A 461,373-nucleotide genomic window follows, 5' to 3' on the forward strand; every position below is an offset into this window, starting at 1 on the left:
CGGTTCGCCCTTTCCGGTGCCATGGATGGCACGGTGCGCTGGTGGGACCTGGTCGAGGGGACCGGCCTGCGCACCTTCACCGGCAGCGACGGCGTGCCGTTCTTCTGCGTCGCCCTGTCCGGAGACGGACGGAACGCCCTCGCCGGCGACGCGCAGGGCGCGCTGTGGTGGTGGGACCTCACCACCGGCCAGTGCCTGCGGAAGCTGAGCGGGCACGAGGGCGGGGTCGACTGCGTGGTCGGGCTGTCCGACGGCCACGCCCTGTCGGCGGGTGAAGACGGCACCGTGCGGCAGTGGGACCTCACCACGGGCGAGCAGGTGCGCACGTTCACCGGGCACCGCGGCGCCGTGTACGTGCTCACCCCGCTGCCCGGCGGCACCCGGTTCCTCTCGGCCGGGCACGACGGCGCGGTGCGGTTGTGGGAGCTGGCCACCGGCCGTTGCCTGCGCGTGCTCAGCTATCCCCACCGGGTGCTCGACGTGCTCACCACGACGATCTTCGCGGTCGCCGCCACCCCGGACGGGCGCACCGCGATCGTCGGCAACAAGGAAGGCGAGCTGACCTGGTGGGACCTGAGTACGGGACGCTGCGTGTGGACCGTCGACGTCGGCGGCACGCTCAACTCGCTGATGGTCGCCGCCGACGGCCGGACCGCGCTGTCCGGCGGGTTCGACCAGACCGTGCGCTGGTGGGACCTCGCGCCCGGCCGCCCGGCGCCGTGGAGCTACAGCCGTCCACGGTCCACAGTGGACCTCAGCACGCAGGCCGAGCGGTTCCACGGCCGGATCGGCGCCGCGCGGGCGTTGCTGGACCGGGGTGACGCGCCCGACGCGGCGCAGGAGCTGCGGGCGGCACGGGCGGTCGTCGGGTTCGAGAACGACGCGGAGCTGGGCTCGTTGTGGCGCCGGGCCGGCCACAGTGGACGGCGCACCGCCATCATCGGCAGCCGCCGGACCCGCCGTCTGGAGACGCCCGCCCATCTCACCAAGGCGGTGGGCATCACCGCCAATGGCCGGCGCGCGTTGAGCTCGACCGCGGACACTCTGCTCCGCTGGTGGGACCTGACCACCGGCGACTGCCTGCACACCCTCGACGCCGGCGACGGCTTCGCGTTCACCGCCGCGGTCACCCCCGACGGCCGGCACGCGGTCTCCGTCGGTGACCGGAAGGTGCACTGGTGGGATCTCAACAGCGGCAAACGCCGGGCCGCGCTGCCGCTCGGCACCGATGGGGGAATGACCTTCGCGGTGGCCATCACGCCCGACGGCCGCCGCGCCGTTTCCGCGGGCACGGACCGGGTCCTGCGCTGGTGGGACCTGGCCGGCGGCCGCTGCCTGCGCACCCTGGCCGGCCACGAAGCCCACCTCAACACCGTAGCCGTCACCGCCGATGGCCGCCGCGCACTGTCCGGCAGCGCCGACCACACCCTCCGGTACTGGGATCTGACCACCGGGGAGTGCCTCCGTACGTCCACTCCGGATAGTGGCGGCGTGAGCGCGGTCGCGGTGACCCCGGACGGCCGGCACGCCGTGTCCGGCAGCACCACCGGCGCGGTCTTCGCCTGGGACCTGGCCAGCGGCGAGGGGCGGGAACTGCCGGGGCGGCACGCCGCCCAGCTCAACTCGGTCGCGATCACCGCGGACGGCCGCCACGCGCTGTCCGGCGGCGAGGACACGACGATGCGCTGGTGGGACCTGGCCGAGGGCCGCTGCCTGCACCAGGTGAAGGAGACCTACGTCGCGTCAGCCGCGATGACCCCGAGCGGCCACCACGTGCTCTCCGGCATGTCGGACGGTTCGGTGCTGCTCTGGGAAGTCGACTGGGACTACGAGTTCTGAGCGCCGCGTCGTCGAATCGCCGACGGCGGTAGGTTGGGATCATGGGACAAGAAGAGGCCTCCGTGCCCAGTGAGCTGCCCAGCAACTGGGGCCGCTGGGGCGAGGATGACGAACGCGGCACACTCAACCTGATCACCGACGAGGTCCGCGCGCGGGCCGCCGCGGAGGTCCGAACCGGACAGTCCGTGTCATTGGCGCAGCCGATCGAACCGGTGACGCTGCTCGGCCGCCCGTTCTCGCCGGAGACGACCGACGGCTCGCCGGTCTTCCAGATGCTCTCGCACACCGGCACCGCGCAGGTGTCCGCCGATCTGATGCTGGTGACCAACCACCACCCGCGCTCCACGCACCTGGACGCGTTGTCGCACCAGACTTTCGAGGGCAAGGCCTACCCGGGCCGCCCGATGGCGGAGTGCGTGACCCCGGTCGGCGTGCGGTTCGGCTCCACGGCCGGCTTCGCGTCCGGCATCGTCACCCGCGGCGTCCTGCTGGACCTCGCCGTCGACGGCCCGCTGCCCACCGACCACGTCGTGTCCCCGCAAGACCTGGAAGCAGCCGAAGAGCGCGAAGGCGTCCACCTTGAATCCGGCGACGCCCTGGTCATCCGCGGCGGCCGGCTGCTCCGGCTCAACCAGCCGATTCCGGGCCTGTCGGTGGACAGCGTCCGCTGGATGCACGCTCGCGGTGTCTCCCTGTACGTCGGCGACATCGGCGACGCGCACCCACCGCAGGTCCCGGGCGCGCCGTCCCCGCTGCACACGGTTGCCTTGGCGCGCATGGGCATGCCGCTGCTCGACGCGGCGCAGGTGGAGGACCTCGCTGTGCTTTGCGCCGAACTCGGCCGGTACAGCTTCCTGCTCAGCGTCGCCCCGCCGCGCATCCTCGGGCTGACCGGCGTGCCAGTGAACCCGATCGCCATCTTCTGACCCGGCTTTGTTCTATGCGCCCGATTCAGGCCTGATCGCGGCGTACAGGAACATATCGACCCGTTGGCCGTTGATCTCCTGATGGCTTCGCAGCAGGCCTTCACGTTCGTACCCCGCGTGCTCCGCGGCGCGCTGGGACGCGACGTTCCAGGGCTCGATGTACAGCTCGATCCGGTGGAGCTCCGGAAGAGACCAGGCGAACCGCGTCAACGCCGTGAGCGCCTGGCCCGCCACCCCTCGCGCGCGGCTGCGGGGCGCCACGGCGTACCCCGCGGTCGCGCGCCCCGCCGCGGTGGGCGCGAGGTGCAGCCCTGCCGTCCCGAGCGCCGCATCGGTCTCGCGATGCGCCACACACCAGGAATACCCGGCGCCGGTGTCGAGCCGGGCGGCCTGTCGCTCCATAAAGGACAGAGCGTCCTCCTGGTCGGCGTGGCTCGGCAGCGAGCCGATTGTCGGCACGTACGAATCGGTCGCGAGATCCCGGAGCATGTCGACGTCACGCTCCGCGAAGCCCCGGAGCCGCACGTCCCCGAACGATGGGCCAGGTGAGGGCAGGACCAACGGAAGCGACTCCATACCACCGGTCATTTCCGAGCGGCGCCGGCCAGAACCGTGGATTCGTTGGCGGACTTGAAGTCCACCTTCACCTCGTGGTCGCCGGCTTGTTCGGGGTGCCAGTCCACGGTCCAGGTCACGCCGGGGTCAACGAGCTTGAAGTCGCCGAAGAGCTGGGCGACTTCTTCCCGGTCGCGGTAGATGACGGGGCTGGACGAGGCGTCGTAGGCCGCCTTCAGTTCGGTCAGCAGTTTCTTGATCTCCGGGGGGACGCCGTCCTCGGTGCCGTGGGACAGGGCCAGGTACGAGCCGGGCGCGAGCAGATCGCGGTAGCGCGCGACGAGGCTCGGCCCGAGGTCTTCGTCGCTGCCCGAATCGGGGGACGGCGGCTGCTGGAAGTGCAGGACCGCGATCAGCAGCAACGCGACCGGTTGGTCCAGGTCGATGATCCCGGTGTCCCGGATCTGCGCCCACAGCCCGTCCGGATCACGCATGTCGCCCTGGATCACGGTGTGCCGCTCAGGATCGCCGTGCTCCCGGAGCAGGCTGCGCGAATGCGCGACGGCCACCGGTTCGTGGTCGATGTAGACGACCCGGACCTCGCCCGGTGCGAGGTGTTCGGCCACCTCGTGCGCGTGGCCCATGGTGGGCACACCGGAGCCGATGTCGACGAACTGCCGGACGCCTTGCTTGACCAGGTACCGCACGACGCGGTGCAGGAACATCCGGTTCGCCCGGCAGATGGGCCGGATGATGGGGTACCGGCTGAGGTATCGGTCGGCGAACTGGCGGTCGATCTCCCAATTCGTGGTGCCGCCGAGGTAGTAGTCGTACATACGGGCGGCGCTGGGATGACTGAGATCGATGCCCGGCGGGGGAAAGCGGTTCTCGTCGAGCCCGGTCACAGTGCAACTCCTTCTTGTTGGGCGGGGTTCAGAGTAGTCGTTTGCATCAGGGGACAGCCGTTGCCATTCGGGCGGCGTTGATTTCCCGTTCGGCGTGCTCGAGCAGTTCCCGGGATTCCTCCCGGCTCAGTGCCGCGCTGCTCAGCGACGCCCAGCGGTCGAGGTACGACGCCTGGAAGTTGTCGTCCTCCGACCGCTGGATTCCCTGGGGCGTCTCGCCGTAGGCGAAATCCTTGGCACCGTTGGTGAACCGGAAAACGGTCAGGTCCAGCGGCAGGTACGGCAATTCGCCGAACGGCACGAACCGGATCGTCACGCCGGGATGTTTCGCGATCAGGTTCAGCATGTGCTTGACCTGGTCGAGCACGACGTACGGGCCGAGCTTCCGGGTGCGGGTGAGTTGCACCAGCGCGCTTTCGCTGAGCAGGAATTCGTACTCCCGGTCCGGATAGCGCTCGAAAACGCGGGCGCGTTGCCCGCGTTCGTAAACCGCGTCGTCGATATTGCTGCGGCCGGCCGTGCTGAACAAAGTGAGCATGTAGCTTTCGCATTGCAGCTGGCCGCTGATCCGCTCACCGGTCCAGCTCCGCACGACGGCCGCTTCCTGCTCGGCGCCGAGGATGTCGCGGAACCACGCGGGGGTGGCGACGAACCGGCGTCCGGACCAGACGCCGGCCACGCTCGCCGTCGTGTTGAGCCCCCGCATGACCGCCGCGTCGGCGTCGGTGATCTTCAGCGCCGCGATGAACTTCTCCAGCTGGTCCGGCTGCATGCCGAGGTGCGCGTGCTCGAGCTTGCTGATGTTGGCCTGCGTGTAGCCCACCAGCTTGCCGAACTCGGCTTGGGTCAGGCCCAGCTTCTTGCGTGCCGCGGAGATCATCGTGCCCAGCTCTCGCTGCTGGGCCGCGACGGAGGGCAAGGTCACCGGATTGTGCCGTCCAATCAGGGGATTCAGGACTCCCCATAGTAAGACACGGAGGCACACAGGTGCAGCGTTACCCGGTCGCGGGTCGCCATTTCCGGCCCCGGACGGGTCGGGTCAATCGGCCATCAGCGTCGACAATGCGGCAACAAGCCCGACGCAGGGTCAGCAGTCGAACTGCCCGGCGCGAACGGACGTGACAAAAGCCGCCCATTCTTCGGGCGTGAAGAGCAGTACCGGTGATTCGCCGAGCTTGGAGTCCCGGACCGCGACCAGTCCGGGCCGGCCCAGATTGACCTCGACGCAGTTGCCGGAGTTGTCCCCGCAGGGAATCGGCCGCTGCCACGCGGTGTCGTCCAGTGAGAGCGCCGCGGTCTTCGGGTCGTAGCTTTCCATGATCGCCCCTCGTCAAGATGTTCGCGGGTAATTGGATTATTCCGTCCATCCAGAGTCGTGCTGGAATATTCCACGCGCAAGAGGCGAGCGGTGATCTTGGGCTGGTGGGTGACATGTTCACCCATTCGGCCCGGTATGGGTGCTTTTCGGTAATCGGCGGTGGTCAGAGGCCTGCGGTGACGTTGCCGCAGGCCTCTGACCGGGGACTTACCGGGCCGGGGTGGCCGGGGTCCGGTGGACGCCGGCGGGCGGCCGGTCGCACTTGACGACGCTGATGCTGCCGTCCGGGTTCTTCCGGATTTCGATGCAGCCGGGCTTGCCCTGGGGGTCACCGGGCTGCGCCGTGCCGGACGGGCCGGGCGCCCCGGTGTCGGCGAACGCGGGCGCGGCGCTGAAGGCGATGCCGCCGATGGCGGCCAGACCGGCGATACCGACGGCGATGCGTCGGCGGGTGTCAGCAGACATGCTTGCTCCTTGACGGTGAGTGCTGATGGAACGCCGTCAGTCAACGGGAAACCCCGTTTCCAAAAGGTTTCCACCGCCTTGCCCCGCCCTGGCGGCAGTGGAGATCTTTTCGAAACCCCGTGGCCGCTAGGCTGGCCGGGCCGACCGGAACGGGGTTGTCATGCGCGTATTGGTGGTCGAGGACCAGACCATGCTGGCCGACCTGGTGGCCACCGGCCTGCGCCGGGAGACGATGGCGGTGGACGTCGCCTACGACGGGACCGCCGCCCAGTACCGGCTCGGGGTGCACGACTACGACGTGGTGGTGCTGGACCGCGACCTGCCCGGCGTGCCCGGCGATGAGATCTGCCGCGAGCTGATCGGCTCCGGCTCCCGGACCAAGGTGCTGATGCTCACCGCCGCCGGCTCGCTGGACGACCGGGTGGACGGCCTGGGCCTGGGCGCCGACGACTACCTCGCCAAGCCGTTCGAGTTCCCCGAACTGGTGGCCAGGGTGCGGGCTTTGGCCCGTCGCGTCACTCGGGCCTCACCGCCGGTCCTGCGACAGTCCACTGTGGAACTTGACACGGCGGCCCGCCAAGTGACCCGGAACGGCAGGCCGATTGCCTTGGCCCCCAAGGAGTTCGCCGTGCTGGAAGTGCTCATGACGGAGGCCGGGGCCTTCGTCAGCGCCGAGGAGCTGCTGGTCCGGGCGTGGGACGAGCACGCCGACCCGTTCACGAACGCGGTGCGGGTGACCATGTCCAAGCTGCGGGCGAAGCTCGGCGACCCACCGGTGATCGAGACCGGTTCCGGGGCCGGCTACCGCATCGCGCCATGACGCTTCCGGTCCGTGCCCGGCTGGGGCTGTTGTGCGGGACGCTGATGGTGGTGTCTTCGGTGGTGCTGCTGGCCGCGGTCTACCTGCTGCTCAGCGCCAATCTGCCCAGCCGGTTCGACGCCGTCGCGGTGCGGCTGCGCCCCGACGGGGCCGCTGAGGTGGCCGCGGTCGGCGGCCGGGCCGAGCCGTTCCTGTCCGCGGCGCTCGGGCAGTACGTGCTGTGGTCGGTGCTTTCGCTGGTGCTGCTGGGAGTGGCCGCGGTCGCGGTCGGGTGGTGGGTGTCCGGGCGGGCGCTGCGGCCGTTGCGCCGCATGACGGCGACCGCGCGGCGGCTGTCCTCGCAGAACCTGCGCGAGCGGATCGCGCTGACCGGCCCGAAAGACGAGCTGACCGACTTGGCGGCCACCATCGACGAGATGCTCGACCGGCTCGAGGCGGCTTTCACCAGCCAGCGCCGGTTCATCGCCAACGCCTCTCACGAGCTGCGCACCCCGCTCGCGGTGCAGCGGACGGCGTTGCAGGTCGGCCTGGCCGATCCCATCTCGAAGGAGGTGGCGCTGATCCGGGACCGGCTCCTGGCCGACAACCGCCGCAGCGAGCGGCTGATTGAGGGCCTGCTGCTCCTGGCCCGCAGCGATCAGGGTCTGCTGGCCCCGGAACCGGTCCGCCTGGACGAAGTGGTCGAGGACGTGCTGACCCGGCAACGCCCCGGCCCGGACCCGACCTTCGAGACCGAACTCCACCCGGCCCCGATCCGCGGCGACGCCCTGCTGCTGACCCACCTGGTGGGCAACCTGATCACCAACGCGGTGCGCTACAACACCGAGGGCGGCACGGTCTGGGTCCGCACCACCCCCGGCGGACTGCTGGAAGTGCGGAACACCGGCCTGCTGGTGGCCCCGGAAACAGTGGCACAACTGACCGAGCCCTTCCGCCGCGGCGCCGGCCGCACCCATTCCGCCGCCGACGGCTGCGGCCTCGGACTGTCCATCGTGGACTCTGTGACTAGCGCCCACCACGGCACCCTGACCCTGGCTGCCCGGCCCGAGGGTGGCCTGTGTGTCCGTGTCGCCCTGCCTGTGGCGGGCGGTTGATCGCGCAGACTCAGGTCGCATCGCGCCGCCGGATGACGGCGACGGCCCTGGTTTCGATCACGCCGGTGCCCGCGGTGCCCCGAGGGTGGTCTGTGTGTCCGGTTCACCCTTCCCGTGGCGGATGGTTGATTGCGGGCGTGCTCACTTCGCGTTCCGTCGCCGGACGATGGCGCCCGCACCGGTGCCAAAGACACTCGTGCCCGCGCCCCGAGGGCGGGCTGTGCGTTCGCGTCGTCCTTCCCGTGGCGGCCGGCTGATCGCGGGCGTGCTCATCTCGCGTTCCGTCGCCCGGCGATGATGAGTGGCGGCCTCGGTGTCGTAGACGTCGGTGCCGGTAGCGAGGCAGCGGGTGGCCTGGTGTCCGCGTCGCCCTGCCTGCGGTGGACGGTTGATCGCGCGCAGACTCACTTCGCGTTCCGCCGCCGGGCGACGGTGGCCACGATGAGCGCGGCGGCCCCGGTGCCGAAGACGCCGGTGCCCGCGGCCACACAACGGGTGGCCAGCGCCAGCCCGCCGAGTCCGGCGCACAGGATCTCGCCGGTGATGAAGGCCGCTCGTAGCGTCCAGCCCCAATCGCTGAAGATCGCTCCGAGCAGGTCCGGCCATGACGGGGCCGTCGCCTTGCGGTGGCGGGCTCGGCCGCTTGTGGCTGGGATCCAGCGGACTTGCCGGTAGACCACGAGCCGGTCTTCGCGGGCGGTCGGCGATGACTCGGCTGCGCCGGTCGGCCGGATGGAGCGACGAGACGGGTGTCGCCCGTTTTCCCCTGGCTGGTTGCAGTTGGCTACGTATACCATGGCCTCGTTGCCATCCTTATCGATTTTGGTGAGTCGGAAAGTGTTGTGCAGCGTCGGCGCGGCTCCCTCTGGCCAGGGAGTCGCGCTTTTTTCGCATTCCGCAGGGCGTTTTGCCGTGCGCGTTTCACTCGGGCCGGTCTGAGCAGGGAAATGCATGGTGGCGGATGGTGGAGCAGTCCGCCGTTACTGGCGTTCGAACCTGTCAGTGCCTCCCAAGGTGGGCTGCCGGTGGCCGGCGTTCAGGTGGGTATGCGCTGCTCGCGAGCAGCGTCGTTGAGTTCGGCCCCCCGGCTCGCTCATGCCGCTGCACGTGCATCTGTCCGTGCAGTGTATCCCCGTGATCAGGTCGGGGAAACAGAGAGTGGGGGTCTCGGTACAGCCCGAAAGGCCGTCGTGGCGTCGGAAATCGACCCGGTCGGCGGGCGCTCGCGCAGTTGTTGACCATCGGTAAAATTGCCTCGTACCTGCACGCGATCGCGCACCGTGAGCACCGTTGTCGCACATTGTTTCCGGATGTTGACACGTGCGGCATTCGGGTGTTTTCGAATATTCCGCGGAGTGTCGAGCTGGTGTCGAATATTCCAGTCCGCAAGTACCGGTTCTGACGCGGCGAACGTTCCTTGGTGCGCCGTCCGTGGCGATCACTGTCTGTATCACTCGAATGGGTTATGCAGGTACCGTGACGACCTCGCTGTTCGGCTACGCCCCGTGCATTCAAGGCGTGTTTGCGGCCTTCGTGACGGCCGCGACGGGGCTGGGCTGCGCGATCGCCGGTTCGGCAGCTCACGCAGATAGACGTGCATATTCCAATGGTCGCGCTGGTCTGGGGGTGTGCGGCGGCGCCGTGATAGACCGTCGGCAGTCGGAAATACGGCGGGATCGCGCGGTGGCTCCGCGGGGTAGCGAAGAGTAGTCGACGAGGTCACTCGAACCGCTGGGCGACTCCGGAACACCGCTCGGCGCGACACTCCCAGTAGGACGTGAGGTGACCGTGAGTCTTCGCCAGTATGAGATCAACAGCGGTGGAATCAGCAGAGCCGGGGGAGGGAGAACACCGGAGAAATGGGGCGGGGCCCCTTGCGCGAACAGGGGGCCCCGCGGTGTCCGTTAACCAGCCCGTGAAGACAAGGAACAGGACCTGGTGACTGTACAGCTGGACAGACCCCGTGAACCAGGGATCGGCGCGCCCCAACGGGTCGATGTCGCCGAATGCTTCGTCGTCGAGGACCCGCGCCCGCGCGTCGCGACCCCGGAAGAGATGATCGCCGCGGCGGCGAAGGTGCTCGCCGGCCGCGGCCATGGCCGGCACCGCAAGCCCGACACCCGCGACGGCCTGCTGTGCCGGGTGGCCGCCCGGCTCTCGCGCTGGGCCGCCGCACTCCGCGTCGCCCTGCTGCTCGCCGCCGGCGCCTGCGCGATGGCCGCAGTGGTGACGACGACCAACCCCCGGATCGCCGCGTCCCTCGGCACGTTCGTCGCCTTCGCGAGTGTGGTCGGCGTGTGCGCGGTCTGGCCCCGTCGCACCCGCCTGCCCCGGCGCTAACGGCCGGACTTCCGGTACCGCCGCGGCAGCGGCACAGGCTCACGACAGAACGGCGGCCCGGCCGGAAGCCCGGCGCGAACCGGGAAGCTTCCAGCCGGGCCTGGGACCCGCCCACTGCCGCAGTACCGCTCTGGCAGTACCGCTAAGGCGGAGCCGTCACTGCGGTATCGCTGCCGCAGAAGTGCTGCCGCAGGACCGCTACTGCAGAGCCGCTATTGCAGGACCGCTACCGCGAAGCCGCTGCGGCGGAACTGCTGCGCCGGAGCCGCTACCGCAGCGGCTCTGCGGCAGAACCGCTACTGCAGAGCCGGTGCTGCTGAACTGCTGCGGCAGGACCGCTGCCGCGGAGCCGCTACCGCAGCGGCCCTGCAGCAGAACTGCTACCGCGGAACCGCGACGGCGGAGGCGCTGCGGCAGGACCGCGACGGCAGGACCGCGGCGGCGGAGCCACTACCGCAGAACCGTCACCTCAGCCGCCGCCGTCCGGTCAGGTAAAGGGCCAGCCCGGCGATCAGCAGCAGCCCCGCCAGCGACAGCGGCCAGGACACGTCCACACCGGTGTTCGGCAGCCGCTGCGGAGGCTCGCCGGGGCCCATCGCAGGGCCGGGGCCGGGCGTCGGCGGCTCGGCCGGGAAGACCGGGACGCTGACGCTCGCCTCGCCGCCCGGGACTGGCTTGCCGTCGGGGCCGGTGCCGGTGGTGGTGGCGACGTTGCGGACCCGGCCCGCCGCCACGTCCGCCGCGGTGACGGTGTGCGGCGCGACCGTGCAGACCATCGCCTGGCCCGGCGCGAGCACGGTGCCCGGGCAGGTCACCGGGCCGGCCGCCGGGTCGTCCACCGTGATCTCGCGGACGGTGGCCTCACCGGTGTTCGTGACGGTGATCGTCCAAGTGATCCGGTCCCCGGCGCCGATGCGCCCGTCGCCGTTCAGATCGGCCGGGTGGGCCGACTTCATGATCGCGAGCGCGCCCGACGCGGTGGAGCGCACCGTGGCGCTGGCGGGCTTCGAGTCCACCGGGGCGCCTTCCGGCGGAGTTCCGGACGCCACCGCGGTGTTGTCGATCGACCCGGCGTCCACATCGGACTGGGTCACGCGGTACGTCGCGGTGCAGGTGACGTGCTGCCCGGGCGCCAGCGAGGCCGTCGGGCAGACCGGCGCCGGGGCTGCGCCGCTGCCGGTGAACCGGGTTTCGCGGACCGTCACCGAGCTGAGCGTGACGTTGCCGGTGTTGGTGACCACAAAGGAATACGTGACGTCCTGGCCGGCGGCGGAGACGGTCTCCGGCGACGCCGTCTTGGTCAGCGTCAACGCGGCGTCCGGCGGAGTCGGCACGACCACTGTGGACGGATCCGAGGTCGGCGGCTCCCCTTTGGGCGGGTTTCCGGTGGCGACGGCCGTGTTCGTCACGCGCCCGGAGTCCACATCGGACTGGGTGAGTACGTACGTCGCCGTGCAGACCGCCTGCGCGCCCGGCGCCAGGCTGGCCACCGTCGCCCTGCCGCCCGGGCAGGACAGCGGCGAGAGCTGCCCGGTGCCGGAGAACGCCGTCTCCCGCACGGTCACGTCGGTGAGCGTCTGGTTGCCCGTGTTGGTCACCACGAACGAATAGGTGACAGTCTGCCCCGCGTGGAAGTGCCCCTCGTCGGCCGGGTCCGCCGACTTCACCAGCGAAAGCCCCGGTTTGGCCGGCACGGTCACCTTCGCCTGCGACGGGCCCGAGGTGACCGGGTCGCCCTGGGGCGGGGTGCCGGTCGCCTCGGCGGTGTTGGTCACCGAGCCGGCGTCCGCGTCGGCCTGGGTCAGGGTGTACGTGGCGGTGCAGGTGACGGACTGGCCGGGCGCCAGCGTGCGCGACGGGCACCCGATGACCGACATCGTCCCGGTGCCGGTGAACGCGGTTTCCCGCACGGCCACCGAAGTCAGCGTGCGGTTGCCGGTGTTGGTCACCACGAATCGGTAGGCGACGACATGCCCGGAACCGTCCACTGTGGTCGGTTCGACCGACTTGGCCAGCGTCAGCGCTGCCCCGCCGCCGGCCGTGACGACCGCGGTCGCGGGCGGGGTGGTGACTGGTGGCAGGTCCCCGGGCGGGGTGCCGGTCGCGGTCGCGCTGTTGGTGATCCGGCCGGCGTCGAGGTCGGCCTGGGTCACGGTGTAGTCTGCGGTGCAGGTGACGGTCTGGCCGGGCTCCAGCGTCGGCACCACCACGCCGCCCGCCGGGCAGGAGATCGCCGACAGGGTCCCGCTGCCGCTGAAGTCCCCTTCGGACACGGTCACGTCGGTCAGCGTCACGTTGCCGGCGTTGGTCACGGTGAACGAGTAGCGGACCGGCGCGCCCGCACTGTCCACAGTGGTCGGCGAGGCGGATTTGGCCAGCGTGAGCGCGGCGGAACGGGCGGCGGTCACCTTCGCCGACGAAGGCGCCGAAGTGGTCGGCTCGGTCGCGCGCGGCGCGGTGCCGTGCGCGACGGCGGTGTTCTCGATCGAGCCCGCGTTGATGTCCGCCTGCGTCACCGGGTAGATCGCCAGGCAGGTCTGGGAAGCGCCCGGCGCGAGCACCGCGTTCGGGCAGTTGATCTCGGGGGCCGGCCCGGAGCCGGTGAACTGCGTCTCGCTCACCCCGACGCCGCGAAGCGTCACGTCACCGGTGTTGGTCACCACGAACCGGTAGGTCACGGACTGGCCGGCCCGCTGGACGGTGGTCGGGTCGGCGGTCTTGGCCAGCGTGATCGCCGGGTGCGCGGGCGTCGGGATGGACACACTGGACGGGTTCGAGGTGGTCGGGTCGGACGAGCCGGGCTGCTTGCCGTGCGCCGTGGCGGTGTTGTCCAGCCGGCTCGAGTCGACGTCGTCCTGCGTCAGCACGTACGTCGCCGTGCACGTGGTGCTGGCACCGGGCGCGAGCGTGGTGGCCGGGCAGAGCGTCGGGGTCATGGCGCCGCTGCCGGAGAACGCGGTCTCGTCGACCCCGATCTCGTTCAGCGGCACGTTGCCGGTGTTGGTGACCAGGAACGAGTAGGTGATCCGCTGTCCGACGGTGTAGGCGTCCGGGTTGTCGGGGGAGGCGGACTTCTTCAGGCTCAGCGCCGGTTTCGGCGTCTGGGTGGGGGTGCGGGTGGACGACGGGTTCGAGGTCACCCGGGTGCTCACGCCCGGCGGCAGCCCGGACGCGGTGGCGGTGTTGACCGCGGCGCCGTTCGCCTGGTCCGCCACGGTGATCACGTACGGCCGCTGGGCGGTGCAGGTCTGCGATTCACCCGGGGCGAGCGACGGCCGGGGGCAGGTGACCGCGCCGGCCTTGGCGTCGGCCACAGTGATGTCGTTCAGGGCCAGCGCGCCGGTGTTGGTGACGGTGAAGGTGTACCCGATCGTGTCACCGGCGTCGGTGATCCCGTTGCCGTTCACGTCCACCGGAGCGGCGGCGTGTTTCTCCAGCTTCAGCGTGGCCGCCTTGGCGGTGTTGGTGACCGTGCAGGAGACGAAGTCGCCGATGCCGACGTGCACCTGGGTCGAGCCGCCCGCGTCGCCGGTGGGCAGCTGGCTGTCCGCGGTGCCGTTGCGGGTGCAGGCCCAGGCTCTGTCGTAATTGGACTCCAGCCCCGAGGTGGCCTTCTCGTTCATGGTGTAGTCGGCGCCGCGGGCCCCGGCCAGCACGGTGACCTCGCCGGTGGTCGCCGAGGCGCCGCCCTTGGTGTCGGCCGAGCCGAGCACGGCCCCGCCCGCGGCCGTGACCGAGACGCCGAACGAGTCGCCGGCGAAGCCGTTCACGACCTTTTTGGACAGCTGGAGGCTCGAGACCAGCACACCGAACCCGACCGCCTGACGCCCGCCGCCCACCATGCGCTGGGTGAACGAGGTCGGGTCCTCGGCGGACAGGATCGCGGTGCCCGTTTTGTTGGCGTTGGTGCGGCCGGCACAGCGGACGGTCGTGGTGCCGACGCCGGTGTAGCCGCCGCCGCACGCGTTGCCGATGCCCGGACCGGAGCTGTCCGCGGTCAGCGACTCGATCGGGGAGGACGAGGTCCACTCGATCGATTCGCTCGGGTCGGTCGACTCGGCGTCCGCGCCGACCAGGCCGTATCCCTTGACCACGGCGCCGGTCGAGTCGGTGGCGACGATGCCGGTCAGCGCCGCGACGGTGGTCGTCCCGTTGGCCGTCTGGTACAGCGCCGGCTTGCCCGGCACGCCGGTGTAGTGCCCGGAGTTGCCCAGATAGGCGGCGGAATACGTGGGCAGCGAGTTCGGCGCGACCGGCCCGCCGGACACCTTGAGCGTGACCGCGAGCCGGTAACCGCCGGGCAGCGCGAACGTCAGCCGCTGGCCGGCCGCCGACGTGGCCTCCGAGGCGCTGTAGCCGGACAGGTCGAACCAGCACAGCGTCCGCGCGTAGGTGCCGGTGCCCGCCGTGGCGAATCCGCAGCTCTGCGTCCCGGCCGCGGCCGCGGGGGACGCCGCGCCAGGCACCGCCACGCCGAGCGCGAGCAGCACGATCGCCAGCAGCGCGAGCACCACCCGCCGGGGCTTTCCGGCACCGAACCTGACACCACTCATGGACCGTGGACCTCCCGACTCGGCTGACGCTCCACGATCATCGTGCGCGAGGGTGGCCGTCCCGGCATCCGAAGAGGTGATCAATCAGTCCATAGTGGCCGGTCACGCGCGGAAGTCCGCACGCACCGCGCGGTGGTCGCTGCCGTTGGCCGGGAGCACCGCGTCGCCGGTCGTGGTGAGCCCGCGGGCCAGCACGTGGTCGGGGCGGGTGAGCGGGAAGACGGCCGGCCAGGTGAACCCGAACCCGGTCTTGACCTCGGGGACCGCGGCCGCCAGCGCGTCGAACCGGCGGTCGGTGGACGCGGTGTTGAGGTCGCCGAGCACCAGGATCCGCGGCGAACGGTCGGCCTGGAGCAGCCCGGCCAGCTCGTCCAGCGCCCGGTCGCGGGCCGCGGTCTCGCCGAGCCGGATGGAGGCGAGGTGCGCCACGTAGACCGTCACCGGCCCGGACGGCAGCCGGACTTGCGTCCGCAGCGCCCGGGCCCAGCCCTGCGCCAGGTCCAGCCGTTCCACCGCGCTGACCGGGTATCGGCTCCACAGCCCGACGGTGCCGACGAACGCCTGGTACGGATGCGTCGGGCGCAGCGCCGCGTCGAGAGAGGGGCCGGTGCGCCCGGTCCGCTCCTGGACCGCGACGAGGTCGGCGTCCGTGGCGGCCAATGCCTTGGCCGCCGTCCCGGCTTCGGTGTTGCCCGCGCCGATGTTCTGCGTCACCACGCGGAGTCCGCTCGGCCCGTCGGCGTTGGCAGGCAGCATCGGCGGCACGAAAAGCGCGGCCCACGCGAGTACGGGCGCCAGCAAGGCGATCTGCGCGGGCCGCGAACGCAGGGCGAAGGCCAGCCCGCCGAGCGGCAGCACCGCGAGGCCGAGCCAGGGCAGGAAACTGTCCACGAGGGTGCCCGCGCCCGCGACGTCGGGCACCAGCCGGTGGCCGAGCAGCAGCGCCGCGAGGGCGACCGCGAACGCTGCGGGCAGCACGGTGCGGAGGCGTCGGCGGAAGACCATGCGACCACAGTGGACTCCGTTGATGAGAGGTTTCTGAAACCGCCTCGGCTACCCTGGGCCGGGTCATGGACGAACCTCCCGCCGCCCCGCTGGTCCTCGTCGCCGACGACGAGCCCGCGGTGCGGGCGGCCGTCGCCGACGCCCTCGAAGTGCACTCCTACCGCGTGATCACGGCCGTGGACGGGCCCGGCGCCCTGCACGCGGTGGCCGAGCACGAGCCGGACCTGGTCGTGCTCGACGTGCTGATGCCCGGGCTCGACGGCCTCGGCGTCTGCCGGGCGTTGCGCGCCGCGGGCCGCCGGGTGCCGATCCTGGTGCTGACCGCCCGCGCCGCCGCCGAAGACCGGGTCAGCGGCCTGGACGCGGGCGCCGACGATTACGTCGTGAAGCCGTACCACCTCGGGGAGCTGCTGGCCCGCGTGCGCGCCCTGCTGCGGCGCAGCGGTGCCGAACCCGGGGCCGAACCGGCCGACGCGCCGCCGCGGATCGCGGACCTGGTGCTGGACCCGGCGTCACGGCAGGGGCGCCGCGGCGAGCGGACCATCCAGTTCACCGAGACCGAGTTCGCGTTGTTCGAGCTGCTGCTGCGCAACCGCGGCCTGGTGCTGACCCGCGAGGTGATCACCGAACGCGTGTGGGGCTACGACTTCGGCCCGGCCAGCAACCCGGTCGAGGTCTACATCCGTTACCTGCGGCGGAAACTCGAGGCCGAGGGCGAGCCGCGGCTGGTGCACACCGTGCGCGGCGTGGGTTATCAGCTGAGGGAACCGTGAACCTGCGCACCCGGCTGGCCGTGCTGGCCGCGCTGTCGGTCGCGGTCGCGGTGGCCGCGATGGCGTTCGCCGCGTACTTCTTCTTCGACCGCGAGCTCGGCCGCCAGCTCGACGTCAGCCTGACCCGCGAGGCGAACCGGATCCAGCTGCAGATCAAGCAGGGCGATTGGTACCAGCCGGACGACCTCAGCTGCGAGTGGCTGGCGGCGCCGGCCTGCGCGCAGCTCGTCACGCCCGAGCCGGCCGGCCGCACGCTGTTCCCGGTCACGCCGGAGGCCCGTGCGGTCGCCGCGGGCAGCCGGGCGGAATTCACCGGAGACGTGCTGTCCGGCGGCCTGGCCCTGCGGGTGAAAACCGTGCCGGTGCGCCCCGGCGAGGCCCTGCAGGTCGCCGTGCGCTCGGACCAGGTGACGCAGAGCCTCGACCGGATCCGGCGGGTGCTGCTGCTGGCCGGCGCGGGCGGGGTGGTGCTGGCGTGTGCCTTCGGTTACCTGGTGGCGCGGGCCGGGCTGCGCCCGCTGGCCCGGATCACCGCCGCCAGCCGGCACATTGCCCGGACGCGCGACCCGGCGCACCGGATCCCCGTGCGCGGCCGGGACGAGCTGGCCGAGCTGACCCGGCACTTCAACACCATGCTGGCCGCGCTGGAGGAGTCCCTGGCGGCCCAGCGGCAGCTCGTCGCCGACGCCTCACACGAGCTGAGGACGCCGTTGACCGCCCTGCGCTCGGACATCGACCTGCTCGCCCTCGACGGCCGGCTCGGTGACGAGCGGCGAAGGCAGGTGCTGCGCCGGATCGGCGACCAGTTCGAGGAGCTGACCCAGCTGGTCAACGACCTGATCGAGCTGGCCCGCGGCGACGAACCGCCGCCGGAGGCCGAGGACGTCGCCCTGGAGCAGGTCGTGGGGGAGCGGGTCGAGCTGGCCCGGCGGCACTGGCCGGAGATCACCTTCACCGCGCGGCTGGCGCCGGTCCTGGTCGCCGGCAGCGCGGAACGGCTCGCCCGCGCGGTGGCGAACCTGCTGGACAACGCGGCGAAGTTCGCCCCGTCGGGCAGCACCGTGACCGTGGACCTCGCCGACGGACGGCTGAGCGTCCGCGACGAAGGCCCCGGGATCGCCGAGGCGGACCGGCCACGGGTGTTCGACCGGTTCTACCGCTCGCCCACGGCCCGTGACGTGCCCGGCTCCGGGCTCGGGCTGGCGATCGTCGCCCAGGTCGTGCGGGCGCACCGGGCCCGGATCGAGGTCGGGTCGCCGCCGGGCGGGGGAGCCGAGTTCACCGTGTGGTTCCCGTCGGCCGGCTGATCTCATCTGCCGCTCATCTCCGCCGTCCACGGTGGACGTCCATGAGCGTACGAACGAAAACGGCCGTCGCGGTGGCGGTGGGCTTGATCTTGACGACTGCGGCCCCGGCGGACGCTGGGACGCGCCTCGGCCACGGCGCGCTGGCGATCCCCGTCTCGGGTGGCGTCGCACTGCTGGACCCCGCCACCCTGCGGGTCGACGCGCGGACCGCCGCCGGGCCGCTGGTGCTCTCCGAAGGGGCCCAGGAACCGCTGGGGTCACCGGGTCCGGTATCTGTCCACAATGGAACCTACAGCTGGTCCTATCCGGACCGGGGGCTGACCGTTTCGGCCTCGGCGCGCGACGGCCGTCTGGTCGTCGACCTGCACGCGAGCGCCGACGGCGACCTGAGCTGGCCCGTCACCGGCACGGACCGCGCCGCGAGCGCCGTGCAGTTCCCCCGTGGGGAAGGGCTTTCCGTGCCGGTCGCCGACCCGTGGTGGAACGGTCAGCTCGGCGGCACCGACCCGGTGCGCCTGCAGGACCTCAGCATGCCGTTCTGGGGTTACACCCTCGGCAAGGTCGGCGCCGGGTACGTGGTGCCGACCGACCTCGGCACGAGCCTGCGCTTCGTCTCCACTGCGGGCCGCCTGCACACGGCCACGTCTCACCACTTCGCCGCCGCCGATGGCACGGACGGCTACACCGTGGCGTTCAGCATTACGGACGGCTCCCCGGTCGCACCCGCGCTGGACTACCGGCGGTGGCTGGTGAGCCACGGGCAGCTCGGCAGCCTGGACCGGAAGATCAAGGCGAATCCGGCCGTGGGCAAGCTGATCGGCGCGTTCCACGCCTATCTCTGGGGTGACGGCCGCAGCGCCGACGCCGTGCGGCAGATGCAGCAGCTCGGCCTCGGCCGGATGTGGCTGGGCTACGACTCCGACGACAGCCCGATGCCCGCCGACGCCGTCCGCGCCGCCAAGGACGCCGGCTACCTGGTGGGCCCCTACGACAGCTGGGACAACGCGCAGGACCCGGCGACCGCCGACACCCCGGCCGCGCGCTGGCCGTCGCCGGTCTGGCCGCAGGCCTGCGTCGAAAACGCCCAAGGGAAGCCGGAAACCGGGTTCGGCGGCCGTGGCTGTTACGTCAGCTCCCAGGCCCTCGCCGGCGCCGAACCCGCGCACCACTACCTCGCCGGCCGCGTCGCCGCGACGGCCGCGAACGGGGCGGACAGCTACTTCCTCGACGTCGACGCCACCGGCGAGCTGTTCCGCGATTACAGCGCCGACCACTCGATGACCGAGGCGCAGGACCGGGCGAACCGCTTGTCCCGCATGGCGAAGCTGAGCGGGCAGTTCGTGCTGGGCTCGGAAAGCGCCGGCGCCTGGGCGAACCAGGTGCTGGCCTTCAGCCATGGCTCCAGCACCCCGGTCGCGGACGGGCTGTGGGCCGCGGAGCGCGACAAGGACGCTTGGGGCACCTACTGGCCGCCCGCGCGTCCCGGCTTCTTCTTCAAGCCGGCCACGATCTCCGCCGATCTCGCGAAGGCGATGTTCGACCCGCGCTACCGCGTGCCCCTGTACGAGACGGTGCTGCACGATTCGGTGATCAGCCTCGACCGCTGGGAGCTGCCGCTGGACAAGCTGCCCGCGCAGCGCGCCACCCGGATCCTGCTCGCGATGCTCTACAACACCCCGCTCAACCTCGCGCTGGACCGTCAGGCGCTGACTGAGGAAGGTTCGGAATTGGCTTCACTGCAACGTTTCTTCGCCGGTATCCAGGCGGCGGCGGGCACGAAGGCGATGACGGGCTTCCGCACGCTGTCCGGTGACGGGCGCGTGCAGCAGACCACCTTCGGCGAGCACGCGCTGGTCGTCACGGCGAACTTCGGCAGCACCGCGTTCGACGGCCTGCCCGGCGGTTGTGTTTCGGCTGAGCAGCCCGGTCAGCCCGCGCAACGGCTGTGTCCTGCTTGATCAGCCGTGCTTCCGTGGCGGGGCTTGGGGAGCTTCGAGCTGGGCGAGCCAGGTGGTGAGCACCTGCTCCAGCTGCCCGGCGTCGCCCGGGGCGAGGTCGTCGACGAGGCGGCGCTCGTTGTGCATGTGGGCGGTGAAGGCGGTGTCGATCAGCTCGCGGCCGGCTGGGGTCAGCGCGACCACCCGGCCGCGCCCGTCGGCGGTGCTGGGGCGGCGGGTGACCAGGCCGGCGCGTTCGAGCCGGTCGATCCGCTTCGTCATGGCGCCGGTGGTGACCATGGTGAACGCGGCCAGCTCGCCGGGCGCGCGCTCGAACGGGTCCCCGGCGCGGCGGAGCGCGGCCAGCACGTCGAACTCGCCTTCGCTGAGCCCGTAACGGCTGTACACGACGCAGAGCTGGGCGGTCAGCAGTGAGGCGACGCGGTGCAGCCGGCCGATCACCCCCTGCGGGCTGACGTCGAGGTCGGGGCGTTCGCGTGCCCATTCGGCCTGGATGCGGGCGACGTGGTCGAGCAGCGGTTCGGTCACCCGCCCCATGGTAGCTTCCCGGGAAGGTATTGTAGCTTCCATGGAAGCTACCTTGCGGTGGAGCCTGGTCACCGCCGTCGCGCCGATCGCCTGGGGCACCAACTACTTCGTCACCCACGAGCTCCTGCCGCCCGGGCTGCCGCTGTATGGCGCGGTCCTGCGGGCACTGCCGGCCGGACTGCTCCTGCTCGCGGTGCGCCGGCGGCGGCCGCACGGGTCGTGGTGGTGGAAGTCGCTGGTGCTGGGCGCGTTGAACACCAGCGCGTTCTTCACGCTCATCTACGTTTCCGCGCAGGCGCTCCCGACCAGCCTGGCGTCCATGATCATGGCCACCTCCCCGGTGGTGCTGATGCTGCTGGCCTGGCTGCTGGTGGCCGAGCGGCCGACGGTGCTCGCGCTGGCCGGGGCGGTGATCGGCATCGCCGGGGCCTGCCTGATGCTGCTGACCGCGGCGGTGCGGGTCGACGCGCTCGGCGTCGCCGCGTCGGTGGGCGCGATGACGCTGTCCTCGGTCGGGTACATCCTGGCGAAACGGTGGTCGGGCGAGGTGGACGTGATCGCGTCGACCTCCTGGCAGCTCATCGCGGGCAGCCTGCTGCTGATCCCGCCGGCGGTCGTGGTGGAGGGCGCGCCGCCGGCGCTGACCGGGGACATGCTGCTCGGGTTCGGCTACGTCACCGTGGTGGCCACCGCGCTCGCGTTCGCCGCCTGGTTCACCGGGCTGAAGCACCTGCCCGCCGCGTCCGTCGGCCTGATCGGGCTGCTCAATCCCGTCACCGGGGTGCTGCTGGGCACGCTGCTGGCCGGTGACACGCTGACCGGGCAACAGCTCGGCGGCATCGCGCTGGTGCTGGCCGGGCTGGTGCTCGGACAGCCGGTCATCAGCCGCTTTCGCCGTCGCGCCGCCGGTTCCCGTCCGGCCGTCCTGAGTGGACGGTCTGAGCGAGCGCGTCCTCCAGCGCCGCCCGCGCGCCCCGCAGGGCCAGCCGCAGCTGATCCGGCTTGCGGCGGATCTGGGCCAGCAGGAGGCCGCCCTGGATCGCGGCCATGGTGAGGTCGGCCGGCCTGGCCAACGCTTTGCGCTCGGTCGGCCGGCTCCGCGCCGCCGGCGTCGAGCTGCTGGCCGGCACCGACGCGGCCCACCTCGGCGCCCCGGGCCTGGCCCACGGCGCCAGCCTGCACGACGAGCTGCGCCTGCTGGAGGCCGGCGGGCTGACCCCGCTCGAGGCCCTCGCCTCGCCGGCCCGCGGACCGCTTCGGCCTCACCGACCGCGGCTGGATCGAGCCCGGCGCCGCGGCGGACTTGGTGCTGGTGGACGGTGACCCGACTACGCGGCTTTCCGCGACGTTGAATACCCGTGCGGTGTGGCGGCGGGGGCGTCGGCTGGCTTCTTAGCTGCGGGTTCAGGCCTGTCGTTCGACTTCGGGCCGGACTTCGGTCATCAGGGCGTCGATTTTCGTTGCGGGCCAGCCGAAACCCCATTCCTTGCCGTCGTGTTTGGGGTAGAGGGTGACCAGGCCGAAGGTGGTGGGCGTCAGCCAATAGCAGACGCTGGCCTCGACGGCGAGCGGGCCGCCCTGGGCCACGGTTTCCTGGCAGACGGCGGACCCGCCGTGGGCTCCGGCGGTGCCGGGCACGCCGGTCACGGTGAGCCGGTCGCCGGTGCCGTCGACGCGGGTTTGCGGTGCGGCGCCGTAAATCGCGAGCATCTTGTGCGGGTCGAAGCCCCGGCCGTTGACGCCGAGCACGACGAGCCAGGCGTCGTCGGCGCTGTCGTCGTAGAGGGCGTGGACCGGGGTGCCGGACACGCCCGCGTCGGAGGTCGCTTGGGTGAGGGCTTTGGTCATCTGCGCGGCTGCGGCGCTGGTCGGGTTCGGCACGATCGGGTCGCCGTGCACGGTGGCGGGCGGGGCGAGCACGTACGTCGGGGTGGCGGCGGCCTGCTCGGTGATGGGTCGGCCTGGCGTGGTTCCCGGTCCGCATGCGACGAGGGCAGCGGTGGTGAGTAGGGCAACGACGGCGAGCGCGGGGCGCGACAGGTGAATTCCGGACACGGCGGTCATTCTGCGGCGCGGACCGGCGCGGTCGGTATCAAGCAGGACTGATGGAGGTGTTCAGCATTGCTGTAGGGAAGACTGGCCGCGTGGATCCACGAAGACTGGTCGTGCTCGCCGCCGTCGCCGATGAGGGCGGGGTCGGCCCGGCCGCCCGCGCGCTGGGGCACACGCCGAGTGCGGTGTCGCAGCAGCTCAGCCGCCTGGAGCGGGAGGCGGGCGTGCCGCTCGTGGACCGCTCCGGCCCGCACGCGTCGCTCACCGAGGCCGGTCACCTCCTCGCCGAACACGGCCGCCGAGTCGACCGGGTACTCGCCGACGCAGCGGGCGCCCTGGGCGCCTGGACCGGCGCGGCTGCGGGCCGGGTGGTGCTGGGCGTGCCCCCGAGCGCGATCGCGGCGGTGGTCGGGTCTGCGCTGCCCGAGCTGGCCGAGCGGTACCCGGAGGTCGAGCCGGTGGTGGTGGAGGTCGACGCCGCCGAGGGCGTCGCTCCTTTGCGGTCCGGCCGAGTAGACGCCCTCCTGCTGGGCGACGACCGCGACACCGCGACCGTCCTGCCACCGCGAACGGTCGCCACGGTGCTGGTTGAGGACGAGTACCGGGTGGTGGTGCCTGCAGGCTGGACGTCGGCGACCGGACTGGACCATCGGCGGCCGATCACCGGCCCGGCTGCGGCGGCGAGGCTGGACCGGCGACAGCCGATCACCGACCCGGCCGCAGCGGTAGGGCCGGACCATCAGCCGGGGACGCCCGACCCGGTGGCAGACCTGGACCATCAGCCGTGGATCGTCGGGCCGGTCGAGTCAGCGCACGGCCGCGCGTTCGCCCGGTTCATCTCGGCGCATGGCCTCACGCCCGCGCGCACCCACGTGGCAGCCCAGCCGTGGACCACCCGGGCGATGCTTGCGGCGGGTCTCGGCGCGGCGGTGCTGCCGCAGTTCACCGCGGTTCGCACGCCGGGGGTGGTGGTGTGCGAGTTCGACGTGCCGGGCTCCTTCGTGCTGCGGATGGTGCGGCGCCAGGGCCGTCCGGGTCCGGTGCCCGCGGTGGAAGCGGCGGTGGCCGCCGTCCGCGCCGCGGTCCTGCACGCAGCCGAGGATTACGCCGATTCCGGCACCGCCCCACGCGATCCCGTGGTCACCCGGCTGCGGGATCCGAGTGAGCGGTGAGTGTTCAGCCGCTCAAAGCCTGAGTCCCGAGCACAGTGATCAACGCCAGCCGCTCAGCGTCCTCGGTGCCCGGTTCCGCCGTGTAGACCATGATCCGCAGGTCGTTGCCCACCACGGCCAGGACGTCGCAGTCGAGTTTCAGGGGGCCGACCTCCGGGTGGAGGATCGTCTTCAGGCCGGCTTCCTGCGAGGCCGACGCGCCGGAATCCCACAGCTCCGCGAACTGCGCACTGGTGGCCCGCAGCTCCGTGACCATCCGCCGTAGCTGCGGGTCGGCCGGGTAGCGTTCGGCGGTGGCGCGCAGGTCGGCGACCAGGCCGGTGCGGAACTGGGCCAGCGATTCCGGGGTGTGCTGGGCCCGCGAGCCCGGGCCGGCGAACTGCCGCCACACGGAGTTGCGCTCGAAACCCCGCCAGCCCGACGGGTCACCCATCAGCGCGGCGTACGGCGGGTTGGCCAGCAGCAGCGTCCACGTCGCGTCGAAGACCGCGACCGGTGTGCCGGTCAGCCGGTCCAGCAGCCGGTGGACGCTCGGGTTGATGAACGTCGGCACCGTCTCCGGGCCCGGCGGGTTCAGCCCGGCCAGCCGGAACAGGTGGGCGCGCTCGATCGCGGACAGCCGCAGCGCACGGGCCAGCGCTTCGACCACCTGCGCCGAAGGACTGGTAGCCCGGCCCTGCTCCAGCCGGGTCACATAGTCGACGGAGATTCCGGCCAGCTGGGCCAATTCCTCCCGGCGCAGCCCGCTCGCCCGCCGGCGCCCGCCGACGGGCAGCCCGGCCGCCTCGGGCGTGACGCGGTCACGCCAGCGTCGCACCGCCTGCCCGAACTCCGCCGTCGCCATACCGCCAGTGTGCCCGCCCGGCCGCGGCGCTGCCTGGTACCGGCAGTCCTAGGAAGACCGGACGAGCGGGGCCACACCGTCTACATCGGACCGCGCGGCGTCGAGCGTGAGAAGCGGGCCGCTAGCCGGGCGACTACCCGGCGCGCCAGTACGCGCTGCCGTCGTCGCTGCGCCGGAGTAGGCCTTCGTCCACGAGGTGACGGCGGAGCGTCGCGTGGTCGTCGTGGATCGCGGAGAGCCGGTCCCGGACGTTTCGCTCGGTGTAGCGCCGTCCGGGTGCGAATTCCTCGGCCAGGCGCTCGAAAACGGCTTGACGGAGCTGTCCCGGCCGCGGCATCGCGACGAGCCGGCCGCGGCTGAACAGACCCTCGACCGGGTCGGCCGACGGCTTGGCCAGCGCGTCCCGGAAAGCCTCCGGGACGGCGCGATAATGTTCCTGTGCAAGGGAAACGAGCCCGGCGGCCATCAGGCGACGCGCGAGTTTCGTGGTGCGCGCGTCGCCGGATGCCGGCAGCCCGTCGGGCGCCGCGCAGATGCGGCCGAACAGCCGCAGCCGCGCGGGATCGGCCAGCGCGGAGACCAATGCTTCCGGTGAGGGCATGGTCGGCACGGTACCGGCGTCGCCGCGGCGGGCGCACCGGGTTTAGAAGCTCGTGAGTGTTCATGCCGGTTAGAACCGTCATGGCCACTCACGAGCCCTCAGCGCCAGCTTAGCTCCGGGGCCACGTGGGTGAGGATGCTCTCCAGCACGTGCGCGTTGTAGTCGACGCCGAGCTGGTTCGGCACGGTCAGCAGCAGCGTGTCCGCGGCCTGGATGGCCTCGTCCTCCTTGAGCTGCCGCACCAGTTCGTCCGGCTCGGCGGCGTACGAGCGGCCGAAGATCGCCCGGGTCGTCTCGTCGATCATGCCGATCTGGTCCCGGGAGTTGCGGTCGCGGCCGAAGTACGCGCGGTCCACGTCGTTGGTCAGCGCGAAGATGCTGCGGCTGACCGAAACCCGCGGCTCACGCGTGTGACCCGCCTCGCGCCACGCCTCCCGGTAGGCCTCGATCTGCTTGCGCTGCTGGACATGCAGCGGCTCACCGCTCTCGTCGGTCTTGAGCGTGGAGCTCTGCAGGTTCATGCCCAGCTTCGCGGCCCAGACGCCGGTGCTGTTCGAGCTCGAGCCCCACCAGATGCGCTCGCGCAGCCCCTCGGAATGCGGCTCGACGCGCAGCAGCCCGGGCGGGTTGGCGAACATCGGCCGCGGGTTCGGCTGTGCGAAGCCCTCGCCCTCGATCACCTCGAGGAACTCCTCGGTGTGCCGTCGGGCCATGTCCGCCTCGGTCTCGCCGTCGCGGGGCACAAAACCGAAGTAGCGCCAGCCGTCGATGACCTGCTCGGGGGAGCCACGGCTGACGCCGAGCTGCAGCCGCCCGTCGGAGATGAGGTCGGCGGCGCCGGCGTCCTCGGCCATGTACAGCGGGTTCTCGTAGCGCATGTCGATCACGCCCGTGCCGATCTCGATCCTCGACGTGCGGGCGCCGATCGCCGAAAGCAGCGGGAACGGGCTCGCCGCCTGGCGCGCGTAGTGGTGCACGCGGAAGTACGCGCCGTCCGCGCCCAGCTCCTCGGCCGCCACCGCCAGGTCGATGGACTGGTGCAGGAAGTCGGCGGCGGACCGCGTCTCGGAGTGCGGGCTCGCCGACCAGTGGCCGAACGAGAGGAATCCAATCTTCTTCACGCACTCCTCAGCGTCCGGCGAGCGCGTTTGATTCCCGGGATCCAGCGACAGCATAGATCAGACGTATCACCACGAAAAGCAGGGACCGATTCAGAAGGAGCCAGAAATCAGGCGAGAACTTTCCGCCCTTGTGGGGCAATACATCCGATGAGTACGCTCCCGCCGGGAACGACTGGCGCTGGTGCCTCACGCCGGGCAGCACCGCTCGTGCCGGTCACGATCACGGCTTGGGCCCGCCACGGCGGCCCGGAACGGAGCTGGACGCGAACGAGATCAACCGGCGTGCGGTGCTGGGGATCATGGCGGGGGCCGGGGCGGCGATGGCCCTGCCGGGGACCGCCTCCGCGGGAACCCGGCCAGCGGGGACCTGGCCCGGCGGAGGCGGCTGGCTGGGGAGCGAGGGCGACCTGGGCGACCGCGGCTGGGCCGATTTCCTGGCCGGCGCCGACCTGCGCTGGCGGCGGCTGCCGAAGGCCTGGGACGAAGGGCCGTTCCTCGGCAACGGCTTCCTCGGCACCGGGGTCTACGCCGAGCCGGGTGCGAACGCGATCCGCTTCACCGTCCAGCACACGCAGGTGCAGGACCACCGTCCGGAATTCGGCTCGCTGTTCGGCCTGGCCCGGCTGCCGATCGGGTACTTCACGCTGGAGCCCGCCGGCGCGATCACCGGCGTCGACTGGCGGCTGGACCTGTGGAACGCCGAGCTGACCGGCACGATCGTCACCACCGCGGGCAGTCTGGCCCTGCGCGCCGCGGTGCCCAGCGAGCGGTCCGTGCTCGCGGTCGAGGTGCGCCCGACCGAGGGAGAGCGGAAGTTCCGCTGGGTCTTCCACCCGAGCGAGGCGGTCAGCCCGCGGACCGCGCCGCAGCTCCACAAGCCGCCGCCCGCCGGGTACGCCGCGAACCCGCCGGCGAGCCTCGAAACCAGCGGCCCGGACCAGCTCGCCGTGCAGCCGCTGCTGGTCGGCGGCGAGCACGTCACCGCCTGGCGCGAAGTCACAGCCGGGACGAGGCGGACGCTCTACACCGCCGTGGCCTGGTCGCACCCGCGCCGGACCGCGGCGCCCGAGGCCCTGCGCACGGTCCGCGCCGCCGCCCGCCCGCTGGACTGGCTCGTCGCCGACCACCGGAGCTGGTGGCACCGCTACTACCGGCAGAGCTTCGGCGTCCATTCCGGACACCCGGCTGCAATCGTTCTACTGGATCCAGCTGTACAAGGTCGCGTCCGCCACCCGCCAGCACGCCCCGGTGATGGCGACCACCGGGCCGTGGCTCGAGCCGACCCCGTGGCCCGCGGTCTGGTGGAACCTCAACGTGCAGCTGGAGTACTGGCTCATCCACGGCTCCAACCACCTCGAGCTGGACGCGGTCACGCCGACCCTGGGCCGGTACCGGCAGCGGCTGCGCGATCAGCTCGCCGAGGACCACCGGGCGGACTCGTACGGCATCCCGCGCACCACGGACATGACCCTGCTCAACGGCACCAGTGACGGCAACAGCGGCTACGCCGTGGGGATCCCGGGCCAGGAGACGCCGACGCCCGAGGTCGGCAACCTCGCGTTCGCGCTGAACAACGTGTGGCTCAGCTACCGGCACACGATGGACGAGGCGATCCTGCGCGACGTGCTGTTCCCCTTGCTGCGCGGGGCGATCAACTACTACCTGCAGTTCCTCGCCCCCGGCCCGGACGGCCGGCTGCACCTGCCGAAGACCTTCTCGCCCGAGTACGGCGAGCTGGCCCCGGACTGCAACTACGACCTCGCGCTGATCCGGTGGGGCTGCACGACCCTGCTGGACTCCGCCCGGCTGCTGCGGATCGACGACCCGCTCGCGCCGAAGTGGCGCACCGTGCTGGCCTCGCTCGCCCCGTACCCCGTGGACGAGAACGGTTACATGATCGGCGCGGGAGTGCCGTTCGCGAAGTCGCACCGGCATTACTCGCACCTGTTGCAGGTCTACCCGCTCTACCAGGTGAACTGGGAGCAGCCGGAGCACCGAGCGCTGATCGAGAAGTCGCTGGCGCACTGGATCGGGTTCGAGGGCGCGCTGGAGGGCTACAGCTTCACGGGCGCCGCTTCGATCTCCGCGCAGATGCTGCGTGGCAACGACTCCGCGGACTACCTGGGCCAGCTGCTGGCTCGCTTCGTCCGGCCGAACACGATGTACAAGGAGTCCGGCCCGGTCATCGAAACGCCGTTGTCCGCGGCGCAGTCGATGCACGACATGCTCTGCCAGAGCTGGGGCGGGGTGGTGCGGCTCTTCCCGGCGGTGCCGTCTTCGTGGCCGGACATCGCGATGCGGGATTTCCGGGCCCAGGGCGCGTTCCTGATCAGCGCCTCACGCCAGGACGGCCGCACCCGCTGGCTCCGGGTACGCAGCGAAGCCGGCGCGCCCTGCGTGCTGCGGCCGGGAATCGAGGGCGAGCTGACCGTCCGCGATGCGCGGGGCCGGGAGCGGGACTGGCGCCGGCAGGCGAACGGGGACATCGAGGTGCGGCTGGGACGGGGCGAGGAGGCGTTCGTGTACCGGAAAGGGGACCGGCCGGACTTCGAACTCGGCCCGGTCGACTCGGCGGGTCCTGCCGAGCCGTGGGGCTTGCCGGTGTAAGGGGGTGCCGTTCGCTCGTCACTGTGGGTGGACATGGGGGCAGGTAAAGCGGTCAGAAAGGGTGAAGATCGGGCCGGTTCTTCGCCATGCCGCGCCGGCACCGTGTCCACTGGTACCTGACGGCGCGCCCGCGCCGGGCCGGGAGGGGAAATCGGATGCGGACGAGCGGCCGAGCCCACCGGACCGGGCCCGGTAAACGGCAGTAATGTGGACGGGCGGCGAGGCCGGCGGCGGCACGGGTATTACGGGCAGCAATGCTTGACCGTGCCGCTCCGGCATGGGTTTGAATGGGCCTGGGCGGCACGCCGGGGCCGCGGTACGAAGTCCTGGAGGGGAGCCATGGCGTGGAGCACTCGCGAGGTCGCGGACCTCGCCGGTGCCAGCGTGCGCGCGGTGCGGCATTACCACGAGATCGGCTTGCTCAAGGAGCCGGAGCGCGGCGCCAACGGCTACAAGCACTACGGCACGTCCCACCTGCTCCGCGTGCTGCGGATCAAGCGGCTGACCACGCTCGGGTTCTCCCTGCCCCAGATCGCCGCCATGGGCGAGGCCGACGAGCACTTCGAAGAGGCGCTGCGCTCGCTCGACGAGGAGCTGGCCGCCACCGTCGAGCGGCTGCGGCGCACCCGCGTCGAGCTGGAGCTGATCCTGAGCCAGGGCGCGCCGACCGAGCTGACCACCGCGCGTGACCTGGCGTCGGCGGCGGCCTGGGCGGACCTGTCCGACGCCGGCCGCGCCTTCTTCGTGGTCCTGAGCCGGGTGCTGGGTCCCAACGGCCTGCGGGCCTACGAGAAGATCCTCAGCCGGTGGCACGACGACCCGGCGATGGCGGAGCTCGACCGCCTGCCCGCCGACGCCGACGAGGACACCCGGCGCCGGCTCGCCGAGCGGCTGGCACCGGCCATCGGCGCGCTGGCCGCCGGCTGCCCGGAGCTGAAGGACGCGACGGCGGACGCGCCCCGCGGCCCGCAGTTCGCCGCCGACATGATGGACGCGGCGATCAAGGATCTTTTCAACCCGGCCCAGATCGATGTCATGGCCCGGGCGGGCGATCTCCTCGGCACGCGGGGAGGGCCCGGGCAGTCATGAGTGACGAGAAGGAAGAGAAAGCGATGGCGGACGAGACACCCCGGCTGATGGAAGCGCAGAAGACGACCGCGCCGGTCCAGGGGGAGCGGGTCGAGGCGTTTCAGCCGATGCTGTCCGGCAAGAAGATGATGGACATGGCCCGCACCGGCAGCTTCGCGGTCGACGACACGACCGGCGAGAAGATGATCAAGGCGCTCGAGGCCGTCGTGGACACGCTGCAGCAGCGCTGGAGCGCGCTGCAGAAGGTGGGCGAGACGCCCGCGATGTCGTCCACCGCCACCGGCCAGTGGGTGGCCCAGCACATGAGCGCCACGGCGAACGACGCGCAGGGCCTGCTCACGCAGCTGCAGGCGGCCCGGGACGAGTTCCCGACCTACATCGAGGCGATCAAGCTGGCCAAGAAGAACTACGCCGATCGCGAGTCCGGCACGAAGAGCACGCTCACCCACCTCCCCACCGCCGGCGACGAGAGCTGAGGGAACGTCCCGTGTCATCTGCCACCGACAAAGACGACAAGACGGCGTCGGTCTCCGACCCGAAGTCGCCGGACTACGACCCGCACAGCCCGTACTACGAGCAGACGATGGACTCGTCCTCGAAGTACTACGTGGGCCCGATCACCGACAACACGAGCTCCGGCGACGACCTGCGCAACGTCTCGACGCTCCAGGTCGACCTGATGGGCACCTGGCTCGGCCCCGCGCTGTCCCCGGAGGTCAAGAACCAGCTGATCCAGGACATCTACGAGAAGAACCTGGAGGACAGCAAGAAGGGGCTGGCCGACGGGCTGAAGATGCGTGACCCGGGCACCCCGCCGACCACCGACTGGGGCAACGCCACGCACGAGCAGATGCAGCAGGCGATCACGACCAGCGCGGACCCGGCCACCGTCGCCGAGTCCTCGGAGGAGTGGGTCAGCGTCGGCAACGACCTGACCGGGCACCAGAAGAGCCTCGGCGACGCGATCAGCGCCAGTACCTCCGACTGGCAGGGCGGCGGCGGCGACGCGGCGCGCGAGCACCTCGCGAACGTCGGCAAGTGGCTCGGCGAGACCGCGCAGGGCTCGGTCCTGTCCGGGCGGCAGCAGGAGATCCACTCGCAGGCGCTCAACCAGACGCAGATCGCGATGAAGGCCAACCCGCCGGTCGAGTTCAACGTGGCGCAGTCCATGGCGCAGCTGCAGCAGGTCAAGGACCCGGTGGCGTACGGCGCCACGGCGGGCCTGATCGTCAACAAGTACCGCGAGCAGCAGGCCGCGCGCGAGCAGGCCGCGCAGACCATGACGCAGTACGACAAGACCATCGCCGGCGCTGTCAGCACGCCGCACTTCCCGGCGCCGCCGAAGCTGGCCAGCGGCAGCGCGAGCCCCGCGTCGGTCTCGCCGAGGCTGCAGGGCAGCCCGCGCCTCGGCCCGGACGGCAAACCGGTGGGCCCGAACGGCGGACCGCTCGGTCCGGACGGCAAGCCGATCCTCGGCCCGAACGGGATTCCGGTGGGCCCGAACGGCCAGCCGATGGGCCCGGACGGCAAGCCGCTGCTGGGCCCGAACGGCCAGCCCCTCGGTCCGAACGGTCAGCCGCTGGGACCCAATGGCCAGCCTCTTGGCCCGAATGGCCAGCCGCTGGGTCCGAACGGTCAGCCTCTCGGTCCGAACGGTCTCCCGCTGGGTCCGAACGGTCAGCCTCTCGGCCCGAACGGCCAGCCGCTGGGACCGAACGGACTCCCGCTGGGCCCGAATGGCCAGCCCCTCGGCCCCGACGGCAAGCCGCTGGGACCGGGTGGCGTGCCGCAGCTGAACCTGCCGAACCCGGGCGACAGCACGCACGCTCAGGGGTACAACCCGCCGAAGATCCCCGACCTCAACCTCCCGCCGGGCGGCGGGCCGGGGCCGGGCTCGCCGGGCGGCAGCATCCCGGGCGGCGGCAACCCGCCGTCGTTCAACCCCCCGTCGCTGAACATGCCGCCGCTCAACCTCCCCAAGGACGACAAGGGCAAAGAGGGCACGCAGATCCAGGGGTACAACCCGCCGTCGATCCCGGACGTCAACCTGCCCCCGGGCGGCGGGCCGAACGGGATCAACCCCGGCGGCATCCCGAAGATCCCGGATGTCAACCTCCCGCCGGGCGGCGGCCCCAGCTTCACCCCGCCCAGCATCCCGGGCGGCATCTCGCTCGGCGGCCCGGGCGGCGGCTCGGGCAGTGGCGGCGGCAAGATCCCGTCGATCGGCCTCGGCGGCGGCGTCAACGGTGAAAGCATCAGCAGCCGTCTCGGCGGCGGCGGTGCCGGTGGCATCGGCGGGCTCGGCGGCGGCAAGGGCGGCTCGCTCGGCGGGCCGGGCAGCGCGACCGGAGCCGGCAGCCTGACCCCGGAGGAGCTGGCCGCGCGCGGCGGCGCCGCCGGGGCCGGCGGCAAAGGCGCGGCTGGATCGCCCGGGATGGGCGGCATGGGCGCCGGCGGCAAGGGCGGCAAGGGCCCGGAGGACAAGGAGCACAAGATCGCTGACTTCGTGGAGTCGGACGATCCGTTGTTCTTCTCCCCGGACGAGGTGGTGGCGCCGCCGGTGATCGGCGACTGGAAGAACACGGACTGGAAGTGAGCGGTTGATGACGAGCGCTTTTCAGGTAGAGCCGGACGATCTGGTCGCGCACGCCAGCCATCTGGACGGGCTCGTCGACCGTCTGCACACGGCAGTGCAGGCGGCGGACACCGCCTTGTCGACGGATGCGTACGGATTGCTGTGCGCGTTCCTGCCGCTGATCGTCAACCCGACCGGTGAGAAGGCGAAAGAGGCGGTGAGTTCGGCGGGCGACGGTGTGAAGACGACGGCGGACAATGTCCGCACTGCTGCCAAGACTTACCGTGAGGGTGACGAGGCGGAGGCGGAGCCGTTCAAGAAGCAGGCCGGTGCGGAGGTCGACGCGAAGCAGCTGCGGGTCGGCACCGTCGAACGGAACAACGCCTGAGCTGATAGACGCTTTAGTGGTGGCGCCGGGGTTTCCGACCCCGGCGCCACTGGCGTTTCCGGCCTCGCCCGGCCTGTCGTGAGCATCGCTAGATATAGTGATAGGCTCTAACTAGGCGGTGTCGCCGGGCGAAGGGTGGACTTGATGACCGGGACGACCCCGCGGGAGCGCTACCGGGCGCAGGTGCGCGCGGAGATCAAGCAGCACGCGTGGGAGCAGCTGGCCACGACGGGCGTCGCCGCGCTGTCCCTGAACGCGATCGCCAAGCAGCTGGGAATGAGCGGCCCCGCGCTGTACCGCTACTACGCCAGCCGCGACGACCTGCTCACCGACCTCATCCGGGACGCCTACCGCAGCCTCGCCGACACGATCCAGGCGGCGGGCGCGGCCGGCGCGGACCTGGCCGGGCTGGCCAACGCCTTCCGTGACTGGGCGCTGGCCGATCCCCACCGGTATTTCCTGATCTACGGCACACCCGTGCCCGGCTACCACGCGCCGGACGACACCGCGCAGATCTCGAGGGAGATCATGGCGGTGCTGATCGACGTCAGCGCCGCGCAGCTGACTTCGAGCGGCCCATCCACCCCGTTCGAAGCCGAACTGGACCGCCACCGCGACTGGGCCGGCGAGAGCCCGGCCCCGTCCGCGGCACTGAGCCGGGCGCTGAGCTTCTGGACGCGCGTCCACGGCGTCCTGTCCCTCGAACTGGCCGGCCAATTCACCGGCATGGACTTCGACCCGGCCCTGCTGTTCGCCGACGAGGTAGAACGCTTGCTGTCCCGCTGAATTCCCGCTGCCGCCCGTCATCGCCCCCGCGGCGGTTCGAGCACCGACCAATGCTCGACGAACCGCCCGTCGCGCACCCGCACGAAGTCCATCACCCGGAACTCGACCTCGAGCCCGGACGGCGGCGCGCCCAGCCACGGCCCGACGTGGCGCCCCCGGTAGATCTTGTGGGTGGCGACAACACCACCGGTTTCGACGCAGTGCAGGATCTCGACCTTCAGCCCCGCAAACGCCGCATGCAGCGCCCGCACGACCTCGACCACCCCATCCCGCCCGTCCGACCGGCCCTCTTTCGCCGACCGATTGCGGAAATCGGCGTCGACGAACTCCTCGATCAGCTCTACTCGGCCGCCCTCATGCACCTGCTCGACAAACGCCCGCATCAACGTGACGTCCGCGGATTCCGTAGCCATGTGGTGAATCTTCTCAGCCGGCGCGGGTGCCGGAGAAGGGGAACGTTCCGCTGCCGGCGACGGTGACCGAGCCGGTGAAGACGTCGGCGTTGATGGTGCCCTCGACGGTGAGGTCGAAGGGGAACGGGTCGGCCAGGCTGGCGGTGAAGGTCAGGTGGTTGGCCTCCACAGTGCCGGTGGTGATGGGGACGGTGATCTCCAGCTGGTCGTCCACAATGGAGCCGGCGATGGTTTCACCGGTGGTGTCCAGGGTGAGGAGCAGGTCCTTGCTGCCCGCGGGGTGGGTGAAGGTGATGTTCCACGCGCCGTCCGGGCCGGTTTTGCCGCTGCTGACACGGAGGGTGGGCGGCTGGGACGCGGCTGCGGACTGGTCCAGCGGCGCACCCGCAGTCACAGTCGGGACCGCGGACTGGCCGAGTGCGGGCAGGCCGGCTTTCACTTCCACGCCAACGGAATTCAGGACACCCGCCATCATCCGGTAGTACCCGATCAGGAACAGCAACTCCAGGATTTCCGCGTCGTCGCGGGTCGCCGCTAAGTCGGCCCACGTCTGGTCGGAGACGAAGACGTTCTGGCAGACCTCGTCGACGGCACGTAGGACCGCGTCTTCGAGCGGAGGCCAGGGGGCGGTGGCGTCGGAGAGGGCGTCGATTTCGGCTGGGGTGGCGCCGGCGCCCAAGGCCGCGGGGACGTGGTTCGCCCATTCGAAGGGCGCTTCGCAGCGCAGTGCGACTCGGAGGATCGCTAGCTCGCGGATGCGCGCGTCCAGTTTTCCCTTGCCCAGCAGGAATCCGCCGAGCTGGGAGGAGGCGTCCATCAGGGCCGGGTGGTGCGCCAGCACCTGGATGATCGTGTCGGCACCGATTTTGGCCAGCTGCCGGTGTTCCTTGTCCAATTCGTCGAGGGGGAGCGGGAGGATGCGGGGAGTGGTGGCGTGCGGCATGGCGGGTTCCTCAACGGGTCGGCCGGGTTTGCCGGATGTGGTCGAGCGCGGCGCGGGCGGCCGCGGCGTCTTCGAGGTTGAGCTGCGGATGGGAGTGGATGTCGATCAGGGCGCGCGCGAGCAGCTCGTCGCCCTCGGGGCTGAACACGTCGACGCCCATGGCCCGCGAGACGTGCTCGTGCAGCACGGTGATGGACAGCGCCATCGCGGTGCCCACGGCCGCCCGGACCTTCGGGTCGACGTCCGGCGGGTCAGAGCGTTCGCGGTCGGTGTCGACCAGCCACTGCCGGCCGAGTTCGACCATCTCGTCGAACAGCGGCGCGGCCCCGCCCTCGGTCAGGGCACGCGCGAGGTAACCCTGGTACGGGCCCACCGCGGCCCTCGCCGCGGCGACGTAGTTGACGTCCTCGGGCGTCCGGTCGGCCAGGACCCGGTCGTTGAGCCGGCGGAGCACCTTGGCCAGGTGCGCGTCGCAGGCGTCCCGCAATCCTTGTTTGGAGCCGAAATGATGGCGCACCAAGCCGGAGGACACCCCCGCGGTCTCGGCGATGCCGCGGATCGTGGCGCCGTCGAATCCGTGCTCGCCGAAGTGGGCCATCGCGGCGTCCCTGATCCGGGCCCGCGCGGTCAGGTCCCCACGGTCGGGCTCCGCACTATCCATGCGTACGGCTTACTGCACTCATGGACGGGATACTACACGCCTGTGTAGTCGTGGGCTGCCGGCGAAAACCGCAAGCGCGGATCAGAGGCAGGGCGGCCGGTAGCCGTCGATGCGCAGGCCGCGGAATTCCAGCTGGTTCGGGGTCTTGCCGACGAAAACCAGGCCGCGGGCCTCGGTCAGGGCCGAGGCGAACGAGTACGGCGGGGTGCCCAGCTCGGGCAGCGAAGTCCAGGCGTCCGGCGAAAAACTGAAGAACTTCGTGACGGGCTTCCCGCCGGTCTTGGGCACGAGGGTGAGCCATTTGTCGCCGCCGCTCCAGTGCGAGGCGGGGCGCAGCTGGACGTACAGGTCGTCCGCCGCGCTGTAGGTCAGCCAGAACCCGTGTGACCGGGTGAGGTCTTCCTGGGCCTCGAACCGGTTGCCGAGCCAGACGACGGCGACGTGCCATTCCGCGTTGAGAAAGCTCACCTTGGCCGCATACCGGTGGCCCGCCGGCACAAGCAGGCTCCCGGTGGCCGGGACGGTGGTGCCCTCGCCGCTGGCCAGCCACTGCTGCAGCCGGTCGATCGACGGGGTCGCGCACTCGTCGCGGGGTGGCCGCGGACCGGCCGCGCCGGCGACCGCCGCCGGTCCGACCAGGGAAAACGCCAGCACGGAGGCCAACGTCACGAGCGTCTTGGTGATGGCGACCGGCCGTGCGCGCATGCCTGGAAACTAGCATCCCGCCGGTGGCCGTCCAAGGTCCCGCGGCCGCGGGCGTGTGGCCGGGGTCACGGAATGCCTGTCGATCTTCCGCGCTACACACGAAGTAGGAATCGTTCGCACCCAAGGGAGTTCCATGTCCGCCACCACCACGCCGGAAGAGACGCCGACCGTGCCGGTCGTGCCCGCACGGGACGACTTCGACTTCCCGCTCACCGACGGGGCCGCCTGCCGCATCGACGACCCCGACTGCGAAGCCTGCCAGTGAGCCGAAGCGGGTCGCGGTGAGCCGCGACCCGCTTCCGGGACTGTCCATGGGGGACGGTTCAGGCGGCTCGGCGGCGGACGGTGCGTTCCAGGATGCCCAGCGTGGACTTGAGGGCGGACTCGGGTACCACCGGGAAAACGAGGCGCCCCTTCCACTCCGGGGCGATCTCGGACCAGTCGTAATAGGACGTGACGAGGGTGCCGCCGTCCGCGGGCTCCAGCCGGTAACCGTAGACGTGGCGGAGGTGCGGCCCCTTCCCGGCCTCGACGGTCCAGGCGATCTCCTTGTCCGGCGCGAACTCGGTGATGAGCACCTCGACGTCGTACTTGCCGAGCGGCCGGTCGCCGAGCGCCTCCCGGTCCATGTGCACCACGAACCGGTCGCCGGCCTGGCGGACCGGGTCGCCGTCGGCGTCGAGCAGCATGCCCGACGCGTCGATGTCCACGTGGCCCTTCGGGTCGGACAGGACCGCGAAGACGGCTTCGGCAGGTGCGGGGATGAGGCGGGAGACCTCGATCCGCTCCGTCCTTTTCGGACCGTCGCCCGGGTTTTCCGCGGTGGCGATCAGGATCGCGCGGCCGAGGATGTGGGAGGACATGGTGAAGCCGAGGAACGCCGGGGTGGCGTCGGCCGGGACCCCGAGGGTCTCGACGTCCAGGGCGTGCACCACGAAGAAGTACCGGTGCGGGCCGTGGCCGGCGGGCGGGGCGGCGCCGAGGTAATGGGTGACGCGGGCGTCGTTGGGCAGCGCGAACGCGCCCTCGGGCAGGCTCGCGCCCTCGGCCAGTTCGGTGACAGTGGCCGGAATGTCCGCGACCGCCCAGTGCCAGAACCCGGAGCCGGTGGGGGCGTCCGGGTCGTAGACGGTGACTGCGTAGCTCTTCGTGCCTTCCGGGGCGCCGCTCCAGGAGAGCTGCGGGGAGACGTCTTTGCCTTCCGACAGCGGCAAAGTGGCGCCGTTGGTGATGGTGGTACTGGTGACGGTGAAGGTGGCCGCTTCGGGGAGGCGGGCCAAGGGGTTGCTGGCGCTCATGAGATCGATTCTAGCCGCGGGATCGGATGGTTCCGGCCGCTCAGCCGGAGTTGTCCACAGGGGTGGTCGATTGTGGATAAACGGGCTCGCGGGGACGGTTTTCGCGCCGCCGCCGACTGTGGGTGCGAGAGACTTCTGGGGTGACCGAAGCTTGGTCAGGTTGGCAGGCGGGGGCGGGGCGGGCCCGTGACGCCGACGCTGCGGCCGAGTTGCTGGTTCGGCACCTGACCGAGACTGCGGCCGGGCCGGCCCGGCCCGGCTTCGCGAAGAAGACCTGAGCTCGGGGCCGTTTTCCCTTATACCGCCTCAGAACCAGTGCAAGCAGTGTGGAGAACGCTCGCTACGGAACAGTGCGTCGGCGAGGGCGTCAGCACCCGGGTAGTGGGCCTGGATGTGCCCGGCCCGCACCAGGGTGCTCGGGGCGGTGCCACCGAGGTAGATCGAGCCCAGGTCGCGCACGTCGAGGGACAGGTCGGGGGCACGGTCGGTCGGGGTGCACTCCGCGTGGCCGTCGCGGGTGGTCAGCTGGTAGCGGTGGTGCTCGCCGAGGAACGGGTCGTCGATGTCGAGGACCAGGGTGCCGTCGGTGGGCCAGCGGCGGGTGGTCAGGGCGCGCGGGATGTCGAGTAGCCGTACCCAGAGCCAGTCGCCGTCGTCGCCTACCTCGGCGGCGCGGAAGTCCGCCAGTTGCCAGCGCAGCGGGTTTTCCGGCGGGAGGTTCTTGAACACGATCCGGGTGACCAGGTCGTGCCCGAGCAGGAACCGGGCCAGGGCGGTGAAAACGGCGTCGTCGGTGGTGATGGTCTCGTCGACGGTCAAGGTGCCGGAATCGCCGAGCGAGTAGCTGGCGTAACCGTCCGGGTCGCCGCCGGCGTCACGGTGGACGGCGATGTAGCGCGGCGCCGGCGTGATCGGCGGCTGCCCCGCGCCCAACGCCCACCAACGGCGCGGCCGGGACAGCGCGCCGGGCTGGACGCGGCGGTAGCGGTCGTAGACCTCCTCCAGGATCTCGCCGCACTCGGCCCGTCGCAGCAATTCGATCGAACCGCCGGGCGTCGAATCAGCCCGGGGGACAGCGAAATCGGCTCGGTTGCGCGGCACCGTCAGCCGGTGCGTGTAGGTCGCCGGGCCGTAGCCGAACCGGCCGTAGATCGCGGCGTCGGTGCACAGCAGCACCGCGAGGAAGTCCCCTCGCGCGCGCAGTTCGGCGAACTGATGCCGCATCATCGCGCTGAGCACGCCCTGGCGCCGGTGCGTCGGCAGGACGCCGACGGCGGTCACCCCGGCGGCCGGGGCGAGCACGTTGCCGGGCAGGGTCAGCTCGAACGAGTGCGCGGCGGCGGTGCCGATGGGCCGTCCGTCGTCGGCCGTGGCGAGCAGGGCACGGTCCATCTCGAGTGCCGACCACCAGAGCCCGCCGCCGTCGACCGGGGTTTCCGGGAAGCGGCCGAACGCGGCGTGGAGGGTGCCGATGTAGACGTCGAGGTCCGCGTCGGTGGTGGAACGGATCTTCATGGCTGCGCCGGCTCCCCGCGATACCGGCACCACGGCTCGTGGTGCCCCGCCACAGTCCAGCGTCCGGCCGCGGCCGGATCAACCGAATTACCGCCGGTCAGCGGCGAAGGGCGTGTTGCAGCGCTTCGAGCACCTCGCGGGCCGCGGTCGGGCCGGTGTTGAGGTAGAAGACGTCGTCGTCCACCGGGATCGCGGTCTTGGCGGCGACGGCGCCCAGCGTGGGCCACAGCGGCGCCGAGGTCAGGGCCGCCGCCTTCGCCGGGCCGCCCTGCACGCCGTAGAAGATCCAGTCGCCGTCCGCGCGGTCGAGCTCCTCGTTGCTGATGTCCTGCGAGGTCTGGCCGAACTGCTGATCGGACGGCCGGGCCAGGCCGGCGTCCTCGGCGATCGAGCCGGTGAACGACGGCACGCCGAAGATCCGCAGCCGGTCGGCGTTCCGGCGCAGGAACGAGACGGTGGGCTCGGGGTGCAGGGATGCGCCGAGCGCCGCGGCGTCCGCGTGGTAACTGTCCAGAATGTGTTGCGCCTGCTGGGTTTTGCCGAGCGCGTCGGCCAGCAGCAGGAAGTCCTGCTTCCAGTACAGGCCGGTGCCCTGCGTCGCCACGGCCGGCGCGATGGCGCTGAGCGAGGCGTACAGCGCGGCGGCGTTCTTGCCCGCGGTGTTCATCACGACCAGGTCCGGCTTGAGGTTGCCGATGGTCTCCAGGTCCGGGGCGGTGCGGCTGCCCACGTCCGCGACCTTCGCGGCCTGGGGGTAGGCGGCGAGCAGGTAACGGGGGACCAGCTCGGCGCCGTCGCCGCGGGTCGTGCCGACCGGCACCACGCCCAGGGTGAGCAGGGCGTCGGCCTGGCCGGTGGAGATCACGACCACGCGCTTCGGCGCCGCAGGCAGGGTCGTGCTGCCGGAGAAGTGCTTGACCGTGCGGGGAAAGACGCCGTCCGCGGCGCCGCTGCCCATGCCCGCCGGCATCGTCCGCGGGGCGGTCCACGCCCGGGCCGCCCCGGCCGCCGGCGCCGCGTCCGGGCTGCCGCTCGAGCAGCCGGCCAGCAGCAGGACAACGGCCGCCAGCACCGCCGGGACGACCTTCAGGACCGGGCCATGGTTCACGCGCATGGACTAGAGGGTAGCCTTACCTAACGTGAATCCTGAACGGTTGCCCGGCTCGATCAGGTCACACTCGTGATCACCCTCGACACGGCCCTGCGCCGGCGGACGGCCGTGCGCGCGGCCGGTCTGGGGGCGGGTGTGCTGGTGCTCGCGCTGCTGCTGTCGCTGAGCCTGGCCGTCGGCACCCGGGGCATCCCGCTCGGCTCGGTCTGGACCGCGCTGCTGAATCCCGGCGACGGCAGCCGCGAGTCGATCATCGTGTGGCAGCTGCGGATGCCGCGGACGCTCCTGGGGATTGTCGTCGGGGCCGCGCTGGCCATCGCCGGCGTGGTGATGCAGGCGGTTTCGCGCAATCCGCTGGCCGAGCCGGGAATCCTCGGCGTCAACGCCGGTGCGGCGCTCTCGGTCGTGCTGGCGATCTCGGTGCTGGGCGTCTCGGACGCGGGGGACTACGTGTGGTTCGCCCTCGGCGGCGCGGTGCTGGCCACCGCGCTGGTCTACGGCCTCGGCGTGCGGACGGCCGGGCCCGGCGACGGCGCCCAGAGCCGCGTCCGGCTGGTGCTGGCCGGCGCCGCGCTGACGGCCTGTTTCGGCGCGGTCACCGGGACCGTGACGATGTTCGACACGAACACCTTCGACTCCTATCGGTTCTGGGTGGTCGGCTCGCTGGCGAACCGCGACACCGCGGTGCTCGGCCACGTGCTGCCGTTTATCGTCGCCGGCGCGCTCGTGGCGCTGGCGCTCGGTCCGCGGCTCAACGCGCTCGCGCTGGGCGAGGACGTCGGCATCAGCCTGGGAGTGCGCCCGGGACGGGTGCGGCTCGGCGGGCTGGTGGCGATCACGCTGCTCGGCGGGGCGGCAACTGCGGCGGCAGGCCCGATCTCGTTCGTCGGGCTGCTGGTGCCGCACGCGCTGCGGCTGGTGCTCGGCCACGACGTGCGCTGGCTGCTGGCCTATTCCGTGGTGGCGGGCCCGATCCTGGTGCTGGCCGCGGACATCGCCGGCCGCGTGGTCGCGCGGCCCGGCGAGCTGGAAGTGGGGATCGTGACGGCGTTCGCCGGCGCTCCGGTGCTGCTCTGGCTGGTCACCCGGCGCGCGGGACGGTCGGCATGACGACGCGCGCGGTGACGTTGCCCGGCGGGATCGTGCTGCGGGTGCGCCCGCGCGCGGCCGTGGTCATCGGGCTGCTGGCCGTGGTCGCCGTCGCGGTGTCCGGGTACGCCGTGCTCACCGGCAGCTATCGCCTTTCGCCCGGCGACGCACTGGGCACGTTCGTCGGCGGCGGCACCGCGACCGACCGGTTTTTTGTGCTGCAGCAGCGGTTGCCGCGGGCGGTGGCCGCGCTGCTGGTCGGCGCCGGGCTCGGCTGCGCGGGCTCGCTGTTCCAGAGCGTTTCGCGCAATCCGCTCGGCAGCCCGGACGTCATCGGCTTCACCACCGGCTCGGCGACCGGGGCCCTGCTGTCGCTGCTCGTTCTCGGCCCGGCGCCGGGCTCGGGCACCGGCGTCGGTGTGGGCGCGCTGATCGGCGGCCTCGTCACGGCTGGGGCGGTGTACGCGATCAGCTCCGTCCGCGGGGCCGGCGGACGGCAGCAGCTGGTGCTGGTCGGCATCGCGGTCGGCGCGATGCTCGCGTCGGTCAACGACTACCTGCTCACCCGCGCCGACCTCGACGCCGCCGAGACCGCGAAGTCCTGGCTCTTCGGCAGCCTCAACGCCATCTCCTGGCCACAGGTCGTCCCGGCCGGGGTCGCGCTGGCGGTGCTGCTGCCGTTCGCCGTCCCGCTCGGCCGGCCGTTGCGGCTGCTGGAAATGGGCGACGACTTCGCGACGGCGCTCGGCGTCCGGACCGCCCGTGTGCGGTGGCAGGCGCTGCTCGTCGGCGTCCTGCTGACCGGCGCGGCGGTCGCGGTGGCGGGGCCGGTCGGGTTCCTCGCGCTCGCCGCGCCCCAGCTGGCACGGCCGCTGCTGCGTTCCTCCGAAGCCGCGCCCCTGACCTCCGCGGTCACGGGCGCGGCCCTGCTCGCCGCCGCCGACCTGGGGGCGCAACGCCTGCTCACGCCGTTCCAGATCCCGGTCGGCCTGGTCACCGGCGCGCTGGGCGGGGCCTACCTGGCCTGGCTGCTCGCCACCGGCCGGTCGCGCTGATCACTGCCGGGATAGCGGGATTTCGGCGTCGACGCGGGACAGCTTCGCCGGATTGCGGACGTAGTACATGCCGCTGATCCGGCCGTCCTCGATCCGGATCGCCAGCACGCCGTCGACCGCGCCGTCCAGGCTCAGCACCAGGGCCGGGCTGCCGTTGACCACCGCGGGGGCGACGCCGAGCGTGGCCCCGAACCTGCCGACTCCGCCGTTGATGTAGCGGGCCACCTTGTCGGAGCCGGCGATCGGCCTCAGCGCGGCCTGCTTGACGCCGCCGCCGTCGCTGACCAGGACCACGTCGGGGGCGAGCAGGTCGAGCAGGCCTTGCAGGTCGTTGGTTTCGAGCGCGCGCTGGAACGATTCCAGCGCCGCCCGGGTCTCGCCCGCCGTGACCACCGCGCGAGGACGGCGGGCATCCACGTGCCGGCGGGCGCGCAGCGCGATCTGCCGGACGGCCGCCGGGCTTTTGCCGACGGCTTCGGCGATCTCGTCGTAGCCGATCGCGAAGACCTCACGCAGCACGAAAACGGCGCGCTCGGTCGGCGAAAGGGTCTCCAGCACCAGCATGAGCGCCATCGACACGCTCTCGGCGAGTTCGACGTCCTCGGCCACGTCCGGCGTGGTGAGCAGCGGCTCGGGCAGCCACGGGCCGACGTACGACTCCTTGCGGCGCTTGAGGGTCCGCAGGCGGTTCAGCGCCTGCCGGGTGGTGATCCGGACCAGGTACGCCCGCGGCTCCCGAACGGTGCCGAGGTCGACCTCGGCCCACCGCAACCAGGTCTCCTGGAGCACGTCTTCGGCGTCGGCCGCCGAGCCGAGCATCTCGTAGGCGACGGTGAAGAGCAGGTTGCGGTGGGCGAGGAACGCTTCGGTCGCCGGGTCGGTGCCGTTCATCGGGACGATTATGCCGCCGGCTCGGTGCGCTTGGGCGGTTTGACCGCAGTTTCCTTGGCCTGCACCGCTTTCCGGCGCTCGTTGTCCTTGGACCAGGTCCAGCTCGCCGAACCGGGCTTCGCCGCCTCGCGGGCCAGCTGCTTGACCGTGCCCGAGCAGACGATCTCCTTGAGCTTCGCGCCGAGGCGGCCGCCGATGTGGAACGCCGTCGCGACGTCGTTGCGGTGGGAGAACTGGAAGAGGCCGCCCTGGCGGCCCAGGCTGAGGCATTGCCCGACGAAGCCCAGCTCGATCGGCGTGGCCGGCTCGCCGGCGATCCGGTGGAGCACCGTGTCGGCGGCGTGCCCGCCGAGCGGCCCCGCGGCCTGGCAGCTCATCCGGAACGGCCGGTCCGACGGGCCCGCCGAGTCCCCGGCCGCGACGACGCGGGGGTCGTCCACGCTGGTCAGCGTCTCGTCTGTGCGCAGGCGGCCGAGCGCGTCGGTGCTCAGCCCGCTGCTCGCGGCCAGGTCCGGCACCCCGAACCCGGCGGTCCAGACGGTCACCTCGCTCGGGATCTCCCGGCCGCCACTGAGTTCGACGGTCTCGCGCGTCACCGCCGTGACCTTCGAGCCGGGCCCGTCCAGCACGGTCACGCCGAGCTTGGCCAGCCGCTTGGCCACCGCCTGGCGGCCGCGGGGATGCAGGTACGGGCCGAGCGACCCGCCGCAGGCCAGCGTCACGCTGTGGCCGGCCTCCGCCAGTTCGGCGGCGGTCTCGATGCCGCTCGGTCCGGCGCCGACCACCGTCACCGGGGCGCCGGCCGGCGCGGCGTCGAGGGCGGCGCGCAACCGCTTCGCCTGCTCCAGATGGCCGAGCGGGTAAGCGAATTCGGCCGCGCCCGGCACGTCGGGGACTTCGCTGCGGCTGCCCACCGCGTAGATCAGATAGTCGTAGCCGAGCGTGTCGCCGTTCGCCAGCCGCACGACGCGCGCGCCCGCGTCGATCCGCGTCACGGTGCCGACCACCAGCCGGATCCGCTCGGCCAGCACCTCCCGGTACCCGACCACCGCGTCGTCAGACCCGCCGGCCAGCTGGTGCAGCCGGATCCGCTCGACGAAGTCCGGCCGCGCGTTGACCAGCGTGACGGCCACATCGGCCCGCTGGGTCAGGCGGTTGGCTGCCGTCACGCCGGCATACCCGCCGCCGATCACGACAACCTTGGTCTCCTCGCTCATGGCGTCTCCTCAAGTTCAGGGGTTCGGCCATAGGACACCGTGGCGCCGCGGTTTGTGACAGCGCGGTTCTGCGACCGCGCATGACGCGCGTCACGCCGTCAGCGGGAGAGCTTCAGATCGACGAACCGGGGCCGGTTGTGGTCGATGCCGGCGTAGCGGTCCGACAGCTGTTCGCTGCTGGTGTTGGAGGACAGCACCAGCTCGCCGGGCCGGCTGATCTCGGGGTGCGCCGCGACGTTGTAGGTGTAGCGCCCGTTCCCGGTGCCCGGCGTCCGATGTGGACAGTACTGCGGAGTTGTGCGTGAACGGCGCCGACGGCGGCAGGCTGTCGCCCGGCGTCGGCCGCCGCCGGGACGGCGCCCGAAGTCCTGTCAGCGCTGGGTGAGCGCGGTGTCGGCCCGCGCGCCGGCGATCCTGAGTGGACGGTCGGCAGCCACGCGGTGACGGCGGCGCACACCGCCGGCAGGGGAGTCCGGCGCGTGGTCGGCATCCTTTCCAGGCGCCGCTTTTCGGCGGCACTGCTTTTCCGGAGCGCAGCCCGGTGACAACGTTGGCAACGCGATTCAGTCTTGATCCGCGTGAGCGGCGCTGTCAACGGACCGGACCGGCCAGAAACCGCGGCGATCCGTTGCCGGGCACCAAGACCGGGGCTGTTCACGGACGACGGCCGGTCGCCCGTGAACAGCCCGGATCGTCAGGCCAGCGGCTCGAGCGCCTTCGCCAGCGGCTCCAGCACGGCCGGCGTGTGCGGCGGGGGCAGGTACACGATCGCGAGGTCGAGGCCCGCTTCGCCGAGCGCCTCCACTTCGGCGGCGACCTTGGCGTAGTCCTGGTCCGGGCCGAGGCGCACGTGCGAGGACAGGGTGATCTCGGCCGGGTCGCGGCCGATGTCCGCGCAGTGGCGGTGCAGCACCTCGCGCTTGTGCGCGAACTCTTCCGGCGTGCCGCCGACGAAGTTCCAGTGCTGGGCGTACTTCGCGGCCGTGCGCAGGGTGCGCTTCTCGCCGCTGCCGCCGATGCAGAACGGCGGGTGCGGCGTCTGCACGCCCTTCGGCTCGCAGCGGGCGTCGGTCAGCTGGTAGTGCCGGCCCTGGAAGGTGGTGGTCTCCTGGGTCAGCAGGCCGAGCAGGACCTCGCAGCCCTCCTCGAACCGGTCGCTGCGGTCCTTGATCGAGCCCAGCTCCATGCCGTACGCGCCGGACTCCTCTTCGTTCCAGCCGGCGCCGATGCCGATCTCCAGCCGGCCGCCGGAGACGATGTCCAGCGTGGCGGCCATGTTCGCGAGCAGCGCGGGGTGGCGGTAGTGCATGCCGCTCACCAGCGTGCCCAGCCGCAGCCGCTTGGTGGCCTGCGCCAGCGCGGTGAGCGTCACCCAGCCTTCCATGCACGGCCCGGTCGAGTCGGAGAAGATCGGGTAGAAGTGGTCGAAGGTCCAGCCGGATTCGAACAGTTCGATCTCGTCGGCGGCCTGCCACACGGCGAGCATGTCGGCCCAGACGGTGTCCTGGGGTGAGGTCTTGATGGCGAATCGCATGCTGGTGATCGTAAACCTGGAGTTCCTCCAGCGTCGGCCTTCAGCTCGTGACGGCGTCGTAGGCGACCCGCAGTTCCGCCGGCCCGCGCAGCAGCATGTTCGCCCGGTACGGCGGCGGGTCGGCGACCAGGCGCGGGCCGGTCAGCCGGGTGGCGATCGCGCTCAGCGCGGCCTGGCCCTCCATCCGGGCCAGCGCGGCGCCGAAGCAGTAGTGCACGCCGCCGCCGAACGCGAGGTGCGCGTTGCCCGGCCGCTCCGGCCAGAACCGGTCCGGGTCGGCGAACCGCCGCGGGTCGCGGTTGGCCGCGCCGAGCAGGAAGACCACGCGGGAGCCGGCGGGCACGACCTCGCCCGCGATGAGGACGTCAGCGGTGGCCCTTCGGCTGGTCTGCTGCACCGGCGGGTCGAAGCGCAGCGCCTCCTCGACGACGGCGGGGGCCAGGTCCGGGTCGGCGCGCAGCCGGTCGAGCACGTCGGGGTTGCGGAGCAGGGCGAGCGTGCCGTTGGTGATGAGGTTGACGGTCGTCTCGTGGCCGGCGATGAGCAGCAGGCCGAGCGTGGTGGCGAGTTCCAGGGTGTTCATCCGGGACGCCGGGTCGCCGTCGGTGAGCAGCCCGGACACCAGGTCGGTGCCCGGCCGGTCGCGGCGCCGCGCGATCATCGGCATCAGGTACTCGCGCCAGTCCGCGCGGGTCACCTGCAGGTCCGCGATCTCTTGCGCGGTCAGGGTTTCCACCGGGTCGAGCGCGCGGGTGAGCCGTGCGGCGAACGAGTGGAACACCGGCTCCTCCTCCGCCGGTACGCCGAGGAGCTCGCAGATGACGCCGACCGGCAGGGGATAGGCCACGGCGTTGACGATGTCGAGTTCGCCGGGCCCGGTGCCGGCGTGCCGGTCGAGCAGCCGGGCCACGATCGCCTCGATCTGCGGGCCCATGCCCATCACCCGCGGCATGAACTGGTGCATCGTTTGGTCTCGCAACGTGTTGTGGTGCGGCGGGTCCACCACGAGGAACGGGCCGCGGAACGGCCTCCCGTCCGAGCCCAGCGGCCCTTCGATGTCGACGCCGTCCTCCGCGGACAGCCGGGGATCGCGCAGCAGCGCGCTGATGTCGGCGTGCCGGGAGACCAGCCAGCTGTTCTCGTCGAGCCGCTGGATCGGCTCCCGGGCCAGCTCGGCGAAGTGCGGATACGGGTCGTGCCGGTTGGCCTGGTCGGCAGCCGGCTGTACACGGCCGCCGCGGGGTAGGACTGGGTGCTGGTCATGACTGTCCTCCGTGGACTGCAGTGAGATCGGGGCCGCTGAGTTCGGTGCTGCCGAAGCCCGCGCCGAGAACGGCGGTGGCGGGCGAGTCGGTCGCGTTGACGGCGGGCGGGAACGGCGCCCGTTCGGTGATGAGGGCGGCGTAACCGTCCATGACCCGCGGCGAGTCGACCGCGACCGCGCCGACGGTGACCCCGCCCCGGCCGTACGCGGCGGCGAACGGGCCTTGCTCGAACGAGCCCTGCGTGAGCACGACCTGGTCGGCCAGCTGCGGCAGGCCGGCGGACTTGATGTTCAGGCCGAACTGGTCGGACCAGAACGCGGGCAGCGCGGCGGCCGTCCGCCGGTGCCGGTGGGTGAGGTTGTGCGCGGCGACCTCGGCCTGCTCGACGGCGTTGCCCCAGTGTTGCAGTGCCTGGGGTTCCGCGTCGAAATGCGGGTGCCGCCAGCGGGCGACGTCACCCGCGACATAGACGTCCGGCACCACGGCGCCGTCGACGTCCAGGGCTCGCCCGGCGGCGTCGCACTCGACCCCGCGTGGGTCGGCGACGAGCCCGCTCCCGGCCAGCCACTCGGTGTTGCCAACCGAGCCCAGAGCGACCACCGCGAGGTCCACGTCGAGTTCGTCCCCGTCGGAGAGCCACGCCCGCCGCAGCCGGCCTTCGGCGTCGCCGTGCAGCGCGGTGACGGTCGTACGGGTGCGCAGGTCGATCCCGTGCGCCCGCTGCCGCGCCCCGATCGCCGCCCCGACGACTTCGCCGAGGGCGCCGGCCATCGGCGCTCCGCCGCGAAGCACGACGGTGACCGGAAGTCCCAGGTCACGGCAGCTCGAAGCGACTTCGGAACCGGTGAAACCGCCCCCGATGACCAGAACCCGGCGCGGTCCCGCGGCGAGGCCGGCGCGGATCCGGTCGGCGTCGTCGCGTCCGCGCAGCAGGTGCACGCCGCGCAACGCAGCCTCCTCGGGGACGGGCCACGGGCGCGATCGCGAACCGGTCGCGATGACCAGCCCGTCGAACCCGACGTCGCGGCCGTCGGCCAGCCGCACCGCGCGGGCATCGAGGTCCAGCCCGGTCGCGGCGACGCCGAGCAGCCAGCGCGCGTCCAGGTCCCGGGTGCTCGGCAGGGCCAGCCGGTCGGTGCCGGACCGCCCGGCCAGCACCGCCTTGGACAGCGGAGGACGGTCGTAGGGCTCGTGTGGCTCGTCGCCGATCAGCACGAGTTCGCCGGTGAACCCGTTGGCCCGTAAGGAATCCGCCGTGCGCAGGCCCGCGAGCGAGGCGCCGGTGATGACGATCCGGCGCGGCGTCATCGTGTCTCCCCGACAACGGCACTGGCACCAGTAACGGCGGCTTCGGGAACAGCCGGCCCGCCGAGCGTGATCGCCTGCACCGGGCAGGCCAGCGCGGCCCGGTGCACGGCCCGGTCGGACCCCGCGTCCGGCTGATGGTCGTACTCCAGCGACTCGGCACCCCGGAACCGGAAGACCTCCGGCGCCGCGAACACACACTGCCCGTAGCTCTGGCAGCGGTTCAGGTCCACGACCACACGCATGACAACTCCTTCTCGGCACAGTCCTTCTCGGCACTGCGTAACGGGTTCGGCAGGAACCGTCGCCGACGTTACGGTCGCCGGGCCCGGGCGTCGTGAGGCCGGAGTTGTAGTCCGGGTGGAGACCTGTCTCCACCCGGCGGTGCCCGGTGCCCGGGATGGAAGACTCGGGCCGGTGGACACGCCAGAGGATCGGAAGACCATGACCACGAGCGGGCCGCGTTCCGGGGACTTCCGGGATCAGCTGGTCCAGCCGCTCCTCGTGCTCGGTGTGACCGCGGTGGGCGCGGTCCAGTGGTCCGCCGCCGACACCGTGTTCCCGCCGCTGGCGCTCACGCTGTTCGTGCTCACCGCGCTGGCCGGGATCGGCACGCTGTTCCCGTGGACGCGACTGGGCCCGCGGACGCAGATCGCCGCGATCAGCGGGTACATGGCGCTCGGCGCGTTGCTGCTGCCGCTGGCGCACCAGACGCAGGCCGCCGGCATCTTCCCGTTCATCGCGGCATCCGCGGCGGGCGTGAAGCTCGCTTCCCGGAAGGCGGCCGTCGGGATCGCCGTCGGCGGTGCTCTGCTCGCGACCGCGGCGAGCGTGGCTGTCGGGCAGCTGGTGCCGGACGCGCCGCAGTGGCCGTGGTGGGCGCCGCTGACCGTCGCCCTGCCCGTGTACATGGGCATTTCCTTCCGGGACCGGCAGAACGTGCTGCTCAGCGCGCGCCGCGCGGCCGAGGCGGCCGAGCGCGCCGCCGAGTCGGAGGCCCGTGAGGCCGCGCTGCTCGAACGCGCCCGCATCGGCCGCGAGGTCCACGACGTGCTCGGCCATTCGCTGTCCGGGATCGCGCTGCAGCTGGACCTGGCCGACGCGTTGCGAAGCAGTGGCCGCGACGAGGAGTCGGTCGCGGCCGTCCGCCGGGCCCGCGCCCTCGCGGTGGACAGCATCGGCGAAACCCGGCGCGCCGTGCAGGCGTTGCGGGAGGACACCCTGCCGCTCCCGGATGTGCTCCGCCGGCTGGCCGAGCGCAACGCGGTCGGCTTCACGATCACCGGCGAGCCCGTTTCCCCCAGTGCCGAGGCGACGCACGCGGTCTTCCGGGTGGCGCAGGAAGCACTGACCAACGCGGCGAAACACGCCCCGGGTGCGACACGCGCGATGAGCCTGTCGTGTACCGCTGACCGGATCATCCTGACTGTCCACAACGGACCCGCCGGCGAGATTCGCGGCGGCGGGACGGCGGCCGCCCCCGGCGTCGGCCTCGTCGGCATGCGCGAGCGCGCCACCCAGCTCGGCGCCACCCTGCACACCGGCCCGGCGCCCGACGGCGGCTGGACCGTGGAGCTGAGCCTGCCGAGGCGCTCCGTGTAGCGCAGGTCACAGGCGAAATCCTCGGTGTGCCATTCGGACATCCGGGTGAATATCGCCCGCGAATCTGGATCTTGATCACCCGTCGGTGGCCATTCACAGCTTACGTACAACTTGCGCCAACGTTTCTCACACACTCGCCCGCCATACCTATCGGAGTGGCTCCGCCCCGGATCCCGAGGTCCGTTCTCCCGTAGGTGGTCGAAATTGCCTGGTGTGATCTCTGCCCGACAAAGTGAGCACGTCCCCGAACCGCGCGACGAGGCCGAGCTCGGTGACCAGCAGCGTCATCCGACGGTCGACGTCGTGATCCCGGTGTACAACGAGGAGCGGTCGCTGCCCGGCTGCATCCGGGTGCTGCACGACTACCTCAGCAACGGGTTCCCGTTCGAGTGGACCATCACCGTGGTCGACAACGCGAGCACCGACGGCACCGAGCGCGTCGCCAACCAGCTCGCCGAGACCACGGACAACGTGCGTGTGCTCCGTCTGGAGCGCAAGGGCCGCGGGCTGGCCCTGCGCACCGCGTGGGGGTTCAGCGACGCCGACATCGTGGTCTACATGGACGTCGACCTGTCCACCGGCCTCGACGCGCTGCTGCCGCTCGTGGCGCCGCTGAGCAACGGGCACTCCGACATCGCCATCGGGTCCCGGCTGGCGCCCGGCGCGCGCACCGTCCGCGGGCCCAAGCGCGAGGTGATCTCCCGCTGTTACAACGCGTTGATCCGGCTTTCCCATGGCGCCCGGTTCTCCGACGCGCAGTGCGGGTTCAAGGCGGCGCGGGCCGAGGTGATCCGCCCGCTGCTGCAGCGCATCGAGGACGACTCCTGGTTCTTCGACACCGAGCTGCTGCTGCTGGCCGAGCACAACGGCCTGCGGGTGCACGAGGTCCCGGTCGACTGGGTCGAGGACACCGACACCCGGGTGCACGTGGCCTCGACCGCGATGGACGACATCCGCGGGCTGGTCCGGGTGGCCCGCAACAAGGCCAGCGGATCGGCCAAGGTCGACGACCTGCCGCGCCGGCCCGAGCCCGCGCCGATCCACCCGGACGCGGTGGTGGCGCAGCGCCGGGAGACCGGGCTGCTGTGGCAGGTGCTCTGCTTCGGCCTGATCGGCGCGGCGTCCACGGTCGCGACCCTGTTGCTGTACGCCGGATTCCGCACCTGGTGGCCGTACTGGGTGGCGAACTTCGTCGCGCTGACCATCACCACCCTGCTCAACACCGAGGCCAACCGCAGGCTCACGTTCATCGGGCGAAAACGCCCGAGCGGGCGCGTGCACCTGCAAGGGCTGGTGGTGTTCGCGCTCTACTACGCGTTCACCTCCGGCGCGCTGTTCCTCCTGGACGCGCTGGAGCCGCGGCACACCGCCGCGCTCGAACTCGTGGTGCTGCTGGCGGCCTCCCTGGTCGGCACGGCCGGCCGGTTCGTCCTGCTGCGCATCTGGGTGTTCCGCCACGACAAGTCACCGGCCGCCCCGGCCGGTGAGAAGAACCTCGAAGAAAAGGTGGCCGCATGACGGCCACGGCCGTCCAGCCCCGGGCCCTGTCCACGCCGCGCATCGGCTGGCAGCCACTGGCCCTCGGCGCGATCGTGCTGCTCTCGATCGTGCTCTACAGCTGGGGAATCGCCGCCGAAGGCTGGTCGAACACGTTCTACTCGGCCGCGGTCAAGTCGATGTCGGAGAACGCGACGAACTTCCTGTTCGGCTCGTTCGACCCGGCCGGCGTGGTCACCGTCGACAAGCCGCCGATGGCGTTCTGGCCGCAGGTGGTCTCGAGCTGGATCTTCGGCTACCACGGCTGGGCGCTGCTGCTGCCGGAGATCATCGAGGGCGCCGCGGCGGTCTTCCTGCTGCACCGCACGGTCCGCCGGTGGGCGGGGGAGAACGTCGCGCTGCTGGCGGCACTGATCCTCGCGATCACGCCGGTCACCGTCGCGATCGACCGCAGCGTCAACCCGGACGCGGCGTTGACGCTGCTGTGCGTCGCCGCCGCGTACGCGCTGACCCGCTCGGTGGAGTCCGGGATCAGCTCCCGCAGCGCGACGAAATGGTTGCTGCAGGCCGCTTTCTGGGTCGGCTGCGGGTTCGTCACCAAGATGCTGGCCGGCTGGATGATCATCCCGGCGCTGGTGCTCGCGTACCTGGTCGGGCGCAACGCCTCCTGGGGCCGCCGGCTGCTCGACCTGCTCGGGGCCGCCGTGGTCCTGCTGGTCTCCTCGCTGTGGTGGGTCGCGCTCACGGCGTGGTGGCCGGGGCAGAAGCCGTACATCGGCGGCAGCACGGACGGCTCCGCGTGGGACCTGATCGTCGGCTACAACGGCCTGGGGCGCGTCTTCGGCGAAGGCTCCGGACCGGGCAGCGGGGCCGGGCGTGGTGGCGCCGCCGGCGGTGACCTGGCCGCGGGCGGATTCCCCGGCGCGGGCGGTCCTCCCGGTGGCGGCGGTCCCGGTGGCGGCGGCCCTGGCGGGGCGGCGTTCGGCGGTCAGTCCGGGTTGTTCCGGATGTTCGGTGAGTCCGCGGGCGGCCAGATCAGCTGGTTGCTGCCGCTTTGCCTGCTTGTGCTGGTCGTGGTCGCCGTACTCGGGTTCCGGGCCTGGCGGGCGAAGGCGCCGGCGCAGCACACCGTCCGCGCGGGCTGGGTGCTCTGGGGCTCCTGGCTGGTGATCATCGCGCTGGTGTTCAGCTTCCAGAGCGGCATCTTCCACCCGTACTACACGACTCAGCTCGCTCCCGCGGTCGCCGCGCTGGCGGCGGGCGGGCTCGCGCTGCTGTGGCGCTACCGCGAATCCCGGGTCGCCTGGACGCTGCTGCCGCTGGGCATCGCGCTCACCGCGGTCTGGGCGTGGGTGGTGATCTCGCGGGACACCTCGTGGAACGGCTGGCTGCGGTACGCCGTGGTGATCGCGGCGCTGCTCGCGATCGGCGGCCTGGTCCTCGTCCGGTTCTCCGGCGCCCTGCCCGCGGCCGGCGTGCGGGCGGTCGGCGTGGTCGGGCTGGTGGCCGTGCTGCTCACGCCGCTGGTCTGGTCCGGCGCCACCGCGTTCGCCGGTGGCGGCGGCGGGATGGGCGCGACGATCCCGATGGCCGGGCCCAGCAGCGCCGGGTTCGGCGGGTTCGGCGGCGGGCGCCCTGGTGCCGGTGGCCGGGGTGGTTTCGGTGGTTTCGGCGGTCCTGGCGCCACCGGTGCGCCCGGGGCTCCTGGCGCGACCGGTGCTCCCGGCGCGGCCGGTTCGGCCGAGGCCGAGATCGCCGAGATGATGCGCGGCCGGCGCGGGAACGAGGACGGCTCCCTGACCGCCGAGGAGCAGAAGATCCTGGACTACGCGGTGAAGAACGCCCACAACGCGCAGATCGTGATGGCGGTCGAGGGCGGCTCGATGGCCTCGTCCGGCTACATCATCAACAGCGACGCCACCGTCATCGGAATGGGTGGTTTCTCCGGCACCGACAACGCCCCCAGCGTCGACCTGCTGAAGAGCTGGAAGGCCACCGGGAAGCTGGGCTTCGTCCTGGAATCCGACACGGGGCGCGGCGGTGGCGGCGGCGGTTTCGGCCGGGGCGGCGCGTCCACGGAGCGGACCACGTGGGTCAAGGCGAACTGCCAGGCGGTCCCGGCGAGCGCGTACGGCGGCACCGAAACCCAGACCCTGTACGACTGCGTCAGCTCATGATCGCGGCCGAGCGGCACACCGGAACGGGGCTCAAGCTGTCACGATGAATGGTTTCCCTGCTTCGCGGCCGGCCACGGTCCTGGTCGTCGACGACGAGGTCGACATCCTGGACCTGCTCACGGCCGCGCTGGAGCTGAGCGGGTTCACCGTGTTCTCCGCGGCCACCGGGGCCGAGGCGCTGGAGCTGACCGCCCGGGTGGCGCCGGACATCCTGGTGCTGGACGTGATGCTGCCGGTCTACGACGGGTTCACCGTCGCCCAGCTGCTGCGGGCCGAGGGCAACGAGGTGCCGGTGCTGTTCCTGTCCGCGCGGGACGCGCTCGAGGACCGGCTCGCCGGGCTCGGCGCGGGCGGGGACGACTACGTGAGCAAGCCGTTCAGCTTCGACGAGGTGGTGATGCGGATCCGGGCCATCCTGCGCCGGACCGCCTCGCCCGGCGACGGCGAGCTGCTGCGTTACGCCGAACTCGAACTGGACGAGGCCGCCCACGAGGCCCGGCGCGGCGGGCGGACGATCCCGTTGTCCCCCACCGAGTTCAAGCTGCTGCGCTACCTGCTGGTGAACTCGGGCAGCGTGGTCAGCAAGTCGCAGATCTTCGACCGGGTGTGGAACTCGGACTTCGTCGGCGAGACGCGGGTGATCGACTCCTACATCAGCTACCTGCGCCGGAAGATCGACTCGGTGGGCCCGCCGCTGATCCACACGATCCGCGGCGTCGGCTACAGCCTCCGGCTGCCCAGGGCCACCGACGAGCGGCCGTCGTCTTGAGCGGCACCGGTGTTGTCGGTAGCGCCGGGAAACGCCGTCGTCCCTGGACGTTGCGCGCGCGGCTCACGCTGGCGTTGCTGGTGCTGCTGGCCACCGGGCTGACCGCGTTCGGCTTCGTCAGCGTGACGACGCTGCAGAGCTCGCTGGTCGACAACGTCGACGATCAGCTGAACGGCGTCGTCACCATGATGTCCGACCCGGATCGGCCGCCGCCGCGGCCGCCGGCGCAGATCAACGTCCGCGACCGGCTGCCGACCGACTACCGCGTGCTGTTCTACGACAGCACCGGCCGGCTCACCGAGCGCGTCGGCCAGGCGAAGGGGGAGACCCTGATGCCGGTCGTGCCGCCGATGGACGTCGCTTCGGTGCACGCCCGCGGCACCGCGGCGTTCACCGTCGGCGACGAGAACGGCGACACGACCTGGCGGGTCCGGACCGCGGTCCAGGCGCCGACGCCCGCGCAGCCGGTGAGCGGCACGGTGGCGGTCGCGGAGTCGCTGGACTCGGGCATCGCCACCGCGAACCGGCTGAAGACGATCGAGGTCGTGTTCGGTTTTGTGCTCGTGGTGCTGCTCGGGGTGATCGCGACCTGGCTGATCCGGCTCGGGCTCCGGCCGCTGACCCGGATCGAGCACACGGCGCAGGCGATCGCGGGCGGCGACTTCGACCGCCGGGTGCCGGACCTGGACCCGCGGACCGAGGCCGGCCGGCTGGGCTCGGCGTTCAACGTGATGCTCGGCGAGGTCGCATCGGCGCTCAAGAAGCGTGAACAGTCGGAGGACCGGCTGCGCCGCTTCGTCGCCGACGCCTCGCACGAGCTGCGCACCCCACTGACGTCGATCCGCGGCTTCGCCGAGCTGTACCGCAAGAGCGGCGAATCGTCCGAAGTGGACGTCGGCCGGATCATGAGCCGGATCGAGAACGGCGCGATCCAGATGGGGCTGCTGGTGGACGACCTGCTGCTGCTGGCGCGGCTGGACCAGGAGCGCGTGCTCGACCTGACCGAGGTGGACCTGTCCGCGCTGGCCTCGGACGTCGTGCACGACGCGCGGGCCCGCGAACCCGCGCGGACGATCGGCTTCGCCGGCCCCGCCGAACCGGTCCGCGTGCTCGGCGACATCCACCGCCTGCGCCAGGTCGCGGCGAACCTCGTCACCAACGCGCTGGTGCACACCCCGCCGGAAGCCGAGATCACCGTCTCGGTGTGGCCGGCGGCGGACACCAGTTCGTGGCCGGTCGTCGTCGGCACCGGCGACCCGCCGCCCGCCGGACGGGATTGCGCGGTGCTCGAGGTGCGCGACAACGGCCCAGGGGTGGCGCCGGACAACGCTTCCCGCATTTTCGACCGGTTCTACCGCGCCGGCCACGCCCGGGCCAAAGCCGGCGGCTCCGGCCTGGGCCTCGCGATCGCGGCGGCCATCATCGGTGCCCACGGCGGTTCCGTCGTGCTGCTGACCACCCCGGGCGGCGGCGCGACTTTCCGCGTCGTGCTCGGTACCGCCTGACCTGCTCCCCGAAATCCCCGAGACAAGGAGTCCCTTGATCGACAACGACGTGGCGGCGCGGCCGAAACCCCGGCGCGCCCTCCTGATCGCCGTGGCCGCTGTTGTCGTGCTGGGCGGGCTCGCCGTGCGCACGGCGTTCTTCTCCTACGCCTCGGGCGACTACCGGGCGTTTGTCAGCCAGTGGTACGAGTTCATCAAGCAGAACGGGGGGTTCAGCGCCCTCAAGTACAACTTCGCCAACTACAACACGCCGTACCTGTATCTGCTGGCGATCCTGACGCACATCCCGGTGCCCACGCTGTACGGCGTCAAGGCGATCTCGGTGCTGTTCGATTTGGTGCTGGCGTTTTTCACCTACCGCATCGTCGCGCTGCGGTACCCGGGCACCTGGTGGCCGCTGCTGGCCGGCGCGATCGTGCTGTACCTGCCGACGGTGGTGCTGAACAGCGCGGCCTGGGCACAGGTGGACTCGGCCTACTCGGCGTTCGGCGTGGGCGGCGTTTATTTCGTGCTCCGCAAGCGTCCGTGGCTGGCGTGTGTGTTCTTCGGCCTGGCGTTCGCCTTCAAGCTGCAGGCGGTGTTCTTCTTCCCGGCGCTGCTGCTGTTCGTGCTGCGCAAGCGGGTGCCGTGGCCGGCGCTGCTGCTGATCCCGGCGGTCTACCTGGTCCTGGACGTGCCGGCCCTGATCGTCGGCGCGAACTTCGGCGACCTGCTGAAGATCTACCTGAGCCAGTCCGACACCTATGACCAGCTGACCTTGAACGCGCCGAACGTCTACCAGTACTTCGGCTCGGTCACCAGCTCGTCGGCGCTGCGGCTCGGCGGGATCGTGGTCACCGGCCTGATCCTGCTGGCGCTGATGATCCCGGTGGTGGTCCGCAAGTCCGAGCTGACGCCGGCCCGCATCGTCCTGGTGAGCGCCATCTCGGTCACCCTGGTGCCGTACTTCCTGCCCGCCATGCACGAACGCTACTTCTACCCGGCCGACGCCTTGAGCGTGATCGCCGCCTTCTACCTGCCTAGGCGGCTGTGGGCGTTCCCGATTCTGGAGCAGTTCGCTTCGGGATTTGCTTATGCGCCTTACCTTTTGAACTCCCGCCAGGGCGGGCCTGGTGGTGGTTTTCCCGGCGGCCCTGGCGGACGGCGTGGTTCCGGCTTCCCAGGCTTCCCCGGGGGCACTGGCGGCCGCCGTGGCTCCTTCCCCGGCGGCACTGGCGCGGGCGGCACCCGTCCGGGCGGCACCGGTGCGGTGGGCACCGGTCCGGGTGGTACCGGCGCGGGCGGCACCACGGAACCGCCCGGTGTGAACGACCCGGGCCACCTCCTCCAGCGCAACACCGGCGCTCCCCAGTCCGGCCAGTCCGGCCAGCAGTTCCGCCCACCCGGCGGCGCCAACGGCGGCATGACCACGGGCACCGTCCTGGTCGACTTCTGGATCCTGTCGACGGCGATGCTGGCCGGGCTGGTCCTGGCGGTGTGGGCCGCGGTCCAGGACTTCCGCCGGGACCCTTCGGTGGCCTCGGAAGCTGCGCCGGGACCCGTGACCGACCCGGAACCTCCGGTGGCGGCGGAAGCCGCGCCGGAACCCCCGACCGACCTGGCGTCCCAGACCGCCCAGGAAGCCACGGCCGAGCGAGAATCTGCGGCCGAGCCGGAACTTGCGGCGGAACCCGCGCCGGAACGGCCGGAAGGTTCACCCGAGTAACCTTGGTCCGGGGCGATGTCGTCTGGCGGTCGGCCACTGTGCATCCAGTGTCGGCTGCCGGCGACCCGGGCGATGGCATCATCGCCGATCCGCGACAACGCATGACCCGGGCACCATCGGTCGCACGATCCACATGGGACACATGCCGGCTTGGCGCACTCGACACACCATCACGCGGCCTGAGCGCTGGGTGGGGCGTGGGCGGTGTTGTGGAGGGGTCTTCGTTGCGGGTCGAGCCAGGCGGGCGGGATCCATTCGACGATTCCGTTGCGGAGTCGGATGTCCCAGCCTCCGTGGTGAACGACGTGATGGTCGGTTTCACACATCAACGCCAGATTCCCGATATCGGTCCGGCCGCCAGGGCCACCGCGGAGATTGGTCCAGAACTCGATGTGATGCGGGGTCGTCCACTTTGGCCCCTTCGTGCACCACGGTGCGGTGCAGCCCTTATCTCGCACAGCCAACGCTCGTCGCTGGGCGGGGGTGGCGGTGCGGACCGCGCGGCCCAGATCCAGCACCTCACCGGCACCGTTGAGAACAGCCGGCAGGACCTTCGCATCGCAGCACAGGCGGCGTAGCTGGGACACGGTCATCGGGGTGTGACCGTCGGGGATGACAGTTCCGGCGCGGCGTTCGAGATCGTCCAAGCTGACGGTGATGGTGGCGACGGCTCGTTCACCGGCCTTCACCGGCACATCAGGAGCACGGGCGGCGAGATCCAGCACGGCGGCGATAGCGTCGCCCTGGCGCTGGGAGCGGGTGCGGGGGTCGGGGTTGCCGAACGGGTCAGCAGGGGCGGGTTTGGCCAGGACGGTGAAGAGCTGTTCGGTCAGGTCCGCCATTTCGGCGTCGAGTTCACCGCTGTACCTCATGCGGCCATCCCGGGTGCGGGTGTAGCGGAACTCGCGGCGGGGGCGGGCCAGGTCTTGTTCGCGTTTGTCGGGGTCGACGCCATCGAAGTCCCAATAGGACTGGATCCGCTGGGCTACTTTCCGGACGGTGAAGGGCGGGGCCTGGCGGGCCAACGCCACCAGGGCGATCTCAGTGTCGGCCAGGTCATCGGAGGTGACCGAGTCGGGGGCTTGGGTGAGGGCGTGTGTGATCTCGGCGGCGTGTTCGCGGTTGAGGTCACCGGCGGTGAGGGCGGTCCGTAGCGCTGGTAGCGCTGTGGTTGCTTGGGTGACGCGGGCTCGGGCTTCCTTTTGTGAGACCCGTAAGGCCCGCACGAGCATGACCGCGGTGCTGCGGAAACCCTTGTCCACAGCCACACCGCGGTGGTCGACCTCGCCGACCACCTCCAGCATCCGCGCGTACCCGCGGCACAACGTCTGCTCTGCGGCGAAAAGTTCAGTTGTCAGCTCCTCGCCGGAAAGCTGCCACACCGGCACCTGCTCCGTTCTTTCCATAACAAGACGGTAGCTCGAACGTCTGTTCGATGCATCACTCGAACAGGTACAAGTGCCGACTCGCTGCCGCAAGCAGAAACCCTTCAACGGCAGTAGAACACCGGAAATACCGACGTGGGACCGGATCTCAAGCCGTCAGGTACAACACGGCGTAACAAGCGAGCCAGTGCTCGACCATGTAGTCGCCGCCGCTGACGTGGGCCAGTTCCGGTTCGGCGTGTCGCTCGGCGGCGGAGCGCATCAGGGAAGCTCTGGGGTCGTCGGGTGGGAGCTGGGCGGCCAGGCGCAGCCAGCACCACGCCCGGCTGAGGTTGAGGCCTCGCAGGTGGGCGAGCTGGCCGTCGGTGTCGTCCGAGGCGGTGGCTGGGGTGAACAAGGTGGCGGGCCGGGCGGTGGCGAGGTCGGGCAGGAAGCGGGCGAACCACCTTGGGAACTCTTGTGGGGCCAGCAAACCGGCCTGGAGTTCGGCTTCGGTGAGGGCGGGGGAGAGGAAGTCCGCGCCGGAGGGTTCCCAGGCGGCCGGGTAGTTCGAGTCGGTGCTGAACCAGCGGTGCGCCGCGTTTTCGATCGCTGACAGCAGTGCGCTGTTGTCAGAGTCGGCGCCAGCAAGAGTCCGTGCGTAAGGCAGTGCCCGAGACAGTCCGAAAGCGCTGTTGTCATGCACACCGCTGCGAACCGGGTAGGTCTGCTTCGGCAGCCAGCGCAGAAACGCCTCGGAGACCGCTGCGGACAGCGGGGCGAGGTTCGCCGACCACTGGTGTGCGTCGGGGTCGTCCCAGGTCATGATTTCGTGATGCAGGGTGAGGGCCCAGCCCCAGCCGTAGGGGCGGGTCCTCGGTGGTCTGGTCCGGAACGTCTCCGCCTCGGTGGCCAGCGCCGAGGCGGTGAGGTGCCGGCGCAGAACGGCCCGGATGTCGTCGGCGGGGATCGCGGCCGGCACGGTGCGCAGCAGCCGGATCAGCAGCCAGTGCATCTGCACGCAGGAATGCCAGTCCAGGCAACCGTAGAAGGCCGGGTGCAGATCGGTGGGACGGTTCGGGAAATCGCCGGGGAACCGCATGGTGCTGCGGATGTCGTTGGGGAACTCCTGCTGGACGGTGCGCAGCGCGACCGCGCTGAACTCGCCGGCTCGGGAGAGTAACTGGGCCGCGCGCCGGGATGTCATATACCGACCTCCTTGTCGCCGGGAAGACCCAGGCTGGCCCGCGCCACGCCAGGCGCCCGTCGGCAACGAGGCCGGCCGGCGACGGACAAGCGACTGCCGAGCGGCCGGCGATGAGGTCGGCCGGTGAAGCTGGTGATGGTGGAGAAGTCGCGCCCGGCCCGTCCTGGGTATTGAACTCGGTGCGCAGGACGGCAGCGCGGGTCCGGGTCGGGCGCAGGGGTAGCCAGACGAGCAATGCGGCACCGCCGCGATCTTGACGAACTGCTCGACGAACAACACTTTCGACGAGCACAGCTGCACTTTCCTGGCCTGAGTTCCGGTGACAGCAGCAGCGCCGTCAGGAGTGGTGGCCGGCGCGCCAGTGACGCCCGCGCCGCGGCGTGCGCCAGTGCCGTCCTCGCCACGGCCGCGCCGGGCCGTGAGCGGCGATGAAGCCCGGGTGGTGCGCGGCGAAGTGACCGGCGGTGATCGCCATCAGCACGGGGTACCGGACCTGCCCGCGCAGCAGCTCGGTGTCGCGCGGACGGCCCTCCTCGTGGAAGCCGAGCCGGGCGTGCAGGGCCAGCGAGGCGAAATTGCGGCCGTGCACGCTGACCTCGCACTCGCGGTAGCCGCGCTGTTCGAACATGAACGCGAGCAGGGTGGTGATGGCGTCGCCCGCGTAGCCGCAGCGGCGGTGCTGCGCGCCGATCCCGATGCCGTAGCTGAAGCGGCCCGAAGCGGGGTCGGCCTGGAGCCAGATCGAGCCGACCAGGGTGCCGTGCAGGGTCTCGATCGCCAGGTGACGGTCGTCGCCGGAGCCGGCCACGTCGGCGCGGTGGGTGGCCCAGTGCCGGTAGCCGCCCGGCGTGTCCGAGGAGCCGGCCGGATCCCGGTCGAACCCGATCAGGCCGCGACGGTCCCCGGGGCGGATGTCGCGCAACCGCACCGTCCGGCCGGGCCGGCTTTCGACCCGCACCGGGGCCGTCCGCGGGCGGGGAGCGTCGATGATCATCGGCAGTCATGGTACCGGGGGTCCCCGCGGCCCCGGACAGGCGCCGGGCGGTCACTGTCCGACGGGTCGAGGTGACTCAGTTGTCGACGTACTTGCCCAGCGCCGCGCGGTAAGCGGCGAAGTCCGGCTCGGTGTGGATGCTGTCGGCGCCGCTCTTGGTCAGCGTCAATGACGGGCAGCTGGGCTCGGTGCTGCCGAGCAGCTGCGTGGAGCCGATTTCCGCACCGGTCTTGGCCTCGTACAGGGTGACGTCGTAGGTGCCCTGGTAGAGCTTCAGCGTGTCCGAAGTGAACTTGCAGTCGGTCAGGTACTGGCCGTCGCCGGGCGCGTCGAGGCAGGCGATGACCTGGACCTGGCGCGGGTTGAGCCGGGTGTCGTCCCACTGAGGCGGGACGTCGGCGCCCATCGACGCGAGGTCCAGCGAGTCCGAGTCGCTGGTGGTGAACACCCCGATCGGGTGCGGGCCGGGGCCGGTGTACGCGTCGTTCTCCGGGAAGTACTTGCGCACGCCCGCGCAGCCGTCCTCCAGGTCGGACACCCGGGAAACGGCCGCATTGCTGGCCTTCGGCGCGAACAGCACCCAGTAGCCGCCGTAGCCGACCGCCGCCACCACGGCCACGGCGATCAGCCGCACCGCCAGCTTGCGGTTCCGGTTGGACAGCGGCCCCGGCTCCGACCCGGCCGCGGCGGTCCGCGCGGGCACCTTCCGGGCCCGGACCGCGACGGAGATCAAGAACACCAGCGGCCCGGCCGCCACCAGGGCGAACAAGATCCCGATCGGCACGTTGCCGTTCTGGAAGGCGAGCACCGAGAACACCACGGCGAGCGCGGTGAGGACAACGAACAGCCGGGCCATGAAACGCCTTCCGGATCCACCTGTGTCAGCGGAAGCGGACGCTAGCCGGGGGCGATGACATCCTGATGACACGCGCCCGGCGGCGGCGCGGTGCTGGCGCGGACCACCAGCTCCGTCGGCACCATCACCGGCTCGCCGCCCTGCTCGCCGGCGGTGATCTCCGAGAGCAGGGCCGTCACGGCGTGGCGGCCGACCGCTTCGAACGACTGGCGGATCGTCGTGAGCGGGGGCCAGAAGCAGGCCGACTCGTCCATGTCGTCGAACCCGACCACGCTCACCTCGCCCGGCACGCTCCGGCCGGCCTCGTGCAGCGCGCGCAGCACGCCCAGCGCCATCTGGTCGTTCGCCGCGAACACCGCGGTCACGGACGGGTCGGCGGCGAGCCGCTTTCCGGCCTGGTAGCCCGATTCCGGGGACCAGTCGCCGGTCAGCGGCGGCGGCACCGCGCGGCCGGCCTGGTCCAGGGTGGACTGCCAGGCCCTGCGGCGGCGCTCGGCGGCGTAGGACTGGGGCGGGCCCGCGATGTGCCACACCGTGTCGTGGCCGAGGTCGAGCAGGTGCCGGGTGGCCGCGGCCGCGCCGTGGGCCTGGTCGGTGTCGACCACCGGGTAGTCGTGGCGGGCGCTGGAGTCGATCACCACCACCGGGAGCCCGTGCGGCAGCTCGATCTCGCTCTCGTCGAGCTGGTGCTGCTCGATCAGGATCACCACGCCGTCGACGGCCTGCTCGTTGAGCTTGCTGAACGCGCCGGTGACCTCGCCCTGGGTCGGCCGCGTCACCGGCAGCAGGATGATCGAGAAGCCCTCGGCGACGACCGCGGCCGCGATGGCGTCCAGCGTGCGGCTGTTCCCGAACGTCGGCAGGGCCGAGATGATCACGCCGATGCTGTGGAAGCGGCCGTTGCGCAGGGCGCGGGCGGCGCTGTTGGGCCGGTAGCCGACGCGGCGCATCGCGGTGAGCACCCGCTCGCGCGTGGCCTCGTCCACATTGGACCGTCCGTTCGCGACCCGCGAGACCGTCTGGCCCGAGACGCCCGCCTCCTTGGCGACGTCGGCCATCGACGGGCCCCGGCCGCCGCCGCGCGCCGCGGCGCCGGAGGGGGTGGACGGGGTCGGGCTCGGTCGCGGCACCGGTGGCTCCTCGGGCTTGCTGGACATGTTTACGTCAACAGGCTACTCTCCGACTCCTCGATGTTAACGTAAACATCCGGTGGGTCACCTGATCCGGCCGCCAGTACGGAGGGACGATGACGTCCATAACGGCCCCGCCCGCCCGGACCGCGAAGCGCGCCAGGCCGTCGGCGCGCCGCACGCGGAGGCAGTGGCGCGGGTGGCTCTTCGTCGCCCCGTTCATGATCGTCTTCGCGCTGACGTTCCTGGCGCCGATCGGCTACGCGCTGGGCCTGAGCCTCTTCCGTGACCAGGCGTTTTTCGGCGGCACGACGTTCGTCGGCCTCGACAACTACGCGCAGGTGCTCGGCGACGCCAAGTTCTGGGAGTCGTTCCTGAGGGTGCTGGTGTTCCTCGCGGTGCAGGTGCCGGTGATGCTGCTGCTCGCGCTGGTCGCCGCGCTGGCGATCGACAGCGCGCGGCTGCACGCGGCCGGGTTCTTCCGGATCGTGGTCTTCCTGCCCTACGCCGTGCCCGCCGTGGTGGCCACGCTGATGTGGGGCTTCATCTACGGCGACCGGTTCGGCCTGGCAGCGGACCTGAACCACCTGCTCGGGCGCGACGTGGTGGAGCCGTTGTCGAGCGGCTGGATGCTCGCGTCGATCGGCAACATCGTCACCTGGGAGTTCGTCGGCTACAACATGCTGATCTTCTACTCCGCGCTGAAGGTGATCCCGCACGAGCTGTTCGAGGCGGCGGCGATCGACGGCGCGGGCCCGCTGCGCACCATCGGGAGCATCAAGCTCCCGGCACTGCGGGGCGCGATCGTGATCGCCACGATCTTCTCGATCATCGGCAGCTTCCAGCTGTTCAACGAGCCGAACATCCTGTACACGCTCAAGCCCAACGTGATCGGCACCTTCTACACGCCGAACATGTACGCCTACAACCTTTCCTTCGGCGGCCAGCAGTACAACTACTCCGCCACGGTCGCGATCGTGATGGGCGCGATCACCGCCGTCATCGCCTACGCCGTGCAGCTGCGCGGCGCCCGGAAGGGGATGTGATGGACCGGCCGGTTTCGTTCTCGCGGCCGCGCAAGTCGCGGGTGCTCACCACGGTGATGGCGGTGTACCTGGTGTACACGCTGATCCCGCTGGTGTGGCTGATCATCAACGCGACCAAGACCCAGTCCGCGCTGTTCACCACGTCCGGCCTGGCGTTCGGCGGCCCGTTCGCGCTGTTCGGCAACATCGCCCAGACGTTCACCTACGACAACGGGATCTTCCTGCGCTGGCTGGGGAACACGCTGTTGTACGTGGTCGTCGGCGCCGGCGGGGCGACGCTGCTGGCCACCGCGGCGGGCTACGGGCTGGCCAAGTACCGTTTTCCCGGCCGCAAGGCGGTTTTCGCGGTGGTGCTCGGGGCGGTCGCCGTGCCCGGCACCGCGCTCGCCGTGCCGACCTTCCTGCTGTTCAGCAAGCTCGGGCTGACCGACACCCCGCTGGCCATCATCATCCCGTCGCTGATCAGCCCGTTCGGCCTCTACCTGATCTGGGTGTACGCCGCCGAAGCGGTGCCCGACGAGCTGCTGGAAGCGGCGCGGATCGACGGCGCGGGGGAGATCCGGATCTTCCTCACCGTGACGGTGCGCCAGCTGGTGCCCGGGATCGTCACCGTCGCGCTGTTCACCATGGTGTCCACCTGGAACAACTACTTCCTGCCGCTGATCATGCTCAGCGACCCGAAGTGGTACCCGCTGACCGTCGGGCTGAGCCAGTGGAGCGCGCAGGCGAACGGCGCCGGCGCCAAGCCGATCTACAACCTGGTGCTCACCGGCTCGGTGCTCACCATCGTCCCGCTGGTGATCGCCTTCCTGCTGATGCAGCGGTTCTGGCAGTCGGGGCTCAGCGCGGGCAGCGTCAAACAGTAGCCGTGTCGATAGAGATCCGCCGCCACAATGTCGTGAAAGGACACTCGATGTCACGAATCCGCACCCGCGCCAAGGTGTTCGCCGCCGTGGTGCTGGCCGCCGCGCTGGCGGCCGGCTGCTCCTCCGGCGGTTCGTCCGGGCCGGCCGGCGCGACCGGCACCCAGGACTCCGTCGACGCCGCACTGAAAGCCGGCGGCACGATCACCTACTGGAGCTGGACGCCCTCGGCCAAGGACCAGGTCGCCGCGTTCGAGAAGGAGTACCCGAACGTCCACGTGAACTACGTGAACGCGGGCACGAACAAGGACGAGTACACCAAGCTGCAGAACGCGATCAAGGCCGGCACCGGCGGGCTGGACGTGGTTCAGCTCGAGTACTACGCGCTGCCGCAGTTCGCGCTCACCCAGTCGCTGGTCGACCTCGGCCAGTACGGCTTCGGCGGGTTCGAAAAGGACTACACCGCCTCGACCTGGGCCAGCGTGAAGAGCGGCAACGGGCTGTACGGCCTGCCCCAGGACTCCGGGCCGATGGCGTTGTTCTACAACAAGGAAGTCTTCACGAAATACGGCATCGCCGTGCCGAAGACCTGGGACGAATACGTCGCGGCGGCGAAGAAGCTGCACGCCGCCGACCCGGCCAAGTACCTGCTCTCCGACACCGGTGACCCCGGGGCCGTCAGCAGCATGATCTGGCAGGCCGGCGGGCATCCGTACACCACCGACGGCAAGAACGTGAAGATCAACCTGGCCGACGCGGGCAGCAAGAAGTGGACCGCGGTGTGGAACCAGCTGATCGAAGGCAAGCTGATCGCCCCGATCAAGGAGTGGACCGACGACTGGTTCCGCGCGCTCGGCGACGGCACCATCGCGTCCCTGCCCACCGGCGCCTGGATGCCCGGCAACTTCGAGTCCTCGATCCCCGGCGGCGCCTGGAAGTGGGCGGTGGCGCCGATGCCGACCTACGACGGCGGGCAGCCGGTCACCGCGGAGAACGGCGGCAGCACCCAGTCCGTGCTCAAGCAGAGCGCCAACCCGGCGCTGGCCGCGGCGTTCGTGCGCTGGCTCAACCACGGCAACGGCATCAAGGGGTTCATCGCCAGCGGCGGCTTCCCGGCCACCACGGCCGACCTGAACTCGCCCGCGTTCCTCGACCAGTCCGTGCCGTACTTCGGCGGGCAGAAGATCAACCAGGTGCTCGTCGGGGCGTCGAAGAACGTCGCGAAAGGCTGGAGTTACCTGCCGTATCAGGCGTACGCCAACAGCATCTTCAGCGACACCGTCGGCAAGGCCTACCTGAACGGCACCGCGCTCGACCCGGCGCTGGGCGCGTGGCAGCAGGCGCTGGTCGACTACGGCAACCAGCAGGGCTTCACCGTGAACGCGGGCTGAGGCGGTGCTCGTCCAGATCGAGGCCGGCGTCGGCGACGTCGTCGGCCCGGTCCCGCGCCGGCTGTTCGGCTCGTTCGTCGAGCACCTGGGGCGCGCGGTGTACACCGGGATCCACGAACCCGGACACTCCACTTCGGACAGTCGTGGGTTCCGCGGCGACGTGCTGGAGCTGGTGCGCGAGCTGGGGCCGACCGTGGTCCGTTATCCCGGCGGCAACTTCGTGTCCGCGCATCGGTGGGAGGACGGTGTCGGGCAGCGTCGGGTCCGGCTCGACCCGGCGTGGCACAGCGTCGAGTCCAACCGGTTCGGGCTGCACGAGTTCGCCGCGTGGGCCGAGGCTGCCGGCGTCGAGGTGATGTATGCGGTCAACCTGGGCACCCGCGGGATCCAGGAGGCCGCCGACGTGCTCGAGTACTGCAACCACCCCGGCGGCACGGAGCTGAGCGAGCGGCGGCGCGCGAACGGCGCCGACCGCCCGTTCGGCTTCCGGTTGTGGTGCCTGGGCAACGAGATGGACGGGCCGTGGCAGGTCGGGCACAAGACCGCGGACGAGTACGGCCGCCTCGCCGCGGAGACCGCTCGGGTGCTGCGGATGATCGACCCGGACGTCGAGCTGATTGTCGCGGGCAGCTCGAACGCCGAGATGCCGACGTTCGGCTCCTGGGAGCGCACGGTGCTGCGGCACACTGCCGCGCTCGTCGACCACATTTCGCTGCACGCTTATTACCAGGAGCTCGACGACGACACCGGGAGCTACCTCGCGAGCGCGGTCGCGCTGGACGCCTACATCCGCGACTGCGCGGGCATCATCGACAAGACCGTGGCCGAGCTCGGGCTGGACCGCCGGATCGGGATCAGCGTCGACGAGTGGAACGTCTGGGACCAGCGCCGCTGGAACGAGACCGACCAGCCACGGCTCGTCGCGGGCGGCTGGCGGGAGCACCCGCGGCTGCTGGAGGACACCTACACCGTCACCGACGCGGTGGTGGTCGGCTCGCTGCTGAGTTCCTTGCTGCGCAACGTCGATCGCGTCAGCATGGCCAATCAGGCCCAGCTGGTGAACGCGATCGCGCCGATCCGCACCGAGCCCGGTGGCCCAGCCTGGCGGCAGGCCACGTTCCACCCGTTCCGGCTGGTCGCCGGGCTGGCCCGCGGGGTGAGCCTGCGGCTGGCCGTGACCGGCGGGCGGGTCCGGACCGCGCAGCACGGCGAGGTCGACGTCGTCGACGCGGCCGCCACACTCGACGAATCCGGCCACGGCGCGGTGTTCCTCACCAACCGCGATCCGTTGTCGCCCACCGAAATCCGGCTCCGGCTGCAGGGCGAGCGCTTCGCCGTGCACGACGCCGAGACGCTCACCGTGCCCGAGGGCGGGACGCGGCACACCGTCAACACCGCCGAGTCCGAGCCCGTCCGGCCGGTGGCGCTGCCCGGCCCGGCCGCGACGGCCGACGCGAGAGGAACCGTCATCACCGCGACCCTGCCGCCCCTGTCCTGGACCGTGCTCCGGCTGCGCCCCGAGGCGGGCCCGCATGCCTGAGTTCAGCATCGGCGAGTCCGACTTCCTGCTCGACGGCCGCCCGTTCCGCATCCTGTCCGGGGGCCTGCACTACTTCCGCGTGCACCCCGGCCAGTGGGCCGACCGGATCGACAAGGCCCGGCGGATGGGGCTCAACACCATCGAGACGTACGTGCCGTGGAACGCCCACGCGCCCGAGCCCGGCACGTTCGACCTCTCCGGCGGCCTCGACCTCGGGCGGTTCCTGCAGCTGATCGCCGACGCCGGGATGTACGCGATCGTCCGGCCCGGCCCGTACATCTGCGCGGAGTGGGACAACGGCGGCCTGCCGGCGTGGCTGTTCCGCGATCCGGAGGTCGGTGTCCGCCGGTTCGAGCCGCGCTACCTCGCGGCGGTGCGCGAGTACCTGGCTCAGGCGCTGCGGGTGGTCGTGCCGCACCAGGTCGACCGCGGCGGGCCGGTGCTGCTGGTCCAGGTCGAGAACGAGTACGGCGCGTTCGGCAGCGACTCGCGGTACCTCAAGGCGCTGGCCGAATACACGCGTGAAGCGGGCATCACCGTGCCACTGACCACAGTGGACCAGCCGGTGCCGGGGATGCTGGCGGCGGGCGGGCTCGACGGGCTGCACCGGACCGCGTCGTTCGGCTCCGGCGCCGAATCGCGGCTGGCGATCCTGCGCGCCCACCAGCCGACCGGGCCGCTGATGTGCGGCGAGTTCTGGAACGGCTGGTTCGACCACTGGGGCGCCCACCACCACACCACGTCCGCCGGGGAGGCGGCGGCCGAGCTGGACGCCCTGCTGGCCGCCGGCGCGTCGGTGAACCTGTACATGTTCCACGGCGGCACCAACTTCGGCCTGACCAGCGGCGCCAACGACAAGGGCGTCTACCAGCCGCTGGTCACGTCGTATGACTACGACGCGCCGCTGGACGAGGCCGGCCACCCGACGCCGAAGTACCACGCGTTCCGGGAGGTGATCGCGCGTTACCACCCGGTGCCCGGGCCCGTCCCACCCCCGGCCGGGCCCGCGCCTGCCCTGACCGCGGCGCTGCGCGACCCCGTCCGGCTGCTCGACGACCCGGACCGCTGGGGCACCTGGCAGGCGCACCACGACCTGCCGGTGTTCGACGACCTCAGTCCGATGCCGCGGCTGGCGCTGCTGCGCACCCGGGTCGACGGCGACCGGACCGGGGTGCTGACCTTCGGCGAAGTCCGTGACCGGGCCACGGTGTTCTTCGACGGCGCGCCGGTCGGCACGCTGCTGCGTGAGCACCACGACCGCGCCCTGGCGCTCCCGGCGGCGCGCGGCGAGCTGCTTGTGCTGGTCGAGGACCAGGGCCGGGTCGACTACGGCCCGCGGATCGGCGAGGCGAAAGGCATCGTCGGCGGCGCGTCGGTGCATGGCGAACCGCTGACCGGGTGGGAGGTGCTGCCGATCGACTTGGACGCGGTGCCCGGGCTGCGTCCTGCGGCCGGCTCGGCCGTTCGACCCGGCGAGCCGGTGGCCGGGCCGGTGCTGCTGCGGGCCGAGGTCGACGTCGACGAGCCCGCCGACCTGTTCCTGGACACGGGGGAGTGGGGCAAGGGCCTGGTGTGGCTCAACGGTTTCCTGCTCGGCCGGTACTGGCGGCGCGGGCCGCAGCGGACGTTGTACGTGCCGGGCCCGGTCGTGCGCGCGGGCGCGAACGAACTCGTGGTGCTGGAGCTGGACGTGCTGCTCGACCCGGTGGCCCGGTTCGTCCCGGGACCGTTGCTGGGGCACACCGAGGCCTGAGGGAGCCCTTCGGGCAGATCGCCGGGATCGCTTCGGAATTCCGGTAGCCTGGCAGCCTCAGTCAACGCGTGTGAAGGTGGTTTCGATGCTGGACTACGGCCTCGACCTGTCCGGTGTGGAGCGTGATCTCGCGCTGCCCGACCTGGTGGCCGAAGGGGCCGAGCTGGACGTGCTGGTGGCTGCCCAGGCCGACTGGTCCGTGCCCACGCCCGCCGCGGGCTGGACCATCGCCCACCAGATCGCGCACCTCGCCGCGGCCGACGCGAATGTCCTGATCGCCATCCGTACTCCGGAGGCGTTCGACCTCGTGCTGAAGCAGGCGGAGGCCGCGGGTCCCGCGCGGGCCGACATCGAGGCCGCCGAGGGCGCTGCCAAACCGCGAGCGGAACTGCTCGAAGAATGGCGCTCCGGCCGCGCCGAGGTGGCGGCGGCGCTCCGTGACCTCCCGCTGGACCACGGGTTTCCGTGGTACGGCTCGCAGTTGACGGCAGCGCTCATGGTCCCGTTGCGGCTGATGGAAACGTGGGCGCACGGCCAGGACGTCTTCGACGCGGTGGGGGCCACCCGGCGTCCGACCAGCCGGCTCCAGCACGTGGCCGCGCTGGGCGTGCTCGGCCGGGAATTGTCGTTCTACGCGGCGCAATTGCCGCTTCCGGCGGAGCCGTTCCGGGTCGAGCTGACCGGTCCCGGCGGCCAGAACTGGGCCTGGGGGCCGGAAGACGCCGCCCAGCGGGTCCAGGGCAGTGCCCTCGACTTCTGCCTTCGGGCCGCCCAGCGCCGCCCCCTGGCCGCGACCGACCTGACGGCGGTCGGCGAGGACGCGCAGACCTGGCTGGAAAACGCCCGGATCTTCCTCTGAGGCCGGTTCGCCGATTTCATCGGAGTTTCATCACGCCTCGCTAGCGTCCCCCTGCAACGCTGTATCACCCAACTGAACAGGGGGACGAATGTTCGTGACTGCCAAGAGGATCCTGGCCCTGGCGGCGGCGGTGCCGCTGATGGCCGGCCTCGCTGGTGCGGCGAACGCGGCGCCGGCGCAGACGCCGGCCGAGATCCTGCAGGCCGGGGCCCAGGCCGGGCTGAAGGACGGGTATCCCGCCGTGATCGGGATGGTCCGCGACGGCGACAACACCCAGTACATCCAGGCCGGTGCCGCCGACCGGGTCAAGGGCACGCCGGCCGACCCGAAGATGAAGTTCCGGATCGGCAGCAACACCAAGGCGTTCACCGCCACCGTGCTGTTGCAGCTGGAGGCCGAGCACAAGCTTTCGCTCGACGACACCGTGGACCACTGGCTGCCCGGCGCGGTGAACGCGAACGGCAACGACGGCACCAAGATCACCCTCCGGCAGCTGCTCACCCACACCTCGGGGATCCCGGACTACGCGGCCAACACCCAGTTCGACCTGAACTATGTGGGCAATCTCAACCCCAGCCTGCAGTGGGCGCCGCAGACCCTGGTCAACCTCGGCACGGCGAGCAAGCCCGTCGCCGCGCCGGGGGCGAAGTACTCGTACTCCAACACCAACTACGTGCTGGCCGGCATGGTGATCAAGGCGGTCACCGGCAACGACCCGGCGGTCGAGATCCAGCACCGGATCATCGAACCGCTCGGCCTGCACGACACCACGTTCCCGACCTCGGACCCGGCCATGCCGGCGAACTCGCTGAACGGCTACTTCATCGCGCTCGGCGTGTACCGGGACGTCACGGCGTCGCAGGTGCAGGCGTTCGGCTCGGCCGGTGCCATCGTGTCCACTTTGGACGACCTGGCCACCTTCGAGCGGGCCCTGATGACCGGCAAGCTGCTCCAGCCGGCGCAGGAGCAGGAGCTGAAGACCACCGTGCCGATGGACGCCACCTCCGGCAACGGCTACGGCCTGGGCATCGGCCACGCTCAGACCCCGTGCGGTCCGGTGTGGACCCACACCGGCGCCGTGCTCGGCTACCTGAGCCAGTGGATCACCAGCGACGACGGCAGCAAGCAGATGGTGTACGCGGTCAACGAGTTCCACATGATCGAGGGCACCCCCGGTCAGAAGGATGTCGGGACCGCGGCGCTGAACGCGTACTGCGCGTTGTAAGGCGGGTTGGCGGTTCGTGCGGTGGTCTTGACGGCCACCGTGCGAACCGTCAAGTGGTGCATGCTGGCGGTATGGACTCTCTTCACATCCGCCCGGCCCAGGACCACGAATTCGGTGCGGTGGCCGGACTCCGGTGGCGGTGGGTCATGGAGAACGGCGCGACCCCGGCCGTCACGCAGGACGAGTTCGTGCGGGATTTCCAGGACTGGGCGCGCGCCCACGCGCCGTCTCACCGCTGCCTCGTCATGGCCCGCGGCGAGACCGTGATCGGGATGGCGTGGCTGGCGATCACCGCACGGGTGCCGACGTCGCGGAGCCTCGAGCGCCGGTCGGGTGATGTGCAGTGTGTGTATGTCGTGCCGGACGAGCGCAGCGCGGGTGCGGGCGGGCAGCTCATCGACGCGGTGCTGGAGCTGGCCCGCACGCTGGGCCTGGAGCGCGTGACGGTCCATTCGAGCGTGCGGGCCACTTCGGCGTACGCGCGCCAGGGCTTCGCGGTGTCCCCGCAACTCCTGCAGGCCGACCTCCGGAGTTGAACGCCGGCGCGCACACTGGGCCCATGCAGGAGACCGCAGATCTCGAGAGCGCGGCCGCAGTCTTCGCCGGGGTGCGGGCGCGGCTGTTCGGCATCGGGTACCGGATGACGGGCAGTGCGGTGGACGCCGAGGACCTGGTGCAGGAGACCTGGCTGCGCTGGCAGAACTGCGACCGGGCCGCCGTCGCCGATCCGGGTGCGTACCTCGCGACGGCGATCACGCGGCTGGCGATCAACGCCGGGCAGAGCGCCCGCGCGCGGCACGAGGCCTACGTCGGGCCGTGGCTGCCCGAGCCGGTTGATACTTCCGCGGACCCGCAGCTCGGCGCGGAACGGGGCGCGGCGCTGGAGTTCGCCGTGCTGCTCCTGCTGGAGAAGCTCTCGCCGACCGAGCGGGCGGCGTACGTGCTGCGGGAGGCCTTCGACTACCCGTACCCCCAGATCGCCGAGATCGTGCGGACCACCGAGGCCTCCGCGCGCCAGCTGGTCAGCCGCGGTCGCAAGCGGCTGGCGGCCGAGCGGCGGGCGCCGGTGAGTGCGCCCGAGCAGCGGCGGCTGCTGTCCGCGTTCGTGGCCGCCGCGCGGGCCGGGGACCTTTCGGCGCTGGAAGAGCTGTTCGCGGCGGACGTCGTGAGCTACTCCGACGGTGGCGGCGTCGTGCGCGCTTCGCGGATTCCCGTCCACGGCGCGCAGACGGTGGCGAAGTACCTGCGGGCGTTCGCGAGCCGGTTCTGGGCCGGCGTCGACGTCTCGTGGGTGGAGGCGAACGGCGGGCCCGGCGCGCTGCTCCGCCGCGACGGCGAGGCCATCGCCATGGTCACCGTCACCGCCTCGGCCGACGGGATCGAGCAGCTGCTCTGGGTGATGAACCCCGCCAAACTCGCCGCGATCACCAGGCCCTGAACGCGAATTTCCCCGCGGTTGTCACAGATCGCCGTGCTGTCCGGTCTCAGCTGGTAGCCGCCGCATCGGCGGGGGCATTCACCGAAGGGGTTCAGCATGAAGATCGTCGTCATCGGCGGTACCGGCCTGATCGGCTCGCAGGTGGTCCGGACGCTGACCGGGCACGGCCACGAGGCCGTGGCGGCGTCACCGGGGTCGGGCGTGAACACGATCACCGGGGAAGGCCTCAAGGAGGTGCTGCAGGACGCGCAGGTGGTCGTCGACGTGTCGAACTCACCGTCGTTCGCCGACGAAGACGTGCTGGCGTTCTTCCGCACTGCCACCGGAAACCTGGTCGAGGCGGCCGGGGCGGCGGGCGTCGGGCACTACGTCGCGCTGTCGGTGGTCGGGAGCGACCGGCTGCCCGAGGCCGGTTACCTGCGGGCGAAGGTGGTGCAGGAAGACCTGATCAAGCAGTCCGGCATCCCGTTTTCGCTGGTGCGCGCCACGCAGTTCTTCGAGTTCGTCGGCGGGATCGCCGACTCGGCCACCCAGGGCACCACGGTCCGGCTCCCCGCCGCGGGCGTGCAGCCGATCGCGGCCGCGGACGTCGCCGCGGTGGTCGCGCGGACCGCGGCCGGCGAGCCCCTCGGCGGCACGGCCGAGATCGCCGGCCCGGACGTGCTCACCATGGACGAATGGGTCCGCACCGGCCTGGCCTTCCGCGGCGACCCCCGCGAGGTCGTGACCGACGACGAGGCCCGCTACTTCGGCGCCAAACCAGGCAAGGACGGCCTGCTGCCCGGCCCGGGTGTCGAGCTGGCGGAGACCCGGTTCGTGGACTGGCTCCCGGCCAACTGACGCTCGTCCGCGCAACAGGATGCGGGTGTTGATCGTGCACAGGCGGCGACTTCCTTGGCCGTGACGGCTTTGCCGACGATCAAGCCCGCAGCTCACGCGGGCTCGTGCGGTCCGGGCGCTGCCCGGTGGCGGGCAGTTCGCGGACTGCGCGGGCGGCCCGCGCGGGCGCCGCGGTTTCGTGGTGGCGTCGCAATCTGTGGGGTGGCGCTGCCCCGCGCGGTGGCCGCGGTTTCGTGGTGGCGCCGCAACTCGTGGGGTGGCGCAGCCCGCGCGGTCGCCCCGGTTCGCGGTGGCGCCGCAACCTGTGGGGCGGCGCCGCCCCGCGCGGTCGCCCCGGCCTCGGGGTGGTGCCGCAACCGGTGGTGCGCCTGCGTCCTCGGCCGTCGGCATCGGCGTTTCGAGATCAGGCGGAATAGTCCTCGAGGGTGATGGCGCATGCGGCGTCGGCGCGGTCGGCCTCGCTGACGGGGCGGCCTGCGGCGGCGTCGCGCGCCATCTGCTGGTTCCGGCCGACGTAGCCCTGCATCACCTGCTGGTAGCGAGCGAACGCGGCTGCGTGGTCGGCGGGGTCCTTCGCGAGTTCACCGGCGAGCACGTACGCACCGACCAGCGCCATGCTCGTGCCCTGACCAGCTCGGGGCGAAGCGCAGTACGCCGCGTCGCCGACGAGGGCGATCCGGCCGGCCGACCAGCGGTCGAGGCGGACTTGGCTGGTGGAGTCGAAGAAGAAGTCCGGCGCCTCCCACATACGGTCCAGCAGCCGGGGCGTTTCCCACCCGACCCCGGCGAAGTGCTCGGCGAGAATGTCCTTCTGCTGCTTGACATCGTGGTAGTCGAAGTCGAGCTCCGGAGAGGCGAACCGCAGCATCGCCCGGGCCTCGGTGTTGTGCCGGGCGCTGTAGACGCCGACCAGCCCGTTTTCGGGGGCGTGGAACGTCTGCCAGCGGTCGAGGCCGAGGAAGTTGTCCACCGTGAAGATCGTCATGTAGCTGCCCAGGAACCGGACGAAATCCGCCTCCGGGCCGAACACCAGCCGCCGCACGCCGGAGTGCAGGCCGTCCGCGCCGAGCACCAGGTCGAAGCGGCGCGGCGGACTGCGCCGGAAGGTGCCTTCGACGTCGTTTCCGTGCTGGGTAAGGGAAGTGATGACGTCGCCGAACAGGCACTCGGGGTCGGCGGCGTCGGACAGCAGGGTGGTCAGGTCGTCGCGCATGATCTCGACGTCGTCGTTGTCGATCAGGCCGCCGGTGAGCGTGGCCTCGGTGGACCGGGAGAGTTCCTTGCCCTGGCTGTCCACAAACGACATTCCGCGCAGATCGGTCTTGGCCGCCCGGATCGGCTCCAGCAGCCCCATCCGCTCGACGACCTGGAGCGCGGCACCGCGGACGTCGATGGCCTGCCCGCCGCCGCGCGGGCCGGGGGAGCGCTCGACGATGGTCGGCTGGAAACCCCGGTGCCGCAACCAATAGGCCAGCGTCAGGCCGGTCACACTGGCTCCGGAAATCAGTACACTCGGCACGGACCTCTCCTCTGTCAGGGGGACGCTTCCAGCTTCGCCGCGGTGGATCATGGCCGCCATGCACGAATCGGCACGGAATAGTTCCGCTCCGGGCAATGCCTCCGCCGTGAAGCACGGCGTGCTTCACTCGGGTCATGGCTGAGTCGTATGGGGTGCAGGGGCCGGACAAAGTGACCTATTACGCCCAGGTGGCGGCCTCCGACGCGGGCCGGGGGTACAAGCGTCAAGTGCTGGAAGCGCTGGATCTGCGGCCCGGGCAGACGGTGCTGGACGTGGGGTGCGGCCCGGGTACCGACCTGCCCGGCATGGCCGACGCCGTGACCGCGTCCGGCGTGGTGATCGGGGTGGATCTCGAGCCGTCGATGGTCGGGCAGGCGCGCCGCCGGGTGGCGGACCGGCCGTGGGTCGAGGTACGCGAGGGCGACGCGCACGCGTTGCCGGTGCCCCCGCAGAGCGTCGATCGCGCCCGCGCCGACCGGATGGTCCAGCACGTCGCCGATCCGGCGGCGGTGTTCGCCGAATTCCGGCGGGTGCTGCGGCCCGGCGGTGTGGCGTGTGTGGCGGAGCCGGACTGGGACAGCCTGGTGGTCGACCCGGGCGACCTCGAAACCAACCGGGCGTTCAACCGCTTTGTCTGCGCCACGATGGTCCGCAACGCCACCGTCGGTCGGCAGGCGGCGAGGCTGGCGCAGCAGGCCGGCCTGGAAGTGCTCGACGTGATCACGTCCGCGCCGGTGTTCCGCGACTTCGCCCTGGCCGACCGGATCCTGGGACTGAGCCGCAACACCGAACGGGCCATTCGGGCAGACCAGCTGGACCGGGAAACCGGCACGCGCTGGCTGGCCGAGATCGCCGCGGGCCCGTTCCTGGCCAGCACTTTGGTGTTCCTGACGGTGGTCCGCCGCCCGGCCTAGCGCGGGCGGCTTCGTCACGCCCGAAGTTGCACCGGACGGCCGCGAAGATCATCATCGCCGAGGTGGGCCCAGCCCCGATTCCCGCCGAGAAGCCCAGAGGCCCAGAAGCCCAGAAGCCGAGAAAGGACCGATCCGTGAAGCTGCCTCGCCTGACGTTCCTGCTGCCGCTGGTCGCCCTGGCCACGCTGGTCCCGGCGCCCGCCGCGTCCGCCGTGATCGGCGGGTCGGTCAGCACCCGGGGGCCGTGGGCGGTGCGGATGCTGGTGGACGGCAAGGGGGAGTGCACCGGGACCGCGCTCAGCCGGGAGTGGATCATCGGCGCCTCGCACTGCTTTTTCGAGCAGGCCCAGGACATCGCGGACGCCCGGATCGAGTTCCGGGTGGGCAGCCTGGACCAGCGCCGGGGCACGGCGGTCCACCCGGTGCCCGGCAGCCGGCAGGGCAGCCCGGTCGCCGACATGATGCTGATCAAGGTGCCGCCGATGACCGTCACGCCGGCGAAGCTGCCCGGCGCCGAGCCGGTGCGGCCCGGTCAGACCGTCCGGCAGTACGGCTGGGGCGCCACCTGCCAGGGTGACGAGAACTCCTGCCAGTCGGACGTGCTGAAGCAGTCGGACCTGCGGGTCACCAAGTCCGAGGACCCGCGGTGCGAGGGCTTCGGCGGCGGCACGGACTTCTGCCTCACCAGCATTTCCGGGATCCCGGCGGGCGGCGACTCCGGCGGCCCGATCATGGGCACCGGCGCCGCGGCGGACACGCTGGTCGGCGTGTTCGACACCTCCGACCGCGAGAGCGTGGCGGGCGCGGGCGAGGTTTCCCAGCAGCTGGCCTGGATCCGGAAGGTCATCGGCAGCTGAGCCGAAAGGGTCCCCGGAAACACCTCCCCGGGGACCCCAGCGGGCTACTTGGTCATGAACTCGTCCAGGCGCAGCGGGCGGCCGACGATCCGGACGTCGCCGACCCAGCCGTGGAAGACCTGGTCGACGGCGCCGTCGTAGGAGTGGCCGCCGAGCATCCAGGCCAGCCCGAGCGAGGCGATCCCGACCGAGTCGGTGGACGGGTTGTCCGCGACCGGCGAGCTTTCCACGTACATCCGGGTGTGGTGCCCGTCGTTCACCACGGCCAGGTGCCACCAGGTGTCCTCGGGCAGGCCGTGACCCCAGTTGGTGGTCGGGGAGCTCTGGTTCAGCGGATAGCAGTTGAACTGCGGCTCACGGCCGTTGTTGGAGATGCACAGCTGCGCCACCGGCTCCTTCGGGTCGGTGTTGCGGCCGTGCTTGCCGGCGGCCCCGGCCGCGCCCCAGCGGCTGAGCAGCGCCATGAAGCCGTTGTTGTTCGCGTCCCAGTCCAGCGGGATCTTGATGAACGCTTCGATGGTGTAGCCGCGCTGGAACGTCTCGGCGTTCAGCGGCGCCCGCGCGCCGGTGGTCAGGTACGCGCCGTGCAGCGGGTTCCGGCCGCCGGCGAACCGGAGGCTGGCGTGGCCCGGCTGGTCGGGGTGGTGCTCGGTGGACCAGGTGAGCGCGTCGGCGGCGCTGCCGGCCACGGTGGCCAGGCTCAGGTCGTTGCCGTGCCCGGAGAGGTCGCGCACCGGCTGGCCCGCGGTGACCTGGCTGCCGTCGCCGCCGCCGTTGTCGAATCGCCAGTACGCCAGGGTGCCCGGCACCAGCATCTTGTTCGCCGGCCGCGCGGGGCGGACCGGCACCGGCAGGAAGCCGGCGAACCGCTGGTCGAAGTCGAACGGGATGGAGAAGTAGTCGACCGGCGTGGTGAGGCGCGATTCCAACACCGCCATGCGGTTCCGCTCGGCCGGGGGCTGGGCCAGGATCCACGGCGAGATCGTCTCGACGTCGATCGTGTTGCGCTCCAGGTCGAAGTGGTACAGCCGCAGCATGCCGCCGCCGCCGAAGTAACGGTTCTGGTAGTTCGTGATGTGCAGGTGGACGTCGTGGCCCGCCGCGTTCTTCTTGACCACGCGCCCGGACGGCCAGTAGTGCCCGTTCAGCGTCAGGAAGACCTGGTCGTTGTCCTTGATCAGCCGCTCCCAGACCTGCTGCCCGTAGTCGGTGATCACCGCGTTGTTCTCGGGGTCGCCGGACTCGTACGGGTAGACGTTGTCGTCGTAGGTCGAGCCGACGATCTCGTGCGCGGTGAGGATCACCGGCATCTTCGGGTGGGCCTTGACCACCTGGTCGGCCCACGCGAAGCCGGCCTCCGAGGTTCGCCAGTCCATCGCCAGCAGCAGCCAGTCGCGGCCCGCGGCGCGGAAGGTGTGCGCGGTGTTGTACCCGCTCGCGTCCGCGCCGAGGAACGACTTCGACCGCCGGAACCGCTGCGGCCCCATGGTCTGGAGGTACGGCGTGGAGCCGCGGGTGTCGTCGCCGGACACGTCGTGGTTGCCGGCCAGCACGCTGTACGCGACGTTGTGCGAGTCCATCACCTCGAACGCCTTGCCGACCGCCTGGAACGACGTCGGGTCGGCGTCCTGCGTCAGGTCGCCGAGGTGCGCCATGAAGACGATGTTGTTGTCCGGGTTCCCGCTCTGGTTGATCACGTAGCGGAACGACGCCTCCTGCGGCTCCGGGGCCAGGCTGTTCTGGCTGCCCCAGTACAGGTATTGGGTGTCCGGCATGACGGCGAGGGTGAACTGGAGGCTCTCGGCGTCCGGGCTCCACCGGCCGATCCCGCCGGGCCGTCTGCCCGCGGCATCGGCAGCATCGACAGCAGTGTCGGCGGACGCGGGTGACGCGCCGAGCGCGCCCAGCGCCGTGGCCCCGACCCCGGCCAGTCCCGCGTTGCGGAGGAAGGACCGGCGGCTCGGCCCTTCCGGGGTGGGAGAGGAGTCGCCGCTGCCTTGGCTCACACGCATGATGGGTTCCGTCCAGGGGTGCCGGGGAGGATGCTGAGTCGCCCCGACGCTAAGCATGAACGGCCACCACGAGGCCAACGGAAGATGACGGCCATGGGTCGGCTGCCTTACCAGGACCGCCGGCGCCGCAGGTTGTCCAGTCCATGTCCTGCGGCGCCGCCGGATCACCCCCTCAGCCGCTACGGATGCGGGCGCTCCGTGTCCATCCGGTCACTGTCCATATCGGACACGGCGTGGCTCCCGATCTCAGGAGCGGCCCGGCCGTCCGGCCAGCCCGGTGGCCGCGGCCAGCGCTGCCAGGCAGGCGGTCGCGATGAAGAGGTTGGCGTCCAGCCCGAGCACCTTCGGAGACTGCGCCTTGAACTCCTCGTCGACCAGGGTGGTGCCCGGGAACAGGGTGGCGCCGTACATGCCGAGCCACGGGGTGGACACGATCGCGGCCGCGGTCCGCAGATTGCGGTCCGGGTCGCCCTTCTTGGACGCCAGCAGCGCCAGCCCGGCGCCGCCGAGCAGCTGGGTCATCACGATGTACTGGGCGTCGTGGAATTTGGCGTGCCCGGGCCAGCGGGGGTTCCGCAGGTGCTGGCGCGCTGTTTTCGGCACGAGGAAGTCCGCCGTGAACGCGCCCGCGGCCGTGGTCGCGCCGACCAGTCCGACCAGGAATCGGGCTGCTGACTTTCGTGCTCCGCGTGGCTTCATGGTCCCCAGCAGAACATCTCCAGTTTGGTCGAGGTCAAGGGCCGGCTCACGCGGGCGGGCGGCGGCCGGACCAGGAGGCGGCGCGTTCGAGCTGGCCGGCCAGCCGGATCAGCAGGTCCTCCCGGTTCTGGGCGGCGACGAACTGCAGGCCGATGGGCAGGCCGTCGGCATTCCAGTGCAGCGGCAGGGAAATCGCCGGCTGGCCGGTGATGTTGAACGGGGCGGTGAAGCCGCCGAGCAGGCTGATCCCGGCGGCCAGCTGCTCCGGCGGGGCGGCCTCGGGGGCCAGCTCGCCGAGCTTGCCGGGCGGGGCGGGCAGGGTCGGGGTCAGCATGATGTCCAGCTCGTCCTCCCACAGGGCGGCCACGCCGCGGGCCCAGCGCTGGGAGGCGGTGATCGCGTTCAGGTACTGGACGGCGGTGACCTGCCGGCCGGCTTCGCAGAGCATCGCGTTCATCGGCTCCAGCACCGACGGGGGCAGCTCCTCGCCCAGGCGCTGCGACCAGCTGTCCAGCTCCCACGCGACCGCCGCGGCGAGCACCGGCGGCATGGCGTCGAACAGGCCGGGGGCGTCCAGCGCGGGGGCCGCGGCCGGGGCGACGTGGTGGCCGAGCGATTCGAGCAGGCGGGCGGTGTTCTCGACCGCGGTGACGCAGTCCGGGTGGGCCGTCTCGCCGAGGCTCGGCACCGCGGTCCGGAACCCGATGCGCAGCGGCTTCGGATCGGTTTCGGCTTCGAGACGGAAGGGACGGGCCGGCGGCGGCGCGCTGTACGGGTCTCCGGCCGCCGCCCCGGCGGTGGCGTCGAGCACCGCCGCGGTGTCCCGCACCGACCGGGTCAGCACGTGCTCATGCGTGACCGAACCCCAGTAGTCGCCGTACTGCGGCCCGAGGCTGTTCCGCCCGCGGCTGGGCTTGAGCCCGACCACCCCGCAGGCACTCGCCGGGACGCGGATCGAGCCCGCCATGTCGTTGCCGTGAGCCACCGAGACCAGCCCCGCGGCCACGGCGGCGGCCGAGCCTCCGCTGGAACCGCCGGGCGAACGCGTCCGGTCCCACGGGTTGTGCGTCGCGCCGCGGGACAGCGGCTCGGTGGTCAGGCTCGTCGCCAGCTCGGGGGTGTTCGTCCGGCCGCAGAACACGAATCCCGCGGCACGCAGGCGGGTGGCCAGATGCGAGTTCTCCGTCGCCCGCCAGTCGCGCTCGCGCAGCAGGCGCATGCCGCCGTGCACCGGATCACCGGCCCAGTGGGCGAGGAAGTCCTTCAGCAGCATCGGAACTCCCCGGAACGGCCCCTCGGCAGTCGAAGCCGCCTCGCTGCGCGCCTGCTCGAAACGCGTGCTGACGACGGCGTTCAGGTCGCCGTTGTGCTCTTCGATCCGGGCTATCGCCCCGTCGAGGAGTTCCAGCGGGGTGACTTGGCCCTGGCGGACGAGATCGGCCTGGGCCGTGGCGTCCAGCCACCTGAGTTCAGCAAGGCTCATGGGTGACACCTTTCCTCAGAAATAGCTTCCGGCCCACGACGGCCTGCGGGTGGCGAACAGCGTGTCGGCGTCGGGCAGGGCGCCGGGCTGGCCGTGCTGCCGATCAAGTCCGTGCGGTGAGGACTTTCTCACCAGCTCAGAATCCGCAACGGCCGGGCGTCGGGGACGCGGTCCCGCAGCACCAGAACCCCGAGTGGCACAAGGACCAGGGCCAGGGCGCCGTATTCGAAGAGGTCCGGAAGGCGCGCCGCCTTGAGGACGCCGCCCCACAGCGTGCCCGACCAGAGCAGGATCAGGCAGCGGCCGGTGCCGAAGGTGCCCGACCGGAACGCGCCGATGGCCAGCAGCAGCATCCCGAGGTACTGACAGGCGGACGCCACGACGCCGACGCGCCAAGGGCCGTAGGAAATGCTCGCGTAGTTGCCCAAGACGAACTCGGTGACCCGGTCGAGGCCCTGTGCCGCGGCGAGCTGGAAGGCGGCCTGATCGACCCCGGCGTGGTAGAGCCGGGCGAACAGACCCAGGATGACCAGCGTGCCACCCCAGCAGGCGAGCGCCGGCGCCCGCGGCGCGACGATGCGGGCGAGGGTGGCGAAGGCCGGGCACAGCAGCAGCGCCCCGGCGGCGAAGCAGGCGTACCCGGCCGTCACCAGCGTGGGATTCTCCAGGTACGCCGCCAGCTGCGACGGCGCGGCGAACGGCTGCCTGGAGAACTCCGCCAGCTGCTCAGCGGAGAACGCGCCCGAATGCAGCCCGAGATACCGCAACAGCAGCCCCGTCCACCACAGCAGGGGACCGGCCACCAGCGCGGCGCCCCCGATCACCCGGCCCGGGAACCAGGCGTTCCGGTGGACCGGTGCGGGTGCCCGCCACCGGCGGACGAGGAGCAGCGGATTCGTTCGGCTCATGGCCGAAACCCTGGATCACCGGGCGCCCGCGGCACATCTGCCGATGGACAGCGCCGGGGTTCACTTTGGTCAGGGCCTCAGGGCTGCAAAGGCGTTCGCCGGGCCTTGACCGTGCGGCGGCTGATCCGCCACCCGGCCTCGGATCGTTCCAGCTGATCGTCGAAGGTGACGCTGCGCGCGGTCCCGTCGGCACCGATGCCGATCCCTTTCGAGAGACTGTGCACGACGCCGTCGCCGATCTCGTCCAGCACGATGTTGGTGACGTGGTGGGCCACCGGATTCCGGTCGCCGAGCCCCAGCACCCATGCCCGCATCGCCGGCAGACCGACGACTTCGCCGCCGCCGAAATCGCGCACGTCGTACACGACGTCGGCGGTGAAGACCTCGTCCAGGCCGTCGAGCAAGCCGCTGTCGATCAGGAAGCCGTGCCGGTTGATGACGCGGGTTATCGCCTCGCGGTCCTCAGCGTTCACCGGATCACCTTACCGAGCACTCAGCGCAGGTTGCGCTTGAGCACCTTGCCGGTGGACGTCATCGGGAACTCCTCGCGGAACTCGACCAGCCGCGGGTACTTGTAACCCGCCATGTTCTCCTTGCACCAGGCGACCAGCTCCGCCTCCGTCAGCTCGGCGCCGGGGCGGCGGATGACAAACGCCTTGACCTCCTCGCCGTGGCTCGGGTGCGCGACGCCGACCACGGCGACCAGGCTGACCGCCGGGTGCGTCATGATCACTTCCTCGAGTTCGCGCGGGTACACGTTGAAGCCGCCGCGCACGATCATGTCCTTCGCGCGGTCGACGATGAAGTAGTAGCCGTCGGCGTCGCGGGTGGCGATGTCGCCGGTGCGGAACCAGCCGTCGTGGATCGCTTCGGCAGTGGCCTCGGGGCGGCCGAGGTAGCCCTTCATCACGTTGTGGCCGCGGATGGCGATCTCGCCGGCCTCGCCGTCGGGGACCTGCTCGCCGTCCTTGCCGACCAGCCGCAGCTCGACGCCCCAGACGGGCTGGCCGATCGAGCCGGGCTTGGCCACCCGGCCGGGGTGGTTGAAGGTGGCGACCGGACTGGTCTCGGAAAGGCCGTAGCCCTCCCGGATCTGCACGCCGTAGATCTTGTGCACCTGCTCGAGGATCTCCACCGGCAGGGCGGCCCCGCCGGAGACGGCGATCCGCAGCGAGCCCGCGATGGCCTCGAGGTCGGCCTCGCCCGGGTCCGCGGCGACCAGGCCCCAGTACATCGTCGGGACCCCGGCGAAGAACGTCACCTGCTCGCGCTCCATCAGCTCCAGCGCGGCCTTCGGCTCGAACCGCGGCAGCAGGACCATCGTCGCGGCGGCGCCGAACCCGGCGTTGAGCTGCACGCTCTGGCCGAACGAGTGGAACAGCGGCAGGGTCACCAGGTGCACGTCGTGCTCGGCGGTGCCGAAGACCCGCTGGCAGGTCAGCGCGTTGAGCACCATGTTCGCGTGGGTCAGCTCGGCGCCCTTCGGGGTGCCGGTGGTGCCGCTGGTGTACAGCACGACGGCGGTGTCGCCCGGCTCGGTCGCCACCGTCTCGAACTCCGAGGGCTGCCCGGTCAGCGTGTCCATAAAGGACTCATCGATCAGGAAGAACTGCTCGCACGACGGCGTCGCCTCGAATCCGGCGCGGCCCTCCTCGCCGAGCGGCAGGCCGGGGCCGCCCGCGAAGCAGAAGAACGCCTTCGCCCCGGAATCACGCAGGTGGTAGGCGATCTCGCGCGACTTGAGCAGCACGTTGAACGGCACCACGGCGGCGCCGGCCTTGAGGATGCCGTAGTAGGCGATCGGGAACGCCGGGATGTTGACCGACGCGAGCGCGACCTTGTCCCCGCGGCCGATCCCGTTGGCGCGCAACAGGTTCGCCACCTGATTGGCCGCCGAATTCACTTCCTGGTAGGTGAGCCGGGACTCCCCGGCGACCAGCGCGTCGCGGCCCGGCCGGGTGGCGGCGCTCTCTTCGAGCATCATGGCGAGGTTCAGCATCGGAGTGTCTCCTTCAGGACAGGAAGCGGTGGATGAGCGGGACGAGCTCGCCGGCGTGGGTGAGCAGCGCGAGGTGGCCGCCACCGGGGACGATGTGGACGGTGCCGTGCCGCAGCAGGCGGGCCATCAGCCGCGCGTTGGCGGTGGGGATGATCGGGTCGTCGTCGCCGGCCAGCAGCAGCACCGGCTGGCGCAGGCAGTGCAGGTAGTGCGCGCTGGTCCAGCCGGTCCCGGCGACGATCTGCCAGTAGTAGCCCAGCGGGTCCGGCGCCCGGGTGGACGCGGCGAAGTGCGCGGCCAGCTCGGGGTCGTCGCCGAACCCGCCGCCGTAGAGCCGGGCGGCGGTCTCCCGCATCCGGCCCGGCCCGAAGTACCGCAGCGGGCTGGTCAGGGTGAGCAGCACCGACGGCTTGGCCGGCACCATCACCATGCCCATGCTGGTCGCGCAGAGCACGACCCGGCGGCACCGGCGCGGGTACTGGTGGGCGAACTCCTGGGCCAGCGCGCCGCCCCAGGAGATGCCGAGCACGTCGACCTCGTCGTAGCCCAGCCCGGTGACCAGGTCGGCCAGCATCCGGGCCAGCTGCGGCATCCGGCGGGGCAGCCGGGTGACCGGGGAGCCGCCGGTGCCCGGCATGTCGAACCGGATCACCGGCACCCGGCGTCCGGGCTGCGCGGCCAGCCGCTCGACGAACGGCTCGAGCAGCTCCAGGTTGGCGCCGATCCCGTTGCACAGCAGCAAGGGCGTGCCTTCGCCGGGCCGGTGGTCGATGTGCAGGCCGATCCCGTTGGCCCGGACCGTGGTGGTCATGCGCGCACGTAACTGCCGGGCGACGCCTCGAGCGGCGCGTGCTCCACACTGCCCACAGCGGACGGTGCGGCGACCTTTTCCCCGGAGCGCTCGCCCAGCCACTCCATCCAGCGCGGCCACCAGCTGGCGGCCACCTTGGTCGCCCCGGCCTTCCACTCCTGCGCCGATTCGGCGTTGTCGGAGTTGGTGTAGTAGCTCGACTTCGGGTTGCCCGGCGGGTTGAGGATGCTCTGGATGTGGCCGGAGCTGCTGAGCACGAACTCGACCTTGCCGCCGAGCCGCCGCGACGAGCGGTAGCAGGCCTCCCACGGCGTGATGTGGTCGGTGGTCCCGGCCATCACGAACGCGTCCGCGGTGACCTTGCCCAGGTCCAGCGGCGTGCCGTCGACGACCACCTCGCCCGGGTGGGCCAGCGCGTTGTCGCGGTAGATGTCGATCAGCTGGCCGTGGAAAGCGGCGGGCAGCCGGGTGGTGTCGTTGTTCCAGTACAGGATGTCGAACGCCGGCGGGCGCTTGCCCAGCAGGTAGTTGTTCACCCAGTAGCTCCAGATCAGGTCGTTGGGGCGCAGCAGGTTGAACACCCGCGCCAGCTCTCGCCCGTCCAGGACGCCTTGCACGTGCGAGTGGCGCTTGGCCGCGGCGAGGGTCTCCTCGCTGGCGAACACGCCCAGCAGGGTCTTGTCGTCGGCCATGTCGAACACGCTCACGAACAGGGTCAGCGCGTTGATCACCGGCTTGCCCCGCGCGGCGAGGTAGGCGGCCAGCGAGACCGAGCTGATCCCGCCGGAGCAGGCGCCGGCCAGGTTCAAATCCGGGCTGCCGGTGATCTCGCGGACCGCGTCGATCGCCTCTTCCATGGCGGTCAGGTAGGTGGCCAGCTCCCAGCCGCGGTGCTCGGCGGTCGGGTTGCGCCAGCTGACCATGAAGACTCCGAAGCCGTGGTCCAGCGCGTAACGCACCAGGCTCTTCTCCGGCGACAGGTCGAAGACGTAGAACTTGTTGATCTGCGGCGGCGCGATCAGCAGCGGCCGGGCGTGCACCTGCTCGGTGCGCGGGGCGTACTGGATCAGCTCCAGCACCTCGTTGCGGAACACCACGGAGCCCTCGGTGGTGGCCAGGTTCCCGCCGACGGTGAACTTCTCGGTGTCGACCTGGCTGGGGAAGCCGCCGTTGTGCCGTACGTCGCCGGCGAAGTGGCGCGCGCCCTCCACGGCGCTCTCGCCGCCGGTGGTGATGAACTGCTTGACCGCCGCCGGGTTCAGCGGCAGATTGCTCGGGGCCAGCGCGTCGAGCGCCAGCGACAGCACGAACCTCGCCCGCTCACGGTCCACATCGGACAGTTCAGTGCTGCCGAGCCAGGCGTCCAGCTCGGCGTCGGCGGCGAGGTAGACGCCGAGCAGCCGGCGGTAGAGGAAGTTCTGCGCCCAGGCGGAGTCGGTGAAACGGCGGTCACGGGCGCCGGGCGCCAGCTCGCCGCGACCGCGGGCGGCGGCGACCGCGGTCCTGGCCAGGTGGCGCAGGCTCGCCGTGGTGTTGCGGGGGTGCTTGACGGCCTCGCCGACCACCGTGCGCAGCGAGTCGAGCAGGTCCTTGCGGCGGAAGCCGACGATCGGGTTCGGGCCGCCGATGGCGTCGGCGGCGATCTCGGGAGTGGACATGGGAGTTCTCCTTCCAGCAGGGTTTCGGGGTGGCTCAGACAAAAGCGGACAGGCCGGTGATGGCCCGGCCGACGATGAGGGTGTTCATCTCGCGCGTGCCCTCGTAGGAGTGGATGGCCTCGGCGTCGGCGACGAACCGGCCGACGTCGTACTCCAGCAGGATCCCGTTGCCGCCCATCAGCTCGCGGGCCATGCCGACGGTCTCGCGCATCTTGGTGGTGCAGAAGGCTTTCGCCAGTGAAGCCTGTTCCTCGGTCATCTTCTCCGCGTCCTGCAGGCGGGAGAGCTGGGCGACCAGGCAGAGCGACGCGGTGATGTTGCCGAGCATCTTCACCAGCAGGTCCTGCACGAGCTGGAAGTCGCCGATCGGGCGGCCGAACTGCTCGCGCTGCTTGGCGTAGGCCAGCGCGCGCTGGTAGGCGCCGATCGAGCAGCCGACGGCCTGCCAGGCCACCGAGGTCCGGGTCATCCGCAGCACGGCGGCGGTGTCGGCGAACGTGTTCGCGCCCGGCAGGCGGCTCGCTTCGGGGACGCGGCAGCCCTCGAGCCGGATGTGCGCGTTCTGCACGGTGCGGAGCGCGATCTTGCCCTCGATCTTGGTCGGGGTGAACCCGGGCGCTCCCTTTTCGACGAGGAAGCCCTTGACCTGGCCGTCCTCGACGTCCTTGGCCCAGATCACCACGACGTCGGCGAAGGTCGCGTTGCCGATCCACTTCTTCTCGCCGTCCAGGACCCACTCGTCGCCTTCGCGGCGGGCAGTGGTCTTGAGGCCGCGCGAGGCGGCGGAGCCGACGTCCGGCTCGGTCAGCCCGAACGCGCCGATCTTCTCGAACCGGTGCATCGGCGGCAGCCACGCCTGCTTCTGCTCTTCGGAACCGCACAGGTAGATCGAGCCCATCGCGAGGCCGGTGTGCACCCCGAAGAACGTCGCGAACGACGGGTCGGTGCGGGCCAGCGCCAGGGTGACGAAACCGTCGAGCAGGCTGGTCCGGCCGGGCAGGCCGTAGCCGGTGTAGGACAGCCCGCCGACGTCGAGCTTGCCCAGCGGGCCGAGCAGGTGGTGCGGGAACCGCTCCCGGGCCCAGTGCCAGTTCGCCACCGGCGCGACCTCGGCGTCGAGGAATTCGTCCAGCCGGGCGAGCAGTGCGAGGTCCGGCTCCGGCAGATCGTCGGCCAGTGCGTAGAAGTCCGTGGTGTCCATGTGGATGACGGTAGGTTCGGGCGCTGGCCGGGGGCCCTGTCCAAAGTTAGGCTTCGAGGTTATGCAGGTGGTGGCGACGAAGCTGCTCATCCCGCCGACCCGGCCGGGCGCCGTGCCGCGGCCCCGGCTGCTGCGCCTGCTCGCCGCCGCCGCGGCGCACCCGGTCACGCTGGTCGTCGCGCCCGCCGGGTTCGGCAAGAGCACCCTGGTCAGCACCTGGCTGCGGGAGGTCCCGGGGCGGACCGCGTGGCTCTCGCTCGACGAGGACGACGACGTGCCCGGCCGCTTCCTCGACTACCTGGTCACCGCGCTGGGCACCGGCCGCACGCTGCTGGACTCCGGCACCGCGTCGACCCCGGCGGTGATGACCGAGCTGGTCAACGAGCTGGTCGGCGAAGACCGCGTGCTGGTGCTCGACGACGTCCACGTGCTGGCCGAGCCGGAGATCCTGGACGCGCTGACGTTCCTGGTCGAGCACTGCCCGCCGGGCCTGCACCTGGTGCTGCTCGGCCGGACCGAGCCCGACCTGCCGCTGGCGCGGTGGCGCGGGCGCGGCCTGCTGGCCGAGATCGGCGCGGCGCAGCTGCGGTTCTCGCCGGAGGAGGCGGCCGGGCTGCTCGGCGCGGTCACCGGGCGCGAGGTCGACGCGGGCACCGTCGACGAGCTGAACCGCCGCGCCGAGGGCTGGGCCGCGGCGCTCCAGATGCTCGGGATCGGCCTGCGCGACGGGGCCGCCGCGGCGCCGTCGGTGCGGTTCCGGCCGGGCAACCGGTACGTGCTCGACTACCTCGCCGAGGAGGTCTTGGCCGGCCAGCCCGCCGACGTCCGGGATTTCCTGTTCCGCACGAGCGTCCTGGAAACGCTGACCCCGTCCTTGTGCGACGCGGTCACCGGGCGGTCCGACAGCGAGCGGGTGATCCGCGACCTCGAACACGCCAACCTCTTCCTGACCCCCCTCGACGACGCGGGGGAGTGGCACCGCTACCACGGCCTGTTCGCCGATTACCTGCGCGGCGAACTGGACCCGGCGACGGCACGCGAGTGTCACAGCCGGGCCGCGCGGTGGTTCGCCGCGCACGGCATGCCCGCCGAGACGATCCGGCACGCCGTGCCCGGGGACGAGCTGGAACTGGCGGTCGCGACCGTCCGCGAGCATGCCGAGGACCAGGTCCGCCGCGGTGAGCTGGCCACGCTGCTGTCCTGGTTGAACCGGCTGCCCGAGGAGCAGGTGCGGGCGCACGCCGACCTGGCCGGTTTCAAGGGCTGGCTGCTCTACCTCGCCGGGCGCGCCGACGAGGCCGAGACGTACGCGGCGATCGCGGACGCGGGCATGGGGCCGGACGCCCCGGCCGTCGACCGGGCGATGCTGCGGACGTTCCAGGCCTACCTGGCGCTGACCCACGGCCGTCCCGCGGACGCCGCCACCCTCGCGACCGCCGCGCTCGATTTGCTGGGCGACAGCTCCTCTTTCTTCCGCGCCGCCGCGATGGGTGTGCTCGGCCAGGCGCGCCGGCTGACCGGCGACCGGCGCGGCGGGATCGAGGTGCTGCGCGAGGCCGTGCGGCTGGGGGAGCGCAGTGGAAACCCGTTGAGCGCACTGGAAGCCACCGGGTATCTCGCGCCGCTGCTGTACGTGCAGGGCCGGCTGCGCGAGGCCGTGGTGCTCTGCCGCGGCGCTCTGCTGGGACACGCGGACGCGCCGATGGCGGGGCTGGCCGAGGTACCGCTCGGCACCCTGCTCTACGAACGCGACGAGCTGCTCGAGGCACGCAAGCATCTCGTCGACGGAATCGCGCGGTGCGAACAACTCGGCACGACGTCGTACACCCTGCTCGGCCTGCGGACGCTGGCGCGGCTGCACCACGCGTCCGGCCGGCCCGACGAGGGGTTCGAGGCCCTGCTGGCCGCGCGTCGTCAGGCGGACGCCGCCGAGGACTACCGCCGCGCCCGGCTGGTGGTGGCGACGATCGCGGAGCTGCACCTGCGCTCGGGCAGCCTGGCCGCGGCCGAGCAGGCGCTGGAAGAAATCACCGGCGATCAACCGTCCTCTTCGGACTATGAACAGCTGACCCGGGCCCGGTTGCTGATCGCCCGCGGCGCCCCGGACCGCGCGCTGGACGTGCTCGGCCCGATCGAGGACCGGGCCCGCTCCGAAGGCCGGGACGGCAGCCTCGTGGCGATTCTCGCCGTCACCACGCTGGCGCGGCACGCGCTGGGACTCCCGTCGCGGGATCTGCTGGCGCGCGCGGTGGAAATCGCCGCGCCGGACGGTTACCGCCGGACCTTCCTCGACGAGGGCGCCCCGTTGGTGCCGCTGCTGAAGGACATCCGCGCGACCGCCCCCGCGTTTGTCGCCGACCTGCTTTCGCGCTCCCGCGGGGCCCCGGCGCCGGCCGCCCGCGGATCCGCGCTGCGGACCGTCGAGGGTGTCGGCGTGGTCGAGACGCTCACCGAAACCCAGCGGCGGATCCTCGGGCTGATCGCCACCGGCATGTCGAACCAGCAGGTGGCGGACAAGCTGTTCATCACCGTCGGCACCACGAAATGGCACCTCAACCAGATCTTCGGTCGGCTGCAGGCCCGCAACCGCACCGAAGCGGTGGCGCGGGCCCGCGAACTCAACCTGCTGTGACCGGGTGCGCGCGCAGCACGAGATCGGCCAGGTCGCCGGGCGCGGTCTCGCTGGTGTCGACGGTCAGGTCGTAGGGCCGGCCGTGCTCGTGCACCGTGCGGAGATGGCCGCGGGCCAGTCCGGCTTCGGTTTTCCTTGTGGATTCCCGTTTTTCCAGGACATCGAGCGGGCACAACACGCCGACGAGGGTGACGCGCAGGCCCGCCAAGGCGTCCGACCACACCGGCATCAGGTCGGGGGTCAGCAGCATCTCGTCGATCACCAGGTGATCACCGCCCCGGGCGAACGCGGCGGCCGCCCGGCAGCCCGACTCCAGCATCCGCCGGCCGACCTCGCCGTAGCGGATGACGGTGACCGGGCGCCCGTCGTCGTCCGGCCCGGGTCGGTCGTACCAGAAGCCGTGCCGGCTCAGCGGGCCGTCGCGCCCGCCGCCCCAGTTCGCCGGGACGAGGTCGAAGAGGGTGTCGATTCCCCAGTAGACAAAGGGAATCCCGCTGTGGTCCTGAATGGCGCGCGCCAGCGAGGTCTTGCCGGCGCTGGAGGTCCCGTTGAGCAGGATCACGCTGCCCGGTGGCTGGTGGCTCAGCACCCGGAAACCCTAGCCGACCCGGTATCGTGCTGATCCAGGTCAGATCGTGCGGCCCGGGTGTGGCGAGGAGGTGGGCGCGCTGTCCTTGACCGAGGACGTGTACGAACAGCTCAAGGCCCAGATCGTGCGGCTCGAGCTGGCGCCGGGGGCGGTGGTCAACGAAGGCGACCTCGCCACCGGGTTCGGGGTGTCCAAGACCCCGGTCCGCGAGGCGCTGGGCCTGCTGGCGCGGACCGGCTGGATCCGCGTGCTGCCCCGCCGGGGCTACCTGGTCCGCCCGGTCGAACTCGGCGACGTGCTGGAGCTGTTCGCGATCCGGCGTTTGGTCGAGCCCGCCCTGGCGCGCACGGCGGCCGAGACCGCTTCGCCGGAAGCGGTCGCGGACCTGGCCAAGCTGGTGGACAAGGAGTCCGGGTTGGACTTCGGCCGCGCGCTGGACGCGGCGAAGTCGTTCCACTTGAGCCTGGCCGAGATCGCCGGGAATCAGCGGCTGTCCTCGATTCTCGAGACGCTGGTGGAGGAGGTGCAGCGGCTGCACTACCTTCAGCCCGTTCACGTGTTGTCGCCCGAAGAACTCCGCGCGCATCGCCGGATCGCCGACGCGATTGGCGCGGGCGACGGCGAGGCCGCGGCTGAGCTGATGCTGGAGCATTTGGACGAAGCGGCGCAGCGGCTGACCAACGGCTTCGGCGCCTGAGTCGGGGCGGTCAGAGCCGGGGAGCCACCAGCAGCCGGGCAGCCCGTTCGCCCATTCGCAGGTGCGCGGCGGGGTCGGGGTGCAGGCCGTCGGGCAGGGCCGCGGCCTCGTCCGGGCCGAGCAGCTCGCGCCCGTCGAGGTAGTGCAGCGCCGGGTCTTCGCGAAGGTCGACGATTTTGGCGAGCAGCGTGCGGACGCCGCTGAGCGTCAGCGCTCCCGTGCCCGCGGAGCCGAGCACGCGTTTGCGTCCGGTCTCCGGGTCGAGCGTGACGGGCCCGGAAGTTGTTTCCAGCTCGGCAAAGGACGTCGGCGAGACGAGCACGATCGGCGTGCGCGGGTGGCCTTCGCGGATCGTGTCCAGGAAGCCGTGTACGGCCGGGACGAAGGTGCGCTCGCGCATCGACGCCTCGCCGACGAGGTTGATCCCGGCCTTGAGCGTGACCAGGTCGGCCGGCGCGTCCCGGATCGCGCGGGCGACTTCCGGGTCGAGCATCGCGCTGCCGGCGAAGCCGAGGTTGGTCAGCGCCGCGCCGGTCGCCAGCGCGGCGACGGCCGGCCAGACCAGGGTCGGAGCGGGCGCCTCCAGACCGTGGCTGATCGACGAGCCGTAGTGCACCCAGGCCGCACCTGGCGGCGGAGTCGGCAGGAGGAGCGGCGCATCGGCGTCGAGCGTGCGCAGCTCGACCGTCGCGCTGTGTGGCAGCCAGATCTCGACGTCCTTCTCGCCGGCCGGCAGATCGTCGAACCGCACGGTCTCGGCGGGGCCGGGAACCAGGCGGGATTCGGCGAGGTGCAGGACGTCCCCCGCCTTGGCCGGCACGCGGGCGAGCACCGTCCCGCCGACGGCGAGGTCGAACGACGCGGGCAGCAGGCCTTCGGGCAGCACCGGCACGGTGACGTGCACCCCCAGCGCCAGCGAGCGCGCGGACGTGCGCAGGCGCAGGCGGACCCCGGCCGTCTGCGAGACGACCAGGTCCATCAAGCCGTCGCTCAAGCGCGGCCGGGTCCAGGCCGGCAGGCGGCGGGGCCGGACCCCGCGCGGAGTTCGTTCCAGGTCGAGCGCGCCGAGGATCGTGACGCGGTCGTCGGGCAGGGCGAGGCGGTGGGTCATGTCTCTCCTCGTGGGGCGGGATCGTCGGTGGCGTCAGCCGACCAGCAGGACGATTTTTCCGCGTACCGCACCGGTTTCGCCGGCCCGGTGGGCTTCCGCGATGGCGTTCAGCGGGAACGTCTTCCCGACCGGGATCGAGAACTGCCCGGCCTCGATCAGGCCGCCGATCTGGCCGAGGGTGTAGAGGGCGCGGCCGCTGTCGCCCCGGCTGAACCGCACGCCGTGCTCCTGCGCGCCGGCGAAATCGGCGACCGTGACGACGTGCTGCGGGCTGCCCGCGAGCTGGACGAGTTCGGCCAGGACGCCGCTCCCGGCGATGTCGAGCGCCCGGTCGACGCCACCGGCCGACAGTGCGCCGACCCGCTCCGCCATGCCGTCCCCGTAAGCCACGGGTTCGGCGCCGAGCGAGCGGAGCATCTCGTGCGAGCCGGGGCTGCCCGTCCCGATCACGCGCGCGCCCCGGGCCACCGCGAGCTGGACGGCGGCCCGGCCGATGACTCCGGAGGCGCCGTTGACGAGCAGCGTCTCGCCACTCTGGACGCCGAGCTGGTCGAGTGCCCGCGCGGCCGTCTCGATGGCGACCGGAAGTGCCGCAGCCGCAGCGAAATCGAGCGACGCCGGGATGGGCGCGTAGTGGGCCAGCACCGCCAGCTCGGCCTGCGCGGCGGCGTCGGCGCAGAACCCGAAGACGCGGTCTCCGATGGCGACGTCGGTGACACCTTCGCCGAGCTCGTCGACGATGCCCGCCACCTCGTACCCCAGCGTCTGCGGGAGTTCCTGGTCCATCAGGCCCTGGCGTTTCTTCCAGTCGCTCGCGTTGACGCCGGCGGCGCGCACGGCGATCCGGACCTCGCCGGGACCGGGACGCGGGTCCGGCCGGTCCACGAGCTCGACCACCTCCGGCCCGCCGAACCGGCTGAACTGGGCTGCCTTCATGAGTCGTCCTGTCTTCGAGGCGGTGTACGAACACTGTTCTATACACGAATACCGTTCGTGTCAAGTCGAGGTGCTTGACTCTCAAGTGGCTTGAGCTCCGATAGTGGCGAGGTGAACGACCTCTACTCCATCGGCGACGTCGCCGACCGCACCGGGCTGAGCGTCAGCGCGATCAGGTTCTACGCCGACGAGGTTCCGGAGTAGCCCAGGTCTCGTGAGTGTTCATGACGGTTCTAACCGGCATAAACACTCACGAGGTGTCCTAACCGTGCTGGGCGACGGGGCCGGAATTGGCGTCGAGTGCGTCGAGGACCGCGTCGCCGTTCGCCCTCGCCCACTCGGTCAGCACGTGGATCGGCTCGATCAGCGTCGCGCCGAGCGGGGTGAGTTCGTACTCGACGCGGTGCGGCACTTCGGCGTACGCGTGGCGGCGGACGAGCCCGTGCACCTCCAGTCGCCGGAGCGTCTGGGTGAGCATTTTGCGGGAGATGCCGCCGATCAGGTCGATCAGGTCGCCGTGGCGCACCGGGCCTTTGCTGAGGCCGGAGAGCACGACCACCGTCCACTTGTCGGCGATCAGGTCGACCGCGAGCCGGGCCGGGCAGTCGGCGAGGAAGAGGTCGCCGGGGCCGTAGTCGCTCATGGCAACCAAGGTACTCGCGGGTGCCTATCGGAAATCTAGCCTGGGTTTTGTTCCCTTCAGGCAGGAGAGTCATGCGAGTCATCACCCAGCAGCAGCTCGGCGGTCCCGAGGTGCTCACCATTGTGGACGCATCCGAGCCCCGGCCGCTGCCGACCGAGGTCCTGGTGCGGGTCAAGGCGATCGGGCTGAACCCGTTGGAGGCGCGGCTGCGGGCCGGCGAGTTCCCGATGCTGGGGCAGCCGCCGTTCGTGCTCGGCTGGGATGTGAGCGGCGTGGTCGCAGACTCGCCGCAGACCTGGCGGTTCCGGCCCGGCGAGGAGGTGTTCGGCATGCCGCTGTTTCCCCGGGTGGCCAACGCGTATGCCGAGTTCGTGGCCGCTCCGGCCCTGCATTTGGCGCGCAAGCCAGCGTCGCTCTCGCACGTCGAGGCCGCGGCGTTGCCGATTGTCGGGCTGACGGCGTGGCAGGGCCTGGTCGACCTCGCCGGCGTGACCGCGGGCGACCGCGTCCTGGTCCACGGCGGTGGCGGCGGGGTCGGCCACGTCGCGATCCAGATCGCGAAAGCGTTGGGAGCGCACGTGATCACGACGGCCAGCGGTGGTAAGCGGGAGTTCGTCGAGGCCTTCGGCGCCGACGAGGTGATCGACTACACGAAGGTCGATTTCGCCGAGGTGGTCCGCGACGTCGACGTCGTGCTCGACACCCTGGGCGGCGACACCGTCGAGCGGTCTCTGGGTGTGCTCCGCCCGGGCGGGCATCTGGTGACCGCGGTCGCCGAGGAGGATTCCGAACTGGCCGCCAAGTTCGAGGCCGCGGGCCTGCACTTCAGCGGCATCGCGGTCGACCCGGATCCGGTTGCCTTGCAGGGGCTCGTCGACCTTGTCGAACGGGGGAAGCTGCGGGTCCACGTGCAGGAGACGTTCCCGTTCGAGCGCATCGCCGACGCACACCGCGTGCTCGACGGCGGTCACCTTCAGGGGAAGCTCGTGCTCACCGTGTGATCGGCGACTGGCCAAGAAGTTGCGACTAGGCGATCGTGCCGTCGGCCTGGGTGCGCTGGGCATGAAGATCGGCAAGGCGACGCGGGATTCGGCCGCCGCGATCAGCTCCAGCAGCCAGCGGCGCAGGCCTGGGTCCCGCTGCTCGGATTCGAACTGGTCGATCAACGCGCCGACGTGCTCGGCGGCCATGGCGAAGCCCAACGAGACCGGCTCAAGGCATCGAACCGCTGACCGCGGGCAGTTGCACCCCCTCACGGAAATACGGGCACTCGTCCGGCGCGCCGTGGTGGCGGCAGGTGAGCAGGTAGGTCAGGTAGGACCGGGCGGTTTCGAGCCGCCGGGTTTCTGCCTCGATCGCTTCGATGCGGGCGGAGACCGTGTCACGCCAGCCGCGGTCGGTGTCGCGCACGCCCAGGGCTGCGGCGATGTCGTCGAGGCTCAGGTTGCCGGTTTCGCGCCAGACCTTCAGCAACGCGATCCGGTAGAGCTGGTCGCGGTCGTAGCAGCGGCGGCCGGACCGGCGGTGCGGGCTGAGCAGGCCGCGGCGCTCCCAGTAGTGCAGCGTCGAGATGGGCAGCCGGAAACCGGCCGCCACCTCGCTGATCGGGAGGAGATCCATGTCCGCCATTGGACCCCACCCCGAGCCGGATTGGCAAGCTTAGGCTAACCAAACAATCAGCTCAGCACGTCGAGCAGCTCGGTCACCGGCAGCCCGGGGGAGCGGTGGCCGCGGCGGCCGGTCATGGTGCGGCCGGCGACCAGTGCGTTCAGCACGGCCTCCTCCACGGCGGGCGCCACGGCCGCGTAGAACGCGTCCATCCGGTTCCACGGCACGAAGCGGAGCTGCTCGTAGCCGGGGGCGCCCTCGGGCGGGCCGATCGTCAGCGCGCCGGCGTTCGCGGTGGAGAAGGCCAGGAAGATGTCGCCGGAGAAGTGCGAGCCGGTGGTCCCGGTGCGGGCCAGGCCGAGCGGCACACGACGGGCCAGCGCGGTGCACTGTCCGGGCAGCAGCGGGGCATCGGTGGCGACGACGACGATCACCGAACCGGCCCCGGGCGGCGTCCGCCAGTCGGTCTGCTCCATCGGGTTGTCGGCGCTCAGCCGGTCGCCCACTGGCACCCCGCAGACGGTCAGCTCGCGCCGGGAGCCGAAGTTCGCCTGCACGAAAACCCCGACGGTGTAAGCACCTTCGCCGTAGGAGACCACGCGCGACGCCGTGCCGCTGCCGCCCTTGAAGGCGTAGCAGTTCATCCCGGTACCGCCGCCGACGGAGCCCTCCTCGACCGGGCCCGGCCGCGCCGCGTCGATGGCGGCGATCGCGTGCTCGGCGCGCACGTGCGGGCCGTTGATGTCGTTGAGGTAGCCGTCCCAGGTCTCGGCGACGACCGGCAGCAGCCACTGGTCCGCGAGCCGCGGCCGCTCCCGCAGCGCCCAGTCCACGACGCCGCGGTGCACCGGCCCGATCGCGTGTGTGTTGGTGATCAGCACCGGCAGCCGCAGCGCGCCGGTCTCGGTCAGCCAGCTCGTGCCGGTCATCTCGCCGTTGCCGTTGAGCGAATACCAGCCCGCCGCGCACGGCACGTCGGCCTCCCCGGCCGGCCGGGGCAGGATCGCGGTGACGCCGGTGCGGACGTCAGTGCCCTCGATCAGCGTGGTGTAGCCGACGGCGACGCCCGGCACGTCGGTGATCGTGTTGAGCGGGCCGGTCCGGCCGGTCAACGGCAGGCCGAGCGCACGCGCGCGCATGTCAGGCTCCTTCCGGCTGGGGCAGTTTGTCGAGGGCGCACCCGGTGGAATCGGTGGCATAGGCCAATAACAGCTGCTCTGCCACTGCCGCGGTGAAGGTCGGCACGGCCTGGGTGAGGTGCAGGCCGAGGCCGTCCTCCAGCGCCACCAGGGTGCGGGCGATCGTGGTGGCGTCCCGGGTCAGCGTGAACGCCCCGCTTGCCGCGCCGGCCGCCAGCACGGCGGAGTACAGCGCGACCTGACGTTCGTAGAGCTGGATGTGCTGGGCGGCGTAGGCCGCGTCGATGCGGGCGTACGCGCCGAGTTCGTAGATCAGGAAACAGAGTTCGTCCTCGCGCCCGGTCGGCAGCCCGGCCCGGATGAGGCCGGCGAGCCGGCGCCGGGGATCGGGCTCGGCCGCGGCCGTCTCCTCCCGGTTCGAGCAGAACCGCTCCACCGCGGCGCGCTGCACCTCGTACAGCAGCTCGGTGAGGTTCGGGAAGTAGTAGAGCAGCGAACCGGTCGAGATGTCCGCCCGGTCCGCGATGTCCCGCAGGCGCAGGCCGATCACCCCGTGCTCGAGGATCGCCTCCCGGGCAGCGACGAGGAGTTCGGCCCGCCGCTCGGCGGCCCTGCTCGGACGTGGCATGACCTCGATTCTTCACATGACGGTCAAAGAACACAAGACCTACCCATATGCCTATTGACAGCAACCCCGGCGTGGTTCTTTGATGCCTCTTCAAATAACTGCTCCGCAGAGGAGACGGCGACATGGCTTCAGACCCGACCGGTTCTCCGCCAGTGCTGCGCCGCGGCCTCCGCGTCCTCGGCACGCTGCTCATCACGCTGTCCGCGACCACGCCCGCGTCCTCGGTGTTCATCATTTCCCCCGGGGTGGTGGCGCAGGCCGGCAGCGGCGCCTTCTGGAGCTTCCTGCTGGCCGGCGTGGTCGGCGTCTTCATGGCGTTCGTCTACGCCGAACTCGCGTCCGCATACCCGCTCAGCGGCGGCGAGTACGCGATCGTCGGCCGCACGCTGGGCAAGCTGCCCGGTTTTGTCACCCTCGGGCTGCTGGTGATCACCCAGGTGCTGATCATCGCGGTGATCGCGCTCGGCGTCGGCACCTACCTGTCGGTGGTGTTCCCGAGCCTGGACGGCCCGGTGGTCGCCGCGGTGACCACGGTCGTGGCGACCGGGCTGGCCGTGTTCGACATCAAGCTGAACGCCTGGGTCACCGGGGTCTTCCTGGCCATCGAGATGGCCGCGCTGGTGGTGCTCACCGTGCTCGGCGTCGCCCACCCGGCCCGGCCGTTCACCGACCTGCTGCTGCATCCGGTGGCGGCCGGTTCGGGCGGGACGTTGATGCCGGCCGGCTTCGGGCTCATCGGCGCGGCGACGGCGGTGGCGATCTTCTCCTACAACGGATACGGCTCGGCGGTGTACTTCGGCGAGGAGACGCAGGACGCCCACCGCGGCATCGCGCGTGCCGTGCTGTGGGCGCTCGGCATCACCGTGATCGCCGAGCTGGCCCCGGTGACCGCCGTCCTGCTGGGGGCGCCGTCGCTGAACGAGCTGTTCGCGGCGCCGAACATGATGTCCTACTTCCTCACGTCCGTCGGCGGGCCCGGGCTGAACACCGCGATCAGCCTCGCCGTGGCGCTGGCGATCCTCAACGCGGTGCTGGCGATCATCCTGATCACCGCCCGGATGGTGTTCAGCACCGGCCGGGACGCGGCCTGGCCGGGCGCGGTCAGCCGGGCGCTGGCCACCGTCCACCCGCGCTTCGCCACGCCGTGGGTCGCGACGGTCGCGGTCGGGCTCGTCGGCACGGCGCTGTGCTTCGCCGACGAGCAGTTCCTGGTCGTCACCACGGCGACCACGATCGTCGTCGTGTACGTCCTGCTGTGCCTGGCCGCGGTGAACGGCCGGCGCAACGGCTCGACCGCGCACGCCCGTTACCGCATGCCCCTCTTCCCGGTGGCCCCGGTCCTGGCGCTGATCGCCCTCGGCTACGTGGTGTACGAGAACGCGACGGACCCGAAGGTCGGCCGCCCGAGCCTGTACGTCACGGTCGGCATCGCCGCCGTCGCCGGCGCTTATTACCTGCTTGTCCTGCGCCGTCGCGGCAGCTGGGAATTGCGCGGCGCCGACGACGAGTGAAACGTACGCCGGATTACGTACGGCCACTGCCGCTCTGTGACGGACGACCGCACCATCCTCGCTGCGAGATCCTGCCTTCGAGCGAGTGGAGGGCGGGGAAATGCGGAGACCGGCGGCCTGGCTGTTATCGATCGTCGCGATCGTTTTCGCGGTGGTGCTCGTGTATCCGTACGCGGGCCTCGACCCGGCCAGCAGCCGGATCGACGTACGCAACAACCTGCAGTACGCCGTACTGGTGACGCACATTTTCACCGCGACGGTGGCGCTGGTGCTCGGCCCGTTGCAGTTCCTGCCGAAAATACGGGCGCGAAAGCGGATTCACCGGACGCTCGGCCGCGTTTACCTCTTCGCCGGGGTACTGCCTTCGGCGGTGGCGACGATCCCGGTCGCGATGTGGTCCGGGCAGCTGCTCACGCAGATCGGCCTGAGCGTCGCTGCCGTTTTGTGGCTGATCACCGGCGTCCTCGCCTATCGGGCGGCCCGGCGGCGTGACTTCACCGCCCACCGGGCCTGGATGATGCGCAATTACGCTCTGACGTTCCTCGCCGTCACCTCGCGCATTCTCGTTCCCATGATCCTGCTGGCGCAGATTCCCTTCAACGGCGCGGACCCGGCTGCGATCGGTTCGCTGGCTTCGTCGTTGATTCCGGTCGGCCAGACCGCGGGCTGGATCCTCAACCTGATGGTCGTCGAATTCCTGCTCCGCCGCCGGCCCGCGCGCCGGGACCGGCTGGCCGGATCGAGCGTCAGCTGAAGATCTTCGAAACGGCGGTGAAGGCTTCCTCGTCGAGGTCGTTTTCGAGGGCTTCGTGCACGGCCTGCCACTGGGTGGCGGTGCTGGGCGAGATGACCGGCGCGGTGACCACCGGATGGGCCCGCAGCCAGGCCAGCGCCAGCCCGGCCACGCTGATTCCCTTGTCCCGCGCGAGATCCCGGAGCCGGGCGACCCGGACCAGGTTGTCCGCGGAGTACATGCCGGCGTAGTACTTCTCACCGGCCACCGCGATGCGGCTGCCCGCGGCCGGCTGGGCGCCGTCGAGGTAACGCTCGGAAAGCACGCCGCCGGCGAGCGGGGAAAAGGCCATGTACCCGAGGCCCTCGGCTTTGACCAGGGGCAGCAGTTCCGGCTCGTCCCGCCGGTCGAGCAGGTTGAAGCCGTTCTGAATCCACTCGGGACGCGGCAGCCCGGCGTTCGCCGCCGTGGCCAGGAGGGATTCGAGCAGGCGCGCGTCGACATTGCAGACGCCGTACGCCCTGATCTGGCCGGCTTCCTGCGCGGCCGCGAAGGCGGTGAGGGTTTCCTCGAGCGGGGTGGTCGGGTCCGGTGCGTGCGACAGGTAGAGGTCGACCCGGCCCAGCCGTTCGATGCTCTGCGCCAATTGCCGTTCGATGTGCGGGCCGGACAGATTGATGCCCTGGGGGGTACCGCCCACTTTGGTCTCGACCAGCACGTCTTCGGGCTGTTGCCCGGCCAGCCAGCGCCCGACCGTGCGCTCGCTTTCGCCGCCGCCGTAACTGTCCGCGGTGTCGACCACGCGGATGCCCAGCGCGTGGGCTTCGCTCAGACGGCCGAACCCCTGCTCGGCGTCGAGGCCCAGGCCACGGGTCTCCGGCGAGCCGCCGATGCCGCCGATCGACCCCGCGCCGTAGACGAACGCGGTGATCTCGATTCCGGTCCTGCCCAGTAACCGCTGCTCCATGAGCCGAACCCTACTCAAAGATCATCGGAGGCGGCTCGTGCTCGTGCCCGAAATACCCGGCCGGGGGCCGCCGCGGCGCCGGAGAGAGGAGTCACCTCCGGGCGCGCGGCGGGCAGGTGCCCTCGATTTATTCCTTACGCCTTTTTTGCGCCACTGCGCTTGCGCGTGGCCTTGGCCGGAGCCTGGTTGCGCTCGTCGAAAGCGGCGATGACCGTGGCCGGGATGCGGCCGCGCTCGGAGACGTCCCAGCCGTTCGCCAGCGCCCACGCGCGAATCTCCCGCGACCGCTCGCGGTCGGCGGAAGTGGTGGTCGTGGTGCCGGCGACCGAGCGGATCTTGCGGCCGCCGGTCCGGCGGGAAGCGGCGATGTAACGGGCCAGCTCCTCACGCAGCCCGGTCGCGTTGTCATCGGACAAGTCGATTTCGTACTGGATGCCGTCGATGCCGAACGGGACCGTCTGGCTGGCCTCGCCACCGTCGATGTCATCGACCATCTGGACCAGAACTTTTTGCGCCATGGGGGTGATTCCTCCTCGGAAGACTTTACCTGTGCAGATCCCTGCGGATTCTTATCACACTATACATTGATCCACAGTGGAGCGGTAAGTGAGGCTCCGGTGCCGGGAATTGCTCCTCGGCGTAGCGGAACCGGCCGAACTCCGCGGAGACGTTCAGGAAGTTTCCGGCGGAGGGCCGGTTGGCTTTTTGCAGTCTTTTGCCTCTTCCCCGAGCAGTTGCCCGATGCTCACGCCGCCCGGCCGGGTCTCGCGCGGATCTGCTGCCCCGTAACGACTCCGGTGGTACTGGCGCCGCGCCGCCCCGATCGGCTAGGGTCGGCGGCATGACCACCGGGACGGCCTCGAGCCACGCACGGATTGGTGACCCGGTGCCCTTCTGAGCGCCGCGCGGGCGCCGCCTCCGTCGTGTTGATCGGTAAACCATCAACCACGACCGGAGGAAATCATGCCCAGCAAGACCTTGTTCATTCCTGCCCCGGACGGCCGGGCCGACGCGTTCGCCGCTTTCCCGGACCGCGGGCGGCACCCAGGGGTGCTGCTGTACTCGGACGCTTTCGGCGTGCGGCCCGAACTCGAGGCGCGCGCCCGTGAACTGGCCGGGCACGGGTATTACGTGCTCGTCCCGAATCTGTACTACCGCCACGGCCCGGCCCCGGTGGTCGAGCTGCCCGAGCACATCGGGGAGGAAGTCCGGCCGGCGATCATCGGCCGGCTGATGCCCTTCATCGAGGCGCACTCCGTCGACCGGATCCAGCGCGACGCCGCCGCGTACCTCGATTTCCTCGCCGCCCAGCCCGAAGTCAGCGCCGGCCCGGCGGCCGTGATCGGGTACTGCATCGGTGCCGCCCTGGCGATGCGCACCGGGGCGGCCCATCCCGGCCGGGTCGCCGCGGTCGCCGGATTCCACCCCGGCTTCGTGGTCACCGGCGCGCCCGACAGCCCGCACCGGCTCCTTTCCCGGCTCACCGCCGAGGTCCACCTCGGCCTCGCGGAAGGCGACCTGACACCCGAGGCGATCCGGGAACTCGACCAGGCCCTGGAAAGCGCGGGCGTCCGGCACAGCACCGAGATCTACCCCGGCACCGTGCACGGCTTCACCATGTCGGACACCGCGGCCTTCAGCCCGTCCGGGGTGCGGCGCCACTGGGACCGTCTGCTCTCGCTGCTGGACCGCACGCTGGATTCATCCGCTGTGAACGCGAAGTGAATATTGCGAATCCGGTGCGCTCGCACCGGCGGTGAACTCGGCCGTTGCAGTTCCTACCTCGGCCGCGGGCCGCTGTGAACGCTCACAACGCCGCGCCGCGGCCGGGTCCGGCTGTTGCCCGGCCGCGGCGGCGGCGCACACAGTGGTCCGCGGCTGGGCGACTCATCCCGGTCTCCAGCCCGAACTCCCTTTCCCCACATCCCTGTCTAGGAGATTCGATGGACTACCGATCCACTCGACGGGCGGTCCGGGCCGTCGTGGCGACCGGGGCGACCGCCCTCGCGTTGGCCCTGCTGCCCGCTACCGCGTTCGCGCAGTCCGGCGGCGACACGAACCGGCCCAACGGACTGGAGAAGACCGGCACCCACACGCAGGTCCGGACGATCACCCCGCTCGGTGCCGCCGCCCATGCGGTCCCGGCGTCGAAGCAGCTGGACTACAGCCAGCAGGTCCAGCAGAACGACGAGTGGTGCTGGGCCGCGGACGGCTCCAGCATCGAGCAGTCGCAGGGCGGCAGCGCCTCCCAGGAGGAGTTCTGCGCGGCGGGCAAGGGGGCCCAGGTCGGGAACTGCCCGAACGAGGCGGCGCAGATCTCCGAGATCGTGCAAGGGTTCCAGGGCACCGGGTTCTCCGCGCAGGACGCGGGCGGGCCGATCAGCTACAACTCGATCGAGCAGCAGGTCGACGGCGGGATCCTGAACCTGACCGGCATCTACTGGACCTCCGGCGGCGGCCACGCCGAGGTGATCTACGGCTACGACAGCTCGAACCAGTCCATCATGCTCGGCGACCCGTGGCCGTCCTACCAGCGGTACCAGACCTGGGACTACAGCCAGTACCAGCGCAACGCCCAGTTCACCTGGAACGACACCGTCGTCAACATCCGGAAGGGCTGATCCGCGGTCATGGGTGAGATCTGCCGGAAGTTCATCTGCAGTCTTGCGGCTCTCGCGGCTTTGGCGGCCGTGGCCCTGGTCCCGGGCACGGCGTCGGCCGGAGAGTGGGTCAGCCCGCCCTCGGCCGCTGACCTGGCGGCCGCCGTCAAGGCCGCCGATCAGCCGCGCGCGGTTAGTTTCGCGAGATCGAACTTCCGGCAGGTCGGCCACGCCGAGCCCGCGCGGATCACGCTCGCCGGGAAGGGGATTCCGGTCTACACCCTCAATCCCGGCTTCGTCGCGGGCACGGCCGGCGCCCCGGCAGGGGTGCTGGGGGCCATCGCGGTGACGGCCACCGCGGACTCCGGCGCGAAGGCCACCCTCCGGGCGAGCCGGGACAGCGCGGCGCCGGGCGGCTGGGTCGTGGCGAATGTGTTGTCCGGCAACGACGAGGAGGCGCTGAGCGCCAAGCTCCAGCCCGGTTCGGTGCTGCTCAACGAACCCCAGATCAACGGCTGGTACGACCTGAGCCCGGCCGGCGTCGTGCTGCTGCAGGCGAGCCTGCCGCAGTCGCCGGTGGGCCGGTTCGTCCCGCTGCCGGACTATCAGCGCGCGGTGCACGACCGGTACGCGGACAAGCTGCCGGGCTCGGATTACCAGCACCGGGGCGGAATCGGCTTCACGCAGACGGCCGTTCACACCGACACCGGCTCGTCGGTGCCGATCGTGGCCGGGCTGGTGGTGCTGGCCGCCGCCGCGCTGGTCGTCGTGGCGGTGGTGCTGCGTCGCAGGCGCCGTACGAAAAGCTAGTCCCAGATCAGGTCGACGCCCGCGATGCCGACGCCGAGGTCTTCGAAGTAGGCGCTCACGGTGTTGCCCGGCCCGCAGAACAACGGTTCGCTGACCAGCGGGTCGAGGTCTTCGCGGGGCCGGATCGTCTTGAGGCACCGGGCGGGCAGTTTGGCCGCGTCGAAGCGCAGCCGGAGCAGGTAGGCCGACATCGGGGCCCGGACGATCCGGTGGAAACAGCTCGACCGGACCGACGCGTCCAGCCGCAGGGTGAAGGCGAAGGTGTGCGTCTCGCCCTCGGCCAGTCCGCGGTCGAAGAGCAGCTCGAAGACCATGCCCGACGATGGGACGCTGCGGCGCACCCGGCCCATCCGGCAGCCGTCCACCGCGACGACCGAGGTCGCCGTGACGTCGGTGCCGTCCTCGTCCTGGTGGGTGACCAGGAAGCTGTCCGCGCCGGAGCGCCGGGCCCGGACCACCATGGTCGAGGTGATCTCCTCGGTCTGGCCCTGCGCGGTCAGGGTCAGCACGTCGACGACGGTGACCACGTCGAGGTCCGCGTTCTCCTCGGCGCGGGGCAGGCCGCTCAGCTCTTCCAGCAGGGCGCAGGTCTCGGTCCAGCTCTGCTGCAACTCCGGCAACGACGGCCGGCGGTCGTTTTCCCCCGGCGACCGGTGGGGGCCGATCAGCACGACCAGACTGTCGGAAGGCAAGCCCAGCACCGATTCCAGCGCACGCACCACGTCGAGCGAGCGGGTGGCCGAGGGGTGCCGGAGCCCGCGCTGCCAGTAGCTCAGCGTCGACTCGGCCACCGACACCCCGCGCATGGCCAGGTGCGCGCGCAAGCGGGACAGCGAAAGCCCGCGATGGCCGACGGCCTCGGAAAGCGCTCGATGAAACGGCCCGAATCGCACCGCGGCCGGCACCGCCCTCGGCCGGACCGCGCTGTCCTGGGCGTAGTGCTGCTGGTGCATCTGGCATCCCCTACTCTCGCCGAGCAGAAGCACAGCATGAGTAGTTCACCGTCCGGCGGCAACCGCCCATGGTCGAAAACCGGACTTTTCGGCCAGAAGCCGGCGTCAGGACACGGCCAGCTGACGATGGTGGTGGTGGTGCGGGGCCTGCGCCTCGTCGAGCAGGGCGAGGGCGAAATCGGCGTAGGAGATGCGGGCCGCGACGTCCCCGTGCTCGCGGACGTCGTAGCGCCCGGTCCGCTCGCCGTCGTGGTCGAAGTCGCCGGCCGGGCTGACCCAAACCCAGTCCAGCGCGCCGCCTTCGGCCCGCAGCACCTCGAGACCGGCGGCGTGGGCCAGGCAGAACGGCCGGAACTCGTTGAGAAGCGTGTCCAGCAGCCGGATCCCGTCGGGCCCGGGCAGCAGCGCCGACAGCCCGACCGTGATCAGCCTGTCCACTCCGGCCTGTCGCAAGCCGGTGACGAGGGCGTGCGCGGCGGCGGTGAAAAACGCGTCCGGGTCGGTGCCCTCGCCGTACACAGCGGTGGCGTTGATCGCGGCATCGTGCCCGGCGGCGAGGGCGGCGACGTCCGTCTCCTTGGTGACATCGCCGGCGGCAATCCGCACACCGTCGTCGGGCAAGCCGCCGTAGCGCGACGGGTCGCGCACCACTGCCGTGACCTCGTGCCCGCGCCGGCGCGCTTCGGCGACGGCCTGCCGGCCGGCCCGGCCGCCCGCCCCGAAAATGACGATCCTGCTCATCTGGGGAATACCTCCTGGTGAGTCGATGCTCGGAAAGGTATCCGGAAGGGCGGTTACCTCCTGGATACCGAGACCGCGTACCGGCCGTGAGGCAGGAGATCACCGTGACGCATCGGCAGCCGCTGCCACCCGATCTGTTCGACGAGCTGTGCCCGTCCTCGCTGGTGCCGTTCCGCTTCGGCGACAAGTGGGCCGCGCTGGTCATCCACTGCCTGGCGGACGGGCCGCGCCGATTCTCGGAGATCCAGGTGCCGTTGCGCCGGGTCACCCCGAAGGTGCTCACCCAGTCGCTGCGCGGACTGGAGCGCACCGGGCTCGTGTCCCGCACCGCGCACGCCGATCCGAAACTGGGGGTGCACTACGCCCTGACACCGCTCGGCCGCAGCGTGCTGGAGCCGCTGGCGGCCGCCTATGCCTGGGCGGCGGAGCACTGGGACGAGCTGCTTGATGCGCAGGAGCGGCAGTCTTGGGGCGGAACCGGCGTGTCCTAAGAGGACAGGAGTGCGGGTCTTTTCGATACCGGGCGGGTTCTGTCCGCTATTGCTCGTAACGTGGCCGGTGTCCCGGGGAGGACGGGTCAGCCGCCCTCCCGTGCCGAAAGGAAATCCGCCGTGCAGTTCGTCTCCGTGCGTGTCATCAGCAGCGACGTGACCCGCCTCGCCGACTTCTACGAGCAGGCGACCGGTCTCGAGGCCCGGCGGCCGGCCGAGCAGTTCGCCGAATTCACCGGTGCTTCAGGCAAACTGGCGATCGGCGGTACCCAGACTCTGTCCGGAGTGGACTGCACTGCGATCCTGGAGTTCCTCGTCGACGACGTCGACCGGGAGTACCGGCGGTTGATGGGCCTCGCTGTCGTCCCCGAGATCGTGCAGGAGCCGACCACCATGCCGTGGGGGAACCGGTCCCTGCTGTTCCGCGATCCCGACGGTCACCTGGTGAACTTCTTCGCCCCGATCACCGAAGACGCCCGCGCGAGGCTCACCGGCTGACGGGGCTCTAAGCGACTCGCGATTCGGACTGCACGGCGCTGCAGACGCTCGCCGCGTCGTCGGTGGCCGGCGGGGTGCTCAGGAAAGCTTCGATCCGACCTTGCTCATCGTCGTCGCGTGTTCCTGGTCGGCTTTCTCGTAGCTGGCGGCGGCCTGCTCGACGGTCGGGGCGATCGACTGCAGCGCGGACTGCGAAAGCTGCAACGTCACCAGGCCCGGCGCGGACACCGCCAGCACGATCGGCACGAACAGCGGCCCGCAGATCAGCCCGTACGCCTGGACCCCCATGGTGACCTGCTCGGCGGCCGACAACGCCTGCCCCAGGCTCCCCGCGACCCGCTGCACCGCGGCCGCGTGCTTGCGCAATTCCTCGGGCTGGACCTCGAAACCCGAGCCCCCCGCTGCTGCCGTCATCACGTCCCCCTCGTCAGCCTCGGATCATGATCGAACCGCCGTCGAAACCGCCGTCCTCGTCGTCGTCATCCGGCCGGTGCCGTGGTGGCCGGGGCGGTGACGGCGGCGGCGGGGCTGGTGCTTTCGGCGGCGGTGGTGCTGGTGCTTCCGGTGGGGCGTCGGCGATTCCGCCGATGTCGCGCACGCGCTGCTCGGCCGGCTGCTCGGGCTCCGGCTCCGGCTCGGGGAACTTCGCGCGGTAGCGGCCGACGATGGTGTCCATCGTGGGCTGGTCGTCGCCGATGGTCTCGGCCATCACCTCGCCGAGCCGTTCCGGCAGGCGGGCCTGGGCGCGGCGCAGGGTGCTCAGCACGGCGGCCGCCACTTTCGCCCCGGTCGATTCGCGGACGGCGTCGGTGATGCGCAGGTCGGTGACATTCCCGGCGGAATCCACCGTCACGGAAATCATCCCATCCGAGGATGATTCGGACACGGAGACCCGACTGGTGGCGGCCTGCATCGCTTGGTAGCGCTCGGCTTTCGCCTTGGCGGCCGCGACCCACTCGTCGATCTGCGCCGCGGCACCCCCACCGGGCAACGACTCCGTCATTCCCACCGTCCCTGGCTTCCGGCGACCCTTTGCCCTCGGTCCAGAAAAGCACCCGGCCCGGCGCCGCCGCGGCCGAACACCGGATTTCACTCGAACAGCCCAGCACCGGCTGGCATAGTTCCGATTGTGCCACGGGACGACCTGCCGGACTGGCTGCCTGCCTGGTGTCTGGACCAGCTGGGCGGCGAACCCGCGGACGTGCTGTTCCGCGTGCACCGGCTGTCGACGGTCTTCGGCCTCCGGCTGGCGGGCGGCCAGGAGGTCGTGGTCAAGGCACGCGCCGGCGACGGCCGGGCCGCCTCGTGTGTCGCGGCGCAGGGCTGGCTGGCCGAACGCGGGTTTCCGTGCCCACGGCCGTTGACGCCGGTGGTCGCGGTCGGCTCCCTGGCCGTGCACGCCGATGAGTTACGGTCCGGTGGCGAGGTGTTACCAGGGGACTCCCCGGCGGTGGCCGCCTGCTACGCCGGGGTTTTCGCCCGGCTGATGGCCGGACTGGCTGACTTCGACGTCGCGCCACCGCTGCCTCATCCCCGCTGGATCCGGTGGGACCACGCGGATCCCGGGGTGTGGCCGTCGATCGGCTTCCTGGACGAACGGGACCAGGGCGCCGTGCCGGCGTACGTCGTGGACACGGCCGCCCGGGTCCGCGGGCGGATGCTGGCCGCGCGCCTGCCGAGCGTGCTGGGACACGCGGACTTCGAGGCGCAGAACCTCCGCTGGCACGGCCGGGAGGTCTGGGCGGTGCACGATTGGGACAGCCTGGCGTGGCAGCCGGAGGCGGCGTTGGTGGGAGCGGCGAGCGGGACGTTCGCGAACGCCGGACCGCCCACACTGGCGCCGATCGACAGTTCTGAGGCGTTCCTTCTGTCCTATGAGGACGCTCGGGGCCGACGGTTCACGGCCGTGGAGCTGGAGGTCGCGTGGGCGGCCAGCCTGTGGGTCGCGGCGCACAACGCCCGATGGGAAGCCCTGCACGGAGCCCACCCGGCGACCGGCGATGCGCTCAAAGCGCAAGTGGCTGAACGGCTTCGCCGAGCGAACTGCTGAGATAGTCCGACACCGCCGAGAAATCGCCCGCGTCGGAGATCAGTGCGATGTATCCGTCAGGGCGGATCAGTACGAGGGTATGTTCGCCCGCGCCGTAGGCATCGGCCAGGTGGCCTTCGGTGTCGGCCACGTCGTCAGGTCCGGTCGGCTGCTCGACGATCCGGAACGTCCGGAGACCGGACGGCAGGGTCTCGATCGCCGGTGTGGCACCGAAATCCAGTAACGTGAAGTGCTCGCCGCGCGTCAGGTCGAACAGGCGACGCTCACCGTCCACAGTGGTCAACTTGGGCGCGTCGGGGGCGCGGTCACCGGCACGGAGCTGGGCGGTTTCGTCGCGGTCGTCGTGTGACAGGGTGGAGTCGCGATAGCCGATGTCGAGTTGCAGGGTGCTCGTGTCGCGGCGGGTGGGGATGCCTTTCTCCTCGATGGTCTGCTTGAGGCGTGCGTTCGAGAGGGCGAGCACGCCCGCCGCCACCGGTCGCCGCTCGGCGCCGTAGGTGTCAAGCAGCGTTGGCGACGCGCCGTGCACTACCGCCGCCAGCTTCCAGCCGAGGTTGTGCGCGTCCTGGATGCCGGTGTTCATGCCCTGCCCGCCGGCGGGGGAGTGGATGTGCGCGGCGTCGCCGGCCAGGAACACGCGGCCCTCGCGGTAGCGGTCGGCGAGGCGGATGTTGGCGCGCCACAACGAAAGCCACACCGGCTCGTGGAGGCGGAGGTCGGTACGGCCGGTGCGCAGGTCCAGGATCGCCTGCAGGTTCGCGAGGCCGAGGCCGGGATCCTGGCCGGGCTCGATGACGGCCTGGTACTGGAAGACGTCGGTGGAAGGCAGCGGGCAGAGGCTGAAGAAGCCCTCGTCATGCCGCCACATGTGCCAGGCGTCGCGATCGAGGCCGTCGACCGCGACATCGGCGACGATCATCCGCACCTCTTCGCGGGTCTCGCCCTCGAACGCGATCCCGGTCTGCTTGCGGACCACGCTATGCCCGCCGTCGCAGCCGACCAGCCAGCGCGCGGTGATCTTTTCGGCCACGCCGTCCTTGACGACCACGGCCGACACCGACTCGTCCGACTGCTCGAAGCTTTCCAGCGTCGTGCCGAATTCCAGGCGCGCCGCCGAGTTCCGCCAACCGCAGCCGCAGTGCCTCCTCGATCCGCCATTCGGGGGTGAGAAGACTTGCGGGGTAAGGGATGTCGGGGCGATCACGCAGTGGCTGGGCGGCGTCCAGGGTCTCCTGGCCGTCCGGCGTGATCGAGTGGAGCGGCATGGAGATCCGGCCGTTCGCCAGCACCCGGTCGACGAGGCCGAGGTCGTCGAACACCTCGAGGGTGCGCGGCTGGATGCCCTTGCCGCGCGAGCCGGGCTGCGGGCCGGGGGCGGCCTCGACCAGGCGGAAGGAGACGCCGCTGCGGGCGAGTTCGCAGGCCAGCGTCAGCCCGGTCGGGCCGGCGCCGATGATCAGCACCTCTGGTGACGGCTGCTTCGGGCTTTTCCTCTCGGTCATCGTCCCCTCGTTCCGATTCAAGAAAGTGATTCCTTTCTATCGAGGCTAGGCGCGCTTGCTAAGAAAGGCAAGTCTCTCTATCGTGGGATGGGTGGCCACCGAACCAGTCCGACGGCGCCGGCACGGCGAGCAGCTCGAGGCCGAACTGCTCGCCGCGGGATGGGATGAGCTGGCCGAGACCGGTTACGCCCGCCTGACGATGGAGTCCGTCGCCGCGCGCGCCCGCACCGGGAGCGCGGTGCTGTACCGCCGCTGGGCCAACAAAGACGAGCTGGTGCTCGCCGCGATCCAGCACCACCGGGACCGCAATCCGATCGCCACGCCCGACACCGGCAGCCTGCACGGCGACCTGATCGCCTACCTGACGGCGGTGAGCGAAGCGCTCGCCGGCTTCTTCGCCATCGCCGCGGCCGCCGTCTTCTCAGGGCTGCTGGCCGAGACCGGCCTCACTCTCGGGCAGGCTCGCGACCAGGTGATGGACGCCCCGTCGCTCCCGGACGTCCGGGTCCTCTACCAGCGCGCCCACGACCGCGGGGAGATCGACCTCGGGCCTATTCCGCAGTCCGTGCTCGCCCTGCCGTTCGACCTGGTGCGGCACGACCTGCTGATGGACCTCAAGCCGCTCAAGCGCGCCCGCATCCGCTCGATCGTCGACGAGCTGTTCTGGCCGGTCCTGCAGAACTACCAGACAGTGAAGTACCAAACTGTTGAGGCGGCAGGCGAACCGAAAACCGCGCGCAGCCTCGAACTGTTCCGCTCGATCCTGGCGACCCAGCGCAAGGCCGCCGAGGAGCAGGCCCGCGCCCGCGACCTCACCTTCGAACAGGCCATGGTGCTCGGCTTCCTGGAACGGCAGCCGGGCGCCATCCAGCGCGACATCGCGGCGATGAGCCACACGACCGCGTCCAACGTCTCGCTCCTGCTCAAAGGACTCGAGCGCCGCGGACTCGTCGAGCGCCGCACCGAAAACGGAAACGAGCGCAGCAAACGGGTTTATGCCACCTCGTCGGGCCTTCAGCTCATCGCCGGATTCGAAGCCGCCCTGACCGAGGTCGACAAAGCGGTTTTCGCCCCGCTGACCGCAGCCGAGCAGGCCGACCTCGAAGTACTGCTCGGCAAGGTCAACGCGCAACCCCCGCCGGCCGGTGAGAGCTGATCCGTTCCCGAGCGGCACGGAACGGAGGCTTTTCGGGCAGTCCCGGTGATCATCGGCGGCGGGGCGGCATGTCGTTCTGCAATCCTGGCCAGAACATGATCATCGTGGCTCGGGAGAGGGATTTTCGCCGCTATGCCTGAGAATCTGACCCAACGGCTGGCCGAGCACGCCCGTGCCGAGGGATGGGACGAGCACGTCGCCTTCCTGGCCGACGACCGGGCCTGGACGTTCGCCGAGGTCTTCGCCGGGGCGGCGCGGGTGGCGGGCGGCTACCGGGCCGCGGGGCTGAGCCAGGGCGACCGCGTCCTGCTCGCCCTGCCCGACAGCATCGAGCTGGTCTGGTGCCTGCTCGGAGCCTGGCAGGCCGGCCTGGCCGCGGTGCCGGTGAACGTCCAGATGAGCCGCGAAGACCTGACCCGGGACGTGGCCACAGCCGAGCCCGCGCTGGCCGTGGTCGACCCGGAGACCGCGGGCTGGCTCGACGACGCCGCGCTGGTGCCGACCGCCCGGGCGGAGGAACTGGCCGCGGCCGCACCGGATCCGGGGTTCGACGGGGACGGGGCGACCCCGGCGCTGGCCATGTTCACCTCCGGCACCACGGGCGCGCCGAAGCTGTGTTTCTTCCGCCACCGCGATCTCGGCGGTGGCGGCGGGCGCGGGCCGGTCCTCGCCGAGCCGGGAGTGGTCGGGCTTTCGGTGTCCCGGCTGTATTTCTTCGGCGGTTTGGGCGTTTCCCTGTTCGGCGCGCTGCAAGGCGGGCGCACGTCCGTGCTCTCGCGGCCGCGGGCGACCCCGGCCGCGGCGCTCGGGTTCATCCGCCGCTACCAGGTCAAGACTTTGTTCGCGCAGCCCAGTTTCCTGGCGCGGCTGCTGCTCGAGCCCGGTCACGCCGAGGTGCTCGCGTCGCTGACGCAGGTGACGTGTGCCGGGGAGGTGCTTTCGGCGCGGCTGCGCGAACAGCTCGTGCCGATCCTCGGCGACCGGCTGCTCAATGTGTACGGCGCCACCGAGATCGGCGGGATCGCCGCGGGACGGCCCGCGGCGTACGACACGCCGTCGGCAGTCGGGCCGGCCTGGGACGGGCGGGCGGTGCGGATCGTCGACGCCGAGGGGCGGGCGCTGCCCCAGGGCGAGCGCGGCGAGCTGCACATCCACGTCCCGTTCGCCACCCGCGGCGTGGCCAGGGGCAGCCTCGAGCCGGACCAGCTGACCGACACCTGGTGGCCGACCGGGGACCTGGCCTCGATCGACGCGGACGAGGTCATTCACGTCCACGGCCGGCTCGACGACGTCGAGGTGATCGGCGGGCAGAACGTGGTCCCGTCCGAGGTCGAGCGGTTGCTGGAGAGCCACCCGCGGGTACTCGAAGCGGCCGTCAGCGCCGTGCGCCGCCCGAGCGGGGAGACCAGCCTGCGCGCCTACGCGGTCGCCGTCTCCGGGGCCGGCGACCTCGACGAGCTGGGCGCCGAGCTGATCGAGCTGGCCCGGACCCGCCTGTCCTGGTACAAGGTCCCGCACGACGTGGCGTGGCTGGACGCGTTGCCCCGCAACGGGAACAGCAAGGTGCTGCGCCGGCAGCTCCGGGCGGAGGGCAACCAGTACGTCTAGCGCCCGGCCGCACCAGAGGAGTTATGCCGAGAAGGTCTTCTTCGCCGGCTGAGTCGACAGCGCGTCCTGGTTGAAGGTGACGGCCACCCCGCGCCCACGCAGCCGCGAGCCGCGCTGGTCGATCTTCCAGCCGTCCACCCGGACCCCGATTTCGTCCGCCCGCGGTGGATTGCCCAGCCGGACGGTGGCGGTGCCCGCCTCGCCGCCCGCCAGGTTCAGGTAATTGTCGCTGAACGTCGCGGGCAGGATGCGTTCGCCGGTGCGGGTGTTGTACACCTGGAGGTGCACCATCAGCGCCAAAGCATGGCCGACGTTCTCGACCGCCACCGCCAGTTCGAGGCCGTCCCGTCCGTGCTGCGCGGTGGCCGTGACCGACACCGCGGCCGGGGGCATGTCGTCCAGGCTGGTGAATCCCTTGGCCTGGGCCGGGTTCTCGGTCCAGTAGAAGTTGCGGACCAGCTCCGTGCCGTGCGGATCCGTGAACGAGAGCCGGGCGAACGCGACGTCGCCGGGCGCGGTGTTCAGCTGTGCGGCGACGTTGCCGATCACCGTGTGGCCGGACGCGCCCGCTCCGTTGACGCGTAAGGAAGTGCTGGCGAAAGCCGCCCCGTCGAGGCCGTACAGCGTCACGGCGACGGTGCCCTGCAGCGCCGCCCGGGTGTGGTTGGCCACGACCACGTCGAACGTCTTGCTGTCGAGGATCACGTTGACCCGCCGGCACGCGTGCTGGACCGCGTAGAACGACGAATGCGCTTCCAGATCATGGCTGTACATCTGCCAGACGAAGCTGGGCTGCGCGGGATTGGTCATCCACATGATCACGCCGGTGCGGGGGTACGGCTTGCCTGGCGCGGTGCTGGTCATGCTTGCGGCGTGTGACTCGAAGATCGACTTGATGCACTCGTAGTTCATCAGCTGGGACTTGCGCGCGAAGTCGGCCAGGTTCTGCACATCGCCGTACCGCTGGGCGGTCAGCTTGAGATAGCCGGCGCCGCCGCCGTTGCCCCCGTTGCCGTTCACGTCCCGGTCGGCCCAGAAGTCGTCCGGGTGCTCCCACGAAGACTCGGGCAGCATCTTCCGGACGAATTCCAGCGTCGGGATCGAGTACGAGCCGACCTCGTTGTGGAACGGCGGCCAGTGCGTGCCGTCGTTGGTGGTGAAGTGGGTGGCCGGGGTGACCCAGTGGTACGGCCCGCCCGAGGTGTAGCCGTTGATGGGGTCCTTGCCGGTGTCGCCGGCGGAGCTGGTCAGCACCGCGCGCTGCGGGTCCAGCTCGGCGACCAGCGCGTCCAGGCCGTCGATGATCGGCTGCGGCGGCGGGCCTTCGTTTCCGCCGCACCAGAGCAGGATCGACGGGTGGTTGCGGAACCGCAGGATGCAGTCGCGGATGTCGTCCAGGTCGCGGGCGACGTTCGCCGGCCCGGGGCCTTCGGTCGAGCTGAAGAAGTCCTGCCAGACCAGGATGCCGTTTTCGTCGCAGGCCTGGTAGAAGTCCTCGCTGCTGCTCTGGCCGTTCCAGTTCCGGATCAGGTTGAGATTGGCGTCGCGGTGCATCCGCACCTGCTCGCGCAGCCGTTCGGGCGCGTTCCGCTTGAGCGCCTCGTCCAGGCCCCAGTTGCCACCCATCACCAGGATCGGCTGGTTGTTCACGGTGATCGCCAGGCCGTTCACCGCGTTGCCGGACGGGTCCGTGAACGGCTTGCGGTACTCGATCCGCCGGACGCCGAAGTCCACCGCGCGCTCGTCGCTGACCTGCCCGCCGGACTCGACGCCGATCGTGAGCCGGTAGCGGTTCGGGTCGCCGTAACCGTTGGGCCACCACAGTTTCGGCCGGTTCAGCCGCAGGGCGGGGAGGTCCTTCGAGGTCAGCGTGACCGAGGACGCCCCGGCCGGCACCGTGACGGTCTTGGTGAACGCGCGGCCGTCGAGGGCGCCTCTGACCACAATGGACTTGCGCGTCGCGCTGTCGAGCGTGAGGTCGACCGTGACGTCGGCCGTGCCCAGATCCGCGGACAGCACCGGGTCGACGCGCACGTCGGCCAGCCGGACCGGGCCGGTGGTGGACCAGGTCACCGGCTGCCAGATGCCGAGGTCCCGGTCGGGGATGGTGGGGAGCCAGTCCCAGCCGGCCGTGCAGAAGAACGTCGGCCCGTTCTCGAGCGTGATCCCGGTCGGGCCGCCGTTGCGCCCGCCGCGCGTCACGCCGCTGGTGTAACTCGGCTTCAGCGGGCCTTCGGCGTAGTCCAGCTTGCCGATCCGCACCGCCAGATAAGCGGTGCCGCCCTTCGCGACGAGGTCCGTCACATCGAAGACACCGCGTTTGAACGCGCCCTCGATGGTGCCGATTTCCTTGCCGTTGAGCCAGATGGTGGCCAGGTAGTTGATGCCCGCGAACTCCAGCCAGAAGCGCTGGCCGGGAATCAGCCGGGGGACCGGAAACGAGACTCGGTACCAGTAGTCCGTGTCCTTCAGGGTGTCCGGCACGGTGTCGGTGACGATGTGGCCGTACAGCGGGTCGGGGTACTCGCCGCCGGCGATCATGCTGGTGAGCGGCGTGCCCGGTACGACGGCCGGCTTCAGCCCGGCGACAGCTTGCGCGCCGGCCAGCTGGTTCCCGGACAACGTCGTGCCCTCGGCCGCCGTGTAGGTCCAGCCGTGCGTGATCTCGTGGCCGTCGGTGTGCAGCGCCTGACTGCCCGCCGGCGTGCCTTGGGCGTTCGCGGTGCCGGACAGGGCGAAGACGCCGAGAGCGCCGCCACCGGCGATGGCGATCCCGCTGGAGAGGAAACGCCTGCGGTTCAACTGGGTCACGTCGCTCCCGATGACATCGTTGTCAGCCTGCCTGTGAGATCAATGATCGGCGGGGCCGGATCCCTTTGTCAAGGGACCTCGGGCGGAACGAGCCACAGTTATGTCCATTGAGGACGGAGGGCCGAGCGTGAGCCGCCTCCCCGCGGGAAGACGGCCCACGCCAGGAGTCAGCCTCGGGCCGAGGCCAGCGCGGCCGGGTTGCCGGCCGGCGGCATCAGCTTCGGGTACTCCTTCTGGAAGTTCGCGATCATCGTGGCGGACGGGACGATCCGGTTCGGGTTGCCCTGGCTCGTCGCCTGCTTCTCGCCCCACGCGCCCGCGGCCTTGCGCTGGTCGGGGGTGCCATGGCTGTGGAAGCAGTCACCGATGGAGGCGTCGAGGTAGGTGACCTCCTGCTGGGCGCGGGCGTCCCAGGCGTCGCCCTTGGCGTGGGCGACGAAGTAGCCGCCGTACGCGTCCGGGCCCATCTCGGACGACTCGTTGCGCGGGTAGTTGTCGTGCGCGAAGTCGACCTGGTGGCCGTATTCGTGGCCGACCACGGACTCGACCGAGACGTCGTCGAAGCCGAGGGTGTTGACCACGTCGAGCAGGCCGTCACCGAGCGCCACGCGCTTGCCGCCGAGGCTTTCGGCCGGGGCGGAGAACGCGTTCAGGGTGAGCAGCGGGTTGCGGCCGCCCTGCAGTGCCGGGACTTCGTAGAGCACCTTGGTGGCGAGCGCGGCGGCGGCCTGCACCCGCGCCGGCGCGAGGCCGAGGCTGAAGGTCTGGGCCATCTTCGCCTGGCTGCCCAGGTCGGTGCCCTTCCAGGCGACCAGCTGGACGTTCCAGCTCTCGATGTCCCAGAACCCGCGCAGCTTGTTGATCGTCGCGGTGGCGCGCGGGGTGTACTGGCCGTCGGTGCCGAAGACCTGCGGCGTCTTGTCGTTCGCGACGCCCTGGGTGTACAGCGAGCTGAGCCCGGAAAGCACGCCCATGGCCTCGTTCTCGAGCGGGGTCAGCTTCGCCGCGAGATTGTTCGCGTACGTCAGCAGCGCGCCCTCGGTGCAGCCCGGGATCGGCCCCTGCGCGGCGCGGCTCTGGCGGCCGACCTGCGGGATCGGCGACTCGATCAGCGGGTCGACGTTCTTCAGCGCGCTCGCGGGCAGCCCGGAGTACAGGTCGTTGACGTCCTGGGTCAGCTGCGCGATGTCCTGCTCGACGGTCGAGGGCGTGTCCGCGGACGCCGGCACGGCCAGCGCCAGCCCGAGCGCCGCGACCGTGCCCGCCGCCGCGAGCGTTCTGCCGAGGAATCTGGTCCGGTTGTGCAAGGTGGTTCCCCTCATTCCGAGTCCGGTTCAAGATCACGAAGAACCGCCACATTAGGGCGGCGCCCGGGCCGGAAACCGGGGCCGGGACAAGAACCCCGGGATGGCTCACGTCTTTCGGAGGGTTCTCACCGTGCGGGCATCGGCCGAAAGTACTAGGTGCGCGGTGAATCGGGTCTGACGTGCGCGTCCAGCTTTTTTCGCGACGCCCGGCAAGCCGCGCGGACCACCCCGGCCGTCGAGGTCATCGACGGTGCCGACACTGCGTGGATCCACGCCCCGGCGCCGCGCTACCGTCCGTGCCCGCTGGTGCTGCGCCTGGTCCGCCGGCCCGACGGCGACGTCCCGTCGTCTGTCCAAAGCGGACCGGACCACCGCCGTCAAGGCCTCCTTACCCGCGCTGGACGCCGGTAAGGAGGCCTTGGCGGACTTCAGGCCGTCGTTGTCGTGACCGACACCGGTGCACCCACGCCGACCCCGGTCACTGCCGCGATGGTGAAGGTGTAGCTGGTACCGGACTTGAGTCCGGCGACCACGCGGGTCATGCCCTTCGCGGTCGGCTGGCCCACCAACGCGTCGCGGCCGGTGACCGGGATCGTGCGGCCGTCGGAGACCGTGATCTGGTAGCCGATCACCGGGGTGTCGCCCGTGGCCGTGGGCGGGGTCCAGTGCAGGCTCACGGCATCAGCGGTCGGGAGGGCCTTCGCGCCGGTCGGGGCGTCGGCGGTGCGGGTGCCCGGCGAACCCACGGTCACCGCGGCCGACGGCAGTGACGACAGGCCCGTGCCCAGCGCGCTGCGGGCGGCCACTGTCACGGTGTACGCCGTGCCGTCGGTCAGCCCGGGCACCTCCGCGTAGCCGGTCCGCTGGAACTGCGCGGCCGGGATGGTGGCGGTGACCTGGTGCCCGCCGCCGGTCGCGGTGAGCACGTACTCCGTCAGCGGGGAGCCGTTCTCCGCGACTGTCGGATTCCAAGTGGCGTAAAGCTTTCCGGCCACGGCGAAGGTGCCCACGCGCGAGGGAGCCTCGGGCGCCGACCGGCCGTCGACCGGGCGGTGCAGCACCCAGAGGTACCCCGGTTCGACGCCGGCCGCGGCGACGATCGCCGACGGCGCCGCGGACGGGCTGGTCAGCAGGTGGTTGCCGGTGGTCACCACGCCCTTGTTGTTGCCGTCGCGATCACCCTGCTCCCAGTAGTTGCCCTGGATCAGGGTGGGGTCGTTGTTGCCGAGGCCGTCGCGGTAGTCCACGTGCGTGCTGGCGACATTGGCGTACGCGGCGTGGTAAAGCACGTTGCCGGACACCGTTTCGTAGGTGTTGCCGTTGTCGGTGTACACGGACTTGCCCAGGCCCCACTGGTCGTGGATCACGTTGCCGGTGACCTTCTCGCCGTCGGCGAGCGAGGTGCCGGTGATGCCCTGGGTGTAGATGCCGCCGCCGTCGTCCAGCGACAGCATGTAGTCGTGGATCAGGTTGTCCGAGACCACGTTGTCGTGCGAGATGTTGGGCGTCGCCGGCTTCTTGATCTTGTCCGGCCAGCCGCCCCAGCCGACCGAGATCCCGGAGTAGGCCACGTGGTCGATCTCGTTGTGGGAGATGGTGTCGTGCTGGCTGTAGCCGTTCACGATCGGCACGCCGCCGTGGAACTCGCGCGGCAGCCCGTAGAGGTGGTTGTCCACGACCTGCACGCCGCTGGTCACGTCGCCGCCGTCGGGCTGCTCTACCCCGCCGACCTCGACGCCGTTGCCGGAGATGTCGGTGAACACGTCACCGGCCACCGTGGTGTCCTTGGCGCCGTCACCGAGTTCGAGGCCCGCGGCCCCGAGGTGGGTGAACACGTCGCCGCTGAACTCGAGCCGCTGGCCGTGGGCGATGGAAACGTTGCCCGGCTCCTTCGTCCAGTCGGCGTACGGGCAGGTCCCGCCGGCCACGAACTGGCACAGGCCCTGGGTGGCGTAACCCTTCGGGCCGGTGATCGTGTAGCCGGCCTGGATCTCGGAGAAGCCCTCGGGTGACGACGGCGTCAGCCAGGTGGCGTAGGAGAACTGGATGCCGCGGAAGGCGACGTCGTGGATCGGCGCGGCGGCGGTGCCCTGGCCGTCGACGAGCTTCTCCAGCGCGGGCATCTCGACGTCAGCGTGGCGAAGGTCTTCGCCCGGGCGCGGCTGGTAGTAGACCGTGTGGGCGCCGCGGTCGAGGTACCACTCGCCGGGGGAGTCGAGGAGCTCGAACGCGTTGTCCACATAGGACGGCTGACGGCCGTTGGTCAGGTCGCCGGGGCCGACCATGTTCACCGTGCGCCCGGGGATGTCCGGGAAGACGACCCGCCGGGTGGAGTTGTCCCAGCACGGCTGCGCCATCGTCACCGTGGTCCCGGAGACCGAGCCGATCGGGCAGCGCGGCTCGGTCCACTGGCCCAGCCCGGCCCGCTCCACGTTCCACAGTGCTTCACCGGCGGTGTAGACCATTTCGATGTCGCCCGGGTTCCGCCAGTGGGCGAGCGTGTCGGCGGACGCCGTGTAGCCGGTCGAGGTGGCCTTGAGCGAGACCGGAAGCGGGCCTTGGGCGCGCTGTTCCCGCACGCCGTTGACGTACAGCTGCCGGGTGTTGTCCAAACCGGCCGGTGCGGGGGCCGAGTAGAGGCCGGGGCGGCCCGGGACCGGGCGCCATCCGGTGACCTGGCGGCCGCCGCTGAGCACGGTCTGGCCCGAGCCCTGCCAGATGATCCGATGCCCGTTCGCGCCGGAGTCGCGCGCGTCGAGCGTCAGGGGCTTGGTGAGGCGGAAAACGCCGGGGGCCAGGTGCACGGTGAGGTCGGTGGTCAACCGGGGGGCGCGTTGGCGGACCAGCTCCTGCGCCCGTTCGACGGTGCGGACCGGCCGCGCCTGCGTGCCCGGCGCGCTGTCGGAACCGTGCGGCGTCACGTAGACGTCCTGGCGGGATCCGCCTTGCTGGTACGCGGCGGCGCTGCCGGTCCCCAGCAACGCCGTCGCCAGGAACACCGCGCCGCCGAGCGCGAGGGCTCGCCGGTGTCCGGTCCGTCTGGATGGTGTGGGCATACCGACCTCCGTGTGATCCCCAGTGATCGCCGGTCGACTCCGCGCGAGCCGGGCAGGGGTAAACATAGGATCTATTGCCGGAGTTGTCGATAGCAAGGAAGGATTCCTTACTTAGTTGTTCAGCGGGCTGAACAGGGGATATTCGTCCCGGCAACCGGGAATTCGGTGGTCGCATCGGTTAAGTAGCCCTGTCGTCTGCGTGGATTCCTTGTCTGGTCGGAGTATTCATCCGATGACTCGTTGACGGCCGGTGAGCCGCGAGCGTACAAAGGCAACGGTTTCCACCGGTGCGGCAGTGGGGCCGCCCGGGGTGGTGAGAGGGCGGTCCGGCATGACCAGAGCACGCGGGAAGAGATACCTGGGAGCCGCGTTCACGGCATTGGCGGCGTTGGCCGCCGCGGTGCCGGCGACAGCGGCGGCGGCGCCATCGCCGGAGGGCCATTCGGTGGTGGCCGCGACGCCCCCGATGGGGTGGAGCAGCTGGAGTTCCTTGCGCGGCAACATCAACGAGCAGGTGATCGAGGCGCAGGCGAAGGCGATGCACGACTCGCTGGCCCGCTACGGCTACCGTTACCTCAACATCGACGCGGGCTGGTCGGACCACGTCGACGCCTATGGCCGTAACGCGGAGAACGCCACCAAGTTCCCGCACGGCATCGCGGCAGTGGCCCGATACGTGCACGGGCTCGGCCTCAAGTTCGGCATCTACCTGGTGCCGGGCATCCCGGCAGCGGCCGTCAAGGCCAACTCGGCGATCAAGGGAACTCCTTACCACGTCAGCGATATCCTCGTCCCGGGCGCGAAGGGCAACACCGCGGACGACGGCTCCGCGCTGATCGACTTCGCCAAGCCCGGCGCGGACGCGTACGTGCGCTCGCAGGCCGAGCTGCTCGCGTCGTGGGGCGTCGACTACATCAAGATGGACTTCGTCGGCCCCGGCGGCGGCCGCGTCCCGGCCGACAATCGCGGCGACATCCAGCACTGGCAGGCGGCACTGCGCGCGACCGGGCGGCCGATCCACCTGGAGCTGTCCAACTCGCTGAGCTTCCCGGACGCCGACACCTGGCAGCGGTACAGCAACGGCTGGCGGATCGAGGGCGACATCGAGTGTTACAGCCACTGCGTCGGCCTCACCAACTGGGACGTGCGGGTGAAGCAGCGGTTCGCCGACGTGCCGAAGTGGATTCCGTTCGCCGGCCCCGGCCACTGGAACGACCTCGATTCGATCGAGGTCGGCAACGGCGACGCCGACGGTATTTCCCCGGATGAGCGTCAGAGCATGATCACGCTGTGGGCCGCCTCGGCAGCACCGCTCCTGCTTGGCACCGACCTGACCAAGCTCGAGCCAGCGGACCTGGCGCTGCTGACCAACCGCGAGGTGCTGGCGGTGGACCAGGCGGGCCGCCCCGCCCACCCCCTGTCCCAGGCGACGCCACAGCAGGTCTGGGTGAGCAAGGACGCCCACGGCGGCTACACCGTCGCGCTGTTCAACCTCGGCGCGGCTCCTGCGACGGTCACGGCGAACTTCGGCGACCTGGGGTTCCACGGGGCGGCGGCGGTGCGGGATTTGTGGAGTCATCGTGATCTCGGGGTTGTGCGCACTGCGTTCAGTGCCTCGCTGGCCCCGCATGCTTCGCGGCTCTTGCACATCCAGCCACGGGGCTGACGTGACATCGGGCCGTCCGAAGTGGACGGCCCGATGCACGGCCTGGCCGGGGCGAACCGAACGATCAGCCGCCGGTCAGTGCGATCCGCAGGATCTTGTTGTCCAGCTTGCCGGGTGTCCCGCTCTTGTCCCCGTTGGTGGTGGTCAGCCAGAGACTCCCGTCGGGAGCCGCGACGATCGTCCGTAGCCGCCCGTACGCGCCGGTGAAGTACGTCTTCGCCGACGGCAGCGAGTCACCGGAGATGGGCATTCGCTGCACCTCCTGGCCGGTCAGCTCGGACATGAACAGCACGTCGCCGACGATGGCCAGGCCGCTGGGGGAGTGTTTGGCGGTCGGCGAGAACGTTCGTTTGGGCGCGATGAAACCCGGGTTGTCGCAGCTGCCCGAGGTGCCCTCGCAGGCGGGCCAGCCGTAGTTGCCGCCCTTGACGATCAGGTTGACCTCGTCCTGCTTCGAGTCGCCCAGCTCGGACTCCCACAGCCGGCCCTTCGAGTCCCACGCCAGCCCCTGGACGTTGCGGTGCCCGTAGCTCCAGAAATACTTGCCGGACTGGGGATTGTCCGCGGGCACGCTGCCGTCCGGGTTCAGCCGGAGGATCTTTCCGTTGAGGGAGTTCAGGTTCTGCGCGTTGTCGCCGTTCTGGGCGTCGCCGGTGGTGGCGTAGAGCTTGCCGTCCGGGCCGAACGCCAGCCGCCCGCCGTTGTGGTAGCGGTTGCGGGCGATCCCGGTGAGCAGGACCTGCTCGCCGCTGATCTTGTCGTTGACGTACTGGAAGCGCACGATCCGGTTGTCCGACGAGCTGGTGTGGAACACGTACAGCCAGTGGTCGGTGGCGAAGTCCTTCGACACGGCCAGGCCGAGCAGGCCGCCCTCGCCGCCGGTCGTGTCGACGCCGGGCACCTTGCCGACCACGGTCTGCTTGCCCGCCGGGGTGATCCGGACCAGCCGGAAGGTGTCCCGCTCGGAGACCAGGGCCGAGCCGTCGGGCAGGAAGGCCAGCCCCCACGGGACGTCGGAGTCGGTGGTGATCTGGGTGACCTCGCCGGGGTTCGTGCCACCGCCGCCGTTGCCGCCGGCGGTCTTCGCGGTCACGGCCTTGCTGGGATCGGAGGCGTTGCCGGCCGCGTCCTTCGCCCGCACGGTGAAGGTGTACGCGGTCGCCGGGGCCAGGCCGTCGATAGTGCCCGAGGTGCCCGCGAAGGTGCCGGCCTTGGTGGTGCCGTTGTAGACGTCGTAGCCGACCACGCCGACGTTGTCCGTGGACGCGCTCCACGCCAGCGAAACGGTGTTGGCCGTGACGGCGGTCGTGTGCGGGTCGGCCGGCGCGGTCGGCGGCTCGGTGTCGCTGGACGCGGCGGTCTTGACCGGCAGCTCGGCCGACGGCGGGGAAATGCCGCCGGCACCGTCCTCGGCGAAGATGGTGAAGTAGTACTGGGTGTTCGGCGTCAGCCCGGTTGCCTGGTACGACAAGGTCTTCCCGTCCACGGTGCCGATCTGCGAACCGTGCTGGAACACGTTGTACTTGGTGACGGCGCCGCCGCTGCCCGCGGCCGCGGCGTCCCAGGCCAGCGACACCGCGGTGTCGGTGACCGCGGTGGTGCGCAGGTTGGCCGGCGCGGCCGGGGTCGTCCCCGTGGTCAGGTGGCCGGAGACCTGGAACTCCCACAGCGAGTAGCCGTACGACGTGCCGCGGGCGGTGCCGTAGAAGCGGACGTAACGGCCGGTCGCGCCGGTGGTGGTCGCCGTTTCGGTGCCGCCCTTGCCGTTCTTGGTGGAGTACACGGTGTTCCAGGTGGTGTTGTCCGCCGAAACCTGGATTTCGTACGACTTCGCGTACGCGGCCTCCCAGCTCAGCACCACCTGGCTGATCTGAGCGGTCGCGCCGAGGTCGACGCTGAGCCACTGCGGGTCGGCGCCCTCCTTGCTGGCCCAGCGGGTGGTGGTCTTGCCGTCGACCGCGTCACCCGCGGCGTAGGCGGAGCTCTCCGTGGACGAGGCGGTGGCGGGTTTTCCCTTCGACAGCAGGGTATCGGCGGCGGGCTGGGCCAGCGACGGCGGCGCGATCAGCGCCATCACCATGACCAGTGCCGCGGCGCCGCTGTAGGCCGCGCACCATCGTTTGAAGCGGGTCACTGCTTCCTCCCAGACGACTCGGGGTTCGGGCGTGGGCATGGGGACGGCGGACCCAAGTAAAGAAACTTTCCTAATAGCGAGGGTGATTACAGCACCGGCCACGGTGGGGTGTCAATCGGCCTTCCCCGTCAGCGGAAGCGCTTTCTCACGCGGTTGCTCCTGAACGCCGAAACGCCCCTCGTCCAGGTGCGGACGAGGGGCGTTTCGGCGCGAATATCGGTCAGCTGGGGATCTGGCCGCAGTTGTCCGGCGCGGTCTTCCCGGCGAACCGGCCGTCCAGCCAGCTCAGTGCCAGCGGGAACCAGGCGGCGGCGGTGCCCACGTGCGAAAGCAGGTCGTACTGGTTGTACTGCACCGCGGTCCCGTCGGCGCAGAACTGCCGGGCCAGCGCCCGCACGTCCGCGGTGACCATGACCCCGTCACCGGCGCCGATGCCGGGCTTTTTCCCCGGAGTGCCTTCGAGGACGCCGTTCGCGCCCTGGCCGATGAGCATCGGCACGGTGGGGGAGGCGGCGCCCAGCATGGTGATCTTCTTGATCGTGTCGACGAACACCGGGATGCTCTCCGGGCTGGAGGCGTATTGGGGTTTGACGAGTTTCTGCCAGGTCAGCCCCGAGCTCTGCGGCAGCGCGTCGATGATCGAGGAGTGCTGGAGTTTGTCGTACAGCGCCAAGCCCTGGCTGTTGAGGTACGGCGTGAGGTCGATGTCGTACGCGCGCCCGGCGCCGATCACGGCCATGATGAGCGCGCCGGCCCAGACCGGGGTCCCGCTGACGTAGTCGAGGTTCTTGCGCGGGTTGGCCAGCACCCCGCCCTCGGCCGCGCCGACCAGGTTGCGGTTGACGTCCGGGGCGTAGGACGGGGCCAGCTGCGCGGCCCAGCCGGTGGCGATGGCGCCGCCGGAGTAGCCGATCGCGCCGACTTTCGTGTCCTGGGTGAGCCCGGTGGCCGGCGACCGGTCCGCGGCCCGGATCGAGTCGAGCGTGTTCATCCCGTACTCCGGCCCGGCGGCGAAGTCCGCGGTCTGGCCCTCGGTGTCGGGGAACAACACGGTGTAGCCCTGCGTCAGCCACGGCACGAGGAAAACGCTCTCGAAGTTGGCGATCAGCCCGGGGATCCGGACGTCGCCGGCGATGGCGCGCGACGGCCCGTCTTCCGGGTTCAGCGAGTCGTAGAACGATTGGTAGCTCACGGCTTTGGGCGTGGCCGGGGCGACGGGCGGCTTCACCACCGAGGTGACGTTCGCGGTCGGCTGGCCGAGCGGGCCGGTGGAGCGGTAGAGCAGCTGCACGACTTGCAGCGGCAGCGGGATCCCGATGACGTGGTACGGCACGGTGCGCGTCTTGAGCACTGTGCCCGGCGCGAACGAGGACAACGGGGCACTGCCCGAATAGGAGTAGAACGGATCGCTCCCGGCCGTCGCCGCGCTCGCCGCCGGGTTTCCGGCCAGTGAGGCCAGGATCAGCGTGATCACGGCAGCCAGGACGCTGCGCCGTTGGATGACACCGCGCGGTTTGACCTTCATCGGGTTCCCCCAGAGAGAGACGTCGTCGTCACCTACTGGCGAGTAGCATGCACCGGGACCCGGGGGATATCAAGTGCGGGACCTCCATGATCGGTCAAGCCCGTCAAGACGGCCCGGCGGTTTAGGGTGACCGATATGGACACTCAGGACCCGGCGGAACGCGGCCAGGAAGTACTCGGCTGGGTCATGGCCAGCGCCGGGTTTCCGGACGACGTCGTGGTGCGCCCACAGGTCCGCGCGGACGGCCGGGTGTGGCTGAGCTGGCTCGGCGGCGCCACCGCCGACGCGGTCGCCACGACGCTGCTTACCCTGCGGGAGCCGGATTTCCCGGTCGAACCGGTGCCCAGCGCGCAGTCCTGGCAGGCCCGGCTGCGGGTCGGCGGCGTCCTGGTCGTACTGGACGCCCCGGATCGGGCCCGCGAGTAGCGGCGGCCCGGCCGCGGCTTGTGGTAATCATGGCGCTGGGGATTCTCCCCGGCGCCAGTGAAAGGACCGTCGATGACCCAGCTCGGCCATTCCGGAATCGATGTCTTCCCGCTGGCGCTCGGCGGGAACACGTTCGGCTGGACCAGCGACGAGGCGACCTCGCACCGGGTGCTGGACGCGTTCACGGCGGGCGGCGGCAACTTCATCGACACCGCGGACGGGTATTCCGCTTTTGTGCCGGGCAATTCCGGTGGCGAGTCGGAGGCGATCATCGCTTCGTGGCTGGCCGCCCGCAAGAACCGCGATTCCGTGGTGATCGGCACCAAGGTGAGCACGCACCCGCAGTTCAAGGGGCTGGCCCCGGCCAACGTCGCGGCGGCGCTCGACGCCTCGCTCAAGCGGCTGGGCACCGATTACGTCGATGTGTACTACGCGCATTTCGACGACCCCAAGACCCCGCTCGCCGAAACCGCCGAGGCGTTCAACACGCAGCTCAAGGCCGGCAAGATCCGCGCGGTGGGCCTGTCGAACTACACCGGCGCCCGGATCACCGAATGGCTTCAGGTCTGCCGTCGTGAGGGATTCGAGCTGCCGGCCGTTGTCCAGCCGCACTACAACCTCGTGGCGCGCCGGCCGTACGAGCGTGAGATCGCGCCCGTCCTCGTCGAAGCGGGCATCGGCTCGGTGCCGTACCTCGCGCTGGCCAGCGGGTTCCTGGTCGGCAGCTACCGCAAGATCGGCCTGTCCAGCAAGGTCAAGCCGTACCTCTCGGTGGTCGGCGGGCTGCTGACCGGCAAGCACCGCACGAAAAAGCAGGAATTCGGCCGGGGCCCGCGCGAGATCCTCGCCTCGCGGTATTTCAGCGCGGCCGGGCTCGCGGTGGTCGACGCGGTCGAGCAGATCGCGTCCGCCCGCGGCGTGGACATGGCCGCGGTGGCGATCGCCTGGCTGCGCGGCCGGCCGGAGGTGACCGCGCCACTGGCGAGCGCCCGCACGGTCGAACAGCTCCCGGCCCTGCTGGCCGGCGCGGAACTGGTCCTCACCGCGGCGGAAACCGCCGTGCTGGACGAGGTTTCCGCCCGCGTCGGCTAGGGCTCAGCCGCCGATCCGGACCAGCGGCAGGTACACCTCGTCGACGATCTCGATGATGACCTCCTCGTCGATCGGCGCGCCGTAGAGCAGGAACTGGTTGCGGATCAGGTCGGTGGCCACCATGGCGCGCCGGGAGCCGAGGATCGCCGGGTCGACCTCGCCGCGTTCGACGGCGCGCGCCAGCACCACGCTGATCGCGGTGGGGCCCGCGGTGTGGATCCGCTCCCGCACCAGCCGGGCGAACTCCTCGTCGCGGGTCAGCTCGGCGAGCAGGCCGCGCAGGATGCCGCCGAGCGGGCTGTCCATCTTCGCCGCGATCTGCCGCAGCAGGGCGAGCACGTCCGCGCGGAGCTCCCCGTTGTCGGGCGCCTCCAGCTTGGTGATGCCGTGCGCCTTGCAGGCGTCGATGACCAGTTCGGCGCGGCTGGGCCACCGGCGGTAGAGCGCGGCCTTGCTGGTGCGGGCCCGGGTGGCGATCCGGTCCATGGTCAACGAGGGGTAACCGGCCTCGGTGAGTTCGTCGAGCGCCGCCTTCAGGATGGCGTGCTCCAGCTCCTCGCCGCGCCGCCGTGGCCCTTTGCGGTGGTCGACCGGCGAATCGAGGGTCTCGACGTTCTGTGACAGATCGACTCCTGAGAGTTTACTGAGAGTTCGGTGCGTTCTCTGGAGCGTACCCTAGTCCAGGGTTAGAGTACTGACAGTTCTTTAATCGCCCAGCTCTTCGCTGGCTGGAGACTCGAGGGGATCGATGACCGAGACTGCTCTGACACCGCGGACCGAAGACGCCCCGGCCTTTCCGGACGACCGCACCTGCCCTTACCAGCTGCCCCAGGGTTATCTCCGGCTGCGCGACGAGGAAGGCGCGCTGCGCAAGATCAAGCTCTTCGACGGCCGCGAGGCGTGGGTGGTGACCAAGCACGGACCCGCGCGCAAGCTGCTGGGCGATCCCCGCTTGTCCTCGGATCGCACCCGCGAGGACTTCCCGGCGGCTTCGCCACGGTTCAAGGGGTTCCGCGCGGCACCGAAGGCGTTCATCAGCATGGACCCGCCGGAGCACGGGCCGCGGCGGCGGATGGTGCTCGGCGACTTCACCGTGAAGCACGTCAAGGGGATGCGCGGGGACATCGAGCGGATCGTCCACGGCTTCATCGACGACCTGCTCGCGGCCGGGCCGAACGCCGACCTGGTCAGCCGGTTCGCCCTGGCCGTCCCGTCGATGGTGATCTGCCAGATGCTCGGCGTGCCCTACGCCGACCACGAGTTCTTCCAGGACGCCAGCCGGCGGCTCGTGCAGTCGACGGACGCCGAGGGGCTCATCGCCGCGCGCAAGGACCTCGCCGGCTACCTGGACGGGCTGATCACCCGGCTGCAGGCCGAGCCGGGGCCGGGCCTGCTCGGCAGTCTGGTGTCCGGGCAGCTGGCGCGCGGGGAGATCGACCGCCAGGAGCTGGTCGCGTCCGCGCTCCTGCTCCTCGTCGCCGGGCACGAGACCACGGCGTCCATGACCTCGCTGAGCGTGATCACCCTGCTGGACCACCCGGACCAGCTGGCCGCCCTGCGCGCCGACCCGAGTCTGGTGCCGGGCGCGGTCGAGGAGTTGTTGCGCTACCTGGCCATCGCCGACCTCGCGGGCAGCCGCATCGCCACCGCCGACATCGAGGTCGACGGACAGCTCATCCGGGCCGGCGAGGGGGTCATCGTGCCCAACTCCATCGCCAACCGCGACGGCTCGGTCTTCGAGGACCCGGACAAGTTCGACATCCACCGCAAGGCCCGGCACCACATCGCGTTCGGCTACGGCGTGCACCAGTGCCTCGGCCAGAACCTGGCCCGGCTGGAACTGGAAGTGATCATCACCGCGCTGTTCGACCGGATCCCGACGCTGCGCCTCGCCGTTCCGGTGGAGGACCTGAAATTGCGGCCGGGCACGACGATCCAGGGGGTCAACGAGCTGCCCGTCACCTGGTGACCACTCAGCCCTGGCGGGTGGGGCGGATGGTGATGTCGCCGATCTCCACGTCGTCGGGCTGCTCGATGGCGAAGGCGATGGCGCGCGCGACGGCGTCGGGGCTGATTCCGAGCGCTGCCATGGTCTTCTGGGCCTGCTCGCGCTCCGTGGCGTCGCCGAGGTAGTCGACGAGTTCGGTGCGGACGAATCCGGGGGAGACCGACGTGGTGCGGAGGGCGCCGTCGGTGGACTCCTGGCGCAGGGCTTCGAGCAGGGTGCGCACGGCGTTCTTGGTGCCCGCGTACACGGCTTGGGTCGGGACGATCTTGAGGCCGGACGTCGAGACGGTGGTGACGAAGTGCCCGTGGCCTTGCTCGCGGAACACGGGCAGGGCGGCGGCGATGCCGTGGAGGACGCCGCGCAGGTTGATGTCGATCATCGTGTCCCAGGCCTCGACGTCGAGGTCGGCCATGGGCGCGATCCGGGCGACGCCGGCGTTGGCCACCAGGACGTCGAGGCGTCCGAACCGTTCGACGGCCAGCGCCACCAGCTGCTCCAGATCGGCGCGCCGGGTGACGTCGGCGGCCAGCATCTCGGCGCGGCCGCCGTGGTCCCGGATCTGCGCCACGAGTGAGTCGAGCCGGTCGGTCCGGCGGGCGCCCAGCACGACGGCCGCGCCCCGGCCGGCCAGCTCGAGGGCGGTGGCCGCGCCGATCCCGCTGCTGGCGCCGGTGATGGCGACGACTTTGCTGTCCAGTGTGCTCATCGCTAGCTCTCCTGTTCTAAACTGACAAGTGTCCGCTTGCCGTTTCCACGGTACCGGACACTTGTCCGTTTGGCTACGCAGGAGGGGAGGCGGCGTGGTGACGAGCCGTGAGCGCAGGTCGGACGCGGTCGCCAACCGGGACCGGATCGTGGAGGCCGCGCGGGCGGAACTGAGCGAGTCCAACGGCGCGGCGGCCGAGCTGAAACTGCACCGGGTCGCCAAATCGGCGGGGGTCGGCCAGGGCACGCTCTACCGCCACTTCCCGACCCGCGAGCACCTGCTGGCCGAGGTGTACCGCTACGAGCTGACCCAGCTCGTCGACGCCGTACCGCCGCTGCTCGCGGAGTTCCCCCCGCTCCGGGCGCTGACCGGCTGGTTCGACCGGCTGGTCGAATACGCGCGCGTGAAACGCGGCGTCATGGCGGCGATCGAGGCCTCGGCCTGGCACGACCTGTACTCCGACCACCATCACCGTCTCGACGAAGCGCTCGAAACGATGCTCGACCGCGGAAAGGACGCCGGCGAGGTGCGTGCGGACGTCGATGCCACAGACGTCATCCTGCTGCTGGGCGCGTTGTCGCGGATTCCTGAGGCGGAGTGGGATGCGCGGGCGCAGACCGTGGTGGCGGTGATTGTGGATGGTCTGCGCCCGCGTTGAGTCTCCTCAGTGGGAGAGTTCGTTGTCGATGAAGGCGAACATTTCGTCGTCGGATGCGGTGGCTGTGTCCAACGCCGTGGTGTCGGCTTCGTCCAGTGTGGACATCACGCGCTGGAGCCTCGACTTCAGCTCGGCTCGTCCGGCTTCGTCGGCGGTGCCGAGGGTTTCGTCGAGCGCCGCCAGCAGGGTTTCCAGCGACAGCGACAGCGGTGCCGAGGTTTCGGGCGTCAGCGCCGCGGCCAGTGAGCCGGCCAGGGCGGCCGGGGTCGGGTAGTCGAACGCGACGGTTGTCGGCAGGCGCAGGCCGAAGACCGAGCCCAGCTCGTTGCGCAGTTCCACCGCGGTCAGCGAGTCCAGGCCCAGGTCCAGCAGGCCCGTCTCGGCGCCGATCCGGGTGGCGTCCTGGTGGCCGAGCACCTTCGCGACGATCGAGCGGACCTTGTCGAGCACCAGCGGCAGCCGTTCGGGCTCGGCGGCCGCGGCGACCGACTCGGCGAACGACGGGCCGCCGGCTGCCTGCGCGCGTTTCGCCGGAGCCTTGACCAGGCCGGCGAACATCGGCGGCAACGTCCCGGAGCCGGCCTTTTCCCGCAGCAGCGCGGAATCCACCGGCGCGGGCACCACCACCGGATGCCCGCCGGTGAGCGCGGCGTCGAGCAGCTTCAGGCCGTGGCCGGGCTCGATGGCGGTCAGGCCCAGCGAGCCCAGCCGCGCGAGGTCGGCCGCCGAGAGCGCGTCGCCCATGCCGTCGCCGTCCCACAGGCCCCACGCCAGGGAGACCGCGGGCAAGCCGAGGCCGGCGCGGTGCCGGGCCAGCTCGTCGAGGAACGTGTTCGCGGCCGCGTAATTGGCCTGGCCGCCGGTGCCCAGCACCCCCGCCACCGAGGAGAACAGCGCGAACACCCGCAGGCCGAGATCCCGGGTGAGTTCGTGCAGATGCCAGGCGGCGTCGACCTTCGCGCGGGTCACGCGGTCGAACCGCTCCGGGGTGAGTGCGCCGATCGTGCCGTCGTCGAGCACGCCCGCGACGTGCAGGACGCCGAGCAGCGGCCGTTCCGCGGGCACACCGTCGAGCAGCGCGCGCACGGCGTCCCGATCGGCTGCGTCACAGGCCTTCCACGTGGCTTCGGCCCCGAGCTCGGTCAGCTCTCGCACCAGCTCGACGGCCGCCGGGGAGTCCGGGCCGCGCCGGCCGGTGAGCAGCAGGTGCCGGGCGCCGTGTGCGGTGATCAGGTGCCGGGCGGTCAACCGGCCGAGCGCGCCACCCGCGCCGGTGATCAGCACGGTGCCCGCGGACAGGTCGAGTTCGCCTTGGGGCACGCGCAGGCGGGTCAGCCTCGGCGTGGCTGCCGCGCCCTCGCGCAGCCTCGCCTGGAAGACCTGTGCGTCGAGCAATCCGGGCAACGCCCGCAACGACTCGGTGGTGCCGTCCAGGTCGACCAGACCGAAGTTGCCCGGGTTTTCCGTTTCCGCACTGCGGATCAGGCCCCACAGCGCCGAACCGGCCAGGTCACCGCCGGTCAGCACGACCAGCCGTCCGGTGCCGGGACCGGCCGCGAGCCACGTCTGCGCCGCGGCCAGCAACGCGTGTGTCCCGGCCCGGGTCGCGTCGACGACATCGGATTCCGCCGGCGCCGCAACGTAAAGCAGGTCCCCGGACCGGCTCGGCTCGGTGGCCAGTGCCTCGGTGACGTCCACGTGCGTGGCCACTTCCCAGCCGATGGCGGTGGCCGCCGCGGCGAAGACCGCCGCCCCGGGGCCGACGGCCACAAGCGGCGCCGCCGGTGACTCGGGCAGCGGCTGTGGCACCCAGTCCAGGCCGAGCAGGCCCGGGACCGAAGCGTTCATCGCGGCGGCGTCCGGCTCCCGCACGGTGAGCGCGTCGATCACCGCGACCGGCGAGCCGCCGCGGTCGGCCAGGTGCAGCTGGAACGTGTCCGTCCCGGTCGGCCGCAGGCGCACGCGCATCGAGGTCGCGCCCTCGGCGAAGACCCGGATTCCCGACCAGGAGAACGGAAGCCGGACGGTCCCGGCCTCGGTGGCCGCCCGGGCCAGCGGGTGCAGCGCCGAGTCCAGCAGCGCGGGGTGCAGCACAAAACCGTCGGCCGCGGCGGGGGCCTCCTCGGGGACCGCGACCTCGGCGAGCAGGTCGTCGCCGTCGGCCCACAACGCGGTGAGCCCCTGGAACGCGGGGCCGTAACCGTAGCCGTGGTCGGCGAGCCCGGCGTACATCCCGTCGAGGTCCACGGCGGTCGCGGTCGGCGGCGGCCACTCGGTGAGGGACTCCGCCGGGAGGTCGTCCTCGCCCAGCGCCCCGGTCAGGTGCCGGGTCCACCCGGTCTCGCCGCTCACCGGGTCCGGCTGTCCGGAGTGGACGGTGACGGCGCGCGAGCCGTGCTCGTCGGGCCCGGCCACGGTCAGCCGGATCGGGACGCCGCCGGTTTCCGGCAGCAGCAACGGAGCCGACAGGATCAGCTCGGTCACCGATGCCGCGCCCAGCCGGGCCGCGGCCCACGCCGCGAGATCGGCCATCGCCGCGCCCGGCACCAGCACCGAGCCGCCGACCGCGTGATCCGCCAGCCACGGGTACTTCTCGAGTGAAAGCTCCCCGGTGAAGACCGTGCCGCCGTCGTCCGGCAGCTCCAGCGCCGCGCCCAGCAGCGGATGGTCGACGGTGCCCAGGCCCAGCCCGGCCGCGTCGGCCGGCACCACCTGGCTGTCGATCCAGAAGCGCTCGCGCTGGAACGCGTAGGTCGGCAGCTCCGCCCCGGCCCCGCGGCCGAGGAACCCGGCCCAGCCGACCTCCGCGCCACGCAGGTGCGCCGACACGACGGCCGTGGTCGCGGTGACCGGTTCCGGCCGGTCGCGGCGCAGCAGCGCGGCGGCGTGCACCACGGCGTCGTCCGGCAGGCAGCCGGCGACCGCGCCGGTCAGCACCGCGTCCGGCCCCAGCTCCAGGAACCGGGTGACGCCCTGGTCGTGCAGCGCCCGGACGGCGTCCAGCAGCCGCACCGGACGGCGGACGTGCCGCACCCAGTGCGCCGGGCCGGCCAGTTCCGCGTCCGAGGCCGCGGCTCCGGTCAGCGTGGACACCAGCGGGATGCGGGCCGGGTGGAAGGTCAGGCCGGACACCACCGCCTCGAACTCGGCGAGCATCGGGTCCATCAACGGCGAGTGGAACGCGTGGCTCACGCGCAGCCGCTTGGTCTTGCGGCCCCGTTCGGCGAGCAACGCGGCGAGGGCGGTGACAACGTCCTCGGCTCCGGAAAGGACAGTCGAGTCCGGACCGTTCAGCGCGCCGATGCCGGCCGTGTCCTCGTGCCCGGCCAGCAGTTCCAGCACCTCGTCCTCGGTGGCCGCGACGGACACCATCGCCCCGCCTTCGGGCAGCGCCTGCATCAGCCGGCCGCGTGCGCAGACGAGCGTCGCGGCGTCCGCCAGCGAGAGCACGCCCGACACGTGGGCCGCGGCGATCTCGCCGATGGAGTGGCCCGCCAGCAGGTCCGGGCGCAACCCCGCGTGTTCGAGCATCCGGAACAGCGCCACCTCGACGGCGAACAGCGCCGGCTGCGCGAACTCGGTGCGGGACAAGGTTTCCGCGCCGTCGGGGTCGGCGATGAGCGCCCGCAGCGAACGGCCCAGCGCCGGGTCGATAGCCGCGCACACCTCCTCGAACGCGGCGGCGTACTCCGGGCTCGCCGCGGCGAGTTCCAGCCCCATGCCGGGACGCTGGCTGCCCTGCCCGGTGAACAGGAACGCGGTCCGCCCGGCCAGCGCGGTGACTCCCGCAGTGCTCCCGTCGGCGATTTCGGCGAGCCCGGCCAGCAGCTCCGGCGTGCCGGTCCCGACCACCGCGGCGCGGTGCTCGAACCGCGACCGGCCGACGGCGAGGGTGGCAGCCACCGAGAGGGGATCAGCGTCCACTGTGGTCAGATGCGCGTGCAAGCGGGCGGCCTGTGCCCGCAGCGCCTCCGGGGTCCGGCCGGACACGATCCAGGGCAGCGCCGGGGGAGCCGGGGCGACGGCCGGTTCCGCGGCCGGCACCGGCTCCTCCAGGATGACGTGGGCGTTGGTGCCGCTGATGCCGTACGAGGACACCGCCGCGCGTCGCGGCCGGTCCACCTCCGGCCAGGACTCGGCGCCGGCCAGCAGCCGGATCGAGCCCGCCGACCAGTCGACGTGCCGGCTCGGCTCACCCAGGTGCAGCGAGCGCGGCAGCACGCCGTGCCGCATCGCCAGCACCATCTTGGCCACGCCCGCGACGCCGGCGGCGGCCTGGGTGTGGCCGAGGTTCGACTTCACCGAGCCCAGCAGCAGCGGCCGGTCCGCGGAGTGGTCCCGGCCGTAGGTGGCGACCAGGGCCTGCGCCTCGATCGGGTCGCCGAGCCGGGTCCCGGTGCCGTGCGCCTCGACCGCGTCCACGTCGGCGCCGGTCAGCCGGGCACTCGCCAGCGCCTGGCGGACCACGCGCTCCTGGGCGAGGCCGTTGGGCGCGGTGAGGCCGTTCGACGCGCCGTCCTGGTTGATCGCCGAGCCGCGGACCACCGCCAGCACCCGGTGACCGTTGCGGCGGGCGTCGGAAAGCCGTTCGACGAGCAGCATGCCCGCGCCCTCGCCCCAGCCGGTGCCGTCCGCCGAGTCGGCGAACGCCTTGCAGCGGCCGTCCGGCGACATCGCGCGCTGGCGGCTGAACTCCAGCAGTGTCGCCGGGGTCGCCATCACGGTCACGCCGCCGGCCAGCGCGAGATCGCACTCGCGGTTACGGAGTGCTTGCGCCGCAAGGTGAAGCGCGACCAGCGACGAGGAGCACGCGGTGTCGACCGTGACCGCGGGCCCCTCCAGGCCCATGGTGTAGGAGACGCGGCCGGACGCCACACTGCCGGTGCTGCCGGAAACGAGATAGCCCTCGTAGTTCGGCGCCGCGCCGCGGCCCTGGAGCCGGCCGCCGTAGTCGTCGTACATCACGCCCGCGAAGACGCCGGTGCGCGAGCCGCGCAGCTTCTCCGGGTCGATCGCGGCGTGCTCGACCGCCTCCCACGCCGTCTCCAGCAGCAGGCGCTGCTGCGGGTCCGTGGTCAGCGCCTCCCGCGGGCTCATCCCGAAGAACGCCGGGTCGAACTCGCCCGCCTGGTGCAGGAATCCGCCGCGGTTGGCGATCGACGTGCCCGGCACGTCCGACTCCGGCTGGTACAGGTCCTGCGGCCAGCCGCGGTCGGACGGCAGCTCGGAGGTGGCGTCGACCTCTTCGGTGACCAGCCGCCACAGGTCTTCCGGCGACGAGACGCCGGGGTAGCGCAGGCCCATGCCGACGATGGCGATCAGGTGGTCGTCGGTGTCCGAAGTGGACTTGGCCGCCGAGGAGGCCACGTCCTCGCTCGCGCCGAGAACTTCGTCCAGGACGAACTTGGCGAGCGAGCGCACCGTGGGGTGATTGAAGGTGACGGTGGTCGGCAGCCGGGTCCCGGTGGCCGCGCCGAGCCGGTTGCGCAGGTCGACCGAGGTCAGCGAGTCGAAGCCCAGCTCGCGGAAGGCGCGGTCCTCCTCGACCGGGCCGGAGCCCGCGTAGCCGAGGACTTCGGCGGCGTGCCCGCGGACCAGCTCCAGCACCGCGGCCGCGCGCTGGCCGGCGGGCAGGCCCCGCAGCCGGGCGGCGAACTGCGCGCCGGGCGCGGCCTGGGTCCGGCGGCGCGGCTTGGCCAGCGACCGCAGCACCGCGGGCAGCTCCGGGCCGTCGGTGAGCTTGGCCCGGTCGACGCGCGCGGTGACCAGCGCCGGCGCGGGGTGCGCCAGCGCGGCGTCGAGCATGGCCAGGCCCTCTTCGGCGGAGATCGCGGCGACGCCGGTGCGGGCCAGCCGGACACGGTCGGCGTGGTCGAGCGTGCCACCCATGCCGCCGGTGCCGCTGTCGGTGTCCCACAGGCCCCACGCCAACGCGGTCGCGGGGAGCCCGGCGGCGTGCCGGTGGTGGGCGAGGGCGTCCAGGAAGGCGTTCGCCGCGGCGTAACCGGCCTGGCCGGCGGTGCCGACCGTGCCGGCGATCGAGGAGAACAACACGAACGCGCTGAGGTGGAGGCCCGCGGTGGCCTCGTGCAGATGCCAGGCGCCGACGGCCTTGGGGCGGAAGACGGCCTCGTTGCGTTCCCGGGTGAGCGCGGGGAACGCCCCGTCGTCGAGGATCCCGGCAGTGTGCACGACCGCGGTCAGCGGCCGGTCGGCCGGGATGCTCGCGAGCAGTTCGTCCAGCGCGGTCCGGTCGGCGGCGTCGCAGGCCGCCACCCGGACGTCGGCGCCCAGCTCGGCGAGTTCGGCGATGACCTCCTCACCGCGGCCGGACCGGTTGGTGAGCACCAGGTTCCGGGCCCCGTGGCGGGTGACCAGGTGCCGGGCGACGAGCCGGCCGAGCGAGCCGGTGCCGCCGGTGACCAGCACCGTGCCGCCGGTCCAGTCCGGAGTGGACGGATCCGGTGCCGGGGCGGCGGTGGCCAGCCTCGGCACGGTGACCACGTCGCCGCGCACGGCCGCTTGTGGCTCGCCGGAGGCGATGGCGCGCTGGAAGGCGTCGGCCGAAGCGTCTTCGGCGCGGGCGATCAGCGTGATCCGGTCCGGGTTCTCGGTCTGCGCGGACCGGATCAAGCCCCAGACCGCGGCCGTGGCGAGGTCGGTGGTCTCCGGCGTGACCACGACCAGCCGGGACGTCGTGAACCGCTCGTCGGCCAGCCAGTCCTGCACCAGCGCCAAGGCCGCCGCGATGGCCTTCTTGGCGTGCGGGACGGCCAGCGGCGCCACGATCACGGCCGGAGCGTCACCGTCCACTGTGGTCAGTTCGGGGAACTCCGGCCAGCCGGCCGGCAGCTCGCCGAGCAGCGCGACCGAGCCGGTGAGGTCGGCGGCCGGGGCGGTGATCGGCGACCAGCGCACCTCGAGCAATGATTGAGCGGGCGTCCGCAACGCTTCCGCGGCGGTCGGACGCAGGGTCATCGCCCGGATCTGCGCCACCTCGGCGCCGCTCTGGTCGGTCACCGTCAAAGAGACCTGGTCCGGTTCGCCGGTCGGCCGGGCGCACACGCGGATCGCGGTCGCTCCGCCGGACAGGTGAACGTCGCTGAAAGCGAAGGGCACCAACGGTTTCGCCGGATCCGGCGAGCCGAGCACGACCACGTGCAGGGCGGCGTCCAGCAGCGCGGGGTGGATGGTGAACGCTCCCGGGTCGACGCCTTCGGGGAGCCGCGCCTCGGCGTAGAGGTCGTCGCCGTCGCGCCACGCCTCGACGACGCCCTGGAACGCCGGGCCGTAGTCGTAGCCGAGTTCGGCCAGCGTCGGGTAGAAGTCGGACAGCCGGGTCGCCCCGGAAGGCGGCCAGGAGAACGGCGGGGCCGCGGGCGTGGGCTCGGCGTTCAGCGAACCGCTCGCGTGGAGGGTCCATTCGGCGTCCGGCTCGGTCGCCGGCCGGGAGTGCACCTCGATCTCGCGACGGCCGTCCTGCTCACCGGAGATCGAGACCTGGAGCCGGAACGCGCCGGTTTCCGGCAGCACCAGCGGTGCCCGCAGCGTCAGCTCCTCGACCACCGGAGTGCCCAGCTGCGCTCCGGTGAAGGCGGCCAGCTCCACCCAGGCCATGCCGGGCACGAGCACGGCCCCGGCCACGGTGTGGTCGGCCAGGAACGGCGCGGACCCCCGCGACAGCAGGCCGGTGAAAACCGCGCCGCCCGCGGCGGCCAGCCGCACGTCCGCGCCCAGCAGCGGATGCGCGGCCGGGTCGAGCCCGAGCGCGGCCGATCCGGTGGACGCGACCGGGGCCAGCCAGTACGTCGTCTCCTCGAACGGGTAAGTCGGCAGCGCGACCGGCGGGGCCTCGGGGAGCACCGCCGAGAAGTCGACTTCGGCGCCGGCCGCGTGGGCCGCGCTCAGCGCCCGGATCCAGTCCGCGGTTTCGGTTTCCGGGCCACGGACCAAGGCGATCGCGGTCGTGTCGAGGGTCTCGGCCACCGCCGGAGTCACGGCCGCCGAAGGGCCGATCTCGACGAACACCGAGGCCCCGGCTTCGGCAAGGGCGCGCACACCGTCGGCGAAGCGCACGGTCGAGCGGATCTGCCGGGCCCAGTAGGCCGGGGAAGTCAGGTCGCCCGGGGCGCCGGTCACCGAGGAGATCACCGGGATCCGCGGCTCCCGCCAGTCCACTTCGGACGCGACCCGCTCGAACTCGGCGAGCACGCCGTCCATGTGCGCGGAGTGGAACGCGTGGCTGACGCGCAGCCGTTTGGTCCGTCGGCCTTGCCCGGCGAGCAGCTGCGCCACCGCTTCGGCCCGCTCCGGGTCGCCCGCGAGCACCGCCGAGGCCGGGCCGTTGAGCGCCGCGATGTCCACGCCGCCACCGAGTCCGGCGATGGCCGCGGACAGCTCCGCCTCGGTCGCTTCGACCGCGATCATCGCGCCGCCCTCGGGCGCGGCCTGCATCAGCCGGCCGCGGGCCACCGCGAGCTTCGCCGCGTCCTCCAGCGACAGCATCCTGGCCACGTGCGCGGCCGCGAGCTCGCCGATGGAGTGGCCGAGCAGCAGGTCCGGGACCAGGCCCGCGGAACCGGCCAGCCGGTACAACGCCACCTCGACGGCGAACAGCGCGGGCTGCGTGAACTCGGTGCGGTCCAGCTCGGAGCTGTCCTCGGCGAGGATGATCGGCAGCAGCGGGCGGCCCAGGTGCTCGTCGACCGCGGCGCAGACCTGGTGCAGCGCCTCGGCGAACACCGGCTCGCGCGCGGCGAGGTCCCGGCCCATGCCCGCGCGCTGGCTGCCCTGCCCGCTGAACAGGAAGGCGACCTTGCCGCCGGTCGCCGTCCCGGTGACGACGTCGGACGAGGCCTGTCCTTCGGCCAGCGCGGTCAGCCCGGCGGTGAACTCCTCGGCGGTGGTGCCGAGCACGACGGCGCGCTGGTCGAAGCGGGTCCGGCCAGTAGCCAGCGTCCGCCCGACGGCCACCGGGTCAAGCGCAGCGGCCGGGCGCAGGCGCGCGGCCTGCTCGGCGAGCGCCTCCGGGGTGCGCGCGGACAGCACCCACGGCACGACGGCGGGAACCGGTTGGGAGGGAAAGGTTTCCGACGGTGTCGGCGCCTCGAGGATCACATGCGCGTTGGTGCCGCTGATGCCGAACGACGACACCGCCGCGCGCCGGGCCCGGTCGCCGGCCGGCCAGGGCCGGGCCTCGGCCGCCAGCTCGACCGCGCCCGCCGACCAGTCGATCTTGCTGCTCGGAGTCTCGGCGTGCAGGGTCTTCGGCACCACGCCGTAACGCATGGCCTGCACCATCTTGATCACCCCGCCGACCCCGGCGGCGGCCTGGGTGTGGCCGAGGTTGGACTTCAGCGAACCCAGCAGCAGCGGCGTTTCCCGGTCCTGGCCGTACGTGGCGAGCAGGGCCTGCGCCTCGATCGGGTCGCCGAGCGTGGTGCCCGTGCCGTGCGCCTCGACCACGTCCACTTCGGACCCGGCCAGGCCCGCGGCGGCCAGCGCGTCGGTGATCACCCGGGCCTGCGAAGGCCCGTTCGGCGCGGTCAGCCCATTGCTCGCGCCGTCGGAGTTGACCGCGGATCCCTTGACCACGGCCAGGATCCGGTGGCCGTGGCGGATCGCGTCGGACCGCCGTTCAAGCAGCACCAGCCCGGCGCCCTCGGCCCAGCCGGTCCCGTCGGCGGCATCGGAGAACGACTTGCAGCGGCCGTCGGGGGAGAGCCCGCCCTGCCGGCTGAACTCACGGAAGATGTGCGAAGTGGCCAGCACGGTCACGCCGCCGGCGAGCGCGAGATCGCTCTCGCCGTCCTGCAGCGACCGCGCCGCGAGGTGCAGCGCCACCAGCGAAGACGAGCAAGCGGTGTCGACGGTGATCGCCGGGCCTTCCAGCCCGAGCGCGTAGGCGATCCGCCCGGACACCACCCCGGCGGTGTTGCCCGCCAACAGGAATCCCTCGAAACCGGCGGGCGCGGGGTCGAGCCGCGCGCCGTAGTCGTGGTACATCACGCCGGTGAACACCCCGGTCCGCGATTGCCCGAGGCTGCGCGGGTCGATCCCGGCGTGCTCGAAGGTCTCCCACGCGGTGGTGAGCATGAGCCGCTGCTGCGGATCGGTGGCCAGCGCCTCGCGCGGGCTCATGCCGAAGAATCCGGCGTCGAACGCGCCGGCGTCGGGCAGGAATCCGCCGTGGCGGGTATAGGAGGTGCCGATGTGCTCGGGATCGGGGTCGTACAGCGCGTCGAGGTCCCAGCCGCGCCCGGTGGGGAACTCGGAGATCGCGTCGGTCCCGTCGGCCACCAGCTGCCACAGGCTTTCCGGGCCGCGCACGCCGCCGGGATAACGGCAGCCCATGCCGACGATGACGATCTCGTCGTCGTCCCGCCGTGAGACGCGCGCGGTGGCCGAGGGCGGGCCGCCGGCCAGCCACGCCGCGACGGCGGCCGGCGTGGGGTGGTCGAAAACGAGCGTGGCCGGGACCCGGCGGCCGGTCACGGCGGCCAGCTGCTCGCCGAACTCGACGCCGGCCAGCGAGTCGAAGCCCAGCTCGCGGAAGGTCGACGCCGGGTCGGCGGCGGGCTTGCCCAGCACCGTGGCCACCGCAGACAGCACCACGGTGAGGGGATCCCGTTCGGCCGGCCGGGTGACGGTTCCGGTGGGCAGGTCCACCGCCGGGGCCGGGGTCAGCACGGCCGTCCAGTCGACGGCGGCACCGTGGGCGTGGGCGGTCGCGACGGAGGTGAGCAGCCGCGTGGTGCCCTGATCGCGGCGAAGGGTGGGGATCACCGCGGCGTCCTCGCGCCCGCCGAGCAGCTGCTGCGCGCCGACGGTCAGCACCGGGTGCGGGCTGACCTCGAGGAACAGCCGAAACCCGGCGTCGAGGGCGGCGGTGAACGCGGCGTCGAACCGGATCGGGGAGCGTTCGTTGCGGAACCAGTACCCGGCGTCGAGCCGGTCGCCGGCCACCGAAGTTCCGGTGACCGTGGAGAAAAACGGCACTTCGGCGGCGTGCGGCGCGATGTCCGCGAGATCGGCCAGCAGGCGCTCACGGATCGGTTCCACGTGCGCGCTGTGCGAGGCGTAGTCGATGTTCACGGCCCGGGCGCGCACGTCTTGGGCGGCGTAACTCTCCCGCAGTTCGGTGAGCAGCGCCGACGGACCGGCGACGACGGTGGCGGAAGGGCCGTTGTACGCGGCGATGGTGAGTCCGGGATGCTCGGCCAGGTCCCGTTCCACGGTCTCCGGCGGCAACGGCACGGACAGCATTCCGGTGTCGCCCGCGACCGTGGCCAGCGCCTGTGCCCGCAGGGTCACCACGCGGGCGGCGTCGGCGAGCGACAGGGCACCGGCGAGGTGCGCGGCGGCGATTTCACCCTGCGAGGCACCGATCACCGCGCCGGGGCGCAGTCCGGCCGACTCCCAGAACCGGGCGAGCGAGACCATCACCGCGAACAGGACCGGCTGCACCACAGCGACCCCGTCCAGCTCGGGCACGCCGTCGGCTCCGCGCAGCACGTCGATCACCGACCACCCGGTGTGCTCGGCGAGCGCGGCGTCGCAGGACTCCATCGCCGCGGCGAAGGCCGGCGTCGAATCCAGCAGTTCCACGCCCATGCCGGCCCACTGCGATCCCTGTCCCGGGAACACCAGCACGGGCTGGGCCGCGGGGAGCGCGTTCGCGCGCACGACCGAGGGGGAGGCCTCACCGGCGACCAGCGCGTCGAGACCGGCCACCAGCTCGGCCCGGTCGCGGCCCACCACGACGGCCCGGTGCGCGAGATGCGTCCGCGCGCCGAGCGACGCCGCGATGGACTCCGCGGCGAGGCCTGGCTGCGCGAGCACGTGCGCGCGCAAGGCTTCGGCCAGCCCGGTCAGCGCCTCCGCGGAATCGGCCGACATCGGCCAGGCGACCGGCTCGCCCGCACCTGTAACCCGGTCGGTGTCGTTTGCCACCATCGCCGTGCTTCACCACCTGTAGTCCACGCCGAGGGCGCGCCCGTTCGAGGGCACGCCGAAGGCCGTCCGGAAAAGGGAAAACCACTGAGCCACAAAACCGCTGTGTCAGAAGACCGCTGTGCCATCGTGTTCGCGCCGGGTAAAGGTCCGCTTCACACCGGCTAAAGTCAGCGCGCCCCGGCCGCCGCGGTGAGCGGGGCGGTCACCGCGGCCAGCACGCGGGCGCGAGCCACCGGGCCGGCGAGGAAGAAATGCCCGCCGGGCACCACTTCCGCGGTGAATCCCGCGGAAGTGTGCGCGCCCCAGGCCTCGATCGAAGTGCTGTCCAACAACGGGTCTTCGGCGCCGGCAAAGGCGTGCAGCGGCACCGGCATCGGGACGCCCGGCCCGGCCTGGAAACTGGTGCACAGCGCCAGATCCGCGCGGATCAGCGCGAGCGCGGGCCCGGCCCACCGCGGGTAGCGCCGGACCACGTCCGACATCCCGCCCAGGCCGATCAGCAGGTCGAGCAGATCGTCGTCGGACATCGACGGCACGGCCTCCAGCGGCGGCGGCGCCGCGGGATCGCCGAACGCGCCGGTCACCAGCGCCTCCGGCAGCCGCGCGCCGCGGGAGAGCCGGTGGCGGGTCAGCGCGAACGCGACGAGCGCGCCCATGCTGTGCCCGTAGAACACGTGCGGCGCTTCGAGCCAGGGCGACAGCTCCGCGTCGAGGTCGGCGACCAGCGCCGCCATGTCGTCGGGGTATTCGTCGTGCAGCCGCCGTTCGCGGCCGGGCAGCTGCACCGGGTGCACCGAGACCGCCCGGCCCGCCTCGCGCTGCCAGCCCGTGAACACCGACGCGGTGCCGCCGGCGTGGTGGAAGCAGAACACCCGGGGCGCGGTGCCCGGCGCGGGCGGCGGGTCGACGGCGAGCGGCGATGTCACGGCGCCAGGGGAATCGGCTGCGGTCATCGGGCCGTCGCCACGCCGTAGAGGTCCCGCAGCGAGCCGGCCACCAGCGCGTCCGGCAGCGACACCTCGTGCCCGGTGTACTGCTCCAGCCGGGTCAGCACGCTCAGCAGGTGCAGCGAGTTCCACTCCGGCAGCTGGTCGAGGTGGACGTCGAGGTCGTCGGCCGTCCACGCCATGCCCAGCTCGGTGTTGAGCAGGCCGATGAAGTCGTCGATCGTGGTCACTGCTTCGGCTCCTCGAAGTCGGCGGTCAGCTCGATGTGCTCCGGCACGGCGGCGATGTCGGCCAGGTCGTGCCGGAAGGCGGCACTGGTCTCGTCCTCGGCGACGACGGTGAACCCGTTCCTGGGATAGAACTTCGCCACCTTTTCGTTCTTGGCCGTCCGCCGGTAGGACGCGCGGACCTCCCGCGCGCCGGTCGCTTTCGCGTGCGCCAGCACGGTGCTCAGCGCGGCCTGCTCGATCCCGCGGGAGAACACCCGGCAGCTGAGCAGGAAGTTGTCGATCTCCACCGCGTCTCCGGCGCGGTGCCCCAGCACGGCGCCGACCAGCCCGTTGTCGCCGAACCGGTCCGAGGCGTGCACGGCGAGCAGCAGCGCGTTCGCGTCGCCGGCCAGCTCGTGCACGCGGTCCGGCTGGAGCCGTTGGGTGGTCAGGTTGAACTGGTTGGTGCGCAAGGTGAGCTGGGAGACGCGCGCCAGCTCGGCGGCGGTGGGCGGGGCGAGCCGGATCCGCACGCCGAGTTCGGCGAGGTAGTCGCGGACCGAGTCGAACGATTCGAGGAAGTCCTTGCGCACCAGCTCTTCGCGGTAGCGCATGGGTCGGTGCCGGTCGTCGGCGGTCAGCTCGCGGGCGTCGAACCAGCCGTCGGCCAGCAGCGCGCCGAGGTGCCGGGCCGGCTCCGCGTCGACCTCGACCACCGCCACCTGGGGCAGTTTTTCGCGCACCAGACCGCATTCGTACGCGCTGTCGTCGACGAAGACCACGCTGTCGACGCCGAGACCGAGATCGGTGGCGAGCCCGGTGAGACGGAGGTGCTTGGGCTGCCAGTCGGCCGAGACCCGCACGAAATCCTCCTCGCGCAACACCATTCCGGGGTGTTCGCGCAGTGCCTCGCCGACCGGGCCGGGGTCGTTCTTGCTGACCGCGGCCAGCAGCACCCCCTGTCCGCCGAGCTGCTTGGCGACCCGCTGGAACGCGGCGAACGCCTCGCCCCGGTGCCCGTCACCGATCTCGATGCCCTCGATGCCGTCGTCACCGAGGATCCCGCCCCAGAGCGTGTTGTCCAGGTCCAGCGCGAGCACCTTCTTGGTGCGGCCGGTGAGCACCCGCGCCAGGTGCGCCACCCGGTGGGCGTACCGGGCCAGCAGCTCCGCCGAAAGGTGCGCCTTGGCGTACACGCTCATCCGCGCGTCCGACAGCGGCACGCCCTCGGCCAGCACGGGGTCCAGGTCGAGCACCACGACGGCCGGGTGGTCGTCGGCCAGCCGCAGCAGCGCCGCGTTAGCCTCCCGCCACACCGCGCCCAGCCGGGCCCGCGAGCGCAGGTCGATCAGCTGGTCGGCGAACTGCGCGGGCAGCGGGATGGTGTTGTACACCAGCACTCCGCGACCGGCCGCGGAGAAGGTGCGGGCGAGCCCGTCGAGGAGGGCCAGCTTGGCCTTGAGCACCGCCTCGACGTCTTCGACCCGCCACGGCGTCGGCACTTCGTCGAACACCAGCCACGGGTCGAGCACGCACAACGCGAGGTCGGGCTCGGCCTGGTACAGCTCGCTCTCGGGGTCGGACAGGGCGAACAGGTAGCTGTCGAAGTCGGTCATGGTGGCCTTGAGCAGCAGGCCGTGCCGGGCGAGTTCCCCGGTGAGCGGGGCACGGACGGCGTCCAGCGTCGAATGCCCGGTCACCGCGACGCGCACCACCGGTGTGTCCGGGTGCGCGGCCAGGACGCGCTCGGGCGCGACCCGCTGCAGCAGCGTGCCGGCCTGGCGGACTTCGGCCGGGCCGGCGGTGCCGAGCCGGGGGGCCAGCTCCGGGTGGCGGTCGGGCAGGTCGCCGTCGGCCAGCCGCTGGCGCAGCCAGTCGACCGCCGACGCGGGCGCGCTCGTCGAATCCATGCTGCCGATGCTGACGAGTCCCGCTGAACTCACGCTTAGGAGCCGCTTAAAACGGGGCGGGGGAGGGGCTTCCCGGCGGGCGCCGGCTGTGCTGAAAACGATTTCAGCGTGGCCGGCGTGGCCTGCGTCACGCCGCGCCCGCCGGCCGCCGTGCGTTCGCCGCGAGAGGAATCCCTTGCCTGGCAACAGGTTCGCGGCCGGCCGATTGACGGTACCGACTTGCCCCAACGGAAGTTTGTTGGCAATTGAGCACCCGTGGTCCTAGACTCACCGGAAGTAGCGATTCGCCGGCGCTGGGGTGGTGGCCGGCACGTGACCATTGGGGGGTCCGTGGATCGGGGGCGTCATCCGCGGCTGGTGGACACATTCGAGCGGAGCCGGGTTTTCGCGGCACTTTACCGGCTCGGCGGTGGCTTCGTCGAGATCGCGGCCGAGCCCGGAATGGGGAAATCGCGGATCATCGTCGATGTGGACCGGGCGGCGCGCGAGATGGGGCTGCCGGTCCGGTGCCTGCGCTTCAACCCGGCGAAACAGGCTTTTCGTGTCGCCCGCGTGCTTTCCCGCGCCGATTCGGCCAATCAGCTGTGGGCGGCGGCGACCGGCTGCGCCGCGGTGCCCGAGGAGGCCCCGGCCGGCGGCCCGTCGTCCGGCGGCAAGCGGGTGCTGCTGATCGACGACGCGCACTACGCGGACCAGCACACCCTGGATTTGCTCGAGGGACTGGCCGACGAGCAGGACGACCCGCGTGACGGCGACGTGCTCGTGGTGCTCACCCACCGGCCCCGGCAGAGCCCGCGCCAGCTGCGCACCCTGCTCGCCCTCGGGGTGGAAAACGAGAAGGTGGAACGGATCGAGCTGCCGCCGTTCACCCTGGCGCAGGCCGCCGACCTGGTCGGGCTGAGCAGCGACGACGACTGGCTGGACACGCTGCACCGCGAGAGCGCCGGGGTGCCGCTGTACCTGCTCGCGCTGGCGTACACCTATCTGGCCCGGTCCACCACCGAGCCCGATCCGTTCGGCGCGCAGATCCCGCGCCAGGTGGCCGCGCTGATCTCCGGCGAGCTGGCCACGCTCGGCCCCGCCGAAGCCACCCTGCTGCGCGCGGGCGCGGTGCTGGGCGACCGGTTCGAACTCGACGCCGCCACCGACGTGGCCGGGCTGGCGCACGACGAGGCGCTGGCGTCGGTCACCGAGCTGGTCCGCCGCGATGTGCTGCGCGAGACCGAGCGCCAGACGGTTTTCGCCTTCCGGCACCGGTTGCTGCGCCAGGTCGTGTACGTGGATCTGGACGTGGACGCGCGGGCCCAGGTGCACCGCGCCGCGCTCGAAGTGCTGGAGGAGCAGGACGCCGGGGTGGTGCAGCGCGCGGTCCACCTGGAGCGGCTGGCGCACCGCCGTCGTCCGGAAGACGTGCAGGTGCTGGTCGCCGCCGCGCGTGAGCTGATGGCGGGCGAACCCGACACGGCCGCGCGGTTCCTGGAGGCCGCGCTGCGCGGGCGGAACCAGCCGGCCCGGCGCGGCGAGCTGATCCTGTTGCTGGCCAAGGCACTTGCCGGCACGCGGCCGGCCGAAGCGCGGGACGTGCTGGTGCCGTTGCTCGGCGAGCGCGCCGGGACCACGGTCGCCACCCGGGCCCAGGCGGTCGCGCTGTGCGCCACGCTCGACGCGCTGTCCGGCCGGGCCACCGAGGCCGACGGGATGATCGCGTCCGAACTCGCCGAGCTGCCCGAGGACCCGCCGGCCGCGGTCGCCGAGCTGCTGCTCGCGCGCGGGCTGATCGCGTTGACCTTCGGGCACTCCGTCGCGGCCGCCGACGTGGACACCGCGTTCCGGCTGGCGCGGCGGCACGGCAGCGGCGCGTCGCTGGCGGTGGCATTGGTGTTGCGGGCCTACCGCGGCGCGGTCGAATGCACCGGTGCCGACGCCGAGGGCGTCGCCGACCACACGCTGTACGACCCGCCCGCGGCGGCGCTCGACCGGACCGCCGACGCCGACCCCGGCGCGCTGGTCCTGCTCGGCTGGTCCGAGCTGCTGGTCAGCCGGCCGGGCCCGGCCGAGCGGCACCTGCGCCGGGCGGCCGCGGTGGTCGACAGCCGCGGCCCGCGACCGTTGGCGCCCTTGGTGAACATCTGCCTCAGCGTGCTGTTGCAGCGCCGCGGCATGTACGCCGAAGGCAGCGAGGCCGCGGCGACCGCGCACCGGATCGCGGTGGAGCTGGACGCCGCGCCGCTCGCCGAGATCGCCAAGGCGCTGGAGCTGCAGTGCGGCGCGCACCAGGAGGGCGGCACGGCCGTCGGCGCGATCTCCACACTGCCGATGGGCCGCGGCTGGCTGGGCGTCAACGCGGCGACTTTCCTGGCCTCGGCCGGGGAGCTGGACAGCGACCTGCGGCGCTCGGTCGCGCTGATCATCCACAACGGCGGCGGCCGGGACCTGCCGGACCTGCCCGCGATCCTGCGGCCGCGCTGTTACGAGGTGCTGACCCTGGAAGCGCTGGTGCACAACGAGCCGCACTCGGTCGCCGAGGACTGGGCCGACCGCGCCCACCAGGCCGCCGCGGCGCTCGACCTGGCCTGCCAGCGGGCGTACGCGCTGCTCGCCCGCGCTCACCTGACCCGGGCACAGGGCGACCCCGAGGCCGCCGCGGAGCTGTACCGCCGGGCCGGCGGGCTGTTCGGGTCCGCGGCGATGATCGGCGCGCAGGCCCGCGCGTTCAGCCACGCCGCCGAGTGCGCCCGCGAGGCGGGACAGGTGGACTACGCGCGTTCGCTGCTGGTGCTGGCCAAGGCGATGGCCCGGCAATGCGGCGCCGGCAAGGTGTACCTGCGGCTGGACGCGCAGCTGCGGGACCTCGACGCGCCGTCGGCCGATGAGGAAACCGCGGGGGAGACCACGCTGGGCGCCCTGACCGACCGGGAGCGGGAGATCGCCGGGATCGCCGGGCAGGGCAAGCGCACCAAGGAGATCGCCGCGCAGCTTTCGCTGAGCCCGCGCACGGTCGACGTCCACCTCGGGCGCATCTATCGCAAGCTGAACATCGAGTCCCGGGCCGAGCTGGCCAGGATCGTGGCCGAAGCGTCCTGACCACGGGCGGGCCTTTCCGCAGTGTCGCGGACTTCCCTCGCACACCGGCTGCGGCCGGTCTTTTTGCTGCCCGTTTACACCCGGTTCATTCGCCGTCCGGGGACACTACCAGGAAAAGCGCGTCTATAGTCGAAGTTTCGCGGATCCAGTGGTGTTGTTTACATTTCGGGAATGTGGTTGCATCATGTTCGGTACCGCCGCGTACCCGGTTACGTACCCCTTGATTACGTAATTTTGCAGATGTGGCCGCCGAAGCGCCTCTGAAAGACTCTTCCCTGTTCGGGTCCGCCGGGGGACACCTCGCGGACTTTCTGGGGTATGGGGTAGGAGGTCAGAAATCTGATGCGATTCGAGCTCCTGGGTCCTCTTCGGGTGGTCGAGGTGAACAACGGCGTTCCCACCGCATTGACCGTGTTGCCGAGGAAGGTCGCGAATCTGCTCGCGGTGCTGCTCGTGCGCGCCAACCAGGTGGTCTCCGCGGACCAGCTGATCACGGAGCTGTGGGGGGAACACCCGCCACGGCGCGCGATGGCCACGCTGCACGTCTACGTCTCCCAGCTGCGCCGCTACCTGGCGGTCGGCGGGGTCAATCCGATCACCACCCAGGGGCGCAGCTACTGCCTCACCGTCGATCCCGGCGGCTGCGACATCGACGAGTTCCGCACGCTGACCCGGGCCGGGCGCACGCACCTGCAGGCGGGCCGGTACGCCGAAGCCTCCGCCGCGTTGAGCCAGGCCCGCGCACTGTGGCGCGGCCCGGCGCTCGCCGAGGCGGGCAGCGGCCCGATCCTCACCGGGTTCACCGTCTGGCTGGAGGAGCTGCGCCAGGAAGGCCAGGAGATGCTGATCGAGGCCGGGCTGGCGATGGGCTGCGAGCGGGAGCTGGTCAGCTCGCTGTACGCGATGATCGCGGAGAACCCGCTGCACGAGGTCTACTACCGGCAGCTCATGACGGCGCTGTACCGCTGTGACCGGCGGGCCGAGGCGCTGACCGTCTACCGCAAGGCCCGCGCCCGGATCACCGACGACCTCGGGCTCGAGCCCGGCCGGCCGCTCCAGCTGCTGCACCAGGAGATCCTGGCCGCCGACATCGACCTGCGCGCCCGGCCCATCGCGGTCTGAAGCGCCGCACCACTTTTCCGTCTCCGCCGCCCGGCCGGCTGCTGCCGCCGGGCGGTGCCCGCACGTCCTCTGGAGGGAATCCCATGGCCGCCACCGAAAGCCCGCCGCTGGCCCACATCGTCTCCACCGGGTCGGCGCTGCCCGGCGAACCCATCGACAACGCGACGCTGGGCGAACGGCTCGGCATGGACCGGCTGTGGGAGCAGTGGGTCGCCACGTTCGTCGGCACGCTCGGCCGGCACCTGTCGTTCGACCTCGACACCGGCAAGCCGCTGGGCACCCTGGCCGACCTCGGCGAGCAGGCCGGGCGGGCCGCGCTCGAGTCCGGCGGCATCGCCCCGGGCGAGATCGACGCGGTGGTGTTCGGCACCGCCACGCCGGACATGCTGATGCCCGCCACGGTGAACATCATCGCGGACCGGCTGGGCATCGACGGCGTGCCGACCTACCAGCTGCAGTCCGGCTGCACCGGCGCGGTCCAGGCTCTTTCGCTCGGCGCCAAGCTGGCCGCCGACCCGGGCACCCGGCGGGTGCTCGTGCTGGCCGGCGACAGCTGCACCAAGCATTTCGACCTGGGCATGGACTTCCGCGCGCTGCCGCCGACCCAGCTGATCAACTGCGTGCTGTTCGGCGACGGCGCGGGCGCGGTGGTGCTGTCCGCGGAGCCCGAGCCGGACTCGATCGCCATCCGCCGCATCCTCACCCGGCTGGTCGGCGGCGGCCGCCCGCCGGGCCACGAGCTGGACTGGTTCGGCCCGGCCGACCGGGAGGACTCGCGCCCGGCCGTGGCCGAGGACTTCAAGGCGGTGGAGGAGTCGGTGCCCGCGCTGGCCGGGGAGATCGTCACCGAGCTGCTCGAAGACGTGGACTGGGCGGCCGGCGAGGTCGACTTCCTGCTGCCGCCGCAGCTGTCCGGCCGGATGACCGAGCGCATCGTCGCCGGCCTCGGCCTGCCCGGCGCGGAGGAGGTGTCCTGCGTCGACGAGGTCGGCAACTGCGGGAACGCGTTGCCGCTGCTGCAACTGGACCGGCTGCGGGACCGGATCGCCCCCGGTGACCGCGCGCTGGCCGTGGCGGTCGAATCCAGCAAGTGGCTCAAGGGCGGCCTGGCTTTGGAGGCAGTGTGAACAACCCCGAGATCACCCCGGTCGCGGCGCAGCGCCGGCACACGCTGTTCTTCCTGCGCGAGTTCCGGTCCATCTCCCCGGTCTTCCTGGACACCGAGGTCGACGCGCGGGCGCTGCTGGCCCACCGCGCTTCGGCGGCGCAGGACGGGCGGCGGTATTCGATCGTCAGCTACCTGCTGCAGGTCGGCGGCCGGGTGCTGGCCGCGCACCCGGAGGCCAACGCGGCGATGACCGGCGGCCTCTGGCCCAAGGTGGCCCGATTTCCTTCCGTGGCCGGGAAACTGGCGCTCGACCGCCGGATCGGCGGCAAGCGCGTGGTGCTGGCCGCGGTGCTGCCCGGGCTCGAGCACGCCGGGCTGGACGCCATCCAGAATCAGGTGGAGCACTACCGCGACGGTGACCCGGACACCATGCCGGAATTCGCCGGGGCGCGGAAGCTGCACAGCCTGCCGGCGCTGATCGGGCGCGTGGCGTACCGGAAGGTGGTCCGGCCGCTGGCCGGGCGGGCCCGGGTGCTCGGCACGTTCTCGGTGACCTCGCTGGGCCACCGCCCGGTCGACGGGTTCCACTCGGTCGGCGGCACCACCATCACCCTCGGCGTGGGCCGCATCGCCGAGCGCGCGGTCGTGGTCGACGGCGAGGTCGCCGTGGTGCCGACGTTCCGGCTCAGCCTGGCGTTCGACCACCGGGTGATCGACGGGGCCGAGGCCGCCGACGTGCTGGCCGACCTCGTCGAGGGCCTCACTCACTACGGCAAGGACGAGCCCGTGGCCGCGAAGGCGCGCGCGATCGAGGAGACCGCAGTCCGATGACCAACGACATCGCCGAGCTGCGCCAGTTCATCGGCGTGCACGCGGCGAACCAGAACATCGAGCCGGCCGTGCTGGAGCGGGTGCTCGCCGGGATCGGCAACGACCTCGAAGGCGACCCGGCTTCCTGGGCCGTGCAGTGGACCCGTGAAGCGCAGGAAGCGAGTGCCCGCGGGGAACTCACCGCTGCCGGGGCGATGGCCGCGCTGGCCCGGTTCCCGTTTGCCGACGGCCCGGCGCGGGCTGCCGCCGCCCGGGTGGGCATCGACGCGTTCACGCAGTGGGCCGCGTCGGGCCCGTTGCAGGACCTGCGGCTCGAGTCCGATCAGGGCACGGTCCGGCTGTGGACCGCCGGTCTGTCCACTTCGGACCCACGGCCGCTGGTGGTGCTGCTGGGCGGGATCGTCGCGACCAAGGAGCAGTACGCGCCGGTGCTGCTGCAGCTTGATCAGCTGGGGCTGGCGGGCGTGGTCGCGGAGCTGCCCGGCGTCGGCGAGAACACCTGGCGGTACGACCAGGACAGCTGGCAGCTGTTCCCGGCCGTGCTGGACGCTCTTGCCGACCGGGCGCAGGTGGACCGGACGCACGTGGTGGCGCTGAGCTTCAGCGGCCACCTCGCGTTGCGGGCCGCCGCGCACGACGACCGCATCCGCGGCGTGGTCACCGCGGGCGCGCCGATCCGCGAGTTCTTCCAGGCCCTGCGGGAAGGCGGTGGCGCGGCGATTCCGCGGATCACGCGGGACACCCTCGCCCATCTCCTGGGCTGCGCGCCCGGCGAGCTGGCCGGGCGCACCGACGGCTGGGAGTTGTCCGACGAGGAGCTGTCCGCGCCGGCGATCCCGGTGCGCTACATCGTCAGCTCCCGGGACGAGATCGTGCCGCCCGCGGAGGCGGAAGTGCTTCGCGCGCAAGTGAAAGACCTCGAACTGCTGACCCACGACGACGTGCACGGCTCGCCGGCGCACGTCGCCGCGTCGCGCACCTGGTGTGTGCTTTCGGTGCTGCGCCTGCTCGGCGGGTACGAGCCCGTGGTGGCGCGGCTGGAGCAGACGCTGGCCGGGCTTTAGCGCGATCGAAGTCAGTCCTTGGCGCGGCCGGGGAAGGTAGGAAGGCCGCACATTCGCGCCGTCGCCATCGCTCGGCGGAGAGAGGACCCAGCCGGATGACCAGTTCAGCTCCTGGCAGTTCAGGGCCGAGCAGCACCGAAGACAAGCTCCGCGAGTACCTGCGCAAGGTCACCGCCGACCTGCAGACCACCCGGCGCCGGCTGCGCGAGGCCGAGTCCGCGGCCCGCGAGCCGATCGCCGTGGTCGGCGCGGCCTGCCGGTACCCGGGCGGGGTGACCGGCCCGGCGGCGTTGTGGGACCTGGTCGACGGCGGTGTGGACGCGGTCTCCGGCTTCCCGGCGGACCGCGGCTGGCACGCGCTCTACGACCCGGACCCGGACCGGGCCGGGCACTCGGTCACCCGCTCCGGCGGGTTCCTCTACGACGCGGCCGGGTTCGACGCCGGGTTCTTCGGCATCGCGCCGCGTGAGGCGCTGGCGATGGACCCGCAGCAGCGGCTGCTGCTCGAGGTCACCTGGGAGAGCCTGGAATCCGCCCGGATCGACCCGGTCTCCCTGCGGGGCAGCGACACCGGGGTGTTCGCCGGGGTGATGTACCACGACTACGCCTCCCGGTTCGCCACCGTCCCGGACGGCTTCGAGGGACATCTGGCCAACGGCAGCCTGGGCAGCATCGCTTCGGGCCGGGTGTCCTACACCTTCGGCTTCCAGGGGCCGACGCTGACTTTGGACACCGCGTGCTCGTCTTCGCTGGTGGCGATCCACCTGGCGGCGCGGGCGCTGCGGGCGGGGGAGTGCTCGCTCGCACTCGCCGGTGGGGCCACGGTGATGTCGTCGCCGCAGACCTTCATCGAGTTCAGCCGCCAGCGCGGGCTGTCACCGGACGGCCGCTGCAAGGCGTACGCCGAGAGCGCGGACGGCACCGGCTGGGGCGAGGGCGTCGGCGTTCTGGCGCTGCGCAAGCTTTCCGACGCCGTGCGCGACGGGAACCCGGTGCTGGCCGTCATTTCCGGCACCGCGGTGAACTCGGACGGGGCGAGCAGCCGGCTCACCGCGCCCAACGGCGTCGCGCAGCAGCGGGTGATCCGGGCCGCGCTGCTGGACGCGGGCATCGGCCCGGACGCGGTCGACGCCGTCGAGGGGCACGGCACCGGCACGCCGCTGGGCGACCCGATCGAAATCTCCGCGCTGCAAGCGGTTTACGGCCGTGAGCGGGCCGGCGACGACCCGTTGTTCGTGGGCTCGCTCAAGGCCAACATCGGGCACACGCAGGCGGCGGCCGGCGTCGGCGGGGTGATCAAGATGGTCGAGGCGATCCGCCACGGCCGGCTGCCGCGCAGCCTGCACGCCGACGAGCTGTCCACCAAGGTCGACTGGGCCGGCGGCGGCGTGGAAATCCTTACCGCGGAACGGGAGTGGCCGGAGCGGTCCGGCACGCGCCGGGCCGCCGTCTCCGCCTTCGGGATCAGCGGGACCAACGCGCACGTGATCGTGGAGGCGCCGCCGGTCGCCGAGACCCCGGCGGTCGAAGAGCCGGCGCCGTCGGGGCCGGTGCCGCTGGTGCTGTCTGCCCGCAGTGGCAACGCGTTGCGGGCCCAGGCCGCCCGCTTGGCGGAGGTCGACGCGCGTCCGGTGGACCTGGCCCATTCCGTGCTGGCCACGCGCAGCGCCCACCCGCTGCGGACGGTGGTCGTCGGTTCGACGCAGGCGGAGCTGGCGGCCGGGCTGACCGCCGTCGCCGAGGGGAACTTCGCCGCGGAGCCGGTCGAGATCGACCCGGCCGCCCCGGCGCCGGCCACGGCGTTCGTCTTCCCCGGGCAAGGTTCGCAGTGGCTCGGCATGGCCGACGAACTGCTCGCGACGGCCCCGGTTTTCGCCGAGCGGATGGCCGAATGCGCGCAGGCGCTGGCGCCGCACACCGGCTGGGACCTGCTCGACGCGCTCGCGGCCGAGCCCGGCGCGCCCTCGCTCGACCGGGTCGACGTCCTGCAGCCCGCGCTGTTCGCGGTGATGGTTTCGCTGGCAGCGTTGTGGCGGGCCCACGGGGTGGAGCCCAGCGCGGTCATCGGGCACTCGCAGGGCGAGATCGCCGCGGCGGTGGTCGCCGGCGCGCTGTCGCTGGCCGACGGCGCCAAGGTCGTGGCCTTGCGCAGCGCCGCCATCACGGAGATCAGCGGCCTCGGCGGCATGGTCTCGATCGCGGCGGCCCGCGCGGACGTCGAGGCTCGGATCTCCGGGTGGGACGGCCGGATCGGCATCGCCGCGGTCAACGGCCCCGGCTCGATCGTCGTCTCCGGTGACGCCGACGCCCTCGACGAACTCCTTGCCACTGCTGAGGAGTCGCAGTGGTTCGACGCGCGCCGGGTGCCGGTGGACTACGCGTCGCACTCGGCCCACGTGACCCGGATCGAACAGCGGCTGCCGGTCGACCTGGCCGGGATCAGCCCGCGCGCGGCCGAGGTGCCGGTCTATTCGACGGTCACCGGCGACGTCCTGGACACCACCGAGATGACCCCGGCGTACTGGTACCGCAACCTCCGCCAGACTGTCCTTTTCGAACAGTCGGCCACCGCGGCCTTGCGCGACGGGCACACGTTGTTCATCGAGTGCAGCCCGCACCCGGTGCTGGCGGCCGGGCTCGGCGACACCATCGAGCAGGCCGGCGCCCCGGCCGCGTTCGTCGGCACCCTGCGCCGCGAGGAGGGCGGCTGGTCTCGCCTGCTGACCTCGTTCGGCGCCGCGTACACGCGGGGCGCGCCGGTGGACTGGGCCCCGCTCACCGCGCACCCGGCCGCGACCGCGATCTCCTTGCCCACCTACGCGTTCGACCATTCCGACTACTGGCTGCTCGATTCCGCCCGCTCCGCAGGGGAGCCGTCGGGACTGGGGCTCGACCGCGCCGCCCACCCGCTGCTCGGCGCGGTCACCACGGTGGCCGGCGGCGACCAGACCGTGTTCACCGGCCGGATCTCCACCGAGGAGCAGCCGTGGCTGGCCGGGCACCAGGTCGGTTCGAGCGTGCTGCTGCCCGCGACGGCGTTCGTCGAACTCGCGTGGCACGCCGCCGCGGCGGCCGGGTTCCCCCGGCTGTCCGACGTGACCTTCCACAAGCCGTTGGTGCTGAACGAAGTCCCGGTCCGGATTCAGGTGATTGTGGACAGTGCCACCCGCCTGCTGGAGATCCATTCCAGCACGCCGGACGGCGACGGCTGGAGCTCGTGGACCCGGCACGTCACCGCGATGCCCGCCGAATCCGGGCCGCCGCCCGCGTACTCCGGCGCTTGGCCGCCCGCGGGTGAGGAGATCGAGCTGGACGCCCGCTACGACCAGCTGGCCGAGGCGGGATACCACTACACCGGGGCGTTCCGTGGCCTGCGCAAGGCCTGGCGGTCCGGCGACACCCACTACGCCGAGGTCGAGCTGGCCGAGGACGGCTTCACCCTGCACCCGGCGTTGCTGGACGCCGCGCTGCACCCGCTGGCCATCGCCACCGCGGAGACCGCCGGGACCACCGTCGCGCTGCCGTTCGCGGTCGGCGCAGTGGAGATCTTTGCCGCGGGCGCGACGACGGTCCGGGTGGTGATCGAGCCGGTCGACGGCGGGCACACCGTGCGGCTGTTCGACCCGCAGGGCGCTCCGGTGGCTGAGCTGGAAACGCTCGCGACCCGGCCGATGTCGTTGCGGGAGCTGACCAACGGCGCCGACGACACTGCGGATGCCCTGCACCTGCTGCGGTGGCACCCGGTCGACACCACCGGACTGACCGGCGAGCCGCTGGATCTGCCCGCGGAAGGCGTCCAGGCCATCGGGAAGACCGGGAACGCGATCGTCCGCTTCGAGGCGGACGGCTCGTCCGCGCCGTCCGCGACGGAAGCCGCGCATCGCGCGCTGAACCTGGTGCGGGAGTGGCTGACCGGCGACGACGCGAACCTCACGATCGTCACCTCGGCCGCGGTGTCCGCGCGGCCCGGCGAGACTCCCGCCCTCGCGGCGGCGGCCGCGGACGGCTTCCTGCGCTCGGCGCAGGCCGAGCACCCGGACCGGTTCCGGCTGATCGACGTGGACGGCGACCCGCGTTCGCTCGACGTGCTGCCGGCCGCGCTCGCGGTCGCCGACGCGCCGCGGCTGGCGATCCGGGAGGGCATCGTGCTGCGGCCCGCGCTGACGCCGGTCGCCACCGACGCCGACGTGCTCACCCCGCCGGACGGCCCGTGGCTGCTGGGCCTGACCGGGCACGGCTCGCTCGACCAGCTCACCCTGGCGCCCGCGCCGCACGTGGACGAGGAACTGGCGGCGGGCCAGGTGAAGGTCGCCGTCCGCGCGGTCGGGCTGAACTTCCGCGACGTGATCATCAGCCTCGGCATGTACCCGGGCGACGCGTCGGTCGGCGCGGAGGCGGCCGGCGTGGTCGTCGCGACCGGGCCGGACGTGCCGGACCTGAAGATCGGCGACCGCGTGCTCGGCCTGTTCGAACGCGGCGCCACCGGCCCGTTCGCGGTCACCGACCGCCGGCTGCTCACCACCTTCCCGGACGACTGGTCGTTCCCGGACGCGGCGACGGTGTGCGTGGCGTACCTGACCGCGTACTACGGCCTGGCCGAGCTGGGCGGCGCGCGGGCGGGCGAGTCGCTGCTGCTGCACGCGGCCACCGGCGGCGTCGGTCTGGCCACGCTGCAACTCGCCGAGCACTGGGGCCTCACCGTGTACGCCACCGCCAGCCCGGCCAAGTGGCCGCTGCTGCGGGAGCGCGGCGTGCCCGAGGAGCGGATCGCCAGCTCACGCGACCTCGAATTCGAGGACAAGTTCCGCGCCGCGACCGGCGGGCGCGGGGTCGACCTGGTGCTGAACTCGCTGACCGAGGAGTTCGTCGACGCCTCGCTGCGGCTGACCGCGCCCGGCGGCCGGTTCCTGGAGATGGGCAAGCAGGACATCCGCGACCCGGAGAAGGTGGCCGCCGAGCACGGGGACGTCACCTACATCGCTTACGACGTCCGGGATCCGAGCCACGACCGGACCCGGGAGATGCTGGCCGGGCTGCTGCCGCTGTTCCGCGACGGCACTCTCGGCCCGCTGCCGGTGACGGCGTGGACCGCCCCCCGCGCGCCGGAAGCCTTGCGGTACCTGAGCCAGGCCCGGCATGTCGGCAAGATGGTCCTCACGCTGCCCGCCCCGCTGGACCCGGACGGCACCGTGTTGATCACCGGCGGCACGGGCGCACTCGGCGCGCTGACCGCCGAGCACCTGGTCCGCGAGCACGGCGCCCGCCGGCTGGTGCTGACCAGCCGCCGTGGCCCGGACTCCGCCGGGGCCGCGGACCTGACCGCCCGGCTGACCGAGCTCGGCGCGCAGGTCTCGGTCGTCGCTTGTGACGCGGCCGATCGCGCGGACCTGGCGAAGGTCGTGGACGGCCTGACGCATCCGCTCACCGCGGTTGTGCACGCGGCGGGCGTGATCGACGACGGGACCGTCCTGTCGTTGACGCCCGAACGCCTGGATGCCGTGCTGCGGCCCAAGATCGACGCCGCGTGGCACCTGCACGAGCTGACCCTCGACCACGAGCCGGCGGCCTTCGTGCTGTTCTCGTCCGCGGCCGCGGTGATGGGCAACCCGGGCCAGGCGGCTTATGCCGCGGCGAACGCCTACCTCGACGCATTGGCCGAGCACCGGCAGGCGCAGGGGCTGCCCGCGGTGTCCGTCGCGTGGGGGCTGTGGTCCCGCGCCAGCGCGATGACCGGCCACCTGGCGGACGCGGACCGGGACCGGCTGGCCCGCGCCGGGTTCGGCGCGGTGTCCGACGCGCTCGGGCTGCGCCTGCTGGACCGCTCGCTGACCGCCGGGCCCGCGGTGGTCGTGGCGGTGCCGGTCGACCGGGCGGCGGTGGCCCGTTCCGGCTCCGCCCACCCGCTGCTGCGGACGACGGGCCCGCGCCCGGTCCGGCTGGCCGCCGCGGCCGCCGCGCAGACCGCGGAGTCGTTCACCGGACGGCTCGCCGGTCTGTCCACAGTGGAACGTGAGCGGTACCTGCTGGACCTGGTCCGCACGACCGCGGCCGCGGTGCTCGGGCACAGCGGGGCCGATCCGGTCGAGCACACCAGGTCGTTCAAGCAGCTGGGCTTCGACTCGCTGTCCGCGGTCGAGTTCCGCAACCGGCTCAAGGCCGCCACCGGCCTGCCGCTGGGCGCGACCCTGGTGTTCGACCACCCGACGCCGGCCGAGCTGGCCGGGTACCTGGGCAGCCGGATCGAACCGGCGCGCTCGGCCCCGGAGGTGCTGCCCGAGCTGGAACGGCTGCGTGACGCCGTGGCCGGGGTGCCCGAGGCCGAGCGCGAGGCGGTCGGCCGGGTCCTGCGTGAACTGCTGGGCGCGGTGGAGGCCTCCGCCTACGCCGAGGCCGGCGACGACGAGCTGTTCGCCGCGCTGGACGAGGAATTCGGCGATTGAGGCGTCCGCGCCACTGAAACCACCCACAGACTGCGAAGGTGTGATGACCGTGACCGACCGGCAGGGCAGCGCCGGCTCGACCGAGGACCGGCTCCGCGATTACCTGCGCCGGGCCACCGCCGACCTGAAGTCCGCGCGGCACCGGCTGCGCGAGCACGAGGCGCGGGCGAACGAGCCGATCGCGGTGATCGGCATCGGCTGCCGGTTCCCCGGCGGGGTCAGCGCGCCCGAGGACCTGTGGGAGCTGGTGCGGACCGGGACCGACGCGATCACCCCGTTCCCCGGCGACCGCGGCTGGGACCTGGCCGGGCTGCCGTCCGACAGCGGGCTGGGCGCCGAGGAGGCGCGCAGCGGCGGGTTCCTGACCGGGGCGGGCGGGTTCGACCCGGCGTTCTTCGAGATGAGCCCCCGCGAGGCGATCGCCGCCGACCCGCAGCAGCGGTTGCTGCTGGAAACCGCCTGGGAGGCCATCGAACGCGCCGGGATCGACGCGGCCACGCTGCGGGGCAGCGACACCGGGGTGTTCGCCGGCGTGATCGGCCAGGACTACAGCGCGGGCAACGAAGATCCCGGCGTCGAGGGCTACCGGATGACCGGCACGCAGAACAGCGTCGCGTCCGGGCGGGTGGCCTTCCAGCTCGGGTTCCGCGGCCCGGCCATCACACTCGACACCGCCTGCTCGTCCTCGCTCGTGGCGACGCACCTCGCCGTGCAGTCGCTGCGGCAGGGGGAGTGCTCGCTGGCGCTGGCCGGCGGGGCCACGGTGATCGCCACCCCCGAGGTGTTCGTCGAGTTCTCCCGGCAGGGCGGGCTGTCCCCGGACGGGCGGTGCCGGTCGTTCTCCGGCGACGCCAACGGGACCGGCCTCGGTGAGGGCGCCGGACTGCTGCTGCTCGAACGGCTCTCCGAAGCCCGCACCAACGGCCACCCGGTGCTCGCCGTGATCCGGGGCAGCGCGGTCAACCAGGACGGCGCGAGCAACGGGCTGACTGCCCCGAGCGGCCCGGCGCAGGCCCGGGTCATCGCCTCGGCACTGGCCGCCGCCGGGCTCCGCGCCGAAGACGTGGACACCGTCGAGGCGCACGGCACGGGCACCGTGCTCGGCGACCCGATCGAAGCCCGGGCGCTGCTGGAGGTCTACGGCCGGTCCCGGCCCGCCGACCGTCCATTGTGGCTTGGCTCGGTCAAGTCCAACATCGGGCACACGCAGGCCGCGGCCGGGGCGGCCGGGCTGATCAAGATGATCATGGCGTTGCGGGCCGGGCAACTGCCGCCGACCCTGCACGTGGGGGAGCCCAGCGCCGAGGTCGACTGGGCCGAAGGCGCGGTGCGGCTGCTCACCGATGCGACGCCGTGGCCGGAGACCGACCGCCCGCGTCGCGCGGCGGTGTCGTCGTTCGGGATCAGCGGGACCAACGCGCACGTGATCGTCGAGCAGGCCGACGAGGCGTTCGAGCCCGCCGACACCCCGGTGACGCTGCCCGCGGTGCCGCTCGTGCTGTCCGCCCGGTCCGCGGACGCGCTGCGGGACCAGGCCCGGCGCCTGGACACCGTGCTGCGCGCGGACCCGGCGCCGCGCCCGCTGGACGTGGCCTATTCGGTGGCTGCGGGCCGGTCGTTGTTCGAGCACCGCGCGGGTGTGGTCGCCGCCGACCGCGACGGCCTGCTCACCGCGCTGGCCGAGATCGCCGACGGCCGGGTCGCGCCGAGCACCGTCACCGGCGGACTGGCCTTCCTGTTCGCCGGGCAGGGCAGCCAGCGCCCGGGCATGGGCCGGGAGCTGCACGCGGCGTTCCCGGTGTTCGCCGAGGCTTTGGACGAGATCACCGACAGCTTCGACCCGCTGCTGCCCGCGCCGTTGCGGCCGGTGATGTGGGCCGAGCCGGGCACCCCGGACGCGGATCGGCTCAACCAGACCGAATTCACCCAGCCCGCGCTGTTCGCCGTGGAGGTCGCGCTCCACCGCCAGCTGCACGCCTGGGGCCTGCGCCCGGACGCGCTGCTCGGCCACTCCATCGGCGAGCTGGCCGCCGCGCACGCCGCGGGGGTGCTGTCGCTGGCCGACGCGGTGGTGCTGGTCGGCGCCCGCGGCCGGCTGATGGCGGCCGCCCCGGCCGGCGGGGCGATGGCGGCGATCCGCGCGGGCGAGGACGAGGTCCGCGAGACGCTGGGGGACTACCGGGACCGGGCCGAGATCGCCGCGGTCAACGGTCCACAAGCGACAGTGGTGTCCGGCGACCGGGACGCGGTCGAGGAGCTGGCCGCGCACTGGACCGCGGCCGGGCGCAAGGTGACCCGGCTGCGCGTCAGCCACGCGTTCCACTCCCCGCACATGGCCGGGGCGCTCGAGGAGTTCACCGCGGTCGCGGCCGGGCTGACCTTCCGCGAGCCGTCGGTGCCGGTGGTCTCCAACCTGACCGGCCGGCTGCTGACCGCCGACGAGGCCCGGTCCCCGGAGTACTGGGCGCGGCACATCCGCCAGGCGGTCCGGTTCGCCGACGGCGTGCGCACGCTCGCCGGGCTCGGGATCCGCACGGCCGTGGAGATCGGGCCGGACGGCGCGTTGAGCGCGCTGGGCCGGGAAAGCACGGACGAGGTGGTGTTCGCCTCCGCGGCGAAGGAGAAGCGCGACGCGGCGGAGACCCTGCTCGGCGCGGTGGTGACAGCGCAGCTGCGGACCGCTTCGCCGGACCGGGTCTCGGTGTTCGACTGGACCGGCGCCGCGCGGACCAGCCTGCCGACGTACCCGTTCCAGCGGAGCGACCTGTGGCTCACCCCGGCCGCGCCGCCGACCGGGGAAGCCGGTGCGAGCGCGGACTTCTGGGCGGCCGTGGAGGCCGACGACGTCACGGCCCTGGGCGACACACTGGAACTGCCCGAATCCGGCCGGGCCGCGCTGGGCGAACTCGTCCCCGCGCTGGCGAAGTGGCGGCGCGGGCAGGCCGAACGGGCCGCCGCGGCCGAACTGCGGCTGCACGTCCGCTGGTCCGCCGTGCCGACCGGCGACACGATGCCCGGCGGCACCTGGCTGGTCGTCGACGGTCCGGCCGACCTGGTCGCCGCGCTCGGCGAAGGCGGTGCCGACGTGCGCTCGGTGACGGCGGAAACCCTTACCGGCCACCAAGATGACGAGATCGCGGGGGTGGTGATCGCCGTCGCGGACGAAGAGCCGATCACCACCACCCTCACCGCGCTCACCGCGGCCGCCGGGATCGAAGCCCCGGTCTGGGTCGTCACCCGGGACGCCGTCGCCGCGGTGCCGAGCGACAGCCGTCGCGCCACGCGGCCGGGGCAGGCCGCGGTGTGGGGACTCCTGCGCACGATTTCGCTGGAGCGCCCGGGACGCCGCGGCGGCCTGCTGGACCTGCCCGCCACCCTGGACCGGCGGACGTCCGCGCGGCTGCGCGCCGTGCTCGGTGAGCCCGGGGCCGAAGACCAGTACGCGGTCCGGCAGGCGGGCGCGTTCGTGCCGCGGCTGGTCCGGGCCGAGGACCGCGGCGGGGCGTGGCGCACCAGCGGCACGGCGCTGATCACCGGCGGCACCGGCGCGCTGGGCGGGCACGTCGCCCGGCTGCTCGTCGAACGCGGCGCGACCCGGCTCGTCCTGCTCAGCCGGCGTGGCCCGGCCGCGGACGGCGACGAGGCCTTGCGTGCCGAGCTGACCGGGCTCGGGGCCGAGGTGGAGATCCTCGCCTGTGACGTGACCGATGCCGGGGAGCTGGCTTCGGTCGTCGCGTCGGCGAAGGACCCGAAGGCGCCGTACCGCACTGTGGTGCACACCGCGGGCGCGTTGTGGCTCGGCGAAACGGACTCGATCACGCCGGCTGAGGTGGCGGACGTGCTCGGCGCCAAGGTCGAGGGCGCCAAGGCCCTCGACGTGATCTTCGCCGACACCGATCTTGACGCTTTTGTGCTGTACTCCTCGGTTTCCGGGACCTGGGGCGCGGGCGGGCAGGCCCTGTACGCCGCCGCGAACGCCGCGCTCGACGCGGTCGCCGCCACCCGGCGGGGCCGGAAGCAGAAGGCCGTTTCCGTCGCGTGGGGCCGGTGGGCCGGCGAAGGCATGGTCGACGCGGAGGCCGCCGAGTACCTGCGCAAGCGCGGCCTGCGCGGGCTGGACCCGGAACGGGCCGTCGTCGCGCTGGCCGACGTGCTGGCCGGCGACGCCACCACCGCGGTGATCGCGGACATCGACTGGCCGGTGTTCGTCAAGGCGATCACCTCGGCCCGTCCGACGCGCTTCTTCGACGGCGTGCTCGCGCCGGCGGAACCGGCCCCGGCGGCCGGACTCGCCGCGCTCACCGGACACACCGGACTGGCCGGAATCCCGGCCCGGCAACGGGAACACGCGCTCCGGGAGCTGGTCCGCGACCAGGTCGCCGCGGTGCTCGGGCACCGGGACCCGGCCGCGCTGGACCCGGCCCGCCCGTTCACCGAGCTGGGCATCGACTCGCTGACCGCGGTCGAGTTCCGGGACCGGATCGTCGCGGCCACCGGCCTGACGCTGCCCACGACGGTGGTGTTCGACCAGCCGACCCCGGACGCGCTCGCCACCCACCTGCTCGGCCTGCTCGGCGAAGACACCGCGGAGGAGGGCCCGCAGGTCGGCGCCGAAACCGACGACGACCCGATTGCGGTCGTTTCGATGAGCTGCCGGTTCCCCGGCGGCGTGCAGACTCCGGAAGACCTGTGGCGGTTGGTCGTCGAGGGCACCGACGCCGTCGGCGAGTTCCCGGCCGACCGCGGCTGGGACCCGGAGGCGCTCTACGACCCCGATCCGGAGGCGGCGGGCAAGTCCACCGTGCGCACCGGCGGGTTCCTGCACGACGCGACGAACTTCGACGCGGCGTTCTTCGGCATCTCGCCGCGGGAGGCGCTGTCGATGGACCCGCAGCAGCGGGTGCTGCTCCAGATCGCCTGGGAGCTGTTCGAACGCGCCGGGCTGCGGGCCGGCGACGTACGCGGGACCTCGACCGGGGTGTTCGTCGGGACCAACGGCCAGGAGTACTCGTCGCTGCTGATGGCGGACGCCGGTTCCGCGGCCACCGAAGGCTTTGTGGTCACCGGCACCGCGAGCAGTGTCCTTTCCGGACGGCTCGCCTACACCTTCGGCCTGCAGGGCCCGGCGGTCAGCGTGGACACCGCTTGCTCGTCCTCGCTGGTGTCGATGCACCTGGCCGCCAAGGCCCTGCGCGCCGGCGAGTGCACGCTGGCGCTCGCCGGCGGGGTCACGGTGCTGTCCAAGCCCAGCCTGTTCGTCGAGTTCAGCCGGCAGCGGGCACTCGCCCCGGACGGGCGCTGCAAGGCGTTCGCCGACGCCGCCGACGGCACCGGCTGGGGCGAGGGCGCCGGGCTCGTCCTGCTGGAACGCCTGTCCGACGCGCGCCGCAACGGCCACCCCGTGCTGGCCGTCCTGCGTGGCCACGGCCTGAACCAGGACGGCGCCAGCAACGGCCTGTCCGCGCCGAACGGGGCCGCGCAGGAGCGGCTGATCCGCGAGACCCTGGCCGGCGCCGGGCTCACCACCGCGGACGTGGATCTGCTGGAGGCGCACGGCACCGGCACCCGCCTCGGCGACCCGATCGAGGCCAGTGCGCTGCTGGCGACCTACGGCCAGGGGCGGCCCGCCGACCGTCCACTGTGGCTCGGCTCGGTGAAGTCCAACATCGGCCACACCCAGGCCGCCGCGGGCGTCGCCGGGGTGATCAAGGCAGTGGAGGCGCTGCGGCACGGACTGCTGCCCGCGACCCTGCACGTGGACGCGCCCAGCGGCAAGGTGGACTGGACCGGCGGCGGCGTCGCGCTGGTGACCGAAACCGCGCCCTGGCCCGAGGTGGACCGGCCGCGGCGCGCGGCGGTGTCTTCGTTCGGGATCAGCGGGACGAACGCACACGTGATCCTGGAACAGGCCGAAGCCCCTGAGATGTCCACAGTGGACGAGCAGCGGCAGGTTCTCCCGTTCGTGCTCTCCGCCCGGTCCGAGGACGCGCTGCGCGAACTCACCACCCGGCTCTCGCTGGAAGACAACCACGACGTCGCCGCGGTGGCTCGGACGCTGGCCCGGCACCGGGACACCTTCGAGCACCGGACCGTGGTCCTCGCCGAGGACGCCGAGGGCCTGCGCGCGGCACTGCGGGAGACGGGCGAGCCACCCGCCGACACCGTGGTCAGCGGGCGGGTCGTGCGCGGCGCGGACGGGCCGGTCGCGTTCGTCTTCCCCGGCCAGGGCTCGCAGTGGGCCGGGATGGCGGCGGAGCTGTTCGACAGCAGCGACACGTTCGCCGACGCGTTCACCGAATGCGCCGAGGCGCTGGCCGAGCACGTCGACTGGTCGCCGCTCGCGGTGCTGCGGGCCGAGCCGGGCGCGCCGGGGCTCGACCGGGTCGACGTGGTGCAGCCGATGCTGTTCGCGGTGATGGTCTCGCTGGCGCGGCTGTGGCAGTCGTACGGGGTGCACCCGGACGCGGTGATCGGGCACTCGCAGGGGGAGATCGCGGCCGCCTGCGTGGCGGGCGCCCTGACCCTGCAGGACGCCGCGCTGGTCGTGGCCCGGCGCAGCATCGCGATCGGCGAGCTGGCCGGGATGGGCGGCATGGTTTCGATGGTCGCGACGACCGCCGAGGCGACCGCCCGGATCGAACGCTGGGACGGCCGGATCGACATCGCCGCGGTCAACGGGCCGACCGCGACCGTCGTCGCGGGCGAGCCGGGCGCGCTGGACGAGCTGATGGCCGAATGCGCCGAGGCCGGGGTGACCGCCCGCCGTATCCCGGTGGACTACGCCTCGCACACCCGGCAGGTCGAGCGGCTGCGGGAGCGGCTGGCCCGCGACCTGGCCGGCATCCGGCCCCAGCCGACGACGGTGCTCATCCAGTCCACCGTGACCGGCTCCGCCATCGATCCCTCCACAATGGACGCCGAGTACTGGTACACCAACCTGCGCCAGACCGTGCGCCTGCAGGAGGCGGTGAGCGGGCTGGCCGCGCAGGGCTACCGGGTGTTCCTGGAGCCGAGCCCGCACCCGACGTTGCGGCTGGCGGTCGAGGAGACCGTGGAAGCGGCGACGGGCGGGGCGGGCTCCGTGGTCGCCGGCACGCTGGTCCGCGAACGGGGCGGGCGGCGGCGCTGGCTGGCGGCGGTGGCCGAGCTGGCCACGGCCGGGGTGCCGGTCGACTGGACGCCGGCGCTGACCCCGGGCCCGATGGCGCAGCTGCCGACGTACCCGTTCCAGGGCCGGTACTTCTGGCCCGAGCCGGCGCGCGGCACCGCGGACCCCACGGCGCTGGGGCTGGTGGCGGCCGGGCACCCGGTGCTCGGCGCCGGGATGGAGCTGCCCGACGGCAGCACGGTGTTCACCGGGCGGATCTCGGTCGCGGCCGATCCGTGGGTCGCCGACCACGCGGTGTTCGGCAGCACGCTGGTGCCCGCCACCGCGCTGGCCGACCTGGCCCTGCACGTCGCGCAGGTGCTGCGGACCGAGTCCGGCCTGGCCGAACTCGCCGTGGTCGCCCCGCTGGTGCTGCCGCGGGACGGGGGAGCCGAGCTGCGCGTCACGGTCGAGGCGCCGGACGCGGACGGACGGCGCGCGGTGCTGGTGCACTCGCGCACCAGCACGCCGGAGTGGACGCAGAACGCCACCGCCGCGCTGGTCCCCGAGGTGCCGCCGGTGACCGAGACCCTCGAGGACTGGCCCCCGGCCGGCGCGGAGCCGATCGCCGTGGACGGGCTTTACGCGGACCTGGCGGCGCAGGGCTATCAGTACGGTCCCGCGTTGCGTGGCCTGCGAGCCGCGTGGCGCTCCGGGGAAACCCGGTACGTCGAGGTGGAACCCTTGGTGGCCAACGGTTATCACGTCCATCCGGCCACTGTGGACGCTGCTCTGCACGCGATCGGCCTCCTCCCGGCCGTCGACCTGCCCGCCGGGCACATCCGGCTGCCGTTCGCCTGGTCCGGGGTGCGCCGGTATGGCGCGGGTGATCCGGCCGCGGGAGCCCTGCGAGCCCGGATCGAACCGCGGGGCGACGACGAGCTGGCGGTGGTGCTGGCCGACAGCACCGGCCGGGTGCTGCTGAGCATCGACTCGCTCTCGCTGCGCGCGGTGCCCTCGGACGTCCTCGCCGCCGCGGCGGTGGTCGACGACGCGTTGTTCGTGCCCCGCTGGATTCCTGCGGTTGCCCTGGCCTCCGGTACAGCGGATCCGGCAGGATGGCCGGACGAGATGGCCGTGCTCGCCGGTCCGGCCGAGCGCCTGGCCGCCGAGCTGATCGCGGCGGGCGGCGGCGTCTGCGTCGTCCCGGATTTCCTTGCCGTGACGGGGGAAACGGTGCTCGCCGTGCTCCCGGCGTCCGGCACCGACGCCGAGGCCGCGGAGGCCGCCGCGAACGCCGCGCTGAGCCTGGTGCACCGCTGGCGGGAAGACGCCCCGGAAGCCCGGCTCGTCGTGGTCACCACCGGGGCGACCGCCGCGGTGCCCGACCCGGCGGCGGCCACCGCTTGGGGACTGCTGCGCACGGCGCAAAGCGAGCACCCGGACCGGATCGTGCTGCTCGACCTCGCGGACGAAACCGCCGCGCAGGACGGGGCGATGGTGCTGGCCGCGTTGCGCACCGGCCATCCGCAGCTGTCGGTGACCCCGGCGGAGGTCTTCGTGCCGAGGCTGGTGCCGCTGAGCGCGCCGGCCGGCCAGGGCTGGGGCGCGGGCGAGGGCACCGCGGTCGTCACCGGCGGTTCGGGCACGCTCGCCCGGACCATCGCCCGGCACCTGGTGACCCGGCACGGCGTCCGCGAGCTGCTGTTGCTCAGCCGTCGAGGCGGCGACGCCCCCGGAGCCACGGAATTCGCCGAGGAACTGGCCGGGCTCGGCGCGAGCGTCGAGACGGTGGCGTGTGAGGTCGGGGACCGGGACTCGGTGGCCGCGGCGCTCGCCGGTCGTCCGATCAGCCTGGTGGTGCACGCCGCCGGGGTGCTGGACGACGGCCTGGTCGACACGTTCACCCCCGAGCGGCTGGCCGCGGTGCTGCGGCCGAAGGTGCTCGGCGCCTGGCACCTGCACGAGCTGGCGCCCGACGCGCAACTGGTGCTGTTTTCCGCCGCTGCCGGGACATTCGGCAGCGGCGGGCAGGCCGGCTACGCGGCGGCGAACGCCTACCTCGACGCCCTGGCCCGGCACCGTCACGCGCTCGGCCTGCCGGGTGCCGCACTGGCCTGGGGCCTCTGGGCGACGGCCAGCGGCATGACCGGCGAGCTGGGCGCGGACGACCTCGCCCGGCTGGCCGCCGCGGGCATCCAGCCGATCACCGACGCGCTCGGCCGCGACCTGTTCGACGCGGCGCTGGCCGCCGGCGAGCCGGTCACCGTGCCGATCCGGCTGGACCTCGCGGGCCTGCGGGCCCGCGGCGGCAGCCCGCACCCGCTGCTGGCCGGCCTCACCGCGCCCGCCGGGCCGGTGGCGGCGCGGCCGGCCGGTCTGGCGGCGCGGCTCGCGTCGGCCGAACCGCAGGAGCGGGCGGCGATCGTCACGGCCTTCGCCCGCGACCACGTCGCCGCGGTGCTGGGTCCTGGCGAGGCGTCGGCGGTCCCGCTGGACCAGCCGTTCACCGAACTCGGGTTCACCTCGCTGAGCGCGGTGGAGCTGCGCAACCGGCTCGCCCGCGCCGCGGACGTCCGGCTGGCGACCACGGTGGTGTTCGACTACCCGACGGTGTCCGCGCTCGCGGCGCACCTGCTGGAACTGGTGTCCCTCGCCTCGGCCGGGCCCGCCGCCCCGGCCGCCGACCCGCTGGCCGAAGTGGACCGGCTGGAACGGGTCCTGCAAGCGTCCACAGTGGACAACGCCACCCGGGAGCGGCTGGCCGGCCGGCTGCACCGGCTGATCGGCCGGCTGACCCCGGCCGGGGAGCCGGATGGCGGCGCCGAAGAGCCCGACCTGCTCGAAGGCGACGCCGACGCGTTGCTCCGATTCATCGACAGCATCGACAGCGCAGTCGACGGCTGAGCCGAACCCGTCCCGTCATCGGTGGAGGAGATCCCATGCCCAGCGAGCAGGAGCTGGTGGAGTACCTGCGGAAGGTCACGATCGACCTGCAGGCGACCAAGCGCAGGCTGCGCGCGGCCGAAGCGGCGAGCCGGGAGCCGATCGCGGTGATCGGCACCGCCTGCCGGTACCCCGGCGGCGCCGATTCGGCGGCCGCGCTGTGGCGGCTGGTCACCGAGGGGGTGGACGCGATCTCCGGCTTCCCGGGCGACCGGGGCTGGGCGCTGGACACCCTGGTCGACCCCGATCCGGCCAGCACCGGGCATTCGGTGACCGGGTCCGGCGGGTTCCTGGCCGAGGCCGCGGGCTTCGACGCCGGGTTCTTCGGGATCGCGCCGCGTGAGGCGCTGGCGATGGACCCGCAGCAGCGGCTGCTGCTCGAGGTCGGCTGGGAGGGCATCGAAGACGCCGGGCTCGACGCGAACGCCTTGCGGGGCAGCGACACCGGTGTGTTCGTCGGCCTGATGTACAGCGATTACGGCACCCGGCTCGGGTCCGCGCCGCCGGAGCTGGAGGCGTTCCTCGGCCAGGGCAGCTCGCCGAGCGTGGCGTCCGGCCGGATCGCTTACACCTTCGGCTTCCACGGGCCCGCGATCACCGTCGACACGGCGTGCTCGTCTTCGCTGGTTTCGCTGCACCTGGCGATGAAGTCGCTGCGCGCGGGGGAGTGCTCGCTGGCGCTGGCCGGCGGGGCGACGGTGATGTCGAATCCGGGGCCGTTCATCGAGTTCAGCCGCCAGCGAGGGCTCTCGCCGGACGGCCGGTGCCGCTCGTACGCCGACGACGCCGACGGCACCGGGTTCGGCGAGGGCGTCGGTCTCGTGGTGCTCAAGCGGCTGTCCGACGCGCGCCGTGACGGCGACCGGGTGCTGGCCGTGCTCGCCGGGTCCGCGGTCAACCAGGACGGGCAGTCCAACGGCCTCACCGCGCCGAACGGCCTGGCCCAGCAACGCGTCATCCGCGCCGCGCTCGACGACGCGGGCCTCGGCCCGGAGGCCGTCGACGTGGTCGAGGGCCACGGGACCGGCACCACGCTGGGCGACCCGATCGAGATCACCGCGCTGCAGGCCGTGTACGGCCAGGGCCGCGCCGGGGGAGACGAGGTGCTGCTCGGCTCGCTCAAGTCGAACCTCGGCCACACCCAGGCCGCCGCCGGGGTCGGCGGGGTGATCAAGATGGTCGAGGCATTGCGGCACCAGCTTGTGCCGGCTTCGCTGCACGCCGGCACCCCGTCTTCGCGCGTCGACTGGGAAGGCGGCGGCGTGCGGCTCGCCACCTCGGCGACGCCGTGGCCGGAGCGCGGGCAGGTCCGCCGTGGCGCGGTCTCCTCGTTCGGCATCAGCGGGACCAACGCGCACCTGATCATCGAGTCGGCCCCGGCGGTGGAACCGGCCGAGCCGGCGCCGTCCCCGGCCGAGGGCCCGGTGCCGTGGGTGTTCTCCGCCCGGTCCGCCGGGGCGCTGCGGGCGCAGGCCGCCCGGCTGGCCGAACTCGCCGCGGACCCGGCCGTGGACCCGTGGGCGGCCGGCCGCGCGCTGGCCACCACGCGGGCCGGCCACCCGGTGCGCGCCGTGGTGATCGGCGCCGACCGCAACGACCTGCGGCACGGCCTCAGCTCGATCGCGGCCGGCCGGACCGCCCGCGGGACCGCGACCGGATCGGCCGAAACCTCTGGCGCGCTGGGCTTCCTGTTCACCGGACAGGGCAGCCAGCGCGACGCGATGGGCGCCGAGCTGCATGCCCCGGGCGGCGTGTTCGGCGGCATCTACGCCGAGACCTTCGCCCGGGTCACCGCCGTGGTCGACCCGGCGCTGCCGAAGCCGCTCACCGAAGTGGTCTATGGCGGCCAGGGCGGGCTGATCGACCACACCGTCTACGCCCAGACCGCGTTGTTCGCCTTGCAGGTGTCGCTGGTCGAGGTCTGCCGTTCGCTGGGGGTTGTGCCCGCGCACGTCTGCGGGCACTCGGTGGGGGAGATCGCGGCGGCGGTCACCGCGGGGGTGCTGGACCTCGAGGACGGGGCGCGCCTGGTGGCCGCGCGGGCCACGCTGATGGGCGCGCTGCCGCCCGGCGGCTCGATGATCTCGGCCGCCACCACGGAGGCCGACGTGCTGGCCGCGCTCGGCGAAATCGATCCCGCGCTGACCGGTTCGGTCGGCGTCGCCGCGGTGAACGCGCCCAAGGCGCTGACGTTGTCGGGCACCGAGGAGGGCGTGGCCGCGGTGGAAGCGGTGCTGCGCGGCCGCGGCGTCAAATGCGTGCGGCTGCGGGTGAGCCACGCGTTCCACTCCTCGCTGATGGAGCCGATGCTCGACGAGTTCGAACGAGTCCTGAGCGGACTGACGTTCCGGGAGACGCGGATCCCGTTCTACTCCACGCTGACCGGCGCGCCCGCCGGCGAGGAGCTGCGGGACCCCGGGTACTGGGTGCGCCAGGTGCGTTCGCCGGTCCGCTTCGCCGACGCGGTGCAGGCCATGCACGACGGCGGGGCGAACCTGCTGCTCGAAGCCGGGCCGGACGGCGTGCTCAGCGCGCTGGCCCAGACCACGCTGGCCGACCAGGACGTGACGGCGGTGCCCCTGCTGCGGCGCAAGCGCCACGCGGAGGTTTCGCTGATGACGGCGCTGGCCCAGGCTTCCGTGCACGGCGTCGACGTCGAGTGGTCCCGGCTCTTCGGGGACACCCCGGCCGCGCACGTCGAGCTGCCGAAGTATCCGTTCCAGCACAACGACTACTGGCTCACCGGACCGGCGGCCGGCGGACGCGGCGACGCGGCGTTCTGGTCCGCTGTGGACGATGCCGACGTCGAAGCCCTCGCCGCGCGGCTGACGCTGACGCCGGAGCAGCGGGACGCGCTCACCATGGTCCTGCCCGCGCTGGCCACCTGGCGCGCCCCCGAACCCGAGCCGATGGCCGTCGCCGAGGTGAGCGACGAATCCGACGAGCTGCTCCGGCTGCTCGCCGAGGCCGACCCCGAAGGGCAGGTCCAGTTGCTGCTGGACCTGGCGCGCAGCCAGGCCGCGGAGGTGCTCGGGCACAGCTCGATGGACGCGGTCGACGCGCGCACCCCGTTCACCGACGCGGGTTTCACCTCGTTCACCGCGCTGGAGCTGCGCAACCGGCTCTGCGCGTCGACCGGGCTGCTGCTGCCCGCGGTGGTCGTGTTCGAGAACCCGACCCCGCACGACCTGGTCCGGTATTTGCACGCCGAGCTGACCAAGGGCCTCGCGCCCCGGTGAAGCGAACAACGATGTCCGCAGTCCTTTGCACAGTGAGGTGAGAGTAGTGGTACAGGCCCTTCCGGACCCGAGTGTCCTGATCGTCGGCGGCGGGCCGACCGGCTTGATGTTGGCCTGCGAGCTCGGGCTGGTCGGGATCCCGACCGTGCTGGTCGACAAGAGTCCCGGCCCGCGGCCGGCCGCCCCGGGCATCGCGATCAACATCGGCACCGCCGAGCTGCTGGCCCAGCGCGACTGGCTCGACCCGATCCGGGCGGTCGGCACGGTGCTGCCCGCGGCGCACTTCGCGCTGGTCGGCCTCGACCCGACGGTGCGCGCGGCGGAGCGGGAAAACGCCTACCTGGTACCGCAGAGCGCGGTCGAACGGGTGCTGGCGGAGCGCGCCGTCTCGCTGGGCGCGGTCCTGCGCCGCGGCACCGAGCTGGTCGACCTGACCCAGGACGCGGACGGGGTGACGGCGCGGCTGCGCGGCCCGGACGGCGCGTACGACCTGCGGGCGCGCTACCTGGTCGGCGCCGACGGACCGGACGGCCCGGTCGGCCCGCTGGCCGGGATCGGTGCCACCGAAACGGAAATCCCGTCGTACGGCCTCGTCGGCGACCTGCGCGCGGACTTCGCCAAGCTGCCGGCGGAGCTGTTCGGCGTCCACCGGCACCCCGGCAACGGCGGCTTCTACACCGGCGCCCCGGCGGGCAACGGCCTGCTGCGTTTCATGACGGCCGAGTTCGGCGCCCGCGCGGACGCCTCGGGCCCGCTGGAGACCGCGGAGCTGGTCGCGGGCCTGCGCCGGGTCACCGGCGCCGAGCTGCCGTCGGCCGCCGAAGTGGTGTGGGCACAGCGATACCGGCAGCGCACCAGGCTCGCCGAGCGTTACCGCGAGGGCCGGGTCTTCCTCGCGGGCGACGCGGCGCACGTGTTCCCCGCACTCGGCGGCGCCCGGATCAACACCGGCGTCGAGGACGCGGTGAACCTGGGCTGGAAGCTGTCCGCGGTGCTGCGCGGCACCCTGCCGGAGACCATTTTGGACACTTACCAGCAGGAGCGGCAGCCGGTCGCGGTGGCCGCGGCGGACAGCACCGCGGCGCAGCTGGCGCTCGGCGCGCCCGCTCCCGGCGTGGCGCAGCTGCGGGAGCTGTTCGCCACGCTGGTCGGGCTGCCTCAGGTGAACGACTACCTGGTGGACCTGGTCACCGGCCTGGACGCCCGGTACCCGGAGCCGGACGGCACCGACCCGGACAGCGTCGTCGGCACCCTGCTCAGCCCGGCCCGCCTGAAAACCCTCGGCGGCGGCGAGGTGGCGGAAGCGCTGCGCCAAGGCCGCGGCGCCCTGACGTACACCGAACCGGAATGGCTCGACGCCGTCGGCGCCACGGACGCCGTCTGCGGGCTGGCACTGGTCCAGGTGTCCGATCTGGACTCCCCGGGCACCCGCCTGCTCATCCGCCCCGACGGCCGCGTCGCGGCGGTCGACCCGGACGGCACAGAACCCTACCGAGTCGGCGACGCCTTGCGTTCCTGTTTCGGCAACAGCTGCTGCTGACCCGCACCAAAGACTCGTGAGTGGCTATGACGGTTCTAACCGTCACAGCCACTCACGAGTCTTTTTTCCGGGGGCGGGTCAGGAAGCTGAACTGGACGGCTCCGTGGCGGGAGCCGCCTCCTCCACGGCAGCAGCGGCCGGAGCCGATGTCTTGAGGATCACCAGCGTGATCAGCAGCGCCAGCACGGCGAACACGGTGCTGGCGATGAACCCGTGCCGCATGCCGAGCGCGATGGCGTCGTGGCTGATCTCCACTGCCGACTGGGAGTCCGCGGTGCTCGCGTAGATCGCGGACAGGACGGCGATGCCCAGGGCCGAGCCGGTCATCATGGTGGTCTGGAGCACGCCCGAGGCGGCGCCGGCGTCGGACGGGTCCACAGTGGACATGATGGCCATGTTGATCGGCACGATGATCAGGCCCAGGGCCAGGCCGACCAGCAGCATCGGGCCGAAGATGCCGCCGAAGTAGGTGGTCGACGCGGTGATCGTGACGAGCCAGCCGGCGCCGGCGGCCAGCAGGACCAGGCCGGCGGCCGCGGTGGGCTTGCCGCCGTAACGGCCGAGGACCTTGATGGCGGTGCGCGAGGTGATCAGCAGGCCGATCGCCATCGGCAGGAAGGCCAAGCCTGCCTGCAGCGGCGTGAAGCCGAGCACCAGCTGCAGGAACTGGATGATCAGGAACTGGAAGCTCATCGTCACCATCGGCACCAGCAGCATGTTCGTGAACCCGGCCGCGCGGGCCCGGTTGGCGAACAGGCCCAGCGGCATGATCGGCTGCGCGGCCCGGCGCTCGATGACCACGAAAGCCGCCAGCAGCACCACGCCGGCTGCCAGGATCACCAGCGTGACCGGGTCGCCCCAGCCGTGGTCGGCGGTGCGCACCAGCGCGAAAACCACGGCCAGCACGCCGATCGCGGACGTCAGCGCGCCGGCCAGGTCGAACCGGCCGCTGTGGCGTGGCGACTCGGCCACGTGCTTCGGCGCCAGCACCAGCACGAGCAGTCCGATCGGCACGTTGATCAGCAGCACCCAGCGCCAGTCGGCCAGCGTGGTGATGATCCCGCCGAGGATCAGCCCCAGTGTCATCGCAGAGGCGGTCACCGACGAGTACACGCTCAGCGCCTTGCCCTGCCGGTCACCGGTGAAGTTGGTGGTGAGCAGGGCCAGCGTGCTCGGCCCGGCGAGCGCCGCGCCCGCGCCCTGCAGCGCGCGGGCGGCGATCAGCCACGCGGGGTTCTGCGCGACCCCGGCCAGCAGCGAAGCCGCGGTGAACACCGCGACGCCGATCAGGAACGCCCGGCGGCGGCCGAGGATGTCCCCGGCGCGCCCGCCCAGCAGGAGCAGGCCGCCGAAGGCGAGCAGGAACGAGTTGGTCACCCAGGACAGTCCGCTCGGGCTGAACCCGAGGCCGTGGCCGATCATCGGCAGCGCGACGTTCATGATGGTGCTGTCGAGCATCAGCATGAGCTCGCAGGAGACGATGATCGCCAGGGTGAGCCCGGTGACGCGGGCGGGACTCACCCCCGCTCCCTGCCCGGCGGGCGGCTGCGGCGAACTCGACATGGATTCTCCTCGGGTACGGTGGGGCTGAACGCGGCCGGGAAGGGCAGCGCTCCGGCAAAGGCAGTGCGGCGAACGGTTACGGCGGGTATGCGGCCCGCCGGGACGGCGTGGTCGAGCGGTGTAGTGAACGGCACCGTACACTATACAAGCCGGTCGCGGCGTGGGCAATGGTGACCCCGTGGACGCACCCGGTGGAACGCGGAGGAGAGACCATGACGGAGGCGGCCGCGCCACGGAAGACCCGGCGCCGGGGCGAAGACCTCGTGCACGCCGTCTACACCGCGACCGTGGAGCAGCTCTGCTCGGTGGGCTACGCCCGGCTGAGCATGGAGGGCATCGCCGCGGCGGCGGGCACCGGCAAGGCGGCCCTGTACCGGCGGTGGAGCACCCTGGACGAGCTGGTCCGCGACACCCTGGGCGACATGCTGCCGCCGCCGCCGGAAGTGGCCGAGGACGCCACCCTGCGCGCGGGCATGATCGAGCTGGTGTCCTATCTGAACGCCGCGCTGTTCGACTCCAAGCGCGCCGCGTTCCAGGCGGTCGCCGCCCACAGCGGCGACGACACCTCGATGCTGCGCGAGCTGTTCCGCGAGCGCGTGCTCGACCCGTGCCAGGAACGCTTGCTGGAACTCATGAAGCGCTGCGGCGCCGACCGAGGCTCCCGTAACGGACGGATCGCCTCGGTGGCCCCGGCGATGGTGATGTACGACTGCACGCTGGGCCGCCCGATGCTCACGGCGGCCGAACTGGAGTCCATAGTGGACGACGTGCTGCTGCCGCTGGTCGCCACCGCTTAGCGTCTTCTGGCCCGGCCTGGTCCGAAGCGCCCCAATGTGGCGTTCGGTGCGTCCAGCGCACCGAACGCCACATTGGGTGCGCTCAACGCAACCAACGCCGCATTGGGGCGCAAGCCCCGCCGCTCGGTGGATCCCCGCTCAGCGGGCGAGGATCTCGTACGCGTGCACCCGCGCCTCGTGGTCGGCGATCGGGGCGACGGCCATCACCTCGTCGGCGCCGGTGCGGTCCACCAGGTTCGCCAGCTGGGCCTTGACCGTCTCCGGGGAGCCGATCAGCTGACCGGCGAAGGACGACTGCACGATCTGCAGGTCCGCGCCGGAAAGCGGGCGGCGGGCGGCGTCGTCGGGCAACGGGAACAGGGCGAACGGGTTGCTGCGCCCGGAAACCAGCGCGTGCGCGAGCGAACCCGACTGGTGCGCGGCCGCTTCATCGGTGTCCGCGGCGACCAGGAACGCGGTGACGATCACGTACGGCTCGGGGAAGGCCTCGCTCGGCCGGAAGTTCTCGCGGTACGCGCGGGTGGCGGCCTCGGCGGCGTCGGGCCGCAGGTGGTTGGCGTAGGCGTACGGCATGCCGCGCCCGGCGGCCAGCAGGCCGCTGGACGGGCTCGACCCGAGCATCCACACCGGCGGCCGGGCCGGGATCTCCGGCACCGCGCGGATCTCCATCCCCGGCCCGCGCGGGCTCTTCCCGCCGTCCAGGTAGTACTCGAGTTCCTTGACCTGCTCGGGAAAGTCCTGCGCGGACAACGGGTCCGACGAGCGGCGCAGCGCGCCCGCGGTGAGCGGGTCGGTGCCCGGCGCACGGCCGACGCCCAGGTCGATCCGGCCCGGGTGGAACACCTCCAGCGTGGCGAACTGCTCGGCCACGACCAGCGGCGGGTGGTTGGGCAGCATCACCCCGCCCGAGCCGACCCGGATCCGCTCGGTGGCCGCGGCCACCCGCCCGATCAGCACCGTCGGCGCGGACGAGGCGAGGCCCGGGGTGTTGTGGTGCTCGGCGACCCAGTACCGGTGGTAGCCCAGCTTTTCGGCCGCCAAAGCCAGCTCGAGGCCGTTGCGGATGGAGGTCTGCGCGGGGATGCCCTCGAAGACCGGGTGCGTGTCCAGCACGCTCAGGACGGGAGAAGCGGACATGGTTGTGGTTTCCCAATCTCGTTCGTACAACAGGGTTTTCCGGGAGCACACCGCCGGGACCACCAGTGCCGCGCCCGGGGAGCCGAATGCCGTTCGTCCCGGGCGCGGGGAAACCGTCCGCCGCCCATTATCGGGTACGGACGGGAACTTGTCACCAGGTGATCGGCAGGCTGAAGATCCCCTGCGGCCCGGCGGGCCCCTTCGGCCGGATTTCGTCGGCGGGCACGGCGAGCCGGACGGTCTCGGGCAGCCGGGCCGCCAGCGCGCGGAACACGATGTCCAGCTCGGCCCGCGCCAGGTTGCCGCCCACGCACTGGTGCGCGCCGAAGCCGAAGCCGGTGTGCGCCCGCGGGGCGCGCCGCACGTCGAACCGGTCGGGCCCGGGGAACGCGTCGGAGTCGCGGTTGATCGCGGAGTTGGCCAGCAGCACCGGCTCGCCCGCCCGGATCAGCACGCCCTCGACCTCGACGTCGGCGGTGGCCACCCGCGGGATGGTCTCGGCGACCGACAGGTAGCGCATCAGCTCCTCGACCGCGCCCGGCACCAGGTCGGGCTCGGCGCGCAGCGCGGCGAACTCCGCCGGGTTCTCCAGCAGCGTCAGCAGGCCGAGCAGGATGACGTTGGCGGTGGTCTCGTGCCCGGCCATCAGCATCAGCGTGCACATCTGCACCATGGTCGGCCGGTCGATCCGGCCCTCGGCGAACGGGCCGCCGATCAGGTCGTCGATCAGGCCCTCGCCCGGGTCGTCCAGCTTGCGGCCGATCAGCTCGTCGAGGAAGCGCTGCAGGCTGCCCAGCGCCGCGCCGGCCTCTTCGGCGGAACTGCGCAGCACGAGCTTGCGCGTCTCGGTTTCGAAGAATTCGTGGTCGTCGTAGGGAATGCCGAGCAGCCCGCAGATCGCGATGGACGGCACGGACACCGCGAAGTCCACCAGGTCGGCCGGCTTCGGCCCGGCGAGCAGCTCCGTCAGCCGCTCGTCGACGATCCGGTCGAGCGTCTCGCGCAGGCCGTTGATCCGCCGCGCGGTGAACGCCGGGATCACCATCCGCCGGTAGCGCGGGTGCTCAGGCGCGTCCATCCCGATCATCACGGTCTGCTTCTGGATCACCCCGCGCACCGGACTCAGCACCGGGAACGCCGGATTACCCCAGTCCGAGCTGATCCGCGCGTCGGTGAGCAGCGCGCGGGCCAGCGCGTGCGAGGTCACCACCCACGCTTCGCGCCCGTCGAGCAGCGCGACCTTGGTGAGCGGGCCGTCCGCCCGCAGCTGGGCGTATCCCGGCGGGGGCTGGAAGGGGCACGTGCGCTGCATCGGGAACTCGGGCAGTCCGGTCTCCCGCGGCGGTGCCGGGTTCAGGCTGGTCATGGTCCGCACTCTAAGAACGGAAACCGGCGCGCGGAATCGGTCCTTGGCGCGGCTTTAGCGGATCTTTGGCGCTGCTTCGGAGAATGGAGCCCGACCCCGCGAAACCCTGAAATGCCCGTTGTGGAGGACGCCAGGTGCCCACGGACCTCCGGTTCGCCGCGAGTCTCTTGCTCACCCCGCCGGCCGAGTGGGCGTCCGCGACCAAGACCGCGCTCGACGCGGGCTACGACACCGTCGTGACCAGCGACCACCCCGGCATGGGCTCGCCGTTCCAGACCCTCGCGGTCGCGGCCGGCGCGGGCGCGGCCACCGGGACCTACCTCGTCGACCCGTCGCGATGGCCGCCCGAGCTGCTGGCCCGAGAGGTCGACACCGCGATCACCCTCAGCGGCGGCCGGTTCGAGCTGGGGCTGGGCGTGCCGCAGCCGTCCGGTCCGCAGGCCGGTCCCGCGGCGGTGGCCGCCGCGCTGGACGCCGTCGAGGCGCGCATCGAACCCGAACGCCGGCCGCGGGTGCTGCTCGCGGTGTTCTCCGACGAGGACATCCCGCTGGCCGCGGAACGGGCCGACGTCGTGTCGATTGTCGGCGCGGACATCGTGGCCGGCGGCGGGCTGCACCTGCACAGCCGGGCCCGGATCGCCGAGCAGATCGGCCGGGTGCGGGAGCTGGCCGGGCGGCCCATGGAGGTCGACCTCGGCGTCAAGCAGCTGGTGGTCACGGACGACCGGGCGGCGGCCGCGGCCGGCTTGCGCCCGCAGGCCGCGCCGTCGCTCACCGAGAAGGAGCTGCTGGACCTGCCGCACGCGCTTTTCGGCTCGGTGGAAGAGATCGCCGGGCAGATCCGGGCCGACGCGCGTGACCTCGGCTTCGGCCGGCTTTCCATGCACCAGGCCATGGTCGCCGGCTTCACCCCGGTCATCTCCGCCCTGCGCGGCCGATGAGCCCCCACTCCCGCCGGAGCTTCCTCGCGCTGTCCGGCGCCACCCTGCTGGGGCTGGCCGGCTGCGGCGGGGTGCAGCGGCTGAACACCTCGGGCCCGCCCCGGAAAGGCGGCACGCTCCGGTTCGCCGTCGCCACCCAGGCCGACTCCTGGGACCCGCACGTGGCCGCCACCGACATCACCGCGGTGCTGCTCCGCCCGGTCTTCGACTCCCTGGTCTCCTACGGCGCCGACGGCACCTTCCGGCCCTGGCTGGCCACCGGCTGGACGGTGAGCCCGGATGGGCTGGCCTACACCTTCCGGCTTCGCGGGGACGTGACGTTCTCCGACGGCGAGCCGTTCAATGCCGCCGCTGTGCGGGACAACCTCGCGCACATCCTCGACCCGGCCACGAAATCCGGCTTCCCGCTGGCGTTGCTCGGCCCGCTCGCGAAGGTCGACGTCACCGGCGAGCACACCGTGGTGCTCCGGATGAGCGAGCCGTACTCCTCGCTGCTGTACGCGCTGAGCACCACCTACCTGGGCTTCATCTCCCCGCGGTCGCTGCGTGAGCACGGGAAGGAGCTGGCGTCGGGCCGGTTCCTCGCCGGCACCGGGCCGTTCACGCTGGAATCGGTGGTGCCCAACCAGGAGGCGGTGTTCCGGCGCCGCCCGGGCTACCGCTGGCCGGCGCCGGGCAGCCCCAACCCGGGTGAGTCCTATGTGGATGGCTACCGGGTGTCGTTCCTGCCGGAGGACCAGACCCGGGTCGGCGCGGTCGGCTCGGGCCAGGTCGACGTGGCCGACGAGATGCCCTCGGCCCGGCTGTCCACGCTGCGCAAGCAGGCCGGCATGCGGATCGAGCAGAACCCGGTCCCGGGCTCGCCGTACAGTTATTACCTCAACGTCTCCCGGCCGCCGTTCAACGATCCGGCGGTGCGGCGCGCGGTGCAGGCCTCGATCGATCTGGACGCCATCGTCAAGGGCGTGTTCCGCGGCGAGTACCAGCGCGCCTGGTCGGTGCTGACCCCGAAGACCCCGGGCTACGCCGCCGATCTGGCCGGAACCTGGGGCTATTCCCCGGAAACGGCCGCGCGGCTGCTCGACGGCGCCGGGTACTCCCAGCGTGACGGCGACGGCTACCGCGTCCGCGGCGGGGTGCGGCTGCGGGCCGAGTTCCCGTTCGCCGCCGATTACAGCACCGCGGACCGGCGCACGTTCGATGTGGCGTTGCAGGATTCCCTGCGCAAGGCCGGCATCGAGGTGGTGCTGACCGCGGTCGACAGCGCGGAGTTCGCCAGCCGGGTGATCGCGGGGGAGTACGACGTGAAGTCGGTCGCCTGGGCCTCGGCCGATCCGGCGGTGCTGCGGGAGCTGTTCCACTCCAAGCGATTCCTGGCCGAAGGCGGCAGCAATCAGGGACGGGTGCGGGATCCGCAGCTCGACGCGTGGCTGGACGCCGCCCGCGCCACCCTCGACCCGCACGAGCAAAGCCGGCTGTACGGCCAGGTCCAGCACCGGGTGATCGAGCAGGCGTACGCCATCCCGGCGTACACCGCGCCCCGGTCGCTGGCGCTCGCGGAACGCGTCCGCGGGGTGCGGTACGAGGTTTCCGGCACCCCCGCGCTCGCCGAGCTGTGGCTGGCCGACTCGTGAGCCGGGGATTCGCGCGCCACGTCGTGAGCAGGCTGGCCTCGGGGGTGTTCGTGCTCTGGGGCGCGGCGACGCTGTGCTTCCTGGTGCTTTCGCTGCGCGGCGACACGGTGTCCGCGATCCTGGGCGCCGGCCCTCCGCCGACGCCCGAGCTGCGGGCCAGGATCGTCGCCGAGTATGGTCTGGACGATCCACTGTGGACCCGGTACCTGCACTGGCTCCGCTCGCTGCTCTCGGGTGACCTCGGCTGGTCCTACCAGCGCGACGAGCCGGTGACGCACCTGCTGGCGTCCCAGGTCGGCCCGACGCTCCAGCTCGCGGTCACCGCGGCGGTGCTGGGCGCCGGGATCGCCGTGCTGGTAACGGCTTTCCTGACCGGACGGGGCCGCGCGGCCGACACCGTACTCACCGGGCTCAGCGTGCTTTCGGTCTCGGTGCCGACGTTCTGGGTCGGCGCGCTGCTGCTCGGGGTGTTCTCCTTCGCCCTGCCGCTGTTCCCCGCGATCGGCGACACCGGCCCGGCCGGACTCGTGCTGCCCTCGCTCACCCTGGCGTTCCCGATCGCCGGGGCGCTGACCCAGGTGATGGCGCAGGAGGTGCGCACCGCGGAGTCGATGCCGTTCGCGCTGACCGTGCGGGCGCGGGGGGCGACCGACCGGCGGCTGCGGCTGAACCACACCCTGCGCCACTCCCTGCTGCCCGCGCTGACCCTGACCGGGTGGATCCTCGGCATGCTGATCGGCGGCGCGGTGCTGATCGAGAACGTGTTCGCGCGCCCGGGCCTCGGCCGCGTGCTGGTCGCCGCGGCGGCGGGGCGCGACCTGCCGGTGGTGACCGCGGTCGTGCTGCTCTCAGCGACCGCGTTCGTGGCGATCAACCTGGTGGTCGACCTGGTGCTGCCGGTTGTCGACCCGCGCCTGCGAGCGGAGGCGGACCGGTGACGGCCGTCCCCCTCGCGACGCGCGCGAAGTCCGTGAACCTGCCGGTCGCCGTCTGCCTGGCCATCCTCGGCGTGCTGGTGCTGGTCGTGCTGTTCCCGGGGATGTTCACCGCGCAATCGCCTTCGGCGACGGACTTCTTGCACACCTTCGAAGGCCCGAGCTTTTCGCACGTCTTCGGCACCGACCAGCTCGGCCGCGACGTCTACGCGCGGGTGGTTTACGGGGCCGGCGCGTCGCTGAAGATCGCGATGAGCGCGACGGTGATCGGCGTGCTGGGCGGACTGGTGATCGGGGCGCTCGCGGTGGCGGGCGGGCGGTTCGCGGCCGGCCCGCTGATGCGGCTGGTCGACGTCCTGCTCGCGTTCCCGGAGATCGTGCTGGCGCTGCTGGTGGTCGCGGTGATCGGCGGCGACGCGGGCGGGGTCGCGATCGCGATCGGCATGGCCGCGGTGCCGAACTACGCGCGGCTGGTGTACTCCCAGGCCCGGCTGGTCGTGCTCGCCGAGTACGTGGAGGCGGCGCGGGTGGTGGGCGCGCGCCGTTCGGTCGCGCTGGTCCGGCACGTGGTGCCCAACATCGCCGGCCCGCTCGTGGTGCTGGCCACCCTGGGCACCGGGACGACGATCATCTCCGCGGCCGGGCTGAGCCTGCTCGGCCTCGGGCCGGCGCCGCCCGCCCCGGAGTGGGGCCTGATGATCGCCGACGGCAAGGACTTCCTCGGCATCGCGTGGTGGCTGACCGTGTTCCCCGGGCTGAGCGTGGTGCTCGTGGTCGTCACCTGCACGGTGCTGGGCCGGACACTGAGGGTGCGGGCGCAACGATGACTGCTGACACCGGGTACCTGGCCGAGGTGACGGGACTGAGCGTCCGGTTCGACGGCCACCACGAGCCTGCCGTCGACGGCGTCGACCTCGCGGTGGCGGCGGGGGAGTGCGTCGCGCTGGTCGGCGAGTCGGGCTCGGGCAAGAGCGTCACCGCCCGCACCCTGCTCGGCCTCGCCGGGAAGAACGCGCGCGTGCGGGCCGAACGGCTGGAGGTGGAAGGCCGTGACGCGCTCGCCTTCGACGAGGCGGACTGGCGGAAGGTCCGCGGCTCGCGGATCGGCATGGTCTCGCAGGACGCGCTGAGCAGCCTCGACCCGTTGCGCCGGGTGCGGTCCGAGGTCGCCGAGCCGCTGGTGGTACACCAGCCGGGGCAGACCGCCGCGGCGCGGTCCCGGACCGTGCTGGACCTGTTGGGGCAGGCCGGAATCGACGATCCGGCGGCGCGGGCGGAGCAGTACCCGCACGAGCTCTCCGGCGGGCTGCGCCAGCGCGCGCTGATCGCCTCGGCGCTCGCCGCCGGCCCGCGGCTGCTGATCGCCGACGAGCCCACGACCGCGCTCGACGTCGTGGTGCAGGAGCGGATCCTCGAGCTGCTCGGCCACTACCGGGACCAGGGCTGGGGAGTGCTGCTGATCAGCCACGACCTCGCGGTGGTGGCCCGGCTGGCCGACCGCGTGCTGGTGATGCGCGCGGGCCGGCTCGTCGAGTCCGGGCCGGTCGGCCAGGTGCTGGGACGGCCGGAGCACCCGTACACCCGGCAGCTGATCGAGGCGATCCCGAAGGGACAGCCGCGCCCCGCGCCCGAGCCGGCGGCCCCGGTGCTCACCGCGACCGGGCTGGGGAAGACCTACCGCGGGGGCCGGGTGGCGCTGCACGACGTGTCGTTCCGCCTCGGCGCGGGTGAGGCACTGGGCGTGGTGGGCGAATCCGGCTCCGGCAAGAGCACCTTGGCGCGGGTGGCGCTGGGGCTGATCCGGCCGGACTCCGGTACGGTGCTGCTCGACGGGCGGGCCTGGTCGGCCGAGCCGGAACGGCGGCGAAGGGCGCGGCGGCGCGGAATCCAGTTCGTCCAGCAGAACCCGACGGCCGCGTTCGATCCACGATGGACAGTGGGCCGGATCGTCGGCGAGGCGGTGGCCGCGCCGCGGTCCGCCCGCCGCGCCCGGGTCGGCGAACTGCTCGACCAGGTCGGGCTGAGCCCCGAGCTGGCGGCCCGGCGCGCGCACCAGCTTTCCGGCGGCCAGCGGCAGCGCGTGGCGATCGCCCGGGCACTGGCCACCGAGCCGCGGGTCCTGGTCTGCGACGAGCCCGTTTCGGCGCTGGACGTCTCGGTCCAGGCCCAGGTGCTGGAGCTGCTCGCCCGGCTGCGCGCGGAAACCGGCGTGGCGCTGCTGTTCATCACGCACGACCTCGGCGTGGTCGCCGACGTCTGCGAGCGCGTGATGATCATGCGGGCCGGCGAGGTGGTCGAGGCCGGGCCGACCGCGTCGGTGTTCGCCGAGCCCGCGCACGCCTACACGCGGGAACTGCTCGACACGATTCCGCGGCTCTCGGTGGCGCAATCCGCGGCGCGGGAACCGTAGCCGTTACGCGGGAAACAGGTTTCCGGGGTCGTAGCGGGCTTTGGCGTCGAACAGGGGCTGGTAGGTCTCGCCGAGGTGATTTCTCCAGTCGGCGCCGGTGAAGGGGAGGGCGCCGATGGGGTACCGGGTGCCGCCGAGATCGAGGGCGGTGGCGTACCAGCGCGCGTTGCTCTCGACCATTTCGCGGGCGATTTCGAGCGATCCGGCGGTGCGGAGCGCGGCGACGAGGAAAATGGTGTCCCCGCCCGGAATGCGGAACAGGCGGGTGTTCAGCACGGCGGACGGGACGGGGTAGACCAGGATGAGCCCGGACGCGCCGAGGTCCGCCTGGGTCAGGCCGGACATGATGCCGTCGACGAAGGTGTCCGTGGCGCGGTCGGGCAGGAACAGGTCGACCCACGGGTGCGGTGCCTGCCAGTCGCCGATGCTTTCGAGGTAGGTGACGGTGTCGTCGAGCCGGGTGGCGAACTCCCGGTAGCCGAGGTCTTCGATCGTGTCCCGGCCGGCGTCGTAGCCGATTCGCTCGACCAGAGTGCGGTCGTCGGGTTCGGCCGCGGTGTAGTAGACGGCGGCGTCGAGCAGGTACAGCCAGCCTTCGGGGCCCGGGAGGATCTCGCCCTGGAGGAAGTCGAAGCGGCCGTCGGCGAGGAGTTCCCGTTGGCGCGTCAGCAATTCGGCGGCAGTGGGGTAGTAGGCCTTGACCCGCCGGACGCGGCCGGGCGCGGGGATGAGCGGGAGGGTGGCGCGCACGATCACCCCGCACCGGCCGAAGCCGGCGAGCACCGCGTGGAAGAGGTCCGGCGATTCGGTGGGGGAGCAGGTGCGCAGGACGCCGTCGCCGGTGACGACGTCGAGGGAGAGCACGTTGTCGGTCTGGACGCCGTAGCGGTGGCTGGTGCCGCCGATGCCGCCGGCCGAAAGCGTGCCGCCGACGGACGTGCCCAGGTAGTCGGTGAGCACGCGCGGGGTGAGGCCGTGTTCCAGGGTCTTGGCCAGCAGCGCGTCCCAGGTGATGCCCGCGTCCACGACCACGTGGTCTTTTTCGATGCGGTGGACGGTGGCGAGGTCGCCGAGGTCGAGGACGAGGCCGTCGCGGACCTGGGCCTGCCCGTAGCTGGTATGGCCGCGTCCTCGTGCCACCACGGGGATTCCGTGCTCCGCGGCCACACTGAGCACCGCGCTGATGTCCTCGACTGAGCCGGCGCGGAGCACGGCGGCCGGGACATGGGAGACGATCCCGCCGAAGTCCGCCGCGGCGTAGGCCGTCTCGGCGAGTCCGGTGTGGAGGGTGCCGTCGAGGTCGAGCCCGGCGAACCGGCTTCCGGTCATGCGCTGCCCCCTGCGTCGTGTCGGCCGAGGGCCCAGGATGCCATGGCGGCAGTCCTTATGGGGCAGGAAGTCCGGGACCGCGCAACCTGGCCGGGCCGGTCGCGTCCACCCGGTATGAGCGAGATGTCACGGGCCCTGATGCGCCCGCGCGCGGTGTTGACCGTCCTCGGTGTCGCCCTGGCGGTCACCGTCGCCCCGGCCGCCGCGGCGAGAGCCGCCGACGGGCAGGTCGTGACCACGATCGCCGCGGGGGACCGGGCGGCGGCCCTGTCCTACTGGACGCCGGAGCGGATCAAGCAGCAGGGCGAGTTCGACGGGCTGCCCCCGGCCGAGAAGATCGGCAAGCTGTGGCCGGGCCCGGTGCCCGCGGGCGTCGGGCGGCTGTTCTTCACCGCGGTGCCCGGTGGCGACGAGTCCTGCACGGCGACCGTGGTGCCCAGCCCCAGCCAGGACGTGTTGTTCACCGCGGGCCACTGCCTCGACGGCGGCACCGACCGCAACGACCAGCCGATCACGATGACGAACATGGTGTTCGTGCCCGGCTACGACCACGGCAAGCAGCCGCACGGGATGTTCGCGGCCCGCGCGTTCGGCTGGTCGGACACCTACCAGGGGCCCTCCAGCGCGCTCGACGACGACGGGGTGATCGCCGTGGACCCGGTCGGCGGCAAGCACGTCGCCGAGGTCGTGGGCACCCAGGACATCTCGTTCGACAAGGTGACTGGGCCGGTGGACACGACCATGCTCGGCTACCCGGTGTCCCAGCTGGCCCACGGCGAGGCGCTGGTCTCGTGCACCCGGCCGGCCACGCTGGAGACCAACTCGGCCGCCGCCGACTGGACGACCGACTGCGACCTCGCGGGCGGGTCGAGCGGCGGCCCGTGGCTGCGGAACTTCGACCCCGCGACCGGCAAGGGCACCATCTACGCGGTCACCAGCCGGGGCTCGATGGACGTCGACGGCGTCACCGAGAACCTGTCCGGCGCGGAACTGAGCGACGCCGTGCGCGCGCTCTACCAGCGCGCCGGCGCGCTCTGAGCCGGGCCCGGCGGGAAGGCCGTCGAGCGGGTGCCACCCCCAGTGAATGGGCACCCGCCCGACGACACCGCCGCTGATCCGCAGGCGAACGGCGGGAGGAAGCGCCTGCAATCGTTTCGGCTCGGCCGGGCTCGCCGGCCGGACCCGGTGAACGTTATCGACGGCCGCTTACAGTTGCCTGACAGTGCGGCACCCGGGGCGGGTTTCAGCCCGGCAAGTCCTGCGGGTCCCGGGAGTCCGCCGAGCCCCCGGAGTCCGCGGAGTCCGCGGAGGTCCCAGAGTCCGCGGAGGCCGCAGAGGCCACGGAGTCCCCAGAGCCCGCAGAGTTCGCAGGGCCCGGCTGGTCCCGGCGCTCGCGGAACCGGTCCCGCAGCAACGCCCGGTGCGAGTCCTCCAGCTGGCCGGCGATCTCGTCCGCGGCCTTGAAGTGCGCTTCGGCCTCGGCGTCCTGCCCCAGCTCCAGCTCGATTTCGGCCAGGCTGTAGGTGATCCGGGCGGTGTCCAGCCCGTTGCCCATCTCCTGGCACAGCACGAGCGCGCGCAGGTAGGAGTCCTTGGCCTCGCGGGGGTTCGCCGCGCTGCGGTACGCGTCGCCGAGGCCCTGGAGGCACCGCGCCTCCTGGTAGTGGTCCCCGTGCTCCCGGTGCAGGACCAGGGTCCGGTGGTACATCTCGATCGCCTCGTCGTGCTCGCCCATCGCGCTGGCCACGGTGGCGAGGCTGGCCAGCGAAAACGCGTACAGCCAGGGGTTCCCGTTCTCTTCGCCGAGCGCCAGCGCCTGTTCGAAGTAGGTCCGGGCGAGCTCGTACCGGCCGGCCCGCCGGGAGCCCTCGCCGAGGTTGGCGGTGGACACGCCCACCACCCAGACGTCCCCCAGCTCGGTGCCGAGCGCGAGCGCACGCCGGTGGTACTCGGCGGCCCGATCCAACTGGTATGCCTCCAGATAAGCCGTGCCCAGGTTGCACAGGGTCGGTGCCTCCACCGCCGGGCCCATCGCCCTGGCCGAGCCCAGTGCGCGCTGGTGCGTGGTGATCCAGTCGCCGGTGTAGCCGCGCACCTGGAAGAACCCCCACAGTGCGGCCGGCAGCTGGGACGCCAGGTCGTGCACCTCGTGCCGCGCGCAGTGGTCGGCGACGGCGATCAGCGTGACCCGCTCCGTCTCGCACCAGTCCAGCGCCTGCCGGTAACTGCCGAAGGTCACCGGTTCGATCCCGGGCTCCTGCCGCACCGGCACCGCCTTTCGCGGCCGTGACGGTGGCAGGAGGCGCAGGACGGCATTGCGTGCGGTGCTGAGGTACCAGCCGGCCAGGCGGGTGAGCGCCCGGTCCGGTTCGGTGTCCGCGGGCTCCAGCTCGGCCTGCTCCCGCGCGTAATCGCGCAGCAGATCGTGCAGCCGGTACCGGCGGTCCGCGACCTCCTCCAGCAGGTGCACGCTGACCAGCGACTCCAGCAGGTCCAGCGCCTCGCCCACGCTCACCCCGGCCAGCGCCGCCGCGGCCGGGACGCCGGTGTGCCCGCCGGGGAACAGTCCCAGCAGCCGGAACATCCGGCGCGAAGCCGGGCCCAGCATGGAGTACGACCACGAGAAGACCGTGCGGACCGAGCTGGTCGCGTCCTCCGGCAACGTGAGCGTGGACAGGGCGCTCTGCCGGCTCCCGATCTCGTCGACCAGGTCGGCGAGGGTGCCGTGCCGGCGCAGGGTCAGCCGTTCCGCGGCGACGCGCAGCGCCAGCGGGATCCGGCAGCACAGTCCGATCAGTGTGTCCAGCGGCTCGCCGGAAACGTCCGAGCGGGCCGGCCCGCTGATCCGGCGGACCAGCGCGGCCGCGTCGTCCGAGCCCAGCTCGCCGAGGGTGAGCCGGACCGCGCCCTCCCGCGCCACCAGTCCGGACAGGCGCTTGCGGCTCGTCACGATGACCGCGCACGAGGAGGATCCCGGCAGCAGCGGGCGAACCTGCTCGGCGTCGGCCGCGTTGTCCAGCACGACGATCATGCGGCGGTCGGCCAGCGCCGTCCGGTACAGCGCCGCCCGCTCCTCCAGGCCGCGGGGGATCTCCTGCGGGCTGATGTGCAGGGCCCGGAGCAGCTGGTCGAGCGCCTCGAAGGGGTCGGTCGGGGCACCGGTCGCGTCGAACCCGTGCAGGTTGACGTACAGGTCGCCGTCCTCGAAGCGGCCGCGGGCCCGGTGCGCCCAGCGGACCGCGAGCGCGGTCTTGCCCATGCCCGCCCCGCCGTCGACCACAAACGCCATCGGGCCGCCGCCGTCCGCCGCGGCCAGTGCGTCGAGCCGGTCCAGTTCCCGTTCCCGCCCGACGAAGTTCACCACGTCGGCCGGCAGCTGGCGCGGCACGGCACGGGTGATCACGGCCGCCCCGGGATCGGCGGTCGAGACGTCCAGCAGCGCCGCGTCGTTGTCCAGGATGCGCCGGTAGAGCCCGCACAGCTCCGGCCCGGGCTCGATGCCGAGCTGGTCGACCAGCGTGCGGCGCGCCTCGTGGAAGGCGTCCAGCGCCTCGGATTGCCGGCCGGTGCGGTAAAGCGCGAGCATCAGGTGCTCCCACAGCCGTTCCCGGAACGGGTGCCGCGTGACCAGCCCCCGCAGCTCCTCGGCGACGGCGCCGGCCTGCCCGATCATCAGCCGCGCCCGCGCCAGGTCCTCGGTGGCGGACAGGCGCAGGTCGTCGAGCGGCGCTCGCAGCGATTCGACGAACCAGCCCGACATCCCGCTGGCCGCGGTGCTGCCCCGCCACAGGTCCAGCGCGCGTTCCAGGGTGACCACGGCCTCGGCGCCACGGCCGTTTTCCAGCGAGGCCCGGCCTTCGGCGACCAGGCCGCGGAAGACCGAAGCGTCGAGTTCGCCGTCCAGGACCCGGATCGAATAACCCATGGTGTCGGTGACGATCCGGTCGTAGCCGGCCGGATCGACGGAAACCGACAGCATCTGCCGCAACCGGCTGATCGTGGTGTGCACGGCGGCGTTCTCCGCGGCCGGCGGGTGCTCGCCCCACGCCGCCTCGACCAGTTCCCCGATGGAGACCGGGGAGTTGGCGCGGGACAGCAGGGTCAGCAGCAGGACCGCCTGCCGGGACGGCCGCGGGGAAATTCCCCCGAGTGTGCCGCGCACCTGCAGGGAACCGAGCAGCCCGAACTCCAAGCCGAGCTCCTTCCCCACTTCCGCGCATTCCGAAGCCGACTTTACCGTCGTCGGTGGACCGTGTGCCGTAACCGTTTCGAAACGGGGTGAACCGGTGGTGGTGGCCTGCTAGGCTCGCCCGCGTCACCGGCAGATTCAGGGGAGAAACCATGCATGAAGCAGACAGCTGGTTCAATCTGGACGTGCGAATCGACGAGCCGACGCGGCGGCGGCCGAGTTTCAGCGGCGGTTCACTCACCACTGATTTGACTATCTTCGATCTGACCATTCCGGCGGCCGTGCCGCCGCCGGCCGACGAAGCCGGCCGCCAGCGCCGCTGACGGACATGACAGTGGTTCCGTCGGCGTCCGCTCCCGTTGCGGCCGCCGGCGGACCTCTGCCCCCGCTTTCCTATCGGCCCGCGGGATTTTTCCTGCTTCGCGCCCCGGTACTGCCCGCGGACACCGCCCGCCGGCTGCTCTCCGGCGAGGGCGAAGACGCGCGATTGTGGGACCAGGTGGGCGACCCACTGGTCCGGTCCGCGCTCACCGTCGCCTCCGCCGACCTCGTGGACGCGCTCGACCGCAACGCCCGCGGCGAGGTCGCCGCGACCCGGCAGCGCCGGCTCCGGTCCGGGCTGCTGCGTTATCTGACCCGGATGTCCACCCGGGCTACGCCATTCGGCCTCTTCGCAGCTGTCTCCTGGGGTGAATTCGGTGCGCAGTGCGCGGCCGTGATCGACGGTCCGCCCAGGCGGCACACCAGGGCGGACCTCGGCTGGCTGCTGGACGTCGTCGAGGCCGTCGAAGCGGACCCGGCCGTGCTGCCGTTCCTGCGCCTGACCGCGAATCCGCTCGCCTACCCGGTGGGGGAGCGGCTGGTGCTGCGGCCCGCGGACGTCTACGGGAAGGACGATCTGCGCGGCGTTTCCCTGCGCGCCACCGAAGTGGTCCGATACCTGCTCGACGAGGCCGTCACGCCGGTGCCGTACCGGGAACTCCTCGAGCGGGTCGACGCCGAATTCCCCGGTGTGCCGGGCAATCGCGTCGAGGCATTGGTCGGACGGCTGCACGAGCTGCGCTTCCTCATCACGGACCTGCGCCCGCCGCTGAACCAGCCCCGACCGGAGCAGCACGTCCTCGACGTCCTCGCCCGGGTGCCCCCGGCCCGCGCGGCCCACCAGGCGCTGCAGCGGGTGAGCACGCTGATGGCCCGGTGTGACGAGAAACCGCTTTCGCCACCGGTGTCAATGCGGGAGCCGATGCGGGAATTGCTTTCGGCGCAACGGGAACTGCTCCCGGACAGGACCGGCCGCACCTGCCAGGTCGACGCCGCGCTGAGTGTCGACGGCGCCACCGTGCCCGCGCAAGTGGCGCTCGAGGTGGCCGACGCGGTGGCCTGGCTCGGCCGGGCGATCGGGCCGGCGCCGCGGTTCCCGCACCTGACGGACTACCGGATGGCCTTCACCGAGCGGTACGGCCCGGAGGGGCTGGTCCCGCTGGCCGACCTGCTGAGCCCCGAGCACGGCCTGGGCAGCCCGTCGGGCTATCTCAATCCCGGTGGGGCGCAGATGTTCGCGGCCGCGATCCCGCCCGTGCCCGCGCGGGACCGGCCGTACGCGGTGCCGCTGTTCGCCGAGGCCCTGCGTACCGGTCAACGGGAAATCGATGTGGCGGACCCGGTTTTCGCCGCGCTGATGCCCGAGCGGCCCAGTGACGACCGCCGTCCGCCGGCGCCCGGGCTGGACGTCACGGTGCAGATCGCGGCCGCTTCCCCGGACGCGATCCTGCGCGGCGAGTGGAGCGCGGTGCTGCCGGCGGGCTCGTTCGCCCTCTCCGGCCGCATGGTGGGCCGGTTCGTCCACCTGCTGCCCGGGCCGGCCGAGGACCAGGTGCGTGAACACCTCCTGGCCCAGGACGCCACCGCCGAGCCCGGCGTCGTGCACGCGGAGCTGAGTTACCTGCCGGTGCAGGGCCGGGCCGCGAACGTCACGGTGCACCCGCTGATGCGGAGCCACGAGATCCCGGTCAACGTCACGCCCTCGGTCCCGGCGGACCGGGTGATCCCGTTGCGGGACATCGTGATCGGCCTCGACGGCGACCGGTTCGCGGTGTACTCCGCCCGGCTCGGCCGCCGGATCCGGATCCACCAGGGGCACATGCTCAACCCGCAGGCCGCCCCGGACGTGTGCCGGTTCCTGCTGGAAAGCGCGCAGGACGGGGAGTGGGCCCCGGCCGGCTTCGACTGGGGGAGCCTGGAGACGGCGCCGTTCCTGCCGCGGGTCCGGCGCGGCCGGATCGTGCTGCGGCTCGCTCAGTGGAACATCGAGGTTTCCGCTACGTTCGGCCGGGAAGCGCTGGAAAGCGACGAGGCGCTGGCCGCCGCGGTGCGCACCTGGCGTTCGCGCTGGCAGGTCCCGCGGTGGGTGTACGTGACCGACCAGGACCGCCGGCTGCTGCTCGACCTGGACCACGAACCGTCCATAATGGAGCTTCGGACCGAGCTGGCCCGCGCGGCGGAGCGCGGCCTCACTTGGCTGCCGGTGCAGGAGATGTACCCGGGCTTCGACGAGCTGTGGGTTTCCGGGGCAGGCGGCCGACGGCACGTCAGCGAGGTGGTGATCCCGCTGAGCACGCAGTCGGCGCCCCGGCCGGCCGCGCCCGTGGTCCCGCAGGCGGCGCTGATTGCGTGCCGGCGTCCGCGGCGGCATTTCCCGGGCGGGGAGTGGCTGTCGCTGAAGCTGTACACGGCCGAGGCGGCGATGGACCCGGTGCTCGGCCGGATGTGGTCCAAACCACCGGTCTGCCCGGGCGAGCAGTGGTTCTACCTGCGGTACGCCGATCCCGCGCCGCATCTGCGCATCCGGGTGCGCGCCGGGCTGGACGACGCGGCCGCGCTGTTCGCCGGCTGGACGGCGTGGGCCCGCGAACTCGTCGGCGAAGGGCTGGCCGCGGACTTCGTGATCGGCACCTATTCACCGGAGCTGATCCGCTACGGCGGCCCGGACACCATGGCTGCCGTCGAGCGGGTGTTCTGCGCGAGCAGCGCGGCCACCGCGCGGTTCCTCGCCGAGCCCGGCCCGGACGAGCTGCCCCGGCTGGTCGTGGCCGGTTACCTGCTCGACAACGTGTACCGGAACTGGGGCCTTGACCTCGACCAGCGCCTGGCCCGCGCGACCGCGGTTCCCCGGCCCGGCACGGAGAACGACCCGGCGCGGCCGCACCGTCGCCTGCTCGCCGACCTGCTCGCCCCCGAGGCCCGGCCCGGCTCACCGGCCGAAAAGGTGCGGGCGGAACTGGCCGAAGTGTTTGACGCTCAGGCGGCTTCGCTCGCGGAAGCCGGGGCGCTGGTGAGAGCGGCGGCGGGCACTTTGACCACGGCGGAGCACACCGTCGTCGGCGGCGTCGCGCACATGCAAGTCAACCGTTTGCTGGGCACCGACCGCGAACTCGAACTCGCGGCCCACCGGCTGTGGTGGCACGCGCTGCGGACGGTCCGGAGCCGGACTATCTAGGGCCCTCGGTGCCATCGGCGGCGCGTTATTCGCGGCCGGGGTATTTGGGGTCCACTGTGGACGACAATTCCGCGGGCCCGGCACGGTTGGCATACCAAAAAGACGGCCGCTGCCGGTCGGGGAAAGGCAGCGGGTGCCTTCCGTCCCCGTGCTGCGGCCGTACGGGTGAGTTTGCCGCGCGGACGGCCGTGGCTCACTCGGCCAAGCGGGTGAACTGTGGCTCGCCAGGTGGCGCCGGCGGGCTGGGCGGAATACCCGCGACAGTGGCCAAAAGCTCCGATAACGCCGCTTTTCGCACCGTGCGTGACCCTTCTTGCGGCAAAAGACGGAAACTCCGCCCGGCTTTCACACGGATGTATCAGCCGGGCGGTTTGGGCCTCTCTTACCCGGGGGGAAAATTCCCTCCGGCTGGCTGAGGGCGAACAGTATGATCCGTTCGTCTGCTCCCCGGGAGGCTGGGACATGGAGACGGTAGTGGCCGGGCGGGTGGATCCGCCCCAGGACAGTCCGCTCCGCGCGGTGCCTCGCGGGCCGGCGTCGAGTACCCCGCTGGTCGGCCGGGAGACCGAGTTCGCCGTGCTGGCCGAGGCGATCGCGGCCGCGGAATCGGGCCGCGGCGGCGGGGTGCTGGTGTGCGGGCAGCCCGGGATCGGCAAGTCGCGGCTGGCCGCGGAGGCGGTCGAGCTGGCGCGGGGCAAGGGGTTCACCATCGTCGAGGGGCGGGCCGACCCCTTGCTGTCCGGGCTGGCGTACGCGCCGATCGTGCAGGCGTTCCGTGATCACCTGAGTGGGCCGTCCAGCGCCGGGACCCCGGATCTCGGCGTGCTGTTCCCCGGGCTGCGGCCGGAGGCGCCGGCCACGGGGGACCCGGCCTTGCAGCGCACCCGGATGTACGAGTCCGTGCTGGCGGCGACCCGGCGGCTCGCGGCCGAGCACCCGGTCCTGCTGTTCCTCGACGACGTGCACTGCGCGGACCGGGGGACGATCGAGCTGCTTTATTACATCGGCCGCAATGCCGGGGACCTGCCGGTGGTGGTGGTCGCGTGCTTCCGCTCGGGTGTGGCCAACGAGGCGATCACCGCGATGACGGCGGCGGCCCGCCGCGATCCGTCCGGCCGGCTGCTGGAGCTGGCCCCGCTGACCGACCGCGCGGTGACCGAACTGGTCGGGCACCTGCTCGACGCGCCGCCCTCGCCCGCGCTGCTGCGGGTGGTGACCTCGCGGGCGTCCGGGATCGCGCTGTTCGCGGTGGCGCTGACCCGGCACCTGGCCACCGGGCGCACGTCCGGCCCGTTGCCCGCGGTGATCCGGGATGTGGTGCTGGAACAGGTGAACCTGCTCGGCGAGACCGAGCGCCGGCTGCTCGAAGTGGTCGCGGTGGCCGGGGTGCACGGCCGCGCGCCGGTGCTGGGCACGGTCGCGGGGCTGGACTCGCCGGTGCTGCACGCGGCTTTGCGCCGCCTGGTCGGCACTCGGCTGGTCGTCGAGCATCGGTCCGGGGCCGAGCCGCATTACCAGATCGCGCACCCGCTGTACGCCGAAGCGGTTTACGGGGAACTCGGCGTCGCCGAACGACGCTCGCTGCACGTCGCCGTCGGAGTCGCGCTGGATGCCAGTGGCGGCGGGAGCACGGTGGCCTCCGCGCCGCATTACGCGGCCGGCGGCGACAGCGTTCCTGCGGCCCGCGCGGTCGAAGTGTTCAGCGACGCCGGGCGGCGGGCGTTGACCGTGGGCGATCTCGACGAGGCCGGTGACTACCTCACCGCGGCCCTGCGCCGGGCCCGGGGTGCGCGTCCCGAGGCGGTGCCGGCGTTGCTCGTCGACCTCGCGCGGGTGGAGCAGGGGCGGGGCCGGCTCGGCGAGGCCGCCGCGCTGCTGGACGCCGCGGTCACGCTTGGCGAGCGCCGGGGCCAGGACGCCGAGCGGCTGCGCGCGTGGCGGCACCTGCAGGCGCTGCTGGAGGCCGAACGCGGGAACGTGCCGGCCGCGGTCGGGCTCGCCCGGGCCAGCGGGCGGCGGCCGGACACCGCCCGCCGGCGCCACGTCGGCCACGCTGGCCGACGGCGAGCCGGACGGCGCCCGGGTCCTGCAGCTCGAGCCCGGTTCTGTGCTGGTCTTCGAGGAGCTGGTCGGTGCCAAGAGCGGCTTGCCCGCCGACGCCGACCACACCCACCGGCAGGCGGTCCGGCTGACGTCGGTCACCAAGACCACCGACGAGCTGTACCACCAGCCGCTGCTGGAAGTGGCCTGGGACCGGGTGGACGCGCTGACCTTTCCCTTGTGTGTCAACGCCCGTGGCGGCGCGGACTGCATCGACTTCGAGGTCGGCGTGGCCCGCGGCAACGTGGTTCTGGTCGAGCACGGCGCGCGGATCGACTGGTGCGGCGGAGCGCCGGAAAGTCACGCCGTGCCGCCGCCCGAAGCGACGGAGCCGGGCTGCCCGGACCCGCCGGACTTCGGCTGTCCCGACGAGTCCGTGCCCGGGCAACGACCGGGTTACCCGCCGTTGCCGGTGCGGTTCTCCCCGGAGCTGACGCATCAGCCGGTCACGCAGAGCGCGCCGTTCCCCTCACCCGTGGACATCGCGGCCGCCCAGGCGCGGTGGCTGATCGGCTTGCCCGAGCGCGTGCGCGCCCGGCTGACCGCGTTGTGGCACAGCTGCTCGGGCCACGAACTGTCCGATGAGGACATTGCTTTTGTGACGGCGCTGTTCGGCGCCCGGCTGGTCGCCAGGCTCGAACTGAGGGAGCATCCCCGCCGGGCGCTGCGGTACCTGCTCGCGCGGTTCGACGACCTGCTCGAGACCAAACTGGAACGGCTGCGGCAGCTGATCCACCGTGCCCGCGCGGGATACGTGCTCACCGAGGCGAACGAGGGCTGGGAGATCGGCCAGAGCTGGGGCGCCGCGGAAGGCGCCGCGCTGGACGAGAACAGTGCGGCGTTCCGCGGCCCGGCGGGCCCGGCCACTCAGCCGGACCCGCGCGCCGCGCTGCCCGCGGTCACCGTGACCGACCGGAACGGCGAAACCTGGCTGCCGCAACGAGATCTGCTGGACAGCGGGCCGGCCGACCGGGTGTTCGTCGGTGAGCTCAACGACACCGGCGCGGTGGCGCTGCGCTTCGGCGATGGCCGTAACGGCGCGAAGTTCCCTCTGGACGGCACTCTTACGGCTTCCTTGCGGGTCGGCACCGGTCTGGCGGGCAACGTCGGCCGCGAGGCGGTGAACCGGATCGTCTTCTGCCGGGTTTCGGCAGGCGGCATCCGCGAGGTCCGCAATCCGCTGCCCGCCACCGGCGGGGTTGGTCCCGAGCCGGTGTCCGAGGTCCGGCTGCGGGCGCCGCAGGAGGTCCGGCACCGTCTGCTGCGCGCGGTCACCGCGGACGACTACGCGACGCTGGCCGGGCAGAACCCCGCCGTGCAACGGGCCGCGGCCGATCTGCGCTGGACCGGCAGCTGGTACGAGGCCCAGGTCGCGCTCGACCCGCTCGGCGCGGAGGTCGCGCCGGACTGGCTGCTCGACGAGGTCCGCTCCGGGCTGTACCCGTACCGGCGGATCGGCCACGACTTGGCGGTGTCGACCGCGACGATGGTGCCGCTCGACCTGGCCGTGCACGTGGAGGTGCTGAGCGAGTACCTGACCGGGCACGTCCAGGCAGCGCTGCGCCGGGTGCTCGGCCGGTTCTTCGCCCCGGACAACCTCACCTTCGGCACCCCGGTCCGGGTCAGCCAGGTGGTCGCCGCCATCGCGGCGGTGCCCGGCGTCCGCCACGCCGAGGTGACCCGGCTGGGCCGGCTGTTCGGCCCGCCCGGCACCGCGCTCGGCACCGGCGTGCTGCCGATCGGGCCGCTGGAAGTGGCGCAGCTCGACGACGATCCGAGCCGGCCCGAGAACGGGCGGCTGACCCTCGACCTGGTTGGTGGGCGATGAGCTGTTCGTGCGGCTGCGGCGGGGGCCCCGCCGAGACGACCCCCGCTTCGACTTACAACCGGCCGGGCCTGCCCGCGCTGTCCGCCCGGATCGGCACGTTCAGCCAGTTCCGGGAGACGATGCTGGCCCGGATCGCGAGCCGGCCCGCGCTGGCCGAGCTGACCACGCGGGAGCCGGACGACCCGGCGATCGCGCTGCTGGACTGCTGGGCCGTCGTCGGCGACGTGCTGACCTTCTACCAGGAGCGGCTCGCGAACGAGGGCTACCTGCGCACCGCGATCGAGCCGGAATCCTTGATACACCTGGGAAAGCTGGTCGGCTACACCCCGCGGCCCGCGCTCGCCGCCACGACCCACCTCGCGTTCAGCCTCGACCCGGGTGCGAAGGCGGTGATCCCGGCCGGTTCGGGCGCCAAGAGCGTGCCGGGGCAGAACCAGCTGCCGCAGACCTTCGAGACCACCGACGAGCTGGTGGCCCGCGAGGAGTGGAACACCCTGCAGGTCGCCACGACCGCGCCGGTGGACCTCGACGCCTTCCACGCCCAGCAGATGCGTGAGCTGGGCGTCGAAGGCACGACGGCCAACCTCAAGACCGGCGACCGGCTGCTGCTGCTCTTCGGCACGGCGTCCCCGGTGGTCCGGACCGTCGAGCAGGCGGCCGCGGACTTCGCGGCCGGCCGGACCACGGTCACCCTCACCGTCCCGGACGGCGGTCTCGATGAGCTGAACCAGGCGATTTCCGACCTGCTCATGGCGATCACCAAGGTGGTGCCGCCGCCCGACCCGCAGTCCTGGGACCCGAAGCCGCCGATCTCGCCGTGGACCGCGGCGACGATCGAGGCGCTGACCACGGCCCGGGCCTACCTCACCAGCCTCGGCACTTCGCCGGACGTGGCCGACGTGCCGTATGACCTGATCCGCACCGTCACGGCGCTGAACACGGGGCTGCCCGAGCAGGCGGCCCTCGCGCGGGCGCACGCGGGCTGCACGGTGCAGGACTGGTTCGAGCAGCACGTCCAGCCGGTCGCCGACGCGAACACGGCGTTGCTGAAGCTCTGCCTGGAGGCCCTGCGCGAGACCGACCCCGAGGCGGACTATCTGAACCGGCTGGCCCAGGGCCTGGTCTGCCCGAATTCGCCGCAGCTGCTGGCCATGGACGGCGCCGATGGCGGCTGTTCCAACTGCGGTGAGGATTGCGGCCGGGCCGCCGCGCTGGTCGCGCTCACCCCGGTGCTGCCGTGGCTGCGCCGGGAGCCGTCGCGGCCGCCGCGGCACGCGATCGAGCTTCAGTCCACGGTGGACGACCTGTTCCGCGCCGACTCCGACACGCATCCAAAGCTGCTCGTCGCGGCCGACCCCCGGCTGGCGCCGAACCTGCGCCAGGCCTGGGCGAACCAGCGGATCGCGCCGCCGCCCGAGCTGTCCGGCCTGCAGGTGTTCCGGACCCGGGCGCTGACCACCGCCCGGCCGGCGGGGGCGCCGGCGGACCCGGACGGCAGCGTCACCGTCTACCTGGACAACGTGTACGACGGCATCGCCCGCGGCAGCTGGGTGGTGCTGGAATCCGCCGCGACCGCGGGGAACCCGGCGGTCCAGCTCGTCGTGACGGTGCTGGCGGCCGCCCAGACGAGCGTGGACGTGACCGTGCCGAACCCGCCCGGCGCGGCGAGGACCGTCGGCACCCGGCAGGTCACCGTGCTGACCCTGCGGACGAGCGAGCCCGCGCCCGCGGCGGGCGCCGTCGTCTGGGCCCAGGGCGAAGCGCTCACCGCGCTCGGCGACCCGATCACCGGCGACGTCTTCGGCGACGAGATCGAGCTGGGCCGGCTCTACGACGGCCTGCGCCCGGGCCGGTGGCTGATGGTGTCCGGCGAGCGCACCGACGTCCCGCACACCAGCGGCGTCCTCGCGACCGAGCTGACCATGGTGGCCGGCATCCGCCAGCGGGTCGAGCCGTCCCGCCCGGGCGCGAGCGTGCGGACGTTCCTGGCCCTGGCCACCACTCTGTCCTATCGGTACAGCCGGGCCACGGTCACGTTGTACGGCAACGTGGTCGCGGCCGATCAGGGCGAGACCCGCGCCGAGGTGCTCGGCAGCGGCGACCCGGGGACGGCCGGCCAGACCTTCCCGTTGCGGCAGGTCACGGCGGACAACCCGTTGACCTTCCAGCCTTCGGCCAATCCGACCGGCGCGGACAGCACGCTCACCACCCGCGTTTCCGGCGTGCGCTGGCACGAGACGGACGGGCTCATTCTTTCGGGCCCGACCGATCACGACTACGAGGACGGCGTCGGCACCGACGGCTCCCGTTCAGTCCGGTTCGGCGACGGGGTGCACGGCTCCCGCGTGCCGGCCGGGGTGGAGAACGTCACCGCGAACTACCGGATCGGCGCCGGGCACAGCGGCAACGTGGACGCGGGCCAGATCACCCAGCTGTCCGCCCGAGCGCTCGGCGTCCGGTCGGTGACCAATCCGATCGCGTCCGGCGGGGGAGCCGATGGCGACGGGCCGGCGGACGCGCGCGGGACCATCCCGCTGCGGATGCTGGCCCTCGACCGGCTGCTGTCGGTCCGCGACTACGAGGACTTCACCCGCGCGCGGGCCGGGATCGGCAAGGCCGCGGCGGTGAAGCTGTCCGACGGCGGGCAGCGGGTCGTGCACGTGACCATCGCGGCGACCGGCGACGCACGGATCGACCCGTCGTCCGGCCTGTTCACCACGCTGGAATCCGCGCTGGCCGCGTACGGCGACCCCGGCGTCGGCATCCGGGTCGCGGTCCGGGCCCAGGTGCTGCTGGTGCTGCGGGCCGGGATCAAGGTGCTGCCCGACTACTCGTGGGACCTGGTGGAGCCCGCCGTCCGCGCGGCGCTGCTGGCCCGGTTTTCCTTTGCCGGGCGTAATCTCGGCGAACCGGCGTACCTCAGCGAGGTGTTCGCCGCGATCCAGGCCGTGCCGGGGGTGGACTACGCCGACGTCGACATGTTCGACGGGATCCCCGGCGACGTCACGCCGATCGACCTGGCCACGATCGTCGACGGGCTCATCGAGGCGAAACCGTGTGTGCCCGCGGCCGGCGCGCGGTTCGACGAGGTCTTCGACGAGGTGGCCTTCGTCAACGGCTACGGCTGGGACACGCTTTCCACGATCGCGCTGCGGCACGGGCTGACCCTGGACGAGCTGGCCCGGCTCAACCCGCGGCTGGAGCCGGGCGCGCTGCGCCGGGGTGACCGGCTTACCGTGTTCCGCGGCCTCCGCCCCGCCCAGCTCGCCGTCCTGCCGGACAGCGTGCCGGAAGCATTGACTCTGGTGAGGATCCCATGACCCATAACGCCGACCGGCTCTACGAGCTGCTGCCCTCGGTCTACCGCCGGCGCGACGAGGAGAACGCGGGCCCGCTCAAGGCGCTGCTCGGGGTGATCACCGAGCAGGCCGACCTGATCGGCGCCGACCTCGACGCGCGGTACGAGGACTGGTTCGTCGAAACCTGCGAGGACTGGGTCGCGCCGTACCTCGGTGACCTGGTCGGGTACCGGATCCTGCCCGGCGCGGACGAGACCCTGGCCACGGGATCCGAAGCGGCCCAACGGTTGCTGGCCGCGCTGGCCTCCCGCCGCGACGTCGCGCACACCGTCGGCAACCGGCGCCGGAAGGGCACGCTGGCCCTGCTGGAGCAGCTCGCGGCGGACGTCGCGGACTGGCCGGCCCGCGCCGTCGAATACCGGCAGCTGCTCGGGGTCACGCAGGCGGTCCGGCTGCACGGCCGCGACCCGCGGGCCGACCGGCGGCGGCTGACCCGCGGCCGGCTCACCGACCTGCGCCGCGCCGACGCGCTCGACCGGCTCGGCGGGCCGTTCGACGAGCTGGCCCACACCGCCGAGGTCCGGAGCATCACCTCGCCGCGCGGCACCGGCCGGTACGACATCCCGGAAATCGGGCTGCACGTCTGGCGGCTCAAGCCCTATTCGATCACCGACGCGCCCGCGTACTGCGAGGACCGGGCCCGCACCCACTTCACGTTCAGCGTTCTGGGCAACAACACCCCGCTGATCACCAAGCCGGAGCGGGAGCCCTCGCCGGCGCACATCGCGGACGAGACGAACGTGCCCGCGTTCATCCGGCGGCACGCTTTTGCCGAGCGGACCGCGGCTTATTACGGGCCGGGCAAGAGCCTGTCGATCCACCTCGGGGACGGGAAACCGGTGCCGCTGGGCGCGATCGTGCCTGCGGACCTGTCCGGCTGGCGCTACCGGCCGGGCCGCGGCCAGGTGGCGGTGGACCCGGTGCTCGGCCGGATCTCCTTCCCGGCCCGCGAAGCTCCGGACGACGGGGTGTGGGTTTCCTGCCACTACGGGTTTTCCGCGGATATGGGCGGCGGCGAGTACCCGAGGCCGGTGGACCCGGCGTCGCCGAAGAAGGTCTACTACGTCGGGCCCGGCCACCATCGGCTGATCACCGAGGCGGTCGAGGAATGGCGTCACGACAAGGAAACCGACGCTGGACTGCGTGAGGGGGTCATCGAGATCACCGACAGCGGGGCGTATCAGGAGCAGCTCGAAATCCCGCTGGACCGCGGTGACCGGCTGACCCTGCGCGCGGCGCAGGGCACGCGGCCGGTGCTGCGGCTGCTGGACTGGTCGAGCAACCGTCCGGACGCGTTGCGGCTCCACGGAACCGGTCAGGGCGCGGCGACCGATCCGTTGCCGCGGGTGGTGTTCGACGGGCTGCTGATCACCGGGCGGAGCGTGCGGGTGGACGGGCCGGTCGGGCAGTTCGTGGTGCGGCACTGCACGCTGGTGCCGGGCTGGGACCTCGACGAGGACTGCTGCCCGTGCCACGAGGAGGAGGCCGGGATCGAGCTGGTGGACACCCCGGTCTGCCTGGAGGTGGAGCACAGCATCCTCGGCACGATCCTGGTCAACGCCGAGGAGGCACACCACGAGCCCAACCGGATCTGGCTGTCGGACAGCATTCTCGACGCCGCCGGAGCGGGCCTCGCCGCCGTGTGCGGGCCCGACGACACCCCGGCGTACGCGGAGTTCAACGCCCGGCGCACGACCGTGTTCGGCTCGGTGCTCGCGCACGCGGCCGGGCTGATCGAGAACTCCATTGTGGACGGTGTGGTGCGGATCGCCCGTCGGCAGAACGGATGTGTGCGCTTCTGCTGGCTGCCGGAGGGCTCGCGCACACCGCCCCGGTTCCATTGCGAGCCGGAGCATTCCGGCGATCCGGCCCGCGTGGTGCCGCGGTTCACCTCGGCTCGCTACGGCACGCCGGGTTACGCGCAGCTCGCGTTGAGCTGTCCCGGCGAGATCCGCCGCGGCGCCGACGACAGCTCCGAAATGGGCGCCTTCCACGACTTGTTCCAGCCGCAGCGCGAGGACGACCTCCGGCTGCGCCTCGACGAGTACACCCCGGCCGGCAGCGACGCCGGCATCCTGTTCGCCACCTAGGAGACCGCCATGCAAGCCGACTTCTCGCGTCGCACGTTCGACCCGCTGAAACACTTCTCCGCGGTCCTGTCGCAGCAGGGCCGCGTCCAGCTCGACGCCGACGCCAACGAGCAGGGCGCGATCCTGCTGCACCAGCTGCGCACCGTGGTGGCCGACCTGGTCGGCCCGGCCGCGGCGGTGGCCGGCCCGCCCGCCGGGTTCGAGGTTGACCCGGTCCTGGACAGCCGCACGAACAAGGTGCTGGACCTGACGATCGCCCCCGGCCGGTTCTACGTCGACGGGCGCTTGGTCGAGAACCACCGGCGGGGCATGACGTATTGGAACCAGCCCGACGGCCACCTGGACCCGGAACCGATGCGCTGCCGGAGACCGGTCCGTTCGTGGTGTACCTGCGGGTGTGGGAGCGGCTGATCACGGCCCTACAGGACCCGGCGATCCGCGAGGTCGCGCTCGGCGATCCCGGTCCGGACACCGCGGCCCGGGCGAAGACCGTCTGGCAGGTGGCCTGGTGCGCCGGGGAAAGCACGGGTGACTTCCAGGACTTCCTGCAGTCGGTGGACCCGGCGCGCGGCCGGCTCGCCGCCCGCGCGAAGCGGCCGGACGACGCGGACGAGGACGTCTGCCGGCTGCCACCGGAGGCGCGGTTCCGCGGTCCGGAGAACCAGCTGTACCGGGTGGAGGTGCACACCGGCGGGCTGGCCTGGCAGGACCTCTCGGACGTGCCGAACCGGTCGCGTCGCGCGGAGTTCGTGCCCGCGCTGCCCGGGGCCACGTTCAAGTGGTCGAGGGAGAACGCGTCGGTGGTGTTCCCGGTCGTGTCCGTCTCGGGCGCGACGGTCACCCTCGCGACGCTAGGCCGCGACGGCAAACTGGACCTGGACGTCGGCGACCACGTCGAACTGGTCGACGACGCCACCGCCAGCCGCGTCGCGGACGACGTCCCGGCGCTTCAGCGCCCGAACCCGTCTCCGAAACTGCTGACCGTCGTGGGGATCGACCCGGCCGATCGGGTGGTGACCTTGGACTCCGATGTGGACGATCGCTGCGGGCCGGGTACGGACCCGGAGCTGCATCCGCTGCTGCGTCGTTGGGACCACCGTGCGTCGGCCACTTACGAGAGCGGTGGCCGGGACGTCGCGGCGGACCGGGCGTTGCCGCTGGTGGAGGACACTTGGATCGATCTGGAGGATGGGGTCCAGGTGTTCTTCACGGCTCCGCCGCGCCCGTCGGCGTCGTCGGCGGCGTCGTCGGCCGACTCTGGCGGCAGCTATCGCCGCGGCGACTACTGGCAGATCCCCGCCCGCACGATTACCGGTGATGTGGAATGGCCGCAGGACGCTGGTGGCCCGCATGCGGTGGTGCCGCATGGGGTCGGTTACCACTATGCGGTGCTGGGGATCATCGGCGCGGATGGCCAGGTGACCGACCGTCCGATCTCGTTCGAGCCACTCTTCCCCGACCCAGCGAATCGGGGTGTTGCGGGGGGTGAGTCTGCGGCTGGTGGTTCTGCCGCTGCCGGTGGTTCGTCCGCGTCAGGGAATTCGCCTGCGGGATCTCCGGCTGGTGGATCGGCTACTGCCGGTGGTTCGGCTGCGCCGGGGGCATCTCCGGCTGGCGGCTCGACCGGGCATGCAGGACCCCTGACTGGCGGCTCGGCCGTGCCCCACGGTGCGTCTGCGGGACCTGCGGCTGGTGGTTCTGCCGTGCCTCACGGTGCGTCCGCTGGATCTGCGGCGTCGGCCGTGCCGGGCGATGGGGCCATGGGAGCTTCGGTGCCTGGCGGAACCGCCGCGTCGGGGACGTTGTTCACGGGACCTCTGGCTGCCGGTGGATCGGCTGGGTCTGAGGGTGCGTCCATGGGCTCTTCGCCGGGCGGGTCGGCCATGCCCGTGCAGACGTTCGCCGCCGCCCCTGCGGCTATGCGAAGTGCGGCCGTGACCGAGGGGCCACCGGTGCCGCAGATGGCGTTCTCGAGGCCAATCTCGCCGCTGCGGCAATCGAATCCGCAGCCGTCCGTCAGCGTTCAGGTGCTGGACAACCCTCCGGAACCGCAACCTGTTGTCCCCACTGCTGGGCAAGACGGGCCTTCGACGCCGCGCCCGGCCACACCCAGTCCAGTCCCACGTCAGAACGGCTCGCCCGCGCAGCCTGCCGGCTCCGATTCCGTTCCAGGGCAGGAGGATTTGATGCCATCCCGACCGACCGCTCCCACCGCCCCGGTGGACGCAGCTCCGCAGACCACGCCTGCTACCGCTCCGACTGACGGCGCTCCGCAGAGCACGCCTGCCGCCGTCCCGGCCGGCTCGGCTCCGCAGTCCGAGCTGGCCACCGATTCGACCGTCCCTGCGGCGCCGGCTGCTCCGACCACTGCCCCGCCGGTCACGGGAGCACCGGCGGGGCCGCTCGGCAACCAGCTGACCTCCTGGCTGCGCACCGTGGTCCCCGGACTCTGGGCGACCTTGGTGGCCTGGCTGGTGTCCTTCGGCTTGCCCGCTTCGATGACCGGTTGGCTGGGCGGCCTGGGCAACCAGGTGATGGTCCCGATCGTGCTGGCCATCGTGTACGCGCTCCTGCGCCGCCTCGAACCGATCATGCCGCCATGGCTGACCCGGCTGCTGATCGGCTCCAACCGGCCGCCCAGCTACGCGAGCAGCCAGACAGCATGAACGGGAGTCCGGCTCAAGGACTCGTGAGTGTCTATGCCGGTTCCAACCGTCATGAACACTCACGAGCTTTTACCCCGGCGGAGGCTGATCGGTGGCACTGTCGAGCCTCGGAGTGTCAGTGCGTCGATCGTCTCCGGGTGGTAGGGGAGTGTTGCCAGGCGGGCGACCATTGTCTCTTCGGGACTGTCCACGTCGGTCCCGAAGAAGAAAGCCCACTCGTGCTCGTCGGAACCGAAATAGACCGGCGACCCGAACGTCTCGGTGAACCGGCCCCAGCACTTCACCAACGTCGAGTTGCGCCACAGCGTCGGACAACCGCCCTGGTAAGCGACCACCCCGCCGGGCGCGAGCAAGCCCTGACACAGGCACAGGAATTCCTTGCCGTACAAGCGGTTGTGCTGCGCGTCCGTGCCGTCCTGCTCGTCCGGGAGATCGACCAGGACGATGTCGTACTTGTCCTGACACTCGCGGACGAACTGCCAGCCGTCGGCATAGTGCATGCGGATCCGGCCGTCGCCGCGTTCTGCGTTGGACAGGTCGGCGGGGGAGTAGCCGTACGGGAGGTGCTCGGCGCAGAGCCGGACGGCTTGGCTGTCGATGTCGACGTGGTCGACGACCGAAGCGCCCGCCGCCACCGCGATCTGGCACACCACGCCCTCACTAGAACCGACCACCAGCACCCGGTCCACGCGCGCGGCCAGCAGCAGCGCGGGCACCAGCAGGGCCTCGTGGTAGACGAGCTGGCTCAGCTCGGTGCTCTGGCGCTCGTTGTCGCAGAACAGGGAGATGCCCTGCGCGGTCTTGCCGATCACCAGGTGCTGGTAATCGGTGCGGATGTCGGCGAGTACGTCCGAGATCTGCCAGACGCGGGTCAGGCCGGCGCCGGCCGGCTCCTCGATGGTCAACCGTCTTCCTGTCCTCTGTGGATGGTCTGGGTCACGGCCGCGCCCGCGCCGAGCAGCTCCTGCAGCAGGTGCACGGCCAGCTCCGGGTCCGCGCGGCGGCCGCAGGTGAACACGTCGACGAACACCGAACCGCGCTCGGGGTAGGAGTGGATCGACGCGTGCGACTCGGACAGCAGCGCGAGCACGGTGATGCCCTGCGGCTCGAACCGCTTGAACGTCAGCTCGCAGACGGTCGCCCCGGCCTTCTCCAATGCGCGTTGTAGGCTGTCGCACAGGAAACCGGCGTCGTCGAGCAGCTCGGGCGCGACCCCCGAGAACTCCGCGAGCACGTGCCGGCCGGCGAACTCGCCGACTTCGCTCGGTTCGCCGCCGATGAAGTACGTCCGCAACGGGGGAAAGCCGTTGAACGACACCGAAGAGTAGCTCTGCGTGTACGCGCCGGTGTCCAGGATGTCCACGTAGTCGCCGGCCCGCAACGCCAGCGGCAGCCGGTACGGGGTGTGCTGGTACAGCACGTCGTCGCCGTCGCAGGTGGGGCCGGCGATCACGACCGGGCCGTCCGGGGTGCCGTCGTGGGCGGTCTCGAAGCGGTACGCGATGGCCTCGTTCTCCGTCTCGGCCATCCCGCCGTACCGCCCGATGTCCAGGTACACCCAGCGTTTCTCGTCCGCCGAGGACTTGCGGGACACCAGCACGACCTCGCTGCGGATCAGCCCGGCGCCGGCGACCACCGCCCGTCCCGGCTCGAACGCCAGCTCCGGCGCGACGGGGAAATGCCGCCCGACCGACGCGCGGATGGCGGCCGCGTACTCGGCGAGCGGTGGCGGCTCGGTCGCGTAACGGCCGGGCAGCCCGCCGCCGATGTTCAAGCCGCGCAACGAAACGCCCCGTGAAGCGACCGCGCGGGTGACCGCGGCGGCAGCGGCGATGCCGGCGTCCCATGCCTGCGGGTCGAGGTGCTGGGAGCCGACGTGAAACGCGACGCCTTCCGCGTCCAGCCCCAGGGCGGCGGCGCGCGTGAGCAGGTCGATCGCCATTTCCTTGCTACAGCCGAACTTCTGGCCGAACGGCGTCTGCGAACCGGGGCTGTCCACCAGAATCCGGCACGACACCGTCGACCCGGGCGCGTGCTCGGCGATGTTCTCGAGGTCCGGGAGGCTGTCGAAGGTGAACCGGCGAACCCCGGCCCGGTGGGCGAACGCGATGTCCCGCGCCTTCTTCACCGTGTTGCCGTACGAGATCAGCTCCGGCCGGACGCCCTGGGCCAGGCAGAGTTCGATCTCCTCGCGCCCGGCCACGTCGAAGCCCGCCCCCGCGCGAGCGAGCAGCCGGACGACCTCCGGCGCCGGGTTTGCCTTCACCGCGTAGTACATCCGCGCCTCGGACAGCGTTTCCCGAAGGCGCGCATGGCTTTCCCGCACCACGTCGAGGTCGACGACGAGGCACGGCGTCGGGGGACTGCGGTCGTCCAGGAACGCACGGCACCGTAACGATGCCTGCGGCAATGCTTCGATCACGCGATCCAGCGTAGCTCCAGGGCCCGACACTCCCAGGCTGCCCGTTCCCGAGGCCCGCGCGGCGGTAGCGGATGACGCTTTCCCTGCACTCAGCGCAGCGGAAGCGTCATCCGCTGCGATTACCGTGCTATTCGCCGGGAGGGCAGCGGCCGCACTTGGCGCAGCGAACGCCACCTTTCCTGCACTGAGTGCAGCGGAAGCGTCATCCGCTGCGGTCAGCCGCCGCCCGGCCACCCGGACGGAGATTCGGCCGGACACGGCTAACCTCGGGCCGGTGATCGTATGGCTCAACGGCACCCACGGCGCCGGCAAGACCACGACCAGCGCCCTGGTGCAGCAGCTGATCCCGGACGCACGGGTGTTCGACGCCGAGAAGGTCGGCGAGACCCTGATGGACATCACCCCGGGCCTGCCCGCGACCGGCAACTTCCAGCACTGGCCGCCGTGGCGCCCGCTGGTGGTCGAGACCGCACGCCGCGTGCTCGACTACACCGGCGGCACCCTGGTGATGCCCATGACGGTCCTGGTCGAGCCGTACTGGCGCGAGATCAGCGCGGGCCTCGCCGGCCATGGCATCCCGGTCCGGCACTTCGTCCTCCACGCCGACCAGGACACCCTTCGCCGGCGCATCGCGGGGGCCAGCCCCGTGCCGTCGCCGTTCCGGCTGCAGTACCTCGAGCCGTACGCCGCGGCGGCCCGCACGTGGCTGCATCGCGAGGCCGAGGTCGTCGACACCTCGCGCCTCACGCCCGCGCAGGCCGCCCGGCAGATCGCCGACTCCGTCACGCCACGATGAACCCGACGGCTCGTTGCCGGCTCGGCGTGGCGGATGACGCTCTCCCTGCACTCAGCGCAGGGGAAGCGTCATCCGCTGCATGCAGCAGATGACGCGTTGACGGTGAGCCGTCCGTCGTGGACTTCCGTGACCTGGTCAGCCGCGGTCAAGTGAGCGCGATCGTGAGTGACCAGCACCGTAGCGGTGGCTTGCTGGTGGGTGAGCCGGGTGATGAGGTCGATCACGGCGGCGCCGCGCTGGTGGTCCAGAGCGCTGGTGGGCTCGTCGACCAGCAGGACGGTGGGCACGTTCATCAGGGCGCGGGCGATGCTGACACGCTGGCGCTGCCCGCCGGAGAGCTGGTGCGGGCGGCGGCCGGACTGGGCGGCGAGGCCGACGGCGTCGAGCAGGTCCATCGCGCGGCCGCGGGCCTTGGCGGCGGAACGGCCGTCGATCCGGGCCATCACCTGGAGCTGTTCGGCGGCGGTCAGGGAGGGCAGCAGGTTGGGCTGCTGGAAGACGAGGCCGATCTTGTGCCGGCGCAGGTCGGTCAGCTCGGCGCGGCTCAGGCCGGCGGTGGGGGTGCCGTCGATGGTGACGGTGCCGGCGTCGGGTGTGATGAGGGTGGCGGCGACGGCCAGCAGGCTCGACTTGCCGGAGCCGGACGGGCCCGCCACGACGGTCAGGCTGCCGCGGGGAACGTCCAGGGTGACCTGGTCCAGGGCGGTCAGGCGGGTGTCGCCGTCGGGATAGGTGAGGGTGACGTCGGTCAGGTTCAGGCTCATCGGGCGCTCCCCAGTGCGGTCAGCGGGTCGACCGCGGTGATGCGGCGGACGGACAGGGCGGCCCCGAGCACACCGAGCAGGATCATCACGGCGGCCGGGAACAGGATGGTGGCGGGGGTCAGCGCGAACGGCACAGCCGAGCCCGAGACGACGGCGCCCAGTGCGGCGGCCAGGCCGGAGCCGACGAGCGTGCCGCCGGCGAGCAGGACGAAGGCTTGGCCCAGGGCGTCCTTCAGCAGCCCGGCGGTGGTCGCGCCCAGCGCCTTGAGAACGGCGATGTCGCCGCTGCGCTGGATGGTCCAGACGGTGAAGAAAGCACCGATCACCAACGCCGAGATGGCGAACAGGAAGCCGCGCATCAGTTGCAGGGAGCCGTTTTCCGAGGTGTAGGAGCCGATCGCGGACAGCGAGTCGTCCTTGCTGACGGTCCGGGTGCCTGCGATCCGGTCGACGGCGGCCAGGTCGGCGCCGGCGGTGGTCAGCGCGAGCACGGTCGCGGCGGGGCGGTCGGCGGCGCTCGGGGGAGCGGTCCGCTGCCAGACATCGAGGCTGGTCCAGATCACCGGGGTGTGGCTGAACGAGGCGCCTCCCGAGACCGCGGCCACGCTCAGTCGCTGCCCGGCCACGGTGACGGTGCCTCCGGTCGTGACGCCGAGGTCGTCGGCCGCCGTGGTGGACAGCACCACCGACGGCCCGGTGAGCCGGCCGCTGTCCGGGGCGAGCGCGGAGCCGGGCCGGACGCCGAACGCCGAGACGGCGGCGCTGCGTTCACCGGCGACGGCCTTGGTGGTGGTGATGCCCAGCGGTTCGGCGCTGCGGACCCCGGGCGCGTCGGCCCATTGCTGCCACTGCTTCGAGGTGAGCGTGGAGTTGGCGTACGAAAGGCTCTGGCCGCCGCTGGGCGCGGCGAAGACGATCTCGTCGGCGGGCAGGCCGGTGATGGCGGAGATGTTCTGCCGGCCCAGCCCGGCGGTCAGCCCGGACAGCAGGCCGACCAGCAGGGTGATCAGCACGACAACGGTGCCCATCAGGGCGAAGCGCCCTTTGGCGAACTTCAGGTCTCTCCAGGCGAGGAACACGGATTCTCTTTCTGACGGCGGGGATCGAGTGCCTTCAACGGTCCCCGCGAGTCCCCTGTGGACGCATCTGGCCGGGGACCGCACTTCGCGCACCGGAAGGAGGCTCGCCGGTTCTACCTTTTGATGGAGGCGGCCCGCGGCCCGGCTCCGTAACCTGGGCTTACTGTGAACGCCGCCGCCCCCTCGCTGACCCCGACCAGCCGCACCCTGTCCTGGTGCCTGCACCTGCTGTTCGCGGGCCTGCTCGTGCTGGCCGGCGCCCGGGCGGTGGCCGACCGCCTGCCGCAGGCCGGAGCGGTCGTGGCCGTGGCGGCGGCGTGCGGGCTGGTGTACGCGGCTGGGCCGCTGCTGCCGCGCGTCCGCACTTCCCGCCGTGCCGCCGCCGGGTGGCTGGCCGTGGTGGGCGTCGTGTGGCTGGCGTTGCTGGTGCTGACCGCCGACGGGGTGTGGGTCGCCTTCCCGCTGTACTTCCTGGAGCTGCACCTGCTTTCGCGCCGGGCCGGGCTGTTCGCGGTGGCCGTGACGGCGCTCGCCGCGGTGGGCGCCTTCGCGGCGCACCGGGGTTTCAGCCCGGCCATCGTGATCGGCCCGGCGCTGGGTGCCGCGGTGGCGGTCGCGGTGGTGTGGGGCTACCAGGCGCTGTACCGGGAAAGCGATCACCGCCGCCGGCTGATCGAGGAGCTGACCGCGACCCGCGCCGACCTGGCCGAGGCCCAGCACGAAGCCGGCGTGCTGGCCGAACGCGAGCGGCTGGCCCGCGAGATCCACGACACCCTGGCCCAGGGGCTGTCCAGCATTCAGCTGCTGCTGCGTGCCGCCGCGCGTGACCTGCCCTCGGCGAACGCCGCCCGTTACGTCGAGCAGGCCCGCCAGGCCGCGGCGGACAACCTCGCCGAAGCCCGCCGTTTCGTCGCCGCCCTCACCCCGCCCGCCCTGGACGACACGACACTCGCCGGCGCGCTGGAACGCATGTGCGCCACCACCAGCGCCCGCCACCCGATCACGGCGCGCTTCCACCTGACCGGTGACGTCGTCCCGCTGCCGACCGCGCACGAGGTCGCCTTGCTGCGTATCGCGCAGGCCGCGCTGGCGAACACTGTCCGGCATGCCCAGGCCACCACCGCGGAGGTGACACTGAGCTACCTTGGCGACGGGGTTTCGCTGGACGTCGTCGACGACGGCATCGGGTTCGACCCCGCCCGGCTGGTTGCCCCGGATGCCGGGAGCGGCTTCGGGCTGGCCGCGATGCGGACCCGGACGCAGGCGCTCGGCGGCACGGTCACCATCGAATCCGGCACCGGTCACGGCACCGCGCTGGCGGCCCGGTTGCCGCTTCTCACGACCGCCGGACCCGAGGCCCGCCCATGACCGCCGCCCCGATCCGCCTCCTGCTGGCCGACGATCACCCCGTCGTCCGCGCCGGGCTCCGGGCCGTGCTGGAAACCGAGCCCGACCTCGTGGTCGTCGCCGAGGCGGCGACCGCGCAAGAGGCGGTGGCCCGCGCGGCCGAGGGCGACATCGACGTCGTCCTGATGGACCTGCAGTTCGGCGCGGGCATGAACGGCGCCGAGGCCACCGCCGCGATCACCGCCCGGCCCGGTGGCCCGCGGGTCCTGGTCGTCACCACCTACGACACCGACGCCGACACCCTGCCCGCCATCGAGGCCGGCGCCACCGGGTACCTGCTCAAGGACGCCCTGCCCGAGGACCTCGCCGCCGCGGCGCGCACCGCGGCCGCCGGGCGGACGACGCTGGCGCCCAGCGTCGCCGATCGCCTGATGAACCGGTTGCGGACGCCGGGCGCCGCGTTGACCCGGCGGGAGATCGAAGTGCTCACGCTGGTCGCCGACGGGCTGTCCAACCACGCCCTCGCCCGTCGGCTGCACCTGACCGAGGGCACCGTCAAATCCCATTTGGCCCGGGTGTACAGCAAACTCGGCGTCGATTCACGCACCGCCGCCGTCGCGGCCGCGACCCAGCTCGGCCTGATCCGCCGCTGAAGCGGGTTCGTCCGGCTGGATGGATCTGCCGCCCCGGATTCGTCCCGCGCTACGAACGGACGGCTCACGAAACCTCCTAGTGTCGCCGGAAGCGAGGTGACACGAGGCGAGGAGACGGAGCAATGCGGACACTCTTGCGCGGCGGCCGCGTCATCGATCCGGCGACGGGATTCGACGGGATCGCCGACGTCCTGGTGGCCGACGGGGTGATCACCGAACCCGGCCCGGCCGACTCCGAGATCGACGTGTCCGGGCTGATCGTCGGGCCCGGGTTCATCGACCTGCACAGCCACGTGCACACCATCGCCGGCCAGCGGCTGCAGGCGATGGACGGGGTGACCACGGCGCTCGACCTGGAAGCCGGGCTGATGCCGATCGAGCGGGCGTACGCCGAGGCCGCCGCGGCGGGACGCCCGCTGCACTACGGCTTTTCCGCCTCCTGGGGCAGTGCCCGGGCCCAGGTGCTGGCCGGGATCGAGCCCGACGCGAACATCGGCAGCGGCCTCGCCGTGCTCGGGAACACCGCCTGGCAACGGTCCTCGTCACCGGCCGAGCTGGCCGCCTGGCTGTCCCTTGTGGACGGTGAGCTGGCCGCGGGCGCGCTGGGCATCGGGGTGCTGCTCGGTTACGCGCCGGCCACCGACCCGGCCGAGTTCCTGGCCGTGGCCCGGCTGGCCAAGGCGGCCGGCGTGCCCACGTACACCCACGTGCGCGAGCTGGTCGAGGTCGATCCGGCCACTCCCGCGGACGGGTCCGGGGAGATCGCGATCGTCGCGGCCGAGACCGGCGCCGCGATGCACCACTGCCACGTCAACAGCACCTCCGGCCGGCACGTCGACCGGGTGCTCGCCGCGCTGGAGGCCGGGCGCTCCGCCGGGTCCCGGGTGACGGTCGAGGCGTACCCGTACGGCGCGGGCAGCACCGCGATCGGCGCGGCTTTCCTTTCGCCCGAGCGGTTGAAGATGAAGGGCCTGCGCCCGTCGAACGTGCTGATGCTGGAGACGGGGGAGCGGTTCTCCGACGAGGCCCGCCTGCTCCAGGTCCGCGCCGAGGACCCGGGCGCGCCGTGCATCCTGGAGTTCCTCGACGAGCAGGACCCGGCCGACCGCGCGCTGCTGCATCGCGCGCTCGCCTTCCCCGATTCGATCGTCGCCAGCGACGCGATGCCCGTGTACTGGAAGGACGGGGTCAACGAGTCGGCCGAATGGCCGCTGCCGCCGGGCGGCACGACCCATCCGCGCACCGCCGGGACGTACGCCAAGACGCTGCGCCTGATGGTGCGCGAGAGCGGGGCGTGGACCTGGCTGGAGGCGTTCCGGCGCTGCTCCTACCTGCCGGCGCGAGTGCTCGACGACGTCGCTCCCGCCGCGCGGGCGAAGGGCCGGCTCGGTGTGGGAGCGGACGCCGACATCGTCGTCCTCGACCCCGAAGCGATCACGGACGCGGCCACCTACTTCGATTCGACGCGGCCCTCGGTCGGCGTCCGGCACCTGTTCGTTTCGGGTGTCCCGGTGGTCAGCGACGGGGAATTGCGCACCGACGCCTTCCCCGGCCGCCCGCTGCGGGGCGAGCCGCGATGACCGCGCCCGACCTGCGTGCCCTGCTCGCGGACATCAAAACCCTGGTGTGCTGCGAATCCCCGTCGTCCGATCACGCGGCCGTGGCCCGCAGCGCCGAGGTGCTGGCCGGGGTGGGCCGGGCGCTGCTGGGCGCGGAGCCCGAGCGGATCGTCCTGGACGGGTGCACGCACCTGCGCTGGCGGTTCGGCGACGGCCCGCCGCGGGTGCTGATCCTGGGCCACCACGACACGGTGTGGCCGCTGGGATCGCTGGCCGCCCACCCGTTTTCGGTGATTGACGGTGTCCTTCGCGGCCCCGGTTGCTTCGATATGAAGGCCGGCGTCGTGATGGCGCTGCACGCCGCCGCGGCCCTGCCCGACCGCAATGGACTGTCCATTTTGGTCACCGGCGACGAGGAGCTCGGCTCGCCCTCGTCCCGCGGGCTGATCGAAGAAGAGGCACGGGGCTGCGGCGCGGCGTTTGTGCTCGAAGCCTCGGCCGACGGCGGCGCACTGAAAACCGGCCGCAAAGGCGTTTCCCACTACCGGATCGAGGTGACCGGCCGGGCCGCGCACGCCGGGCTCGAGCCGGAGCGGGGGATCAACGCCGGGATCGAGGTCTCGCACCAGGTGCTCGCCGTGGCGGCGCTCGCCGATCCCGAGCTGGGCACGAGCGTGGTGCCCACGGTCATCTCGGCGGGCACGACGGTGAACACCGTGCCCGCGACGGCCGGAGTGCAGGTCGACGTGCGGGTGCCGGACGAATCCGAGCAGCTGCGCGTCGACCGCGAGATGCGGGAACTGCGCCCGGTGCTGGAAAACGCGCGGGTGCAGGTCCACGGCGGCATCAATCGGCCGCCGCTGGAGACCTCGTCCTCGGCGGGATTGTTCCGGCTGGCCCGGGAACTGGCGGCGGACCTCGGGCTCGGCGAGCTGAGCGCGGCTTCGGTCGGCGGTGCCTCGGACGGCAATTACACGGCCGGAATGGGTGTGCCGACGCTCGACGGACTCGGCGCCGTCGGCGGTGGCGCGCACGCCGACCACGAACACGTGCTGGTCGCGGAATTGCCGCGCCGCACCGAACTGCTCACCGCGCTCGTCGAAAACGTGCTCGCGAAACGCGGGCCGAAGTGACTCTGGCGGGGGAGCCGGGAAAGGGGATCGTCCCGTGACGAATCTGACGACGAATGCGGAAAGCCAGCCCGCCCCGGCGGCGCGCGACGAAGCGGTCGCGGTCGCGCGGGCGGCGGCCGGGGCCGCGGGCGTCGAAATCCGTGAGTTGACCGAGGTCGCGGAGCTGGCCGCGGCCGGCGACCTGTTCGAGTCGATCTGGCGGTCCGCGCCCGGGGCCCGGCCGCTGACCACGGAACTGCTGCGGGCGATGTCCAGCGCCGGGAACTACGTGGCCGGCGCGTTCGGGCACGGTGAACTGCTCGGCGCCTGTTTCGGCTTTTTCGGGCACCCCGGGAAAGGCGGCCTGCACAGCCACATCGCCGGGGTGACCGCGTCCGGCGCCGGCCGGGGGATCGGGCAGGCGCTGAAACTGCACCAGCGCGCCTGGGCGCTGGCGCAGGACGTCTCGGTGATCACCTGGACGTTCGACCCGCTGGTGCGCCGCAACGCCTACTTCAACCTCGGCAAGCTCGGCGCGCTCCCGCTGCGGTACCTGCCCGACTTCTACGGGCCGATGGCCGACCGCATCAACGGCTCGGGCGAGACCGACCGGCTGATGGTGGGCTGGGACCTGACCAGCCCGGCCGTGCGGGCCGCGTCGCTCGGCGAACCGGTGCGGGCCGATGCGCGCGCCTGGCGGGAGCGGGGCGCCTCGACGGCCCTCTCGGCCGGTGCCGACGGCGGGCCGGTCATGGGATCGGCGAGTTCGCCGACAGTGCTCGTCGCCGTCCCGTCCGACATAGAACGCCTTCGCCACCAAGATCCCGGTCGCGCCGCCGCGTGGCGCTCGGCGCTGCGCGAGGTGCTCGGCGGCCTGATGGCGGACGGCGCCCGGGTCACCGGTTTCGATCGGTCCGGCTGGTACGTGCTCTCCAAGGAGGATTCGTGAAACTCAGTGGTGTGGAACTGCGCCGGGTACGGATGCCGCTGGTGGCCCCGTTCCGGACCTCGTTCGGTACCCAGACCGAGCGGGAGCTGCTGCTCCTGCGCGCGGTGACGCCGAGCGGCGAGGGCTGGGGCGAGTGCGTCACGATGGCCGGCCCGCTCTACTCGTCGGAGTACAACGACGGCGCCGAGCACGTGCTGGTGAACCACCTCATCCCGGCGCTGCTGCACTCCGGCGACGTCACCGCGAACAAGGTGGCGCCGAGCCTGGCGAAGTTCAAGGGGCACCGGATGGCGAAGGGGGCGCTGGAGATGGCGGTCCTGGACGCCGAGCTCCGCGCCGCCGACCGCTCGTTCGCCGCCGAGCTGGGGTCCACTCGCGACTCGGTGCCCTGCGGCGTCTCGGTCGGGATCATGGACTCGATCCCGCAGCTGCTCGACGTCGTCGCCGGTTACCTCGACGAGGGCTACCTGCGGATCAAGCTGAAGATCGAGCCCGGCTGGGACATCGAGCCGGTGCGCGCGGTGCGCGAGCGCTTCGGTGACGACGTGCTGCTGCAGGTCGACGCGAACACCGCGTACACGCTGGGCGACGCGCCGTTGCTGGCCCGGCTCGACCCGTTCGGCCTGCTCCTGATCGAGCAGCCGCTGGAGGAGGAGGACGTGCTCGGCCACGCGGAGCTGGCCCGGCGCATCCGGACGCCGGTCTGCCTCGACGAGACGATCGTCTCGGCCCGGGCCGCCGCCGACGCCATCAAGCTCGGGGCCTGCCAGATCGTGAACATCAAGCCGGGCCGCGTCGGCGGTTACCTCGAGGCCCGCCGGGTGCACGACGTCTGCGCGGCGCACGGGGTGCCGGTGTGGTGCGGCGGGATGATCGAGACCGGGCTGGGCCGCGCGGCCAACGTCGCGCTCGCCTCGCTGCCCGGGTTCACCCTGCCCGGCGACACCTCGGGCTCGGACCGGTTCTACCGCACCGACATCACCGAGCCGTTCGTGCTGGACGCCGGGCACCTGCCCGTGCCGGCCGGGCCGGGGCTCGGGGTGGCACCGATCCCGGACCGGCTCGAGGAGGTCACCACGGCCAAGCGCTGGATCGCTTCGTAGCTGCCGACGAATTCCGGGGCGAATTTGGTCGCCCCGGACTATTCGGCTGGGGGCGATGGAGGGCTAGCTTCGGGTGATGGTGACACCGGGCCCCTCTCACACCACCCTCGGGCGTGTCCTGGACGACCTCGGGGAAGTGCTCCTGGAGCCGGTCGCGGTCGCCCGGCTCACCCGCCGGCAGCTCGGCGGGGTGGTGATCCACGATCCGCACGACGACGCCGAGTTCCCGCGGCACGCCGTGGTGCTCGGCGTCGGGGTGCGGGAGCCGGACGAGGTCGTCCGGCTGATGCACGAGGCCGGCCGGCGGGGCGCGGCGGCGCTGGTCGTCCGGTCCCCGGTCGTCGCGTCGCCGGCGCTGCGGCAGGCCGCGGACTCGTCCGGCGTCGCGCTGCTCGGGCTCGCGTCCGGCGCGTCCTGGACCCAGCTCGCCGCGATGCTGCGGACGCTCCTGTCCGAAGGCGACATCGGCGACGTATCGCCGCAGACGCTCGGTGGGCTGCCCTCGGGCGACCTGTTCGCGCTCGCCAACGCGGTGGCCTCGCTGCTGGACGCGCCGGTGACGATCGAGGACCGCAACTCGCGGGTCCTCGCGTTCTCCGGCCGCCAGGACGAGGCGGACTCCTCCCGCGCCGAGACCATCCTGGGCCGTCAGGTGCCCGAGCGGTTCACCCGCGACCTCGAACACGACGGCGTCTTCGAGCGGCTGTATCGGGACCGCGCTCCGGTGTACGTCGACCCGCTGCGCTACGAGCACGAAGGGATCAACGTGCCCCGCGTGGCCGTCGCCGTCTGGGCGGGTGACGAGGTGCTGGGGTCGATCTGGGCGGCGGTGCACGAGCCGTTGAGCGAGGAGCGGACGCAGGCGCTCGTCGACGCGGCCAAACTCGTCGCGCTCCACCTGCTCCGGCTGCGGGCGGGCGCGGACGTGGAACGGCGGCTGCGCGCGGACCTGGTGAGCACCGCGCTCGAAGGCGGCGCCGGGGCCCCGGAGGCCATCGCCCGCCTCGGCTTGCTGGGCCAGCCCTCGGTGGTGCTCGCCATGGGGCTGCTCGGCGCGCCGGACTCCGACGACGGCCTGCGCCTGGCCGCGGAACGCCAGCGGGTCGCCGACGCGCTGGCCATGCACCTGAGCGCGGTCCAGCCGCGGGCGGCCGTCGCCTTGATCGGCGATGTCGCGTACGGGATCGTCCCGATGCCCGGCCGCCCCGCCGACTGCCCGGGGCGCGCGGTGCGGGTCGCGTCGACGTTCCTGGAGCGCACCGGCCGGCGGGCCGCCGCGGCGATCGGCATCGGCCGGATCGCGCTCGACGGCTCGGGCCTGCGCGCCTCGCGGGACGGCGCGGACCGGGCGTTGCGCGTGCTGCTCACCGGCAGCGGCGCCAAGCGGGTGATCACCGCCGAGGACGCCCACGTCGACGCGTTGATGCTGGAGCTGGCCGATCTCGCCGCGGCCCGCGGGGACGGCGCGACCGGCCCGCTCGCGCGGCTGCTGGACTACGACGCGCGGCACCAGTCCCAGCTCGTGCACACCCTGCGGTGCTGGCTGGACGCGTTCGGGGACATCACCGCCGCGTCCGCTGCCGCCTTCGTCCACCCGAGCACCTTCCGGTACCGGCTGCGGCGGCTCGCGGAGGTCGGCGAGATCGACCTCGGCGACCCCGGGGACCGGTTCGCCGCCATGCTCCAGCTGCGGCTGCTGCCGCCCGGGCCGGCGGCGACCGGGCCGTCCGACGCCCGGGCGGAAACCACCGCGGGCTGAAAGACTGCTGCGGAATTCGTCGCCCCGGCCCGAAACGGCCTCGGATGTTCGTGTGAACGCACGAACTCCGGGCGGAAAGCGCTGATCAGAATGAGGGACCGGCGCGCTGGCCCGTGCCGCTCTCCTTCTCTCACGCTCCCGTGGAGGCGCCATGACGGCAGTGGCCGACGAAGACACCTGGACCGCGCGGCGGGTCAACCGGACGGCGCTGATCACCATGGTGGTGATGGTGTTCGCCTGGTCGGTCGACTACATCGACCGGTTCTCGATCGGCATGGCGCTGCCGCTGATCGGCCGGGAGTTCGGCCTCGGCAAGACCGAGCAGGGCTGGCTGGTGACGGTGTTCGCCCTGGTCTACATGGTCTGCCAGATCCCGGCCGGGTTCCTGGCCGACCGGTTCGGCGCCCGCGGGCCGATGCTGGTCACACTGGTGCTCTGGTCGGCGTTCACCGCGCTGACCGGGATGGCCGGCACGTTCGGCATGCTGCTGGTGGTGCGCGGGCTTTTCGGCGTGTGCCAAGGGCTTTTCCCGGCGGCCTCGTTCAAGGCGGTCGCGGAGCGCACGACTCCGGCCAACCGCGCGACCAGCGCCGGGGTGATGCTGTCCGCCAGCGGGATCGGCAGCGGGGTGGCGCCGCTGATCGTCGGCCCGCTGCTGATGGCGGTCGGCTGGCGGCACACGTTCTTCTGGATGGCGGGCGCCGGGGTGGTCATCGGCGTCGCGGTCTGGGCGATCCTGCCCAAGGCGCTGCCGGAACGGCTCAGCAGCCTGTCCCGCACGGCGTCGAAGGACCCGGAGGTCTCGCGCAAGCAGCTGCTGAAGTCGCCGGTGGTCTGGAAGTTCACGTTGTTGTTCTGCACCACCAACATGCTCAGCTACGGCCTGATCACCTGGGTGCCGAGCTACCTGGTGGAGGCGCGCGGCCTGTCGCTGACCCAGACCGGCGTGGCGGCCGCGATCCCGATGCTGGTCAGCATCGGCACCACCATCCTCGGCGGCTGGCTGTTCGACCGGTACTTCCACGACCACGGCCGCTGGTACCTCGGCTCGGTCGCGCTGGTGACCGTGGTCCTGCTGGTGCTGATGGTGAACGCGGGCAGCACGGTGGAGTTCACCGTCTACGAGACGCTGGCCGTCGGGGTGTTCGGCCTGGCCACGATGGGCGTTTTCGGCCTGCCGCTGCGAGTGCTCCCCACGGCCCTGACCGGGATCGGCATGGGCGTGATGAACTTCGGCGGCCAGGTGGCCGGCGCGGTCGCCCCGCTCGCGATGGGCTGGCTGGCCGACACCTTCTCGTACACCGCCGCGTTCGGCTTCCTGATCGGCAGCACGCTGCTCACCGTGGTGTTCGCCTTCTGGGTGCCGCAGACGCCCGCGCAGTTCGCCTTCGCCGGCGCCAAGCCGGCGGGAGTGGCATGAGGACTGCCGCCGAAACGATCGCCACGATCAACCGCCGCGCCAAGGAGGTGGGCGTCCGGGTCCGGCTCCACGCGGCCGAGATCGGCGGCCCGCGCCGGATCGGCATCGGCGAGGACGAACCGGTGGTCACGGCCTCGGTGTTCAAGGTCCCGGTCGCGCTGGAGCTGGCCCGGCAGGCCGCCGAGGGCGCCTTCGACCTGGCCGGCCGGGTCACCGTCGCGCCGGGACACCCCACCCCCAGCCCGTACGGCCTGGCGACCTTCCGGCACGAGGTGGTGCTGTCCTGGCACGATCTCGCGACCTTGATGATCGGCATCAGCGACAACGTCGCCACCGACCTGATCCTCGCCGAAGTGGGCAAGGAAGCGGTGAACGCGTCCTTGCGGCGCCTCGGCTTCGAGGACACCGCCGTCCCGCAGGACTGCCGGGAGGTGCTGGACAGCATCGGCGAGGACCTCGGACTGTCCTATGAGGACGATGAGGGGCTGCTGGCCGGACTGCCGTACGAGCAGGTGTCCGCGTTGCGCGCACTGCGGCCGGAGCACACCTGCCGGACGACGGCCGCCGAGATCACCCGGCTGCTCGGGCTGATCTGGCGCGACGAGGCGGCGCCGCCCGCCGCCTGCGCCGAGGTCCGGCGCTGGCTGGGACTCCAGGTGTGGCCGCACCGGCTGCGGGCCGGCTTCCCGGACGACGGGGTCCGCGTGAGCGGCAAAACCGGCACCCTGCCGTCGGTGCGCAATGAGGTGGGCGTGGTCGAGTACCCGGACGGACGTCGTTACGCCGTCGGGGTTTTCACGCGGGCCGAGGACACTCGCTCGAAAGCGCCGGAGCGGGACGCCTTCATCGGCTTCGCCGCGGCCGAGGCCGTCGGCTGGCTGAGGACCGCCGCGCCCGCCTGATTCGTCGGCCCGGACGAATTTTCCCGGCGCTCTCCTCGGTTCCGACGAACAAGTGACGCCGGTCACCGACCTAGCATTCCGGGGATGCCGGACCACCCTTCCCGGCCCTGCCGTTTCCCGGACACCCCTTCCCGGACACCGACGATGAGGTGCACATGTCGAAACTTTCGGAAATCGACGCCTGGCTCGAGGACAACCTGGCCGCGCTGCTGGCCGAGCACCGGGTGCCCGGGGCGGCGATCGCGGTCCTGGCCGGCGGGGAGGTGATCGACCACGCGGCGGGCCTGCTGAACACCGGCACCGGCGTCGAGTCCACAGTGGACTCTGTGTTCCAGATCGGCTCGATCACCAAGCTCTGGACCACCACGCTGGCCATGCAGCTCGTCGACGAGGGCCGGCTCGAGCTCGACCGGCCGGTCCGGGACTACCTGCCGGAGTTCGCGCTCGCCGACCAGGCCGCCGCGGCACGGATCACCGTCCGGCAGCTGACCTGCCACACCGCCGGGTTCGAGGGCGACATCTTCACCGACACGGGCACGGGCGACGACTGCGTGGCGAAGCTCGTGGCGACGCTCTCCGAAGTGCCGCAGCTGTTCGCGCCGGGGGAGATGTTCTCCTACAACAACGCCGGCTACTGCGTGCTCGGCCGGGTGATCGAAGTGCTGCGCGGCAAGTCCTACGACGAATGCGTGCGCGACCACCTCTTCGTCCCGCTGGGCCTGACCCACGCGGCCGCCGGCCCGTACGACGCGATCCGGTACCGCGCCGCGATCGGCCACGTGCAGCCGACGCCGGAGGAGGCGCCACAGCCCGCGCCGGTCTGGGCGCTGGCCCGGTCCAACGCCCCGGCCGGCTCCACGCTCGCCATGCGCCCGCGGGACCTGCTGACCTTCGTCCGGATGCACCTCAACGGCGGCCGCGCCGACGACGGCACCCAGGTGCTGACGCCGGAGTCCGTGGCCGCGATGCGGGAGCAGCAGGTCGTGCTGCCCGACCTCGGCATGCTGGGCGACGCCTGGGGCCTCGGCTGGATGCTCTTCGACTGGCCCGGCGGCCCCGTGATCGGCCACGACGGCGGCACCATCGGCCAGTCCGCGTTCCTGCGGGTGGTCCCGGGTCCCGACGTCGCGGTCGCCCTGCTGACCAACGGCGGCTCGCCGACGCAGGTGTACCTGGAAGTCTTCCGGAAGGTGCTGGACGAGCTGGCCGGCGTGCGGATGCCGGCGCTGCCGCAGCCGAACCCCGCCGAGACCCCGGCCGACGGCACGCGTTACGTCGGCGAGTACTCCTCGGCGGTGGCGGACACCGTGGTCAGCCAGGACACCGACGGGCGGCTGTGGATCGAGCACACGCCCAAGGGGATCATGGCCGAGGCCGGCGGCGGCACGCCGGACAAGACCGAGCTGCTGGGCTGGAAGGGCGACACGCTGGTCGCCACCCACCAGCAGCTCCCGGGGGTGTACCTGGCGCACGCCTTCGTCGGTGACGACGGCGACGGGCGCGCGCTGTACCTCCACACCGGCCGGGCCGACCGCCGGGTCAGCCGATGAGCGCGATCGCCGACGAGATCGAAGCGGTTTTCGCGGACGCTGGGGCGCAAGGTTTCGTGCACGCGCGGGAAGTCGGCGTGCCGGACGGGCCCGAGGTCGCGGTCGGCGCGGACGACCCGGTGGTCCTCGCTTCGGTGTTCAAGATCCCGGTCGCGGTTGCCTACGCCCGGGAGGTCGTCGCCGGCCGGCTCGACGAGACCGAGCGCACCCGGGTGACCGCGCGGTACCGGATCGGCGGCATCGGCACCGCGGGCAGCGCCGACGACGTCGAGATGAGCTGGCGGGACCTGGCGCGCTTCATGCTGATCATGAGCGACAACGCGGCGACCGACGTGATTTTCCACCGGGTCGGCCAGGCGGCGGTGGACCGCGTGCTCAGCGATCTCGGGCTGGCCCGGACCCGGCTGATCGGCTGCTGCGAGGACTTGTTCGCCTCCGTCGCCGATGATCTCGGAGTTTCCGGCGAGGTCGACGAGATCCTCGCCGCGGCCACCCCGGAGCAGCTGTGGAAGCTCTCGGCGCTCGACCCGGAGCGCACCACGTCGTCGACCCCGCGTGAGATCACCACGCTGCTCGACGCCGTCTGGACCGACCGGGCGGGCGATCCGGCCGCGTGCGAGAAGGTGCGCGCGATCATGGCGCAGCAGATCTGGCCGCACCGGATCTCGTCCGGGTTCGGCTCCGGCGTGACGATCGCGGCGAAAACCGGGACCCTGCCGGCGATCCGCAACGAGGCGGGCGTGCTGACCCATGTGGACGGCCGCCGGTTCGCCGTCGCCGTGTTCACCCGCGCCGAATCACTCGAAGACCGCCTGCCCGCGGTCGACCGGTCCATCGGCCAAGCCGCGCGCCTGGCCGTCGACCACCTTCGCGCGCTGCCCGTGCACCCGTAGGAGGATCCATGAGAACAGCTCGGCTCACCGTCGCGATGGCGGGTGTGGTGGTTCTGGCCGTGAGCGCCTGCGGGACGGCCGGCTCGTCCGGGCCGGACCGGACCGCGAACCAGAAACTGGCCGACGGCAAGACGTTCACCCTCGCGCTGCCTTCGGACCCGGGGTCGCTGGACCCGGCCATGACCGTCCTTTCGGTCACCCGCCAGCTCGACCAGTTCCTCTACGACGGACTGGTCACGATCGACACCACCGGCAAGCCGGTCGCGGGCCTCGCGCAGAAGTGGGAGGCCACCACGACCACGGCGTCCTTCACCCTGCGCCGCGGCGTCACCTGCGCCGACGGCACCCCGCTGACCGCGCGCGACGTGGCCGCGAACATCAACTTCGTGGGCGACCCGGCGAACAAGTCACCGATCGCGGGGGTCACGGTCAAGCCGGGCACGAAGGCGGTCGGCGACGACGGTGCCGGGACGGTCACGGTCACCAGCGGTTCGCCGGACTCGTTCCTGCTCCGCAACGTCGGCAGTGTGCCGATCGTCTGCGCCAAGGGGCTGGCCGACCGGTCCACCCTGGCCAAGGGGCAGCAGGGCACCGGCATGTTCACCGTCACCGAAATCGTGCCGAACGACCACTACACGCTCACCCGGCGCAAGGACTACACCTGGGGTCCCGGCCAGTGGCCGGCCAGCCAGCCCGGGCTGCCCGACAAGGTGGTCGCCCGGGTCATCCAGAACATGACCACCACCTCGAACCTGTTGCTGTCCGGGGAAGTCAACGCCGGTTCGATCACCGGGCAGGACATCCGGCGGCTGAGCGCGCAGCGGCTGTTCCACGCCGACACCACCAACATGATCGGCGAGCTGTTCTTCAACCAGGCGCCCGGCCGGCCCGGCGTCGACCCGGCCGTGCGCCGGGCCTTGGTGCAGGCGCTCGACCTCGGCCAGATCGCCAAGGTGCTGAACAGCGGCGCCGGCGTGCCCGTCAAGGGCCTGGTCACCGGGGAGCCGCTGGCCTGCCCCGGCGATTCGGTCAGCGGGAAGCTGCCCGGCTTCGACGCGGCCGCCGCCAAGACCGCGCTCGACGCCGCGGGCTGGCGGCCCGGCGCGGACGGCGTGCGGGTCAAGGACGGCAAGCGGCTCGCGCTCACCGCCGCCTACGGCACGCAGATCGGCCCGACCATGGCCCCGGCCGCCGAGCTGGTCCAGCAGTCCTTGAAGGGCATCGGCGCCGACGTCACGCTCAAGGCGGTCGACAGCCCCGGGCTGAGCCGGCTGCTGTTCGACACCGGGGACTGGGACCTTTCGCTGGCCCCGCTGGGGCTCACGCTGCCCAGCCAGCTGGTGCCGTTCGTGACCGGCCCGCTGCCCCCGGGAGGCACCAACTTCGCGCACGTCCAGAACGCGCAGTACGAATCCCTCGTCGCCAAGGCGGCTTCGGCAGCCGGGGACGCCGGCTGCCCGAGCTGGCTGTCGGCCGAATCCGCGCTCTTCGCTCAACTGGACGTGGTGCCGTTCGCGAACACGGTGGTGCCGACCTTCGGTGCCAACGCGCGGTTCGCGATGAACCAGGGCGCCATCCAGCCCTCGACGATCCGGATGTACTCCTGATGACCGAAACTGCCGTCGCCACGGCGGTTTCCGGGCCGCGGGCCGGGCCCTGGCTGTCGTTCGGGCTGCGCCGCCTGGGCCGGTTCGCCGTCTCGGTGTGGGTGCTGGTCACCATGGCGTTCCTGATGATCCAGCTGATCCCGGGCGACCCGGTCCGCGCGGCGCTCGGCCTGACCGCCCCGGTCGAGCTGGTGAACGCGCGCCGCGCCGCGCTCGGCCTCGACCACCCGTTGTGGATGCAGTACCTCGATTACCTCGGCGGGCTGGTGCGGGGCGACTTCGGCACGTCGATGCTGAGCGGGGTGCCGGTGGCGCAGGTGATCGGCGACCGGCTGCCCGCGACGCTGGAACTGGCGGTGCCCGCGTTCGTGGTGGTCGTCGTCGTGGCGATCCCGCTCGGGCTGCTGTTCGCGATGCTGACCCGCGGCGGCCGGCGCCGCGGCAGCGAATTGGCGTTCACCTCGACCACGGTGCTGTTCGCCGCCATCCCGGAGTTCCTGGTCGCGGTGGCGCTGGTGGCGTTTTTCGCGGTCCGGCTCGGCTGGTTCCCGGTGGCCGGGAGCGAGGGGACGGGCTCGCTGGTGCTGCCGGTGATCGCGCTCGCGCTCGGCCCGGCGTCGGTCCTCTCGCGCATCGTGCGGGTGGAGACGCTTTCCGTGCTGGGCAACGACTTCATCCGCACCGCCCGGGCGAAGCGGCTGCCCGCCCGGCTGATCTACGCGCGGCACGCGCTGCCGAACGCGCTGACCGCGACGCTGACCCTCGGCGGGATGATGCTGACCGGGATGGTCGCGGGCACCGTGCTGGTGGAGAACGTGTTCGCCTGGCCGGGGCTCGGCTCGACGATCGCGCAGTCGATCCTGCAGAAGGACTACCCGCTGGTGCAGGGCATCGTGCTGATCTACGGCGTCGGCGTGCTGCTGGTGAACCTGCTGGTCGACGTGCTGCTGGCCGTGCTCGACCCGCGTTCGACGATCCGGGAGGGCTGATGAACCGGCGCGCGACGGTGCCAGCCGTCACCGATCCGACGGCCATCCTCGGCGAAACGGGTGGCGGCGAGCAGGCCCCGCGTCCGCCTGCTTCCGGCCGGATCGGCAACTGGCTCGCGGCCCTGCGCACCCCGCTGGGCGCGTTTTCGGCCGCCCTGCTGGTTTTGGTGCTCGTGCTCGCGGTGCTGGCCCCGGTCCTGTGGTCCGGCGACGCGTCCGCGGTGGACACGAACGCGATCAGCCAGGGCCCGTCGGCGGCGCACTGGGCCGGCACCGACGAACTCGGCCGCGACATCCTCTACCGCGTCCTCGTGGCGACGCGGCTGTCGATCGTGCTGGCCCTGCTCGCGATGGTGCTCGGCGTGGTGGCCGGGCTGGTGCTCGGCACGCTGCCCTCGGTGCTGCCCCGCCCGCTCGGCCGGCTGTTGATCGCCGCGGTGAACATCGCGGTCGCGTTCCCGGGGCTGCTGCTGGTGTTGTTCTTCTCGGTCATCTTCGGGGTGGGCACGCGGGGCGCGGTGCTGGCGGTCGGTTTCGCGCTGGCGCCGGCGTTCGCGCGGCTGGCGCAGACGATGGCCGCTTCGGTCGCCGGCCGTGATTTCGTGGCCGCCGCGCGGGTCGCCGGGGCCGGCCGGATCCGGTTGCTGTTCCGGCATATCCTGCCCAACATCGCGGAGCCGCTGGTGGTCAACGCCACCATCGGCGCCGGGAGCGCGCTGCTCGCGTTCTCCGGGCTGTCGTTCCTCGGGATCGGCGTGCAGGCGCCCGACTACGACTGGGGCCGGCTGCTCGGCGAGGGGCTCAACGGGATCTACCTCAACCCGGTGGCGGCGCTCGCGCCCGGCGTCGCCGTGGTGCTGGCCGGCCTCGCGTTCAACCTGGCCGGCGAGACGGTCGCCGGGGTGGTCGGCGTGCGGACCCGCGCCCGTCGGCTCAGGCCGGCGCCGGTGGTCGTGCGGCGCGAGGACACCCCGGCGGAGCACGAAGACGCCGTGCTGGTGGTGGAAAACCTGCAGGTCGCGTTCCCCGGCCCGGCCGGGTGGACGGTGCCGGTGCGGGGCGTGAGCTTCAGCGTCGGCGCGGGTGAGGCGGTCGGCGTCGTCGGGGAGTCCGGTTCGGGCAAGAGCCTGACGGGGCTCGCGGTGGCCCGGCTGATCGAGGCCCCCGGCGTGGTCACGGCGGACCGGCTGGAGTTCGCCGGCCGCCCGGTGCTGACGACGCCGGAGCGCGAGCTGCGCGGACTGCTCGGCACGTCGCTGGCCATGGTGTTCCAGGACCCGATGACCTCGTTCAACCCGGCCCGGCGGATCGGCCGTCAGCTCGCGGAGGTTTCCGAACAGCACCAAGGGCTTTCGCGCGCCGACGCGTTCGCCCGGGCCGTCGACCGGTTGCGCGCGGTGCGGATCCCGGCGGCGCGGCGGCGGGCCCGGCAGTACCCGCACGAGTTCTCCGGCGGGATGCGCCAGCGCGCGATGATCGGCATGGGCCTGATGGGCGACCCGCGGCTGATCATCGCCGACGAGCCCACCACGGCCCTGGACGTCACCGTGCAGCGGCAGCTGCTGCGCCTCCTGGCGCGGACCCGGGCCGAACGGGGCACCGCGATCGTGCTGATCAGCCACGACATCGCGGTCGTTTCCCAGACCTGCGAACGGATCCTGGTCATGTACGGCGGACGGGTGGTGGAAGACCTGCCGTCCGGCACCGGCGTGACCCCGCGCCATCCGTACACCCGCGCCCTGCTGGCCACGACGCTGGACCTCGAGACCGACACCGCCGAGGCGCTCCCGGTGATCCCCGGTCGCCCACCGGAACCGGGTCGCATGCCGTCGGGCTGTGCGTTCGCTGCTCGCTGCCCTGCGGTGAGTGAGCGGTGTCGTACTGAGGACCCGGTGTTGGAGCGGGTGAGCCCGGCGCATCGGGTGGCTTGCTGGTATCCGGATGGCTCGCCGGTTTCCCCGCCGGTGAAGCAAACCGTGACCGCCGGAGGTGCGGAATGACCGAGCTCGTCTTCGACGCCGTGAGCGTGCGGTACGGCGGCCGGCGCGGCCTGACCGCGGTCGACCAGACCAGCCTCACCGTCCCGTCCGGACAGGTCGTCGGCCTGGTCGGGGAATCGGGCTCGGGGAAGTCGACGCTCGCTCGCGCGGCGGTCGGGCTGGCCCCGGTCAGTTCAGGCCAGGTGCGGCTCGGCGGGGTGGACGTGCGGCGGCTGCCGCGGCGGCGGCCGTTGCAGATGGTGTTCCAGGATCCGTATTCCTCTTTGGACCCGCGGATGAGCGTCGGCGAGTCGATTGCCGAGGCGATCGGCCGGGACGTGCTGACCGGCCGGGCCGCGCGGCGGGCCGAGGTGGCGCGGCTGCTGGAACTGGTCAACCTCGACCCGGACCGGGCCGGGCAGCGGCCCGGGCAGCTCTCCGGCGGGCAGCGTCAGCGCGTGGCCCTGGCCCGGGCGCTGGCGGGGCGGCCGGAGGTGCTGATCGCGGACGAGATCACCTCCGCCCTCGACGTCTCGGTGCAGGGCGCGGTGCTCAACCTGGTGCGGTCCGTGCAGCGGCAGCTCGGCCTGTCGATGCTGTTCATCTCGCACAACCTCGCCGTGGTGCGCTACGTCAGCGACCTGGTCGCCGTGATGTACCTGGGCCGTATCGTCGAGGCCGGGCCCGCGGAGCAGGTGCTCACCGAGCCGCGGCATCCCTACACCCGCGATCTGCTCGCCGCGGCGCCGTCGGCCCACCGGTCCCTGTTCGACGTCGGCGCGGACGAGCCGGGCGAGATCGCCGACGCGGAGCCCGCCGACCCGCACCACCCGCCCGGCGGCTGCCGTTACCACACCCGTTGCCCGGTCGGCCCGCTCGTGCGGGACGACCGCCAGCTCTGCCTCCGGGCGGACCCGGCCGAGGACGCGGCCCACCGGCCGCACTCCGCGGCCTGCCACTTCAGCGAGGATCAGTCCCACCCGACCGCGATCTCCCGAGGAGCCAGCGCATGACCCGACGTCTGGGCATCGAAGACCTGTACGACCTCGCCGTCCCCAGCCAGCCCGCGTTGTCGCCGGACGGCAGCCGGATCGTCTACGTGCTGCGGACCGCCGACCGCGAGGGCGACCGGAACACCGACACACTGTGGGAGGTCGGCTCCCGCTCCGGCGAGGCCCGGCAGCTCACGCGGGGGACCGCGGACGCGGCGCCGGCCTGGGCGCCGGACGGCACCCGGATCGCCTTCCTGCGCGCCGAAGACGCGCCGCCGCAGGTGTGGCTCCTGCCGGCCGCCGGCGGCGAGGCCGAGCCGGTCACGAAGCTCCCGCTCGGCGCGGGCGCCCCGGTGTGGAGCCCGGACGGGAGCAAGATCGCGTTCGCGGCGGCGGTCGACCTGACCGCCGAGGACGGCGCGCCCGCGACGGAGGCCCCGGTGGTGGCCGACCGGCTGGACTTCAAGGCCGACGGGGCCGGGCTGCTCAAGACCGTGCGCAAGCACCTGCACGTCCTGGACGTCGAAACCGGTGAGGTCCGTCAGGTCACCTTCGGCGACTGGCACGCGGGCGACCCCGCCTGGTCGCCCGACGGCACCCAGCTGGCGTTCTCCGCGGCCCGGGACCACGACTCCGACCTCACTTTCCGTTCGGGGGCTTACGTTCTCGACGTGACCGCGCGGATCGCCGAGCCGCGGCTGGTCGGTTCCGGTGAGGGGATGGCCGGCCCGGTCGGCTGGACCGCGGACGGCGAGGCGCTGCTGGTCGTCGGCCGGACCGACACCGCGGTCGGCCACCTCGGGCTGCTACGGGTGCCACTGGACGGCGGCGAAGCGGTCGACCTGGCCGCTTCCCTCGACCGCAACGTGATGTCCGGCGGCCCCGGCTACCCGGGCGCGCTCCCGCAGCTGGCCGGTGACACCGTGGTGTTCGCCATCCGTGACCGTGGCTGCACTCATCTGTACAAAGTGGACCTTACCGGTGGCGCTCCGCGTGCGGTGTTGACGGGCGACGGTCACGTGGTGTCCGGAATGGACATCGCGGGCGGCACGATCGCCGCTGTGCTGGCCACGGACACGTCGTTCGGCGAGGTCGTGGTGCTTGACCCGGAGGGCGGCCCGGTCGACGTGCGCACCAGCCACGGCGCGGCACTGTCCGAAGTGGACCTATTCGTCCGCGAGGAGCGGGAATTCACCATCGGCGACGGCACGGTCGTGTCCGGCTGGCTGGTGCGCGACCCCGAGCGGACCGGTTCGCTGCCGTTGCTGCTCGACATCCACGGCGGCCCGCACAACGCCTGGAACGGCGCGGCCGACTCCGCGCACCTGTACCACCAGGTGCTGGCGGCGCGCGGCTGGGCGGTGCTGATCCTCAACCCGAGGGGCAGCGACGGCTACGGCGAGGCGTTCTACACCGCCGCGGTCGGCTCCTGGGGCGTGGCCGACGCCGCCGACTTCCTCGAGCCGCTCGACCAGCTGGTGGCCGAGGGCCTGGCCGATCCGGACCGGCTCGCCGTCACGGGGTACAGCTACGGCGGGTTCATGACCTGCTACCTGACCAGCCGGGACGACCGGTTCGCCGCCGCCGTCGCCGGTGGGGTGGTCAGCGACCTGACGAGCATGGCGGGCACCTCGGACGCCGGGCACTACCTCGGTGTCCAGGAGGTGGGCACGCACCCGTGGGAGCACGAGTACGCGCAGTTCTCGCCGTTGACCGAGGTTTCGAAGGTGCGGACGCCGACGCTGATCGTGCACGGCGGGGCCGACGAGCGCTGCCCGGTCGGGCAGGCCGAGCAGTGGTTCACCGCCCTGCGCGAGCGCGGCGTGCCGTCCCGGCTGGTGCTGTACCCCGGCGGCGCGCACCTGTTCATCCTCGACGGCCCGCCCTCGCACCGCGCCGACTACAACCGGCGCGTCGTCGAGTGGGTGGAGCAGTACGCGCCCGCGGCGGACGGCGTTTCGCGGGTGCCGATCGAGGCCGCGCACTGGCGCCGCCGCCTGGCGGAGCTGTCGCGCAAGTACCGCGTTCCCGGTGCGGTGCTGGGGATTCTGCGGGTCGGCACCGGCGAGGAGGTGCACGCGAGCCACGGGGTGCTGAACAAGGCGACCGGCGTCGAGGTCACCGAGGACTCGCTGTTCCAGATCGGCTCGATCTCCAAGTTGTGGACCTCGACCGTGGTGCTGCGGCTGGTCGACGAGGGGCTGCTGGAGCTGGACGCGCCGATCGCCGACGTGCTGCCGGAGCTGCGGCTGGGCGACCCGGACGTGGCCAAGCAGGTGACCATGCGGCACCTGCTGACCCACACCAGCGGGATCGACGGCGACGTCTTCACCGACACCGGCCGCGGTGACGACTGCGTCGAGCGTTACGTCGAGCTGCTCGGCGAGACCGCGCAGAACCACCCGCTCGGTGCGACTTTCTCGTACTGCAACGCGGGTTTCGTGCTGATGGGCCGGGTGGTCGAGAAGCTCACCGGGCTGAGCTGGGACGCCGCGATGCGGGCGAAGCTGTTCGCCCCGCTCGGGCTGACGCACACCGTCACGCTCCCGGAGGAGGCCCTGCTGTTCCGGGCGGCCGTCGGGCACGCCGCAGTGGGCGACGCCGAGCCGGAGCCGGTGCCGACCTGGCAGCTGCCGCGGTCGATGGGCCCGGCCGGGCTGATCTCGGCCCGGGCCGCGGACGTGCTCGCGTTCGCGCGCCTGCACCTGTCCGGCGGCCTGACCGTGGACGGCGACCGGATCCTCACGGCGGAATCCGCCGCCGCGATGACCGAGAAGCAGGTCGACCTGCCCGACCGCCACACGATCGGCGACTCGTGGGGCCTCGGCTGGATCCGCGACGACTGGAACGGCCGCCGGATCATCGGCCACGACGGCAACACGATCGGCCAGTCGGCGTTCCTGCGGCTGCTGCCGGACCAGGGACTCGCGGTCACCCTGCTCACCAACGGCGGCAACGCGCACGACCTGTATGTGGAGCTGTACCGGGAGATCTTCGCCGAACTGGCGGGGGTGACCATGCCGTCGCCGCTCTCGCCGCCGTCGGTCCCGGTCACTGTCGACGCGACGCGTCACCTCGGTGTTTACGAACGGGCCGGCTCGGTGACCGAGGTGCTGGCAGGGGAGAGCGGGCTGCGGCTGAGGAACACGGTTACCGGGCCCTTGGCGGAGCTGATGCCGGAGAAGACCCAGGAATTCGACCTGGTGCCGGTTACGGACACACTGTTTGTCTTTCGCTCGCCGGGTGCGGCGAACTGGACGCCGGTCGTGTTCTACACCTTGCCGACTGGTGAGCCGTACGTGCATTACGGCGTCCGGGCGACGCCGAAGGTGTCCTGACTGTCACCGGGCGCTGCGCAGGTCGTCGATGCGCGGCGCCCGGCTGCGAGGTGAGTCCAAACTGGACATCCGGACATCACCGAGTTGTTCCTGGACAAAGGTTTCGGCGCGGGAGACCGCCTCCTTGAGAGCCGCGTCCACACGGCCGAAAGCCAGCCAGGCGATCTCGCCCGCCTCCGGGTCGTACTCCCACAGCCCGGCGATCCGGCCCCGGTCGACGATGACCGGGCAAGGCGGGTCGGGCTCGTCGGCGAGGGTGCGGCTCTTGCTGCCGGGGGAGGGCCGACCCGCGTCCGACGGGTCGAGGAGACGGCTCAGCTCACGGTGCAGCAGGTGGATTCCGTCGATTCCGGCGACCAGCGCGTACGCGGGTTCGCGCGGTACGGTGAAGTCCTCGAAGGCGTCGGCCAGGTCGGGTGGCAGCAGTAGCCCGGTTTCGCCGACCGCGAGCAGGCCGAGGGGCTTGACCGCCTTCTTCGCGGCCGCCGCGGTCAGCCCGGAGAACCATCGGAAGTGCTTCAGCGAAGCCGGCGCCGCCCAGTCGAAGTACCGTTTCGCGAGTTCCGTGCGCGCCGTGTCCGGATCGGGCCCGCCGTGGGCGAGCGGCGACGGCGACCAGAGGACGTAGCCGAACCGCTGCTCGTCGAGCCGGCCGTGCACCGGGACCCGGCGGATTTGGCCCCGGGCCTGGAGGAGGCCGAGGGCGAGCGGGAGAGTGGTCGTCTGTCCGCGTTTACGGCCCTCGTCGCCGAGATGGCGGACGGCGTCGCCCACGGCGGTCTTGAGCGCGGCGACGTCGAGTGGCGCGGCTCCGAGTGAGGCCAGGACGGCGTCGTTCAAGCGGTCGATTTCCCCGGTCGTCACGCCGAGGTGCTTGACCGCCGCCGCCAGTTCGCCTTCCGGCGCCCCGGATCCCACGGCCAGCCCGAGCGCGAAGTCCGCTTTCGGCAGGACGTACGTGCAGCCGCGGGCCGACGGCAGTTCGTGCACCTCCTGGTCCGCGACCGCCCGGTCGACCGTTTCACGGTCGAGACCGGCGCGGGCGAAGAAGCCAAGATGCGGGTTCGAGCCGCCGACCGAACGGGCCCAGCCGGTACGGGTCAGCACCTCCGCGGGGCCGGTCAGCGAGCCGTCCAGGGCCTGGCGGCGGAACCACCACGCGCGCAGCTTCTCGAGCGGGACTTCGGCAGCCATGGCGGCATTATGGCTCCCGGTGCGCCCGACCCGCCGGATGTGGTCGGATGGCGGGGACGAGGAGGTGCGGACGATGAGCGACGAGGCAGGCGAGGCCCGGCTGCTGGTGATCGACGACGAGCCGTTCCTGCGGGACGCGGTCGCCGCCTCGCTGCGGTTCCTCGGCTTCGACGTGACCACCGGGGAGACCGGCGCCCAGGCGCTCAGCCTGATCCGGGACCGGCCGTTCGACCTGGTGGTGCTGGACGTCATGCTGCCGGACACCGACGGTTTCGAGGTCGTCCGCCGGCTGCGCCGGGACGGGCACCGGGTGCCGGTGATCTTCCTGACCGCCAAGGACACCCAGGCCGACAAGGTCACCGGGCTGACCCTCGGCGGCGACGACTACCTGACCAAGCCGTTCGGGCTGGAGGAGCTGGCCGCGCGCATCCGCTCGGTGCTGCGCCGCTCGCGCCCGCCCGAGACCGGGCCGCTGCTCACGTTCGCCGACCTGGAGCTGGACCAGGACACCTACGAGGTGCGCCGCGCCGGCCACCAGCTGGACCTCTCGCCGACGGAGTTCCGGCTGCTGCGCTACCTGATGCTCAACCCGGGCCGGGTGCTGACCCGCGCCCAGCTGCTGGACCACGTGTGGGACTACGACTTCGGCGGCACCAGCACGGTGGTGTCCACCTATATCGCGTACCTGCGGCGCAAGCTGGCGCAGTTCGGCACCGACCTGATCCACACGCAGCGCGGCGTCGGCTACAGCCTGCGGACGCCCCGCCCCGGCGACGCGGCGGCGACTGATGAGTCTTAAGCGGCTGGTGCGCGGCCGGCTTCGGCTGCGAGTGCTCGTCCCGGTGGTGTCGGTGACGCTGGTGGCGCTGGTCGCGTTCGACGTCGCCGCGGTCACCGCGCTGCGCAGCTACCTGATGTCCCAGACCGACACCTCGCTGGCCACCGCCGCGCAGGCCGTGCGGCCCCAGCTCGACCAGCTGCCGCCCGGGCCGGAGCTGCCGCCCGGCGCGGACGTGATGCACCACCCGGACGCGATCGGCCGGTGGATCGACACCCACCACTTCCTGGTGGGGATGTACAGCATGCTCTACATCCCGCTGATCAACGGCGTCCCGGACTTCCGCGGCGCGGTCGCCAACGAGGACGGCCCGCCGACCCCGGTCGTCGACGACCACGCGCCCAACGTGCCGGTGAACCTGTCCGACCTGGTCGTGAACGAGCGGACGCAGGACACCGTTTCGGCCCTCGGCGACCCGCTGCGTTCGATCGCCCTGCGCGGACCGAACGGGACTCTGGTGATCAGCACCAGCCTGCTCGACGCGGACCGGATCGTCGACCGGATGCGGCTGATCGTGGCCCTGGGTTCGGCCGCCGCCGTGTTGCTCATCGGCCTGGCCGTGTTCTGGTTGCTGCGGCGCGGGTTTCGCCCGATCGAAACGATGGCCGCGCAGGCCGACCGGATCACCGCCGGCGACCTCACCGACCGTGTCACCCCGCAGGACCCGAGCGGCGAGGTGGGCCGGCTCGGCGCGGCGCTGAACGGGATGCTGGCGCGCATCGAGGCGTCGGTGCAGGAGCGGGAGGCCGGGCAGGAGCTGATGCGCCGGTTCTTCGCCGACGCCAGCCACGAGCTGCGCACCCCGCTGGCCTCCCTGCGCGCGAACGCCGAGCTGTACCAGCAGGGCGCCCTGCCCGAACGCGCCCAGGTCGACGAGGTGATGGGCCGCATCGCGCTGGAGTCCCGGCGGATGAGCGGCCTGGTGGACGACATGCTCCGGCTGGCCCGCCTGGACCAGCACCCGGACCAGCAGCGCGAGCCGGTGGACCTGAGCGAGCTGGTGACCGCCCGCGTCGAGGAGGCGCGGGTGGCCGCGCCCGGGCACGAGTGGCACACCGAGATCGCCGACGGCGTGGTCGTGACCGGTGACGAGGAACTGCTGCGCCGCTCGGTGGACAACCTGCTGGCGAACGTCCGCGCCCACACGCCGGACGGCACCTCGGCCACGGTCGCGCTGCGCGACCACGGCGACAGCGAACACGGCGAGACGGTCGAGATCGAGGTCGCCGACAACGGCCCCGGCGTGCCGCCTGAACACCTGCCGCGCATCTTCGATCGGTTCTACCGCGCGGACACCGCCGCGCGCAGCCGGGGCTCCGGCCTCGGCCTGGCCATCGTGACCCAGATCGCCACCGTCCACAATGGATCGGTGACGGCGGGGGCGAACGAGCCGCACGGGCTGTGGGTGCGGCTGAGCCTGCCGGTGGCACTCACACGGGATTCACACGATTCTCGCGCGGAGTTCTGAAGTCCGGTCGACAGGCTGGCGCTGTGTCCGCACCAGCGCCGACTGCCCCGGCGGTATCCGCTCCCGAAGCGAAAGCCGCGCTGAGACCCAGGCTGGACCCCGTACTCCTCGTCCCCGCCCTGGTCACCCTGCTGAGCGCGGTCTGGGACCTGGCCACGCCCTCCTACTACGGCGACGAAGCGGCCACCCTCGACGCGGACGCGCGCTCGATCCCGGCGCTGCTGCGCCTGCTGACCAACGTCGACGCCGTGCACGGCGCCTACTACCTGCTCATGTGGCCGATCGTGCACACGTTCGGGATCGGCGAGGTCGTGGTGCGGCTGCCGTCGGCGCTGGCCATGGCGGCCGCGGCGGCGGGAGTCGCCGCGCTGGGGCGGCGGCTGCATTCGCCGCGCGCCGGGCTGCTCGCCGGGCTCGTGTTCGCGGTCTTACCGCAGGTCAGCCGGTACGGGCAGGAGGGCCGCTCGTACGCGTTGGTGCTCGCCTTCGCGGTGCTCGCGAGCTACCTGCTGGTGCGCGCGACCGACGAGTCACGGCGCCGATTCTGGCTCCGTTACGGCGGCGCGGTCGCCATGCTGGGTGTGCTCAACGTGTTCGGCCTGCTGCTGCTCGCCGGGCACGCGGTTTTCCTGCTGGCCCGCCACCGCCCGTTGCTGCGCCGCTGGCTGATCACGGCCGGGCTCGGCTGCCTGCCCGCGCTGCCGGTGGTCGGGCTGGCCTGGCGGGAGCGCGACCAGCTCGGCTGGCTGAGCGCTCCGGGCGCGTCCGCCCCGGGTGACCTCGCCCTGTGGCTGGCGGGGTCGATCGGCTCGCTGGTGCTGGTGAGTCTCCTGATCGGGCTCGGGCTGCGGTCGCGGGCCGGCTCGGCGACGGCCTGGCTCACGCTGACTTGGCTGATCGTGCCGCCGGCGCTGCTGCTGTCCGCAGCCGCGGTCGCCCTGCCGGTGTACGTGCCGCGTTACGTCGCCTACTGCCTGCCCGCGCTGGCGCTGCCGGTCGGGGTCGGGCTGGCCGGGATCACCTTCGCGCCGCGGGTGATCGCGCTCGTGCTCATCGCCGTCCTCGGCCTGCCGACCCAGTTCGCGCAACGCCAGCCGGACGGCCACGGCGACAACGCCCGCGCCGTCGCGGCCGTGCTCACCCAGCACGAGCAGCCCGGCGACGGCGTGCTGTACCACTGCCTGAACTGCCACTATCCGGACATGCCCAGGGAATTCGCCTTCGCCTACCCGGCCGCCTTCGCCCCGCTCGACGACCTCGCCCTGGCCGAGTCGCCCAGCGCGTCGGGCACCCTGCGCGGCACGACGACCGACCAGGCCACGCTCGATCGCCGGATCGAAGGCGCGCGCCGGGTGTGGCTGATCGAGACGGGCGGCAAGAATCTGCCCGGCCCGCTGGCCGGCCGCGGCCTGCACCTGGCCGCGGTCTACCCGGCGGACAACGTCACCGTCGCCCTCTACGAGCACTGAACGCCGCGGCCCGAAACAACCCCAATGTGGCGTTGGTTGCTCCAGCCCTGCCCCACCACCACCCTCAACGGAGGCGCTCCGCGCCCAGCCCTGATTCCACGCAACCAACGCCACATTGGGGCGGATGCGACCGGGTCAGAGAGTGAATTCGGTGCCGTCCAACGGCAATTCGGCCCCGGCGTCGAGGATCGCCTTGTGTTCCGGGCCGGACGGGTCGAGGGCGGGGTTGGTGTTGTTGAGGTGGGTGTACGCCCAGCGTGGGCCTGGTTCGGCGATGGCCGGCAGCGTGGTGGTGATCGGGAGGTGCCCCATCGACCGTTGCGCGGCCTGATCCGGATGCGCGGTGGCCTGGGCGAACTCGGCGGGGCTGTGGAAGGTGCCGTCGAGCAGCACGAGGGTGGCGTCCTGGGTGAAGGCGTCGAAGCCGAGCGGCCAGGTGCGCAGGCACGGCGCGTAGACGAGGGTGCCGCCGGTCGCCGGGTCGCGGATGCGGTAGGCGATGACCCAGGGGCCGGGATGGGCGGAGCTCCGGGCGTACTTCGGCTGTTTGCGGCTGACCGGGAGAACACTGACTTCGAGCCCGTCGAGCGTGATCTCGTTGGCGGGCAACCAGTTCCAGGTGCGGTAGCCGTTGATGATCGTCCGGGCGGGGAAGTGGTCGGTCAGCGCGTGCAGCGCGGCTTCGGGCGCGTGCACGGTGAGGTCGTCCGCTTCCCGGAGCATGAGCAGGCCGAGGGTGTGGTCGAGTTCGGCGTCGGTGAGCAGGACGCTGCGCAACGGCGTGTCCCGCGGCCCGGGGCCGGCGCGCAAGACGGGGGTGGCCAGGATTTGCGCGCGGATGTCGGGGGAGGCGTTCAGCAGGTGCCAGGCGTGCCCGTCCGCGCTGAAGGCGACGCTGTCCTGGGTCCGGGCCGGGGCCGTCGAGGTGCAATGGCGGCAGGCGCAGTTCCATTGCGGGAAGCCGCCGCCGGCCGCGGTGCCGAGCAGGATCACCTTCATCGGACGGGACCCCGCATGAGAAGTTCCGGCGCCGCCGGGGCGTCGAGGATGAGGTCGACGAGCCCGCGCTGAGGCGAGCGGGAGCAGACCGGGTCGGTGCTCGCCGCGTCGCCGGTGAGCTGGAACGCCTGGCATCGGCAGCCGCCGAAGTCGGTGCCGCGACGGTCGCAGCTGCGGCAGGTTTCGCTCATCCAATCCTCGCCACGGTAAGCGTTGAACGACGAGGAGCGGTACCAGATGTCGGCCAGCGGGGTGTCGCGGACGTTTTCGAGGTCGAGAGTGGTGATGGCGGTGGCCGCGGGGCACGGCAGCACGGTGCCGTCGGGGGAGATGGTCAGCTGACGCGCGCCCCAGCCGTGCATGCAGGGCTTCGGGAACGGCTCGTAGTAGTCGGCGACGACGTAGATCACCTCCATCGTGCCGCGAAGCCGTTCGATCGCCGCGCGCACCACGGGCTCGGCCGCGTTGAGCTGTTCGCGCGTGGGCATCAGGGCTTCGCGGTTGCGCAGCGCCCAGCCGTAGTACTGGGTGTTGGCCAGTTCGAGCCGGTCCGCGCCGAGGGCTTCGGCCAGCTCGATGATGCCGGCGAGTTCGTCGTGATTGTGCCGGTGCAGCACCACGTTCACGGTCAGCGGCAGCCCGGCCGCCTTCACCAGCGCGGCCGCGGCCAGCTTCCGGTCGAACGCCTTCGCCCCGGCCAGCCGGTTCGCCCGGTCGCGGGTCGCGGCCTGGGCCGACAGCTGCACGTGCGCCAGCCCGCGCGCGGCCAGCTCGGCGAGGCGCGCCTCGGTCAGCCCGAGCCCGGAGGTGACCAGGTTGACGTAACAGCCGAGGCCGTTCGCGTGCCCGACCAGCTGCGGCAGATCCGGCCGGGCGAGCGGTTCGCCGCCGGACAGGTGGACTTGCAGCACGCCGAGCGCCCGCGCCTGCGAAAGCGCGTCCAGCCACTCCGCTGTGGACATCTCCTCGTCCCGGGCCGTCAACTCCAACGGATTCGAGCAGTACGCGCAGTGCAACGGGCACCGGTGCGTCAATTCGGCCAGCAATCCCAAGGGAGCCGTCACGCCCATGCCACTACCCGCCTCTGTCCGAACCGGCCCAAGATGTTTACGACGTCCGCCTCGCGTACGCCGAGGAAGCGCTTTCCCAGCTTCGCCACGATCTCCGCGACCGGGCTGGTGCCGTCGCACAGTTCCAGCACCGCGGTCGCGGTCGCGTTCGGCACCAGCACGCCTTCGGGGAACAGCAGCACGTGGATACCGCGTACTTCGTCGAAAGTCAGCCGCACGCCGGTGCGCAGGCGCGGCACGGACGCGGCGGTGAGGGTGTCCACCTGTCACTCCTTCGCCGCGGCGCGCTCGATGGCGTCCAGCATCGACCACAGGACGTCGCATTTGAACGACAGCGCGGAAACCGCTTTCTCCTGCTGCTCCCGGGTCACGCAGTGGCGCACGACGAGGTCCAACGTGTCCTGGCCCTCGCCGGAGACCTTGTCGATCCGGTTGGTGAAGTAGGCCAGGTCGTCGCGGGCGATCCACGGGTAACCGGCCAGCACGTCCGTCACCCGGCGCTGCATCAGGTGCCCGGCGAACATCTCGGTGAGCCCGGAGGCGATCGCCTCCACCCACGGCTTGGTGCGGGCGAAGGCGACGTACGCGTCCACGGCGAACCGCACGCCCGGGGCGACGTGCCGCTCGTCGACGACCTCCTCGCGGGTGAGCCCGACCGCGGCGCACAAACGCAGCCAACGCTCGATGCCGCCTTCCCCTTCGGCGGACCCGTCGTGATAGACGATCCGGTCGAGCCACTGCCGCCGGACCTCCGGCACCGGGCAGTTGCTGATGATGGCCGCGTCCTTTTGCGGCAGCAGGCACTGGTAGTACCAGCGGTTGGCGGCCCACAGTTTCAGCTCGTGCTCGGTCAGCTCACCCGCGTGCATCCGCTGGTGGAACGGATGGGTCCCCCAATAGCGATGCGAAAGACCGCGTAACGCGGCGGTGAACTCCGCCGGGCTCATCGTCGGGTGCATCGCCGGGTACATCGCAGTCGGGTGCACAGTGGACATTCACGGCCTCCGGTTCTCGCTGAGCGGTACGGTTTCCCGGGGGGAACGGGGCCGCGGCTCGCCGGGCCCCGTTCCGGCGGGTCACTCCATCCGCGCCGCGTAGGCGGTGACCTCCATCGGGGTCTCGTACTCGACGAAGTCGGGCGCGGTCCACTGCTCGACGGGCTCGTTCATGCGGGAACCTCACTAACCTTGCCGGTGATGCACCATTCAGCGGGGCATTCGATCCCGGGTCGAACCGGGCCACCTTAAAAGCCCGCGGCCGCCGTTCGCCAGCCTTCGGCGGGGATTTCCCGCCGAGTTCGTAAAGATTCCTTCCGATGGCGGATCAGGGGGGCGCTCTCTGGATCGTTACACCGGGCGTCAGAGCTGCCGGGGAAAGTATCTAATATATGAGACAAGACATCCGATCACTCTTGACGGCCTGTTCCACGGGGGAGTAGACCTCTCGGTGGAGGGCGAACCACTCTCCCAGCGGCCCGCTCCCGGCGCGGGCGCCCCTGATCCGGCCGGGATGCCGACGGACGGCGGATCGGCATCCCGGCCGCCTTTTCTCGTTCACCCACCAGGAAAGGACAACCCTATGCCCGAATTTCCCGGGGCCGTGTCCCGGCGAGCGGTACTGGCCGGGGCGGCGGGGGCGGTGGGCGCCCTCGCCCTGCCCGGCGCCGCGGCCTGGGCGGCCAGCGGGTCGGCGGCCGCGCCGAAGGACTGGTCGCGCGCGGTCATCGACTCCACGATGAAGCGCTACACCCCGGCGTCGATCGGCGGCTGGAGTTATCCGCTCGGCCTGTACTTCTACGGGCAGTACCTGTGCTACCAGCGCACCCGGGAGCGCAAGTACCTCGACTACATCATCGCCTGGTACGACCGCTTCATCACCGAGGACGGCATCTCCAACAGCTTCACCAGCCTGGACTCGATGCGCGCGTGCCAGCTGCTCCCGCTGCTGTACACCGAAACCGGCCGCGCCAAGTACCAGAAGGCGGCCGGCCAGCTGCGCAAGCGCTTCGAAAGCTACCCTCGCACGAGCGACGGCGGCATGTGGCACGCGCTCAGCCGCGAGCACCAACTGTGGGGCGACGGCGTCTACATGGCACAGCCGTTCCTCGCGCTGTACGGCAAGGTCTTCCACGATCCGCAGTACAGCTTCGAGGAGTCGGCGAAGAACCTGGACGTCTACTTCTCCCACCTGAAGGAGCCGGCGAAGGGCCTGATCTACCACGCCTACGACGAGAGCGGCACCCAGCCGTGGGCCACCGGGCCGGGCAAGCACTCGTCCTACCACTGGGCGCGGGCGATCGGCTGGTTCGGCATGGCCGCGATCGACATCCTCGAGGTGCTGCCGGCCGGGCACCCGCGCCGCGCCGACCTGATCGGCATCGTCCGCTTCCTGGCCGAGGGCTACCAGCGTTACCAGGACCAGGCCACCGGCCGCTGGTACCAGGTCGTGGACCGCGGCGGGGACAGCAAGAACTGGCTGGAGACCTCGGCGTCGTCGATGTACGCCTTCACGCTTTCCCGGGGGGTCCAGCGCGGTTACCTGCCCGCGTCCTACGGCGCGGTCGCCCAGCGTGGCTACGCGGGGGTGCTGCAGAAGGTCTCGGTCGGCTCGGACGGGCTCACCGTGCTCGCCGACATCTGCGAGGGCACCAACGTCGGCGACCTCGATTTCTACTACGGCCGCAAACGGCTCACCAACGACTTCCACGGCCTCGGTGCGTTCCTCATCATGAACGAGCAGTTCACCACTTGAGCTACTGCACTGAAGCGGGCCCCTTCCCACCACGGGAAGGGGCCCGCTTCTCTGTGCGGGGTCAGCAGGTGGCGGACGAGTCCGTCGCGTTCACCCGGAGGTCGCCGCCGGTGCTGGTCTTGCCCGAGAGGCAGTAGCCCTGCACCGACTGGAAGCCGACGTCGAACGGGCTCTTCGCGCCTTTTTGGACGGTCAGGTCCCGGAACGTGATGTCCGAGCTGTGGTTGACGATCGCGGCCGGGCGGCCGTCGTCCTTGCCGAACTTCAGGGAGCTGCCGGCGAACGTGATGCCGTCGGCGTAGCGCAGGTACCAGCCGTACGACGGGCGGGTGCCGATGCTGTTCGGGTTGTAGTCGGTGGCTTTGTTGCCCGGCACGTCGGTGGACATGGTGCCGTTGCCGCCGGGGACGGTGAGGTTGACGTCCGTGAAGGTCACGTTGTGCACCTCGTGGGTGGCGTCGGCACCCCAGAGGGTCGGGGAGAACGAGCCGCTGCCGGTGTAGCTGCCGGTGACGTGGTCGAAGGTGATGCCACTGATCGAGCCGACGCCCGGGTTTCCGCCACAGCGTTTCCGGCTGCCGATTTTCATCATCACCGGGGAATAGGTGCCGGACATGGCGATGTTCCGGTAATGCACGTCGGAGATCTTCGCCCCGTCCATCGAGACGATGCCGATGCCGGATTTGTGCGCGCCGGTGATGGTGATGCCGTCGAAGGAATAGCCGGTGAAATCACCACAGGTTTCGGAACCGAACATCAGCGCGTTGCAGCAATTGGCCTGGAGCTGACCGCCGGTCACTTTGACGTTGCCGTTCGGCAGCTTCCTGCCCAGCGCATAATCGCTCTTGAACACGAGCGCGTCGTCGTTGGAGCTGATGTGCGGGTTGGTGATGGTGACGCCGGTGGTGCTGATGATGTTCCAGCCGTCGCGGTCGCCCGAGGTCGCGATGGTGAGATTGTCCGAGGTCACGCCGGTGCAGCCGTTGATCAGCGCGGCGAAGTGCCCGCCCCGCTTGAGGGTGATGCCGGACAGCGTGAGCCCGGAGCAGCGGGTGAGCGAGATGATCTTGTCGGCCTGCCCGGACTTCGGGTTGCCGGTGATGAGGTGCCCGCCGCCGTCGATGGTGCCGGAGCCGGTGAACCCGATGCCGGTGAGGCCGTCGCCGGAGAACATGGCGTCGTGGAAGTGGCTGTGGCCGTAGTCCTGGTACTGGTCGTACGGGTTGGCTTCGGCCTGGTCGTAGGAGTTCCCGCTGGCGCCGGTGATGGTCGAGCCGGCGTCCAGCTGGATCGTCACGTGGCTCTTGAGGTGCACTGTGTGCGCGGATTTGTAGGTGCCGGAGGGGACCTCCACGATGCCGCCGCCCGCTGCGGACGCGGCGGTGACGGCCTTGTCGAAGGCCGCGGAATCGTCGGTCGAGCCGTTGCCCTTGGCCCCGTAGTCACGCACGTTGAAGGTGGCACCCGGCGCGCTTTCCTGGGCTGGGGTCATAGCACCTGGTGCCGCGGCCGAGGCAGTCGCCCCGGTAACCGCGAGCCCCGCTACCGCGAGTGTGATCAGCCCGCCGCGCAGCAATCCTCCACGCAGCAGTCGTCTGCCCGCCAGTGCGCGCAGGCCGGTTTTCGTCGATATCTTCGAAGCATTCACTGAGACCGCCTTGTCCGTCAAAAATATCGGGATTGTCGGACGGCGGTAGGCTCAGATTACGGGAGTCACCAGAGCTTGTCCAGGGTGATCGGCAAATCGCGAATGCGCTTTCCCGCCGCGTTGTAGACGGCATTGGTTACTGCCGCGCCGACCCCGGTGATGCCGATCTCGCCGACGCCGTGCGCGCCCATCGGGGCGTGCGGGTCGGGAAGCTCGCTCCACAGGACTTCGATTTCCGGGACGTCCGCGTGGACCGGCACGTGGTACTCGGACAGGCTCGGGTTCATGATCCGGCCGGTGCGCTCGTCGAACTGCGTCCGCTCGGTCAGCGCGAGCCCGAGGCCCATGATCATGCCGCCGCGGAACTGGCTCGCGGCGGTCTTGGCGTTCAGGATCCGGCCGCAGTCGAACGAGCCGAGGAGCCGGCTGACCCGGGGCTCGCCTGTGACGGCGTTGACCCGTGCTTCGCAGAACACCGCGCCGTACGAGTGCATGGACCAGTGCGCGAGCTCGAGCGACGGTGCGCCGGTCGCCTCCGCTGCGACCTGGGGGATCCCGGCCTTGTCCAAAATGGACGCGTAGCTCTCGGACCGGCTCGGTTCGTCGAGGCGGCAGAGCCCGCCGTCGAAGCTGCCGACCTCGTCGGGTGTCAATCCCGCGAGCGGGGAGTCGTGGCCTACCAGTTTGAGCAGTTCGGCCGCCAGCTCGCGCTGGGCAGCGCCGATGGACGCGCCGATCACGGCCGTCTGCTGGGCCCCACCGGCCATAATGGACCCGGGCAGCCGCGAATCGCCGTAGCGGACCCGGACCTGGTCCAGGCCGAGGCCGAGCCGTTCGGCGGCGACCATCGCGGTGGTGGTCTCGGTGCCCATGCCCATCTCGTGCGCGGCCACGTCGACGGTCGCGTGACCGTCCGCGGTCAGGGTGATCCGCGCCGACCCGCCCGGCAGCCGGACGTACGGGTGACACGCGGCGGCCACCCCGAGGCCGAGCAGCCATTCGCCCTCGCGCCGCGTGCCCGGCCGCGGGTTTCGCCGGTCCCACCCGAATCGCTCGGCCCCGGCGTGGAAGGCCTCCACCAGGTGCCGGGACGAGAAGGGCACGCCGGAGGTCGGATTTCGCTCCGGTTCGTTCCGGATGCGGAGTTCGATCGGGTCCAGTTCGAGGCGCTCGGCCAGCTCGTCGACCGCGCACTCGAGCGCGAACGAGCCGACGGCCGCACCGGGCGCCCGCATGAAAGTGGGCGCGAGCATGTCCAGGTGGGCCGCCTCGACCGCCAGCTTGAAACTCCCGGCGGCGTAGAGGTGCCGCGTCGAGGCGATGAAACCCTCGGGAACGGGGCTGTGGTGGGTCATGGCGATGACTCCGGTGTGGACGATGGCGTCGAACCCACCGTCCGGCTGAGCGCCGATCGCCACGCGCTGCTCGGTGTTCGCGCGCCCGCCCACCAAGCGGTAGACCCCCTCACGGGACAGGGAGAGCCGGACCGGCCGTCCGGAAAGCTTCGCCGCCGCAGCCGCGAGGATGTGGTGCGACCACACGCATTTGGCCCCGAACCCGCCGCCGACGTGGGGCGAGCTGACGTGCACCTGCTCCGGCCGCAGCCCGAACGCGTGCGCGAGCGACCAGGCGGTGTGGACGACCGCCTGACTGGCGTCGTGGACGATCAGCTCGTCGCCGTCCCAGGTGAGGGTGACCGCGTGCGGCTCGATCGCGTTGTGGTTCTGGAGCGGCGTGCGGTAGGTCTCGTCAACCTGGACGGGCGCGGCCGCGAGCGCCGCCTCGGCGTCCCCGATCTCGGTCGTGAGTGGCTGTCCATAGTGGAACGCGGGAGAGAGGCCGGCGGCCTTGGCCTGCTCGAAGGAGGTGACCGACGGTTCGGTCGCGTAAGCGGCGCGGATCAGGGAAGCGGCGTGGTCGGCCTGCTCCGGGGTCTCGGCGAGGACCAGGGCGATGGGCTGGCCGTTCCAGTGGATCCGGTTGTCCTGCATGACTGGCAGGGTGTCCCCGGCCACGGCCTTGCCCTCGGTGTACCACTCGGGCAGCGGCGTGATCTTCGGCGCGTTGCGGTGGGTCATCACCAGGACCACGCCGGGCGCCGCCTCGGCCGCGGCGGTGTCGAGTTCCGTGACGCGCCCCTTGGCAATGGTGCCAAAGGTCAATGCGGCGTAGACCATGCCGGGGAACCGGAAATCGGCCGCGAAGGTGGCCTCACCGCGTACTTTCAGCGGTCCGTCCACTCGGGACACCGCGTTGCCGAGCAGCCGAGACCGATGCTGGATCAACGGGTCCGGTGTGCTTTCCGGTCCCCAGCTGTCGGGGGCCAGCCCCAGTGCCGTCATCGGGGGTCTCCCAGGAGCCCGGTCAGGACAGCCGTGATGGTCCGCCGGGCGAGTTCGATCTTGAAAGCGTTGTCCCGCAGCGGAACCGCGTCCGCCAGTTCCGCCTCGGCAGCCGTGTGGAACTGCCTCGCCGTGGCCGGACCACCGCGGAGCGCGGCTTCGGCCGTCCAGGCGCGCCAGGGTTTGGGGGCCACCCCGCCGAGGGCGATCCGCACGTCGCTCACCACCCCGCCTTCCACTCGGAGCGCCGCCGCGACCGAGACGAGCGCGAACGCGTAACTGGACCGGTCGCGGACCTTCCGGTAGGTCGAGGCCGCGGTGAGAGCGGGCACCTCGACGGCGGTGATGAGTTCGCCGGGCCTCAGCACGGTGTCCTTTTCGGGCTGGTTGCCCGGAAGGCGGTGCAGTTCGGTGAGCGGGAGCGTCCGTTCGCCGTCCGCGCTCCGGAGGTGCACCTTCGCGTCGAAGGCCGCCAGTGCGACGCACAGGTCCGAGGGATGGGTGGCGGCGCAGTCCGGCGAGGCGCCGAGGATGGCGTGCATCCGGTTGAAGCCGCCGATGGCGTCGCAGCCCTGTCCTGGTTGGCGCTTGTTGCAGCGGGAGCCGCTCTCGTCGTAGAAGTAGGAGCAGCGGGTGCGCTGCAGGATGTTGCCCCCGACGGTCGCCATGTTGCGGATCTGCGCCGACGCCCCGGCCACGATCGCCCGGCTCAGCGCGGGGAATCGGGTCCGTACCACACGATGCTCGGCGACGGCGGTGTTGCGCGCCGCCGCGCCGATCAGCAGCCCGCCGTCCGCGGTCTCCTCGATCGTGCCGGACAGGCCGGTCACGTCGACCAGCGCCGCCGGGCGTTCGATCGTCTCCCGCATGAGGTCGACGAGGTTGGTGCCGCCGCCGAGGTAACGCGCGTTTCCCTCACCGGCCAGCCGAATCGCGTCGTCAGCGTGGGCGGCCCGGGTGTACGTGAAGGGGTTCACGAAGACTCCTGCGCGTAGGTCGCCGCGATGGCGCCGATGATGCCGTTGTGCGAGCCGCAGCGGCACAGGTTGCCGCTCATCCGCTCGCGGATCTCGTCGGCGGTGAGCACGACCTTTCCGTCCGTGACGTCGGCAGTGACGTGCGAGGGCACCCCGCGTTCCGCCTCCGCCACCATGCCGATTGCCGAGCAGAGCTGGCCGGAAGTGCAGTAGCCGCACTGAAAGCCGTCGTGCTCGATGAACGCCCGTTGGAGCGGGTGGAGCCGGTCGCCGTCGGCAAGGCCCTCGACCGTGGTGATCCGGCGCCCGTCGTACTGCGCCGCGAGCGCGAGGCAGGAGAGGATGCGCACGCCGTCGGCCAGCACCGTGCAGGCGCCGCAGCCACCCTGGTTGCAGCCCTTCTTGGTGCCGGTCAGCGCCAGACGCTCGCGGAGGAAGTCCAGCAGCGAGACGCGCGGGTCGGGCGGGAGCTCGGTCGCGACACCATTGATCAGGACGGACACGGCCGGCTCCTTCACCGCACGTTGACGGATAACCTATCCGACAAAACTGTAGCAAGTGGCGGATAGGCTGTCCACCACGACGTGGGCCGCGGGTCCGAAGCGGACGCCGGGCGAGGGGATCGACGGCACGGCGGCGCGCGCTCGGCCGGTCCATTGTGGACGGTTTGTTGTCGGCATGCTGAAGTCTTCCGCTGTTCGAGTGTGGCCTTGGCTCCATGGCCTGACGCCGGCGATTGGCGACCAGCGCACCGCTCTGCTAACGTGACTACGAACCAGTATATATGGATACGTACACGAGGAGCCGTCATGGGCAAGCAGGTGCTGGCCGACGTCCGGGTGTTCGACGGAAGCCGCCTCACGGAACCGGTCGACGTCGTGGTCGAGGGCGGGGTTATCGGCAGCATCGGAGGCGGGCAGGCGCACGACGCCGAGGTCGTCGACGGAGCAGGCGCGACACTGCTCCCCGGGCTGATCGACGCGCACACCCACGCCGACGAAGCAGCGCTCCGGCAGGCGCTGACGTTCGGCGTCACCATCGAATTCGACCTGGCTTCCATGCCCGACACCATGATCCCGCTCCGCGCCGAGGTCGCGACCGCGGCCGACCTCGCCGACGTGCGCAGCTCCTCGTTCGGGCTCACCACGCCCCACGGGCACCCGCACCAGCTCCGCGGCGGGCAGAACGACCCGGACTGGCCGACGGTCACCGAGCCCGGCGAGGCCCAGGCGTTCGTCGACGGCCGCATCGCCGAGGGCGCGGACTACATCAAGGTCCTGATCGAGGACGGCCACACCCTGGGCACCTCCCTGCCCGCCCTCGCCCCGGACCTGGTCGACGCGGTCGTCCGCGCCGGCCACGAGCGCGGGAAGATGGTGCTCGCGCACGCGCTGACCGTCGCCGCCACCGAGATCGCGCTGGACGCCGGGGCCGACGGCCTCACGCACCTGTTCGTGGACCAGCCGCACACGCCCCAGCTGATCGAGCGCATCGCCGACTCCGGGATGTTCGTCATCCCGACGCTGAGCACGCTGGCGTCGATCACCGGCCGGAGCGACGGGGCGGACCTCGCCGCCGACGCCCGCGTCCGTCCGAAGCTGTCGCCGGAATGGCTCGACAACCTCTCGCGGAGCTGGGCTTTCCAGCAGCCGGAGCAGTTCCGCTACGCGCTGGACACGGTGGCCGCGCTGCACGCTGCGGGTGTCGACGTGCTCGCCGGCACCGACGCGTCCCACCTTGGCGCCTACGGGATGGCGCACGGCGCGAGCCTGCACGGCGAGCTGCGCCTGCTCGTCCTGGCCGGATTCACCCCGGCGGCCGCCCTCAACGCGGCGACCTCGGTGCCCGCGGCCCGGTTCGGGCTGGCCGACCGGGGCAGAATCCGTCCCGGCGCCCGAGCGGACCTCATCCTGGTCGACGGCGACCCGACGGCGAACATCGGCGCCACGCTGTCCTTGCGGGCAGTCTGGCGAGGTGGCGTCCGCCTGGACCTGGCCGCTGTCACCCCCGCCTGAACCCGCCGAAAGGAGCCGGATCATGGTTGACCACACCGAGTTCGCGGACGGTCTCGTCGACGTGCACGCGCACTTCACCACCGATCACTACATCGAGGCCGCCAGCGCGGCCGGGCATCGCGAGCCGGACGGCATGCCCGCGGACTACTGGCCCCGGTGGAACGCGGGGGAGCACCTCGACCTGATGGACCGCGCCGGCATCGCGACCGCGGTGCTGTCGATCTCCTCGCCCGGGGTGCATTTCGGCGACGCCGCGGCGGCCCGCGACCTGGCCCGCGAGGTCAACGACGCAGGCGCGGAGATCGTGCGGGCAAACCCCGGCCGGTTCGGCCTGTTCGCCAGCCTGCCGGCGCCGGACACCGACGGCGCGCTGGCCGAGGCCGCCCGCGCGCTCGACGAACTCGGCGCCGCGGGCGTGATCCTGATGTCCAACAGCCGCGGCGCCTACCTTGGCGACGACCGGCTGGCCCCGCTGCTGGCCGAGCTGAACCGCCGCCGCGCCGTGCTGTTCCTGCACCCCACCTCGACCGAGGGGCACGAGCACGTCGACTGCGGGCGCCCGCGGCCGATGCTCGAGTTCCTCTTCGACACCGCGCGCACCATCGTCGACTTCGTGCTTTCCGGTGCCGCGCAGCGCTTTCCCGACCTCCGGGTGATCGTTCCGCACATGGGCGGCGTGCTGCCCCTGCTCGCCGACCGGGTCGAGCTGATCAGCGCGGTCACCGGAGCCGGCACCGGCGGCGTGAGCGTGTTCGAGAGCCTCAAGCGCCTGTACTACGACCTCGCCGGGGCGCCGAATGCCACGCAGCTGGCCGCGCTGCGTTCCATCGCGGCGCCCGAGCGCCTGCTCTACGGCAGCGACTACGCCTGGACCCCGCGCGACGTCGTCCTCGGCACCCTCGCACAGCTCGACGCCCTGGAGCCGGAGGACTGGCGGACGCAGACCACGAACAACGCCCGGACGCTCCTGACCTCGTAAAATATTCTATAAACGGGGTGTATAGACCCGAGGTGTACACCCCGTGTAGTCTGCTCCGCATGTCCATTGCGAACACGTTGCTCGGCTTGCTGGAGAGCGGGCCGAAGTACGGCTACGACCTCAAGCGGCTCTACGACGAGAGCTTCCGCCAAGACCGCCCCCTGCACTACGGGCAGGTGTACTCGACGCTGTCGCGGCTGCTGCGCAACGGGCTCGTCGAGGAGAAGGGGATCGAGCCGGGGGACGGCCCGGACCGGAAGCGGTACGCCATCACCGACGCCGGCGTGACCAACGTCGCGGAGTGGCTCGGCACCCCGGAGAACCCGTCGCTGTACCTGCAGAACACCTTGTACACCAAGGTCGTCCTCGCGCTGCTGTCCGGGCGGAGCGCCACCGAGGTGCTGGACGCGCAGCGTGCCGAGCACCTGCGCGCGATGCGGCGGCTGACCACCCGCAAGACCGACGGTGACCTCGCTGACCAGCTCATCTGCGACCACGCCCTGTTCCACCTCGAAGCGGACCTGCGCTGGCTGGAGCTCACCGCGGCCCGGCTGGACGAGCTGGCGGGACAGCTGAAGCCGTGAACACCACCACCGATCAGGGGAATCTCATGGAACCGACCGGGGGCGCGCTGCTCAGCGCCGTCGATCTGCGCAAATCGTTCGGACCCACCCAGGCGCTCGACGGCGCCGGGATGGACCTGTACGCCGGTGAGGTCGTCGCCGTGATGGGCCCGTCGGGCTCGGGGAAGTCGACGCTGCTGCACTGCCTGGCCGGGATCGTCCAGCCGGACGGCGGCGAGGTCCGCTACGCAGGCCGGGTGCTCTCGTCGATGCTGGACCGCGAGCGCAGTGCCTTGCGGCGCACCGATTTCGGCTTCGTCTTCCAGTTCGGGCAGCTCGTGCCCGAGCTGACCTGCCTGGAGAACGTCGCGCTACCGATGCGGCTCGACGGCGTGCGGCGCGGGCCGGCCGAGAAGCTCGCCCGCGAATGGCTGGACCGGCTGGAGGTCGGCGACATCGCGGACAAGCGGCCGGGCGAGGTGTCCGGCGGCCAGGGCCAGCGGGCCGCCGTCGCGCGGGCGCTGGTGACCGAGCCGCGGGTGGTGTTCGCGGACGAGCCGACCGGCGCGCTCGACTCGCTCAACGGCGAGCGCGTGATGCGGCTCCTGGTCGCCGCGGCCAAGGAGACCGGCGCGGCCGTGCTGCTGGTCACCCACGAGGCGCGGGTGGCCGCCTACTCCGACCGCGAAATCGTGGTGCGGGACGGGAAATCGCGGCAGGTCGGGTTTGCCGCCGAATCGGTCCGGGTGCCGCGATGAGCGCTACGACCCGGCGCCGGGGGCGGTTCGCCGCCTGGACCGGCGACCTGGCCCTGGGGATCCGGCTGGCCGTCGGGGGCGGCCGGACCTCGGGGACCGCGATCGCCCGGCTGGTCCTCGGCACGATCGGCGTCGGGGTCGCGGTCACCGTGCTGCTGTTCGCGGCCTCGGCCAACCACGCGATCGCCCAGCGCGACAGCCGCCAGCTCGCCAATGTGGCGTCCGGCGCCCCGGTGGCCGGGGTGACGCCGTTGTCCCTGCGCGACGACCAGACGTACTTCCGGGGCCAGTACATCTCGGTCCGCTACGTCCACGCGAACGGTCCCACGTCGCCGCTGCCGCCGGGCCTGGCGCGGGTTCCCGCGCCCGGCGAGACGATCCTTTCCCCGGCGCTCGCCGAACTGCTGCAGTCGGACGCCGGAACGCTGCTGCGGCCGAGGTTCCCAGGGCCGGTGACCGGCACCCTCGGCCGGCCGGGCCTGGCCAATCCGGACGACCTGCGCGCGTACGTCGGCACCGACGCTTCGCTGCTGGGCAAGCAGGTCTACTCCTTCGGCGCGCCCAGCGGGTCGGACGGGCTCGACCCCGGATTGCTGGCCCTGCTGATCATCGGCATCGTCTCGCTGCTGGCGCCGGTGTTCGTGTTCGTGGCGACGTCCGCGCGCATCGCCGGGGCCGAGCGGGACCGGCGGCTCGCCGCGCTCCGGCTGGTCGGTTCGGACCTGCCGCAGGTACGCCGCATCGCCGCGGCCGAATCTCTGGTCACCGCGGCGGCCGGGCTGCTGCTCGGCGCCGGGGCGTTCCTCGCCCTGCGGCAGCTGGCGCCGTCGGTGCAGGTGCGCCAGGGCGGCCTGTTCGTCGAGGACGTCGCGCCGCCGTGGCCGCTGGTGGTCTTGATCCTGCTGGCGGTGCCCGCGCTGTCGGTGCTCAGCACGCTGGCCGCGTTGCGGGGCACGGCGATCGAGCCGCTGGGCGTCGTCCGGCGCACCAAGCCGATCAAGCGGCGGCTGTGGTGGCGGCTGATCCCGATCCTCGCCGGCGTGGCCGTGCTCTGCACGCTGACGGTGCGCGACAGCTCCAGGCTGACGACCATCGCCGTCGTCGGCGGGGTGGCTTGCCTGCTCGTCGGCGTCCCCGCGCTGCTGCCGTGGCTGCTGGAGCGCGCGGTCGCGCGCCTGTCCGGCGGACGGCCGCCGTTCCAGCTCGCGGTCCGCCGGCTGCAGCTGGACAGCGGCACCCCGGCCCGGGTGGTCGCCGGGCTCGCGGTGGTGCTCGCCGGGGCGATCGCGCTGCAGTCGTTGCTGGCCGGGCAGGCCCACGCGTTCGACCCCGGCCCGCTGCCGCAGCGCGACGACACGCAGATGTCGGTGGACACCGACCCCTCGACGAGTGCGGCGGTGACGGCCGCGCTGGCGAAGCTGCCGGGCGTGAGTCCCTTGAACCTGGCGCAATCGGTGGAGTTGCAGGGGCCGGACCCGACGAAGTCGTACGGGGTCCAGGTGGCCGACTGCGCCACCTGGCGGGAGCTGGCCGCGCTGCAGGACTGCCGGGACGGCGCCGTCTACCAGGACCGGCAGGCCACGGATTCCGTCCACTCCGGACAGTCCTATGCGGTCAGCTACTACGAGCAGTCCCGGCGCCCGCTCGGCACCTGGACGGTGCCGGAGCTGATCCCGGTGACCGTGCCGGACAACGCCCGGCACGCCGGCGCGTCCGAGGTGATGGTCACCCCGGGCGCGGTGGCCGGGCTCGACCTGAGCCAGGTCTGGGCGACCGGCAACGTCAAGGCCGACTCGTCCGATCCGGACTACGCCGAGGCCGCCCGCAACGCGCTCGCGCCGTTCGCCTGGCACGCCTCGCTGTACGTGCCGGACCCGGTCGAGCTGAGCAGCAGCCAGCGCGCGTACCTGGCGATCCGGGCCGGGCTGCTCGCGGCTTCGGTGTTCACGCTGCTGCTGGCCGGGGTCAGCCTGCTGGTGCTCGGCCTCGAACAGCTGCGGGAACGGCGGCGCACCATCGCCATGCTCGCCGCGACCGGGGTCCCGGTGCGGGTGCTGGCCCGGTCGGTGGTGTGGCAGAACGCGATCCCGCTGCTGCTCGGCATCGTGACCGCGGTGGTGGCCGGGATCGGCGTGGGGGCGCTCGGCGCGCGCCTGACCCGCGCGACCGTGACCGTCGACTGGCTGGCGGTCGGGGTGCTGAGCGCGGCCGCGGCGGTCCTGGTGCTGCTGGTGACCATGGTGACGCTCCCGTCACTGCGCGGCGCGGCCCGGCTCGCTTCGATGCGGACCGAGTAGCGCCCGGGGAAGCTGGTACGGCGCGGGGGCCGTACCAGCTTCCTTGTGCCCGGGGTCAGCGGTGGGTGGCCGTCCAGGTCGCTTCGGCCGCGGCGACGTCGGTGACCAGGTTGCCGAGGGCGAGGTTCGCGTCGTTGAGGTGATACCCGTAATCGGCGTCGGGCCAGATGGGGGCGGTCCGGCGCTTGTCCCGGGAGCCGGCGGACTTCGTCACCTCGAGCCAGGCCGAGCCCTTCGCGCCGGTCTTGCAGCGGGCGGAGTAGAGCCCCGGGTACGTGACCCACGGGGTGCTGACCGCGTTCGCCCGGGTGGCGAGGAAAAACGGTTCGAGGGCGGCCTTTCCGCCATGCTGCGCCGCCGGGTTGACGCAGGCGACCTGAACGCCGGTGGTGGCGGTCTGCCCGGATTGCAGGGCGACGCCCCGGCCCGGGCGGCCGAACAGGGCCGAAGCCGGTGGTGTGCCGGGGAAGCTGGAATAGGCGATCACGCAGCCGGCCTGGCCGGTGCGGGTGCAGACCGGCAGGTGCCGGAAGCTGCCCCCGGTGGCCGACTTCGGCTTGACCTCCACGTCCGCGCCGAGGACGACGGCGAGGGCGACGCGATCACGCAGCTTCGCGTCGTGCTCGACGACCCCGGACAGCAGCTTGATCAGCATCGCCGCGCCCTGGGAGTGGCCGAGGAACACGATCGGCCGGCCGTGGTTGTAGTGCTCGAGGTAGTCCTCGAAGCCGGCCTTCAGACTGGCGTACGCGGTGCTGATCGACTCGGCGGGCAGGTTCAGGTCCGGGTACGCGGCGATCGTCGCGCGCGTGGTCTGCCGGTACATCGGCGCCCAGACCTTGCAGACCTGGGAGAACCGCGACGCCTGGAACCGGGCCGCGCCGATCTCGGCCGGCTGGATCCGGAGGTCGGCGTTCATCGACGGCTCGCCGCTGACCGTCGGGTACACGTAAAAGCAGTCGAACGGCGAGGCGGCCGCGGGCTTGGCGGCCACGAGGGTTTTGGCGCCGTTCGCCGCCACCGCGGTCGCGTCGAGCCCCATCACGCAGGGGTCGTGCGGCTGGCCGGGGTGGCACAGCCAGACGGTTCCGGGCTCGTCGGAGCCCTGGGCACGAGGAGCGGCGGCGGCCGTGACGCCGATCGCGGTGACCAGCAGCGCGCCGACCAGTGTCAGCGCGCGCGCCAGCCCGCTGCGGTACCAGCCTCTCACCGAGCGGTTCATGAAATCCTCTTCGTACCTCGTGCGGCCGGCACCAGCGGCCGCCCTGTTGGGCACGACGCTTCGCCTGCCGCCGGTGATCCGTCAAGACGGAAGCGACGTCAGTCACCACTCTGTGTCCGGAAGTGCCCGGCCAGGCCCCGTTTTCGGGCAGGAAGCCTGCCCGGACACCCGGATGTTCGGGGAAAACCGGACACCCGATTTAGGCCATCTGAGTGCTTCGCGCCGCTTTCGGCCGGCCGCCGGGAACCCGGTGGTTTGCTCGTGACGTCCGAGGGGGCGGGTGTGAAGGGCGGTCGGCCGGGAGCGGCGCGTCGCCCCGCACACCGTGAACGGCGACGAGATCAGCCACGCCGCCATCGCGGACGGCAGCCGCGTCCGGGCGGCCGGCCAGGCGAACGTCGCGGGCAGCTCCGGCGGTTACTTCGGGCTCGACATCGACAATCACAGCGGGCACTACTTCCATGGCGTGGCGCACAACGGGGACGCGGTGGTCCAGGAGGGCGTGGACGCGTTCGGCCGCTACGGTGTGCCGGACATCTGGGAAAGGAGCACCGTCGGTGGAGGCTGACGAACTCGGCGCGCTCCGGTTCGAGGACCCGGCGGCCCGGCGGACCGGCTTGCTGGCGCTGCGGCCCCTGGACCACGCCGACACGAACTGGTGGCTCGGCGTGGTCCAGCACGTGACGCTCCGGGCGACCGGCCCCGACACGCCCGACGAGGAGCGGCGCGCGTGGGCAGAGCTGGCCGTGACGACGCTGGAAACCGCGCTCGAAACCGGTGGGCTGGACGAGCGCGAGGTGGCGACCCGGGAGGCCGGGCTGTCCCTCGCGCTGCCCGCCGGTCACCGCCCGGAGAGCCTCCGGCCGGACCGGGTGGCCCGGCGCTGCCTCGACCTGGCCGGGCTCACCCCGGCCGAGGCCGCCGCGACGACCTGGTCGCTGCGGGCCGAGGACGTCCCGGTGATGCGGAAGCTGCGCCGCGTCCGCATCATGGTGGTCCCCGCGCTCGCCCTGTCGTCGCAGATCGAGGACGAAGAACTCCGCCGCGAACTCGACGAGTGGCAGGCGGTCGTGCCCACCCTGCCGTGACGGAGACTCCAGCGGTCTACTGCCGCGCGGCCGGATCAGATGATCTGCGGTTTGAACGCCGGGGTCCGGGCCGGGTCGTCCACGACCAGGATCGCGATGACCATGAAGGCGAGCGCGGCGCCGATGGCGAGCGCGGCCTGCCCGACTGGACCCGCAATGGCACGCTCGCCGAGTGCGTCGCGGGAGTCCCAGCAGCCTCGCGCCGCTGCCCGCGGACCTGGACTTCACCGCCGCCGGCACCGCGCCGGCCAAAGCGCGCTGATCCACGGCGCCGCGGGCGGCGTGGGTTCGATCGCGGCGCAACTCGCCGGCGAGAGCGGAGCCCGGGTGATCGGCACCGGCCGGGTCCGCGCGGCTTTCCGTCGTAGAGTCCACCGAGGACAAACGACCCTCACTGCTGAGCGAGCAATTCCAGCTGCACCAGCGGCAAATCCCTATCAGCCACAAGACGGTACGCCAGACACGAAGCCGTCGAGCCCAGCAGGAACGGCCGAGTCTGCCCACCCCAGCGGAACTCCTCCGCGGGCCGAGAGTCGAGCGGCCGCCACTCGCCGTCGTCGCCGCGGCCGTCCAGACGCCACGCGAAGGTGCCGGGCGAGGCGACGGTCACGGTGTACAGCGTGGTGGCCTCGGCCGCATCAAAGGTGTAGCCGATCTCGTCACCGGGACCGAGCCGGGTGGTCGTCTCACCGAGGTCGTCGAAGGCCGGGTGGGTCCCGGGACGGGTCAGGTCCAGCCGGATCCGGGGGGCTTCACCGGCAGGCGTCATTGAGGACGGAATGCTTGCGGCAGCCCAATTCGTCGGCTCCGGCGAGAGCGTGACGACGATCTCGGCCCCGTCGCTGAGGAGTCGGCGCGGGACCGAGATCTCGTGCCACGGCTCGCCGTCGATCGCGACACCCGCGATGTAGTCCCAAGCCGGGTCGCCAACTGTGCGGACGGTCAGCGTCGCCCCACCAGGGAGCCCAACGTCCGCGCGCGCGAACAACGGCGTGGTCAGGACGAACTCGTCGCTCGCGGGCACCAGCGGGTACAGGCCCAGCGCGGCGAAGAGGTACCAGGCCGACATCTCGCCGTTGTCCTCGTCGCCGGGATAACCCTGGCCGATCTCCGAGCCGAGGAACAGCCGGCGCAGCGCCTCCCGCACGATCCGCTGCGTTTTGTGGTGCGCGCCGGTGAACGCGTACATGAACGGGATGTGGTGCGCGGGCTGGTTGGACAGGCCGAGCATGCCCATCCGCACGTCCCGGGCCTCGGCCATCTCGTGGATGGTGATGGCGTAACTGCCCTTGAACTCCGCGCGGCCGGTTTCGGGCGTGGCGAAGAACTCGTCGAGCGCCCGCTCCAGCGCGTCCGGGCCGCCGTACAGGGTGGTCAGGCCGGCGCCATCGTGCGGCACGGTGAACGCCGTGCCCCACCCGTTGGTCTCGGTGTAGTCGTCGCCCCACACTCGCGGGTCGTAGTCGTCCGCGACGGGGACCCGCCAGCCGCCGTCCGGGTTGCGGCCTTGGAAGAACCCGATTCGACGGTCGAACACCGTGGCGTAGCGCGCGGCCCGGGCGGTGTAGTACTCGGCGTCGGCGGCCAGTTCCGCTTGGCGGGGATGGTCGGCGGGGAGCCGGGAAGCCAGCAGCTGGGCCATTTTCGCGATCCCGCAGTCGTTGATGGCCGCGTCGATCGTCCACGACATGCCCTCGGACACCGTGGTGTCGGTGAACCCGCGGAACGTCTGCGAACGCACGCCTTTACGCCCGACGAGCGGGGTCGGCGCGACCACGGTGGCGTTGCGCAGCGCGGAATCGTAGGCGTCCAGCGGGTCCAGGCCGGGCAGCCCGGCGGCCAGCGCGCCGGCGAAGATGACGTCGGTGGTGGTGCCGGTCATGTTGTCGATCGGGCCGGGCGCACTCCACCGGCTGGTCCAGCCGCCGTCGCGGTAGTGCTGGAGGAAACCGTCGAGCAGCGGCCCGGCGTCCTCGGGCCGCAGCAGCGCGAGCGCCGGCCAGACGGTCCGGTAGGTGTCCCAGAACCCGTGGTTGGCGGTCAGCCGCCCGGACTCGATCCGGCAGCCGGTTTCCGTTGCGGTGTGGGACTTTGCCAACGGCGGGAACGGGCTGGCATAACGCGGCCCTTCCTGGGCTTCGTTGGGATAGAGGAAAAGCCGGTACAGATTGGAGTACAGAGTGGTCAGCTGATCCTCGGAGGCACCCTCGACCCGGACCTGCCCGAGCCGCTCCGCCCACGCCTCGTGTGCCAGCGCGGCGACGGTGTCGAAGTCATCTGTGGACAGGTTCGCCTCGGCCTGCGCGATGCCCAGGAACGAGGTTCCGACGCGGACCGTGACCGTGCGGTCCGGCCCGAGGTCGAGGTGGACGGACCCGCGCGGGCCGTCGGCGTGCGCCGCGAGCACCGGACGGTCGATAGTGGCGTGCACGAACATCCGCGGGCTGTCGTCGGTCCCGTCCGTGAACGCGCGCACCACCGCGCCGGCCGGTCCCGGCTCGGGCAGGGTGAGGCCGCCGGTCCCGTCCGCCTGGTCGAAGATCAGCGAGCCGCGCTCCTCCGGGAAGCGGAAACGCAGGACGAGGGAGAACCGGGCCGCGGTGAGCTCGGCGTGGATGCCGCCGTCGAGTGTCACGGCGTACCGGTGCGGCCGGTCCGACTCGCTCGCGCGGTCGAACCCCAGCGCCCGCGCCGACCGGTCCAGCGCCGGGGCCGCCCCGAGCGCGGGGAACACCTGGAAGACGCCGCGGTCGCGGATCCACGGGCTGGGGATGTGCGACGTGGCGAACGCCTGCAGCGCGGGACGCCCGTCGTCACGGTTGTGCGAGGCGTACGTGTAGGTCCACTCGACCGAAGCCGCGTCGGTCATCGGCGCGCCGAACACCGCGCCGTGCGGCACCGCGACCAGCGGCACGGTGTTGCCACGAGAGTACTCGAACGTCGAGTGGCTGCCGCGGGTCGTGCGGACCCGGTCGACCAGATCGAACGGTGGCGCGGGGGCCGGGCGCACGGCGACCGCGTTCACGTAGCCGGTCAGCTCGCCCGAGTCCCCGGGCGGGGCCGCGATCCGCACCTCGGCGCGGACGACCCGGCGCCCGGCGGCCGCGGCGAGGCTCACCCGTTTGAACGTCCACTGGTCGGCCGCAACGGTTTTCGACGCGTACTGCGCCTGCGGATCGTGCTGGACCCCATGCTGGTCGGACACCGCCAGATCGCTCAGCCGGGTCCCGTCGCCGAACACGAGGTCGACGATCACCGCGGTCGCCCCATAACTGTCGCGGATGTCCTCCCGCGAGCGGTCCAGCACCGGGAAGACCGCGTACTCGAGCACGTCCGTCGCCTCGACAAGCGAGTGCTCCAGCGGCAGTTCGGCGACGAAAACCGACTCGGCCCCGGTGATCCGGTACTCCCAGACGGGGGAGGGGTCGAGCCCCTGGCCGGAACGTCCGGCCGGGGCGTGTGCGGGTCCAGCGGCAGTGGTGAGCGTGAAGCGGTTCATGCCGGGCGCACATCCAGGTGAACGTCGGAGTATTTACCGGCCAGCACATCCGCCACCGCGATCGGCTGCCCGAGGGCCGCGGAGACGTAGACCGACCGCACGAAAGCCAGTGACCGCAAGGCATCCGGCACCGTGACGCCGGGTTCGGCGCCGGTGGTGACGGCCCGCGCGATGTCGTCGTACTGGCGCCGGTGGCCCAGCACGAAGTCGTCGTCGCGACGCGGTCCGGCGGGGGTGTCGTCGAAGCCGACTTCGACCTCGGCCTGGTTCCCGGTGAGGGCACCGCCGGTCACACTGCCCGCACCGCCCGGACCACCGGTCGTCGCGCCCGAGCGGGTGTGGAAGTACTCGAGCCGGTCGTTGTCGATCACCGCGGACCCCTCGGTGCCGTGCACCTGGATCCGCGTGGTCAGCCCCGGGTACGCGGCGGTGGTGGCGAACAAGACGGCGATGGCCCCGGACTTGAACCGCACGGTCGCGGCCACGGCGTCCTCGACCTCCACCCGCTCGTGGGCGAGCAGTCCGGCCGTGGCCTGGACCTCGATGGGGCGGCCGAGGAACCACAGCAGCAGGTCGGCGGTGTGCACGCCCTGGTTCATCAGCGCGCCGCCGCCGTCGAGTGACCAGGTGCCGCGCCAGGCGCCGCCGTCGTAGTAGCTCTGGTCACGCCACCAGGCGACCGACGCGACCGCGGAGGTCAGCTTGCCGAACCGGCCGTCGTGGGCGGCCCGCGCCACCGCGACGCTCGCGGGATCGAACCGGTGCTGGCTGATCACGCTGATCATCCGGCCCGTGGCTGCCGCTTGTTCCGCCAGCGCCGCGAATTCCGCGGCCCGCCCGACGCTGACGTCCAGCGGCTTCTCGATCACCACATGCGTCCCGGCCTCGATCGCCGCCCGCGCGAGGTCGAGGTGGGTGCCGCTGGGCGTGCAGATCACCACCAGATCGGGATCCTGGTCCCACAACGCCTCCGCCAGTTCGGCATAGGCCACTGTGGACGGATGCTCGGCGATCAGCCGCGCGGCGTTCTCCGTCACCGGGTCAACGGCGGCAACCAAAGTGAACGCAGCATGCTCGCCGATGACGCGGGCGTGGTTGCGGCCGATGACCCCGCAGCCGACGAGGGCGACCCGGATCGACTCGGTCATGCCAGCCCCACCCCGAGCTGGTCGGTGATCCCGCGCAGCGCCCGGGCCGCGCGGCCGAACGCGGCCGGCCCGGAGAACCCGCCCGTGGCGTGGGCCGCGGACAGGTGCGGTTCGAGCGAGATGAAGCCCTCGTAGCCGTCGTCCCGCAGCGCGGTCAGGGTCTCCACCACCTCGCCGTCACCCTCACCCGCGGCGACGACCCGGCCGTCCGCCGCGAGCGCGTCCTTGATCTGCAGGTAGTCCAGGTACGGCCGCAGCCGGGCGTAGGCGTCGGTGAACGGGCGGGCCCCGACCTGCACGAAGTTCGCGGCGTCCCACGCCACCCGCAGGTGGTCCGAGCCGACCGACTCGATCAGGTCCACGACCCGGTCCGGGGTGTCGCCGTAGATGTCCTTCTCGTTTTCGTGCAGCAGCACGATGTCCTCGCGCTCGGCCAGGTCGGCCATCGCGCGCAACCGCACCAGCACCTCGTCCCGCATCCCGGCCGGATCGCGTCCCTCCTGATAGAAGGAGAACATCCGGATGTACCGGGTCGAGAAGAACCGCGCCAGCTCGATCGCGGTGCCCAGCCGGGTCACCTCGGCCTCGACCGGGAGCTCGAGCGAGACCTTGCCCAAGGGAGAGGCCAGGGCGGAGACCCCGAACCCGCGTTCGTCGAGCAGCTTCCGCAACGCGGCCCGCCGCTGGTCGTCGAAGGCGAGCACGCCGGTTCCCCAGGCGCCGCGCAGTTCCAGGTGCCGGGCGCCGAGCGCCTCCAGCACCGAAAGCTGCACCACCGGGTCCGCGTCGATCTCGTCGCCGAAGCCGGACAACAGCCACGCGGTCATTTGGTTCCTCCTGCGGTCAGGCCACCGGCCGGGTAGCGCTGGAAAACGAGCACCGACAGCGCCACCGCGGCTGGACGGCGAGGTCATCACGGAGCTGGACAACACGTCGTGCCATCCTTGCAGGACCGAGAAGATCGCCGCGACCATGATCCCCGGCACTGGCCTCGGTGGCCGGGCCGGTCAGTCCAGCGAGTGCTCCTTGAGCCACGTCGCCGCGCGGCGCGCCGAAGCGCGGGACAGCCACGCTTCCTGAACCACTTCCGCCAGCTCCTGCCGGCTCAGCTCCCCGACCCGGGCGGCGCGCAGCAGCACGGACGGGTGCCCGTTGAAGTGCGGGGTGGTGAAGAACGGCGACCCCTCGTCCTGGACCATCGCCTGCTTGTCCGCCTCGGACCCGACCCAGAAGACGATCACGTCCGGGTAGCGCTCGCCGGTGTCCGGGTCGACCGCGTCCGGCCGCGGGTTGCGGAAGAAGACGAACGACTTCCCGCCGACCTGGTAGACCGGGTTGTCCCCGCTGCCGCGCTCGACCGTGGTGTGCGGCATGGCCAGCGCGAGTTCGTGGACGTCCTCGACCTTGGCGCGGCGGCTCTTCCTGTCCGGCATCAGCCCAGCGTAGGCAGGTCCGGGCGCTTCCACACCCAGGAAGAATGGTGAACTCCATCCAACGTTGCACTGCGTCCATGATTTTCGTACAGTGAGGGAGTGGCGCACGAAGAGGTCCTCGGCTTGCGGGAGCGCAAGAAGCTCGAGTCCTGGCGGTCCATCCGGGCGGCCGGGCTGCGGCTGATCGAGGAGCGCGGGTACGAAGCGGTGAGCGTCGACGAGATCGCCGCGGCCGCGAATGTCTCGCGCAGCACGTTGTTCAACTATTTCGCGTCCAAGGAAGCCATCGTCTTCGACCCGGACCCGCAGCAGGTCCAGATCTGGCGCTCCCTGATGTACGACCGCCCGGCTGACGAGCCGCTGTGGTCGTCGTTGCGGGAGGTCTTCCTCGGCTACGTCGCCACGTTCTCCGATCGGATCGTGGTGCAGAAACGGCTCAAGGCGGCGTCTCCGGCCCTGGCCGGGTCGGCCCGCGACCACAGTGAACGGTTCATCGCCGACCTGCGCGAGTGGGTCGCGTCCCGCACCCCGGCCGGGCAGGAGACCAGGAGCACGCTGCTGCTCAACGTCGCCGCGGCGGTGATGACCACGGCCTACACGATGTGGTCGCCCGACGACGGCTTCGACCGTCTCGTCGAACTCGCCCGGGACAACTTCGCCCAGACCACCCACGGATTGGGCCCGGCCCGGGACTGAGCCCGGCGGACCCCCTTTTTCACCGAGCAGCACCGCGGTTCCGCCGCGGTGCGGAAGGAACACGTCCATGAGCAAGACCTGGTTCATCACCGGCGCCTCGCGCGGCTTCGGCCGCAGCTGGACCGAGGCGGCCCTGCGCCGTGGCGACAAGGTGGCCGCGACCGCCCGTGACCTCGGCACCCTGAAAGACCTCGCCGACGAATTCGGCGACGCGATCCTGCCGATCGCGCTCGACGTGACCGACCACGCCGCGGCCGTCGCCGCGGTCGGCCAGGCACACGCCCACTTCGGCCGCCTCGACGTGGTGGTGAACAACGCCGGCTACGGGCACTTCGGGTTCCTGGAAGAGGTGACCGAGGACGAGGCCCGCGCCCAGCTCGAGACGAACGTGTTCGGCGCGCTCTGGGTCACCCAGGCGGCGATCCCGCTGATGCGGGAGCAGGGTTCCGGCCACTTCCTGCAGATCTCCAGCATCGGCGGCGTGGGCGCGTTCCCCGGCCTCGGGCTGTACCACGCGTCGAAGTGGGCGCTCGAAGGGTTTTCCGAAGCCCTGTCGTACGAAGTCGCGCCCTTCGGCATCAAGGTCACGCTGATCGAGCCGGGCGGCTACGCCACCGACTGGTCCGGCTCCTCGTCTGTCCATTCCGAACCCAATCCGGTGTACCAGGCCGTCCGCGACGCCATGGCCGCGCGCCGTCAGGGAAACCAGTCGCCCGGGCCGGACGCCACCACCGAGGCCGTGCTGAAGGTCGTCGACGCCGAGAACCCGCCGCTGCGCCTGCTGCTGTCCGGCGGGGCCTACGACATCGCGCAGGGCCTGTACCAGCAGCGGGTGAAAACGTGGCAGGAGTGGGAAACCACGTCTCGCTCCGCCCAGTCCTGAAACCGCGGTCAAGGGAGGACACCATGCCGGAAAGCACAACGTTTCCGCCGAAGCGGCACCGGTTCGGCGGGCAGGCGGAGTACGAGCGCCTGCGGGAGCGGGGGACCATCACCAAGGTGCCCACGATCGACGGCGGGGTCACCTGGTGGGCCACCGGCCGCGGTGATGTCAAGGCGATCCTGGCCGATCCCCGGTTCAGCTCCAACCGGCGCAACCCGGGATTTCCGTTGATGCTGCGCGATCCCGAGGTGCGTGAGCAGAACCGGAACCAGCCGCCGATGATGATCAGCATGGACGGCGCCGAGCACGCGGCGGCGCGGCGGGCGGTGATCGGGGAGTTCACCGTGAAGCGGCTGGCCGGGCTGCGGCCGAGGGTCCAGGAGATCGTGGACCGCTTCGTCGACGAGATGCTGGCCACCGAATCGCGGACGGCCGACCTGGTGGCGGCGTTGTCGCTGCCGGTGCCGTCGCTGGTGATCTGCGAGGTGCTCGGCGTGCCGTACGCCGATCACGACTTCTTCCAGGAGCGCAGTGCGAAGGTGCTCAGCCGCACCATTTCGGCCGCCGAGCGGCAAGGGGCCGTGGACGACCTGCGCGGCTACTTCGACCGGCTGCTGACGCTCAAGGAGACCGAGCCCGGCGACGACCTGCTCAGCCGGCAGATCGAGAAGCAGCGGGCGGAAGGCGCCCTCGACCACGAGTACATGATCGGCGTCGCCCTGCTGCTGCTGATCGCCGGGCACGAGACGACCGCGAACATGATCTCCGTGAGCGTGGTCGGTCTGCTGGAGAACCCGGCGCAGCTGGCCGCGATCCGGGCCGACCCGGCCAAGATCCCGATGGCCGTCGAGGAGTCCCTGCGGTACTTCTCGATCGCGGACCCCATTCCGCGGGTGGCCACCGAGGACGTCGAGGTCGGCGGGGTGACCATCAAGGCGGGCGACGGCATCATCGCCTCCGGTTACGCCGCCAACTTCGATCCCGGCGCGGTCGCCGATCCGGCCTCGCTTGATGTCGGGCGGGGCAATCGTTCCCACGTGGCCTTCGGTTACGGGCCGCACCAGTGCCTCGGCCAGAACCTGGCCCGGCAGGAGCTGGAGATCGTCTTCGGCACGCTGTTCCGCCGGATTCCCGGGCTGAAGCTGGGCATCCCGGTCGAGGAGATCCCGTTCAAGGTGGACGGCGCGGTCTACGGCATCCACGAGCTGCCGGTCTCCTGGTGACCGGAAGCCGGCCGGTGGGCATTGCGTCCCATCGGCCGGCTTTCGTTGGTGGGCAAGCTCTTCTTGCTGTCAATGTCGATCGACATTGACATTTCAGGGCCGGTGGGACCAGGATGAGGTTCTCCGGACTTGAGATGAGGGTCGTACCCATGAACGGGATCACTGCACGCCGGATCGTGCTGGCCGCGCGCCCATCCGGCTGGCCGGCGCTGGACGACTTCCGGCTGGAGCCGTTCACGCTGCCGCCCATCCCGGCGGGTGGTCTTTTGCTGCGGGCGCGGTATCTCTCGATTGATCCGTACATGCGGATGCGGATGGACGAGCACAGCGCGTACGCGGGTTCGGTCGGTCTCGGCGAGACGATGCACGGCCAGGCGGTGGCCGAGGTCTTGCGGTCCGAACACCCGGATTATGCCGAGGGGGACACGGTTCTCGCCCCGACCGGCTGGGCCACGCACGCGGTCTCCGATGGCACGGGCCTGCGCAAACTGGACCCGGTGCCGGAGCCGGTGACCGCGAGCCTGGGCGTGCTCGGCATGCCCGGATTCACCGCGTACAGCGGCCTGATGGTGATCGGCGCGCCGAAGCCTGGCGAGACCGTGGTAGTGGCCTCCGCGAGCGGGCCGGTCGGCTCGGTGGTCGGCCAGCTCGCGAAGATGGCCGGGTGCCGGGCGGTGGGAATCGCCGGTGGCCCGGAGAAATGCCGTTACGTGCTGGAAGATCTGGGCTTCGACGCAGCGGTGGACCACCGCGCGCCGGACTTCGCCGAACGGCTGGCCGCCGCGTGCCCGGGCGGCGTCGACGTGTATTTCGAGAACGTCGGCGGGCCGGTGTGGCAGGCGGTGCTGCCGTTGTTCACCAAGTTCGCGCGGGTGCCGTTGTGTGGCTTGATCGCGCAGTACAACGAGTCCGGGCGGGCGGACGGTGATTTGGCGGAGACGATGCGCGTGGTGCTGACCAAGAACATGACGTTGCGCGGGTTTTTCAACTCCGAGTTCGTCGAGGAGCATTTCGCGGAGTTTCTGCGGGTGGTGTCCGGCGGGATCGCGGACGGGCGGATCAGGTACCGGGAGGACGTCACCGAGGGTTTGGCGCAGGCTCCTGAGGCTTTCCTGCGGATGTTGCGCGGCCAGAACCTCGGCAAGGTCCTGATCAAGCTGGACGAGTGAGACGGGGCCGGGGAATCCGGCTGGCTCAGCTCAGGGCGTCGGCGCGGTAGAAGACGTCCGGCCCGACCGAATTCCCGAGCCGGCGGCCCATTTCCGCCGAGATGGCGAGGACGGCGCCGAGCGGCCGGTGATGGAGGGCGATGTTCTCGATCAGGCCGGAACCGTTGAGCGTGAGGACGGTGACGCCGTCGAACCGCCGGCCCAGGGCTTCCAGCTCCCATTCGAGATAGGCGCGATCCGCGGTGGCCGACTCGTGGGTGAAGGTCAGCTTGTCGGTGATGCCGCCCGCCGCGCGCAGACAGGTCCAGACCTGCTCCCGCCCGTCGACCGGGGTGGCGAAAACGGATCCTTCCAACCGCACCCGCGGCGTCACCACCATGCCGAATTGCGCGCCGGAACGGTCGGCCAGCGCCGCCCGCCACACTGCCGCGCCGTCGTTCGCGGTCATGCCTTGGCCGAGTCGATGCGGTGGTGCAGGTCGGTACGGGCGCTGTCGAGGATCTCGTCGGACAGGGCCGGGTCGGCGTCGGCGACCGCGCGGGACAGGATCAGGGCGCCGACCATTTCGCTGAACAGGGCGATGGCCCGCGCGCGCCGCTGGTCCTCGTCCAGGTCCGCGGCGTCGACTGTCTGGGTGAGACGGTCGAGGCTGTCCCCGAGGCCTTCGGCGTAGAGGTTGCGGGCGGCCGGGTCCAGCCGCCGGGCGTCACCGGCGAAGCTCGCGTTGGGACAGCCCGACTCGATGTTGGCCCGGTGCTCGGACGAGAGATACCAGTCGACGCGCTCGGCCAGCGGATCGGCGCCGCGGGCCTGGGCGGCCGCGATGGCGCGCTCGAGATTGCCGGTCCCGTCCGCCATTGCCTTGGCCAGCACGGAATCAACGAGCGCGTCCTTGGAGGCGAAGTGGTTGTAGAAGCCGCCGCGGGTCAGCCCGGCCGCGCCCATCAGCTCGTTCAGGCCGACCGCGTCGACGCCGCGCTCACGGAACAGCCCGTCCGCCGCGGCGACGATCGCGTCCTTGTTCGCTGCTGTCTGCTGCTTCGTGATGCCCATCGACCCTCCAGAACCTGTGTCTCAGATCGAGCGTAGCGGGCAGGGCCGAAGATCTCAATGTCGGTCGACCTTGACGTCGGCGCGCCGGCCGGAGTAGAACAATGTCGAGCGACATTGTGATCGCGGCACCAGTGGGAGTGACGATCATGGGCAAGTTGCAGGGAAAAGTAGCGGTGATCACCGGCGGCACGGCCGGGATCGGGCTCGCGGTGGCGAAGCTTTTTGTCGCCGAAGGCGCCTATGTGTTCATCACGGGCCGCCGGGAGAAGGAACTCGACGACGCGGTGAAGGAGATCGGCGACAACGTCACCGGCGTTCAGGGCGACGTCGCCAACCTGGTCGACCTCGACCGCCTCTACCGGGCCGTCGAGGCGAACGGGCGGATCGACATCGTCCTGGCCAACGCGGGCCTCGGCGAATTCGTGCCACTGGACGAAATCACCGAAGAGCACTTCGAAAAGATCTTCAACATCAACGTGAAGGGCGCGCTCTTCACCGTGCAGAAGGCGCTGCCGCTGCTGAACGACGGCGGGTCCATCATCCTGATCGGCTCCGTCGCCGGCTCCAAGGGAACCCAGGGATTCACCGTCTACGGCGCGAGCAAGGCGGCCGTCCGGAACTTCGTCCGGGGCTGGACGGTCGAGCTGAAGGACCGCCGGATCCGGTCCAACGTCCTGAGTCCAGGGCCGGTCGTGACGCCGCTGACGGATTCGCAGCCGCCCGAAACCATCGCGCGGATCGCGTCGACCATTCCGGTGGGCCGCATGGGCGAGCCCGAGGAAGTGGCGAAGGCGGCGCTTTTCCTGGCTTCCGAAGACTCGAGTTTCGTCACGGGCATCGAGCTGTTCGTCGACGGCGGCCGGGCGCAGATATGACCACCACGGAAGGTGAGACAATGGACAACATCGGTCTGGAAATCGAATCGGGAGTCGCCACGGTCACCCTCCGGCGGCCGCCGGACAACCGCTTCCACAAGCCCATGGTCGACGAATTCGACAGCGCCCTCGACGAGGTCGTCAGCCGCAAGGCCCGCGCGCTGGTGCTGGCCGGCGACGGGCCGGATTTCTGCCACGGCGGCGACATCGTGCCCTGGGAGACGCTGGAGCCGGGGGAGTGGGCGGCCCAGCTGGAACGGTTCGCCTACGTGTTCAACCGGCTCGAGCACCTGCCCATCCCGGTGATCGCCGCGGTCCAGGGCCTGTGCAATGGCGGCGCGTTCGAACTCGTCCTGCGCGCCGACCTCATTTTCGCGGCGAAGTCCGCGCGATTCAGCCATTCCGAGCAGACGCTGGGCCTGGTCACGGCGCTCGGCGGGGTTTACCGCTCGGCGGAGCGAGTGGGGCCGCTGCTGGCCTACGAATGGTCGCTGACCTCCGAGGAGGTCCCCGCCGAAGTCATGCTTCGGCACGGCGGCGTGAATCGGGTGGTCGAAGATGCGGACCTGCTCCCGGAAGCCCTGGCCTTCGCGGAAAAACTCGCCCACGGCCCGACTCTGGCCCACGCAGCGCACAAGATTCTGGTGCGCACGTCGGCGATCAGTGGCGTCGCGGCGGCCGACAATATCGTCGCGGACGTGTACCTGCCGCTGCTGAAATCGGACGACTGGAAAAAGGGACTCAAGAACGGGATCGCCGCCTATCGGGCGGGCAAGCCGCGTCCGCTGATCGACTTCGAAGGACGCTGACTCGCCATGGACATCTCCTGCCAATTCGCGACCTCGTTGAAGTCGCCCGAGCACATCGCGTTGGCGGAGGCGCTGGGCTATCGCCGGGCGTGGCTGTTCGACACGCCCGCGCAGAGCCCGGACGTCTGGGCGATGCTCGCGCTCGCCGTCCAGGAGACCGGGCGGATCGGGCTGGGCCCCGGCGTTCTCGTGCCCAGCCTGCGGCACCCGATGGTCAACGCGTCGGGCGCGGCGATGCTGGCGGCGCTCGCTCCGGGCCGGGTCGCGGTCGCGTTCGGGACGGGATTCAACGGGGCCCGCGCGCTCGGCGCCCGGCCAGCGAGCTGGGCGTACCTCTCGCGGTACGTCCAGGCGTTCCGCGGGCTGCTGCGGGGCGAAACCGTGGAGTGGGACGGCAGTCCACTGAGGATGCTGCACCCCGATGGATACGCGCCGCCCCGTCCGGTCGACATCCCGGTGCTGATCTCGGCGCTCGGCCCCAAGGGGCTGGCCGTCGCGAGTGAACTGGCCGATGGCTTGCTCACCGTGAACAACGAGACCGAGCATTCGCACGAGTTCTCTTGGGCCGCTCTCGGCGTCCACGGCACCGTGCTCGCGGACGAGGAGCCGCTGGACTCGCCGCGGGTGCGCGCCGCGGCCGGTGCCGGGCACGCGCTGGCGTACCACGTGACGCACGAATTCGGCGGTGACGTCACCCAGCTTCCCGGCGGTGACCAGTGGCTGAAGGTGATCACGGCCGAGCCCGAACGGGAACGCCACCTGGCCGTCCACGACCAGCACCTGATCGGGCTCAACGAGGCGGACGAGGCCGCGTGGGCCGCCGGCGGCTGGCGGGCGGTGCCCTCGACGACGGTGACCGGGTCGCCTTCGCAGATCGCCGAACAGCTTGCCCGTTACGCCGAGCAGGGCGTCACCGAGATCATTTACCAACCCGCCGGACCGGATATCGCCGGCGAGCTGGAGCGCTTTTACGCCGTCGCCCAACGAGGGTCTTGATCCAGCGGGAGAATTCATGAACCAGTCAGCGTCGACCGGTAATGGGGAACAACCGACCATTGTTTTCATCCACGGTTTTCTCGACGACGGGCATACCTGGGACGAGGTGGCAGGGGGGCTGCCTTGGCCGAGCGCGCAGGTGGAACTCGGCGAGGTACCGTCGCCCAATCTGGATGCTTTCGCCGACCAGGTCACCGCTTTGGTGGACGACGAGGTGACCGGTGACGTCGTTCTCGTCGGCCAGAGCATGGGCTGCCAGGTGGCGGAGCTGGTGAGCGTGCGCCGTCCGGAACGCGTGGTGGGGCTGGCCTTGCTGGCTCCGGTGCCGCTCGGGGGAATGAGCCTGCCCGCCGAGATGACGGCCGCGCTCCGCAGTTGCGGGGGACAGCCGGAAGTGCAACGCGGGATCCGGACGCAGCTCTCGGCGAACCTGCCCGAGGACAAGATGGCGAGGCTGCTCGATTCGGGCCTGCGGCTCACCCCCGCCCACGTGACCGCGACGTTCGAAGCCTGGAGCGGCGGGCATCCGGAGGGCTCAGCGCCGACCCGGGCCGTCGCGCCGGTCGAGATTGTTGTGGGCGGCAGCGATCCGGTCATTCGCGGTGAGCTGCTCGACAATCTGATCATGGCTCGTTTCCCCGGGGCCACTTTGGTGACGATTCCGTCCAGCGGGCATTGGCCCCAGGTCGAGCAGCCGGAGCGGGTCGTGGACACGCTTTCGCGGTTTGTCGGCTCCCTTCCGATAAGGAGTACGTGATGAGCCTGAGTGACCAACGCGGGCCGTTCGAGGTATCGCGTGAGCGCGACGTGATCATGGTGACGCGCGATGGAAAACGGCTTGTTTCGGACATTTATCGGCCGTCCGGTGTCGAATCCGCACCGGTTCTCCTGCGGCGTACTCCGTACGGCAACCGGAACAACGACCTTGCCGACAAGTTCACCGAAGCCGATTTCTACGCCTCGCACGGCTACCTCACGGTTGTGCAGAACACGCGGGGCCGCTTCGGTTCGGAAGGCGTCTGGTACCCGTTCGTCTACGAGGCGAACGACGGGTACGACGCGGTCGAGTGGGCCGCGCGGCTGCCCGGCTCGAACGGCCGAGTCGGGACTTTCGGCCAGTCTTACGGGGCGCTGGTGCAATACCTGGCGGCCGCTCAGCGTCCGGAGCACCTCGTTACGTGTATTCCCGTTTCGGCTCCGCTGGCCGCTTTCGAGAACTATTGGTATCAGCGGGGCGCGCTCGAATTGAACTGGACGTTGAGCTATTTCCTGAACATGGCGCTCGGTGCGTTGAATAAAAGCGGGGCAGCGGCGCGACTCGAAGCGCTGCGAGCCGACCCCTCGATGCGGTTCTCGCCGCTGAAGGACGAAGCGTTGCGGCACCTGCCGCTGTCCGACTGGATCGAGACTTTCGGTGACACCGCGCCGTTCCTGAAGGACGTGCTGCACCACTCGGCCGACGGCGCCTACTGGTGGGCCGTCGACCTGCGCCGCCAGCTGCACAACATCGACGTGCCGATGCTCCATCTGGGCTCGTGGTACGACATCGCGAACTGGGACACGCCGCAGTACTTCCACGGGCTGCGTTCGCAGGCGATGTCCGCACGTGCGCGCGAGAACCAGGCGATGATCATGGGCCCGTGGGCGCACCTGCTGCCGTACAGCCAGCCGACCTCGAAGGGCACGGGTGACATCGACTTCGGCCCGGAGGCCGCGACGTCGCTGCTGGCTGTGCAACTCGCGTGGTTCGAGCACTACCTCAAGGGTGACGGGCAGGATCTCCCGCGGGCGCCGGTCCGTATTTTCGTGATGGGCGAGAATCGCTGGCGTGACGAGGCGCAGTGGCCGCCGGAGTGGACGAGGTTCACCGCGCTGTATCTGCACAGCGGGGGATCGGCCAACACCGCGGCCGGCGACGGGACGCTGACCGCGGCCGCGCCGGGCCCGGAAGAGCCCGACCACTACCGCTACGACCCAGACAATCCCGTTCCGACGGCCGGTGGGCGCTACGTGGGCGGCGGCGTCGAGGACCAGGCGAAGAACCAGGCGCGGTCTGATGTCCTGGTCTACACCGCCCCGCCGCAGGGTTCGGCCCTCGAGATCACCGGCCCGGTCGAGCTGTACCTGCACGCCGCCACCGACGGCGTCGACACGGATTTCGTCGCCGTCCTGTGCGACGTTCACCCTGATGGTTTTGTGCAGAACCTGACGGAGGGCATCGTGCGCGGCCGCTTCCGCGACTCCTTCGACGATCCGCAGCCGATGCGTCCGGGCGTGGCTTATGAGCTGCGGGTGCCGCTGGGCAACGTCAGCCACGTGGTCGCCGCGGGCCATCGGCTCCGCCTGCAGGTCACCTCAAGCAACTTCCCCCGCTGGGACCGCAATCCGAACACCGGCGACCCGCTCGACCTGGCGACGCGGATCCGGATCGCCGAACAGTCGGTCTTCCACGACGAGCTGCGGCCGTCTCGCGTCGTTTTGCCCGTTGTGCCGACTTGAGCCGGCGCGCGAAGCGAAGGCCGCCAGCTGCCAGGCCGGGGAATTGACGGGAACGGCAGCATGGTTAGCAGGTAACGGACCCCGTGTGCTCACCGGTGCTTGTGCCCCGGTCCGCCGCGGAGTAAAATTTGTCCAGACCAATCCGCCAACTGGTCAGTTCTCGACCGTTCGGTTTTCACCGGGCCGGTGGCGGGATGACGTCTGCCGCCGGGCCGGCGCGTCGCATCCCCGCTTCCATGACTGTGAGGTTGGCATGACGTACTTCCGCCGCGTTTCCGTGCTGTCCGGGCTCGTCCTGGCCGGTGCGCTGATCACCGCCCCGCTGGCCACGGCCGGCACCGAGCCGGCCCGGATCGTGCAGCCGCTGGACTGCACGCAGCAGAGCATCCTGGCCGGTAACCACCTGAGCGACGTGCAGATCGCCCAGTACGCGCGCAATGCGAACCTGCACGGCAACGGCCTGGTCATCTCCATCGCGGTCGCACTGGCCGAAAGCCAGGGCTGGACCCAGGCCGTGCTGATCAACACCGACTGCAGCCACGACCGCGGCGTCTGGCAGATCAGCAACCGCTGGCACCCCGAGGTGTCCGACGGTCAGGCGTTCGACCCCGCCGGCTGCGCGCAGGCCGCGTACAACATCTCCTCGGGCGGCAGCAACTGGCAGCCGTGGACGACCTACCTCAACGGCGCCTACCAGCAGTACATGTCCCGCGCGCAGACCGCCGCCAACCAGGTCGGCGGCTGAGCGCAGAACCCGTTGCGGATCCCGGCGTGGGCAGCGAACCACGCCGGGATCGCGACGTTCCGAGGTGTCCGAACGGGCGGTTCAGGCCGCGAACGCCCGGAGGAACGTGTCGGCCGCGTGGTCCGCGACTTCGTCGACCTCGGCGGCCGGCAGCGGGCGGGTGCCCAGGCGCGAGCGCCGTTCCAGGGGGCCGGTGAGCAACGCGAGGAACTGCTCGGCGGCCTGCGCCGGATCGCAGTGGCGAAGGTGCCCGGCGACGACGAGCCGGGCCAGGCGATCCGCGAGCGCGTCGCCAAGCCGTCCCGCCGTGACCGCGTGGACGTCGGTGAGCAGCTCCGGGAACCGGCCCAGCTGGACGTGGGTCAGGCCGCGCAGGGCGCGGGACTGCTCGTCGCAGCACCGGCGGGCCAGGGCGCGGGCCGCCCGGCCGAGGGTTCGGCGCGGGTCGCCGTCCGCCGTGATCCCTTCGACGATCGCGAGATTCGCCGCTGCCACCTGCTCCGCGGCGGCCGCCAGCGCGGCCCGGAAGAGCGTTCCCTTGTCCTGGAAGTGGTTGTAGACGGTGGGTTTGGCGACCCCGGCCTCGGCGGCGATCTCCTGCACGCCGGCCAGGTCGTAACCGAGCCGGGCGAAGACGGCGAAGGCGGCGGTGAGGATCGCCTCGCGCTTGTCGATCCGGCCGCGGGCCCCGGTCGCGTTGGTCACCGGGGCAGTTTACAACGGACTCATGAGTTCGCTAAATTGAACTCACGCGTTCATTCTGGAGGAAAACCATGATCGTCAACCTGCTGCGGTTCAGCTTCCGCGAAGACGTCGGATCGGCCGATCGCGAAGCCGTGCTGGCCGCCATGCGACGCACGGCCGGCGTGGCATCGGCCGCCTTCGGCACGGTCGGCCGGGACCTCGGCGATCCGGCCGAGGGCTACACCCACGCGTACTGCGTCGGCATCGAAGACCTCGAGGCCCTGGAGCGGTACCTGCACGACCCGGTGCACCTGGCCGGCGACCACGAGATCCTGCCGCGCCTGGCCCGGCTGTCGGCGGTGCGGTTCACCGACGACGGCGACCCCGCGATCGGGACGGAGATCGCCGCGCTGCACCAGGCGAAACTGGCGCGGTACCCGGAGTGGGCGAGCATGCTCGACGCCATCCCGCAAGCCGACGTCCACGCCTGAACGCCGCACCCGGGCCGAAGCGCGTCCGCGGCCGAGCACTGTCCGATGTGGACGCGAGTGCGCCGCCTGAGTGGTAAGTAACCAACCGGAGCCCGGGACGGTCGAAGAGATTCGTCCGCCCGGTCCGGTTTGCGGGCAACCGTCCGCCTCCTTCGCGCGTGTCGGTATCGGATCGGCCGCAGGGGGCGGCCGCCGGCACACAGGGGGGTGAGCCCTTTGGGCTCAACAAGATCGGCCCGGCCCGCGAGAGCGGGCGTCCTCGCCGTCACCGCGGCCTTGCTCACGACCGGGACCGCGCTGCTCGCGGCGCCGGCCCAGGCGAGCATCATCACGTCGATCCAGTCGACGTCGTGGTCCTACACCGACTCGGCCCAGCCGAAGAAGAGCTTCGTCAACCCGGCCGGCGACGCGCCGATCGGCGCGAAAGTCACGGCCGACCACAAGAAGCACGTGTCGAAGTCCTACTTCACCTTCGACCTGTCCGGGCTGCGCGGCGCCAAGGTGATTTCCGCGGAGCTGTCCGGAAAGGAGACCGCGGTCGCCGACTGCTCGGCGCCGCGCGGCACCGAGCTGTGGGTGACGGCCCCGCCGAAGAAGACGCCGACCTGGGAGGAGCAGCCCAAGGAGCTGAGCAAGCTGCCCGGCCCCGGCAGCCTCGACGCCTGCCCGTCGGACTACCTCGGCTGGGACGCCGCACCCACCCTGCAGCAGGCGATCGACGCCGGCCGCACCTCGCTGACCATGGTCCTGCGCCTGCCGGACGACCAGCAGTACAACCCGCGTTTCGGCCGCACCTACCGGCCGCTGCTGTACGTCAGCATGCAGAAGAACGTGCCTCCGGCAACGCCCACCGCGCTGAAGACCGGGACGCACGCCTGCGCCGAAGCCCCGGTCGTGAGCCACGGTGAGTCCACGATGTCGGCGACCGTCAGCGACCCGGACGACCAGAGCTTCTCGGCCGAGTTCGCCTGGTGGCCGGTCGATCACCCGGACCAGCGGGCCACCGGCACGCGCGGCGTCTACAGCACCACCACGTCCTTCGACCCCGATGCGCAGCTTGCGGACGGCGTCACCTACGCCTGGCAGGTCCGCGCGTACGACCCGCTGGCCAGCAGCGCGTGGAGCGAGACCTGCCGGTTCACCACCGACTTCACCGCACCGGCCACGGCACCGGTGATCACCTCGGCCGACTATGGCTACGAGGGGCCGGGCAAGGGCGGCACCGGAATCCCCGGCGACTTCAAGCTCGACGCCGGCGGGGACACCCAGATCACCGGCTTCGAGTGGAACGTCGGCGACCGGGAGAGCGCCTACGTCGCGGCCGACCGCCCCGGCGGCCAGGCCACGGTCCGGTTCGCCCCGCCCACCGGCGGGCCGATGAGCATGTACGCGGCCGGGGTGGACACCGCCGGGAACCGCGGACCGGAAGGCGAATACCGGTTCTTCGTGCCCGACAACGGTCCTTCGATGGCCTGCACGCCGGCGCAGGCGTTCCTCGGCGAGACGCGGCAGTGCAAGTTCAGCCCGCACGGCGACAACGGCGCCACCGAGTACCTCTACCGGATCGACGGCGGGCCCGAGACCACCCTGCCCGCCGGCCCGGACGGCACCGCCACGATCACGGTCACGCCGACGGACGCCGCGAAGCGCTACGACGTCACTGTGCGGGCACGGATGGCCAACGGGAACCTGTCCAGCACCAGCTTCAACGAGATCCCGATCGACCGCGGCCTGCCCGTGGTCGACGTGCCCGACGGCGTCATGACCGCGCACCCCGCCGTCTTCACCCTGCACGCCACGCTGCCGAATTCGGTGTCCTTCACCTACGACTGGGACTACGGCGACCCGGTGACGATCCCCGTGGGACCGGACGGCACGGCCCAGGTCACCATCGTCCCGGCGCAGGTGGGCCAGCACTGGCTGGACGTCCACACGACGACCGCGGCCGGACTGGTGTCGGGGACGAGCGGGGTCAACGTCGTGGCCGACACGAACGGGCCGACGATCGCGAGCGTGGAGTTCCCGAAGTGGTCGGTCGGGAACTACGTCACCACGCCGGGCACGTTCACCGTCTCCTCGCCGATCCCGGGCGCGGTGAGCTACACCTACCGCTACCGCGACGGGGACCCGGTCACCGTGCCGGCCGGCCCGGACGGGACGGCAAGTGTGGTCCTGACCCCGCTCACCGTCGACTCGCAGTACCTGAACGCCACCACCACGTTCGCCGACGGCACGGTGTCGGAAGCCGGGTACTACTCGTTCTCGCCCCGCTCGGCGGCCCCGCCGCTGTCCTGTGACGCGGGTGCGAGCGGTAACGCCCAGCCCGGCCAGGTGATCCACTGCACGGCCACCCCGGTGCAGCCCGGCCTGGCCTCCTACGGGTACATCGTGGGTGAATACGGCGGGCCCGGTACCGAGGTGACCGTCCAGCCGGCAGCCGACGGCACGGGGACGTTCGAGTTCACGGTGCCGGCGGACCGGACGCAGTACACGCTTTGGGTCCGGCTGTGGAGCGCCAACGCCGCCGGGCAGCGCACGGACCTCACGTACACCAGTTTCTGGATCCCCGCGGGGACTTCGGTCAGCCGCAGCACCGCGGCGATCTGACGCTCGTCAGCCGGACGGCCGCCGCGGTGGCCGTCCGGCTGACGATTTCCTTGTCAGGCCAGCAGTTCCTGCAGTTCGAGGACCGCGCGGGACAGCTCGTCGGCGAAGCGGTGCATCTCCGCCGAAACGTGTTTCGGGGTGCTGAGGTAGATGTTCCAGCGGTCCGGCAGCAGCACGTACGCCACGCCGATGCACTGCGGGCTGGTCGAGCCGAAGCCGAAGTACTGGATGCTGACCGAGGGCGCGGAGCTGGTGCTCAGGTAGTCGTCGCGCGACTTCAGCCAGCCCGGCGAGGAGTACAGCGCCGGCGTTTCGGTGTCACCACGGCGTTTCCCGATCAGCTGCAGCTCCCACAGGTGCTGTTCCGGCGCGTCCCCGGCCTGGCACTCCTTGGCGCGGGCGACGTGCTTCGCGGCGGCTGCGCGGAAAGCCTCACGCTTCTCGTCGGGGGAGGCCTGCTCGTCGGTCATGAGGTCGGCGAAGCGCACGACCTCGGGCGTCACCACCCGCATCGCCTCGGTGCGGCCGTTCTGGAACTGCCGGGTGGCGATCGATTCGTACGTCGCGCCGGTCAGGCCCTTCGCCCGGCGGTGGGCCAACTGGTACGCCATTTGCGCGAACGCGTCCGGCGACATCTTCAGTTCTTTCGCCCGGTTCGCACCGAAGTCGAAGGACAACGTCTGCGTCGCCGTCGCATCGGCGTACGCCTTGAAGGCCGCCCCGGCCGCTTGCGCGTCTTCGCGGAGGGCGTCGGTCAGCTTGAACTCGACGACCTCGTGCCCGGGAACGCCGGAAGCCGGCTCCCGCTCGGCCCGTGAACCGTTCAGCACGGCGTCGGTGAAGCCGAGGATGGTGGTGCCGTCGAGTTCGCAGTGCTCGACGTTGATCCCCGCGGTGCCGTCCGCGAACACGATGAACGACACGGCCTTGTCGAACCAGCGGTTGCCGCTGTCCCCGTGCAGCAGCCGGTCCCCGGCTTCGAGCGCGGTCGACGGCGTGAAGTCGTCCAGGCACAGGCAGAACAGCGCGGTCTCGATGGTTTCCAGCGCTGCGCCGTTCCCCGCTTCGAGCAGGGCCGCGCGCGAAGCCGCCCACTCCGCGCGGGCCATCGTGGTGAAGTGCCCGGCGGCGACGTCGGTGACGTTGTCGTCCTTGAGAATCGCGCGCAGGCCGTCGGCGAGCTGCCCGGGGGAGTACGGGCGGCCGTCCTCGTCGAGCACGTCCAGCCGGTACGGGGTGTTCTGGTGGAACACCACGATGTGCCGCTCGCGCGATGGTCCCTCCCAGCCCTCGCGGTACGGGGTGCGCACGGTGTCCAGCTCGACGCCGGGGATCCGCGTTGCCGAGAACAGGAACTTGTGCTGCACCATGGACTGCGGCGCGCCCCGCACGAGCACCGGCGGCACCAGCTCGTCGTCCACGCGCAGCTTGTAGTCGACGGCGGAAGCGGCCAGCTCGGCCGCGCGCTCCACCTGGCCCAGCGGGGACTCCCGGAACAGGAAGAAGAAGTTGGCGTTGAGCGCGATCCGGTCGCGGCGGCCGAGATAGCGGTACGGCCAGAAGGTGTCGAGCCAGCTGCGCACGCCGGGGGACCGGTCGTACTCCTCCAGCGCCGCCTGCAGTCCGTGCGCCGGGCTGTCCGGCGCGAGGAACTCCGCGACCGCGGCTTCGGTCTCGGTCAGCTCCTGCGCGGTCAGCAGCGGCGCGCACCACTCGAGGAAGCGGCGGCCGCTGGCCTCCAGCGTGGGCACGGGGACCCGGGGGAGCCGGTCGTCGTTGCCGAAGGTGCGGGTGGACCATTCCGGACTGCTCACGGTTTTCCTTGTCTGTCGGTGCCTGTCGGAGCCACCAGGGCCGGGAGCGCCCCAATGTGGCGTTGGTTGCGTGGAATCAGGGCTGGGCGCGGAGCGCCTCCGTTGAGGGTGGTGGTGGGGCAGGGCTGGAGCACCCAATGTGGCGTTCGGTGCGCTGGACGCACCGAACGCCACATTGGGGCGCAAGCCGGCCGGGGCACCGGACGCTAATCCAGCAGCTCGTCGCCCCGGTCGGTGCGCCCGCCGAGGTGGGCGGGCAGGACCCGGCCGAACAGCTGCCGGGTCCGTTCCGCGCTGCCGACGACCCCTGGGCGCTCGCTGTAGGCGAAGATAGCGGAGTGGCGCGCGACGGCGCCTTCCACCGTGCTGATCCGGTGCAAGGCGAAGCGTCCTTTGAACAGCTGCAGATCGCCCGGCCGGAGCTTTAGGTGGCGCACCGGGTAAGTGCCGTCTTCGCGGATCACCGCGCGGACCGCCGGGAAGTTCTCGTCGGCCGCGGACCGGATGTTCGGGCAGTACTCGAAGGTCCCGCCCTCGGCGGCGGCCTGGGTGAGCAGGCTGACCGTGTGGGTGTTGGTGTCGAAGTGCCACGGGTGCGCGCGGCCGGGCGCGATGACGTTGAGCGTCAGCCCGGACAGCGGGTCGGCGAGCTCGTGCAGCCGCGGCCGGCCGAAGCAGTCGGCGACGAACCGCTGGAACAGCGGGCTGGTGTAGAGCCGGCTGATCAGCGACGAGGCCGGGACGTGGTCCCGCGCCACGAAGGCGTTGCCGCGCTCCATGATCGTCCGGCCCGGGTGGTCTTCGGGCAGCGGCTCGTCGATCGCGGTGTTGTAGGCGTTGACCTTCTCGATCTTCGTGTACGCGTGGGGTTCGAGCGCGGCGCACTCGGCGCGCAGCACCTCGTGCAGCTCGGGCCGGATGAAGTGCTCCAGCACGCTGCAGCCGGCTTCGGCCAGCTCCGCCCGGGTGCGCCCGACGGTCTCGCGCCAGGCCGGGCTGTCCGGCTCGGTGAGCGGGTAGCGGCCGGTGTCGACCATTTCCAGCGCGGCCACGGAGGTGCTCATCGAAGTCCTCTCGGCAGGTGAAGCCTCGGTGCTTGCCCTGGACGTGAGGAAAAGAGGTAGCACAGATCCCGGCCGCTCAACCGTCGGTTTGTGAGCAAGGACTCGTGAGTGCTTATGACGCGGTTCTAACCGTCATAAACACTCACGAGCTTTTTGCTCAGGCGGCGTGGCGGTGCGGCGCCAGGCTGGGCGCCTCGCGGTAGAACCCGGCGATCATCGCGTCCGTGCTGGGCGGGTTGAACGGCTGGCCGAGCGTGCGCATGATCGAGTTCTCGCTGGGCCGGTACATCCCGGTCTGGCAGTAGCGGGAGCCCTCGTAGGCCCCGACGGTCCCGCCGTCCGGTGAAGGCTGGCCGAGGTACTGGTACCACTTCGCCTGCTGGGCGCGCATCTGGTCCTCGGTCAGCGAGGTCGCGTTCGGCTCGGCCGGCTCGCTCGGGTCGCAGTCGCCGTAGTCGTATTCATCGGCCAGCCCGCCGATGGAATGGCCCAGCTCGTGCTGGACGATCTGGCTCGAGGCGCCGTTGCCGCCCGAGGAGGTGGCGACCTCGCCGCCGGAGCCGCCGTACTTGGTGCTGTTGGCCAGTACCAGGATCTGGTCCACGTCCGGCGCGGCCGCTGCGTACTGCTTCGCCTTGGTTTCGTCGACGCAGAGCAGCCGTTCGGTGTTGCCGCACCAGAAGTACGAGCCCATCGCGGTGTTGCGCTGGATGCCCTGGTCCGGATCGTTGCTGACGCCCGAATCCTGGGACACGACATTGACCTGCCAGATGTTGAACTGCTTGCGGTAGCTCTTGTACGGCTCGATCGAGAACAGCGCGTCGATGCTGGACTTGACGTTCTCGGAGTAGGTGGACATCTCGTCGGCGGTGTAGCCGTCGCCGACCACGACGAGGTCGAAAGTGGTGTCGCTGGGGCCGTTCTGCTCGATCGGGACCACGTCGGCCGGGCGGGCGATCCGGGCGGCGGCGCGGTCCGAGGCGGGCCGGGTCACCGTGACCCGGTGGATGCTGCCGCCGGGTTCGAAGACCTCCATCGACGTGGTGAAGCCGGAAGCCGCCGTGACGGCGGGGGCGAAACCGAGTGCCAGCGCGCCGCTCAGCGCGACCGCGAGACAGGCTCGTCGCATGGGGGACTCCTTGCGGGGACGTGGGGGAGCCCTTCCACGATCCCGACTTTCGGCGGCTTCCGGGACATCCCAAGCGGCCATAAGGTCGGGGTTATGGAGGTCGAGCTACGGCACCTGCGGCTCCTGTGCGCGGTGGCCGAAGCGGGCAGCATTTCCCGCGCCGCGGCCGGAATCGGCAGCAGCCAGCCGGCCTTGACCGCCTCGGTGCAGCGAATCGAGCGCGTTTTCGGCGGAAAGCTGTTCGTCCGCAGCCTCCGCGGGGTGGTGCCGACCGAATTCGGCGAATGCGTGCTTTCCCGCGCGCGGACCGTGCTGTCCGCGGCGGACACGATGCACCGGGACGCGTCGCGGTGGCTGGTGGACGGCGCCGAGCGGCCGGTCGCGCTCGGCGGCATCGGCTCCTCCCTGGTGGTCGAGCTGGCCGACCGGATCGGGCACCCCTCGCACGGCCCGGCGGTCTCGGTGACCACGGAGTTCTCGCCCCGGCGGCTGCTCGACCGGCTGGCCGCCGGGGAACTCGACGCCGCGGTGGTGGCCGACTACCCCGGCCACGAACTGCGCCCGGCGCCGGAGGTTTCGCTGCGGCCGCTGGGCGTCCAGCCGGTGTTCGTCGCGCTCGCTGCCGATCATCCGGCGGCCGCCGACGCGGAGATCGACCTGGCCCGGCTCGACGGCGAACGGTGGGTGCTCGGCCCCTCGGACGGCGCCGGCTGGCCGGAATGCTTCGAGGAAGCCTGTGCGTCAGCCGGATTCCGGCCGCAGGTCGCGCACCGCAGCACTGAACTCCGGGCCCTGCAACGGCTGATCGCGGCCGGCCGGGCGATCTCGCCGTGCCAGGTCACCTTCCCCGTCACCCCGGAGATCGCGATCCGGCCGCTCGCCGGGGATCCACTGTGGATGCGGTACCTGATCGCGTGGCGGGCCGGCGGCGTCTTCGGCGGCGACCCGGGCGCGCTGATCGAGGCGGCCGACGCCGCGTACCGGTTCGAGACCGACAGCAGCCCCAGCCACCGGGAGTGGCGGCGCTCCCGGGTGGAGCGCGTCGCGCGCTGAGGACAACCCGCGCATCGCCGGGCAAGCCCATGGCCGGCGAGTAAAGCAAGTGATTGACTTAACAGGGGTTCCCGGCCATGCTGGGCGGCAGCAGACATTCACCGACAAGGAGTTCGTGATGGCGCAGAGCAACACCGGCCAGTTGCCCCGGTTCCCGTTCATCTCGGACGCTGCGCTGGAGCCGCCCGCCGAGTGGGCCGAGCTGCGCGCCGAGCGCCCGGTGACGCCGGTGACGCTCGCCAGCGGCGACGAGGCCGCGCTGCTCACCCGCTACGACGACGTCAAGAGCCTGCTGTCCGACCCGCGGTTCACCCGGCCGGGCCCCGGCGACAACGCGGCGCGGGTCGCCGACACCGAGTCGGGCGGGGTGTTCAACAGTGAGATGGCCTCGGTGATGCCCCAGTTCGGCGCGCCGCACCTGAAGTGGCGGCGGCGGGTCGGCAAGTGGTTCACCGCCAAGCGGATGAACGCGCTGCGCCCCGGCATGGCGGCGATGGCCGAGCAGCTGATCGACGAGCTGGTGGCCAAGGGCGCGCCCGGCGACCTCAAGTCCGGCGTCGCCTTCCCGCTGCCGGTCTGGGTCATCTGCGACATGCTCGGCGTGCCGGACACCGATCGCGACCGGTTCGCCCACTGGTCGGACGTGATGCTCAGCATGACGCGCTACACCCAGGCGGAGTTCGACGCGGCGCAGCAGGAGTTCGGCCGGTACATGGGCGGGCACATCGCGGCGAAGCGGGCGGATCCGGGCGAGGACATCCTCAGCGCGCTGATCGTCGACACCGGCAACGACGGCGAGCTGTGGTCCGACGCGCTGCTGTCCGCCACCGGCATCGGCCTGCTGATCGCCGGGCACGAGACCACCGCCAACATGATCGCCAAGATGGTCGCGATGCTGCTCGCGGACCGGAGCCGGTGGGAGCGGCTGCTGGCCGACCCGTCGCTGGTGCGCACGGCGGTCGAGGAGTCGCTGCGCGCGGACGCCAACGCCGGCGTCGGCATGATGCGGTACCTCAGCGAGGACTTCGAGGTCGGCGGAACCGTGCTGCCGGCCGGGACCAGCGCGATGTGCAGCATGGCCGCGGCCAACCGCGACGAGCGCGCGTTCACGGATCCGTCCGGAATGGACCTGGGCCGCAGCCCGAACCCGCACCTCGCGTTCGGCGCCGGCGCCCACGCCTGCCTCGGGCAGCCGCTGGCCCGCACCGAGCTGCAAGTGGTCCTGGAGGTGCTGCTGCGCAAGCTGCCCGCGCTGGAACTCGCCGTCCCGGCGGCCGAGCTGCGGCGGATCGAAGGGCTGGCCGTGGGCGGGCTGCGAGAGTTGCCGGTGCGCTGGTGACGGCCTCGGTGTCCGTTGTGGACGGTTGGTACTGAGCTTCTACTGCTCCGGGTCGAGCCGCAGGGTGGAAGCCGTGGCCGTGTCGGACACCATGGAGCCCGCGCCCTGGCCGTACTTGGCGCGGTACGCGGCGTCGACGTCGGCGGTGACCGGCGCGTCGCCGATGTCCTCGATGGTGACGTCGGCTTCCATTCCCGGCACGCGGACGCGGGCCCGCCGTGCGCGCAGGGCCTGGCCGTACCAGCCGGTGTCCCGCCGGTGCCAGGTCCGCACGTAGACCTGCTCCCCGGCCACGACCACCCAGATCGGCACCCATTTCCGCAACTCGCCGTCGGCGCGCCGGACGGCGATCTCCAGCTCCCTGGCCGCCTCCGTCAGGCGGAGGTCTTCAGTGGACCATCGGGCAGTCATGGGCAAGGCCTCCCCGGTTTCCGTCACCCTGGCTCCTGGACTGTACTGCCGGCGGCCAGGTGGTCAGGAACCCTTCACCCGGTCCGGTCAGACCGCCTGGGCCGTCGGCAGGATGGTGATCTCGGTGAGGTTGACGTGGCGGGGGACCGAGGCGATGAACGCGATGGTCTCCGCGACGTCGGCCGGGCTGAGGACCTCGATGTCGCGGATCAGGTCGGCCATCAGGCGGCTGGCGTCGGGGTCGGTGACGTGGTCGGGCAGCTCGGTGTCGACCATGCCGGGCTCGATCGCCGAGACCCGCACCATCTTCCGGCCCAGCTCGACGCGGGCGAGCCGCGAGAAGTGGCTCAGGTAGGCCTTGGTTCCGGAGTAGACGGAGAACTTCTCCAGGATGCGCGTGGCCGCGATGGAGGACGTGGTGACGAGGTCGGCGGGCCCGCCTTCGGCCGCGGCGGCGATCAGCTGGGGGACGAACGCGCCGAGCACGTTCATCACGCCGGTCACGTTCAGGTCGATCTGGCGCTGCCACTCGTCGACCTTCAGGTCTTCGATCGGCGAGATCAGCTGCACACCGGCGTTGTTCACCACGAGGTCGGCCCGCCCGAGCCGCCGCTCGACCTCCTGCGCCGCGGCAACCACGGCCTCGCGATCGGTGACGTCCAGCGGCAGGGCCAGCGCGGTGCCGCCGGCTTCGGTGATGCGCTCGGCCAGCGCGTCGAGGCTGTCCTTCCGCCGAGCAGCGACGGCGACCTTGGCGCCCAGCTCGGCGAGCCGCTCGGCAGTGGCCGCGCCGATGCCGCTGCTGGCCCCGGTGACAACGGCGACGCGACCGGCGAGCGGGGTGGTGGTGATGACCTTCGACATAGGGTGCTCCCTGTTTCCCGTGGTGGGCTTGCTGTGCCTTCGAGAAAACCAGCCCAGCCAGGAGAAAAGGGGGTCGAAAAGGGGCATGTCTATCGGGGGACAACATGGTCCCCCCACGGCTCAGAAGACGACCACGACCTTGCCCCGGATGTGCTGGTTCGTGAAGTCGGTCAGCGCTTGACGGGCGTCGGAAAAGGCATACTCCGCACCGATTTCGACGCGCAGAGCGCCGGTCGCGGCCAGGCTCGCGAGGTCGCCGAGGCGGCCGGTGGGGGTGGTGGTGCCGGTGTAGCGGGCGGTGACGTCGCGCTCGAAGGAGGGCGGGCCGCCGAGCGGGGAGACCGCCAGGCCGCTGGACCGCCTGCCCGCCGACCTCAAGGCGGACGAGCGGGTGCTCCCGGTCGCGCTGGACGTGACCGACACCGCCGCCATCGGCCCGGCCGTCGCCGCGGTGGTGGCGCGGTTCGGCGGAATCGACGTGCTGGTCAACAACGCCGGGCGCGGTTTGCTCGGCGCGCTGGAAGAGGTCAGCGACGCCGAGGCGCGGTCGCTGTTCGACCTCAACGTGTTCGGCCTGATCAACGTGACCCGCGCGGTGCTGCCGCACATGCGTGCGGCCGGTGGCGGCAAGATCGTCAACATCGGTTCGCGCTCCGGCTTCGAAGGCGAGCCCGGCGTGAGCATGTACAGCGCGTCGAAGTTCGCGGTCGCCGGTATCAGCGAGGCGCTTTCGGTGGAACTCGAGCCGTTCGGGATCCAGAGCATGGTCGTCGAGCCCGGGGTGTTCCGCACCGATTTCCTCGACCAGAGCTCGCTTTCACTGCCGGCCGGCCGCATCGCCGCGTACGACGGCACCCCGGCGCACTCCACATTGGACTGGGTCGGCGACGCCAACCACACCCAGCTGGGCGACCCGGTGAAGGGCGCGGCGCTGATCCACGAGGTGACGAGCGAGGACAAGCTGCCCAGCCACCTGCTGCTCGGCGGCGACGCGATCGACCGTTGGCAGGTGAAGGTGGAGCACCTGGCCGACGACGTGGAGCCGTGGCGCGAGAAGTCGGTCGCCACCGCGCACCAGGACTGAGCGCCTTCGCTCGCTGAGAAGAACCGCGGAAACTCTCAAGGAGCTCATCGTATAACGATGTTATGTGAGTCTTCGATCCTGGGAGGAACATCATGAGCACTTCTCGAGCACGCCTCGGAGCCCTCGCGCTCGTCACGATTTCGTTGCTGGCCTGCGGTTCCGCTGTGGCGACGGCGGATACCGCGCCGGCGAGCGTCACCGGTTCCGCGCACGGGGTGCTGCCCGGCGACCGGTTCCCGTCGTGGGGCGGTGACCCCGTCACGCTCAGCCTGGACGCCCACGCCGCGCCGTCGCCGGGGGACCCGTCGCATGCCACGGGAACCTGGCAGGCCGTGCACACCCGTCCCGACGGCAGTTTGTACGCCGCGTTCGGCGGCACCATCACCACGCTCTCCGCGGCGGGTTCGCTCGCCATGCTGAACGGCGTGATCACCTGGAAGGACAACCCGGCCAACCCGGGCCTGCCGATGGTCGGCACGCCGGTGGCGCTGAGCGTCGCCGACCGTCCCGATAGCGACCGTGTCGGCTTCGTCTGGGGATTCTTCGGCGAGCCGGTCGCCGCGGGCCAGGCGCACGTGCCGTTCTTCGCGCTCGACGAGAGCACGCTGAGCGTCCGCACTGCGGTGCCCGGCCCGCGCGGTGGCCTTCCCGGCAGTCGCGCCGGACTGCCCGGACGCCGGGTGAGCGGCACCCTCGACCTGGGCGGGAGTGTGCTCACCGTGGACGCTTCCGCCGCCGCCGGGGCGACCGCCGCCACCGGCACGATCACCCTGACCCAGCCGACCGGCACCCTGCAGGCCACCGTCACCGACTTGGACGCGAGCGGCCCCCTGGCCATCGCGACCGCGACGGTGACCGCCGGCTCTTCGGCGCCGATCGGCAGCCGGATCTCGGTCTCCTGCTACGACGGCGGAACCCGCGACTGGGCCGGCTGGACGGCGCCCGGGCAGCCCGTCCTGCCCGCGCAAGGGGTACTGCCACAACGCCCGGGCCTCCACGGCGACCTCACGGTGACCGATTAGGCGTCGCGGGTGTGGTCTCGCCGGGGTGGCGATCGGTGGCCGCCACCCCGACGGGCTCGCTGCGGCGGGGTGCGGATCCACGGTGACCGACTAGGTCTGGGTGCCGCGGGTGATGGTCTCGGCAGGGTGGTGGTGATCGGTGCCCGCGACCCCGGCGGGATCGTTGCGGCAGCGCGTGGATCCACAGTAGACGGTCAAGTGCCATCCAGGTTCGGTTGGTGCCGGTCGCGGTGGAATTCACCGTGACCGGGTCGAACCGGCCAGCGAAGGCTTGGGGGGTGCGGGTTTCGCCTTGGGGGGCTGGGGTTTCGCCTTGGGTGGGCTCGCAGGCGTGGGCTCTGCCTCGATCGTGCGCTCGGCTTCCGTCTCGCCTGCGTTTTCGGCCTCGATCGTGTGGTTGGCTTCCGACCCGGCTGTGCTTTCGTCCTCGGACGGGCTGTCGGCTTTCGCCTCGGTCGTGCCCTCGGTGTCCGTCTTGGCCGTGCTCTCGGCCGCGCTTTCGGGCTCTATCGAGGCTTCCGCGTTGGCTGTGCTGTCGGCTTCTGACTCGGGGTTCGTTTCCGCCTCGGGCTCGCCCGCGTAGCGCCTGCGCAACTCGGTCAGGATGGCGGCGATCTGGCCGAGTTCGGTGAGTGCGGCCTGGTGGGTGGACCGGATGATGGTGGCTTCCTCTTCGGCCCGGGAGATGATGAGCCGGGCTTCCGTTGCTGCGGCGAGTTCGGTCTCTGCGCGGGCGTCGTCCGCGTCCGTGGCCGTTTTCTCCGCTGCCGCCAGGATTTTCGCGCTCTCTTCGCGGGCCTGGTCCTTGATCGCCTCGGCCTCGGATTTGGCGACCTCGAGGATTTTCTCGATCCGTTTCCCCAGCCCGTGGGCCGGGTCGGTTTCGCCCGATCGGGGCGTGGGAACCTGGGCCTTGGCCAGCTTGCGCTCAGCCATCCGGCGGGCCTTCTCGTGCCGATCCAGCCGCTTCTCCGCGACCCGCACGTACTCGTCCACCTGCCGGCGGTCGTACCCGCGCAGGACGACGGGGAACCGGATATCGGACTCCGGCGCTGTCTCGGCTTCGGAAACCATGTTCTCCATCGCCTGAGTGTCGGCAACCGCCCGAAGACCGGCAAACCGAAACCCGATATCGGCGTGACAAGCGCACTTTAGGTGGAACCACCCGTTGCCGTTCGTGGCCGGGCGCGGTATGGGGCCGGTGAACCCGGGGTGGCCCGCGCGCGGCCCGCTGGGGGACAGGCGCGCGCGGGCCCGGCGATTCCCCGTCACCGGGGAACAAGAAGCCCACCTGGGAGTGGGGCCTCTGGACTCAGGAAACCAGAACGGGCCAAGGAAAACCCTAGTGCGCGGCTGGACGAGCCGAGGGCAGCGCCGCCGAACGGGTGGACTGCCGGGAACGCCGGTGACCTGAGGCCGCCGCCATGGCCGCAGCAGCCGTCCGGCCTGCGTGTTTCGCCTGAGGCCAAGGGCCGGGCCGGAGCGCTGAGGACAGGGACCCCGGCCGGACCACCGAGAGCAAGGGCCCGGCCGGAGCGGTGAGGACAGGAGCCTGCTCGTACCACTGGGGCCGAGGACCGGGCCGCTGAGGGCAGGGACCTGCCCGGACCGCTGAGGCCAAGGGCCTGGCCGGAGCGCCTAGAACCGGGTCCTGCCCGGACCAGCTGCGCGGGCAGGACGCCGCGAGCCTGTCCCGCATCCTGGGCATCGGCCCGGCGGCTCCCGGCCCGGCATGATGCCTGCATGTCGCTTCGATTCCGCCGGGCCGCGTTCGTCGTGGCCGTGGCTGTGAGCTGCCCGTTGGGGGCCGTCGCATGCGCGCCCGTCGACCAAGGCAGCGGTGCCGGGTCCGCGCCGGGCGGCCCGGTCACTCCCGGGCAGGGGGCCTGCGCTCCGGCGCAGCTGAAAACGCTGAAGCCGGGGTCCTTCACCTTCGGCACCGACCAGCCGGCGTACCCGCCGTGGTTCTCCGACGACGATCCGGCCAACGGCAAGGGGTTCGAGGCGGCCGTGGCGTACGCGGTGGCCGGCAAGCTCGGTTACCGACCCGACGGCGTCACCTGGGTGCGGGTGCCGTTCAGCGCCGCGATCCAGCCCGGGGTCAAGACCTACGACGCCGACCTCAACGAGTTCTCGATCACCGACGAGCGGCGCAAGGCCGTCGACTTCTCCGCGCCCTACTACGACGTGACGCAGGCCGTGGTCACCACCAAAGCCTCGCCGATCGCCGGGGCCACCACGTTGGCCGCGTTGCGCGGGGCCAAGCTGGGCGCGCAGGTTGGGACCACCAGTTACGACGCCGCGGAGAAGGTGATCGCCCCGGCGGCGCAGATTTCCGTGTACAACAACAACGACGACGCGAAGCAGGCGCTGGCCACCGGGCAGATCCAGGGACTGGTCGTGGACCTGCCGACCGCGTTCGAGATCACCGGGGGCGGGGAGGTGCCGGACTCGGTGATCGTCGGCCAGGTCCCGCCGGCGGGCGCGGCGGAGCAGTTCGGCGCCGTGCTGGACAAGGGCAGCCCGCTCACCGGGTGCGTCTCGGCCGCGGTCGAGGCGCTGCGGGCCGACGGCACGCTGGCGAAGCTGACCGACCAGTGGCTGACCCGCGCGGGAAGCGCGCGCGAGTTGAAATGACGAGCAGCCTCCAACGGGAACGCCTGGCGTACAAGCGTTCCCGCGCCCGACGGTCCACAGTGGTCGCACTCTGCTCGACACTCGTCTTCGCCGCCGTGGCGTGGTTCACCATCACCTCGGCGCCGGGCTGGCCGCGGGTGCGGGACTCGTTCTTCGACGTGCACTCGGCGCTTCGTCGCCGAGCACGAGGTGGTCGTGCTGATCGGCGCCTCCGGCTCGGGGAAGTCGACGCTGCTGCGCTGCGTGAACCTCCAGGAGGAGATCGACGACGGGCAGATCCTGCTGGACGGGCAGGACGTGTCCGACCCGCGGACCGACCCGGACGTGGCGCGGCGCCGGATGGGCGTGGTGTTCCAGGCGTTCAACCTGTTCCCGCACCTGTCCGTGCTGGACAACGTGACGCTGGCGCCGCGCGTCGTGCACGGCCGCGGCCGCGAGGAAGCGGAGACCGCGGCGCTCGCGCTGCTGGGGCGGGTGGGGCTGGAAGAAAAGGCGAGCGCGTACCCGGACCGGATGTCCGGCGGGCAGCAGCAGCGGGTGGCGATCGTCCGCGCGCTGGCCTACGAACCGCGGCTGCTGCTCCTGGACGAGATCACCAGCGCGCTGGGCCCCGAACTCGTCGGCGAGGTGCTGACGCTCGTGCGCGAGCTGGCCGGCCAGGGCCGCACCCTCCTGATGGCCACGCACGAGATGGGCTTCGCCCGCCAGATCGCCGACCGGGTCTGCTTCCTCGACGCCGGCGTCCTGATCGAATCCGGGCCGCCGGAGCGGATCTTCACCGAACCGGAGCACGAGCGCACGCGGCAGTTCCTGTCCCGGATCATCGCTTCGGGACGGCTGGGCTAGGTTCCCGCCGGGTCGCGGATGACGCTTCCGCTGCACTGAGTGCAGGGGAAGCGTCATCCGCGACACTGAGGGTCGGTGCGGGCGCCGGAGAGTCCGTCAAGGCCTCCTTACCCGCGTTGGACGCGGGTAAGGAGGCCTTGACGGCGTGCGGACGGTCCTCAGCCTTGGCAGGTCAGTTCGGGCATGGCCCAGTCACCGTGGTCGAACGCGGTTCCGTCGCCGCCGTCGCCCAGGGCCAGGTCGAGTTCCTGGGCACCGGTGACGTCCGCAGCGATTTGCGTCGGCCCGCCCGCGGAGGTGAGCACCGGGGTGGTGGCGAGGGTCTTGCCGTCCCCGAGCACGCTGAACGTCACCGAGCCCTTCGGCGAAGACGCGACCTCGTCGTCGATGCCGACGGTCGAGGTGAACGCCGTGCACCGGCCGCCGAGGAAGATCTTGACGTCGCTGGTCGCGTTCGCGCCGAGGCCCCGCGGGTACACGGTGCCGTGCAGGGTGATCGGCTTGCCGTCGCCGGAGCCGGTCTCGCCATTGGACTGGTCGCGTTCCACCGGGCCCCAGCCGTTGGTCGCGGACTCGAACGGCAGCGCGCTCACCCCGACCGTCCCGTGCGGGGGCACCTTGACCGAGACGACCTGCTCGACGTGGATCGGGTCGGCCCCAGGACGGGCGTAGGTCGCCACGACCGGGACCTCCACCACCGCGCCCTGCTGGGCGGCGGGCACGGTGACCGTCCACTGTCCACTCAGGGCAGTCCCGGCCGGCAGGGTGCCCGCCGAGACCGTACGGCCGGCCGACTTCCAGCCCGCGGGCAGCCGGGCGGCGTCCACGCCCAGCCGGACGTCGTGCAGGGCCGGGCCTTGGGGCAGCGTGAAACTCGCGCCGACCGGCAGGCTCGAACCAGGGTTGACCACCGCGGTCGAAGGGGTGAGGGTCAACGACGTCGTCGGGGCGGGCACGACCGGCTTGTCGCACGAGGTGCGCCCGGGGGTGGCCGGGCAGGCGATGGCCGCGAAGCCGCCGTTGGCCGGCGACGTGACCGAGAGCGTGTCCGCGGCCGTGTGCGTGCTGGTGGTCCGGGTCAGGGTGCCGTTGCTGTCGCTGGTGGTCTCGACCAGCCATCGGCCGCGGCCGAGGAAGCCCAGCGGAGTGGTCATCGTCCCGCCCGGGCCGGCCAGGAGGCCGCCGACGAACCAGCGGTCGCCGTTGCGCCGGGCCATCACGACCTGGCGGTTGCCGGCCGCGTCCTGCTCGGGGGAGCCGGCGGCGAGCCGGGTCTCGTCCCAGGTCGTCGGCAGCTGCTCGAGGTAGCGCTCGGCGACGGGCTGCGTGGCGAACCCCGCCGGATCGTCGCCGAGATGCGTCCAGCCGGATTCGAAGACGACCGCCTGCGCGAGTTCGTGACCGACGGAGTCCTGCCGGTTGGGCCGGGAGAACCAGGTCGGCGTGTAGTCCATCGAGCCGACGATGTTGCGGGTGAAGGCCAGGAAGATGTCGCGGTCGGCGTTCTGCCCGTTCTCCTCGCCGCGCACGCCCTCGACGCTCATCACCTGCGGCCACGTGCGCTGCAGCCCGCGGGGGATGGTCGCGCCGTGGAAGTCGATCATCAGGTGCAGCCGCGCGGTGTCGGCGAGGATCGCGCCGTACCACTGGAACTGCGATTGGGCATCGGAGTCCATGTAGTCGACCTTGACCCCGGCGACGCCCCAGGACTTGATCTTCGGCAGCCAGCTGTCGCGCTGCTGCTGGGTCGCGAGGTCGGTCCAGGCGAACCACAGCACCACGTTCACCCCGCGCGCCCGGGCGTAGCGGACCAGGTCCGGGATTTCGCTTTCCTGCCAGCCGTAATCGACCAGGGTGTACGACAATCCGTGCGCGGCCGCGTAGTCGATGAAGGAGCGCTGGGTGGCGGCGCTGGCGCTGGCGTCGACGCCGCCGGTCAGCCAGGACCAGTCCGCGACCCCCGGCTTGATCCACGAGGTGTCCGCCACCTTCGAGGGCGGGGCGAGGTCGTCGACCAGGGTGGAGCGCACCACGGTGTCCAGGCTGCCGACGATCGCGGTGCGCCAGGGAGTGGCGAGCGGGCCGGGCGCGGTCACGGGCTTGTTGTCGGCCAGCGCGACGGTGTACGCGGTGCTGCCGTCGGCGTGGTCCAGGTGCGTGCCGGAGTATCGTCCGTCCACATCGGACTCGGTGAGCAAGGCATACGCGCCGCCCACCTTGAACAGCGTCGGGTAGCCGAACGAGCAGGTGCTGCCGGTGCAGGTCTTGGGCTCGGCGGTGTTCGCCGTGGCCGCGGTGGTCTGCGTCCGCTCCGTCTCGTACGCGCTCTGGTACGGCTGCACCCAGGCCTCGGCGTCGGCGGGAAGTTCGAAGGTGGAGGCTTCCTTCTGCACGGTCACCGGCCCGGAACCGCCGACGACGTAGCGGTACGCCACCCCGTCGCGCGCCGCGCGGACCACCACGTCGAAGGACGCGTGATCGGCGGTCCGGAAGGTGAACGTCGATTCGTTCATCGTCGCCGAACGGTCGAGCTGCTTGCCGGTGACCATGTCGTAGGACTCGCGCACGAGCTTGTCCCGGCGGCCGGCGAACGACAGCCCGGAGTCGAACTCGTGGGCGCTGGTGGTGATTCCGAGCTTGCCCGGCGCCAATACCTGGGACCCGCCGCTGGCCACCGCGAGGTTCAGCCCGCCGGCGTTGTCCAGTCCCAGTGTCGCGGTAATGCTTGTGTTGCCCGGACTTCGGACGGTCCAGGCGGTGGCTTTGGTCGGTGCGGCCGCGGCGGAGGGGGCGGCGACGACGCCTCCGAGCAACGCGAGCGCTATGGCAGTCAGACCCAGCTGTCTCGGTTTCACAGCATCCAAATAACGCTATTCCTGTTTTGTTCGTCAAGGGTTTTGTTTAGTTGTGTCTGGTCCTGTCAAACATCAATCATTCGATCTTGAGCTCCTCGACGTCCGGGCCGAGAACGACACCGAGTTGGTCGAACGTCCGCAGCGGCGTCCCTCGATGACGACGTCGCTCAGCACGACGCCGGTGATGGCGCCGTCGCCGTTGCCGGCCGCGAGCAGCGGTCTCATCCCGCCTTGATGACGGATGTTCACATGCCTGATTCGCACGCCGGAGACCGGCGCAGTGTGTCCAGGCGGCCACGTCGTCGAACAGCACCCGCTCGACCGGCTGCCGCGGGTGTGGCCAGCTGAGCGCGATGTTGGCGTCCTCGGCTCAGGCCTTGGTGTGCTCATCGACGATGAAACGTTCAAAATCCGGCCGATGTCGCCGCCGCCGGTGCCCGCCTGGTGAAACAGGACTTGTCTGGACCAATATTCGGTGAACCGTTGACATCCTCCGGTTCCGGGCTCAACCTGATTACCGCCCCCACGGCCCGGCCCGGGACCGGCCGCACGGGACGGCACCACCATCTCCGAATTCGGTACGGCACCGCCGATTCGATCTTCGCTCGGGACTTTCACCGGCGTGACCAGACGGCCCCCAAGGAGAGAACCATGCCCAGAAGACGCATTCGGACCGGCGCGGTGATACTGGCCGCGCTCGCCTCGGCCCTTTCGGCGGTGGCCATCGTGCCCGCGGCCGACGCCGCCGTGCCCGCGACGATCCCGCTCACGGTGACGAACAATTCCGGCCGCTCCGATCCGGTTTACCTCTACGATCTCGGCACCCTGCTCAGCACCGGACAGCAGGGCTGGGCCGATTCCGGCGGGAACTTGCACGCCTGGCCGGGCGGCAGCGTGCCGCCGGTCCCGGCCCCCGACGCCTCGATCCCCGGCCCGGCCAACGGCCAGTCGGTGACCATTCGGATCCCGAAGTTCTCCGGCCGGCTCTACTTCTCGTACGGCCAGAAGCTCAAATTCTTCCTGGCCACCGGCGGCCTGGTGCAGCCCGCGGTGCAGAACCCGTCCGACCCGAACCACAACATCCTGTTCAATTGGTCGGAGTACACCCTCAACGATTCGGGGCTGTGGCTCAACAGCACCCAGGTCGACATGTTCACGGCGCCGGATTCGGTCGCCATCACCCCGTCCGGCGGCGGGGTGAAAACCACCGGCGCGCTGAAGCCGAACGGGTTCAGCAATTTCATGAACGCGCTGCGCGGCCAGCCCGGCGGCTGGGCGAACCTGATCCAGACCGACGGCAGCGGGAATGTGCTGCGCGCCCTTTCGGCCGGGCACGGGATCGAGTCCGGCGCGCTGCCGGCCTCGGTGATGGACGACTACGTCAACCGGGTGTGGAGCAAGTACAGTTCCTCGACGCTGACCGTCACACCGTTCGCGGACCAGCCGTCCACCCAGTACTTCGGCCGGGTGTCGGGCAACGTCATGAACTTCACCAACTCGGCCGGGGCCACCGTCACCTCGTTCCAGAAGCCGGACGCGGACAGCATCTTCGGCTGCTACAAGCTGCTCGACGCGCCGAACGACCTGGTCCGCGGCCCGATCTCGCGCACCCTGTGCGCCGGGTTCAACCGCTCGACCCTGCTCACCTCGGCGAGCCAGCCGGACAACAACGCCGCGGACTTCTACCAGGACACCGTCACCAACCAGTACGCGCGCGAGGTGCACGCGCAGATGGCCGACGGCAAGGCCTACGCCTTCGCCTTCGACGATGTCGGCAACTTCGAATCGCTGGTGAACGACGGCAACCCGCAGAGCGCGTCGATGACGCTGGGGTCGCTTTCCTGATCCTTCCCGGCCGGCCGGGGGCGTCGACTGTGGATGCCCCCGGTCTGTCTTTCCTTTTTTGCACCGAACCGAGGAGCTATTCAGTGCCGAATAGAGCACGGGCGGTATTCGCCGCCGTGACCGCCACCATGCTGGCGGTGGCGGGACTGAGCGCGGGCGCCGCGCCGGCCCAGGCGGCCGACGCGCCGTTGCAGATCTACCCGGTGCAATCGATCTACCCGGCCTCGTCCGAATTCGCGCTCACCGTCAACGGCCAGAACGTGCCCGTCACGCACACGCGTGGTTACGAGACCGCGCAGCTGGCCATGGGCAGCGGGACGGCGTCGGTGACCGTGCGCAAGGTCAACAACACCGCGATCGGCGCGTACTCGATCACGCCGGTCGCGCTCGGCATCGCGGGCACCGTCAGCGGTCCGACCCTGAGTTTTTCGCTCAGCCAGCCGCGTTACCTGATCATCAAGATCGACGGCCGGCCGCAGCTGGTGCTGACCGTGGACCCGCTGGAGACCAACGCGCCGGCGACGTCGGGCACCGGGATCTTCAACGTCACCGCGGCCCCGGACGGCGCGCAGCCGAGCACGACCGCCTACGCGACGACTCCGTTCCAGAACGCCCTCAACGACGCCGCGGCCTGGGGCAGCGCGAACGGCGGGCAGGGCACCGTGTACGTGCCGCCCGGGGTGTGGACGGTCGGCACGCTGTATCTGCGCAGCAATCTCGCGCTGTACCTCGCGCCGGGCGCGGTCCTGCGGTACACCGGCGAGGACGGGCATTACGATCGCCACTGGCACAAGGATTCCCAGAACCGCGACATCACCTGGTTCCTTTCGACCCGGTACAGCTCGTCCAATATCACCATTTACGGACGTGGCACGATCGACGGCAACGGCAAGGCCTCACTGCTGCCTTCTAACCTGGGCGTGAACCTGCTGACCCCGATTTACACCTCCCATTTCCGGCTCGACGGGATCACTTTCCGTGAATCAAGTTCGTGGGCGATCATGCCGACCCGTTCGTCGGACATGCAGTTCACCAACATGAAGATCTTCAACCAGTTCGACATGGGGGAGAACGACGGGATCGACGTGATGGAGTCGACCGGGGTTTCGGTCGGCAATGCCGTCGGGATCGGTCTGGACGACCCGTTCAGCACGAAGACCTGGGATGCCGCGACGGACCTCTTCCGCAACGTCCCCGGCGACCCGCGCCCACTGGACGGCGTGACGTTCGACGGTCTGCTGTCCTGGACCTACTGCTACGGGCTCAAGGCCGGTCAGGGTTTCCTGCAGCCGCAGAAGAACGTGACCTTCGCCAACGCGACGGTTTACCAGGCGGCGGTCGGCATCGGCGTGCACCATAAATACGGGACCGCGACGGCGTCGAACATCACCTTCAGCAACATCGACGTCGAGCAATTGCCTTACACCAACGACAACAACAGGACCTGGTTGGCGCTCTGGCTCCAGGACCCGGCGGGCAGCCTCCCGATCGACGGGGTCACGGTGAAGAACGTGCGCGTCCGGGACGCCGGCACGACTCCGGCGCGGATCAACGGGTCACCGACCGGGCCGATCAACGGCGTCTCGCTGAACCACATCGTGATGCCGGGAACCACCACGGGCGCCACGTCGCTCGCAGCCATGAAGATCACCGGCGACACGAACCACGGTCCGGTGACGATCACGCCCTGAACCAGGCGGACCTCCACGGCACGCCGCCGGGCCGGATCCAGGCACGGCGGCGGCCTTTCATTGTTCGCACCTTCGAAGCTTCGGCGACGTCACCGATGCCGGGCCGCCCGTCATCGGTGAACGCGGCGTCGGTTGCTTCAGAGCTTCGGGGGCCGGCGCGCCCCGCACATGAGGCTGCGCAGGGGTTGGCAGGTCGGCGGAATCCCATCGGGGTGACGCCACGACGGTGGCGTACGTCGTCACCGCGGTCAGCTTCGGACCGCCGACGGGTCGGGCTCAGCCGTCAGTGTAGTGTCCGCGAACCCGGCCGCCAAAGCGCGCAATGCCGCGTCCAGGTAACGGTCAAGTCGGCGTCGGCGTGGGCGGAGCGCCGGTGGTGGCGAGTTTCCGCCCGGACGGCGACCACCTCGAGCGGTGGCTGAGCAGCAGCGGCCGTACCGAAGTCACGACTACCGCGACCGTCACCATCGGTGGCTTCGACGGCGCGGAACACCTCCGCGAGGACGTCACCGCGACCGTCGCGCCAGGTGACTCCCGGGTGGTGTGGACGGGCGACAGCCTGGAGCTGACCGCGGATCGGTACGCCTGGGTCGAGGGCGATTTCCCGTAGAACCGGCTGTTCTTCGCCGAGATCAAGGACATCCCGTTCGGCAAGCCCGAACTCGACGTCGTTGCCCGGGGCTCGCTTCCACAACAACTACCTCGACCTGCGGGCCGGCGAGACCGCCACGATCGAGGTCACCGGCCTGCCGGACGACGTCGATCCCGCGGACATCGAGGTCCGGGCCTGGCAGGCTCGAGGCTGAACGGAAGGAGAACTCCCTCATGCTCGCTCGGTTGCTGCGCCGTCACGGCGACCCGCCCCCGGACCGGTTCGCGGGGGTGCCGCTGCCCGCGGCGAACGTGGTGTTCCTCGGCGACAGCATCACCGAGGCCGGGAGCTGGAGCGAGTGGTTCCCGCGGTACCCCGTGCTCAACCGCGGCATCAGCGGGGACACGCTCGAAGGCGTCCGCGCCCGGCTCGCGACCGCGATCCACCGACCCGCGGCCATTTCGCTGCTGATCGGCACCAACGACCTCAACGGGCAGGGCCGGACAGCCCAGGTGGCCGGCATCGCGGCGCAGTTCGCGGACCTGGTGGCCGAGCTCCGCGCGCTGGCGCCGGACGCCCCGCTGATCGTCAACAGCGTGATGCCGCGGGCCCGCCGCTTCGCGCGCCGGATCCACGAACTCAACCGCAGCTATGCGGAGATCGCCGGTGATGCGTACCTCGATCTCTGGCCGGCCCTCGCCGACGGAAAGGCTCTGCGGAAGTCCTTTACCGACGACGGCCTGCATCTCAACGGAAACGGCTACCAGGCGTGGGTCGAAGTATTGCGGCCCCGTCTCGAAGCAGTGCTTTAGGAAAACTTCCGTGCTCCGCCGATTCCGGCGGCTGTTGATCTTTGCCTGTGCGGTCACGCTGGCGTTGAACGTTGCGGGTCCGCTCGTCGCGGGGGAGTACGGAAAGGCCGCGTTCGACGCCGTTGGACCGCTGCTGTTGATTGGGTGGGCGAGGGCGGCCCGGGTCTGCTTCAGGCGATGATCCATGCCGGCGCAGCGGTCACACCACTGCAGTTCACCGGTCAGTTCACCGGCGCCGAGTCCGGGTTGGTCTACCTGCGCGCCCGCTACTGCGACCCGGCCACCGGCCTGTTCCTGACCGTCGATCCCAAGGTCGGCGAAACCCGCACACCGTATGCGTACACGTCGGACAATCCGCACAGACTCACCGATATCGCCGGGTTGAGCTGGTGGAATCCGTTCTGTTGGTCCAAGGACACGTGGTCGACGATCGGCACTTATGCCGGCTACGCGGGCCTCGCTGTCGGTGCGGTCGGAATCGGCCTGGCCTCCTTCGGTGTCGGTGACGTCTTGATCGGCGGTGCGGTCACTGTGGGCGTCGTCGCCGAGGTCACCGCTACCACTCTGGGTGTCGTGAGTACCGCGGTCACGTGCGCGCAAAACTTGATCAGCATCGCTTACGGCGTCGGCATCCTGTCGGCCGGGATCGGCGCGTTCGGCACGTGGGCCGACTGGGGCTTCGCGCCGGGTTCGTGGGGTATGTACCCCAACGTGAACTCGTTGACCTCCGGAATCGCCGGCACAGTCTGGGGGTTGAACGAGGGCGGTGGCGGCGGGGGAACGGCAGCGCCCGCACTGCGCACGTATTCTCCGTGTGACGGGGCGGCGATCGTCTGCTGACGCCGGAGCGAATGGGATCGTGATGACCGAATACGGCAGGGATCGTGAGCGACGCCGTCGGACCAGCGCGCTCGTCGGGTTGTTCTTCTTGGCCGCTCTGTCCGTGTCGCTCGCGTTCAAGGTGGGCTGGGTTCCTGCGGTGGCCGTGCCGGTCGGGTTTCTGGTTTTGGTGTATGTCCTGTTCACGTTCGTCGTGTGGCGCGACAGTCGGGCAGAGGCGCGGCGGCGGGCGTCCGGTGCCGCGCCGTCGTGGACCGCGCAGTTGCCGGTCGCGGCCGCCCTGGAGTTGGGGGCGAAGGCGCCTGGGCGGCATTCGCGGCAGCAGGTGGTCGGTGAGCTGCTCGGCCGGCTGTCGTTGGCGGAGGGCGGGTTGCGTTGGGAGCCGAGGGAAGGTGACCGGAACCGGGGGGTGGGGCCGGTCGTCTGGGACCGGTCGTGGACGCCGGAGGTTGTGTCGCTCTGGGGGCCGGGTAGCCAGGGATGCCTGACACTGAACCGTTCCGACGGGACGGCGGTTGACCTGTGGGTCCGGCATCCGGCGGACCTGCGCCGGGCACTCGGCTCAGCGTAGCCAGGAACCTGGCTGCCGTCGCCCGGAGATTCGCAGTGGCAGAGCTCCTTGGTGAAAGGTTCCGGTTGGTGGGCGGGAAGTCCGCCGATGTGGCCGGCGTGTGCTTCGAAGATCATGAGGGTGTGCAGTTCGGGGCCTTCGCCGACTGGGTGGCGAACGGAGACGGTGTCGGCCGTTGCGGGGCGGTGGTCCGACCTGGTGGTCTACGAGCGAATGACGCCGTTCAGGTTGCCGGCCGCGACCGAGCTGGGAATGCTGGCGGTTCAACGGTGGCGCTGGGAGAATTCTGCAGAGATTGCGAAATGAGAAGGGGCGGAAACTGGATGAGTGAGTTGGATGTACGGTGTTCTACCCACTTCGCAACGAGCATGTGGCCGCGCTCCTGGACGCGATTGCCCGGCACGGTGAGGATGTGCGGGCCGCTGCGGGCAGTGAGTGGGGAACAGTGTTCTGACCCTGTTTCGCACGCACGACCGGCCCGCGCTGGGGAAAAACCTTGAACGAGCAGGCCGCGTCGGCCGAGACCGTCGCGCCGGTGGCGGTCAGCACCCCGCTGCTGTTCCCGGCCTCGCCATACCGGCTTTCATCCCTGCGAATACCGAGAAGTCGCGGGTAGGTCACCTCGAGAGGCTCGAGGTGACCTACCCGCGACCTGGTCAGCTCAGGGTCAGTGCGGTGTCGTCGAGGCAGAACGAGGTTTGCAGGGACGAGTCTTCGGTGCCGGTGAAGCTCAGCGTCACGGTCTGCCCGGCGAAGGCCGAGACGTCGACGGTGCGCAGCTGGTAGCCGGTCGCCTGGTTCAGGTTCGAATAGGACGCGAGCGTCGTCGAACCGGCCTTGACGGTCAGCTTGTCGTAGGCGGTCGAGGTGGTCGTTTCGGCGGTGTCGATGTGCAGGTAGTAGGTGAGGGTCGCGTGGCAACCGGCGGGGATGCTCACCGACTGCGAAAGCGTGTCAGTGTGCGTGCTGCCGTAGCCGTCGAGGTAGGCGAGGTAGGTGCCGGCGTGCGTGGCTTCGCCGTCGGCGGAGGTGGTGATGATGCCGGTGGACGCGGTCCAGGGGCTGGTGCCGGTTTCGAAGCCGGGGTTGCCCAGCTTCTGGCCGGAACAGCCACCGCCGCCGGTGGGGTTGATCGTCCAGCTGAAGGTGGTGCTGCCGGTGGCGCCGCTCGAGTCCTTCGCGGTCGCGGTCACCGAGTAGGTGGCTGCGGTGGTCGGGGTGCCGGAGATGAGGCCCGACGAGCTGATGGAGAGCCCGGCGGGGAGGCCGGTGGCGGTCCAGGTGTAGCCGCCGCTGCCGCCGGAGGCGGACAGCTGCAGGCTGGCCGCGGTGCCGACGGTGCCGGTCTGGCTGCCGGGGTTGTTCGCGGCGACCGGGCCGGGGCCGGAGCCACCGGCGGTGAACGCCGCGGTGCCGTTGGGAGTGCCCAGCCCGGTCGGGCCGTCCCAGCCCGCGCCGGCTTTGCACTGCACCGCGACCGAGCAGCTGCCGTTGCTGCCGGAGGTCACGTCATAGAGGTTGCCGGTGTGGGAGTAGGGGTACGCGCCGGGCGTGTCGGACGAGCCGGGGGTCCCGGCCAGGGCGTAGACCGAGGCGATGATCGGTGAGGACGCGCTGGTGCCGCCGTAGACGGCCCAGCCGCTGCCGCCGTAGGTCTGGTAGACCGCGACTCCGGTCTGCGGGTCGGCTACCGCGGAGACGTCGGCGACCGCTCGCTTGCTGCACCCGGTGGTGACGTTCTGGAACGACGGCTTCGTCACCGAGCCCGAGCAGCCGCTGCCGGCGCCGCTCCATGCTGTTTCGGTCCAGCCGCGGGTCCCGCCGCCCTGGGTCAGCGAGGTACCGCCGACCGCGGTGACGTACTGCGACGACGCGGGGTAGCTGATGCCGTAGCCGTTGTCGCCGGTGCTCGCGGTGATCGCGACGCCCGGATGGTGGAAGTAGCTGGAGTCGGATGAGGGTTCGCTGCCGTCCTCACTGCCGCCGTAGCTGTTGGAGACGTACTTGGCTCCCAGCGAGACGGCCGTGTTCACGGCGGTGCCGAGGTCTTGCATGCTCGGCTGGCTCGCTTCGACGAGCAGGATGTGGCAGTTCGGGCAGATGGCGGAGACCATGTCGACGTCGAGCGAGATCTCGCCGGCCCAGCCGCTGTCCGCGGTCGGCAGGGGGCTCGTCGCGCCGTTCTCGTTGACCTTCTTGAAGCAGCCGTTGGCGGTGGTGCAGGCCGGCAGGCTGTAGGTGGATCGGTAGCCGGCCAGATCGGACTCGGCGTTCGGGTCGTCGTAGGCGTCCACAATGGCCACTGTCGCCGACGCGCTGCCGCTCGCGGTCAGGTTGTAGGCGCTGCGCAGACCGGACGGGCCGAAGCCGCTCGGCAGCGCGTTCGGTGCGAGCAGCGCGCGCATGGTGTCGGTTTGACGTTCCGCGAAACACGTTGCCATGCCGGGCTTCGCGGGCTGGGCGCAGACCCGCGCGGTCGGATGGACGGCGGCGGGCGCGGCGATCGCCGGTGTCGCTACGGCGGGTGTGATCAGTGCCATCGCCGCAAGGCCGGCGATGGCGAGGATTCTTCGGGGTGAACGGAACACGATCCCTCCCAGAGAGATGCATGCGAACGGGAGCCCACTGTCTACCTGGCGCGATTCCGCGCGGATAGCGACCTTCGGACGGTGCCGTGATTCTCGCCGGGGGGAAGCGGCCGAATGGAGCACGAATCAATCGGCCATTCCCTGACGATCAGCGGCAAACAGGACGAATATGAAAAATTCCCGATCATACTTTCGTCGGGTCCCGCGTCCGTGACGTCCCGATGTTTTCCGTTTTGCATGGAAAAGAGTCGATAGTCCACTTTGAGGGCGTCGGGGGAATGCGAAAACGATCGGGCCGGAAGATCAAGACGGCGTCCGGTCACGAACCGGGAACGGTTTTCATTCGCGTCAGGACACACCTTGAAGTGACAATAACATTCATCTAGCGTCCGAGGCGTCCACCCGATCGGCGTACTCGTACCGAGGGCTGTCCTCACCGTCTACACGACCCATCGTAGTACCGCCAACGGTGCGGCCGGGGTGAACGTCCTGTTCGGATCGATCTTCGGGATCAGCTCCGGCAACGCCGTCGTCGCCGCGGTCATCGGCGCCGGCCTGTGCTTCCTGACGCTGCTGATCGCCCGGCCACTGCTGTTCGCCACGCTGGACCCGGCGGTCGCCGCGGCCCGCGGGCCGCCGGTGCGGTTGCTGGGGCGGGGGTTCCTCGCTCAGGTCGGCGCCTGTGCGGCCGAAGCGAATCAGGCGGTCGGTGCGCTGCTGCTCGGCCTGCTGGCCGCCCCGGCCGGCACCGCGGTCCGGGTGAGACTCGTCCCTGCCGGGCGTTGAGTCTGTCCGCCGCGCTGGCCGTGGGCGACATTTGCCTGGCGCTGACTAATCCGGGCGCCCGCGCGAGTGCACCGAGAACGGCTCGTCGCTGCCGGGTCTCGTAGTGCTTCCGGCGCGGGCCGGAGCCGCCTGCACAGCGTGCTGCGTCTCGCCGGCCGGCCGGCCGCGCTGAGCACCGCGCCCCGGAGCTGTCGTTCGACTCGGTGCACCAGGTCGACCTGCCGTCCTGGCACACCGACCGGGTCGTGCTGGTCGGCGACGCGGCCGTGGGAGACGTCGATGCGCCCGTTCGTTCGCGAGGGCCAGCGGGCCGGCCGGGCGAAGAGGCAGATCTTCGTGCCAGCCAACGGTTTCCGCGCTCTGCGACGCAAACGCATGATGCAGCGCTCCGGCCGGAAGTTCGCGCTCAGGGACGCGCAAGCCGCACTCACGGTGGTCTAGGAAGGAAACCGCATGGACCGCAATCTGGCTGTCGTCCGGGAATGGGAGCACCTCTGCAACACCTGCCGGAACCTGCTGTTCGACACTCAGTACGCTGCGGAATGCCGGGTCGTCTACGGCGGGGTGCTGGAAATTCAACGGCCGCGAGGCGCTGCGTGCGTATCAAGCGCAAGTGGACGAACACGCTCCTCATCGCGCGCTGTCAGTGAAACACGTTCACGCGACCGGTGACATCGTTGTCGTCGAGACCCTGGTGCACCTCCGGGACGGCGGCACGCTGAACGCCGCAGTAAGGGCTCGTGAGTGTTTAGGACGGTTAGAACCGTCCTAAACACTCACGAGCTTGTCACCACCAGGGAACCGCGGGCAGACCCGCCGCGTCGGAATGCCGGACTTACCCGATCCGGGTGCGGCGGGCCCGGGCGGCTGACATACTGGTGCGCGCGCCCGGGGAGGGTGCACACGAGGAGGTGGACTGGGGTGAGTTCACACCGGGTCTCGGACTGGGACGATGCCCGCTCATTGCACAAGCAGTTCGCGAAGTCGGAGCCCAAGCCCGTGCGGCACGTGCCGGGCGCGGCTTCGGTGGACGATCCGACCGGCGCGGGCAACGCCGCGCTGGTCGCCGACGACAGCGGCACGATCGAGCTGGACCCGGCCGAGATCGCTGCGGCCGACGCCGAGCTGGCGCAGCGGCAGGACGAGCTGGCCGGGTACCTGCGGCAGGCCGGTCAGCTGGCCAGCCCGCTGAAGGACGGCAGCAGCCCGGTCGCCGAGCACCTGCGCAAGGCGTTCGAGGTGCGGGGCTCGGCGGACGGCGGCGTGCAGGCGACCCTGCAGCAGTACCTCGACGAGCTGTCGGCGCTGCGGGACGCGATCCACGCGGCGAGCGCCGGCCTGGTGCAGCAGGAGGACAGCGCGCACGAGGCGCTGGGCACCCTGCACAGCCGCCTGGACGACGGGGGAACGGCATGAGCAGGGAACCGGCCTACGAGCGGCTGCCGTACGAGAAGCACCGCAAGCACAAGTACTACAGCCAGGACCACCCGCTCACCGCGGCGCAGCAGCGCCGGGTCCGCCGGGCCCGCCAGATCCAGACGGTGAACCGGCAGGACAAGTCGTTCGGCAAGATCAACTGGGCGGCCTACGAGCACACCCAGCTCTATGACATGATCATGACCGCGGACCCGGCCGGGATGGGCTCGGCCGCGCACAGCTGGGCGCAGCTGGCGTACAACGTCGATTCGGCCACCTCGGCGGTGCACCAGACGGTGCAGAAGCTGCTGCTGTCCTGGCGTGGCGGCGCGGCCGGGGGCGCCGCGCAGTCGGCGTCGAAGCTGACTTCGTGGGGCAGCGGCGCGAGCGAGACCATGCGCGAGGTCGGGGACAAGCTCGACCACTACACGACCGCGGTCACCACCGCGCGCAACAAGATGCCCGAGCCGGTGTTCTACTCCGCGGAGAACCAGTTCCGCGACGGGTACGACGTGAGCGCGGCCAGCGGCCCCAGCGGCGCGGTCATGATCGACCAGCTGCTCGACGACCACCTGCCGGCCCGGCAGAACGCCAACCGCGCCAAGACCGAGGCAGTGCGGGTGATGGAGACCTACGAGTCGGCCAGCAAGGGTGTGCACGACCAGCTGCCGCATTTCTCCGACGCGCCGCTGAGCACCCGGTCGGGAGTCGACGGCCCGGTCCAGAACCCCGGCCCCACGCGGATCGATCCGGGCGGCGACAGCACCACCGCGGCGTCGGCCTTGGATCCCGGCGCGCTGGGCGGGATGGCCGGTGCCGGTGCGTCGCCGGGCGGGATGGTCGGCTCGTTCGGCGCGGGCTCCGGGTACGGCGGCTCGGCGGGCAGCGGACTCGGCAGCGGCCTTGGCAGTGGACTTGCCGGAGGCGCGAGCACCGGTGACGCCGTGCCCGGCGGAGCACTCGGCGGCACGGGACTCGCCGGTGCGGCGCAGAGCGCGGCCGCCGGTGGCCGCGGCGGCATGGGCGGCGGCTTCATGTCGCCGATGGGCGGGGGCCAGCGCGGCCAGGGCGACGCCGAGCACGAGAACCGCTACGCCAAGGACGGCGCCTTCGACTTCCTGGAGGACCTGCCCGACGCCTATCCGCCTGTGCTGGGTGAGTGACGGCGCGTGGCCAGACAACTGAACGGTGGGGACGGCGTCGTGCTCTCCCACCTGGAATTCGACCTGCTGTGGGAAGACCTCGACCTCGGCCCCAGCCCGTACCCGCTCGAGGTGCGTTCCCACGGCGCCACCATGGACGAGCGTGACGCGCTGGGCACGCAGGTCGCGGAAAGCCTGACCGAGGCGGGCCTGCTCGACGACGGCGACGAGCCGCACCCGAGGCTGGCCGAGCTGTTCGGCGTGCTGGCCGAGCCGGTGGTTTCGGTGGACCTGCTGGTGTTCCGCGATCCGCCGATGCGGGCGCTGGTCGCGGCCGACCGGCGGCTCGGGGCCCTGGCCATCGTCGACGCCGGCGAGCTGGCCCTGCGGCCGTGCCTGCCGGACGAGCTGCCGGAGCTGGCCGCGGGCATCGTCGGCGAGGCGGACCCGGGGCCGGGCCGCTCGGTCCGGCTGCCGCGCGAGACGTTCTCCGAGGCGATGACCGCGTTCGCCGAGCGCGGGCACGACGCGTTCGAGCGGGTGCTGGCCGGGGCGCAGCTCACCGGCCGTGACCTGCGGGCGCTGTCCACCCTCGTCACGACTCCGCGGATCGCGTACGGCCAGCTGGCCGCGAACGGTCCGGGCGGCCGTTCCCCGGCCGTGGCCTGGTACGACACCGAAGCCGGCCGGTACGGCGCGGTGGTTCAGGAGAGCGCGGGCACCCGCTGGGTCACCGTCACGCCCGCGGACGGCGCCTGGCTGCGCGACCGGATCGCCCAGGCACTGGAAAGCGTCGTTTCCGGTCGGGGCAATCGGGAACCGAGGACCCGGCCAGGCGCGTCCGACCTGAGGTAGCAGTGGAGCGCCTTGAAGGGGGCAGGCCCATGAGCAGGTTGTCGGCGGAGGAGATAGCCCAGCACGCGTACCGCGCGGGGTTCCGCGGGAACGCGTTGACCACCGCGGTGGCGGTGGCGCTCGCGGAGTCGGGCGGCAACGACCACGCGCACAACGCGACCCCGCCGGACAACTCCTACGGGCTGTGGCAGGTCAACATGCTCGGCTCGCTGGGCCCGGCCCGGCGGCAGGAATTCCACCTGCACTCCAACGACCAGCTGTTCAACCCGGACCAGAACGCCAAGGCCGCGTGGGACATCTCCGGCCACGGCAAGAGCTTCCAGCCGTGGTCGACCTACACCAACGGCGCGTACAAGAGCCACCTCGCCGCCGCGCGCAAGGCCGCCGAGGACGTCACCCGCCACCACGGCAAGACCACGCACAAGCCCGCGCCGCACAAGAAGCCCGAGCCGCCGAAGAAGCCGGTGCACAGCAAGGGAAACGGCGGGTTCCGCGCCGAGCTGGAGCAGTTCGTCGCGTACGAAAAGAAGACCCAGCACATCGCCGACGAGCTGGTGGCGACCGGGAAGAAGACCGTGCACCGGGTCACCGGCATCGCCAAGGACAGCTTCGGGCAGGTCGGCGAAGAGACAGGGTTCGCCGACGCGCTGGGGGACTTCAGCCGTTCGCTGGAGAAGCAGGTCGGGGTCACCGGTGCGCACGCGCGCACGCTGGGCGCCTCGGTGTTCCGGGCGCGCGAGAACTACGCCGGCATGGACACCGACGCCGCGGGCGCGCTGACCACCAAGGACATCCAGGGCAGCCTGGGCTGACGAGGGGGATTCGAAGTGGACACCGCAGGAGTCGCGACGCTGTTCGCGGACGAGATGAAAGCCCACCACGGCAAGCTCCAGGGCAAGGCCGCGGACTCGCAGGCCGCGCAGCAGGCGCTGCAGCAGGCGGCGAACACGATCACCGAGCAGCACGACGTGCAGCGCAAGGCCGCGCACTCGCTGCTGGAAGGCTGGCAGAGCAAGGCCGCGCCGACCTTCGAGAAGGATTCGGCGAAGTTCGGCACCGACCTGACCGTCACGGCGAAGGCCAGCCGGAGTGGCGCGCAGGTCGTCGGCGAGGTCACCGACGCGCTGGCGGGCCGGCACCAGGCGACCGGCCGGCTGATCGACGAGTTCGTCGCGAAGGCCCGGAAGCTGATCGACGCCGGGTACCTGCTGGCCCGCAACGGCAGCCCGGCCGCGCTGCTGCTCGCCGTCGGCGACGTGGCCGATCTCGCCGGCAAGTACCTCAAGGAGTCGTCCACGCACCTCAAGGACGCGCGGACGGAAATGACCGAGGCGGCCCGCAAACTGCGCGCGCTGCAGACGGAGCTGGCCCACGACGGGGTCGGGGACGCGGGGGTGGCGCACCCCAAGCCGGTCGTCAAGCCCGGCCAGCACCAGCAGCACGTCAAGCACGTGCAGCACCAGAAGCACGTCCAGCACCACACCACCCAGCACCACCCCGGCACGAAACCCAGCAGCAGCAAGAAGGTCCAGGAGATCCTGGACCACGCGCGGTCCAACCTCGGGTACCACGAGGGCCCGAACAACCGGAACAAGTGGGGCCCGACCGGGCAGCCGTGGTGCTCCTACTTCGCCACGTCGATGTGGCGTTCGGCCGGGGTGAACATCCCGAAGTACGGGTTCACCGGCGACGTCTACAAGTGGGGCGAGCGCAACCACCTGGCCTACGACCGCGGCGCGATCGCCCACCAGGCCAAGCCGGGGGACACCATCCTGTTCGGCACCGGGCCGTCGTGGGCGGGCAGCGAGCACATCGGGATCATCGAAAAGGTCGAGGGCAACAAGATCACCACGATCGAGGGCAACGCGAACGACCAGGTCGAGCGCAACACCTACATCCTGCCGCGCGATCTGCACCGGTTCTACGGCGGGGTGCACCCGAAATGAGCATCACCGGGACCGCCCGCGGCGGCGGGGTGACGGCCGAGGTCGCGCCCGGGGGAGCGTTGCGCGGGCTCGAACTCACGGCGGAGGCGTTGCGGGGCGGCGGTTCCGCGTTGTCCGGCAAGATCCTGCGCGCGGTCCGCGAGGCCGCCGCGCAGGCGAACGAACGCGCCCGGAACGCGGTGACCGCCGAACTCGGCCCGCTGGACGACGCCGAGCTGACCCGGCTCGGCCTCGGCCGTGAGGCGGACCTGGCGGAACGGGCCGAGGAGACCACTCCGGAGACGTGGAGGGCGTGATGGCGGACGACGACCGCGGGGTCGACGAGCTGATCGAACTCGCCGACGAGATCCCGGAGCGGCTGGGCCTTTCGGACGGCCTGGCCGAGATCCGGGCCACGGCCGAGCGCGAAGGCCTGTCCGTGACGGTCGATGTGCACGGCATGCTGGTGGCGCTGGACATCGGCGAGGCCGCGCTGGAACTCGGCCCGGCCGTGCTGGCCGCGGAGATCTCCCGGCTCAGCACGGAAGCCGGAAACCGGGCTCTGCACGAGGGTTTGCGCGCGGTGAAGGCCGGCTGCACTCCCGCGGTGACCGCCGCGGTGGGGGAAGTGCTGGCCCTGGAGGAAGAACCGGCCGCGCAAACTTCGGACACACCACCGCCGCCGGACCCTGCGCCGCCTCGCCGACGCCGTGCGCCGGTGGAGGACGAGGAAGAGGGCTTTGTCCTCACACCGGTGAAGGACTGAACGCCCCGGGCGACCGGTTGCCGCGGGTAGCGGATGACGCTTCCCCTGCGCTGAGTGCAGTGAAAGCGTCATCCGCTACATCGAGCCGGCCCGCACGACTCAGTTGACGGCGAGGGTGTGGTTCGCCCAGCCGTTGCCGATGGGTGTGGGCTGGCCGAAGGTGCCGGTTCCGGTGCCGAGCCACTGCCAGAGGGTGTTGTCGGAGGATTTGACGGCGACGAGGTCGGCTTTGCCGTCGCCGTTGACGTCCATGGAAACCATTTGGCCGAAGGCGTTCCAGCCGGTGCCGACCTGGACTGCGGTGGCGTAGCCGCTGGGGCTCCGCTTCCAGAAGTAGAGTTCGCCGGCGGCGTTGGTGGCCCAGATCTCGGCGTCTCCGTCGCCGTCCGCGTCGGCGGCGGTGTGGCGTAACAAGGACGCCCAGCCGGAGCTGACGAGGCTTCGTTCGGCGAAGGAGCCGTTGCCCTTGCCGGGGTAGAGGTACATGTTGCCGCCGTCGCGGGCAAGGATGTCGGCCTTGCCGTCACCGTTGACGTCGGCGAACGAGACCCATTCCATCCCGGCCCAGCCGGGCCCCACGGCTACCCCGGCGCTGAACGAGGCGTTGCCGCGGTTGTTCCAGTAATAGAGGGTGCCGGCCTTGATCGCGAAGAGATCAGCCCAGCCGTCGGCGTTGGAGTCGCTGACGGAGATGGCGCTGTAGCCGCCCCAGCCCGCCCCGAGCCGCACGGCCGTCCCGAAACCACCACCGGCCGTGCCGGGGTAGAACGAGCCGACGCCGGCACTGTCGACGCCGAACGCGTCGTCGTACTTGTCGCCGTTGATGCTCTTCGCCGCCCCGACGGACGGGGGCTGCACCCCGATCGCCGTGCTGGCCGCCTTCAGGTACTGCAGGTAGGCACCCGAGTTGTACGTCGACCACGGCGTCCAGTCGCTGCCGTGGTCGGAGATGCGGTAGGCGGCATTGGCGTTGCACTGCGCGTCGTAGGCACAGGCGTCGGTGACTTCGCTGTGGTAGAAGTCGTTGATCTGCCAGAGGCCGCGGTCGATCGAACCGGAGTTGACGCCGCGGGCGAGCGGATTGCAGCCGGACTCGGCCATCGCGACCGCGACGGCCTTGACGAAGTTGTCGCCGGTGAACCCGGCGGCCCGGCCGACGGTGACGCAGAGGTCGATGTCACCGGCCGCGTGCGCGGGCGTCGCGAACGTGACCCCGGCGGTCAGGACGGCGCCGGTCATGGCGACCCGCAGGAAAACGCTGAATCTTCGTTTCATCGAGGCTCTCCTTGCTCAGCTGTCCGCGAGGGTGTGGCCGGCCCAGCCGGTGCCGATCGGCGTGGATTGGCCGAAGGTGCCGGTTCCGGTGCCCAGCCATTGCCAGAGGGTGTTGTCGGAGGTCTTGATTGCGACGAGGTCGGCCTTGCCGTCACCATTGATGTCCAGGGAAACCAGTTGCCGGTAGGCGTTCCAGCCGGTGCCGACCTGGACGGCGGTGGCGTAACCGCTCGGGCTCCGCTTCCAGAAGTAGAGTTCGCCGGCGGCGTTGGTGGCCCAGATGTCCGCGTCTCCGTCGCCGTCCGCGTCGGCCGCGGTCTGCCGCAGCAGCGACGCCCAGCCCGCGCTCACGAGACTGCGCGCGGCGAACGTTCCCCCGCCGAGGCCGGGGTAGAGGTACATGTTGCCGCCGTCGCGGGCGAGGATGTCGGCCTTGCCGTCACCGTTGACATCGGCGTACAAGACCCACTCGAAGCCAGACCAGCCGGGTCCCACCTCGACGGCCGAGGTGAACGTCCCGTCACCGTGGTTGTTCCAGTAGTAGAGCGTGCCGGCCTTGATGGCGAACAGGTCGGCCCAGCCGTCGGCGTTGGAATCGGCGACGCCGATCCGGGTGAAGCCGCTCCAGCCCGCGCCCATCCGGATGCCGGTGCCGAAACCGCCGCCGGAGGTGCCCGGGTACATCGTGGCGACGCCGTCCGCGTCCACGCCGACCGCGTCGTCGTAAGCGTCCCCGTTGATGCTCTTCGCCGCGCTGTGCTGGCCGCCGCCGCAGTTCTTCGAGGTCACATCACCGGCGGGGTAAGGGAATCGGACGCCGGCGAACACGGCGGGCTGGATGTTGTCCGGGTACGGGCTCCCGTACCGCACCTCGTAGTGCAGGTGCGGCTGAATGGCGTTGCCCGGCTTGCTCGTGTTCCCGACGTGCCCGATCAGCTGCCCCTGCGTGACGGTGTCTCCGGCGCTGACGGTCATGTCCCGCAGGTGCGCGTAGTAGCTGAAATAGCCACTGCTGCCGTGGCTGATCTTCACCAGGTTCCCGTAGCCGTTGGCGCTGCCCTGGTTCGCGGCGGTGGCGACGGTGCCGGCGGCGGACGCGAGGACCGGGCTGCCGAGGTCGTCGCCGCGGTTGAAGTCGATCTCCCAGGGCGTCACGTGCGCGCTGCTGTCCGGGTTGTTGCCGTGCCAGGTCTGCCCGCACGGGAACGGCAGCTGGAACGCCGGCTCGGCGGCCTCGGCGGGTACCGCGAGACCGAGGGCCGCGGCGGCCGAGGCCAGGCCCGCGATGGCGTATTTCTTCCAAGCTCTCATCAGGATGCTTTCCTCCCGTGGCCGGATCCAGGGCTCGGAGCCTGTCGCGGGGCGCTATGGATTCGCTAAGCCCGGCCGCACGGTGAGGTGGGGCATTTCCCCCAAATGGGCGCAGGCGGCCCGGTCGAAGTGTGACACTCTATGCCTAAGTGTCAACTTAGGGGGCGACATGATCTTCTACCGGTTGCTGGGCGAGCCGGTGGCCGAACGCGCGGGCCGGGAGCTGTCGATCGGACCGCCCCAGGCCCGCCGGGTCTTCGCATTGCTGTTGCTCGAGGCCCCGCGTCCGGTCTCGCGCGACCGGATCGTCGACGAGCTGTGGGGCGACAATCCGCCCGTGTCGGCCCGGGTTCAGGTCCAGGGGCTGATCTCGGGGCTGCGCCGGGCACTGCGCGCCCTTTCCGGGGAGCAGCCGATCGTGACCAGGGGAGCGTCGTACTTCCTGGACGCGCGGCCGGAGCAGACGGACACCGGGCGGTTCACCGAACTCAGCGCGCAAGGCCGGGGGCTGCTGGCCGCGCATCGGTTCCCGGAGGCGGCCGAACGGCTCCGGGAGGCGCTCGCGTTGTGGCGCGGACCGGTGCTGGCGGGTGTCCCGGCGGCGCCGGAAGTCGCTGCCTACTGGGGTGATCTGCGGCTGGCGGCGGTCGAGGACCGGATCGAAGCCGACCTCGGGTGCGGCGAGCACGATCGGCTGGTGCCGGAGCTGCGTGACCTGCTCGGCGCCGCCCCGTATCGCGAACGCACCTGCGGGCAGCTGATGACGGCGCTCGCCCGGGCCGGCCGGATCGCCGAGGCGCTGGAGGTCTACCGGAGCTGGCGCGACCGCCTGGTCGACGAACTCGGCATCGACCCGTCGTCCGCGATCCGCGCGCTCCACGAGGAAATCCTGCGTGACGGGGCCGGGATGGCGGCCCGGGATTACCCGGTCCGCCAAGGGAACCCGGTCCCGAGCCAGCTGCCGCCCGGCATCGGAGATTTCGTCGGCCGCGACGAGCTGGTCGCCGAGCTGCTGGCCGAACTCGCGCCGGACCCCGCGCGGGAGGCTCCGCCCGTCCTCCTGCTGACCGGCGCCGGGGGCATCGGCAAGACCTCGCTGGCCGTCCGGCTCGCGCACCAGGTCGCGGACGGGTATCCGGACGGCGCGCTCTTCGCGTTCCTGCGCGGGACCACGAGTGAACCGCGCTCGGCCGACGCCGTGCTGGGCGGTTTCCTGCGCGCGTTCGGGGTGGCGTCGGACGCGATCCCGGCCGACCTCGACGAGAGCGCGGGCCTGTTCCGCAGCCTGGTGCACGGGCGCCGGGTGCTGATCGTCCTCGACGACGCGGCCGGCGAGGCCCAGCTGCGGCCGTTGCTGCCCGCGGGCGCGGGGTGCGCGGTGATCGTGACGAGCCGGTTCGCCCTCCCCGGCCTGGAACAGGGCCGCCGAGTGCCAGTCGACGTGCTGTCCGACGCCGACGCCGCGGCCCTGCTCGCCCCGCACGGCGACGTCACTTCCGCTGCGGCGCAACAGGTTCTGGACTACTGCGGCGGCCTTCCGCTGGCGTTGCGGATCGTCGGCAGCCGGATCGGCGACCGCTCCGGCTGGCAGCTCGCCGACGTCGCCGCCGAGCTTTCCGTCGAACGCAGGCGGCTTGACTGGCTGCGGACCGGGGACCTCGCGGTCCGCAGCAGCGTCGCCCTCGGCTACCGCCAGCTCGCGCCGGAGAGCCGGCGGCTGTTCCGGCGGCTCGGGCTGCTGCCCGCCGCGGACTTTCCCGCCTGGGCGGCCGCGGCCGTCACCGGCGGCGAACCCGGCCCGGCCGAGGCGGCGCTGGAAGACCTGCGCGTCCGGCACATGGTCCAGCCCGCCGGGCGCGCCGGGCGGATGCCCCGTTACCGGGTGCACGATCTGCTGCGGTCGTTCGCGATCGAAGAGGTCGCGGCGGAGCCGGAAAACGAACGCGCCGCCGCGACGGAAAGCGCTCTCAGCGGCTGGCTCTGGCTGGCCGAGGAAGCCGCGAACCGCATGCCCCGCAGTGTTTTGCGGCCCCCGCCCGGCAATGCGAGCCGTCGAAGACCCTTCGACGAGGCGGACGCGCTGACGGCCGAGCCGATGTCGTGGTTCCACACCGAGCTTCCCGCACTCGAAGCCGCTGTCTCACGCGCGGCGGACGCGGGGCTGGGGGAGCTGGCCTGGGAACTCGCTGTCGTCACTTCGTCTTATTTCGACCACAGCGGCCTGTATTCCGAATGGTGGCGGTGCCACCAGCGCGCCCTCGGCGCGGCCAGGGCGGACGGCTGTGAACGCGGCGAAGCGGCGCTGCTGCGCGGAATCGGCCAGATCCACCTCTACTGGGACGACTACCCCGAGGCGGCGCGGACGCTCGGGGAGTCGTACCGGATCAGCGAGCGGATCGGCGACCCCGGCGGGATGGCCCGGGCGCTGACCGGCCTGTGTGTGGTGTCCCGCTCGACCGGGCGGCCGGAGGAATCGCGCACGCTGGCCGCGCGGGCGCTCGAGGTCTTCACCGGCATCGGGGACGTCCTCGGCATGGCCCACCTGCAGACCTCCCACGCCGTCGCGAGTATCCACTTGGGACGGTTCGACGAGGCGGAAATGTCGCTGGACAAGGCCTGGCGGCTGTGCGTCGAACTCGACGACCCGCACCGGATGGCGCTGGTGCTGCGCCGTCAGGGCCAGCTCCAGCTGCGGCGCCGCGATCCCGAGCGCGCGATGTCCTGCCTGCGGCGCGCGCTGGAACTGCTGGAATCGATGTCGGACGAGCTCTGCGCCGCCCAGGTCCGCCTCGACCTCGGCCGCACCTACACGACCCTGGGCGAGCGCCAGGCCGCGGCCCGGGCACTGATCGACGCGTCTTCGCACTTCACCAGCGCGGGGAACCGGAGCAGCGCGGCGGCGTGCGCGCAATTGCTCGACGCACTGGCCTGACCTGGGCGCTTAAGGATTCGGGCGGCCGACGCTTAGCGGCTGCCCAGCGGCACCTGCCAGATTCGCCGGGTCATTGCTTCCGTGCGAAGGGGACCAACAAATGCGCGTGAAAGAAAACCTCAAGCGGCTGGGCGTAGTCGGCGCTCTGGCCGCCGCAGCCTCCACCACCGTGCTGACCGGCTCCGCTTCGGCGGACGTGTCGAAGGTCTGCAGCGGCAGCTACTTCTGCAACTGGACGACCGGCGTGACCACGTACGTCCAGTACGTGGATGCCATGAAAGGCACCCAGCTCGACGGCAAGTACGGCTACTTCCAGGTGTTCGGCCCGAACGGCTACCTGCTGACCGGCACCCGGACCACGGTGAACACCCAGCGCTTCCCGATCCGCAAGTCCTTCCCGCTCCGCGGGCTGATCTGCATCCGCTACTTCGAGGTCATCGCCGGTCAGTCCAAGGAATGGGGCACCCCGGCCTGCACCACGATCCCGATCTGATCCGACGAGCCGGTTTGGGGCCGCCCTGTCCGGGGCGGCCCCAGCTCGCGCGCGGCTCAGCGACCAGCCGTGACTGTGACTGCCGGATCGTGCTCGGGCGCGCGGCGGAACGGCGCGGCGAGCGTGGGCAGGATGTGCCGGCGGTTGCGGATCAGCGCGGCGAGCGCGATGGCCGCGTAGATCGCGCACAGGACGTAGCGCGCGGTCTGGCCGGGCAGCGCGAACTGCGCGGCGAACAGTCCGAGCAGCGTCCAGGCCGCCCAGCGCGGGAACCGCAGGGCCAGCAGCGCCGTGACGCCGAGGAGGGTTTGCGTCGCGGTCAGCAGGAACTCCTCGACCTGGCGGGCGTCCAGGTGCAGGGCGCCGCCCCCGCCGCCGAGCAGGTAGGCGATCGGGAGGCTGCCGACCAGCAGGGTCCACTGGTTGACCTTGCTGGAGATCAGGGTGCCGATCGCGGCGCCGCCGTTTCCCCGGACCGCGAACAGGATCGCGACGATGAACTCGGGTGCCTCCGAGGCCAGCGGGGCGAGCCACTGCACGAGCAGGAACCGGTCGATGCCGAGCTGGGTGCCGGCGGCGATCAGGTTGTGCGCGAACGGTTCGGCGCAGGCGAGGATGACCGCGGCGACGAAGGCGAACAACGCCACCACCAGGATCCGGCGGGGGCGGCGGGGCAGCGCGCCGATCGTCGCGGCCGGGCCGGCCAGGTCCGGCTCCCCGGCTTCGGCGCGGGAAGCCTTCCACAGGTAGAACACGAAGAACCCGAGCAGCGCGAAGCCGAGCAGGAGTGAGATCTGCCCGGTGACCGGAATGACGAACGCGACGACCGACGCGATGGCGAGGAACCCCAGCTCGACCCGGTAGGGCGAGTCCAGGGTCAGTTCGGGCACGGGCTTCCCGGTGCGTTTCTTCGCGATGGCGAGGCCGATGAGCACGACCAGGGACCAGCCGAGGCCGAGCAGGAGCCGGTTGGAGCCGGTCATGTTCGCCGCGGCGTACGCGACGTAGTCCGGGTTCGAACCGGCGGTGTAGGCGAAGTACAGGTCGACCGCGTACTCGGGGAGCACGGCGATGACCGCGAGGATCGCGATCGCCAGCCCGCCGGAGATGTCGACCTGCGCGGCCTCGGCGGCCCAGGCCAGCACGAAGGACGCGGCGACCACCGCCATCCCGAACAGCACCAGCCCGATCAGCGGGGCGGGCTCGGCGCCGCTGAAGCGCAGGACGAGGGCCGGCACGACGAGCGCGACGCACAGCCCGATCGGGCGCAGCAACTTGGTGGCCATCATGGGTGGGGGTTCCTCCCTGGACGCGTGCAGGCCTTGCCGCGACGTCCAGGGGTCTCGGCCCGCAGGTCAACCGGCCGAAAGTCTCGCCCACCCGCCGAGGGCGGGTGCCGCTGCCGGAGAACGGGTTCTCAGTGTGTCGACAGTGGACTTGAGGGCTACTCCCCTTCGGAACACCACCACTCTGACCTGCGGATCCGAGTTACCGCAACCGTTGATCAAGGTGGTCGTGGCCCGAATGTCCGGATTCGGGCAACCGGGTGGACGGTTTCGGAGCGCCGAACGGGGATCGGCCGCGAGTTATCGAAGATTCACAACTAGAAGTGACGACAACCGGCCTGTGGTGGACCTCGGCGCCCTAGTGGTGGCGACGGAACCTTGTCTTCCACACGATTACCGGGTGATCCAGCGGTCACCCGGCTCACACTCCGGCGGCTTGCCAAACCCGGTACTAGTGAACCATCATGCACTAGAGACCTCGGTGGCGCGGTGAAGGAGTCGGTGTGGACTTTCGGGAGACGTCGGAGCACAGGGACCTCCGGGACACGGTGCGGGCGATCACCGCGAAGTTCGGCCCGGAGTACTTCGTCCCGCGGGCCGAGGCCGGGGAGGCGACGCCCGAGCTGTGGGCGGAGCTGGGCCGGAACGGCTTCCTGGGGATCAACCTGCCCGAGGAGTACGGCGGGGGCGGCGCCGGGCTGGCCGAGCTGGCGATGGTCTGCGAGGAGACCGCGGCGGCGGGCTGCCCGCTGCTCCTGCTGCTGGTCTCGGCGGCGATCTCCGGCGAGATGATCTCCGACTTCGGCACGGAGGAGCAGAAGCGGTACTGGCTGCCGCGGATGGCCTCGGGCGCGGCGAAGGTGGTCTTCGGTATCACCGAGCCGGACGCGGGGTCGAACACCCACCGGCTGTCCACCGTCGCCGAGCGGGACGGCGGCGATTTCGTGATCAACGGGACCAAGCACTACATCTCCGGGGTCGACGAGGCCGAGGCGGTCCTGCTCGTGGCCCGCTCGGGGCGGGACGAGGCCACCGGGCGGGGCCGGCTGTCGCTGTTCCTCGTGCCCACGGACACGCCCGGCCTGGTGAAAACGCCCCTGCCGGTGTCGGTGAAGCTGCCGGAAAAGCAGTTCGTCCTGCACTTCGACGATCTGCGCGCCCCCGCCGAGTGGCTCGTGGGCGAGGAAGGAAACGGCTTCCAGCAGGTGTTCCACGGGCTGAACCCGGAACGGATCACCGGCGCGGCCCTGTGCGTCGGCATCGCCCGGCACGTGCTGGCCAAGGCCGCGGACTACGCGTCGACGAGAACGGTCTGGGACACGCCGATCGGCGCGCACCAGGGCGTCGCGCACCCGCTCGCGAAGGCCTGGATCGAGACCGATCTGGCCGCGCTGATGACGGCGAAGGCGGCGTGGCTGCACGATAACGACCTGCCGGCCGGCGAAGCGGCCAACGTGGCCAAGTACGCGGCGGCGGAGGCGGCGGGCGCCGCGGCCGAGGCGGCCATCCAGGCCCACGGCGGCAACGGCCTCGCCACGGAGTACGGCCTGCTGCCGTACTGGGGCATCTCGCGCCTGCTCCGGATCGCCCCGGTGAGCCGGGAGATGGTGCTCAACTTCGTCGCCCAGCACAGCCTCGGGCTGCCCCGCTCGTACTGACCCCCAGACCTGATCGCCCAGAACCTGATCACACAGAACGGACCCTCGCGTCATGACGACCGTCCTGCGTTCCGCGGTGAACACCGCGGACGAGACCTTCCAGGCCAACGTCCGGCACCAGGAGCAGGTGCTGGCCGAGCTGGACGAGCAGATCCAGGCCGCCATCGCCGGCGGCGGGCCGCGGTACCAGCAACGGCACCGGGACCGGGGGCGGCTGCTGGTCCGGGAGCGGATCGAGCTGCTGCTGGACCGGGACGCCTCGTTCCTGGAGCTGTCGTCGCTCGCGGCGTGGGGCACGCAGTTCCTCGTCGGCGCCTCGGTGGTGACCGGCATCGGGGTGGTCTCCGGCGTCGAGTGCATGTTCATCGCGCACGACCCGACCGTGCGCGGTGGCGCGATGAACCCGTACTCGCTGAAGAAGACGTTGCGGGCACTGGAGATCGCGCGGATCAACCGGCTGCCGGTGATCAACCTGGTCGAGTCCGGCGGTGCGGACCTGCCCACCCAGTCCGAGCTGTTCGTGCACGCCGGGAAGATCTTCCACGACCTCACCGAACTGTCTTCGCTGGCGATCCCGACGATCGCCCTCGTGTTCGGGAACTCGACCGCCGGCGGCGCGTACGTGCCCGGCATGTGCGACTACGCGGTGATGGTCGACCGGCAGGCGAAGGTCTTCCTCGGCGGCCCGCCGCTGGTGAAGATGGCGACCGGCGAGGACGCGGACGACGAGGAGCTCGGCGGCGCGGCCATGCACGCCAAGGTTTCCGGGCTGTGCGACTACTTCGCCACGGACGAGCGGGACTGCATCCGCATCGGGCGGCAGATCGTCTCGGAGCTCAACTGGCGCAAGCTCGGCCCCGGCCCGACGCTGCCCGCCGACGAGCCGCTGTACGACCCCGCCGAGCTGCTCGGCCTCGCGCCGTCGGACATCAAGGTCCCGTTCGACCCGCGCGAGGTGATCGCCCGGGTCGTCGACGGCTCCCGGTTCGGTGAGTACAAACCCTTGTGGGGCACCAGCCTGGTCACCGGCTGGGCGTCCGTGCACGGCTACCCGGTGGGGATCCTGGCCAACGCGCGCGGCGTGCTGTTCAGCGAGGAGGCCAAGAAGGCCAGCGAGTTCATCCAGCTCGCGAACCAGACCGACACCCCGCTGCTGTTCCTGCAGAACACCACCGGCTACATGGTCGGCAAGGAGTACGAGCAGGGCGGGATCATCAAGGACGGCGCCAAGATGATCAACTCGGTGGCCAACAGCAAGGTCCCGCACATCACCCTGAACCTGGCCGCGTCGTTCGGCGCGGGCAACTACGGCATGTCCGGCCGGGCCTACGACCCGCGGCTGATGTTCGCCTGGGCCGGATCCCGGCTCGCGGTGATGGGCGCCGCGCAGCTGGCCGGGGTCATGTCGATCGTGGCGAAGCAGTCGGCGGCCTCGTCCGGGCGGGAGTTCGACGCCGAGGCCGACGAGCGCAACCGCGCGGCGATCGAGGCGCAGATCGACCAGGAGTCGCATTCCTTCTTCGTCACCGCGCGGCTCTACGACGACGGCCTGATCGACCCCCGTGACACCCGCACCGTGCTCGGCATCGCGCTGTCCGCCGCGCACTCCAACACCATCGCCGGCCAGCGTGGCTACGGCGTCTTCCGGATGTGAGGACCACCCTGATGACCAGCCGGACCACCCCGGGCCCGATCCGGAAGCTGCTCGTGGCCAACCGCGGCGAGATCGCCGAACGGGTCATCCGCTCCGCGCGCGCTCTGGACATCGCCACGGTCGCCGTGCACTCCGACCCGGACGCCGACGCGCTGTTCGTCGAGGCCGCGGACGAGGCCGTGCTGCTGCCCGGCGCGGCGGCCGCCGACACGTACCTGCGCGCCGACCTCATCGTCGAGGCGGCACTGGCGACGGGCGCGGACGCGATCCACCCGGGTTACGGGTTCCTGTCCGAGAACGCGGAGTTCGCGCGCCGGTGCGCGCAGGCCGGGCTGATCTTCGTCGGGCCGCCGGTCGAGGCGATCGAGGCGATGGGCTCGAAGATCGCCGCGAAGGAGCTGATGGCGAAGGCCGGCGTCCCGGTGCTGCCGGGCGCCACGATCGACGACGCGGAGGATGTCGACGCCGCGGCCGTCACCGCGATGGCAGACGACATCGGCTATCCCCTGCTGGTCAAGGCTGCCTTTGGTGGCGGCGGGCGGGGAATGCGGATCGTCCGGGCGGCCGGCGACGTCGTCGAGGCCGTGACGGGCGCGCGGCGTGAGGCGGCGTCGGCGTTCGGAAACGGGACGGTGTTCCTCGAGCGGTACGTGGAAAACCCGCGGCACGTCGAGGTGCAGATCTTCGGCGACACCCAGGGCACCGTGGTGCACCTGTTCGAGCGCGAGTGCTCGATCCAGCGGCGGTACCAGAAGATCATCGAGGAGGCGCCGTCACCGGCGGTGGACGAGGCTTTGCGCGCGCAGCTCGGTGACGCGGCCGTCGCGGCGGGCGCGGCGATCGGCTACACCGGCGCGGGAACCGTCGAATTCGTCATGGCGCCCAGCGGCGAGTTCTTCTTCCTGGAGGTCAACACCCGGCTGCAGGTCGAGCACCCGGTCACCGAGGAGATCACCGGGCTCGACCTGGTCGCCCTCCAGCTCCGGGTCGCCGAGGGCGAGCCGCTGCCGATCGAGGCGCGCGAGCCGACGATCACCGGGCACGCCGTGGAAGCCCGGCTGTACGCCGAGGATCCCGCCGCCGACTACCGGCCGGGCAGCGGGCCCCTGCACCGCTTCCGCGTCCCGGACCTGCCCGGGGTGCGCGTCGACACCGGCGTGCGGGACGGTTCGGTCGTCGGCACGAACTACGACCCGATGCTCGCCAAGGTCATCGCGCACGGCCGGACTCGCGCCGAAGCCGTGCGAAAACTGGCCAGAGCCCTTTCGGAAGCCCGGATCCACGGTCCGGTCACCAATCGCGACCTGCTGGTCGCGATCCTGCGTGAGCCCGAGTTCGCCGCCGGCGCCATTGACACCGGTTATCTCACGCGTCACGATCCCGCCGCGCTGGTCGGTCTGCCCGGCAAGGACGCGGTGGCCGTGCACGCACTGGCCGCCGCGGTGGCGGGACAGGCGGAACGCCGTGCGCAGGCGCGGGTGCAACGCCCGGTGCCCACCGGATGGCGCAATGTCGCGAGTGCTCCGCAGCACGCCGAGTACCGCATCGGCGAAACCGACGTCGACCTCACCTACCGCTTCACCCGGCACGGTCTGGGGGCACAGGTCGACGGCGTGCCGCTGGACGGCCTCGCGGTGCTCGACGCGCGTCCGGACCGGGTCGACCTCCGGGTGGGCGGGATCCGGCGCACGGTCGAGGTCCACCAGGTCGGCGACACCGTTTACTGCGACAGCGTGCTCGCCGCCACCACGCTGGTCGAGCGGCCGCGGCTGCCCGAGCCCGGGACGGACGCGGCACCCGGATCGCTGCTGGCGCCCATGCCCGGCACCGTGATCCGGGTCGCGGCGGAGCAGGGGCAGCTGGTCGAAGCGGGCGCGGTGATCGCGGTGTTCGAGGCCATGAAGATGGAGCACGCCGTCCGCGCCCCGGTGGCGGGCCTGGTCGCCGAGCTGTCGGTTCGGGTCGGGCAGAACGTCGAAGCGGGCGAGACCGTCGCCGTCATCACCGAGGAGGAGGCCTGATGGCCCCGGTCAGCTACGAGGTGGCCAACGGCGTCGCCTGGCTCACCATCAATCGCCCCGAGGCGCACAACGCGCTGAGCGAAGCCGTCCGAAAAGGACTGTTCGACGGGGTGCACCGGTTCAACGCCGACGACACGGCGAAGGTGCTCGTGCTGACCGGCGCGGGGGAGAAGGCGTTCTGCGCGGGCGGTGACCTCAAGGAGATGAACGAGGCCGCGCTGACCGTGCCGCCCCCGGACTTCCTGCCGCAGCTGGGCCGCAACATCGACGTGCCGAAGCCGACCATCGCCGCGGTCAACGGGATCGCTTACGGGGGCGGGTTCCTGCTCGCCCAGCAGTGCGACCTGGTCGTGGCCGCCGAGCACGCCCGGTTCGCCGTCTCGGAGGTGAAGGTCGGCCGCGGTTCGCCGTGGGCCGCCCCGCTTTCGTGGCTCGTGCCGCCGCGCGTCGCGCTGGAGATCCTGCTGACCGGCGACCCGATCAGCGCCGCGCGGGCGCAGCAATACGGGTTGGTCAACGACGTCGTCCCGGCGGCCGCGCTGCACGAGCGCGCGCAGCAGCTCGCCGAACGGATCGCCGCCAACGCCCCGCTTTCGGTGCTCGCCGCCAAACGCACTGCCTACCTTTCCGCCGAGCACGACCGGGCGGAGGCGTACGACCGGGCCGAGGAGATCTGGGCGCCGGTCTACCGCTCGCAGGACGCGCAGGAGGGGCCGCTGGCCTTCCGGGAAAAGCGCGCGCCGGTCTGGCAGAGCCGCTGACATGGGCGTCACGATGGACCAGGTGCTCGACGACCTCGAGGCCGAAACCCGGGTGCTGTACGAGCTGGTGGCCGACCTCGGCGACCCGGGGATCGCCGCCGCCACCCCGGCGGCGGGCTGGAGCATCCGCGACCAGCTCACCCACCTCGCGTACTTCGACGAAACGGCCACGCTGGCCGCGGTCAACCCCCCAGCGTTCCGGCGCGCTGCCGAGGCCCTGATGGCCGGCGGCGAGGATTTCCCCGACCGGATCGCCGCCGAGCACGCCGAACTGCCCGCGGCCGACGTCCGGGACTGGCTCGTCCGCGCGCGCCGGGAGTTCGTCGCTGTCTTCCGCGGGATCGATCCGAAGGCGCGCCTTCCTTGGTACGGGCCGGACATGAGCGCGCTGTCCTCGGCCACCGCCCGCCTGATGGAGACCTGGGCGCACGGCCAGGACGTCGCCGACGCCCTCGGCCGGCCCCGCGAACCGACCGACCGGCTGCGCCACATCGCCCACCTCGGCGTGCGGACCACCGCGTTCTCCTTCTCCCTGAACGGAAAACCGGTGCCGGACGGGCCGATCCGGGTCGACCTCACGGCGCCGTCCGGGGCCCGCTGGACCTGGGGTCCGGAAGGCGCCGCGGACCGGGTGAGCGGGACCGCGCTCGACTTCTGCCTGGTGGTGACTCAGCGCCGTCACCTCGACGACACCGCTCTGAGAGCCGACGGGCCGGTCGCCCGCGAGTGGCTGTCGATCGCCCAGGCCTTCGCCGGCGCCCCGGGGACCGGACGCGGGCCAAGCCACCGAGGAGGACGATCGTGACCACGACCATCGGCGGCCGGGCCGTGCGGATCGGCAACTGCTCGGGCTTCTACGGCGACCGGCTCGAGGCCGCCCGGGAGATGGTCGAGGGTGGCCCGATCGACGTGCTCACCGGCGACTACCTGGCCGAGCTGACCATGCTGATCCTGTGGAAAGCCAGGCAAAAGGACCCGTCCGCGGGTTATGCGAAGACCTTCCTCACCCAGGTCGAGCACGTGCTGGGCACCTGCCTCGACCGCGGCATCCGGATCGTCTCCAACGCCGGCGGGCTCAACCCCGCCGGGCTCGCCACGGAACTCGGCGCCCTGGCCGGGCGGCTCGGCCTGCACCCGCGGATCGCCTATGTGGACGGTGACGATCTCGTCGGCCGGCTCGAGGATCTGCAAGAAGCCGGCCACGCGCTGGCCCACCTCGACACCGGCCGCAAGCTCGCCGACGCCGGCGTGCACCCGGTGTCCGCCAACGCTTACCTCGGCGCGTGGGGCATCACCGAGGCCCTGCGGGCGGACGCCGACCTCGTGGTCACCGGGCGCGTCACCGACGCCTCGGTGGTGGTCGGCCCGGCGGCGTGGTGGCACGGCTGGCAGTGGGACTCCGACGACATCCACGACAAGATCGCCGGCGCGATGGCGGCCGGGCACGTGATCGAGTGCGGTCCCCAGGCCACCGGCGGGAACTACGCGTTTTTCGAGGAGGTCACCGACCGCCGGTACCCGGGTTTCCCGATCGCCGAGGTCGAGGCCGACGGGTCGAGCGTGATCACCAAGCACCAGAACACCGGCGGCCTGGTCTCGATCGGCACCGTGACCGCGCAGCTGCTCTACGAGATCGCTGAGCCGGCCTACCTCGGGCCCGACGCCGTCGCCCGGTTCGACACCCTGGAGCTGGCTTCCGACGGCGAAAACCGCGTTCGCATCAGGGGTGCCCGCGGCAGCGCCCCGACCGACCAGCTGAAGGTCGCGCTCAACTACGAGGGCGGCTACCGCAACACGATGACCCTGGTGCTCACCGGCACGCGGATCGAGGAGAAGGCGGCCTGGGCCGAACAGCAGCTGGCCGAGCTGCTCGGCGGGCGGGACCGGTTCGCCGAGTTCGACGTGCGGCTGCTGCGGTTCGACCACCCGGACGCGGCCACGAACGCCGAGGCGACCGCGCACCTGCGCGTCACGGTCAAGGACCCGGACCGGCGCAAGGTCGGGCGGGCCTTCTCCAACACCACCATGGAACTCGCGCTCGGCGGTTACCCCGGCTTCCACACCACCACGCCGCCGTCGGCGGAAAGTGCTTACGGCGTCTACTGGCCGACGCTGGTCCCGGCCGCCGAGGTCGAGCACCGCGTCACGCTGCCGGACGGCACCGTGCGGACCATCCCGCACGATCCGGTCACGGCCGCGGTGCCGGAGTACGTGCCGCCGCCGGGAACGCCCGTGCCCGCCGTCGGGCCGACGCGACGGTTGCCGCTCGGCACGATCGCCGGCGCGCGGTCCGGCGACAAGGGCGGCAACGCGAACATCGGCGTGTGGACCCGCACCGACGAGGAGTACGCCTGGCTGCGCGGTTATCTCACCGCAGCGCGCGTCCGTGAGCTGATCCCGGAGACGGCCGGGCTGGAGATCCGGCGCTACGAGCTGCCGAACCTGCGCGCGGTGAACCTGGTGGTCGTGGGCATCCTGGGCGCGGGGGTCGCCTCCGCGACGCGCCCCGACCCCCAGGCCAAGGGACTGGGCGAATACCTGCGCAGCCGGCTCGCGGACCTCCCGGAAAGCCTGCTGCGGAGCTGAATGCCGTCATGGAGCAGGCACGCGCGCCGCGACGAGACCCCGCCCGCAAGGCGCGGATCCTGGCCGCGTCGGCGGAGCTGATCTCGCGGCACGGCTACCACGCAGTGGGCCTGACGGAGATCGGCACCGCGGCCGGGATCGTGAGCACCGGCGTCTACCGGCACTTCCCGAGCAAGTCGGCGATCCTGGCGGCGCTCCTGCACCAGGTGATGGACCTGCTGGGCACGGCCGCGGGCGAGATCGTGGCGACCGCGCCCGACGACCGGGCCGCGGTCACCGAGCTGGTCCGCCACCACGTCCGGGTCGCGATCGAAGACCGCCGAATCCTGCAGGTCTACCACTTCGAGGCGCGCTGCCTGCCCGCCGAGGACCAGCAACGGCTGCGCCGGGCCCAGCGCGACTACGTCGAGGAGTGGGTCGCGGTGGTGACACCGCTGCGGCCCGGCCTCACCGACGCCCAGGCCAGGGCCCTGGTCCACGCGGCGATCGGCGGGGTGCAATCCGTGCTGTTCCACCATTCCGGGCTCGCCCAGGACCGGCTGACCGCGCTGCTCTGCGGTGCGGCCCACGCCTGTCTCGGGGTGGCGGCCGCCGCCGAACCGGGCTGCCGGGTGGGGCTCCATCCCTCGTGAGTGCATCACGGTTCACTGATTGTCGCCTGCAAATAGGTATTAAGTGAGTAAAGATGTGAATGGCCAGTGACTTTGGTCTTGCCACGGGGCCCGTCAAGTTGGATGCTGTCGGGCATCAGGCATACAGCAAGGAGGCTGATGTGGACCTGAACGGGAAGATCGACGTCACGACGCTGCGCGGCCGCCGCGCGGTCAACCGCTGGGAACGCACTTCCGTCGGCGACGTGTTCGAACGGCTGACGTGGAGCTACCCGGATCAGGTCGCCATCACCGGGCGGCCGGGCGCCTACGGTGAGCCGCAGTTCGCCGCGGTCACCTACCGGCAGGCCGACCGGATCGCCAACCGGCTCGCGCACGCGCTGGCCGCCCGCGGCCTCGAGCCCGGCGCCCGGGTGGTGCTGTTCTGCGAGAACTCCGTCGAGGCGTACCTGGCCAAGATCGGCATCGCGAAGGCCGGGATGGTCGCCATGCCCGTCAACCCCGCGCTGGCCGCGGACGTGCTGGAGCATCTGATCGGGCAAGCGGAGCCGGGCGCGGCGATCGTCGACGCGGAGCTGTGGCCGCGCGCGGAAGCGGCGTTCACCAAGACCGGGCTGCCGATCGCGGCGACCATCACCGTCGGCGGCGGGCCGGTCGCCGGGAGCCCGAGCTTCGGCGAACTGCTCGCCCCGCAGCCGGACACCGAGCCGGACGTCGAGATCCACGGCGACGACATCTGGCAGCTGCTCTACACCTCGGGCACCACGGCGCTGCCGAAGGGCGTCATGACCTCGCACTCCGCCAGCCACCTGGCGGCGCTGAACTTCAGCGTCTCGCTCACCCGTGGGCTGCGGGTGGAAACCGAGCTGAAAGTGATGACCTACCTGCCGATGATCTACCACGTCGGCGACCAGATCTTCACGCTGTCCGCGTTCCTGGCCGGGGGCTCGCTGGTCCTGGGCCGCCGCCCGGTGCCCGGCGACGTCGCCACCGCGATCGAGCAGGAGCGCCCGACCGCGCTGTGGGCCGGCTCGCCGCAGTTCGTCGCGGCGATGACCGCCGCGGCGGAGAAGGACGGCCGGGACCTGTCGAGCCTGACCGTGCTCGTCTACGGCTGGGGCGCGCTCACCCCGGCGGTTTACGAGACCCTGCAACGGAAAGCGCCCGGACTGGTGGCGCTGGGCATCTTCGGGCAGACCGAGGCGATCGCGTGTCACCGGTTCTGGCCGGCGAAGTGGCCGGAGGTCTACGAGCGCACCGCGCCCGCGTTGAACTACGTCGGGGTGCCCAGTCCGCTCCTGGCTTCGGACGTCGTCGACGAAGCCGGGGAATCCCTGCTGGGCAAACCCCAGACGCCGGGGGAGGCGGTCTACCGCAGCCCGATCGTCACCGCCGGCTACTACCTCAACGAGGAGGCGACGCGGGAGGCGTTCCGCGGCGGCTGGTTCCACTCCGGCGACAGTGCCGTGGTGGACGCCGACGGCCTGCGGGTGATGGTCGACCGTTTCAAGGACATCGTGAAATCGGGCGGGGAGAACGTGTCCAGCCTGCGGGTGGAGGCGGTGCTGCACGGCCATCCCGCGGTCGAGAAGGCCGCCGTGATCGGCCTCCCACACCAGCACTGGGGTGAGGCCGTGACGGCCGTTGTGGTGCTCCGGCCCGGCGCCGAGGCGGACGAAGCGTCGATCATCGCGCACTGCCGCGCGTCGCTCGGCGGCTACGAGACGCCGAAAGCGGTGGTGTTCGTGGACGCCCTGCCGGAGACGGTCGGCGGCAAGACCCTCAAGTACAAGCTCCGGCAGCACCACGCGGAGCTGTTCCGCGCCCAGCCCTGAGGAGGATCCCGATTTGCCTGGCTACGACAAGGTCTTCACGGCGAGCGTGGCGGACCGCGAGGCCTTCTGGCTCGAGGCGGCCCAGTCCCTGGACTGGCACCGCGCCCCGGCCCGGGCGCTCGACGACACGGATCCGCCGTTCTACCGGTGGTTCCCCGACGGCGAGCTGAACGTCGCGTACAACGCCCTGGACCGGCACGTCGCCGCGGGCCGGGGTGAGCAGGCGGCGTTGATCTACGACTCACCCGTGACCGGGACCCGGCGCACTTACACGTACGCGCAGCTGACCGACGAGGTCGCCCGCTTCGCCGGGGTACTCAGCGGCCTCGGCGTGGGTGTGGGGGACCGGGTCGTGGTGTACCTCCCGATGGTTCCTGAGGCCGCGATCGCCATGCTGGCGTGCGCCCGGCTCGGCGCGGTGCACTCCGTGGTCTTCGGTGGGTTCGCCGCCCACGAGCTGGCCGTGCGCATCGACGACGCGACGCCGAAGGTCGTCGTCTCGGCTTCCTGCGGCATCGAAGGCAAACGGGTCATCGAGTACAAGCCGTTGCTCGACCGTGCGCTCGAACTCTCCGCCCACCGGCCCGACCGGTGCGTGATCCTGCAACGGCCGCAAGCGGAAGCCGTTCTTGGGCCCGGCGACGTCGACTGGGCCGAAGCCGTGTCGTCCGCGGTGCCCGCCGATCCCGTGCCGGTGAAGAGCACCGACCCGCTCTATGTTTTGTACACGTCCGGGACCACCGGCAAGCCCAAGGGCGTGGTCCGCGACTGCGGCGGGTACGCGACCGCGCTGGCGTGGTCGATGCCCCACGTTTACGACGTCGGACCCGGGCAGGTCATGTTCACCGCCTCCGACGTCGGCTGGGTCGTGGGGCACTCGTACATCGTGTACGCGCCGCTGCTGGCCGGGGCGACCACGGTCCTGTACGAGGGCAAGCCGGTCGGCAGCCCGGACGCCGGGCAGTTCTGGCGGGTCTGCGCCGAGCACGGCGTGCGGGCGTTGTTCACCGCGCCGACCGCGTTCCGGGCGTTGAAGAAGGAGGACCCGGACGGCGAGTACACCCGGGACTACGACCTGTCCGGGCTGCGGTACCTGTTCCTGGCCGGTGAGCGGCTCGATCCGGAGACCTACCACTGGGCGTCCGAGCTGCTCGGCATTCCGGTCGTCGACCATTGGTGGCAGACGGAGACCGGCTGGCCGATCGTGGCCAACCCGGCCGGGATCGAACTGCTGCCGATCAAGCGCGGCTCCCCGACGAAACCCTTGCCGGGCTGGGACATCCAGGTCCTGGACGCTTCGGGCCGCCCGGTGCCGGCCGGGGTGGACGGCGCGATCGTGGCCAAGCTTCCGTTGCCACCGGGCGCTTTCCTGACCCTGTGGAACGACGACAAGCGCTTCGTCGAGTCCTACCTGTCGGCGTTCGACGGCTACTACCTCACCGGCGACGGGGGCCGGATCGACGAGGACGGCTACGTGTTTGTCATGGGGCGCACCGACGACGTGATCAACGTCGCCGGCCACCGCCTGTCCACCGGCGGGATGGAGGAGGTGCTGGCCGCGCACCCGGATGTCGCGGAATGCGCGGTGATCGGCGTCGCGGACGAGCTGAAAGGGCAGGTCCCGCGCGGGTTCGTGGTGCTGAAGGCCGGGGTCGACAGTGCCGCGGAGGGTTATGCCGAGCGGTTGCGCGCGGAGCTGGTGCAGCTGGTGCGGGAGCAGGTCGGCGCGGTGGCGTCGCTGAAGGAGGTCGCCGTCGTGCCGGCCCTGCCGAAGACCCGCTCGGGCAAGATCCTGCGCAAGACCATGCGGGGGATCGCCGACGGCCGGGACGAGCCGGTGCCCTCGACCATCGAGGATACGAGCGTGCTCGACACCCTGCGCCCGGTGCTGCGCGGGAACCGGTGACGGCGTCGCTGGTCGACCTGACCGTCCGGGACTCGATCGCCCTCGTGCGGCTCGACCGGGCGGACCGGCTCAACGCGCTGTCCGACGAGCTGCTGCGCGACTTCGAGAACGCGCTCGATCGAGTTGACGCTTCGGACTGCCGCGGGATCGTCGTCACCGGGACGGGTCGCGCGTTCTGCGCCGGCGCGGACCTGGGCCAGCTGCTCGACCGGCTGGATTCGGGGCAGGAGCAGATCCTGGCGTTCGTGCGGCGGGCCGGGGTCTTGTTCAGCCGGCTCGAAGTCTCGCCGCTGCCGGTGATCGCCGCGGTGAACGGGACCGCCGTCGCGGGCGGCTTCGAACTGGTGCTCGCCGCCGACCTCGTGGTCGCGGCGGAGGGCGCCCTGCTCGGCGACGGGCACGTCCGCTACGGCGTACTCCCGGGCGGCGGTGGGGCAGTGCGGATCGAGCGCAAGCTCCCGGCCAACGTCGCCCGCCGCCTGCTGCTGACCGGTGAGCTCGAGCCGGCGGAACGGTTCCGCGAGTGGGGTTTGATCGAGGAGGTGGTGCCCGCCGAGCGGTTGCTTGATTCGGCGCTGGCCCTTGCGCGACGGATCGCTTCGGGGAGTGCGCGCGGGCTGTCGGAGCTCAAACGGGTGGCGAACGCTGCTCGGGACCTGCCGACTGCCGAGGCACTGGCTTTGGAATTCGACGCCTTCGCTGGTTATGTCGGCTCGCCGGACCTTCGAGCGGGCTTGAGCGCCTTCCGGGACCGCTCGCGCTTTTCCGGGCGCTGAAGGGGAATCAGGCGCCCTGTTCGTCTGTCCACTCTGCACCGGAGTTAACGCCTCGGCAGGCGCGCGCTGAAGGGGTCAGGCGCCCTGTTCGTTCGTCCACTTCGCACCGGAGTCGACGGCAGGCACGGGCGACGCCGAGGCGCGCGTGGGCCGTGCCGGTCAGCAGGTTGGCCAGCTGCGGCATCCGCAAGTCCGGGCGCTGAACGGGAGTCAGGCGCCCTGTTCGTCTGTCCACTCTGCATCCGAGTCGACCACCGACATGGACGGCGCCGAGTCGACGCCGAGGCACGCGTGGGCTGCGCCGGTCAGCAGATTCGCCAGCTGCGGCACCGGCAAGCCCGAGTTGAAGAACAGAATCGACTGGATGCTGCCGATCGCCGCGTGGACCAGGACGCGGATCTCGCCGTCGGCCAGATCCGGGCGTAGCGGCGCCACCGCGGCGACCCACTCCTCGATGTAGTGGCGCTGGGCGCGGCGCAGGCGGCGGAGGTCGTTCTCCGGGAGGTTGCGGGCTTCGCGGTGGTAGACCTGCAGGATCCGGCGGTCGTGAATGGCCACTCGCACGTGGTTGCGGACCAGTTCGCTGACCGCGTTCCGGTCGTCGCCGGCCTGGTCGACGATCGACGAGGCCGCGGCCGAGAGCTGGTCCATGACCTGCTCGAGCAGCTCGGCGAGAATCGCGGACTTGCCGCCGAAGTGCCGGTATATCCCGGATCCCACGATACCCGAGGCCTGGCCGATGTCGGCCATGCCCACCGCGTGGTAGCCGTTCTTGGAGATCAGCTCCGCCGCGGCAGCCAGGATGCGGTCCTTGCGCGCGGGATCGCGACGAGGCCGCTGCGCCTCCTTCACCGGTACCTCCTTCGACGGGTTGCGGGCCCGATGATACCCCGCGGCCGGGCGCCCCGGACCGCCGCGTGCCGGGAACTCGCCGCGCTGAGACCGTTCTGACGGCCGAAAAATACCCCGATCAAGTGAGGCTGTGACCCGCATTGCCGTGGTATTGTCCGCTGGCGAGTGAACGACAGTTCACTAGTGGCGAAAGTGCCCGTCGCCCCCGAACTCCGCTGAGCAGGCGGGGTTTGCTGAAGCTGTCCTTGTTTCGGGATGACAATGAGGTCACAATGACTGTAGTAAAGAACAATCGTTCACTCAGGCGACCCCGCTCGCGGCGTGCGGTCACGCTGCTGGCCGGCCTGCTCCTCGTCGCGGGCAGTGCGGTGGCTCCGGCCGCCGCGGCGGGAACTCCGGCCACTGCCTGTAAAAACGTGGCGGTGCCGGTGACCGCGGCCGGCCAGGCGGCCACCATCACCGGCACGCTGTGCACGCCGCCCGGGGCGAGCACCGTGCAAATCCTCGTTCACGGCTGGTCCTACGCGCGGTATTACTGGGACCTGCCCTACGAGCCGGACACCTACTCGTACGTGCGCGCGGCGAACAAGCGCGGCTACGCGACACTGAGCATCGACCGGCTCGGCGACGGCCAGTCCACCCACCCGCTCAGCGCGTTCGACAACTTCTACGCCGACGTCAGCACCGTCCACCAGGTCATCACGGCGCTGCGCGACGGCCGGCTCGGCACGTCCTTCGGCAAGGTGATCGAGGTCGGCCACAGCCTGGGCGGCATCGTCACGATGACCGAGGCGGGCCTGTACAAGGACGTGGACGCGATCATGCCGACCGGCATCGCGCACTCGCTCAACTACGTCAACGTGCTGTCCAAGATCATCGCCGACGACTACCCCTCGGCCCTCGACCCGAAGTTCACCGCCGCCGGCCTCGATCCCGCCTACCTGACCAGTTATCCCGGCACCCGCGGCGGATTCTACCTCGGCAACGCGACCTCGACCGACCCGGGCGCGATCGCGAAGGACGAGCAGCTGAAGGAGACCGGCAACCTCGTCGAGCTGGCCACACTGGCCGCCTACAACGTGCTCAACGTGGACCGGAGCCTCAACATCCCGGTGCTCGCCGTGGTCGGGCAGCACGACCCGTTCATCTGCGGGCTGCTCGGCCCGAGCTGCTCCGACTCCCAGACGCTGGCGAACTTCGAGCGGCCCTTCTACGGTCCGAATGCGACGGTGGTCGCGGACGTCGTGCCCAACACCGCCCACGATCTGCAGCTGGAGAAGAGCGCGCCGGAGAGCAACGCGACGATGCTCGACTTCGCCGACAAGTACGTCGGAGCCGGTGACGCCATGAAGGACACCGCGCCCGGAGCGGCGGCACCCGTGCCCACGCCGCCGAACCCCGCGCCCAGCCTGGCCGCGAAGGCCGTCAACGCGCTGGTCGTGCAGGCGGCCGTGCCCGCCATCGCCCTGGTGCAGAAGGCGAGCAACGTGGTGCCCGGCCTCGGGGACAACCAGGATCCGATCCCGGGCATGTCCGCGGCCCTGGCCACGGTCGGGAACCTGACGGACTCCCTCGTGGGGACCTTCCCGGAGGGCCTGATCGCCGGGAGCTGAGCAGCACCGAACTGCACTGAGCCGCGCGCCGCGATGACCGGCGCGCGGCTCGGCGGCAGCTCGGGCCTCGTGAGTGTTCATGACGGTTCTAACCGTCATGAACACTCACGAGTCTGGTCAGTGGGTCGCGCAGCAGGAGTTGCGGCTCTCCTCGACGTAATGCGGGTCGTGCCACCAGAAACGGTCGTTGGCCGCGGGCGCGACCACCGGGGCGAGCGTGCGGTTCGGCGCGATGCCGGGCGTGGCCGGGGTTTCGAACGGCCGGAGCAGTTCGCTGACTGTGTGCTGACGCCCGGACGCGAAGACGGATCGGACGTTCGCGGCCTGGGTGATGTCGTTCAGCGGGTTGCCGCCGAGGACGGTCAGGTCCGCGTACATGCCCGGGGCGATCTGCCCGAGCGGCTCGCCCAGGAACCGGCCCGCGGCGCTGGTCGCGGTGACCAGCGCTTCGTGCGGGGTCAGCCCGTAGGCCACCATCGCGCGCAGGTTCATGTGCGTGCTGACCGCGGTGTGGTCGATCGGCGAGTCCGTGCCGGTGACGATCAGCCCGCCGCGCCGGACCATGGCGGCGATCTGCTGGACCTGGTGCGCGAGGTTGCGCCGGCTCGCGGTCTGGTCGGTGGTCTTCGCGGTGGCGACCGCGGCCTGCAGCGACGCGTATTCCCACGACGGGTACAGCGTACGGACGCGGTGGTCCTCGACCAGGCTGGTGTCGTCGGCGAACATCGTCGCGGAGACGAACAGCGTCGGCGTACGGGCGGCGCCGGAGGCGTTGAACAGGTCGATCACGTCCCGGTACCCGGTGCCCAGCGCGGTCACCGTGCGCGAATAGCCGAGCCGGCTGGTGGCGCCGATGTGCTCCATCCCGTCGCTGCCGAAGCCGAACGACGGGTAGCAGTAGTGCGAAGTCGCCGGGATGTGGTGCTGATGCGCCCACGCCACGACCTGCTGCTGCCACACCGGGGGCAGCCGGACGTAACACTTCATCAGGTCGTAGTCGAGTGCTTCGGCGCGCTGCAGTTCGAGGGCGAGCTGGTGGTCGTCGTAGGTCGGGCGCATGAAGTTGTAGAAGATGCGGGAACCGTCGATCGCTTCACCGGTGGCGAAGTAGCGCGGCGCGATCCGGGCGCCGGACTGGACGGATTCGCGGTCTTCGACCATGTGGTACGCCGGGCTGCCGGGCGACCGGGTGGTGGTGAAGCCGAGCGAAAGCCACAGCCGGCCCTGCCGGTCGCCGTAGGAGTAGCCCTGCATCTCGCGGTGGTTGTGCATGTCGATCAGGCCGGGGATGACCACCCCGTCGCGGGCGTCCACGACCTCGGCGTCCCAGCTGTCGTGATCCGGTCCGACGGCGGCGATCCGGTGCCCGTCGACCACGACGTCCACAGTGGACCGCAGGGTGTGGGAGACGCCGTCCCAGAGCTTGCCCGCGCGCACGACCGTCCGCCCGCGGTTGCGGAAGTTGGTCCAGGTCAGTCCGGTTCGGACGGTGCGCGGCGCGCCGCCCTCGACGCCGACCAGCCGCAGGACGCCGTTGCTCAGGTAGAGCAGTTGGCGCGAGTTCCCGTGCCAGCTGGGGGCGTCGGTGACCTCGGTGGTGATCTGACGGGGTGAGCCGGCGGGGGTGCCGTCCGGATGGACGTCGACCACCCACAAGACGCTGCCGACGACAAACGCCATTCGCTTGCCGTCGGGGGAGAACAGCGGCCCGTCGTCGCCGCGGGTCTGGAGGGAACGGCCCGGCAGCGCCGGAACGTAGGTGCCCGCCCCAGTCGCGCGGTCGACCAGCAGGATTTCGCTCAGCCCCTCGCGGAACCGGGCCGAGTACGGTTTGATCGCGGCCAGCGCAATCGTCTTGCCGTCGGCGGACCAGCTCGGCCGGCCCGGCTCGAAGGTCGCGGTGAACACCTTCCGCACGGCCCCGGTGGCGACCTCGGCGGTGTACAGCGCGCCGGTCTGGTCCAGGAACGCCAGCTGGGTCCCGTCGGCGGACCACGAGCCGGACACCGCGGCCGCGCCGGGCAGGTTGGTCAGCTGCCGGTCGGTGCCCGCGGCGAGGTCGCGCAGCCAGATGTCGAGCTTGCCGGCGCGGTCGGTGGAGTAGGACAGGTACTTCCCGTCCGGGGACCACGCGGGATCGCTTTTCCACCACTGGTCGCGGGTGAGCGGGCGCGGGGCCGAGCCGATCTTCATCAGGTAGATGTCGTTGAGCGCGCGGAAGGCGACCTGGCCGCCGTCCGGCGAAAGCACCGGGCTGCCGATGCCGACCACCGGTTTCGCGGTGCCGGAGTCGAAGTCCCGCTGGCGCTTGCGATAGCGCGGACGGACGACGTCGACCGTTGCGGTGAAAGGGATGTCGGCGGCCGCGGAACTGTCGAGCGAACGCCGCCGGATCGTGCCGTCCGCGACGTAGACGTACTCGCACGCGCCATGCCAGGACACCGGGAACGGGGCGATCTCCTCGCCGGTGAACAGCGGCGTCCTGGCGCGCACCAGGTGGGTGTCGCCGTTGGGGGACAAGCGGTAGTAGACGAGGTCGGCGCCGTCCGGCGTCCACTCCGGGCTGTGCACGACCTGCCCGGCCGGCACGGTGACGGCGGTGGTGCGGCTGCCGTCGGCCACGGTGACGACGTCGATCCGCGAGCCACCGACGACAAAGGCCACCTTCGTGCCGTCCGGAGACCAGGTGGCTTCGTATTCCTCGGCGGCCGTGTCGGTCAGCGGCGAAATGACGCCGCTGCCGACGTCGAGGGTGAAGATCCCGTAGCTGCCGCCCGCGGCGTCGGAGGAGAACAGGATTCGCTTGCCATCAGGGGAGTAGCGCGGTTCGCGGTGGTCGAACGGCCCGCTGGTCAGCCGCCGCGGGTCCGCGCCGCCGGCCGCCCGGACCGTCCAGAGGTGGAAATTGCCGTCGCGGTAGGACTGGAACACCAGCGCCGAACCGTCCGGTGACCAGTCCGGCAGCGCGATGTCGAACAGGTCTCCGGTGAGCCGCCGGGCCGGCCCGCCGGTGGACGGCAGCACCCACAGCACCCCGGCGACGTCGATCGCGATTTTCGTGCCGTCCGGGGAAAGCCGCGCGGTCATTCCGGTGCCCTGGCTCAGGGTTACGGTCGTTCCGCCGGATTCCACCGGAACGGCGGTTGTGGCTTCGGCGGTGGGCGTTTCGGTGAGTGCCACGCCCGAAACGGCCACCGCGCCCGCCGCAGTGGTCAGGAATCCCCGCCGATTCAACCCAGCCATGTGAGCCTCTCCCCAGAACGTTGCGCGTCCGGTCACTTCTCTACACCGCGGGCGATCATCGCGTCCAGCCCCCGGGCCCACCTGGCTTGTGAGTGTTCATGACGGTTCTAACCGTCATGAACACTCACAAGCATCACCTTCAAAACCTGTCTCCCCGAGACAACGCCCCGGTGACAGGCCATTCCGGCCGGTGCCGGGCGGTGCGGACCCTTGTGTGAGCCGGAAGCGGCGGTCTAACGTCCCCGGCAGCTCATGACAACGGTGTCAGGCATGGGAACACGGCGAGGTGGCATGCGGTCAGCGCGGTACTCAGCAGCCCGGCGCAGCAGCAGAAGTCGTTGGGGGACAGTCGCGCTTTGCGTCGCCCTCAGCGTCGCGGGATCCGTCGCCGGTGCGGCGAGCGCGAGCGCGGCCACGCCGTCCGCCTCGCTGCCGGGGCCGGGCACCGATCTGACGAAACTGGTCAATCCGTTCATCGGGACCGAGAACGAGGGGCTGGACTTCCCGGCCGCGGGCGCGCCGTTCGGCCTGGTGCAGGAGAGCCCGCTGATGAAAACGTCCGGGGGCACCGGGTGTGACACGGAGTCCGCCGGCACCGTCATGGGTTTCAGCCAGACGACGATCAACGGCTGCCGCTTCAACTACCTGCCGATGATGCCCACCACCGGCGCGGTGACCTCGACCGACCCGGCGCAGTACGCCTCGGCCTTCAGCCATGCCAACGAAACGGCCGGCCCGGACTACTACCGGACGGAACTCGACAAGTACGGCGTGAGCGTCGGGCTGACAGCGACCGCGCGGACCGGCTGGCAGCAGTACACCTTCCCGCGGACGAGCCAGGCGAACGTGCTGTTCAACGCCGGCGCCGGCGTCACCGATTCCGAGATCCACGTCGTCGGCGACCGGACCGTGGAGGGCTGGGTCGAGGATTCGAAGAAGACCTATTTCGTCGCGCAGCTGAGCCGGCCGTTCGCGTCGTACGGCACCTGGAAGGGCGCCGATCGGACGCCGGGGTCCCGGGACTCGGCGGCCAAGGGCGCCAACGGGGCCTGGCTCACGTTCGACACAACTCAGAACGACGCTCCCGTTGTCGCGAAGGTGGGGCTCTCCTTCACCGGGCTCGACGGCGCCCAGAAGAACCTCGCCGCGGAGACGGGAAAACTCGGGTTCGACTTCGACGCCGCGCACCAAGCGTTGACCGATCAGTGGAACACGATGCTGCACAAGGCCGCGATCGGCGGCGGGTCGCACGACCAGCAGGTCGCGTACTACACGGCGCTGTACCACTCGATGCTCGATCCGAACCTGATCGGTGACGTCGACGGCCGTTACGTCGGCGCCGACAAGAAGCTCCACACGGCCCGCGATTACACGCCGTACAGCAACTTCTCGTTGTGGGACACCTTCCGGACGCAGAACCAGCTGCTCGAAATGCTCGTGCCGAAGGTCGCGCACGACATCGACCTGTCGCTGCTCGCGATCGCCCGGGAGGGGGGCGCGCTGCCGCGCTGGTACCTGGAGGACCAGGAGGGCAACATCATGACCGGCGACCCGGTCACCCCGTTCCTGGTCGAGGGCTGGTCGAAGGGGCTGCTCACCGGGGCGGACGCCCAGGAGGCGTACCGGTACCTCCGGGCGAACGCGACCGAGGTGCCGCCCGCGAGCGTCCGCGAGAACGGGCGCGCCGGCGTCGCGTATTACGCCGAGCGCGGGTACATCCCGTACGGCCTCAACATCAAGCCGAACGCCGATTGCTCGGGCGGGACCGGCGGAAACTGCTGCCCGACCAAGAGCAACGACAACGACTGTTACTACGGCACATCGTCCACATTGGAGTATGCGGCCGCCGACGCTTCGCTGGCGCTGATGGCGAAGGGCCTCGGCCACGCGTCCGACGCCGCGATGTTCGCCAAGCGCGGCCAGTCGTACCAGAACATCTTCGACACGCAGACTCAGCAGTTCCGGCCCCGGACCGCGTCCGACGGCACCTGGCTGACGCCGTACGACCCGGTCACCAGCGACCACGCGTTCCACGAGCAGAACGCGAGCCAGTACCAGTGGCTGGTGCCGCAGGACCCGGCCGGGCTGGTCGGCCTGCTGGGCGGCAGCGACAAGACCACCGCCCGGCTGAACGATTTCTTCGCCTACAACGATCTTCTCACCGATCCGGTGGGCACCGCTCGCAAGACCTGGGTCAGCGATCCGTACAACTACTACGACTCCACCAAGTACAACCCGAACAACGAGCCGAACCTCGTCGCGCCGTACCTCTACGCGTGGACCGGGCAGCCCGGCAACACCGCGACCGTGGTGAAGGCGCAGGAGACGGTGTTCACGAACACGCCCGGCGGGATCCCCGGCAACGACGACATGGGGGAGATGTCGTCCTGGTACGTGATGTCGTCGCTGGGCCTCTACCCCACGGCTAGCGGGGCGAACTTCGACGTCCTGACCACTCCGCAGTTCCCGGCCGCCCGGGTGCAGATCGGTGATTACGGGTGGACGCAGGGCGGGACCCTGACGATCTCCGCGCCGGGCACCAGCATGAGCAACCGTTACGTCGCTTCGGCTGCGGTGAACGGCCGGGCTTGGGGCAAGGCGTGGGTCGGCCAGTCCGACATCGCGCACGGCGGCCGGATCGATTACGCGCTGAGCGCCAAGCCCACCGCCTGGGCGACGTCCGCTAAGGACGCACCGCCGTCGATCGACACGGTGCCGAACCCGCAGCATCAGCTGAGTGCCGACGTCGGCCCGGACCAGGTCGTCATGACCGGGCGGCAGTCGCAGGTCGATCTGACGCTGCTGGCGACGGCCCCGCGCACAGCACGGATTTCGGTGACCGCTGCGGCGCCTGCGGGATGGTCGGCTGCCCCGTCTGCTCAGACGACCACCGTGACTTCGAACGGCCTACCGGCTCAGGCGAACCTGAAGGTGCGGATCACAGCGCCGCCTGGGATGACGGCGGGCACCTACCCGGTGTCCGTCACCGCTTCGCTGCCCGGTGCTGCGGCGGTTCGTAAGACCGTGACCGTTGTCGTCCAGCCGCCCGCGCGGTGCGCGATCCAGACGGACGCTTCGTGCGCGGTCGACCTGAACACCGCGTACAACACCGACGGCGTCGCCACCTTGGCCGCCCCCGGTGAGGGCGACTTTGACGGCACTGGGGTGAGCTACGCGGCTGACCAGCTGCCTGCGCCGGGCCCGGTGACGCTGGGCGGCGTCACGTACGAAGCGCCGTCGACGTCTGGTAGCAGCCGGAACTTCGTGAAGTCCACCGGGCAGGCGCTTGCTCTGCCGTCCGGGCACTACGGCAGCCTCCACCTCATCGGCGCTTCGGACAACGGCAGTACGGGCGCCGCGTCGGCCACCGCCGTCGTCACCTATACCGACGGCACCACCGCGACTGTTCCGCTTGAACTCACGGGGTGGACCAACAAGTCTCCGGACTTCGGCAACACGGTGGCGGTGGCGACCGCGTATCAGCTCAAAGCCGGAACCGGAAAGACCGGCACGAAGGCGTCGCTGTACGAGACGACTGTTCCGTTGGATTCGGGGAAGCAGGTCAGTTCTTTGTCCTTGACGACCCCGTCCGTCCCGGCTTGGGTGGCACCGGGATCGGGTGGGCTTGATTGGCAGCGGAACAGCGACCTGGAGATCTACGCGATGACTCTGCAGCACTGACTGTAACAATCACTCACAGTTAAGTTTGCGACACGTATTGCAACCTGTATGGACGTAGCGCAAGGCAGGACTGTCGGGCGACTCTCGATCAATGCCGCGGTGTCGTGCTCGTACCGAAGAGAACAAGTTGTGCCGGAACCGAGTCAAGTGTGAAGGAGATCGTTGTCACCGACATCGGGGAATGCCTGAGGCTGGTCCGGTGCACCGGAAGTCGGCTAAGCGGCGTACGACCAAGCCGTCGTCGGGACGTGCCCGGTCGGCGGGCGCGTCGCGGCCGAACGGGGCGTCAGCGAAGCCGCGGGCCGGCAGTCGTGCCTCGTCGTCGGCTGCCGAAGCGGCACGAAAGCAGAAGCGGGTGGAGGCGGCGGCCAAGATCTGCCGGGAAGTGGTTACCGATGGATGGCAGAAGACAGTCGCCGGCCGCGCCACCGACTACATCACAACCCGCACCTGGAAGCAGGTGTTTACGCCGAGGGGTTCGCGTCTGTGCCGAGCGCTAGCGCAGATGGCCGCGGAAACCCTTGCGTACAAGAAGAAGCTGCACAGCGCTATGGGAGCGGTCGCAGCGTGGTTGATCGCTCGTCTTGGCGGTGGCGGCGCAGCGCAGGCAGTGGCCCGGGACCTGACCGCGAGTCTGCCGCTGCCGGTGGACGCGAAGTTCGCTGCAGTGGCCCGAGGTGTTCAGCTGACGGGAATTCTGGTGTGCGTATACGGCGGCAGAGATCTCACGCACTGCCCCTGTTTCATCGATCTTGCTTTGAACGAGACGAAGGACCGGGTCAAGAAGATCCTGACCGCCGCGGTTGACGACTGGGCGAACCTGGCGCGATTCGGCGCGCCACCGCAACCGGCAAGCACGGTGTGATGGCCCTCGTACTCGGGTATCCAGTCAGCGCGCACAGCCCTCACGGCACAATTCGGACACGACCCGGTCACTGAGGCAGCCCAAGCCGTAACAGCGCGACCGCCCCGCTCTACTCCTAAGGATGAGTGGGGAGGTGCGCGATGAGCACCCGACTTGAGGATGCCGAAACCGACTTGCGCTGCTTCGACGGTGCCGCCGCTTTGGTGAAATTCGACCAAGCGCTCAGGAAAAACCCCAAAGACGTCCGTGCGTCGGCCGGGCGGGTGCGGGCGTTGTGGATGCTCCGGCGCTGGGACGAGGCCCGCAGCCAGCTCGCGGCACTCGACAATCGGAACGACGCCCAGGTCGCTCTCGCGCGCGGGCTGGTCGCGCTGGGGCAGCCGGACGATCCGTCGTACCTCTCGGTCGACTGCGGATCTGCCGGACGAGACGACGACGCGGCCGTCGAGGCCTTCCGGAGCGCGGTCGAGCTGGACGAGTCGTCCGGCGAAGCGCTGGCCGGGCTTGCTGCGGCCTATCGGATGTCCGGGCAGCTCGGGAAGGCCGAGGAAGTCCTGCGGGACGCGCGGCCGAGTCTGCGGTCCTCGGCGCCGGTGCTGGTGGAAAGTGCGATGGGCAAGCTGGAACGGGACGACCGGGCGGGCGCGGAGGCCGACGTCGAGCTGGCCATCGAGGACGATCCCGGGTGCCTGCAAGCGGAATTGCTCCGGATCGAGGTAGCCCGGCAGGCCGACGACGATACCGAAAACCTCGTCGCCCGGACCGAAGCGCTGGTGAACCGGCGGCCCGGCCCGGCGGCCGTCGTCCTCGAACTCCACGGCTGGGCGCTGCTCGAGCGGGCGGAGGCGACCAACGACCACGGGTTGCGGGAGCGGGCCGTCGAGGTGTTCGCCCGCGCCGAGCAAACCGGGCCCCTCCTGCCGGGCGTGGTCAACGGGCAGACGCTGATCCTGTTGGGCCGCAGCCGGTTCGAGGAGGCGCTGGAAGTCGTCGACGCCGCGATCGCCCGGGAGCCGACCAGTCCGCAGTTGCACCTGAGCCGCGCGGAGATCATGGCCGCCGCGGGCGAACCACCGCTGGCGCGGCTCAGCACCTACCAGCACGTACTGGAGCGGGATCCGCGCGACCTCAGCGCCCGGATCGCCACGGTGCGCGCCCTGGTCAGCCTGCGCCGGACCGACGAGGCCAGGGAGATCGTCGCCGATCTGCGCCGGGAGCTGCCAGGCAATCGGCAGGTCGACGCGGCCGCGATGTGGCTGCGGAAACCGTGGGAGCTGCCCGAGCCGCGCACCATCGAAATGAACATCGACCGGCCGTGGGCGAGCAAGAAAGACGATCCGGAACAGGTACTGGACCTGCTCACGAACGCGGTGTGCGTGAAACTCGGGCTGGCGCGGCCGGTTGCGAGCCGGTTGCGTGAGCGCGTCGCGGAGGACGGCAAGGTGTTGCTGCAGCGCGCGTTCGAAGAGGAACAGGAGTACCTGTACGCCCGGGACCGGTTCGTGGCCAGAGCGGAACGAGCCCGGAAGGGGATCGTGTGGTGGCTGCTCGGCGTGACGCTGTTCGAGTCCGCGCTGCTGTTCGCGGCGCTCGCGATCGCCTTGCTCGGCTGGCTGGCCGGTGCGCCGTTCTCCGGCTGGCAGCCGGGTTTGGCGGCCGGTCTGCCGGTGCTGTTCCTCGCGATCGCCGTGCCGAACCGGATTCGCAAGCTTCCCGTCGACCTCGACCTCGTTCTTGCGATCCTGGGTGGTCTCGCGGTGCTGGCCGCTTCGGTCTGGCTGGGCATCCTGCGGCTCGGTCCCGGGTTCGGCATCCTGGCCGGTCTCGGGGTGACGCTGGTGGTCATCGGGACGGTGCTGGGCGGCCGCCGGCTTCGTGACCGGTTCGCGAAACCGAGTGCGCGCGCTCCGCAGCGGGCATTCGACCGGTGGCTGGACAGCATCTACGGCAACGGGTTGCTGCCGTTGGCTATCGGGGCGCGGGCCAGCCTCAAGCGCATCTACCGGACCTACCTGCCGGTGCTGGACAAGACGTCTTCCGATGCGCCGGTGGAGATCGACACACCGGCTTCGGCCGAGCTGCGGCAACTGCTCCGGCGCAGCAAAGGGAGTTTCGCGCTGGCGGGCCCGCGCGGGGTGGGCAAGTCGACCTTGCTCGACCGGTGGTGCGCGGGGCAGTTCCTGCGTGACGACGAGACGGGGCCACGGGTGCGCCGTGACCTCACCATCAAGGTGGACGCCCCGGTCGGCTACCAGTCGAAGGAATTCCTGATCCACTTGTTCGGCAAGCTGTGTGACGCCGTCGAGGAGTACGTCCCCACCCTGGAACGCTCGGAGAACCGGCCGGGCCAGCCGGCCGCGCCGCGGCTGGCCCTGCTGACGAGCGTGGGCCGCCGCGACGGCGGCGTCCGGCCCGCCGACCTGACTTCCCGGGCGAAGGAAGAGCGGGAGAATATCCGCTTTCTGCAGAGCCACACCAAGGAAGGGGAGTTCTCGCTGGGGCTCACGCCGATGACGGGCGCGAGCATCGGGTACAGGGCCAAGGGCACCGTGCGCCGGGACGACGTGCCGCTCAACCACCCCGAGCTGGTCGGCCGGTTCCGCGACTTCCTCGGCCAGACCGCGGCACTGGTCGCGGAGCGCGGCTCCAAGGTGCTGATCGGGATCGACGAGCTGGACCGGATCAGCGACGGCGAAGGGGCGCAACGCTTCCTGAACGAGCTGAAGGCGGTCTTCAACGTGCCCCACTGCTACTTCCTGGTGTCGGTTTCGGAGGACGCGCTCGCGGAGTTCGAACTCGCGGCGATGGGCATGCGGACGGCGCTCGACAGCGCCTTCGACACGATCGTGCGGGTCGACTACTTTTCTTTCGAGCAGGCCAGAACGCTGCTCAACCGGCGGATCCGGGACCTGCCCGAGCAGTTCGCCGCGCTGGCGTACGTCTTCTCCGGCGGGCTCGCCCGGGAGCTGGCCCGGACCGCGGAGACCATCGCGGGCGACTGCGACTCCGAGCAGGACCTGGCCGCGGTCACCGAGCACCTCGTGCAGCGCCAGCTCGACCGCACCACCCGCGCCGCGATGGACCGGGTCAGCCGCTCGCCCGACCGCCGCGCCGGCGCGGCCCTCATCCCGTTGCTCGACGAGCGCCCGGTCGGCGACCTGACCAGCCGGATCCTGCGGGCCTACGCCGCGAGGGTGGCGGACGCCGGGCACGACCGGGCCGATCCCGAGGTGCTCGCCGCGATTCGGCTCGACGTCGTCGCGATGGTCGAGTATCTCGCCGTGGTCCAGGACATCTTCGACGGGCGGCTGGGCGAGGCCCGGATGGCCGACGGGCTGCGCCGGGGTCTCGGCGCGTTCGAGAACCTCGCCCGGGTCCGCCGTTATCTCGGCGCGAACTCCTCCGGCGCGCGGGAACTGCTGCGCGGCTTCTGCGGGGCTTGGGGCATCGCCGGAGCCACGCCGGTGCCGCAAGCGCGAATCTACGTGCTCCCGCCGCGGGCGAACGGCCACTCCCGCAGCTCGGCGCGCCTGGGACTGCACCACACGAACGGGACCCGCCCGTAGCCCGGGTCAGGGCACCATCCAGGACAGGACCGAGGTCTGGAGCCAGACCAGGAGGCAGCACAGCACGAGCAGCCCGAGGCTCCAGCCGACCACCTTGCGCAGGATGTCGCCTTCCTTTCCGGAGAGACCGACGGCGCCGGCCGCGATCGCGAGATTCTGCATGGCGTCCGCCTTCCCCTGGACGCCACCGGTGCTGTTGCCGGCGGCCATGAGCAGCGGCGAGATGCCGATCCGGTGCGCGGCCGCGGTCTGCATGGCGCCGAACAAGGCGTTGGACGAGGTGTCGGAGCCGGTGAGGGCGACGCCGAACCAGCCGAGGAAACCGGACAGCAGGGCGAAAGCGCTGCCGATGCCGGCCAGCCAGGTCCCCAGGGAGACGGCCATGCCGGAGAGGTTCATGACGTAGGACAGCGCCAGCACGCAAGCGATGGTGAGGATGGCCCAGCGGATCTGGCCGAACGCCTGGCCGAAGCAGCGCACGGCCTGCGGCAGGGGTACCCGGAGGATGAGCGCGGTGAGCATTCCGGTCAGCAGCAGCATGGTGCCCGCGGCGCCCAGCCACCCCAGGTCGTAGGTCGCCGCGCTGACCGGCTGCCCGGCCGCGGTGGCGACGTGCAGACCGGGCCAGGGGAAGGAGACCGCCTGCCCCTGGACGAATCGCTGGACCGGGCCGTGGACGGAGACCAGTCCGAAAAGGACGGTGAGCAGCGCATAGGGGGAGAACGCCTTGAGGACCTCGAGTCGGGAGTGCGGGGGAGGCGGCTCCTCGGGTTCGCCGGTGCCGCCTGTGGTTGTGGTGGTTCCGCCGTCATAGGCCATCGCCAGTGAGGCCCGCTCGGAGACGGCCACCGCGGTGTGCCCGGCCGGTGCGCTCTGCCGGTTCGGCGACCAGAATCGCAGCAGCACCACCACGGCGGCGGTCGACACCACCGCGCCGACGAGATCGGTGAGCTGGTAGGCGAAGAAGTTGGAACAGAGGTACTGGCCGGCCCCGAAACCCAGCCCGGCGGCCAGCGCGGCGGGCCAGACCTCGCGCAGGCCGCGGCGCCCGTCGAGGATCAGCAGCAGCACGAGCGGGACCAGGGCGGCGATGATCGCGGACTGGCGGCCGACCATCATGCCGAGGTCGTGTTCGGGCAGTGCCGTCGCCTTGGCGAGCGCCTGGATGGGGTTGCCCACCGAGCCGAACGCCGCGGGCGCGGTGTTGGCGAACGTGGCGACCACCGCCGCCTTGAGCGGTTTCAGTCCCAGGGTGAGCAGGATCAGCGAGGTGATGGCGATGGGGGTGCCGAATCCGGACAGCGATTCGAGCATCGCGCCGAAACAGTAGGCGATGAGAATGGCCTGGATTCGCTTGTCCCCGGACAGTGAGGCAAAGGTGCGTCCGATGATGTCGAAATGCCCGCTGGCGCGCTGGAGTTTGTTGATCCACACCGCGTTGAGCACGATCCAGACGATGGGGAACAGGCCGAAAGCCGCGCCCTCCAAGGCACTGTCCGCCGCTTGTCCCGCCGGCATGCGGTAGACGGTGACCGCGATGAGCAGCGCGGCGGCGAGGCCGATGAGGGCGGCCCAATGCGATTTCACCCGCAGGACACCGAGAAGGACGAGCAGGACGATGAGCGGAAGTGCGGCGACCAGGGCGGTGAGCGCCGGATTTCCCAGTGGGTCCGGTATTTGACGGTACACGGAGGAGTCTCGCTTTCTCGGTCGACGATGACCGTGGGGCAAGAACGCTTGATCCTGGTAAGGACAAGCGGCTCTGTAATTCCGTGATGTGGAAGAGTCATTCCATTGACCGGTCAAATATGGGCGCGCTTCGGGCCTGTCGTCAAGAGGCAATCAGGGTGGCGCCGACTTGTGCCGCGGTGGCGCGCACGAGCACGCCGTACTCGGCGGCGAGCTCGCCGGTCATCCGGCTCGTCGGCATGTTGACGCTGATGCTCGCCACGGGCAGCCCGGCGTCGCCGAGCACGGCGGCCGCGACGGCGGAGACGTCGGACCGCCACTCGCCGCTGTTGGCCGCGTAACCACGGGTCCTGATCGTGTCCAATTCGGCGCGCAGCCGGTCCGGGTCGTCGATGGTCGTGCCGGTGAAACGCGGCAGGCCCGCCGCGAGGTACTCCTCGACGGCGGATTCGGGGCTGGCGGCCAGCACCGCCTTGCCGTTGGCGGAAGCGTGCAGTGGCAGATGCATGCCGAGCTGCATGAAGATCCGGACCGGCTTGGACGTCTCGAGCCGTTCGATCAGGACCATGTGGTCGAGGTTTTCGGGCACGGTCAGGTGAATCGTCTCGTCGGTGCGGCGGCGGAGCTCCTCCATGGCCGGCACGGCGACGTCGCGCAGGCTCAGCTCGCCGCTCGCGTGCCGGCCGACGTGCAGGGCCTTGGTGGTGACCACCCAGTCCGTCGACCCGCCACCGACCTGCCGGAGCCAGCCGGCGGTCTGCAGGGTGATCAGTGCGCGCTGCGCCGAGCTCTTGGGAATGTCCAGTGCCCGCGCCAGATCCGCGACGCCGATCGGCTGGCGGGTGGCGACCTCCTCGAGCACGCGCAGCGCATTCAGGACGCTCTGCATCCGTTGACTCCCTCTCCGGCCGGGGGTTATGGTCCGCTGTGTCGCCATACGGTACGCGTGCCATCATACGGCACAACTGGAGGAATCCGAAACCCATGACCACTCACGCCGGTCGCCACTTCCTGCAGATTCCCGGACCGACCAACGTCCCCGATCGCGTGCTGCGCGCGATGTCGGCGCCGACGATCGACCACCGCGGGCCCGAGTTTTCGGCCCTCGCGCGGCACGTCCTGGCGGCGGTGCGGCCCGTGTTCGGGACGACCGGGCCGGTCGTGATCTACCCCGCCTCCGGCACCGGCGCCTGGGAGGCGGCGCTGGTGAACACCCTGGACCCGGGCGCCCGGGTGCTGTGCTTCGAGACCGGTCATTTCGCCACGCTGTGGCAGGAAATGGCCCGTGGACTGGGTTTCACCGTCGACTTCGTCCCCGGCGACTGGCGGCACGGGGCCGATCCCGGTGCGGTCGAAGAGAAGCTGGCCGCCGACGCCGCCCACTCGATCAAGGCCGTCTGCGTCGTCCACAACGAGACGTCGACCGGTGTCACCAGCCGTATCGCCGAAATCCGGCAGGCGATCGACGCGGCCGGCCATCCGGCGCTGCTGCTGGTCGACACGATCTCCTCGCTCGGCTCCATCGACTACCGCCACGACGAGTGGGGAGTCGACGTGACGGTGGCCGGGTCCCAGAAGGGACTGATGCTGCCGCCGGGGTTGAGCTTCAACGCCGTCAGCGCGAAGGCGATCGAGGCTTCGGCGGCGACCTCCGGCGCCAAGTCCTTCTGGGCCTGGGGACCGATGATCGAGGCCAACCAGCGCGGTTTCTTTCCTTACACCCCGGCCACGAACCTGCTTTACGGGCTCGCCGAAGCGCTGGAGATGCTGCGGGAAGAGGGCCTCCCGCAGGTATTCGCCCGCCATGCCCGCCATGCGCGGGCGACCCGGGCCGCCGTCCGCGCCTGGGGGCTGGAAGTGCTGTGCGCCGACGAACGGGAGTTCTCCGGCTCGCTCACGGCGGTGCTGATGCCGGTGGACCACGACGCCGACGAGGTCCGCGCGATCATCCTGGACCGGTTCGACATGTCCCTGGGCGCCGGGCTGGGAAAGCTCGCCGGCCGGATCTTCCGCATCGGGCACCTCGGCCACTTCAACGACCTGGCCCTGGCCGGCACCCTCGCGGGGGTGCAGATGGGGCTCGCGCTGGCGGGCGTGCCCGTGAACCCGGCCGGGCTCAACGCCGCGCTGGACGTGCTGCGGCCCGCGTGATCCGCCTCGTTCTTTCCGCTCGCGGTAAGGAGAACCGACAATGAGTGTGCACACCGAGCGCCAGTCCGAAGACGCCCTCGCGCACCCGGACCTGGAACGCAGCCTGAGGCGCGACCTCGACGGCGAAGTCGCTTTCGACGACTACTCGCGGCACCTGTTTTCCCGTGATGCCAGCATGTACTCCATCACTCCGGTCGGCGTGGTCTTCCCCCGGCACGCCGAAGACGTGGCCGCCGCGGTGAAGATTGCCGCCGAGCAAGGGGTTTCGCTGGTCCCGCGCGGCGCGGCGACGAGCCTGGCCGGGCAGACCGTGGGGCCGGGGCTGGTCATGGACCTCTCGCGCCACCTGAACCGCATCGTCGAAATCGATCCGGACGCGCGGACGGCGCTGGTCGAAGCCGGCGTCGTGCAGGATCAGCTGAACCGGGCCGCGGCCCCGTCGAACCTGATGTTCGGCCCCGACACCTCGACGAGCAACCGCGCCACGATCGGCGGCATGATCGGGAACAACTCGGCGGGCAGCGGCTCGATCCGGTACGGCATGACGATCGATCACGTCCGGGAGCTCGACGTGGTGCTGGCCGACGGCGAGCGGACCCGCCTGGCGCCGTGGGACGAGGCCGAATGGACGCGCCGCGCCGCCCTGCCCACCCTGGAGGGCGCGATCTGCCGGGGGCTCCCGGACCTCGTCCGCGCGAATTCCGCCGCCATCGCCGGGGGATTCCCGCAGTTCTGGCGCCGGGCCGGCGGCTACCGGCTGGACCGCGCCGCCGGGCCGGGCCGGCCGGACCTGGCCAAGTTCGTCGTCGGCTCGGAAGGCACCCTCGTGGTGGTCACCCGCGCGCTGGTCGACCTCGTCCCCAAACCCCGCCGGACGGTGATCGCCGTCGGGCACTTCACCTCGACCGCCACCGCGATCGCGGCCACCGGGGACGCGATGGCCTGCGACCCGGCGGCGGTCGAGCTGATGGACCGGACCATCCTGGACCTGTCCCGCCAGAAGATCGAGTACGCCTCGCTCGGCCGGATCCTCGCCGGGGACCCCGGGGCCCTGCTGTTCGTGACCTTCTCCGGCGACGACGAGTCCGCGCTGCTCGCCCAGCTGGACCGGCTCACCGCGTTGTGGGCGGAGCACGGCCACGGCTACCACACGCTCCGGGCCGTCACCCCGGATCAGCAGGGCGCGTTGATGAAGGTGCGCAAGTCGAGCCTCGGCCTGCTGATGGCGGCGAGCGAGGGCACCCGGCGCCCGCTGGCGTTCGTCGAGGACACCGCCGTGGATCCCGTGCACCTGCCCGAATACACCCGGCGCTTCGGGGAAGTGCTGGAGCGCCACGAACTCACCGCCGGCTTCTACGGCCACTGCTCGGTCGGCTGCCTGCACATCCGGCCCTTCGTGGACCTCGCCGATCCGGCGCAGGTCACGACGATGCGGGCGGTGGCCGAGGAGATCAAGGACCTGGTCCGGGAATACGGCGGTGTCAACTCGAGCGAGCACGGCGACGGGCTGGCCCGCAGCGAGTTCAACCGGGAGCTGTTCGGGGACGGACTGTACGAGGCCATGCGGCAGGTCAAGCACCTGTTCGATCCCGGCAACCGGCTGAACCCCGGCAAGATCGTGGACGCCCAGCCGATGACCGACAACCTGAGGGACGCGACGCTGCCCCCGGCCCCGCCGTTGCGCACCCGGCTGGACTTCGAGGTCGTCGGCGGCATGCGCGGCGCCGCGGACCGGTGCATGAACATCGGCGTCTGCCGCAAAACCGGCTCCGGGGCCATGTGCCCGTCCTACATGGCGACGCGGCGGGAGGAGGATTCGACCCGGGGGCGCGCCAACGCCCTGGTCAAGGCGCTGTCGGAACCGGACCCCGCGGCGGCGCTCGGGGACGAGCGGCTGCACGAGGTGCTGGACCTGTGCCTGATGTGCAAGGCGTGCAAGAGCGAATGCCCGCTGGGGGTGGACATCGCCACCCTCAAGAGCGAAACGCTCTCGCACTACAACGACCGGCACGGGGTACCGCTGCGCTCCCGGATCTTCGGCGCCATCGGGGTGCTCAACAAACTGGGCTCGGCCACGGCGCCGCTGTCCAATGTGCCCGGACGGCTGAAACCGTTGCGGCGCCTGGCGGACCGGCTGCTGGGCATCGCGCCGGACCGGCCGTTGCCGCGGTTCGAACGACGTAACCTCCGTCGGTGGTTCCGCCGCCGTGACGCCGCGCCGGTGCCGGCTCCCTTGGGACAGCTGACCTTCCTCGCCGACTGCTTCACGACCTACACCGAGCCGGGCATCGGCCAGGCCGCGATCGAACTCCTCGAACAGGCGGGCTGGCAGGTCCGCCTGAACGCGGCCGGCTGCTGCGGCCGGTCCGCGTTGTCCAAAGGCCTGGTGGACAAGGCGAAGTCGAGTGCCCGCGAGCTGGCGCACGCCCTGTCCGCCAGCACGGAGCCGGATTCGCCGATCGTCGGCTGTGAACCGTCCTGCCTCATGACGTTGCGCGACGAGCATCGGTCGCTGGTCCCGGGCGATCCGAAGGTGACCGACATTTCCGGACGGGTGCACCAGGTCGAAGAACTCCTGGCTACGGCGGTCAAAGAAGGAAGGCTGAGACTGCGCGAGGACTCGTGGCCGGCGGGCCGCCGGCTGCTGTACCACGGGCATTGTCATCAGAAGGCCGAAGTGGGCACCGCCGCGACCGTGGCCCTGCTCCAGCTCATCCCCGGCGTCGAGGTGGAGGAGGTCGACGCCGGCTGCTGCGGGATGGCGGGGTCGTTCGGTTTCGAGTCCGAGCACTACGCGGTGTCCATGACCGTGGGCAGCGACCGGCTCTTCCCCGCCGTTGCCGCGGAGCCAGATTCGACGGTGGTCGTCGCGTCCGGGGTCTCGTGCCGGCAGCAGATCCTCCACGGCGCCCGGCGTGACGCCTGGCATCCCGTGCAGCTGATCCGGGAGGCGATGGCCCGGGCCCCGGAACCGCGGCAGTAGGCGCGGGGGAGTCGTGCGCATCGTCAGGTACCGGCGGGGACAACGGCCGGCGGCCGGAGTGATGGTCGGCGAGTACGTCCACGAACTCCTCGCCGGGCCGGACCGCCGGCCGGGACGGCGGATCGCGCCGCTCGGCGAGGTGAGCCTGCTCGCGCCCTGCGAGCCGCGGACGATCGTCTGCGCGGGCAGCAACTACGGCAGCCAGATCCGGGAGAAGGGCCGGACCTGGCCGAGCCGGCCCGCCCTGTTCCTCAAGGCACCGAACGCCGTGGCCGGGCCGCGAGCGGCGATCGTGTGCCCCGCGGAGGTGACGCGGCTGGAGTACGAGGGCGAGCTGGCGGTCGTCATCGGCCGCACGGCGCGCAACGTTCCCGAATCGTCCTATGGCGCCTACGTGCTGGGTTACACCTGCGCCAACGACGTGACCGCGGCCGACTGGCGGGCCGACGGGCAATGGGCCCGGGCCAAGAGCTCGGACACCTTCTGCCCGCTCGGCCCGTGGATCGAGACCGAGGTCCCCGACCCGGGGGCGCTCCGGTTGCGGACCCGGGTCAACGGCGTGACGGTCCAGGACGCCTCGACGAGCGAGCTGGTCTTCGGCGTCGGGGCCCTCGTCGCGGATGTCACCCGGTGGTTCACGCTGCGCCCGGGCGACGTGCTGCTCACCGGCAGCCCGTCCGGCGTCGGCCCGCTGAAACCGGGCGACGAGGTCGCTGTCGAGATCAGCGGGGTGGGAACTTTGGCGAACCCGGTAATTCAGGGGCGATAGGGCGCTTTCGGCTGATCGGGTGGCATTTCCCCACGGGCTCCAGGGCTACCTGGTCGGTCGTTGACAACCCGAGTCCCGCGATTCAAGCTTCTGGAGAAATCGTGGCGGGAAATTGTTTCTCGGGAGGCGTTATGGCGGCGCACGGCTCCGGCCATCTCGGCGATGAACAGTTTCCCGCCCCGCCCGGAGAGCAGATCAGCGCGGCCGCGCTCTACCGGCGCGGCGCCCCGACCGCCCGCACCGGCGAGGAATTGCGTTATATCGGGATGCCGATCGGCGGCGGCGCCTGCGGCCAGGTGTACCTGGGCGGCGACGGCAAGCTCTGGTACTGGGACGTATCGAACGCGCCGGCCGCGCCGTGGGACAACTGCGGCGGGCCGCAGTACGCCGAGCCGAACCTCCAGTTTTCGCCATTCGGCAACGGTTTCGTGGTGCATACATCCGGGCACGGAACCAGCATGGCGCGGGCCGTCGACGCGACCGGATTCGCCGACGTGACTTTCACCGGGCAGTACCCGATGGGCCAAGTGGACTATCGTGACAGCGGCTGTCCGGTCGCCATTCACCTGGACGCCTTCGCCCCGTTCATCCCGGGTGAAGCGGACGATTCCACACTACCGGTCACCGTGGCCGCATACACCCTGACCAATACCTCCGATTCCCGGGTCGTCGCGGAACTGACCGGCTGGGCGGAGAATCCGGTGGCCTTGCGGTCGCGGACCAGAACGCCGATCACGTTGTCCGCCGAGCCGATCGACGGGGCCGGTTATCGCGGTGTGCAGTTCACCGCCGCGAACGAACCGGTGACCAGCACCCGTCCGGACATTCTCTTCGAGAGCTGGGAAGACCCGGACTACACCGGCTGGACGGTCACCGGCACCGCCTTCGGCTCCGGTCCGGTGCAAGTCAGCGAGGTGCCCAGCTACATGCTGCGCTTCGGCGACCTGAACGCGCAGGGCCCGCAGTTCGTCACTTCGCACAACTTCATCGCCGCGGCCGGCGACGCGACTCTGGCCGACAGTTACGCCGGCACCCTGACCAGCGCCGCGTTCACGATCTCCAGACGTTACGTCGCGGCCTGGGTCGGCGGCGGCAACGATCCCGCCACGACCGCGTTGCGGGTCGTGGTGGACGGCCAGGTGGTCGGCGCGCTCACCGGGGACGACACCGAGCCGATGCACCTGGAGTACCTCGATCTCCTTCGTTACCAAGGAAAGTCCGCGCAGATCAGCATCGCTGACTCAGCCACCAGCGGCTGGGGGCACCTCAACGTCAGTAACATCAGCTTCACCGACGTGCCGGCGAGCGTGCCGCCGATCGGCACCCTGCCGGACGGCGGCACGCAGAGCATCTCGGCGGTGCTCGGCGACGGGCTGCCCGGCGCCACGTCCGCGGGGCTCGGCGACCTCACCGTCCGGCCGTCGATCGCGGACTGGAGCAGCCCCACCGCGATCGCCACGTCAGGCCCGGGACCGGCGAGCATCGACGGCGCGCTCGGCACCATCACCGGCGCGGTCACCGCGCGGTTCGCGTTGGCGCCGGGGGAGAGCCGCACCGTCCGGTTCGTGCTCGCGTGGTATTTTCCGGTCCCGGACCGGAACGCGCTGTCCTTCCTCACTGATATCGGCTCCCTGCAACGGCATTACGCGAACTCGTTCGCCTCGGCGCAGGCTGTGACCGCTTATCTGGCCGCGAACCTGGCCCGCCTGGAGACGGCGACCCGGCGGTGGGTGCGCACCTGGTACGAAGACTCCACACTGCCGCACTGGCTGCTGGAACGGACCCTGCTCACCTCGGCGACGCTGGCCACCAACGTCGCGCTGCGCCTGTCCGACGGCCGGTTCTACGCCTGGGAGGGCGTCAACTGCGCGCCGGGCACCTGCGAACACGTCTGGAGTTACGCGCACAGCATCGCCCGCCTGTTCCCGTCGCTGGAGCGCGACACCCGGCAGCGGGTCGACCTCGGCATCGGCTTCCACCCGGACACCGGCGAGATCGGCAACCGCGCCGAGGCCGACCGGGTCTGGGCGACCGACGGCCAGTGCGGCACCATCCTGCGGATCTACCGGGAGCACCAGCTGGCCCCGGACAGCGGGTTCCTGCAGGCCAACTGGCCGCGGATCAAGCAGGCGATCGGCTGGGTGATCAGCAAGGACGCCAAGCACAACGGGACGTTGACCGGCGCGCAGCCCAACACCCTCGACGCGGTCTGGTACGGCGAAATCGCCTGGCTGACCGGGATGTACGACGCCGCGCTGCTCGCCGGCGCCGCGATGGCGGCCGAGATGGGCGACACCGCGTTCGCGTCGGCCTGCACCGAGCTGGCGAAGTCCGGCATCGCGTCGATCGCCACCGAGCTGTGGAACGGTGAGTACTTCGTCCAGCTGATCGACCCGGCCGCGCCGGACGCGCCGAATTCCAACGCCGGCTGCCACATCGACCAGATGCTCGGCCAGAACGCCGCCTGGCAGCTCGGCTTGCCGCGGGTCTTCGACCCGGTGCAGGCGAACACGGCGCTGGCCAGCATCTACCGGTACAACTTCGTGCTCGATCCGGCCGCGTACCGGGCGGCGAACACCGCGATCCCGGGCGGGCGCTGGTTCGCCATGGCCGGGGAGCCCGCGATGATCATGACCACCTTCCCGCACGGCGGCGCGGGGGAGGCCAACGGCAACCCGCCGGCCGGGGTCGCCATGTACTTCAACGAATCCTGGACCGGCCAGGAGTACCAGCTCGCTGCGCAGATGATCTACGAGGGAATGGTGGACGAGGGCCTGATCGTCACCCGCGCGGTGCACAACCGGTATTCGCCGGCGAAACGCAATCCGTACAACGAGATCGAGTGCAGCGGGCATTACGCGAGGGCGATGGCCGGGTACAGCGTTTTCCTCGCTGCTTGCGGGTTTTCCTGCCATGGGCCGCAGGGCAAGCTCGCCTTCGCGCCGAGGATCGGCCCGGAGGACTTCGCCGCCGCGTTCACCTCGGCCGGCGGCTGGGGCCTGCTCCGCCAGCAGCGCACGGCCCGGCACCAGGTTTCCTCGATCGAGGTCCGCTACGGCGAGGTCCGGCTGGCCGAACTCGAGTTGCAGCTGCCGTCCGCGCCCGCCCGCGGACCGCGAGTCCAGCTCCAGCTCGACGGCCGGGAACTGCCGTCGCCGCAGGTCACCGTGACCGGAGACCTGATCACCGTCGGCCTCGCCGCCCCGGTCACGCTGCCCGACGGCGCCACGCTCACGGCGACCGTTTCCCTTGAGTAGCTAGCGGTCCTGCGGCGATTCGATGGTCAGCGGGGTGGCGCTGGTGATCTGGTTGAGGTGAGTCAGGCTGCGGTCCAATTGCCTGGCCATCTGCGGGATGGTGCCGACGGGGAGGTAGGTGTCGGCGCCCGCGTCGAGAAGACGGCGGAGCGGACCCTCGTAGCTGACGCCGAGTTCCCGGTCCTCGATCTCGGCGATGACCACCTTGGCCTTCGGGAACCTCGCCCGCAGGCTCCCGATCAGCTGGGGGCTGACGGGTGGGATCAGCAGCACGTCGACGGTTTCGGGGGCCGAGTGCAGGTCGACCACCAGGTAATCGGGGCCGAGCTGGGCGGACAGCGTTGTCCGCGCCGACTCCGACAGCTTCATCGCGGTGGCCACGAGGGTCACCTTCTCGCCGGCGGGGATTCCACTGTTTCCGCCGTGGAAGGCACCGGCCGCACCGGAAATCGTGGCGATCGTGGTGCCGTCGCTGACGATGTGCAGCTCTTCGCCCGGCCGGAGCGTGCCGACGAGCGCCAGCACGTCCTCGGGCAGGCGCCCGGCGTCGATCCGCCGCGCTTGGTGTCCGGTCATCTGGTCCGGACCGGGCAGAGAGTGTCTTCCCCCAGCAGATTCCCCATGGCAGCGATGGTCTCACGTCCGCCGGACCACCGTCCCGGCTCGGAGAATCCTGATGCAGCTGACCGGCACGTTGGCGACGCGGGCCTCGGTGTTGGGGCCGAGCACGGGGTTCTTGTGGTTGGAGATGTACCGCGCCCGCGACACCGGCGCCGAACAGAACCGCCCGCAGTACGGCGACCCGATCGGCTGCCCGGTCCTGGCCGTCGGCGCGGCGGACTACCTCGGGGATGCGGTGGCGCAGCAGCTCACGCAGGTGGCTCGCGACGTCCGCGGCGTGGTGATTCCGGCGGCCGGGCACAACATCGCCTGGGAGAACCCGGCCGCCTTGGCCGAGGCGTACTTGGAGTTCTTCGCCGTGGGCTGATCTGCGCGCAGGCGAAAGCCCTCAGCGGATCGTGGCCCGGAAGTCGGTCAGGACCGCGGCGCCCCGGGCCGGGTCTTCGGTCATCCACCAGTGGCCCAGGCCTTCGAGCACCGCCACTCGGGCACCGGCCCGGCCGGCGGCTCGACGGCGTTGTGCTTCGGTGCCGACGGCCTGGTCCGCGGTGGCCAGGATCGCCAGACCCGGACGCGCCGCCGCGCGCGCCAAGTCCAGCCCGAGACCGAGCGTGCCCGGATCGGCGGCCGAGCGGTACAGCGCGAGGACCGCTCGGCCCATCGCCGCGTCCTGCCCCTCCGCGACGCGAGCCGCGACTTGCCGGCTCATTCCCCGCTCCGCCAACGCTTCCGTACGCTCCTCGGCCGTGCCGCCGAACCGCGCCAGGACATCAGCTTCACCGACATCCGGTGTCTGCCACCGGCGAGCGAACTCGTGCCACTGGTATTCGGGGTCGTAGATCCCGAGCACGTCGCACGCCCAGCTGCGGACGAGGTCCGGGCGGCTCAGCACCACGTTCACCACGTGGGCGCCACCCCAGTCATGACCCACCAGGTCCACCGGCTCGCCCAGCGCCGTCAGCTCCTCGACGAGCCAGTCCCGGTAGTCCGTCTGGGTAGCGCCGAACCCGGCGGGCAGCGGCGCGCCGAAACCGGGCGGGGACAGGCAGATCAGGTCAGACCGGGCGTCGGCGAGCTCGGCCAGCAGTGGTGCCCAGACCGCCGTCGTCTCCGGGTTCCCGTGGACGAAGACCGCGGGCATCAGGCGGCGAACGGTGTGGTCGGCTGCAGCACCGATTCCACCAGCGCCTCGCTGCGCAGGTGGGCGACGGCCTGGTATTCGGGGTCGCGGATCATGGCGGCGAACGCCTGGCGGTCCGGGTAGCGGACCAGGACCACCATGTCCCAGGCCTGGCCGTCCTCGGCGACCAGGGCCCGGCCGCCGTCGCCCAGGTACACCACGCTCAGGCCGTAGCGGGCGTTGATGGACGGGGCGAGCGCCTCGGCGTAGCGCTGGTAGCTCTCGCGGCCGCCGTCCGGGCGGAAGCGCAACAGGTTGAGCATCACGACCGGGCCGCCCGGGTCGTCGGTGACCAGGGCGTCGAGTGCGCGTTCGTCGATTTCGATCATCGGAAGCCTCCTGGAGCCGGTATCGAGTACGCCGCCCACCCTACACATACTTGTTGGGTGACACGCAAGTTTCTTTGCTAGGCTCCGGGCATGACGACCACCCGCCGCACCCAGCAGGAACGCCGTGACCAGGCCGAGGCCGCGCTGCTGACGGCCGCCGCCGAGCTGGTCGTCGAGCAGGGGGTCAGGTCGCTGACCCTGGCCCGTGTGGGGGAACGCGCCGGGTACAGCCGCGGCATCGTCACCCACCATTTCGGCGGCAAGCAGGCACTGGTGGAACGGCTGGCCCGGGCGACGCAGACCGCGTTCGTGCCGGGCCTCGACGAGGTGCCGCCCGGGCCGGACCGCCTCCTGCGCCTGGTCGACGGTTACCTCGGCGAACTGGCCCGCATCGGCGTGTTCAACCAGGCCTTCCTGCTGCTGTGGGCCGAGGCCGCCACCCAACCCGACCTGGCCCCGATCTTCCGCGAGCGCGACGAGGCCTTCCGCGCCGACCTGCGCGACGACGTCGTGGCCGGGATCGCGGACGGTGCCGTCGCCCCCGGCCTCAAGCCCGAAGACGTCGCGATCGCCATCGTCGGACAGCTGCGCGGGATCGCCCTGCAACGGCTGCTGGACCCGCGTGGTGTCGACGTCGAGCAGCTGCGCCGCAGTGTCACCGGTTACTGGCGACGGGTCCTCGCGCCGTAATCACCTCGGAGCGTCGGAGGCCAGCGGGTAGGAGACGTAAGCGAAGCGGGCCGAGTCCGGGCTCCAGCTGTTGACGTTGATGGTGCCCTGGCCGCCGAACAGCGGCACGCGGGCTAGCGGCGCGGACCAGTCCGAGACCTCGACGACGACGAGTTCCACCGGCAGGTTCTCCGGATGGCCCTCGGTGCCCACCGGGAACTGGAGGTAGACCGCGAGCCGCCCGTCGGGGGAGAGGTGCGGGAACCAGTCGACGGTGTCGGTGGTGGCGAGCCGCTCGACCCGCTCCGGCGCGGGATCCGCACTGGGCACCCTGGCCAGCTGGGAGTGGCCGGGGCGGCCGGCCCACTGCTCGGTGTTGAAGTAGAGCCATTCGCCGTCGGGGGACCACTCGATCCCGTCGACGGTGCTGGGCCCGGTGTCGCACACCGTGACAGGGCCGCCCTCGGCGGGGATCAGGGCGAGCCTCGCCGGGCTGCCCGCCATGTCGATCAGCACGAAGCCGAGCGTTTTCCCGTCGGGCGAGACGCCGTGCAGGAAATGCCACACCGCGTCGTCGCCGGTGACCCGGCGGACAGGGCCGCCGTCGAGGGAACCGTGGTAGATCTGCCCGTCCATCGCCGACATGAAGATCGAGGCGCCGCCGGGATCGAGCACGTGGTCGTTGTTGAGGTACGGCAGGTCCTCGTACTCGATCCGGCGGGGCCGGCCGGCGGAACCGAGCGGGAGCGCCCACAGCGCGCCCTCCCCGTTCAAATAGAGGGTCTTGCCGTCGTTCGACCAGTTCGGCGCTTCGAGCAGCAGGTCGTCGAACTCGGCGACGACCGTGCTCGAGCGGGAGGCCACGTCGAACACGGTGACGCGACAGGTCTGCCCGGGCGCCAGCGGCCGCGAGAGGCCGCCGGGGGTCTGCTCGAGCTGGCGGGTGAATTCGAGCGGGGTCCGCACGCCGAGCGCCGCGGCGCCGGAGGTGGGGGAGTCCTGTGGGGCTGGGGTCATTTCGGGAACTTCTCCTCTGCCAGTGGGATTACCCGACCCGGGTCAGTGTGGTCGCGAACTGATCGACCAGCACGGAGGTCCCGTTCAGGTGCAGTCCGTCGGTGGCAGCGGGCCGGGGTAACGGAACGGGACCATCGGGCCCGCGGCCGCCGTTTCCTGTTGCATCCCGGGTGAATCCGCCGACTGGGGGTGCAGGAACACCGGCTAAGCGGAGGCGACGGCATGAACAGGATGGGCTGGGCGGTACCGGCACTGATGCTCGCGGGGGCGGGACTCGTCGGGTGCGGCGTCACGGTGCCCGGCACCGCTGTGCCCGCACCCGTGGCTCCCGCATCGAAAGCGGGTACGCAGCAGACCGCGCCCGCCCCCGTGACAGTGACCGCGCCGCCGGTCGTGGTGGTCCAGCCGCAGGCAACCGTGACCCGGCCGACGGCTGTCCCGGCGTTGACCCCGTGCCAGCGGCTGTTCGCCGACGGTTACTCGTACAGCTACGCCTACGACGAGTGGGCGAAAGCGGGCTACCCCCTGAGCTGGGACGCGGACCGCGACGGCTACCCCTGCGAACAGTCCTACGGGAACCAGAACTGAGCCCGGGCCACGATTCCTGGACTGATCGGCCGGGTGCGTTCGGAGGCGTCAGGACAGCTGACCGTCGTAGTCCGGGAGCTGGTAACCCTTCAGGTAGTTGCCGCCCGCCAGGTCGTGGTCGTGGTTGCCGATGTTCTCCAGGATCACGTAACCGTCGTCGGTGTATTCCTGGCGGCAGCGCTGCTTGGTGGCGCCCTGGCTCGAGTCGCCGGATTCCTTGGTGCACAAGCCATCGACCGCGTAACCGGCGCTGGTGAGCTGATCGGTGGTCTCCGACGCGGAGCCCGCGCTGCGTGCCGTCGCGAAGAGCACGGACACCCCGTGGTCGCCGGCCCATTGAGCGACCGCGAGGACCGGCTTGTTCGGCTTTCCCGGGTGGTACCCCGTCTCCAGCGCCGTGTTGTCGATGTCCAGCACGATCGCCGGCTTCTGGCCGCCCTCGTCGAGGTGGTCCTGCAGCCACGGGATCGCCGGATCGATCACCTGCTTCACGTCGGACTGCCACTGCGCGTAGCTCGGCAGACTCGCCGGCGCCGCTTGCGCCGTACCCGAACAAACCGCGGCCGCGACCACCGCGGCCAGAACCCCACCACGTACCCCGCGAAGCGCCATCACATCTCCTTACCAGGGGAAGAAAGCCGCGCGAGGCTATCCCGAAACGATGATGACCTTGTACCTGCGAACGTTCGATAACGGACATTCACCTCAGTCCCAGGAAACCCGGCAGTTTCGCGGAGCGTGCTACGTCCACTGCCGCCGGATACACGTGGACCCAAGCCGGGAACGGGTGCTCCACCGCGATCCGCTGGCACAACGGGGTGGCCGAAGACCTCGGCCGGGTGTTCGGGGAGCAGACCGGACCGCCGACCGCGGCTACGCGCTCGGGGTCTGGGAAAGCGGCGTCCTCGCCGACACCCTCGTCACCAGCCCGGACTCCGGCGGCTTCGGCCGGCCGGTGCTCACCGACGACGGCGTCATCGCGACCACGATCGGCGACACCGTGGCGACCTTCCGGCGCAGCTGCACCGCGTAGGACTCCCTTGCGGGGGGCGAAAAGCTCTTTCCGGACAGACGTGCCGAAGTCCGCCGGCGAGGGTGTGGCGCCGGACACGAGCGGCCCGGTGAGCGGCCGGGGCTTGCGAAGATCGAATCGTGGGCACGGAACTCCTCAGCGCCGGGAAGCCAGGCCGGGCTCCCCGCGCGAACGGCAGCGGGGCGGTGGCCGCGCGTGGCTGAGGAGTTCCGGCTGCGCTCGGTGGCCGTCGCGGTGTACGGGCCGGCCGCGTTGTTCGGGCTCGCCGAGGGGTCGATGCTGCCGGTCGTGGCACTGAGCGCGATCGACCGCGGCGCCACGACTCCCGTCGCGGCGCTGATCGGGGCGTTGCTGGGGATCGGGGCGCTGGTCACGAACATCCCGGCGGGCATCCTCGCGACGCGGGTCGGCGAGCGGAAGTCGATGGTCCTCGCCGCGGCGGTTTCGGCCGTCGGGCTGGTGCTGTGCCTGGTGAACATCGGCACGGGGCAGGGCGCGCTGGTGCTCTACGGCGCCGGCGTCCTGCTGATCGGCGCCGCGAGCGCGGTCTACAGCCTCGCGCGGCAGTCGTACCTGACCGAATCCGTGCCGCTGCACATGCGGGCGCGGGCGTTGTCGACGCTCGGCGGGACGATGCGCGTCGGGCTGTTCCTCGGGCCGTTCGCCGGGGCCGCGGTGATGCAGTTCTGGGGCACGGCCGGCGCGTACTACCTGAGCCTGGTCGCGGTGCTCGCCGCCGGCGCCGTCGCGTACCGGGTGCCGGATCTGGAGACGACCGCGGAACACCGCGCGGCCGTCGCGGCGATCACGACCTGGGGGATGATCAAGCAGAAGTGGCGCGTGTACGCCACTTTGGGCGTCGGCGTGCTGCTGCTTTCCGGGATCCGGCAGACGCGCCAGACCGTGGTCCCGCTGTGGGCCGCGCACCTCGGCCTTTCGCCCACGGTCAGTTCGCTGATCTACGGCTTCGCCGGCGCGATCGACGCGCTCGTGTTCTACCCGGCGGGCAAGGTGATGGACCGGCACGGGCGCCGGTGGGTCGCGGTGCCGTCCGCGTTCGTGCTCGGCGCTTCCTTCGTCCTGATGCCGCTCACGCACGGCGCGGTGCTGCTCGCCGTCGTGGCCATGGTGATGGGGTTCGGCAACGGCATCGGCTCGGGCATCGTGATGACCCTCGGCGCCGACGTCTCCCCGTCCGTCGGCCGCCCGACGCACCTCGGCATCTGGAACGAACTGGGCGACATCGGCTCCGGCCTGGGCCCGCTGCTGCTCGCCGGCGTGACCGCGCTCGCCGGGCTCGGGCTGGGGATCGTCGTCAGCGGGCTGGTCGGTTTCGCCGCGGCCGGTGCGTTGTGGACGTGGATTCCACGGCCTTCGCGCGGACTTCGCCCGGCCGCGGTGCGAGGCCCGCCATCGTGACGACGGAGCTTACGGCCGCCGGCCAGTGCGGCCCGGCGCCGTCAGTAGGCTCCACCTGGCCCGATCGGACGAAGGAGGCCAGACCTTGCCCTTGGTGCACGCGGTGTGGTCTCCGGGCCGCGGCCTGCTGCTCTGGGCGGAGCAGAAGGCCCCGGCCGGCACGTCGAGCCGATCGGCGCAGATCGCGCTGCCGCATCCGTTCGCGGTCTCCAGCGCGAAGCTGACCGAATTGCATCCCGGCAAGCCCACGTCGGTGACGTTGCTGCTGCCTTCTCGGGCAAGCCGGCCGCTCGCCTCCTCCGAGCAGACAGGCAAGCGGCGTGGCCCGGCGCCGTCGTTGCGGCCGTGGTCGGTGCCGGCGTTGATCGTGGACGCGACCGAGCTGGACGATCTCGACGATTCGGCCTCGTACGGCGCCTCGGTCACCTACCTGCGGGCCGTGGGCCGGCTGGCCGCGGATCTGGTGCGGCGCGGGCGGGTCCTGCCGACGCTGGTCCGCCGCGGCGACGCGGCGGAGGCACGATGGCGTCCGGTGTTGCAGGGTGTGGACTTCGTCGCGTTCGACGCGCTGGTCGCGGCCATGCCGCCGGTCGGGCGGGCCGAGCAGATCGCGCCGCTGACCGGGGCCTCGCCGCGTGCGCTCGTCACCGATGCCCTGCACACCATGGTCGACGCGGCGGTCCGGGACCGGCTGGCGCGGGCGGATCCTCCCGTCGACCTGCGCGGGGGCCGGGGCGCGGCCGGAGTGTGGCTGGCCGCGTTGCAGGGCGGCATTCCCGGCGTCGAGCTGCCGCTGGGGGAGCTGGGTGTGGTGGCCGACGCCGTCGCGAAGTGGGACGAGGTCGCCGACACCGACATCGTCGATGGGCGGGCGTGTTTCCGGCTGGCCGAAGTCCGCACCCTGCGCCCACCGGACGCGGACGATCCCGACGACCAGACCGGCGACGGCTCCCAGTGGCAGCTGCAGTTCCTCCTGCGCGCCACCGCCGATCCGAGCCTGCTGCTGTCGGCGGAGCAGATCTGGTCGGGCGAGGCGAACGGGCTGCTCCGGGATCCGCGGGGGCTGCTCGTCGCCGAACTGGGCCGGGCCGCGCTGGTGGAGCCGATGCTGGCGCCGGCGCTGCGCCGTACCCAGCCGTCCGAGTACGACCTGTCCGTCGAGGAAACCGAGCAGTTCCTGACTTCGGGCGCGACCCGGCTGATCGAGGCCGGGTTCGAGGCGCAGCTGCCGGCCACCTGGGACGGCCGGCGCCGGCTCGGGCTGCGGCTTTCGGTCCACAGCACGCCGTCGGAGCAGGTCGTCGCGCGCAGCCGGGTCGGCCGCGACGAGCTGGCCGGGTTCCGCTGGACGATCGCGGTGGGCGACACGGAAATCGGCGAGGACGAGCTGGCCAGGCTCGTCGCGGCGAAGACCCGGCTGGTGCGGCTGCGCGGCCGGTGGATCAGCGTGGACGCCGAGCGCCTGCTCGCCGGCCTCGAGTTCCTGCGCCGCAACCGGCACCGGCGCCCCACCGCGGGCGAGCTGCTGGAGCTCGTCCACCTCGCGGGGGAGGCGCCGCTCCCGGTCACCGACGTCAGCGCCGACGGCTGGGTCGGGGACGTCCTGGCCGGGCGCGTCCACCAGACGCTGCAACCGGTCGAGGTGCCGCCGACGTTCCGGGCCACGCTGCGCCCGTACCAGGAGCGCGGGGTCGCCTGGCTGGCTTTCATGTCGGCGCTGGGGCTCGGCGCGTGCCTGGCCGACGACATGGGCCTCGGCAAAACCGTCCAGGCGTTGGCGCTCGAAGCCGTCGAACGGGCGGACCACGAGCGCAGGCCGACGCTGGTGCTGTGCCCGATGTCGCTGGTCGGCATGTGGCAACGGGAGGCGGCGAACTTCGCCCCGGCCCTCCGGGTCCACGCCCACCACGGCAGCGCCCGCGCGCACGGGGACGCGCTCGCCGAGCAGATCGCCGCGGCCGACCTCGTCGTCACGACCTACGCCACCGCCGCCCGTGACGCCGACGAACTCGCGACGTTCGAGTGGCAGCGCCTGGTGCTCGACGAAGCGCACGCGATCAAGAACGCTGACACAGCAACGGCCAAGGCGGTGCGGCGCTTCTCCTCCGGGCACCGGCTCGCGCTCACCGGCACCCCGGTGGAAAACCGGCTGGCGGACCTGTGGTCGGTGCTGGACCTGCTCAACCCCGGGCTGCTCGGCAGCCGGTTCGAGTTCCGGCAGCGGTTCGCGGTCCCGATCGAGCGGCGGGACGACACCGCGACGGCGGCCGACCTGCGCCGGCTCACGCAGCCGTACCTGCTGCGCCGGGTGAAGACGGATCCCGCGATCGTGCCGGAGCTGCCGGAAAAGCTGGAAATCCGGCAGGAATACCGGCTGACCCGCGAGCAGGGCACGCTGTACAGCGCGATCGTCGACGAGATGATGAAGAAGATCGAGAACAGCCAGGGCATCAAGCGCCGCGGCAACATCCTCGCCGCGATCACGAAGCTCAAGCAGGTCTGCAACCACCCCGCGCACCTGCTGCACGACGGCTCCCCGATCGGCCACCGCTCCGGCAAGGTGATCCGCCTCGAAGAGATCCTGGCGGAAATCCTGGCGTCGGGCGATCGGGTGCTGTGTTTCACGCAGTACACCGAATTCGGCCACATGCTGGTGCCGCACCTTTCGGACCGGCTCGGCACCGAGGTCGCGTTTTTGCACGGGGGCCTGGCAAAAGGCGCGCGGGACGCGATCGTGGAACGCTTCCAGGCCGGCGACGGGCCGCGGATCCTCTTGCTGTCGCTCAAAGCCGGCGGCTCCGGGCTCACGCTGACCGCCGCCAGCCAGGTGCTGCACCTGGACCGCTGGTGGAACCCGGCGGTGGAGAACCAGGCCACCGACCGGGCGTTCCGGATCGGGCAGGGAAGGAACGTGCAGGTCCGGAAGTTCGTCTGCCCGGGCACCATCGAAGAGCGCATCGACGCGGTGATCACCAGGAAACGCGCGCTGGCCGGACGGGTTGTCGGCGAGGGCGAAAGCTGGCTGACCGAACTGTCGACGGACTCGTTGCGCGGGGTGCTCGCGCTGGGGGAGGAGGCGATCGATGACTGAGCCACTGCCGTGGTGGCCGGTCCGCTTCATCCGCGCGCTGACGGCGATCGGCATCCTCCTGCCCGCGCCCGGCCAGGGGCGCGTGGTGTCGTTGGAGGTCGGCGCCGGGCGGGTCGACGCCGAGGTCCAGGACGAGCGCTCACACCAGGTCCGAATCGGCCTGACGGCGTTCGGGAAAACGGACTGGGCGGCGATCACCCATGCCCTGGCGGCAAAAGCGTCGGCCACGGTGCTGCTGCTCAGCGGTGACCTGCCTCGTGACGTCGAACAGATCTTCAAAGCGGTCCGGCTGCCCTTGTTCCCGTCCTCGGCGCGGGAAGTATCGCTGGACTGCACCTGCCCGGCCGCCGAGGTGCCGTGCGGCCACTTGAACGCCGTGTTCTCCGCACTGGTCGCGCGAGTCGCCGACGATCCGTTCACCATTCTCGCGCTGCGCGGCCGGAACCGCGAAATGCTGCTGGAGGAACTGAAAAACCGGCTCATCTCGGCCGAACCGCTTGATCCTGACGACAGCTCTCCGCCCCTGACCGACGTCATGGACGCCTTCTTCGCCTCCGGCCCGGCCCCGGGCTTGGACGGCGCGGCACTGTTGCACGCGCCCCGAACGCCTTTCGACGCGCTACTGGACCAGGCCCCGCCGTTCGCGATCACCGTGGGCGGCGAGGACGTGGCCGAGCTGCTTCGGCCGGTTTATCGGGCGCTCACCGGAGAACACGGCAGTTAGCCCCGCAGATGATCAGCCGGCTCGGCCGAGCGTGCCGGTGCGGTTGCCAGCCGGTGGTGGCGGCGGCCGGTGTACAAGGCCAGCGTGCCGCAGAGTAAGGCGAGAACGGCGACGGCGACCAGCACGTCGGTCACCGAGGACACGATCAGGGAGATCAGGAGCGGCCCGGTGAGGCCGCCCAGGCGGTTGAAGAAGGACACCGTTCCGGTGAACCGGCCCCGGTGCGGGGTTTCGGTGAGATCGGCGGCGATGGGCAGGAAGGTCGCCGCCATGGTGTTGACGGTGAACAGGGTCGCGGTGAGCGCGGCCGCGGTCAGCCAGACCACGCTGCCGGCCAGGCCGGACGCCGCCAGCGCCAGCAGCAGCACGCCCGCGCAGACGGCCAGGCCCGCCGAGAGCCGGACCGGCCCGGTCCGGCGGTAGAGCACCATCATCAGGACCGCGCACGGGACCATGGCCATCGCGACGGCGGTCAGCATGGTGTTGGCCGTGGTCAGGGAAAGCCCGCCGGCGCGGGACAGGGTCGGCACCCAGGTGGTCAGCCCGAAGGTCAGCAGGCCGATCACGATCGCCTGCACCCGTTGCACCCCCGCGGTGAGTGTCGTCCGCGACTCCCGGTGCTGCCTGTCCGCCACCGGATCGGCCGCGGGCTCGGGTATGGCTTCGGTTCCGGAAAAGCGTTCGGGGACCAGAAAGGTCGCCGCGGCCAGTGCCAGGCCGGTCGGGGCACCGATGAGCCAGAGCACCCGCCAGCCGAAGACCGGCTCCAGCCACAGCGCCGAACCGGACGCGACGAGGTAGCCGATCGCGGTCGCGACCACGGACAGGCCGGTCACCATCGGCCCGCGCGCCCGGCCGGGGAACAGGTCGGCGAGGATCGTGATCAGCAGCGGTGCCAGGCCGCCGACCGTGATGCCCATCAGGAAGCACATCGTCACGTTGCCGCCGAAGCCCGGCATGGTGCCGCACATGCTGGTCGCGGTGAACCCCAGGGTGGCGACCAGGTAGGAGGCCCGGCGGCCGAGGTGGTCGGCCATCCTGGAGAACACCAGCGCGCCGGCCGCCGTTCCGCTGAGGCCCGCCACGGCGAGCAGGGACGCCGTCGACGCGGTGAGGCCGTACTCGGCGCGCATCCCGGGAATGACGAAGCCCAGCGTCGAGGTCTTGCTGATGTCGATGGTGAGCGCGGCGGTCGCGACGGCCGCGATCACCCACCGGCCGCGTGGCCGATGGGCGAGTTCGGACGCCCGCTCGCGAGCGGGCGTGATCCGGCTGCGCGAAACCAGCGCGCCCGCCAGCGTGATCAGAAGTCCCGCGCCCGCGAGGAACATTTCCGGCATGTCCGAAAGCGGCATGCCGTGCAGCGTCCGCCCGTTCATGGCGGTCATTCCCGGCATGGCCATGCCGGTCATCGTGAATGGCCGGATGAATCCGATCGCCGCGCAGAGCACGGTCAGTGCGCTGCCCACGGTGATCGCCACGCGTCCGAGGTCCGGGGGCGTGGCCGGGTTCATCGCCATGTGTTTCCGCCTTCGGTGCCCGGCTGCCCCGCCGGTGATGGCTGGTACAGGACACAGATACCGGCACCGGCCTCGCCAGGGCAATACCCCGTCTTCGCACCGGCACGTTGGGAGAAGGCGGCTTCGGCGATGGTTATTTCATCGTGCGGTCTTTTCGTGAGAGGCGTGTCTCCGGTCGCTTTTCGCTCTACTCTGCGGGGAAATATCCCTTTTCCTTGTTGTGCTGGTTGACGTCGGCACCCTGCCCGCAATCGGAGGACTGATGACCCTGCCCACCGAGCCGATCGGCAGCATTCCGCGCCCGGCCTACCTCCTCGACGGCCTCGGTGCGTTCGACGCGGGCCGGATCGACGGCGCCGCGCTCGCCGAGCTGGAGAGCCGGGCGCTGGCCGACACGCTCAGCCGGTTCGAAGAGACCGGTTCGCCGATTCTCTCCGACGGCGAGCAGGGCAAGCCGAGCTTCGCGACCTACCCGCTGGCCGGGCTGAGCGCGCTGGCACCCGACGGCGCCGTCATCCCGTTCGCCGACGGGCACACCCGGCAGCTGCCGCGGCTGACCGCGGGCCCGTTCCGGTACGCCACGCACGCGGACTCCTACCTGACGCGGGCGAAGGCGCTCACGGACCGGCCGGTCAAGCAGGCCGTGATCGCCGCGTCCGCGCTGTCGCTGATCTACCCGGCCGGCGGCATCGACGGGTATCCGCGGGAGCAGTTCCTCGCCGACCTGGTGGACGGGGCGGAGGCCGACATCCGCCGCAGCCTCGACGCCGGGGCGGACAGCGTCCAGATCGACTTCACCGAGGGGCGGCTCTCGCTCAAGCTCGACCCCTCCGGCGGGCTGCTGCGGCAGTTCGTCGACCTCAACAACGCCGTCCTCGACCGGTTCACCGCCGAGGACCGCGCGAAGATCGGCGTGCACACGTGCCCGGGGGGCGACCAGGACTCGGTGCACAGCGCCGACGTCGACTACGCGGACCTGCTGCCGGCACTGTTCGAGCTCACCGCGGGGAAGTTCTTCGTCCAGCTCGCCAGCGAACCCGAGCCGGAGCGGGTGCTGCGGATCATCGCCGCGCACCTGAAGGCGGACCAGCGGGTCTTCGTCGGCGTCATCGACCCGATCGACCCGCGCGTGGAGACGCCCGAGGAGGTGCGCGACCGGGTCCTGACCGCGGCGAAGCACCTGCCCGCCGACCGGCTCGGCACCTGCGACGACTGTGGATACTCGCCGTTCGCCGACGACACGTCCACCTCGCGAGACCTCGCGTTCGCCAAGATCGCGGCGCGGGTCGAGGGCACGCGGCTGGCGGCGGATCAGCTCTGACGGGATCGCTCCGCCACCTCGGACGCTGCCCGCCCCGGCGGCTCGCGCGGTGGCGGGCGGCGGTCGGACGAGACCGGCGACGCGCCTGCGCTCTCCGGCGCGCCCGGTCGGCCCCTTTCGCGCCACGACCGTGAAATTCGCATGGTTCGTGCGTGTGCGCGGCACTGGCACCTGTGATTCCGCGGGGAGCAGGATCGAAGGCTCGTCCGGTTTCCGAGGGCAGGAGAGCGCATGCGCAAGACTGAGGCGGAAGTCCCCGGCGGGCACCGGGCGGTGCGCGCATGACTCCCGGACCGCCGGGGCGCGCGCTGGGCTTCCGGCGCCACCTGCGTGCCGAGGTGAAGGCGGGCCGGGGCGCGTACCTGTTCTCCGAACGAGGGGTCATCGCCCTGCGCGGCTCGCACGTCGAGTCGCTGGCGGCGGTGCTCGACGGCTCGCGCGAGCTGGCGGACCTGGTGCGCGAGCGGCCGGGAGGGATGCCGCCCGGGCAGCTCGCGGCGGTGCTCGCGCAGCTGGTCGACGCCGGTCTCGTGGCGATCCGGGAACAGGGGGAGCGCGAGGTGGACGAGCAGGCGCTGGCCTACTGGGACGCCTGCGGCATCGACGGCGAGGCGGTGGCCGAACGGGGCCGGACCGCGGCCGTGCGGCTGCTGGTGGTGGGGGACGAGGTCGACGCGGAACCCGTCGAGCGGGCGCTCGCGGACGCCCGGCTGGGGCTGGCCGGCGCGGCCGCGGACCTTTCCGTCGTCCTGTGCGCCGACTACCTCGACCCACGGCTGGCCGAGATCGACGCCGAGCACCGCCGCGACCGGCGGCCGTGGCTGCTCGCCCGGCCGTTCGGCGCGCAGGTGTGGATCGGCCCGGTGTTCCGGCCGGACGGTGCCTGCTGGCATTGCCTGGCGCACCGGCTGTGGGGTCACCGGCACGCGGAGGCGTGCGTGCAGGAGCTGCTCGGCCACTCGGGCCCGGCCCGGCGTCCGGTGTCCGCGCTGCCGCCGCTGACCTCGGCCGCCGCGCACCTGATCAGCCTCGAGGTGTGCAAGTGGCTGGCCGGGTACCGGTACCGCGGCCAGCAGTCCGTGTGGACCCTCGACACCCTGGACCTGCACGGCAGGTTGCACGAGTTGCGCCGCCGCCCGCAATGCGCGGCGTGTGGCGACAGCGGGCTGGTGGCCGCGCTGGCCGACCGGCCGGTCGTGCTCTCCCCGGCCCCGAAGGCTGCTTCCGGCGGCGGCGGGCACCGCACCGCGACCCCGGCCGAGGTGCTCGCGGGCCACCGCCACCTGGTCAGCCCCGTCACCGGCATCATCAAGGCGATCGAGCCCGATCCGGCGGCGCCCCCGTTCGTCAACGCGTTCCGCTCCGGCTTCAACGTCGCCCACGGGATCACCGGGATGGAGGCGTTCAAGGCGGGCATGCGCTACGAGAACGGCGGGAAGGGCACGACACCGCTCGACGCGGAGGTCGGCGCGCTGTGCGAAGGGGTCGAGCGCTTCTCCGGCAACTACCAGGGCGACGAACGCCGGGTCCGCGCGTCGTACGCCGAGCTCGGCGCGGAGGCCGTGCACCCCAACGAGTGCATGCTCTTCGCCGATCGCCAGTATGCCGAGCGGGCCGGCTGGAACCGCCGGCACGCCGCCTTCCAGCAAGTCTGCGATCCGTTCGACGTGCTGGCCGAGCTCGACTGGACTCCACTGTGGACGTTGAGCGGGGAGAAGCGCCACCTGCCGACCGGGCTGCTGTACTTCGGCGCGCCGGCGGAGGGCGGACCGGTCGTGTGCGCGGACTCCAACGGCAACGCCGCGGGCAGCAGCAGGGAGGACGCGATCCTGCAGGCGACACTGGAGCTGATCGAGCGCGACGCGGTGGCGCTGTGGTGGTACAACCGCACGCCGCTGCCGGGGGTGGACGTGCTGTCGCTCGAGGACCCGTGGCTCGTGGAGCTGCTCGGCCAGTACGCGAGCATCGGCCGCGAGCTGTGGCTGCTCGACCTGACCTCGGACTTCGGCATTCCCGTGATGGCCGCGCTTTCGCGCCGCGTCGACGGTCCGCCCGAGCACATCGTGTTCGGTTTCGGCGCCCACTTCGATCCGCGGATCGCCGCGCGGCGCGCGGCCACGGAGCTGAACCAGCTGCTGCCGATGGTGCTCGAATGCGGCCACGAGCTCGACGACCCGGATGCCCGCCGCTGGCTGGAGCACGCGACCGTCGCCAATCAGCCGTACCTGCGGCCGCGGCCGGGCGTGCGCGCCAGTGTGGCCGCCGACTTCGGGTACGTCCACCGCGCCGACATCCGCGACGACATCACCGCACTGCGGAAGATGCTGGGCGCTCAGGGACTGGAGATGCTCGTGCTGGACCAGACCCGGCCGGACATCGGGCTGCCGGTGGTCAAGGTGGTGGTCCCGGGGCTGCGGCCGTTCTGGGCGCGGTTCGCCCCGGGGCGCCTGTTCACCGTGCCGGTGCGCCTGGGCCGGTTGGCCGGACCGACACCCTACGACCAGCTGAACCCGTTTCCGATGTTCCTTTGAGGGGACGAACCGTACTGGAGCGAGTCAGGTGAAGGCGCAGAACCCGGACGGCTCGGCCGAGACGGTGCGGCTGTGGTCCCTCACCGAGGAGACTGCCGTCGAGACCGGCGACGACGACTCACTCGTGATCGTCACGTGGTGGCGGGAGCACGACCTGCACCACGTGCCCGGCGCCGTCCGCGACTCGCTCCACCGGATGGCGCTGGGACCGGTCTCGATGGCGAACCTGGCCGCCGCCGCGGGCAGCGGCCCGCCGGGACTGGACGAGGTGCTCGACCGGCTGACCGGCGCGGTGGTGCACTCGCTCGCGCTCACCGACGGCCGCGGCCCGATCGTCTCGGCGGTCCCGGCCCGGCAGGCCCCGCGGTTCCGGGTCGCGGAGCTGGGCATGGACCGGCCCGTCAAGCTTTCGCGCTTCGCGGCGTTCCGCTCGGCGGACGGCACCCTGGTGCTCGAGTCGCCGCTGGCGGGCTACCGGGTGCTCCTGACGGACGTCTCCTCGGTCCGGGTCGCGACCGCGCTCGCCGCGGCCACCACGCCCCGCGGGGTGGCGGCGGCGACCGGCGTGCCACCACACATCACCGCGGACGTCCTGGCCTACCTGGTCGCCGCCGGCGTGGTCCTCGTGGCCGACGCGGAGGCGGAGTTCGCCGAGGACCATGACCCCGAACTGGCGGCCTGGTGCCACGACGACCTGATGTTCCACACGCGCAGCCGGACCTGGCAGCGGACCGGGGAGCCGCCCGCCACCGGTCGTGACCCGGCCAGTGGCGGGCCGCCGATCGTCAAGCGCGGGTCCGGCGGCCCGGTCGTGCCGCTGGCCCGCCCCGACGTCGCGGAGCTGACCGCGGGCGGCCCGGCGCTGGCCGCGCTGCAGGAGGCCGATCACCACTGCCCGGCGTTCTCCGGGCGCACCCTCACCGGCGAGCAGATCGGGGAGTTCCTGTTCCGCAGCGCCCGGGTCCGGTCAGTCGGCCCCGGGCACCTGCCGGGGGGACTGAGCCACGAAGCGTCGCAACGGCCGTACTTCAGCGTGGCCGGCCTCTACGAGCTGGAGATCTACCTGACGGTCAACCGCTGTTCCGGCCTGGTCCGGGGGATCCACCACTACGACCCGCTGGACCATGCGCTGACGCTCGTCAACGACGACGAGGAGGACGTGGCGCAGATGCTCGACATGGCGATGATCGCGGGCGGCGGCCGGCACAGGCCGTCGGCGCTGCTGAACGTGACCGCCCGGGTGGCCCGCACGGGGTGGGTGCTCGGCTCCGCCGCTTACGCGACCACGTTGATGCACGTCGGCGCGCTGCAGCAGACCCTGTACCTCAACGCCAGGGCCATGGGCCTCGACGCGCACGCGCTGCCCGTGGACGCCGCCGACCGGGTGGACCGCGCGCTGAAGCTGGAGTGGCCCGCCGAGGTCGGGGTCGGCGAGTGCGCGCTCGATTTCCCGGACTAGCCCGCCGCGCCCGGCCGGGAGTGTCCTTTTCGGACTCTTCAGCCGGCCGGGCCGGTCACAGCCATTCCGCGTCCGAGGCGATCCGGATGGCGTGCACCCGGTTGGTGGCGTTGAGTTTCGTGACGACGGCGGCGAGGTAGTTGCGCACGGTGCCCGCGGACAGGAACAGCTCCGCCGCGATGTCGGAGACGTTGCGCCCGCCGGCGGCCAGCGAGAGGATCTCGATCTCGCGCGGGGTGAGCGGGCAGTCGTCGGTTTCCCAGGCGGCCAGCGCGAGTTCGCTGTCGATGTAGCGCCTGCCCACCGAAACGGAGCGGACGGCGTCGGCGAGCTTGCCCGCCGGCGCGTCCTTCAGCAGGAACCCTCCGACCTTGGCGTCGAGCGCGCGGCGGACGGTGCCGGGCCGGCCCAGGGAGGTCAGGATCAGCGTGCGGCACGAAGGGAGGTGCTCGTGGATCTCCTTCGCGGCGGTCAGGCCGTCCATGCCCGGCAGGTCGATGTCGATGACCGCGACGTCGGGGCGGGCCGATCGGGCCGCGGGCAGGATCCGGTCGCCCGCCGCGACTTCCGCCACGACTTCGATGTCCGCCTCGAGGTTCAGCAAAGCGACGAGCGCACCGCGGACCATGTGCATGTCCTCGGCCAGAAGTACCTTGATCACGTACTCACTCCGGTCCCCCAGTGTGCGGTTTCCGTCCCGATCCTAGCCTCCCGGCCGGGGCCCGGAGCGGCTCAGACCGCGGCCCGCCGGCGCACCGGCACCGCGCGGAGGTCCGGCAGGGCCAGCAATCGCGGCGGGTCGAGCCGGCGCCGCGGGTGCACCTGGACGTCGCCGATGCTCGCGGTGATGCCGGGGCCCGCGGTGAGCGGGCCGCCGATTCCGGTGTGGGCACAGGGATCCTGCTCGTGCGGCCCGGTCCCGAAGGTGTGCACGATGACGTGCCAGCGTCCCGTGGGGACGTTCGGCAGCGAGTAGGGGCCCGGTGCGGGCAGGATCAGGGAGCGGACCGGCAGGCCTTCGAGGATCCGGGTGGGGAACAACCCGACGAAGGCGGGCCCGAACTCGACTCCGGGCGGGCAGTTCAGCTGTCCCCGCACGGTCGTGCCGGGGCCGGTCCGCGCCGGCCGCCCGGGAACGCGCCGCGGCCGCCCGCCGAGGCTGCGGTAGTGCGCCGGGGAGAACCCGACGCTGCCCCGGAAGCGGGTGCTGAACGTGCCCACGCTGTTGTAGCCGACCTGGTGGCTGATGTCGGCCACGGAGATCGGCGTGGTTACCAGCAGCCGCTTGGCCTCGGCCAGGCGGAGCGCGGCCAGGAACCGGCCCGGGGAAAGGCCGGTCGCCCGCTGGAAGACGCGGGTGAAGTGGAACTTGCTGAACATCGCCGAGCGGGCCAGGTCGTCGATGGTCAGGTGCTCACCGAGGTTTTCCTGCATGGCGACGATGGCCCGCGTGACCGCGTGCCGGATGCTCTCCTCCATGGTCGGCCCCTTCCTGCGCCGAACGGGCGGATCCCGTCGCGAAAACCGTAGAAGCCCCAAGGGCTACCTCTTAAGTGCTCAGAGCACGAACAGGCGTGGTTTTCGCAGCCGGCGGAAGTGCGTTTCGCATGTCGCCGGGCCGGCCCGTTCCCGCGGGAGCGCCGGGCCGGGCCGGGGGGTGATCATCCGGAAAGCGCGGTGCCGAACCGCGGCGGCGACCGAAGCAGGCGGGCATTTCCTGCACCGAACGCACCAGTGCGCACCGCTGGTCGGCCTATGGGGAAATCAGCAGTACCCGATGAGCTGGGCACTGGCTCCGGATGAGTGCCGCGGTGGACGATGGCGGAAAGTGAACCGAACTGATTCGCCACTGGGAGAATTCGAATGAGCATGAAAATTTCGGAAAAAGCCGCGGTGCTCTTTGCCGGCGTGGGTGTCGACCTGATTGACGCGGAGGTGCCGGTCGACCTCGTCATCGACCGCTTCGACCAGTGGGGCAACGACCGCCACGTCGGCAGGGGGCTTTCCTGCATTTGCGGCGCGGCCCCCGCCCGGGACCACCACTCGGCCTGAGTCCGGGCTTCGGCCCGTTGGCGTGAGCGGCGCGCCGAGCCGGTATGTCGAAGGCTGTTCCGGGCAGTGGCCCGGAACAGCCTTCGTCGTATGGACTGCGTTTCCGGCTCATCGAAATGACACAAAGTAGCCGGACGGCTCCGCATCCGGCATTTTTTCTCCACATCGGCCCGCTTATCCGCCGGCCGTCGGTCAGGTGCCCCGAATGGGGCAATGCCGTGGCTCCCCGGGGTGTTTAACTGAAGGTCGGGGGCTGGTGCAGATGTGAGGGGGCACACCTCGTGATCAAGGTGCTGATTGCCGAGGACATGCACATCGTTCGCGGCGCTCTGGTTGCGCTGCTGCGGCTCGAACCCGATATCGACGTCGTCGGCGAAGTGGCCACCGGTGACGAAATCGTCCCGGCGGTGCGGGCGCTGGGCGCCGAGGTCGCGGTCATCGACATCGACCTGCCCGGAAAGGATGGCCTGACGGCCGCCGGTGAGCTGCACACCGAGGTGCCGGGCTGCCGGACCCTGATCCTGACCAGCCTGGGCCGGCCCGGCACGCTTCGCCGGGCGCTGGCGGCCAAGGTGAGCGGGTTCCTGCTGAAGGACGCCCCGCCGAACAAGCTGGCCAGCGCCGTGCGCGGGGTGGTCGCCGGGCGCCGGATAGTCGACGGCGAGCTCGCGCTGGCCGCATGGGACATCGAGGAGTGCCCGCTGACGGCGCGGGAGCTCGAGGTGCTGCGGCTCACCGCGGAGGGCAGCAGCACGGTCGAGGTCGCGGCTCGGCTGTACCTCTCGGCGGGCACGGTCCGCAACTACCTCACGAACACCGTCACGAAGCTCAACGCCCGCAACCGGGTCGACGCGATCCGCATCGCGAAGGAGACCGGCTGGCTCTGATCGCGGGCCGGTCGCGGTTCCGGGGATCCGGGGCCCGCGCGGGGGAGCGGCTCAGACCGGGACTTCCGCGCGCAGGCGGAGATCGGCTGGCTGTGATCGGGGGCTGGCCGGGGTTTGGAGGGCGGCTCGGGTCGACGCGATCCGCATCGCGAAGGAGACCGGCTGGCTCTGATCGCGGGCCGGTCGCGGTTCCGGGGATCCGGGGCCCGCGCGGGGGAGCAGCTCAGACCGGGACTTCCGCGCGCAGGCGGAAGCGGCCGTCGGCCTCCACCCCCGCGGTCAGCTTGCCGCCGAGGATGGCGACCCGGTGGGCCATGTTGTCGATGCCGCTGCCCGAGGGATCCTGCCGCAGGACCTTGGCCCCCGGCGGTCCCGAAGCCTCCGGGCGTCCGGTCACGCCGTCGTTGACGATGTCGAGGGCCACCCCGCCGCTGGTCCGCTCGACCGCGATCTCGCAGCTGTCCACGTTGCTGTGCCGCAGCACGTTCGTCACGCCCTCGCGCAGCACGACCGCCAGCACCGTGCGCACCGGCCCCGGCAGGTCCTCCTCGAGCATCTCGACCCGCACGCGGACGTCCGCCGCCGCGAGCACGGAGCGCGCCGAACGGGACTCGCTCTCCAGCGACAGCTCGCGGTTCCCGCTGGCCACCGAGCGCACGTCCGCCAGCGCCAGGCGGGTGAGCCCGAGCACCTCCTCCAGCTCCGCCCGGGCGCGGTCCTCGTCGACGGCCAGGACGCGCCTGGTGAGCTCGCTCTTGAGCGCGATCGCCGACAGCGTCATGCCGAGCAGGTCGTGCAGGTCGCGGGCGAACCGCAGCCGCTCCTCGGCGACGGCCATCCCGGCCAGCCGCCGCTGGGTGGAGTCGACCTCGGCGACCAGCCGGACCTGCCAGATCAGGCCGAACACCACGAGACTGGACAAGACCGCGCCGGTGCTGAAGAAGACGACCAGCCCGGGCGGGGTGCCGAGGCCGACCTGGATGGCGACGTAGGCGGCCGTGTTGAGCGCGAACACCGCCCAGCCGGCGACCGGGGGCAGGACCAGCAGGGCGCACCCGGCGACCAGCCCGGGCGCGGTGGCCCAGTTCTGCTGCAGCGGGATCGCGGGCAGGTAGACGAGGCAGGCCTGGACGGCCAGCACGCCGTAGCTCTGGGGCGAGCGCAGCTTCGTGGCCGGCCGGGTGAAGTAGGCCAGCTGGATCACCAGCAGCGCGGCGAGGTCCCCGACGGCGAGGGCGAGCTTCCAGAACTCGGTCGTCCCCGCGATCACCAGCACGACCGGCTGCGCGGCGAGCAGGCAGAACAAGGCGTTGAGCGTCGAGCGGAGGCCCGGCGCCCCGCTCGGCGGCGCGGACGGCAGCCCCTCGGCCAGCGCCGCCTCCGGGGGCGCGGCGAGCGGGAGGTCCAGGTGCAACCGGAACCGGCCGTCCGGGCCGGGCCCCGCGGTGACCGCGCCGCCGAGCTCCCGCACCTCCTCGACGAGCGAGGCCATGCCGGCGCCGGGCGGCGGCCTCTCCTCCTGGGCGGCACCGTCGTTGACGATGTCGAGGGACACCCGGCCGTCTTCCTGGCGGACGGTGATTTCGCACTGTTCGACGTCGCTGTGGCGCAGGACGTCGGTGACTCCCTCGCGCAGCACCTTCGCCAGCGTGGTCCGCGTCCGCACCGGGAGGTCGCCCTGGTCGAGGTGGATCCGGACGGCGATGTCCGACGCGTTCAGCAGGGACTCGGCGGTGCGCGACTCCCGTTCGAGCGTCAGCTCGCGGTAGCCGTGGGCGACGGCCCGGACGTTCGACAGCGCGCGCTGCGCGATTTCGCTGATCTCGCCGAGGGTGCCCTGGGCGCTTTCGGCGGACTTGCGGAGCTGCCGGTGGACGAGCTCGCCCTTGAGCGCGATCGCCGAGAGGCTCAGGCCGAGCAGGTCGTGCAGGTCCTTGGCGAAGGACAGCCGCTGCTCGGCGACGGCGCGGCGGGCCAGCTCGTCCCGGGCGCGGTACAGGTCCGCCACGGTCCGGGCCAGCCGGCTCAGCAGGTACACCACGAGCCCGTAATAGGGGATGTTCAGGCTGCTGTAGACGGTGTCGAGCACACTGGCGCCGGGCACGAAGGACATGATCACGACGACACTCGCGACGCCGGCGCCGAAGACCGGCCAGGCGATCCGCGGCCGCAGGACCAGCAGGACGCTGCCCAGGAAGAAACTGATCTGGCCGATCCAGGCGTCCCCGAAAGTCAGGACCGGCACGTAGGCCAGCGCCGCCTGGCCGGCCAGCAGGAAATGGCTGGCCCTCGAGTCGAGCCTGCTCGTCTGCCTGCCGAAGTGCAGCACCTGGATCGCGACGAGCGCGAGAGCGCAGACCACCCCGTAGGCCGCCGCGACCGGCCCGATCGAGGACTCCAGCAGCGTGACGACGAGGTTGAGGGCGCCGCCGACGAACACGATCGCCACGATGGTCGTGGCCAGGCGCTGCGCCAGGCGAGGGCGCCGGTCGAAGGCGCGGGTGCCGGGTGGTGCCGGAGCCGAGCTCCGTTCCGTTGCGGAGGCGTCCGCCGAACCCCAGGAGATCACGAAGCCTTCCTTCGGCGGGTCCACCGCCGCCGGGCGGACTCGTCGGGAGCCGGCCGGGCCCGACGGTAATGGTCGTGGGGCAGCATGAGCGTAGCTCACCCCCCGGTCCGCGCAGGCTGGTTCGGGCCGGTAGGGGTGGGGTGACCCCTACCGGCCCGGCGACCCGGCGCTGTCGGGCGGCCCGGGTCGGCGCCTCGGACTCAGCCGCTCCGTGCATCGTGACCGGCGGCGCTCAGCGAGGCCCGGCGCACCGGGGCGGTCAGCTCGAAGCCGAACCAGCCGGAATGTCTTGCAGCGCGCGAGGATCGTCGATCAGGCCGCCGGGCCGGAGGTGTGCGGCCGCCGCCCGCCGCACACGTCGGTTCGCGGCCCGCACGGTGGGCGCGGTCCGCTCAGTGGTGGCTGCCTTCGGTGATCAGCGCGCGGTGCAGGAGCTGGATCTCGTCGCAGGGCTCGACGCCGAGTTCGCCGGCCAGGCGGGAACGCAGGCCCCGGTAGACCGTCATCGCGTCGGAGCGCCTGCCGCTCCGGCCGAGCGCGCGCATCAGCTGCCCGTGCAGGGCTTCGTCGAGGGGGCTGTCCGTGGCCAGGCCGTGGAGCTCGCCGATGAGCTCCCGGTGGTGGCCGCCCGCGATCTCGGCCTCGATCCGCAGGTGGAGCACATTCCGCCGCAGTTCGGCGAGCTCGGTCCGGTAGGCCGAGAGGATCGGGCCGCAGTACAGGTTGGCCAGCGGCGCGCCCGACCACAGGTCGAGCGCGGCGCGGTAGCTGTCGGCGGCGCCGGCGTGGTCCCCGCGCGCCCGCCGGTCGTCGCCGACATGCTGCAGGACCCCGAAGTCGTGCACGTCCACCCAGGCGGGGTCGATCTGCAGGGCGTACCCGGACTGGCGCGTGATCAGCATTTCGTCCGGGTCCTTGGCGGGCTGCTTCGCGTCGAGGCAGCGGCGGAGGTGGTGGACGTAGGTGTGCAGGGTCGCGCGGACGGTCCGCGGCGGGTTGTCCGACCACAGCTCCCGGATCAGGGTGTCGATGTGCACCATCCGGCCAGGACGCATCAGCAGTACCGCGAGCAGCTGCAGCACCTTGGGCGTGCTGGGTGCGCGGTCGACGCCGTGGCGCCGGACCTCCAGCGGGCCGAGGACCCTGAACCGCACGTCCTCGCCCGGGGTGCCCTCCGCTTCTCGTTGTCCGGAGCGCATTCCTGGCCTCCTGCATCGTGAATGTCCTGACGATCCCCAGCGCACGCCTCGCCGATCGGGTGGAAGCCGAACTCCGGGCTTCTCCTCGAATGTGACAGAGCGCCGTGTCCGCGGCCAGTGAGCAGCCCACCGGACCCGCCGTGCGTTCGCCCCCGGCCCGGGTGCGTTCCGCAGGGAAGGCGAGTGCCGTTCGCCCGGCCGCCCCTCCGGCGCGGCCGGTCACCGGGGCTGTGCCGGGGTCCCCGGAACGGACCAGGCGGGAGTGCGGCGGGGACACCCCCGCTCACGCAGGCGGGCGGGCCGCACCCCGGCGCGGTGCGTTCCGCACGGGCGGGGGATGCGTTCCGCACGGCCCGCCCCGGACCTGCGCACGGGCGGCCCCGGGCACGCTCCGGATTCCTCAATCGCTCGTCCATCGCCCCACAAGGAGTGGCGTCTTCCCTGGCACCACGACACCTGCCCTCTGCGGAATCCGAGGTTCAACTGATCATGGTGCGCTCCCTTGTGGCTGTCGGCAACGACAGCGATTTCGACGGCCTGGCCCGCGAACCGGCGATCGAGCGGGTGGCGAAACCGGTCCGGCCCGCGGTGCTGCAGGCGATTTCTTCGATCCAGCAGCGGTATTTCGAGCCGATCACGCTCGCCGACCTCTCGTCGGAGGTTTTCGTCAGCCGGTTCCACTTCTCGCGGATCTTCGCCGAGGCGACCGGGGTGACCCCCGGCCGGTTCCTCACCGCCGTGCGCCTGTTCGAGGCGAAACGGCTGCTGCTGACGACGTCGCTGAACGTGTCCGACATCGTGTGCAGCGTCGGCTACAGCAGCGTCGGCACGTTCACGAGCCGGTTCTCCCGGGCGGTCGGGATGACCCCGACCGAGTACCGGGACCCCCGGGTCGCCGAGCTGCTGGTGGCGGTTTCGCCGACGTTCCAACGGCTTCCGCCGCTGCGGACGCTGCCGGGGGCCGGCCGAGACGGCGTCCCGCCGGACCGCGGTGCGGGCACGCTTTCGCTGCGGCTGGACCTGCCGCGCGGCTCGGGGCCCGCGGACACCCTGGTCGGCTTGTTCCCCGACGCGGTGCCCCAGCGCGGCCCGGTCGCCTTCGGCGGGGCGGCCGGCCTGGGCTCGGGCGAGCTGGTCATCGAGGGCGCGCCGGCCGGGCGGTGGACGGCGATCGCGTTCGCCCAGCACCGGACCGGACCGGGCGATACCTGGCTCTCCATCGGGTATTCCGCCGTGCACGTGCCGCCGCACGGCCGGTCCGCCGCCCGGGTGGCGTTGCGCGCACCGGCCCCGACCGACACGCCGATCGCGATCACGCTGGCGGCGACGCGGCCGCCGTTCACCCAGCGCATGCCCGTCGCGCGCGTGCCGTATCCGCGCGCGGCCGCCTGATCCCCCCGACGAGAAAGGACGGCCTCGACGATGTCCACCCTGATCGGCGTGCTGCGCAAGCGATTCCTCTCGCCCACCTTCGCCGCGGTCGGTTTCGCCGGACGCGGCTTCCCGGTCGCCCGCACCGACGCGACGGCCCGGTTGGAGGCGGTGCCCCAAGCGGTCGTCTGCGGTTTCGAATGGGCCGTCGAAGGGGCTTCGCTGTGGGAGGTCGAGCGCCGCCTCGCCCTGATCGAACCGGAGCAGCGCGGCTTCGCCTACGAAGGCGCGACGATGGCTTTCACCATCCTCGACTCCATGCCCGGCGGCGGTCGCGACCGTACCCGTGAGCTGCTCGAAGGGCCGGCCCGCCCGCACATCTTCCTGACCTACATCGGGATCGGCTTCGCCATGGCGCGGCTTCCGCGGCCGCTGTGGAAGAACGTCCTGCCCGAGCTCTCCGGGGTGCCCTACCACCCGGTGATGAGCTGGCTCGCCGTCGACGGCTACGGCTTCGACCGCGCGTACTTCGACACCCGGCGGTGGGTCGGCGAGCAGGCCGAACCCGAGCCGTACCCGTGGGCCGGGTGCCCGGAGTACTTCGGCCGCGCGTTCGACCAGGGCGTCGGGCGGGCGCTGTGGTTCATCCACGGCGGCCGGCCCGCGGCCGTGGCCGAGGCGGTCGGCCGGTTCGCCGGGCGCCGGCGGCCGGACCTGTGGAGCGGGGTCGGGCTCGCCGCGACGTTCGCCGGCGGGGCCGGCCGGGCCGATCTCGGGCAGCTGCCGCGGGCGGCCGGGGAACACTACGACGAACTCGCCCTGGGGGTGGTGTTCGCGGTCAAGGCCCGGACCTACGCCGGGCATGTGCCCGCCCACACCCGGCTCGCCGCCGAGGTGCTCACCGGGCGTTCGGTGCCGGCGCTGCAGGAGGTCTCCGACCGGGCCGAGGCGCGAGGCGAGGACGAGGGCGGCCCGCTGCCGCGCTACGAGCTCTGGCGCGAGGGGATCCGGGCGGAATTCCGGCCCGCCGCGCGCCGGGCCGCAGGCTGATTTCGCCGTTCCGCCGCCGGCGGCAAACGTGGAGTAGACCGCGGCCCGCGCCACCTGTGATCGTGGAACGGACCTCGAAAAACAAATGGCAACCCGTGAGGGGGAAGTGCGTTGGGCGACGGTTGGCGCGGGTTGAGGCGCCGGATACTCACCCCTGATGATTCCGAGACTTCGCTGGAAAAACGTGGGTTCCACGTGAAGAGCCCGCAGTCCCGGGAGTTGCTGGAAACAGTGGGAAAGAAATTCTTGCTCGGTTATGCGCACGCTATGGAGGCGCGCACCCCCGAACAGTGCGAGGAGTGGCTGGGGCGCATTCCGGTGCAGTTCCGAGGGTTCGCGTACGAGGGCGCGGGAATGGGCTACGCGATGCTCGACGGCCTGCCTTTCGGCGGACGCGAGCACGTCGGCGGCTTCCTGGCCCGTCCCGGTGGCGAACTGCAGCAGTACATCGTCCTGGTCGGCGCCGGCTGGGCAATGGCGCGCCTGCCGCGCTTCGCCTGGCCTGCCGCGGACCGGTTCGACCCGCTGCTGCGCTGGCTGGTGCTCGACGGCTACGGCTTCCACCAGGCGTACTTCAAGACCGGGAAGTACGTCCGGCAGCAGTACCGGGAGCCGGGCTTCCCGTGGCCGTCGCGCAGGCACGGCGATTACGCGCTGCGGGCGATCGACCAGGGCATCGGCCGCGCGCTGTGGTTCGTCTGCGGCACCGACGTCGGACTGGTGACCAGGACGGTCGCCGGCTTCGACCCGGCCCGCCACGGTGACCTCTACGCCGGGATCGGCCTGGCGGCGACGTATGCCTGCGGGGCGAGCGAGGAGGAACTGGGCGAACTCGCCCGGCGTGCGGGCGAGCACCGCGGGCAACTGGCCCAGGGCAGCGCTTTCGCGGCCGACGCCCGGGTTCGCGCCGGCCTGCTGCTGCCCGAGACCGACGTCGCCACCCGCGCGCTGTGCGGCCTGTCCGCCGAACGCGCGGCGGCGATCACCCGGGAGGTGCGCCCGGCCGTGTCCGCCGACGGCGAGCTCCCGGCATTCGAAGTCTGGCGGCAGCGGATCGCCGGCGCGGTGCTGACCCACGGAGGTGCGAACACATGAGCAGGACCTCACACCGGCTGCGCCGGCAGCTGGCGGGCATAGTGGCGATCGCGCTGATGCTGACGCTGTTCTTCGTCGCCCGGCTGCCGGGCGTCTCGGCCGCCGAACAGGACCGGATGGCGGACCGGTTCCGCTTCACGCCGATGACGATCGCGCTCCCCGCGGCGGCGAAGTCGCAGTACGTCCGGACGCTGAACAAGCAGTACCAGCACATCTCCGCCTGGATGTCGTCGACCGGTGCCGCGATCGCGATGAACGACCTCGACGGCGACGGGAAGGCGAACGACCTCTGCCTGGTGGACCCGCGCAGCGACCAGGTCGTCGTGACTCCCACGCCGGGACCGGGCGACCATCGCTACCCGCCGTTCGCGCTCGACCCGGCGCCGCTGCCGACGTGGGACTACATGGCCCCGATGGGCTGCGTCCCCGGCGACTTCAACGAGGACGGCCGGATGGACATCCTGGTCTACTACTGGGGCCGCACGCCGGTCGTGTTCCTGCAGAAGGCCGGCGCCACCGGGCTCTCGCCCGCGGCCTACGAGCCGGTCGAGCTGGTGCCGGGGAACAAGCGCGGCCCGGACGGCAAGTACAACGGTCCACTGTGGAACAGCAACGCCGCGACCATCGGCGACTTCGACGGGGACGGGCACGTGGACGTCTTCATCGGCAACTACTTCCCGGACAGCAAGGTGCTCGACCCGAACGCCGACGGCGGCATCACGATGAACCAGTCGATGTCGCACGCGACGAACGGCGGCGGCAAGTACCTCTACCGCTGGACCGGCGCCACCGCGGGGACGAAGCCGACCGTGTCGTTCGCGGACGCTTCGAACGCCATTCCCGAGGGCGACCGCACCGGGTGGTCGCTGGGCGCCAGCGCCACCGACATCGACGCCGACGGCCTGCCCGAGCTCTACATCGCCAACGACTTCGGGCACGACCACCTGCTCTACAACAAGTCCCGGCCGGGCCACCTGGAATTCGGCGAGGTCACCGGGGTCCGCGGGCCGTCCGAGCCGAAGTCCAAAGTGCTCGGCAACGACTCGTTCAAGGGCATGGGCGTGGACTTCGGGGACTTCAACCACGACGGGCTCTACGACCTGTTCGTCAGCAACATCACGACCTCGTGGGGCGTCGAGGAGTCGAACCTCCAGTTCGTGAACACCGCGAAGGACATCGCGGACCTGCGCGGCCGGCTGCGGCAGGGCGTGGCCCCGTTCCACGACGAGAGCGGGGACACGGGGACGGCGTGGTCGGGCTGGGGCTGGGACCCGAAGATCGAGGACTTCGACAACAGCGGTGACGTCCAGATCGCCCAGGCGACCGGGTTCATCAAAGGCCAGGTCAACCGGTGGCCCCAGCTGCAGGAGCTGGCGGTGGCCAACGACGGCGTGACGTCGAACCCGTTCTGGTGGCCCAACGCCCAGCCCGGGGACGACCTCGCCGGCGACCAGGCGCTGCACTTCTTCGTGAAGCGCTCGGACGGCACCTACGTCGACCTCGCGCCGAAGCTCGGCCTGGCCGTCCCGGTGCCCACCCGCGGCATCGGCGTCGGGGACGCGGACGGCGACGGCCTGCCCGAGTTCGCCGTCGCGCGGCAGTGGGCGGAGCCGGTCTTCTACCACAACGACAGTCCCAAGACCGGCAAGTTCCTGCAGCTGAAGCTGACCACCGACGCCCCCGTGGCGCCCGGCCCGCTGCCCTCGGCCGGCTCGCCGGCGATCGGCGCCGAGGCCACCGTCACCACGGCGGACGGCAAGAAGTACCTGGGCCGGGTCGACGGCAGCAGCGGCCACTCCGGCCGCCGCAGCTTCGACGTGCAGATCGGGCTCGGCCCGGACGTCGCCGGCCCGCTCGCGGTGCACCTGCAATGGCGGGACCGCACCGGGCAGCTGCGCAGCCAGGACTTGAAGCTCGCGCCGGGCTGCCACGCGTTCCGGCTCGGTTCCCAGGCGAAGGAAGAGATGTGAGGTCATGGCGACGCCCATAGCGACGACAGCGGACACTGCACCGCCGAAGCGGACCAACAAGGTCACCACGGCCCTACGCCGCTTCGCCATCTCCATCACGATTTTCAACATCGCCGGCTACACCTTCCTCGGGTTCGAGCAGCCGTGGCTGTACCCGTTCATCGCGCTGGCGACGGCGTACGCCACGGAGCTCCTGCTGGAGACCATCAACGCCCGGGTGACCGGCCGGGAGGTCCGGTTCCGCGGCAACGGGTTCAAGGGCCTGGCGGAGTTCCTGCTGCCCGCCCACATCACCGCCCTGGCGCTGAACATGCTGACCTACGTCAACGACCACGTCTGGGCGATGGTCTTCGGGGTCGTCGTCGCGGTCGGCGCGAAGTGGGTCCTGCAAGCGCCGGTGTACGGCCGGATGCGGCACTACATGAACCCGTCCAACTTCGGGATCACGGTCATGCTGCTGGTGTTCCCGTGGGTCAACATGACGCCGCCGTACCACTTCTCGGAGAACATCGACACCTGGGGCGGCTGGCTGATCGTGGGGATCATCATGGTGTCGGGCACGGTGCTCAACTCGCTGCTGACCGGCCGGATGTGGCTGATCGCGGGCTGGCTGTCGTTCTTCGTGGTCCAGGCGGTCCTGCGCGGGGTGCTGTTCGGCACGGCCATCCCCGGGGCGCTGGCGATGGGCACCGGGATCGCGTTCGTGCTCTACACGAACTACATGGTGACCGACCCCGGCACGTCGCCCTCGAAGCCGGTCCCGCAGTTCGCCTTCGGGGCCGGGGTCGCGCTGATGTACGGGTTCTTCGTGGCCGCGCACATCGCCTACGGGCTGTTCTTCGCCACGGCGAGCGTCTGCCTGATCCGCGGGATGTTCCTGTGGAGCCTGCACTTCTCGAACAAGGCGCGGATCAAGTTCGAGGCCGGGCGGGCCGCGGCGCGGGTGCGGGAACCCGAGGCACAGCCGGCTCCGGCCGAGGACGGCAAGCCCCTCGCGGCGTGACCGCGGGCGGGGACAGTTCCACTTCGGACAGACTGAGGAGGCAGGCCGGTGAACGGCGAAGAAGAGGTCAAGGTGGAGACCCTGGAGGCGTACGCCGACACGATCATCCCGGGGGAGAAGCGGTTCCCGGGCGATCGCGCGGTGGCCGGCGTCTCGCCGGGGCCGGGAGCGGTGGCGGCCGGTGCGCTGGACCTGGTCGGGTACGAGGCCACCGGCATCACCGCCGGCCTGCCGTACCTGGTGCAGTCGCTGAACGACCACGCGAAGTCCTACGCCGGCGAGTGCGGGCTGGAGCTCGACGGTGACGTGCCGCCGTTCGTGGCGCTGCCGTACGAGCACCGGCGGGCCCTGGTGCAGCGGCTGACCGGGCCCGGCCACCCGGAGAAGGAGGGGTGGGTCAGCCTGGCGCTGTTCTGCAACATGGCCTTCGACAGCGCCGCGCACCTGCACACCGCCGACGCGATCAGGGACGGGCACCCGGGCCTGCTGGCGCTGGGCTACCGGGCGCCGGACCCGGACGGGCTCTGGCGGTTCCCGAAGTTCTCCTACGGCCGCAAGCTGGCCGAGCTCCACCCCGGCACGACGCCGTCCGGGAGCCCCGCATGAACGCGATCGAGAAGACCGACGTCGTCATCGTCGGCAGCGGTTTCGGCGGCTCCATCCCCGCCTACCACCTCGCGGCGGGCGGCGCGAAGGTGGTCGTGCTCGAGCGCGGGCCGTGGCTGGCCGCGGCCGAGTTCGAGCACGACTACCTGCTCGGGTCCTCCTACACCCGCGTGTTCGACTTCGTCGCGGGCGACGGGATGAGCGTGCTCGGGGGCAACTGCGTGGGCGGCGGCAGCGTGGTGTACTTCGCGGCGATGCCGCGGGCGCCGAAGTTCGTCTTCGACCGCCGGGGCGGCATCGGCCGGCGGATGTGGCCGGCGGAGATCAGCCGGGACTCCCTGGAACCGTGGTACGACCGGGTGGAGGAGTCGATCCCGGTGTCCACACAGGACTGGAATGACGTCTCCTACGCGGGCGGGCTGTGGGCCGCGGCCTGCCACCACTCGGGCCGCACGGCGAACCCGGCGCCGGTGGCGGTGGACAACCACACCTGCGTCAACTGCAACTTCATGATGGCCGGCTGCCGGTTCGACGCGAAGCGGTCGATGTTGACGAACTACCTGCCCGCCGCGCTGGCGCACGGCGCGCAGATCCGGCCGCTGCACGAGGTCGAGCGGCTGGAGCGCACCGAGGACGGTGGCTACCGGGTCCACTTCGACCTGATCGACGAAGTGGACTACCGGGTGCACACCGGCAGCGGCGTGATCGAGGCGAAGATCGTCATCATCGCCGCCGGCGCCGGGGCGACCCCGGTGATCCTGCAGCGCTCGGAATCCTCGCTGGGCACCATGCCGCACGGCGTCGGCCGGTACTTCTCCGGCAACGGCGAGCGGCTCAACACCGCGATCATCGACGAGGACCGGGTGCGCGAGGTGCTCGGGCTCTCCGGCGCGGACGGCGCGGTCTACGGCGCCAACCACATCGGCAAGGGCCCGACGGTGGCGAACTGGGACAAGCTCGACGGCTCGCTGCCGGAGTACGAACGGTATTCCCTGGAGCAGCTGTACTTCCCGCCCGGGCTCGGCACGATCCTGGCGCAGGTCCCCGGCGGCGAGGAGCCGCGATGGTTCGGCGCCCAGAAGAAGGAGATCCTCAAGCAGTGGTCGAACTGGCTGACGATCTTCCTGATGACCGAGGACGACAACGAAGGCGTCTTCGGGGCTCCGCCGCCCACCGGCAACGCGTACCGCATCTCGCAGCAGATGCTGGGCCGCGGGCCCCTGCGCTACGAGCCGACGGCGAACACCCGGCACGGCTGGGCGCTGGCGGACGCGGACTGCAAAGCCATCATCGAGAAGGACGGCCTGGCGAAGGTCGCGCCCTGGACCAACGACGTCGTCGGCGCGTACACCGTGCACCCATTGGCTTCCTGCCGCATCGGTGACGACGCGGCGACTTCCGCGCTGCGGCCCGACCACGAGCTGCGCGGCCACGCCGGCATCTTCGTCACCGACAGCGCTTCGGTGCCCGGTGCGCTGACGGTCAACCCGGCCATGACGATCGCGGCACTGGCCGAACGGGCGGTGCCCGGCATCGTCCGCGCGTTGCAGGACCGCGGGGTCGAGGTCAAGTACGGCGCCCCGGCGCCGGACGGCTCCGTCACGGGCCGCCGGTCAGTGTCCAAATTGGACATAGTGGCGAGCGGCCGGCTCCCGGTGCGCCCGTGAAGAGAAGACCCGGCCCGTCCCGGTCGGCCATGCTCGGCAGAGGCGGACCGGACGCCGGAGCACTGCAGCTCCGGACGGCCGGGCGGGCCGGCTCGCCGCGGTCCGCCTGCCCCCGGCCGCCGCACGCCGTACCCCCCTTGCACCGCGTGCGGCGGCCGCCGGGGCACCACAAGCCGGTGCACCACAAGGAAAGCGAACCACGCGAGAGGACGGCACAGGGTGACTGACACGACAGGCGTGATCGCCGATCTGACCGCCGAGGCCGCCGAGGTCGACGCGCTGGTGGCCGGTCTCGCGGAGGACGGGTGGGAGACCCCGAGCCCCGCGCCGGGCTGGCGCGTGCGGGACCAGATCGCCCACCTCGCCTTCATCTTCCGCATCGCCGGGCTGGCCGCGGCGCAGCCGGAGGCCTTCGTCGCGATGACGGGGTCGCTCACCGGCGGGCTCGACGCGGCCGTCAACGCGGCGCTCGGGGAGTTCGAGCACGACCCGGCCGAGGTGCTGCTCACGAAGTGGCGGGCCGAGCGGGACGCCTCGATCAAGGCGCTCGCCGCGGTGCCGGGCGACCGGCTCGTGCCGTGGCTGGTGGCCCCGCTGCCGCCGTACGTGCTCGCGTGCGCCGGGATGATGGAGCTGTTCGCGCACGGCCAGGACGTGGCCGACGCGCTCGGGGTGCGGCCGGTCCGCACCGACCGGCTGGCCCACCTCGTCGGGTTCGCCGTCCGGGTCCGGGACTTCGGTTACCAGTCCCGGAACCTCACGCCGCCGGAGGCCGAGTTCCGGTTCGAGATCACCGGGCCCTCGGGCGCCCGCTGGACGTTCGGGCCGCCGGACTCGTCGGAGCGGATCACCGGCAGCGCCGAGGACTTCTGCCTGCTGGTCACCCGGCGGCGGCACCGCGACGACCTCGACGTGCGGGCCGAGGGCGGGCTGGCCGACCGGTGGCTCGACCTCGCGCAGGCCTACCGCGGCCCGGCCGGCGAGGGCCGGCGGCCGGGGCAGTTCGCCGGCTGAACGACGTCCGTCCACCTTGGACCGGGGGACCCGCCGCCGCGCGCGGCCGGCCCGGGCGCGGGTACGGGAATGAATACGCGACCGGCGGGCCAGGCCGGTCACCGGGCACGAGAAGCCAGTGGGAGTGCGGTGGCATGAGTGGTGAGCGGATTTCGATCGTGGGTATCGGGCTTCGGTACCCGGACGCGGGTTCCCCCGACGAGCTCTGGGAGAACGTGCTGGCCGGCCGCCGGGCGTTCCGCCGGCTGCCCGACGAGCGGATGAACCGGGCGGACTACTACTCGGCCGACCCCGGCGCGCCGGACCGCTTCTACGCGCAGAAGGCCGCCGTGCTGCGGGACTACGAGTTCGACCGGGTCGCCTTCAAGGTGGCGGGCAGCACCTTCCGGGCCACCGACACCACGCACTGGCTCGCGCTCGAGGTCGCCGCGCAGGCCCTCGCCGACGCCGGGTTCCCCGGCGGCGAGGGCGCGCCGAAGACGGCCGCCGGTGTGGTCATCGGGAACAGCCTGACCGGCGAGTTCTCCCGGGCGAACGCGCTGCGGCTGCGCTGGCCGTACGTCCGGCGCACGGTCGCGGCCGCGCTGGGCCGGCGCGACTGGGGCGAGGACGAGACCGCGGACTTCCTGCGCGAGCTGGAAGTCCAGTACAAGGCGCCGTTCCCGGAGATCAACGAGGACTCCCTCGCCGGCGGGCTGGCGAACACCATCGCCGGGCGGGTCTGCAACCACTTCGACTTCGCCGGCGGCGGGTTCACAGTGGACGGTGCCTGCTCGTCCTCGCTGCTGTCGGTGGTCAGTGCCGCCAACTCGCTCGTGCAGGGCGACCTCGACCTCGCCGTGGCCGGCGGCGTCGACCTCTCGATCGACCCGTTCGAGGTGATCGGGTTCGCGAAGACCGGCGCGCTGGCGAAGCGCGAGATGAAGGTCTACGACGCCGATTCGAACGGGTTCTGGCCCGGCGAGGGCTCGGGCATGCTCGTGCTGATGCGCGAGGCCGACGCGATCGAGCAGGGCAAGCGGATCTACGCGAACGTGGCCGGCTGGGGTGTCTCGTCGGACGGCAAGGGCGGCATCACGCGGCCCGAGGCGGCGGGGCACCGGCTCGCGCTCGAGCGGGCGTACGCCCGCGCGGGCTACGGCGTGGAGACCGTGTCCTACTTCGAGGGCCACGGCACCGGCACCGCGCTCGGCGACGCCACGGAGATCGCCGCGCTCTCGGGCGCCCGCCGCGACGCGGACCCGCTGGCCGCGCCGGCCGCGCTGTCCACGATCAAGGGCAACATCGGGCACACCAAGGCCGCGGCGGGGGTCGCCGGGCTGATCAAGGCGACCCTCGCCGTCCACCACCAGCTGATCCCGCCCGCCACCGGGCACTACGACCCGCACGAGTCGCTGACCGGTGACTCCGCCCGGATGTACGTGCCGCTCGAGGCCGGGCTGTGGCCGGCGGACCGGCCGGTGCGCGCCGGGGTGTCCGCGATGGGATTCGGCGGGATCAACTCGCACGTCGCGGTCGCGGAGGCGCCGGACGCGCCGCGCCGCCGAGAGGTCGACGAGCGCTCGCGCGCGCTCGTCGCCGGACGGCAGGACGCCGAGCTGCTGGTCTTCGACGCCGACGACGTCACCGCCCTGCGCGCCAAGCTCGCCGCGCTCCTGGAAGTGGCGCCGAAGCTGTCGTTCGCCGAGCTGACCGACCTGGCGGGCGCGCTGGCGGGCGAGCTGTCGGGCAAGCCGGTGCGGGCCGCGGTCGTCGCGGCGGACCCCGAGCAGGCCGAGCGGAAACTGACCCGGCTGCTCGCCCTGCTCGAAGACGGCGACTCGGTGTTCGAGGAGGCGGACGGGATCTTCGCGAGCTCGCGCAAGCCCGCGCCGAGGATCGGATTCCTGTTCCCCGGCCAGGGTTCCGGGCGCGGGGGAGACAACGCGCTGCGCCGGCGGTTCACCTCGGCCGGCGAGATCCACGACGCCGCGGCGCTGCCGCGGGCGGGCGACCAGGCCACGACCGAGGTGGCGCAGCCGCGGATCGTCACCGGCTCCCTCGCCGGGTTGCGCGTGCTGCGAGCGTTCGGCGTGGCGGCGGCCACCGCGGCCGGGCACAGCCTCGGTGAGCTGACCGCCCTGCACTGGGCCGGCGCGATCGGCGAGCGCGACGTGCTGAAGCTCGCCAAGATCCGGGGCCGGGTGATGGCGACCGAGGTCGCGCCGGGAACCGGGGCGATGGCGGGCATCGCGGCGTCGCCCACCCGGACCGAAGCGCTCGGGCTGGGCCGGGACGTCGTCATCGCCGGCTACAACACCCCCCGCCAGACCGTGGTCTCCGGGCCGGTCGCCGCCGTCGACCGGGTGATCGCCGCGGCGAAGGCGGCGGGCCTCGACGCGACCCGGGTCAAGGTGTCGCACGCGTTCCACTCCCCGGCGCTCGAACCCGCCTCGGTCGCGATGATCGAGCGGCTCGGCGAGTTCGCCTTCGCCCGGCTCGAACGGCCTGTGGTGTCCACAGTGACCGGTGACGTCCTGCACGCCGCGGAGAACCTGCCGGAGCTGCTGCGCGATCAGATCGTGCTGCCGGTCCGGTTCCGCGAGGCGGCGGCGAAGCTCGCCGAGCGCAGCGACCTGGTGGTCGAGGTCGGCCCCGGCCGGGTGCTCACCGGGCTGTTCGAACAGATCGCGCCGGGTGTGCCGGTGCTGGCGTTCGACACCGACAGCGGCTCCCTCGCCGGTCTCCTGCGGGTGCTCGGCGCGGCGTTCACCCTGGGCGCGCCGGTCGACCCCACGCGGCTGTTCGAGGGCCGGGCCGTCCGCGGCCTGCCCGCCGACGGCGTGTACCGGTTCCTGGCCAGCCCCTGCGAGGCGGCGCCTTCGATCGACGCCGGCCTCGCCGCGGAGCCGTCGGCCGGGGCGGCGCAGCCCACCGGCGTCGAGGACTCCGGCGAGGCCGGCAGCGGCACCACGCTCGACCTGCTCCGCAAGCTCGCCACCGAGCGCGTCGAGCTGCCGCTGGAGGCGGTCACCGCCGACACCCACCCGCTCGACGACCTGCACCTGTCGTCGATCACGGTGGGGCAGCTGGTCAACGACGTCACCCGGGCGCTGGGCCGGCCGGCCCTGGAGGGCATGCCGAACTTCGCCACGGTCCGGCTCGGCGAGCTCGCCGGGATGATCGACGAGCTGGCGCAGACGGAAGGGCCGGGCCACTCCGCGGCCAAGGGCGCCGTGCCGGGGGTCGGCCCCTGGGTCCGGCCGTTCTCGGTCGAGCAGGTGCCGTCCCCACGGCCCGCCGCGGACCTCCCCGAACGGCCGGAGCCCTCCGAATGGCAGGTGTTCTCGACGCCGGGGCACCCGCTCGCCGAGCCGCTGCGGGCCGCGCTCGCCCGTTCGGGCGCGGGGGACGGCGTGGTGCTCTGCCTGCCCGCCGACTGCGAACCCGGCCACGTGGGGCTGTTCCTGGACGCGGCCCGGGCGCTGCTGTCCGCACCGGAGGGCACCCGGTTCGCCGTCGTCCACCACGGGTACGGCGCGTCCGGCCTGGCGAAGACGCTGCGGCTGGAGGCCCCGTCGGCGAAGACCACGATCGTCGACCTGGCCGACCCGGCCCCGGCCGGCCCGGCGGCGATCGAGGCGGCGGCGACCGTGGCCGCCGAGGTCGCCGCGACCACGGACTTCGCCGAAGCGCACTACGACGCCGAGGGCCGCCGCACGGTGCCGCGGCTGGCCGCGCTGCCCGCCGCTCCGGCCGGGCCGGTCCCGGAGGCCCTCGGCCGGACCGACGTCCTGCTGGTCACCGGCGGCGGCAAGGGCATCACCGCGGAGAGCGCGCTGGCGCTGGCGAAGGACTCCGGCGCGAACCTCGCCCTCGTCGGGCGCAGCGATCCGGAGCAGGACACCGAGCTGGCGGAGAACCTCGGCCGCATGGCGGCGGCGGGCATCCGCTACCGCTACGAGCGCGCCGACGTCACCGACGCCGAGCAGGTGGCCCGCGTCGTCGCCCGGATCGAAGCCGACCTCGGCCCGGTCACGGCGGTCCTGCACGGTGCGGGCCGCAACGAGCCGGCGGCGTTGTCCACCCTGACCGAGGACGCCTTCCGCCGGACGCTGGCGCCGAAGGTCGACGGGCTCCGCGCGGTGCTCGACGCGGTCGACCAGGACCGCGTCAAGCTGCTGGTCACGTTCGGCAGCATCATCGGGCGCGCCGGCCTCCGCGGCGAGGCGCACTACTCCACGGCGAACGACTGGATGACCGAGGCGACCGTGCGGTTCGGCCGCGAGCACCCGCGAGCGCGGGCGATCGCGCTGGAGTGGTCGGTCTGGTCCGGCACCGGCATGGGGGAGCGGCTGGGGGTGGTCAGCGCGCTCCGGCGAGACGGCATCACGCCGATCCCGACCGAGGCGGGCATCCCACTGCTGCGCCGGCTGGTCTCCGGCCCCGGAGTCCCGCCGGTGCTGGTGATCTGCGGCCGGATGGCGGGCCTGCCCACGCTGCCGATCCAGCGCCGCGAGCTCCCGCTGACCCGGTTCATCGACCGCGTGGTCGTGCACTTCCCCGGGGTCGAGCTGATCACCGAAGCGGAGCTGTCCGCGGGCAGCGACCCGTACCTGGCCGACCACCGGCTCGACGGCCAGCTGCTGTTCCCGGCCGTGCTGGGCATGGAAGCGATGATGCAGGTCGCGTCGGCGACGCTCGGCCGGAGCACCGCCCCCACCCTCGAGGACGTCGAGTTCCTCCGGCCCGTCGTCGTCCCGCCGGGCCGCTCGACCACGATCCGGCTGGCCGCGCTCGTGCGGGACGCCGACACCGTGGACGTGGTGATCCGCAGCGAGGAGACCGGGTTCGGCGCGGACCACTTCCGGGCGCGGCTGAACTTCGCCCGCCCGCCGGTGCTCGGCGAAGCGGTGGTGCGGGAGACCGGGCTGCCGGCGGTCCCGGTGGAGCCGATCCGGGAGCTGTACGGCACGGTTTTGTTCCAGGGCAAGCGGTTCCAGCGCGTCGTCGGCTACCGCAGGGCCGTCGCCCGGCACGCCGTCGCGGAGATCGCGACCACCGCGAACGTCGCGTGGTTCGCGCCGTTCCTGCCGCAGGAGCTGCTGCTCGCCGACCCCGGGACGCGGGACGCGATGATGCACGCGATCCAGTGCTGCGTGCCGAACGCGACCCTGCTGCCCCAGGGCATCGAGAAGCTCCACCTGGCCGAGCCGGGCGCCCAGCACGACGAGTACGTGCTGCTCGACGCCCGCGAACGGGCCCAGGACGGCGACAGCTACGTCTACGACCTCGACGTGCGCAACCCCGACGGCACCCTCGTCGAACGCTGGGAGGGCCTGAAGCTGCGGGCCGTGCGCGAGCGCGACGGTGCCGGGCCGTGGGTCCCGTCGATGCTCGGCTCCCACCTGGAGCGGGCGTGCGAGCGGATGCTCGGCGGGACGCGGTCGGTGGTGGTCGAGCCGGATCCGGTCGGCCACCCGGCCGAGGGCACCGCCGGGCGGCGGGCCCAGACCGCGCTCGCGGCGAGCCGCACCGTCGACCGGCCGCTCCGGATCCGCTACCGGCCCGACGGCAGACCGGAGGCGGACGGGCTCGCGGTGACCGCGTCGCACACCGCGGGGCTGACGCTGGCTGTGACCGGCGCCGGGCAGCTCGCGTGCGACATGGAGAGCGTGGCCGAGCGCAGCGGCGAGGACTGGGCCGGGCTGCTGGGCGAGGAGCTCGTCGCCGTCGGCAGGCTGCTGGTCGCGGAGACCGGGGAGCCGGCCGCGGTGGCCAACACCCGGGTCTGGTGCGCGCTGGAGTGCGTGCGCAAGACCGGCGGGCTGACCCAAGCGCTCACCGTCCGCCGGGTCGAACCCGGCGGCTGGGCGCTGCTCGCCAGTGGCGAGGCCCTGATCGCGACGTGGCGGACCACGGTCAACGACCGCCGGGACCCGGTGGTCTTCGCGGTGCTGCAGGCGGAGGGGGAGTGAGATGACGGACTACTACGAGCTCCGCCACACGGTCGGCTTCGAAGAGACCAACATGGTGGGCAACGTCTACTACGTCAACTACGTGCGATGGCAGGGGCGCTGCCGCGAGATGTTCCTCGTGGAGCGGGCTCCGGCGGTGCTGGAGGACATCCGCGGCGACCTCAAGCTCTACACGCTGAAGGTCGAGTGCGAGTTCTTCGCGGAGATCACCGGTTTCGACGAGCTGTCCATCCGGATGCGCCTGGAAGAGCTGACCCAGACCCAGCTGCAGTTCACCTTCGACTACGTGCACCTGCACCCGGACGGTGAGCGGCCGGTGGCGCGCGGGCGGCAGCGGATCGCGTGCATGCGCGGGCCCAATTCCGCCACCGTGCCGGAACGGGTGCCCGAGGCGCTGCTGGAGGCGCTGGCGCCGTACTCGGCCGCCTCCGTGCTCGACGGCAAGGGGGCGTGAAGTGGTCCAGGCAGGAGGGAGCCCCGCCGAGCGGACACCGCTGAGGCGGTCCGCGCCGGCTCGCCGGGACCCGTCGCCGGAGCCGGCCCTGCGGCAGGTGATGGCGCAGTTCGCGACCGGCGTCACGATCCTCACCGTCGGCGGCGAAGGCGCCCACGGCATGACGGCGAACGCGTTCACGTCGGTTTCGCTGGACCCGCCGCTGGTGCTGTGCTGCGTGTCCAGGGCGGCCCGGATGCACTCGTCGATCGTCGCCGCGGGCTCCTTCGCGGCGAACATCCTGGCGTCCGGCCAGCAGCACCTGTCGCGGTACTTCACCGACTGGCGGCGGCCGGACGGAATGGCCCAGTTCGAACCGGTGGGCTGCACGGTGGGGGCGCGCACCGGCGCGCCGCTGATCACCGGCGCGCTGGCCTGGCTCGAGTGCGAGGTCGCCGAGGTGCTCGACGGCGGCGACCACTCCATCTTCCTGGGCCGCGTGGTCGCGGCCGCCCGGGAAGCCGGCGAGGGCGCCCTCGTCTTCTACGACGGCGGCTACCACCACGTGCGGGGCCGGGCCCGGGCGGCTTGACCGGAAGCACGACGGACGCCCAGGCGAGCCTGGGCCCGTGATGACGGAGGAGGACAACCCTTGACTTCCCGTGAAGCAGAACGTCCCGACGACGGCGCGGGACGCGTGCGGCTCGTTCCCACCGGGATCCCCCCGCGCTCCGTTCCGCGGCTCGACCACGGTGTGGTCTGGTCCGAGGTCGTGGCCGAGATCGAGCGTGACCTGCAGGAGCGGATGCGGGGCGCCGCGTGAGCAGTTCCCCGGGCCGCGGTGCCCAGCGCGCCGACGGCGCGGACGTGGTGCCCGTGCCGCCGGAGGCCCGCGCCGGGCGCCGCCGGCCCGCCCGGCCGGACGACGGTGGAGAGGCCCGCGTGATCGCGCTCGCCGGCGCGACCGACCGGGTGCCCGCACCGCCGGCGGGCATGCCGGTGCTGCGGCAGCGGTTGCGCGAACTGCGCGAGCGCGTCGTCGACGGGGACCTCGACGCGGTGCGGCGCCAGCACTCCCGCGACAAGCTCACCGCCCGCGAGCGGCTGGCGCTGCTGCTCGACCGAGGGTCCTTCGTCGAGCTCGGGCCGTACCGGCGGCACCGGCCGGCCACGCCCGGACTGGCCGGGGACCGGCCGCACACCGACGGCGTCGTCACCGGCTCCGGCACCATCGACGGGCGGCGCGTTTTCGTCTACGCACAGGACTTCACGCTCTTCGGCGGCTCACTGGGGGAGGCCCACGCGGCGAAGATCCACCAGGTGCTCGACCTCGCGGTCGAGAACGGCGCGCCGGTGATCGGCCTGAACGACGGCGGCGGCGCGCGCATCCAGGAGGGTGTGCTCGCGCTGGACGGCTACGGCGGCATCTTCCGCCGCCAGGTCGGCGCCTCCGGCGTGGTCCCCCAGATCAGCGTGGTCCTCGGGCCGTGCGCGGGCGGCGCGGCGTACTCGCCGGCGCTGGCGGATTTCACGTTCATGGTCCGCGGTACCGCGCGCATGTACCTGACCGGCCCCGACGTGGTCGAGGCGGTGACCGGCAGCCGGGTCGGCCACGAGGAGCTCGGCGGCGCCGAGGTCCACGGCACGCGCTCAGGCGTCGCCACGGTCGTGCACGACGACGAGCAGGACTGCCTCGCCGACGTCCGCTACCTGGTCTCCCTGCTGCCGTCGAACTACCTCGACCCACCGCCGGCGACGGCGCCGACCGGGGCCGCGCGCGACCACCGCCCGCGGCTGGCGGACCTCGTCCCGGCGGAGCCGAACCGGCCCTACGACATGCGCGAGGTGTTCGCCGAGATCGCCGACGACGGGGAGTTCTTCGAGCTGCACGCGGGCTGGGCGGCCAACGTGCTGTGCGCGCTGGCGCGCGTGGACGGCCGCGTGGTCGGGCTGGTCGGCAACCAGCCGTCGGTGCTGGCCGGGGTGCTCGACGGGCCCGCCGCCCAGAAGGCCGCGCGGTTCGTCCGGTTCTGCGACGCGTTCGGCATCCCGCTGGTCAGCCTGGTCGACGTGCCCGGCTTCCTGCCCGGAGCCGACCAGGAGCTGGCCGGCATCATCCGCAGCGGCGCGCAGCTGCTGCACGCCTACTGCGAGGCGACGGTGCCGCGGATCCAGGTGATCGTGCGCAAGGCCTACGGCGGCGCCTACATCGTCATGGACTCGCGGTCCATCGGGTGCGACCTGTCGCTGGCCTGGCCGACGAACGAGATCGCGGTGATGGGCGCCGAGGGGGCGGTGAACGTGCTGCACCGCCGTGAGCTCGCCGCCGCGGCGGACCCGGACGCGGTGCGCGCCCGGCTCGTCGCGCAGTACGCGCGGGAGTACCTCGACCCGCAGTACGCGGCCGAGCGGGGCCTGGTCGACGACGTCATCGACCCGGCCGACACCCGGGCCGCCATCGCCCGCGGGCTGGCCGTGCTGCAGGACAAGCGCAAGCCCGGGCCCGCCCGCAAGCACGGCAACCTGCCCCTCTGACGCCCCGGCCGCGGAGGGTCCACAGTGGTCGAGACCGGTGAACTGGTGGTGCTGCGGGGAAATCCGGACGACGTGGGCCTGGCCGCGCTGGTGGCGGTGCTGGCGCGGTGCCGGGCCGCGCGGCACGGGGGATTCCCGCGGTCGGCGTGTTCGGCATGGGCTGGCGAGCCGTGGGGTCGTGTCCCCGGCGCCTGGCGGCGGTCTGCGATGCCGCGGTGAGTTCCGGCGATCGCGGCCGGGCGCCCGGCGTCACGGGTGGTCCACGCCGCGCCCCGCCAGCCGGCTGCCGATGTTCCGGGCGGCGGCCATGCTGGCCCAGCTCGCCAGCAGTGGTCGCGACCGGTGAACTGGTGGTGCTGCGGGGAAGTCCGGACGACGTGGGCCTGGCCGCGCTGGTGGTGCTGCGGGGGAATCCGGACGACGCGGGCCTGGCCGCACTGGTGGCAGTGCTGGCGCGGTGCCCGGCCGCACGGCCCCGGGGATCCCCGCGTCCGGCGCGTTCGCCCTGGGCCGGCGAGCTGTGGGACCGCACCCCCGGCGCTTGGCGGCGGTCTGCGATGCCGCGGTGAGTTCCGGCGGTCCGGGGCGGGCGCTCGTGCGCGCCCGGCCTCACGGGTGGTCCGCGCCGCGCCCCGCCAGCCGGCTGCCGATCTTCCGTGCGGCCGCCATGCTCGCCCAGCTCGCGAGCTCGATCAGCGTGTCGTCGCCCGGGGCGGTGGCGCGGAAGGCGTTCACCAGCCCGTCGTCGACCTGGTAGGACGCCAAGGCGATCGCGAGGGCGAGCCGGCCCGCCGGGCGGTCGGCCGGGGCGAGCCCGGCCACCGCCTGGTCGAGCCAGCCGCGGCTGAGTCCCGGGGCCTGCCCCGTCCACGCGGCCAGCCGGCCGTGCGTGAGGTCGCGGACGGACCGCGGCACCGACCGGGCACCCGCGGCTTCGGTCACGGCGCAGGCGCGGGCGAACGCGTCGGCCACGACCGGGTTCGCCCGCGCCCAGCCCAGGTCTTCCGGCACCGGGACGGACGGCAGCAGTCCGAGCGACGCGCCCGGCCGCGGGCCCGCCGCCGAGGGCCGCAGTACATTGCCGAGCACACGGCGGGCCCTCGGTTTGGCGGACTCCGGCACGTGCGCCGGGAACGGCGAATCGGGCAGGAACACGTTGACCACGCGGTTGTAGTACTGGAACGCCACCGCGACGCCGATCAGCTCGGGCGCCTGCGCCGGCAGGAACGGCGGCGCGGGCGCGGGCACCCCGCTCGCCGACGCGCGCGCCCACGCCTCGAGCGGCTCCCAGCCGTCGCCGTCGATCGCGGCCAGGGTCATCCCGTGCACGTCGACGCAGTACGGGCAGCTGTTGGCCGCGGAGACCCCGGTGGCCACCGCCTCCTTGGCCGCCCGGGCGGCGAGTCCTTGCGCCAGCAGGGTTTCCCGCAGCACCAGCCACGCCGCGGCCATCGTCTCCGGCGCCGCCGAGTGCAGCGCGACCGGCGGGGCGAGCATGCCGAAGTCCCGCTCGACCTGCCGGTAGACCTCGGCGACCAGGCCATGGGCCCGGCCCGGCGGCACGACCCGGACGTGCAGGGTGTCCCGCAGCGACCTGCGCACGGCGAAACGGACCAGACCGGCGACCACGCGCGGCTCCTATCGGGTCGTGTCCGCGCGGGCGATCACGGCGCCCACCACGAAGTCCGGGTATTCCTCGGCGATGGCGTCCACGTCGGGGAGGATGGTCACATCGGTGAGGCCGGCCGCTTCGAACGTGGCGCGCCACGCGGCCGGCGTGAGGAAGCCGTGGGTCGGCCGCTTCACGGGGTCGGTGATGACGTCGGTGAAGCTGTCGAGGAAGTCGAAGATGATCTCGGCGTGGATGGGCCGGGCGAGCTTCGTCGGGCGCACGCACTCGGACACGACGACCGCCCCGCCCGGCTTCAGCGCCTTGACCGCTTCCGCGACGACGAAGTCGAGGTCCGGCGCCACGTGGAAGCAGTTGACCGCGTACACCGCGTCGAACGTGCCCGGCTCGACGCCCTGCGACGCCCACGGCAGCGTCATGTCGAGGCGAGCCGGCTCGACGGTCGTCTCCGGGGCCGCGGCCGCGGCGGCCGCGCGCTCCCCGTGCCGGGCGAACGTCTCCGCCACCTCGGTGAACCGGTAGCGGGTGATGCCGGAGCCGAGCGTGCGGAGCGCCTCTTCCGCGCCGCTGCCGCAGCCGCCGCCGATTTCGAGCACCTCGAACGCCCCGCCCGCCGGTGGCAGCAGGCGGGCCAGTGCCTCGGCCCCGACCTTGTTGTTGATGGCGTACAACAGGTTTCCGTTGGAGAAGTACTCCAGCCACAACGGCAGCTTGTCGGGCGCGAAGAGGATCTCGTCGCCGGTCGCTTCGCCGGAGAAGAACCGCTTCGCCTCGTCCACCAGCGTCCGGAGGATGTCGGCGGCGACCGCGGCGCCCGGTTCCCGGGCGGCGAGCTCGGCCGCGACGTCGTCGAACTCCGCGACCGGCGCCGCGCCGGGGACGTAGCCGCCGTTCTCCCGCGCGAGCACCCCGGCGTCCGCGAGCTTCTCGTAGCAGAAGTGCAGGGGAACCGTTTTGCGCCAAGGGATCGACAGGTCCTGCTTGGCCTGCCGGACGGAGGTCCCGCCCGGGCCCGGCAGCGCGCCGACCGCGGAAAGGATCCCGTAGGCGGCCGCGTCCACGAGGCGGGCGAACGCCTCGTTGGCCGCGAGGAACCGGAACGGGAAGTGCGCGCGGACCCGCTCGTCGGCGATGGCGGCCCGAAGGCGCTCGAATTCCGCCGCCTTCGGGTGCTGCTCCGGCTCGAGGCAGGCGTCCTGCGTCGGCTCGCTCATGGTGTGCACTCGCTTTCAGACGTCGGGCGCTCAGGCCGCGAACCGGCCGGCGTCCGGGAAAGAGCGGACGGTGAGGGGGAGCCCGCCGCCGAGGCGCAGCGACATCATCGGCTCGGGGGTGACCTCGGCGCCGGGCACGGTGTCGAACCGGAGGTCCCGCAGCAGGGCCGAGATGACGAAGGCGGCCTCCATCATCCCGAGGTGGTTGCCCACGCAGAACCGGGGACCGGCGCCGAACGGGATGTGCGCGTACCGCGGCCGGTCCGCCGGCGCGTCCGGGTCGAACCGGCCCGGGTCGAACCGGTCGGGCTCCGGCCAGTAGCGCGGGTGCCGGTGCAGGGTGAACGGGCAGATCAGCACCTCCGCGCCGGCCGGCACGTGGTACCCGCCGACCTCGTCGTCGGCGATCGCGCGGCGCGGCAGGATCCACACCGGCGGGTACAGCCGCATGGCCTCCTGCAGCACCATGTGCGTGTAGCGCAACCGGTTCAGATCCGCGTAGCCGGGACGGTTCCCGCCGTAGACCGCGACCGCCTCCTCGTGCAGCCGGTCCTGGACGTCCGGGTGCCTGCTCACCAGGTGCAGTGTCCAGCCGACGGTGCTGGCCGTCGTCTCGTGCCCGGCCAGCAGCAGGGTCACCAGCTCGTCGCGCATGCGGCGCGCGGCGGCCCGTTCGTCGGCCTCCCCGGCGGTCGAGGCGATGAGCCGGGTGAGGACGTCGTCGCCGGTCGCGGACGGGCGGGCCTTCCGGTTCTCCACCAGGACGCCCACCACGCGCTCGAGGTGGTCGCGGGCCGAGCGGAACGCCCGCTGGCCCGGCAGCGGCAGCCACCGGGGCACCAGGCCGAGGGTCTCCATCTCGAACATGGCCTGGTCCTGGACCGCCTGGAACGAGTGCTCGACCCCGTCGAACGCGTCGAGGTCGGAGTCCAGCAGCGTGCTGCCGAGCACGCCGAGGGTGAGCGCGGTGACCTCGGACAGCACGTCCACCGGCCGTCCGGTGTCGCGGTGCGCGCCGAGGCGCTCGACCAGGCCGAGCGCCTCGGCGACGATCACGCCGGCCCGTGCGGCGATCCGCTTGTGCTGGAACACCGGCTGGATGGTGCGCCGCTGCTCCTTCCACAACGCGCCTTCCGACGTCAGCAGGCCGTCGCCCAGCGCCCGCTTGGCCTCGGTGTAGCCGATGCCCTTGTGGTAGTTGGCCGCGTTGTCGGCGAGCACGTGCTTGGCGTGGTCGGGGTGGTTGAAGATGTAGAGCGTCTTCGGCCCGATCGCCACGCGCACCGCGTCGCCGTACTCGCGGACCGCCTCGGTCATCAGCCCGAGCCGGTCCGTGCGCAGCTTGTGGAGGATCCCGGGGGCCGCCCGGCGCGGCGGTCCCGGCGGCACGCGGCGGACGGCGCCGGTCACGGTGCCGGCGTGGTCGTGCCGGGCTTCGGCAGGGTCTGCCCGGCGGGCGTGTTCTGGTAGGCCGCGAGCCGCCACCGGCCCTCGGCGCGGACGACGAGCCAGGAGGCCCGGATGGCCTGGGCGCCGGACACCTCGGTCTCGCCGGCCGCCAGCACACCGCCCGAGGAGAGCAGCAACGCGGTGTCGGGGCCGAGGAACCGCAGCCCGATCGGCGTTCCGACGACCTGGGTGCCGGCGTAGTCGCCGTCGAACGCCTCGCTGAAGTAGTCCTTGATGTCCTGACGGCCCTGCCGGAAGACCCCGGGCAGGATCAGCGTGCCGTCCTCGGTGAACAGGTCGGCGATCGGCGCGGCGTCGTGGCGGGCCCAGGCCTCGAGCAGCTGCTGCGGGACGGCTGCGACGGCCGCCTGGTCGGCGGGCGACTCTCCGGTGGTCATGGTGCATCCTTTCGGCGCGAACGAGGGGATGGCGCTCGGGTGGGAACAGCGGGCGGGTGCGGGGGTGGTCCGCACCGGCTCATCCCACGGTCGCACCGGCCGGCGCCCGGCCACGTCTCCCGTGGTGCGGAGGCGGGGCCGGGCTCCGCGGGCGCAGCGCGGCCCGGAGTGTCCTATCAGGACGGACCGGTCGGCTGCTTTCGTTACGCGGCGGCCGGGCTCACGGTGACGGGCACGCCGTTGAAGACCGCGTTGCCCGACGGCACGTCCACCACGAGCTCGTCGGTCAGCACGTTCGCGCTGACTCCCGGGTCGCGAGCCGCGACGCGCTGGCTTCGGCCGGTGTGGCCCCAGCCGTGCGGGAGGCTCACGACGCCCGGCATGATCGTCTCGGTCGGCTCGACGTCCACGATCACCTCGCCGGCCGACGAACGCACCACCGCGCGCTCGCCCAGGCCCAGCCTGCTGACGTCCGACGGGTTGACGTGCAGCGTGCACCGGTTGCTGCCGCCCCGGAGCGAGGAAACGTTGTGCAGCCAGCTGTTGTTGGACCGCAGCTGGCGCCGCCCGATCAGCAGCACCTCCGGGACCGGGGCGGCGAGCCGGGCGCGCAGCCGTTCGAAGTCGGCGACGATCGGGGCCGGGGCGAGCTCGACCTTGCCGGACGGGGTGCGCAGCAGTTCGGCGAGGCGCGGTTCGAGCGGGCCGAGGTCGATGCCGTGCGGCTGCTCCTTCAGCTTCGCCAGGGAGAGGCCGTGGGGGCCGAACTTCAGCAGGGTGTCCAGAATCCGCTCCGGACCGTCTTCGCCCTCGATCATGCCGCGCAGCACGGCGACGTCCATCCCCTCCACCGGGGAGCCGGGCATCTGCGTGGCGCCGGTGAGCAGCTGGCCGATGACCGTCTCGTCCACCCCGGCGGGAGGGGCGGCCGCGCCCGCGCCCGCCGCGATCAGCGTCAGCCGCGCCAGGATCTCCGCCTCCGACCGCTGGTCCGGCTCGAGCGGCAGGGCCGCGGGGGAGTAGCGGGCGTAGTTGCGCACCATGACGATCTGCATGAGGAAGTCGTAGTGCGGCGTCTGCAGGATGCGGGGCGGCGGCAGGATCACGTCGGCGTGCTCGGTGGTCTCGTTGAGGTACGGGTCGACGCACACCATGAAGTCGAGGGCGTCGAACGCCCGGCCGAACCGCGGTCCGTTGGGCGCCGCCAGCACCTGGTTGGCGCCGATGTTGAGCAGCGCCCGGACCCGTCCCTCACCGGGTGTCTCGATCTCGTCGGGCAGCGCGGCCGTCGGCAGTTCGCCGAGCACCTCGGGGAAGCCCTTGACGCGGCTGCGCCAGCGGTCCCACTCGAACGGCTGCCCGGTGCGGAACACCTCGAGCGCGGCGGTCCGCGCGAACATGGGGCCACCGGGGCGGTCCAGGTTGCCGGTCAGGACGTTGACCACGTCGACCAGCCACTGCGTGATCGTCCCGAACTCCACCACCGAACCGCCCATGCGGGAGTACACGACGGCGGTCGGCGCCGCGGCCAGCTCGCGGGCGAGGCGGGCGATGTCCCGGGCGGGCACCCCGCACACCCGCTCCGCCGCCTCGGGCGAGAACTCCTCGACCAGCGCGCGGAGCTCGTCGAGCCCGGCGACGTCGAGGGTCACCGTGGCGAGGTCTTCGTGCAGCAGGGTGTGGACGATTCCCAGCAGCAGCACCGAATCCGTGCCCGGCCGGACGAAGAAGTGCTCGTCGCTGTGCTTCGCCGTGCGCGTGCGGCGCGGGTCGACGACCACCAGTTTGCCGCCGCGCTCGCGCAAAGCCCGTAGCCGGGCGGGCATATCGGGCGCGCAGAACAGGGAACCGTGCGATTCCATGGGGTTCGCGCCGAGGATGAGCAGGTAGTCGGTCCGGTCGACGTCCGGCACCGCGATGGCGAACGGGTCGCCGTAGAGGTGCGCGCAAGCGACGTGCTTGGGCATGTGGTCGATGGTGCCGGACGAGTACACGTTCTTCGACGCCAGCGCCTGGATCAGCGGGACGCGGTACAGGAACCCGGCCATCGTGTGGTAGGTCGGGTTGCCGAAGTAGACCGCGACCGCGTCCCGGCCGTGCTTTTCGAGGACGCCGGTGATCCCGCGCTCGACGGCTTCGAACGCCTCGTCCCACGAGACTTCGCGCCACTCGTCGCCTTCGCGGACCATCGGGTGGCGCAGCCGGTCCGGGTCCTCGTCGAGGGCGCCGAGGCTGGCGCCCTTCGGGCAGAGGTAGCCGGCGGTGAACGGGTCCTCGGCGTCACCGCGCACGCCCGTGACGCGGCCGGCCGGGTCGAGGTCGATCTTCAGGCCGCAGACGGAGTCGCAGATGGGACAGGTCCGGTGCGCGGTGGTCATCGGCACTCCACGGGTGGGATCGCCCGGACAGGCCGGGCTGGGGAACGGTCGGGGGTGGTCGTGCGCCCGGCGGAAGGACGGGCGGGGGCGCGGGGTCGACCGGCGCCCCCGCCCGTCACGTCTGCGCGGGCAACCGGGCTAGGCGGCGGGATTCTCCTTTCCGCCCAAGGCGTCGCGCCGGCGCACGTGCTCGGGGCCGGCCCGGCGGAGGGAGTAGTCGACCGACACCGGGATGAACTGCCCCTTGGTGTCCGGCCGCCCGGTCGGGTCGGGCGGGGAGAACCGGCGCAGCATCGGCCGCTCCACCAGGATGTACAGCAGGTAGGCCAGCCCGGTGGTGAGTCCCAGCAAGGCCACCAGAGCGGCGATGGCGGTCGGGATCGTCCAGGGCACCTTGGCCCCGAACCCGGAGATGAACACCTCCAGCACGATGCGGTGCAACAGGTAGAAGGCGTAGGAGACGCCGCCCAGCCACACCAGCACCGGGTGGTTCAGCACCGTGCGCTGCCCGCGGATGTCCGCCTGGGTCAGCGCGACCGTCAGCAGCAGCATCGGCGGGGCGAGCACCAGGACGATGCCGTAGAAGTTGATCGGCAGGAAGAAGATGCTGAACGCGTACACCCCGGCGACCACCGGCAGCACGTACCGCAACCGCAGGGCCGGGAGCTTGCCGTGCAGCAGGAGCCGCGCGGCCAGGCTGCCCAGGAAGCACTCGAGGCACCGGGTGAGCGGGCTGTCGTAGACGAGCCACCACTGCCACGCCGAGGTCGGCCTCCCGATGAGCGCGTCCGGCAGCATCGGCTGGCTCGGCAGCTGGGCGGCGATGAACGGCACGAGCAGCATCAGCCCGAACACGCCCGCCGCGTAGTACCACAGCCGGTCCGGGCGGATCCGGTTGAGCAGCTTCAGCCAGAAGGGGAACAACAGCAGGAAGAACGCGTCGACCGACAGCGACCAGCTGACCGCGTTGGCGCCGATCATCACGAAGGGGTCCGGCGACCAGGCGTGCACCAGCAGGACCGACTGCCAGACCCCGGTTGCCTGGGCCCGGTACGGCAGCAGGTGCGTGAAGTCCAGCAGCACCACCATGATCGCCAGCGTGATCAGGTGGTTGGGGTAGAGCCGGACGAACCGCCGCAGCCAGAACCGGCCCTTGGTGTCCTTCGGCCGCGCGGACCAGGTCAGCAGGAAACCGGTGAGGATGAAGAAGAACGACAGCCCGGACCCGCCCACGTTGCGCAGTGCGAACGGGACGGCCTCGGGGAACACGGTGGTGGGGAACATGAACGGGCCGGTGGCGTGGTACATGAAGACGCCGACCGCGGCCACCCAGCGCAGCCCGGCCAGCGACGGCAGCCGGGCCCGCGTCAGGGTGGTGTTCAGCGTGACGGTCTGGGATCGCGACATGGGGGGCCGTCAGCTTGCCCGGACGTCCGGGTCGGTGTCCCCCGGGGTGCTCAGGCAGGTTTCCGCGGGGCTCTTGGTCTTCGCCAGGAAGATGGTCTGCGCCATCATCTTGTAGCCCGACATGCCCTCACGCAGCGTCTCGATCGACTCCTCGGGGTGCACCGAGTCGATCACGGCGTTCGGGCCGACCGCGTTGAACTGGTGGGACACCCCGCGCGGGACCTGGAGATCGACCCAGGAGTTGGGCGGGACGATGGCGTTGTGCCGCACCTGCGGCTCCGCGGCGGGATCGTCGGCGGACGCGAGCTCGTCCACGAACGTCCGAAGCGGCTTGCCCGTCCAGCTGGGCGTGCCCAGCACCTCGATGGGGGACAGGCTGGAGACCCGGATCGTCGTGCCGGGACCGGTCATCATCCGGACGAAGCGCAGGCCGGTGTGCATGTGCATGCGGGAGCAGATGTCCCGCGCCTTGACGTCGTAGAAGTCCATCAGGTAGCGGTCGGCGAAGTAGCCCTCGAACGGCGCCTCCAGCATGTACACGTCGCCCTCTTCGAACTGCTGGGCGCGCCGGATCTGCCCGTCCGGGGTCGGGCTCAGCGCCTCCTGGCGGTGGCCCTCCCGCACCACGCCGGTGAGCGCCTCGACGATCGCGAGCGCGATCTCCGGCGGGAACTGCACGACCGGGGTCATCCGGTTGTAATCGCCGTCGACGTGCTCTTCCACCCGCCGCCACTCGTCTTCGTGGTCGGCCGAAACCTTCATCTTTTCCGACATGGTCCTTCGCTCCTGATCGATCGTTCTCACGGCGGGGGCAGGCGGACCGGCTTTCAGCCGCGTGCCCAGACGACGCCCCCCAGGTCATGTTCTCCGGCCCGCAGCACGGAAAAGCCGGGCTCGCGCAGGCCGGCGGAGTCCAGCAAGGCCAACCACTCCCATCGGTCGGCGAACCCGCCCCGGTCCCACCAGCCGTCCCAGAGCGAGAACAGGAAGTCCAGCGCCCACGGCGTGCCCGCCGGATCCGTCGTGCCGGCCCCTTCCGCCAGCACGAGGCGGCCGCCCTCGGACAGCGACGAGCGCAGCGCCGCGAGCGTCTTGCGCTTGTCGGCGACGCAGTGCAGGACGTTGGTGGCGAGGATGGTGTCGAAGCGGCCGAGGCCGGCGGGCGGCTCGGCGTCGTCGAGGTCGTAGACCACGCCGCGTCCCGGCCAGCCGCCGCGCTCGACGAGCCCGGCCACCCGGTCGGAGAACACGAACTCGCCGTCCACCAGCCCGGCCACGCGCACGGAGGTGTTGCCCACGCCGGAGCCGAGTTCGAGCACCCGGCCCCGCAGGAAGTCCCCGGCCCGCAGCACGTCGACCATGGCGTCCGCGTAGCTGACCATCGGCCACTCGGTCATCAGCCGCTTCCAGAGGCCCCGGTGCCCGTGCATCAGATCGTCCCCGGTGGCCGAGCCGGCGGCGATCGCCGGCCACGACTCCACCAGCAGGTCGAGGCAGTCGTGCGCGGCGGTGCGCGGGAACGACTGGCCGCCCGGCGCGCCCTGGCGCGCGCCGGCCAGCGCCCGGGCCTGGTCGTGGATGACCGCGGCCCGGCCGCCTCCCGGCCGGGCGCCGGCCAGCACGGCCCTGGCCGCGCTCGCGGCGTAGTCGAGCAGTTCGGGGTACCGCTGCGCGTTGTCCCGCTTCACCGCGAGCCGTTTGCCCATCCGGGTCCGCTGCGGTTTGCCGGTCGAGGTGGCGAGGAAGTCCCCGGACTGGACGGCCGCGGGCCGCGGGCCCCGGCCGAGCACCAGCTCCTTGGCCGCGGTGACCGGCTGCCCGTCCAGGACGAGGCCGATCTCGGTGCCCAGCGAGGGTTCCGGGACCGGCACCGCGGCGAACGTGCCGGAGAGGCCGGCGCGGCGCCAGCGGCCTTCGAGCGCGAGCGGGTAGTACTTCTCGCCGCCCCGGTTGATCAGCTCGGTCCGCCGTCCGTGCAGGACGAGGTACCCGTCCCGCAGCTCGCCGAGGTCCCCGGAGCGCAGCCAGCCGTCCGCGCCGAGCGTCTTCGCGGTGGTTTCCGGGTCTTCCCAGTACCCGCTCATCATCTCCGGCGAGCGGATCCACACCTCACCGTCCTCGATGCGCAGTTCGGTGCCCGGCACGGGAAGCCCGGCGGGCGGCTTGGCCTCGACGTACTGCTTCACGAACCCGGCGTCGTCGAGCAGCGGCATCAGGGTGCTGAAGTTGATCGTCTCGGTGAGGCCGAAACCCTGGCGCAGCCGCGGTCCGTACAGCTCGTGGAACCGCGCGGCGAGGTCACTGGTGATCGGGGCGGCCGCGCTGATCAGGTAGTCGAGGGATCCCGGCCACGGCGGGGCGGCCTCGACCAGCTCGGTGAGCAGGGCGGGCACGATCGAGGCCGTGCGCGCGCCCTTCGCGTCCAGGAGGGCGAAGTAGCCCTCCGGGGTCCGCCACTGGTCGAGCACGAGGCTGCTGCCGGTGAGGTAGGTGCCGTACAACGACATCACCAGCGCGTTGACGTGGAAGAGCGGGAGGCACGTCCCGTGCGGGCGCTCCGGGGTGATCCGGTGCAGCTGCGCGGTTTTGCGCGCGTTGCCGAGTACCGCGTCGCGGCTGAGCTTCACGCCCTTCGGCCGCCCGGTGGAGCCTGAGGTGAAGATGATCAGCGCCAGGCCGGTCGCCTCGGGGGACGGGCGGCCGGCGAGTTCGGTGGTCCCGGACTCGCCGTCCACGATGAGCGAGGCCGAGACCCGCTCGGCGATCGCGGCGAGCTCGTCGTCGTCGGTGCGGGGGTGGACCGGCACGGCCACCAGATTCGCTTCCAGGCACGCGATCAGCAGGGCGGCCAGCGGCTCACCGCCGGGGTGGCGGATGACCACCCGGTCCCCGGCGGAGCAGCCGGACAGCGCGGCCCCCCACTCCGACCGGGCCGCCCGGTTCTCGTTGGTAGTCAACGGCTTTCCCTCCGTCGGGTGGCGGTTCACCGCGCGCCGCCGTCCCGGCCGGCGCGCACGCTGATGTAGTCGTTGTCCCGGCGCAGGCCCAGCGCCTGGGCGCTGAGGAACTCGACCGCGTCGAGGTGGGTGTAGGGCTGCATGAACGCGCCGGCCCGCACGTCCCGGTAGAGCCGGGAGAGGGGGTGGGCGGCCGAATAGGACATGCCGCCGACCGCGATGAGGCTGTCGTTGACGATCTTGGGGCCGAGCTGGTTGACCGTGGCCTTCGCGCACTGGAACGGGAGCATCATGGCCCGGCCGCGCTCCTCCTGGTCGCCGGTGAGGTCCGTCGTCCGCGCGTCCGCCTCCGCGAGCGCCGCGGTGACCGCGGCCCGCAGCGTGAAGAGATCGGTTTCGATCCCGGCGATCAGCGTGCGCACCGCGGCGGGCGGCTCGGCGTGGCCCGCGTACCGGCCGACCGCGAGGTCGCGCGCCGCGCCGGCGATCCCGGCGTAGATCCCGAGCATGGTGATGGAGCTGACCGTCTGGCCCGCGAGCGCCGCGTCCGTGCCCTCGCCCGCCTGCCCGCGCACGATGACGTCCTCGTCCGGGACCGGGCAGTCCTCGAACAGCACGTCGACGGTGCCCGAGGCACACATCCCCACGCCGGCAACGGTTTCGAGCACCTTGACCCCCGGCGTGTGCTTGGACACCACCGGCGTGGTGAGCGTGATGCCGCCGTCGGCGCGCCGCCAGAGCGCGTGGACCACGAAATCGGTGGCCACCGTCGCCATGGTGACGAGTGTCTTGCGGCCGTTCAGCACCCAGCCGCCCGCCTCGTCCGGAGTCAGCGTGGTGACAGTGGAGTGGTGGTCCTTGACGGTCCCGCAGATCAGCGAAGTCCCTTCACCCATGCCGGACAACAGCTTCCGCGCCAGCGCGCGGCCGGTGGCGGTCGCGCCGTGCCGCCAGTCGTGGGTCAGGGTCAGGCCCCGGCTGAACTGCACGTGCAGCGCCAGCGCGGTGGACGCGTCCACGGCGGCCACCGTGGCCAGCGCCAGCGCGACGTCGTGGAGCCGGTCGACGCCGAGCCCGCCGAGCTCGGCCGGCGCGGTGGCGCCGAGGACGCCGTCCTCGGCGAAGGCCTCGAAGATGTCCGTCGGGAACCGGCCGGTGCGATCGTTTTCCCTTGCGGTGTCGGCGATCCGCGGCAGGTGGCGGTCGAGCAGGCCCAGCAGCCGCCGACCGGCCGCGGTGGCGGGCGAGCGGAGCAGCCCGGCGGGAACCGGCCGCGGGGTTCTGCTCGCCATGGTGCGCTCCGATTCCTCGGTGGACAGTGGGCCCGACGCCGCACCGAACTATGCCGATCGCCGCCGGGGCGGCACATCCTCCTGAGTGCGCAATGGATCCCGCCCGGGCTACGCCGCCGAAAGATGTGCGTTTGGGAGAAACGAGTACGGCCGTCCGGCTTACGGTGGCGGGATCCGATCAAGAAACCGCTTTCTGGGGAGCCCTCGATGACCGTCGTGCCGCACCCGCTGACCCTGCCCACTCATCGGGAGAACCTGTTCGACCCGCCGCACGAGCTGGCCGGTGTTCCCCCGATCAGCCCGCTGCGGCTGGCCGGCGGCGTGACCGGGTGGCTGGTCACCGGCCACGCCCTCGCCAAGGAACTGCTGTCGGGCGACGCGATGAGCTCGGAGCTCCGAAACGTCACCATGGCGGACCCGCGGCTGGACGAGCAGTTCAAGCAGGTCGTCTCGGCGCCGGGCGACTTCGTGAACACCGACCCGCCGGAGCACACCCGCTACCGGAAACTGCTCACCGGGCAGTTCACCGTGCGGCGGATGAAGGTGCTGGAGCCGCGGATCCGCGAACTGGTCGACACTCGCCTGGACGCCCTCGCCGCGGCGGGGCCGGGCAGCGACCTGGTCCGCGAGTTCGCGATTCCGGTCTCCTCCACGGCGATCTGCGAACTGCTCGGTGTGCCGGAGGCCGATCGCGGCGAGTTCCAGGACGTCGCCCAGGCGATCCTGCACTTCGACACCGACCCGCAGGAGGTCGCCGCGGGGCACGGGAAGCTGCGCGAATTCGTGGGCCGGCTGGTCGCCGCCAAGCGGGCCGCGCCCGGGGACGACTTGGTCTCCGGGCTGATCGCGAACAGCGAGCTGGCCGACGCCGAGCTGGTCACCATCGCGAACCTGCTGCTGATCGCCGGCCACGAGACGACGGCCAACATGTTCGGCCTCGGCACCTTCGCGCTGCTGCGCCACCGCGACCAGTGGGAGGCGCTGCGGAACGATCCCGGCCTGATGCCGCAAGCGGTCGAGGAGCTGATGCGGTACCTGACGATCGTCGGCGGTTCGAGCGGCCTGCCACGGGTCGCGAAGGTGGACCTGCGCCTCGGCGGGGCGCACATCCGCGCCGGGCAGACGGTGCTCGTCGCGCTGCCCACGGTGAACCGGGATCCGGCGCTGGCGGAGAACCCCGGGTCGTTCGACGTGACCCGGCCGCGCACGCACCACCTCGCGTTCGGGTACGGCATCCACCAGTGCCTCGGCCAGCAGCTGGCCCGGGTGGAGCTGCAGATCGGCTTCACCCGGCTGGTCGAGCGCTTCCCGGACCTCCGCCTCGCGGTGCCCGACGAGCAGGTCCCGCTCCGCACGGACATGCTGATCTACGGCGTGCACGCGCTTCCGGTCACCTGGTGAACCCCGGGGGCGCGCCGGGCGGCGCGCCCCCGGCGGGCCTCACCCGGCTCGGTACAGTGCCTGCCGGTAGTAGCTCCACGGCACCGCCGGTGCCTCGGCCACGAGTTCCCAGCCCTCGTCGGGCCGATAGGCCTCGACGAACGCGGCGAGCTGGCCGGCGATCGCCTCGCTGTCGTGCACGTCGATGATCGTCCGCAGCGGCCCGGTCCCGAGCGCCAGCCGCACGATCTCGTCGCCCTGCGCGTGGTCGTCCAGGCTCTTGTCGAGGTACTTGCCGACCGGGTTGTTCACGTACAGGTGCCGGCAGTGCCGGGCGACCAGCCCGAGATAGGCCCGCACCGTCGCCGCGTCCATCTCGGCGAAGGAGTCGATGTTGACGCAGAGGTCGAACCGCTGCCCGGCGAGCCGGTCCTCCACCGCGCCGGCGAGCACGAAGCGGATCTTGGCGAACTGCCGGTCCTCGAGCACCGTCCGCAGGTAGTCCTCGGCGAGCGCGAGCGAGTTCGGCAGGTCCACGATGGTGTAGGAGGCGACGTCGTGGTTGGCCAGCACCGCGTGGCAGGTGCGGCCGTAGCCGGCGCCGATCTCCAGCACCGCCGCCGCGCCCAGGTCGAGGTGGCGGTCGAGGAAGCCGAGTTCGAACACCGCCTGCAGGTAGTCCATGCACACGGTTTCGCCGTGGCAGCGGACCGAGATGGGGTCGCCGACGTCGCGGTTGCGGATCGCGCGCAGCCGGGCCAGATCGCGCTCGCCGAGCCCGGACGCGAGGTGGTAGATCAGCGCCTTGAGATACCGCACGCCGTTCGTGCGCGGATCCCACAGCGCCAGCTTGTAGTTGACCGCGCCGGACTTGAAGGCCGCGAGGTCCCCGGGGACGTGCTCGACGACGTTCGTCCGGTTGTTGGCCTCCCACAACGGGCTTCGGCCGTACTTCGCATTCATGGCACTCCCACGCGATTCTTCCCGACAGCGGACTCCGGCCCGGGGTGGGCGAGCCCACGGTAGTGGCCGCAGGCGCCGCCGCGCGTCTCGAAAACTGCGCTCGGCCGGCCCTTCTCGCCGGGTGCGGAATTGCCGTTTTCCCGATCCCCGCCGCCGGGACCGGGTTATCGTCGGGGCACATCCGTTGTGCCCCGAACCATGGAGGAATCCATGCGACCGACTGTGCACCAGTACGACCAGGGCAAGTTCGATTTCGCCGCCGCGTTTCGCGAAATATACCGGGTCGACGATCTTTCGACCCTGCACGCCGATTCCCCGATGGAGGTGCTGACCTGGCAGACCGACCAGGCGACGGTGTTCCACCGGCAGTTCTACGCCGCGTTCGACGAGCACATCCGGAGCCGCTACCGCGGGTTCGTGGCGGCGGTCGCCCCGAAGGTCCTGGGCACCGGCGAGTTCTGCTTCCAGCGCGTCCCGACCGTGCGGGTCCACCTCCCGGGCAACCTCGCCGTCGGCGAGTTCCACACGGACGGCGACTACAACCACAAGCAGCGGGAGGTGAACTTCTGGGTGCCGGTCACCCCCACCTGGGGCTCGAATTCGGTCTGGATCGAGCAGGAGCTCGGGCAGCACGACTACGCGCCGGTTTCGCTCGCCCCAGGGGAGATGATCGTGTTCGACGCGGTGAACTGGAGCCACGGCAACAAGATCAACGAAACCGGGGCCTGCCGGGTGAGCTTCGACTTCCGCTGCATCCGGCTCTCGGAGTACGAGGAGACCGGCCTGCGCAGCGTCGACGCCGGGAAGGGCATGTGGATCGGCGACTATTTCGACGTCCTCACCGAGCAGGAGCTCGCCGGCGCCGGCGGCACGCAGGCGGCGTGAACGGCGGTCCGTGCTCCGCCCGGGGTCGGCAACGCGGAAGACGTCAGGCGGTGCGGTCCTGCGTGAAACTGGCGCCATGGCTGAATTCGAGGGCAAGACCGTGCTCATCACCGGCGGCGGCAGCGGGATCGGCTTGGCCACCGCCCGCGTGCTCGTCGGGTCCGGGGCGTCCGTCGTGCTCGCCGGCCGGCGAGCCGACCGCGTGGACGCCGCGGCCAAGGAACTGGACCCGGCGGGTGAACGGGTGCTCGCCGTGGCGGCGGACGTTTCCCGCACCGAGGACGTCGAGGAGCTGACGGCCGCGATCAGGAATCGGTTCGGCCGGCTCGACGGTGCGTTCGTCAACGCCGGAATTGCTTTTTCCGCGTTGAGCTCGGACGTGCGCGAGGACGATTTCGACCGCGTATTCGGGGTCAACGTCAAAGGCGCCTTCTTCACCGTCCAACAGGCCGTTTCGCTGTTCGACGACGGCGGGTCCATCGTGCTCAACGGCACCTGCCTCACCCACCGCGGAATGGGCTTCGCCTCGGTGTACGCCGCGACGAAGGCCGCCGCGACCAACCTGGCCCGCTCGCTCGCTTCCGAGCTCGCTCCGCGCGGGATCCGGGTGAACTCCGTCAGCCCCGGTTTCATCCGGACGGACATGCTCGACGAGATCGCGCCGACCGAGCAGGCTAAGGCCGGCATCCGGGCGATGGTGCCGCTGGACCGGCTCGGGCGCCCGGAGGAGGTCGCCGCGGCGGTGGCGTTCTTGCTCTCCCCGGCCGCGGCGTACATCACCGGCCAGGACCTCGGCGTCGACGGCGGGCTGACCAGCTCCATCCCGATGGCGGCGCCCGCCGGACCGTGAAATCCCTACCAGGTGCAGAGGACGTGACCGACAGATGAGTGAAGAGGTTGGGACCCGCGCAGTGGTGCTCGGCGGCAGCATCGCCGGGCTGTTCGCGGCGAGGGTGCTCGCCGAGGCGTACGACGAGGTGCGGATCGTGGACCGCGACGTGCTGGTGGGCACGCGGGGCCCGCGGAAGCACTGCCCGCAGACCTACCAGGCCAACGGCCTGCTCGCCCGGGGGGTGCAGATCCTGGAGGAGCTCTTCCCGGGGATCGTGGACGAGCTGGTCCGCCAGGGCGCGCACCGCGGCGACCTGTCCGGCACGTGCCGGTGGTACGCCCAGGGCAACCGCCTCGCGCAGCAGGTCGGCGGCCTGACCACGCTGGGCGTGCTGCGCCCGGAGATGGAGTACCAGATCCGGGAGCGCGTCCAGCAGCTGCCGAACGTGGAGTTCGTCGAGCAGCACGACATCCTCGGCCTGGCGACCACGGCGGACCGCAGCCGGGTCACCGGCGCCCGGGTGCAGGCCCACGGTGCGCCGGAGGAGCGGGTGCTCGAAGCCGACCTCGTGGTCGACGCGACCGGCCGCGGGTCGCGCACCCCGGTGTGGCTCGCCGAACTCGGGTACGAGAAGCCGGCGGAGGAGCGCAAGAAGCTCGACTTGGTGTACGTCACGCAGCATTTCAAGCTGCGCGAGGGGGCCGATCCGTTCGCGGGCGACGTGGCCATCAACCAGATCCCGTTCCCGGCGCAGCCCCGCGGGCACGTCTTCTTCAAGACCGACCGCGGCCTGCTCGAGATGACGACCTACGGCATGCTCGGCGATCACCCGCCGACCGACCAGGACGGCCTCTACGAGTGGCTGAAGTCGTTCGGGGCCAAGGATGTCTACAACACGCTCCGGTACGCCGACCCGGTCGACGAGGCCGTCGCGTTCCGGTTCCCGACCACGCTGCGCCGGCACTACGAGCAGCTGGCGCGGTTCCCCGGCGGCCTGCTGGTCACCGGGGACGCGGTCACCTGCTTCAACCCGGTCTACGCCGGCGGGATGACCGTGGCGGCGCTGTGCGCGCTGACCATGCGGGACCACCTGCACAGCGGGGCCGCCCCGGTGCCGCAGGACTACTTCCGCGACCTCGCCCGTGACGCGATCGACGCGCCGTGGGACATGACCAACACGGTCGACCTGAGCTTCCCCGGGGTCCAGGGGGAGCGGCCGTTCAGCGTGCGGTTCGGCAACTGGTTCCTCAAGCGGGTCCAGATCGCCGCGACCCACGACGGCTCCATCACCGCCAAGTACTTCACCGCGGCGGGCCTGATCGCCTCGCCCGATTCGCTCAAGCGGCCCGGGTTCGTGCTCAAGGTGCTGTGGAAGTCGCTGTTCGGGCCGTCCGCGAGGAGCCGGGAACCCTACGTGTACCAGGTTCCGCCCGGGGTCGAGCCGGCCATCCCCGAGCCGACCGGCCTGTCCGAAGCGGCCTGAGGCGCCGCGGCCGTCAGCTCCACCGGTAGCGGGTCTGGGAGGACTCGCTACCGGTGGCGAAGGCGAAGCCCTTGTCCGGCTGGACCCGGTAGAGCTGCACGTTGCCGGTCCGGACGGCGTCGCCCAGCTGGTACCAGGTGCCGTCCTCCCGGGTGAGCTGCCAGCCGTAGGCCTCTTCGAACGCGGTCGCGGCGGCTTCCCGGGTGGCCGGGTCGGCGACCAGGCTCGCGGTGCCCTCGATGATGTAGTCCATGCCGGTGAGCGTGTCGGTCCCGGTGGTCAAAATGCAGCGCTGGTTGGCACTGAGGTTCTTGGCTTTCTGCTCGTTGTCGCCGGTGGTGAACCACATCGCGCCGAGCGCCCAGATCGCCAGCAGCGGCGTCACGTGGGGCCGGCCGTCCCGGCGCACCGTGCACAGGTGGTACTTCTGGATCCGCCGCAGGGCCCACTCCGTCGCCTCCCACGGCGTCGCAGTGGCGCCCGGCGACGAGAACGGGCCGAGGCTGGTGTGCGGCGCGGCCTGCTGAGCGGACATGATCGTCTCCTCGTGATCGGCGTGGATTCTCCCGCCGCCGGCCCGGCGGGGGAGCTCAGCGGTCCCCGGCGAGGTGCTCGGCCAGAATCCCGCTGACGGACAGCGCGGTGTCGAAGCTCGGCACGAGCCGGTTCTTCGTGAGCGCGAAGGAAATCCCGCGCGCGGGATCCGCGTAGGCGTAGCTTCCGCCCCCGCCGGGCCAGCCGAAGGCCGCCGAGTGCTCCTCCTCGGGCGCGCCCATCCGGCCGATCGGGAAGCCCAGCGCCATCCGGGCCGGGTTGCCCACGACCTGGTCCGTGCCCTCGAAGGCGAGCGCGGACAGCTCGGCCAGCTGCGCGGGGTCCACGAGTTTGTGCAGGAGCCCGTCGAACATGGCGGCGAGGCCGTGCGCGGTGGCGGTGGCGACCGAAGGCACGTCGGCGCGCAGGAGTGTGCGGTCGTTGCCGAAATCGGCGCTCGGCCCGCCTTCCCACGGCGCGAACACGGCGTCGTCGTCCGGCGTTTGCGTGGGCCACTCCCGGGCTCGCTGCTCCAGGTGCGCCAGCCGTGGCAACGCCTCCTCCGGCGCCCCGAAGCAGAGCTGCCCCTCGATGCCGAGCGGCTCGGTGACCCACTCGCGAAGCAGTTCGGACACCGGCCGCCCGGTCGCCCGCCGGGCCACCTCGCCGGCGAGGTAGCCGAAGGTGTAGGAGTGGTAGCCCATGGCGGTACCCGGTTCCCAGCGCGGTTCCGCCGCGGCCAGCGCGGCGCACACCCTGGACCAGTCGGGCAGCTCGCGCGGGGTGATCTCGCGCGGCAGCGCGGGCAGGCCCACGGTGTGGGTCAGCACGTGGCGCAGGGTCGCCTTGTCCTTGCCGTGCGCGCCGAACTCCGGCCAGAAATCGGTGATCAGGCTGTCGTAGCCGGCGAAACCGCGGGCCACGAGCAGGTTCGTGAGCACGGCGGTGATGTTCTTGCCGGTGGAGAAGCTGAAGATCGGCGTCCCGGAGGTCACCGGCCGCCCGGTGGCCGGGTCGGCGGTGCCGGCCACGGCGTCGACGACCGGGTCCCCGTCCCGGAAGACGGCGACCTGCAGCCCGGTCTCCGCGCCCGTGCCGACCAGCTCGTCGAGGTGGCGCTGGATCTTCTGCTGGAGCTCACTCATCACTGTCCTCGTCGCTTGCCCGCCACCTGCCGGTGCCTGCCGGCCCAGCATGCCAAAGCCGCCACGGCCCCGCCGCCGGACACGCCCACCACACGGGGGAACCCCCGCCGATGGCGCACGATGGAAGTAGACCCCTTGCCACGAACGGGAATCATGGGCGGCAACGGCCTCCGGGATCGGGGCCACCACCTGTCGACCGGAGGCAATCCATGCTCGCGACCACCACCGCGTCCGCCACCTTCGCGGTCCGCGACCTCGCCGCCGCCAAGGAGTTCTACGGCGACGTGCTCGGGCTGCGGGTCACCGAGGCGTACGGCGGCGCCATCCTGCAGCTGCACCTCGCCGGGGGGATGCAGGTCCTGGTCTACGCCAAGCAGGACCACACCCCGGCCGCCTTCACCCTGCTGACCTTCCACGTCGAGGACCTCCGCGCGGTCGTGGCGGAGCTGGCCGGCAAGGGCGTCAAGCTGGAGCGCCCGGACGGGCTCGAGCTCGACGACGAGGGCATCCTGCACGCGCCGGGGCACGACGCGGCCTGGTTCACCGACCCGTCGGGCAACACGATTTCGCTTACCCAGAACCGGGATTCCTGACCGGGCGCGGACACCGCAACCAGTGAGGTGCCCGGCCCCGCCCGCCCGGCGAGAATTCCCCTCGTCCGGGCGGACGCCGGTGCGGCGCGGCGCCCGGGCGCCCAGCCAGCCGGTGTGACGTGATCCGACACGTCCGCGGTCCTGCCGGCCAGGGGCACCGGAGCATCCGGTGGTTCCCGGCGGCACACCCCCGCCTCCGGCGCAGACCCCGACCGGAGGCGGATGCAGTGTCTTCCCCAGATCTCGCGGCGGCCCGGACGGCAGCGGGGGCCGGTGAGCGCATTCCCGCGCTGACCGGGCTCCGCTGGTGGGCCGCCCTCAGCGTGTTCCTCTACCACGCGTTCAGCGTGCCGGGGCTCTTCCCGCCCGGGGTGTTCGGCAGCGTCGTGCCGCTCGTCCTCGGCCCGGGCGGCGCGGTCGGCGTCTCGTTCTTCTTCGTCCTGAGCGGTTTCGTGCTCACCTGGTCGGCGCGCCGGCCCGAGGCCGCGCGGTCGTTCTGGCGGCGGCGCTTCTTCCGCATCGTGCCCAACCACTGGGTGTGCTGCCTGCTGGTGCTGGCCCTGATGCTGTGGACGGCGAACACCCGGGACCTGCACCACGTCGTGCAGACCCTGCTGCTGGTCCAGGCCTGGTCGCCGGACTTCATGGCGGCGATCGGGCTCAACGGGGTCAGCTGGACGCTGTCCTGCGAGGTCGTCTTCTACTTCTGTTTCCCGCTGCTGCTCTGGCTGGTCAAGAAGATCCGGCCGGGCCGGTTGTGGCTTTGGGCGGGTGTCACCGTGCTCGCGGTCTTCGCCTTCCCGCTCATCGCGAGCCTGTTCCCGGCCCAGCCGGCGATGCCGTTCGGGCCCCCGGTGTCCGAAGCGGCGGTCTGGTTCGTGGAGCGCCTTCCCCTAACCCGCATGGCGGAGTTCGTGCTCGGCATCCTGCTGGCGCGCATCGTGCAGGAGCGGCGGTGGATCCGCTTGCCGCTGTGGGGCGCGTGGCTGACGGCGGCGGCCGGGTACACCGTGGCGGTGTTCACGCAGGGCAGCCTGTACGGCCGGGTCGCGGTGATGCTGGTACCGATCGCGCTGCTGATCCCGGCGGTCGCCCAGCGGGACATCGACGGCCGCCCCAGCCTGACCGCGCGGCGGCCGATGGTGTGGCTCGGGAACCTCGCCTTCGCGTTCTACTTGCTGCACCTGATGGTCCTCGAGCACCTCGCTTTCCTGTTCGGCGTGGACCCGGGCTGGACCACCTCCGGCTCGGTCGCGCTGATCGCCCTGGCCGGCGGGGTGGCCGTCCTTTCGGCCTGGCTGCTGCACAACCTGGTCGAACAGCCGGTGTACCGGCGGTTCGCCCGCCCGGCCAAGCGCAAGGCGCCGGACGAGGCGGCTGCTCGCGCGGAGTCGCCGGCCGGGTGAGCGCAGCCCGGCGAAAAGCCGGGCCGGGACTTGGTGTCCCGGCCCGGCTTTTCGTTGCGCTGTCAGGACTTCACCCCGTGCCAGGGGGCTCCGGCACAGGCTCGGGTGAGCTCTCCGCGCGCAGCCGCGGCAACCAGAACGGCACCGACGCCAGCATCAGCAGCGTCTTGGCCAGCACTCCGCCGAAAGTGGCGATCAGGTTGCCCGGCACGGTGTTCTGGTACCGGTCCACGCCCTGCACCAGTTCGTACAGCGGCACCAGGTAGAGCACCACAGTGACCGCGAACACGACCCTGGGCAGCAGGACGCGGCCGCGCTGCCACCGGGCGTGGCAGAGCCAGAGCAGCCCCGGCACGATCCAGATGGCGTGCATGGCCCAGACGATCGGGGAGACGACCAGGCTCGTGAACGCGACCACCAGCAGGCCCACCAGTTCCTGGCCGCGGCGATGCGCCCGGACGCCCAGCGCCAGGCCGAGCACGCCGGCCAGCACGGTCACCGGCCAGGTCCAGCCGGGGGCCACGTCGGTGCCGGCGAGCCGGGCGAAGAACCCCGGCAGGGACTGGTTGACCGCGATGGAGTGCAGGGTCCGGCCCGATTGGAAGACGACGCCGTGCACCCAGTACCGCACCGAATCTGAGGGCAGCAGCAGAAAACCGAACGCGATGGTGCCCGCGAAGCTCAGCCCCGCGCGCAATGCCGTCTTCCCGCGGCCGGTGCACGCCAGGTACACGATGAAGATCAGCGGGATCAGCTTCACGCCCGCCGCGATGCCGAGGGCGATTCCCCGCCATCGTTCCGGGAGCACGCGGGAGAAATCGAGCAGCACCAGGGCGGCGACGATGATGTTGATCTGGCCGACCGCGAGGTTGAGCACCACCGGGTCGAGCACCAGGACCGCGACCGTCCAGCCCGCGGTCAGCAGGCCGCGCCGGCGGACCCGCAGCAGGCCCAGCGTCAGCCACACCACCGCGGCCAGGCTGGCGAAGTTCACCACCGTCCAGGCGACGGAGGCGCCGGCCGGGCCCAGCGAGGTGAGCGGGACGAACACGAGCGCGGCGAACGGGGAGTAGGTGAACGGGAACGGGATCTCCGCGGTGCCGAAGTTCAGGTCGTAGAGCGGAGTTCCTTCGAGCACGGCCCGGCCGCCGGCGTAGTACACCGAGAAGTCGGCCATCCACGCGCCGGGGATCAGCCCGGAGAGCCATAACCGCAGCGCGAGGAGGGCCGCGACGACGACGCACCCCGCCGCTGCCGGTGCCCAGCGGCGCTTGCCGGTGATCGGTTGTGTCAGCACTGCTGCACACTAATCAGAAGCGTTGCCGGGCAACCACTTTCCCGTTGCTGACTTGCCGCCGGACACCAGCTCCGCCGCCAGGCGCGACAGCCCGGCCGGCCGGGGGACCCGCGGCCGCCACCCGGTGACCGACCGGAACGCCGAGGCGTCGACCACCATGCTCGCCAGGTCGGTCGGGGCGGCCTCGGGCGGCGGCGGCACGGATCGGACCGCCACCGGGGGATCGCCGGTCAGCTCCGCCACGGTCCGGGCGATCGCCTGGAACACCTCGTGCAGCGAGGCCGCCTCGCCGCTGCCGACCACCCAGTGCCCCGGGCTCAGGTCCCCGGCCCGGTCCACCGCGCAGGCGAACGCGGCCGCCGCGTCCGTGACGTGCAGGAAGTCCCGCAGGATCGGACCGGCCTGCCAGACGGTCAGCGGCCGGCCCTCGAGCGCGCGCCGCGTCATCGCCGCGAGCACACCGCGGTCGGGCGCCCCGCCCGGCGGGCCGCAGCCGTACACTGTGGACAGACGGAGGGTGGTGCCCCGCACCACGTTCTCCCGGGCCGCGGCCGTGAGCAGCCGCTCGGCGGCGAGTTTGTGCCGGTCGTAATCGCTGGCGGGGCGGTCGGTTCCGGTGCCGTCGACCGGCAGCCGGGCCGGCACGCCGACCTGCGAGGTCGAACCGGCGAGCACGACGGCGGGCCGCGAGCCGGCGGCCGCGAAGTGGTCGAGCAGCTCGCGCACCACGCCGACGATGACGCGCTCGCCCTCGCCGCCGCGGCCACCGCGCCAGCCGTCCGACGGGAGAAGCAGGTCGACCACCGCGTCCGACCCGGCGAGCGCGGACCGCAGCTCGGTGCGCACGGTGACGTCCGCGGTGCGCGTCTCGACCGCCGCGCGGGCGCCGGTGGGAACGGCCGGGGGACGGCGCGAGACCGCCCGCAGCCGGATCGGGCGGCGGGCCAGCTCCGCGACGACCGCCGAGCCGAGGAAGCCCGAGGCGCCGAGCACGGTGACCAGTGGCGCGGCCGAGCGGGCACCGGGGAGGTTCACTTGCGCGGGCCGCCGAGCAGCACCGGGAGCTCCTGCTTGCCGTTCATGATGAACGTCGCCTCCGGCCGCAGCTCGCCCGGCGGCACCGCCAGCGAGAGGTCGGGGAAGCGCTCGAACAGCATCGAGAGCGCGACTTCGGCCTCGAGCAGCGCCAGCGGCCGGCCGATGCAGCGGTAGATCCCGTGCCCGAACGACAGGTGCCGCTTGTCTTCGCGGTTCAGCTCGAACGTCCCGGCGCTCTCGCCGTGGATCGCCGGATCACGGCCGATCGCGGCGAACGCCATCAGGACCGGGGACCCGCGCGGGATGGTGACGCCCGCGATGTCCACGTCCTCGACGGTGAACCGGAAGGGCAGGTGCGCGACCGGCGCGTCGTAGCGGAGGGTCTCCTCGATCACGTCGCGCCAGGTGGCCCGGCCGGTGCGGACCAGCTCGTGCTGGCCGGGATGGGCGAGCAGGGCGGCGACGGCGTTCGTGATCAGGTTCATCGCCGGCGTGGTGCCGGTGGCGAGCAGCAGGTGAAGCGTGCCCAGCAGCTCGCCCTCGGTCAGCCGGGAGCCGTCTTCGCGGGCCCGCAGCAGGTCCGAGGTGAGGTCGTCGCCCGGCTCGCGGCGCTTCGACTCGGCGAACTCCCGCATCAGGCGGTCCCACTCCAGGAAGTTCGCCGCCGATTCCTCCGGGCTGATCGTGGTGTCCGCGTTGACCTCGCCGCCGCGGAGCATGGCGTCCCGCGATTCCTCCGGCACGCCGAACAGCTCGCAGATCACCCGCGCGGGCAGCGGGTGCGTGAACCCGGCCCGCAGGTCGACCGCGCCGGCGGACCCGCGCAGGGCCAGCTCGTCGAGCAGCCCGGTGGCGGTCTTCTCCACACTGGGCCGCATCGCGTCCACCCGCCTCGGGGTGAAGGCGCTCGCGGTGAGCTTGCGGAGCCGGGAGTGGTCGCGGCCGTGGCTGGTCGTCAGGTTCTCCATCAGGATCCAGCCGATGAACGGGAAGTCGTCCCCGATCTCGCCGTTGGCGTAAGCGGGCCAGTGCTTGCGCGGGTCCTTGGAGAACCGCTGGTCCGACAGCGCCTGCACCCCCGCCTCGTAGCCGGCGATCGACCAGGCCGCCGTGCCGCCGGGCAGCTCGATCCTCGCGACCTGCCCCTCGGCGCGGATGCGCGCGGCTTCGGCGTGGATGTCCTCGCCGGTCCGGTCGATGACGATCGGCGTGTGCTCGCCCATGGGATCCTCCTGCCGGTCTTTGCCGGAAAACTACGGAACCGCCCGGCCCGCCCGCATCCTCGTGCTTGCGGAGCGCCCCGCACGCAGGAAGACGCCGGCCCGCGCTGCCGGAGGGACGATCTACGACGTTGTCCGGCACGCCCGTGCCCGGCCGGTGTCGAGCGGGAGGAACCCTTGTCCCAGAGCACAACGACAGCCGATCCCGCCCCCGCCGACGACCCGGGTCCCGCCGCGCGCCGCCGCCCCGGCGGCCGGATGCGGTCGTGGACGGTGCTGATCGCGACCATCTCGCTGATCTACCTGGCGGACGTGCTGCCGCCCTACCTGACCCTGGACCCGGCGCAGTCCCGGGCCGAGATCCGGCCGGACGTCCCGCTCCACTACCCGCTGCTGCTGCTGCACATCACGTGCGGCACGATCGCCTTCCTGACGATGTGCCTGCAGATCTGGCCGTGGCTGCGGCGCGCGCACCCGGCGGTGCACCGCGTCTCCGGGACCGTCTACGTCTTCGCCGGCGCGCTGCCCACCGCGGTGCTGGCGGTGGTGCTCACTTCGCTGGAGAAGGGGTGGGCTGCCGACTTCGGGACGGTCGCGCACGCGTCGCTGTGGTTCACCACCTCGCTGGTCGGATACCGGATGGCCCGCCGGCGGCGGTGGATCGAGCACCAGCGCTGGATGCTGTACAGCGTGGCGCTGCTCCTGGGGATCATCTGGGGCCGGGGCACCGTCGACTTCTACACCCTGACGCCGTTCAAGTTCGACGTCCACTACATCTTCGAAATCGCGCGCTGGGCGGGCTGGATGGTCAACCTGATCATCGTCCAGATCTACGTCGAACTGCGGCTGCAGCCGAAACTGCGGCGCCGGGCGCTGACCGGCTCCGAGACGCGATAGGCGCGGGAGCCATGCGCGTCCTCTTCGTCGCGGCACCGTTCGCCTCGCACCTGTACGTCCAGGTGCCGATCGCGTGGGCCCTGCGCACCGCGGGCCACGAGGTCCGGGTGGCGGGATCGCCCGGCCTGCAGGGCGCCATCGCGGGCACCGGGCTGACCCCGGTGCCCATCGGCGAGGAAGTCGACCTCCGCAGCCAGCTGAGCCTCGCGGAGGCAGAGCTGTCCGTGCAGAGCCGGGATCCGCGGCGGCCGCGGGGCGTCCAGCGCGACTACGGCGGGGACGACCCCGCCGCCGAGCTCGCCTCGAGCATCGCGGGCTGCCGCTGGCTGTTCACCCCGGACTCGGCGTTCACCGACGTCGTGGAGCTCGCCCGGGCCTGGCGGCCGGACCTGGTCGTCTGGGACACGTTCAACTACGCCGGCGCGGTGGCCGCCGAGGTCACGGGGGCGGCCAGCGCGAGGATCCTGTTCGGCGCCGACGGCCACGCGCAGCTGCGGTCCGCCTGCCGTGCCCGCTCCGCCGGGTGGCCGGGGGAGGGCGCCGACCCGCTGCGGGAGTGGCTCGGCCCGGTCCTGAGTGGACACGGCGCCGGCTTCACCGAGCGGACGGTGCTCGGCGACTGGACGATCTTCCCGATGCCCTCGTGGATCTGGCGGCCCGGCGGGGTGCAGTACGTGCCCGTGCGGCACCTCCCGTACCACGGGACGGCCCCGGTGCCGGGGTGGTTGTCCGAGCCGCCCGAGCGGCCCCGGGTCTGCGTCACCATGGGCCTTTCCCACCGCGAGAACAACATCGGGATCGAGGCCCCGGCCACCGACCTGTTCGACGCCGTCGCGGACCTGGACGTGGAAGTGATCGCCACGCTCGACGCCCGGCAGATCGAGCGGGTGTCCCGCCACCCGGACAACGTCCGGGTGGCGGGCTTCGTCCCGCTGGAGGCCCTCCTGCCCACCTGCTCGGCGATCGTCCACAGTGGAGGGGCCGGCACGTTCGCCGCGGCGGTGCGCCACGCGGTGCCGCAGCTGATCGTGCCGAACTGCTACTTCGCCGAGAAGTGGTGGGGCCCGATCTCGATGGCGAACGGGGTCGAGGAGCAGGGTGCCGGCCGCTACGTCGGCGACGCCGACCAGATGACGGCCGACGGCCTGCGGAAGGACCTTCGCGCGGTCCTGGAGGAGCCCTCGTTCGCGGACAACGCGCGCCGGCTGAGCGTGGGACTCGAGGCGATGCCGACGCCGAACGATCTCGTGCCGGTCCTCGAGGCATTGACCACGCAGCACCGACGCCCGGGCTGAGCAGCCACCGTCCCGAAGCCGCCGGCGCCCTGTGGCTCCGGCGGCTTCGGCCCGCTCCCTAGTCGTTTGCCACGGGGCGCAGGGATTTCGCGAACGCGCGCACGTCGGCGAGGTAGTGGTGGGGGACCTCCAACGCGGGGAAGTGCCCGCCGCGGTCGAACTCGCTCCACTGCGTGATGGTCGGGATGTCCCGGTCGGCGAGCCGCCGGATCGGGGCGAAGCAGTCGTCGGGGAACACCGCGACGGCGACCGGCACGGTGATCGGCCCGTCCACGGCCGGGGCCTGCCGCTTCAGCTGCACGTCCTCGTAGTAGAACTGGGCCGACGAGGCGACGGTGCCGGTGAACCAGTAGGTGCTCACGGTGGTGAGCAGGCGGTCGATGTCGATCGCCTGGTCCAGGTCCGAGGCGGGCGAGGTCCACTCCCGGTACCGTTCGACGATCCACGCGAGCAGGCCCACCGGCGAGTCGGTGAACGCGTGGGCCGAGGTCCGCGGCCGGGTCATCATCACCTTCATGTAGGCGGACCCGTCCGCCTCGAACTTCCCCAGCTGCGCCAGCCTTCCCAGGTCCTGCTCGCTGAGGCCGTCCAGCTCGCCGGGCGTGCCCGAGGGGACCGTGAGCAGCAGGCTGGTGTGCACCCCGAGGACGTGCTCCGGGTCGATCCGGCCCAGTTCCAGCGAGACGAACGAGCCGAAGTCGCCGCCCTGGGCGAGGTACCGCTCGTAGCCGAGCTCGCTCATCAGCGCGGCCCAGGCCCGCGCGGTGCGGGGGATGTTCCAGCCGTGGTGGCGCAGCGGACCGGAGAACCCGTAGCCGGGGATGGACGGGATGACCAGGTGGAACGCCTCGCTCGCGCGGCCCCCGTGCGCCACCGGGTCGGTCAGCGGGCCGATGACGTCCAGGAACTCGGCGGCCGAGCTGGGCCAGCCGTGGGTCAGCAGCAGCGGTGTCGCGGCCGGCTCGGGTGAGCGCACGTGGAGGAAGTGCACCCGCTCGCCGTCGATCTCCGTGCGGAACTGGGGACAGCGGTTGAGCTCCGCTTCCGCGGCGCGCCAGTCGAACTCGGTGCGCCAGTACTCGGCCAGCCGCTGCAGGTAGTCCTGGGGCACCCCGCGCTCCCAGCCGGTGCCCGGGGGATCGGCCGACCAGCGCGTGCCGGCGATCCTCCGGTCCAGCTCGTCCAGCTCGTGCTGGGGCACGTCGATGCGGAACTCGTCCATGGAGTGCTCCTGTCGTGGTTCGGGGTGGTTTCGGCGCCGCCCGGCTTCAGCTCCCCGGGGGCGGCTCAGGCTCGTGCCAGCGGACCGGCACCGCGACCAGGCTTCGCATGTTCGGCGCGGCGAACCAGTCCAGTTCTTCCTCCGGGACCGCTAGGCGCATTCGCGGTGTGTGCTGCACCAGCGCGCGCAGCGCCGCGTTGATCTCGAGCCGTGCGAGGTGCGCGCCGATGCAGTGGTGGGTTCCGTGCCCGAACGCGAGGTGCCGCGTGCGCCCGCGGTCCGGGAGGAAGACGTCCGCGCGGTCGAACACCGCCTCGTCCCGGTTGGCGATCGGGATCGCGGCCACCACCTCGTCACCCGCCCGGATGGCCGCGCCGCCGAAGGTGAGGTCGACGCCGGCGATCCTGGTCATGCTGAGGGTGACCGACGGGCTGTAGCGCAGGGCTTCCTCGATCACCGGGCCGAGCAGAGCGGTGTTCTCGCGCACCGCCGCGAACAGCCCGGGCCGCCGCAGCAGGCACAGGACGGTGGTGGCGATCTGGGCGGCCGCCAGCGCGTGACCGTCGAAGAACAACGACGAGGCCAGCCCGGTCAGCTCGGCGGGGGAGAGCAGGCCGTCTTCCCGGTGCGCCCGGACCAGGTCCGCGAGCAGCCCGGCGGGGAGCGCCGGATCGGCGAGCAGGTCCGTGACCTCTTCGTGCAGGGCCAGTTCGGCGCGGTAAGTCTGTTCCGGGCACGCCGCGCCGGGCTGTCCGAGCCGGGCCAGCGAGGTGCGCCGGATCGCCTCGCGGCGAGCCGGGGGCACGCCGAGCACCTCGCAGTGCGCCGCGAAGGTCAGCGGAGCGCAGACGTCGGCGACGAGGTCGCCGCCCGGTCCGCGGGCGACCGCCTGCCGCAGCACCGTTTCCGCGAGCCGCTCGATGCGTGGGCGCAGCTGCTCGACGTGCCGGGCCGCGAACGCCCCGCCGATCAGCGTGCGGATCCGGGTGTGCAGCGGCCGGTCCATCTCGGTGATGGACATCCGGAGCGCGGGCCCGCGGAACGGGCCGGCCTGGGAGGCTTCGGCCCGGCTGAACCGGTTGTCCCGCAGGAATTCCCGGGCGAGCTGGTAGCCGGAGACGAGCCAGGTTGTGGTGCCTCCGTGCTGGTGGGCCACCGTGACGCCGTTGGAATACGCCTCGATCGGCCGCCCTACGAGGTGCCGGGCGGTCACTCCGTCGACGAAGCTCGCGCCGCCGCGACCGTGCGCGGTGGTGGCCGCATCCGTCACGTCGGGGTCCTTTCGTTGTGCGGCGTGGGCCCGCGGAACGGGTCGGCCCGGCTGAACCTGTTGTCCCACAAGAACTCGCGGGCGAGCTGGTAGCTCTCGATCGGCTGCCCCACGAGGTGCCGGGCGCCCACGCCGTCCACGAAGCTCGCGCCGCCGCGACCGTGCGCGGTGGTGGCCGCATCCGTCACGTCGTGGTCCTTTCCCGGTGCGGCACGGGCCCGATCCGCGTGGCGAGCACGCAGACCACCGCGCTGATCGGGATCAGCCCGAGCAGTGCCGTGCGGAGGCCGGCGACGCCGCTGAGCTGGCCGACCAGCGCCGGGCCGAGCAGCAGGCCGACGTTCGCCAGCGAGGCGGTGGCCCCGAGCACGGCGCCCCGGGTGCCCGGCGGCGCGCCGCGTCCGGCAAGCCCGTACGAGACGGGCGTCACGAGCGAGATCCCGGCGCCCGTGACGGCCACGCCGGCCAGCGCGGCCGGCGGCGAACCGGCGGTGGCCACGAGCAGGACGCCGGTGCCCGCGCAGGCGCCGGCGGCGAGCAGCACGGTCCGCTCCCGGAACCGTGTGGTGAGCCGGTGACCGCTCAGCCGGCCACCGGCCATGGCGGCGGCGAAGACGCCCGGTGCCGCGGCCGCGATCGCCAGCGAGGTGGCCGTGAGGTCGCGCAAGGCGATGGCGCTCCACTGCTGGACCCCGCTTTCGACCACCATCGCCAGCCCGGCGAGCAGGCACAGCAGCAGGGACGGCCGGACCCGCCGGCGCCCCGGCCGCGGTGGCGCTGCGGCGCGCCGGGGCACCGCCCGGCGCACCGCGAAGGCCCACACCACCACCGCGGCCGACAGCGTGCCCGAGACGGCCACCGGTGAAACGCCGACCGTCCCGGCGAGCCCGGTCCCGGTGCTGACCAGCAGGACGCCGACACTGAACAACCCGTGGGCCTTGGCCAGCACCTTCGTCCGGCCGTCACTCTCCACAGTGGACGCGAGCGCCACGATCGCCACGTTGTACGCGCCGGACCCGATGCCGAAGAGCGCTAGCGAGACGACCAAGGCGGGCAGGGAGCCCGCCAGCAGCGGCAGCACGGCGACGACGCCGAACGAAGCCAGGGCCGGGACCGCCGCCGCCCGGCCGAACCGGTCGAGCAGCCTGCCCACCACCGCCATCGGCAGGATGGCCGCGATCGCCCCGGCCAGCAGGGCCAGGCCCAGCTGGCCGCTGTCGGCACCGGTGGCCGCGCGGATCTGCGGCATCGCGGCGAGGTAGGGCCCCCACAGCGCCCCGTAGGCGGCGAACCCGGCCAGCACCACTGCCGTCCGGGGCGGCGCGGCGGCGGGCGCCAGGACCCCGTTCGCCACGGTCAGCCCCCGGCCGAGGGAGCGTTCCCGGCGAGGCCGGCCGGGGTGCTCCGCTGCGCGGCGGCGAGGCGCTTGCGGCGCAGGCGGGCAGGCCGGCGCAGCCACCAGAGCGCGATGCCGAGGTTGATCATCCAGCTGAGCCAGGCGCTTTCGAGCTCCGCGTTGGTGAAGCTGACGATGTGCGGGCCGATGCCCGGGATGCTGAACACCCCGTAGGTGAACACCCGGCTGGTGATGACGTTGGCCGCCAGCGCGAAGCTGAGCACCATCCAGGTGCGGTGGGCCGCGTAGCGCCGCTGCCGGGCCCGCACGTAGCCCATGACCGTGGTGCCCAGCGAAAGCCCGATCCAGATGTCGCTGCCGAGCTTCCCGAACAGGTCCAGCGCGCTGATCGCGACCAGCGGGATGGCCAGCAGCACCGAGGGCAGGAAGCCGGCGAAGACGTAGAGCCGTCCGCTGATCCGGTGCGCGCGCGGGCTACGCCGGCGCAGCCATGGCCAGAGCTGCAGGCACGCCGTGACGAACGTGACGGTGCCGAACGCGATGTGCGCGACGATCGTGGCGTAGTTCTGGGGGAACCCCGGGTCCATCGGAACGGGGGTGTGGTCCGGGTCGAAGTTGAGCCAGCCCGGGAGCTTCCACACGAGGAACGCGCCGAGCACCAGCGGGATGAACCAGGGGCGGCGCCACCACGGCTTGGCGGTCTTCGGCGCCGGGGGCCGGTTCCCCGCCGGGGAGTCCGGCAGCACTTGTGACATCTGCTTTTCCCTTCGGTGCGAACAATCCGTGGCGAGGCCACCGCGAGACCCAGGGCGCCCAGGGCTGAATGGTAGGGCTTCGCGGCAGCGCCGGATTCTCGGAAAGTGCTGTGCCGCCAACAAAGAGCGCCGCACTCACGGAGAGGATCCGCGGTCGCGCCCGGCGATACGGTGGTGGCCCGCCGATGGCCGGGCGACGGCGTCGTCCTCGCCGGAAGGAGGTCGGCTCTGACCAGGGACGGTTTGTCCACTCAGGACACTGTGAATCCGCGAAGCGTTACCGGGCGCCAGAGCGCCCTCCCGCGGGTGCTGCGGGCGCGCGAGGACGACGACCTCGCCGCCCGGTTCGCCGCGTCCGCCGCGACCACCGGCGTCGGCGTCGACCTGGCGACGGGCGAATGCCTCGACTGGGTCGCCAAGCGCGCGCTGGCGAACCCGTGCCGGGTCAGCCGGATCCCGTTCGCCGGACTGGCCGGCTGGAGCTTCCAGCGGGACACCGGGAACCTCGTGCACGACAGCGGGAAGTTCTTCAGCGTCGAGGGACTGCACGTCACCGTGGACGACGGGGCGACCGGCGAATGGCAGCAGCCCATCATCGTGCAGCCCGAGATCGGCATGCTCGGCTTGCTCGCCAAGGAGTTCGGCGGGGTGCTGCACTTCCTCATGCAGGTGAAGATGGAGCCGGGCAACCCCGGGCTGTTCCAGCTGTCGCCGACCGTGCAGGCCACCCGGAGCAACTACACGAAGGTGCACCGGGGCCACGCGGTGAAGCACCTGGACCGGTTCCTCGACCCGGGCCGGGGCCGGGTGCTGGTCGACGTCCTGCAGTCGGAGCACGGCGCCTGGTTCTTCCGGAAGGCGAACCGGAACATGATCGTCGAGGTGTTCGACGACGTTCCGGTGGACGACGACTACCGCTGGCTCTCCCTCGGCCAGATCGGCGAGCTGCTGCACCACCCGAACCTGGTGAACATGGACTCGCGCACGGTGCTGGCCTGCGCGCCGAGCCTGCCGCAGGAGCAGCGGGCACTGCGCTCGGACACCGAGCTGCGGTCGTGGTTCACCGCCGAGCGCGCCCGGCACGACCTGTGGTCCCGGCGGATCCCGCTGGCCGCGGTGGCGAACTGGCGGCGCGGCGCGACCGCGATCGAGCACGAGCTCAACCGGTTCTTCCGGGTGGTCGCGGTCTCGGTGACCGCGCGGAACCGCGAGGTCGGCGGCTGGACCCAGCCGCTGTTCGAGCCGATCGGCACCGGGGTGGCCGCGTTTGTCGTCCGCCGCCTGCAGGGGGTGCCGCACGTGCTGGCCGATGCGCGGATCGAGGGCGGTTTCCAGAACACCGTCGAGCTGGGCCCGACCGTGCAGTGCACACCCGAGTTCCACGAGGACGGCTCGGACCGGCTGAAGTTCGTCGACCTGGTGCTGTCGGCGACCGGCGACCGGGTCCGCTACGACGCCGTCCACTCGGAGGAAGGCGGGCGCTTCTTCCGCGCGGAGACCCGGTACCTGATCGTCGAGGCGGACGAGGCGCAGGCTCCCGCGGCGGCCCCGCCCGGCTACCAGTGGGTGACGCCGGGCCAGCTGAGCGCGCTGGTCAAGCACGGCAACTACGTCAACGTGCAGGCCCGCACCCTGCTTTCGGTGCTGACCAGCGGGGCCGTCGACGTCGGGCGGCCGGGCGCGGCCACCCGTTAAGAACGCATGGCCGCCGAGGTGCGTTGTGCACTGGTGCGGCCCGGAGGACGACTGGAGGATGAGCCGATGGAGCACAACGTCCCCCTGCGGGCAGGCCGGCGCGAGTGGATCGGTCTCGCCGTGCTCGCACTGCCGGTCCTGTTGTTCGCACTCGATTTCAGCGTGCTGTACGTGGCGCTGCCGCACCTGAGCGCGGGTCTCGGCGCGAGCGGCGTCCAGCAGCTGTGGATCACCGACATCTACGGCTTCATGGTGTCGAGCCTGCTGGTGACGATGGGGACGCTCGGCGACCGGATCGGCCGGCGCAAGCTCCTGCTCATCGGCGCGGCGCTGTTCGGCGCCGCCTCGGCCGGCGCCGCGTTCTCGACGAGCCCCGAAATGCTGATCGCGATGCGCGCCCTGCTGGGGATCGCCGGGTCGACGCTGATGCCGTCCACGCTTTCGCTGATCAACAACATGTTCCGCGACCCGAAGCAGCGCGGGGTCGCGATCGCGGTCTTCGTCAGCTGCTTCACCGGCGGCACGGCCATCGGCCCGATCATCGGCGGGGTCCTGCTGGAGAATTTCTGGTGGGGCTCGGTGTTCCTGATGGGCGTGCCGATCATGGTGCTGCTGCTCATCGCGGGCCCGATCCTGCTGCCGGAATTCCGCGACCCGACCGCGGGCCGGCTCGACCTGGTCAGCGTCGCGCTGTCGCTGGCCGCGATCCTGCCGTTCGTCTACGGGTTCAAGGGGCTCGCGGTCGAGGGTTGGAGCCCGTGGTACCTGGTGTGTGTGGGGGCCGGCCTGGCGGTGGGCTGGGCGTTCGTGCGGCGGCAGCGCCGGCTCGCGGAGCCGTTGCTGGACCTGATGCTGTTCGGCAGCAGCGCGTTCCGCACGAGCGCGATCGGGCTGACGCTCAACGGCATGATCATGGCGGGCACCGCGCTGCTGATCAACCTGTACTTCCAGCTCGTGGTCGGCCTGTCCCCGTTGCAGGCCGGGCTGTGGCTGATCCCGGGCTCGGTCGCGATCGTGGCCGGTTCGATGGCGACTCCCTTGCTGGTCAAGCGCATCCGCCCGGCGTTCGTCATCGCGGGCGGCCTGGTCGCGGGCGCTGCCGGGTACCTGCTGCTCACCCTGGCCGGCGGCGGGGGCGATCTCGCCGTCGTGGTGGCCGGCAACATCCTGATCGGCTTCGGCACCGGGCCGATCACCGCGCTGGGCAACGGCCTGATCATGGGCTCGGCGAAACCGGAGAAGGCCGGGTCCGCCTCGGCGATCGCGCAGACCACCGGTGACCTCGGCATCGCGCTGGGCATCGGGGTGATCGGCAGCCTCGCCACCGCCGTGTACCGTGCGTCTATAGTGGACAGTCTGCCGCCCGGAACCCCGGCCGTGGCCGCGGGATCGGCGCGGGAAAGCCTGGAAGGGGCCGTCACCGCGGCCACACAGCTGCCGGGTGCTGCCGGCGACGGCCTGCTCTCGGCCGCGCGCGACGCGTTCGCCGACGGGCTCCACGCCGGTGCGGTCGTCGCCGCGGCCGTCGCCGCCGGGATCGCCGCGCTCGCGGTCGCGAAGCTGCGCCACATTCCGTCCAGCGCTGAGGAGACCGCCCCACCGGCGGCCGCGCCCGACGGCGTCGAAACCGGCGCAGCGTCGGAAGCGAACCGTCGCTGAGCCGACCCGTACAGCATGGTGCCGCGGCCGGGTCCTGACCCGGCCGCGGCACTTTTTCCCTGCTGTGCGAGCACTTTCCGGCTCCGCAATCCAGAGGGTGAGGAAAGCGCTCGCCGCGGCGCACCATGAACGGGACTCCCAGAGGGTTTCTGGTCCGTTGTTGCCGTAACCGCGCGGCGGCCTGACGAGGAGGATCGAGGACTATGACTGGCGCACCGTCGCGAACCGAGCTCACGAAGAGGGCAGCCGACCTGGTTCCGCTGCTGAAGGAGAACGCCCGGTGGGTCGACGAGAACCGGCGGCTCCCGGACGAGGTGATCGACGCCGTCACGGCGGCGGGCATCCTGCGGATGCGGGTCCCCAAGAGGTACGGCGGCTACGAGTCCGACATGGGCACCGTGGTCGAGGTCCTCGCCGAGCTGGCCCGCGGGTGCGGGTCCACGTCGTGGGTCTCGACCGTGTGGGCGCTGAGCAGCTGGATGGCGGCGCATTTCCCGGACAGCGCGCAGGACGAGGTGTTCACCTCGCCCGACGTGCGGATCTGCGGGGCACTGAGCCCGACCGCCGTCGCGACGCCCGTCGACGGCGGCCTGACGGTGAACGGGAAGTGGTCGTTCAACAGCGGCGCGCGGCACAGCACGTGGAACTCGAACGCCGCGGTGATCGCGCACCCGGACGGCCGGTTCGAGCCGGTCATGATCCTGGTCCCGATGGCCGACCTCACGGTGGTCGACGACTGGCACACCGTCGGCCTGCGCGGCTCGGGCAGCATCACCACCATCGCGGAGGAGGTCTTCGTGCCCCAGGACCGCATGCTCTTGCTCGAACCGGTCTTGCAGGGCAACGCGTCCTCGACGCTGAACGCCGATTCGCCGGTCTTCCGCGCCCCGTTCATGCCGACGGCGTGCGCGACCATCACGGGCACCCCGCTGGGCCTGGCGTACGCGGCGAAGGAAGCGTTCTTCGAGCGCCTTCCCGGCCGCAAGATCACCTACACCGAGTACACGAGCCAGCAGGAGGCCCCGCTGACGCACCTGCAGGTCGCCGAGGCGCTGACCAAGGTGAACGAGGCGGAGTTCCACGCCGGCCACGCCGCCGCGATGATCGACCGCTCGGCGGCGGACGAGCAGCCGTGGAAGGTCGAGCAGCGGGCCCGGATCCGCCTGGAGATGGGGATGACGACCCAGCGCGCGAAGGAGGCCGTCGACATCCTCGCCGTGGCGAGCGGCGGTTCGTCGGTCTACCACGACGTGCCGATCCAGCGGATCGAGCGGGACATCAAGACGATCGGGCTTCACGCCATCATGCACCCGGACACGAACGCCGAGCTGTACGGCCGGGTCGCGTGCGGCCTCGAGCCCAACACCCAGTACATCTGAGCCGGGCCGGGGACTGAGGCACATGGCCGTCCAGGTCTGGGATTACCTGCCGGAGTACCGGAACGAGCGCGCCGACATCCTGGACGCGGTGGAGACCGTGTTCGAGTCGGGGCAGCTCGTGCTCGGCAAGAGCGTGGCCGGTTTCGAACAGGAATTCGCCGGCTACCACGGGATGCCGTACTGCGCGAGCGTCGACAACGGGACGAACGCGATCCGGCTGGCGCTGCTCGCGCTGGGCGTGGGCGCCGGGGACGAGGTGATCACCGTGTCCAACACCGCCGCGCCGACGGTGGTGGCGATCGACGGGATCGGCGCGGTCACCAGGTTCGTCGACGTCCGGGCCGCGGACTTCCTGATGGACACCGAGCAGGTGGCGGCGGCGATCACGCCGCGCACCAAGGCGATCGTCGCGGTGCACCTGTACGGCCAGTGCGTCGACCTGGCGCCCCTGGAGCGCCTGGCCGCGGACCACGGCCTGGTCCTGCTGGAGGACTGCGCCCAGGCGCACGGGGCGCGCGGGCGCGGCCGGATCGCGGGCAGCGTCGGCGATGCCGCGGCGTTTTCCTTCTACCCGACCAAAGTGCTCGGCGGCTACGGCGACGGCGGCGCTGTCCTCACCCGTAGCAGCGAAGTCGACGCGGCGGTGCGACGGCTCCGCTACTACGGCATGGGGGAGGTGTACTACGTCGAGCAGACCCCGGGGTTCAACTCCAGACTCGACGAAGTCCAGGCCGAGATCCTGCGCCGCAAGCTCGGCCGGCTCGACGAGTACATCGCGGGCCGGCGCCGGGTCGCCCGGCGTTACGCCGAAGGCCTCGCCGCCGTGACCGGCGAGGGCGGTCTCCTGCTTCCGCGCCCGGCACCGGGCAACGACCACGTCTACTACGTCTACGTCGTGCGCCACCCCGAGCGCGACCGGATCCTCGAGCGGCTGCGGGCGCGGGGGATCCGGCTCAACATCAGTTACCCCTGGCCCGTGCACACGATGGCGGGCTTCGCCCACCTGGACTGCGCTAAGGGGTCCCTGCCGGTCACCGAGCGGCTGGCCGGGGAGATCTTCTCCCTGCCGATGTACCCGTCCCTGCCCGGGCACGTGCAGGACCAGGTGATCGAAGAACTGATCGCGGTGCTGAACGAGGTCTGAGGGACGGCGCCGCCGGACCGGAGAGAGGTGTGTTGTGACCAGTGGAGCCGAATCGGGACCGGGCACCGGCCGATGCCGGGTGTGCGGTGGTGCCGTCGCCGAATTCCTCGACCTCGGCCGGCAGCCGCTGTCGGACGCCTTCCTGCACGGGGCGGACGCGGACCGGGAGTTCTTCTTCCGGCTCGCGGTCGGCCGGTGCTCCGGGTGCACGATGGTCCAGCTGATGGAGGAAGTGCCGCGCGAGCGGATGTTCCACTTCGGCTATCCCTACTACTCCTCGGGTTCCGAGGTGATGCGCAAGCACTTCGCCGCCACCGCCCAATATTTCCTCGAGACCGAGCTGGCCCGGCCGGACGCGTTCGCGGTGGAGATCGGGTGCAACGACGGTGTCCTGCTGCGGACGGTGAGCGACGCGGGCGTCCGGCATCTCGGCTTCGAACCGTCCGGCGGGGTCGCCGAGGTGGCCCGGGGCAAGGGGATCGAGGTGCGCGCCGACTTCTTCGAGGAGCGCACCGCGGCCGAGACCAGGCGCGAGCACGGTCCGGCGAACGTGATTTTCGCGGCCAACACCATCTGCCACATCCCGTACCTGGATTCGGTCTTCCGCGGGGTGGACGCCTTGCTGGCCGACGACGGCGTCTTCGTGTTCGAGGACCCGTACCTCGGCGACATCGTGCGGAAGACCTCGTTCGACCAGATCTACGACGAGCACTTCTACTTCTTCACCGCGGACTCGCTCCGGCGGGCGGGCGGCCGGTTCGGCTTCGACCTGGTGGATGTGCGCCGGCTGCCCGTGCACGGCGGGGAGGTCAGGTACACGTTCGCGCGTACCGGCGCCCGCCCGCCCGCAGCCGCCGTCGGGGAGCTGATCGCGGCCGAACGCGCGCAGGCACTGGCCGACCCGGCCACCCTGCGGGGGTTCGCCGACCGGGTCGGCGAGGTCCGCGACGATCTGGTCGGGCTGCTGACCGGCCTGCGGCGGCAGGGCAAGCGGGTCGCCGCGTACGGGGCGACCGCGAAGAGCGCCACGGTGACCAACTTCTGCGGGATCGGGCCGGAGCTGATCTCGCGGGTGTACGACTCGACGCCGGCCAAGCAGGGCCTGCTGACGCCGGGCGCGCACATCCCGGTCGAGCCCGCCGAGGGGTTCTCGGCCGGCTACCCCGACTACGCGGTGCTGTTCGCCTGGAACCACGCCGACGAGATCATGGCGCGAGAGCAGGAGTTCCGGCGGGCCGGCGGCCGGTGGATCCTCTACGTCCCGGACGTCCGGGTCGTCTGAGCAATCGTCCGAGCAGTCCGAGCAGTCTGAGCAGCGAAGGAGCGCACGAGTGCGGGCATGGCCGCTCAGCGTCGAAGGCGCGTTCAAGTTCGAGATCGTTCCGCACGAGGACGACCGCGGGGCGTTTCTCTCGCCGTACGGCGAATCGGTGTTCGAGAGCTTCACGGGGCACCCGCTGTTCACGATGCGGCAGCACAGCTACAGCACGTCGCGCCGCGGTGTCGTGCGGGGACTCCACTACACGGCGACCCCGCCCGGCACCGCGAAGTACGTGTACTCGCCCGCCGGCGAGGCGCTGGACATCGTGCTGGACATCCGGGCCGGGTCGCCCACGTTCGGGCAGTGGGATTCGGTGCGGTTCAGCGCGGCGGAGCACTACGGGGTGTACCTGCCGGTCGGGGTGGCGCACATGTTCGCCGTACTGGCCGACGACACCGTGATCAGCTACCTGCTCTCGGCCGAGTACCGCCCGGCGGACGAACTGGCGATCTCGCCGCTCGACCCGGCGCTGGGGCTCCCGCTGCCGGACTTCGAGCACGGCCCGGTCCTCTCGGCCCGGGACCGGGATGCCCCGACGCTGGCCGAGGCGCGGGCAGCGGGCCGGTTGCCCGAATACGCCAGGGCCGCGGTCCTCGAGCGGCAGCTCGGTGCCAAGCGGTGAATTCCGGTCCGCATTGACGCTTTGGTGCTGCGCGTGCCCGGTCCGAGGCCGTGCCGCGGACCCGTCCGGGCGGGTGCGTTCCCGGTTCGGCCCGGATGCTTTGGCGAGTTCCGGTCCACTCGGACGCTTTCGTGCTGCGCGTGCCCGGCCCGAGACAATGCCACGGACCCGCCCGGTCGCCCGGGCGGGTCCGTTTCCGGTTCAGAACCGCTTCTCCAGCCCGGCGGCGACCTCGGCCGGGCTGGGCTGCGCGGCGATCTCCGCCGCGATCTGCCCGGCGGCGGTCCGGTGCCCGGCCGACCGCAACACCGCCTCGCAGGCCCGGTGGACCGTGTCGGCGGTCGTTTCCTCGGGCAGGAGCATGAGTCCGGCTCCGGCCTTGGCCGTCGCCGCCGCGTTGTCGAACTGGTCGTCGAACTGGGGGATCATCACCTGCGGGCACGCGGCGCCGAGCGCGGTGAGCGAAGTGCCCTGGCCGGCGTGGTTGACCGAGACGGCGCAGGTGCGCAGCACCTCGGCGAGCGGCAGCCTGCCCGCGTAGCGCACCCGGTCGGGCAGGGCCGGCCAGCCGGCGGCGACCCGGTCGTCGATCGCGACCAGGAGCTCGACCTCGAGCGAGCCGAGCCGCCGGAGCAGCGGTACCGCGAATTCGCCGAGGTCGCGCCCGCCGAGGTGGGGGAGCAGCGTGCCGAACGTCAAGCAGACCCGGGGGGAGCGCCGCCGGCCGGTGACCCAGCGCGGCACGGCCGCGTCGCCGTTGTACGGCACGTGGCGGATGCTCTGGTGGTTTTCGGCGTAGGCGGCGCGCAGACTCGGCGGCCAGGGGTTGAGCACGACGTCGGGGGCGCCGAGCGTGTGCGCGGCCGACTCGGTTTCCCACGCGGACCGGTACTCCGTCAGCCGTCCGGCCCCCCAGTGCAGTTCGACGCGGGGCAGCCCGTGCCGGGCGGCGACCAGGGGACCCGCCAGCTCCGCGCGTTCGCTGACGACCAGGTCCGGGCGCCACTCCCGGACGAGTTCCTCCGCCCCGGGCAGGCTCCGCCGCGCGACCCCGGCGAACGCGAGCCCATGCGCGAACCGCTGTTCCTCACCCGGCAGCCGACCGGCCGCGACGAGGTCCGCGACCGGACCGGAGCTGCTCCACGCGCGGGCCGGCAACCCCGCGCGCAGGACCGTGGGCAGGAAATCCCCGGTCGTGGCGACCAAAACCTCGTGCCCGCGAACGCGTAACGCCCAGGCGAGCGGGACCAAGGGGAACAGGTGGCCCGCCAAGCCGACGGTGGTTAACAGAACGCGCACAGCCACTCCCCGTTCGCTGACCCGGCGCTGACCACGCTATCGCCGTTCCGCCCCCGCTCTTCTCCTGGAGTGACGGCTATTCGCGGCAGGACAAGGCGTCACCCGGACCTCGGAATCCGATGTGGACAGTCAAGCCTCCGCGGCCGGCCCGCCGGCGCTGTACGACCCGGCTTGGTCACCGGGCGGCAAGCGCGCCAGTCGTCAGGCCGGTCGCGCCGGTCAGCGGGATCGCCACGCTCACGAAGCCCACGCGGGTCTGCTCGTACTCGACCGCGTAGCCGTTCGCGCGGGCGCGGGTCAGTTCGTGCAGCATGAGGCCGGGAGTGCTCACGGTGTGCGGGGTGAGCCGTTCCAGCGGGGACGCGAGCACCTCGTCGACCAGGGCGCGGGGGCCGTGGGCGAGCTGGACCTTGCCGGTGGCCGTGCAGTGCATCGGCATGCGGCCGGCCACCCGGGACGGTGAGGTGGATCGTCTCGTTCGTGGCCTGGCAGAGGTCTTCCATGTACGGGCGGGCGGCGGTGCGCAGGATGCGCTGCCGCGGGACCCGCTGGGTGGTCTCGAACAGCCGGATGCCGAGCCAGTAGTCGCTGCCGCGCCGTGTTCCAGCACGCCCCAGCTCAGCAGCTCCTGCGCCAGGCGGTGGACCGGCGCCTTCGCGACGCCCGAGCGCCGGGCCAGTTCGGTCAGGCTCAGGTGCTCGTCCTCGGGCCCGAAGGCCTCGAGGATGAGCTGGACCTTGCCGAGCACGCTGTTCGCCGTCATCGGGTCACCAGGCATGGGGCCAGGCCCGCTCACCGGACCGGCTACGGGACCAGGACCGCCCGGCCCGCAGGTCTTCGAGGGCCAGGGCCGCGTCGGCGAGGGCGTACTTCTGCACCGCCACCCGGAGTTCGCCCGCGGACAGGCGTTTCACCAGGTCACCGGCGGCTTCGCGGGCCCGCCGCTCCTGCCGGATCATGTTGACCGGCAGCAGCGCGACGTCGTCGAGGAGCCAGGACGGCAGGTCCACCCGAATCTCGGTGCCGGTCACGTAGCCGATCACCGCCGCGCGCCCGCCCGGGCGGACCCAGCGGGTGCGGGCCACCAGCCCGTCGCCGCCGAGCGTGTCGACCAGCAGGGGCGCCGGGCGGTCCGCGGCCAGGCGATCGAGGTCTTCGGTCGAGTCGAGGCAGACGCCGGTGACCCCGTCGGGCAGAGCGGCTAGCTGCTCCGCGCGGCCGACGACGCCGGTCACCTCCGCCCCGGCGAGCCGGGCTTGCTGCGCGACCATCGACCCGGCCGCGCCGACCACGATCACCTCTTCGCCCTCGCCGAGGCGCGCCACGTCGTGCAGCACCACGAACGCGGTCGTCGCCGGGACGAAGAAGGCCGCCGCGACCTCGGGGGCGAGCGGGGCCTCCAGCCGGGTCACCGCCTTGGTCGGGACGCTCACCCGCTCGGTCCAGGTGCCGTCGCGCCGCAGGCCGAGGCCGCCGCCGCGCAGCATCACCTGGTCCTCCGGCTCCAGGCCGGAGCCCGCGTCGCACTCGGCGACGATGCCCGCGCCCTCGACCCCGCCGGTGTACGGCAGGGCCGGCTTGAGGTCGAGAGTCCCATTCGCGACGGTGGTGTCCAGGTGCGCCGCCGCCTGCACGTCGACGAGCACCTCGCCCGCCGCCCGCGTCGGCTCGGCGACCTCGTTCACGACGGGCGCGGAGCCCCAGCTGCGGAACCGCGCGGCCCTCATACGGCGGCCTTGCGCAGGAACTCCAGGCTCAGCGGGTTGTAGCGGGCGGCCTGCTCGTGCTGCGGCCAGTGCCCGCACTCCTCGAACAGCTCCAGCCGCGAGTCGCCGCGGGGCGAGGCCGACATCCCGGCCAGCTCGCGCTCGCCGGGGTCGAGGCTCTGCTCGTAACGCAGGTCGAGCGTCGCTTCGGGGAGCTGGTCGCCGTCGTACCATTCGAGACTGGGGATGACGTGACGCATCTTCTCGCGCGTCGGGCCTTCGCCGCCGTAGTAGGCGTTGCGGCCGCGCCGTCCGCCCTCGGGCAACGGGGCGAGCGGGCCGTAGAACACCGGCATGCTCCCGGTGACGACCAGCGACCGCACCCGCTCCGGGTACTTCGCGGCGAGGTTGAGCGCGATGGTGCCGCCCTAGGAGTTGCAGACGAAATCGGCGCGTGCACGTGGCCCCGACGCCCAAAGCCCCCGTTGTGTCGAGCCGCTGAGCAGTGGCCGGCGGACTCATCGCCGCTCAACCGCATCGTCCCGGCGATGCCCCCGCGCCGTCCGCCCCCTCCACGACCCCGATCCCGCCCCTGTTGATGATCAACAGGGAAAAATAGCCACCCCGCCCGGCCCAGGATGCCGGACCCCCCTGAAACCGGAGCCCGGAGCGTCGTATAGTCTCTTCGTCAGCAGGTCCGAGTGGCGGAATGGCAGACGCGCTAGCTTGAGGTGCTAGTGCCCTTAATGGGCGTGGGGGTTCAAGTCCCCCCTCGGACACACGCACTATCTACACCCGGGCTGGCCGTCGCATAGACGGCCAGCTCTTTTGGTTCGTAGCGTAGCTCCAGGTTCAGCGCCCGGTACAGGCGGCTCATGCCTGCCGTCGTCGCGTCGGCCAGTGTCCCGCAGACGTCGCCGAGTGCATCGATCCTCGCGTAGATCTCCGCACGGCCTACCGTCGAGTCGGCTGGAACGCTCTCGATCTGCGCTTTCGCGGCCGCTCGTTCTGCCTGTGCCTGGTTGATCGGGTCGACGAGTGCTTCGGGCTCGACGCCGGCCGCGATGGCGGCCTGATACCGCTGAAGCCTCGCCTCCGCGTCCGTCAGCCGGTTTCGCGCCGCTTCGAGCGGACCACCGTTGGCCTGACTGCCGTCCGAGCCGAGTAGCGCGGTCGCTGTTCGGTCGCGGTTGTCCGGGTGGAACAACTCGTGAAGCCATCCGTTGATCGCCTCGACGACCACGCCCTCGCGCAGATTGACCGTCGTCGGGTGGTCCGCCAGTTTCGGTGAGCCGGGCGCCATGGTCCGTGAGGTGCAGCGGTAGTAGGAGCCCTTCCTGATCGTGGCGCCTTGCATCTTCCGGCCGCACACCCCGCATCGGAGCAGACCGCGCAGGAGATACGCCCGCGCAGTCTTCCGGCCGCCGCGCTCGGCCTTGCGCGCCGTCTTCAACCCACCCGCCGACTTCGAGCGGCGGAGAAGCTGAGCTTGCGTGAACGTCTCCACGGACACGATCGCCGGATGTGCCTGCAGGCGCGACCGTACGATCCGGTCGGGAGCGGCGCGCTTGAACCGCACTACGTGGCCCGCAGCGACGTCCTCAGGGTCGAGCAACGTCTCATGCTTCGTCCAGCGCCCGAAGATCGCGTAGCCGGTGTATCGCGGGTTGTCCAAGATCGCCCGCACCGAGCTGCCTTGCCAGCCGTCGGCAAGCCGGTGCCGGTTCTGTTCCCGCCGATGCGCGGAGGGACAGGGAATGCCGTCGCGGTTGAGGATGTTGGCGATCGCCCGATCACCGTTGCCGTCCAGGTACTCGGCAAAGATCCGGCGCACCACGTCCACCGTCGTCTCGTCGAGCGCCAAAGCACGCAACTTGAACCCCTCGGCTGCCTTCCGCGGATTCGGATGGGGTCCACTGTCGACGACGATGTACCCGTACGGCGCCCGGCCGCCCTGATGCCGTCCTTCGTTGATCACCTGCGCGTCCATCGCTGCCCGGACGCGCGCCTGAACGTGCTGGCGCTCGGACTCGCTCATCCCGCCGAGCACGCTCATCAGCATCTTGTGCGACGGGTTTCGCGCGTCGTACTTCCCACCCAGCTCCGGCACCCACAGATCCACGCCGTACGCCGCGAACTTTGGCGCGATCAGGGAGAACTGGTTACCGAACCAACAACGCGTGCCCTCGCCGACCACGATCGCGTCCCACCCGCGTCGCGGGTCCTTCAGTGCCGCGAGCAGTCGCGCGCCCTCCGTCCTCCGTTCCCATGGGACGGAACGCGACTGTCCTATGTCGAAGAACTCCGACACGATCTGCCCGCCGAGCGGCTCGACGAACTTGCGCGCGTTCCCGAATTGCCAACCGCGAGAGGTCTCCGGGTCCTGGTTGTCCTCGGTTGAGCAACGCCCGTAGGCCGCCATTGCGCCGATCCCGTCGTCCACCACGTCGGCGACCTCAAGACCCAAAATGTCGTCCAGAGTCGACCACGGGTCGCTGATGATTTCAGCTGCCACGGTTCACCTCCTCTCCCGGCACGTCCAGCACCGGCACCTCAGTAACCTCGATCAGAACGGCCAGCAGTGCACGCGCGACAGCGGGCGTCAGCTCAGGCAATCCAGCAGGTAGGATAACCCGGATCGGCGGCTCTTCGGAACGAGCGGCGCTCATCGCTCGCCGTCCTCGTCTGCCGCCCCGGTGCCAGTGGTCGCGCGGCTCATAGCGCTCCTGATTTCAGCCGTGAGGTATCCGCGTACCTGCCGGATCTCGCCGTCTTCGCTGGTCACGCGGTCTCGCGTCGGCCGGCATCCGAGATCGGTCATCTCCTGCGCGAACGTCTTCCGGTCGATCTCCAGGGCGTCCAGCAACTCGGCCGTTGGTACGAAGTCCCTGCCGTCTGGGCCCAGGTCATCGCCCAGGTACTCGACGAGCGACGCAAGCACTTCAGGCAGCTCTTCAGGCGACTGAACCGCGTCAACCATGTGACCTGCACCGATTGCCTTGACCGCGGCCGCGTGGTCGAGCTGCGGCAGGCTGTCTTGCCCGGCCGCGTGCCCGGTGAGCGTCCCCGCCGCCTCGCGCAGCGTCCGGCCCTGCTCGCAGATGGTCCGCCAGTCCTCGTTCGGCATGTAGTACGTCCGAACCGTCATGGCCAGCACATCGGCGCCAGCGGACGTGTCGCCGTCCGGCCGCAGGATGCCGACTCCCTTGTGTGAGGGCAGCAGCCGGGACGAGTCGAACCCGCGCGTGTTCATCTGCTCGCCGAGCACGATGTTCGAGTCGCGCCAGTCCATCACCCGCAGCGCGAACCGCGACCCGAGCACCGCCCGCAACCCGGACGGGATCGTCTTCGAGTCCGGCCGCTGTGTCGCCAGCACGAGCACGATCCCGGCGGCCGGTCCCTTCTTCGCGAGCCACGTCAGCAACTCGCCGATGTACTCGCCCGCGGTGAGCTTCTTTCCTTGCACGTCAACGGGCGTACGGTCCTCCAACGGAACCTGGACCTCATCGATGAAGATGGCCGTGATGGGCATGTTCAGTGCCTTGTCGCGTGACATCTCCGGCGTGACCTTCGATTCCGGACACGTGAGGTCGTCCAGGTCGCGCATCCGCCGGAACCGCGTCTGAACCTCGCCGACCAGCTCAATCAGCCAGTCCACGAGCGCTAGAACGTGCTCGGGTTCGTCGCCGGATATGAACCGGTGTGCCACCAGGCCGGCCGCGTCCCAGTCTTTCCCGGCTTTGAAGTCCGCCACATACAGCCGCACCCACGCGTCCAAGATGAGCCCGGCCGCCGCGAGCCGCGCGGCAAACGTCTTGCCCTGCCGGGGAATGGCGCCGACCAGCAGGGACGTCCACACCAGCGGCAGGTCAATCCGCCGGTCCCGCGCATCCCGGCCAAACGGGATCGGCCGCCACGCGTCCCACTGCGCCACGCCGAGCAGCGGCGTCCGCAACGGCGGTGAGGCGTACGGGTCCTCATCAGCCACCCACATCGACACACGCCCGGCGTGCCCACCGTTGCCGCGAACCCGTTCGACGATCAGCTGGACCTCATCGACGGCGAGCGCCGACGCGAGTGCATCCCGGTTCTTCACCACGTCGGCCGCCTTACGGGTGGCCGGAAGGTCGACGGTGATCGCCCAACCGTCGCCGACGCGCGTCGCGCGTTCGACGAGCCGCAGCGCCTCGTCCTTGCCGATCAGCTTCGCGTCCCGGAACGCGTCCACCAGGACCTGCGGGTCCATCGTCCACGTGAGAGTTCGCGGCCCCGCGAGCGCCGGCTTGCGACCGGGGCTGCCGTCCTTCCTACGTCCGAGGGTCGCGAGCGCCACGGAGGCCGCAGCGCCGCCGATCCACAGAGGATCGGTGCCGTACACGAGGTTCACGACAGCCACCGCGAGGACGGCAACGACCACGATGGCACCGGTGACTTTCCAACGGAACAACGTGAGCGCCCGAATCTCCGTAAATTTGTCGGCCAGCTTCTCCGACTCTTCGGCCGCCGTCCGGTAGTCCCGGACGGTGACCCAGCCGCGCCACCACCGCGCCCCGACGACCAGGCCGCGAACGACCGCGCCGACGTACCGCCACGGTGACTTCACCAGCCCGACGACGGCGTCTTTGCCCGCCTGGACGGCCTGCGGCTTGCTCTTCAGCCACAACGGCACACGCGGCGAATGCCGCCACCACCGGACGAAGCGGTTCGTCTTCGGCTCTCGCCGACGCGGTTGAGGCAACGTGTCGTCGACCAGTTCGCCGTCCAGCACGGGGTCGGCCTTGATCGGCAGCGAGTCAGCCATTGCCGACCTCCGACCGCAACGCCCGCGCCAGCCGGGGCGACAAACCGCGTGAGCAGCCGGTAGCCCGCCGCACCCATGCCGGCGTGATCTCGACGTCCGGCGTCCAGCTCTCCCGAGCGATCGCAAGGTAATCGGCGAACAGCACGCGCCGACTAGCTTTCGCTGGCTCCGGCTGAACGGCTTGCCGTTCAGCCGCCACCAGGACAGCGTCGGTGAGCTTGTCCCGCAGGTCGGTGATCGCTTCGACAGCGACGAACACGACCAGCGGCGGCACAGAGTGAAGCACGATCGCCGCAGCCTCCCCGGCCGCGAACGACGTCCAGGTGTTCATGACGTAGGTGGCCGCGAGCGTGAACCACTTCGCCCGCCGCACCCAGACGCCCGTTTGGACCTGGTACCGCGCGGTGACCTGCTCGGCCCGCAGGATCGCCAGCAGAACGAGTGAGACGGTCGGGTCCAGCACCCACGCCGCGAGCCATGGCAGCGAGCCTGGCCGTGTCCCGGTCGACGCGAAGCCCTGGACGTTGGTCATCGTGAACGCGAGCCCGAGCACGATCCCGGACCAGCACATCCAGTCGACCTGCCGCCGGACACGCTCGATCCGCAGCGCCACGACGTCCGGATCGGTTTGGTATGCGCGCACCTCCGCGGCTTCGGCAGCGTCCTGTGCGAGCCGTTGCGCTCGGTTCATCGTCGACCACCCCGCTTCGAGGTGTCGACCGTGGTCACGGTCATGGCACGGGTCAGCGCGTAGGAGGCGAACAGCGCCGGCAGCCCGAGCACGGCGAACAGCAGCCACGGGCTACCGGGGTGAGCGATCACCACCCACTGGACGGCCACGATCAACCCGGCGTTGAACAGCACTCGCCCGACCAGCGACACGAGCCGCGCCCCGCTCCGAGCGGCTTCGGCGGCAGCCTTCGCCCGGCGGGAACCGGCCCGCCAGACCCAGAACAACACGAGCAGCACGCCGACACCGGCGAGGATCTGCGTGGGCGTCACGGTGAGTCCGTTCATCGCGCACCCCGATCGGTCCGCTCGCCGCGCCGCAGCCAGAGCGGGTGCAGCGCGCGTCGGTCGTCGTCGGTCGTCCCGCCCCAGACGCCGACCGTGTCGACGCCGGCCGTCCGTAATTCCAGCTCCAGGCACTCGTCCCGGACGGGGCACCCGCCGCACAGCCGCTCAGCCAGCTCGGTGTCACTGCTTGCGTCGGGTGGTCCGTCGTCCGGCGGGGGCCACATGCAGGCTCCCTCGCTGGTCACGACGTCGGTCAGGACATCGGTCGGCACCCAGCGCAGCCGGTCCAGCCGCCACGCGATCCCGATCAGGTGCAGGTCGTCGGCGCTCATGCGGCACCTCCGGCCTGACGCGAGCCGAGCAGTCGGGCCAACTCGGTCGACGACACGCGGAGCCCGGAACGGCAGCGGGTGGCGCGCACCTCGCGGGTCCGGATCGCTCGGCTCACCGCAGCGCGGGACGCGCCGAGCAGCCAGGCTGCTTCTCGAATGGTGTGAAAGGTGATTTGCGAGTTCATGAGAAAGGCCAATCTGATGATTTCAAGACTATGTTGTTGATTTCAGCTCTTCGACGGGCGCGTTTGTCCGACGCGCCGCCGACGAAGTGCTAGGCGACGTGGTGAAGGCTTGAAGAACCGCTAATCTCGGCGCTGAGGCGGAGCGCGGAGGAATACGTGACGGAGGACTGGGCGGCGGTCGCCAAGGCGATCAACATGCGCGTGAACGAACTCGGCTGGCGACAACGCGAGCTGGCCGAGCGGTCGCACGTGTCGCAGGCGATCGTGCGCGAGCTCCAGCACCACACGGTGGAGCGCCGCCGGAGCGCGCGCACGCTCGAAGCGCTGTCGACGACGTTGGGCTGGCATCCGCAGCATCTGCTTGCGGTGCTGCAAAACCGCACGCCGCCGCACCCGGACGAGCCGGCCGACGACGGCCACGAACTGTGGTCGCGGCTGGATGCGCTCGAACAGCGCCTGGCGGAGATCACCGACCGGCTGGAGGACGTCCAATCGAGCCTTGCGACGGTCGTTGAGCACGTCCGGCCGAAGCGTTAGCGACTTGGTGAGCGTGGTGTTTTCCATGCCTCTAATTCAAGGCCGGAACGGCGCCGCAACCCATGTACAAGCACCGCAGCACCACTGCACAAACACTGCAGATCGCCGACATTTGGGAGAGCAATGAGTCCGGCCGGGGGATGGACGGGGCGCGCAGCGGTCGCGTTGCAGTCGGCATTGCGGCTCAGCCAGGAGCGATTCGCCGAGCACCTCGGAATCAGCGCGCGCACGGTCGCGTCCTGGCACAAGAAACCGGACCTGCGGCCACAGTCGGAGATGCAACAGGTCCTGGACACCGCGCATGAACGGGCGTCGGACGCCGAGCGCGCCCGCTTCGCCGAGCTGATCGGCGAAGCTCCGGCCGCCGAGACGACGCCGGACACGACGGAAGCTGACCGGCGGCTCGCCGCGGACCCCCACATCGGCGCAGCACTCGAATGGCTCGACCGGCACGCCCACTGGACGCCCGGCACCGCACGCCGCGCCGTCGCCGAGCGAGTCGCGAGCGTCGACGTCCAAGACCTCCACGACCGCGGCACCCGGCGGGGGTGGGTCAGCCAGCGCGACGTAGCGGCAGCTCTGGCCACCTACTACGGCAGTCGACTCGACGACCACGGCCTGTACACCGCGCGGTGCGGCGATCTGGCCATGAACACCAGCGTCCTGACCTGCGAAGACTGGCTGGACCTGGACTGCGAACTGCGCCCGCCGTATGACCGGCTCCGGGTTCCGAGCGCGCAGCCGGAAGCCGACTTGGACCTGGACGACCACGCCGCCGGCCGCGCCGTTCAGCGGCTCGCCGAGACCCTATCCATGAACACCCGGCTGATCGACAGCCCGATCTACCGTCTGCTGAGCACGGACATCCGTGAACACCAGCTCGGCGGCACATTCGGCATGTCCCAGTTCGTGCACTACGCGCTGACCGTCGACTTGCTCGAAGGCGAGCTGGTGGACGCCGTAGCCACCAGCTCGACCACCATGCCTCTTCGAGATCGCTACCTGCCGGATCTCCGCTCGGTGCTCGACGTCGGCGAGCGCCTGTGTGCGGGCGGCGTCCTCGCACTGACGGCGATCGCCCGGCCCGCCGATCCGTACCGTGGCGAAGCGGACTACCTCCTGCTGGTCCAAGAGCGATCCGGCCACGTGCTCAACGCCGCGCGCCGGCTCGCGGTGATCCCAAAGGGCTTCCACCAGCCGCTCACCGACGTTCGTCGAGACGCGCAGGTCGGCATCACGCTCCGCCGCGAGATGGAAGAAGAGCTGTTCGGCCGCCCGGACATCGACAACACACTGGGCGACATCTTGTCGGCCGACCCGCTGCACCCGACCAGGCTCAGCGAGCCGATGAGCTGGCTCATGGCACAGCCCGGCCGCCTGCTGATGGAGTGCACCGGGTTCGGCCTGAACCTGGTCAGCGGGAACTACGAGTTCGCCAGCCTGATCGTCGTTGACGACGAAGAATTCTGGGCACGCTACGGGGGAGTGGTCGAAGCGAACTGGGAATCCGCGACTCTTCGTCAGTATTCGACTACCGACGCGGAACTCGTCACCGAGTTGTTGGGTGATGTAGCGTGGAGCAACGAAGGATTGTTCGCCATGACGCAAGGACTCCGACGCCTTGCTGAAATCGGCGGAGAGCGTGTGAAACTGCCCGAGATCGAATGGGAGATCAGCCAGTGAGCGACGGTTGGACCGCCGGCAACGCCAACGAGGACGCGGCCGACACCCGCGGCTGGCTGGTCGGCCACTTCATCGACCCGTCGCAGGGTGTCCGCGCCTCGAAGGACGTAGAAGTGAAGTGGGCCAACCATCCTGCGGGTGACAAGCGTCCCGAGTGGACGTCTGACGACCAGCGGACCACGTTGGTGATGCTCGTCTCCGGCGAGTTTCATGTGGAGGTTACCGGCGGCAGCAAGACCATGACCCGCCCAGGTGACTACGTGATGTGGGGTCCAGGAATCGACCATTCTTGGGAAGCGCTGGCGGATTCGGTCGTCCTGACCGTCCGTTGGCCCTCAGCCACCTAATTCGACTGCTGGAATCCGCACTCGATCGCCGTCGATCTCGGCGAGACGACGCAATCCCTGGAGGAACGCGAACAGTCCTTCGTTGCTCCAGGTTTCGTCGCTGATCAGTTCGGTGATCAAGTCGCCATCGAGTGTCGAGTACTGCCGCAGCCCGGCAGCCTCCCAGTTCGCTTCGACGTCACCGCCGAACCGCGGCCAGAACTCCTCATCCTCGATCACGACCAGGCTGGCGAACTCGTAGTTCCCGCTGACCAGGTTGAAACCGAACCCGGTGCACTCCAACCGCATCCGCCCCAGCTCGGTAAGCCAGCGCATCGGCGCCGACAACCTGCTCGGGTGCATTGGGTCGGCCGCGCGCTGCGCTCCCGCCGTGTTGTCGACGTCGGTGCGCCCGAACAGTTCCTTCTCCAGCTCGCGTCGCAGCGTCACCCCAATCCGGGCGTCCGCCCGGTGGTCCGCTAACGGCCGGTGGAACGCCTTGGGGATGACCGCCAACCGGCCGGCCGCGTTCAGCACCCGCCCCGATCGCTCCTGGACGAGCAGCAAGTAGTCCGGTCCGCCGCGATGCGGGTCGGCCGGTCGCGCGATCGCGGTCAACGCGAGTACCCCGCCCGCGCACAGTCGCCCGTCCAGACCGAGCACCGCCGCGAAGTCGGGCAAGTACTTGTCCCGCAACGGTGCATCCCCCGGCCGCACGTGCTTCCCGGCCTCCAAACTGTCGGTCAACTCGCGCTCAAGCAGATCCACGCTCAAGGCGTACTCGACGAAGGGGGCCAACCCGACCTTGCCCACGATGGCGTCCCGCAGAGACTCGATCGCCGAGAGCCGGTAGATCGGTACGTCCGCTATCCGCACATCATCCGCCGCAGCTTCCACGAGCCGCCGAACTGCCGCATTCTCTTCGATGCCACGACGCGGCCGCGCGACGTCTGACAGCAATGTGAGCCGGTCGGTCTGAAACGTCAGAGGACACGCCAACTCCGTCCACCCTGGACGGGTCAGGATGCTGGTTTGTGTCTGGACCCCGCCGCAGCGGACCTGGTATGTCGAATGCCCGGCAGGCGAATCACCGTAGTAGCCCGCCAAGGCGTCGGCGAGCTGACTTCGACCGACCGGTGTCCGGACGCGCCGACCTGCTGGTGTCCGTGCTTCCACTCGCTCGCGTGTCGTCCCCGGGCTCCAGCCGACCTGCCGATCCAGCCAGCTGAACGCAGGCTCAAGCGCCGATCCGAGCAGCGGCGTACCTGCGACCGGGCGCACGCCGATCAACTCGCGCAGCTCGTCGGCGGAGCGGCCGAGCACCCTGGCGAGCTTCGGCCACTGGTACGGCTGTGGCGCGTAGTCGCCGGCCTCCCACCTGATAACCGTTGATCGGTCGACGCGCATCACTTCAGCGAGCTGCTCTTGAGTCAGCCCGGCCGCCTTGCGAGCTGAAACAAGCTCCTCGCGCCGACGAACGCTGACCACTCGAACACCTCGCTCTGGCTGACGATGATCGCAGCCTAACAGACATATCAGCAGGTGAAGGCGTCGACTGCCACATCTGTGCCACGAAACCCCGACGTTTGCGCTCTGGGCTCTGCCGGGTGCTCCGGATTGGATGATTTCAACACATCCGACAACCGAAGGGGTGACCGTGACGAGCGGCGAGCATGGCTCACGACCGCCGCGTCTTTACGTGACCTGGTACCGCTGCGTCGCCGACGACCTGGACCACGCCGTCACGGACGAGGCGTTCGCGCACGGCGTCGCCCTCCACGAGGGTCGCTACCACGCGCTCTGCGGGCACGAAGTCTTCATCGACTCGTGCCTGGTCCCACCTGGTCGTCCGTGTGTTGCTTGCTTCGCGTTGATCCGCCTCCGCAACCGCCCAGCCGATCCCACGCCTGCGCGCCATCGGGAGCCGTCCCGGTGGCGCCGCCTCTTCGGCAGCCTCCGGACTCCGGCCGTCCTGCCGCCGCGCCCGCCTCCACGCGTGCGGCTCATTCCCGCGCAGGGCGGCCGGACCACCACGTCGGCGGGAACGGGCGGCGCCCCGACCGCGCCCGTTCCCGCCGATCACCACGCCCGGCGAGGCGCCCGATGACGGCCCGCCTGATCATCGCGCGCCCGCTGCCCGGCACAGTGGGCGAAACCCGCCGCGTCGTGCACGTCTTCCCGCTGTCGCCGGAGGAGACCGCGCCGGAGCGCCTGACCGCGTACTGCGGCGAGACGTTCGGCCCCGGCGAACTCGAATTGTTGGACCGCCCGGTCGGGATGCCCTGCGTGACCTGCCTCCGCCGTTCGCCTGGTCCTGGTACCGCCGAACTGCCGGCGGGGGAGCGATGACGCCCGGCGAGCGACCTAGTGTGCCTGCCTTTCAGCGGGACCTTGACCCGCTGCTTCTCCTGCCTGTGCGGCTGTTCGTCGCATGTTTGCTGGCAGACATGTGCTGGTGCGAGGACGTCGCCGTTCGGGGCGCGTTGCGCCTTGGTGAGCGGAGCTTCGCGCAGCACGTCGAGAGTCTGCGCGCGGCCGGGTACCTGGTGACTCGTGTCGAAGGACGCCGGACCAAACTCCGCCTCACCGCGCTCGGGCTTGACCGGCTGGCTGAGCACGTGACTGCCCTCCAGACGGTCGCGCGCACGGCTGCCGAACTCGTCGCCGCACAGCGCGCCGATCTTCTGCCGCCAAAGCGTCCGGAGCCGTGAGTGTCGCGGTAGCCGTTGTGGCCGTCCTCGCTCCGGTGGCTGTACTCGGTGCCGGCGCGAGCGTGTTTCGCCGTTGGCTGGAAGCCGACCCGTGACACGCGCGCGAGCGATGTCCGCTGCGGCCCCACGGCCACGGATCAGCTGGTCAGGGAGGCGGTGACCTGGTGACTGACGATCACAGCGATGCGCGTCCGGCGGATCTCTTCCCTACTGAGATCTCCGTCGACATCGTGCACGAGCTTTCGGACCACTACGCCGCAGGGGACACTCTGGAAATCCTGGTCGCGCGCTACCCCTACAGCTACCGCAAGATCCGCACAGCCCTGATCGACGCCGGCGTCACCCTGCGTCCACCAAGAATCCTGCTGCCGCCGACGCCACCCGGGTTGGTCAACGCCTATCTCAACGGGCGGTCGATCCGTCAGCTTGCGACCACCCACGGCATGTCGTACAGCCAGACGCGCAACATCCTGCTCGCCGAGGGTGTCGAACTCCGCCGACGCGGCCAGCCATGACCAACTGTGGCGCGCCTGGGCTGCGCCTGCCCTCGTGTAGCTCCGCCGCGCGCGCCCACAACACGGCCGCGGAACTCGTGACCGCGCTGCGCTCCGGCGTATCCGACGTTGCTGTGACGGGCGCCCACGACGACTCAAGCACTCTCCCGCGAGGGCTGTTGGTGACGGCTGTGACGGGTTTCGGCTGACCCGTCACAGCTGTCATAGCTGATGTTTTCGCAGGTCGGGCGATATTTCTTGCCGTCACGGGCCGAGTGACGGCGGAACGCCTCGCGCGACGGGTTGTGACGGCTATTTTCGTGACAGTATCCGTGACAAGAGGTAGCCTCATCGCATCGATGTCACGAAAGATGTCACGGAATCCCGGGAGAGCAGCATGACCGAACCGGTCTGCGCGGGCTGCGGCGAGATGTTGCCTCGTCCAAGGGGGCGGGGGCGCCCAGCGACGTACCACGGCCCTGCCTGCCGCCAACGCGCCCGCCGCGCCCGGCTCACCGCCGATCCCACCCGTGCGGATCTGCTGGCCTTGCTCGACCGGGCCGGGCGCGCGGTTGCCGGCGCGCGCCGCGCGGTGACATCCGGCGAGGATGCCCACGCCGCGCTCGCCGAGCTGGCCGCCGTAGCAGAGTTGGCGCAAGCCGCTCAGGCGACAAACGTTGCCACCACATCTCGCGTCGACATGGAACGCCCGCCCGCGGACGCCACGAAACTGATCATCACGGAATCTGTCACGGAATCTCCGGCGCCGGAGACGCGCCCAGTGACACGCGAAGACGTGATCGATGTGGACACGGTCCGAGTCGAGCGCGGCAAGGACTTCGAGATCTCAGGCACCTACCGCGTGCTGGCCGGCGATTCGATCTTGCTCGGCTACCTCGGTCGCGACCGGCATCGCCGCTGGGAAGCCCGAACCGCCGCAACGACGCTCACCGTGACCGGTGGACCGTGGCGCACGCGCCAAGACGCACTCGTCGGCCTGCTGCTCAACGGCGGCATCCGCACGGCAGAGGTACGGAAGCGGCTGATTGACCTGTAGCTGCATGCCGACACTCAAATCCGTTTAACGTCTGGATCGTGGAAAGCGGATACAGTCAGCTGACCTTTAACGGTGGGCCACCGCAAATTTCGGCGAGCCTAGCACATCCATCTCGTCAACTACGAAGTGTCCTCGGCCGTTGATGGCGCTTTTTCTTCTGCACTTCCGGTGCCTAGGCGCAAGAATGCTCGACCTGCGGCTATTTGTGCGTGCAGTGCTTGAGCTGTAACCGGGATCGAGTGTTCCCCGCGGCGACGGACGACGCTAAAAAAGGCACCTTCAGTCTTTGATTCGACGATCACACCATGCACGAGAAAGGGTTTTAGTTCTGCTGCTTGCTTAGGTATCTTGAAGGCGAGCAGAGTGCCACCGTTGCCGCTGTCGACCGCATTTACTCGAAGGCCGTCTATAGGGGGATAGATGCGCTGATCAAGTACTTTGTGGTGCCGCGTGGCGTCTCGTTGGGTAAATTGCTGAATCGGCCCCCGGATTACCCACTCGACACCGTCTATGTATTTCGTGCCCAATCCGACGATTAAGATACCCTCGTTGTCTCCGTTGGCGAATCGAGCAATATCCTGCGACAGCTCGATCTTTCCGCCTTCTGTGGATAGGTCCCAGTCGTGTACCTTTACTTCTAGCCATTCCGACTCAGGTTGACCGTAGAGCACTTGCGCGTGTCCGGCGCAGATCAGATTCCATGTCGTTGAGCTGTCGGGCTTTCCTTCGTCAACTACCTTAAGAAGCTTTTCGATTGTCGCGGCAAGCTTCAAAGCCGAGCTTACGGTAGAGCGTGCCGGCGGCTGAAAACGCAAGTTCCAAAGCCATGAATTTCCGACAAATGGGCCATCGCCAAATTGGTCGGCGTCCACGTAGTTCCCGCCAACTGTTTCAAGCATTGGGGAAATAGTCTGCTCAATTAGGCTGCTGTCCCACTCTTCTCTGTTGAAATCGATCTGAAGGCAGAGTAATAGTCTTTCTTGATTGTCGAGATCAAACCAATGGTGGTGAACGGGAGAGTGTTTGCCATCGAAGTACTCCGTCATTGATACGATTAATGATGCAACCTTTGGGAGGTAGATATGATTGCAGAAACCGCCGCCTGTCGCTTCGGCCTTGTTGGCCGCGATTAGAGCGGCACGTAGAGAGGAGAGGCGTAGTGATCGAATCTCGGGATATGGAGCAAAGAAGCTCGTACCAGACAGGCGGTCGAGACCAAATCCGTCGAACTCGTCTCTTGCTCTTTGGTCGTCGAGGTGCAACTTTCCGGTTGACTTCAAGAAGCGAATCCCAATCTTTTTCTCTGCTGTCATTAGTCTATCATCGCATATCTCGCCGGTCGGGCGCTTGCGCTGCCGCTCAGCTTTCGTCGTAGTCGACCGCCAGCGTGTCGACTAGGACAGGGTGGCCTGTAGGTGCTTAGTATTGAGAGGCGCCCGCAGCCCGCTGGCGCGTCCAGCGGACGGCTAGGCAATGGGTGGGTCACGATGGGAACTTGGTTAACTGAAGTATCAAAGGTTGCGCCCGCAGTTTCAGTCGGTGTCGCCATGGTCGCATTGTTATTGAGCGCTGGGAGTCTGTTTGTTTCGCGAAAGGCGTACCGTATAGCGCGACTGCAGGAGATGCGACGTCTACTGCCCTTAAAGGTCTACTTAGTGGATTCCATAATTCAATCAAAGAAAGGTGAGTATCAGCGATACGGATTTTCTCTAGAGGTTTCAAATCCTGCGGAAGTTGCGAACTCGATAGCACGAATCGAACTGTGGATCAAGTGCCATGAGCGCAACCTACGACACATGGTAAGGGTTAGATGTGAAGGCGAAGGAGTTGTCCCAATTTCCTTAGCCGGCGGCCGAAATCATCTTGTGGCGCCATTCAAGCTTGAGGCGGGTGCGACCGTGCATGGCTGGACAACTTTTCTCGTTCATGACGAAGATGTAACATGGTCTGAGATCGATAGCTATGCTCTCTCGATTGAGGACGCTAAAGGCGTGAAGTCGGATGTAGTTGTCAACCTTATGCACCGCGTTATGCTACCTGAATCTCCGGAGGGCGGCGTCAGTGAAGAGTCGGTTACGTAAATTGAATTACCCGCATCTCGAAGTTGTTTCAGACGGGATGTTTGCTGCCAGAGACGTGGGAAACGGTCGTCTGATACCGGTCTTAGGTATCGACACTGACCCGTATCCGGAGGTGGATAGACTTATCAGATTGCATAAGAATTCGGCTCCAGGGGATGTTGTTACTCAGTGGGCTACATCTGTGCCGACCTCTCTGCGAGAAAAGCAACAAGTATTACTTGAAATGCGTTTCGAGAGGCCACTGGAGATTCTCTTTGGGGTGGTATTTCGGCTGCCATTCCATGCTGCTTTAGTCGATCAGATTGTGGCAGTGAACGGCGCATATCTAATGTCTGGGCACGTTGGGGAGGGATTATTTGACGTATTTAATGCTGGTCGGATCCTTGCTGAAATTCCGAGCGAGGCTTTCGAGTCGCATTGGAACAAGATGTATCCCGCTACAGTTGCTGGACAGTTTCGATCTATGGGGGCCAATAGAAGTGAGGCTAAGAAAAAAGCGGATATATTTGTACAGGACTTTCGCAAGTTTGGTAGCTTTCGAATGAGCGACGACAAGAACTTTTCAAACTACCTTCGCCCACCGGGTGATCCTTCCGACTGAGCTGCCGCCGGCGCCTCGACGATCCTTCTGAGCCTTTGTAGCAGTTCCACCTCCTCGGGCTTAAGCTATACTGGATATAACTGTCACTCGTGAATGGCTTGAATTTGGAGTAACGTGGATTTCAGTGTGGTACCGCCTCGCACGCGGCCGCGACCTGGAGGCAAAGGTGTCTACCTAGAGGAAGACCGATGGAATGATTATGGATTTGTTACGATGTATCACTTGTGGTACGTCGACACCTTCGAGGCTAAGAGTATTGGGGAAGTAAAGTTCGGCCGCTTCGGAATGCGGAGTGGTTCCCCGGACATTCCACCCAGATTTCAGCTGCTTGGGGGCGAGTTTTTCTCGCTCGGCCAAGATGCGGTCTTCTATGAAAGAATAAGGAATCTTGGTGACGACGTACGAGTGACGATACTCGGTGCTTTGCGTGACACGGCCTTCGACGAGTCCATCTTCAATGCATGTAGAAATGAACTGGTCACTCAGGAATCACTTCTCCGAAGCGTTGATGCTCGGACGGTGGAGACTCAGTTTCGAAGGATTGCGCACGGTGGTAGGACTCTGGAAAGAATCTTCTTTGCGTATCGCGGGCCTGGCGTATTCGGTGACAACAGGGCCCCACTGATAGACGTAGAAGTTCTCCCCGATTCATCACCGCCTACGAATGTCCATGCCATCATTGGTAGCAACGGCGCAGGCAAGACGACCTTATTGAGGGATATTGCGACGGCTGTCCTTGAGCCTAGGGCGATCCTGCCGGATAGTCGGGGTCAAATTGTAGACGAGCAGGGTAATTCCATCAAGCCTTTCGTTAATTTAATATCAGTATCGTTTAGCTCGTTTGATGAAGCACAGTTTGTCGAGTCTAGTAGGAGTATAACGCATCGGCATGTAAGTATTTACCGTCAAGCGGAGGATGGGTCTCAGACCTATGTTCCGAAAAGTGCTCAGCATCTTAGCGAAGAGTTTGCCGAAGCTGCTGCAGGGCTGACTCCGAGGCAGCTCGATCGGTGGAAAGATGTGTTAACTGTTGCGGCAACAGACCCAATTCTTGAAGAAGCGTTGGCCCCGATTCTTAATAGTGTGGCCGGCGCAAGGGTTGGGCAAGGGGATATGTTGCCGATCTTCTCCTCCTTGAGTTCAGGTCACAAGATTGTCCTTCTTGCGCTAACTCATCTTGCCAAGCTTGTGGCAGAACGAACATTGATTCTGGCGGACGAGCCGGAAACTCATCTTCATCCCCCGCTTCTTTCGTCGTTTATGAGGGCGCTATCTGGTCTTCTTGTGGAACAGAACGGTGTTGCACTTGTCGCGACACATTCGCCCGTGGTACTCCAAGAAATGCCGAGGTCGTGTGTTTGGAAGCTAAGGAGATCGGGTCAAAGTATCAAAGCTGCTAGGCTCGCAATCGAGACTTTTGGCGAGAATGTAGGTGTTCTTACCCGAGAGGTATTCGGTCTCGAGATCACAAGATCCGGTTTTCATAGAATGCTTGAAGACTCCGTGGGTGAGGGTATGAATTACGCTGAGATCTTGCAAAAGTTTCAAGGTCAATTAGGAGGAGAGGCTAAGAGTCTAATTCGCGCGCTCCTTGCTGAGCGGATGATGGGTGATTGATTCGATGAGATCTTTGCCGATTCCCGCAGTCTCGACGATGGAAAGCTACGCCACTTGCGTGGGCGGTGTAGCGAATGCGGAGTGGAAGGGGTTTCTCGGCAGCCTGACGCCTGCCGTTATGCACGCATCTGCTAAATTTGAGGAAGCGGTAAAGCAAACATCTGTGCATTGTCTATCTGGTGACGACTTCCGATTTGGTCCAAGTGGAAACGATGAACTAGATGAAACGGTAAACAAGGAGGTTCGAAAGCTTTATACGCAAAGAATGGTTCGAAGGGGTACGGCAAGTCGAGTCATTTATGACCAGATCTTCCTGGCGACGGACTGCTGTCCGCTGTGTGGTCATCGGGAGGTCTCCACGCTTGACCATCATCTACCGAAAGTTGGATTCCCATACTTATCGGTCACGCCGTCGAATCTTGTTCCGGCGTGCATTGAGTGCAACAAAGTGAAGCTTGACCGTATCGCAGACATCGCGGAGGAGGAAACGCTGCACCCATATTTCGATGACTTGCAGGATTTGCGGTGGTTGAGAGGGTCTGTTGTCGAGGAAAGCCCACCTGCGGTGTTATTCTATGTAGATTCTCCGACAAGTTGGAGTGCGGTATTGGCGGAGAGGGTTAAGACTCATTTCGCTGCGTTCAGATTGGCGCGCTTGTATGGTGCTCAGGCGGCTACTCAACTACGCGCCATTGAGCTTTATCTCGAGAAAATATCTCAGGGGAGTGGTTCGGCGGGAGTTTCTTCCTATTTGGCGGATATGGCGGTAAGCTCGATGAAAGTTGATCAAAATTATTGGATGGTTGCAATGTATGAGTCTTTGGCTGAAAGTTCATGGTATTGCTCGGGTGGTTACCGGTTTGATCTGTAGATGTCCCCATCTGGGTTGTTTGACTGAAGAGGTCCCTTGTCGATCTGTGCAATCGGCGGACGCTTCGCGGGGGTCGAGCGACTTGATGCGACGCCTGTTTGGCGTCGGCTGCCCCGGAACTTCATCAATTGGGCAATTGCAGGCGTGTAGATAGTGAGCAAGATCGTCTCGGACACATCATTGCCCCATGGCAGCTGGTCGGTGCGCCCACGGGCACGAGATCGCGTCAATGTTCGCGGTTTGCCGCCTCGATTTCTGACCAAGGCTTGCGCTCCATGTCCATGTACGCCAGCGCGTCTGTTCGCGTTCCCGGACGAAGTTCGGCCTCGATGACGGTCCAACCAAGGCGTCGAGCGGCTTCGACACGGTGATGCCCGTTGACCGTGACTCGCTCCCCGTCGCTCGGTGCCTCATAGACGAGGATGCCCTCGATCTCAGCGGGGTGGTTGAGGAAGTACTGAATCCGCGATTCGTCCAGGCCACTACGTTGTGTGTCAAGGTTGCCTTGGTGCAGAGACTTGATCGGGATCGTCGTCATTGCCGGGGCGTTCCCTCCGTGTAAGCCTTGGTCACGAAAGGTTAGCCGATGGGTGGGCAACGAGTCGTGAGGTGACTCGTTCCGTTCAGGGACCTTCATCATGGTGGATAAGTTCGGGACTTGCCTACGGACTACGCGGAGACCGGCTCACGACGTCATGAGACCACAGCGGGGTTCGGTGCTGCTGGGCACTCGGGATACGTCAAGCGCCCACGGCTGTGCAACGGAAGGCATTCGGCCACATCATTGCCCCATGACGGGAGCTTGGCGAAGCCCCGGTACCAGCACAGATCAACCAAGGAACAGTCG

The 461,373-nt window shown here is 71.3% G+C and carries 366 protein-coding genes, 1 tRNA gene and 4 pseudogenes (1 of these 371 running past the window's edge); 215 read left to right on the forward strand and 156 right to left on the reverse strand.

Annotated elements, in window-relative coordinates; all coding sequences use genetic code 11:
- Window positions 1-1,839, forward strand: the 3' portion of a protein-coding gene (locus OG371_RS34825) for a serine/threonine-protein kinase (RefSeq protein ID WP_329059907.1). Its footprint begins 1,563 nt before the window's first position; only the last 1,839 of its 3,402 coding nucleotides appear in the window; its start codon lies off the left edge, out of view; the stop codon is at window positions 1,837-1,839.
- A gap of 41 nt (window positions 1,840-1,880) precedes the next feature.
- Window positions 1,881-2,765, forward strand: a complete 885-nt coding sequence (locus OG371_RS34830) for a cyclase family protein (RefSeq protein ID WP_329059908.1) — start codon at window positions 1,881-1,883, stop codon at window positions 2,763-2,765.
- Between the two features lie 12 nt (window positions 2,766-2,777).
- Here the strand turns inward: OG371_RS34830 and OG371_RS34835 are convergent, their stop codons facing one another.
- The 5 genes from OG371_RS34835 to OG371_RS34855 all read right to left on the reverse strand — a co-directional run bounded on the left by OG371_RS34835 (window position 2,778) and on the right by OG371_RS34855 (window position 6,008).
- Entirely contained in the window at window positions 2,778-3,290 is a 513-nt protein-coding gene (locus OG371_RS34835) for a GNAT family N-acetyltransferase (RefSeq protein WP_329059909.1), read from the reverse strand.
- A 59-nt stretch (window positions 3,291-3,349) separates the two neighbouring features.
- Window positions 3,350-4,225 (reverse strand): SAM-dependent methyltransferase, encoded by an 876-nt coding sequence (locus tag OG371_RS34840; RefSeq protein WP_329059910.1) that lies wholly within the window; start codon window positions 4,223-4,225, stop codon window positions 3,350-3,352.
- A gap of 46 nt (window positions 4,226-4,271) precedes the next feature.
- Window positions 4,272-5,150 carry a helix-turn-helix domain-containing protein gene (locus OG371_RS34845; RefSeq protein ID WP_329059911.1) on the reverse strand — a complete coding sequence of 293 codons (879 nt, stop codon included), beginning with the start codon at window positions 5,148-5,150 and terminating at the stop codon, window positions 4,272-4,274.
- Window positions 5,151-5,312: 162 nt separating this feature from the next.
- Window positions 5,313-5,543: a DUF397 domain-containing protein gene (locus OG371_RS34850; protein WP_329059912.1), complete on the reverse strand. Its 231-nt coding sequence runs from the start codon at window positions 5,541-5,543 to the stop codon at window positions 5,313-5,315.
- A gap of 207 nt (window positions 5,544-5,750) precedes the next feature.
- Window positions 5,751-6,008 carry a hypothetical protein gene (locus OG371_RS34855; RefSeq protein ID WP_329059913.1) on the reverse strand — a complete coding sequence of 86 codons (258 nt, stop codon included), beginning with the start codon at window positions 6,006-6,008 and terminating at the stop codon, window positions 5,751-5,753.
- A gap of 160 nt (window positions 6,009-6,168) precedes the next feature.
- On the opposite strand from OG371_RS34855, the gene OG371_RS34860 reads away from it, so the two are divergent.
- Window positions 6,169-6,828, forward strand: coding sequence for a response regulator transcription factor (locus tag OG371_RS34860; RefSeq protein WP_329059914.1), 660 nt, complete (start codon window positions 6,169-6,171; stop codon window positions 6,826-6,828).
- On the forward strand, window positions 6,825-7,922 hold the full coding sequence (locus OG371_RS34865; RefSeq protein ID WP_329059915.1) for a sensor histidine kinase: 1,098 nt from the start codon (window positions 6,825-6,827) through the stop codon (window positions 7,920-7,922). The genes OG371_RS34860 and OG371_RS34865 overlap by 4 nt, the downstream gene beginning before the upstream one ends.
- Window positions 7,923-8,326: 404 nt before the next feature.
- On the opposite strand, the gene OG371_RS34870 is transcribed toward OG371_RS34865, so the two are convergent.
- Entirely contained in the window at window positions 8,327-8,602 is a 276-nt protein-coding gene (locus OG371_RS34870) for a hypothetical protein (protein WP_329059916.1), read from the reverse strand.
- Between the two features lie 1,258 nt (window positions 8,603-9,860).
- On the opposite strand from OG371_RS34870, the gene OG371_RS34875 reads away from it, so the two are divergent.
- Complete coding sequence (locus tag OG371_RS34875; protein ID WP_329059917.1) at window positions 9,861-10,262, forward strand: hypothetical protein; 402 nt, start codon at window positions 9,861-9,863, stop codon at window positions 10,260-10,262.
- A gap of 464 nt (window positions 10,263-10,726) precedes the next feature.
- On the opposite strand, the gene OG371_RS34880 is transcribed toward OG371_RS34875, so the two are convergent.
- Window positions 10,727-14,815, reverse strand: a complete 4,089-nt coding sequence (locus OG371_RS34880; RefSeq protein WP_329059918.1) for a DUF7507 domain-containing protein — start codon at window positions 14,813-14,815, stop codon at window positions 10,727-10,729.
- Between the two features lie 102 nt (window positions 14,816-14,917).
- Window positions 14,918-15,820, reverse strand: a complete 903-nt coding sequence (locus tag OG371_RS34885) for an endonuclease/exonuclease/phosphatase family protein (protein WP_329059919.1) — start codon at window positions 15,818-15,820, stop codon at window positions 14,918-14,920.
- A 65-nt stretch (window positions 15,821-15,885) separates the two neighbouring features.
- Between OG371_RS34885 and OG371_RS34890 the strand changes: the two genes are divergently transcribed.
- From OG371_RS34890 to OG371_RS34900, 3 genes are read left to right on the forward strand one after another with little or no spacing between them, the layout of a single operon-like run.
- Window positions 15,886-16,593 (forward strand): response regulator transcription factor, encoded by a 708-nt coding sequence (locus tag OG371_RS34890; RefSeq protein WP_329059920.1) that lies wholly within the window; start codon window positions 15,886-15,888, stop codon window positions 16,591-16,593.
- Window positions 16,590-17,900, forward strand: a complete 1,311-nt coding sequence (locus OG371_RS34895) for a HAMP domain-containing sensor histidine kinase (RefSeq protein WP_329059921.1) — start codon at window positions 16,590-16,592, stop codon at window positions 17,898-17,900. Before OG371_RS34890 ends, OG371_RS34895 begins: the two co-directional genes overlap by 4 nt.
- A gap of 41 nt (window positions 17,901-17,941) precedes the next feature.
- Window positions 17,942-19,858 carry a glycoside hydrolase gene (locus OG371_RS34900; RefSeq protein ID WP_329059922.1) on the forward strand — a complete coding sequence of 639 codons (1,917 nt, stop codon included), beginning with the start codon at window positions 17,942-17,944 and terminating at the stop codon, window positions 19,856-19,858.
- Here OG371_RS34900 and OG371_RS34905 read toward each other — a convergent pair whose 3' ends face one another.
- Window positions 19,859-20,386, reverse strand: a complete 528-nt coding sequence (locus OG371_RS34905; RefSeq protein ID WP_329059923.1) for a MarR family winged helix-turn-helix transcriptional regulator — start codon at window positions 20,384-20,386, stop codon at window positions 19,859-19,861.
- A 40-nt stretch (window positions 20,387-20,426) separates the two neighbouring features.
- Between OG371_RS34905 and OG371_RS34910 the strand changes: the two genes are divergently transcribed.
- From OG371_RS34910 to OG371_RS34920, 3 genes are read left to right on the forward strand one after another with little or no spacing between them, the layout of a single operon-like run.
- Entirely contained in the window at window positions 20,427-21,440 is a 1,014-nt protein-coding gene (locus OG371_RS34910) for a DMT family transporter (RefSeq protein WP_329059924.1), read from the forward strand.
- On the forward strand, window positions 21,434-21,709 hold the full coding sequence (locus OG371_RS34915; protein WP_329059925.1) for a hypothetical protein: 276 nt from the start codon (window positions 21,434-21,436) through the stop codon (window positions 21,707-21,709). The genes OG371_RS34910 and OG371_RS34915 overlap by 7 nt, the downstream gene beginning before the upstream one ends.
- A complete protein-coding gene (locus OG371_RS34920; protein WP_329073355.1) occupies window positions 21,666-21,782 on the forward strand; it encodes a hypothetical protein in 117 nt (38 codons plus the stop codon). The genes OG371_RS34915 and OG371_RS34920 overlap by 44 nt, the downstream gene beginning before the upstream one ends.
- Window positions 21,783-21,790: 8 nt before the next feature.
- On the opposite strand, the gene OG371_RS34925 is transcribed toward OG371_RS34920, so the two are convergent.
- The gene (locus tag OG371_RS34925; RefSeq protein ID WP_329059926.1) at window positions 21,791-22,441 is read right to left on the reverse strand and encodes a hypothetical protein; all 651 of its coding nucleotides are present in this window, start codon (window positions 22,439-22,441) and stop codon (window positions 21,791-21,793) included.
- An 89-nt stretch (window positions 22,442-22,530) separates the two neighbouring features.
- Here OG371_RS34925 and OG371_RS34930 point away from each other — a divergent pair, with 89 nt between their 5' ends.
- Complete coding sequence (locus tag OG371_RS34930) at window positions 22,531-23,610, forward strand: LysR substrate-binding domain-containing protein (protein WP_329059927.1); 1,080 nt, start codon at window positions 22,531-22,533, stop codon at window positions 23,608-23,610.
- A 4-nt stretch (window positions 23,611-23,614) separates the two neighbouring features.
- Here the strand turns inward: OG371_RS34930 and OG371_RS34935 are convergent, their stop codons facing one another.
- From OG371_RS34935 to OG371_RS34945, 3 genes are all read right to left on the reverse strand, one after another.
- Window positions 23,615-24,454, reverse strand: a complete 840-nt coding sequence (locus OG371_RS34935) for a helix-turn-helix transcriptional regulator (protein ID WP_329059928.1) — start codon at window positions 24,452-24,454, stop codon at window positions 23,615-23,617.
- Between the two features lie 133 nt (window positions 24,455-24,587).
- Window positions 24,588-25,055 carry a DUF2087 domain-containing protein gene (locus tag OG371_RS34940; protein ID WP_329059929.1) on the reverse strand — a complete coding sequence of 156 codons (468 nt, stop codon included), beginning with the start codon at window positions 25,053-25,055 and terminating at the stop codon, window positions 24,588-24,590.
- A gap of 98 nt (window positions 25,056-25,153) precedes the next feature.
- Entirely contained in the window at window positions 25,154-26,176 is a 1,023-nt protein-coding gene (locus OG371_RS34945) for an LLM class flavin-dependent oxidoreductase (protein ID WP_329059930.1), read from the reverse strand.
- Window positions 26,177-26,475: 299 nt separating this feature from the next.
- On the opposite strand from OG371_RS34945, the pseudogene OG371_RS34950 reads away from it, so the two are divergent.
- The 6 genes and pseudogenes from OG371_RS34950 to OG371_RS34975 all read left to right on the forward strand — a co-directional run bounded on the left by OG371_RS34950 (window position 26,476) and on the right by OG371_RS34975 (window position 33,621).
- Window positions 26,476-28,783: pseudogene (locus tag OG371_RS34950) on the forward strand (glycosyl hydrolase family 95 catalytic domain-containing protein).
- 339 nt (window positions 28,784-29,122) lie between these two features.
- Window positions 29,123-29,872: a MerR family DNA-binding transcriptional regulator gene (locus OG371_RS34955; RefSeq protein WP_329059931.1), complete on the forward strand. Its 750-nt coding sequence runs from the start codon at window positions 29,123-29,125 to the stop codon at window positions 29,870-29,872.
- A complete protein-coding gene (locus OG371_RS34960) occupies window positions 29,869-30,348 on the forward strand; it encodes a hypothetical protein (RefSeq protein WP_442876018.1) in 480 nt (159 codons plus the stop codon). Before OG371_RS34955 ends, OG371_RS34960 begins: the two co-directional genes overlap by 4 nt.
- A gap of 11 nt (window positions 30,349-30,359) precedes the next feature.
- A complete protein-coding gene (locus tag OG371_RS34965; protein WP_329059932.1) occupies window positions 30,360-32,468 on the forward strand; it encodes a PPE domain-containing protein in 2,109 nt (702 codons plus the stop codon).
- A 7-nt stretch (window positions 32,469-32,475) separates the two neighbouring features.
- A complete protein-coding gene (locus tag OG371_RS34970; protein ID WP_329073357.1) occupies window positions 32,476-32,835 on the forward strand; it encodes a type VII secretion target in 360 nt (119 codons plus the stop codon).
- Window positions 32,836-32,979: 144 nt separating this feature from the next.
- Window positions 32,980-33,621: a TetR/AcrR family transcriptional regulator gene (locus tag OG371_RS34975; protein WP_329059933.1), complete on the forward strand. Its 642-nt coding sequence runs from the start codon at window positions 32,980-32,982 to the stop codon at window positions 33,619-33,621.
- Between the two features lie 17 nt (window positions 33,622-33,638).
- On the opposite strand, the gene OG371_RS34980 is transcribed toward OG371_RS34975, so the two are convergent.
- The 4 genes from OG371_RS34980 to OG371_RS34995 all read right to left on the reverse strand — a co-directional run bounded on the left by OG371_RS34980 (window position 33,639) and on the right by OG371_RS34995 (window position 36,343).
- On the reverse strand, window positions 33,639-34,034 hold the full coding sequence (locus OG371_RS34980; RefSeq protein ID WP_329059934.1) for an ester cyclase: 396 nt from the start codon (window positions 34,032-34,034) through the stop codon (window positions 33,639-33,641).
- 13 nt (window positions 34,035-34,047) lie between these two features.
- Window positions 34,048-34,977: a carboxymuconolactone decarboxylase family protein gene (locus OG371_RS34985; protein ID WP_329059935.1), complete on the reverse strand. Its 930-nt coding sequence runs from the start codon at window positions 34,975-34,977 to the stop codon at window positions 34,048-34,050.
- A 10-nt stretch (window positions 34,978-34,987) separates the two neighbouring features.
- The gene (locus tag OG371_RS34990) at window positions 34,988-35,638 is read right to left on the reverse strand and encodes a TetR/AcrR family transcriptional regulator (RefSeq protein ID WP_329059936.1); all 651 of its coding nucleotides are present in this window, start codon (window positions 35,636-35,638) and stop codon (window positions 34,988-34,990) included.
- An 81-nt stretch (window positions 35,639-35,719) separates the two neighbouring features.
- A complete protein-coding gene (locus OG371_RS34995) occupies window positions 35,720-36,343 on the reverse strand; it encodes a hypothetical protein (protein ID WP_329059937.1) in 624 nt (207 codons plus the stop codon).
- Window positions 36,344-36,476: 133 nt separating this feature from the next.
- On the opposite strand from OG371_RS34995, the gene OG371_RS35000 reads away from it, so the two are divergent.
- Complete coding sequence (locus OG371_RS35000) at window positions 36,477-36,608, forward strand: hypothetical protein (RefSeq protein ID WP_329059938.1); 132 nt, start codon at window positions 36,477-36,479, stop codon at window positions 36,606-36,608.
- A 58-nt stretch (window positions 36,609-36,666) separates the two neighbouring features.
- Here OG371_RS35000 and OG371_RS35005 read toward each other — a convergent pair whose 3' ends face one another.
- The 3 genes from OG371_RS35005 to OG371_RS35015 all read right to left on the reverse strand — a co-directional run bounded on the left by OG371_RS35005 (window position 36,667) and on the right by OG371_RS35015 (window position 40,270).
- Window positions 36,667-37,641, reverse strand: coding sequence for a YbhB/YbcL family Raf kinase inhibitor-like protein (locus tag OG371_RS35005; RefSeq protein WP_329059939.1), 975 nt, complete (start codon window positions 37,639-37,641; stop codon window positions 36,667-36,669).
- A gap of 306 nt (window positions 37,642-37,947) precedes the next feature.
- Entirely contained in the window at window positions 37,948-39,156 is a 1,209-nt protein-coding gene (locus OG371_RS35010; protein ID WP_329059940.1) for a GNAT family N-acetyltransferase, read from the reverse strand.
- Between the two features lie 97 nt (window positions 39,157-39,253).
- The gene (locus OG371_RS35015; protein WP_329059941.1) at window positions 39,254-40,270 is read right to left on the reverse strand and encodes an ABC transporter substrate-binding protein; all 1,017 of its coding nucleotides are present in this window, start codon (window positions 40,268-40,270) and stop codon (window positions 39,254-39,256) included.
- 66 nt (window positions 40,271-40,336) lie between these two features.
- Between OG371_RS35015 and OG371_RS35020 the strand changes: the two genes are divergently transcribed.
- The gene (locus OG371_RS35020; protein ID WP_329059942.1) at window positions 40,337-41,377 is read left to right on the forward strand and encodes a FecCD family ABC transporter permease; all 1,041 of its coding nucleotides are present in this window, start codon (window positions 40,337-40,339) and stop codon (window positions 41,375-41,377) included.
- A complete protein-coding gene (locus OG371_RS35025) occupies window positions 41,374-42,411 on the forward strand; it encodes a FecCD family ABC transporter permease (RefSeq protein ID WP_329059943.1) in 1,038 nt (345 codons plus the stop codon). Before OG371_RS35020 ends, OG371_RS35025 begins: the two co-directional genes overlap by 4 nt.
- Here the strand turns inward: OG371_RS35025 and OG371_RS35030 are convergent, their stop codons facing one another.
- From OG371_RS35030 to OG371_RS35055, 6 genes are all read right to left on the reverse strand, one after another.
- Entirely contained in the window at window positions 42,412-43,302 is an 891-nt protein-coding gene (locus OG371_RS35030) for an RNA polymerase sigma-70 factor (protein WP_329059944.1), read from the reverse strand.
- A gap of 8 nt (window positions 43,303-43,310) precedes the next feature.
- The gene (locus OG371_RS35035; protein WP_329059945.1) at window positions 43,311-44,519 is read right to left on the reverse strand and encodes an NAD(P)/FAD-dependent oxidoreductase; all 1,209 of its coding nucleotides are present in this window, start codon (window positions 44,517-44,519) and stop codon (window positions 43,311-43,313) included.
- A 694-nt stretch (window positions 44,520-45,213) separates the two neighbouring features.
- The gene (locus OG371_RS35040) at window positions 45,214-46,053 is read right to left on the reverse strand and encodes an LLM class F420-dependent oxidoreductase (RefSeq protein WP_329059946.1); all 840 of its coding nucleotides are present in this window, start codon (window positions 46,051-46,053) and stop codon (window positions 45,214-45,216) included.
- A 40-nt stretch (window positions 46,054-46,093) separates the two neighbouring features.
- On the reverse strand, window positions 46,094-47,032 hold the full coding sequence (locus tag OG371_RS35045; RefSeq protein ID WP_329059947.1) for a cytochrome P450: 939 nt from the start codon (window positions 47,030-47,032) through the stop codon (window positions 46,094-46,096).
- A gap of 280 nt (window positions 47,033-47,312) precedes the next feature.
- The gene (locus OG371_RS35050; protein ID WP_329059948.1) at window positions 47,313-48,626 is read right to left on the reverse strand and encodes an NAD(P)/FAD-dependent oxidoreductase; all 1,314 of its coding nucleotides are present in this window, start codon (window positions 48,624-48,626) and stop codon (window positions 47,313-47,315) included.
- Window positions 48,623-48,868 carry a ferredoxin gene (locus OG371_RS35055; protein WP_329059949.1) on the reverse strand — a complete coding sequence of 82 codons (246 nt, stop codon included), beginning with the start codon at window positions 48,866-48,868 and terminating at the stop codon, window positions 48,623-48,625. Before OG371_RS35055 ends, OG371_RS35050 begins: the two co-directional genes overlap by 4 nt.
- A 199-nt stretch (window positions 48,869-49,067) precedes the next feature.
- On the opposite strand from OG371_RS35055, the gene OG371_RS35060 reads away from it, so the two are divergent.
- The 6 genes from OG371_RS35060 to OG371_RS35085 all read left to right on the forward strand — a co-directional run bounded on the left by OG371_RS35060 (window position 49,068) and on the right by OG371_RS35085 (window position 57,878).
- Window positions 49,068-50,225 (forward strand): sensor histidine kinase, encoded by a 1,158-nt coding sequence (locus OG371_RS35060; RefSeq protein WP_329059950.1) that lies wholly within the window; start codon window positions 49,068-49,070, stop codon window positions 50,223-50,225.
- Between the two features lie 204 nt (window positions 50,226-50,429).
- Window positions 50,430-51,743, forward strand: coding sequence for a glycosyltransferase (locus OG371_RS35065; protein WP_442876019.1), 1,314 nt, complete (start codon window positions 50,430-50,432; stop codon window positions 51,741-51,743).
- Window positions 51,740-53,899, forward strand: coding sequence for an ArnT family glycosyltransferase (locus OG371_RS35070; RefSeq protein ID WP_329059951.1), 2,160 nt, complete (start codon window positions 51,740-51,742; stop codon window positions 53,897-53,899). Before OG371_RS35065 ends, OG371_RS35070 begins: the two co-directional genes overlap by 4 nt.
- Window positions 53,900-53,942: 43 nt before the next feature.
- A complete protein-coding gene (locus OG371_RS35075; RefSeq protein WP_329059952.1) occupies window positions 53,943-54,668 on the forward strand; it encodes a response regulator transcription factor in 726 nt (241 codons plus the stop codon).
- Entirely contained in the window at window positions 54,665-56,173 is a 1,509-nt protein-coding gene (locus OG371_RS35080; RefSeq protein ID WP_329059953.1) for a sensor histidine kinase, read from the forward strand. The genes OG371_RS35075 and OG371_RS35080 overlap by 4 nt, the downstream gene beginning before the upstream one ends.
- 34 nt (window positions 56,174-56,207) lie before the next feature.
- Window positions 56,208-57,878, forward strand: a complete 1,671-nt coding sequence (locus OG371_RS35085; protein WP_329059954.1) for a glycosyltransferase 87 family protein — start codon at window positions 56,208-56,210, stop codon at window positions 57,876-57,878.
- Between the two features lie 170 nt (window positions 57,879-58,048).
- Here OG371_RS35085 and OG371_RS35090 read toward each other — a convergent pair whose 3' ends face one another.
- From OG371_RS35090 to OG371_RS35110, 5 genes are all read right to left on the reverse strand, one after another.
- Window positions 58,049-59,260 (reverse strand): DUF222 domain-containing protein, encoded by a 1,212-nt coding sequence (locus tag OG371_RS35090; protein WP_329059955.1) that lies wholly within the window; start codon window positions 59,258-59,260, stop codon window positions 58,049-58,051.
- 151 nt (window positions 59,261-59,411) lie between these two features.
- Window positions 59,412-60,449 carry a DUF2891 domain-containing protein gene (locus OG371_RS35095; RefSeq protein ID WP_329059956.1) on the reverse strand — a complete coding sequence of 346 codons (1,038 nt, stop codon included), beginning with the start codon at window positions 60,447-60,449 and terminating at the stop codon, window positions 59,412-59,414.
- A 337-nt stretch (window positions 60,450-60,786) separates the two neighbouring features.
- Window positions 60,787-61,377: a GNAT family N-acetyltransferase gene (locus OG371_RS35100; RefSeq protein ID WP_329073359.1), complete on the reverse strand. Its 591-nt coding sequence runs from the start codon at window positions 61,375-61,377 to the stop codon at window positions 60,787-60,789.
- 142 nt (window positions 61,378-61,519) lie between these two features.
- The gene (locus tag OG371_RS35105; protein WP_329059957.1) at window positions 61,520-62,299 is read right to left on the reverse strand and encodes a hypothetical protein; all 780 of its coding nucleotides are present in this window, start codon (window positions 62,297-62,299) and stop codon (window positions 61,520-61,522) included.
- 41 nt (window positions 62,300-62,340) lie between these two features.
- On the reverse strand, window positions 62,341-63,357 hold the full coding sequence (locus tag OG371_RS35110) for a LacI family DNA-binding transcriptional regulator (RefSeq protein ID WP_329073360.1): 1,017 nt from the start codon (window positions 63,355-63,357) through the stop codon (window positions 62,341-62,343).
- A gap of 188 nt (window positions 63,358-63,545) precedes the next feature.
- Here OG371_RS35110 and OG371_RS35115 point away from each other — a divergent pair, with 188 nt between their 5' ends.
- The 10 genes from OG371_RS35115 to OG371_RS35160 all read left to right on the forward strand — a co-directional run bounded on the left by OG371_RS35115 (window position 63,546) and on the right by OG371_RS35160 (window position 74,384).
- On the forward strand, window positions 63,546-64,475 hold the full coding sequence (locus OG371_RS35115) for a carbohydrate ABC transporter permease (RefSeq protein WP_442876020.1): 930 nt from the start codon (window positions 63,546-63,548) through the stop codon (window positions 64,473-64,475).
- The gene (locus OG371_RS35120; RefSeq protein ID WP_329059958.1) at window positions 64,475-65,341 is read left to right on the forward strand and encodes a carbohydrate ABC transporter permease; all 867 of its coding nucleotides are present in this window, start codon (window positions 64,475-64,477) and stop codon (window positions 65,339-65,341) included. The genes OG371_RS35115 and OG371_RS35120 overlap by 1 nt, the downstream gene beginning before the upstream one ends.
- Window positions 65,342-65,388: 47 nt before the next feature.
- Window positions 65,389-66,729 (forward strand): ABC transporter substrate-binding protein, encoded by a 1,341-nt coding sequence (locus tag OG371_RS35125; RefSeq protein WP_329059959.1) that lies wholly within the window; start codon window positions 65,389-65,391, stop codon window positions 66,727-66,729.
- 4 nt (window positions 66,730-66,733) lie between these two features.
- On the forward strand, window positions 66,734-68,269 hold the full coding sequence (locus OG371_RS35130) for an alpha-N-arabinofuranosidase (protein WP_329059960.1): 1,536 nt from the start codon (window positions 66,734-66,736) through the stop codon (window positions 68,267-68,269).
- Window positions 68,262-70,022, forward strand: a complete 1,761-nt coding sequence (locus tag OG371_RS35135; protein WP_329059961.1) for a glycoside hydrolase family 35 protein — start codon at window positions 68,262-68,264, stop codon at window positions 70,020-70,022. Before OG371_RS35130 ends, OG371_RS35135 begins: the two co-directional genes overlap by 8 nt.
- 85 nt (window positions 70,023-70,107) lie before the next feature.
- Window positions 70,108-70,881, forward strand: coding sequence for a TIGR03084 family metal-binding protein (locus OG371_RS35140; protein ID WP_329059962.1), 774 nt, complete (start codon window positions 70,108-70,110; stop codon window positions 70,879-70,881).
- Window positions 70,882-70,969: 88 nt separating this feature from the next.
- Entirely contained in the window at window positions 70,970-72,106 is a 1,137-nt protein-coding gene (locus OG371_RS35145; RefSeq protein ID WP_442876021.1) for a serine hydrolase domain-containing protein, read from the forward strand.
- A gap of 71 nt (window positions 72,107-72,177) precedes the next feature.
- Window positions 72,178-72,642: a GNAT family N-acetyltransferase gene (locus OG371_RS35150; protein ID WP_329059964.1), complete on the forward strand. Its 465-nt coding sequence runs from the start codon at window positions 72,178-72,180 to the stop codon at window positions 72,640-72,642.
- 23 nt (window positions 72,643-72,665) lie between these two features.
- Window positions 72,666-73,544 carry an RNA polymerase sigma-70 factor gene (locus OG371_RS35155; protein ID WP_329059965.1) on the forward strand — a complete coding sequence of 293 codons (879 nt, stop codon included), beginning with the start codon at window positions 72,666-72,668 and terminating at the stop codon, window positions 73,542-73,544.
- A 96-nt stretch (window positions 73,545-73,640) separates the two neighbouring features.
- Window positions 73,641-74,384 (forward strand): SDR family oxidoreductase, encoded by a 744-nt coding sequence (locus tag OG371_RS35160; RefSeq protein ID WP_329059966.1) that lies wholly within the window; start codon window positions 73,641-73,643, stop codon window positions 74,382-74,384.
- A 403-nt stretch (window positions 74,385-74,787) separates the two neighbouring features.
- Here OG371_RS35160 and OG371_RS35165 read toward each other — a convergent pair whose 3' ends face one another.
- The gene (locus OG371_RS35165; protein WP_329059967.1) at window positions 74,788-75,903 is read right to left on the reverse strand and encodes an FAD-dependent monooxygenase; all 1,116 of its coding nucleotides are present in this window, start codon (window positions 75,901-75,903) and stop codon (window positions 74,788-74,790) included.
- 134 nt (window positions 75,904-76,037) lie between these two features.
- Here OG371_RS35165 and OG371_RS35170 point away from each other — a divergent pair, with 134 nt between their 5' ends.
- Together OG371_RS35170 and OG371_RS35175 are read left to right on the forward strand one after the other, a co-directional pair.
- Complete coding sequence (locus tag OG371_RS35170) at window positions 76,038-76,817, forward strand: methyltransferase domain-containing protein (RefSeq protein ID WP_329059968.1); 780 nt, start codon at window positions 76,038-76,040, stop codon at window positions 76,815-76,817.
- A gap of 134 nt (window positions 76,818-76,951) precedes the next feature.
- Complete coding sequence (locus tag OG371_RS35175) at window positions 76,952-77,674, forward strand: S1 family peptidase (protein ID WP_329059969.1); 723 nt, start codon at window positions 76,952-76,954, stop codon at window positions 77,672-77,674.
- A gap of 44 nt (window positions 77,675-77,718) precedes the next feature.
- Here OG371_RS35175 and OG371_RS35180 read toward each other — a convergent pair whose 3' ends face one another.
- The 9 genes from OG371_RS35180 to OG371_RS35220 form a co-directional block, all read right to left on the reverse strand.
- A complete protein-coding gene (locus tag OG371_RS35180) occupies window positions 77,719-79,686 on the reverse strand; it encodes a LamG-like jellyroll fold domain-containing protein (protein WP_329059970.1) in 1,968 nt (655 codons plus the stop codon).
- 246 nt (window positions 79,687-79,932) lie between these two features.
- Window positions 79,933-80,385, reverse strand: a complete 453-nt coding sequence (locus OG371_RS35185; protein ID WP_329059971.1) for a DUF6640 family protein — start codon at window positions 80,383-80,385, stop codon at window positions 79,933-79,935.
- 46 nt (window positions 80,386-80,431) lie between these two features.
- Entirely contained in the window at window positions 80,432-81,868 is a 1,437-nt protein-coding gene (locus OG371_RS35190) for an amidase (protein WP_329059972.1), read from the reverse strand.
- A 128-nt stretch (window positions 81,869-81,996) separates the two neighbouring features.
- Window positions 81,997-82,776 carry a hypothetical protein gene (locus tag OG371_RS35195; protein WP_329059973.1) on the reverse strand — a complete coding sequence of 260 codons (780 nt, stop codon included), beginning with the start codon at window positions 82,774-82,776 and terminating at the stop codon, window positions 81,997-81,999.
- Between the two features lie 77 nt (window positions 82,777-82,853).
- On the reverse strand, window positions 82,854-83,249 hold the full coding sequence (locus tag OG371_RS35200) for a nuclear transport factor 2 family protein (protein WP_329059974.1): 396 nt from the start codon (window positions 83,247-83,249) through the stop codon (window positions 82,854-82,856).
- Window positions 83,250-83,269: 20 nt separating this feature from the next.
- Window positions 83,270-84,775: a long-chain-fatty-acid--CoA ligase gene (locus OG371_RS35205; RefSeq protein WP_329059975.1), complete on the reverse strand. Its 1,506-nt coding sequence runs from the start codon at window positions 84,773-84,775 to the stop codon at window positions 83,270-83,272.
- A gap of 13 nt (window positions 84,776-84,788) precedes the next feature.
- Window positions 84,789-85,586: a poly(3-hydroxyalkanoate) depolymerase gene (phaZ, locus tag OG371_RS35210; RefSeq protein ID WP_329059976.1), complete on the reverse strand. Its 798-nt coding sequence runs from the start codon at window positions 85,584-85,586 to the stop codon at window positions 84,789-84,791.
- On the reverse strand, window positions 85,583-87,244 hold the full coding sequence (locus OG371_RS35215) for an alpha/beta fold hydrolase (RefSeq protein ID WP_329059977.1): 1,662 nt from the start codon (window positions 87,242-87,244) through the stop codon (window positions 85,583-85,585). Before OG371_RS35215 ends, phaZ begins: the two co-directional genes overlap by 4 nt.
- 34 nt (window positions 87,245-87,278) lie before the next feature.
- Window positions 87,279-88,445 carry an acyl-CoA dehydrogenase family protein gene (locus tag OG371_RS35220; RefSeq protein ID WP_329059978.1) on the reverse strand — a complete coding sequence of 389 codons (1,167 nt, stop codon included), beginning with the start codon at window positions 88,443-88,445 and terminating at the stop codon, window positions 87,279-87,281.
- A gap of 61 nt (window positions 88,446-88,506) precedes the next feature.
- On the opposite strand from OG371_RS35220, the gene OG371_RS35225 reads away from it, so the two are divergent.
- A complete protein-coding gene (locus OG371_RS35225) occupies window positions 88,507-91,077 on the forward strand; it encodes a LuxR C-terminal-related transcriptional regulator (protein ID WP_329059979.1) in 2,571 nt (856 codons plus the stop codon).
- Here OG371_RS35225 and OG371_RS35230 read toward each other — a convergent pair.
- Window positions 91,064-91,666 (reverse strand): chloramphenicol phosphotransferase CPT family protein, encoded by a 603-nt coding sequence (locus tag OG371_RS35230; RefSeq protein ID WP_329059980.1) that lies wholly within the window; start codon window positions 91,664-91,666, stop codon window positions 91,064-91,066. The genes OG371_RS35225 and OG371_RS35230 overlap by 14 nt on opposite strands.
- A gap of 46 nt (window positions 91,667-91,712) precedes the next feature.
- Here OG371_RS35230 and OG371_RS35235 point away from each other — a divergent pair, with 46 nt between their 5' ends.
- Window positions 91,713-92,363 carry a GntR family transcriptional regulator gene (locus OG371_RS35235; protein ID WP_329059981.1) on the forward strand — a complete coding sequence of 217 codons (651 nt, stop codon included), beginning with the start codon at window positions 91,713-91,715 and terminating at the stop codon, window positions 92,361-92,363.
- Between the two features lie 10 nt (window positions 92,364-92,373).
- On the opposite strand, the gene OG371_RS35240 is transcribed toward OG371_RS35235, so the two are convergent.
- Together OG371_RS35240 and OG371_RS35245 are read right to left on the reverse strand one after the other, a co-directional pair.
- Window positions 92,374-93,474, reverse strand: a complete 1,101-nt coding sequence (locus OG371_RS35240) for an SGNH/GDSL hydrolase family protein (protein WP_329059982.1) — start codon at window positions 93,472-93,474, stop codon at window positions 92,374-92,376.
- A gap of 33 nt (window positions 93,475-93,507) precedes the next feature.
- Window positions 93,508-94,410 (reverse strand): NADP-dependent oxidoreductase, encoded by a 903-nt coding sequence (locus tag OG371_RS35245; RefSeq protein WP_329059983.1) that lies wholly within the window; start codon window positions 94,408-94,410, stop codon window positions 93,508-93,510.
- A 90-nt stretch (window positions 94,411-94,500) separates the two neighbouring features.
- Between OG371_RS35245 and OG371_RS35250 the strand changes: the two genes are divergently transcribed.
- Window positions 94,501-94,614, forward strand: coding sequence for a MerR family DNA-binding transcriptional regulator (locus OG371_RS35250; RefSeq protein WP_329059984.1), 114 nt, complete (start codon window positions 94,501-94,503; stop codon window positions 94,612-94,614).
- A gap of 58 nt (window positions 94,615-94,672) precedes the next feature.
- On the opposite strand, the gene OG371_RS35255 is transcribed toward OG371_RS35250, so the two are convergent.
- Window positions 94,673-95,053, reverse strand: coding sequence for a winged helix-turn-helix transcriptional regulator (locus OG371_RS35255; RefSeq protein ID WP_329059985.1), 381 nt, complete (start codon window positions 95,051-95,053; stop codon window positions 94,673-94,675).
- Between the two features lie 71 nt (window positions 95,054-95,124).
- Here OG371_RS35255 and OG371_RS35260 point away from each other — a divergent pair, with 71 nt between their 5' ends.
- Entirely contained in the window at window positions 95,125-96,054 is a 930-nt protein-coding gene (locus tag OG371_RS35260) for an NADP-dependent oxidoreductase (RefSeq protein WP_329059986.1), read from the forward strand.
- Window positions 96,055-96,265: 211 nt separating this feature from the next.
- Here OG371_RS35260 and OG371_RS35265 read toward each other — a convergent pair whose 3' ends face one another.
- From OG371_RS35265 to OG371_RS35275, 3 genes are read right to left on the reverse strand one after another with little or no spacing between them, the layout of a single operon-like run.
- Window positions 96,266-96,673: a helix-turn-helix domain-containing protein gene (locus OG371_RS35265; RefSeq protein WP_329059987.1), complete on the reverse strand. Its 408-nt coding sequence runs from the start codon at window positions 96,671-96,673 to the stop codon at window positions 96,266-96,268.
- 56 nt (window positions 96,674-96,729) lie between these two features.
- On the reverse strand, window positions 96,730-97,800 hold the full coding sequence (locus OG371_RS35270; RefSeq protein WP_329059988.1) for a DmpA family aminopeptidase: 1,071 nt from the start codon (window positions 97,798-97,800) through the stop codon (window positions 96,730-96,732).
- 1 nt (window position 97,801) lies between these two features.
- Window positions 97,802-98,428: a TetR/AcrR family transcriptional regulator gene (locus OG371_RS35275; RefSeq protein ID WP_329059989.1), complete on the reverse strand. Its 627-nt coding sequence runs from the start codon at window positions 98,426-98,428 to the stop codon at window positions 97,802-97,804.
- Window positions 98,429-98,550: 122 nt separating this feature from the next.
- On the opposite strand from OG371_RS35275, the gene OG371_RS35280 reads away from it, so the two are divergent.
- Entirely contained in the window at window positions 98,551-99,939 is a 1,389-nt protein-coding gene (locus OG371_RS35280) for an APC family permease (RefSeq protein WP_329059990.1), read from the forward strand.
- 100 nt (window positions 99,940-100,039) lie between these two features.
- Window positions 100,040-100,693: a DUF2306 domain-containing protein gene (locus OG371_RS35285; RefSeq protein WP_329059991.1), complete on the forward strand. Its 654-nt coding sequence runs from the start codon at window positions 100,040-100,042 to the stop codon at window positions 100,691-100,693.
- Here OG371_RS35285 and OG371_RS35290 read toward each other — a convergent pair.
- Window positions 100,686-101,639: an aldo/keto reductase gene (locus OG371_RS35290; RefSeq protein ID WP_329059992.1), complete on the reverse strand. Its 954-nt coding sequence runs from the start codon at window positions 101,637-101,639 to the stop codon at window positions 100,686-100,688. The two genes, OG371_RS35285 and OG371_RS35290, sit on opposite strands and share 8 nt — an antisense overlap.
- 134 nt (window positions 101,640-101,773) lie before the next feature.
- Window positions 101,774-102,157: a histone-like nucleoid-structuring protein Lsr2 gene (locus OG371_RS35295; RefSeq protein ID WP_329059993.1), complete on the reverse strand. Its 384-nt coding sequence runs from the start codon at window positions 102,155-102,157 to the stop codon at window positions 101,774-101,776.
- 445 nt (window positions 102,158-102,602) lie between these two features.
- On the opposite strand from OG371_RS35295, the gene OG371_RS35300 reads away from it, so the two are divergent.
- From OG371_RS35300 to OG371_RS35310, 3 genes are all read left to right on the forward strand, one after another.
- Entirely contained in the window at window positions 102,603-103,364 is a 762-nt protein-coding gene (locus OG371_RS35300; protein ID WP_329059994.1) for a dienelactone hydrolase family protein, read from the forward strand.
- 218 nt (window positions 103,365-103,582) lie between these two features.
- The gene (locus tag OG371_RS35305) at window positions 103,583-104,260 is read left to right on the forward strand and encodes a papain-like cysteine protease family protein (protein ID WP_329059995.1); all 678 of its coding nucleotides are present in this window, start codon (window positions 103,583-103,585) and stop codon (window positions 104,258-104,260) included.
- 9 nt (window positions 104,261-104,269) lie between these two features.
- On the forward strand, window positions 104,270-105,049 hold the full coding sequence (locus OG371_RS35310; RefSeq protein ID WP_329059996.1) for a hypothetical protein: 780 nt from the start codon (window positions 104,270-104,272) through the stop codon (window positions 105,047-105,049).
- On the opposite strand, the gene OG371_RS35315 is transcribed toward OG371_RS35310, so the two are convergent.
- A complete protein-coding gene (locus tag OG371_RS35315) occupies window positions 105,046-106,002 on the reverse strand; it encodes an XRE family transcriptional regulator (protein WP_329059997.1) in 957 nt (318 codons plus the stop codon). The genes OG371_RS35310 and OG371_RS35315 overlap by 4 nt on opposite strands.
- 105 nt (window positions 106,003-106,107) lie before the next feature.
- A complete protein-coding gene (locus OG371_RS35320) occupies window positions 106,108-106,743 on the reverse strand; it encodes an NAD(P)-dependent oxidoreductase (protein ID WP_329059998.1) in 636 nt (211 codons plus the stop codon).
- A 104-nt stretch (window positions 106,744-106,847) separates the two neighbouring features.
- Between OG371_RS35320 and OG371_RS35325 the strand changes: the two genes are divergently transcribed.
- Both OG371_RS35325 and OG371_RS35330 read left to right on the forward strand, forming a co-directional pair.
- Entirely contained in the window at window positions 106,848-107,234 is a 387-nt protein-coding gene (locus tag OG371_RS35325; RefSeq protein ID WP_329059999.1) for a winged helix-turn-helix transcriptional regulator, read from the forward strand.
- A gap of 120 nt (window positions 107,235-107,354) precedes the next feature.
- The gene (locus tag OG371_RS35330) at window positions 107,355-107,732 is read left to right on the forward strand and encodes a VOC family protein (protein ID WP_329060000.1); all 378 of its coding nucleotides are present in this window, start codon (window positions 107,355-107,357) and stop codon (window positions 107,730-107,732) included.
- Between the two features lie 78 nt (window positions 107,733-107,810).
- Here the strand turns inward: OG371_RS35330 and OG371_RS35335 are convergent, their stop codons facing one another.
- Together OG371_RS35335 and OG371_RS35340 are read right to left on the reverse strand one after the other, a co-directional pair.
- On the reverse strand, window positions 107,811-108,146 hold the full coding sequence (locus tag OG371_RS35335) for a type VII secretion target (protein WP_329060001.1): 336 nt from the start codon (window positions 108,144-108,146) through the stop codon (window positions 107,811-107,813).
- Between the two features lie 13 nt (window positions 108,147-108,159).
- Window positions 108,160-108,735, reverse strand: a complete 576-nt coding sequence (locus OG371_RS35340; RefSeq protein ID WP_329060002.1) for a YbaB/EbfC family nucleoid-associated protein — start codon at window positions 108,733-108,735, stop codon at window positions 108,160-108,162.
- 126 nt (window positions 108,736-108,861) lie between these two features.
- Here OG371_RS35340 and OG371_RS35345 point away from each other — a divergent pair, with 126 nt between their 5' ends.
- Window positions 108,862-109,782: a hypothetical protein gene (locus OG371_RS35345; protein WP_329060003.1), complete on the forward strand. Its 921-nt coding sequence runs from the start codon at window positions 108,862-108,864 to the stop codon at window positions 109,780-109,782.
- On the opposite strand, the gene OG371_RS35350 is transcribed toward OG371_RS35345, so the two are convergent.
- Entirely contained in the window at window positions 109,739-110,839 is a 1,101-nt protein-coding gene (locus tag OG371_RS35350; protein WP_329060004.1) for an FAD-dependent monooxygenase, read from the reverse strand. The two genes, OG371_RS35345 and OG371_RS35350, sit on opposite strands and share 44 nt — an antisense overlap.
- A complete protein-coding gene (locus OG371_RS35355; protein ID WP_329060005.1) occupies window positions 110,760-111,284 on the reverse strand; it encodes an FAD-dependent monooxygenase in 525 nt (174 codons plus the stop codon). Before OG371_RS35355 ends, OG371_RS35350 begins: the two co-directional genes overlap by 80 nt.
- Window positions 111,285-111,375: 91 nt before the next feature.
- Between OG371_RS35355 and OG371_RS35360 the strand changes: the two genes are divergently transcribed.
- Both OG371_RS35360 and OG371_RS35365 read left to right on the forward strand, forming a co-directional pair.
- Window positions 111,376-112,440: a TetR/AcrR family transcriptional regulator C-terminal ligand-binding domain-containing protein gene (locus OG371_RS35360; RefSeq protein ID WP_329060006.1), complete on the forward strand. Its 1,065-nt coding sequence runs from the start codon at window positions 111,376-111,378 to the stop codon at window positions 112,438-112,440.
- Window positions 112,441-112,572: 132 nt separating this feature from the next.
- Complete coding sequence (locus tag OG371_RS35365) at window positions 112,573-114,048, forward strand: class I adenylate-forming enzyme family protein (RefSeq protein ID WP_329060007.1); 1,476 nt, start codon at window positions 112,573-112,575, stop codon at window positions 114,046-114,048.
- A 21-nt stretch (window positions 114,049-114,069) separates the two neighbouring features.
- Here OG371_RS35365 and OG371_RS35370 read toward each other — a convergent pair whose 3' ends face one another.
- The 3 genes from OG371_RS35370 to OG371_RS35380 form a co-directional block, all read right to left on the reverse strand.
- Complete coding sequence (locus tag OG371_RS35370; protein WP_329060008.1) at window positions 114,070-116,859, reverse strand: glycoside hydrolase family 2 protein; 2,790 nt, start codon at window positions 116,857-116,859, stop codon at window positions 114,070-114,072.
- Window positions 116,860-117,026: 167 nt separating this feature from the next.
- Entirely contained in the window at window positions 117,027-118,166 is a 1,140-nt protein-coding gene (locus tag OG371_RS35375) for a hypothetical protein (protein ID WP_329060009.1), read from the reverse strand.
- Between the two features lie 428 nt (window positions 118,167-118,594).
- Window positions 118,595-121,222: a fibronectin type III domain-containing protein gene (locus tag OG371_RS35380; protein ID WP_329060010.1), complete on the reverse strand. Its 2,628-nt coding sequence runs from the start codon at window positions 121,220-121,222 to the stop codon at window positions 118,595-118,597.
- A 331-nt stretch (window positions 121,223-121,553) separates the two neighbouring features.
- On the opposite strand from OG371_RS35380, the gene OG371_RS35385 reads away from it, so the two are divergent.
- Window positions 121,554-122,888 carry a glycoside hydrolase family 27 protein gene (locus tag OG371_RS35385; RefSeq protein WP_329060011.1) on the forward strand — a complete coding sequence of 445 codons (1,335 nt, stop codon included), beginning with the start codon at window positions 121,554-121,556 and terminating at the stop codon, window positions 122,886-122,888.
- Window positions 122,889-122,952: 64 nt separating this feature from the next.
- On the opposite strand, the gene OG371_RS35390 is transcribed toward OG371_RS35385, so the two are convergent.
- Together OG371_RS35390 and OG371_RS35395 are read right to left on the reverse strand one after the other, a co-directional pair.
- Complete coding sequence (locus tag OG371_RS35390; protein WP_329060012.1) at window positions 122,953-125,022, reverse strand: PQQ-dependent sugar dehydrogenase; 2,070 nt, start codon at window positions 125,020-125,022, stop codon at window positions 122,953-122,955.
- Window positions 125,023-125,242: 220 nt separating this feature from the next.
- Complete coding sequence (locus OG371_RS35395) at window positions 125,243-126,547, reverse strand: lipase family protein (RefSeq protein ID WP_329060013.1); 1,305 nt, start codon at window positions 126,545-126,547, stop codon at window positions 125,243-125,245.
- Between the two features lie 135 nt (window positions 126,548-126,682).
- Here OG371_RS35395 and OG371_RS35400 point away from each other — a divergent pair, with 135 nt between their 5' ends.
- Together OG371_RS35400 and OG371_RS35405 are read left to right on the forward strand one after the other, a co-directional pair.
- Complete coding sequence (locus OG371_RS35400; RefSeq protein ID WP_329060014.1) at window positions 126,683-126,973, forward strand: hypothetical protein; 291 nt, start codon at window positions 126,683-126,685, stop codon at window positions 126,971-126,973.
- A gap of 72 nt (window positions 126,974-127,045) precedes the next feature.
- Window positions 127,046-128,065: an aldo/keto reductase gene (locus OG371_RS35405; protein WP_329060015.1), complete on the forward strand. Its 1,020-nt coding sequence runs from the start codon at window positions 127,046-127,048 to the stop codon at window positions 128,063-128,065.
- A gap of 3 nt (window positions 128,066-128,068) precedes the next feature.
- Here the strand turns inward: OG371_RS35405 and OG371_RS35410 are convergent, their stop codons facing one another.
- Entirely contained in the window at window positions 128,069-128,689 is a 621-nt protein-coding gene (locus OG371_RS35410; RefSeq protein WP_329073362.1) for a TetR/AcrR family transcriptional regulator, read from the reverse strand.
- Window positions 128,690-128,813: 124 nt separating this feature from the next.
- Here OG371_RS35410 and OG371_RS35415 point away from each other — a divergent pair, with 124 nt between their 5' ends.
- A complete protein-coding gene (locus tag OG371_RS35415) occupies window positions 128,814-130,034 on the forward strand; it encodes a cytochrome P450 (protein WP_329060016.1) in 1,221 nt (406 codons plus the stop codon).
- Window positions 130,035-130,038: 4 nt separating this feature from the next.
- Here the strand turns inward: OG371_RS35415 and OG371_RS35420 are convergent, their stop codons facing one another.
- A complete protein-coding gene (locus tag OG371_RS35420; RefSeq protein ID WP_329060017.1) occupies window positions 130,039-130,779 on the reverse strand; it encodes an SDR family oxidoreductase in 741 nt (246 codons plus the stop codon).
- 97 nt (window positions 130,780-130,876) lie between these two features.
- Here OG371_RS35420 and OG371_RS35425 point away from each other — a divergent pair, with 97 nt between their 5' ends.
- Complete coding sequence (locus OG371_RS35425) at window positions 130,877-131,437, forward strand: TetR/AcrR family transcriptional regulator (protein ID WP_329073363.1); 561 nt, start codon at window positions 130,877-130,879, stop codon at window positions 131,435-131,437.
- Window positions 131,438-131,443: 6 nt separating this feature from the next.
- Here OG371_RS35425 and OG371_RS35430 read toward each other — a convergent pair whose 3' ends face one another.
- The 4 genes from OG371_RS35430 to OG371_RS35445 form a co-directional block, all read right to left on the reverse strand.
- The gene (locus tag OG371_RS35430) at window positions 131,444-143,392 is read right to left on the reverse strand and encodes an SDR family NAD(P)-dependent oxidoreductase (RefSeq protein WP_329060018.1); all 11,949 of its coding nucleotides are present in this window, start codon (window positions 143,390-143,392) and stop codon (window positions 131,444-131,446) included.
- A 167-nt stretch (window positions 143,393-143,559) separates the two neighbouring features.
- Window positions 143,560-144,318: a thioesterase II family protein gene (locus tag OG371_RS35435; RefSeq protein WP_329060019.1), complete on the reverse strand. Its 759-nt coding sequence runs from the start codon at window positions 144,316-144,318 to the stop codon at window positions 143,560-143,562.
- A 23-nt stretch (window positions 144,319-144,341) separates the two neighbouring features.
- Window positions 144,342-144,569 carry a hypothetical protein gene (locus tag OG371_RS35440; protein ID WP_329060020.1) on the reverse strand — a complete coding sequence of 76 codons (228 nt, stop codon included), beginning with the start codon at window positions 144,567-144,569 and terminating at the stop codon, window positions 144,342-144,344.
- A complete protein-coding gene (locus tag OG371_RS35445; RefSeq protein ID WP_329060021.1) occupies window positions 144,566-146,458 on the reverse strand; it encodes an HAD-IIIC family phosphatase in 1,893 nt (630 codons plus the stop codon). The genes OG371_RS35440 and OG371_RS35445 overlap by 4 nt, the downstream gene beginning before the upstream one ends.
- A 357-nt stretch (window positions 146,459-146,815) precedes the next feature.
- On the opposite strand from OG371_RS35445, the gene OG371_RS35450 reads away from it, so the two are divergent.
- From OG371_RS35450 to OG371_RS35490, 9 genes and pseudogenes are all read left to right on the forward strand, one after another.
- Window positions 146,816-149,542: a LuxR C-terminal-related transcriptional regulator gene (locus OG371_RS35450; protein WP_329060022.1), complete on the forward strand. Its 2,727-nt coding sequence runs from the start codon at window positions 146,816-146,818 to the stop codon at window positions 149,540-149,542.
- A 342-nt stretch (window positions 149,543-149,884) separates the two neighbouring features.
- The gene (locus tag OG371_RS35455; RefSeq protein ID WP_329060023.1) at window positions 149,885-150,664 is read left to right on the forward strand and encodes an AfsR/SARP family transcriptional regulator; all 780 of its coding nucleotides are present in this window, start codon (window positions 149,885-149,887) and stop codon (window positions 150,662-150,664) included.
- An 83-nt stretch (window positions 150,665-150,747) separates the two neighbouring features.
- Window positions 150,748-151,791 carry a 3-oxoacyl-ACP synthase III family protein gene (locus OG371_RS35460; protein ID WP_329060024.1) on the forward strand — a complete coding sequence of 348 codons (1,044 nt, stop codon included), beginning with the start codon at window positions 150,748-150,750 and terminating at the stop codon, window positions 151,789-151,791.
- Entirely contained in the window at window positions 151,788-152,603 is an 816-nt protein-coding gene (locus OG371_RS35465; protein WP_329060025.1) for a 2-oxo acid dehydrogenase subunit E2, read from the forward strand. The genes OG371_RS35460 and OG371_RS35465 overlap by 4 nt, the downstream gene beginning before the upstream one ends.
- Window positions 152,600-153,667, forward strand: a complete 1,068-nt coding sequence (locus OG371_RS35470; protein WP_329060026.1) for an alpha/beta fold hydrolase — start codon at window positions 152,600-152,602, stop codon at window positions 153,665-153,667. Before OG371_RS35465 ends, OG371_RS35470 begins: the two co-directional genes overlap by 4 nt.
- Window positions 153,668-153,825: 158 nt before the next feature.
- Window positions 153,826-160,107 carry a type I polyketide synthase gene (locus tag OG371_RS35475; protein WP_442876198.1) on the forward strand — a complete coding sequence of 2,094 codons (6,282 nt, stop codon included), beginning with the start codon at window positions 153,826-153,828 and terminating at the stop codon, window positions 160,105-160,107.
- A gap of 43 nt (window positions 160,108-160,150) precedes the next feature.
- The gene (locus OG371_RS35480; protein ID WP_329060028.1) at window positions 160,151-170,101 is read left to right on the forward strand and encodes a type I polyketide synthase; all 9,951 of its coding nucleotides are present in this window, start codon (window positions 160,151-160,153) and stop codon (window positions 170,099-170,101) included.
- Window positions 170,102-170,136: 35 nt separating this feature from the next.
- A pseudogene (locus OG371_RS35485) lies at window positions 170,137-173,379 on the forward strand (type I polyketide synthase); the annotation flags it as partial.
- 46 nt (window positions 173,380-173,425) lie between these two features.
- Window positions 173,426-174,919 (forward strand): FAD-dependent monooxygenase, encoded by a 1,494-nt coding sequence (locus tag OG371_RS35490; protein WP_329060030.1) that lies wholly within the window; start codon window positions 173,426-173,428, stop codon window positions 174,917-174,919.
- A 78-nt stretch (window positions 174,920-174,997) separates the two neighbouring features.
- Here the strand turns inward: OG371_RS35490 and OG371_RS35495 are convergent, their stop codons facing one another.
- On the reverse strand, window positions 174,998-176,482 hold the full coding sequence (locus OG371_RS35495) for an MFS transporter (protein WP_329060031.1): 1,485 nt from the start codon (window positions 176,480-176,482) through the stop codon (window positions 174,998-175,000).
- Between the two features lie 212 nt (window positions 176,483-176,694).
- Here OG371_RS35495 and OG371_RS35500 point away from each other — a divergent pair, with 212 nt between their 5' ends.
- Entirely contained in the window at window positions 176,695-177,279 is a 585-nt protein-coding gene (locus tag OG371_RS35500) for a TetR family transcriptional regulator (protein ID WP_329060032.1), read from the forward strand.
- A gap of 138 nt (window positions 177,280-177,417) precedes the next feature.
- Here OG371_RS35500 and OG371_RS35505 read toward each other — a convergent pair whose 3' ends face one another.
- Window positions 177,418-178,416, reverse strand: a complete 999-nt coding sequence (locus OG371_RS35505) for an LLM class flavin-dependent oxidoreductase (RefSeq protein ID WP_329060033.1) — start codon at window positions 178,414-178,416, stop codon at window positions 177,418-177,420.
- A gap of 151 nt (window positions 178,417-178,567) precedes the next feature.
- A complete protein-coding gene (locus OG371_RS35510; protein ID WP_329060034.1) occupies window positions 178,568-179,782 on the reverse strand; it encodes a cytochrome P450 in 1,215 nt (404 codons plus the stop codon).
- 134 nt (window positions 179,783-179,916) lie between these two features.
- On the opposite strand from OG371_RS35510, the gene OG371_RS35515 reads away from it, so the two are divergent.
- The 5 genes from OG371_RS35515 to OG371_RS35535 are packed head-to-tail and all read left to right on the forward strand — an operon-like array spanning window position 179,917 to window position 185,702.
- Window positions 179,917-180,723, forward strand: coding sequence for a hypothetical protein (locus tag OG371_RS35515; RefSeq protein ID WP_329060035.1), 807 nt, complete (start codon window positions 179,917-179,919; stop codon window positions 180,721-180,723).
- Window positions 180,720-182,357: an ABC transporter substrate-binding protein gene (locus OG371_RS35520; RefSeq protein ID WP_329060036.1), complete on the forward strand. Its 1,638-nt coding sequence runs from the start codon at window positions 180,720-180,722 to the stop codon at window positions 182,355-182,357. The genes OG371_RS35515 and OG371_RS35520 overlap by 4 nt, the downstream gene beginning before the upstream one ends.
- A gap of 23 nt (window positions 182,358-182,380) precedes the next feature.
- On the forward strand, window positions 182,381-183,295 hold the full coding sequence (locus OG371_RS35525) for an ABC transporter permease (protein ID WP_329060037.1): 915 nt from the start codon (window positions 182,381-182,383) through the stop codon (window positions 183,293-183,295).
- A complete protein-coding gene (locus OG371_RS35530; protein ID WP_329060038.1) occupies window positions 183,292-184,119 on the forward strand; it encodes an ABC transporter permease in 828 nt (275 codons plus the stop codon). The genes OG371_RS35525 and OG371_RS35530 overlap by 4 nt, the downstream gene beginning before the upstream one ends.
- A complete protein-coding gene (locus OG371_RS35535; RefSeq protein WP_329060039.1) occupies window positions 184,116-185,702 on the forward strand; it encodes an ABC transporter ATP-binding protein in 1,587 nt (528 codons plus the stop codon). The genes OG371_RS35530 and OG371_RS35535 overlap by 4 nt, the downstream gene beginning before the upstream one ends.
- A gap of 3 nt (window positions 185,703-185,705) precedes the next feature.
- Here OG371_RS35535 and OG371_RS35540 read toward each other — a convergent pair whose 3' ends face one another.
- Window positions 185,706-187,031 carry an FAD-binding protein gene (locus tag OG371_RS35540; protein ID WP_329060040.1) on the reverse strand — a complete coding sequence of 442 codons (1,326 nt, stop codon included), beginning with the start codon at window positions 187,029-187,031 and terminating at the stop codon, window positions 185,706-185,708.
- A 114-nt stretch (window positions 187,032-187,145) separates the two neighbouring features.
- Between OG371_RS35540 and OG371_RS35545 the strand changes: the two genes are divergently transcribed.
- Complete coding sequence (locus OG371_RS35545; protein ID WP_329060041.1) at window positions 187,146-188,069, forward strand: trypsin-like serine peptidase; 924 nt, start codon at window positions 187,146-187,148, stop codon at window positions 188,067-188,069.
- A gap of 205 nt (window positions 188,070-188,274) precedes the next feature.
- Here OG371_RS35545 and OG371_RS35550 read toward each other — a convergent pair whose 3' ends face one another.
- Entirely contained in the window at window positions 188,275-191,223 is a 2,949-nt protein-coding gene (locus tag OG371_RS35550; protein WP_329060042.1) for an AfsR/SARP family transcriptional regulator, read from the reverse strand.
- A gap of 149 nt (window positions 191,224-191,372) precedes the next feature.
- Here OG371_RS35550 and OG371_RS35555 point away from each other — a divergent pair, with 149 nt between their 5' ends.
- The 3 genes and pseudogenes from OG371_RS35555 to OG371_RS35565 form a co-directional block, all read left to right on the forward strand.
- Window positions 191,373-191,543 carry a hypothetical protein gene (locus OG371_RS35555; RefSeq protein WP_329060043.1) on the forward strand — a complete coding sequence of 57 codons (171 nt, stop codon included), beginning with the start codon at window positions 191,373-191,375 and terminating at the stop codon, window positions 191,541-191,543.
- Between the two features lie 5 nt (window positions 191,544-191,548).
- Window positions 191,549-194,716: a lantibiotic dehydratase gene (locus tag OG371_RS35560; protein ID WP_329060044.1), complete on the forward strand. Its 3,168-nt coding sequence runs from the start codon at window positions 191,549-191,551 to the stop codon at window positions 194,714-194,716.
- A 462-nt stretch (window positions 194,717-195,178) separates the two neighbouring features.
- Window positions 195,179-195,745, forward strand: a pseudogene (locus OG371_RS35565) (AAA family ATPase); the annotation flags it as partial.
- Here the strand turns inward: OG371_RS35565 and OG371_RS35570 are convergent.
- On the reverse strand, window positions 195,715-196,188 hold the full coding sequence (locus OG371_RS35570) for a hypothetical protein (RefSeq protein ID WP_329060045.1): 474 nt from the start codon (window positions 196,186-196,188) through the stop codon (window positions 195,715-195,717). The pseudogene OG371_RS35565 and the gene OG371_RS35570 overlap by 31 nt on opposite strands.
- A 314-nt stretch (window positions 196,189-196,502) precedes the next feature.
- Here OG371_RS35570 and OG371_RS35575 point away from each other — a divergent pair, with 314 nt between their 5' ends.
- Genes OG371_RS35575 through OG371_RS35595 form a run of 5 tightly spaced genes read left to right on the forward strand, consistent with a single transcriptional unit; the run spans window position 196,503 to window position 206,759 of the window.
- Window positions 196,503-198,644, forward strand: coding sequence for a putative baseplate assembly protein (locus OG371_RS35575; RefSeq protein WP_329073364.1), 2,142 nt, complete (start codon window positions 196,503-196,505; stop codon window positions 198,642-198,644).
- A complete protein-coding gene (locus OG371_RS35580; protein WP_329060046.1) occupies window positions 198,641-201,964 on the forward strand; it encodes a putative baseplate assembly protein in 3,324 nt (1,107 codons plus the stop codon). Before OG371_RS35575 ends, OG371_RS35580 begins: the two co-directional genes overlap by 4 nt.
- A complete protein-coding gene (locus OG371_RS35585) occupies window positions 201,961-204,093 on the forward strand; it encodes a hypothetical protein (RefSeq protein ID WP_329060047.1) in 2,133 nt (710 codons plus the stop codon). Before OG371_RS35580 ends, OG371_RS35585 begins: the two co-directional genes overlap by 4 nt.
- A 9-nt stretch (window positions 204,094-204,102) precedes the next feature.
- Window positions 204,103-204,504 carry a DUF6519 domain-containing protein gene (locus tag OG371_RS35590; protein ID WP_329060048.1) on the forward strand — a complete coding sequence of 134 codons (402 nt, stop codon included), beginning with the start codon at window positions 204,103-204,105 and terminating at the stop codon, window positions 204,502-204,504.
- Window positions 204,474-206,759: a DUF6519 domain-containing protein gene (locus OG371_RS35595; RefSeq protein WP_329060049.1), complete on the forward strand. Its 2,286-nt coding sequence runs from the start codon at window positions 204,474-204,476 to the stop codon at window positions 206,757-206,759. Before OG371_RS35590 ends, OG371_RS35595 begins: the two co-directional genes overlap by 31 nt.
- Before the next feature lie 59 nt (window positions 206,760-206,818).
- Here the strand turns inward: OG371_RS35595 and OG371_RS35600 are convergent, their stop codons facing one another.
- The 3 genes and pseudogenes from OG371_RS35600 to OG371_RS35610 form a co-directional block, all read right to left on the reverse strand.
- Window positions 206,819-207,664 carry a spermidine synthase gene (locus tag OG371_RS35600; protein WP_329060050.1) on the reverse strand — a complete coding sequence of 282 codons (846 nt, stop codon included), beginning with the start codon at window positions 207,662-207,664 and terminating at the stop codon, window positions 206,819-206,821.
- Window positions 207,661-208,038, reverse strand: a complete 378-nt coding sequence (gene speD / locus OG371_RS35605; protein WP_329073365.1) for an adenosylmethionine decarboxylase — start codon at window positions 208,036-208,038, stop codon at window positions 207,661-207,663. Before speD ends, OG371_RS35600 begins: the two co-directional genes overlap by 4 nt.
- Window positions 208,039-208,113: 75 nt before the next feature.
- A pseudogene (locus tag OG371_RS35610) lies at window positions 208,114-209,499 on the reverse strand (type III PLP-dependent enzyme); the annotation flags it as partial.
- Here OG371_RS35610 and OG371_RS35615 point away from each other — a divergent pair.
- A complete protein-coding gene (locus tag OG371_RS35615) occupies window positions 209,456-209,977 on the forward strand; it encodes an AAA family ATPase (protein ID WP_329060051.1) in 522 nt (173 codons plus the stop codon). The pseudogene OG371_RS35610 and the gene OG371_RS35615 sit on opposite strands and share 44 nt — an antisense overlap.
- 68 nt (window positions 209,978-210,045) lie before the next feature.
- On the opposite strand, the gene OG371_RS35620 is transcribed toward OG371_RS35615, so the two are convergent.
- Both OG371_RS35620 and OG371_RS35625 read right to left on the reverse strand, forming a co-directional pair.
- Window positions 210,046-210,741: an ABC transporter ATP-binding protein gene (locus tag OG371_RS35620; protein ID WP_329060052.1), complete on the reverse strand. Its 696-nt coding sequence runs from the start codon at window positions 210,739-210,741 to the stop codon at window positions 210,046-210,048.
- Window positions 210,738-211,820: an ABC transporter permease gene (locus OG371_RS35625; RefSeq protein ID WP_329060053.1), complete on the reverse strand. Its 1,083-nt coding sequence runs from the start codon at window positions 211,818-211,820 to the stop codon at window positions 210,738-210,740. Before OG371_RS35625 ends, OG371_RS35620 begins: the two co-directional genes overlap by 4 nt.
- Window positions 211,821-211,985: 165 nt before the next feature.
- Here OG371_RS35625 and OG371_RS35630 point away from each other — a divergent pair, with 165 nt between their 5' ends.
- The 16 genes from OG371_RS35630 to OG371_RS35705 all read left to right on the forward strand — a co-directional run bounded on the left by OG371_RS35630 (window position 211,986) and on the right by OG371_RS35705 (window position 233,972).
- The gene (locus OG371_RS35630) at window positions 211,986-213,188 is read left to right on the forward strand and encodes a sensor histidine kinase (RefSeq protein ID WP_329060054.1); all 1,203 of its coding nucleotides are present in this window, start codon (window positions 211,986-211,988) and stop codon (window positions 213,186-213,188) included.
- Window positions 213,185-213,820 carry a response regulator transcription factor gene (locus tag OG371_RS35635; RefSeq protein ID WP_329060055.1) on the forward strand — a complete coding sequence of 212 codons (636 nt, stop codon included), beginning with the start codon at window positions 213,185-213,187 and terminating at the stop codon, window positions 213,818-213,820. Before OG371_RS35630 ends, OG371_RS35635 begins: the two co-directional genes overlap by 4 nt.
- Before the next feature lie 122 nt (window positions 213,821-213,942).
- Complete coding sequence (locus OG371_RS35640) at window positions 213,943-215,400, forward strand: amidohydrolase family protein (RefSeq protein WP_329060056.1); 1,458 nt, start codon at window positions 213,943-213,945, stop codon at window positions 215,398-215,400.
- Window positions 215,397-216,512 carry a M20 family metallopeptidase gene (locus OG371_RS35645; protein WP_442876022.1) on the forward strand — a complete coding sequence of 372 codons (1,116 nt, stop codon included), beginning with the start codon at window positions 215,397-215,399 and terminating at the stop codon, window positions 216,510-216,512. The genes OG371_RS35640 and OG371_RS35645 overlap by 4 nt, the downstream gene beginning before the upstream one ends.
- 34 nt (window positions 216,513-216,546) lie before the next feature.
- Window positions 216,547-217,440, forward strand: a complete 894-nt coding sequence (locus OG371_RS35650; RefSeq protein ID WP_329060057.1) for a GNAT family N-acetyltransferase — start codon at window positions 216,547-216,549, stop codon at window positions 217,438-217,440.
- A complete protein-coding gene (menC, locus tag OG371_RS35655; protein WP_329060058.1) occupies window positions 217,437-218,543 on the forward strand; it encodes an o-succinylbenzoate synthase in 1,107 nt (368 codons plus the stop codon). The genes OG371_RS35650 and menC overlap by 4 nt, the downstream gene beginning before the upstream one ends.
- A gap of 76 nt (window positions 218,544-218,619) precedes the next feature.
- Window positions 218,620-220,302 carry a PucR family transcriptional regulator gene (locus tag OG371_RS35660; protein ID WP_329060059.1) on the forward strand — a complete coding sequence of 561 codons (1,683 nt, stop codon included), beginning with the start codon at window positions 218,620-218,622 and terminating at the stop codon, window positions 220,300-220,302.
- A 151-nt stretch (window positions 220,303-220,453) separates the two neighbouring features.
- Window positions 220,454-221,722, forward strand: coding sequence for an MFS transporter (locus tag OG371_RS35665; protein WP_329060060.1), 1,269 nt, complete (start codon window positions 220,454-220,456; stop codon window positions 221,720-221,722).
- Window positions 221,719-222,624: a serine hydrolase gene (locus OG371_RS35670; RefSeq protein ID WP_329060061.1), complete on the forward strand. Its 906-nt coding sequence runs from the start codon at window positions 221,719-221,721 to the stop codon at window positions 222,622-222,624. Before OG371_RS35665 ends, OG371_RS35670 begins: the two co-directional genes overlap by 4 nt.
- A gap of 155 nt (window positions 222,625-222,779) precedes the next feature.
- Window positions 222,780-224,174 carry a serine hydrolase domain-containing protein gene (locus tag OG371_RS35675; protein ID WP_329060062.1) on the forward strand — a complete coding sequence of 465 codons (1,395 nt, stop codon included), beginning with the start codon at window positions 222,780-222,782 and terminating at the stop codon, window positions 224,172-224,174.
- On the forward strand, window positions 224,171-225,067 hold the full coding sequence (locus OG371_RS35680; protein WP_329060063.1) for a serine hydrolase: 897 nt from the start codon (window positions 224,171-224,173) through the stop codon (window positions 225,065-225,067). The genes OG371_RS35675 and OG371_RS35680 overlap by 4 nt, the downstream gene beginning before the upstream one ends.
- Before the next feature lie 8 nt (window positions 225,068-225,075).
- Complete coding sequence (locus OG371_RS35685; protein ID WP_329060064.1) at window positions 225,076-226,674, forward strand: ABC transporter substrate-binding protein; 1,599 nt, start codon at window positions 225,076-225,078, stop codon at window positions 226,672-226,674.
- The gene (locus OG371_RS35690; RefSeq protein ID WP_329060065.1) at window positions 226,674-227,663 is read left to right on the forward strand and encodes an ABC transporter permease; all 990 of its coding nucleotides are present in this window, start codon (window positions 226,674-226,676) and stop codon (window positions 227,661-227,663) included. The genes OG371_RS35685 and OG371_RS35690 overlap by 1 nt, the downstream gene beginning before the upstream one ends.
- Complete coding sequence (locus OG371_RS35695) at window positions 227,663-229,663, forward strand: dipeptide/oligopeptide/nickel ABC transporter permease/ATP-binding protein (protein WP_329060066.1); 2,001 nt, start codon at window positions 227,663-227,665, stop codon at window positions 229,661-229,663. Before OG371_RS35690 ends, OG371_RS35695 begins: the two co-directional genes overlap by 1 nt.
- Window positions 229,660-230,655 carry an ABC transporter ATP-binding protein gene (locus tag OG371_RS35700; protein WP_329060067.1) on the forward strand — a complete coding sequence of 332 codons (996 nt, stop codon included), beginning with the start codon at window positions 229,660-229,662 and terminating at the stop codon, window positions 230,653-230,655. Before OG371_RS35695 ends, OG371_RS35700 begins: the two co-directional genes overlap by 4 nt.
- Complete coding sequence (locus OG371_RS35705) at window positions 230,652-233,972, forward strand: serine hydrolase (protein ID WP_329060068.1); 3,321 nt, start codon at window positions 230,652-230,654, stop codon at window positions 233,970-233,972. Before OG371_RS35700 ends, OG371_RS35705 begins: the two co-directional genes overlap by 4 nt.
- 3 nt (window positions 233,973-233,975) lie before the next feature.
- Here the strand turns inward: OG371_RS35705 and OG371_RS35710 are convergent, their stop codons facing one another.
- Window positions 233,976-235,166 carry a DNA glycosylase AlkZ-like family protein gene (locus OG371_RS35710; protein WP_329060069.1) on the reverse strand — a complete coding sequence of 397 codons (1,191 nt, stop codon included), beginning with the start codon at window positions 235,164-235,166 and terminating at the stop codon, window positions 233,976-233,978.
- A gap of 73 nt (window positions 235,167-235,239) precedes the next feature.
- Between OG371_RS35710 and OG371_RS35715 the strand changes: the two genes are divergently transcribed.
- The 3 genes from OG371_RS35715 to OG371_RS35725 are packed head-to-tail and all read left to right on the forward strand — an operon-like array spanning window position 235,240 to window position 238,941.
- Window positions 235,240-235,965 (forward strand): response regulator transcription factor, encoded by a 726-nt coding sequence (locus OG371_RS35715; RefSeq protein ID WP_329060070.1) that lies wholly within the window; start codon window positions 235,240-235,242, stop codon window positions 235,963-235,965.
- Window positions 235,955-237,472 (forward strand): sensor histidine kinase, encoded by a 1,518-nt coding sequence (locus OG371_RS35720; RefSeq protein ID WP_329060071.1) that lies wholly within the window; start codon window positions 235,955-235,957, stop codon window positions 237,470-237,472. Before OG371_RS35715 ends, OG371_RS35720 begins: the two co-directional genes overlap by 11 nt.
- Window positions 237,473-237,495: 23 nt before the next feature.
- On the forward strand, window positions 237,496-238,941 hold the full coding sequence (locus tag OG371_RS35725) for a glycosyltransferase family 39 protein (protein ID WP_329060072.1): 1,446 nt from the start codon (window positions 237,496-237,498) through the stop codon (window positions 238,939-238,941).
- 135 nt (window positions 238,942-239,076) lie between these two features.
- On the opposite strand, the gene pqqB is transcribed toward OG371_RS35725, so the two are convergent.
- The 5 genes from pqqB to pqqA form a co-directional block, all read right to left on the reverse strand.
- Window positions 239,077-239,940, reverse strand: coding sequence for a pyrroloquinoline quinone biosynthesis protein PqqB (gene pqqB / locus OG371_RS35730; protein ID WP_329060073.1), 864 nt, complete (start codon window positions 239,938-239,940; stop codon window positions 239,077-239,079).
- Window positions 239,937-241,010 carry a pyrroloquinoline quinone biosynthesis protein PqqE gene (pqqE, locus tag OG371_RS35735; protein WP_329060074.1) on the reverse strand — a complete coding sequence of 358 codons (1,074 nt, stop codon included), beginning with the start codon at window positions 241,008-241,010 and terminating at the stop codon, window positions 239,937-239,939. The genes pqqB and pqqE overlap by 4 nt, the downstream gene beginning before the upstream one ends.
- The gene (pqqD, locus tag OG371_RS35740) at window positions 241,001-241,273 is read right to left on the reverse strand and encodes a pyrroloquinoline quinone biosynthesis peptide chaperone PqqD (protein WP_329060075.1); all 273 of its coding nucleotides are present in this window, start codon (window positions 241,271-241,273) and stop codon (window positions 241,001-241,003) included. The genes pqqE and pqqD overlap by 10 nt, the downstream gene beginning before the upstream one ends.
- Before the next feature lie 3 nt (window positions 241,274-241,276).
- Window positions 241,277-241,957 carry a pyrroloquinoline-quinone synthase PqqC gene (gene pqqC, locus OG371_RS35745; RefSeq protein ID WP_329073367.1) on the reverse strand — a complete coding sequence of 227 codons (681 nt, stop codon included), beginning with the start codon at window positions 241,955-241,957 and terminating at the stop codon, window positions 241,277-241,279.
- Between the two features lie 129 nt (window positions 241,958-242,086).
- Complete coding sequence (gene pqqA / locus OG371_RS35750) at window positions 242,087-242,179, reverse strand: pyrroloquinoline quinone precursor peptide PqqA (protein ID WP_329060076.1); 93 nt, start codon at window positions 242,177-242,179, stop codon at window positions 242,087-242,089.
- A gap of 409 nt (window positions 242,180-242,588) precedes the next feature.
- Between pqqA and OG371_RS35755 the strand changes: the two genes are divergently transcribed.
- Complete coding sequence (locus OG371_RS35755; RefSeq protein ID WP_329060077.1) at window positions 242,589-243,761, forward strand: glycoside hydrolase family 88/105 protein; 1,173 nt, start codon at window positions 242,589-242,591, stop codon at window positions 243,759-243,761.
- A 61-nt stretch (window positions 243,762-243,822) separates the two neighbouring features.
- Here OG371_RS35755 and OG371_RS35760 read toward each other — a convergent pair whose 3' ends face one another.
- The 4 genes from OG371_RS35760 to OG371_RS35775 all read right to left on the reverse strand — a co-directional run bounded on the left by OG371_RS35760 (window position 243,823) and on the right by OG371_RS35775 (window position 249,231).
- Complete coding sequence (locus tag OG371_RS35760) at window positions 243,823-245,253, reverse strand: glycoside hydrolase family 28 protein (protein WP_329060078.1); 1,431 nt, start codon at window positions 245,251-245,253, stop codon at window positions 243,823-243,825.
- Window positions 245,254-245,474: 221 nt separating this feature from the next.
- Window positions 245,475-247,751, reverse strand: a complete 2,277-nt coding sequence (locus OG371_RS35765; protein ID WP_329060079.1) for a xanthine dehydrogenase family protein molybdopterin-binding subunit — start codon at window positions 247,749-247,751, stop codon at window positions 245,475-245,477.
- Window positions 247,748-248,728: an FAD binding domain-containing protein gene (locus OG371_RS35770; protein ID WP_329060080.1), complete on the reverse strand. Its 981-nt coding sequence runs from the start codon at window positions 248,726-248,728 to the stop codon at window positions 247,748-247,750. The genes OG371_RS35765 and OG371_RS35770 overlap by 4 nt, the downstream gene beginning before the upstream one ends.
- A complete protein-coding gene (locus tag OG371_RS35775) occupies window positions 248,725-249,231 on the reverse strand; it encodes a 2Fe-2S iron-sulfur cluster-binding protein (protein WP_329060081.1) in 507 nt (168 codons plus the stop codon). The genes OG371_RS35770 and OG371_RS35775 overlap by 4 nt, the downstream gene beginning before the upstream one ends.
- Before the next feature lie 306 nt (window positions 249,232-249,537).
- Here OG371_RS35775 and OG371_RS35780 point away from each other — a divergent pair, with 306 nt between their 5' ends.
- The 5 genes from OG371_RS35780 to OG371_RS35800 are packed head-to-tail and all read left to right on the forward strand — an operon-like array spanning window position 249,538 to window position 255,340.
- A complete protein-coding gene (locus OG371_RS35780; protein WP_329060082.1) occupies window positions 249,538-250,743 on the forward strand; it encodes an amidohydrolase family protein in 1,206 nt (401 codons plus the stop codon).
- A 22-nt stretch (window positions 250,744-250,765) separates the two neighbouring features.
- Window positions 250,766-251,722, forward strand: a complete 957-nt coding sequence (locus OG371_RS35785; protein ID WP_329060083.1) for an amidohydrolase family protein — start codon at window positions 250,766-250,768, stop codon at window positions 251,720-251,722.
- A gap of 59 nt (window positions 251,723-251,781) precedes the next feature.
- Window positions 251,782-252,306 carry a PadR family transcriptional regulator gene (locus OG371_RS35790; protein ID WP_091618087.1) on the forward strand — a complete coding sequence of 175 codons (525 nt, stop codon included), beginning with the start codon at window positions 251,782-251,784 and terminating at the stop codon, window positions 252,304-252,306.
- A gap of 26 nt (window positions 252,307-252,332) precedes the next feature.
- Window positions 252,333-253,043 carry an ABC transporter ATP-binding protein gene (locus OG371_RS35795; RefSeq protein ID WP_329060084.1) on the forward strand — a complete coding sequence of 237 codons (711 nt, stop codon included), beginning with the start codon at window positions 252,333-252,335 and terminating at the stop codon, window positions 253,041-253,043.
- Window positions 253,040-255,340 (forward strand): ABC transporter permease, encoded by a 2,301-nt coding sequence (locus tag OG371_RS35800; protein ID WP_329060085.1) that lies wholly within the window; start codon window positions 253,040-253,042, stop codon window positions 255,338-255,340. The genes OG371_RS35795 and OG371_RS35800 overlap by 4 nt, the downstream gene beginning before the upstream one ends.
- A gap of 55 nt (window positions 255,341-255,395) precedes the next feature.
- On the opposite strand, the gene OG371_RS35805 is transcribed toward OG371_RS35800, so the two are convergent.
- On the reverse strand, window positions 255,396-256,562 hold the full coding sequence (locus OG371_RS35805; protein WP_329060086.1) for a DUF3089 domain-containing protein: 1,167 nt from the start codon (window positions 256,560-256,562) through the stop codon (window positions 255,396-255,398).
- Between the two features lie 325 nt (window positions 256,563-256,887).
- Between OG371_RS35805 and OG371_RS35810 the strand changes: the two genes are divergently transcribed.
- Complete coding sequence (locus OG371_RS35810; protein ID WP_329060088.1) at window positions 256,888-257,130, forward strand: hypothetical protein; 243 nt, start codon at window positions 256,888-256,890, stop codon at window positions 257,128-257,130.
- Window positions 257,120-257,650, forward strand: coding sequence for a hypothetical protein (locus OG371_RS35815; RefSeq protein WP_329060089.1), 531 nt, complete (start codon window positions 257,120-257,122; stop codon window positions 257,648-257,650). Before OG371_RS35810 ends, OG371_RS35815 begins: the two co-directional genes overlap by 11 nt.
- 391 nt (window positions 257,651-258,041) lie before the next feature.
- On the opposite strand, the gene OG371_RS35825 is transcribed toward OG371_RS35815, so the two are convergent.
- The 4 genes from OG371_RS35825 to OG371_RS35840 form a co-directional block, all read right to left on the reverse strand.
- A complete protein-coding gene (locus OG371_RS35825) occupies window positions 258,042-261,149 on the reverse strand; it encodes a GH92 family glycosyl hydrolase (protein WP_329060091.1) in 3,108 nt (1,035 codons plus the stop codon).
- On the reverse strand, window positions 261,146-262,297 hold the full coding sequence (locus OG371_RS35830) for a Gfo/Idh/MocA family protein (RefSeq protein WP_329060093.1): 1,152 nt from the start codon (window positions 262,295-262,297) through the stop codon (window positions 261,146-261,148). The genes OG371_RS35825 and OG371_RS35830 overlap by 4 nt, the downstream gene beginning before the upstream one ends.
- Entirely contained in the window at window positions 262,294-263,124 is an 831-nt protein-coding gene (locus tag OG371_RS35835; protein ID WP_329060095.1) for a sugar phosphate isomerase/epimerase family protein, read from the reverse strand. The genes OG371_RS35830 and OG371_RS35835 overlap by 4 nt, the downstream gene beginning before the upstream one ends.
- A 180-nt stretch (window positions 263,125-263,304) precedes the next feature.
- Complete coding sequence (locus tag OG371_RS35840) at window positions 263,305-263,730, reverse strand: MmcQ/YjbR family DNA-binding protein (RefSeq protein ID WP_329060097.1); 426 nt, start codon at window positions 263,728-263,730, stop codon at window positions 263,305-263,307.
- Window positions 263,731-263,829: 99 nt separating this feature from the next.
- Here OG371_RS35840 and OG371_RS35845 point away from each other — a divergent pair, with 99 nt between their 5' ends.
- The 4 genes from OG371_RS35845 to OG371_RS35860 all read left to right on the forward strand — a co-directional run bounded on the left by OG371_RS35845 (window position 263,830) and on the right by OG371_RS35860 (window position 267,701).
- Window positions 263,830-264,426 (forward strand): TetR/AcrR family transcriptional regulator, encoded by a 597-nt coding sequence (locus tag OG371_RS35845; RefSeq protein ID WP_329060099.1) that lies wholly within the window; start codon window positions 263,830-263,832, stop codon window positions 264,424-264,426.
- A gap of 67 nt (window positions 264,427-264,493) precedes the next feature.
- The gene (locus tag OG371_RS35850) at window positions 264,494-265,309 is read left to right on the forward strand and encodes an SDR family oxidoreductase (RefSeq protein ID WP_329060101.1); all 816 of its coding nucleotides are present in this window, start codon (window positions 264,494-264,496) and stop codon (window positions 265,307-265,309) included.
- A 23-nt stretch (window positions 265,310-265,332) separates the two neighbouring features.
- A complete protein-coding gene (locus tag OG371_RS35855) occupies window positions 265,333-266,532 on the forward strand; it encodes a cytochrome P450 (RefSeq protein WP_329060103.1) in 1,200 nt (399 codons plus the stop codon).
- Between the two features lie 149 nt (window positions 266,533-266,681).
- Window positions 266,682-267,701, forward strand: coding sequence for an NADP-dependent oxidoreductase (locus OG371_RS35860; protein ID WP_329060105.1), 1,020 nt, complete (start codon window positions 266,682-266,684; stop codon window positions 267,699-267,701).
- 25 nt (window positions 267,702-267,726) lie between these two features.
- Here the strand turns inward: OG371_RS35860 and OG371_RS35865 are convergent, their stop codons facing one another.
- Together OG371_RS35865 and OG371_RS35870 are read right to left on the reverse strand one after the other, a co-directional pair.
- Window positions 267,727-268,149, reverse strand: a complete 423-nt coding sequence (locus tag OG371_RS35865; RefSeq protein WP_329060107.1) for a hypothetical protein — start codon at window positions 268,147-268,149, stop codon at window positions 267,727-267,729.
- Window positions 268,146-268,754, reverse strand: a complete 609-nt coding sequence (locus OG371_RS35870) for a TetR/AcrR family transcriptional regulator (protein WP_329060109.1) — start codon at window positions 268,752-268,754, stop codon at window positions 268,146-268,148. The genes OG371_RS35865 and OG371_RS35870 overlap by 4 nt, the downstream gene beginning before the upstream one ends.
- 146 nt (window positions 268,755-268,900) lie before the next feature.
- Here OG371_RS35870 and OG371_RS35875 point away from each other — a divergent pair, with 146 nt between their 5' ends.
- The 6 genes from OG371_RS35875 to OG371_RS35900 all read left to right on the forward strand — a co-directional run bounded on the left by OG371_RS35875 (window position 268,901) and on the right by OG371_RS35900 (window position 274,678).
- Window positions 268,901-269,629: an SDR family NAD(P)-dependent oxidoreductase gene (locus OG371_RS35875; RefSeq protein WP_329060110.1), complete on the forward strand. Its 729-nt coding sequence runs from the start codon at window positions 268,901-268,903 to the stop codon at window positions 269,627-269,629.
- Between the two features lie 20 nt (window positions 269,630-269,649).
- On the forward strand, window positions 269,650-270,438 hold the full coding sequence (locus tag OG371_RS35880; RefSeq protein WP_329060112.1) for an enoyl-CoA hydratase/isomerase family protein: 789 nt from the start codon (window positions 269,650-269,652) through the stop codon (window positions 270,436-270,438).
- 6 nt (window positions 270,439-270,444) lie between these two features.
- Entirely contained in the window at window positions 270,445-271,434 is a 990-nt protein-coding gene (locus OG371_RS35885; RefSeq protein ID WP_329060114.1) for an LLM class flavin-dependent oxidoreductase, read from the forward strand.
- 16 nt (window positions 271,435-271,450) lie between these two features.
- Window positions 271,451-272,191 (forward strand): alpha/beta fold hydrolase, encoded by a 741-nt coding sequence (locus OG371_RS35890; protein WP_329060116.1) that lies wholly within the window; start codon window positions 271,451-271,453, stop codon window positions 272,189-272,191.
- The gene (locus OG371_RS35895) at window positions 272,191-273,933 is read left to right on the forward strand and encodes a CocE/NonD family hydrolase (protein WP_329060118.1); all 1,743 of its coding nucleotides are present in this window, start codon (window positions 272,191-272,193) and stop codon (window positions 273,931-273,933) included. Before OG371_RS35890 ends, OG371_RS35895 begins: the two co-directional genes overlap by 1 nt.
- A gap of 253 nt (window positions 273,934-274,186) precedes the next feature.
- Complete coding sequence (locus OG371_RS35900; protein WP_329060121.1) at window positions 274,187-274,678, forward strand: hypothetical protein; 492 nt, start codon at window positions 274,187-274,189, stop codon at window positions 274,676-274,678.
- A gap of 81 nt (window positions 274,679-274,759) precedes the next feature.
- Here OG371_RS35900 and OG371_RS35905 read toward each other — a convergent pair whose 3' ends face one another.
- Window positions 274,760-275,383 (reverse strand): TetR/AcrR family transcriptional regulator, encoded by a 624-nt coding sequence (locus tag OG371_RS35905; RefSeq protein ID WP_329060123.1) that lies wholly within the window; start codon window positions 275,381-275,383, stop codon window positions 274,760-274,762.
- A 68-nt stretch (window positions 275,384-275,451) separates the two neighbouring features.
- On the opposite strand from OG371_RS35905, the gene OG371_RS35910 reads away from it, so the two are divergent.
- Together OG371_RS35910 and OG371_RS35915 are read left to right on the forward strand one after the other, a co-directional pair.
- Window positions 275,452-275,853: a Dabb family protein gene (locus tag OG371_RS35910; protein ID WP_329060125.1), complete on the forward strand. Its 402-nt coding sequence runs from the start codon at window positions 275,452-275,454 to the stop codon at window positions 275,851-275,853.
- Window positions 275,854-276,069: 216 nt separating this feature from the next.
- Window positions 276,070-278,460, forward strand: a complete 2,391-nt coding sequence (locus tag OG371_RS35915; protein WP_442876023.1) for a hypothetical protein — start codon at window positions 276,070-276,072, stop codon at window positions 278,458-278,460.
- Window positions 278,461-278,513: 53 nt separating this feature from the next.
- On the opposite strand, the gene OG371_RS35920 is transcribed toward OG371_RS35915, so the two are convergent.
- From OG371_RS35920 to OG371_RS35930, 3 genes are all read right to left on the reverse strand, one after another.
- On the reverse strand, window positions 278,514-280,274 hold the full coding sequence (locus OG371_RS35920; protein WP_329060130.1) for a choline/carnitine O-acyltransferase: 1,761 nt from the start codon (window positions 280,272-280,274) through the stop codon (window positions 278,514-278,516).
- Window positions 280,275-280,480: 206 nt separating this feature from the next.
- Window positions 280,481-281,338, reverse strand: coding sequence for a HalD/BesD family halogenase (locus tag OG371_RS35925; RefSeq protein WP_329060132.1), 858 nt, complete (start codon window positions 281,336-281,338; stop codon window positions 280,481-280,483).
- Between the two features lie 157 nt (window positions 281,339-281,495).
- Window positions 281,496-282,467: a M64 family metallopeptidase gene (locus OG371_RS35930; protein ID WP_329060134.1), complete on the reverse strand. Its 972-nt coding sequence runs from the start codon at window positions 282,465-282,467 to the stop codon at window positions 281,496-281,498.
- Between the two features lie 93 nt (window positions 282,468-282,560).
- On the opposite strand from OG371_RS35930, the gene OG371_RS35935 reads away from it, so the two are divergent.
- Both OG371_RS35935 and OG371_RS35940 read left to right on the forward strand, forming a co-directional pair.
- Window positions 282,561-283,520 (forward strand): LysR family transcriptional regulator, encoded by a 960-nt coding sequence (locus OG371_RS35935; RefSeq protein WP_329060136.1) that lies wholly within the window; start codon window positions 282,561-282,563, stop codon window positions 283,518-283,520.
- Window positions 283,521-283,638: 118 nt separating this feature from the next.
- Window positions 283,639-284,859 carry a cytochrome P450 gene (locus tag OG371_RS35940; protein ID WP_329060138.1) on the forward strand — a complete coding sequence of 407 codons (1,221 nt, stop codon included), beginning with the start codon at window positions 283,639-283,641 and terminating at the stop codon, window positions 284,857-284,859.
- 39 nt (window positions 284,860-284,898) lie between these two features.
- On the opposite strand, the gene OG371_RS35945 is transcribed toward OG371_RS35940, so the two are convergent.
- The 3 genes from OG371_RS35945 to OG371_RS35955 form a co-directional block, all read right to left on the reverse strand.
- Window positions 284,899-285,270 carry a DUF2255 family protein gene (locus OG371_RS35945; RefSeq protein WP_329060140.1) on the reverse strand — a complete coding sequence of 124 codons (372 nt, stop codon included), beginning with the start codon at window positions 285,268-285,270 and terminating at the stop codon, window positions 284,899-284,901.
- Window positions 285,271-285,357: 87 nt separating this feature from the next.
- Window positions 285,358-286,134, reverse strand: a complete 777-nt coding sequence (locus tag OG371_RS35950; RefSeq protein WP_329060142.1) for an SDR family oxidoreductase — start codon at window positions 286,132-286,134, stop codon at window positions 285,358-285,360.
- A 120-nt stretch (window positions 286,135-286,254) separates the two neighbouring features.
- Window positions 286,255-286,557 (reverse strand): zinc-binding dehydrogenase, encoded by a 303-nt coding sequence (locus OG371_RS35955; protein WP_329060144.1) that lies wholly within the window; start codon window positions 286,555-286,557, stop codon window positions 286,255-286,257.
- On the opposite strand from OG371_RS35955, the gene OG371_RS35960 reads away from it, so the two are divergent.
- The gene (locus OG371_RS35960; RefSeq protein WP_329060146.1) at window positions 286,526-287,218 is read left to right on the forward strand and encodes an SDR family NAD(P)-dependent oxidoreductase; all 693 of its coding nucleotides are present in this window, start codon (window positions 286,526-286,528) and stop codon (window positions 287,216-287,218) included. The two genes, OG371_RS35955 and OG371_RS35960, sit on opposite strands and share 32 nt — an antisense overlap.
- A 92-nt stretch (window positions 287,219-287,310) precedes the next feature.
- Window positions 287,311-288,240 carry a hypothetical protein gene (locus OG371_RS35965; RefSeq protein ID WP_329060148.1) on the forward strand — a complete coding sequence of 310 codons (930 nt, stop codon included), beginning with the start codon at window positions 287,311-287,313 and terminating at the stop codon, window positions 288,238-288,240.
- Between the two features lie 237 nt (window positions 288,241-288,477).
- Here OG371_RS35965 and OG371_RS35970 read toward each other — a convergent pair whose 3' ends face one another.
- Window positions 288,478-289,314 carry a hypothetical protein gene (locus OG371_RS35970; protein ID WP_329060149.1) on the reverse strand — a complete coding sequence of 279 codons (837 nt, stop codon included), beginning with the start codon at window positions 289,312-289,314 and terminating at the stop codon, window positions 288,478-288,480.
- A gap of 669 nt (window positions 289,315-289,983) precedes the next feature.
- Here OG371_RS35970 and OG371_RS35975 point away from each other — a divergent pair.
- Together OG371_RS35975 and OG371_RS35980 are read left to right on the forward strand one after the other, a co-directional pair.
- Entirely contained in the window at window positions 289,984-290,877 is an 894-nt protein-coding gene (locus OG371_RS35975; RefSeq protein WP_329060151.1) for an ABC transporter substrate-binding protein, read from the forward strand.
- A gap of 189 nt (window positions 290,878-291,066) precedes the next feature.
- Window positions 291,067-291,723 (forward strand): amino acid ABC transporter ATP-binding protein, encoded by a 657-nt coding sequence (locus OG371_RS35980; protein WP_329060153.1) that lies wholly within the window; start codon window positions 291,067-291,069, stop codon window positions 291,721-291,723.
- 158 nt (window positions 291,724-291,881) lie between these two features.
- On the opposite strand, the gene OG371_RS35985 is transcribed toward OG371_RS35980, so the two are convergent.
- A complete protein-coding gene (locus OG371_RS35985; protein ID WP_329060155.1) occupies window positions 291,882-294,578 on the reverse strand; it encodes a glycoside hydrolase family 97 catalytic domain-containing protein in 2,697 nt (898 codons plus the stop codon).
- A 72-nt stretch (window positions 294,579-294,650) separates the two neighbouring features.
- Complete coding sequence (locus OG371_RS35990; RefSeq protein ID WP_329060156.1) at window positions 294,651-294,803, reverse strand: hypothetical protein; 153 nt, start codon at window positions 294,801-294,803, stop codon at window positions 294,651-294,653.
- Window positions 294,804-295,229: 426 nt separating this feature from the next.
- Between OG371_RS35990 and OG371_RS35995 the strand changes: the two genes are divergently transcribed.
- From OG371_RS35995 to OG371_RS36025, 7 genes are all read left to right on the forward strand, one after another.
- Window positions 295,230-296,423 (forward strand): glycoside hydrolase family 64 protein, encoded by a 1,194-nt coding sequence (locus tag OG371_RS35995; RefSeq protein WP_329060158.1) that lies wholly within the window; start codon window positions 295,230-295,232, stop codon window positions 296,421-296,423.
- Window positions 296,424-296,506: 83 nt separating this feature from the next.
- Window positions 296,507-298,114: a glycosyl hydrolase family 28 protein gene (locus tag OG371_RS36000; protein ID WP_329060161.1), complete on the forward strand. Its 1,608-nt coding sequence runs from the start codon at window positions 296,507-296,509 to the stop codon at window positions 298,112-298,114.
- A 373-nt stretch (window positions 298,115-298,487) separates the two neighbouring features.
- Window positions 298,488-298,724 (forward strand): hypothetical protein, encoded by a 237-nt coding sequence (locus OG371_RS36005; protein WP_329060163.1) that lies wholly within the window; start codon window positions 298,488-298,490, stop codon window positions 298,722-298,724.
- Between the two features lie 61 nt (window positions 298,725-298,785).
- A complete protein-coding gene (locus OG371_RS36010) occupies window positions 298,786-298,920 on the forward strand; it encodes a hypothetical protein (protein ID WP_329060165.1) in 135 nt (44 codons plus the stop codon).
- A 19-nt stretch (window positions 298,921-298,939) separates the two neighbouring features.
- Window positions 298,940-299,518 (forward strand): GDSL-type esterase/lipase family protein, encoded by a 579-nt coding sequence (locus OG371_RS36015; protein WP_329060166.1) that lies wholly within the window; start codon window positions 298,940-298,942, stop codon window positions 299,516-299,518.
- 177 nt (window positions 299,519-299,695) lie between these two features.
- The gene (locus tag OG371_RS36020; protein ID WP_329073368.1) at window positions 299,696-300,358 is read left to right on the forward strand and encodes an RHS repeat-associated core domain-containing protein; all 663 of its coding nucleotides are present in this window, start codon (window positions 299,696-299,698) and stop codon (window positions 300,356-300,358) included.
- Between the two features lie 19 nt (window positions 300,359-300,377).
- Window positions 300,378-300,929, forward strand: a complete 552-nt coding sequence (locus OG371_RS36025) for a hypothetical protein (RefSeq protein ID WP_329060168.1) — start codon at window positions 300,378-300,380, stop codon at window positions 300,927-300,929.
- A 656-nt stretch (window positions 300,930-301,585) separates the two neighbouring features.
- Here the strand turns inward: OG371_RS36025 and OG371_RS36030 are convergent.
- Window positions 301,586-303,517, reverse strand: a complete 1,932-nt coding sequence (locus OG371_RS36030) for a putative Ig domain-containing protein (RefSeq protein WP_329060170.1) — start codon at window positions 303,515-303,517, stop codon at window positions 301,586-301,588.
- Window positions 303,518-303,997: 480 nt separating this feature from the next.
- On the opposite strand from OG371_RS36030, the gene OG371_RS36035 reads away from it, so the two are divergent.
- The 8 genes from OG371_RS36035 (at window position 303,998) to OG371_RS36070 (ending at window position 310,407) form a co-directional block, all read left to right on the forward strand.
- A complete protein-coding gene (locus OG371_RS36035) occupies window positions 303,998-304,303 on the forward strand; it encodes a metal ABC transporter permease (RefSeq protein WP_329060172.1) in 306 nt (101 codons plus the stop codon).
- A 921-nt stretch (window positions 304,304-305,224) separates the two neighbouring features.
- A complete protein-coding gene (locus tag OG371_RS36040) occupies window positions 305,225-305,719 on the forward strand; it encodes a hypothetical protein (RefSeq protein WP_329060174.1) in 495 nt (164 codons plus the stop codon).
- On the forward strand, window positions 305,716-306,882 hold the full coding sequence (locus OG371_RS36045; protein WP_329060176.1) for a PPE domain-containing protein: 1,167 nt from the start codon (window positions 305,716-305,718) through the stop codon (window positions 306,880-306,882). Before OG371_RS36040 ends, OG371_RS36045 begins: the two co-directional genes overlap by 4 nt.
- Before the next feature lie 6 nt (window positions 306,883-306,888).
- Window positions 306,889-307,716: an ESX secretion-associated protein EspG gene (locus tag OG371_RS36050; RefSeq protein ID WP_329060178.1), complete on the forward strand. Its 828-nt coding sequence runs from the start codon at window positions 306,889-306,891 to the stop codon at window positions 307,714-307,716.
- Between the two features lie 29 nt (window positions 307,717-307,745).
- Window positions 307,746-308,528: a transglycosylase SLT domain-containing protein gene (locus OG371_RS36055; RefSeq protein WP_329060180.1), complete on the forward strand. Its 783-nt coding sequence runs from the start codon at window positions 307,746-307,748 to the stop codon at window positions 308,526-308,528.
- A gap of 15 nt (window positions 308,529-308,543) precedes the next feature.
- A complete protein-coding gene (locus OG371_RS36060; RefSeq protein ID WP_329060182.1) occupies window positions 308,544-309,662 on the forward strand; it encodes a CHAP domain-containing protein in 1,119 nt (372 codons plus the stop codon).
- The gene (locus OG371_RS36065; protein ID WP_329060184.1) at window positions 309,659-309,958 is read left to right on the forward strand and encodes a YbaB/EbfC family nucleoid-associated protein; all 300 of its coding nucleotides are present in this window, start codon (window positions 309,659-309,661) and stop codon (window positions 309,956-309,958) included. Before OG371_RS36060 ends, OG371_RS36065 begins: the two co-directional genes overlap by 4 nt.
- A complete protein-coding gene (locus tag OG371_RS36070) occupies window positions 309,958-310,407 on the forward strand; it encodes a hypothetical protein (protein WP_329060186.1) in 450 nt (149 codons plus the stop codon). Before OG371_RS36065 ends, OG371_RS36070 begins: the two co-directional genes overlap by 1 nt.
- Window positions 310,408-310,506: 99 nt before the next feature.
- On the opposite strand, the gene OG371_RS36075 is transcribed toward OG371_RS36070, so the two are convergent.
- Both OG371_RS36075 and OG371_RS36080 read right to left on the reverse strand, forming a co-directional pair.
- Entirely contained in the window at window positions 310,507-311,682 is a 1,176-nt protein-coding gene (locus tag OG371_RS36075; protein WP_329060188.1) for an FG-GAP-like repeat-containing protein, read from the reverse strand.
- A gap of 15 nt (window positions 311,683-311,697) precedes the next feature.
- Window positions 311,698-312,993 carry a VCBS repeat domain-containing M23 family metallopeptidase gene (locus tag OG371_RS36080; protein WP_329060190.1) on the reverse strand — a complete coding sequence of 432 codons (1,296 nt, stop codon included), beginning with the start codon at window positions 312,991-312,993 and terminating at the stop codon, window positions 311,698-311,700.
- A gap of 169 nt (window positions 312,994-313,162) precedes the next feature.
- Between OG371_RS36080 and OG371_RS36085 the strand changes: the two genes are divergently transcribed.
- Window positions 313,163-315,925, forward strand: a complete 2,763-nt coding sequence (locus OG371_RS36085; RefSeq protein WP_329060192.1) for an AfsR/SARP family transcriptional regulator — start codon at window positions 313,163-313,165, stop codon at window positions 315,923-315,925.
- Window positions 315,926-316,025: 100 nt separating this feature from the next.
- A complete protein-coding gene (locus tag OG371_RS36090) occupies window positions 316,026-316,418 on the forward strand; it encodes a hypothetical protein (RefSeq protein WP_329060194.1) in 393 nt (130 codons plus the stop codon).
- Window positions 316,419-316,474: 56 nt separating this feature from the next.
- On the opposite strand, the gene OG371_RS36095 is transcribed toward OG371_RS36090, so the two are convergent.
- On the reverse strand, window positions 316,475-317,707 hold the full coding sequence (locus tag OG371_RS36095) for a sodium:proton exchanger (RefSeq protein WP_329060196.1): 1,233 nt from the start codon (window positions 317,705-317,707) through the stop codon (window positions 316,475-316,477).
- A 500-nt stretch (window positions 317,708-318,207) separates the two neighbouring features.
- Between OG371_RS36095 and OG371_RS36100 the strand changes: the two genes are divergently transcribed.
- From OG371_RS36100 to OG371_RS36145, 10 genes are all read left to right on the forward strand, one after another.
- Window positions 318,208-319,362, forward strand: a complete 1,155-nt coding sequence (locus OG371_RS36100; protein ID WP_329060198.1) for an acyl-CoA dehydrogenase family protein — start codon at window positions 318,208-318,210, stop codon at window positions 319,360-319,362.
- Window positions 319,363-319,414: 52 nt separating this feature from the next.
- Window positions 319,415-321,016, forward strand: coding sequence for an acyl-CoA carboxylase subunit beta (locus tag OG371_RS36105; protein ID WP_329060200.1), 1,602 nt, complete (start codon window positions 319,415-319,417; stop codon window positions 321,014-321,016).
- An 11-nt stretch (window positions 321,017-321,027) separates the two neighbouring features.
- Window positions 321,028-323,037 carry an acetyl/propionyl/methylcrotonyl-CoA carboxylase subunit alpha gene (locus OG371_RS36110; RefSeq protein ID WP_329060203.1) on the forward strand — a complete coding sequence of 670 codons (2,010 nt, stop codon included), beginning with the start codon at window positions 321,028-321,030 and terminating at the stop codon, window positions 323,035-323,037.
- Window positions 323,037-323,798, forward strand: a complete 762-nt coding sequence (locus OG371_RS36115) for an enoyl-CoA hydratase/isomerase family protein (RefSeq protein WP_329060205.1) — start codon at window positions 323,037-323,039, stop codon at window positions 323,796-323,798. Before OG371_RS36110 ends, OG371_RS36115 begins: the two co-directional genes overlap by 1 nt.
- A gap of 1 nt (window position 323,799) precedes the next feature.
- Window positions 323,800-324,603 (forward strand): TIGR03084 family metal-binding protein, encoded by an 804-nt coding sequence (locus OG371_RS36120; protein ID WP_329060207.1) that lies wholly within the window; start codon window positions 323,800-323,802, stop codon window positions 324,601-324,603.
- Window positions 324,604-324,683: 80 nt separating this feature from the next.
- Window positions 324,684-326,384, forward strand: a complete 1,701-nt coding sequence (locus tag OG371_RS36125) for an acyclic terpene utilization AtuA family protein (RefSeq protein WP_442876199.1) — start codon at window positions 324,684-324,686, stop codon at window positions 326,382-326,384.
- A gap of 8 nt (window positions 326,385-326,392) precedes the next feature.
- Window positions 326,393-327,016, forward strand: a complete 624-nt coding sequence (locus tag OG371_RS36130; protein WP_329060211.1) for a TetR/AcrR family transcriptional regulator — start codon at window positions 326,393-326,395, stop codon at window positions 327,014-327,016.
- A gap of 140 nt (window positions 327,017-327,156) precedes the next feature.
- Window positions 327,157-328,830, forward strand: a complete 1,674-nt coding sequence (locus OG371_RS36135; RefSeq protein WP_329060213.1) for an AMP-binding protein — start codon at window positions 327,157-327,159, stop codon at window positions 328,828-328,830.
- A 13-nt stretch (window positions 328,831-328,843) separates the two neighbouring features.
- Window positions 328,844-330,736: a propionyl-CoA synthetase gene (locus OG371_RS36140; RefSeq protein ID WP_329060215.1), complete on the forward strand. Its 1,893-nt coding sequence runs from the start codon at window positions 328,844-328,846 to the stop codon at window positions 330,734-330,736.
- Window positions 330,733-331,512 carry an enoyl-CoA hydratase/isomerase family protein gene (locus OG371_RS36145; RefSeq protein WP_329060218.1) on the forward strand — a complete coding sequence of 260 codons (780 nt, stop codon included), beginning with the start codon at window positions 330,733-330,735 and terminating at the stop codon, window positions 331,510-331,512. Before OG371_RS36140 ends, OG371_RS36145 begins: the two co-directional genes overlap by 4 nt.
- A gap of 210 nt (window positions 331,513-331,722) precedes the next feature.
- Here OG371_RS36145 and OG371_RS36150 read toward each other — a convergent pair whose 3' ends face one another.
- On the reverse strand, window positions 331,723-332,364 hold the full coding sequence (locus tag OG371_RS36150; protein ID WP_329060220.1) for a TetR/AcrR family transcriptional regulator: 642 nt from the start codon (window positions 332,362-332,364) through the stop codon (window positions 331,723-331,725).
- A 422-nt stretch (window positions 332,365-332,786) separates the two neighbouring features.
- Between OG371_RS36150 and OG371_RS36155 the strand changes: the two genes are divergently transcribed.
- The gene (locus OG371_RS36155) at window positions 332,787-333,977 is read left to right on the forward strand and encodes an alpha/beta hydrolase (RefSeq protein ID WP_329060222.1); all 1,191 of its coding nucleotides are present in this window, start codon (window positions 332,787-332,789) and stop codon (window positions 333,975-333,977) included.
- A 117-nt stretch (window positions 333,978-334,094) separates the two neighbouring features.
- Here OG371_RS36155 and OG371_RS36160 read toward each other — a convergent pair whose 3' ends face one another.
- Window positions 334,095-337,220 carry an amidohydrolase family protein gene (locus OG371_RS36160; protein WP_329060224.1) on the reverse strand — a complete coding sequence of 1,042 codons (3,126 nt, stop codon included), beginning with the start codon at window positions 337,218-337,220 and terminating at the stop codon, window positions 334,095-334,097.
- Window positions 337,221-337,511: 291 nt separating this feature from the next.
- Here OG371_RS36160 and OG371_RS36165 point away from each other — a divergent pair, with 291 nt between their 5' ends.
- The 3 genes from OG371_RS36165 to OG371_RS36175 all read left to right on the forward strand — a co-directional run bounded on the left by OG371_RS36165 (window position 337,512) and on the right by OG371_RS36175 (window position 345,332).
- A complete protein-coding gene (locus OG371_RS36165) occupies window positions 337,512-340,901 on the forward strand; it encodes a GH92 family glycosyl hydrolase (RefSeq protein ID WP_329060226.1) in 3,390 nt (1,129 codons plus the stop codon).
- A gap of 355 nt (window positions 340,902-341,256) precedes the next feature.
- Window positions 341,257-341,766 (forward strand): hypothetical protein, encoded by a 510-nt coding sequence (locus OG371_RS36170; RefSeq protein ID WP_329060227.1) that lies wholly within the window; start codon window positions 341,257-341,259, stop codon window positions 341,764-341,766.
- 140 nt (window positions 341,767-341,906) lie between these two features.
- Window positions 341,907-345,332 carry a tetratricopeptide repeat protein gene (locus tag OG371_RS36175; RefSeq protein ID WP_329060229.1) on the forward strand — a complete coding sequence of 1,142 codons (3,426 nt, stop codon included), beginning with the start codon at window positions 341,907-341,909 and terminating at the stop codon, window positions 345,330-345,332.
- A gap of 6 nt (window positions 345,333-345,338) precedes the next feature.
- Here OG371_RS36175 and OG371_RS36180 read toward each other — a convergent pair whose 3' ends face one another.
- Window positions 345,339-347,021 carry an L-lactate permease gene (locus OG371_RS36180; protein WP_329060231.1) on the reverse strand — a complete coding sequence of 561 codons (1,683 nt, stop codon included), beginning with the start codon at window positions 347,019-347,021 and terminating at the stop codon, window positions 345,339-345,341.
- 142 nt (window positions 347,022-347,163) lie between these two features.
- Window positions 347,164-347,910: an IclR family transcriptional regulator gene (locus OG371_RS36185; RefSeq protein WP_329060233.1), complete on the reverse strand. Its 747-nt coding sequence runs from the start codon at window positions 347,908-347,910 to the stop codon at window positions 347,164-347,166.
- A 95-nt stretch (window positions 347,911-348,005) separates the two neighbouring features.
- Here OG371_RS36185 and OG371_RS36190 point away from each other — a divergent pair, with 95 nt between their 5' ends.
- From OG371_RS36190 to OG371_RS36205, 4 genes are all read left to right on the forward strand, one after another.
- A complete protein-coding gene (locus OG371_RS36190; RefSeq protein ID WP_329060236.1) occupies window positions 348,006-349,172 on the forward strand; it encodes a pyridoxal-phosphate-dependent aminotransferase family protein in 1,167 nt (388 codons plus the stop codon).
- A gap of 40 nt (window positions 349,173-349,212) precedes the next feature.
- Window positions 349,213-352,155: an FAD-binding and (Fe-S)-binding domain-containing protein gene (locus OG371_RS36195; RefSeq protein WP_329060238.1), complete on the forward strand. Its 2,943-nt coding sequence runs from the start codon at window positions 349,213-349,215 to the stop codon at window positions 352,153-352,155.
- A 13-nt stretch (window positions 352,156-352,168) separates the two neighbouring features.
- Window positions 352,169-352,924: a fumarylacetoacetate hydrolase family protein gene (locus tag OG371_RS36200; protein ID WP_329060240.1), complete on the forward strand. Its 756-nt coding sequence runs from the start codon at window positions 352,169-352,171 to the stop codon at window positions 352,922-352,924.
- A gap of 131 nt (window positions 352,925-353,055) precedes the next feature.
- Window positions 353,056-356,181, forward strand: a complete 3,126-nt coding sequence (locus tag OG371_RS36205) for a GH116 family glycosyl hydrolase (RefSeq protein WP_329060241.1) — start codon at window positions 353,056-353,058, stop codon at window positions 356,179-356,181.
- On the opposite strand, the gene OG371_RS36210 is transcribed toward OG371_RS36205, so the two are convergent.
- Window positions 356,182-356,757 (reverse strand): hypothetical protein, encoded by a 576-nt coding sequence (locus OG371_RS36210; protein ID WP_329060243.1) that lies wholly within the window; start codon window positions 356,755-356,757, stop codon window positions 356,182-356,184.
- A gap of 100 nt (window positions 356,758-356,857) precedes the next feature.
- On the opposite strand from OG371_RS36210, the gene OG371_RS36215 reads away from it, so the two are divergent.
- Window positions 356,858-357,169 carry an alpha/beta fold hydrolase gene (locus OG371_RS36215; RefSeq protein WP_329060244.1) on the forward strand — a complete coding sequence of 104 codons (312 nt, stop codon included), beginning with the start codon at window positions 356,858-356,860 and terminating at the stop codon, window positions 357,167-357,169.
- A 21-nt stretch (window positions 357,170-357,190) separates the two neighbouring features.
- On the opposite strand, the gene OG371_RS36220 is transcribed toward OG371_RS36215, so the two are convergent.
- Complete coding sequence (locus tag OG371_RS36220) at window positions 357,191-357,943, reverse strand: alpha/beta fold hydrolase (protein WP_329060247.1); 753 nt, start codon at window positions 357,941-357,943, stop codon at window positions 357,191-357,193.
- The gene (locus OG371_RS36225) at window positions 357,943-358,311 is read right to left on the reverse strand and encodes a DUF1330 domain-containing protein (protein WP_329060249.1); all 369 of its coding nucleotides are present in this window, start codon (window positions 358,309-358,311) and stop codon (window positions 357,943-357,945) included. The genes OG371_RS36220 and OG371_RS36225 overlap by 1 nt, the downstream gene beginning before the upstream one ends.
- Window positions 358,312-358,401: 90 nt before the next feature.
- Here OG371_RS36225 and OG371_RS36230 point away from each other — a divergent pair, with 90 nt between their 5' ends.
- Window positions 358,402-359,001 (forward strand): TetR/AcrR family transcriptional regulator, encoded by a 600-nt coding sequence (locus tag OG371_RS36230; RefSeq protein WP_329060251.1) that lies wholly within the window; start codon window positions 358,402-358,404, stop codon window positions 358,999-359,001.
- On the opposite strand, the gene OG371_RS36235 is transcribed toward OG371_RS36230, so the two are convergent.
- Window positions 359,002-359,997 (reverse strand): TolB family protein, encoded by a 996-nt coding sequence (locus OG371_RS36235; protein ID WP_329060253.1) that lies wholly within the window; start codon window positions 359,995-359,997, stop codon window positions 359,002-359,004.
- Window positions 359,998-360,219: 222 nt separating this feature from the next.
- Here OG371_RS36235 and OG371_RS36240 point away from each other — a divergent pair, with 222 nt between their 5' ends.
- On the forward strand, window positions 360,220-360,585 hold the full coding sequence (locus OG371_RS36240; RefSeq protein ID WP_329060255.1) for a hypothetical protein: 366 nt from the start codon (window positions 360,220-360,222) through the stop codon (window positions 360,583-360,585).
- 48 nt (window positions 360,586-360,633) lie between these two features.
- Here the strand turns inward: OG371_RS36240 and OG371_RS36245 are convergent, their stop codons facing one another.
- The gene (locus OG371_RS36245; RefSeq protein ID WP_329060256.1) at window positions 360,634-361,197 is read right to left on the reverse strand and encodes an HAD family acid phosphatase; all 564 of its coding nucleotides are present in this window, start codon (window positions 361,195-361,197) and stop codon (window positions 360,634-360,636) included.
- Window positions 361,198-361,351: 154 nt separating this feature from the next.
- On the opposite strand from OG371_RS36245, the gene OG371_RS36250 reads away from it, so the two are divergent.
- From OG371_RS36250 to OG371_RS36265, 4 genes are all read left to right on the forward strand, one after another.
- Window positions 361,352-361,618 carry a hypothetical protein gene (locus tag OG371_RS36250; protein WP_329060258.1) on the forward strand — a complete coding sequence of 89 codons (267 nt, stop codon included), beginning with the start codon at window positions 361,352-361,354 and terminating at the stop codon, window positions 361,616-361,618.
- A 195-nt stretch (window positions 361,619-361,813) separates the two neighbouring features.
- Window positions 361,814-363,037, forward strand: a complete 1,224-nt coding sequence (locus OG371_RS36255) for an MFS transporter (RefSeq protein WP_329060260.1) — start codon at window positions 361,814-361,816, stop codon at window positions 363,035-363,037.
- Window positions 363,038-363,122: 85 nt separating this feature from the next.
- On the forward strand, window positions 363,123-366,128 hold the full coding sequence (locus OG371_RS36260) for a DEAD/DEAH box helicase (RefSeq protein WP_329060262.1): 3,006 nt from the start codon (window positions 363,123-363,125) through the stop codon (window positions 366,126-366,128).
- Window positions 366,121-366,852, forward strand: a complete 732-nt coding sequence (locus tag OG371_RS36265; RefSeq protein WP_329060264.1) for an SWIM zinc finger family protein — start codon at window positions 366,121-366,123, stop codon at window positions 366,850-366,852. Before OG371_RS36260 ends, OG371_RS36265 begins: the two co-directional genes overlap by 8 nt.
- On the opposite strand, the gene OG371_RS36270 is transcribed toward OG371_RS36265, so the two are convergent.
- Complete coding sequence (locus OG371_RS36270; protein WP_329060266.1) at window positions 366,849-368,372, reverse strand: MFS transporter; 1,524 nt, start codon at window positions 368,370-368,372, stop codon at window positions 366,849-366,851. The genes OG371_RS36265 and OG371_RS36270 overlap by 4 nt on opposite strands.
- Before the next feature lie 262 nt (window positions 368,373-368,634).
- Between OG371_RS36270 and OG371_RS36275 the strand changes: the two genes are divergently transcribed.
- The 3 genes from OG371_RS36275 to OG371_RS36285 all read left to right on the forward strand — a co-directional run bounded on the left by OG371_RS36275 (window position 368,635) and on the right by OG371_RS36285 (window position 373,683).
- Complete coding sequence (locus OG371_RS36275; protein WP_329060268.1) at window positions 368,635-369,693, forward strand: cobalamin-independent methionine synthase II family protein; 1,059 nt, start codon at window positions 368,635-368,637, stop codon at window positions 369,691-369,693.
- 281 nt (window positions 369,694-369,974) lie between these two features.
- Entirely contained in the window at window positions 369,975-372,224 is a 2,250-nt protein-coding gene (locus OG371_RS36280; protein ID WP_329060270.1) for a TOMM precursor leader peptide-binding protein, read from the forward strand.
- 28 nt (window positions 372,225-372,252) lie between these two features.
- Entirely contained in the window at window positions 372,253-373,683 is a 1,431-nt protein-coding gene (locus OG371_RS36285; RefSeq protein ID WP_329060272.1) for a SagB family peptide dehydrogenase, read from the forward strand.
- Window positions 373,684-373,738: 55 nt separating this feature from the next.
- On the opposite strand, the gene OG371_RS36290 is transcribed toward OG371_RS36285, so the two are convergent.
- Complete coding sequence (locus OG371_RS36290) at window positions 373,739-374,344, reverse strand: response regulator transcription factor (protein ID WP_329060274.1); 606 nt, start codon at window positions 374,342-374,344, stop codon at window positions 373,739-373,741.
- A 71-nt stretch (window positions 374,345-374,415) separates the two neighbouring features.
- Window positions 374,416-375,162, reverse strand: coding sequence for an AraC family transcriptional regulator (locus OG371_RS36295; protein ID WP_329060276.1), 747 nt, complete (start codon window positions 375,160-375,162; stop codon window positions 374,416-374,418).
- A 384-nt stretch (window positions 375,163-375,546) separates the two neighbouring features.
- Here OG371_RS36295 and OG371_RS36300 point away from each other — a divergent pair, with 384 nt between their 5' ends.
- Both OG371_RS36300 and OG371_RS36305 read left to right on the forward strand, forming a co-directional pair.
- Window positions 375,547-375,735, forward strand: coding sequence for a hypothetical protein (locus OG371_RS36300; RefSeq protein WP_329060278.1), 189 nt, complete (start codon window positions 375,547-375,549; stop codon window positions 375,733-375,735).
- Between the two features lie 281 nt (window positions 375,736-376,016).
- Window positions 376,017-376,622: a response regulator transcription factor gene (locus OG371_RS36305; protein WP_329060280.1), complete on the forward strand. Its 606-nt coding sequence runs from the start codon at window positions 376,017-376,019 to the stop codon at window positions 376,620-376,622.
- A gap of 223 nt (window positions 376,623-376,845) precedes the next feature.
- Here the strand turns inward: OG371_RS36305 and OG371_RS36310 are convergent, their stop codons facing one another.
- Together OG371_RS36310 and OG371_RS36315 are read right to left on the reverse strand one after the other, a co-directional pair.
- Window positions 376,846-379,191 (reverse strand): sensor histidine kinase, encoded by a 2,346-nt coding sequence (locus OG371_RS36310; protein WP_329060282.1) that lies wholly within the window; start codon window positions 379,189-379,191, stop codon window positions 376,846-376,848.
- Between the two features lie 392 nt (window positions 379,192-379,583).
- On the reverse strand, window positions 379,584-380,390 hold the full coding sequence (locus OG371_RS36315; RefSeq protein ID WP_329060284.1) for an AfsR/SARP family transcriptional regulator: 807 nt from the start codon (window positions 380,388-380,390) through the stop codon (window positions 379,584-379,586).
- Window positions 380,391-380,879: 489 nt separating this feature from the next.
- On the opposite strand from OG371_RS36315, the gene OG371_RS36320 reads away from it, so the two are divergent.
- From OG371_RS36320 to OG371_RS36390, 15 genes are all read left to right on the forward strand, one after another.
- On the forward strand, window positions 380,880-381,782 hold the full coding sequence (locus OG371_RS36320) for an AraC family transcriptional regulator (RefSeq protein ID WP_329060286.1): 903 nt from the start codon (window positions 380,880-380,882) through the stop codon (window positions 381,780-381,782).
- 30 nt (window positions 381,783-381,812) lie between these two features.
- Window positions 381,813-382,811, forward strand: a complete 999-nt coding sequence (locus tag OG371_RS36325) for a DUF1702 family protein (protein WP_329060288.1) — start codon at window positions 381,813-381,815, stop codon at window positions 382,809-382,811.
- A gap of 132 nt (window positions 382,812-382,943) precedes the next feature.
- A complete protein-coding gene (locus OG371_RS36330) occupies window positions 382,944-383,906 on the forward strand; it encodes a DUF1702 family protein (RefSeq protein ID WP_329060291.1) in 963 nt (320 codons plus the stop codon).
- Window positions 383,903-385,876, forward strand: a complete 1,974-nt coding sequence (locus tag OG371_RS36335) for a CRTAC1 family protein (RefSeq protein WP_329060293.1) — start codon at window positions 383,903-383,905, stop codon at window positions 385,874-385,876. The genes OG371_RS36330 and OG371_RS36335 overlap by 4 nt, the downstream gene beginning before the upstream one ends.
- A 4-nt stretch (window positions 385,877-385,880) precedes the next feature.
- Window positions 385,881-386,879 carry an enediyne biosynthesis protein gene (locus OG371_RS36340; protein ID WP_329060295.1) on the forward strand — a complete coding sequence of 333 codons (999 nt, stop codon included), beginning with the start codon at window positions 385,881-385,883 and terminating at the stop codon, window positions 386,877-386,879.
- Window positions 386,880-386,927: 48 nt separating this feature from the next.
- Window positions 386,928-387,485 carry a DUF5987 family protein gene (locus OG371_RS36345; protein ID WP_329060297.1) on the forward strand — a complete coding sequence of 186 codons (558 nt, stop codon included), beginning with the start codon at window positions 386,928-386,930 and terminating at the stop codon, window positions 387,483-387,485.
- On the forward strand, window positions 387,482-389,152 hold the full coding sequence (locus tag OG371_RS36350; RefSeq protein ID WP_329060299.1) for a GMC family oxidoreductase: 1,671 nt from the start codon (window positions 387,482-387,484) through the stop codon (window positions 389,150-389,152). The genes OG371_RS36345 and OG371_RS36350 overlap by 4 nt, the downstream gene beginning before the upstream one ends.
- Before the next feature lie 219 nt (window positions 389,153-389,371).
- Window positions 389,372-390,166, forward strand: a complete 795-nt coding sequence (locus tag OG371_RS36355) for a TIGR03084 family metal-binding protein (protein WP_329060301.1) — start codon at window positions 389,372-389,374, stop codon at window positions 390,164-390,166.
- A gap of 134 nt (window positions 390,167-390,300) precedes the next feature.
- Window positions 390,301-396,123, forward strand: a complete 5,823-nt coding sequence (locus OG371_RS36360) for a type I polyketide synthase (RefSeq protein ID WP_329060303.1) — start codon at window positions 390,301-390,303, stop codon at window positions 396,121-396,123.
- A gap of 1 nt (window position 396,124) precedes the next feature.
- Complete coding sequence (locus tag OG371_RS36365; protein ID WP_329060305.1) at window positions 396,125-396,577, forward strand: acyl-CoA thioesterase; 453 nt, start codon at window positions 396,125-396,127, stop codon at window positions 396,575-396,577.
- Window position 396,578: 1 nt separating this feature from the next.
- Window positions 396,579-397,148, forward strand: coding sequence for a flavin reductase family protein (locus OG371_RS36370; RefSeq protein WP_442876024.1), 570 nt, complete (start codon window positions 396,579-396,581; stop codon window positions 397,146-397,148).
- A 60-nt stretch (window positions 397,149-397,208) separates the two neighbouring features.
- Window positions 397,209-397,379 (forward strand): DUF6222 family protein, encoded by a 171-nt coding sequence (locus tag OG371_RS36375; protein WP_329060307.1) that lies wholly within the window; start codon window positions 397,209-397,211, stop codon window positions 397,377-397,379.
- A gap of 170 nt (window positions 397,380-397,549) precedes the next feature.
- Window positions 397,550-399,091, forward strand: coding sequence for an acyl-CoA carboxylase subunit beta (locus OG371_RS36380; protein WP_329073370.1), 1,542 nt, complete (start codon window positions 397,550-397,552; stop codon window positions 399,089-399,091).
- 48 nt (window positions 399,092-399,139) lie between these two features.
- A complete protein-coding gene (locus OG371_RS36385; protein WP_329073371.1) occupies window positions 399,140-399,310 on the forward strand; it encodes an acyl-CoA carboxylase epsilon subunit in 171 nt (56 codons plus the stop codon).
- Between the two features lie 110 nt (window positions 399,311-399,420).
- Window positions 399,421-399,660, forward strand: a complete 240-nt coding sequence (locus tag OG371_RS36390) for an acyl-CoA carboxylase subunit epsilon (protein WP_329060309.1) — start codon at window positions 399,421-399,423, stop codon at window positions 399,658-399,660.
- A gap of 40 nt (window positions 399,661-399,700) precedes the next feature.
- Here OG371_RS36390 and OG371_RS36395 read toward each other — a convergent pair whose 3' ends face one another.
- The 9 genes from OG371_RS36395 to OG371_RS36435 all read right to left on the reverse strand — a co-directional run bounded on the left by OG371_RS36395 (window position 399,701) and on the right by OG371_RS36435 (window position 411,816).
- The gene (locus OG371_RS36395) at window positions 399,701-400,720 is read right to left on the reverse strand and encodes a carboxymuconolactone decarboxylase family protein (protein ID WP_329060312.1); all 1,020 of its coding nucleotides are present in this window, start codon (window positions 400,718-400,720) and stop codon (window positions 399,701-399,703) included.
- 9 nt (window positions 400,721-400,729) lie between these two features.
- Window positions 400,730-401,935, reverse strand: a complete 1,206-nt coding sequence (locus tag OG371_RS36400) for a class I SAM-dependent methyltransferase (RefSeq protein WP_329060315.1) — start codon at window positions 401,933-401,935, stop codon at window positions 400,730-400,732.
- Between the two features lie 30 nt (window positions 401,936-401,965).
- Complete coding sequence (locus tag OG371_RS36405) at window positions 401,966-403,345, reverse strand: cytochrome P450 (RefSeq protein ID WP_329060317.1); 1,380 nt, start codon at window positions 403,343-403,345, stop codon at window positions 401,966-401,968.
- The gene (locus tag OG371_RS36410) at window positions 403,342-403,782 is read right to left on the reverse strand and encodes an SgcJ/EcaC family oxidoreductase (protein ID WP_329060319.1); all 441 of its coding nucleotides are present in this window, start codon (window positions 403,780-403,782) and stop codon (window positions 403,342-403,344) included. The genes OG371_RS36405 and OG371_RS36410 overlap by 4 nt, the downstream gene beginning before the upstream one ends.
- A gap of 203 nt (window positions 403,783-403,985) precedes the next feature.
- A complete protein-coding gene (locus OG371_RS36415; protein WP_329060322.1) occupies window positions 403,986-406,160 on the reverse strand; it encodes a molybdopterin-dependent oxidoreductase in 2,175 nt (724 codons plus the stop codon).
- Window positions 406,161-406,298: 138 nt separating this feature from the next.
- Window positions 406,299-407,567, reverse strand: coding sequence for an acyltransferase family protein (locus OG371_RS36420; protein ID WP_329060324.1), 1,269 nt, complete (start codon window positions 407,565-407,567; stop codon window positions 406,299-406,301).
- A 9-nt stretch (window positions 407,568-407,576) separates the two neighbouring features.
- On the reverse strand, window positions 407,577-408,341 hold the full coding sequence (locus tag OG371_RS36425) for a hypothetical protein (RefSeq protein WP_329060326.1): 765 nt from the start codon (window positions 408,339-408,341) through the stop codon (window positions 407,577-407,579).
- 53 nt (window positions 408,342-408,394) lie between these two features.
- On the reverse strand, window positions 408,395-410,554 hold the full coding sequence (locus OG371_RS36430) for an AMP-binding protein (protein ID WP_329060328.1): 2,160 nt from the start codon (window positions 410,552-410,554) through the stop codon (window positions 408,395-408,397).
- Window positions 410,551-411,816 carry an acyl-CoA dehydrogenase family protein gene (locus OG371_RS36435; protein ID WP_329060330.1) on the reverse strand — a complete coding sequence of 422 codons (1,266 nt, stop codon included), beginning with the start codon at window positions 411,814-411,816 and terminating at the stop codon, window positions 410,551-410,553. The genes OG371_RS36430 and OG371_RS36435 overlap by 4 nt, the downstream gene beginning before the upstream one ends.
- Before the next feature lie 207 nt (window positions 411,817-412,023).
- Between OG371_RS36435 and OG371_RS36440 the strand changes: the two genes are divergently transcribed.
- Window positions 412,024-413,217, forward strand: coding sequence for a cytochrome P450 (locus OG371_RS36440; RefSeq protein ID WP_329060332.1), 1,194 nt, complete (start codon window positions 412,024-412,026; stop codon window positions 413,215-413,217).
- Between the two features lie 39 nt (window positions 413,218-413,256).
- Here OG371_RS36440 and OG371_RS36445 read toward each other — a convergent pair whose 3' ends face one another.
- Window positions 413,257-414,159, reverse strand: coding sequence for a putative sugar O-methyltransferase (locus OG371_RS36445; RefSeq protein WP_329060334.1), 903 nt, complete (start codon window positions 414,157-414,159; stop codon window positions 413,257-413,259).
- Window positions 414,160-414,369: 210 nt separating this feature from the next.
- On the opposite strand from OG371_RS36445, the gene OG371_RS36450 reads away from it, so the two are divergent.
- From OG371_RS36450 to OG371_RS36460, 3 genes are all read left to right on the forward strand, one after another.
- Entirely contained in the window at window positions 414,370-415,044 is a 675-nt protein-coding gene (locus OG371_RS36450) for a hypothetical protein (RefSeq protein WP_329060336.1), read from the forward strand.
- Window positions 415,045-415,120: 76 nt separating this feature from the next.
- Entirely contained in the window at window positions 415,121-415,894 is a 774-nt protein-coding gene (locus OG371_RS36455; protein ID WP_329060338.1) for an SDR family NAD(P)-dependent oxidoreductase, read from the forward strand.
- A 34-nt stretch (window positions 415,895-415,928) separates the two neighbouring features.
- Window positions 415,929-417,359, forward strand: coding sequence for an FAD-dependent oxidoreductase (locus OG371_RS36460; RefSeq protein WP_329060340.1), 1,431 nt, complete (start codon window positions 415,929-415,931; stop codon window positions 417,357-417,359).
- Window positions 417,360-417,372: 13 nt separating this feature from the next.
- On the opposite strand, the gene OG371_RS36465 is transcribed toward OG371_RS36460, so the two are convergent.
- Both OG371_RS36465 and OG371_RS36470 read right to left on the reverse strand, forming a co-directional pair.
- Window positions 417,373-417,894 carry a pyridoxamine 5'-phosphate oxidase family protein gene (locus tag OG371_RS36465; protein WP_329060342.1) on the reverse strand — a complete coding sequence of 174 codons (522 nt, stop codon included), beginning with the start codon at window positions 417,892-417,894 and terminating at the stop codon, window positions 417,373-417,375.
- Between the two features lie 55 nt (window positions 417,895-417,949).
- Complete coding sequence (locus tag OG371_RS36470; RefSeq protein WP_329060343.1) at window positions 417,950-419,038, reverse strand: serine hydrolase domain-containing protein; 1,089 nt, start codon at window positions 419,036-419,038, stop codon at window positions 417,950-417,952.
- A 209-nt stretch (window positions 419,039-419,247) separates the two neighbouring features.
- Between OG371_RS36470 and OG371_RS36475 the strand changes: the two genes are divergently transcribed.
- Together OG371_RS36475 and OG371_RS36480 are read left to right on the forward strand one after the other, a co-directional pair.
- Entirely contained in the window at window positions 419,248-419,631 is a 384-nt protein-coding gene (locus OG371_RS36475) for a VOC family protein (protein WP_329060345.1), read from the forward strand.
- A 227-nt stretch (window positions 419,632-419,858) separates the two neighbouring features.
- On the forward strand, window positions 419,859-421,037 hold the full coding sequence (locus OG371_RS36480) for an acyltransferase family protein (RefSeq protein WP_329060347.1): 1,179 nt from the start codon (window positions 419,859-419,861) through the stop codon (window positions 421,035-421,037).
- Between the two features lie 70 nt (window positions 421,038-421,107).
- Here the strand turns inward: OG371_RS36480 and OG371_RS36485 are convergent, their stop codons facing one another.
- Genes OG371_RS36485 through OG371_RS36495 form a run of 3 tightly spaced genes read right to left on the reverse strand, consistent with a single transcriptional unit; the run spans window position 421,108 to window position 424,595 of the window.
- The gene (locus OG371_RS36485) at window positions 421,108-422,334 is read right to left on the reverse strand and encodes a glycosyltransferase 87 family protein (RefSeq protein WP_329060349.1); all 1,227 of its coding nucleotides are present in this window, start codon (window positions 422,332-422,334) and stop codon (window positions 421,108-421,110) included.
- A gap of 9 nt (window positions 422,335-422,343) precedes the next feature.
- Complete coding sequence (locus OG371_RS36490; protein ID WP_329060351.1) at window positions 422,344-423,369, reverse strand: NAD-dependent epimerase/dehydratase family protein; 1,026 nt, start codon at window positions 423,367-423,369, stop codon at window positions 422,344-422,346.
- Window positions 423,366-424,595 (reverse strand): cytochrome P450 family protein, encoded by a 1,230-nt coding sequence (locus OG371_RS36495; protein ID WP_329060353.1) that lies wholly within the window; start codon window positions 424,593-424,595, stop codon window positions 423,366-423,368. Before OG371_RS36495 ends, OG371_RS36490 begins: the two co-directional genes overlap by 4 nt.
- A 174-nt stretch (window positions 424,596-424,769) precedes the next feature.
- On the opposite strand from OG371_RS36495, the gene OG371_RS36500 reads away from it, so the two are divergent.
- Both OG371_RS36500 and OG371_RS36505 read left to right on the forward strand, forming a co-directional pair.
- On the forward strand, window positions 424,770-425,489 hold the full coding sequence (locus OG371_RS36500) for a DUF2306 domain-containing protein (protein WP_329060355.1): 720 nt from the start codon (window positions 424,770-424,772) through the stop codon (window positions 425,487-425,489).
- Between the two features lie 11 nt (window positions 425,490-425,500).
- Window positions 425,501-426,784 (forward strand): activator-dependent family glycosyltransferase, encoded by a 1,284-nt coding sequence (locus OG371_RS36505; protein WP_329060357.1) that lies wholly within the window; start codon window positions 425,501-425,503, stop codon window positions 426,782-426,784.
- Between the two features lie 58 nt (window positions 426,785-426,842).
- On the opposite strand, the gene OG371_RS36510 is transcribed toward OG371_RS36505, so the two are convergent.
- From OG371_RS36510 to OG371_RS36530, 5 genes are read right to left on the reverse strand one after another with little or no spacing between them, the layout of a single operon-like run.
- Window positions 426,843-428,006, reverse strand: coding sequence for an epoxide hydrolase family protein (locus tag OG371_RS36510; RefSeq protein WP_329060359.1), 1,164 nt, complete (start codon window positions 428,004-428,006; stop codon window positions 426,843-426,845).
- Window positions 428,007-428,052: 46 nt separating this feature from the next.
- Window positions 428,053-429,276 (reverse strand): cytochrome P450, encoded by a 1,224-nt coding sequence (locus OG371_RS36515; RefSeq protein WP_329060361.1) that lies wholly within the window; start codon window positions 429,274-429,276, stop codon window positions 428,053-428,055.
- Window positions 429,273-429,464, reverse strand: a complete 192-nt coding sequence (locus tag OG371_RS36520; RefSeq protein ID WP_329060363.1) for a hypothetical protein — start codon at window positions 429,462-429,464, stop codon at window positions 429,273-429,275. Before OG371_RS36520 ends, OG371_RS36515 begins: the two co-directional genes overlap by 4 nt.
- Window positions 429,461-430,630 (reverse strand): MFS transporter, encoded by a 1,170-nt coding sequence (locus OG371_RS36525; RefSeq protein ID WP_329060365.1) that lies wholly within the window; start codon window positions 430,628-430,630, stop codon window positions 429,461-429,463. The genes OG371_RS36520 and OG371_RS36525 overlap by 4 nt, the downstream gene beginning before the upstream one ends.
- Before the next feature lie 2 nt (window positions 430,631-430,632).
- Window positions 430,633-431,388, reverse strand: coding sequence for a DUF2306 domain-containing protein (locus OG371_RS36530; RefSeq protein WP_329060367.1), 756 nt, complete (start codon window positions 431,386-431,388; stop codon window positions 430,633-430,635).
- A 306-nt stretch (window positions 431,389-431,694) separates the two neighbouring features.
- On the opposite strand from OG371_RS36530, the gene OG371_RS36535 reads away from it, so the two are divergent.
- The 6 genes from OG371_RS36535 (at window position 431,695) to OG371_RS36560 (ending at window position 439,208) form a co-directional block, all read left to right on the forward strand.
- Window positions 431,695-433,083, forward strand: coding sequence for an NDP-hexose 2,3-dehydratase family protein (locus OG371_RS36535; protein ID WP_329060369.1), 1,389 nt, complete (start codon window positions 431,695-431,697; stop codon window positions 433,081-433,083).
- Window positions 433,084-433,149: 66 nt separating this feature from the next.
- Window positions 433,150-434,742 (forward strand): MFS transporter, encoded by a 1,593-nt coding sequence (locus tag OG371_RS36540; protein ID WP_329060371.1) that lies wholly within the window; start codon window positions 433,150-433,152, stop codon window positions 434,740-434,742.
- A 203-nt stretch (window positions 434,743-434,945) separates the two neighbouring features.
- Window positions 434,946-436,121 (forward strand): acyl-CoA dehydrogenase family protein, encoded by a 1,176-nt coding sequence (locus OG371_RS36545; RefSeq protein WP_329060373.1) that lies wholly within the window; start codon window positions 434,946-434,948, stop codon window positions 436,119-436,121.
- A gap of 22 nt (window positions 436,122-436,143) precedes the next feature.
- Window positions 436,144-437,265 carry a DegT/DnrJ/EryC1/StrS family aminotransferase gene (locus OG371_RS36550; protein ID WP_329060376.1) on the forward strand — a complete coding sequence of 374 codons (1,122 nt, stop codon included), beginning with the start codon at window positions 436,144-436,146 and terminating at the stop codon, window positions 437,263-437,265.
- Between the two features lie 34 nt (window positions 437,266-437,299).
- Entirely contained in the window at window positions 437,300-438,547 is a 1,248-nt protein-coding gene (locus OG371_RS36555) for a class I SAM-dependent methyltransferase (RefSeq protein ID WP_329060377.1), read from the forward strand.
- 49 nt (window positions 438,548-438,596) lie between these two features.
- Entirely contained in the window at window positions 438,597-439,208 is a 612-nt protein-coding gene (locus tag OG371_RS36560) for a dTDP-4-dehydrorhamnose 3,5-epimerase family protein (RefSeq protein WP_329060379.1), read from the forward strand.
- A 201-nt stretch (window positions 439,209-439,409) separates the two neighbouring features.
- On the opposite strand, the gene OG371_RS36565 is transcribed toward OG371_RS36560, so the two are convergent.
- The 4 genes from OG371_RS36565 to OG371_RS36580 all read right to left on the reverse strand — a co-directional run bounded on the left by OG371_RS36565 (window position 439,410) and on the right by OG371_RS36580 (window position 442,596).
- The gene (locus tag OG371_RS36565; protein WP_329060382.1) at window positions 439,410-440,507 is read right to left on the reverse strand and encodes a nucleotide disphospho-sugar-binding domain-containing protein; all 1,098 of its coding nucleotides are present in this window, start codon (window positions 440,505-440,507) and stop codon (window positions 439,410-439,412) included.
- A 175-nt stretch (window positions 440,508-440,682) separates the two neighbouring features.
- The gene (locus tag OG371_RS36570; RefSeq protein ID WP_329060384.1) at window positions 440,683-441,270 is read right to left on the reverse strand and encodes an IclR family transcriptional regulator domain-containing protein; all 588 of its coding nucleotides are present in this window, start codon (window positions 441,268-441,270) and stop codon (window positions 440,683-440,685) included.
- Window positions 441,271-441,274: 4 nt separating this feature from the next.
- The gene (locus OG371_RS36575; RefSeq protein WP_329060386.1) at window positions 441,275-442,234 is read right to left on the reverse strand and encodes a quinone oxidoreductase family protein; all 960 of its coding nucleotides are present in this window, start codon (window positions 442,232-442,234) and stop codon (window positions 441,275-441,277) included.
- Window positions 442,231-442,596, reverse strand: coding sequence for an alpha/beta fold hydrolase (locus OG371_RS36580; protein ID WP_329060388.1), 366 nt, complete (start codon window positions 442,594-442,596; stop codon window positions 442,231-442,233). The genes OG371_RS36575 and OG371_RS36580 overlap by 4 nt, the downstream gene beginning before the upstream one ends.
- A gap of 312 nt (window positions 442,597-442,908) precedes the next feature.
- On the opposite strand from OG371_RS36580, the gene OG371_RS36585 reads away from it, so the two are divergent.
- A tRNA-Leu gene (locus tag OG371_RS36585) sits at window positions 442,909-442,992 on the forward strand.
- Here the strand turns inward: OG371_RS36585 and OG371_RS36590 are convergent.
- Genes OG371_RS36590 through OG371_RS36615 form a run of 6 tightly spaced genes read right to left on the reverse strand, consistent with a single transcriptional unit; the run spans window position 442,974 to window position 448,363 of the window.
- Window positions 442,974-444,728, reverse strand: coding sequence for a recombinase family protein (locus tag OG371_RS36590; protein WP_329060390.1), 1,755 nt, complete (start codon window positions 444,726-444,728; stop codon window positions 442,974-442,976). The two genes, OG371_RS36585 and OG371_RS36590, sit on opposite strands and share 19 nt — an antisense overlap.
- Window positions 444,718-444,882, reverse strand: coding sequence for a hypothetical protein (locus OG371_RS36595; RefSeq protein WP_329060392.1), 165 nt, complete (start codon window positions 444,880-444,882; stop codon window positions 444,718-444,720). The genes OG371_RS36590 and OG371_RS36595 overlap by 11 nt, the downstream gene beginning before the upstream one ends.
- Window positions 444,879-447,014 carry a cell division protein FtsK gene (locus tag OG371_RS36600; protein WP_329073372.1) on the reverse strand — a complete coding sequence of 712 codons (2,136 nt, stop codon included), beginning with the start codon at window positions 447,012-447,014 and terminating at the stop codon, window positions 444,879-444,881. Before OG371_RS36600 ends, OG371_RS36595 begins: the two co-directional genes overlap by 4 nt.
- Window positions 447,007-447,705, reverse strand: coding sequence for a hypothetical protein (locus OG371_RS36605; RefSeq protein ID WP_329060394.1), 699 nt, complete (start codon window positions 447,703-447,705; stop codon window positions 447,007-447,009). Before OG371_RS36605 ends, OG371_RS36600 begins: the two co-directional genes overlap by 8 nt.
- Window positions 447,702-448,031: a hypothetical protein gene (locus OG371_RS36610; RefSeq protein ID WP_072479910.1), complete on the reverse strand. Its 330-nt coding sequence runs from the start codon at window positions 448,029-448,031 to the stop codon at window positions 447,702-447,704. Before OG371_RS36610 ends, OG371_RS36605 begins: the two co-directional genes overlap by 4 nt.
- Window positions 448,028-448,363 carry a WhiB family transcriptional regulator gene (locus OG371_RS36615; RefSeq protein WP_329060402.1) on the reverse strand — a complete coding sequence of 112 codons (336 nt, stop codon included), beginning with the start codon at window positions 448,361-448,363 and terminating at the stop codon, window positions 448,028-448,030. The genes OG371_RS36610 and OG371_RS36615 overlap by 4 nt, the downstream gene beginning before the upstream one ends.
- 341 nt (window positions 448,364-448,704) lie before the next feature.
- On the opposite strand from OG371_RS36615, the gene OG371_RS36620 reads away from it, so the two are divergent.
- The 3 genes from OG371_RS36620 to OG371_RS36630 all read left to right on the forward strand — a co-directional run bounded on the left by OG371_RS36620 (window position 448,705) and on the right by OG371_RS36630 (window position 451,115).
- Window positions 448,705-449,085: a helix-turn-helix domain-containing protein gene (locus OG371_RS36620; protein WP_329060404.1), complete on the forward strand. Its 381-nt coding sequence runs from the start codon at window positions 448,705-448,707 to the stop codon at window positions 449,083-449,085.
- 123 nt (window positions 449,086-449,208) lie between these two features.
- On the forward strand, window positions 449,209-450,768 hold the full coding sequence (locus tag OG371_RS36625; protein WP_329060406.1) for a transcriptional regulator: 1,560 nt from the start codon (window positions 449,209-449,211) through the stop codon (window positions 450,766-450,768).
- Window positions 450,765-451,115, forward strand: coding sequence for a cupin domain-containing protein (locus OG371_RS36630; RefSeq protein ID WP_326950973.1), 351 nt, complete (start codon window positions 450,765-450,767; stop codon window positions 451,113-451,115). Before OG371_RS36625 ends, OG371_RS36630 begins: the two co-directional genes overlap by 4 nt.
- Here the strand turns inward: OG371_RS36630 and OG371_RS36635 are convergent.
- Window positions 451,104-452,501, reverse strand: coding sequence for a helix-turn-helix transcriptional regulator (locus OG371_RS36635; RefSeq protein WP_442876200.1), 1,398 nt, complete (start codon window positions 452,499-452,501; stop codon window positions 451,104-451,106). The two genes, OG371_RS36630 and OG371_RS36635, sit on opposite strands and share 12 nt — an antisense overlap.
- 696 nt (window positions 452,502-453,197) lie before the next feature.
- Here OG371_RS36635 and OG371_RS36640 point away from each other — a divergent pair.
- From OG371_RS36640 to OG371_RS36655, 4 genes are all read left to right on the forward strand, one after another.
- Window positions 453,198-453,443, forward strand: a complete 246-nt coding sequence (locus tag OG371_RS36640; protein WP_329060415.1) for a hypothetical protein — start codon at window positions 453,198-453,200, stop codon at window positions 453,441-453,443.
- Window positions 453,440-453,805, forward strand: a complete 366-nt coding sequence (locus OG371_RS36645) for a MarR family transcriptional regulator (RefSeq protein ID WP_329060417.1) — start codon at window positions 453,440-453,442, stop codon at window positions 453,803-453,805. The genes OG371_RS36640 and OG371_RS36645 overlap by 4 nt, the downstream gene beginning before the upstream one ends.
- A gap of 164 nt (window positions 453,806-453,969) precedes the next feature.
- A complete protein-coding gene (locus OG371_RS36650; protein WP_329060419.1) occupies window positions 453,970-454,320 on the forward strand; it encodes a helix-turn-helix domain-containing protein in 351 nt (116 codons plus the stop codon).
- Window positions 454,321-454,696: 376 nt separating this feature from the next.
- Window positions 454,697-455,356 carry a hypothetical protein gene (locus tag OG371_RS36655; protein WP_329060422.1) on the forward strand — a complete coding sequence of 220 codons (660 nt, stop codon included), beginning with the start codon at window positions 454,697-454,699 and terminating at the stop codon, window positions 455,354-455,356.
- Window positions 455,357-455,475: 119 nt separating this feature from the next.
- Here OG371_RS36655 and OG371_RS36660 read toward each other — a convergent pair whose 3' ends face one another.
- On the reverse strand, window positions 455,476-456,669 hold the full coding sequence (locus OG371_RS36660; protein ID WP_329060424.1) for an AlbA family DNA-binding domain-containing protein: 1,194 nt from the start codon (window positions 456,667-456,669) through the stop codon (window positions 455,476-455,478).
- Between the two features lie 748 nt (window positions 456,670-457,417).
- Between OG371_RS36660 and OG371_RS36665 the strand changes: the two genes are divergently transcribed.
- The 3 genes from OG371_RS36665 to OG371_RS36675 all read left to right on the forward strand — a co-directional run bounded on the left by OG371_RS36665 (window position 457,418) and on the right by OG371_RS36675 (window position 460,526).
- Window positions 457,418-458,038: a hypothetical protein gene (locus OG371_RS36665; RefSeq protein WP_329060426.1), complete on the forward strand. Its 621-nt coding sequence runs from the start codon at window positions 457,418-457,420 to the stop codon at window positions 458,036-458,038.
- Between the two features lie 222 nt (window positions 458,039-458,260).
- Complete coding sequence (locus OG371_RS36670; RefSeq protein ID WP_329060428.1) at window positions 458,261-459,655, forward strand: ATP-dependent nuclease; 1,395 nt, start codon at window positions 458,261-458,263, stop codon at window positions 459,653-459,655.
- A gap of 37 nt (window positions 459,656-459,692) precedes the next feature.
- The gene (locus tag OG371_RS36675) at window positions 459,693-460,526 is read left to right on the forward strand and encodes an HNH endonuclease (RefSeq protein WP_329060430.1); all 834 of its coding nucleotides are present in this window, start codon (window positions 459,693-459,695) and stop codon (window positions 460,524-460,526) included.
- A 226-nt stretch (window positions 460,527-460,752) separates the two neighbouring features.
- On the opposite strand, the gene OG371_RS36680 is transcribed toward OG371_RS36675, so the two are convergent.
- A complete protein-coding gene (locus OG371_RS36680; protein WP_329060432.1) occupies window positions 460,753-461,064 on the reverse strand; it encodes a hypothetical protein in 312 nt (103 codons plus the stop codon).
- Window positions 461,065-461,373 lie beyond the last annotated feature (309 nt).

The sequence above is a fragment of the Amycolatopsis sp. NBC_01480 genome (assembly GCF_036227205.1).
Classification (GTDB): domain Bacteria; phylum Actinomycetota; class Actinomycetes; order Mycobacteriales; family Pseudonocardiaceae; genus Amycolatopsis.

Excerpts from the sequence above, each read along its gene's own strand:
- OG371_RS35035 (WP_329059945.1), bottom strand. The coding sequence starts at position 44,519 with ATGAGCGAGGAGACCAAGGTTGTCGTGATCGGCGGCGGGTATGCCGGC.
- OG371_RS35240 (WP_329059982.1), bottom strand. The coding sequence starts at position 93,474 with ATGACCCACCGCCTCGCCCTGCCCGACGACCGCGTCACGATCCTCGGC.
- OG371_RS35540 (WP_329060040.1), bottom strand. The coding sequence starts at position 187,031 with ATGACCGGAAGCCGGTTCGCCGGGCTCGACCTCGACGGCACCCTCCAC.
- OG371_RS35825 (WP_329060091.1), bottom strand. The coding sequence starts at position 261,149 with ATGAACCGCTTCACGCTCACCACTGCCGCTGGACCCGCACACGCCCCG.
- OG371_RS36160 (WP_329060224.1), bottom strand. The coding sequence starts at position 337,220 with ATGGCTGGGTTGAATCGGCGGGGATTCCTGACCACTGCGGCGGGCGCG.
- OG371_RS35520 (WP_329060036.1), top strand. The coding sequence starts at position 180,720 with ATGAGCCCCCACTCCCGCCGGAGCTTCCTCGCGCTGTCCGGCGCCACC.
- OG371_RS36605 (WP_329060394.1), bottom strand. The coding sequence starts at position 447,705 with ATGAACCGAGCGCAACGGCTCGCACAGGACGCTGCCGAAGCCGCGGAG.
- OG371_RS35075 (WP_329059952.1), top strand. The coding sequence starts at position 53,943 with ATGAATGGTTTCCCTGCTTCGCGGCCGGCCACGGTCCTGGTCGTCGAC.
- OG371_RS35245 (WP_329059983.1), bottom strand. The coding sequence starts at position 94,410 with ATGAAGGCAGCCCAGTTCAGCCGGTTCGGCGGGCCGGAGGTGGTCGAG.
- OG371_RS34885 (WP_329059919.1), bottom strand. The coding sequence starts at position 15,820 with ATGGTCTTCCGCCGACGCCTCCGCACCGTGCTGCCCGCAGCGTTCGCG.
- OG371_RS36280 (WP_329060270.1), top strand. The coding sequence starts at position 369,975 with ATGACTCCCGGACCGCCGGGGCGCGCGCTGGGCTTCCGGCGCCACCTG.
- OG371_RS35670 (WP_329060061.1), top strand. The coding sequence starts at position 221,719 with ATGAGGACTGCCGCCGAAACGATCGCCACGATCAACCGCCGCGCCAAG.
- OG371_RS36495 (WP_329060353.1), bottom strand. The coding sequence starts at position 424,595 with ATGGGCGAGCACACGCCGATCGTCATCGACCGGACCGGCGAGGACATC.
- OG371_RS36240 (WP_329060255.1), top strand. The coding sequence starts at position 360,220 with ATGAACAGGATGGGCTGGGCGGTACCGGCACTGATGCTCGCGGGGGCG.
- OG371_RS36445 (WP_329060334.1), bottom strand. The coding sequence starts at position 414,159 with ATGAATGCGAAGTACGGCCGAAGCCCGTTGTGGGAGGCCAACAACCGG.
- OG371_RS36015 (WP_329060166.1), top strand. The coding sequence starts at position 298,940 with ATGCTCGCTCGGTTGCTGCGCCGTCACGGCGACCCGCCCCCGGACCGG.
- OG371_RS35220 (WP_329059978.1), bottom strand. The coding sequence starts at position 88,445 with ATGGACACCACGGACTTCTACGCACTGGCCGACGATCTGCCGGAGCCG.
- OG371_RS36475 (WP_329060345.1), top strand. The coding sequence starts at position 419,248 with ATGCTCGCGACCACCACCGCGTCCGCCACCTTCGCGGTCCGCGACCTC.
- OG371_RS35990 (WP_329060156.1), bottom strand. The coding sequence starts at position 294,803 with ATGAGACCGCTGCTCGCGGCCGGCAACGGCGACGGCGCCATCACCGGC.
- OG371_RS36350 (WP_329060299.1), top strand. The coding sequence starts at position 387,482 with ATGAACGCGATCGAGAAGACCGACGTCGTCATCGTCGGCAGCGGTTTC.
- OG371_RS35965 (WP_329060148.1), top strand. The coding sequence starts at position 287,311 with ATGAGCACTTCTCGAGCACGCCTCGGAGCCCTCGCGCTCGTCACGATT.
- OG371_RS35935 (WP_329060136.1), top strand. The coding sequence starts at position 282,561 with ATGGAGGTCGAGCTACGGCACCTGCGGCTCCTGTGCGCGGTGGCCGAA.
- OG371_RS35705 (WP_329060068.1), top strand. The coding sequence starts at position 230,652 with ATGACCCGACGTCTGGGCATCGAAGACCTGTACGACCTCGCCGTCCCC.
- OG371_RS35310 (WP_329059996.1), top strand. The coding sequence starts at position 104,270 with ATGGGTGAGATCTGCCGGAAGTTCATCTGCAGTCTTGCGGCTCTCGCG.
- OG371_RS35420 (WP_329060017.1), bottom strand. The coding sequence starts at position 130,779 with ATGAGCACACTGGACAGCAAAGTCGTCGCCATCACCGGCGCCAGCAGC.
- OG371_RS35145 (WP_442876021.1), top strand. The coding sequence starts at position 70,970 with ATGTTCGTGACTGCCAAGAGGATCCTGGCCCTGGCGGCGGCGGTGCCG.
- OG371_RS34935 (WP_329059928.1), bottom strand. The coding sequence starts at position 24,454 with ATGGCGACGGCGGAGTTCGGGCAGGCGGTGCGACGCTGGCGTGACCGC.
- OG371_RS34975 (WP_329059933.1), top strand. The coding sequence starts at position 32,980 with ATGACCGGGACGACCCCGCGGGAGCGCTACCGGGCGCAGGTGCGCGCG.
- OG371_RS36645 (WP_329060417.1), top strand. The coding sequence starts at position 453,440 with ATGACGCCCGGCGAGCGACCTAGTGTGCCTGCCTTTCAGCGGGACCTT.
- OG371_RS35340 (WP_329060002.1), bottom strand. The coding sequence starts at position 108,735 with ATGACGGAGTCGTTGCCCGGTGGGGGTGCCGCGGCGCAGATCGACGAG.
- OG371_RS35710 (WP_329060069.1), bottom strand. The coding sequence starts at position 235,166 with ATGGCTGCCGAAGTCCCGCTCGAGAAGCTGCGCGCGTGGTGGTTCCGC.
- OG371_RS35110 (WP_329073360.1), bottom strand. The coding sequence starts at position 63,357 with ATGGCCGACGTCGCCAAGGAGGCGGGCGTCTCGGGCCAGACGGTCTCG.
- OG371_RS35850 (WP_329060101.1), top strand. The coding sequence starts at position 264,494 with ATGAGCAAGACCTGGTTCATCACCGGCGCCTCGCGCGGCTTCGGCCGC.
- OG371_RS36185 (WP_329060233.1), bottom strand. The coding sequence starts at position 347,910 with ATGCAGAGCGTCCTGAATGCGCTGCGCGTGCTCGAGGAGGTCGCCACC.
- OG371_RS35215 (WP_329059977.1), bottom strand. The coding sequence starts at position 87,244 with ATGTCCACTCCCGAGATCGCCGCCGACGCCATCGGCGGCCCGAACCCG.
- OG371_RS36675 (WP_329060430.1), top strand. The coding sequence starts at position 459,693 with ATGGAAAGCTACGCCACTTGCGTGGGCGGTGTAGCGAATGCGGAGTGG.
- OG371_RS35225 (WP_329059979.1), top strand. The coding sequence starts at position 88,507 with ATGCAGGTGGTGGCGACGAAGCTGCTCATCCCGCCGACCCGGCCGGGC.
- OG371_RS34960 (WP_442876018.1), top strand. The coding sequence starts at position 29,869 with ATGAGTGACGAGAAGGAAGAGAAAGCGATGGCGGACGAGACACCCCGG.
- OG371_RS35590 (WP_329060048.1), top strand. The coding sequence starts at position 204,103 with ATGCAAGCCGACTTCTCGCGTCGCACGTTCGACCCGCTGAAACACTTC.
- OG371_RS35765 (WP_329060079.1), bottom strand. The coding sequence starts at position 247,751 with ATGACGGCACTGGGGCTGGCCCCCGACAGCTGGGGACCGGAAAGCACA.
- OG371_RS36510 (WP_329060359.1), bottom strand. The coding sequence starts at position 428,006 with ATGGACGAGTTCCGCATCGACGTGCCCCAGCACGAGCTGGACGAGCTG.
- OG371_RS36425 (WP_329060326.1), bottom strand. The coding sequence starts at position 408,341 with ATGTCGGAAAAGATGAAGGTTTCGGCCGACCACGAAGACGAGTGGCGG.
- pqqC (WP_329073367.1), bottom strand. The coding sequence starts at position 241,957 with ATGAGCCCGGCGGAGTTCACCGCCGCGTTACGCGGTCTTTCGCATCGC.
- OG371_RS35495 (WP_329060031.1), bottom strand. The coding sequence starts at position 176,482 with ATGTCGAGTTCGCCGCAGCCGCCCGCCGGGCAGGGAGCGGGGGTGAGT.
- OG371_RS35760 (WP_329060078.1), bottom strand. The coding sequence starts at position 245,253 with ATGACCCCAGCCCAGGAAAGCGCGCCGGGTGCCACCTTCAACGTGCGT.
- OG371_RS35070 (WP_329059951.1), top strand. The coding sequence starts at position 51,740 with ATGACGGCCACGGCCGTCCAGCCCCGGGCCCTGTCCACGCCGCGCATC.
- OG371_RS36090 (WP_329060194.1), top strand. The coding sequence starts at position 316,026 with ATGCGCGTGAAAGAAAACCTCAAGCGGCTGGGCGTAGTCGGCGCTCTG.
- OG371_RS35255 (WP_329059985.1), bottom strand. The coding sequence starts at position 95,053 with ATGAGCGACTACGGCCCCGGCGACCTCTTCCTCGCCGACTGCCCGGCC.
- OG371_RS35785 (WP_329060083.1), top strand. The coding sequence starts at position 250,766 with ATGGTTGACCACACCGAGTTCGCGGACGGTCTCGTCGACGTGCACGCG.
- OG371_RS35395 (WP_329060013.1), bottom strand. The coding sequence starts at position 126,547 with ATGAAGGTCAAACCGCGCGGTGTCATCCAACGGCGCAGCGTCCTGGCT.
- OG371_RS36415 (WP_329060322.1), bottom strand. The coding sequence starts at position 406,160 with ATGACCACCGCGCACCGGACCTGTCCCATCTGCGACTCCGTCTGCGGC.
- OG371_RS35205 (WP_329059975.1), bottom strand. The coding sequence starts at position 84,775 with ATGCTGAACCTCGCCATGATGCTCGAAGAGAGCGCCGCCACCCGGCCG.
- OG371_RS36465 (WP_329060342.1), bottom strand. The coding sequence starts at position 417,894 with ATGTCCGCTCAGCAGGCCGCGCCGCACACCAGCCTCGGCCCGTTCTCG.
- OG371_RS34995 (WP_329059937.1), bottom strand. The coding sequence starts at position 36,343 with ATGCGCGCACGGCCGGTCGCCATCACCAAGACGCTCGTGACGTTGGCC.
- OG371_RS35320 (WP_329059998.1), bottom strand. The coding sequence starts at position 106,743 with ATGAGCAGGATCGTCATTTTCGGGGCGGGCGGCCGGGCCGGCCGGCAG.
- OG371_RS35010 (WP_329059940.1), bottom strand. The coding sequence starts at position 39,156 with ATGAAGATCCGTTCCACCACCGACGCGGACCTCGACGTCTACATCGGC.
- OG371_RS36080 (WP_329060190.1), bottom strand. The coding sequence starts at position 312,993 with ATGAGAGCTTGGAAGAAATACGCCATCGCGGGCCTGGCCTCGGCCGCC.
- pqqA (WP_329060076.1), bottom strand. The coding sequence starts at position 242,179 with ATGAACGAGCCCGTCGAGCAGTGGACCGCGCCCGACTTCGTCGAGTAC.
- OG371_RS36295 (WP_329060276.1), bottom strand. The coding sequence starts at position 375,162 with ATGGAGGAGAGCATCCGGCACGCGGTCACGCGGGCCATCGTCGCCATG.
- OG371_RS35275 (WP_329059989.1), bottom strand. The coding sequence starts at position 98,428 with ATGCCACGTCCGAGCAGGGCCGCCGAGCGGCGGGCCGAACTCCTCGTC.
- OG371_RS35840 (WP_329060097.1), bottom strand. The coding sequence starts at position 263,730 with ATGCCGGACAGGAAGAGCCGCCGCGCCAAGGTCGAGGACGTCCACGAA.
- OG371_RS35460 (WP_329060024.1), top strand. The coding sequence starts at position 150,748 with ATGGCCGCCACCGAAAGCCCGCCGCTGGCCCACATCGTCTCCACCGGG.
- OG371_RS36190 (WP_329060236.1), top strand. The coding sequence starts at position 348,006 with ATGACCACTCACGCCGGTCGCCACTTCCTGCAGATTCCCGGACCGACC.
- OG371_RS36460 (WP_329060340.1), top strand. The coding sequence starts at position 415,929 with ATGAGTGAAGAGGTTGGGACCCGCGCAGTGGTGCTCGGCGGCAGCATC.
- OG371_RS36230 (WP_329060251.1), top strand. The coding sequence starts at position 358,402 with ATGACGACCACCCGCCGCACCCAGCAGGAACGCCGTGACCAGGCCGAG.
- OG371_RS35280 (WP_329059990.1), top strand. The coding sequence starts at position 98,551 with ATGGCTTCAGACCCGACCGGTTCTCCGCCAGTGCTGCGCCGCGGCCTC.
- OG371_RS35305 (WP_329059995.1), top strand. The coding sequence starts at position 103,583 with ATGGACTACCGATCCACTCGACGGGCGGTCCGGGCCGTCGTGGCGACC.
- OG371_RS36635 (WP_442876200.1), bottom strand. The coding sequence starts at position 452,501 with ATGCGCGTCGACCGATCAACGGTTATCAGGTGGGAGGCCGGCGACTAC.
- OG371_RS35900 (WP_329060121.1), top strand. The coding sequence starts at position 274,187 with ATGACGTACTTCCGCCGCGTTTCCGTGCTGTCCGGGCTCGTCCTGGCC.
- OG371_RS35940 (WP_329060138.1), top strand. The coding sequence starts at position 283,639 with ATGGCGCAGAGCAACACCGGCCAGTTGCCCCGGTTCCCGTTCATCTCG.
- OG371_RS35115 (WP_442876020.1), top strand. The coding sequence starts at position 63,546 with ATGACGTCCATAACGGCCCCGCCCGCCCGGACCGCGAAGCGCGCCAGG.
- OG371_RS36320 (WP_329060286.1), top strand. The coding sequence starts at position 380,880 with ATGGTGCGCTCCCTTGTGGCTGTCGGCAACGACAGCGATTTCGACGGC.
- OG371_RS35470 (WP_329060026.1), top strand. The coding sequence starts at position 152,600 with ATGACCAACGACATCGCCGAGCTGCGCCAGTTCATCGGCGTGCACGCG.
- OG371_RS35260 (WP_329059986.1), top strand. The coding sequence starts at position 95,125 with ATGCGAGTCATCACCCAGCAGCAGCTCGGCGGTCCCGAGGTGCTCACC.
- OG371_RS36610 (WP_072479910.1), bottom strand. The coding sequence starts at position 448,031 with ATGAACGGACTCACCGTGACGCCCACGCAGATCCTCGCCGGTGTCGGC.
- OG371_RS36020 (WP_329073368.1), top strand. The coding sequence starts at position 299,696 with ATGATCCATGCCGGCGCAGCGGTCACACCACTGCAGTTCACCGGTCAG.
- OG371_RS35715 (WP_329060070.1), top strand. The coding sequence starts at position 235,240 with ATGAGCGACGAGGCAGGCGAGGCCCGGCTGCTGGTGATCGACGACGAG.
- OG371_RS35265 (WP_329059987.1), bottom strand. The coding sequence starts at position 96,673 with ATGGATCTCCTCCCGATCAGCGAGGTGGCGGCCGGTTTCCGGCTGCCC.
- OG371_RS35790 (WP_091618087.1), top strand. The coding sequence starts at position 251,782 with ATGTCCATTGCGAACACGTTGCTCGGCTTGCTGGAGAGCGGGCCGAAG.
- OG371_RS35315 (WP_329059997.1), bottom strand. The coding sequence starts at position 106,002 with ATGCACCAGCAGCACTACGCCCAGGACAGCGCGGTCCGGCCGAGGGCG.
- OG371_RS36300 (WP_329060278.1), top strand. The coding sequence starts at position 375,547 with ATGAGCATGAAAATTTCGGAAAAAGCCGCGGTGCTCTTTGCCGGCGTG.
- OG371_RS35500 (WP_329060032.1), top strand. The coding sequence starts at position 176,695 with ATGACGGAGGCGGCCGCGCCACGGAAGACCCGGCGCCGGGGCGAAGAC.
- OG371_RS35945 (WP_329060140.1), bottom strand. The coding sequence starts at position 285,270 with ATGACTGCCCGATGGTCCACTGAAGACCTCCGCCTGACGGAGGCGGCC.
- OG371_RS36340 (WP_329060295.1), top strand. The coding sequence starts at position 385,881 with ATGGCGACGCCCATAGCGACGACAGCGGACACTGCACCGCCGAAGCGG.
- OG371_RS36195 (WP_329060238.1), top strand. The coding sequence starts at position 349,213 with ATGAGTGTGCACACCGAGCGCCAGTCCGAAGACGCCCTCGCGCACCCG.
- OG371_RS35125 (WP_329059959.1), top strand. The coding sequence starts at position 65,389 with ATGTCACGAATCCGCACCCGCGCCAAGGTGTTCGCCGCCGTGGTGCTG.
- OG371_RS34980 (WP_329059934.1), bottom strand. The coding sequence starts at position 34,034 with ATGGCTACGGAATCCGCGGACGTCACGTTGATGCGGGCGTTTGTCGAG.
- OG371_RS35005 (WP_329059939.1), bottom strand. The coding sequence starts at position 37,641 with ATGAGCGCCAGCAACCCCTTGGCCCGCCTCCCCGAAGCGGCCACCTTC.
- OG371_RS36115 (WP_329060205.1), top strand. The coding sequence starts at position 323,037 with ATGGCCCCGGTCAGCTACGAGGTGGCCAACGGCGTCGCCTGGCTCACC.
- OG371_RS35000 (WP_329059938.1), top strand. The coding sequence starts at position 36,477 with ATGTCCGCCACCACCACGCCGGAAGAGACGCCGACCGTGCCGGTCGTG.
- pqqB (WP_329060073.1), bottom strand. The coding sequence starts at position 239,940 with ATGAAGGTGATCCTGCTCGGCACCGCGGCCGGCGGCGGCTTCCCGCAA.
- OG371_RS34860 (WP_329059914.1), top strand. The coding sequence starts at position 6,169 with ATGCGCGTATTGGTGGTCGAGGACCAGACCATGCTGGCCGACCTGGTG.
- OG371_RS35685 (WP_329060064.1), top strand. The coding sequence starts at position 225,076 with ATGAGAACAGCTCGGCTCACCGTCGCGATGGCGGGTGTGGTGGTTCTG.
- OG371_RS35620 (WP_329060052.1), bottom strand. The coding sequence starts at position 210,741 with ATGAGCCTGAACCTGACCGACGTCACCCTCACCTATCCCGACGGCGAC.
- OG371_RS36265 (WP_329060264.1), top strand. The coding sequence starts at position 366,121 with ATGACTGAGCCACTGCCGTGGTGGCCGGTCCGCTTCATCCGCGCGCTG.
- OG371_RS36065 (WP_329060184.1), top strand. The coding sequence starts at position 309,659 with ATGAGCATCACCGGGACCGCCCGCGGCGGCGGGGTGACGGCCGAGGTC.
- OG371_RS35535 (WP_329060039.1), top strand. The coding sequence starts at position 184,116 with ATGACTGCTGACACCGGGTACCTGGCCGAGGTGACGGGACTGAGCGTC.
- OG371_RS35995 (WP_329060158.1), top strand. The coding sequence starts at position 295,230 with ATGCCCAGAAGACGCATTCGGACCGGCGCGGTGATACTGGCCGCGCTC.
- OG371_RS36575 (WP_329060386.1), bottom strand. The coding sequence starts at position 442,234 with ATGAGGGCCGCGCGGTTCCGCAGCTGGGGCTCCGCGCCCGTCGTGAAC.
- OG371_RS36245 (WP_329060256.1), bottom strand. The coding sequence starts at position 361,197 with ATGGCGCTTCGCGGGGTACGTGGTGGGGTTCTGGCCGCGGTGGTCGCG.
- OG371_RS35195 (WP_329059973.1), bottom strand. The coding sequence starts at position 82,776 with ATGAGCCGAACGAATCCGCTGCTCCTCGTCCGCCGGTGGCGGGCACCC.
- OG371_RS36625 (WP_329060406.1), top strand. The coding sequence starts at position 449,209 with ATGAGTCCGGCCGGGGGATGGACGGGGCGCGCAGCGGTCGCGTTGCAG.
- OG371_RS36120 (WP_329060207.1), top strand. The coding sequence starts at position 323,800 with ATGGGCGTCACGATGGACCAGGTGCTCGACGACCTCGAGGCCGAAACC.
- OG371_RS36410 (WP_329060319.1), bottom strand. The coding sequence starts at position 403,782 with ATGACCACCGGAGAGTCGCCCGCCGACCAGGCGGCCGTCGCAGCCGTC.
- OG371_RS36530 (WP_329060367.1), bottom strand. The coding sequence starts at position 431,388 with ATGTCACAAGTGCTGCCGGACTCCCCGGCGGGGAACCGGCCCCCGGCG.
- OG371_RS36680 (WP_329060432.1), bottom strand. The coding sequence starts at position 461,064 with ATGACGACGATCCCGATCAAGTCTCTGCACCAAGGCAACCTTGACACA.
- OG371_RS35675 (WP_329060062.1), top strand. The coding sequence starts at position 222,780 with ATGTCGAAACTTTCGGAAATCGACGCCTGGCTCGAGGACAACCTGGCC.
- OG371_RS35875 (WP_329060110.1), top strand. The coding sequence starts at position 268,901 with ATGGGCAAGTTGCAGGGAAAAGTAGCGGTGATCACCGGCGGCACGGCC.
- OG371_RS36400 (WP_329060315.1), bottom strand. The coding sequence starts at position 401,935 with ATGAGCGAGCCGACGCAGGACGCCTGCCTCGAGCCGGAGCAGCACCCG.
- OG371_RS34940 (WP_329059929.1), bottom strand. The coding sequence starts at position 25,055 with ATGCCCTCACCGGAAGCATTGGTCTCCGCGCTGGCCGATCCCGCGCGG.
- OG371_RS35025 (WP_329059943.1), top strand. The coding sequence starts at position 41,374 with ATGACGACGCGCGCGGTGACGTTGCCCGGCGGGATCGTGCTGCGGGTG.
- OG371_RS36455 (WP_329060338.1), top strand. The coding sequence starts at position 415,121 with ATGGCTGAATTCGAGGGCAAGACCGTGCTCATCACCGGCGGCGGCAGC.
- OG371_RS34985 (WP_329059935.1), bottom strand. The coding sequence starts at position 34,977 with ATGCCGCACGCCACCACTCCCCGCATCCTCCCGCTCCCCCTCGACGAA.
- OG371_RS35645 (WP_442876022.1), top strand. The coding sequence starts at position 215,397 with ATGACCGCGCCCGACCTGCGTGCCCTGCTCGCGGACATCAAAACCCTG.
- OG371_RS36655 (WP_329060422.1), top strand. The coding sequence starts at position 454,697 with ATGACCGAACCGGTCTGCGCGGGCTGCGGCGAGATGTTGCCTCGTCCA.
- OG371_RS35365 (WP_329060007.1), top strand. The coding sequence starts at position 112,573 with ATGCCTGAGAATCTGACCCAACGGCTGGCCGAGCACGCCCGTGCCGAG.
- OG371_RS36220 (WP_329060247.1), bottom strand. The coding sequence starts at position 357,943 with ATGCCCGCGGTCTTCGTCCACGGGAACCCGGAGACGACGGCGGTCTGG.
- OG371_RS35880 (WP_329060112.1), top strand. The coding sequence starts at position 269,650 with ATGGACAACATCGGTCTGGAAATCGAATCGGGAGTCGCCACGGTCACC.
- OG371_RS35095 (WP_329059956.1), bottom strand. The coding sequence starts at position 60,449 with ATGACATCCCGGCGCGCGGCCCAGTTACTCTCCCGAGCCGGCGAGTTC.
- OG371_RS34850 (WP_329059912.1), bottom strand. The coding sequence starts at position 5,543 with ATGGAAAGCTACGACCCGAAGACCGCGGCGCTCTCACTGGACGACACC.
- OG371_RS35405 (WP_329060015.1), top strand. The coding sequence starts at position 127,046 with ATGACCCAGCTCGGCCATTCCGGAATCGATGTCTTCCCGCTGGCGCTC.
- OG371_RS35480 (WP_329060028.1), top strand. The coding sequence starts at position 160,151 with ATGACCGTGACCGACCGGCAGGGCAGCGCCGGCTCGACCGAGGACCGG.
- OG371_RS35640 (WP_329060056.1), top strand. The coding sequence starts at position 213,943 with ATGCGGACACTCTTGCGCGGCGGCCGCGTCATCGATCCGGCGACGGGA.
- OG371_RS35870 (WP_329060109.1), bottom strand. The coding sequence starts at position 268,754 with ATGGGCATCACGAAGCAGCAGACAGCAGCGAACAAGGACGCGATCGTC.
- OG371_RS35580 (WP_329060046.1), top strand. The coding sequence starts at position 198,641 with ATGAGCTGTTCGTGCGGCTGCGGCGGGGGCCCCGCCGAGACGACCCCC.
- phaZ (WP_329059976.1), bottom strand. The coding sequence starts at position 85,586 with ATGACCACCACGGTCCGGGCCAACGGGATCGGCCTGCACATCGACCAC.
- OG371_RS36325 (WP_329060288.1), top strand. The coding sequence starts at position 381,813 with ATGTCCACCCTGATCGGCGTGCTGCGCAAGCGATTCCTCTCGCCCACC.
- OG371_RS35680 (WP_329060063.1), top strand. The coding sequence starts at position 224,171 with ATGAGCGCGATCGCCGACGAGATCGAAGCGGTTTTCGCGGACGCTGGG.
- OG371_RS34890 (WP_329059920.1), top strand. The coding sequence starts at position 15,886 with ATGGACGAACCTCCCGCCGCCCCGCTGGTCCTCGTCGCCGACGACGAG.
- OG371_RS35135 (WP_329059961.1), top strand. The coding sequence starts at position 68,262 with ATGCCTGAGTTCAGCATCGGCGAGTCCGACTTCCTGCTCGACGGCCGC.
- OG371_RS36315 (WP_329060284.1), bottom strand. The coding sequence starts at position 380,390 with ATGCGCTCCGGACAACGAGAAGCGGAGGGCACCCCGGGCGAGGACGTG.
- OG371_RS35285 (WP_329059991.1), top strand. The coding sequence starts at position 100,040 with ATGCGGAGACCGGCGGCCTGGCTGTTATCGATCGTCGCGATCGTTTTC.
- OG371_RS35635 (WP_329060055.1), top strand. The coding sequence starts at position 213,185 with ATGACCGCCGCCCCGATCCGCCTCCTGCTGGCCGACGATCACCCCGTC.
- OG371_RS36505 (WP_329060357.1), top strand. The coding sequence starts at position 425,501 with ATGCGCGTCCTCTTCGTCGCGGCACCGTTCGCCTCGCACCTGTACGTC.
- OG371_RS36055 (WP_329060180.1), top strand. The coding sequence starts at position 307,746 with ATGAGCAGGTTGTCGGCGGAGGAGATAGCCCAGCACGCGTACCGCGCG.
- OG371_RS35795 (WP_329060084.1), top strand. The coding sequence starts at position 252,333 with ATGGAACCGACCGGGGGCGCGCTGCTCAGCGCCGTCGATCTGCGCAAA.
- OG371_RS34955 (WP_329059931.1), top strand. The coding sequence starts at position 29,123 with ATGGCGTGGAGCACTCGCGAGGTCGCGGACCTCGCCGGTGCCAGCGTG.
- OG371_RS36545 (WP_329060373.1), top strand. The coding sequence starts at position 434,946 with ATGACTGGCGCACCGTCGCGAACCGAGCTCACGAAGAGGGCAGCCGAC.
- OG371_RS35155 (WP_329059965.1), top strand. The coding sequence starts at position 72,666 with ATGCAGGAGACCGCAGATCTCGAGAGCGCGGCCGCAGTCTTCGCCGGG.
- OG371_RS34970 (WP_329073357.1), top strand. The coding sequence starts at position 32,476 with ATGACGAGCGCTTTTCAGGTAGAGCCGGACGATCTGGTCGCGCACGCC.
- OG371_RS35190 (WP_329059972.1), bottom strand. The coding sequence starts at position 81,868 with ATGAGCCTTGCTGAACTCAGGTGGCTGGACGCCACGGCCCAGGCCGAT.
- OG371_RS36085 (WP_329060192.1), top strand. The coding sequence starts at position 313,163 with ATGATCTTCTACCGGTTGCTGGGCGAGCCGGTGGCCGAACGCGCGGGC.
- OG371_RS36435 (WP_329060330.1), bottom strand. The coding sequence starts at position 411,816 with ATGGCGAGCAGAACCCCGCGGCCGGTTCCCGCCGGGCTGCTCCGCTCG.
- OG371_RS35385 (WP_329060011.1), top strand. The coding sequence starts at position 121,554 with ATGACCAGAGCACGCGGGAAGAGATACCTGGGAGCCGCGTTCACGGCA.
- OG371_RS36215 (WP_329060244.1), top strand. The coding sequence starts at position 356,858 with ATGCAGCTGACCGGCACGTTGGCGACGCGGGCCTCGGTGTTGGGGCCG.
- OG371_RS36095 (WP_329060196.1), bottom strand. The coding sequence starts at position 317,707 with ATGATGGCCACCAAGTTGCTGCGCCCGATCGGGCTGTGCGTCGCGCTC.
- OG371_RS35380 (WP_329060010.1), bottom strand. The coding sequence starts at position 121,222 with ATGCCCACACCATCCAGACGGACCGGACACCGGCGAGCCCTCGCGCTC.
- OG371_RS36275 (WP_329060268.1), top strand. The coding sequence starts at position 368,635 with ATGACCCTGCCCACCGAGCCGATCGGCAGCATTCCGCGCCCGGCCTAC.
- OG371_RS35355 (WP_329060005.1), bottom strand. The coding sequence starts at position 111,284 with ATGACCGAGAGGAAAAGCCCGAAGCAGCCGTCACCAGAGGTGCTGATC.
- OG371_RS35865 (WP_329060107.1), bottom strand. The coding sequence starts at position 268,149 with ATGACCGCGAACGACGGCGCGGCAGTGTGGCGGGCGGCGCTGGCCGAC.
- OG371_RS35930 (WP_329060134.1), bottom strand. The coding sequence starts at position 282,467 with ATGCGACGAGCCTGTCTCGCGGTCGCGCTGAGCGGCGCGCTGGCACTC.
- OG371_RS35040 (WP_329059946.1), bottom strand. The coding sequence starts at position 46,053 with ATGCGATTCGCCATCAAGACCTCACCCCAGGACACCGTCTGGGCCGAC.
- OG371_RS36130 (WP_329060211.1), top strand. The coding sequence starts at position 326,393 with ATGGAGCAGGCACGCGCGCCGCGACGAGACCCCGCCCGCAAGGCGCGG.
- OG371_RS35970 (WP_329060149.1), bottom strand. The coding sequence starts at position 289,314 with ATGGTTTCCGAAGCCGAGACAGCGCCGGAGTCCGATATCCGGTTCCCC.
- OG371_RS35415 (WP_329060016.1), top strand. The coding sequence starts at position 128,814 with ATGACCGAGACTGCTCTGACACCGCGGACCGAAGACGCCCCGGCCTTT.
- OG371_RS35855 (WP_329060103.1), top strand. The coding sequence starts at position 265,333 with ATGCCGGAAAGCACAACGTTTCCGCCGAAGCGGCACCGGTTCGGCGGG.
- OG371_RS35895 (WP_329060118.1), top strand. The coding sequence starts at position 272,191 with ATGAGCCTGAGTGACCAACGCGGGCCGTTCGAGGTATCGCGTGAGCGC.
- OG371_RS35055 (WP_329059949.1), bottom strand. The coding sequence starts at position 48,868 with ATGCGTGTGGTCGTGGACCTGAACCGCTGCCAGAGCTACGGGCAGTGT.
- OG371_RS35700 (WP_329060067.1), top strand. The coding sequence starts at position 229,660 with ATGACCGAGCTCGTCTTCGACGCCGTGAGCGTGCGGTACGGCGGCCGG.
- OG371_RS36270 (WP_329060266.1), bottom strand. The coding sequence starts at position 368,372 with ATGGCGATGAACCCGGCCACGCCCCCGGACCTCGGACGCGTGGCGATC.
- OG371_RS36550 (WP_329060376.1), top strand. The coding sequence starts at position 436,144 with ATGGCCGTCCAGGTCTGGGATTACCTGCCGGAGTACCGGAACGAGCGC.
- OG371_RS35885 (WP_329060114.1), top strand. The coding sequence starts at position 270,445 with ATGGACATCTCCTGCCAATTCGCGACCTCGTTGAAGTCGCCCGAGCAC.
- OG371_RS36165 (WP_329060226.1), top strand. The coding sequence starts at position 337,512 with ATGCGGTCAGCGCGGTACTCAGCAGCCCGGCGCAGCAGCAGAAGTCGT.
- OG371_RS34830 (WP_329059908.1), top strand. The coding sequence starts at position 1,881 with ATGGGACAAGAAGAGGCCTCCGTGCCCAGTGAGCTGCCCAGCAACTGG.
- OG371_RS36210 (WP_329060243.1), bottom strand. The coding sequence starts at position 356,757 with ATGACCGGACACCAAGCGCGGCGGATCGACGCCGGGCGCCTGCCCGAG.
- OG371_RS35060 (WP_329059950.1), top strand. The coding sequence starts at position 49,068 with ATGACCACGAGCGGGCCGCGTTCCGGGGACTTCCGGGATCAGCTGGTC.
- OG371_RS36595 (WP_329060392.1), bottom strand. The coding sequence starts at position 444,882 with ATGAGCGCCGCTCGTTCCGAAGAGCCGCCGATCCGGGTTATCCTACCT.
- OG371_RS35560 (WP_329060044.1), top strand. The coding sequence starts at position 191,549 with ATGACAGTGGTTCCGTCGGCGTCCGCTCCCGTTGCGGCCGCCGGCGGA.
- OG371_RS34865 (WP_329059915.1), top strand. The coding sequence starts at position 6,825 with ATGACGCTTCCGGTCCGTGCCCGGCTGGGGCTGTTGTGCGGGACGCTG.
- OG371_RS35150 (WP_329059964.1), top strand. The coding sequence starts at position 72,178 with ATGGACTCTCTTCACATCCGCCCGGCCCAGGACCACGAATTCGGTGCG.
- OG371_RS35975 (WP_329060151.1), top strand. The coding sequence starts at position 289,984 with ATGTCGCTTCGATTCCGCCGGGCCGCGTTCGTCGTGGCCGTGGCTGTG.
- OG371_RS35445 (WP_329060021.1), bottom strand. The coding sequence starts at position 146,458 with ATGGATTCGACGAGCGCGCCCGCGTCGGCGGTCGACTGGCTGCGCCAG.
- OG371_RS34900 (WP_329059922.1), top strand. The coding sequence starts at position 17,942 with ATGAGCGTACGAACGAAAACGGCCGTCGCGGTGGCGGTGGGCTTGATC.
- OG371_RS35510 (WP_329060034.1), bottom strand. The coding sequence starts at position 179,782 with ATGACCAGCCTGAACCCGGCACCGCCGCGGGAGACCGGACTGCCCGAG.
- OG371_RS36600 (WP_329073372.1), bottom strand. The coding sequence starts at position 447,014 with ATGGCTGACTCGCTGCCGATCAAGGCCGACCCCGTGCTGGACGGCGAA.
- OG371_RS35170 (WP_329059968.1), top strand. The coding sequence starts at position 76,038 with ATGGCTGAGTCGTATGGGGTGCAGGGGCCGGACAAAGTGACCTATTAC.
- OG371_RS36540 (WP_329060371.1), top strand. The coding sequence starts at position 433,150 with ATGGAGCACAACGTCCCCCTGCGGGCAGGCCGGCGCGAGTGGATCGGT.
- OG371_RS35400 (WP_329060014.1), top strand. The coding sequence starts at position 126,683 with ATGGACACTCAGGACCCGGCGGAACGCGGCCAGGAAGTACTCGGCTGG.
- OG371_RS35185 (WP_329059971.1), bottom strand. The coding sequence starts at position 80,385 with ATGAAGCCACGCGGAGCACGAAAGTCAGCAGCCCGATTCCTGGTCGGA.
- OG371_RS35120 (WP_329059958.1), top strand. The coding sequence starts at position 64,475 with ATGGACCGGCCGGTTTCGTTCTCGCGGCCGCGCAAGTCGCGGGTGCTC.
- OG371_RS36205 (WP_329060241.1), top strand. The coding sequence starts at position 353,056 with ATGGCGGCGCACGGCTCCGGCCATCTCGGCGATGAACAGTTTCCCGCC.
- OG371_RS35925 (WP_329060132.1), bottom strand. The coding sequence starts at position 281,338 with ATGAGCACCTCCGTGGCCGCGCTGGAAATGGTCGACACCGGCCGCTAC.
- OG371_RS36365 (WP_329060305.1), top strand. The coding sequence starts at position 396,125 with ATGACGGACTACTACGAGCTCCGCCACACGGTCGGCTTCGAAGAGACC.
- OG371_RS34855 (WP_329059913.1), bottom strand. The coding sequence starts at position 6,008 with ATGTCTGCTGACACCCGCCGACGCATCGCCGTCGGTATCGCCGGTCTG.
- OG371_RS35335 (WP_329060001.1), bottom strand. The coding sequence starts at position 108,146 with ATGACGGCAGCAGCGGGGGGCTCGGGTTTCGAGGTCCAGCCCGAGGAA.
- OG371_RS36235 (WP_329060253.1), bottom strand. The coding sequence starts at position 359,997 with ATGACCCCAGCCCCACAGGACTCCCCCACCTCCGGCGCCGCGGCGCTC.
- OG371_RS36335 (WP_329060293.1), top strand. The coding sequence starts at position 383,903 with ATGAGCAGGACCTCACACCGGCTGCGCCGGCAGCTGGCGGGCATAGTG.
- OG371_RS36470 (WP_329060343.1), bottom strand. The coding sequence starts at position 419,038 with ATGAGTGAGCTCCAGCAGAAGATCCAGCGCCACCTCGACGAGCTGGTC.
- OG371_RS35695 (WP_329060066.1), top strand. The coding sequence starts at position 227,663 with ATGAACCGGCGCGCGACGGTGCCAGCCGTCACCGATCCGACGGCCATC.
- OG371_RS36615 (WP_329060402.1), bottom strand. The coding sequence starts at position 448,363 with ATGAGCGCCGACGACCTGCACCTGATCGGGATCGCGTGGCGGCTGGAC.
- OG371_RS35830 (WP_329060093.1), bottom strand. The coding sequence starts at position 262,297 with ATGACCGAGTCGATCCGGGTCGCCCTCGTCGGCTGCGGGGTCATCGGC.
- OG371_RS36105 (WP_329060200.1), top strand. The coding sequence starts at position 319,415 with ATGACGACCGTCCTGCGTTCCGCGGTGAACACCGCGGACGAGACCTTC.
- OG371_RS35160 (WP_329059966.1), top strand. The coding sequence starts at position 73,641 with ATGAAGATCGTCGTCATCGGCGGTACCGGCCTGATCGGCTCGCAGGTG.
- OG371_RS34880 (WP_329059918.1), bottom strand. The coding sequence starts at position 14,815 with ATGAGTGGTGTCAGGTTCGGTGCCGGAAAGCCCCGGCGGGTGGTGCTC.
- OG371_RS36420 (WP_329060324.1), bottom strand. The coding sequence starts at position 407,567 with ATGTCGCGATCCCAGACCGTCACGCTGAACACCACCCTGACGCGGGCC.
- OG371_RS36075 (WP_329060188.1), bottom strand. The coding sequence starts at position 311,682 with ATGAAACGAAGATTCAGCGTTTTCCTGCGGGTCGCCATGACCGGCGCC.
- OG371_RS35015 (WP_329059941.1), bottom strand. The coding sequence starts at position 40,270 with ATGCGCGTGAACCATGGCCCGGTCCTGAAGGTCGTCCCGGCGGTGCTG.
- OG371_RS35030 (WP_329059944.1), bottom strand. The coding sequence starts at position 43,302 with ATGAACGGCACCGACCCGGCGACCGAAGCGTTCCTCGCCCACCGCAAC.
- OG371_RS35800 (WP_329060085.1), top strand. The coding sequence starts at position 253,040 with ATGAGCGCTACGACCCGGCGCCGGGGGCGGTTCGCCGCCTGGACCGGC.
- OG371_RS35180 (WP_329059970.1), bottom strand. The coding sequence starts at position 79,686 with ATGCGTGTGAGCCAAGGCAGCGGCGACTCCTCTCCCACCCCGGAAGGG.
- OG371_RS35950 (WP_329060142.1), bottom strand. The coding sequence starts at position 286,134 with ATGTCGAAGGTCATCACCACCACCCCGCTCGCCGGTCGCGTCGCCGTT.
- OG371_RS35430 (WP_329060018.1), bottom strand. The coding sequence starts at position 143,392 with ATGGTGGCAAACGACACCGACCGGGTTACAGGTGCGGGCGAGCCGGTC.
- OG371_RS35290 (WP_329059992.1), bottom strand. The coding sequence starts at position 101,639 with ATGGAGCAGCGGTTACTGGGCAGGACCGGAATCGAGATCACCGCGTTC.
- OG371_RS36070 (WP_329060186.1), top strand. The coding sequence starts at position 309,958 with ATGGCGGACGACGACCGCGGGGTCGACGAGCTGATCGAACTCGCCGAC.
- OG371_RS35780 (WP_329060082.1), top strand. The coding sequence starts at position 249,538 with ATGGGCAAGCAGGTGCTGGCCGACGTCCGGGTGTTCGACGGAAGCCGC.
- OG371_RS35140 (WP_329059962.1), top strand. The coding sequence starts at position 70,108 with ATGCTGGACTACGGCCTCGACCTGTCCGGTGTGGAGCGTGATCTCGCG.
- OG371_RS35860 (WP_329060105.1), top strand. The coding sequence starts at position 266,682 with ATGAACGGGATCACTGCACGCCGGATCGTGCTGGCCGCGCGCCCATCC.
- pqqE (WP_329060074.1), bottom strand. The coding sequence starts at position 241,010 with ATGGGCGTGACGGCTCCCTTGGGATTGCTGGCCGAATTGACGCACCGG.
- OG371_RS35890 (WP_329060116.1), top strand. The coding sequence starts at position 271,451 with ATGAACCAGTCAGCGTCGACCGGTAATGGGGAACAACCGACCATTGTT.
- OG371_RS36175 (WP_329060229.1), top strand. The coding sequence starts at position 341,907 with ATGAGCACCCGACTTGAGGATGCCGAAACCGACTTGCGCTGCTTCGAC.
- OG371_RS35105 (WP_329059957.1), bottom strand. The coding sequence starts at position 62,299 with ATGGCCCGGCTGTTCGTTGTCCTCACCGCGCTCGCCGTGGTGTTCTCG.
- OG371_RS35755 (WP_329060077.1), top strand. The coding sequence starts at position 242,589 with ATGCCCGAATTTCCCGGGGCCGTGTCCCGGCGAGCGGTACTGGCCGGG.
- OG371_RS36640 (WP_329060415.1), top strand. The coding sequence starts at position 453,198 with ATGACGGCCCGCCTGATCATCGCGCGCCCGCTGCCCGGCACAGTGGGC.
- OG371_RS34990 (WP_329059936.1), bottom strand. The coding sequence starts at position 35,638 with ATGGATAGTGCGGAGCCCGACCGTGGGGACCTGACCGCGCGGGCCCGG.
- OG371_RS35295 (WP_329059993.1), bottom strand. The coding sequence starts at position 102,157 with ATGGCGCAAAAAGTTCTGGTCCAGATGGTCGATGACATCGACGGTGGC.
- OG371_RS35555 (WP_329060043.1), top strand. The coding sequence starts at position 191,373 with ATGCATGAAGCAGACAGCTGGTTCAATCTGGACGTGCGAATCGACGAG.
- OG371_RS35300 (WP_329059994.1), top strand. The coding sequence starts at position 102,603 with ATGCCCAGCAAGACCTTGTTCATTCCTGCCCCGGACGGCCGGGCCGAC.
- OG371_RS34915 (WP_329059925.1), top strand. The coding sequence starts at position 21,434 with ATGGTGAGGTCGGCCGGCCTGGCCAACGCTTTGCGCTCGGTCGGCCGG.
- OG371_RS35505 (WP_329060033.1), bottom strand. The coding sequence starts at position 178,416 with ATGTCCGCTTCTCCCGTCCTGAGCGTGCTGGACACGCACCCGGTCTTC.
- OG371_RS35455 (WP_329060023.1), top strand. The coding sequence starts at position 149,885 with ATGCGATTCGAGCTCCTGGGTCCTCTTCGGGTGGTCGAGGTGAACAAC.
- OG371_RS35665 (WP_329060060.1), top strand. The coding sequence starts at position 220,454 with ATGACGGCAGTGGCCGACGAAGACACCTGGACCGCGCGGCGGGTCAAC.
- OG371_RS35835 (WP_329060095.1), bottom strand. The coding sequence starts at position 263,124 with ATGACCGCGTGGCTGTTGTCCGGCTTCGGCGACGAGATCGACGCGGAC.
- OG371_RS36570 (WP_329060384.1), bottom strand. The coding sequence starts at position 441,270 with ATGACGGCGAACAGCGTGCTCGGCAAGGTCCAGCTCATCCTCGAGGCC.
- OG371_RS35270 (WP_329059988.1), bottom strand. The coding sequence starts at position 97,800 with ATGCGCGCGCGTGCGCTCGGCCTGCCGTTGACCGGCCGGACCGGCCCG.
- OG371_RS36440 (WP_329060332.1), top strand. The coding sequence starts at position 412,024 with ATGACCGTCGTGCCGCACCCGCTGACCCTGCCCACTCATCGGGAGAAC.
- OG371_RS35720 (WP_329060071.1), top strand. The coding sequence starts at position 235,955 with ATGAGTCTTAAGCGGCTGGTGCGCGGCCGGCTTCGGCTGCGAGTGCTC.
- OG371_RS35050 (WP_329059948.1), bottom strand. The coding sequence starts at position 48,626 with ATGACGCCGCGCCGGATCGTCATCACCGGCGCCTCGCTCGCGGGCCTG.
- OG371_RS35910 (WP_329060125.1), top strand. The coding sequence starts at position 275,452 with ATGATCGTCAACCTGCTGCGGTTCAGCTTCCGCGAAGACGTCGGATCG.
- OG371_RS36360 (WP_329060303.1), top strand. The coding sequence starts at position 390,301 with ATGAGTGGTGAGCGGATTTCGATCGTGGGTATCGGGCTTCGGTACCCG.
- OG371_RS34910 (WP_329059924.1), top strand. The coding sequence starts at position 20,427 with ATGGAAGCTACCTTGCGGTGGAGCCTGGTCACCGCCGTCGCGCCGATC.
- OG371_RS36110 (WP_329060203.1), top strand. The coding sequence starts at position 321,028 with ATGACCAGCCGGACCACCCCGGGCCCGATCCGGAAGCTGCTCGTGGCC.
- OG371_RS35585 (WP_329060047.1), top strand. The coding sequence starts at position 201,961 with ATGACCCATAACGCCGACCGGCTCTACGAGCTGCTGCCCTCGGTCTAC.
- OG371_RS36045 (WP_329060176.1), top strand. The coding sequence starts at position 305,716 with ATGAGCAGGGAACCGGCCTACGAGCGGCTGCCGTACGAGAAGCACCGC.
- OG371_RS35690 (WP_329060065.1), top strand. The coding sequence starts at position 226,674 with ATGACCGAAACTGCCGTCGCCACGGCGGTTTCCGGGCCGCGGGCCGGG.
- OG371_RS36225 (WP_329060249.1), bottom strand. The coding sequence starts at position 358,311 with ATGATCGAAATCGACGAACGCGCACTCGACGCCCTGGTCACCGACGAC.
- OG371_RS36380 (WP_329073370.1), top strand. The coding sequence starts at position 397,550 with ATGCCGGTGCTGCGGCAGCGGTTGCGCGAACTGCGCGAGCGCGTCGTC.
- OG371_RS36125 (WP_442876199.1), top strand. The coding sequence starts at position 324,684 with ATGGTCGAGGGTGGCCCGATCGACGTGCTCACCGGCGACTACCTGGCC.
- OG371_RS35545 (WP_329060041.1), top strand. The coding sequence starts at position 187,146 with ATGAGCGAGATGTCACGGGCCCTGATGCGCCCGCGCGCGGTGTTGACC.
- OG371_RS35805 (WP_329060086.1), bottom strand. The coding sequence starts at position 256,562 with ATGAACCGCTCGGTGAGAGGCTGGTACCGCAGCGGGCTGGCGCGCGCG.
- OG371_RS36660 (WP_329060424.1), bottom strand. The coding sequence starts at position 456,669 with ATGACAGCAGAGAAAAAGATTGGGATTCGCTTCTTGAAGTCAACCGGA.
- OG371_RS36450 (WP_329060336.1), top strand. The coding sequence starts at position 414,370 with ATGCGACCGACTGTGCACCAGTACGACCAGGGCAAGTTCGATTTCGCC.
- OG371_RS35660 (WP_329060059.1), top strand. The coding sequence starts at position 218,620 with ATGGTGACACCGGGCCCCTCTCACACCACCCTCGGGCGTGTCCTGGAC.